At 62.3% G+C, this 461373-nt stretch carries 424 protein-coding genes, 1 tRNA gene and 7 pseudogenes (1 of these 432 running past the window's edge); 209 read left to right on the top strand and 223 right to left on the bottom strand.

Going from position 1 to position 461373, the window contains the following annotated elements; genetic code table 11:
- Positions 1-9: 9 nt before the first annotated feature.
- Together fabF and FJ970_RS12020 are read right to left on the bottom strand one after the other, a co-directional pair.
- A complete protein-coding gene (fabF, locus tag FJ970_RS12025; RefSeq protein WP_140761316.1) occupies positions 10-1314 on the bottom strand; it encodes a beta-ketoacyl-ACP synthase II in 1305 nt (434 codons plus the stop codon).
- 71 nt (positions 1315-1385) lie between these two features.
- A complete protein-coding gene (locus FJ970_RS12020; protein WP_140761313.1) occupies positions 1386-1967 on the bottom strand; it encodes a TetR family transcriptional regulator in 582 nt (193 codons plus the stop codon).
- Between the two features lie 84 nt (positions 1968-2051).
- Between FJ970_RS12020 and FJ970_RS12015 the strand changes: the two genes are divergently transcribed.
- The 4 genes from FJ970_RS12015 (at position 2052) to FJ970_RS12000 (ending at position 7386) form a co-directional block, all read left to right on the top strand.
- Positions 2052-3164, top strand: a complete 1113-nt coding sequence (locus FJ970_RS12015; RefSeq protein ID WP_140761251.1) for an efflux RND transporter periplasmic adaptor subunit — start codon at positions 2052-2054, stop codon at positions 3162-3164.
- Positions 3164-6274 (top strand): efflux RND transporter permease subunit, encoded by a 3111-nt coding sequence (locus tag FJ970_RS12010; RefSeq protein ID WP_140761249.1) that lies wholly within the window; start codon positions 3164-3166, stop codon positions 6272-6274. Before FJ970_RS12015 ends, FJ970_RS12010 begins: the two co-directional genes overlap by 1 nt.
- Positions 6275-6419: 145 nt before the next feature.
- Positions 6420-7034, top strand: coding sequence for a TetR/AcrR family transcriptional regulator (locus tag FJ970_RS12005; protein ID WP_140761246.1), 615 nt, complete (start codon positions 6420-6422; stop codon positions 7032-7034).
- Positions 7035-7287: 253 nt separating this feature from the next.
- Positions 7288-7386: a putative RiPP precursor gene (locus FJ970_RS12000; RefSeq protein WP_210241180.1), complete on the top strand. Its 99-nt coding sequence runs from the start codon at positions 7288-7290 to the stop codon at positions 7384-7386.
- Between the two features lie 54 nt (positions 7387-7440).
- Here the strand turns inward: FJ970_RS12000 and FJ970_RS11995 are convergent, their stop codons facing one another.
- Entirely contained in the window at positions 7441-8403 is a 963-nt protein-coding gene (locus tag FJ970_RS11995) for a LysR family transcriptional regulator (RefSeq protein ID WP_140761243.1), read from the bottom strand.
- Between the two features lie 108 nt (positions 8404-8511).
- On the opposite strand from FJ970_RS11995, the gene FJ970_RS11990 reads away from it, so the two are divergent.
- Positions 8512-9147 carry an FMN-dependent NADH-azoreductase gene (locus FJ970_RS11990; RefSeq protein WP_140761240.1) on the top strand — a complete coding sequence of 212 codons (636 nt, stop codon included), beginning with the start codon at positions 8512-8514 and terminating at the stop codon, positions 9145-9147.
- Positions 9148-9201: 54 nt separating this feature from the next.
- Here FJ970_RS11990 and FJ970_RS11985 read toward each other — a convergent pair whose 3' ends face one another.
- Entirely contained in the window at positions 9202-9501 is a 300-nt protein-coding gene (locus FJ970_RS11985; RefSeq protein ID WP_140761237.1) for an AzlD family protein, read from the bottom strand.
- Positions 9498-10232, bottom strand: coding sequence for an AzlC family ABC transporter permease (locus FJ970_RS11980; RefSeq protein ID WP_140761234.1), 735 nt, complete (start codon positions 10230-10232; stop codon positions 9498-9500). Before FJ970_RS11980 ends, FJ970_RS11985 begins: the two co-directional genes overlap by 4 nt.
- Positions 10233-10402: 170 nt before the next feature.
- Between FJ970_RS11980 and FJ970_RS11975 the strand changes: the two genes are divergently transcribed.
- Positions 10403-10861, top strand: coding sequence for an Lrp/AsnC family transcriptional regulator (locus FJ970_RS11975; protein ID WP_140761310.1), 459 nt, complete (start codon positions 10403-10405; stop codon positions 10859-10861).
- Between the two features lie 185 nt (positions 10862-11046).
- The gene (locus FJ970_RS11970; RefSeq protein ID WP_140761231.1) at positions 11047-12249 is read left to right on the top strand and encodes an MFS transporter; all 1203 of its coding nucleotides are present in this window, start codon (positions 11047-11049) and stop codon (positions 12247-12249) included.
- A 187-nt stretch (positions 12250-12436) separates the two neighbouring features.
- On the opposite strand, the gene FJ970_RS11965 is transcribed toward FJ970_RS11970, so the two are convergent.
- The gene (locus FJ970_RS11965) at positions 12437-14530 is read right to left on the bottom strand and encodes a putative bifunctional diguanylate cyclase/phosphodiesterase (RefSeq protein WP_227792093.1); all 2094 of its coding nucleotides are present in this window, start codon (positions 14528-14530) and stop codon (positions 12437-12439) included.
- 199 nt (positions 14531-14729) lie between these two features.
- Here FJ970_RS11965 and FJ970_RS11960 point away from each other — a divergent pair, with 199 nt between their 5' ends.
- A complete protein-coding gene (locus FJ970_RS11960) occupies positions 14730-15764 on the top strand; it encodes a class I SAM-dependent methyltransferase (RefSeq protein ID WP_140761225.1) in 1035 nt (344 codons plus the stop codon).
- Positions 15765-15851: 87 nt separating this feature from the next.
- On the opposite strand, the pseudogene FJ970_RS11955 reads toward FJ970_RS11960, so the two are convergent.
- A pseudogene (locus FJ970_RS11955) lies at positions 15852-15953 on the bottom strand (HlyU family transcriptional regulator); the annotation flags it as partial.
- 216 nt (positions 15954-16169) lie between these two features.
- Between FJ970_RS11955 and FJ970_RS11950 the strand changes: the two are divergent.
- Positions 16170-17075, top strand: a complete 906-nt coding sequence (locus tag FJ970_RS11950) for a hypothetical protein (RefSeq protein WP_140761222.1) — start codon at positions 16170-16172, stop codon at positions 17073-17075.
- A 20-nt stretch (positions 17076-17095) separates the two neighbouring features.
- Here the strand turns inward: FJ970_RS11950 and FJ970_RS11945 are convergent, their stop codons facing one another.
- Together FJ970_RS11945 and FJ970_RS11940 are read right to left on the bottom strand one after the other, a co-directional pair.
- Positions 17096-17383: an HlyU family transcriptional regulator gene (locus FJ970_RS11945; RefSeq protein WP_140761219.1), complete on the bottom strand. Its 288-nt coding sequence runs from the start codon at positions 17381-17383 to the stop codon at positions 17096-17098.
- A gap of 44 nt (positions 17384-17427) precedes the next feature.
- Positions 17428-18069, bottom strand: a complete 642-nt coding sequence (locus tag FJ970_RS11940; RefSeq protein WP_140761216.1) for a TetR/AcrR family transcriptional regulator — start codon at positions 18067-18069, stop codon at positions 17428-17430.
- Between the two features lie 177 nt (positions 18070-18246).
- Here FJ970_RS11940 and FJ970_RS11935 point away from each other — a divergent pair, with 177 nt between their 5' ends.
- Positions 18247-18924: a PspA/IM30 family protein gene (locus tag FJ970_RS11935; protein ID WP_140761213.1), complete on the top strand. Its 678-nt coding sequence runs from the start codon at positions 18247-18249 to the stop codon at positions 18922-18924.
- A 55-nt stretch (positions 18925-18979) separates the two neighbouring features.
- Positions 18980-19240, top strand: coding sequence for a YiaA/YiaB family inner membrane protein (locus FJ970_RS11930; protein WP_027145771.1), 261 nt, complete (start codon positions 18980-18982; stop codon positions 19238-19240).
- A gap of 77 nt (positions 19241-19317) precedes the next feature.
- Here the strand turns inward: FJ970_RS11930 and FJ970_RS11925 are convergent, their stop codons facing one another.
- From FJ970_RS11925 to FJ970_RS11895, 7 genes are all read right to left on the bottom strand, one after another.
- The gene (locus FJ970_RS11925) at positions 19318-20004 is read right to left on the bottom strand and encodes a PadR family transcriptional regulator (RefSeq protein ID WP_140761210.1); all 687 of its coding nucleotides are present in this window, start codon (positions 20002-20004) and stop codon (positions 19318-19320) included.
- 108 nt (positions 20005-20112) lie between these two features.
- Positions 20113-20898 (bottom strand): ATP-binding cassette domain-containing protein, encoded by a 786-nt coding sequence (locus tag FJ970_RS11920; protein WP_140761207.1) that lies wholly within the window; start codon positions 20896-20898, stop codon positions 20113-20115.
- Entirely contained in the window at positions 20898-21947 is a 1050-nt protein-coding gene (locus FJ970_RS11915; RefSeq protein ID WP_140761204.1) for an ABC transporter permease, read from the bottom strand. Before FJ970_RS11915 ends, FJ970_RS11920 begins: the two co-directional genes overlap by 1 nt.
- A gap of 10 nt (positions 21948-21957) precedes the next feature.
- Positions 21958-23049, bottom strand: a complete 1092-nt coding sequence (locus FJ970_RS11910) for a sugar ABC transporter substrate-binding protein (protein WP_140761201.1) — start codon at positions 23047-23049, stop codon at positions 21958-21960.
- A gap of 200 nt (positions 23050-23249) precedes the next feature.
- A complete protein-coding gene (locus FJ970_RS11905; protein WP_140761197.1) occupies positions 23250-23618 on the bottom strand; it encodes a thiol-disulfide oxidoreductase DCC family protein in 369 nt (122 codons plus the stop codon).
- A 20-nt stretch (positions 23619-23638) separates the two neighbouring features.
- The gene (locus FJ970_RS11900) at positions 23639-23908 is read right to left on the bottom strand and encodes a DUF333 domain-containing protein (RefSeq protein ID WP_140761194.1); all 270 of its coding nucleotides are present in this window, start codon (positions 23906-23908) and stop codon (positions 23639-23641) included.
- Between the two features lie 133 nt (positions 23909-24041).
- Positions 24042-24335, bottom strand: coding sequence for a GYD domain-containing protein (locus tag FJ970_RS11895; protein WP_140761191.1), 294 nt, complete (start codon positions 24333-24335; stop codon positions 24042-24044).
- Between the two features lie 278 nt (positions 24336-24613).
- Between FJ970_RS11895 and FJ970_RS11890 the strand changes: the two genes are divergently transcribed.
- Complete coding sequence (locus FJ970_RS11890; RefSeq protein ID WP_140761188.1) at positions 24614-25672, top strand: TauD/TfdA family dioxygenase; 1059 nt, start codon at positions 24614-24616, stop codon at positions 25670-25672.
- Positions 25673-25734: 62 nt separating this feature from the next.
- Here FJ970_RS11890 and rpoD read toward each other — a convergent pair whose 3' ends face one another.
- The 5 genes from rpoD to FJ970_RS11865 form a co-directional block, all read right to left on the bottom strand.
- On the bottom strand, positions 25735-27759 hold the full coding sequence (gene rpoD / locus FJ970_RS11885; protein WP_027145766.1) for an RNA polymerase sigma factor RpoD: 2025 nt from the start codon (positions 27757-27759) through the stop codon (positions 25735-25737).
- A 425-nt stretch (positions 27760-28184) separates the two neighbouring features.
- The gene (gene dnaG / locus FJ970_RS11880) at positions 28185-30125 is read right to left on the bottom strand and encodes a DNA primase (RefSeq protein WP_140761186.1); all 1941 of its coding nucleotides are present in this window, start codon (positions 30123-30125) and stop codon (positions 28185-28187) included.
- Positions 30126-30233: 108 nt separating this feature from the next.
- Positions 30234-30599, bottom strand: coding sequence for a helix-turn-helix transcriptional regulator (locus FJ970_RS11875; RefSeq protein WP_127278334.1), 366 nt, complete (start codon positions 30597-30599; stop codon positions 30234-30236).
- 12 nt (positions 30600-30611) lie between these two features.
- The gene (locus FJ970_RS11870; RefSeq protein WP_140761183.1) at positions 30612-30860 is read right to left on the bottom strand and encodes a type II toxin-antitoxin system RelE family toxin; all 249 of its coding nucleotides are present in this window, start codon (positions 30858-30860) and stop codon (positions 30612-30614) included.
- 136 nt (positions 30861-30996) lie between these two features.
- Positions 30997-31359 carry an RcnB family protein gene (locus FJ970_RS11865; RefSeq protein WP_140761180.1) on the bottom strand — a complete coding sequence of 121 codons (363 nt, stop codon included), beginning with the start codon at positions 31357-31359 and terminating at the stop codon, positions 30997-30999.
- Positions 31360-31738: 379 nt separating this feature from the next.
- Here FJ970_RS11865 and FJ970_RS11860 point away from each other — a divergent pair, with 379 nt between their 5' ends.
- The 4 genes from FJ970_RS11860 to FJ970_RS11845 all read left to right on the top strand — a co-directional run bounded on the left by FJ970_RS11860 (position 31739) and on the right by FJ970_RS11845 (position 36086).
- Positions 31739-33403, top strand: coding sequence for a Na/Pi cotransporter family protein (locus tag FJ970_RS11860; RefSeq protein ID WP_140761178.1), 1665 nt, complete (start codon positions 31739-31741; stop codon positions 33401-33403).
- A gap of 132 nt (positions 33404-33535) precedes the next feature.
- The gene (locus FJ970_RS11855; RefSeq protein WP_140761175.1) at positions 33536-33745 is read left to right on the top strand and encodes a DUF2061 domain-containing protein; all 210 of its coding nucleotides are present in this window, start codon (positions 33536-33538) and stop codon (positions 33743-33745) included.
- A 117-nt stretch (positions 33746-33862) separates the two neighbouring features.
- Positions 33863-35047 carry an MFS transporter gene (locus FJ970_RS11850; RefSeq protein WP_140761173.1) on the top strand — a complete coding sequence of 395 codons (1185 nt, stop codon included), beginning with the start codon at positions 33863-33865 and terminating at the stop codon, positions 35045-35047.
- Between the two features lies 1 nt (position 35048).
- Positions 35049-36086, top strand: coding sequence for a P1 family peptidase (locus FJ970_RS11845; RefSeq protein WP_140761170.1), 1038 nt, complete (start codon positions 35049-35051; stop codon positions 36084-36086).
- Between the two features lie 2 nt (positions 36087-36088).
- Here FJ970_RS11845 and FJ970_RS11840 read toward each other — a convergent pair whose 3' ends face one another.
- The gene (locus tag FJ970_RS11840; protein WP_140761168.1) at positions 36089-36646 is read right to left on the bottom strand and encodes a GNAT family N-acetyltransferase; all 558 of its coding nucleotides are present in this window, start codon (positions 36644-36646) and stop codon (positions 36089-36091) included.
- A gap of 235 nt (positions 36647-36881) precedes the next feature.
- On the opposite strand from FJ970_RS11840, the gene FJ970_RS11835 reads away from it, so the two are divergent.
- Positions 36882-37865 (top strand): hypothetical protein, encoded by a 984-nt coding sequence (locus tag FJ970_RS11835; protein WP_140761166.1) that lies wholly within the window; start codon positions 36882-36884, stop codon positions 37863-37865.
- A gap of 70 nt (positions 37866-37935) precedes the next feature.
- Here FJ970_RS11835 and FJ970_RS11830 read toward each other — a convergent pair whose 3' ends face one another.
- Complete coding sequence (locus FJ970_RS11830) at positions 37936-38745, bottom strand: GNAT family N-acetyltransferase (RefSeq protein WP_140761163.1); 810 nt, start codon at positions 38743-38745, stop codon at positions 37936-37938.
- Positions 38746-38885: 140 nt separating this feature from the next.
- On the opposite strand from FJ970_RS11830, the gene FJ970_RS11825 reads away from it, so the two are divergent.
- Positions 38886-40433 carry a tetratricopeptide repeat protein gene (locus FJ970_RS11825; RefSeq protein WP_140761160.1) on the top strand — a complete coding sequence of 516 codons (1548 nt, stop codon included), beginning with the start codon at positions 38886-38888 and terminating at the stop codon, positions 40431-40433.
- 180 nt (positions 40434-40613) lie between these two features.
- Here FJ970_RS11825 and FJ970_RS11820 read toward each other — a convergent pair whose 3' ends face one another.
- Positions 40614-41756: a serine hydrolase domain-containing protein gene (locus tag FJ970_RS11820; RefSeq protein ID WP_181178705.1), complete on the bottom strand. Its 1143-nt coding sequence runs from the start codon at positions 41754-41756 to the stop codon at positions 40614-40616.
- Between the two features lie 57 nt (positions 41757-41813).
- The gene (locus FJ970_RS11815; protein ID WP_140761154.1) at positions 41814-42263 is read right to left on the bottom strand and encodes a GatB/YqeY domain-containing protein; all 450 of its coding nucleotides are present in this window, start codon (positions 42261-42263) and stop codon (positions 41814-41816) included.
- A gap of 274 nt (positions 42264-42537) precedes the next feature.
- On the opposite strand from FJ970_RS11815, the gene carA reads away from it, so the two are divergent.
- Positions 42538-43743, top strand: coding sequence for a glutamine-hydrolyzing carbamoyl-phosphate synthase small subunit (gene carA / locus FJ970_RS11810; RefSeq protein ID WP_140761151.1), 1206 nt, complete (start codon positions 42538-42540; stop codon positions 43741-43743).
- A 276-nt stretch (positions 43744-44019) separates the two neighbouring features.
- Here carA and FJ970_RS11805 read toward each other — a convergent pair whose 3' ends face one another.
- The 4 genes from FJ970_RS11805 to mntR all read right to left on the bottom strand — a co-directional run bounded on the left by FJ970_RS11805 (position 44020) and on the right by mntR (position 47314).
- Positions 44020-45282 carry a TCR/Tet family MFS transporter gene (locus tag FJ970_RS11805; RefSeq protein ID WP_140761149.1) on the bottom strand — a complete coding sequence of 421 codons (1263 nt, stop codon included), beginning with the start codon at positions 45280-45282 and terminating at the stop codon, positions 44020-44022.
- 157 nt (positions 45283-45439) lie between these two features.
- Positions 45440-46363, bottom strand: coding sequence for a neutral zinc metallopeptidase (locus tag FJ970_RS11800; protein ID WP_140761146.1), 924 nt, complete (start codon positions 46361-46363; stop codon positions 45440-45442).
- 208 nt (positions 46364-46571) lie between these two features.
- The gene (locus FJ970_RS11795) at positions 46572-46760 is read right to left on the bottom strand and encodes a hypothetical protein (protein ID WP_140761144.1); all 189 of its coding nucleotides are present in this window, start codon (positions 46758-46760) and stop codon (positions 46572-46574) included.
- 104 nt (positions 46761-46864) lie between these two features.
- A complete protein-coding gene (gene mntR, locus FJ970_RS11790; protein ID WP_140761141.1) occupies positions 46865-47314 on the bottom strand; it encodes a manganese-binding transcriptional regulator MntR in 450 nt (149 codons plus the stop codon).
- Between the two features lie 234 nt (positions 47315-47548).
- Here mntR and FJ970_RS11785 point away from each other — a divergent pair, with 234 nt between their 5' ends.
- The 4 genes from FJ970_RS11785 (at position 47549) to FJ970_RS11770 (ending at position 52332) form a co-directional block, all read left to right on the top strand.
- Complete coding sequence (locus tag FJ970_RS11785; RefSeq protein ID WP_140761138.1) at positions 47549-49078, top strand: FAD-dependent monooxygenase; 1530 nt, start codon at positions 47549-47551, stop codon at positions 49076-49078.
- Between the two features lie 149 nt (positions 49079-49227).
- Positions 49228-50589 carry an Nramp family divalent metal transporter gene (locus tag FJ970_RS11780; RefSeq protein ID WP_140761136.1) on the top strand — a complete coding sequence of 454 codons (1362 nt, stop codon included), beginning with the start codon at positions 49228-49230 and terminating at the stop codon, positions 50587-50589.
- A 54-nt stretch (positions 50590-50643) separates the two neighbouring features.
- Positions 50644-51486 (top strand): protein-L-isoaspartate O-methyltransferase family protein, encoded by an 843-nt coding sequence (locus FJ970_RS11775; protein ID WP_181178704.1) that lies wholly within the window; start codon positions 50644-50646, stop codon positions 51484-51486.
- A 195-nt stretch (positions 51487-51681) separates the two neighbouring features.
- Positions 51682-52332 carry a dihydrofolate reductase family protein gene (locus tag FJ970_RS11770; protein WP_140761131.1) on the top strand — a complete coding sequence of 217 codons (651 nt, stop codon included), beginning with the start codon at positions 51682-51684 and terminating at the stop codon, positions 52330-52332.
- Positions 52333-52395: 63 nt separating this feature from the next.
- On the opposite strand, the gene FJ970_RS11765 is transcribed toward FJ970_RS11770, so the two are convergent.
- On the bottom strand, positions 52396-53586 hold the full coding sequence (locus FJ970_RS11765; protein WP_140813756.1) for an integrase core domain-containing protein: 1191 nt from the start codon (positions 53584-53586) through the stop codon (positions 52396-52398).
- A gap of 261 nt (positions 53587-53847) precedes the next feature.
- Positions 53848-54717, bottom strand: a complete 870-nt coding sequence (locus tag FJ970_RS11760) for a LysR family transcriptional regulator (protein ID WP_140759601.1) — start codon at positions 54715-54717, stop codon at positions 53848-53850.
- A 95-nt stretch (positions 54718-54812) separates the two neighbouring features.
- Between FJ970_RS11760 and FJ970_RS11755 the strand changes: the two genes are divergently transcribed.
- Positions 54813-55412: a LysE family translocator gene (locus FJ970_RS11755; RefSeq protein WP_140759598.1), complete on the top strand. Its 600-nt coding sequence runs from the start codon at positions 54813-54815 to the stop codon at positions 55410-55412.
- A gap of 341 nt (positions 55413-55753) precedes the next feature.
- On the opposite strand, the gene FJ970_RS11750 is transcribed toward FJ970_RS11755, so the two are convergent.
- Positions 55754-56548 carry an SDR family NAD(P)-dependent oxidoreductase gene (locus FJ970_RS11750; RefSeq protein WP_140759595.1) on the bottom strand — a complete coding sequence of 265 codons (795 nt, stop codon included), beginning with the start codon at positions 56546-56548 and terminating at the stop codon, positions 55754-55756.
- A gap of 272 nt (positions 56549-56820) precedes the next feature.
- On the opposite strand from FJ970_RS11750, the gene FJ970_RS11745 reads away from it, so the two are divergent.
- Positions 56821-57279, top strand: a complete 459-nt coding sequence (locus tag FJ970_RS11745) for a MarR family winged helix-turn-helix transcriptional regulator (protein WP_140759589.1) — start codon at positions 56821-56823, stop codon at positions 57277-57279.
- Positions 57280-57324: 45 nt separating this feature from the next.
- Here FJ970_RS11745 and FJ970_RS11740 read toward each other — a convergent pair whose 3' ends face one another.
- Positions 57325-58503 carry an MFS transporter gene (locus FJ970_RS11740; RefSeq protein WP_140759586.1) on the bottom strand — a complete coding sequence of 393 codons (1179 nt, stop codon included), beginning with the start codon at positions 58501-58503 and terminating at the stop codon, positions 57325-57327.
- Between the two features lie 195 nt (positions 58504-58698).
- Between FJ970_RS11740 and FJ970_RS11735 the strand changes: the two genes are divergently transcribed.
- The 5 genes from FJ970_RS11735 (at position 58699) to FJ970_RS11715 (ending at position 66151) form a co-directional block, all read left to right on the top strand.
- Entirely contained in the window at positions 58699-59055 is a 357-nt protein-coding gene (locus tag FJ970_RS11735; protein ID WP_140759583.1) for an ArsR/SmtB family transcription factor, read from the top strand.
- Positions 59056-59226: 171 nt separating this feature from the next.
- Positions 59227-60006, top strand: a complete 780-nt coding sequence (locus FJ970_RS11730; RefSeq protein WP_140759580.1) for an SH3 domain-containing protein — start codon at positions 59227-59229, stop codon at positions 60004-60006.
- Positions 60007-60441: 435 nt separating this feature from the next.
- Positions 60442-63945, top strand: coding sequence for a carbamoyl-phosphate synthase large subunit (gene carB, locus FJ970_RS11725; protein WP_140759577.1), 3504 nt, complete (start codon positions 60442-60444; stop codon positions 63943-63945).
- Positions 63946-64028: 83 nt separating this feature from the next.
- Complete coding sequence (locus tag FJ970_RS11720; protein WP_140759574.1) at positions 64029-65147, top strand: SIR2 family NAD-dependent protein deacylase; 1119 nt, start codon at positions 64029-64031, stop codon at positions 65145-65147.
- Between the two features lie 65 nt (positions 65148-65212).
- Positions 65213-66151: a hypothetical protein gene (locus FJ970_RS11715; protein ID WP_227792091.1), complete on the top strand. Its 939-nt coding sequence runs from the start codon at positions 65213-65215 to the stop codon at positions 66149-66151.
- A 192-nt stretch (positions 66152-66343) separates the two neighbouring features.
- On the opposite strand, the gene FJ970_RS11710 is transcribed toward FJ970_RS11715, so the two are convergent.
- The 11 genes from FJ970_RS11710 to FJ970_RS11660 form a co-directional block, all read right to left on the bottom strand.
- The gene (locus FJ970_RS11710) at positions 66344-66736 is read right to left on the bottom strand and encodes a Rid family hydrolase (RefSeq protein WP_140759568.1); all 393 of its coding nucleotides are present in this window, start codon (positions 66734-66736) and stop codon (positions 66344-66346) included.
- 239 nt (positions 66737-66975) lie between these two features.
- The gene (locus FJ970_RS11705; protein ID WP_140759565.1) at positions 66976-67440 is read right to left on the bottom strand and encodes a cupin domain-containing protein; all 465 of its coding nucleotides are present in this window, start codon (positions 67438-67440) and stop codon (positions 66976-66978) included.
- A 310-nt stretch (positions 67441-67750) separates the two neighbouring features.
- Positions 67751-68308 (bottom strand): DUF4142 domain-containing protein, encoded by a 558-nt coding sequence (locus tag FJ970_RS11700; RefSeq protein WP_140759562.1) that lies wholly within the window; start codon positions 68306-68308, stop codon positions 67751-67753.
- A gap of 129 nt (positions 68309-68437) precedes the next feature.
- Complete coding sequence (locus tag FJ970_RS11695; RefSeq protein ID WP_227792090.1) at positions 68438-69391, bottom strand: YihY/virulence factor BrkB family protein; 954 nt, start codon at positions 69389-69391, stop codon at positions 68438-68440.
- Between the two features lie 189 nt (positions 69392-69580).
- A complete protein-coding gene (locus FJ970_RS11690; protein ID WP_181178649.1) occupies positions 69581-70324 on the bottom strand; it encodes a DUF899 family protein in 744 nt (247 codons plus the stop codon).
- Between the two features lie 142 nt (positions 70325-70466).
- The gene (locus FJ970_RS11685; RefSeq protein ID WP_140759554.1) at positions 70467-70886 is read right to left on the bottom strand and encodes a lysozyme inhibitor LprI family protein; all 420 of its coding nucleotides are present in this window, start codon (positions 70884-70886) and stop codon (positions 70467-70469) included.
- A 130-nt stretch (positions 70887-71016) separates the two neighbouring features.
- Positions 71017-71841, bottom strand: a complete 825-nt coding sequence (locus FJ970_RS11680; protein WP_140759552.1) for a carbohydrate ABC transporter permease — start codon at positions 71839-71841, stop codon at positions 71017-71019.
- A 1-nt stretch (position 71842) separates the two neighbouring features.
- Positions 71843-72757, bottom strand: coding sequence for a carbohydrate ABC transporter permease (locus tag FJ970_RS11675; protein ID WP_140759616.1), 915 nt, complete (start codon positions 72755-72757; stop codon positions 71843-71845).
- A gap of 47 nt (positions 72758-72804) precedes the next feature.
- On the bottom strand, positions 72805-74073 hold the full coding sequence (locus tag FJ970_RS11670) for an ABC transporter substrate-binding protein (protein WP_140759549.1): 1269 nt from the start codon (positions 74071-74073) through the stop codon (positions 72805-72807).
- A 139-nt stretch (positions 74074-74212) separates the two neighbouring features.
- Positions 74213-74701, bottom strand: coding sequence for a GNAT family N-acetyltransferase (locus FJ970_RS11665; protein WP_140759547.1), 489 nt, complete (start codon positions 74699-74701; stop codon positions 74213-74215).
- Between the two features lie 5 nt (positions 74702-74706).
- On the bottom strand, positions 74707-75645 hold the full coding sequence (locus tag FJ970_RS11660; RefSeq protein WP_140759544.1) for a lytic transglycosylase domain-containing protein: 939 nt from the start codon (positions 75643-75645) through the stop codon (positions 74707-74709).
- A gap of 182 nt (positions 75646-75827) precedes the next feature.
- Between FJ970_RS11660 and FJ970_RS11655 the strand changes: the two genes are divergently transcribed.
- Complete coding sequence (locus tag FJ970_RS11655) at positions 75828-76397, top strand: methylated-DNA--[protein]-cysteine S-methyltransferase (RefSeq protein ID WP_140759541.1); 570 nt, start codon at positions 75828-75830, stop codon at positions 76395-76397.
- A 74-nt stretch (positions 76398-76471) separates the two neighbouring features.
- On the opposite strand, the gene FJ970_RS11650 is transcribed toward FJ970_RS11655, so the two are convergent.
- Positions 76472-76798 carry a hypothetical protein gene (locus tag FJ970_RS11650; RefSeq protein ID WP_140759538.1) on the bottom strand — a complete coding sequence of 109 codons (327 nt, stop codon included), beginning with the start codon at positions 76796-76798 and terminating at the stop codon, positions 76472-76474.
- Positions 76799-77071: 273 nt separating this feature from the next.
- On the opposite strand from FJ970_RS11650, the gene FJ970_RS11645 reads away from it, so the two are divergent.
- Positions 77072-77284, top strand: coding sequence for a cold-shock protein (locus tag FJ970_RS11645; RefSeq protein ID WP_015316174.1), 213 nt, complete (start codon positions 77072-77074; stop codon positions 77282-77284).
- Positions 77285-77706: 422 nt separating this feature from the next.
- Here the strand turns inward: FJ970_RS11645 and FJ970_RS11640 are convergent, their stop codons facing one another.
- From FJ970_RS11640 to FJ970_RS11630, 3 genes are all read right to left on the bottom strand, one after another.
- Positions 77707-78312 (bottom strand): glutathione S-transferase family protein, encoded by a 606-nt coding sequence (locus tag FJ970_RS11640; protein WP_140759536.1) that lies wholly within the window; start codon positions 78310-78312, stop codon positions 77707-77709.
- Between the two features lie 83 nt (positions 78313-78395).
- On the bottom strand, positions 78396-79250 hold the full coding sequence (locus FJ970_RS11635; protein ID WP_140759533.1) for an EAL domain-containing protein: 855 nt from the start codon (positions 79248-79250) through the stop codon (positions 78396-78398).
- Complete coding sequence (locus FJ970_RS11630; protein WP_140759530.1) at positions 79247-80137, bottom strand: EAL domain-containing protein; 891 nt, start codon at positions 80135-80137, stop codon at positions 79247-79249. Before FJ970_RS11630 ends, FJ970_RS11635 begins: the two co-directional genes overlap by 4 nt.
- A gap of 216 nt (positions 80138-80353) precedes the next feature.
- Here FJ970_RS11630 and FJ970_RS11625 point away from each other — a divergent pair, with 216 nt between their 5' ends.
- Entirely contained in the window at positions 80354-81556 is a 1203-nt protein-coding gene (locus FJ970_RS11625; protein WP_140759527.1) for a pyridoxal phosphate-dependent aminotransferase, read from the top strand.
- 78 nt (positions 81557-81634) lie between these two features.
- Here FJ970_RS11625 and FJ970_RS11620 read toward each other — a convergent pair whose 3' ends face one another.
- Positions 81635-82030 carry a cupin domain-containing protein gene (locus tag FJ970_RS11620; protein ID WP_140759524.1) on the bottom strand — a complete coding sequence of 132 codons (396 nt, stop codon included), beginning with the start codon at positions 82028-82030 and terminating at the stop codon, positions 81635-81637.
- 237 nt (positions 82031-82267) lie between these two features.
- Here FJ970_RS11620 and FJ970_RS11615 point away from each other — a divergent pair, with 237 nt between their 5' ends.
- From FJ970_RS11615 to FJ970_RS11605, 3 genes are all read left to right on the top strand, one after another.
- Positions 82268-83797 (top strand): putative bifunctional diguanylate cyclase/phosphodiesterase, encoded by a 1530-nt coding sequence (locus FJ970_RS11615; RefSeq protein ID WP_140759521.1) that lies wholly within the window; start codon positions 82268-82270, stop codon positions 83795-83797.
- Between the two features lie 191 nt (positions 83798-83988).
- Positions 83989-86043 (top strand): elongation factor G, encoded by a 2055-nt coding sequence (locus FJ970_RS11610; RefSeq protein ID WP_140759518.1) that lies wholly within the window; start codon positions 83989-83991, stop codon positions 86041-86043.
- 743 nt (positions 86044-86786) lie between these two features.
- Positions 86787-87284 carry a methyltransferase family protein gene (locus tag FJ970_RS11605; protein ID WP_140759515.1) on the top strand — a complete coding sequence of 166 codons (498 nt, stop codon included), beginning with the start codon at positions 86787-86789 and terminating at the stop codon, positions 87282-87284.
- Positions 87285-87305: 21 nt separating this feature from the next.
- Here the strand turns inward: FJ970_RS11605 and FJ970_RS11600 are convergent, their stop codons facing one another.
- Together FJ970_RS11600 and trxB are read right to left on the bottom strand one after the other, a co-directional pair.
- A complete protein-coding gene (locus FJ970_RS11600) occupies positions 87306-88202 on the bottom strand; it encodes a LysR family transcriptional regulator (RefSeq protein ID WP_127873461.1) in 897 nt (298 codons plus the stop codon).
- A 91-nt stretch (positions 88203-88293) separates the two neighbouring features.
- Positions 88294-89268 (bottom strand): thioredoxin-disulfide reductase, encoded by a 975-nt coding sequence (gene trxB, locus FJ970_RS11595; RefSeq protein WP_140759512.1) that lies wholly within the window; start codon positions 89266-89268, stop codon positions 88294-88296.
- 256 nt (positions 89269-89524) lie between these two features.
- Here trxB and FJ970_RS11590 point away from each other — a divergent pair, with 256 nt between their 5' ends.
- Positions 89525-90004: an Lrp/AsnC family transcriptional regulator gene (locus FJ970_RS11590; RefSeq protein WP_023770207.1), complete on the top strand. Its 480-nt coding sequence runs from the start codon at positions 89525-89527 to the stop codon at positions 90002-90004.
- A gap of 247 nt (positions 90005-90251) precedes the next feature.
- Positions 90252-91046: a glycosyltransferase family 2 protein gene (locus FJ970_RS11585; protein WP_140759509.1), complete on the top strand. Its 795-nt coding sequence runs from the start codon at positions 90252-90254 to the stop codon at positions 91044-91046.
- Positions 91047-91049: 3 nt separating this feature from the next.
- On the opposite strand, the gene gmhB is transcribed toward FJ970_RS11585, so the two are convergent.
- The 4 genes from gmhB to FJ970_RS11565 form a co-directional block, all read right to left on the bottom strand.
- Positions 91050-91691, bottom strand: coding sequence for a D-glycero-beta-D-manno-heptose 1,7-bisphosphate 7-phosphatase (gene gmhB, locus FJ970_RS11580; RefSeq protein WP_140759506.1), 642 nt, complete (start codon positions 91689-91691; stop codon positions 91050-91052).
- Positions 91684-92256 (bottom strand): SIS domain-containing protein, encoded by a 573-nt coding sequence (locus FJ970_RS11575; RefSeq protein ID WP_140759503.1) that lies wholly within the window; start codon positions 92254-92256, stop codon positions 91684-91686. The genes gmhB and FJ970_RS11575 overlap by 8 nt, the downstream gene beginning before the upstream one ends.
- A gap of 7 nt (positions 92257-92263) precedes the next feature.
- Positions 92264-93757 carry a D-glycero-beta-D-manno-heptose-7-phosphate kinase gene (gene rfaE1 / locus FJ970_RS11570; RefSeq protein ID WP_140759500.1) on the bottom strand — a complete coding sequence of 498 codons (1494 nt, stop codon included), beginning with the start codon at positions 93755-93757 and terminating at the stop codon, positions 92264-92266.
- 135 nt (positions 93758-93892) lie between these two features.
- Positions 93893-94525, bottom strand: a complete 633-nt coding sequence (locus tag FJ970_RS11565) for a LysE family translocator (protein WP_140759498.1) — start codon at positions 94523-94525, stop codon at positions 93893-93895.
- 311 nt (positions 94526-94836) lie between these two features.
- On the opposite strand from FJ970_RS11565, the gene rfaD reads away from it, so the two are divergent.
- The 4 genes from rfaD to FJ970_RS11545 are packed head-to-tail and all read left to right on the top strand — an operon-like array spanning position 94837 to position 98167.
- Positions 94837-95787: an ADP-glyceromanno-heptose 6-epimerase gene (gene rfaD, locus FJ970_RS11560; protein ID WP_140759495.1), complete on the top strand. Its 951-nt coding sequence runs from the start codon at positions 94837-94839 to the stop codon at positions 95785-95787.
- On the top strand, positions 95760-96767 hold the full coding sequence (waaF, locus tag FJ970_RS11555; RefSeq protein WP_140759492.1) for a lipopolysaccharide heptosyltransferase II: 1008 nt from the start codon (positions 95760-95762) through the stop codon (positions 96765-96767). The genes rfaD and waaF overlap by 28 nt, the downstream gene beginning before the upstream one ends.
- Entirely contained in the window at positions 96764-97738 is a 975-nt protein-coding gene (gene waaC, locus FJ970_RS11550) for a lipopolysaccharide heptosyltransferase I (protein WP_140759489.1), read from the top strand. Before waaF ends, waaC begins: the two co-directional genes overlap by 4 nt.
- Before the next feature lie 60 nt (positions 97739-97798).
- Entirely contained in the window at positions 97799-98167 is a 369-nt protein-coding gene (locus tag FJ970_RS11545) for a hypothetical protein (protein ID WP_140759486.1), read from the top strand.
- A gap of 35 nt (positions 98168-98202) precedes the next feature.
- Here FJ970_RS11545 and greA read toward each other — a convergent pair whose 3' ends face one another.
- Both greA and FJ970_RS11535 read right to left on the bottom strand, forming a co-directional pair.
- The gene (gene greA / locus FJ970_RS11540) at positions 98203-98676 is read right to left on the bottom strand and encodes a transcription elongation factor GreA (protein WP_140759483.1); all 474 of its coding nucleotides are present in this window, start codon (positions 98674-98676) and stop codon (positions 98203-98205) included.
- A 259-nt stretch (positions 98677-98935) separates the two neighbouring features.
- The gene (locus FJ970_RS11535) at positions 98936-99472 is read right to left on the bottom strand and encodes a tetratricopeptide repeat protein (RefSeq protein WP_140759480.1); all 537 of its coding nucleotides are present in this window, start codon (positions 99470-99472) and stop codon (positions 98936-98938) included.
- A gap of 150 nt (positions 99473-99622) precedes the next feature.
- On the opposite strand from FJ970_RS11535, the gene FJ970_RS11530 reads away from it, so the two are divergent.
- The 4 genes from FJ970_RS11530 (at position 99623) to FJ970_RS11515 (ending at position 103148) form a co-directional block, all read left to right on the top strand.
- A complete protein-coding gene (locus FJ970_RS11530; protein WP_140759477.1) occupies positions 99623-100048 on the top strand; it encodes a DUF3775 domain-containing protein in 426 nt (141 codons plus the stop codon).
- A 200-nt stretch (positions 100049-100248) separates the two neighbouring features.
- Positions 100249-101274: an extensin family protein gene (locus tag FJ970_RS11525; protein ID WP_181178653.1), complete on the top strand. Its 1026-nt coding sequence runs from the start codon at positions 100249-100251 to the stop codon at positions 101272-101274.
- Positions 101275-101473: 199 nt separating this feature from the next.
- Entirely contained in the window at positions 101474-102280 is an 807-nt protein-coding gene (locus FJ970_RS11520; RefSeq protein ID WP_140759471.1) for an extensin family protein, read from the top strand.
- 160 nt (positions 102281-102440) lie between these two features.
- The gene (locus FJ970_RS11515) at positions 102441-103148 is read left to right on the top strand and encodes an LssY C-terminal domain-containing protein (RefSeq protein WP_140759468.1); all 708 of its coding nucleotides are present in this window, start codon (positions 102441-102443) and stop codon (positions 103146-103148) included.
- 7 nt (positions 103149-103155) lie between these two features.
- Here FJ970_RS11515 and FJ970_RS33585 read toward each other — a convergent pair whose 3' ends face one another.
- Complete coding sequence (locus FJ970_RS33585) at positions 103156-103281, bottom strand: hypothetical protein (RefSeq protein ID WP_265336222.1); 126 nt, start codon at positions 103279-103281, stop codon at positions 103156-103158.
- 160 nt (positions 103282-103441) lie between these two features.
- On the opposite strand from FJ970_RS33585, the gene FJ970_RS11510 reads away from it, so the two are divergent.
- Positions 103442-104752 (top strand): hemolysin family protein, encoded by a 1311-nt coding sequence (locus FJ970_RS11510; protein WP_140759465.1) that lies wholly within the window; start codon positions 103442-103444, stop codon positions 104750-104752.
- A 22-nt stretch (positions 104753-104774) separates the two neighbouring features.
- Here the strand turns inward: FJ970_RS11510 and FJ970_RS11505 are convergent, their stop codons facing one another.
- From FJ970_RS11505 to FJ970_RS11490, 4 genes are all read right to left on the bottom strand, one after another.
- Positions 104775-106094 carry an HlyD family type I secretion periplasmic adaptor subunit gene (locus FJ970_RS11505; protein ID WP_140759462.1) on the bottom strand — a complete coding sequence of 440 codons (1320 nt, stop codon included), beginning with the start codon at positions 106092-106094 and terminating at the stop codon, positions 104775-104777.
- A gap of 2 nt (positions 106095-106096) precedes the next feature.
- Positions 106097-107833, bottom strand: a complete 1737-nt coding sequence (locus tag FJ970_RS11500; RefSeq protein ID WP_140759459.1) for a type I secretion system permease/ATPase — start codon at positions 107831-107833, stop codon at positions 106097-106099.
- A 35-nt stretch (positions 107834-107868) separates the two neighbouring features.
- On the bottom strand, positions 107869-109350 hold the full coding sequence (locus FJ970_RS11495; protein ID WP_140759454.1) for a family 16 glycosylhydrolase: 1482 nt from the start codon (positions 109348-109350) through the stop codon (positions 107869-107871).
- A gap of 438 nt (positions 109351-109788) precedes the next feature.
- Positions 109789-110667, bottom strand: a complete 879-nt coding sequence (locus FJ970_RS11490) for a DMT family transporter (protein ID WP_140759613.1) — start codon at positions 110665-110667, stop codon at positions 109789-109791.
- A 226-nt stretch (positions 110668-110893) separates the two neighbouring features.
- On the opposite strand from FJ970_RS11490, the gene FJ970_RS11485 reads away from it, so the two are divergent.
- Both FJ970_RS11485 and FJ970_RS11480 read left to right on the top strand, forming a co-directional pair.
- On the top strand, positions 110894-111298 hold the full coding sequence (locus tag FJ970_RS11485) for a YciI family protein (protein WP_140759451.1): 405 nt from the start codon (positions 110894-110896) through the stop codon (positions 111296-111298).
- Positions 111295-112554 carry an RNA polymerase sigma factor gene (locus tag FJ970_RS11480; RefSeq protein ID WP_140759448.1) on the top strand — a complete coding sequence of 420 codons (1260 nt, stop codon included), beginning with the start codon at positions 111295-111297 and terminating at the stop codon, positions 112552-112554. Before FJ970_RS11485 ends, FJ970_RS11480 begins: the two co-directional genes overlap by 4 nt.
- 153 nt (positions 112555-112707) lie before the next feature.
- On the opposite strand, the gene FJ970_RS11475 is transcribed toward FJ970_RS11480, so the two are convergent.
- Positions 112708-113313: an NADPH-dependent FMN reductase gene (locus FJ970_RS11475; protein ID WP_140759445.1), complete on the bottom strand. Its 606-nt coding sequence runs from the start codon at positions 113311-113313 to the stop codon at positions 112708-112710.
- A gap of 91 nt (positions 113314-113404) precedes the next feature.
- Between FJ970_RS11475 and FJ970_RS11470 the strand changes: the two genes are divergently transcribed.
- Positions 113405-113773, top strand: coding sequence for a winged helix-turn-helix transcriptional regulator (locus tag FJ970_RS11470; RefSeq protein ID WP_140759442.1), 369 nt, complete (start codon positions 113405-113407; stop codon positions 113771-113773).
- A 180-nt stretch (positions 113774-113953) separates the two neighbouring features.
- Here FJ970_RS11470 and FJ970_RS11465 read toward each other — a convergent pair whose 3' ends face one another.
- From FJ970_RS11465 to FJ970_RS11455, 3 genes are all read right to left on the bottom strand, one after another.
- Positions 113954-114157, bottom strand: coding sequence for a hypothetical protein (locus FJ970_RS11465; RefSeq protein WP_140759440.1), 204 nt, complete (start codon positions 114155-114157; stop codon positions 113954-113956).
- Between the two features lie 107 nt (positions 114158-114264).
- The gene (locus FJ970_RS11460; RefSeq protein WP_140759437.1) at positions 114265-114660 is read right to left on the bottom strand and encodes an acyl-CoA thioesterase; all 396 of its coding nucleotides are present in this window, start codon (positions 114658-114660) and stop codon (positions 114265-114267) included.
- A 354-nt stretch (positions 114661-115014) separates the two neighbouring features.
- Positions 115015-115956 carry a phosphoribosylaminoimidazolesuccinocarboxamide synthase gene (locus FJ970_RS11455; protein WP_140759434.1) on the bottom strand — a complete coding sequence of 314 codons (942 nt, stop codon included), beginning with the start codon at positions 115954-115956 and terminating at the stop codon, positions 115015-115017.
- A gap of 204 nt (positions 115957-116160) precedes the next feature.
- Between FJ970_RS11455 and FJ970_RS11450 the strand changes: the two genes are divergently transcribed.
- The 3 genes from FJ970_RS11450 to FJ970_RS11440 are packed head-to-tail and all read left to right on the top strand — an operon-like array spanning position 116161 to position 119902.
- Positions 116161-117777, top strand: coding sequence for a GMC family oxidoreductase (locus tag FJ970_RS11450; RefSeq protein ID WP_140759431.1), 1617 nt, complete (start codon positions 116161-116163; stop codon positions 117775-117777).
- Positions 117774-118988, top strand: a complete 1215-nt coding sequence (locus FJ970_RS11445; RefSeq protein WP_140759428.1) for a mandelate racemase/muconate lactonizing enzyme family protein — start codon at positions 117774-117776, stop codon at positions 118986-118988. Before FJ970_RS11450 ends, FJ970_RS11445 begins: the two co-directional genes overlap by 4 nt.
- A complete protein-coding gene (locus FJ970_RS11440; RefSeq protein WP_140759426.1) occupies positions 118985-119902 on the top strand; it encodes an NAD(P)-dependent oxidoreductase in 918 nt (305 codons plus the stop codon). The genes FJ970_RS11445 and FJ970_RS11440 overlap by 4 nt, the downstream gene beginning before the upstream one ends.
- Before the next feature lie 330 nt (positions 119903-120232).
- Here the strand turns inward: FJ970_RS11440 and FJ970_RS11435 are convergent, their stop codons facing one another.
- Positions 120233-121171 (bottom strand): diacylglycerol/lipid kinase family protein, encoded by a 939-nt coding sequence (locus FJ970_RS11435; RefSeq protein WP_140759423.1) that lies wholly within the window; start codon positions 121169-121171, stop codon positions 120233-120235.
- A gap of 718 nt (positions 121172-121889) precedes the next feature.
- On the opposite strand from FJ970_RS11435, the gene FJ970_RS11430 reads away from it, so the two are divergent.
- The 3 genes from FJ970_RS11430 to FJ970_RS11420 all read left to right on the top strand — a co-directional run bounded on the left by FJ970_RS11430 (position 121890) and on the right by FJ970_RS11420 (position 124143).
- On the top strand, positions 121890-122324 hold the full coding sequence (locus tag FJ970_RS11430) for a DUF4383 domain-containing protein (RefSeq protein WP_027143311.1): 435 nt from the start codon (positions 121890-121892) through the stop codon (positions 122322-122324).
- Between the two features lie 6 nt (positions 122325-122330).
- Positions 122331-123461: a hypothetical protein gene (locus FJ970_RS11425; protein WP_140759421.1), complete on the top strand. Its 1131-nt coding sequence runs from the start codon at positions 122331-122333 to the stop codon at positions 123459-123461.
- A gap of 160 nt (positions 123462-123621) precedes the next feature.
- The gene (locus FJ970_RS11420) at positions 123622-124143 is read left to right on the top strand and encodes a hypothetical protein (protein ID WP_140759419.1); all 522 of its coding nucleotides are present in this window, start codon (positions 123622-123624) and stop codon (positions 124141-124143) included.
- Positions 124144-124150: 7 nt separating this feature from the next.
- On the opposite strand, the gene FJ970_RS11415 is transcribed toward FJ970_RS11420, so the two are convergent.
- Positions 124151-124777: a hypothetical protein gene (locus FJ970_RS11415; RefSeq protein WP_140759417.1), complete on the bottom strand. Its 627-nt coding sequence runs from the start codon at positions 124775-124777 to the stop codon at positions 124151-124153.
- Positions 124778-124795: 18 nt separating this feature from the next.
- Positions 124796-126418 (bottom strand): FAD-binding oxidoreductase, encoded by a 1623-nt coding sequence (locus FJ970_RS11410; protein WP_140759415.1) that lies wholly within the window; start codon positions 126416-126418, stop codon positions 124796-124798.
- Positions 126419-126612: 194 nt separating this feature from the next.
- Here FJ970_RS11410 and FJ970_RS11405 point away from each other — a divergent pair, with 194 nt between their 5' ends.
- On the top strand, positions 126613-126804 hold the full coding sequence (locus FJ970_RS11405) for a hypothetical protein (RefSeq protein ID WP_140759413.1): 192 nt from the start codon (positions 126613-126615) through the stop codon (positions 126802-126804).
- 286 nt (positions 126805-127090) lie between these two features.
- Positions 127091-127585: a YegJ family protein gene (locus FJ970_RS11400; protein WP_140759411.1), complete on the top strand. Its 495-nt coding sequence runs from the start codon at positions 127091-127093 to the stop codon at positions 127583-127585.
- A 15-nt stretch (positions 127586-127600) separates the two neighbouring features.
- Here the strand turns inward: FJ970_RS11400 and FJ970_RS11395 are convergent, their stop codons facing one another.
- Positions 127601-128572: a DUF3137 domain-containing protein gene (locus tag FJ970_RS11395; protein WP_140759409.1), complete on the bottom strand. Its 972-nt coding sequence runs from the start codon at positions 128570-128572 to the stop codon at positions 127601-127603.
- Between the two features lie 196 nt (positions 128573-128768).
- Positions 128769-129872 carry a CapA family protein gene (locus tag FJ970_RS11390; RefSeq protein ID WP_140759407.1) on the bottom strand — a complete coding sequence of 368 codons (1104 nt, stop codon included), beginning with the start codon at positions 129870-129872 and terminating at the stop codon, positions 128769-128771.
- 146 nt (positions 129873-130018) lie between these two features.
- Between FJ970_RS11390 and FJ970_RS11385 the strand changes: the two genes are divergently transcribed.
- The gene (locus FJ970_RS11385; RefSeq protein ID WP_140759405.1) at positions 130019-131275 is read left to right on the top strand and encodes a hypothetical protein; all 1257 of its coding nucleotides are present in this window, start codon (positions 130019-130021) and stop codon (positions 131273-131275) included.
- 70 nt (positions 131276-131345) lie between these two features.
- Here the strand turns inward: FJ970_RS11385 and FJ970_RS11380 are convergent, their stop codons facing one another.
- The 4 genes from FJ970_RS11380 to FJ970_RS11365 all read right to left on the bottom strand — a co-directional run bounded on the left by FJ970_RS11380 (position 131346) and on the right by FJ970_RS11365 (position 136264).
- Complete coding sequence (locus tag FJ970_RS11380) at positions 131346-131624, bottom strand: hypothetical protein (RefSeq protein WP_140759403.1); 279 nt, start codon at positions 131622-131624, stop codon at positions 131346-131348.
- Positions 131625-131708: 84 nt separating this feature from the next.
- Positions 131709-132641 carry a hypothetical protein gene (locus tag FJ970_RS11375; RefSeq protein WP_140759401.1) on the bottom strand — a complete coding sequence of 311 codons (933 nt, stop codon included), beginning with the start codon at positions 132639-132641 and terminating at the stop codon, positions 131709-131711.
- Complete coding sequence (locus tag FJ970_RS11370; RefSeq protein WP_140759399.1) at positions 132641-135343, bottom strand: hypothetical protein; 2703 nt, start codon at positions 135341-135343, stop codon at positions 132641-132643. The genes FJ970_RS11375 and FJ970_RS11370 overlap by 1 nt, the downstream gene beginning before the upstream one ends.
- Before the next feature lie 51 nt (positions 135344-135394).
- Positions 135395-136264 carry a protein-L-isoaspartate O-methyltransferase family protein gene (locus tag FJ970_RS11365; protein ID WP_140759397.1) on the bottom strand — a complete coding sequence of 290 codons (870 nt, stop codon included), beginning with the start codon at positions 136262-136264 and terminating at the stop codon, positions 135395-135397.
- Positions 136265-136791: 527 nt separating this feature from the next.
- Between FJ970_RS11365 and FJ970_RS11360 the strand changes: the two genes are divergently transcribed.
- Positions 136792-138390 (top strand): DUF2778 domain-containing protein, encoded by a 1599-nt coding sequence (locus FJ970_RS11360; RefSeq protein WP_140759395.1) that lies wholly within the window; start codon positions 136792-136794, stop codon positions 138388-138390.
- A 123-nt stretch (positions 138391-138513) separates the two neighbouring features.
- Positions 138514-141591: an excinuclease ABC subunit UvrB gene (uvrB, locus tag FJ970_RS11355; RefSeq protein WP_140759393.1), complete on the top strand. Its 3078-nt coding sequence runs from the start codon at positions 138514-138516 to the stop codon at positions 141589-141591.
- 37 nt (positions 141592-141628) lie between these two features.
- Here the strand turns inward: uvrB and FJ970_RS11350 are convergent, their stop codons facing one another.
- Complete coding sequence (locus FJ970_RS11350) at positions 141629-141967, bottom strand: hypothetical protein (RefSeq protein ID WP_224595775.1); 339 nt, start codon at positions 141965-141967, stop codon at positions 141629-141631.
- A gap of 327 nt (positions 141968-142294) precedes the next feature.
- Here FJ970_RS11350 and FJ970_RS11345 point away from each other — a divergent pair, with 327 nt between their 5' ends.
- The 7 genes from FJ970_RS11345 to FJ970_RS11315 all read left to right on the top strand — a co-directional run bounded on the left by FJ970_RS11345 (position 142295) and on the right by FJ970_RS11315 (position 147033).
- Positions 142295-143200: a DMT family transporter gene (locus tag FJ970_RS11345; protein ID WP_140759389.1), complete on the top strand. Its 906-nt coding sequence runs from the start codon at positions 142295-142297 to the stop codon at positions 143198-143200.
- Positions 143201-143450: 250 nt separating this feature from the next.
- The gene (locus FJ970_RS11340) at positions 143451-144977 is read left to right on the top strand and encodes an ABC-F family ATP-binding cassette domain-containing protein (protein ID WP_140759387.1); all 1527 of its coding nucleotides are present in this window, start codon (positions 143451-143453) and stop codon (positions 144975-144977) included.
- 134 nt (positions 144978-145111) lie between these two features.
- A complete protein-coding gene (locus FJ970_RS11335; protein ID WP_140759611.1) occupies positions 145112-145393 on the top strand; it encodes a type II toxin-antitoxin system RelE/ParE family toxin in 282 nt (93 codons plus the stop codon).
- Positions 145394-145407: 14 nt separating this feature from the next.
- The gene (locus FJ970_RS11330) at positions 145408-145707 is read left to right on the top strand and encodes a HigA family addiction module antitoxin (protein WP_127278412.1); all 300 of its coding nucleotides are present in this window, start codon (positions 145408-145410) and stop codon (positions 145705-145707) included.
- Positions 145708-145837: 130 nt separating this feature from the next.
- Positions 145838-146020: a hypothetical protein gene (locus FJ970_RS11325; RefSeq protein ID WP_023770253.1), complete on the top strand. Its 183-nt coding sequence runs from the start codon at positions 145838-145840 to the stop codon at positions 146018-146020.
- A 143-nt stretch (positions 146021-146163) separates the two neighbouring features.
- On the top strand, positions 146164-146580 hold the full coding sequence (locus tag FJ970_RS11320) for a VOC family protein (protein ID WP_140759385.1): 417 nt from the start codon (positions 146164-146166) through the stop codon (positions 146578-146580).
- Positions 146581-146679: 99 nt separating this feature from the next.
- Entirely contained in the window at positions 146680-147033 is a 354-nt protein-coding gene (locus FJ970_RS11315) for a DUF1428 domain-containing protein (protein ID WP_140759383.1), read from the top strand.
- Between the two features lie 102 nt (positions 147034-147135).
- On the opposite strand, the gene FJ970_RS11310 is transcribed toward FJ970_RS11315, so the two are convergent.
- A complete protein-coding gene (locus FJ970_RS11310; protein ID WP_140759381.1) occupies positions 147136-148770 on the bottom strand; it encodes a tetratricopeptide repeat-containing sulfotransferase family protein in 1635 nt (544 codons plus the stop codon).
- A 193-nt stretch (positions 148771-148963) separates the two neighbouring features.
- Between FJ970_RS11310 and FJ970_RS11305 the strand changes: the two are divergent.
- A pseudogene (locus tag FJ970_RS11305) lies at positions 148964-149292 on the top strand (NADPH-dependent oxidoreductase); the annotation flags it as partial.
- A gap of 16 nt (positions 149293-149308) precedes the next feature.
- On the opposite strand, the gene FJ970_RS11300 reads toward FJ970_RS11305, so the two are convergent.
- Positions 149309-149713: a Kazal-type serine protease inhibitor family protein gene (locus FJ970_RS11300; protein WP_140759379.1), complete on the bottom strand. Its 405-nt coding sequence runs from the start codon at positions 149711-149713 to the stop codon at positions 149309-149311.
- Between the two features lie 583 nt (positions 149714-150296).
- Between FJ970_RS11300 and FJ970_RS11295 the strand changes: the two genes are divergently transcribed.
- The 3 genes from FJ970_RS11295 to FJ970_RS11285 all read left to right on the top strand — a co-directional run bounded on the left by FJ970_RS11295 (position 150297) and on the right by FJ970_RS11285 (position 151667).
- The gene (locus tag FJ970_RS11295; RefSeq protein ID WP_006202520.1) at positions 150297-150509 is read left to right on the top strand and encodes a cold-shock protein; all 213 of its coding nucleotides are present in this window, start codon (positions 150297-150299) and stop codon (positions 150507-150509) included.
- A gap of 318 nt (positions 150510-150827) precedes the next feature.
- Positions 150828-151040 carry a cold-shock protein gene (locus FJ970_RS11290; RefSeq protein WP_008877668.1) on the top strand — a complete coding sequence of 71 codons (213 nt, stop codon included), beginning with the start codon at positions 150828-150830 and terminating at the stop codon, positions 151038-151040.
- Between the two features lie 192 nt (positions 151041-151232).
- On the top strand, positions 151233-151667 hold the full coding sequence (locus FJ970_RS11285; RefSeq protein WP_140759377.1) for a BA14K family protein: 435 nt from the start codon (positions 151233-151235) through the stop codon (positions 151665-151667).
- 95 nt (positions 151668-151762) lie between these two features.
- Here FJ970_RS11285 and FJ970_RS11280 read toward each other — a convergent pair whose 3' ends face one another.
- The 3 genes from FJ970_RS11280 to FJ970_RS11270 all read right to left on the bottom strand — a co-directional run bounded on the left by FJ970_RS11280 (position 151763) and on the right by FJ970_RS11270 (position 153897).
- Complete coding sequence (locus FJ970_RS11280; protein ID WP_140759375.1) at positions 151763-152401, bottom strand: MBL fold metallo-hydrolase; 639 nt, start codon at positions 152399-152401, stop codon at positions 151763-151765.
- Between the two features lie 137 nt (positions 152402-152538).
- Positions 152539-152856, bottom strand: a complete 318-nt coding sequence (locus tag FJ970_RS11275; RefSeq protein ID WP_140759373.1) for a hypothetical protein — start codon at positions 152854-152856, stop codon at positions 152539-152541.
- A 147-nt stretch (positions 152857-153003) separates the two neighbouring features.
- On the bottom strand, positions 153004-153897 hold the full coding sequence (locus FJ970_RS11270; protein ID WP_140759371.1) for a branched-chain amino acid aminotransferase: 894 nt from the start codon (positions 153895-153897) through the stop codon (positions 153004-153006).
- Between the two features lie 260 nt (positions 153898-154157).
- Here FJ970_RS11270 and FJ970_RS11265 point away from each other — a divergent pair, with 260 nt between their 5' ends.
- The 4 genes from FJ970_RS11265 to FJ970_RS11250 all read left to right on the top strand — a co-directional run bounded on the left by FJ970_RS11265 (position 154158) and on the right by FJ970_RS11250 (position 158241).
- Positions 154158-154691, top strand: a complete 534-nt coding sequence (locus FJ970_RS11265) for a MarR family winged helix-turn-helix transcriptional regulator (RefSeq protein WP_181178647.1) — start codon at positions 154158-154160, stop codon at positions 154689-154691.
- A complete protein-coding gene (locus tag FJ970_RS11260) occupies positions 154678-155397 on the top strand; it encodes a response regulator (RefSeq protein ID WP_140759369.1) in 720 nt (239 codons plus the stop codon). The genes FJ970_RS11265 and FJ970_RS11260 overlap by 14 nt, the downstream gene beginning before the upstream one ends.
- Positions 155398-155543: 146 nt before the next feature.
- Positions 155544-156959: an ATP-binding protein gene (locus FJ970_RS11255; RefSeq protein WP_140759367.1), complete on the top strand. Its 1416-nt coding sequence runs from the start codon at positions 155544-155546 to the stop codon at positions 156957-156959.
- Positions 156960-157218: 259 nt separating this feature from the next.
- Complete coding sequence (locus tag FJ970_RS11250) at positions 157219-158241, top strand: glycosyltransferase family 4 protein (protein ID WP_140759366.1); 1023 nt, start codon at positions 157219-157221, stop codon at positions 158239-158241.
- Positions 158242-158472: 231 nt separating this feature from the next.
- Here FJ970_RS11250 and FJ970_RS11245 read toward each other — a convergent pair whose 3' ends face one another.
- The 3 genes from FJ970_RS11245 to FJ970_RS11235 all read right to left on the bottom strand — a co-directional run bounded on the left by FJ970_RS11245 (position 158473) and on the right by FJ970_RS11235 (position 159971).
- A complete protein-coding gene (locus FJ970_RS11245; RefSeq protein ID WP_140759364.1) occupies positions 158473-158832 on the bottom strand; it encodes a tRNA-binding protein in 360 nt (119 codons plus the stop codon).
- A 16-nt stretch (positions 158833-158848) separates the two neighbouring features.
- Positions 158849-159349 (bottom strand): YbjN domain-containing protein, encoded by a 501-nt coding sequence (locus FJ970_RS11240; RefSeq protein ID WP_027143347.1) that lies wholly within the window; start codon positions 159347-159349, stop codon positions 158849-158851.
- Between the two features lie 319 nt (positions 159350-159668).
- Positions 159669-159971: an accessory factor UbiK family protein gene (locus FJ970_RS11235; RefSeq protein ID WP_027143348.1), complete on the bottom strand. Its 303-nt coding sequence runs from the start codon at positions 159969-159971 to the stop codon at positions 159669-159671.
- 212 nt (positions 159972-160183) lie between these two features.
- Between FJ970_RS11235 and FJ970_RS11230 the strand changes: the two genes are divergently transcribed.
- The 7 genes from FJ970_RS11230 (at position 160184) to FJ970_RS11200 (ending at position 166318) form a co-directional block, all read left to right on the top strand.
- Positions 160184-160426 (top strand): BrnA antitoxin family protein, encoded by a 243-nt coding sequence (locus FJ970_RS11230; RefSeq protein ID WP_140759362.1) that lies wholly within the window; start codon positions 160184-160186, stop codon positions 160424-160426.
- A 127-nt stretch (positions 160427-160553) separates the two neighbouring features.
- Entirely contained in the window at positions 160554-161414 is an 861-nt protein-coding gene (gene lgt / locus FJ970_RS11225; RefSeq protein ID WP_140759360.1) for a prolipoprotein diacylglyceryl transferase, read from the top strand.
- A complete protein-coding gene (locus tag FJ970_RS11220; RefSeq protein WP_140810382.1) occupies positions 161411-162499 on the top strand; it encodes a class I SAM-dependent methyltransferase in 1089 nt (362 codons plus the stop codon). The genes lgt and FJ970_RS11220 overlap by 4 nt, the downstream gene beginning before the upstream one ends.
- A gap of 103 nt (positions 162500-162602) precedes the next feature.
- The gene (gene pgeF, locus FJ970_RS11215) at positions 162603-163397 is read left to right on the top strand and encodes a peptidoglycan editing factor PgeF (protein ID WP_140758462.1); all 795 of its coding nucleotides are present in this window, start codon (positions 162603-162605) and stop codon (positions 163395-163397) included.
- On the top strand, positions 163397-164548 hold the full coding sequence (locus tag FJ970_RS11210) for a M24 family metallopeptidase (RefSeq protein WP_140758463.1): 1152 nt from the start codon (positions 163397-163399) through the stop codon (positions 164546-164548). Before pgeF ends, FJ970_RS11210 begins: the two co-directional genes overlap by 1 nt.
- A 43-nt stretch (positions 164549-164591) precedes the next feature.
- Positions 164592-165227 carry a hypothetical protein gene (locus tag FJ970_RS11205; protein WP_140758464.1) on the top strand — a complete coding sequence of 212 codons (636 nt, stop codon included), beginning with the start codon at positions 164592-164594 and terminating at the stop codon, positions 165225-165227.
- 155 nt (positions 165228-165382) lie between these two features.
- Positions 165383-166318, top strand: coding sequence for a ribose-phosphate pyrophosphokinase (locus FJ970_RS11200; protein WP_140758465.1), 936 nt, complete (start codon positions 165383-165385; stop codon positions 166316-166318).
- 8 nt (positions 166319-166326) lie between these two features.
- Here FJ970_RS11200 and FJ970_RS11195 read toward each other — a convergent pair whose 3' ends face one another.
- Positions 166327-167223, bottom strand: a complete 897-nt coding sequence (locus FJ970_RS11195; RefSeq protein WP_140758466.1) for an AraC family transcriptional regulator — start codon at positions 167221-167223, stop codon at positions 166327-166329.
- Between the two features lie 138 nt (positions 167224-167361).
- Here FJ970_RS11195 and FJ970_RS11190 point away from each other — a divergent pair, with 138 nt between their 5' ends.
- Positions 167362-168603: an MFS transporter gene (locus FJ970_RS11190; protein ID WP_181178540.1), complete on the top strand. Its 1242-nt coding sequence runs from the start codon at positions 167362-167364 to the stop codon at positions 168601-168603.
- A gap of 71 nt (positions 168604-168674) precedes the next feature.
- On the opposite strand, the gene FJ970_RS11185 is transcribed toward FJ970_RS11190, so the two are convergent.
- Positions 168675-169532, bottom strand: coding sequence for an alpha/beta fold hydrolase (locus FJ970_RS11185; protein ID WP_140758468.1), 858 nt, complete (start codon positions 169530-169532; stop codon positions 168675-168677).
- Positions 169533-169684: 152 nt separating this feature from the next.
- On the opposite strand from FJ970_RS11185, the gene FJ970_RS11180 reads away from it, so the two are divergent.
- The 4 genes from FJ970_RS11180 (at position 169685) to ychF (ending at position 172948) form a co-directional block, all read left to right on the top strand.
- Positions 169685-170113, top strand: a complete 429-nt coding sequence (locus tag FJ970_RS11180) for a MarR family winged helix-turn-helix transcriptional regulator (protein ID WP_140758469.1) — start codon at positions 169685-169687, stop codon at positions 170111-170113.
- Between the two features lie 234 nt (positions 170114-170347).
- Entirely contained in the window at positions 170348-170989 is a 642-nt protein-coding gene (locus FJ970_RS11175; RefSeq protein ID WP_140758470.1) for a 50S ribosomal protein L25/general stress protein Ctc, read from the top strand.
- 23 nt (positions 170990-171012) lie between these two features.
- Positions 171013-171750 (top strand): aminoacyl-tRNA hydrolase, encoded by a 738-nt coding sequence (gene pth, locus FJ970_RS11170; protein WP_140758471.1) that lies wholly within the window; start codon positions 171013-171015, stop codon positions 171748-171750.
- 94 nt (positions 171751-171844) lie between these two features.
- The gene (gene ychF / locus FJ970_RS11165; protein ID WP_140758472.1) at positions 171845-172948 is read left to right on the top strand and encodes a redox-regulated ATPase YchF; all 1104 of its coding nucleotides are present in this window, start codon (positions 171845-171847) and stop codon (positions 172946-172948) included.
- Positions 172949-173016: 68 nt separating this feature from the next.
- On the opposite strand, the gene guaD is transcribed toward ychF, so the two are convergent.
- Entirely contained in the window at positions 173017-174384 is a 1368-nt protein-coding gene (guaD, locus tag FJ970_RS11160; RefSeq protein WP_140758473.1) for a guanine deaminase, read from the bottom strand.
- Positions 174385-174520: 136 nt separating this feature from the next.
- Between guaD and FJ970_RS11155 the strand changes: the two genes are divergently transcribed.
- The 3 genes from FJ970_RS11155 (at position 174521) to FJ970_RS11145 (ending at position 176935) form a co-directional block, all read left to right on the top strand.
- Positions 174521-175855, top strand: a complete 1335-nt coding sequence (locus FJ970_RS11155; RefSeq protein WP_140758474.1) for a uracil-xanthine permease family protein — start codon at positions 174521-174523, stop codon at positions 175853-175855.
- Positions 175856-176009: 154 nt separating this feature from the next.
- Complete coding sequence (locus FJ970_RS11150) at positions 176010-176480, top strand: MaoC family dehydratase (protein WP_140758475.1); 471 nt, start codon at positions 176010-176012, stop codon at positions 176478-176480.
- Positions 176477-176935, top strand: a complete 459-nt coding sequence (locus tag FJ970_RS11145) for a MaoC family dehydratase (protein WP_140758476.1) — start codon at positions 176477-176479, stop codon at positions 176933-176935. Before FJ970_RS11150 ends, FJ970_RS11145 begins: the two co-directional genes overlap by 4 nt.
- Before the next feature lie 50 nt (positions 176936-176985).
- Here the strand turns inward: FJ970_RS11145 and FJ970_RS11140 are convergent, their stop codons facing one another.
- The 4 genes from FJ970_RS11140 to petA all read right to left on the bottom strand — a co-directional run bounded on the left by FJ970_RS11140 (position 176986) and on the right by petA (position 180570).
- Complete coding sequence (locus FJ970_RS11140; RefSeq protein ID WP_027143364.1) at positions 176986-177531, bottom strand: adenine phosphoribosyltransferase; 546 nt, start codon at positions 177529-177531, stop codon at positions 176986-176988.
- A 221-nt stretch (positions 177532-177752) separates the two neighbouring features.
- A complete protein-coding gene (locus FJ970_RS11135) occupies positions 177753-178625 on the bottom strand; it encodes a cytochrome c1 (protein ID WP_140758477.1) in 873 nt (290 codons plus the stop codon).
- 27 nt (positions 178626-178652) lie between these two features.
- Positions 178653-179993, bottom strand: a complete 1341-nt coding sequence (locus FJ970_RS11130; protein WP_140758478.1) for a cytochrome b — start codon at positions 179991-179993, stop codon at positions 178653-178655.
- A gap of 16 nt (positions 179994-180009) precedes the next feature.
- Positions 180010-180570 (bottom strand): ubiquinol-cytochrome c reductase iron-sulfur subunit, encoded by a 561-nt coding sequence (petA, locus tag FJ970_RS11125; RefSeq protein WP_140758479.1) that lies wholly within the window; start codon positions 180568-180570, stop codon positions 180010-180012.
- Between the two features lie 314 nt (positions 180571-180884).
- Here petA and FJ970_RS11120 point away from each other — a divergent pair, with 314 nt between their 5' ends.
- On the top strand, positions 180885-181229 hold the full coding sequence (locus FJ970_RS11120) for a cupin domain-containing protein (RefSeq protein WP_140758480.1): 345 nt from the start codon (positions 180885-180887) through the stop codon (positions 181227-181229).
- Between the two features lie 83 nt (positions 181230-181312).
- The gene (locus FJ970_RS11115; protein WP_140758481.1) at positions 181313-182197 is read left to right on the top strand and encodes an alpha/beta fold hydrolase; all 885 of its coding nucleotides are present in this window, start codon (positions 181313-181315) and stop codon (positions 182195-182197) included.
- Here FJ970_RS11115 and FJ970_RS11110 read toward each other — a convergent pair.
- From FJ970_RS11110 to FJ970_RS11090, 5 genes are read right to left on the bottom strand one after another with little or no spacing between them, the layout of a single operon-like run.
- Positions 182178-182489 carry a DUF6665 family protein gene (locus tag FJ970_RS11110; RefSeq protein WP_140758482.1) on the bottom strand — a complete coding sequence of 104 codons (312 nt, stop codon included), beginning with the start codon at positions 182487-182489 and terminating at the stop codon, positions 182178-182180. The genes FJ970_RS11115 and FJ970_RS11110 overlap by 20 nt on opposite strands.
- A gap of 1 nt (position 182490) precedes the next feature.
- On the bottom strand, positions 182491-183006 hold the full coding sequence (locus FJ970_RS11105) for a GNAT family N-acetyltransferase (RefSeq protein ID WP_224595727.1): 516 nt from the start codon (positions 183004-183006) through the stop codon (positions 182491-182493).
- A 4-nt stretch (positions 183007-183010) separates the two neighbouring features.
- Entirely contained in the window at positions 183011-184894 is a 1884-nt protein-coding gene (locus FJ970_RS11100) for an ABC transporter ATP-binding protein (protein WP_140758483.1), read from the bottom strand.
- Between the two features lie 10 nt (positions 184895-184904).
- Positions 184905-186791 carry an ABC transporter ATP-binding protein gene (locus FJ970_RS11095; RefSeq protein ID WP_140758484.1) on the bottom strand — a complete coding sequence of 629 codons (1887 nt, stop codon included), beginning with the start codon at positions 186789-186791 and terminating at the stop codon, positions 184905-184907.
- Between the two features lie 29 nt (positions 186792-186820).
- A complete protein-coding gene (locus FJ970_RS11090) occupies positions 186821-187213 on the bottom strand; it encodes a hypothetical protein (RefSeq protein ID WP_140758485.1) in 393 nt (130 codons plus the stop codon).
- A 408-nt stretch (positions 187214-187621) separates the two neighbouring features.
- Between FJ970_RS11090 and FJ970_RS11085 the strand changes: the two genes are divergently transcribed.
- Both FJ970_RS11085 and soxR read left to right on the top strand, forming a co-directional pair.
- Positions 187622-188080, top strand: a complete 459-nt coding sequence (locus tag FJ970_RS11085) for a tRNA (cytidine(34)-2'-O)-methyltransferase (RefSeq protein WP_140758486.1) — start codon at positions 187622-187624, stop codon at positions 188078-188080.
- A 129-nt stretch (positions 188081-188209) separates the two neighbouring features.
- Positions 188210-188653, top strand: coding sequence for a redox-sensitive transcriptional activator SoxR (gene soxR, locus FJ970_RS11080; protein ID WP_140758487.1), 444 nt, complete (start codon positions 188210-188212; stop codon positions 188651-188653).
- Positions 188654-188901: 248 nt separating this feature from the next.
- On the opposite strand, the gene FJ970_RS11075 is transcribed toward soxR, so the two are convergent.
- Positions 188902-189159, bottom strand: coding sequence for a hypothetical protein (locus FJ970_RS11075; protein WP_023770299.1), 258 nt, complete (start codon positions 189157-189159; stop codon positions 188902-188904).
- A 163-nt stretch (positions 189160-189322) separates the two neighbouring features.
- On the opposite strand from FJ970_RS11075, the gene hemF reads away from it, so the two are divergent.
- The 5 genes from hemF to FJ970_RS11050 all read left to right on the top strand — a co-directional run bounded on the left by hemF (position 189323) and on the right by FJ970_RS11050 (position 193094).
- On the top strand, positions 189323-190234 hold the full coding sequence (gene hemF / locus FJ970_RS11070) for an oxygen-dependent coproporphyrinogen oxidase (protein WP_140758488.1): 912 nt from the start codon (positions 189323-189325) through the stop codon (positions 190232-190234).
- A 303-nt stretch (positions 190235-190537) separates the two neighbouring features.
- Positions 190538-190798: a DUF1344 domain-containing protein gene (locus FJ970_RS11065; protein ID WP_140758489.1), complete on the top strand. Its 261-nt coding sequence runs from the start codon at positions 190538-190540 to the stop codon at positions 190796-190798.
- A 213-nt stretch (positions 190799-191011) separates the two neighbouring features.
- On the top strand, positions 191012-191197 hold the full coding sequence (locus tag FJ970_RS11060) for a DUF1059 domain-containing protein (protein ID WP_027143380.1): 186 nt from the start codon (positions 191012-191014) through the stop codon (positions 191195-191197).
- 245 nt (positions 191198-191442) lie between these two features.
- Entirely contained in the window at positions 191443-192021 is a 579-nt protein-coding gene (locus FJ970_RS11055; RefSeq protein WP_140758490.1) for a hypothetical protein, read from the top strand.
- Positions 192022-192107: 86 nt separating this feature from the next.
- A complete protein-coding gene (locus FJ970_RS11050) occupies positions 192108-193094 on the top strand; it encodes a S8 family serine peptidase (protein ID WP_140758491.1) in 987 nt (328 codons plus the stop codon).
- 48 nt (positions 193095-193142) lie between these two features.
- On the opposite strand, the gene FJ970_RS11045 is transcribed toward FJ970_RS11050, so the two are convergent.
- The 3 genes from FJ970_RS11045 to FJ970_RS11035 are packed head-to-tail and all read right to left on the bottom strand — an operon-like array spanning position 193143 to position 195663.
- Complete coding sequence (locus FJ970_RS11045) at positions 193143-194405, bottom strand: CCA tRNA nucleotidyltransferase (RefSeq protein ID WP_140758492.1); 1263 nt, start codon at positions 194403-194405, stop codon at positions 193143-193145.
- On the bottom strand, positions 194402-195034 hold the full coding sequence (locus FJ970_RS11040; RefSeq protein ID WP_140758493.1) for a CoA pyrophosphatase: 633 nt from the start codon (positions 195032-195034) through the stop codon (positions 194402-194404). The genes FJ970_RS11045 and FJ970_RS11040 overlap by 4 nt, the downstream gene beginning before the upstream one ends.
- Positions 195034-195663 (bottom strand): DUF1285 domain-containing protein, encoded by a 630-nt coding sequence (locus tag FJ970_RS11035; protein WP_140758585.1) that lies wholly within the window; start codon positions 195661-195663, stop codon positions 195034-195036. Before FJ970_RS11035 ends, FJ970_RS11040 begins: the two co-directional genes overlap by 1 nt.
- A 157-nt stretch (positions 195664-195820) precedes the next feature.
- On the opposite strand from FJ970_RS11035, the gene FJ970_RS11030 reads away from it, so the two are divergent.
- From FJ970_RS11030 to FJ970_RS11015, 4 genes are read left to right on the top strand one after another with little or no spacing between them, the layout of a single operon-like run.
- A complete protein-coding gene (locus tag FJ970_RS11030; RefSeq protein ID WP_140758494.1) occupies positions 195821-196825 on the top strand; it encodes an AAA family ATPase in 1005 nt (334 codons plus the stop codon).
- Positions 196825-197811, top strand: coding sequence for a DUF58 domain-containing protein (locus tag FJ970_RS11025; RefSeq protein ID WP_140758495.1), 987 nt, complete (start codon positions 196825-196827; stop codon positions 197809-197811). The genes FJ970_RS11030 and FJ970_RS11025 overlap by 1 nt, the downstream gene beginning before the upstream one ends.
- Positions 197808-200630 carry a DUF4159 domain-containing protein gene (locus tag FJ970_RS11020; RefSeq protein ID WP_140758496.1) on the top strand — a complete coding sequence of 941 codons (2823 nt, stop codon included), beginning with the start codon at positions 197808-197810 and terminating at the stop codon, positions 200628-200630. The genes FJ970_RS11025 and FJ970_RS11020 overlap by 4 nt, the downstream gene beginning before the upstream one ends.
- 60 nt (positions 200631-200690) lie before the next feature.
- Complete coding sequence (locus FJ970_RS11015) at positions 200691-202763, top strand: hypothetical protein (RefSeq protein WP_140758497.1); 2073 nt, start codon at positions 200691-200693, stop codon at positions 202761-202763.
- Positions 202764-202774: 11 nt separating this feature from the next.
- On the opposite strand, the gene clpS is transcribed toward FJ970_RS11015, so the two are convergent.
- The 4 genes from clpS to FJ970_RS10995 form a co-directional block, all read right to left on the bottom strand.
- A complete protein-coding gene (clpS, locus tag FJ970_RS11010) occupies positions 202775-203080 on the bottom strand; it encodes an ATP-dependent Clp protease adapter ClpS (protein ID WP_140734332.1) in 306 nt (101 codons plus the stop codon).
- A gap of 129 nt (positions 203081-203209) precedes the next feature.
- The gene (locus FJ970_RS11005) at positions 203210-203524 is read right to left on the bottom strand and encodes a hypothetical protein (RefSeq protein WP_140758498.1); all 315 of its coding nucleotides are present in this window, start codon (positions 203522-203524) and stop codon (positions 203210-203212) included.
- A gap of 162 nt (positions 203525-203686) precedes the next feature.
- Positions 203687-203980: a hypothetical protein gene (locus tag FJ970_RS11000; protein ID WP_140758499.1), complete on the bottom strand. Its 294-nt coding sequence runs from the start codon at positions 203978-203980 to the stop codon at positions 203687-203689.
- A 37-nt stretch (positions 203981-204017) separates the two neighbouring features.
- Positions 204018-204317 carry a hypothetical protein gene (locus FJ970_RS10995; RefSeq protein ID WP_140758500.1) on the bottom strand — a complete coding sequence of 100 codons (300 nt, stop codon included), beginning with the start codon at positions 204315-204317 and terminating at the stop codon, positions 204018-204020.
- Positions 204318-204600: 283 nt separating this feature from the next.
- Between FJ970_RS10995 and FJ970_RS10990 the strand changes: the two genes are divergently transcribed.
- Both FJ970_RS10990 and FJ970_RS10985 read left to right on the top strand, forming a co-directional pair.
- Positions 204601-205317: a response regulator gene (locus FJ970_RS10990; RefSeq protein ID WP_140758586.1), complete on the top strand. Its 717-nt coding sequence runs from the start codon at positions 204601-204603 to the stop codon at positions 205315-205317.
- Entirely contained in the window at positions 205314-206723 is a 1410-nt protein-coding gene (locus FJ970_RS10985; protein WP_140758501.1) for an ATP-binding protein, read from the top strand. The genes FJ970_RS10990 and FJ970_RS10985 overlap by 4 nt, the downstream gene beginning before the upstream one ends.
- A gap of 23 nt (positions 206724-206746) precedes the next feature.
- Here the strand turns inward: FJ970_RS10985 and FJ970_RS10980 are convergent, their stop codons facing one another.
- The 4 genes from FJ970_RS10980 to FJ970_RS10965 all read right to left on the bottom strand — a co-directional run bounded on the left by FJ970_RS10980 (position 206747) and on the right by FJ970_RS10965 (position 210185).
- Positions 206747-207025 carry a hypothetical protein gene (locus FJ970_RS10980; RefSeq protein ID WP_140758502.1) on the bottom strand — a complete coding sequence of 93 codons (279 nt, stop codon included), beginning with the start codon at positions 207023-207025 and terminating at the stop codon, positions 206747-206749.
- Positions 207026-207082: 57 nt separating this feature from the next.
- Positions 207083-208264 (bottom strand): choline ABC transporter ATP-binding protein, encoded by a 1182-nt coding sequence (gene choV, locus FJ970_RS10975; RefSeq protein ID WP_140758503.1) that lies wholly within the window; start codon positions 208262-208264, stop codon positions 207083-207085.
- Entirely contained in the window at positions 208261-209115 is an 855-nt protein-coding gene (gene choW, locus FJ970_RS10970; protein WP_140758504.1) for a choline ABC transporter permease subunit, read from the bottom strand. Before choW ends, choV begins: the two co-directional genes overlap by 4 nt.
- A 134-nt stretch (positions 209116-209249) precedes the next feature.
- Positions 209250-210185, bottom strand: a complete 936-nt coding sequence (locus FJ970_RS10965) for a choline ABC transporter substrate-binding protein (RefSeq protein ID WP_140758505.1) — start codon at positions 210183-210185, stop codon at positions 209250-209252.
- A 403-nt stretch (positions 210186-210588) separates the two neighbouring features.
- On the opposite strand from FJ970_RS10965, the gene FJ970_RS10960 reads away from it, so the two are divergent.
- The 9 genes from FJ970_RS10960 (at position 210589) to FJ970_RS10920 (ending at position 221304) form a co-directional block, all read left to right on the top strand.
- Positions 210589-211200, top strand: coding sequence for a thymidine kinase (locus FJ970_RS10960; protein ID WP_140758506.1), 612 nt, complete (start codon positions 210589-210591; stop codon positions 211198-211200).
- Between the two features lie 129 nt (positions 211201-211329).
- Entirely contained in the window at positions 211330-211719 is a 390-nt protein-coding gene (locus tag FJ970_RS10955) for a c-type cytochrome (RefSeq protein WP_140758507.1), read from the top strand.
- Positions 211720-212038: 319 nt separating this feature from the next.
- Positions 212039-213127, top strand: coding sequence for a hypothetical protein (locus FJ970_RS10950; protein ID WP_140758508.1), 1089 nt, complete (start codon positions 212039-212041; stop codon positions 213125-213127).
- 40 nt (positions 213128-213167) lie between these two features.
- Positions 213168-214310, top strand: a complete 1143-nt coding sequence (locus tag FJ970_RS10945) for a hypothetical protein (RefSeq protein WP_140758509.1) — start codon at positions 213168-213170, stop codon at positions 214308-214310.
- Positions 214311-214334: 24 nt separating this feature from the next.
- Positions 214335-216245, top strand: a complete 1911-nt coding sequence (locus FJ970_RS10940) for an AAA family ATPase (protein WP_140758510.1) — start codon at positions 214335-214337, stop codon at positions 216243-216245.
- Positions 216246-216314: 69 nt separating this feature from the next.
- The gene (locus tag FJ970_RS10935; protein ID WP_140758511.1) at positions 216315-216722 is read left to right on the top strand and encodes an endonuclease domain-containing protein; all 408 of its coding nucleotides are present in this window, start codon (positions 216315-216317) and stop codon (positions 216720-216722) included.
- Between the two features lie 67 nt (positions 216723-216789).
- Positions 216790-218088 carry a DUF6638 family protein gene (locus tag FJ970_RS10930; RefSeq protein ID WP_140758512.1) on the top strand — a complete coding sequence of 433 codons (1299 nt, stop codon included), beginning with the start codon at positions 216790-216792 and terminating at the stop codon, positions 218086-218088.
- 103 nt (positions 218089-218191) lie between these two features.
- A complete protein-coding gene (locus FJ970_RS10925) occupies positions 218192-219310 on the top strand; it encodes a DUF2333 family protein (protein WP_140758513.1) in 1119 nt (372 codons plus the stop codon).
- Between the two features lie 314 nt (positions 219311-219624).
- Positions 219625-221304: a formate--tetrahydrofolate ligase gene (locus tag FJ970_RS10920; protein ID WP_140758514.1), complete on the top strand. Its 1680-nt coding sequence runs from the start codon at positions 219625-219627 to the stop codon at positions 221302-221304.
- A gap of 67 nt (positions 221305-221371) precedes the next feature.
- Here FJ970_RS10920 and FJ970_RS10915 read toward each other — a convergent pair whose 3' ends face one another.
- Positions 221372-222016: a cysteine hydrolase family protein gene (locus FJ970_RS10915; RefSeq protein ID WP_140758515.1), complete on the bottom strand. Its 645-nt coding sequence runs from the start codon at positions 222014-222016 to the stop codon at positions 221372-221374.
- A 125-nt stretch (positions 222017-222141) separates the two neighbouring features.
- On the opposite strand from FJ970_RS10915, the gene FJ970_RS10910 reads away from it, so the two are divergent.
- The gene (locus FJ970_RS10910; RefSeq protein ID WP_140758516.1) at positions 222142-223170 is read left to right on the top strand and encodes a GlxA family transcriptional regulator; all 1029 of its coding nucleotides are present in this window, start codon (positions 222142-222144) and stop codon (positions 223168-223170) included.
- Here the strand turns inward: FJ970_RS10910 and FJ970_RS10905 are convergent.
- Positions 223157-223714 carry a sugar O-acetyltransferase gene (locus FJ970_RS10905; RefSeq protein ID WP_140758517.1) on the bottom strand — a complete coding sequence of 186 codons (558 nt, stop codon included), beginning with the start codon at positions 223712-223714 and terminating at the stop codon, positions 223157-223159. The two genes, FJ970_RS10910 and FJ970_RS10905, sit on opposite strands and share 14 nt — an antisense overlap.
- A gap of 241 nt (positions 223715-223955) precedes the next feature.
- Between FJ970_RS10905 and FJ970_RS10900 the strand changes: the two genes are divergently transcribed.
- From FJ970_RS10900 to FJ970_RS10870, 7 genes are all read left to right on the top strand, one after another.
- Positions 223956-224600 carry a glutathione S-transferase family protein gene (locus tag FJ970_RS10900; RefSeq protein ID WP_140758518.1) on the top strand — a complete coding sequence of 215 codons (645 nt, stop codon included), beginning with the start codon at positions 223956-223958 and terminating at the stop codon, positions 224598-224600.
- Between the two features lie 114 nt (positions 224601-224714).
- Complete coding sequence (locus FJ970_RS10895) at positions 224715-225176, top strand: DUF4126 domain-containing protein (RefSeq protein WP_140758519.1); 462 nt, start codon at positions 224715-224717, stop codon at positions 225174-225176.
- Positions 225173-226549 (top strand): FAD-containing oxidoreductase, encoded by a 1377-nt coding sequence (locus FJ970_RS10890; RefSeq protein ID WP_140758520.1) that lies wholly within the window; start codon positions 225173-225175, stop codon positions 226547-226549. Before FJ970_RS10895 ends, FJ970_RS10890 begins: the two co-directional genes overlap by 4 nt.
- A gap of 172 nt (positions 226550-226721) precedes the next feature.
- Positions 226722-227900, top strand: coding sequence for an MFS transporter (locus FJ970_RS10885; RefSeq protein ID WP_140758521.1), 1179 nt, complete (start codon positions 226722-226724; stop codon positions 227898-227900).
- Positions 227901-228075: 175 nt separating this feature from the next.
- Positions 228076-229131, top strand: a complete 1056-nt coding sequence (locus FJ970_RS10880; protein WP_140758522.1) for a succinylglutamate desuccinylase/aspartoacylase domain-containing protein — start codon at positions 228076-228078, stop codon at positions 229129-229131.
- A gap of 220 nt (positions 229132-229351) precedes the next feature.
- Entirely contained in the window at positions 229352-231541 is a 2190-nt protein-coding gene (locus FJ970_RS10875; protein ID WP_140758523.1) for an anthranilate synthase, read from the top strand.
- Positions 231542-231546: 5 nt separating this feature from the next.
- Positions 231547-232494 carry a cation diffusion facilitator family transporter gene (locus FJ970_RS10870; RefSeq protein ID WP_140758524.1) on the top strand — a complete coding sequence of 316 codons (948 nt, stop codon included), beginning with the start codon at positions 231547-231549 and terminating at the stop codon, positions 232492-232494.
- A 181-nt stretch (positions 232495-232675) separates the two neighbouring features.
- Here FJ970_RS10870 and FJ970_RS10865 read toward each other — a convergent pair whose 3' ends face one another.
- Positions 232676-233773 carry a hypothetical protein gene (locus FJ970_RS10865; RefSeq protein ID WP_140758525.1) on the bottom strand — a complete coding sequence of 366 codons (1098 nt, stop codon included), beginning with the start codon at positions 233771-233773 and terminating at the stop codon, positions 232676-232678.
- A gap of 111 nt (positions 233774-233884) precedes the next feature.
- Here FJ970_RS10865 and FJ970_RS10860 point away from each other — a divergent pair, with 111 nt between their 5' ends.
- The 5 genes from FJ970_RS10860 to FJ970_RS10840 all read left to right on the top strand — a co-directional run bounded on the left by FJ970_RS10860 (position 233885) and on the right by FJ970_RS10840 (position 236972).
- Positions 233885-234322: a DsrE family protein gene (locus FJ970_RS10860; protein ID WP_140758526.1), complete on the top strand. Its 438-nt coding sequence runs from the start codon at positions 233885-233887 to the stop codon at positions 234320-234322.
- A 69-nt stretch (positions 234323-234391) separates the two neighbouring features.
- Complete coding sequence (locus FJ970_RS10855) at positions 234392-235177, top strand: SDR family NAD(P)-dependent oxidoreductase (protein WP_140758527.1); 786 nt, start codon at positions 234392-234394, stop codon at positions 235175-235177.
- 55 nt (positions 235178-235232) lie between these two features.
- Positions 235233-235541, top strand: coding sequence for a putative quinol monooxygenase (locus tag FJ970_RS10850; RefSeq protein WP_023770344.1), 309 nt, complete (start codon positions 235233-235235; stop codon positions 235539-235541).
- 17 nt (positions 235542-235558) lie between these two features.
- Positions 235559-235804 carry a type II toxin-antitoxin system Phd/YefM family antitoxin gene (locus FJ970_RS10845; RefSeq protein WP_140758528.1) on the top strand — a complete coding sequence of 82 codons (246 nt, stop codon included), beginning with the start codon at positions 235559-235561 and terminating at the stop codon, positions 235802-235804.
- 64 nt (positions 235805-235868) lie between these two features.
- On the top strand, positions 235869-236972 hold the full coding sequence (locus FJ970_RS10840) for an AbrB family transcriptional regulator (RefSeq protein WP_140758529.1): 1104 nt from the start codon (positions 235869-235871) through the stop codon (positions 236970-236972).
- 20 nt (positions 236973-236992) lie between these two features.
- Here the strand turns inward: FJ970_RS10840 and FJ970_RS10835 are convergent, their stop codons facing one another.
- On the bottom strand, positions 236993-237880 hold the full coding sequence (locus FJ970_RS10835) for a LysR family transcriptional regulator (protein ID WP_140758530.1): 888 nt from the start codon (positions 237878-237880) through the stop codon (positions 236993-236995).
- Between the two features lie 148 nt (positions 237881-238028).
- On the opposite strand from FJ970_RS10835, the gene FJ970_RS10830 reads away from it, so the two are divergent.
- The gene (locus tag FJ970_RS10830) at positions 238029-239564 is read left to right on the top strand and encodes an MFS transporter (RefSeq protein ID WP_140758531.1); all 1536 of its coding nucleotides are present in this window, start codon (positions 238029-238031) and stop codon (positions 239562-239564) included.
- A gap of 139 nt (positions 239565-239703) precedes the next feature.
- Here the strand turns inward: FJ970_RS10830 and FJ970_RS10825 are convergent, their stop codons facing one another.
- Together FJ970_RS10825 and FJ970_RS10820 are read right to left on the bottom strand one after the other, a co-directional pair.
- Entirely contained in the window at positions 239704-240480 is a 777-nt protein-coding gene (locus FJ970_RS10825) for an esterase family protein (RefSeq protein WP_140758532.1), read from the bottom strand.
- A 4-nt stretch (positions 240481-240484) separates the two neighbouring features.
- Positions 240485-241651, bottom strand: a complete 1167-nt coding sequence (locus FJ970_RS10820; protein WP_140758533.1) for an ATP-grasp domain-containing protein — start codon at positions 241649-241651, stop codon at positions 240485-240487.
- Between the two features lie 402 nt (positions 241652-242053).
- Here FJ970_RS10820 and leuA point away from each other — a divergent pair, with 402 nt between their 5' ends.
- The 4 genes from leuA (at position 242054) to FJ970_RS10800 (ending at position 247553) form a co-directional block, all read left to right on the top strand.
- Entirely contained in the window at positions 242054-243799 is a 1746-nt protein-coding gene (gene leuA, locus FJ970_RS10815; protein WP_140758535.1) for a 2-isopropylmalate synthase, read from the top strand.
- Positions 243800-244054: 255 nt separating this feature from the next.
- A complete protein-coding gene (locus FJ970_RS10810) occupies positions 244055-245830 on the top strand; it encodes a tetratricopeptide repeat protein (protein WP_140758536.1) in 1776 nt (591 codons plus the stop codon).
- A 198-nt stretch (positions 245831-246028) separates the two neighbouring features.
- Positions 246029-246829: an alpha/beta fold hydrolase gene (locus FJ970_RS10805; protein WP_140758537.1), complete on the top strand. Its 801-nt coding sequence runs from the start codon at positions 246029-246031 to the stop codon at positions 246827-246829.
- A 109-nt stretch (positions 246830-246938) separates the two neighbouring features.
- Complete coding sequence (locus FJ970_RS10800; RefSeq protein ID WP_140758538.1) at positions 246939-247553, top strand: hypothetical protein; 615 nt, start codon at positions 246939-246941, stop codon at positions 247551-247553.
- Here the strand turns inward: FJ970_RS10800 and FJ970_RS10795 are convergent.
- A complete protein-coding gene (locus tag FJ970_RS10795) occupies positions 247537-248466 on the bottom strand; it encodes a metallophosphoesterase family protein (RefSeq protein ID WP_140758539.1) in 930 nt (309 codons plus the stop codon). The genes FJ970_RS10800 and FJ970_RS10795 overlap by 17 nt on opposite strands.
- A gap of 53 nt (positions 248467-248519) precedes the next feature.
- Here FJ970_RS10795 and FJ970_RS10790 point away from each other — a divergent pair, with 53 nt between their 5' ends.
- A complete protein-coding gene (locus tag FJ970_RS10790; RefSeq protein WP_140758540.1) occupies positions 248520-249017 on the top strand; it encodes an NUDIX domain-containing protein in 498 nt (165 codons plus the stop codon).
- Here FJ970_RS10790 and FJ970_RS10785 read toward each other — a convergent pair whose 3' ends face one another.
- Positions 249018-250010, bottom strand: coding sequence for a glutathione S-transferase family protein (locus tag FJ970_RS10785; RefSeq protein ID WP_140758541.1), 993 nt, complete (start codon positions 250008-250010; stop codon positions 249018-249020). It lies immediately after the preceding gene.
- 269 nt (positions 250011-250279) lie between these two features.
- On the opposite strand from FJ970_RS10785, the gene FJ970_RS10780 reads away from it, so the two are divergent.
- The 5 genes from FJ970_RS10780 (at position 250280) to FJ970_RS10760 (ending at position 253907) form a co-directional block, all read left to right on the top strand.
- Positions 250280-250804: a GNAT family N-acetyltransferase gene (locus FJ970_RS10780; protein ID WP_140758542.1), complete on the top strand. Its 525-nt coding sequence runs from the start codon at positions 250280-250282 to the stop codon at positions 250802-250804.
- Positions 250805-250888: 84 nt separating this feature from the next.
- The gene (locus FJ970_RS10775; RefSeq protein WP_140758543.1) at positions 250889-251650 is read left to right on the top strand and encodes a 3-hydroxyacyl-CoA dehydrogenase; all 762 of its coding nucleotides are present in this window, start codon (positions 250889-250891) and stop codon (positions 251648-251650) included.
- 79 nt (positions 251651-251729) lie between these two features.
- Positions 251730-252500 (top strand): HugZ family protein, encoded by a 771-nt coding sequence (locus FJ970_RS10770; protein ID WP_140758544.1) that lies wholly within the window; start codon positions 251730-251732, stop codon positions 252498-252500.
- A gap of 166 nt (positions 252501-252666) precedes the next feature.
- Complete coding sequence (locus FJ970_RS10765; protein WP_140758545.1) at positions 252667-253011, top strand: ArsR/SmtB family transcription factor; 345 nt, start codon at positions 252667-252669, stop codon at positions 253009-253011.
- Positions 253012-253112: 101 nt separating this feature from the next.
- The gene (locus FJ970_RS10760; RefSeq protein WP_140758546.1) at positions 253113-253907 is read left to right on the top strand and encodes a TrmH family RNA methyltransferase; all 795 of its coding nucleotides are present in this window, start codon (positions 253113-253115) and stop codon (positions 253905-253907) included.
- Between the two features lie 46 nt (positions 253908-253953).
- On the opposite strand, the gene FJ970_RS10755 is transcribed toward FJ970_RS10760, so the two are convergent.
- Complete coding sequence (locus tag FJ970_RS10755; RefSeq protein ID WP_140758547.1) at positions 253954-255108, bottom strand: hypothetical protein; 1155 nt, start codon at positions 255106-255108, stop codon at positions 253954-253956.
- 155 nt (positions 255109-255263) lie between these two features.
- Positions 255264-255785: a DUF1134 domain-containing protein gene (locus FJ970_RS10750; RefSeq protein ID WP_373424628.1), complete on the bottom strand. Its 522-nt coding sequence runs from the start codon at positions 255783-255785 to the stop codon at positions 255264-255266.
- 400 nt (positions 255786-256185) lie between these two features.
- On the opposite strand from FJ970_RS10750, the gene chpT reads away from it, so the two are divergent.
- A complete protein-coding gene (gene chpT / locus FJ970_RS10745; protein ID WP_140758549.1) occupies positions 256186-256815 on the top strand; it encodes a histidine phosphotransferase ChpT in 630 nt (209 codons plus the stop codon).
- Between the two features lie 238 nt (positions 256816-257053).
- A complete protein-coding gene (locus FJ970_RS10740; RefSeq protein WP_140758550.1) occupies positions 257054-257422 on the top strand; it encodes a response regulator in 369 nt (122 codons plus the stop codon).
- Between the two features lie 120 nt (positions 257423-257542).
- Here FJ970_RS10740 and ctrA read toward each other — a convergent pair whose 3' ends face one another.
- A complete protein-coding gene (ctrA, locus tag FJ970_RS10735; RefSeq protein WP_006203583.1) occupies positions 257543-258238 on the bottom strand; it encodes a response regulator transcription factor CtrA in 696 nt (231 codons plus the stop codon).
- Between the two features lie 451 nt (positions 258239-258689).
- On the opposite strand from ctrA, the gene FJ970_RS10730 reads away from it, so the two are divergent.
- Positions 258690-259067: a flagellar export protein FliJ gene (locus FJ970_RS10730; RefSeq protein ID WP_140758551.1), complete on the top strand. Its 378-nt coding sequence runs from the start codon at positions 258690-258692 to the stop codon at positions 259065-259067.
- A 108-nt stretch (positions 259068-259175) separates the two neighbouring features.
- Here FJ970_RS10730 and FJ970_RS10725 read toward each other — a convergent pair whose 3' ends face one another.
- Positions 259176-259574: a winged helix-turn-helix transcriptional regulator gene (locus FJ970_RS10725; RefSeq protein ID WP_140758552.1), complete on the bottom strand. Its 399-nt coding sequence runs from the start codon at positions 259572-259574 to the stop codon at positions 259176-259178.
- Positions 259575-259663: 89 nt separating this feature from the next.
- Here FJ970_RS10725 and FJ970_RS10720 point away from each other — a divergent pair, with 89 nt between their 5' ends.
- Positions 259664-260590 carry an NADP-dependent oxidoreductase gene (locus FJ970_RS10720; protein ID WP_140758553.1) on the top strand — a complete coding sequence of 309 codons (927 nt, stop codon included), beginning with the start codon at positions 259664-259666 and terminating at the stop codon, positions 260588-260590.
- A 63-nt stretch (positions 260591-260653) separates the two neighbouring features.
- Here FJ970_RS10720 and FJ970_RS10715 read toward each other — a convergent pair whose 3' ends face one another.
- Positions 260654-260929 carry a DUF1153 domain-containing protein gene (locus FJ970_RS10715; RefSeq protein ID WP_006203587.1) on the bottom strand — a complete coding sequence of 92 codons (276 nt, stop codon included), beginning with the start codon at positions 260927-260929 and terminating at the stop codon, positions 260654-260656.
- A gap of 284 nt (positions 260930-261213) precedes the next feature.
- On the opposite strand from FJ970_RS10715, the gene mnmA reads away from it, so the two are divergent.
- The gene (mnmA, locus tag FJ970_RS10710) at positions 261214-262404 is read left to right on the top strand and encodes a tRNA 2-thiouridine(34) synthase MnmA (protein ID WP_140758554.1); all 1191 of its coding nucleotides are present in this window, start codon (positions 261214-261216) and stop codon (positions 262402-262404) included.
- 185 nt (positions 262405-262589) lie between these two features.
- Here the strand turns inward: mnmA and FJ970_RS10705 are convergent, their stop codons facing one another.
- Positions 262590-263549: a Gfo/Idh/MocA family protein gene (locus FJ970_RS10705; RefSeq protein WP_140758555.1), complete on the bottom strand. Its 960-nt coding sequence runs from the start codon at positions 263547-263549 to the stop codon at positions 262590-262592.
- A 239-nt stretch (positions 263550-263788) separates the two neighbouring features.
- Here FJ970_RS10705 and FJ970_RS10700 point away from each other — a divergent pair.
- Positions 263789-263865: transfer RNA gene (locus FJ970_RS10700), tRNA-Met, on the top strand.
- Here FJ970_RS10700 and FJ970_RS10695 read toward each other — a convergent pair.
- Entirely contained in the window at positions 263822-265501 is a 1680-nt protein-coding gene (locus tag FJ970_RS10695; protein ID WP_321575743.1) for a recombinase family protein, read from the bottom strand. The two genes, FJ970_RS10700 and FJ970_RS10695, sit on opposite strands and share 44 nt — an antisense overlap.
- A 77-nt stretch (positions 265502-265578) precedes the next feature.
- Between FJ970_RS10695 and FJ970_RS10690 the strand changes: the two genes are divergently transcribed.
- The gene (locus FJ970_RS10690; RefSeq protein WP_181178543.1) at positions 265579-265722 is read left to right on the top strand and encodes a hypothetical protein; all 144 of its coding nucleotides are present in this window, start codon (positions 265579-265581) and stop codon (positions 265720-265722) included.
- A gap of 248 nt (positions 265723-265970) precedes the next feature.
- On the opposite strand, the gene FJ970_RS10685 is transcribed toward FJ970_RS10690, so the two are convergent.
- Entirely contained in the window at positions 265971-266573 is a 603-nt protein-coding gene (locus tag FJ970_RS10685; RefSeq protein WP_227792089.1) for a hypothetical protein, read from the bottom strand.
- Positions 266574-266721: 148 nt separating this feature from the next.
- On the opposite strand from FJ970_RS10685, the gene FJ970_RS10680 reads away from it, so the two are divergent.
- Positions 266722-266979, top strand: coding sequence for a helix-turn-helix transcriptional regulator (locus FJ970_RS10680; protein WP_227792165.1), 258 nt, complete (start codon positions 266722-266724; stop codon positions 266977-266979).
- A 342-nt stretch (positions 266980-267321) separates the two neighbouring features.
- On the opposite strand, the gene FJ970_RS10675 is transcribed toward FJ970_RS10680, so the two are convergent.
- On the bottom strand, positions 267322-268281 hold the full coding sequence (locus FJ970_RS10675; protein WP_140758557.1) for a LysR family transcriptional regulator: 960 nt from the start codon (positions 268279-268281) through the stop codon (positions 267322-267324).
- A gap of 427 nt (positions 268282-268708) precedes the next feature.
- Here FJ970_RS10675 and FJ970_RS10670 point away from each other — a divergent pair, with 427 nt between their 5' ends.
- Together FJ970_RS10670 and FJ970_RS10665 are read left to right on the top strand one after the other, a co-directional pair.
- Positions 268709-269638, top strand: coding sequence for a pirin family protein (locus tag FJ970_RS10670; RefSeq protein ID WP_140758590.1), 930 nt, complete (start codon positions 268709-268711; stop codon positions 269636-269638).
- Positions 269639-269896: 258 nt separating this feature from the next.
- Positions 269897-270661: an isochorismatase family protein gene (locus tag FJ970_RS10665; RefSeq protein WP_227792088.1), complete on the top strand. Its 765-nt coding sequence runs from the start codon at positions 269897-269899 to the stop codon at positions 270659-270661.
- Positions 270662-271106: 445 nt separating this feature from the next.
- On the opposite strand, the gene FJ970_RS10660 is transcribed toward FJ970_RS10665, so the two are convergent.
- Positions 271107-271322: a helix-turn-helix transcriptional regulator gene (locus FJ970_RS10660; RefSeq protein WP_140758558.1), complete on the bottom strand. Its 216-nt coding sequence runs from the start codon at positions 271320-271322 to the stop codon at positions 271107-271109.
- A gap of 125 nt (positions 271323-271447) precedes the next feature.
- Complete coding sequence (gene traA, locus FJ970_RS10655; RefSeq protein ID WP_140758559.1) at positions 271448-274501, bottom strand: Ti-type conjugative transfer relaxase TraA; 3054 nt, start codon at positions 274499-274501, stop codon at positions 271448-271450.
- A 172-nt stretch (positions 274502-274673) separates the two neighbouring features.
- On the opposite strand from traA, the gene FJ970_RS10650 reads away from it, so the two are divergent.
- From FJ970_RS10650 to FJ970_RS10640, 3 genes are all read left to right on the top strand, one after another.
- Positions 274674-275000: a conjugal transfer protein TraD gene (locus FJ970_RS10650; protein WP_140758560.1), complete on the top strand. Its 327-nt coding sequence runs from the start codon at positions 274674-274676 to the stop codon at positions 274998-275000.
- A 1-nt stretch (position 275001) separates the two neighbouring features.
- A complete protein-coding gene (locus FJ970_RS10645) occupies positions 275002-275250 on the top strand; it encodes a conjugal transfer protein TraD (protein WP_140758561.1) in 249 nt (82 codons plus the stop codon).
- Positions 275251-275790: 540 nt separating this feature from the next.
- Positions 275791-276321 (top strand): MucR family transcriptional regulator, encoded by a 531-nt coding sequence (locus tag FJ970_RS10640; protein ID WP_140758562.1) that lies wholly within the window; start codon positions 275791-275793, stop codon positions 276319-276321.
- A 90-nt stretch (positions 276322-276411) separates the two neighbouring features.
- Here FJ970_RS10640 and FJ970_RS10635 read toward each other — a convergent pair.
- The 7 genes and pseudogenes from FJ970_RS10635 to FJ970_RS10605 all read right to left on the bottom strand — a co-directional run.
- Positions 276412-276709: pseudogene (locus tag FJ970_RS10635) on the bottom strand (DUF736 domain-containing protein); the annotation flags it as partial.
- 435 nt (positions 276710-277144) lie between these two features.
- Entirely contained in the window at positions 277145-279019 is a 1875-nt protein-coding gene (locus FJ970_RS10630) for a hypothetical protein (protein ID WP_140758563.1), read from the bottom strand.
- Positions 279020-279359: 340 nt separating this feature from the next.
- Positions 279360-279941, bottom strand: coding sequence for a T6SS phospholipase effector Tle1-like catalytic domain-containing protein (locus FJ970_RS10625; RefSeq protein ID WP_140758564.1), 582 nt, complete (start codon positions 279939-279941; stop codon positions 279360-279362).
- A 124-nt stretch (positions 279942-280065) separates the two neighbouring features.
- Entirely contained in the window at positions 280066-281661 is a 1596-nt protein-coding gene (locus FJ970_RS10620; RefSeq protein WP_140758565.1) for a hypothetical protein, read from the bottom strand.
- A 30-nt stretch (positions 281662-281691) separates the two neighbouring features.
- Positions 281692-283665: a hypothetical protein gene (locus FJ970_RS10615; RefSeq protein WP_140758566.1), complete on the bottom strand. Its 1974-nt coding sequence runs from the start codon at positions 283663-283665 to the stop codon at positions 281692-281694.
- A gap of 30 nt (positions 283666-283695) precedes the next feature.
- On the bottom strand, positions 283696-284988 hold the full coding sequence (locus FJ970_RS10610; protein ID WP_140758567.1) for a hypothetical protein: 1293 nt from the start codon (positions 284986-284988) through the stop codon (positions 283696-283698).
- A 116-nt stretch (positions 284989-285104) separates the two neighbouring features.
- Positions 285105-286658, bottom strand: coding sequence for a peroxidase family protein (locus FJ970_RS10605; RefSeq protein WP_140758568.1), 1554 nt, complete (start codon positions 286656-286658; stop codon positions 285105-285107).
- Between the two features lie 386 nt (positions 286659-287044).
- Between FJ970_RS10605 and FJ970_RS10600 the strand changes: the two genes are divergently transcribed.
- Entirely contained in the window at positions 287045-288352 is a 1308-nt protein-coding gene (locus FJ970_RS10600; protein ID WP_227792087.1) for a YcaO-like family protein, read from the top strand.
- Between the two features lie 113 nt (positions 288353-288465).
- Positions 288466-290433 (top strand): AfsR/SARP family transcriptional regulator, encoded by a 1968-nt coding sequence (locus tag FJ970_RS10595; protein WP_227792086.1) that lies wholly within the window; start codon positions 288466-288468, stop codon positions 290431-290433.
- Here the strand turns inward: FJ970_RS10595 and FJ970_RS10590 are convergent.
- Together FJ970_RS10590 and FJ970_RS10585 are read right to left on the bottom strand one after the other, a co-directional pair.
- Positions 290395-290796, bottom strand: a complete 402-nt coding sequence (locus tag FJ970_RS10590) for a hypothetical protein (protein WP_140758570.1) — start codon at positions 290794-290796, stop codon at positions 290395-290397. The two genes, FJ970_RS10595 and FJ970_RS10590, sit on opposite strands and share 39 nt — an antisense overlap.
- 2 nt (positions 290797-290798) lie before the next feature.
- Positions 290799-292538 carry a peroxidase family protein gene (locus FJ970_RS10585; RefSeq protein ID WP_140758571.1) on the bottom strand — a complete coding sequence of 580 codons (1740 nt, stop codon included), beginning with the start codon at positions 292536-292538 and terminating at the stop codon, positions 290799-290801.
- Positions 292539-293066: 528 nt separating this feature from the next.
- On the opposite strand from FJ970_RS10585, the gene FJ970_RS10580 reads away from it, so the two are divergent.
- Positions 293067-293612, top strand: a complete 546-nt coding sequence (locus tag FJ970_RS10580) for a hypothetical protein (RefSeq protein ID WP_140758572.1) — start codon at positions 293067-293069, stop codon at positions 293610-293612.
- Between the two features lie 460 nt (positions 293613-294072).
- Here FJ970_RS10580 and FJ970_RS10575 read toward each other — a convergent pair whose 3' ends face one another.
- Complete coding sequence (locus FJ970_RS10575; protein WP_140758573.1) at positions 294073-294546, bottom strand: RidA family protein; 474 nt, start codon at positions 294544-294546, stop codon at positions 294073-294075.
- Entirely contained in the window at positions 294543-295325 is a 783-nt protein-coding gene (locus FJ970_RS10570; protein ID WP_140758574.1) for an HpcH/HpaI aldolase family protein, read from the bottom strand. The genes FJ970_RS10575 and FJ970_RS10570 overlap by 4 nt, the downstream gene beginning before the upstream one ends.
- A 308-nt stretch (positions 295326-295633) precedes the next feature.
- Between FJ970_RS10570 and FJ970_RS10565 the strand changes: the two genes are divergently transcribed.
- Together FJ970_RS10565 and FJ970_RS10560 are read left to right on the top strand one after the other, a co-directional pair.
- Entirely contained in the window at positions 295634-296872 is a 1239-nt protein-coding gene (locus tag FJ970_RS10565; RefSeq protein WP_227792084.1) for an amino acid deaminase, read from the top strand.
- Between the two features lie 50 nt (positions 296873-296922).
- Positions 296923-297750, top strand: coding sequence for an SDR family NAD(P)-dependent oxidoreductase (locus FJ970_RS10560; protein ID WP_140758576.1), 828 nt, complete (start codon positions 296923-296925; stop codon positions 297748-297750).
- 44 nt (positions 297751-297794) lie between these two features.
- Here FJ970_RS10560 and FJ970_RS10555 read toward each other — a convergent pair whose 3' ends face one another.
- The 6 genes from FJ970_RS10555 to FJ970_RS10530 form a co-directional block, all read right to left on the bottom strand.
- A complete protein-coding gene (locus FJ970_RS10555) occupies positions 297795-298448 on the bottom strand; it encodes a GntR family transcriptional regulator (RefSeq protein WP_181178545.1) in 654 nt (217 codons plus the stop codon).
- A gap of 174 nt (positions 298449-298622) precedes the next feature.
- Positions 298623-299615: an ABC transporter ATP-binding protein gene (locus FJ970_RS10550; RefSeq protein ID WP_140758593.1), complete on the bottom strand. Its 993-nt coding sequence runs from the start codon at positions 299613-299615 to the stop codon at positions 298623-298625.
- Between the two features lie 65 nt (positions 299616-299680).
- Positions 299681-300682 carry an ABC transporter ATP-binding protein gene (locus FJ970_RS10545; protein WP_140758578.1) on the bottom strand — a complete coding sequence of 334 codons (1002 nt, stop codon included), beginning with the start codon at positions 300680-300682 and terminating at the stop codon, positions 299681-299683.
- A complete protein-coding gene (locus tag FJ970_RS10540) occupies positions 300679-301527 on the bottom strand; it encodes an ABC transporter permease (protein ID WP_140758579.1) in 849 nt (282 codons plus the stop codon). Before FJ970_RS10540 ends, FJ970_RS10545 begins: the two co-directional genes overlap by 4 nt.
- 8 nt (positions 301528-301535) lie before the next feature.
- Complete coding sequence (locus FJ970_RS10535) at positions 301536-302555, bottom strand: ABC transporter permease (protein WP_140758580.1); 1020 nt, start codon at positions 302553-302555, stop codon at positions 301536-301538.
- 39 nt (positions 302556-302594) lie between these two features.
- A complete protein-coding gene (locus tag FJ970_RS10530) occupies positions 302595-304214 on the bottom strand; it encodes an ABC transporter substrate-binding protein (protein WP_227792083.1) in 1620 nt (539 codons plus the stop codon).
- A 362-nt stretch (positions 304215-304576) separates the two neighbouring features.
- On the opposite strand from FJ970_RS10530, the gene FJ970_RS10525 reads away from it, so the two are divergent.
- The 3 genes from FJ970_RS10525 (at position 304577) to FJ970_RS10515 (ending at position 308545) form a co-directional block, all read left to right on the top strand.
- A complete protein-coding gene (locus tag FJ970_RS10525; RefSeq protein WP_140758595.1) occupies positions 304577-305461 on the top strand; it encodes an SMP-30/gluconolactonase/LRE family protein in 885 nt (294 codons plus the stop codon).
- A 62-nt stretch (positions 305462-305523) separates the two neighbouring features.
- Positions 305524-306981, top strand: coding sequence for an FAD-binding oxidoreductase (locus FJ970_RS10520; RefSeq protein ID WP_140758581.1), 1458 nt, complete (start codon positions 305524-305526; stop codon positions 306979-306981).
- 19 nt (positions 306982-307000) lie between these two features.
- A complete protein-coding gene (locus tag FJ970_RS10515) occupies positions 307001-308545 on the top strand; it encodes an acetolactate synthase large subunit (RefSeq protein ID WP_140758582.1) in 1545 nt (514 codons plus the stop codon).
- 168 nt (positions 308546-308713) lie between these two features.
- On the opposite strand, the gene FJ970_RS10510 is transcribed toward FJ970_RS10515, so the two are convergent.
- Positions 308714-310363: a recombinase family protein gene (locus FJ970_RS10510; RefSeq protein ID WP_140758583.1), complete on the bottom strand. Its 1650-nt coding sequence runs from the start codon at positions 310361-310363 to the stop codon at positions 308714-308716.
- A 504-nt stretch (positions 310364-310867) separates the two neighbouring features.
- Complete coding sequence (locus FJ970_RS10505; RefSeq protein ID WP_227792080.1) at positions 310868-311578, bottom strand: hypothetical protein; 711 nt, start codon at positions 311576-311578, stop codon at positions 310868-310870.
- Positions 311579-311781: 203 nt separating this feature from the next.
- Between FJ970_RS10505 and FJ970_RS10500 the strand changes: the two genes are divergently transcribed.
- Positions 311782-312012: a transcriptional regulator gene (locus FJ970_RS10500; RefSeq protein ID WP_140758597.1), complete on the top strand. Its 231-nt coding sequence runs from the start codon at positions 311782-311784 to the stop codon at positions 312010-312012.
- A gap of 160 nt (positions 312013-312172) precedes the next feature.
- On the opposite strand, the pseudogene FJ970_RS10495 reads toward FJ970_RS10500, so the two are convergent.
- The 5 genes and pseudogenes from FJ970_RS10495 to FJ970_RS33875 all read right to left on the bottom strand — a co-directional run bounded on the left by FJ970_RS10495 (position 312173) and on the right by FJ970_RS33875 (position 315897).
- Positions 312173-313523, bottom strand: a pseudogene (locus FJ970_RS10495) (IS5 family transposase).
- Between the two features lie 364 nt (positions 313524-313887).
- Positions 313888-314028: a multidrug transporter gene (locus FJ970_RS10490; protein ID WP_140765921.1), complete on the bottom strand. Its 141-nt coding sequence runs from the start codon at positions 314026-314028 to the stop codon at positions 313888-313890.
- A 37-nt stretch (positions 314029-314065) separates the two neighbouring features.
- Positions 314066-314656: a toll/interleukin-1 receptor domain-containing protein gene (locus FJ970_RS10485; protein ID WP_140765919.1), complete on the bottom strand. Its 591-nt coding sequence runs from the start codon at positions 314654-314656 to the stop codon at positions 314066-314068.
- A 3-nt stretch (positions 314657-314659) separates the two neighbouring features.
- Positions 314660-315349, bottom strand: coding sequence for a hypothetical protein (locus FJ970_RS10480; protein ID WP_210243090.1), 690 nt, complete (start codon positions 315347-315349; stop codon positions 314660-314662).
- The gene (locus FJ970_RS33875) at positions 315346-315897 is read right to left on the bottom strand and encodes a TIR domain-containing protein (protein WP_140765917.1); all 552 of its coding nucleotides are present in this window, start codon (positions 315895-315897) and stop codon (positions 315346-315348) included. Before FJ970_RS33875 ends, FJ970_RS10480 begins: the two co-directional genes overlap by 4 nt.
- Positions 315898-317113: 1216 nt before the next feature.
- On the opposite strand from FJ970_RS33875, the gene tnpA reads away from it, so the two are divergent.
- From tnpA to FJ970_RS10425, 10 genes are all read left to right on the top strand, one after another.
- Positions 317114-318010 (top strand): IS66-like element accessory protein TnpA, encoded by an 897-nt coding sequence (gene tnpA / locus FJ970_RS10470; protein ID WP_227792079.1) that lies wholly within the window; start codon positions 317114-317116, stop codon positions 318008-318010.
- Positions 318010-318360 (top strand): IS66 family insertion sequence element accessory protein TnpB, encoded by a 351-nt coding sequence (gene tnpB, locus FJ970_RS10465; protein ID WP_210243092.1) that lies wholly within the window; start codon positions 318010-318012, stop codon positions 318358-318360. The genes tnpA and tnpB overlap by 1 nt, the downstream gene beginning before the upstream one ends.
- A gap of 72 nt (positions 318361-318432) precedes the next feature.
- On the top strand, positions 318433-319965 hold the full coding sequence (gene tnpC, locus FJ970_RS10460) for an IS66 family transposase (RefSeq protein ID WP_140765927.1): 1533 nt from the start codon (positions 318433-318435) through the stop codon (positions 319963-319965).
- 736 nt (positions 319966-320701) lie between these two features.
- Positions 320702-321865 (top strand): hypothetical protein, encoded by a 1164-nt coding sequence (locus tag FJ970_RS10455; protein ID WP_140765702.1) that lies wholly within the window; start codon positions 320702-320704, stop codon positions 321863-321865.
- A gap of 138 nt (positions 321866-322003) precedes the next feature.
- The gene (locus FJ970_RS10450; RefSeq protein ID WP_181178846.1) at positions 322004-322219 is read left to right on the top strand and encodes a hypothetical protein; all 216 of its coding nucleotides are present in this window, start codon (positions 322004-322006) and stop codon (positions 322217-322219) included.
- A gap of 5 nt (positions 322220-322224) precedes the next feature.
- Positions 322225-322380 carry a hypothetical protein gene (locus tag FJ970_RS10445; RefSeq protein WP_181178845.1) on the top strand — a complete coding sequence of 52 codons (156 nt, stop codon included), beginning with the start codon at positions 322225-322227 and terminating at the stop codon, positions 322378-322380.
- 821 nt (positions 322381-323201) lie between these two features.
- Positions 323202-325559 carry an EcoAI/FtnUII family type I restriction enzme subunit R gene (gene hsdR, locus FJ970_RS10440; protein WP_140765700.1) on the top strand — a complete coding sequence of 786 codons (2358 nt, stop codon included), beginning with the start codon at positions 323202-323204 and terminating at the stop codon, positions 325557-325559.
- Entirely contained in the window at positions 325556-327022 is a 1467-nt protein-coding gene (locus FJ970_RS10435) for a type I restriction-modification system subunit M (protein ID WP_140765698.1), read from the top strand. Before hsdR ends, FJ970_RS10435 begins: the two co-directional genes overlap by 4 nt.
- A gap of 5 nt (positions 327023-327027) precedes the next feature.
- Complete coding sequence (locus tag FJ970_RS10430) at positions 327028-328797, top strand: restriction endonuclease subunit S (RefSeq protein WP_140765696.1); 1770 nt, start codon at positions 327028-327030, stop codon at positions 328795-328797.
- A 6-nt stretch (positions 328798-328803) separates the two neighbouring features.
- Positions 328804-330660 (top strand): AAA family ATPase, encoded by a 1857-nt coding sequence (locus tag FJ970_RS10425; protein ID WP_140765694.1) that lies wholly within the window; start codon positions 328804-328806, stop codon positions 330658-330660.
- A gap of 183 nt (positions 330661-330843) precedes the next feature.
- Here the strand turns inward: FJ970_RS10425 and FJ970_RS10420 are convergent, their stop codons facing one another.
- From FJ970_RS10420 to FJ970_RS10400, 5 genes and pseudogenes are all read right to left on the bottom strand, one after another.
- Positions 330844-331761 (bottom strand): hypothetical protein, encoded by a 918-nt coding sequence (locus FJ970_RS10420; RefSeq protein WP_140765692.1) that lies wholly within the window; start codon positions 331759-331761, stop codon positions 330844-330846.
- A gap of 379 nt (positions 331762-332140) precedes the next feature.
- Positions 332141-332521, bottom strand: a complete 381-nt coding sequence (locus FJ970_RS10415; RefSeq protein WP_140765690.1) for a hypothetical protein — start codon at positions 332519-332521, stop codon at positions 332141-332143.
- Positions 332522-332686: 165 nt separating this feature from the next.
- Complete coding sequence (locus FJ970_RS10410) at positions 332687-333007, bottom strand: DUF982 domain-containing protein (RefSeq protein WP_140765688.1); 321 nt, start codon at positions 333005-333007, stop codon at positions 332687-332689.
- A 406-nt stretch (positions 333008-333413) separates the two neighbouring features.
- Positions 333414-333566, bottom strand: coding sequence for a hypothetical protein (locus FJ970_RS10405; protein ID WP_227792078.1), 153 nt, complete (start codon positions 333564-333566; stop codon positions 333414-333416).
- Positions 333567-333903: 337 nt separating this feature from the next.
- A pseudogene (locus FJ970_RS10400) lies at positions 333904-335413 on the bottom strand (phosphomannomutase/phosphoglucomutase).
- Positions 335414-335817: 404 nt separating this feature from the next.
- On the opposite strand from FJ970_RS10400, the gene FJ970_RS10395 reads away from it, so the two are divergent.
- The gene (locus FJ970_RS10395) at positions 335818-336051 is read left to right on the top strand and encodes a DUF6894 family protein (RefSeq protein WP_140765871.1); all 234 of its coding nucleotides are present in this window, start codon (positions 335818-335820) and stop codon (positions 336049-336051) included.
- Positions 336052-336460: 409 nt separating this feature from the next.
- Here FJ970_RS10395 and FJ970_RS10390 read toward each other — a convergent pair whose 3' ends face one another.
- Positions 336461-337981 carry a hypothetical protein gene (locus FJ970_RS10390; RefSeq protein ID WP_227792077.1) on the bottom strand — a complete coding sequence of 507 codons (1521 nt, stop codon included), beginning with the start codon at positions 337979-337981 and terminating at the stop codon, positions 336461-336463.
- Between the two features lie 485 nt (positions 337982-338466).
- On the opposite strand from FJ970_RS10390, the gene FJ970_RS10385 reads away from it, so the two are divergent.
- Complete coding sequence (locus tag FJ970_RS10385) at positions 338467-338691, top strand: hypothetical protein (protein WP_140765873.1); 225 nt, start codon at positions 338467-338469, stop codon at positions 338689-338691.
- A gap of 775 nt (positions 338692-339466) precedes the next feature.
- Positions 339467-340144, top strand: a complete 678-nt coding sequence (locus FJ970_RS10380; protein ID WP_140765875.1) for a response regulator transcription factor — start codon at positions 339467-339469, stop codon at positions 340142-340144.
- Positions 340145-340487: 343 nt separating this feature from the next.
- On the opposite strand, the pseudogene FJ970_RS10375 reads toward FJ970_RS10380, so the two are convergent.
- Positions 340488-341248, bottom strand: a pseudogene (locus FJ970_RS10375) (IS5 family transposase).
- A 405-nt stretch (positions 341249-341653) separates the two neighbouring features.
- Here FJ970_RS10375 and FJ970_RS10370 point away from each other — a divergent pair.
- Positions 341654-343081, top strand: a complete 1428-nt coding sequence (locus FJ970_RS10370; protein ID WP_140764560.1) for a glutamate-1-semialdehyde 2,1-aminomutase — start codon at positions 341654-341656, stop codon at positions 343079-343081.
- A gap of 81 nt (positions 343082-343162) precedes the next feature.
- Positions 343163-343531: a response regulator gene (locus tag FJ970_RS10365; protein ID WP_265336221.1), complete on the top strand. Its 369-nt coding sequence runs from the start codon at positions 343163-343165 to the stop codon at positions 343529-343531.
- Positions 343532-343695: 164 nt separating this feature from the next.
- Here the strand turns inward: FJ970_RS10365 and FJ970_RS10360 are convergent, their stop codons facing one another.
- Genes FJ970_RS10360 through FJ970_RS10350 form a run of 3 tightly spaced genes read right to left on the bottom strand, consistent with a single transcriptional unit; the run spans position 343696 to position 346453 of the window.
- Positions 343696-344349, bottom strand: a complete 654-nt coding sequence (locus FJ970_RS10360) for a PIG-L deacetylase family protein (RefSeq protein WP_140764563.1) — start codon at positions 344347-344349, stop codon at positions 343696-343698.
- Positions 344346-345161, bottom strand: coding sequence for a sugar phosphate nucleotidyltransferase (locus FJ970_RS10355; RefSeq protein WP_140764566.1), 816 nt, complete (start codon positions 345159-345161; stop codon positions 344346-344348). The genes FJ970_RS10360 and FJ970_RS10355 overlap by 4 nt, the downstream gene beginning before the upstream one ends.
- Positions 345158-346453 carry a class I SAM-dependent methyltransferase gene (locus FJ970_RS10350; protein WP_140764569.1) on the bottom strand — a complete coding sequence of 432 codons (1296 nt, stop codon included), beginning with the start codon at positions 346451-346453 and terminating at the stop codon, positions 345158-345160. Before FJ970_RS10350 ends, FJ970_RS10355 begins: the two co-directional genes overlap by 4 nt.
- Positions 346454-346773: 320 nt before the next feature.
- Between FJ970_RS10350 and rfbC the strand changes: the two genes are divergently transcribed.
- Positions 346774-347322, top strand: coding sequence for a dTDP-4-dehydrorhamnose 3,5-epimerase (gene rfbC / locus FJ970_RS10345; RefSeq protein ID WP_140764572.1), 549 nt, complete (start codon positions 346774-346776; stop codon positions 347320-347322).
- On the opposite strand, the gene FJ970_RS10340 is transcribed toward rfbC, so the two are convergent.
- The 4 genes from FJ970_RS10340 to FJ970_RS10325 form a co-directional block, all read right to left on the bottom strand.
- The gene (locus FJ970_RS10340) at positions 347317-348630 is read right to left on the bottom strand and encodes a DUF4910 domain-containing protein (protein ID WP_140764576.1); all 1314 of its coding nucleotides are present in this window, start codon (positions 348628-348630) and stop codon (positions 347317-347319) included. The genes rfbC and FJ970_RS10340 overlap by 6 nt on opposite strands.
- A gap of 5 nt (positions 348631-348635) precedes the next feature.
- A complete protein-coding gene (locus FJ970_RS10335) occupies positions 348636-349697 on the bottom strand; it encodes an NAD-dependent epimerase/dehydratase family protein (protein ID WP_140764579.1) in 1062 nt (353 codons plus the stop codon).
- Between the two features lie 208 nt (positions 349698-349905).
- Entirely contained in the window at positions 349906-351285 is a 1380-nt protein-coding gene (locus FJ970_RS10330) for a DUF4038 domain-containing protein (RefSeq protein ID WP_181178804.1), read from the bottom strand.
- A 2-nt stretch (positions 351286-351287) separates the two neighbouring features.
- Entirely contained in the window at positions 351288-352721 is a 1434-nt protein-coding gene (locus FJ970_RS10325) for a DUF4214 domain-containing protein (RefSeq protein ID WP_140764585.1), read from the bottom strand.
- 357 nt (positions 352722-353078) lie between these two features.
- Here FJ970_RS10325 and FJ970_RS10320 point away from each other — a divergent pair, with 357 nt between their 5' ends.
- Together FJ970_RS10320 and FJ970_RS10315 are read left to right on the top strand one after the other, a co-directional pair.
- The gene (locus FJ970_RS10320) at positions 353079-354512 is read left to right on the top strand and encodes an oligosaccharide flippase family protein (protein WP_227792075.1); all 1434 of its coding nucleotides are present in this window, start codon (positions 353079-353081) and stop codon (positions 354510-354512) included.
- A 275-nt stretch (positions 354513-354787) separates the two neighbouring features.
- On the top strand, positions 354788-356059 hold the full coding sequence (locus FJ970_RS10315) for a polysaccharide pyruvyl transferase family protein (RefSeq protein WP_140764591.1): 1272 nt from the start codon (positions 354788-354790) through the stop codon (positions 356057-356059).
- Between the two features lie 114 nt (positions 356060-356173).
- Here FJ970_RS10315 and FJ970_RS10310 read toward each other — a convergent pair whose 3' ends face one another.
- From FJ970_RS10310 to FJ970_RS10300, 3 genes are all read right to left on the bottom strand, one after another.
- Entirely contained in the window at positions 356174-357100 is a 927-nt protein-coding gene (locus tag FJ970_RS10310) for a glycosyltransferase family A protein (protein ID WP_265336220.1), read from the bottom strand.
- A 228-nt stretch (positions 357101-357328) separates the two neighbouring features.
- Positions 357329-358528: an acyltransferase family protein gene (locus tag FJ970_RS10305; RefSeq protein ID WP_181178805.1), complete on the bottom strand. Its 1200-nt coding sequence runs from the start codon at positions 358526-358528 to the stop codon at positions 357329-357331.
- Positions 358529-358672: 144 nt separating this feature from the next.
- Positions 358673-360052: a glycosyltransferase family 4 protein gene (locus FJ970_RS10300; RefSeq protein WP_227792074.1), complete on the bottom strand. Its 1380-nt coding sequence runs from the start codon at positions 360050-360052 to the stop codon at positions 358673-358675.
- Positions 360053-360244: 192 nt separating this feature from the next.
- Between FJ970_RS10300 and FJ970_RS10295 the strand changes: the two genes are divergently transcribed.
- Positions 360245-361375 carry a glycosyltransferase family 4 protein gene (locus FJ970_RS10295; protein ID WP_140764600.1) on the top strand — a complete coding sequence of 377 codons (1131 nt, stop codon included), beginning with the start codon at positions 360245-360247 and terminating at the stop codon, positions 361373-361375.
- Here FJ970_RS10295 and FJ970_RS10290 read toward each other — a convergent pair.
- Positions 361368-362597 carry a glycosyltransferase gene (locus FJ970_RS10290; protein WP_140764604.1) on the bottom strand — a complete coding sequence of 410 codons (1230 nt, stop codon included), beginning with the start codon at positions 362595-362597 and terminating at the stop codon, positions 361368-361370. The two genes, FJ970_RS10295 and FJ970_RS10290, sit on opposite strands and share 8 nt — an antisense overlap.
- Positions 362598-362854: 257 nt before the next feature.
- On the opposite strand from FJ970_RS10290, the gene FJ970_RS10285 reads away from it, so the two are divergent.
- From FJ970_RS10285 to FJ970_RS10275, 3 genes are all read left to right on the top strand, one after another.
- Positions 362855-363727, top strand: a complete 873-nt coding sequence (locus tag FJ970_RS10285; protein WP_140764607.1) for a glycosyltransferase family 2 protein — start codon at positions 362855-362857, stop codon at positions 363725-363727.
- A 14-nt stretch (positions 363728-363741) separates the two neighbouring features.
- Entirely contained in the window at positions 363742-365052 is a 1311-nt protein-coding gene (locus tag FJ970_RS10280) for a polysaccharide biosynthesis/export family protein (protein WP_140764610.1), read from the top strand.
- A 307-nt stretch (positions 365053-365359) separates the two neighbouring features.
- On the top strand, positions 365360-365602 hold the full coding sequence (locus FJ970_RS10275; RefSeq protein WP_227792073.1) for a hypothetical protein: 243 nt from the start codon (positions 365360-365362) through the stop codon (positions 365600-365602).
- 12 nt (positions 365603-365614) lie between these two features.
- On the opposite strand, the gene FJ970_RS10270 is transcribed toward FJ970_RS10275, so the two are convergent.
- The 4 genes from FJ970_RS10270 to FJ970_RS10255 all read right to left on the bottom strand — a co-directional run bounded on the left by FJ970_RS10270 (position 365615) and on the right by FJ970_RS10255 (position 369389).
- The gene (locus FJ970_RS10270) at positions 365615-366418 is read right to left on the bottom strand and encodes a sugar transferase (RefSeq protein WP_140764616.1); all 804 of its coding nucleotides are present in this window, start codon (positions 366416-366418) and stop codon (positions 365615-365617) included.
- Between the two features lie 156 nt (positions 366419-366574).
- Positions 366575-368431: a GumC family protein gene (locus FJ970_RS10265; RefSeq protein ID WP_140764619.1), complete on the bottom strand. Its 1857-nt coding sequence runs from the start codon at positions 368429-368431 to the stop codon at positions 366575-366577.
- 174 nt (positions 368432-368605) lie between these two features.
- Entirely contained in the window at positions 368606-368929 is a 324-nt protein-coding gene (locus FJ970_RS10260) for a hypothetical protein (RefSeq protein WP_140764622.1), read from the bottom strand.
- Between the two features lie 247 nt (positions 368930-369176).
- Entirely contained in the window at positions 369177-369389 is a 213-nt protein-coding gene (locus FJ970_RS10255) for a hypothetical protein (protein WP_140764625.1), read from the bottom strand.
- A gap of 134 nt (positions 369390-369523) precedes the next feature.
- On the opposite strand from FJ970_RS10255, the gene FJ970_RS10250 reads away from it, so the two are divergent.
- From FJ970_RS10250 to FJ970_RS10240, 3 genes are all read left to right on the top strand, one after another.
- Positions 369524-371824, top strand: a complete 2301-nt coding sequence (locus tag FJ970_RS10250) for a mannose-1-phosphate guanylyltransferase/mannose-6-phosphate isomerase (RefSeq protein WP_140764628.1) — start codon at positions 369524-369526, stop codon at positions 371822-371824.
- Between the two features lie 429 nt (positions 371825-372253).
- Positions 372254-372535 (top strand): hypothetical protein, encoded by a 282-nt coding sequence (locus FJ970_RS10245; protein WP_140764631.1) that lies wholly within the window; start codon positions 372254-372256, stop codon positions 372533-372535.
- Between the two features lie 223 nt (positions 372536-372758).
- Positions 372759-373394: a Crp/Fnr family transcriptional regulator gene (locus FJ970_RS10240; protein ID WP_224592856.1), complete on the top strand. Its 636-nt coding sequence runs from the start codon at positions 372759-372761 to the stop codon at positions 373392-373394.
- A gap of 532 nt (positions 373395-373926) precedes the next feature.
- Here FJ970_RS10240 and FJ970_RS10235 read toward each other — a convergent pair.
- From FJ970_RS10235 to FJ970_RS10205, 7 genes are all read right to left on the bottom strand, one after another.
- The gene (locus FJ970_RS10235) at positions 373927-374739 is read right to left on the bottom strand and encodes a 3-methyl-2-oxobutanoate hydroxymethyltransferase (protein WP_140764637.1); all 813 of its coding nucleotides are present in this window, start codon (positions 374737-374739) and stop codon (positions 373927-373929) included.
- A 9-nt stretch (positions 374740-374748) separates the two neighbouring features.
- The gene (locus tag FJ970_RS10230) at positions 374749-375531 is read right to left on the bottom strand and encodes a hydroxypyruvate isomerase family protein (protein ID WP_140764640.1); all 783 of its coding nucleotides are present in this window, start codon (positions 375529-375531) and stop codon (positions 374749-374751) included.
- 1 nt (position 375532) lies between these two features.
- Positions 375533-375844 carry a MocE family 2Fe-2S type ferredoxin gene (locus tag FJ970_RS10225; RefSeq protein WP_140764643.1) on the bottom strand — a complete coding sequence of 104 codons (312 nt, stop codon included), beginning with the start codon at positions 375842-375844 and terminating at the stop codon, positions 375533-375535.
- A 112-nt stretch (positions 375845-375956) separates the two neighbouring features.
- Positions 375957-376781, bottom strand: coding sequence for an ATP-binding cassette domain-containing protein (locus tag FJ970_RS10220; RefSeq protein WP_140764646.1), 825 nt, complete (start codon positions 376779-376781; stop codon positions 375957-375959).
- Entirely contained in the window at positions 376781-377782 is a 1002-nt protein-coding gene (locus FJ970_RS10215; RefSeq protein WP_140764664.1) for an ABC transporter permease, read from the bottom strand. The genes FJ970_RS10220 and FJ970_RS10215 overlap by 1 nt, the downstream gene beginning before the upstream one ends.
- A gap of 168 nt (positions 377783-377950) precedes the next feature.
- Complete coding sequence (locus FJ970_RS10210) at positions 377951-378931, bottom strand: sugar ABC transporter substrate-binding protein (protein ID WP_140764649.1); 981 nt, start codon at positions 378929-378931, stop codon at positions 377951-377953.
- Between the two features lie 95 nt (positions 378932-379026).
- Positions 379027-380046 carry a sterol desaturase family protein gene (locus tag FJ970_RS10205; RefSeq protein ID WP_140764652.1) on the bottom strand — a complete coding sequence of 340 codons (1020 nt, stop codon included), beginning with the start codon at positions 380044-380046 and terminating at the stop codon, positions 379027-379029.
- 284 nt (positions 380047-380330) lie between these two features.
- On the opposite strand from FJ970_RS10205, the gene FJ970_RS10200 reads away from it, so the two are divergent.
- On the top strand, positions 380331-381368 hold the full coding sequence (locus tag FJ970_RS10200) for a LacI family DNA-binding transcriptional regulator (protein WP_140764655.1): 1038 nt from the start codon (positions 380331-380333) through the stop codon (positions 381366-381368).
- A 471-nt stretch (positions 381369-381839) separates the two neighbouring features.
- On the opposite strand, the pseudogene FJ970_RS10195 reads toward FJ970_RS10200, so the two are convergent.
- From FJ970_RS10195 to FJ970_RS10135, 13 genes and pseudogenes are all read right to left on the bottom strand, one after another.
- Positions 381840-383034, bottom strand: a pseudogene (locus tag FJ970_RS10195) (IS91 family transposase).
- A 3-nt stretch (positions 383035-383037) separates the two neighbouring features.
- Positions 383038-383943, bottom strand: coding sequence for a tyrosine-type recombinase/integrase (locus FJ970_RS10190; protein ID WP_140765935.1), 906 nt, complete (start codon positions 383941-383943; stop codon positions 383038-383040).
- A 277-nt stretch (positions 383944-384220) separates the two neighbouring features.
- Positions 384221-384481, bottom strand: coding sequence for a hypothetical protein (locus FJ970_RS10185; RefSeq protein ID WP_227792072.1), 261 nt, complete (start codon positions 384479-384481; stop codon positions 384221-384223).
- 220 nt (positions 384482-384701) lie between these two features.
- Complete coding sequence (locus FJ970_RS10180; RefSeq protein WP_227791824.1) at positions 384702-386624, bottom strand: potassium transporter Kup; 1923 nt, start codon at positions 386622-386624, stop codon at positions 384702-384704.
- A gap of 79 nt (positions 386625-386703) precedes the next feature.
- Positions 386704-387552 (bottom strand): DUF4118 domain-containing protein, encoded by an 849-nt coding sequence (locus tag FJ970_RS10175; RefSeq protein ID WP_227792070.1) that lies wholly within the window; start codon positions 387550-387552, stop codon positions 386704-386706.
- A 675-nt stretch (positions 387553-388227) separates the two neighbouring features.
- Positions 388228-390078 carry an allophanate hydrolase gene (atzF, locus tag FJ970_RS10170; protein WP_140755798.1) on the bottom strand — a complete coding sequence of 617 codons (1851 nt, stop codon included), beginning with the start codon at positions 390076-390078 and terminating at the stop codon, positions 388228-388230.
- Entirely contained in the window at positions 390075-390425 is a 351-nt protein-coding gene (locus FJ970_RS10165; protein WP_027144369.1) for a cupin domain-containing protein, read from the bottom strand. The genes atzF and FJ970_RS10165 overlap by 4 nt, the downstream gene beginning before the upstream one ends.
- A complete protein-coding gene (locus FJ970_RS10160) occupies positions 390418-391086 on the bottom strand; it encodes a cysteine hydrolase family protein (protein WP_140755800.1) in 669 nt (222 codons plus the stop codon). The genes FJ970_RS10165 and FJ970_RS10160 overlap by 8 nt, the downstream gene beginning before the upstream one ends.
- Entirely contained in the window at positions 391086-392615 is a 1530-nt protein-coding gene (locus tag FJ970_RS10155; RefSeq protein ID WP_140755802.1) for an ABC transporter ATP-binding protein, read from the bottom strand. The genes FJ970_RS10160 and FJ970_RS10155 overlap by 1 nt, the downstream gene beginning before the upstream one ends.
- A gap of 10 nt (positions 392616-392625) precedes the next feature.
- The gene (locus FJ970_RS10150; protein WP_140755804.1) at positions 392626-393345 is read right to left on the bottom strand and encodes a cysteine hydrolase family protein; all 720 of its coding nucleotides are present in this window, start codon (positions 393343-393345) and stop codon (positions 392626-392628) included.
- Entirely contained in the window at positions 393342-394268 is a 927-nt protein-coding gene (locus FJ970_RS10145) for an ABC transporter permease (RefSeq protein ID WP_140755806.1), read from the bottom strand. Before FJ970_RS10145 ends, FJ970_RS10150 begins: the two co-directional genes overlap by 4 nt.
- Positions 394268-395383, bottom strand: a complete 1116-nt coding sequence (locus tag FJ970_RS10140; protein WP_227792163.1) for an ABC transporter permease — start codon at positions 395381-395383, stop codon at positions 394268-394270. The genes FJ970_RS10145 and FJ970_RS10140 overlap by 1 nt, the downstream gene beginning before the upstream one ends.
- Before the next feature lie 45 nt (positions 395384-395428).
- Positions 395429-396556 (bottom strand): BMP family ABC transporter substrate-binding protein, encoded by a 1128-nt coding sequence (locus tag FJ970_RS10135; RefSeq protein ID WP_140755810.1) that lies wholly within the window; start codon positions 396554-396556, stop codon positions 395429-395431.
- 316 nt (positions 396557-396872) lie between these two features.
- Between FJ970_RS10135 and FJ970_RS10130 the strand changes: the two genes are divergently transcribed.
- On the top strand, positions 396873-397547 hold the full coding sequence (locus tag FJ970_RS10130) for a GntR family transcriptional regulator (RefSeq protein ID WP_140755812.1): 675 nt from the start codon (positions 396873-396875) through the stop codon (positions 397545-397547).
- 410 nt (positions 397548-397957) lie between these two features.
- Positions 397958-399259, top strand: coding sequence for an Nramp family divalent metal transporter (locus tag FJ970_RS10125; protein WP_415752042.1), 1302 nt, complete (start codon positions 397958-397960; stop codon positions 399257-399259).
- Positions 399260-399529: 270 nt separating this feature from the next.
- Here the strand turns inward: FJ970_RS10125 and FJ970_RS10120 are convergent, their stop codons facing one another.
- The 7 genes from FJ970_RS10120 to FJ970_RS10090 all read right to left on the bottom strand — a co-directional run bounded on the left by FJ970_RS10120 (position 399530) and on the right by FJ970_RS10090 (position 407911).
- Positions 399530-400078: an invasion associated locus B family protein gene (locus FJ970_RS10120; RefSeq protein WP_140755816.1), complete on the bottom strand. Its 549-nt coding sequence runs from the start codon at positions 400076-400078 to the stop codon at positions 399530-399532.
- Positions 400079-400147: 69 nt separating this feature from the next.
- Positions 400148-400609: a DUF4189 domain-containing protein gene (locus FJ970_RS10115; RefSeq protein ID WP_140755818.1), complete on the bottom strand. Its 462-nt coding sequence runs from the start codon at positions 400607-400609 to the stop codon at positions 400148-400150.
- Between the two features lie 46 nt (positions 400610-400655).
- Positions 400656-401348: a hypothetical protein gene (locus FJ970_RS10110; RefSeq protein WP_140755820.1), complete on the bottom strand. Its 693-nt coding sequence runs from the start codon at positions 401346-401348 to the stop codon at positions 400656-400658.
- A gap of 13 nt (positions 401349-401361) precedes the next feature.
- Entirely contained in the window at positions 401362-401910 is a 549-nt protein-coding gene (locus tag FJ970_RS10105; protein WP_140755822.1) for an invasion associated locus B family protein, read from the bottom strand.
- 91 nt (positions 401911-402001) lie between these two features.
- On the bottom strand, positions 402002-406456 hold the full coding sequence (locus FJ970_RS10100) for a YadA-like family protein (protein WP_140755824.1): 4455 nt from the start codon (positions 406454-406456) through the stop codon (positions 402002-402004).
- Positions 406457-406653: 197 nt separating this feature from the next.
- Positions 406654-407073 carry an AraC family transcriptional regulator gene (locus FJ970_RS10095; protein WP_227792068.1) on the bottom strand — a complete coding sequence of 140 codons (420 nt, stop codon included), beginning with the start codon at positions 407071-407073 and terminating at the stop codon, positions 406654-406656.
- A 649-nt stretch (positions 407074-407722) separates the two neighbouring features.
- Positions 407723-407911 carry a hypothetical protein gene (locus FJ970_RS10090; protein WP_181178313.1) on the bottom strand — a complete coding sequence of 63 codons (189 nt, stop codon included), beginning with the start codon at positions 407909-407911 and terminating at the stop codon, positions 407723-407725.
- Between the two features lie 320 nt (positions 407912-408231).
- Between FJ970_RS10090 and FJ970_RS10085 the strand changes: the two genes are divergently transcribed.
- The 13 genes from FJ970_RS10085 to FJ970_RS10025 all read left to right on the top strand — a co-directional run bounded on the left by FJ970_RS10085 (position 408232) and on the right by FJ970_RS10025 (position 425517).
- The gene (locus tag FJ970_RS10085) at positions 408232-409695 is read left to right on the top strand and encodes a phospholipase D-like domain-containing protein (protein ID WP_140755828.1); all 1464 of its coding nucleotides are present in this window, start codon (positions 408232-408234) and stop codon (positions 409693-409695) included.
- A gap of 141 nt (positions 409696-409836) precedes the next feature.
- Entirely contained in the window at positions 409837-410637 is an 801-nt protein-coding gene (locus FJ970_RS10080) for an endonuclease/exonuclease/phosphatase family protein (RefSeq protein WP_140755830.1), read from the top strand.
- Positions 410638-410749: 112 nt separating this feature from the next.
- A complete protein-coding gene (locus FJ970_RS10075) occupies positions 410750-411070 on the top strand; it encodes a hypothetical protein (RefSeq protein ID WP_140755832.1) in 321 nt (106 codons plus the stop codon).
- 122 nt (positions 411071-411192) lie between these two features.
- Complete coding sequence (locus FJ970_RS10070; RefSeq protein ID WP_140755834.1) at positions 411193-411795, top strand: ANTAR domain-containing response regulator; 603 nt, start codon at positions 411193-411195, stop codon at positions 411793-411795.
- A gap of 2 nt (positions 411796-411797) precedes the next feature.
- Positions 411798-413024 carry a CmpA/NrtA family ABC transporter substrate-binding protein gene (locus tag FJ970_RS10065; RefSeq protein WP_181178315.1) on the top strand — a complete coding sequence of 409 codons (1227 nt, stop codon included), beginning with the start codon at positions 411798-411800 and terminating at the stop codon, positions 413022-413024.
- 362 nt (positions 413025-413386) lie between these two features.
- Positions 413387-414814 carry a CmpA/NrtA family ABC transporter substrate-binding protein gene (locus FJ970_RS10060; RefSeq protein WP_140755838.1) on the top strand — a complete coding sequence of 476 codons (1428 nt, stop codon included), beginning with the start codon at positions 413387-413389 and terminating at the stop codon, positions 414812-414814.
- Positions 414814-415899: an ABC transporter permease gene (locus tag FJ970_RS10055; protein ID WP_140755840.1), complete on the top strand. Its 1086-nt coding sequence runs from the start codon at positions 414814-414816 to the stop codon at positions 415897-415899. The genes FJ970_RS10060 and FJ970_RS10055 overlap by 1 nt, the downstream gene beginning before the upstream one ends.
- Positions 415900-415909: 10 nt before the next feature.
- Positions 415910-417661: an ABC transporter ATP-binding protein gene (locus FJ970_RS10050; protein WP_140755842.1), complete on the top strand. Its 1752-nt coding sequence runs from the start codon at positions 415910-415912 to the stop codon at positions 417659-417661.
- 41 nt (positions 417662-417702) lie between these two features.
- Positions 417703-420156 carry a nitrite reductase large subunit NirB gene (gene nirB / locus FJ970_RS10045; protein WP_140756462.1) on the top strand — a complete coding sequence of 818 codons (2454 nt, stop codon included), beginning with the start codon at positions 417703-417705 and terminating at the stop codon, positions 420154-420156.
- Positions 420156-420494 carry a nitrite reductase small subunit NirD gene (gene nirD, locus FJ970_RS10040; RefSeq protein ID WP_181178317.1) on the top strand — a complete coding sequence of 113 codons (339 nt, stop codon included), beginning with the start codon at positions 420156-420158 and terminating at the stop codon, positions 420492-420494. The genes nirB and nirD overlap by 1 nt, the downstream gene beginning before the upstream one ends.
- Positions 420495-420557: 63 nt before the next feature.
- The gene (locus FJ970_RS10035) at positions 420558-421409 is read left to right on the top strand and encodes a formate/nitrite transporter family protein (RefSeq protein ID WP_140755846.1); all 852 of its coding nucleotides are present in this window, start codon (positions 420558-420560) and stop codon (positions 421407-421409) included.
- 122 nt (positions 421410-421531) lie between these two features.
- Positions 421532-424267 carry a nitrate reductase gene (locus FJ970_RS10030; RefSeq protein WP_140755848.1) on the top strand — a complete coding sequence of 912 codons (2736 nt, stop codon included), beginning with the start codon at positions 421532-421534 and terminating at the stop codon, positions 424265-424267.
- Positions 424268-424689: 422 nt separating this feature from the next.
- Positions 424690-425517 carry a hypothetical protein gene (locus tag FJ970_RS10025; protein ID WP_224616664.1) on the top strand — a complete coding sequence of 276 codons (828 nt, stop codon included), beginning with the start codon at positions 424690-424692 and terminating at the stop codon, positions 425515-425517.
- Positions 425518-425729: 212 nt separating this feature from the next.
- Here the strand turns inward: FJ970_RS10025 and FJ970_RS10020 are convergent, their stop codons facing one another.
- The 9 genes from FJ970_RS10020 to FJ970_RS09980 form a co-directional block, all read right to left on the bottom strand.
- Complete coding sequence (locus FJ970_RS10020) at positions 425730-427244, bottom strand: aldehyde dehydrogenase family protein (RefSeq protein WP_140755852.1); 1515 nt, start codon at positions 427242-427244, stop codon at positions 425730-425732.
- Between the two features lie 200 nt (positions 427245-427444).
- The gene (locus tag FJ970_RS10015; protein ID WP_140755854.1) at positions 427445-428719 is read right to left on the bottom strand and encodes an RNA polymerase sigma factor; all 1275 of its coding nucleotides are present in this window, start codon (positions 428717-428719) and stop codon (positions 427445-427447) included.
- Positions 428716-429090: a YciI family protein gene (locus FJ970_RS10010; RefSeq protein ID WP_140755856.1), complete on the bottom strand. Its 375-nt coding sequence runs from the start codon at positions 429088-429090 to the stop codon at positions 428716-428718. The genes FJ970_RS10015 and FJ970_RS10010 overlap by 4 nt, the downstream gene beginning before the upstream one ends.
- A gap of 107 nt (positions 429091-429197) precedes the next feature.
- Complete coding sequence (locus FJ970_RS10005; protein ID WP_140755858.1) at positions 429198-430289, bottom strand: DNA topoisomerase IB; 1092 nt, start codon at positions 430287-430289, stop codon at positions 429198-429200.
- A gap of 99 nt (positions 430290-430388) precedes the next feature.
- Entirely contained in the window at positions 430389-431381 is a 993-nt protein-coding gene (locus tag FJ970_RS10000; RefSeq protein ID WP_227792064.1) for a glycosyltransferase family A protein, read from the bottom strand.
- A gap of 85 nt (positions 431382-431466) precedes the next feature.
- Entirely contained in the window at positions 431467-432351 is an 885-nt protein-coding gene (locus tag FJ970_RS09995) for a transglutaminase family protein (RefSeq protein ID WP_140755860.1), read from the bottom strand.
- Positions 432352-432363: 12 nt separating this feature from the next.
- Positions 432364-434775: a circularly permuted type 2 ATP-grasp protein gene (locus tag FJ970_RS09990; protein WP_140755862.1), complete on the bottom strand. Its 2412-nt coding sequence runs from the start codon at positions 434773-434775 to the stop codon at positions 432364-432366.
- A 6-nt stretch (positions 434776-434781) separates the two neighbouring features.
- Positions 434782-438141 (bottom strand): DUF2126 domain-containing protein, encoded by a 3360-nt coding sequence (locus tag FJ970_RS09985; protein ID WP_140755864.1) that lies wholly within the window; start codon positions 438139-438141, stop codon positions 434782-434784.
- Positions 438142-438256: 115 nt separating this feature from the next.
- Positions 438257-439453 carry an acyl-CoA dehydrogenase gene (locus tag FJ970_RS09980; RefSeq protein ID WP_140755866.1) on the bottom strand — a complete coding sequence of 399 codons (1197 nt, stop codon included), beginning with the start codon at positions 439451-439453 and terminating at the stop codon, positions 438257-438259.
- Between the two features lie 99 nt (positions 439454-439552).
- Here FJ970_RS09980 and FJ970_RS09975 point away from each other — a divergent pair, with 99 nt between their 5' ends.
- Positions 439553-440464 (top strand): LysR family transcriptional regulator, encoded by a 912-nt coding sequence (locus tag FJ970_RS09975; protein ID WP_140755868.1) that lies wholly within the window; start codon positions 439553-439555, stop codon positions 440462-440464.
- Here FJ970_RS09975 and FJ970_RS09970 read toward each other — a convergent pair whose 3' ends face one another.
- From FJ970_RS09970 to FJ970_RS09935, 8 genes are all read right to left on the bottom strand, one after another.
- Positions 440465-442789: a Tex family protein gene (locus FJ970_RS09970; protein ID WP_140755870.1), complete on the bottom strand. Its 2325-nt coding sequence runs from the start codon at positions 442787-442789 to the stop codon at positions 440465-440467. It abuts the gene before it with no gap.
- A gap of 128 nt (positions 442790-442917) precedes the next feature.
- Positions 442918-444096: a serine hydrolase domain-containing protein gene (locus FJ970_RS09965; RefSeq protein ID WP_140755872.1), complete on the bottom strand. Its 1179-nt coding sequence runs from the start codon at positions 444094-444096 to the stop codon at positions 442918-442920.
- A 33-nt stretch (positions 444097-444129) separates the two neighbouring features.
- Entirely contained in the window at positions 444130-445326 is a 1197-nt protein-coding gene (locus FJ970_RS09960) for a serine hydrolase domain-containing protein (RefSeq protein WP_140755874.1), read from the bottom strand.
- Between the two features lie 65 nt (positions 445327-445391).
- Positions 445392-446426: an extracellular solute-binding protein gene (locus FJ970_RS09955; RefSeq protein WP_140755876.1), complete on the bottom strand. Its 1035-nt coding sequence runs from the start codon at positions 446424-446426 to the stop codon at positions 445392-445394.
- Positions 446427-446448: 22 nt separating this feature from the next.
- The gene (locus FJ970_RS09950; protein ID WP_140755878.1) at positions 446449-447249 is read right to left on the bottom strand and encodes an ABC transporter permease; all 801 of its coding nucleotides are present in this window, start codon (positions 447247-447249) and stop codon (positions 446449-446451) included.
- Positions 447242-448162: an ABC transporter permease gene (locus FJ970_RS09945; protein WP_140755880.1), complete on the bottom strand. Its 921-nt coding sequence runs from the start codon at positions 448160-448162 to the stop codon at positions 447242-447244. The genes FJ970_RS09950 and FJ970_RS09945 overlap by 8 nt, the downstream gene beginning before the upstream one ends.
- The gene (locus FJ970_RS09940; RefSeq protein ID WP_140755882.1) at positions 448162-449256 is read right to left on the bottom strand and encodes an ABC transporter ATP-binding protein; all 1095 of its coding nucleotides are present in this window, start codon (positions 449254-449256) and stop codon (positions 448162-448164) included. The genes FJ970_RS09945 and FJ970_RS09940 overlap by 1 nt, the downstream gene beginning before the upstream one ends.
- Before the next feature lie 140 nt (positions 449257-449396).
- The gene (locus tag FJ970_RS09935; protein ID WP_140755884.1) at positions 449397-451076 is read right to left on the bottom strand and encodes an amidohydrolase; all 1680 of its coding nucleotides are present in this window, start codon (positions 451074-451076) and stop codon (positions 449397-449399) included.
- A 259-nt stretch (positions 451077-451335) separates the two neighbouring features.
- Here FJ970_RS09935 and FJ970_RS09930 point away from each other — a divergent pair, with 259 nt between their 5' ends.
- The 4 genes from FJ970_RS09930 to FJ970_RS09915 all read left to right on the top strand — a co-directional run bounded on the left by FJ970_RS09930 (position 451336) and on the right by FJ970_RS09915 (position 454991).
- Positions 451336-451989 carry a TetR/AcrR family transcriptional regulator gene (locus FJ970_RS09930; protein WP_140755886.1) on the top strand — a complete coding sequence of 218 codons (654 nt, stop codon included), beginning with the start codon at positions 451336-451338 and terminating at the stop codon, positions 451987-451989.
- Between the two features lie 23 nt (positions 451990-452012).
- The gene (locus FJ970_RS09925; RefSeq protein ID WP_140755888.1) at positions 452013-453044 is read left to right on the top strand and encodes a histone deacetylase family protein; all 1032 of its coding nucleotides are present in this window, start codon (positions 452013-452015) and stop codon (positions 453042-453044) included.
- Positions 453045-453513: 469 nt separating this feature from the next.
- Positions 453514-454224, top strand: coding sequence for a helix-turn-helix transcriptional regulator (locus FJ970_RS09920; RefSeq protein WP_140755890.1), 711 nt, complete (start codon positions 453514-453516; stop codon positions 454222-454224).
- Positions 454221-454991 (top strand): helix-turn-helix transcriptional regulator, encoded by a 771-nt coding sequence (locus FJ970_RS09915; RefSeq protein WP_140755892.1) that lies wholly within the window; start codon positions 454221-454223, stop codon positions 454989-454991. Before FJ970_RS09920 ends, FJ970_RS09915 begins: the two co-directional genes overlap by 4 nt.
- 24 nt (positions 454992-455015) lie before the next feature.
- Here the strand turns inward: FJ970_RS09915 and FJ970_RS09910 are convergent, their stop codons facing one another.
- The 6 genes from FJ970_RS09910 to motA are packed head-to-tail and all read right to left on the bottom strand — an operon-like array spanning position 455016 to position 459849.
- Complete coding sequence (locus tag FJ970_RS09910) at positions 455016-455450, bottom strand: hypothetical protein (protein WP_140755894.1); 435 nt, start codon at positions 455448-455450, stop codon at positions 455016-455018.
- On the bottom strand, positions 455447-456529 hold the full coding sequence (gene flhB, locus FJ970_RS09905) for a flagellar biosynthesis protein FlhB (protein WP_140755896.1): 1083 nt from the start codon (positions 456527-456529) through the stop codon (positions 455447-455449). The genes FJ970_RS09910 and flhB overlap by 4 nt, the downstream gene beginning before the upstream one ends.
- A 3-nt stretch (positions 456530-456532) precedes the next feature.
- Positions 456533-457546 (bottom strand): flagellar motor switch protein FliG, encoded by a 1014-nt coding sequence (locus FJ970_RS09900; protein ID WP_140755898.1) that lies wholly within the window; start codon positions 457544-457546, stop codon positions 456533-456535.
- Between the two features lie 43 nt (positions 457547-457589).
- Positions 457590-457976, bottom strand: coding sequence for a flagellar motor switch protein FliN (gene fliN / locus FJ970_RS09895; RefSeq protein WP_140755900.1), 387 nt, complete (start codon positions 457974-457976; stop codon positions 457590-457592).
- Between the two features lie 17 nt (positions 457977-457993).
- On the bottom strand, positions 457994-458941 hold the full coding sequence (locus FJ970_RS09890) for a FliM/FliN family flagellar motor switch protein (protein ID WP_140755902.1): 948 nt from the start codon (positions 458939-458941) through the stop codon (positions 457994-457996).
- Positions 458942-458973: 32 nt separating this feature from the next.
- Positions 458974-459849: a flagellar motor stator protein MotA gene (gene motA, locus FJ970_RS09885; RefSeq protein ID WP_140755904.1), complete on the bottom strand. Its 876-nt coding sequence runs from the start codon at positions 459847-459849 to the stop codon at positions 458974-458976.
- A gap of 157 nt (positions 459850-460006) precedes the next feature.
- On the opposite strand from motA, the gene FJ970_RS09880 reads away from it, so the two are divergent.
- Both FJ970_RS09880 and flgF read left to right on the top strand, forming a co-directional pair.
- Positions 460007-461128 carry a DUF1217 domain-containing protein gene (locus tag FJ970_RS09880; protein WP_140755906.1) on the top strand — a complete coding sequence of 374 codons (1122 nt, stop codon included), beginning with the start codon at positions 460007-460009 and terminating at the stop codon, positions 461126-461128.
- Between the two features lie 2 nt (positions 461129-461130).
- Positions 461131-461373: the 5' portion of a flagellar basal-body rod protein FlgF gene (flgF, locus tag FJ970_RS09875; protein ID WP_140755908.1), read on the top strand. Its footprint extends 483 nt past the window's final position; only the first 243 of its 726 coding nucleotides appear in the window; the start codon lies at positions 461131-461133; its stop codon lies beyond the right edge, outside the window.

The following is a 461373-nucleotide window of genomic DNA, read 5'->3' as shown; positions in this document are numbered from 1 at the left end:
GTCAGCGGCTCAATAACCGGCCCTTCCGGCGCCCGCGCCGGCGGGTCTGTCCGTCCAGCGCCGGAACAACGCACTGGCGTTCACGCCGCCAAAGCCGAAGCCATTGGAGATCGCGTAGTCCATCTCCATTGGCCGGGCGTGGTTTGCGACGAAATCGATCCCGTCGCCCGCCGGATCGGGAGCGCTCAGATTGAGCGTCGGCGGTGCGACCTGGTCCCGGAGAGCCAGCACCGTGAAGATGGCCCCAAGCCCGCCGGCGGCGCCGAGCAGGTGTCCGGTCGCCGACTTCGTTCCGCTGACGGCTATGGCGAAATCTGTCCCGAAAACCCTCTTGATCGCCGCGATTTCCCCCAGGTCGCCGACTGGCGTTGACGTGGCGTGCGCATTGAGGTGGCGGACCTCCCGTGCCGAAATACCGGCTTGGGCAATCGCGATCTCCATCGCCCGGCGAGCCCCGTCGCCATCCTCGGGACCGGACGTGATGTGATAAGCGTCCGCCGTCGTGCCGTAGCCGACGAGTTCGGCCAGCGGTTTGGCGCCCCGCGCAAGCGCGTGGCTCAAGGCCTCGATGACCAGGATGCCGGCTCCTTCGCCCATGACGAAGCCGTCACGCAGCATGTCGAAGGGGCGGGACGCCTGATCGGGGCGGTGATTGAAAGAGGTCGAAAGAGAGCGTGCCGCGGCAAAGCCGCCGAGGCTGACCGTATTCATGCAGGCTTCCGTTCCGCCGCAGACCGCGATGTCGGCCTCATTGGCGCGGATGAGACGCGCCGCATCGCCTATCGCCTGGATACCGGCCGCGCACGCCGTCACCGGAGCGCCGAGCGGACCCTTGAACCCGTATCGGATCGAAATTTGTCCCGCCGCCATGTTCACCAGGAAAGATGGCACAGTGAACGGCGAGAGACGCCGAACACCGCGCTGGTCGACGGTTCGCACGGCCTCGGTTATCGCGGGAAATCCTCCGATACCCGAAGCGATGATCGTCGCGGTGCGGGCCCTGTCATCGTCCGAGACCGGCTTCCACCTCGCCTGGGCCAGCGCCTCTTCCGCCGCCGCCAGTGCGAAGACAATGAAGCGGTCCACCCTGCGCTGTTCCTTCGGAACCAGGACGGTGTCTGGATCGAAGCCGGCTTCGGGGTCGTCCCGCAGGGTGGGGACCATTCCGCCGACCTTCGCCGGCAGGTCTCCCACCATTTCATCCGGCAGGCTCCGAATGCCCGAACGACCTGCCAGGAGCCGCGACCAGGAGGTCGCCACGTTGGCCCCGAGGGGGCTGATTGCTCCCATGCCTGTAATGACGATACGACGCATGTCTACTCCGGCTTCTGTTTGATCCGTTCGCGCGACGGCGCCGTGCTGACGCTCGATCGCGATCACCGCCTCTATTCCTGCGCGGCCGCTATTCGCCTGACTTCGCCGGCGGCGACATCGAGAAAACGCTGCGACATCTCTTCATCCCCAAGGATACGGGAGAGCGTCACGGCCCCCACCATGAGCGATAGCATCGCCATGGCCTTGCGATGGGTTTTTGGACCTTCCGCCGCCGGCATCAATTCGTCGAGAACCTCGAGGTGAGCTGCGATCCCATCCTGGAAGGGGCTCCTCACTTCCTCGCTTTGACGCGCCGCGTCCGAACCAAGCGCAACCAATGGACAACCGTCGCTCTTCTCTTCGCGATGTCCCAGCGAAAGGTAGAGGCCGATAACGGCTTCAAGGGGATCAGGGCTTCCGGCAGCAACAGCCGACCATCTGCGGGTCGCGTGTTCCATCGCTCGTCTCGATGCCTGCGCTGCCAAGTCGTCCTTGGATTCGAACTGCTTGTAGAAGGCGCCTTGGGTCAGCCCGGCACCCTTCATCAGATCCTTCAGCCCAATGCCATCGAAGCCGTGCTCTCGAAAAAGCCGGCTTGCCACATCGATCACGGTTTGCCGGTTCTGCTCGGCCTGACTGCGACTTACGCGCATCGTCATCTCCTTTTTTAGATTGCGTTCGAAATCTATATCATTATAGAGTGTGAATGCAATCTATTTTAACAGGAGGCGACGGGCATGAAAAAGAAACACGTTATTGGGCTGGGGAGCATTTTGGTCGCGGGATTAGGAATGGCGGCATTCGTCACACTTTCCATTCGCACGCAGGCAGCTTCCGCAGCGGGCGACCCGAGGCTGGAACCACCGATCGTCAGACTGGTGACGCCAGTGGAGGTGACGGGATCCGAACGCGGCTTCACGGGTACAATTGCCGCGCGGGTACAGAGCAATCTTGGTTTTCGTGTACCCGGCAAGATCATCGAGCGCCTTGTAAATGTCGGCGAACAGGTCAAGGCGGGCCAACCGCTGCTGCGGATCGATGATACCGATTTGGCCCTTGCGCTCGCCGCCAAGCGCAACGCTGTCGCCGCGGCACGCGCTGTCCTGGTTCAGACCAGTGCGGACGAAAAGCGCTATGCCGTTCTGGTCAAGAAGGAGTTGGCAGCAACCCCGCAGCGTTACGAGCAGGCGAAGGCAGCACTTGATACCGCGACCGCACAGCTTGCCGCCGCGGAAGCGGAAGCGAAGGTCGCGGAGAACGAGGCCGCCTATTCCGTCTTGGACGCGAACGCGGATGGGACGGTCGTCGAAACGCTTGGCGAGCCGGGACAGGTTGTCACTGCGGGACAGACCGTGGTTCGGATCGCGAACGCCGGCCCACGCGAGGCGGTGGTCGCGCTTCCAGAAACGATCCGGCCGGCGATCGGATCGGTAGCCGAGGCAGGCTTGTATGGAACCGATGGGCGGCATTTTACGGCGCATCTTCGGCAGTTGTCGGACGCCGCCGATCCCCAGACTCGCACCTATGAGGCCCGTTATGTGCTCGACGGTGAGGCGGCTGCGGCACCGCTTGGCGCGACGGTGACCATCCGGCTTGCAAGCCAGGCAAGTCAAACGGAAGTCCAGGTGCCGCTCGGAGCCGTGCTGGATGATGGCCAGAAGACCGGCGTTTGGAGCTTGGACGGCGCAACCTCGACCGTACACTTTCGGCCCGTCAAGCTTGTTCGTGTAACCAGTGAAACCGCCGTGATCTCCGGGCTGAGCTCTGGTGATTCGATTGTTTCGCTCGGCGCTCATCTCCTGCAGGAAGGCGCTCGCGTCAGGACTGTCTCTGAAGGCAGGAGCAACTGATGACCCTCAATTTTTCCGCGATCGCCGTTCGCGAGCGAGCCGTCACCCTTTTCTTCATTATTCTGCTCGTCGCCGCCGGCGCCTACGCCTTCCTCATGCTTGGACGGGCAGAGGATCCCAACTTCACCATCAAGACGCTGACGGTCACGACGGTATGGCCGGGCGCGACGGCGCGCGAGATGCAGGACCTCGTCGCCGAACCGTTGGAGAAGCGACTTCAGGAACTGACCTGGTACGACCGGGTCGAAACGACAACACGGCCAGGCTATGCGTATTTGACGGTCACGCTGAAGGACAGCACACCGCCATCCAGCGTGCAGGAGGAGTTCTACCAGGCCCGCAAGAAACTCGGCGATGAAGCCCGCAATCTGCCGCCCGGCGTGCTCGGCCCTTTCGTCAACGACGAATATTCCGATGTGAGTTTCGCTCTTTACGCCCTCGAGGCGAAGGGCTTGCCCATGCGGGAACTCGCCAGGCAAGCCGAGACCATTCGCCAGGACCTTCTGCATGTGCCTGGCGTCAAGAAGATCAACATCCTCGGCGAACGTCCCGAGCAGATATTCGTCGAGTTTTCCTATGCCAAGCTGGCAACCCTCGGCGTGTCGGCGCAGGATATCGTTGCCGCCTTGCAGCGCCAGAACACCGTCACACCGGCGGGCTCGATCGATACCCAAGGGCCGCAGGTCTTCATCAGGGTCAATGGCGCTTATGACAGTGTCCAGACGATCGCCGACACGCCGATCGTCGCCGCGGGACGGACGTTGAAGCTCTCCGACATCGCCGAGGTGCGGCGCGGCTACGAGGATCCTGCCACCTACGTCATCCGTCACCAGGGCGAGCCGACCATCATGCTCGCGGCGGTGATGCAGGAGGGCTGGAATGGTCTTGAACTCGGCAAGGCGCTGGAGGAGAGATCGGCGGCGATTGCACAAACGCTGCCTCTCGGCATGACGCTGGCCAAGGTCAGCGATCAGGCCGTGAACATCGGCTCGTCGGTGAACGAGTTCATGCTCAAATTCGCGATGGCGCTCGGCGTGGTGCTGCTGATCGCCCTGATCAGCATGGGTTGGCGCGTCGGCATCGTCGTGGCGGCCGCCGTTCCTCTGACGCTTGCGGTCGTGTTCCTCATCATGCTGGAAACCGGCCGGTTCTTCGACCGCATCACGCTCGGCGCACTCATCCTGGCGCTCGGTCTTCTCGTGGACGACGCCATCATCGCCATCGAGGTGATGGTGGTGAAAATGGAAGAGGGCATGGACCGCATCAAGGCGGCGGCCTATGCCTGGAGCCATACCGCGGCGCCGATGCTGTCGGGCACGCTGGTGACGATCGCCGGGTTCCTACCGGTGGGCTTCGCGCGCTCGACGGCCGGCGAATATGCCGGAAATATCTTCTGGGTCGTGGGGTTCGCCCTCATCGTCTCCTGGGTCGTCGCTGTGGTCTTCACCCCGTATATGGGCGTCAAGATGCTGCCCGCGATCAAACCGGTCGAAGGCGGCGTCCACGCCATATACGATACACCGAACTATCGGCGCCTTCGCCGGCTCATCACCTTTGCCGTGCGCCACAAGTTTGTGACCTGCGCTGCCGTCGGCCTCGTCTTCGCGCTTTCGGTTGTCGGCATGAGCGGTCTCAAGCAGCAGTTCTTCCCCACGTCCGATCGCCCTGAAGTGCTGGTCGAGGTTCGCCTGCCGGAAGGCACCAGCATCGAGACGACGACCGCCACGGTCGAGAAGCTGGAACACTGGCTTGGCGGCCAGCCGGAGGCCAAGATCGTGACGAGCTATGTCGGTCAGGGCGCTCCCCGCTTCTTCTTTGCCATGGCGCCGGAACTGCCGGATCCCGCCTTCGCCAAAATCGTCGTGCTGACACCGGACGCGGCGGCGCGCGAGGCCTTGAAGCGCCGGCTCCGTGAAGCGGTTGCGACAGGGCTTGCCCCCGAAGCGAACGTCCGCGTCACGCAACTCGTGTTCGGACCCTACACGCCATTCCCGGTCGAGTTCCGGGTCATGGGACCTGATCCCGCGCAATTGTACGCCATCTCTGAGAAAGCCCTCGACGTCATGCGCGGCGTGCCGGACGTGCGGCAGGCCAGTCGCGACTGGGGCAATCGCACGCCGGTACTGCGCTTCATACCGGATCAGGATCGACTGAACCTCATCGGCCTGTCCCCGGCGGAGGTGGCCCAGCAACTCCAGTTCCTCCTCACCGGCATCCCGGTCACGCAGGTCCGCGAAGACATCCGCAATGTCCCCATCGTGGCACGCAGCGCCGGCGGCGAGCGACTGGATCCATCGCGTCTGGCGGATTTCTCGCTGATGAGCCGGGACGGCCGCCAGATCCCGCTCGACCAGATCGGCCACTCGGAAATCCGTCTGGAAGAGCCGATCCTGAAGCGGCGTGATCGCACGCCAGTCATCACGATCCGCTCGGACATCAACGAGGCGACCCAGCCTCCAGAAGTTTCCAAGGAGATCATGACGGCCCTTCAGCCGCTGATTAAATCCCTGCCTGCCGGCTATCGCATCGAAATCGGTGGATCGATCGAAGAGGCGGCCAAGGCCAACACCGCGCTGGGCAAGGTCTTTCCGGCCATGCTCGCCGCCATGCTGATCGTCATCATACTGCAGGTGCGATCCTTCTCGACGATGGCGATGGTCATGCTGACGGCACCTCTCGGCCTCGTTGGCGTCGTACCGATGTTGCTGGCCTTCAACCAGCCCTTCGGGTTCAACGCCATCCTGGGCCTGATAGGCCTGGCGGGCATCCTGATGCGCAACACGCTGATCCTGACCGAACAGATCAAGGAGAACCGTGCCGCCGGTCTTGACGACTATCACGCGGTCATCGAGGCCACGGTGCAACGCACGAGGCCGGTGATCCTGACCGCACTTGCCGCCGTGCTGGCCTTCATCCCGCTGACGCACTCGGTCTTCTGGGGATCGATGGCCTACACGCTGATCGGCGGCACGGCGGCCGGCACGGTGCTGATCCTGCTGTTCCTCCCTGCGCTCTATGTCGCGTGGTTCCGGATCAAACCGACCACGGATGAGCTCCGTGAGGATTCGACGGAGCAACCGGAAGTGCCAGCAGCAATGGCGGCCGAATAAGGGTCTGTTGTCACAGGAGACGGTTCAAGTTCTTGCCCGTTGGCTTTGCCTGGACACATGCAGGGCCAACGGCACGAACTTACCGCTTACAGATGATCCTTCATGCGAGTCCGGCAGTTTCGCTTCATCAATTCTGGAGACATGCATGAATCGTCCGGTTCGAACACGAACTGATCCCGACGAGATGCGCGCGCGCATCCTGGCCGTGGCGGACGAGCAATTTCGCCGCATCGGCACCCACAAGACGTCGGTGGCCGATATCGCCTCCGAACTCGGCATGAGCACGGCAAACGTCTATCGTTTCTTCCCCTCCAAGGGTGCAATCATCGAGTCCATCTGCGGGCGGGCCGTGAACGAGGTCACCGAGATCGCCTTTGCGATCGCACGCACGAGCGCGCCGGCCTCGGAGAAACTCGATCAACTCCTGACCGCGGTTCACCACCACAGCAAGACCACACTGGTCAAGGAAAAGCGCATGCACGACATGATTGTCGCCGCCATGCAAGAGAACTGGGCGATCATCAAGGCGCATACCGAGCGGGTGGTAACGATCTTCGAGGCGATCATCCGCGAGGGCATCGAAGCGGGGGAATTCAAGGTCGAAGATTCCGCGAAAGCGGCGCGCGCGGTCAAGACCGCGTTCACGCCGTTTTTTCACCCGATTCTGATCGAGCACTGCCTTCGACACGGCGAAGATAACGAAGCTGCCCTGCGCGAGCAGATTCGCTTTATCCTGAAGGCACTGGGAAAGTCTCACTGAGGCGTGCCACCGCTTCGGCAGAGCCTCGCGGCGGGAGGCGACCAGAAGATCGAGGTCGACACGTCGGTTTTGCGACAGCCAACAAAGCGGCACATTATCGCGACCAGCTGTGAAGCGTGGAGTTCTCTAACGGTCTCCGAGAGGCAGGTGATCGTGACCAGTCCGCGATAGGGAATGGAATGGCGACGCAACCGGAACCCTCCAATCTCGTTGTGTCAGGGCATCCCTCGAGGCTCACATTCGGGACCGACAGATGAAAAAGACCTATGAAAAACCGACGCTACGCAAGCACGGGAAATTGACCGCCCGCACCGCGCAGATCGTGGTTTCCGGGGTGACGATCATCCGATGATTTCTCGGACGCGCCGGTTCCAGGGCCCGGGCAGGCGATCCCGGCACTGCCAGGTCAGATGCCGGAGCCGGACACGCCATGGGTCTCCGGCTCCTCTTCGGGCACCTCGCCCGGCTCGAATTCGTTGAAGCAACCGAGCCCGCGCTTGAACCGGTCGATCAGCCAGGCGGCGGCGGGCTTCGGGCTGCGATCGTTGCGGTGCATGGCGAACAACGGCGAACTCACCTCCTTGTAGGGATCGAGATCGAGTTCCACCAGGCGGCCAGTAGCTAGGTCGTCGGCGATCAGCCAGCGCGGCAGCCCACCCCAGCCCAGCCCCTCGCGCATCAGTATGTGCTTGGTGCGCACGTCGGTCAGGCGCCAGGTGCGGTAGGCGAAGACGCCGTAGTCACGCCCCTTGGTGCGCTCCGACTGGTCGGTGACGACAAGCTGCGTGTGCTCGCGCACATCCTCGAGCGCCACCGGCTTCGGCAGCAGTGCCAGCGGATGGTTGGGTGCGGCCGCCGGCACCAGCGACATGAAGCCGATGCGCACGAGGTGCACGTCGACATCGCCCAGCAAGCCGCCAATGCCGAGATCGGCCTGTCCGTTGACGACGAGATCGGGAATGACGCCGAGCGTGCCGATATGCAGGCGCAGCATCACGGTCGGGAATTTCGTCTCGAACGCCTTGAGCACCCGCACCAGCACCGGGGACGGCAACGTCGCATCGACCGACAGCGCCACCTCGGCTTCCAGCCCGTGATGGTGGCCGTCGGCGCGCGAGCGGATGCGCTGCAGCACACTCACCATGCGCCGCGCATCCTCCAGCATCGCCCGGCCGATCTCGGTCAGTTGCGGCTCGCGCGTGCCCTCGCGCTCGAACAGCTTCAGCCCCAGCTGCGCCTCGAGATTGGCGATGCCGTAACTGATGACGGATTGCGCCCGGTTGAGCTTGCGGCCGGCGGCCGAGAAACTGCCGGTGTCGGCAACGGCGACAAGGATCTGGAGCTGGTCGAGGGTTGGATTGGGTTGCATATCTCTATCTACTTTATAGATGGATCGTATAGAAAATATACCAGTTTATCGGATGGATCGATAGCCACATATGTAGCGGGACAATTCATTCCACTGGAGAGACCCGCTATGTCCATTCTTCTTGTTACCTCAAGCCCGCGCGGCGCTGACTCGCATTCGACCCGCATCGCCACCGAATTCGCTCAGAAGCTTCTCGCCGCCGACCCGTCGAACACGCTTGTCGTGCGCGATCTCGTCGCCAACCCGCTGCCGCATATCGATGCCGACTATGCGGCAGGCATCTTCACGCCGGTTGAAGCGCGCACCCCTCGCCAGGCCGAGGTGGTCGGCGTTTCCGATGACGTGCTCGACGAACTGTTCGCCGCCGACACCGTGATCCTGGCCACTGGCTTCATCAACTTCAGCGTCTCTTCGACGCTGAAGTCCTGGGTCGACCACGTAACTCGTGCCGGCAAGAGCTTCGCCTACGGCGAGAACGGCCCCAAGGGCTTCGTCACCGGCAAGAAGGTCTACGTCGTGCTGGCTTCCGGCGGCATCTATTCGGAAGGCGCTGCCGTGCAGATGGACCACGCCATCCCTTACCTGCGCACTGCGCTCGGCTTCAACGGCATGACCGATGTCGAAGTCGTCCGCATCGAAGGTATCTCCAAGGGCCCTGACGCGGTGACAGCAGCGCTTGCCAAGGCGACCGCCAAGGTCGATGCGTTGGTTGCCGCCAGCCGTGACGTAGCGGCTGCCGCGTAAGCCACTGATCCGTATGGCTTATCAAAGGCAGGCGTTCGCGCCTGCCTTTTCGTTTCAGCCAATCAGATGCCGCAAGAGGCCGGCCGAAGCGACCCCGATCAGCACGGTCGGCAGCATGGAAAGCCGCGTTGCCGCCGCCAGCGTGATGGCCAATGCCGCAAGATCAGCCGGATTGCGCGACACGAAGGCCGGCGCGATAACAGAGATCAGCACGCAGCCGGGCGCGGCCTCCATCACCGCTGTGGCGCGAGCACCGAGCACGCGGTTGCGCAGGACGACATAGCCGCCGATCCGCGTCAGATAGGTGACGCCGGCCATCAGCACGACGGTCAGAAGGGTCGTCGCGTCGATCATCCATCACCTGCCATCAACCAGGCAGCAAGCAGCCCCGACACCGCACCCGCCGCGACATACCAGGCGCCGGGAATGAAGAGATAGACAAGGGCCGCGACAACCAGACTGACCAGCCAGGGCCGTGCCGCCGCCACGCTCTTCCACATGCCGCGCATCAGCACCAGAAAGACGGCCGGAAACGCCATGTCGAAACCAAAGGTCCCGACATCGCCCAGCATCGGGCCGAGCAAGGCACCGAGCGTGGTGAAGGATACCCACGCCAGATACATCGCCAGCGCCGCGCCCATGTAATAGCGCGGGCTGAAGGCGGGCGCGATACCGACGGCGGCGCGCTGTTTGGCGTCGGTCAGGCCGAGCGCCCAGCTTTCGTCGCACATGAAGAACAGCGCCGGGAAAACCTTGCGCCGCGGCAGCTCGCGCAGGAACGGCGCGAGCGCCGCACCCATCAGCAGATGCCGGCTGTTGACCAGGAAGGTGATGGCGACAATGAGCAGGATATGCGGCGGCGACGTCCACAGCTGGATCGCCGCGAATTCCGAGCCGCCGGCGAAGTTCAGCCCCGTCATGACAGACAACTCGACCGTGCTCAGCCCTTTCTGTGTGGCCTGGGCGCCGAGCACCAGCGCATAGGGGATGGTGCCGAGCAGCACAGGCGCGCAGGACGCCACGCCCCGGCGGAACTCGGATTCCGAACCATTGCCGGCTGTTTCGACTGCCCGTGAAATGCTCATGGTCTGCCATAGGCCGGCCTCACAGCCGCCCTGCCCCTGCGTTTGAAGTCGGTGATGTCAGGGGCAAAACATACCTACACCTCACCGCAATTTGGTTGCGAAGATTGTTGTCCTTCGCCAAATTTTGGCATTCAGTGTCAGATATCGGCAGGAAAATGGAATTCAACGCCATGAAGCTCGACGAGATCGACAAGCGCATCCTGCGGGCGTTGCAGCGCGACGGCCGCATGGCCAACAATGATTTGGCCAATGAGGTCGGCCTGTCGCCCTCGCCTTGCCTGCGGCGCGTCAAGCTCCTGGAGGAAGCCGGCGTCATCGACCGCTATGTCGCCGTGCTCAATCCGGCCAGCATCGGCAAGGGTCTCACCTTCTTCACCCGCATCTGGCTGAAGACGCAGGACGAGGACACGATCGAGCATTTCGCCACCGAGGTCGCCAAGCTGCCGCAAGTGATGGAATGCTATCTCATGCTCGGCGACTGCGACGCCCTGGTGCGCGTGGTAGCGGCTGACATCAACGACTATCGCCGTTTCCAGTCGGAGCATCTGAGCCGCATCAAGGGCGTGCAGAACGTCAAGACCGACGTTCCCAGCTGGACGATCAAGTACACATCGGAACTGCCGATCTGAGCTTTTGAAATGTCTCGCGTCGGTGGATAGTCAGCGCATTTGACGAGGCGCATGCCATCGCCTGGCCCTGTAGAAATTTCCATCTGGAATGTCGATCCGAGCACGCCTCGAACGTCCTTCGGACGCAACCGGAATTGCCGGGCGGCGTCGAAAGATCGATCCTGTACCCGGCTGGGAGAAGAAACATGAACCTTTCCTATCGTTGGGTCATCGTCGCGGCTGGCGCATTGATGTCCTGTGTCGCCATCGGCACGATGTTTTCGCTGGCGATTTTCCTCGAGCCGATGGCGATCGACACGCAATGGTCGCGCGCGGGCATTTCGAGCGCCATGACGCTCAACTTCCTGGTGATGGGCCTCGGCGGCTTCGCCTGGGGCGCCCTGTCCGACCGGTTCGGCGCCCGCATCGTCGTCACCATCGGTGCCGTGCTGCTCGGGCTGGCGCTGGTGCTGGCAAGCCGCGCCGGTTCGCTTCTCAACTTCCAGATCACCTACGGCGTGCTCGTCGGGCTCGCGGCCAGCGCCTTCTTCGCGCCGATGATCGCGCTGACATCAGGCTGGTTCGACACCAATCGCGGGCTGGCGGTATCGCTGGTCTCGGCCGGCATGGGCGTGGCGCCGATGACGATCTCACCCTTGGCCCGCTGGCTGATCTCCATCTATGAATGGCGCACGGCCATGTTCGACATCGGCCTCATGGCCTGGGTGCTCCTGCTGCCCGCCGTCCTTCTGGTGCGACAGCCACCGAAACCCGCCGCCTCCCATGCGGCCGCGGCGCCGATAGCCGAAGGTGCCGGCCTGACGGTCGGGCAGGCGCTGCGCTCGCCGCAATTCATCGTGCTGGGGCTGACCTTCTTTGCCTGCTGCGCGGCCCATTCCGGCCCGATCTTCCACATGGTCAGCTACGCCATGCTGTGCGGTGTCGCCCCGATGGCCGCTGTCTCGATCTACAGTGTCGAAGGTCTGGCTGGCCTGGGCGGACGGCTGCTCTACGGCGTGCTGGCCGACAGGCTGGGCGTCAAGCCGGTGCTGATCGCGGGGCTGGCGATCCAGGCGATCGTCATTGCCGCCTATCTCTCGATCAGCCGGCTCGACCAGTTCTACATGCTGGCCGTCATCTTCGGCGCCACCTATGGCGGCGTCATGCCGCTCTACGCGGTGCTGGCGCGCGAATATTTCGGCCAGCGTATCCTCGGCACCGTGTTCGGCGCCGCCACCATGCTCTCCAGCCTCGGCATGGCGCTGGGGCCGCTTGCCGGCGGCGTGATCTTCGACGCCTATGCCAGCTACCATTGGCTGTTCATCGGCTCGGCTCTCATCGGTCTGGGCGCCGCGGGCATAGCCATCGCCTTCCCGCCGCTGCCACGCAGGGCGTTGCAGCCGGCTTAATGCATGTCGCCCGCAAGTGCCCTCGGTTCCGGGATAAGGACATGCATAAAATCAGAAGCTTACAGCAGGTCGGGCGAATCCTGTTCGCCGCGACATGCTGTAGGCACGGCCGGACGGCAATCGTGGCCAGGTAACAAACGGGCGCTTGATGGGCCGATGGCCGGTCAAGCCCCCGCCTGCTTAGCCGTCACGCCGACTTGAGAACCGTGAACGGCCGCTTTTGAATGGCCCGCTTGGCCTGGAAATTCGCGGCCGGAGCCGGGCGGCCGACATGAAAGCCCTGGACCTTGTCTATGCCGAACTGGCGCATGAGGAGCATCTGCTCTTCGGTCTCCACCCCTTCGACCAGGATTTTGTGGCCGCGATTTCTGACCAGCGCGATGATGTCCTGCAGCATCGCCATGCCCTTGGGGGTGCCGCAGTCGTGGAGAAACGAGCGGTCGATCTTGACCGTATCGAAATCGATGAGGCGAAGCCACGAAAGGCCGGCGAAGCCCGTCCCGAAATCATCGAGCCATATCCTGATGCCGAGCAGCTTAAGGTCGCTGATGCAGCGCAGGATGTCGGAGTGCATCTCCATCTCCAGCCCCTCGGTGATCTCGAAGGCCAGCCTGTTTCCGGTTACGCCAGTCTCGCCCAGAATGGTCGCGACCGATGTCGCGAAGCCGGGCGTCTTGAGCTGGATCGGCGAGACGTTGACGCTGACGACGCGCACGTGATCCTGCGCCAGGAGCTCGGCGCAGACGGTCCTTATTGCCCAACGCCCGAGCTCGAGGATGGCGCCGGTCCGCTCCGCGACGGGAATGAACAGGCTCGGCGGAACCAGGGAGCCGTCCAGCATCTTGAGGCGCATCAGCGCCTCCACGGCATCGACCCTGCCCGACGCGACGTCCTGGATGGGCTGATAGACGAGCGAAACGAGATCCTGGCCGATCGCGATCTTCAGCAAAGCCGCGAGGTTCTCGCTCTCGTCGCTGCTTTGGGGGTCGGTCGGATCGAACAGCCGGACACAGTTTCGGCCGCTGGCTTTTGCCAGATAGAGCGCTCGATCGGCCTCGTGGATGATCTTCTCCAGCTTGGCGGCGGTCTGCTTCCTGGTGAACGCCGCGCCCACGCTCGCCGTCACGATCGCGACGCCATCCCGCCGCAACTCGTGCGCGATCGCCAGGTTCTCGATCGTGCGGCAAATGGCTTCCGCCAGATCCGCGACCTGGTCTTTCCTGTCCATGCGGGCCAGGACGATGAATTCCTCACCGCCATAGCGGCCGATGGAACCATCATATTGCTTGATCAGCTCACTGAGCGCATCGGCGACCTGGATCAGGCAGCGGTCGCCTTCCTGATGGCCATAGCAGTCGTTGAATTTCTTGAAGAAGTCGACGTCGATGAGGATCGCCGCAAAACCGTGGCCAAGCTTTTGCCAGTCATTCCAGTAGTCGCGCAGTTTCTCGTCGATGGCGCGCCGGTTCTCCAGGCCTGTCAGCGGATCCGTCCGCGACAGCCTGAGCAGGGCCTTGCCGCGCTCGGTGGCCTCATTGTGCTGGATCTTGGCTTCCAGCGCGTTGAGGAAGACGTTGTAGCGCTCTTCGTTCAGCTTCCAGTTCACATAGGATGTGAACGTGAAGCACGAAACGTAGAAGGTGCCGAATACCATCTTGTATATCAGCGATGCGGGTAGAAAGTAGTTCACCACATACAAGATGCACAAAATTATGGTCGACGTTATGATCGACACTTTGAACCGGAACGTGAAGAAAAGATTGGCACTCATCATGAAAATGGTGCCAAAGACCATATAATAGGCAACGCTTTCCTTGTTCGCTCCCATGGAGGCAGGGTAAAGCCAGCCGAGATAACCGAAAATGATGGCCCCGGCACAGGTTACGTCAAGCCAGTCCGTGGCGGCTCCCCGGCGAAGCTGCGTTTCTAGCACCAGCAGTGCGGTCAATCCGACAGCGAAGCGGGCCGTGATCGTAAGGGCGGCCACATCCGGTATCAGCAGCAGATCCGATACCGAAAACAAGACATAGATGACGACGGCGATCCAAAGGCCTGGCCTGGCTTCCTTCCTTCGCTTCGCCTGGGCTTCCGTGCGGTAAAGGATGCGAAGTTCGGCCGCCCCCAGCTCCTGGCGCGGATCGTGCGGTTCCGAAGCCACCGCTTCGGCCGCTCGGGATGACGCGCGCTCGTTCACGACAAATCCCGGCTGAGGGGGATTTCGCGTTCCGAATTCTTTTGCAGCTTCTGCCCCCAACGCAGACCGACTCCTTGGGCGCGACATGTCTTGCCGCGCGATCAAATGCAACGACGCAGGACAAGTTTCCGTTAACTCGAACCCGGAATCCCCTCCCTAAAAACCCCAAAGAATTGACATGGTTAGCGGGAAATTAATCATACCGATAAAATGCCAGTGAGCCGACATTGGCAAATCGAATATTCTAAGCAATAAGTTAACTGACTGTTAACTATGGAGTCTTGGTGTGCAAACTGTCTTTGATGGCCAGAGTCTGATCACTGCGGAGGCGATCGCCGGCGGGCTACCGCGAGGAAAAATCGAGCATCACAGCGAAGCGTTCGAAACCGCTCGCGCAGAGCTGGCGCTCATCCTCCTGACGACACAGCAGCAGGTCGAGCAGCAAAAATTTCCCGCCGAGATCGTTCGCCGCCTGCTGTCGCTTCTCAACGCGCTGCGTGCCAAGGTCCATCCCGACGTGTGGCAAGCCCTGATACCGCTGGCGCAGAACCACCCGCTCCAGAAGTACTTTCTCGAGGATCCGCTGACGCATTGGTCCTTCACCAAGCCCAGGGGTTATTCCGGCGACGCGCAGTTGCTTGATTACATCTATTGTGACCCGCACGTGGCCGAGAGCGTGGCAAGCGCCTCGGAGATCGGCAAGGCGCTTTACAGCCATACCCAGAACGTTCCGTCATGCGTGGCGGCCCGGGAGCGGCGCGATCTTCTGACCCGCTATGTCGATGAGACCGCGGCCAGGAATGGATCGGATACCGAAGTCCTGGCTATCGCAGCAGGCCATCTGCGCGAGGCGAACCGTTCGGCCGCATTGGCCGAGGGCGGCCTCAAGCGCTGGGTCGCGCTCGACCAGGATCCCCAGAGCGTCGGACTGATCGCGCGCGATTTCCAGGGCACCGCCGTCGAAGCCATCGACGGGTCGGTACGGACCGTGCTCACCAGGGGCCACAAGCTTGGCAAGTTCGATCTCATCTATGCCTCCGGCCTTTACGACTACCTCCAGCACAATGTCGCCGTGAAACTCACCAAGACCTGTCTGCAGATGTTGAAGCCGAACGGGACATTCCTGTTCGCCAACTACGCCGAGGGCACTCCTGACGCCGGCTACCGGGAAACGTTCATGGACTGGGTGCTGCTGCTGCGGTCGGAAGTCGACATGTGGAACATCATCAATGCCAGCGTCGACCGCAACACTGTCGAGGCGCAGGTGTATTTCGGCGAGAACCGCAACGTGCTCTACGGCGTTATCCAAAAGCGCGGATAATACCCGCCTGACGGCACACCGGCTGACGTAAGGACCTCGAGCGCTTCAGCCGGAGTGCTTGAGGGAGTCTTTCGGGGATGGCCTGCCCTACCCAAAAATCCGCTTGCCCTGTTCATCCACCAGCTGGATGCCCTTCTTGATCGAGATATCGACGGCGTCGTACAGCGGTGCGAAGCGGTCGGCGCGGATGGATTGGCCATCTACGCGACGCGGCGGCTTTGCTGCTGGTGCACGAGCTGCCGAACAGGAGCATATTTCGAGAAATCCGATTGCTGTCTTCAACACAAAGCGGACTTGCTTCTTCTTAAAGCTATACTCTCGTCTGCAGCTTTCTAAAAAAGATTGTGCCACAAAGGCCCAAACTGTAGACTTTATTCTCCTAATTTTTTTTGGGGGTTTTCCATCATGGCAACTCGCCTGAACTTGCGGGCAGTCTTTCGCTTGATTGTTGCAGGTTTCTTTGCGTCCCTGACCTTGGTTGGCACCTCGTCGGGCGCCGCAAAGCAGAAAGCGCCCGAAGAATGGCCTATGAATTTCATTTTGGTTCGGAACGGCGATTGCAATGTAAGCTGCATCCAATGGATATCCGCAGAAGGTATCATTAAACCTGATACAGACAGACAATTTGAGAAGTTTCTGCGGAGTCTGAAGGGTCAGAGACTTCCGATCGTGTTTCAGTCCGGCGGCGGGAACGTGGATGCGGCGCTTGCGATCGGGCACATGATCCGGGACGCCAGCCTCGAAACCGCGATAGGCAGGACGCAGTTGAACGGCTGCCCGATGCTGGTTCCGCGCTGTCCGGAAAAGATCGTGAAGGACGGCTGGTCGGAAGGGGAAGTTCATTCTGGCGGGGCGTACTGTTTCTCGGCTTGCCCATGGGCCTTGGCCGGAGGCTGGGTTCGCGCCGCGGCTGCCACTGCCCGTATCGCCGTCCATCAGATAACGAACGGCCGGAACAAACCCCGAATGCACAACGGCAGAAGAAATCTCGATGAAATTTCGACGGTGGTTGATCCGGCGCTGAAGCAGATGATGTCCGATTATTTCGACGAAATGGGCCTCAACAGCGCCGATGTGTTCGCCATGATGGGGCTGGCAACACCGCAGGGCCTATATAACGTCTGGGACGCTGAAGCGCTTAAATCAGGCATCGTAACGAAGGTCTATTCGTACTCGGAAGAGCCGGGCTATGTCATTGGTGGATCTGACGCTACGGTCACTCCCCCGGCGACGGCCGTACCGACGCCAACGGTTGCTCCCGCGCCGGCGGTCACTCCAATCCCGGACGAACTGGTGCATCTGCGTCAGTAAGGTATGGCGCGTCTTCTGCTCTACCCGAAAATCCGATCGCCCTGTTCGTCGACGAGTTGGATGCCTTTCTTGATCGAGATGTCGACGGCGTCGTCCAGCCCGGCGAAGCGGTCGGCGCGGATGAATTTGTGCTCCTTTACCACGCCGTCGATCTCCTTGGAGACGACGCCGCACGTCTGGTACTGACCTTCTGTCTTGTAGGGCGTGGCGCTGATCGTAAAACCCTTGTGCTCGACCTGCTTGGCGGGCGCGGCACTTCCAGGCTCGGCCGCTTCGCCGCCGCCGAAAAGACGTTTCAAAAAAGACATCGCTCAGATCTCCTTGTCGCCTGCGATCGCCGTCGGTATGCGATTCACGACGTTGTCTTCCCAGCATGCGCGAATGTGCCGCCGCGTTCCAGCCCCCTGATGAAGACGGCGACCAGGAGCTCGATCTGCCGGTCGATCTCGTCGGCCTGCCGGCGCTCGGACCTCCCCGCATACCCGCTGGTGACGATGCCATGCACGCTTGACCAGAGGGTTCGCGCGGCGATCCGGCGCGTGTCCTCGTCGAGATCGAAGCCGCCATCGGCAAGGACGCTGGCGATGATCTCGAACAACTGGTCGAGCCTTGCCTCATAGACATCGGGCTCGGTCAGCACCGGACGCCTCCGGTTGAAGGCCAGCAGCGCCGGCCAGCTGCCGGGATGCGCCTCGACGAAGCGAACATAGGCGCCGGCCAGCGCCATCAGCCGTTGGCGCACGTCGGTAATGCCGCGCCTGCCAAGATCGGCCATCGCCGCCGCGCCCGCGACCCCCAGCCGGTCGAGCAGCCGCATGTTGACGGCGCGGTGCACGCCGTCGAGATCGGAAAACAGATTGTAGACCGAGCCGACCGAGATGCCCGCCTGTTCGGCGATGGTCCTCGCCTTCAGATTGTCCATGCCGCCTTCGTCGAGCAGCGTCTCGGCAATGGCCAGCACCCGCTCGCCCGTCTCTTCCTTGTCCAGCGCCATATAAGTCCTTTGGATGCGCGTGCTTTTGATGGCACGCTTTTTCGAACCCCGATTTCCCTTCGTTTACCATATCCCGGATATCGTGAACAGTGTTCAAAATCGTCTTGAACGCAGTTCATTTCCTGCTATGTTGAGTTTGTGAACATTGTTCACGAACACTTCGAAGGGAGAAGAACCATGCTTAGCCTGATCAGAACATTGCTCGACGGCGCCGGCGCACGGGCCGAGGACGGCCTGAAGGATCGCTTCGCCATCGACCTTCTGGCGCAGCGCATCCGCGATGCCGAGGCGGGACTTGCCGCCGCCAAGCAGACACTCGCCTCATTGATCGTGCGCCAGCGTGCCGAGCAGGCCGGCCTCGAGCATCTCGATCGCCGCCACGCCGACCTGGAGGCACGCACCATCAGCGCACTGGCCGCCGGCAACAGCGGACTGGCCGAGAGCGGTGCCGCGGCCATCGCCGAACTGGAGAATGAACGCGAGGTCCGCCGCGCCACGGTGCAGAGCCTTGGCGAAAAGACCTTGCGGATGCGCGTTTCGGTGGAGCGGGCGCACCGCCGCATCATCGACCTCAACCAGGGCATGATCTCGGCCCGGGCCATCGATGCCGAGCGCAAGGCGCAGTCACGCCTCGTCAGGTCGATCGGCCATTCGGCAAGCCTCAACGACGCCGAAGAGCTTTTGGCCCGCATCAAGGCCGGCAGCGATCCGTTCGAGGAGGCCGGCATTCTCGATGAGATCGACGGCGAGTTGCGTCACGAGGCGATCCGCGACCGCCTTGCCGACGCCGGACACGGCCCGGCTGTGAAGGTGCGCGCCAAGGACGTGCTCGAGCGCCTGAAAACCATCAACTGAATATTTTGGACCTGCACATCAAACCCAACTTCGATCCAACCAAAGGAATACGACAATGAACAGCAATCAGACCTACATCATGTTCAACACCGTCTCGGTGGGCGCCGCCTACTTCATGCTCGGCCTGTCGCTTTGGCTGGCGCCGGTCGACTTGTCGACCAAGGGCTACTGGGCCATGGGCATCCTGCTGCTGACCGGCAGCCTGGTGAACCTGGTCAAGTACCGCACCGACGAGCGCATCTCCGCCGAGACCACCGCCAAGATCGAGAAAGCGCGCAATGAAAAGCTGATCAGCGAATATGTCGGCAAGGAATGATGCCGACAATGGCCTGACGAGAAAAGCCCGGGTCTCCCCGGGCTGTTGAGCTTTCAAGAGTCGCGGGCATCACGAGATCAGCGGTGCGTCAGCGCTTCCAGCGCGTCTGCCGCGGCTTCGAGGATGCTCATCGCCTCGGCCTGCTTTTCGGCCGGGGCATCGACGATGTCACCGAGTGCGGCGCGCAGCCGGTGGCGGATGGCACGGAATTCGTCGCGCGTTTCCGAGCGCTCGCCACGGCCACCCCGGCCGCCGCGACGATCCTCGCCATCGTCGTTCCAGCCGAACCATTCGCGCGCCTTGGCCATCTTGCGGCCGAAGCGTTCGAGATGCTCGAGCACGCCGTCGATCATCTCGCGGTTCTCGGCCAGATGCGCCTGCCCGGCCTCGGTGATCGAGAACACCTTCTTGTTGCCTTCGCTCGACGAGACGGCGTAGCCGGCCTCTTCCAGGAAGGTCAGCGTCGGGTAGACGACGCCCGGGCTCGGGCTGTAGATGCCACTGGTACGCTCTTCCAGCGCCTTGATGATGTCGTAGCCGTGGCGCGGCGCCTCCGCCAGCAGCGACAGCGTGATCAGCTTGAGGTCACCATCGGCGAGCATCCGTCCGGCGCGGAACATGTCGCCTGGGCCGCGCCCGCCGCCCCTCCCCCCGAACGGACCGAAGCCGCCGCCTCCTCTGCCACCAAATTTGCCGCCGAACTTGCCGGCCATGTGCATGAACATGCGCTCACCGAAATGATGGTGGTCTGAATGATTGTGCATTGATCGCTCCTAAAGTTCTATCTTACGATATATCTTAATTAGGCTCGCCGGTCGATCGAGTCAAGATATATCTTACGATGTATCTGAGAGTGACGCCAGTGGAGGAAGCTATCGACCCCTCACGCCCTTGCGCGCGTTGCGGTATTCGCGGACCACGAGATCCGTCAGTTCCTGGACGGAGGTCTCGGAGGTGGGCTTGTCGAAGAGGATGATCCCACCCTCGATGAGGTTGATCCTGTCGCAGACGTCGAAGATCTGGGCGTAGTTGTGCGCTATGATCATGATGCCCACATCGCCCCCCTCCTTCAGCTGCTGGATCAGATCGAGGATCAGTGCCGATTCCTTTGCGCCCATCGCCGCTGTCGGCTCGTCGAGCAGCAGGATCCTGGCTTTCTGGTAGACCGAGCGGGCGACGGCGATCGCCTGGCGTTGGCCGCCCGACAGCCGGGACACCTCGGCATCCACCGAAGGGATGTTGACACCCATGCGCTCCAGTTGCGCCAGCGCCGCGCGGCGCATGGCCTTGTCGTCGAGGATTCCAAGCGGGCCGCCGAACACGGCCTCGCGCTGCAGGAACATGTTGCGGTAGACATTCAGCTCATTGATCAGGGCCAGGTCCTGGTACACCGCCTCTACGCCGAGGCTGCGTGCATGCGCGACCGAACTCAGCGTTACGGGCACGCCGTCGAGATAGAGCTGTCCACTCGTGGGCTTGAGGAAACCGGTAAGGATCTTCATCAGCGTGGACTTGCCGGCGCCGTTGTCGCCGAGCAATCCCAGCACCTCGCCGCGTTTCAGCCGCAGATTGACGTCGCGCAGCGCCGTGACCTGGCCGAAACGCTTTGCGATGTGCTCGGCCCGCATCAATTCGCCCGAAACCGCCTCTTGTTCCATTATCCGCCTCCCTGGTCGCGCAGCCGGCTGAGATGGATATTCACCGTCATTGTCGCCAGGATAGCCGCGCCCAGGATCATGTCGAAGGTGAAGGCGCTGACGCCCAGCAAGGTGAAGCCGTCCTTCAGAATGGCCAGCACGAGCGCGCCGAGGAAGGCGCCGACCGTGGTGCCGAGTCCACCGGTCAGCAATGTGCCGCCGATGACGGCCGAAGCGATCGCCGCGAACATGATCTCGCTGCCGCCGGCCAGCGGGTCGATCGAGCCTATACGGAACGCATCGAGCATCCCGGCAAAGCCGCCGAGCATGCTGCACAGGATGAAATTGCCGGTCTTGATGCGCCGGACCTTGATGCCGACCTCGGCGGCGCCAGTCGGGTTGCCGCCGGTGGCGACGGTGTGCAGGCCCCAGCGCGTCTTCATCAGCACGAATTGCAGGCCGATCGCGATCGCCAGCGCCCAGGCCAATTCCGCCCAGGGGTTGCCGCCGAAAATCCGGGTGAAGAGCTCGCCCGCCAGCGGCTGCACCGGAAAGCCGCCGGAAATGGTCAAGGTGAAACCGTTGATCAAGAACAGCATGCCGAGGGTTGTGACAAAGGAAGGCAGGCGCAACAGCGTGGTGAGGAAACCGTTGATCGCGCCCACCAATGCCGCCGCCGCGAGCCCCGCGACCACCGCGAGCCATGGTGGTGCGCCGCCAGCCATGGCGAAGTACATGACGAAGGGTGCCAGCGCATAGACCATGCCCACAGACAGGTCCAGTTCCCCGCACACCAGCACCATCACCTCGCCAGCGGCGATGATGGCGGTGGTGGCGGTGAACTGGACGAGGTTTTCGAGGTTGGCCGGCGACAGAAAGGCCGCGCTGGAATACTGAAAATAGATCACCAGCAGCAGACCGGCGATGACGATGCTGGCTTCGCGGTACCGAAAGACAGCCGTCGCGGCCAGGTTCCAGGCGCCGCGGGGCGGTGCGGCGTCGGCTCCCTTCACGGCGTCGTCGGGGAGCCGGCCTTCGCCGGCCGGAGAATGCCGGGCATCGTCGGCCATGGGCTCGCCCTCAACCGCCGATGGCGCCCGAGCGCTCGATCAGCATCTGCTTGCTCGCATTGCCCTCGTAGCGGCTTTGCGTCTTCAGATAGGGCTGGACGCTGTCCTTGGTGACGAATTTGAGGCCTGTGTTTATGTCGGCGGGGCCTGTAAGCCCGCCCGACATCTGGAACAGGAACATCTCCATCACCGCGTAGAAGCCCTGCAGATAGGGCTGCTGGTCGATGGTGAAGTCGAGATGGTCCTTGGCGATGGCGTCCAGCGTCGCGGGCAGGAGATCGAAGCCACCGGCCCTGACGCCATTGGCGTGCAGGCCGTATTTCTCCATGGTCTTACCGACCGCCATGGTGCTGCCGGCATCGACGGCGAATATACCCTTCACGTCCTTGTGGCCGACATAATAGGCATCGACGCGCGACACTTCCTCGTTGACCGTCGGTCCGGTGGCGATCTGGGTGAAAGTGATCTTCTTGCCTGAAGCCTTGATCGCGTCGGCGGCGCCATCGAGACGCGGCTGGATGTTGAGCTGGCCGGGCGTGGCGATGAAACCCACCACCTCGCCCTCGTCGACCAGGCTTACGATACGCTCTCCAAGCGCCTTGCCGGCAAGGTACAGATCCTGGCCGACATAGGCGAGCCGGGCATTGCCCTTGGCATCGGCGTTGTATGCGAAGACAGGAATCCCGGCCGCGAGCGCCTTGCTCACCGGCTCGTTGAAAGCGTGCTCGTCGACGAGGCAGACGGCAATGCCGTCGACCCCCGCGGCGATGGCCGTGTTCATGGCGTTGACCATCTCGGAGGCGATGGATTGCTGTGAGCCCGTCCACTGATAGGAGCAGCCGAGCAGCGCGCAGGCATCCGCGATCCCGTATTGGGTGGGCACGAAGAACGGGTTCGTGGTGACATGGTTGACGAAGACGAACTTCCACGGTTTGTGTTGGGGAAAGTCGCCCTGCGTGGCGTCTGCCGCCGCGGAGGCCGGCAAGGCGGCCAGCGCCGCCAGCGAGGCCGCGCCACCCGCGCCCAGCGCGATTTGCAGCAGGGTGCGTCGCGTGGCCGCGAAGCCCTGCCCACGATTGGTGTATTCATGATCAGCGATCATGGTCGATCTCCCTAAGTTCCGATTTTCTTTTTTTATGCATCCTTCTTGCCGGACGGCCGGCAAAGCCATGGACGGGGGCCACGAGGCCCTTGCATGCAGAACTAGGGTCCGGCGCAAGGTCCGCTAGATGGATACGCCGCGATGACTTTTTTTTGAACGCTGAGAGTTCCGGGCAAACGAATGTCCGGCCGGCGAGACCGCTACCAGCGGCCCTTGCGCCGATTCCAGCCGTAGAGCAGATCGGCGAAGCGATCATAGGCATGGCGGGTCAGCGGCAGCATGAGCCGATTGCCGAACAGGCTCGCCAGCCAGCCCTCGCCCGGCGTCAACAGCCAGACCGCGATCGCCACGTCGGCGCCGACCAGCACCCTACCCTCGGCATCGATGGCATGCAGCCGGCGGCGGATGTCCTCCAGCGAGACGCCATGCGACGACAGCGCATGCGGCTCCAGGTTGATGTCGCGAAATTCGACCCGTCCGGCCTTCACGGCCTCGACCAGCCGCCGCTTCTGTCTGCCGATACCGGCATCGCAGACCGGGCAGCGCGTGTTGTACCAGACGGTCAGCAAAGGCGTGGTTCCGCTACCAGTCACTTGCCGCGCATCGCCGCCTTCGGCCCGACGCACTTGTTGTCGCGAAACAGCGCCCACTCCTCGCACAGGCGACCGTTGGGCAGGCGGCAAAAGCCGTATTCGTTGCCGGCCTTGTCCTTCCTGACCACGAAGCGGCCGCCGACCGCACCGCAATGGAGCGATGCGGGATTTGCCATGCCGACCGGTTTTTGCGCGGCGGCGCCGGCGTCGATCGGCATCAAGGACAACAAAGCGAGGCTGGCAGCCAATATCGAGACTTTCTTCATGCGATCTCTCCTCGGCCGCATGTCTACCACGGCGAGGCGTCCTGTCCTGAGGCAACTGTCAGATTTGTCGGAACGCGCGCCGGGTCGAATGCCGTTGAGACGACACCTGACCCGGCTGTCCGCGAAAACATCATCATCCAAGTGAGGTGATGATCTCGCGATAGGCGAATTCGGGGAAGGCCTTCATCGTCCGCGTCCTGATGTTGCCGGCCGCCGCCAGCATCAGCGAGAAACGCGCCAGGACCGCGTCGTCGGGCGCCTCGACCACCGCCACCATGTCGTACTCGCCCATGGTCAGGTAGAACGCCTTGAACGATCCGCCCATTTCGCCCAGCTGCTTCCTGGCTGCATCGAGCCGCTTCGGTGAATCGCGCACGTTTCTGGCGCCCTGCTCCGTCCAGTTCATCAGCACGATGTAGCTTGTCATGGCACACCTCCCTCCGGGGCCACGGAGCACGGCACTCAGGCCGTATCGACACGGCCTCGACCGGGGCGGGCTTCCGGGGTTGTCGCCCGAAAAAATGCATCCGACGTCCGATTATCCTCCCGCTGCCCACGTCCCGCAAGCACTACCGCGCCGGCACCCATTGCAGAGTGAGCGCGGCCAGTTGAAGCCGGTTTAAAAACCCGCTTGATTGCGGCAATCTCCGTCGTGGCGTGAGCCCGGCAAAACGTCCGTGACCGACCCAGCCGCAGGAGAGCTTCATGCGCGAGACGATAGACCTGCCGCCGGAACAGATCGAAACTTCCGCCGCCTGGACCGGCGAGTACATGGCGAAGCATCCTGAAAAGTGGCTGGTCGAACTGGGCCCGCAGGATGTCGTGGAACTGGAAGTTGCCGCGACCGGCTTTCTTGCCAGCTCGCACGATCTCAGCGGCCTTACCAAGGCGGATTTCCCTTTGCCTCGTCTGGCCGGCCGTCTTGCGGCCCTTCGCGAAAAACTGATTGCAGGCATTGGATTCGAGGTGCTGCGCGGTCTCCCGGTCGAAAGCTATTCCGCCGAGATGGCGGCAACGATCTTCTGCGGAGTTGGCGCCCATCTGGGAAGCGCTCGGTCCCAGAATGCCCAGGGCCATATCCTCGGCCATGTCCGCGACATCGGCGCCGACGCCAGGGACGTCACGACGCGCATCTACCAGACGTCGGAACGCCAGACATTTCACACCGACTCCGCCGACGTCGTCGGTCTGCTCTGCCTGCGCGATGCCATGCAAGGCGGCGAGTCCCTGCTGGTCAGCACGGTGACGATCTACAACGAGATGCGCAAAAGACGGCCCGATCTGGTTCCCCTGCTGTTTGATCCGATTGCCACCGACCGGCGCGGCGAGATCCCGGAAGGCGAAAAGCCCTATTTCGAAATCCCCGTACTCAACTGGCATGCCGGACTGCTGACCGGCATCTATCAGCGCCAGTACATCGACAGCGCGCAACGCTTTCCCGATGCCATGCGGCTCACCGCCGCCCATGTCGAAGCGCTGGATCTCTTCGACAGCCTCGCCAATGACCCGAAGCTAAACCTGTCGATGCGGCTTCGACCGGGCGACATGCAGTTCGTCTACAATCATTCGCTGCTTCACGATCGCATGGGCTTTCGCGATTGGCCGGACCCCGACAAGCGGCGCCATATGCTGCGCCTGTGGCTGTCGGTCCCCGGCGACCGTCCGCTGCCCGAGAGTTTCAGGCAGCGTTATGGCTCGATCGAGATCGGCGACCGGGGCGGAATCATCGTCAAGGGCGCACGGCTGAACGTGCCGTTGCCCTGACGCCTGAAACAAAAAGGGCGCCAACCGGCGCCCTTAACTCTTCGTGATAGATAGAAATGAACTCAGCTATCCAGGAAGCTGCGCAGCTTCCTGCTCCGGCTCGGGTGCTTGAGCTTTCGCAGCGCCTTGGCTTCGATCTGGCGGATACGCTCGCGGGTGACCGAGAACTGCTGGCCGACTTCTTCCAGCGTGTGGTCGGTGTTCATGCCGATGCCGAAGCGCATGCGTAGCACACGCTCCTCGCGCGGAGTGAGTGAAGCCAACACGCGCGTGGTGGTCTCGCGCAGATTGGCCTGGATCGCCGCATCGATCGGCAGGATCGCCATCTTGTCCTCGATGAAATCACCGAGATGCGAGTCCTCCTCGTCGCCGACCGGCGTTTCGAGCGAGATCGGCTCCTTGGCGATCTTCAACACCTTGCGCACTTTTTCGAGCGGCATTGCGAGCTTTTCGGCCAGTTCCTCCGGCGTCGGCTCGCGGCCGATCTCGTGCAGCATCTGGCGCGAGGTGCGCACGATCTTGTTGATCGTCTCGATCATGTGCACCGGGATGCGGATGGTGCGCGCCTGGTCGGCGATCGAACGCGTGATCGCCTGCCGGATCCACCATGTCGCGTAGGTCGAGAACTTGTAACCACGGCGGTATTCGAATTTGTCGACCGCCTTCATCAGGCCGATATTGCCTTCCTGGATCAGGTCGAGGAACTGCAGGCCGCGATTGGTGTACTTCTTGGCGATCGAGATGACGAGCCGCAGATTGGCCTCGACCATTTCCTTCTTGGCGATCGCTGCTTCGCGCTCGCCCTTCTGCACCTGATTGACGATCTTGCGGAATTCCAGGATCGAGATCGCCGTTTCGGTGGCTAGGTGCTGAATCTCGGCGCGCAGGTCCTTGATCGCATCCTTCTCGTTCTTGGTGAATTCCTTCCAACCGCGCGAGGTCAGATTGGCGATCGAGCGCGTCCAGTTCGGATCGAGCTCGGAGCCCTGATATTCCTTCAGGAACTCCTCGCGGCGCACGCCATAGCTTTCGGCGAGGCGCAGAAGCTTGCCCTCGTTCTGCACCAGGCGCTTGTTGATGTCGTAGAGCTGCTCGACCAGCGCCTCGATGCGCGCCGTGTTGAGCGACAGCGACTTCACCGCCTTGATCAGCTGGTCCTTCAGCTCCTTCAGCCGGCGGTCCTGACTGGGCGATAGCGTGCCGGCGGCGGCCAGACGGTTCTCGACCTGCTGGTCCTGCAGCTTGCGCAGCTTCTTGTAGGTGTCGGCGATGACGTCGAGCGTCTCCATCACCTGCGGGCGGAGTTCCGCTTCCATCGCCGCCAGCGACAGGCTCGCCTCGTCCTCGTCTTCCTCGTCGTCATCCCCGATGCCGCGCGTGTCGGCGCCGACATTGGTGATGTCGTCTTCATCGTCGCGTCCGCGACGCGGCTTTTCCTCGGCCTTGGGCGCCTCCTCGACGCGCTCGACCACCGGCGCCTGCTTGGCCTCGGGCCCGGCATAGGTGGCTTCGAGATCGATGATCTCGCGCAGCAGGATCTTGGATTCGTTGAGCTCGTCGCGCCAGATGATGATGGCCTGGAAGGTCAGCGGGCTTTCGCACAGCCCCGCGATCATCGTTTCGCGACCGGCCTCGATGCGCTTGGCGATCGCGATTTCGCCCTCGCGCGACAGAAGCTCGACCGAGCCCATTTCGCGCAGATACATGCGCACGGGGTCGTCGGTGCGGTCGGTCGGCTCTTTCTTGGTGGTGGTGGCGGCGACCGCGGTGCCGGTCTGCTCGGCCAGCTCGTTGGCGTCCTCCTCGGCGTCGGCGGCTGTGTCGCCGGCCTCGGCCTCTTCGCCCTGTTCGTCGTCCTCGACGACGTTGATGCCCATGTCGGACAGCATCGCCATCGTGTCCTCGATCTGCTCGGAGGTCACTTCCTCGGAAGGCAGCACCGAATTCAGCTCGTCCATGGTGACATAGCCGCGCTTCTTGGCGGCCTTGATCATCTTCTTGACAGCATCATCGGAAAGGTCGAGCAAGGGCCCATCGGTGGCGCCTTCGCGTTCGGTCTCGACCTCTTCCTTTTCCTTTGTCGCCATAGTCTTTATCTTCTCCTAGCGGCCGGCCATCGGGCCGCGTCAGCTTTCGGACCAGTCAAATCGGATACGCCCGTTTTTCTAAACGCGCTTCACCCGGCCCATGAGCTGCATCCACTCTTTTTGTTTGGTGCATGCCGTTGCCCCAAAACCGGGTTCCACTCTTGGGCGGCATGCATTAAGTCCAGATTAACCCTGATATCTGTGGCAGGCGGGCTGCCTGTCCAGTGACCAGTACCTTACATCGCTTGTTTCCCGTCGACGCGGGTGCGGGTTAACGTTTCGAATCGTCCTGATTCCGCCATTCTGTCCGAAGGTCAAGCGGCTCTGGCATGATTCGCATGAAAAAAGCGAATCAATTACCCGACTTAGCGCGCCCCGCCCCAAAAGGAGGCACGGCAACGCCTTCATTCCGCACTCAGCTGCACTTAGGCTCGTCCAGCCCTGCCTGACGAAACGCCGAACCCTTCGATCAGCGCTTCCGTTGCTTGTACATCCTGAAATTGCGCCTGAATTTCGATCAGATGGCGGAAGTTTTCATCCGAAGGATCAGCTTCGAGCGCCGCTTCCGCCTGTTTCAGCTCCTTATGTAAGGTCCGCGCGCTGCGCTGCAAGTGCAACGCCTGGTTCAGAGCGTCGCGGGCATCCTCGAGCGCCGCCGTCTCCAGTGCCGGCCATTGCCGCGCCCGCCTGATCAGGCCGACGGCGCGCTCCCAGATCTCGGCGCAGCCGGCGCGCTCGACCGTCGCCACCACGGCGTTGCGGTCATTGGCCATATCATGCGCCATCGCGTCGAGGATGGCGGCATGCAGACGGGTCAGATCGGAATTGGCGAGATCGAGGAATTCGACATGGGCGAAGTTCTCGTCGATCAGCGCGGGATGGTTGATCAATGCGACGATGATCGTTGCCTCGCGCACCGACATTCCCTCGCCGCGCTTGACCAGCGCCGACTGGCCGAGGCTTTCGGTGATCGCCATGCGGCCGCCACCAGGCTTGGCGAATTGCCCGCCCGGCGCAGGCTTGCCCTGGCCGCGCTCGCCGGGCCGGCCGTTATCCTGACGACCTTGCCGCGCATTGCGCTGGGAGCCGAAGAAGCTCAGCACCCGCTCGCGCATTTCCTGCTGGTAGTGGTAGCGCGTGCTTTCGTCGCGGATGCGGCTGCTGAGTTCCCGCAGCGTCTGTCCCAATTCCGCCCGCCGCTCCGGCGTGTCGAAGACGCCGCCCGCTGTCTCGCGCATCCACAACAGGTCGACCAGCGGCCGCGCATCGGCCAGCACGGCGCGGAAGGCGTCTGGCCCCTCGGCCTTGACCAGATCGTCGGGATCCTTGCCTTCCGGCAGCAGCGCAAAGCGCGCCGAGCGCCCGGCCTGCACTGACGGCAGCGCCATGTCGGCTGCCCGCCATGCCGCCTTCAGCCCGGCCTTGTCGCCGTCGAAGCACAGCATCGGCTCCGGCGCCATGCGCCATAGCAGTTCGAGCTGGTTTTCGGTGAGCGCGGTGCCGAGCGGCGCCACGACATTCTCGAAGCCGGCCTGCGCCAGCGCGATCACATCCATGTAGCCTTCGACCGCGATGACCGTCCCGCCCTTGGCCAAGGCTTTTCGGGCGCGGGCGAAATTATAGAGCACATTGCCCTTGTGGAAGAGCTCGGTGTCTGGCGAGTTCATGTATTTGGCGAGCGCGTCGGGGGCCAGTGCGCGGCCGCCAAAGGCGATGATCTTGCCGCGCGAATCCGGGATCGGGAACATGATGCGGTCGCGGAACCAGTCGTAGGAGACGGGAATGTCGTCGCCATGGCGCACCAGCCCGCAGGCCTCGATATCGGCCTTCGGCACACCCTTGGCGGCCAGATGCTCCTTCAGCGCATTGCGGCTGTCGGGCGCGAAGCCGAGCCGGAACGACTGCTGCGTCGCCGGTGTCAGCCCACGGTCGCGCAGGTAGGCGCGGGCCTTGGCGCCTTCAGGCCCTTGCAGGCGCTCCTGGAAGAAGGCCGTCGCCATCTCCATGACGTCGGTCAGGCTGGCGCGTTCTTTCTCGCGCCGCTCTTCCTGCTCGTCGCGGATCGGCATCGGCACACCGGCCATGTCGGCGATCTTCTCGACCGCCTCGGGAAAACTCAGTCCTTCGAGTTCGGTCAGGAACTTGAAATGGTCACCCGAGACCGAGCAGCCGAAACAGTGATAGCGGCCCTTCTTGTCCTCGCAGTGGAAGGACGGGCTCTTCTCGCCATGGAACGGACAGCACGCCCAATAGTCGCCGCGCGACGGGTTGGTCTTCTTGCGATCCCACGCCACGCGCTGGCCGATAACAGAGGAAATCGACACGCGGTCGCGTATCTCGTCGAGGAAGGCGGGCGGAAAGCGCATCGGGGAACTCGTTTCGCCACCATATAATCATGCCCGCGATCTCAGACGACCCCTAATGCGGACGATGCCCGGTTTCCACAGGGCAACGCGCCCCTCCGGTGCCGCCGATCAGTCGCCGTCGTCGACCAAACTCTCGATGGGCAATTCGAGAGCGCGGGCAATCCGCAGCCAAAGCGTGACGTCCCCACCGCGCTTTCCGTTCTCGATATCCGAAAGATAGTTCTGGGTCACGCCCACGGAGGCAGCGAGAACGGCCTGGGTCTGCTTGCGGTATCTGCGCCAAAAAGCGAGTGGAGAGACCGCGCCGACAAGTGCTCGTGCTTCATCGGGCGTGAGGCCGGGAAGCTGCCCGGCACGAAACCCGCCAAGCGCCTGCGCATGCTCCAGTGATTCACGAAGGGCTTCCAGTTCGCTGCGAGGCAGGATGGCCAGCTCCTCGCCACCTGGCGTCGTGACATAGGCGATGTTGTTCATCCCGGCATTCCTTCAGTCATATACCGATCCACGCGGTCCGATCTTGGTCACGATGATCTCTTGATCCGTCTCTTCGAAGATCACGCGATAGTCGCCGACCCTCAGGCGCAGGGCCGAACATCCCTGCAAGGCCTTGACGCTGTTTGCAAGCGTACTCGCGTCCCTGGCATAGGTTTCGATCTTCGATAAAATCCTCTCGGCATCGACCCGATGCTTTCGCAACGCCTTTGCCGCCAAAGGCAGAAGTATGACCCGCTTCACCGTTTAAATATCGCATATCGTGATATTTCCGGCAAGGCAGATCGGCATGAGACTGGGCAGGACGAACCAAAAAAGGCGACCCTCGCGGGGCCGCCTCCCATCGAAAGGCCGGCGAGATACCGGCTATCGTCAATGATTACTGCGCGGCAAGCGCGCCGAAGATGACGCCGGAGAGGATGCCGACCAGCACATAGTCATTGCCGACGCGGATCCATTCCTGGCCATGGCCCGGACGATGCAGGCCATAGCGGCCATAGTCGCGGATCGGCTGGTGCTGCCTCCAGCCGGAATATTTCTGGCCATTGCGCCAGTGATTGCGCTTCACGACGACCTTCTTCTTCACCACGCGCTTCTCGACATGCCTGCCGGGCTTCTGCCAATCGACTTTCGTGTAGTTCGACTGCGGCGCCACCGGCTCGTTCATCGGCGCTGCCTGGCCGGTGAGCGAGGTGGCGGCCAGCATCGAGAAAGCAAGAGTGGAAAGGACAATGCGTTTCATCGGAAGTCTCCTTGGTTGTCGATGCCAGAGGAATAACGGCCAGGGGATGAACCGAAACTGAACGCCACCATTACAATTGTGTAATGAATTCCGCCGCTTATTCCAAAGATTTAAACATCGTCGCAAAGACCGGCGCCAACAGTGCCGCAGATCCCGCCGATCCACCGCTCCAGCCCGTGCAACCATTTGCGGGTCCGTCCATTTTCCGACACCGGCCGTCGCCTCGCGGCGGCCCTTGAAATCGACAAATTTTTATTATCCGGCTAAAATGTTCCGGGCTATATTCCAGGGCTGTCATGACCATGATTCTTACCCTCGCCTTCGCCACCGGCCGCCATGCTGCCCGCGGCGCGCGCCACGCCCGCATCCAGGCGCCGCGATGAGCGGCTCGGTCGTCCTTCTGCATCTGGCCGGCGCCGTAGCGCTGATGCTGTTTGCCACGCGCATGGTGAAGACCGGCGTCGAGCGCGCCTATGGCGACGTGCTGCGCCATCGTCTGCGCGCCACCATGCGCAACCCGATCATGGCGGTGCTGGCCGGCACCGGTCTTGCGATCGCGCTGCAAAGCTCGACCGCGGTCACCTTGCTGGTCGGCTCCTTCGCCGGTTCCGGCATCGTCTCGGGCGCCGCCGGCCAGTTGGCGGTGCGTGGCGCCGAGATCGGCTCGGCTCTGGTGGTCAAGCTGCTGACCTTCGATCTCACGCTGCTGGTGCCGCTCTGCCTGATATCAGGCACGGTGATGTTCATGGCCACCGAGCGGCGCGACTGGCGCCAGACCGGCCGCATCCTGGTCGGCATCGGCCTCTTGATCCTGTCACTGGAAATGATCGGGCAGGCGTCCGAGCCGCTGCGCAACAGCCAGCTGCTGCCGGTCATCCTCAATTATTTCTCCAGCGATTCCATCACCGCCTATCTGCTGGCGGCAATGATCACCTGGCTGTTCCAGTCGAGCATCGCGGCGGTGCTGTTGATGGCGACGCTGGCCGGCCGCGGCCTGATCAGCCCCGAACTCGGCCTCGTCCTCATCCTCGGGGTCAATCTCGGTTCGTCGCTGATCGCGCCGATGCTGACACGCTCGGCGAGTCCCGAAGTGCGTGTCGTGCCGGTCGGCAACCTCCTGATGCGCGGACTGGGCTCGCTGGTCATACTGATCCTGTTCATGATCTTCCGGCCGCATGTCGCCTTGCTCGGCGCGACGGCGGCCGATCAGATCGTCAACGCTCATATTCTGTTCAACGTGATCATCCTGCTTGCCGGCCTGCCGCTGGCCGGGTTGGTCTACCGAGCCTCCGAGAGAATCGTGGCGCTCGGCGCCAAGCCGGCGCCGACCGCGACGCTCGACGTCGTCGAACTGTCGGCGCTCAACGAAGGCGCGCTCGATGTGCCGAGCCAGGCTCTGGCCAACGCCACGCGCGAAGTGGTGCGGGTCTGCGAGACGGTCGAGATCATGCTCAAGCGCATCATCGAACTCTACGAGGACGCCGACTCGGACAAGATCAAGGCGCTGGCGGCCCTCGACGACCGTGTCGACCGCAGGCACGCGGCCATAAAGCTCTACCTCGCCAAGGTCACCAGGAACCCGATGACCCAAGACGAGGCGTTGCGATGCCAGGAACTGATCGGCGCCTGCGTCAAGCTCGAGCAGGTCGGCGACATCGTCGTGCGCAACATGCTGGTGCATGTGAAGAAGAAATTCGACCGCGGGCTGGAATTCACCGACGAAGGCTGGAGCGAACTGTGCGCCTTCCATGGCTCGGTGCTGGCCAATGCCCGGCTCGCCTTCAACGTGCTGGTCTCGCGCGATGCCGAGACCGCCCGCCAGCTGGTGCTGGAGAAGGACCAGTTGCGCGACCGCGAGAAGGAAACCAGCGCCAGCCATTTCCAGCGCCTGCGCGAAGGCACCGCCAAAAGCATCGAAACCAGCTCGATCCACCTCGACACCATCCGCGACCTGAAGCAGATCAACTCGCTGCTGGCGTCGATGGCCTACCCCGTGCTCGAAGAGCGCGGCCTGCTCACGGGATCGAGGCTGAAGGCGAGCTGAGGCGGCAAGGATTTGCCGCATCGGCATCAACTTGGGAACACGATTCCGGTATTCCGGCTTCAACGGCAAAATTAGTCTTTGCTCATCCTCACATCCGTCGGCTAAGCATCTAATGCCACCCGGAGGAAATCGATGGACACCCATTCGCGCAGTTTCGCCAAGGCGCTTTCCTGGCGTGTGACCGGCACAATCGATACGATGATCATCTCGCTGGTGGTGACCGGAAGCATCAAGCTGGCGGCAGCCATCGGCATGACCGAAGTCGTCACCAAGTCGCTGCTCTATTATTTTCATGAGCGGGCGTGGCTGAAGATTCCTTACGGACGTAAGTCCGCGACCTGACGGGACCGGTGACCAACGGACTTGGTCAAGAAAAGCTAAAACGACGTCGACAATTTCTGGATTGCCTGCCACGGCTATCCATGGTTTGAGCCCCTGTATTTCGAGGGTTTCTTTTTCATGTCGCTGCCGCTCGTCGCCTTGTTCATCGCCGCTTTCGCTTTCGGCACCACCGAATTCGTCATCGCCGGCGTGCTGCCGCAGGTGGCGCATGGGCTTGGCGTTTCGGTTCCCTCCGCCGGCTATCTCGTCTCCGGCTATGCCTGCGGCATCGCCATCGGCGGGCCGCTGCTGGCGCTCGCCACCAAGTCCTTGCCGCGCAAGACCTTGCTGCTCGGCCTCGCCGTCGCCTTCACCATCGGCCAGGCAGCCTGCGCGCTGGCGCCCGATTTCACCTCAATGCTGTTGCTGCGCATTGCCGTGGCTGTCGCGCATGGCGCCTATTTCGGCGTCGCCATGGTGGTCGCGGTCGGCCTGGTGCGCGAGGACCAGCGCGGCATGGCGGTCGCCGTCATCCTGTCGGGCCTCACCGTCTCCAACGTCATCGGCGTGCCGGCCGGCACTGCCATAGGCAACATCTGGGGCTGGCGCGCGACCTTCTGGGTGATGGGCGCACTGGGCGTGGCGGCAACTCTGGCCATGGCGGCCCTGTTGCCGCGCACCACCGGATATCAGGCCAAGGCGGCGAGCCTTGCCAGCGAAGTCCGCGTGCTGGCGCGCCAGCAGGTCTGGACCTCGCTGATCCTGATGCTGATGCTGATGCTCGGCCAGTTCTGCCTGTTCACCTACATCACCCCGACGCTGCTGGAGGTGACAGGGCTCGACGAAAATCTGGTGCCCTGGGTGCTGCTGCTCAACGGCGTCGGCGCCACGCTTGGCGTCTTTCTCGGCGGCAAACTGTCGGACTGGAAACTGATGCCGTCGCTGATCACCATGCTCGCCCTGCAGGCGGTGACGCTGGCCATCATCTATGCCGTCAGCCCCTACCCCGTGCCGATGGTTATTGCCGTCATCGTCTGGGGCGGCCTCAACTTCGCCATCGGCACCCCGATCCAGACCCGCATCCTGTCCTGGACGGCCGACGCTTCCGGCCTCGCCGCCTCGCTCATCCCGTCCGGCTTCAATATCGGCATCGCATTGGCCGCGTCGCTGGGCGCCGCCATGCTCAATGCAGGCTACGGCTATCGCAGCCTGCCGGTTGTTGGCGCCTTTGCGATGGCGGTTGCCGTCATCGTGGCTGTCATCTCCCAACTCTGGGAACGGCGCAGCGACATCAGCCCGCCGGTACCGGCGGCCGCCGAATAACATGGCAAGGACCGTCGCTGATTTCGGCCTGACCCGCGGCACCTTGCCGGCGGGCACGCACAACGCGATCACCGATGTGCCCGGCGTGCGCGTCGGTCACTGCACGCTGCGCGACGGCGACGTCAACACCGGCGTGACCGCGATCCTGCCGCATGGCGGAAACCTGTTCCGCAGCAAGGTGATGGCGGCATGCCATGTCATCAACGGCTTCGGCAAGACCGTCGGGCTGATGCAGGTCGAGGAACTCGGCACCATCGAGACGCCTATCCTCTTGACCAACACGCTTTCAGTCGGCACCTGCGCCACGGCGCTGATCTGTGACGCCATCCGCCAGAACCCCGAGATCGGCCGCACCACTGGAACCGTCAATCCGGTGGTCGGTGAGTGCAATGACGGTCCGCTGAACGACATCCAGGCCATGGCGATATCGGAGGAGCATGCCCTTGCCGCGTTGGCCGATGCCCGTGAAGGCGCGGTCGAACAGGGCAATGTCGGCGCCGGAACGGGAATGAGCTGCTTCGGCTTCAAGGGCGGCATCGGCTCCGCGTCCAGGAAGATCGCGCTTGGCGGCGGACATCATCTTGGCGTTCTCGTCCTGTCGAATTTCGGCCGGCCCGGAGACCTCCTCCTGCCCGATGGGCGCCGGCCCGACCCCAGGCGGCAGGCCGAGGCCGAACGCGGCTCGATCATGGTCGTGCTGGCGACGGATGTGCCGCTCGAAAACCGTCAGCTGGAGCGTGTGGCGCGCCGCGCGGGCGCCGGCGTCGCCAGGCTCGGTTCCTTCTGGGGCAATGGCAGCGGCGACATCGCCATCGCCTTCAGCACCGGCAACGCTATCGACCACGATGAAAACCGCGATCTGGTGCCGCTGCTCGCGCTCAACGAAGCACGCATCGACATTCTCTTCCAGGCGGCGGCGGAAGCGACGCAGGAAACGGTGCTGAACTCCATGCTGTCCGCCGAGGCTTTCACCGGCAGGTCCGGCACGCATCGCGCATCGCTCGCCGACTGGCTGCGCGACGAGGCCAAAAGGCGATAGGGCTACAGCTCAATCCGGAACCGCAGGCTTTCCACCCCGCCATAGGCGGCGTCCTCGAAGAAGCGCTCGATGAGTTTGCCGCCGTTGGCCAGGATCACCTTGTGCGAGGCCGGATTGCCCGGCTTGGCGGTAATCTCGACATAGGGCAAGCCCACCGCCCTCGCCTCGTCCAGCATCAGCCGCAAGGCCTGCGTGGCATAGCCGCGCCGCCGCTTCCATGGCACCACCGCGTAGCCGATATGGCCAAGCACGTGCGGCGGCAGTTCCGCCGTGCCCTTTTGCCAGCGGAAGCCGATCGAGCCCGACGCTTCGCCGTCCCAGATCCAGCGACGGAAGCCCGGCAGGCGTGGCACTTGTGTGTCGTCTGGCAAGGTGATGGGCGCGCCCTTGGCCTCGGGATCATCGAGGTCGGCGAGGAACGCCGTGGGATTTTCTTCTATGGCCGCGAGCTGTTCGCGCGTCGCCTCCAGGAGCCGCACATTGTCCGGCGACCAGCCGCGTTCGAGCGCCGCCTTGTAGGACGGCAGATGTTCAAGCGCCGGTTTGACGATCTCGATCATGATCCGCGCTCCTTGCCACCACGGCGGCATAACCGAGGCAAGCATCCGCCTCAAGGGCTCGCCGCCTGGAAGGTTGCGCGTCGGCCCGGGCTTGTCACGCATACTTGCCGGCGCGCTAAACAAGATGTGTTTCGCCTGATGGCGCGCGGCGTTTTATGATTATGCTATTTTATGATCGTCCTCTGGTGATTCACCGTTGGGGATCACGAACGGCTTCGACAGGAGAATGGGTCTGGTGCGGTTGAGATCTGTCCCCTTGGGTGTCGTTGCGCTCCTCGGCCTTCTCGTCGTCGTCATTGCCTTGATGGCATCGGCCCGGTCCTTTGCCGCGCCATCGGCCATTCCGGCCTGGCTGGAGGCCCATGTCGGCAATGGCGATGGCCAGATTTCACAAGTGGTGCTGGAGCGGGCGCGCGCGCTTTACCTGAAGAAGGTGGCGCAGGGCGCGGTCAGGAACCCCTGCTACTTCGCCATGGACGCCACCCGTCCCGGCGACCTGGGCAATGGCGTGCTCGGGCGCCGCTATTATGTCGTGTGCGAAGCCAGCCAGTCGTTCAGTGCGATTTCGTCGGGTCACGGCGGCGGCCGGAACCTGAAAGGCATCGTGGACTTTTCGAACGGCAGACGCTGCGCCAAGAACTTCGGCAATGCCATGGATTCGGAACTGACCGCCGGCGGCGCCTACATGACCAGCGAAGCGAAAACCTCGTTCAAGGGCTTTTATCGCACCGGTGCGAAACAGGACGTAGCTTTCCAGCGCACCTTCATCCAGTTCGACGGTGAAGGCGAAGCCGCCAACGCAAGGCAGCGCGTGATCGGCGGCCATGCGGCGCAAGTGCTGCGCACCATGTGCATGCGCAAAAGCCCCAGCAACTCCTATGCCGACCATGACGGTCTGGTGCCGTTCGGCAAGCTGGTGGACTATGCTGGCGGCCGCAGCAATGGCTGCACCAGCTGGTCCCCGGCCGATGCCAGGCAACTCATCTCGATGGTGAAGGACAATCCGACCACGCTCTACATCTATCCGGAATCGCGCGACATCGCCGCCGTTGCGGGCGGCCATGCCGCTTCAGGCACCTACTGGAACGCATCGTGCCTCAAGGAAATCGGGACGCCGAAATTCTGGCCGCGAAAAACCCTTGAGCCTGTCATCGCCCAGTACAAGAAGGATCATCCCGCACCACCCGCGCAGCCACTGCCGATCTGCAAGGAGCCGTGAGACCCACCCTGGCGGGCGCCGCGCTTGATCCCCATCTGGATGAACGCCGCGACTGATCCCTCGGCTGACCTCAGCGTGTGAACGTCGCCGTGCCGGCTGGCATGGCGACACCGCAGCGGAGATCGGCAGCGTGCCGCAGGCCGCAGCCCTCGGCCATGCGCCGCGACACCTGGTTCGAGGGTGCGACCATCTCGTAGACGTGCCGCGCGCCAAGTTCGCTGAAGGCGCAATCGACGAGCAGCGCGTTGACGAGACGGCCAAGCCCCTTGCCTCGCCATGGCTCGGCGACGGCAACCAGGCCCAGCCAGGCGTGGTCGCAAAAAGGGCTGTGCGTGTTGTGCGGGAAATAAGTGTGCCCGGTCGCGGCGATGCGGCCGCGGTCGTCACCAAGCACGATTGTCATCGCGCGCGGCGGCCGGGCCGCCAGCATCGTTCCGGGAAACGGTGCAAGGCCGTGCGCGGCAAGGAACTGCTGGACCGAGCGGGTGTCGGCGCTTTTCGCATTTGTCAGCGGCAATCGCATCGCGATGCCGCCAGGCATTCCCCGCGCGATGATGGCTTGCGCCTGCCTGCCGGCATCGTGCGGCTCGCCCGTGAGAATGTCCCAGGTGTCGATCCGGCATTCCATGGCCTCGAGCCTGGGAAAGCAGCGCGCCGCCTGCTGCGGCGAAATCATCCGCAACCCGAGCAGGCCGTCGCGGCCGAGCATCGTCTCCAGCGCGCTCCATGGCAGCCTGTCGGGATCATCGACCCCCATGAAGCGTCCGGCGTTGTAGATGCCAGGCGTCGCGGCGATCCAATGGCGCTTCTCGTGCGTGCGCCGTTGCAGCGCCTGCTGATGATCTGTTCCGAAGTAACCGGCCATGTCGGGCTTGCCCATGGGTGCCTATCCGGGTGGCACGATAGGTCGTGCCGAGCGCCCCGTCAGGAAACGAAGCTGAAATTTTCCTGAATTCGCTGGTCTTGCGCGGTGGGTGGAAATGAGCTTGCCTTCCATGTCTTCACGGCAGGGGCGCAGGCTTGGCAACCGACCAGCTATCGATCGATCTGGACAGGAACGAGCTTGTCGACAGCGCCGGTCGGCAAGTTGTCCTGCGCCGCCGCTCGCTCGGCCTGTTGATTCACCTCGCCAGGAATGTCGGTCGTGTCGTCTCCAAGCAGGAATTGGCCGAGGCGAACTGGCCCGGCCTCACCGTGACCGACGATTCGCTGGCGCGCTGTGTGTCCGACATCCGTTCCGCCCTCGGGCCGGAACTGCGTCGAACGCTGCGGACCGTTTCCGGTCGCGGCTATATGCTGGGCGGATGGATCGGCGATGCTGGCGGCAGGTGCCTGCTTGCACCCGCCGCCGACCATGGGCGGCCAACCGCCGCGGATCAACGGCCATCCATCGCGGTGCTGCCCTTCGAGAACCTCGGCGACGACGAAGACGCCTACTTCGCGGACGGCATCGCAGAAGACATCATCGCGGCCCTCAGCCGCTTGCGCTGGCTGTTTGTGATCGCCAGAAGTTCGTCCTTCGCCTACCGCGGCAAGGAACTCGACGCGCGCCGGATCGCCAAGGAGCTCGGTGTACGCTACATCCTCGAAGGATCGGTCCGGAAGCAGGACGGGCACGTCCGGCTGGTCGGCCTCCTCGTCGAGAGCGAGACCGGGCGGCAGCTCTGGGCAGGCCGTTATGACGGAGACCTGACCGACATTTTCGAGCTTCAGGATCGCGTCGCGGTGAGCGTACTGGGGGCTGTCGAGCCCAACCTGCGCCTCGCCGAGATCGAGCGGGCACGCAGCAAACCGCCAGGAAGCCTCGACGCTTACGACCTCTATCTGCGGGCTCTGCCTTTCCTCTATGCCTACACGGAAGCCTCCTTTCGCGAGGCCGAGGGGTTGTTGCGTGCGGCGCTCAGGCAGGACGAAGCCTATTCGGACGCGCTCGCGGCGCTGGCCGACTGCGTCGGCCGCATGGCACTCAATGGATGGGCGTGGGATCGCAACGGGGCTTTTGCCGAATCCTGCGCCCTGGCGAGACGCGCCGTCGCCGCCGATCCGGAAAATCCGCTCTCGCTTGCAACGGCGGCATGGTCGTATGCCATGTTCTCGAACGGCTTCGACGATGCGCTCGAACTGGCCGACCGCGCGCTCGAACTGCATCCAAGCTCGCACGCCATCCGCTCCTATTGCGGCTGGGTGTTCGTCTATGCAGGGGAAAGCGACAGGGCCATCGAGCAGTTCAAGGCTGCGCGCAAAATGAGCCCGATGGACCCGCGCGACTATTTCCCGCTGCTCGGCATGGCTGCCGCGCATTTCTTCGCGGGACGATTCGAGGACACGGTGCGCCTGAGCGAGCGCATCATCTCCCTGGTGCCGAGCCATACGATCGCCCGGCGATATCTAAGCGCGGCGCTTGCGCATGGCGGCAGGCTGGAAGAAGCAAATGCCGCGGCATCGGCGCTTCTCCAGATCCAGCCCAGCTACAATCTCGGCAGCGCTGGCATGAGCCGACTGCGGCATCGCTGGATGCTGGACCTGTATGTCGACGGCCTGAGAGCGGCCGGAATTCCGGCCGCGTGATGTTCAGCAGTTACGCAATGGTATCTGAACCGCACTTCTGGCCGTCGCTTCAAAAGCAGGAAGCGCCGGCATTGCGCCGCGCGTTGGAACTCAAACGCCGGCCCGGTCAGTGAAACGGACACCTGATATCAGGGGAGTTCCCGGAGCCGGTCAGTCGGCATCCGGGAATGCTCCAGGAAACTATTGGCCTGAAGCGACAATGGCGATCTCTCGTAGCGCTTCGATCGTCTCAAGCTCGCGATATGACGTTTCGTCGTTGGTAAGGCCATATCGGCGGTTGGCTGAAAGCTTTACCATGACGATGTCGCGCGCCGGATTTACATAGATGAACTGATTGTAGACGCCGACAGCCGCAAACTCTCCCTCGGTTCCATCCATAATCCACCACTGGTAGCCGTACCCCCACAGAGAATCGGAGCGGCTCGTATCGCCCGGCATCAAGTGCGGTGCGTCAGGAGTGATCGAAGCCTTCACCCACCCATTGGGAACGATCTGGTGCCCCTGCCAGCATCCCCCCAACCGAAACAATTCGCCAATCTTGAGATAGTCCAGCGCTGTGGCGTTGAGGCCGGCATAAGCCATTTCCATTCCCGTATCGTCGAGCAGCCAGAATGCTTCCGATTCCATGCCAAGAGGGTGCCAGAGAACGTCTTGGATGTAGGCATGGATCGGACGGGCAGTGACGCGCTTGAGCAGCATTCCGAGCACCTGGGTATCGGTGCTATTGTAGAAATTGAAGGTGCCCGGCTCTGTCGCTCTCTTCAAAGTCGGTGGAAAGCCATTGAATGAGCCGCCTTTGGCCGTGATCGCGGCGAAGCGGTTGATGTCCGAATCAGGGTCGCTGTAGTCCTCATTCCAACCGGCTCCAGAGGACATTTGAAGCACATCTTTGATACGCACGCCGTCATACGCCGACCCGCTCAATTCCGGCAGGTAAGAGGAAATGCTGTCATCGAGAGTAGCGACCAATCCAGTGCCGACGGCAATCCCGAGGGAGGCGGAAATGACGCTCTTGGCCACTGACATGGACTTCCATCGCCTATCCCGACCACCCCAAGGCGCATAGCGCTCAAACACGAGCACACCACCTTTCAGTACGAGCAGCGCCATGGTTTCGGTTTCTTCGAGGAAACTATCGATCGACCTGGATTTCCCTTCATACCGGTAGTTCGCCGGCAAGGCTATTTCCGCCGCCCTCGGGAAAACAAAGGGTTCCGGAGATGCCGACATCCGCCCGACTGGAAAGATCGTATCCATGGTCTGGAAATTCTGGCGCTGATCGGCACCAGTGAATAGGCTTCTAATGTAGGCTTCGCGGCTCATTGCTGCGCCCATAGGGTACCCTTCAAATGTGGTTCACAAGCCGCGACGGTAAAAGCCCTATTGCAGCAACCCCTTGACGATGCCGCTCGCCTTGCCAAAATCCATCTGCCCCGCATATTTCTGCTTCAGCGCGGCGATCACCTTGCCCATGTCCTTCTGGCTGGCCGCACCGGTCGCGGCAATCGCCTCGCGCGCCGCCGCCGTGACCGCCGCATCGTCGAGCTGCGTCGGCAGGAAGCCGCGGATGATCTCCATCTCGCCACGTTCCTGCGCCGCCAGCTCCGGCCGCTTGCCGTCCTCGAATGCCTTGGCCGATTCCTCGCGCTGCTTCACCATCTTAGCCAGGATCTGCAGGATTTCCTCGTCGCTGGCGGGTTCCTTGCTGGCACCGCGATTGGCAATGTCGCGGTCGTGGATGGCGGCCTGGATCAGCCGCAATGTCGGCAGCCGGTGCTTGTCCTGCGCCTTCATCGCGGTCTTCAGGGATTCGGCGATTTTCGCGCGCATTGCTCTCTCTCCTTCGGTCGGCGCGGACAATAGCGCCGGGGACAGGCCAACGCAAACCCTCATATGCCAGGGCAAGCCTATGATATTCCTCAATGAAATAAATCGCGGCGGCATTTCGCATGATCATTGACCGCCCTGCCCCCTTCCCCTATGTACTGGGCCTTGCATGAACTGAAGCTTGAGTGCGTGAGGCCGCGAATTCGCCGCTTCGCGCCGTTTGCCGCGCCAATGCCCGCCGGGCTATGGAAGCGCGCGGCTTGATAGGAGTGCCGCCATGGCCGAGATGACGCCCGCCTGGGCCACTGAAAAGCCGACCGCCCTGCTGGTGCTGGCGGACGGCACCGTCATCGAAGGGCGCGGCCTGGGCGCCACCGGCTCCGCCGTCGCCGAAGTCTGCTTCAACACCGCGCTCACCGGCTACCAGGAAATCCTCACCGACCCCTCCTATGCCGGCCAGATCGTCACCTTCACCTTCCCGCATATCGGCAATATCGGCACCAATGGCGAGGACATCGAAGACCTCAATCCGGCCGCCCGCGCCGGCGCCGTCGGCGCCGTGTTCAAGGCCGATGTCACCAACCCGTCCAGTTACCGCGCCGCGGGCCACCTCGACCAGTGGCTGAAGAAGCGCGGCATCGTCGCGCTCTCGGGCATCGACACCCGCGCGCTCACCGCGCTGATCCGCGAAAAGGGCATGCCCAACGCGGTCATCGCTCACGCGCCGGATGGCGTCTTCGACCTCGACGACCTGAAGCGGCGCGCCGCCGCATGGTCGGGCCTGATCGGGCTCGATCTCGCCAAGGAGGTCACGTCGGGCCAGTCCTCGGTCTGGCGCGAGACGCCGTGGGTGTGGAACGAAGGTTTTGGCGAACAGGCCGAGCCTTCGCTGCACGTCGTCGCCATCGACTACGGCGTCAAGCGCAACATCTTGCGGCTGCTCGCCGGCCTCGGCGCCAAGGTCACCGTCGTTCCCGCCAAGACCGACGCGGAAGAAATCCTCGCCATGCAGCCCGACGGCATCTTCCTCTCCAACGGCCCCGGCGATCCGGAAGCCACCGGCGACTATGCCGTGCCGGTCATCCAGGACCTGCTCAAGACCGACATCCCGGTGTTCGGCATCTGCCTCGGCCACCAGATGCTGGCGCTGGCGCTGGGTGGCAAGACCGCCAAGATGCACCAGGGCCATCACGGCGCCAATCATCCGGTGAAGGATCACACCACGGGCAAGGTCGAGATCGTCTCGATGAACCATGGCTTTGCCGTCGACGCCGACTCGCTACCCACCGGCGTCGAGGAAACCCATGTCTCGCTGTTCGACGGCTCGAACTGCGGCATCGCGCTGACCGGCCGTCCGGTGTTCTCGGTCCAGCATCACCCCGAGGCCTCGCCCGGCCCGCAGGATTCGCACTATCTGTTCCGCCGCTTCGTCAATCTCATCCGCCAGAAGCGCGGCGAGGAATTGCTGGTGGAACGAGCCTGATTCGATCCGTCAGCGCTGCCCCTCATCCGCCTGCCGGCACCTTCTCCCCGTATACGGGGAGAAGCCCGCGGACCGAACGCAGCGCCCTTTCTTGCAACGTAGGCAATTGGCGAAACGACTGATGACAGCGTCTTTCTCCCCGTCACTATACGGGGAGAAATGCCCGGCAGGGCAATGAGGGGCGGCACAAACGCCCCACAATTTCGTATCGCAAACCGCCGCAACCTTACGAACCGAGCACCGGCCCCCTGGTCAGCGCGATGCGGCTGTCATGGCTCATGCCTGTGCTCCATCTTTGACCTCGGTCGCGACGTCAGCGACCGTCGCCGGTCTCGCCACCTTGGTGACGAAGACGATGACCGCCAGCACCAGGAAGCACGCACCGACCAGGTAGGGCGCGCCGCCGAAGGTGACGGGCGCGCTCGGCCCGGTGAACCAGGAAAAGACCGCGGTGTAGAGCAGCGGCGTGATGATCGAGGTGATCGAGAAGATCGAGGTCATCGCGCCTTGTAGCTCGCCCTGTGCCGAAGGCGGCACCTTGGCGGCGGCGAGGCTTCTGAGCGGCGGATCGGCCAGTGCCTCCAGGCAGCCGACGACGATCACCGCATAGACCATCCAGCCTTGCGAGGCGAAGGCATAGCCGAAGGCGCTTGCCGCCGTGAATGTCAGGCCGATGACCGCCGTTCTCCACTCGCCGAGCCTCGGGATGACGCGTGGCAGCACCGTGCCCATGACGATCGCCCCGCACAGGCCGAAAACGCCGAGCGAGAAGCCGATCTGCTGCTCGCTCCAGCCATAGCGGTAGTTGGAGACGAACGACCAGACCGCCGGATACATCATGTGGCCGAGCGTCATCAGGAAGAAGACCAACCCGATCCAGCCGATGCCTTCATACCTACGCATCTGCAGGAGCGTGCCGACCGGGTTGGCGCGTTTCCACTCGAAGCGGCGGCGATGCTTTTCATCGAGCGTCTCGGGCAGGAAGAACATCGCGATCAGGAAGTTCACGAAAGCGAGCCCAGCGGCGAAAAAGAACGGCACGCGCGGACCGAACGTGCCGAGCAATCCGCCCAGCACCGGCCCGATGACGAAGCCGACGCCGAAGGCGATGCCGAGCAGGCCGAAATTCTTGGCCCGGTTCTCGTCGTTCGAGATATCGGCGATGAAGGCCGACGTCGTCGAATAGCTGGCGCCCGAAATGCCGGCCAGCACACGCCCGATGAACAGCATCGGATAGGACCAGGCGATCGCGCAGATCAAATTGTCGATGGAGAAGGTCAGCACCGAGGCGAGCAGGATCGGCCGCCGTCCGAACCGGTCGCTCAGGCCGCCCATGATCGGCGCGAAGAAGAACTGCATGGCCGCATAGACGAAGAACAGCCAGCCGCCCTCGATCGCCGCTTCGCTGATGCCGACGCCGGTCAATTCCCTGAGAAAAGCCGGCAGCACCGGCATGATCATGCCGAAGCCGATAATGTCGAGCAGCAGCGTGGTGAAAACGAGCGCAAGGCCCCGCCTGGCGGTCTTGGGGTCGATCATGATCGGTCAAGCTCCTCTGGCCGCCCTGGGGCGCGGGCGGAGGCACCTTATAGGCGAGCAAGCAAAAAGGAACAATGCGGGAACAGTCAGGATGCCTTCATCCTGACACTCCCTGACGGCGTCTTTGCCATCAGGTCTTTGCCCCAAAAACGACTGCTTAGAGCGCCCCGCTCATCGTATTGCAGTCCGACAGCTTGCCGCTCTTGTAGCCGCGCGTCAGCCAGGTCTGCCGCTGCTGCGAGGTGCCGTGGTTGAAGCTTTCCGGCACGACATAGCCCTGCATCTTCTTCTGCAGCGTATCGTCGCCGATCTGCTTGGCGGCATTCAGCGCGCTTTCGAAGTCGCCCGGCTCCAATATGCCCTTCTGCCCAGTGTAATGCGCCCACACGCCGGCGAAGCAGTCGGCCTGCAGCTCGATGCGCACCGACAGCTGGTTGGCAGCGGCTTCGCTCATGCCTTGCCGCATCTGGTTGAACTTACCCATGATGCCGGTGAGGTTTTGCACGTGGTGGCCGACCTCATGCGCGATGACGTAGGCGCGGGCGAACTCGCCTGAAGCGCCGAACTGCTGGTCGAGTTGCTGGAAGAAGGTCATGTCGAGATAGACCTTGTGGTCGCCCGGGCAATAGAACGGTCCGGCCGCCGCGGAAGCAAAACCGCAGGCCGATCGTACCTGGCCGGAAAACAGCACCAGCTTGGGGTCCTCATAGGTCAGGCCTTGCGACTTGAAGATGCCTGTCCAGGTGTCTTCCGTCTCGGCGAGCACGGTCGCCACGAACTGCTTCATCTCGTCATTGGCCGGCGTACCCGCGCCGCTATCCTGGCCGCCACTGTTGTCGGTAATCTGGCCACCACCGCCCGGCAGCAGGCCGCCGTCACCACCGCCCAGGATCGTCGAGGGATCAAAGCCGAAATACCATCCGGCCAGCACCACCAGGATGACGAGGAATATGCTGCCACCGCCACCGGCGCGGCCACCGATCGGGATGCGGAACTGACCACCGCCGCCACCGATCCCGCCGCCGCCGTCGCTGCGGTCGTCCTCGATATTGTCACTCTGACGACGGCCTCTCCAGAGCATGGCAACTCCTCACGCTGCGAACTTCTCATTGCTCCGGCAAGGCCGGCTCAACCCAACAAACAATTATCGCAACGGTTGCTCCAAGTCACAGCATTTTTCGTGGGCATGGCAGCCCTGGCATCGCCGTTTCACCGCACTGGCCGGGAGCGCACAAGGCCTGTAGCATCGCCGGCATCGGAGGGGTTCGAGGCGTGAGGAATTATTGCCGTCAACCCTTCTGCTTGGCGCCTGCGCTCTTTCCATCAGAGCTTTTCGAGCGTTCCTCGATCCGATCGGCGCCTTTCTTCAGCGGGTGGCCCGTTTCGGCCTCGGTCTTGCGCTCGTCCCTGGCGGCCGCCTGCTTCAGTCCTGTGGCTGCCTGCTTGCCTTTTGCGGTTGGTGCCTGCTCGACGCCCATTGCTTCCTCCCTGGCGCGCAACAAGCGCGCGATAAAAGGCAACGTGCACAAGCGGCGGCGGTTCCAGTGGCTAACGTTGTCCGGCAAGCCGGCAATGGAACGCTTCAGCGCGCCGTCATCGCCTTGCGAAACGCTTCCAGCGTCTCGGCGCTGACATGGTGCTCGATGCCCTCGGCGTCGATGCGCGCCGTCTCGGCGCTGACGCCGAGGGAGCGCAGGAAGGCCTCGACCGTCTGGTGGCGAATGCGACTTTCCTCCGCGACCTTACGGCCGGCTTCGGTGAGGAACACGCCGCGATAGGGTTTTCGCGACACCAGCCCATCGGCGCAAAGCCGCGTCAGCATCTTGGCCACCGTCGGCTGGGCGACGCCGAGGCGAGCGGCGATGTCGACCTGGCGCGCCTCATTGCCGTCCTCGATCAGGTCGGCGATCAGTTCGACATAGTCCTCGACCAGCGCGCTGCGGCGCGCTTCGCGCGTCTGCCGGAACCCTTCCGAATGGACATCGGCATCGAGCAACGGCTCACGCGGGACCGGTCTGTTCTTCAGCGCCAACGCGCGCTCCTCCTCGGAAGTTTAGCCGTCGCTGCTTTTATAGCACGGGCTCTGATTCTTCAGGCCGTTTATTTGGAGGCATGTTTGTCGATCGGCAAGCGGGCGACGCGTTTTGGGACGACGTTCCTCTGCCGCAGAAATGGATCCGGTGGCATTGTCCGCCACTCCCGCGGCCATATTTGGATGTTGCTGATCCGAAACCGCCCGACTGCAATCACCGCCAGGGAGAAAAACATGACCCGCAGTGACGTTCTCATCGTAGGGGCCGGCCCTACCGGCCTGGTTCTGGCGCTTTGGCTCACCAAGCTGGGTGTCGGCGTCCGCATCATAGACAGGACCGCCGAGCCGGGAACGACGTCGCGCGCCTTGGCCGTTGCCGCGCACACGCTCGAACTCTACCGTCAACTCGATCTGGCCGATGCCGTGGTCGCGCGCGGCCACAAGGTGCGCGCCGCCAATTTGTGGGTGCGAGGTGAAGCTGAGGCGCGCATACCGTTCGCGGCGATCGGTGAGGATCTGTCGCCCTATTCGTTTTTGCAAATCTTTCCGCAGGACGAGCACGAACGCCTTCTGGTCGAACGGCTCGGACAATTGGGCGTCACCGTCGAGCGGCGGACCGAATTGCATGACTTCACCGACCATGGCGACCGCATCGTCGCCCACCTGCGTGGCGAGCACGGCGAGGAGACCGCCGAGTTCAGCTATCTGGCTGGTTGTGACGGCACGCATTCCTTGGTGCGCGAGACGATATCGGCGGGGTTTTCCGGTGGTACCTACCGTGAACTTTTCTACGTCGCGGATGTCGAGGCATCCGGTGCATCGATCAATGGCGAATTGCATGTCGATCTCGATGAAGCCGACTTCCTGGCGATCTTTCCTCTGGCGGACACGCGCCGTGCTCGGCTGATCGGTACGGTCCGGGACGAGCGCGCGGATCAGGCCGACACGCTGACATTCGACGACGTCAGCCGCCAGGCGATCGAAAACCTCAAGATCAAGATCGAAAAGGTGAACTGGTTTTCGACCTACCACGTCCACCACCGCGTGGCCGGTCAATTCCGCAAGGGCCGTACATTCCTGCTGGGTGACGCGGCGCACATCCACAGTCCAGTCGGCGGACAAGGGATGAACACCGGGATCGGGGACGCGATCAACCTTGCATGGAAACTGTCTTCCGTGCTCGCGGCGCAGGCGCCCGATGCCGTGCTCGACAGCTATGAGATCGAGCGCATCGCATTCGCCAAGCGCCTGGTTGCCACCACCGACCGCATCTTCACTTTCGTCACCGCCGACGGGCGCATCGCCGACCTCGTGCGCACGCGGATCGCGCCGATTGTCGTGCCCAGGATACTCGGCATCGACCGGGTTCGCGAATTCATCTTCCGGACTGTTTCGCAGATCACCCTCAACTATCGCCAAAGCCCACTCAGCGAGGGATCCGCGGGCGAAGTGCGCGGCGGCGAGCGGCTGCCTTGGGCCCCGGTCGATGGAGTGGACAATTTTGCCTCGCTCGCCGCCACGCAATGGCAGATCCACATCTACGGCGTCGCCAGCGAGGACGTCAGGTCCTGGTGCGAGCGCCATCGGGTTCCGCTCAGCGTCTTCGACTGGCGGCCCGCCCATGAGGAGGCAGGCCTGGCGCGCGATGCGCTCTACCTCCTGCGGCCCGACACCTATGTGGCGCTAGCCGATCCCAAGGCTTCGGTCGATACGCTCGAGCGCTACTGCAGCGATAGAGGGCTTTCCGTCGGAAGCGCGCGCTAGGCGGCTCGGATACGGAATCCGACGGCTTGTCCGCCACTTTCGGTAAAATGCCGGATAAAAAGCATCGACAATGAAATATAGCCTATTGCATAATGTTGAGCCATGGCATAGCTTATGGGTATCCTCCCGAAGCTGCGGAAAGCCTTTTCATGTTAGAAGCAGACGTCACAGCCCCCCGGTCCGCATGGCGGTTCGCCAAACGGGAGGAAGACGATCAGCCAAGCCTGCGCGAGGTCAATTCCACCATCGCGGTGCCTACAGGAGTCTGGTTCCGCCGCCTGTTCGCCTTCATGGGTCCGGGCTACATGGTTTCGGTCGGCTATATGGACCCGGGCAACTGGGCGACCGACCTCGCCGGCGGCGCCCAGTTCGGCTACACGCTTTTGTTCATCATCATGCTGTCGAACCTGATGGCGATCCTGCTGCAGGCACTGGCCGCGCGGCTTGGCATCGCCACCGGCCGCGACCTCGCCCAGGCCTGCCGCGCCTACTACCCGCGCCCGGTCAACTTCGTGCTGTGGATCGCCTGCGAGCTCGCCATCATCGCCTGTGACCTCGCCGAGGTGATCGGCACCGCGATCGCGCTGCAGCTTTTGTTCGGCATCCCGCTGGTCGGCGGCGCCATGCTGACCGCGCTCGACGCTTTCCTCGTCCTGCTCCTGATGAACAAGGGTTTCCGCTATCTCGAAGCCTTCGTCGTCGCGCTTCTGATCATTATTTTCAGCTGCTTTGCCATCCAGATCTTCGTTGCCGCACCGCCGGCCGGCACGATCCTGCATTCGATGTTCGTGCCGTCCTCCGAGATCGTCACCAACCCGGCGATGCTCTACATCGCCATCGGCATCATCGGCGCCACGGTGATGCCGCACAACCTCTATCTGCATTCCTCGATCGTGCAGACCCGCGCCTATGAGCGCACCGAGGCGGGCAAACGCGATGCCATCAAATGGGCGACGACGGACTCCACCATTGCCCTGATGCTGGCGCTGTTCGTCAACGCCGCCATCCTGATCGTCGCGGTGGTCGCCTTCCACGATACTGGGCACCAGCATGTCGCCGAGATCGACCAGGCTTTCAAGCTGCTGTCGCCGCTGCTTGGCCTCGGCATCGCCTCGATCCTGTTTGCCGTGGCCCTGCTGGCCTCGGGCCTCAACTCGACGGTGACGGCGACGCTGGCCGGCCAGATCATCATGGAAGGTTTCCTGCGGCTGCGCATCCCCAACTGGGCAAGGCGCCTTTTGACGCGCGGCGTGGCCATCGTTCCGGTGGTGGTCGTCACCGCGCTCTATGGCGAGAAGGGCACCGGCCAGTTGCTGGTATTCAGCCAGGTGATCCTGTCCATGCAACTGCCTTTCGCGGTCATCCCACTGGTGCAATTCGTCTCCGACAAGAAGAAGATGGGCAACCTCGCCATCCCGCGCGGCGTGGCGGCATTGGCCTGGCTGGTCGCGGCCATCATCCTGGTGCTCAATTTCAAGCTGCTCTACGACACCATGTCCGGGGTCGGTTGAAGGCCCGTCTAATCCCGGGACAAACCGCCAGATCGCTCTATCTTTCCCGATGCCATGAGCAACATCAACGACATCAGGAGATTCTACGCGCGGCTGATGGCGGCCAACGCCGCCTCGTCGGACCCGCGCCTGGAAGAGGTGTTCGCCAGCGTGCCGCGCGAAGCCTTCCTCGGCCCCGGGCCATGGACGATCATTGCCGGAAACGCCACATTTATGACGCCAAGCGCCGATCCGGCTCACATCTACCAGAACGTGCTGGTGGCGCTCGACGCCGACAAGGGCATCAACAATGGCGAACCCTTCCTGCATGCCATTTGGATCGGAAAACTCGCACCGAGACCCGGCGAGGCCGTCACGCATATCGGCGCCGGCAGCGGTTACTACACGGCTTTGCTTGCCACGCTGGTTTCGCCAGGCGGCACCGTCGCTGCTTTCGAGCTCGACGACCAGATGGCCGAACTAGCGCGCGGAAATCTCGAAGCCTATGGCAATGCGACTGTTGTTCATGGCGACGCCGTGACCTCGCCCCTGCCGCCATCAGACATCGTCTATGTCAATGCGGGTGTCGTGGCCCCTCCCGCCGGATGGCTGAAGGCGTTGCGCCCCGGCGGCCGCATGATCTTCCCGTGGCGTCCGGCCGAGCGCGTTCCGTTCGCGGTGATGGTGACCCGCGGCGAGAAAGGCTTCGCCTGCCATCCGTTCATGCGCTCGTGGTTCATCCCTTGTGTCGGGGCGCCGACCGCGGATACGGCCGCGAAGATCCCGACACGCGAAGAGGCCGCGCGCAGCCGCTCGATCTGGCTGATCGAGGACAGGCAGCCAAACGGCACCGCCACGGCAATCTTCGGCGAAGTCTGGTTCTCCTCCGACCCTGTTCACGCTGGCGGCAACGGCTAATGCATGTCGCTCGGAAGTGTCCTCGGTTCCGGGATAACGACATGCATCAAATCAGAAGCTACAGCAGGTCGGGCGAATCCTATTCGCCGCGACATGCTGTAAAAATTTGTCGTCGCGTGTCGAAAAGGAGGCCTGCCGTTCGTCCTGAGACTGAATCTGGCCGTGACAGTGCGGATCGCAAAAAGGAGAAGACGGATGAGAAAGATCATAGCCGCGACCTTCGTCAGCCTCGATGGCGTCATGCAGGCCCCAGGTGGACCGGAAGAAGATCCGGTCGGCGGCTTCAAATTCGGCGGCTGGACGTTCCACTATTTTGACGAGGTGGCGGGCGCGGCAATGGATGAACTGTTCTCCAAACCCTTCGCCCTGCTGCTCGGCCGCAGAACCTATGACATCTTCGCCGCGTATTGGCCGTACCAGAAGGATCCGATCGCGGATGCCTTCAACCCAGCGACCAAATATGTGGCGACGCATCGGCCGGATACCCTGACCTGGCAGAACACGCACGCGCTTGGGCCCGATATCATCGCGACTTTGCGCCGCCTCAAGCAGGAAGATGGACCTGACCTGCTCATCCAGGGATCTGGCAATCTCATTCAGACCTTGCTCGCCAACGGGCTGATCGACGAGATCCGGCTGATGACCTTCCCGCTGTTGCTGGGCAAGGGCAAGCGGCTGTTCGGCGACGCCGCGATGCCGGCCGCCTTCAAGCTTATCAAATCGCAGGCTTCCACCACCGGCGTCATCATGGCGACCTACGAGCGCGCCGGCGAAATCGAGGTCGGCTCCTTCGTCACGGGCAAGCCCTCCGACGCCGAGCTCGAACGGCGGAAAAATTGGAAGTGAGTGTGTCCAGCGGATAGATGGGTAACAGAATGAACCGGATACATAGGTAACAGTTTTCTCCCCCTAAGATGCGGTTGCCGCAGCGCCAAGCGGTCCGGTTGGCGCGGCGCTGCGGCGAACCAGTTTCATGTGCTTGTCGTCGATGAAGCCGAGCGGATGGGCGTAGAAACGCATGGCCCACTTGCCGTTCTCGGTCTCCTCAATGGCGATCGGTTCGCCGGCCAACGTGGCCGAGACATAGATCTCTGTGCCTCGCCATTTGACGGCGCCATTCTGGCGCACGCCGCGCACCGCTGCCTCGGCCGGATAGTCGGGTTCAGGAGCTGTCTTCGGCATCGGCCGGGTCGAGGGACGGTAGTGCTGCGCCGGGGTGTCCATGCTAAGCGCCTCGTGCGGACGCTCCTCATTGTAGCTGCGCCGAAAGTCCTCGAAAGCCTGGCTCTGGGCCGCCCTGTCGGCCGCCGGTTCCTTGGCCATCGGCAGCATGGTCAGGTGGAAACGCTCATGACGTCCGTTCTGCTGCGGCTTGCCTGGCTGGATGCGCTCCAGAGCGATGCCGAGCTTGATGAAGCGCACCGCAAGCGGCGTCAACCCTGTGACGCCGGCCGACGCAAATGGCGGGCCGTTGTCGCTTCGGATGCGATCCGGCAGACCGTTCTCCTCAAACAGCCGCTCAAACACCGGCCACGCCTCCTCGTCGGCCGTCGAGCCCGTCGCCTCGAGCCCCAGCAGATAGCGGCTCAATGCATCCATCACCGTCAACGGCTCGCAGCGCCATCCGTCACGGGTCCGGAACCACCCCTTGTGGTCTGCCGTCCACACCGCATTCGGCTCCGCAGGCTCCGGCCATGGCCCGTTGCCCTCAGCCCGCCAGCGCCTGCGCCGGCGTCCCACAAGACCGTGCCGCTTCAGGATCTCGCCTGCCGTCGAGACCGCCGGCCAGTCGCAGCAGGGCTCGCTGCGTCTCAGGCGCGCAATGATCTTCTTTGGACCCCACAGCGGATGCGCTTGCTTCTCCGCCAAAATCCGATCCACCAGCTCCGCTGCCGTTGCTCGGCCGTGCTCGAGCGGCGCCCGCGGCAGATCATGCAAACCTTCCGGGCCAAACTCCCGATAGCGACCAAGCCATTTGTAGCCGCTCTTGCGCGATATGCCGTAGGCCCCACAAAGCGCGCTCATCGTCTCCTCGCCGGCCAGGCAATCCACTACAAACCGAAGCCGCTCGTCCATGATGCCAGTCGCTCGCCAAACCATCGCCGGTCCTCCCGGCGGACAAGAAAACTGTCACCCATGCTATCGGTCCATTCTGTTACCTATCTATCCGGTTCGGACAAGTGGTTCTTTCTCCCCGTCACTATACGGGGAGAAATGCCCGGCAGGGCAATGAGGGGCAGCGCTGACCTCGCCAATTGGACGAAACGTCTGTGGATATGAAAACGGATCGGGTCGCGCTGCCCCTCATCCGCCTGCCGGCACCTTCTCCCCGTATAGTGACGGGGAGAAGGGGGCGCACCATCAAGCCGCCTGCAATCGCCGCCCCAGCCCTTCACGTATATGCCGTGCGAACTCCTGTGCCGCCGTACCCACGCCATGCCTCGGCAGGTGCAGGTTGATGGCAAAATTCGGCAGGGGCGGCAGGCCGGCGTCGAACGGCAATATGTCGAGATCCGCAGGCACGGTGGACGCCAGCCATGTGGTGACGGCAAGGTCCGAGCGAACCGTCGCCGTGGTCGCGTCGATGTTGCCGTTCTCGAACACGCTGCGCCATTCCAGCCCATGCTCGTTGAGTGCCGACAGCACCACCGGCCGGAAGGCGCAGGTGTCGGCGACGATCGAGACCGGCAATGGCCGCTTGGCGCGAGCCGCCCCACCCCTTGCACCGACCCAGACCAGCCGGTCGATGGCCAGGCATTCGCCTGACGTCGGACCGACCCGCTCCTCGATCACCGCGAGGTCGATGGTTCCCGCCGCGAGTGCCGCCGCCAGTTCCGGCGAGGAGGCGCAGACCAGCGATATCTCGACCTGCGGATACGCCTCGGCATAGGCTTTCAAGACGGGCGCCAGCAAGGTACCGACAAGGTCGTAGGGCACGCCGAGCCGCACCTGGCCGGCGACGGCAGTCCCCACCATGTCGGTCCAGATCTCATCATTGAGGCTGAGCAGGCGCCTTGCCTTGTCGAACAGCCGCTCGCCGGAATGGGTCAGGCGCAGACCGCGCCGGTCGCGCTCGAACAGGCTGCAGCCGAGCGTCTCTTCCAGGCGCTTGACCTGCTGGCTGACCGCGCCTTGGGTCAAGTGCAGCGCGTTGGCCGCCGCCGTCATGCTGGCCTTGTCGGCGACGGTGACGAAGGTGCGCACGAGGCTCGTATCGAGATTGCGGATCATCCCTGCATTATGAACGCTAATGTAGAGCATCGCAAACATTGCATTTACTGATCCGAGCCGGCGTCTACCATGAAGCTCACGACAAAGGACGCCCCATGCTCCAGCCTATCCTGCCGCTGATCCTGTTCGCCTTCGTGGCCACCGCCACGCCAGGCATCGCCACCACCTTGTCGACCGCTTCGGGCGCGCAGTTCGGCTTTCGCCGCTCGGTTCCCTTGATGGCGGGAAGCGCGGCCGGCCTGGCAACGGTGACGGCGGCCGCCGCCGCCGGGCTTGCCGGGCTGCTGCTTGCCATGCCGTCGCTGCAGCTTGCCATGAAGATCGCCGGCTCGCTCTATCTCCTCTGGCTGGCAATCAAGATCGGCCGCGCCGGGTCACCCAATCTCGACGTGACCATGGCCAGGCCGAACAGCTTCTTCGGCGGCGCCGGCATCCAGTGGATGAACCCGAAGGGCTGGGCGATGGGGCTGGGTGCGGCGGCCTCCTTCGCCGCGCTTGCCGACGGGCCAGGCCAACTGGCGCTGCTGCTCGGCTCGACCTTCGGCCTCACCGCCGCCATCTCGCTGTCCGTCTGGTGCGTGGCCGGCATGGTGCTGGCACGGCTGCTCAAGACCGAGTGGCAATGGCACGCGCTCAACATCGTGCTGGCGCTGGTGCTCGCCGCGTCGATCATTCCTATGTGGTGGTCGCATTAGAAGCGTCGGCCTTGCAGAACCAGGGTTTCTTGCCCCGACACAGCGCTACGGCACGCATGCATTGTCTTGTGCTGCGCTGATCGACCCCCACTCCGTCTCGGCTTCGCCGAGCCACCTCTCCCCCGATCGACGGGGTAGAGGAAAGGCGCCAAGCTTTTTCGCCGTCAACGCTCGTCCATCAACGCCCCCTTCCTTTCCCTCCGGAGGGGGGAAAGGTGGCGCTGCGAAGCAGCGACGGATTGGGGGGACCACGTGGCAATCAAGCCTCAGGCCGATTCAGTCACGCCAGTCACAGAAGATGTGCGTATAGCGTAGCGCCAGAGCGGGGGACAGAGTTGCCCTCAAGCCGCGTAGCGGGCCGCCGGTTTGTCGGCATGCAGGCTGCCATAGAAAGCCTGCCGAGCGCCGAGGAACGTATCCAGCTTTCCCGTGTCGGCAAGCGCCGGCACGGTGACGGCTTCGCCCCGCGCCAGGCCGACAAGGGCGGCATCGACCATATCGTCGGCGGCCATGATGATCTCCTTCGGGAGGGCATCGATATCGCCGCCGGAAAGCTCCCAGAAATCGGTCCGGGTCGCGCCTGGCAACACCACCTGTACCCTTACCTTGGTATCAGCGACTTCACGCTGCAGAGCCTCGGTGAAGTTGACGACATAGGCCTTGGTGCCGCTGTAGATGCCACCGAACGAGGTGTCGAAGGCCAGCACCGAGGCGATGTTGACGATCCCGCCCCGGTTGCGCGCCAGGAGCCCAGGCAGCACGGCACGCGTCAGCCGGGTGAGCGCCACGACATTGACCTTGATCATGCGCTCGGCGGCATCCGCATCGGCGGTTGCCACCACCGCCTGACCGCCAAGGCCAGCATTGTTGACCAGCAGCGTCACGGTTTCGTCGGATGATATCGCCTGCTCGACATGGCGCACATCGTCGTCGTCCGAGAGATCGGCGCTGATCACGCTGACCTTGCGGCCGTAGGCATGACGCAGCTTTTCGGCCAAGTCCTGCAGCCTGTCGGCGCGGCGCGCAACCAGCACCAGATCATAGCCCTGCCCCGCCAGCCGGTCCGCATAGACGGCCCCGATACCCGATGAAGCGCCGGTGACGACCGCCGTGCCCTTGTTGTCATTCTTGCTCATTGTCACGTTCCTGTGTTCGTTGTCTTCGGCTCCGGGACATACCGGCAGCCGGGGCTGCTATCGATTAGTGGCATATGCCACTTTCGGCGAAATAGGTATATGCCACTATCTTGTCAACGGCTGCGGCAAAAACTATTTCTGCGGCAGGCTGGCGCACCTGCCGGAACAATTCCAGCAAAAGTGCTCGGCGGTTTTGCGTCCGGAATTGCGTAAGAAGAGAGAGCATTGGAGGCGATGCGTTTTCGCCGGAAATGCTCCAGCAAGGAGCGACCATGAGTGAAGCTGAAGGATTTAGCCGTTGCAACAATGCCACCTTGCGGCGCACCGCGCGCAGGCTCGGCCGGTTCTACGACGACGCGCTGGCGCCTTCCGGCCTGAAGGGCACGCAGTTTGGCCTGCTCTTCCAGATCAGTGTCGGCAGCGAGCCGGCGATGGGGGCCATTGCCGAGGCGCTGATCATGGACCTTTCGGCACTCGGCCATACGCTGAAGCCTCTGGTTCGCGACGGCTATGTCGAAACGTTTGCCGACAAGGACGATCGCCGCGTCAAGCGCGTGCGGCTGACGCCATCAGGCCAGGCCAAGCTCGACGAGGCGATCAAGCTATGGAGCGTTGCCCAGCGACAATTCGAGGCCATGATCGGCGCCGAGCAGGCCGCGAAACTGCGGGCCACGTTAGATGAAGTGGCTGCGTTGAACCTGGAACTGCCCGCAGCCGCTCCTTCCAGCTGAAGAAGCGGCCGCGTAAGAACTGGGATGTAGGCCTTGGAACCGGTCTTATTCAGCCGGCATCGCTACTGGTCTGGCGAACACCCGCCCAGCCAGCACGATGCCGAGCCCGATCACCGGGAAGGCCGCGGCGATCAGGCCGAGATCGGCCGGCGCGCCGAAGCGCAGCACCGCCCCGCCGACCACCGCGCCCAGCGCCACGCCGAGATAGAGCGCCGAGGCGTTGAGCGACAGCACGATCGGGGCCGCGTCGGGCGCGAGCTTGATGATGCGGCTGGCCTGCGCCGGCGGGAAGGCCCAGCCGACGATGCCCCACGGCACCATCATGCCCATCAGCGCCGGTCCGGCGAGGTGATGCGGCAGGAAGGTCGGGATCAGCGAGAAGGTGACGAGCATGGCCGCGCTCAGCGCCAGCGACCAGGCGACGGTGCGCGTCGCGCCGAAACGATCGGCTGCCTGGCCGCCGGCAATGTTGCCGATGACGGCGCCGGCGCCGAAGGCGAGCAGCATGCCCGGCAGCGCGATCGGCGACAGCCCGGCGCCTTCGATGGCCAGCGGCGCGATGAAGCTGAACACGGTGAACGCGCCGATGAGGGCAAGCGCCGTCGTCACCAGGATCGGCATCACGCCGGGACGCATGGCCGCCGCCAGCCGGCGCTTCAGCGGCAGCCGGGTGCCAATGATGCCGCGCGGCAGCCGGTACCACAGGATGGCGCCGGCGAGCGCGCCAAGGCCGGCAATGGCGTAGAAAGTGCCGCGCCAGCCGGCGATGGCCGCGACCAGCGCGCCAAGCGGCGCGCCGACAGCGACCGCCACCGTGGTGCCGCCGACGACGACGGCGATCGCACGGGCTCGGTGATGGTCATCGACCAGCGCCACCGCCGTGCCTTGCGCGGTCGCCGCGAACAGGCCCGACGACAGCGCCATGATGATGCGGGCGATCAGAAGCACTTCGAAGGACGAGCTCAGGGCGGCGACGACATTGCCGATGACGAAGAACACCAGCGTCCACAGGATGACGCGGCGCCGGTCCCATTCACCGGTCAGCGTCGCCAGGATCGGCGTGCCGATCGCATAGGCGAGCGCGAAGGCGGTGATCAGCGAGCCGGCGAGCGGCACCGAGATGCCGGCATCCCTGGCGATATCGGGCAGAAGGCTGGAGATGACGAAGCCCTCGGTCGAGATCGCAAACGATCCGAGCGCGAGCCAGAAGATTCTCTTGTCCATGGGAAAGCGTCCTTAGTTCAAAAGTTATTGAACAATTGGACATAACGGGGCATCATGTCAATGAAGCCAGGCAAAAATAGCACAACCATGCTGACAGCCCTGTGTCAGGACGGTCATGAAATGGAGAAACAGTGTGTATCGGCCGAGCAGGATCGACGCGTTGAAATCGGCCCGAACTGTGCTTAGGTTCCAGCCATGACCTTGCCACACCCCAATACGGACCAGATCAGCCTGCCCATCGTGCTCGGCGTGCTCGGCGACCCGACGCGGCTTGCCATCGTGCGCTATCTCGCCAGCAAGGAAGGCGTGCCGCTGAACTGCAGCCGTTTCCTCGACCTCGCCTCCAAGACCAATCTCAGCTACCACCTCGCCAAGCTGCGCGAGGCCGGCGTCACCCGCGCCGAAGTGGTCGGCACCAACCGCATGATCACGCTGCGCCGCGCCGATCTCGACGCCCGCTTCCCCGGCCTGCTCGACAGCGTCATCGCCGCGGCCGCCGACGACGCTGCTCTGCCGGCCGTTGGCGGCCATGATTTGGAAGTACCGGCCTGAGATCATTTCCCCCTCGCGAAGCGGTGAGAGGCGGCCACCCGGCACCATGGTTACCGCCATGGTCGGCTTGAATTTTCCGGCTTACATGGCGGCGCGCCGTCCCTTATAAAATCGTCCGGGCGTGCGGCGAGACCGCCGCGACAGAGTGATTTGAGTACGGCGCACGGCCAAATGATGAGGCGCACAGTTACGCTCCGAAAAAGTTTGCATGCGCTGATTGCCGCTCCGCTGCTGATGGCGGCGTGGCCGGCTGTTGTTCCGGCGCATGCCGAAGAGGCGCCGTTCATCTCCGTGGTCACCGGGCTCGCCCCCGACGATCTGCTCAATGTCCGCGCCAAGCCGTCGGCGATCGGCAAGACCGAGGCCCGCCTGGCTGCCGGTGCGAGCGTCAGAAACCTCGGCTGCAACGACATTGACGGCCATCCCTGGTGCAAGGTCGAGTCTGACAACCCCAAAGCCACCGGCTGGGCCCCCGCGCGCTATCTCGTGCCCGTCAATCCGGCGACGGTGCCCGACCAGGCGGCGGACGCCGAGGCCACGGAAGCCGGCGCGACTTCCGATGCCCCCGACCTGACCGCTCGGCTGGGTGACGCGACCGAGCCGGCCAGCCCGGAGACCATGCCGAAATCCGCGGCGGAGATCGCCATGCAGGATGCCTATGGCCTGGCGCTGGCGGCGAATGGAACCCTGCAAATTCCCTGCGCCCGCTATGTTGGACAGCCCATGGCGTCTTGTGCGGCCAGCGTGACGCGCAAGGGAACTGATAAGGCCGACGTCACCGTGACCTGGCCCGATGGCGGCAGCCGCGTCATCTCCTTCGATGCCGGCCTGCCGGCAAGCTCGGACGCCGGCAGCAACTTCCGCTTCACCAGGGAAGGCAACCTCAACATGATCCGCATCGGCGTGTCGGAGCGGTTCGAGATTGTCGATACGGTGGTGCTGGGGGACTGAAGGTCGCGGTGATTGCTGCGCGTGCAGCGATCAGCCAATTACCGACGTCGGCGCTGCCCCTCATCTGCCTGCCGGCATCTTCTCCCCGTATAGCGACGGGGAGAAGGGGCTGAACGAGTGCCGGCCCTCTTCCCGCAATGCTGGCAATTGGCGAAACCATCGGACAGAGCTTCTTTCTCCCCGTCACTATACGGGGAGAAATGCCCGGCAGGGCAATGAGGGGCGGCGCAAACGCCCGGCAAGATACCAATTCAACCCAAAGCAATTGCCCCTGTCCACGAACCCCACATGAACCCTTCATTTTCGGGGTTACATCGGGCAAAACTCTTCCCTATAAGGCCCTCCTAGCCTGATACCAGAATCGCGAGCACAACCGGCCGGGTCTTCCCGTCCCGGTTTTTTGTGCAAGCCCGCTGCCGAACGGAATTCATAGACATGCCAAGACGCACCGACATCAAGTCGATCCTGATCATCGGGGCCGGCCCCATCGTCATCGGCCAGGCCTGCGAGTTCGACTATTCCGGCACCCAGGCCTGCAAGGCGCTGAAGGAAGAGGGTTTTCGCGTCATCCTGGTCAATTCCAATCCGGCCACCATCATGACCGACCCGGAACTGGCCGACGCCACCTATATCGAGCCGATCACGCCCGAGGTCGTCGCCAAGATCATCGCCAAGGAACGGCCGGACGCGCTGCTGCCGACCATGGGCGGCCAGACGGCGCTCAACACCGCCCTGTCGCTGCGCCGCATGGGCGTGCTCGAGCGCTACAATGTCGAGATGATCGGCGCCGACGCGCATGCCATCGACAAGGCCGAGGATCGGGCGCTGTTCCGCGAGGCGATGAAGACGATCGGGCTGGAAACGCCGAAGTCGATGCTGGCCAACGCCACCGACGTCAAGAACGCGGACCGCAAGACGCACGAGGCCGAGCGCGCCGCGCTGAAGGCCGAGAAGCCCGACAATCTCGACGCCGCGCTCGACGCGCTGGAAACACGCTGGAACCTCGGCGAAGGCGACCGCAAGCAGCGCTACATCAGCCATGGCATGGCGATCGCCGCCCAGGCGCTCGACCATGTCGGCCTTCCCGCCATCATCCGCCCCTCCTTCACCATGGGCGGCACCGGCGGCGGCATCGCCTACAACAGGGCCGAATTCTACGACATCGTCCAGTCCGGCCTTGATGCCTCGCCGACCACCGAAGTACTGATCGAGGAAAGCGTGCTCGGCTGGAAGGAGTACGAGATGGAGGTTGTCCGCGACAGAGCGGACAATTGCATCATCGTCTGCTCGATCGAGAACATCGACCCGATGGGCGTGCACACGGGCGATTCCATCACCGTCGCCCCGGCGTTGACCTTGACCGACAAGGAATACCAGATGATGCGCAACGCCTCGATCGCGGTGCTGCGCGAGATCGGCGTCGAGACCGGCGGCTCGAACGTCCAGTTCGCCGTGAACCCGGCCGATGGCCGCCTCGTCGTCATCGAGATGAACCCGCGCGTCTCGCGCTCGTCCGCGCTCGCCTCCAAGGCGACAGGCTTCCCGATCGCCAAGATCGCCGCCAAACTCGCCGTCGGCTACACGCTTGACGAGCTGGAGAACGACATCACCGGCGGCGCCACGCCGGCCTCGTTCGAGCCGTCGATCGACTATGTCGTGACCAAGATCCCGCGCTTTGCCTTCGAGAAATTCCCCGGCGCCGAGCCGGTGCTGACCACCGCCATGAAGTCGGTCGGCGAAGTCATGGCCATCGGCCGCACCTTCCAGGAATCGCTGCAGAAGGCGCTGCGCGGTCTGGAGACCGGTCTCACCGGCCTCGACGAGATCGAGATCCCCGGCCTCGGCCACGGCGCCTTGGCCGCCAACCACGCCGACGACCGCAACGCCATCCGCGCCGCGCTCGGTACGCCGACGCCCGACCGGCTGCGCATGGTGGCGCAGGCGATCCGCATGGGCACGTCGCTGGAGGACGTGCACGCCATGTGCAAGATCGACCCGTGGTTCCTCGAACAGATCGCCGGCATCCTGGCCATGGAAGCCCGCATCCGCGAGCACGGCATCCCCGAGGATGCCGTCAATCTGCGCATGCTGAAGGCCATGGGCTTCTCCGACGCCCGCCTCGCCTCGCTGACGAAGACCGACGCCGAAGTCGTTCAGAAGATTCGTGAAAAGCTCGACGTTCATCCGGTTTATAAGCGCATCGACACCTGCGCCGCCGAGTTCGCCTCGCCCACCGCCTACATGTACTCGACCTATGAAGTGCCCTTCGCCGGCGCGCTCGCCAACGAGGCGCAGGTGTCGGCGCGCAAGAAAGTCGTCATCCTCGGCGGCGGTCCGAACCGCATCGGCCAGGGCATCGAGTTCGACTATTGCTGCTGCCATGCGGCGTTCGCGCTGCGCGACGCCGGCTATGAAGCGATCATGATCAACTGCAACCCCGAGACCGTGTCGACCGACTACGACACGTCGGACCGTCTCTATTTCGAGCCGCTGACGGCGGAGGACGTGCTGGAGATCCTGCGCGCGGAGCAGGCCTCGGGCGAGCTGGTCGGCGTCATCGTCCAGTTCGGCGGCCAGACGCCGCTGAAGCTGGCGGACGCGCTGGAGAAGGCCGGCATCCCGATCCTCGGCACCTCGCCCGACATGATCGATCTGGCCGAAGACCGCGACCGCTTCCAGAAGCTGCTGCACAAGCTCAACCTCAGCCAGCCGAAGAACGGCATCGCCTATTCGGTGGAGCAGGCCCGCCTCGTCGCCGGCGAGCTCGGCTTCCCGCTGGTGGTGCGCCCCTCCTATGTGCTCGGTGGCCGCGCCATGCAGATCATCCATGACGAGGGCATGCTGCAGAACTACCTGCTCGACACCGTGCCCGGCCTGGTGCCGGAGGACATCAAGCAGAAATACCCCAACGACAAGACCGGCCAGATCAACACGCTGCTCGGCAAGAACCCGCTGCTGTTCGACACCTATCTGTCCGGCGCCATCGAGGTCGATGTCGACTGCCTCTGCGACGGCAAGGAAACCTTCGTCTCGGGCATTCTGGAACACATCGAGGAAGCCGGCATCCATTCGGGCGACTCGGCCTGCTCGCTGCCGGTGCACTCGCTGCCTTCGGACCTCGTCAACGAGCTGGAGCGCCAGACGGCGGCCCTGGCCCGCGCGCTCAATGTCGGCGGGCTGATGAACGTGCAGTACGCGATCAAGGACGGCACGGTCTATGTGCTGGAGGTCAACCCGCGCGCGTCGCGCACCGTGCCCTTCGTCGCCAAGACCATCGGGCGTCCGATCGCGAAGATCGCCGCCCGCATCATGGCCGGCGAGACGCTGGAAGACGCCTTCGCCCATTACGGCGCCATGCCCGACCCGCGCAACCCCGGCCACATCGCGGTCAAGGAAGCCGTCTTCCCCTTCGCCCGTTTCCCCGGCGTCGACATCCTGCTCGGCCCGGAAATGCGCTCGACCGGCGAGGTCATGGGCCTCGACCGCGATTTCGCGCTCGCCTTCGCCAAGAGCCAGCTCGGCGCAGGCGTCGACCTGCCCCGCTCCGGCACGCTGTTCGTCTCGGTGCGCGACGAGGACAAGAAAGGCATATTGCCGGCGGTCAAGCGCCTCGCCGGCCTCGGCTTCAAGGTGCTGGCCACCTCGGGCACCCAGCGCTTCCTCGCCGAAAACGGCGTCGTGGCCGAGAAAATAAACAAGGTCCTGGAAGGCCGCCCCCACATCGAGGATGCCATCCGCAACCGCCAGGTCCAGATCGTGTTCAACACCACGGACGGCCAGAAGGCTGTGTCGGACTCGAAGTCGCTGCGGCGGGCGACGCTGATGCAGAAGGTGCCGTATTACACGACGCTGTCAGGTGCGGCCGCGGTGGCGGAGGCGATCGCCGCGCTGAAGGCGGGGAGTTTGGAAGTTAGGCCGCTGCAGGAGTATTTTGGCTAGAAGTGTTTGCGATTTTTAACACACGATAAGGCTTGACAACTCCGAGCCACCCTTCTCTATTTTCGATAGGGAGCGGGGTATCAATGGAAATCGAAACTGCGGTAAGGTTCATCTCGATCGGGAAAGCCACCTTGTTCTTAGGAGCTGGCTTTAGTTCGGAATTGGTGGCCGTAGACAAAGAGCCGGTACCTTCCGTTAAGAAACTTAGCGAGATCTTCGCGACGAAAGTTGGGATGTCACCCTCGCTACCTTTAGATATAACAGCCAGAGAATATCTAAGGAGCCCTACAGCGAGCAGAGTAAATGAATACGTAAACTTAATGAGATCCAACGTTAAAGTTTTAAAATACAAAGAATGGCATAGGAAAACGCTATTTTCAAATTGGAGATCAATATATACAACGAACTATGACGATTGCGTTGAGCTAGTAGAAAGGGATATAAATATAGGATTACGGCCGATTTCGCCTTACTCTCCCTTTCAGTTCTACGATGTACAAATCCCTATTGTCCATCTTCATGGATTTATTGACGACCTAAATGAAAATGACTACAGAGATGCACTCCTTCTAACCAGAGAGCAGTACGCGTCATATGAAACTAACCATAAATATTGGGATTTTTTACAGAGAGACATAGAGACGTCTTCAGCGATTTTCTTCTGCGGCTTTAGCCTTTCTGATTGGCATATCGAGAAAATACTAAGTAAATCACCATACACAAAAGACAAGACATTCTTTATATTAAGAAAAGATAGTGAAGATAACGAGGAACTCAAATACAGACTCGCCGAGTACGGAAACATATATTTTGGCGGAATAGAAGAATTTAGCCGTCTGGTCCCTCCGTACGCGGAGAGAGCGTCCGAGGTTGCAATACCTCAGTTTCTGCGAAAGATCTCAGAAATTACACCGATAGATATAGCTTCTTCTAAGGCCGCAGAAGACGTACATTTTTTCGGTCACCACAACTTGGAATTGGCTGAGTTTGATCGAACAAGCAGCTCTCCAGTTCTGCTAAAAAGGGAAATTCAAGACAGCATCGTAGCTTCCATAGAGGAGGGAAAGCGGTTTCACCTCGTCCACGCCGACCGACATTGTCTATTTCCGAATTTAATGACCTTAACCAAATCTATGACAGACATGGGCTTTGGGGAGATCTTCAAGGGAGGGGGATTGCAGAAAAGCAAAGATATGTCCTGAAAGAATGCAAGGGAGAATTTAGAACCTTATCCATCGGCCACCTCCATCAGAGACGCCTTTTAGACGTGCTGCACAATGAAGTTGCCAGAATTGATTGGATTAGTGAATCTCTTACAGACCTAGTGATTCTGTCCATGATATATTCATATCTTGGCAGGTCGGCGAAGATAAACATCATAAATAAGCTTATTTCTAAGCGCTCTTACGACCTAGCTTCTGTAAACTTTTTATATGGTAATTTCAATATTATATACATAAAGAATGGCGAGTATGCAGTTCCGTCCTCCATATTTTCCAGAGAGATGTTGAAGTCCTTGTTCCGCGCAGATCGTATCAAGTCCGTGATTGAAAACTCATTTGTGAAATCATCTGAATTTGGAAACCACGAGTTTAGCGATTTCAGACGAGATGTAATGCAGTATGGAAGTTTGCAGAGGATACTTGTTCAGCCTGGCGGCGCACCAGATCTTGACAGTATCATATCTTTGTTCCGATCGTTCGCAGACACCGGGATAGAGAAGAGTAACATACATTTTTGGCAGCAATACAGTATAGCTCTTTACATTAACGGGGAATACGAGCTTTCTCAAAGGAGGCTTGATACAGCAAAAAGCCTTGCAAGAGAGATGAGTTATTACGACACCTTTATGCTTGATCACCACCAAGCTAGGCTTTTGCTTGTGTCGCGAGCGCGAAAGACTAATGAATACAAAGATCATGAAGAAGCGTACGTCGAAGCGCTTCAAACGGCTGTACGGCTAATTTCAGATCCTAATAGACAAACTGAGAGGGATACGCTCTATCTCTCAGAGCATTTAGGCGAAGCATTTGCTGGTGAGGCTTTGTCAATTGTAAGAAAGTCACCGCGGGTGAGTTTGGCTTTGCATGCAATGCTTGAGGCCGTCAGTAGTAGAAGGCCGAATGCAAGCGTCGGCTCCGGCCTTCTCAGGCGCACAGTCCGCGATATTCGGCTGGCTTTGGAGACGTTGGCGCCGGCCGAATAACGCCATGTGATATCCGTCTTGGATATTCGCATCTGACGCCGCCAGAGACGGCACCCGGCATGGGCCTAGTTGATGCCCAGGCGCCGTCTTTGACCGCAGTAGTCAGGTGGTCGCTGTCGATGTATGTGGCAAGTTTTCGTGATGACCCGCCTTAAGTAACATTCGGCACTCGGCCGGCAAGAACATAAGCCCTCACGCCACCGCCACGCACTCGATCTCGATATCGAACTCCATCGGCCAAGACGCCACCGGCACGAAACTGCGCGCCGGCGGGTTCACGCTGAAATACCGGGCATACACCCTGTTTATCGCGTTGTAGAAGCCGGAGTTGACGGCGTAGATCCGGACCATCACCACGTTTTCCAGCGAGGTGCCGGCCGCTTCCAGGCAAAGTTTCAGCGCCTTCAGCGACGCCTCGGTCTGGACCTCGATGTCGCCGCGCACCATCTCGCCGGTCACCATATCCAGCGGCGGCGTCGCCGAGATGAACACGAAGCCGTTCGCCCTCACCGCCGTCGAACAGGGCAGGCCGAGCGCCCGCACCTTGTCCGACATGACGGGTACTTCGATGACTTGTTTTTTCATGGGTGTCCTCCCTGGGTTGGCAAGGTTAGCGCCAGGCCCCCTCACCCAGCCTCCGCTTCGCTCGGCTGACCTCTCCCCGAGGGGGGAGGAGGTTACGAGCGCCAGCGCCAATCTCTTCTCCCCAGCGGGGAGAAGGTGGACGCAAAGCGGCCGGATGAGGGGGCTGCGCCGACTCCTGCGGTTATAGGCAGCTTATCCCGGCACGGGCGGAACGCCAGCGCGGACGCATGGCCCAGCCCTCACCCCTGCCCCGGATACGGCGTGCCGTCCTTGTGCAGGAACCGCCCGTCCGAACTCGGGCTCATCATGTCGATGTCCGAGCAGGTGATCACATCGTCCTGAGAGCGCGAGCCGACTTCCAGGTAGCGCGCGGCGGCCGACGAGCGGTTGATCATGTGGTGGCCGTTGCCGCTATTCCCAGCGAAGGTAGCGCAGTCGCCGGCCTTGAGCAGCGTCTCGCCGCCATCCTCGACCAGCACCAGTTCGCCTTCCAGCACATAGACGAGTTCGTCCTCATGGCTGTGCCAGTGGCGCTGGCTCGACCAGCCACCGGGCGGCAAGGTCATCAGATTGACGCCGAAATCGGTGAGCCCGCCGGCATCGCCGAGGCGGCAGCGCGCGCGCGTGGCGCAAGGGGCGTCGAAGGGCGCGGGATAGCCGGAGCCCTTGCGGACGGGCACGGATGCGAGGTCGATCTTGGGCATGGGGTGCTCCCGAGGGTGATGCCGGCAGTCTAGCGCATGGCGGGTGAAGGCACAGGGGCCACCTTGCGGGGTGGGGGTTTGCCAGAGGCGTATTGAATGTAGCGCTCTACGGCGCCCCCCTCTGTCCTGCCGGACATCTCCCCCTCAAGTGGGGAGATTGGCAGCTTTGGCGCCGGCTCTCTTCCTGGCAATGTTGAAAATTGGCGAAGGCCGTGATGACAGCCAATCTCCCCCCAAGAGGGGGAGATGTCCGGCAGGACAGAGGGGGGCGCCGTAGAGCTCGAATTTCAAACCGTGCACGCCCCGCCCCCTAATGCGCCGCGCCGAGCTCCTTCACCCGCTTCTCATGCATCTTCAGCGTCGGCAGCGTCTTCTTGGCGAATTCCTTCAATGCGGGGTCGTCGCCCGATTTCGCATAGGTGCTGAACAGGGCGACCGCCTGCTTGTGGACCTCGGTCTGCATCATGATGTATTTCTGGTCGAACTCCTTGCCGCTGGCGGCTTTCAGCTGGTCCAGCATCTGCTGGTCCTTGGGCTGCAGCGCGGGGCCGGCGGGCTTGATCGAGGCGGTGGTCTGCCCCTGGCTCAGCGCCTGCTTGAAGTCCTCGCCGGCCTTGGTGTGGTCCTTGATCATCTGGCCGGCAAAGGCCTTGACGTCCGCCGAGGCGGATTTCTGTTCGGCCAGCCTGCTCGACTGGATCTCGAATTCATTGGCACTGGGCACGGTGCTGACAAAGGTCGCGGTGTCGACCTTGCTGTCGGGCAACATGGGCGCGGCGGCATTCGAATTGGTGCCGTTCGTCTGGGCAAGGGCGACGGGCGCGACGGCGGTCAGCGCGACGGCGGCCACGGTCAGGAGCATTTTCATCTGGGATCTCCGATCGGAATGGTTCCCTCGGGGTTCCAACGTCGCAGATGCGGCGAGGTTGCCAGCCGCGTCCCTTCTCCTCGCGCAGGAAGAAGGGGAAGCACCCTTGGATTGCAGCGTGATCTCTCCCTACGGGCGACGAGGCCCCAGCAGAAAGGCTGTCATCGTCGCGCTCACGCACGCCATCGCCAACAACGCAACGACGCCGGAGGATCTGGACCCTCGGCGAATTGAAACAAGGTTTTGTGAAGCGGGAGCATTTTGAACCAACCCGTCCAAGTCGGACCTGCTCCCATGTCGAACGGAATAGGCGCGGGTCAATTCCGCACCGAGCAGAAAGATTTCCGATGAATAATAGACCCAGAGCAGTATGACGAGCAGCCCTCCGGCCGCACCATATGATGATGCGATCGCACTCGTGCCGATATACCAACCGATAAGCGACTTCCCCAACGTGAACAGGGCGGCGGTCACGACAGCACCGATCCCGACATCCCGCCACTCCAAGTCACGGTCCGGCAGGACTTTGTAGATCGCGGCGAACATCACGGAGATCAGGGAAAAGGAAATCAGGGTGTTGATCGCGCTCAGAACAAGTTCGCCGAACGGCAAACGAGCGCTGATCACGTTGCCCAGGGCAGAGATCGCCGCGCTCGCCACCAGAGATACCAGCAACATAAAGCCGAGGGCGGCGACCAGGCCGAGACTTGCCGCACGCGCGCGCAAGAGACGCGACAGCGAACTCCCTTTCGCTTCAACCTTCCATATTGCATTCAGGGCCTGCTGCATCTCGCCAAACACCGCAGAGGCGGTGACGAGCAAAGTGACCACGCCGATGATGGCCGCCAGGGTCCCCGATGATTTGCTGGATGCCCCTTCGAGCGCTGCCTGAAGGAGCGCCGCACTTTCTGAACCCATCAGCCCTGATATCTGAGCAGACAAAGCCACCTGTGCCGCGTCATGACCAAATGCGATGCCAACTATCGCGACGACAATTATTAGAACCGGGGCCAGCGACGTGGCGGCATAAAAGGCCATCGCCGCGCCATGACTAAGGGCATTGTCGTCGACAAAGCCAACCACGCTTTCTCGCACCAGGTCCCATAGGTTTTTAAGTGTGGGTCGCACTTCGAATCCATGAAAGGGGTCGCAAGCCGTCTCCTATCAATGCAGCCGATCTTCCAATGTTCCGGCCGACTTGAGCGAGAGCTTCACCAGCAGAAAAGCCATTCCGAACCGAAACTCAGCGACTGAAGCTGAAACGCCCAGATGTCAGTGACAACAGGAATCGCCATACTGCAGCTGCTCATGCCAATCCGGCCGGCCCTCCGGGGTGAAATCCATCAGGTTCCACAGGATCTCGCAGGTGCCGATGGCGCGCGGGTCTTGGCCGGGCTCGGTCGGCGCGAAGCCGAGTTCGGACGACCAGAAATGCCTGATGCCGTCAGCATCGCGGTGAAACACCTGAAGCAGCGGGATCTGCGCGCCGTCGGCATCCTCGGCGTTGTAGTCGCGCTTGAAGCTGTTGTTGGCCGAAGACACCAGCCGCATGTTGCGCCACGCCCGATCGCGGCCGAGCGTGACGAGGTTTTCGAGCGCCGTCTTGGCCACGACGGCGAAGTTGAAGCCGGCCGCCTCGAGATGGCCGACCGCGCCGTCGAACTGGTCGAGCAGCGCCGTGCAGGACGGGCACGGCTGGTCGGGCCGGGCGAGCTTCGCCGTGCCGCCGCTGGCCGCAACATCGCGCGTCTCCCGCGGGTGGCGCGGAAACATCATCTGATAGAGGATCAGCGTGTCCTTGCCGGGCGCGAACAGCTCCGACAGTTTTATCTCTGCGGTCTTGCCGGCGATATCCAGCCCGTCGAACACATAGTCCCGCGGCACCAGCCCGCCCGGCGGCAGCGTGCGCCGCGCCTCGGCCACGGCTTCCATGGCGCGGCGCAGCTCGATTTCCTTCTTCAGCAGCTTTTCGCGTGCGGTGCGGTATCTGGCGGATTCATTGGGAAAGGTGATCATGGTCGGCTCCTTCAAGTCGTCGCGCCGGCGTCCCGGCGCGGATGCTCTGCGACCCAAGGACGTTTCACCGCGGTCGGTTCCGACATTTTTTGCACCCGGCGCGCCGATCACGAGCCGGGTCTTCGAAAGGAGCGGATGAAGGCTATTGCGCCGTTGGCACCGGGCAGTTCAATTCGCCTTCGGGGCAATTGAGATAGGTCTGGAAATCCTTCAGCCGGCCATTGGTGAGCGACGTCTGGCAATTGGCGACGACCACCGGATAGATGGTGCCCGCGGTGTCGATCGGGCCGCCCTGGAACTTGCATTCAGCGTCGCGGAAAGCGACCCAGGCGCGCTGCGCATCGACCAGCAATTTCCTGGACGCCGCATTGTCCTTCAGCCGGTCCACGATCTGCTTGTAGGCATCGTTGAGCTTCTTGTCGGCCGCGCCGAAATCCTTGCCGGCGCACTGGTTCATTGTCGCCTGGTCCTGCGCATCGGCGCAGTCGGCGGCGCGCGCGGTGCCTACGAAGTGCGGGGCGGCAAGGATCAGCGTGGCAAGGCTGGAGAGCAGAAGCCGCATGATGTTTCCTCCGGTTTCGACAAGCCCCTGCGGAGACGAAGCTTAGCGGCCGGCTGCATGCTGGCAAGATGTCGCCTGCCGCCTTGGTGGACAGTTTGTTTATCCGATTGTTTATCCGAAGCGAAGCCCATCACCCCTTGACCCCGCCGGCGGTGAGGCCGGAGACGATCTTGCGCTGGAAGATCAGCACCAGCACCACCAGCGGCACCGTGACGATCACCGAGGCGGCCATGATGTTGCCCCACGGAATCTCGAACTGCGAATTGCCCGAAAGCAGCGCGATTGCCACCGGCACGGTCCGCCGCGCGTCGTTGGAGGTGAAGGTCAGCGCGAACAGGAATTCGTTCCACGCGCCGATGAAGGCCAGCAGTCCGGTGGTCGCCAGCGCCGGCCACATCAGCGGCAGGAAGATGCGGGTGATGATGATCCACGGCGTCGCGCCATCGAGGATCGCCGCCTCCTCGACCTCGACCGGCAGGTCGCGGACGAAGCCGGTGAGCACCCAGACGGTGAACGGCAGCGTGAAGATCATGTAGGAGAAGATCAGCGCGAAGAGCGAATTGTAGAGGCCGAACATCCGCACCAGTTCGAACAGCCCGGCCAGCACCGCCACTTGTGGGAACATCGAGACCGACAGGATGGCGAACAGCAATGCCGAGCGGCCGCGAAAACGGATGCGCGCCAGCGCGTAGGCGGCGGTGACGCCAAGGAACAGCGAGAGCGCCACCACCGCGCCCGAGACGACCAGCGAATTCAGGAGGTTGCGCGCGAAGGCGCCTTCGGCCAGCACGTTGCGATAATTGCCGAGGCTGGGCGCCTTCGGCCACGGATCGGCCTGAAACAGCTCGGTCCCCGATTTCAGGCTGGTGACGATGGCGTAGTAGAACGGGAACACCGCGATGAGCACGATTGCCCCGACCAGCAGATAGAAGGCCGTGCGCTTCAGGAGCCACATCTCAACGGCCTCCTTCCAGGCTTAGCCGGCCGATGCGGATGGTGAGCATGGTGAGCAGAGCGAGAATGAGGAAGAGCAGGGTCGAGGCGGCCGAGCCATAGGCGAACTTGTCGAACTCGAACAGGTTCTCGCGGGCGAACACCGACATCGACTTGGTGTGCGCGTTGTTGGGCGTCAGCACGTAGATCAGGTCGAAGATGCGCAGCGCGTCGAGCGCCCGGAAGATCACCGCCACCATCACCGCCGGGCGGATCAGCGGCAAGGTCACGCGCCAGAAGATCTGCCAGGGATTGGCGCCGTCGAGCTTGGCGACCTCGATGATCTCGCGCGGCAGCATCTGCAGCGCGGCCAGGATCAGCAGCGCCATGAACGGCGTCGTCTTCCAGATGTCGACGATCAGCACGGCCGCCATCGCCGTGTCGGCGCTGGCGGTCCAGGCGATCTTGTGGTCGATCAGCCCGAGGTTGATCAGCACGACGTTGATGATGCCGAACTGGTCGTTCAGCATCCACTGCCACATCTTGGCCGAGACGATGGTCGGGATCGCCCAGGGGATGAGGATCGCCGCCCTGACGATGCCGCGGCCCGTGAATTCGGCGTTGAGCACCAGGGCGACGACCATGCCGAGGATCGTCTCGCATGTCACCGAAACCACCGCGAACCGTATGGTGTTCCACACGGCGCCCCACCAGGCCGGGTCGAGAAGCAGCCCGTCATAGATGATCCTGCCGCTCGGCATGCGCAGCACCGAGACATAGTTGGCGAAGCCGACCCATTGGCGGGCGTCGAGGTCGGACAGCGAGGCGTCGGTGAAGCTGAAATAGACCGTGCGCGCAAGCGGCCAGCCGGCAGCGGCGGCGAGCACCAGAAGCATCGGCGCCAGGAACAGCCATGCCGAGCGCACACGCTGGCGCATCAGCCGCGAGCCCGGGCGCCGGTCGGCGGCGTCAGCCGGTTGCGCGCTCACCAGCCCTTGCCCTTCAGCCTGGTGAGCGTTGCTTCGAGGTCGGCCAGATTGTCGGCGGCGCTGCCCTCGCCGGACAAGGTCTTGTGCACGGCGTTCCAGAACTGGCTCGACGCCTCGTTGTACTTGTTCCGGGTCACCGCCGAGGGCCGTGGCTCGGCATTGAGGAAGACCTCCCTCCAGTGCGGAATGATCGGCTGTTGCCGGGCGATGTCGGCATCGTCATAGAGCGCCTGGATGGTCGGCAGGTTGGCGGTCCTGAGCGTGCGGTATTTCTGCATTGCGGGCGAGGCGATGAACTTGACCAGTTCGATCGCCGCATCCGGGTGCTTGGAATATTTCGAGACCGCAAGGTTCCAGCCGCCCAGCGTTGCCGCCGGCCGGGCACCCTCGCCCGTGCCGGCCGGCAGCGGCGCGACGTCGAACTTGCCCTTGATCGGCGACCCCTGGCTGTTGCCCAGCGCATAGGCATAGGGCCAGTTGCGCATGAAGACGGCATTGCCGGTCTGCCACACGCCGCGCGATTCCTCTTCCTGGTAGGCGAGCACGCCGGGCGGCGCGATGGTGCCGATCCAGGCCTTGGCCATGTCGAGCGCGGCCGCCGCCCGGGCGTTGTTGATGGAAATGGTGCCATCCGGCTCGACGATATGGCCGCCACCGTTCGAGACCACCCATTCGAACGCGTCGCAGGTCAGCCCTTCATAGGCGTTGCCCTGGAAGACGAAGCCCCAGATATCCCTGTTGCCCGCGGCCCGCTCCTTGTCCATCACCAGCCTGGCGGTTTCGCCCAGTTCCTTCCATGTGGTCGGCACCTTGGCGCCGTATTTGTCGAGCAGATCCTTGCGGTAATAGAGCGCCGGCGCATCGGTGAAGATCGGCAGCGCCACCAGCCTGCCGTCGACGGTCTGCGACTGGATGATCGACGGGAAATGCTTGGCCACGACATCCCTGGTCGCCGCGGTCAGGTCGACGAACTGGCTGGCGAGTTGCGGCGCCCAGATGACGTCGGTCTGGTAGATGTCGACGTCGCTGTTGCCCGCGGCGAGCCACAACCTGTACTGACCGAACTGATCGGTCCCGGATGACGGCATGGCGACGATGGTGACCTTGTCGCCGCTCTCTTTCTCATAGCGGTCGAGGATCTCGCGCAGCACCTTGAGGCCGTTGCCGGTGTCACCCGACACGATCGACAGCTCGACCGCGCTCGCCTGACCCGCCGCGAGCACGACAGCTACGCTCAACGCCAGCAATGCGTGGAAAACCTTCATCGCGGTGGATCTCCCTTGGCCGGCGGCGCACAGCCCCGACAGCCGGTCAGACCCCACCGTTCATTGAATGCGGAGCCGCGCTTTGGGTTCCCGAACAGCCATCTCCGGTGGCGATGACGGCACCGATCGACGTCGCCAGTCAGCCTTCCCAGGCGACGGGCCTCATGCCCAGCCGCTCGTAGAGCCGCACGGCGGCGGCGTTCTCGAGCGTATTGGTCTTGAGGTCGACATGGGTGGCACCCCGGTCGCGGAAAATGGCGAAGGCGTGCCACATCAGCGCCTCGCCAACGCCCTTGCCGCGCGCCTCTGGATGAACGGCCAGATCCTTGACGAACGCCGAGGTCCAGCACAGTGCCGCCGCTGCCAGCCGGCCCTTGGCGTCGATGACGAGGAAACACAGCGCCGAGTCGAATTCGGGGTCTTCGGAAATGCGCGGCCACCATTCGTCGAAAGGGCCGTCGGTGCCATCGTCGAACACTTCGCCCAGCAACGCATGCAGGGGCAGCGCGTCGCCGCGCTCAAACAAGCGCATGACGAAGCCGTCCGGCCAGTGCGGTGGAACGAGCGTCTCGTCGAGGATCTTGCGCAGCCGGATGTCGTTTGGAGCCGGCGGACGCGGTTCGGGCATCGCGCTCAGGCGTCGGGCTGAAGACGCCCGCGCTTGCGGTCGACACCGAGGCCGGTCGCCTCGAGCAGGCCCTTGCGCTTGGCGTCGAAATAATAGCCGGTCTGGTAGAGCCAGTCGGCCTTCTTGGCGTTGCCGTTCGACACCAGCCAGGCGCCACGCAGATATTTGACTGCGTATTTGAGGTTGGTCTCGGCGTCGAACAGGCCCTTGGCCGGCCCGTCATAGCCCATGCCGCGCGCCGTCGCGTGCTTGATCTGCATCAGCCCCCAATGGCCGTTGTTGTAGGCCTTGGGATTGTAGGTGCTTTCGCGGTTGACGACATGGCGCACCAGATCCACCGGCACCTGGTAGAAGGCGGCGTATTTGACGATCAGTCGGTCGACGTCGCCGCGCATGCCGGTCGCATGCTGTTCTTCTGCCGGCTCCACCGGCGCCGACGGGAACTGCACCAGGGCAGCCGGGTTCTGCGGCACGACGTAAGCCACCTGCTGCACGCCGGGCATTTTCTGGCCGCCCTTGGCAACCGCCGGCACGATGAGCCCGGCGGTCGTATAGGTCGCCGCCGACTGGATCGGCTGGCCGGCTTTCGCCGGGGCCGGCGCCTGCCAGGCATTGGCGGTCATCACGGCGGGCACGGCCGGCGCCGCGGGTGTTGTCCCGGCAAAGGCGGCGGTTGCCGCGGCCGGCTGGACCGCGGGATCGAGCGCCGGGGTGGCCGCGCCGGGGGTCAACTCAGCCGTCTGGACGGGCGCGATTCCGGAGGATTGCGGCAGCACCGAAACCGTCTCCGGCAGCGGCAGGGTGAAGCCGGCATCGCTGCCTGCCGTGGTCGCGGTTTCGGTGAGCGACGGCGCGGCTTTCATCTGCGAGGTCGAGGTGCAGCCGCTCATGCCGGCGGCCGCCACGATCACGCCGATGGCGATAAGGGTTTGTTTTGCTGGCAAGCCGCGTTCGGAGTCCGGTTTGTCGGGTCGTTAAGTTTTCCCTTACACCAGCGATTCCTGGCTAGCAATCGGGGCCATCTGGCGGTTTCCGGGTGGCGGGACGCAGGCAGCGATGCCATATTGTTCCTGATATGTACCGGCGGGAATCCCGGATTCCGCCGCTTTGCGGAAAGGAGCGCATCATGGAAACGACATCTTCGATCACAGCCGGCCACGCAGTGTTAGAAACAGTGATCGGCTTCATGGGCATCGCCTGGAGCGAAAAGGGCCTGATCCGGCTCTGCCTGCCCGAACGCAGCCGCGAAGCGGTGGAGCGGCGGCTGATGCGCCATGCCGGCGTTTCCGCCTCCACGGCCCAGCCGTCATGGGTGGTCGAGTTGATCGCCTCGATCAAGGCCTATGCCGCGGGCGAGGACGTCGATTTCACCGGCTTTCCCGTCGATCTCGACGGCATCGACGATTTCCGCCTCGCCATCTACGACGCGGCACGAAAACTGAGCTATGGCGAAACCACCACCTATGGCGAACTCGCCAAGCGCGCCGGCCATGCCGGCCTGCCGCGCGAAACCGGTGCGGCCCTTGGCGCCAATCCGGTGCCGCTGGTCATCCCGTGCCACCGCATCCTTGCCGCCGGCGGCAAGATCGGCGGCTTCTCGGCGCCCGGAGGCTCGGTCACCAAGGAAAAGATGCTGGCCATGGAAGGCGTGCGCGTCGGCCAGCCGCCGCCAGCGCAGGTGTCCTTCGGCTTTTGAGAGCAGGTCCAGGAACCGTTCCCGGATGTGTCGAGTTTCAGGTCGGGCCGGCATCACCTGAATATCGGCACGCCCTAATGGCGCCGGATGAACCTATGCCTGAAACGCTCATTGTCCGGCCGCTTGCAGATATAGACCGGGCAGGACCTGGTGTCGGCGCTCGGCACATAGGCGCGCGTCCTCACCTCGCCCATGGTGCAGAACTGCTGGCTCTGCACATAGCGGTCGTAGAGCGGCAGCCCCGGCACCCGCGTCGACTGATAGCGCAGGATGACCGCACCTTGACCCGCGATCGTCGACTGGACCTTGCCGCAACTCATGCGCGTCGGGTCGTAGCGCGAGATCGCCTGCGCCTGGGCGGCCACCAGCGTGAGGCAGGCGGCAAGCAGGATGGTTTTCATGGTCCTCTCCCCTCGATCCGCCGCCCGAGGACGGCGGATCTCGCCTCACGGTTTCACCAGATTGGGGCGGCCGTTGGGCGGCTTCGATCACGGCTTTTTCACGCAGTCTTGTTTTTTGTGCGAAAGCAGCCTATATCAGCGCCATTGATATTTCGGCCGATCGATCCGGGCCTCGCGATCTTCGCGTTTGCTGACGTCTATCTCCAAAATCTCGATGCACACCGGCTGGACCTCGGTCCGGTCATACCAAAGCAAATGTGAAGGACTATTTTTATGGCAACTGGAACGGTCAAGTGGTTCAACGCCACCAAGGGCTTCGGCTTCATCCAGCCTGACAGCGGCGGCGCGGACGTTTTCGTCCACATCTCGGCTGTCGAGCGCGCTGGACTGTCGACCCTGGTCGAAGGCCAGAAGATCAACTTCGAGATCGAGCAGGACCGCCGCACTGGCAAGTCGTCCGCTGGTTCTCTGAGCAAGGCAGCCTGATTTTGAAAATGGCGCGCGCCGGACGAGAGTTCGGGGCGCGCGGCAAGTCACGGATGTACTGACGGTCGCGCGAGAAGCGCGCCGGAGTGGAAAGACCCGACAAGCTGGAACAGCAGATAGCTGCCAGCCCGGACCGGACGCTCCCGATCAGGCTACCGAAATGGGAAGGCGGGATTTATCCCGCCTTTTTATTTGTCTGGATTTTGACGCTGACGATTGGCGAAATCGGCCACACAGCGTCCTTCTCCCCGTCACTATACGTGGAGAAGTGCCCGGCAGGGCGATGAGCGGCAGCGCGAGGCGCCCCCCGAGATTATCCATCGCAAAGCTAACACGATAACAACCGAGGCTGGCGCCGCCCCTCATCTGGCTGCCGCCATCTTCTCCCCGTGAAACGGGGAGAAGGACGCTGTGTCGCCCGCCTACCCCACCCACTCGATCGGCACATGCCCCGGGTCCGCCTCCACGCGGCCGAGCCAGGCGACCACCGCGGGATAGGCGTCGAGTTGGAAGCCGCCCTGCTCCGCCGTGTGCGTGTAGGCATATAGCGCGATGTCGGCGATGCTGAACGCGCCGGCGAAGAAGTCGTTGTTTTCCAGATATTTGTTCATGACGCCAAGCGCCTTGTTGCCGCGCTCCAGCGTCGCCGCCAACCGTTCCGGCGTGGCATCGGCGGCGCGTTCGGGAAAGGTCAGCAGCGCCTTGCGCACGGCGATATAGGGCTCGTGGCTGTACTGCTCGAAGAACAGCCATTGATAGGCGAGCCCGCGCTCGTATCTGTCCGCCGGCAGCAGGCGCGTGCCTTCGGCGAGATAGAGCAGGATGGCGTTGGATTCGGCCAGCCGCCGGCCGTCGTCCAGTTCCAGCAGCGGCACCATGGCGTTCGGGTTCTTGGCGACGAAATCGGCCTTGCGCGTATCGCCGGTGTGCGAACTCACCTCGACAGTGGTGAAGGCGAGGCCGAGCTTGGCCATCAGCAGCCGCGGCTTGTAGCAATTGCCGCTGTCGATCATGCTGTAAAGTATCATTGTGGTTCCCCGGAGCGCTGCTTCTGCGGGCGGATTATCGCAGCGGCGCCATCCTCAACCAGTGATTTCTTTTGGCGCGACCATCAACGCCGCTTATGCAACGGCACGACCTTGTTGTCGAAGCCCAGCAGCGCATCGACCGCAAGCGGCTCTTCATTGAAGATGGTGCCGGCAAGCGCCGGACGCCCGAGAAGAAAACCCTGCAGCAAATCGACCCCGCCTTCGAGCGCGACACGCAGATGAGTGGGCTGCTCGATCCCCTCGACCAGCACCTTGGCGCCGCGATCGTGCAGGCTGGACACCAGTGGGCGGAAGAAGCGTTCCGCGGCGGCGTGGCGGCAGAATTCCGCGAACCAGCCGCCATCGATCTTGACGATGTCGGGCTGGAGCAGACCCACCCGCTCCACGGTCGAATGGCCGGTCCCGAAATCGTCGATGGCGATGCGGATGCCGTCGCGCCGCATTTCACGCACCAACCTTGCCAGCAGCGCATCGTCCGCCGCCTGTTCGGTGATTTCACAGACCAGCATGGCGGGCGCCAGGCCGAGCTCGTCGAGATGCCGGCTCATCAGCCGTATCTCGGCCAGCGCCCGTCCAGCATGGTTGTTGACCAGCGGATTGTAGTTGAAGAACAGGTCGAGCCCGTCGACCCCGATATTGTGGAAATTCCTGAGATGCAGCACCCGGCACATGGTTTCGACGAACAGGCGGTCCGAAGCCGCGACGCCGTCGAAGAACATCCGCGGCGACCCCGTCCGGCCGGCACGGTGCGGCTCGATCAGGCCTTCGACGGCAACCGGGTACAAGCTGCTGCCGCGCGGGGCGTAGATCGGCTGGTAGGCGCTGCGCAGGCGGAAGTCGCCGTGGACGCCGTATTCGATGCCGATCTCGTCGACGAAGATCGCATCGTCAATGGTGCGTCGCCGCTCGACACTCATGGCGCGATCCTGCGCCCAAACGCCTTTGCAGGTCGCCCCGTGCGCGGCGCAACGGCGGCGGCAGCATGGCTTGCGGCGGGGGCAGGTTCCGGACTGCCCTTTGCGAAAACACGGAAACTTGTCGGCGCCAGTTCGGGACGGGCCAGCACGTACCCCTGGACCATCGAGGCGCCCGATCTCTCGGCCAGCTCCAATTGCCAGCCTTCCTCGATACCCTCGAACACGGTGCGGACGCCCTGGTCCTCGAAGCTCCTGACCATGGATGTCAGCAGCGCGAAACCAGCACCCGATTCCATCAATTGGGTGATCCAGTGCGCATCGAACTTGACGATGTCTGGGCTCAGCTCCTTGACGCGGGTGATGTCGGAATCGTCGGCGCCATAGTCGTCGACGGCGATCCGGAAGCCGTTGGCTCTGAGCGCGGCGACGAAGCCGTGCAGGGTTTCCTGCGATGCCGATCTCTGTTCCGTCACCTCGCACACGACGCGGCCCGGATCGATACCGGCCTCGTGCAGCACGAGCCGCATGTCACGCAAGGCGTTGTCGACGATCGATCGCTCGGTGAAGACCGAGGGATCGAAATTGACGAAGACCGATGCCTCCCGCGGCAGGCAGGCGCCGGCATTGAGCAGATGCAGTGTCCTGGTCAGCGCTTCGACGTGCAGGCGGTCGGCCGCCGGACATGTCGAGAAGAAGGTCATCGGCGATTGCGGCTCGCCGTCGCGAAACGGGCGGATCAGCCCTTCGAAGGCGGTGACCGACAGCTTGCCCTCGTTGAAGGCAAAGATCGGCTGGAAGGCACTTTGCAGCGTATAAATGCCCCAGACACCGCTCGAGGTGCCGTCATCATGACGGATGATATGGGCAAGTCCGATGCTGCGTGACAAGGGTTCCTCGCTCCGCGACTGGGCGGAATTGGATTTCGATCCTGCCACGCAAGCCTCTACCGCCCGTTAACGAACTTTCTTTTGTCGATCACGCCTCATTGACCACGCTGTCCCACCTGGCCCAGCCGACAAGGCTTGCACTGACGGGAATGTTGCGACATGAGAAGCGCCGCGGCCGCTCCTGGCCGCGCCGATCCTTTGGAGAGACAAAAGGTCATGGCCTTTCTTGCCGACACCCTTTCCCGCGTTAAGCCTTCCGCCACCATCGCGGTGACGCAGAAAGCCCGCGAGCTGAAAAATGCCGGCCGTGACATTATCGGCCTTGGCGCCGGCGAACCGGATTTCGATACGCCCGACAACATCAAGAATGCGGCGATCGAGGCCATTCGCCGTGGCGAGACCAAATACCCGCCGGTTTCGGGCATCGCGCCGCTGCGCGAGGCGATCGCGAAGAAGTTCAAGCGCGAGAACAATCTCGACTACAAGCCCGAGCAGACCATCGTCGGCACCGGCGGCAAGCAGATCCTGTTCAACGCCTTCATGGCGACACTGAATCCCGGCGACGAGGTCATCATCCCCCGCCCCTACTGGGTCAGCTATCCCGAAATGGTGGCGATCTGCGGCGGCACGTCTGTGTTTGCCGACACCTCGATCGACAACGGCTTCAAGCTGACCCCGGCGGTTCTGGAAAAGGCGATCACGCCGAAGACCAAATGGCTCTTGATGAACTCGCCGTCGAACCCGTCGGGCGCGGCCTACACGCAAGGCGAACTGCGGGCGCTCGCCGACGTGCTGTTGAAGCATCCGCAGGTCTGGACGCTGACCGACGACATGTACGAGCATCTCACCTATGGCGACTTCGTCTTCAAGACCATCGCCGAGGTCGAGCCCCAACTCTACGAGCGCACGCTGACCATGAACGGCGTGTCGAAGGCCTATGCCATGACCGGCTGGCGCATCGGCTATGCCGCGGGTCCCGTCCAGCTGATCAAGGCGATGGACATGATCCAGGGCCAGCAGACCTCGGGCGCCTGCACCATCGCGCAATGGGCTTCCGTCGAGGCGCTCAACGGCCCGCAGGACTTCATCGCCAGGAACAAGGCGATCTTTCAAGGCAGGCGCGACCTCGTCGTCTCGATGCTCAACCAGGCGCGCGGCATCACCTGCCCGTCGCCGGAAGGCGCCTTCTATGTCTATCCATCCTGCGCCCAGCTGATCGGCAGGAAGACCAAGGCCGGCAAGGTGATCGACACCGACGAGACCTTCTGCTCGGAACTGCTCGAGGCCGAGGGCGTCGCGGTGGTGTTCGGCTCGGCCTTCGGCCTCGGACCCAACTTCCGCATCTCCTACGCCACCTCGGAGACACTTTTGGAGGAAGCCTGCACCCGCATCCAGCGCTTTACGGCATCGCTGACCTGATCAGCCAAGTCCGAAACGAAACCCGGCGTCACCGCTGTCAGGCGTTACCGCCGGGTTTTGTCAATCCAGGCTCGGCATTCAGCCGCCATATTGCGCCGGCGTCACCGCTTCGAGCCACTCGGCATGGATGCCGTCGAGCGCCTCCTGCATGGCGATATGCGTCATCGCCGTTTTCGATCCGGCACCGTGCCAGTGCTTCTCGCCGGGTGCGAACGAAATGGTGTCGCCGGCCCTGATCTCCTGGACCGGGCCGCCCCATGTCTGGGCCAGTCCGGCGCCGGAGGTGACATAGAGCGTCTGGCCGAGCGGATGCGTGTGCCAATGGGTGCGCGCGCCCGGCTCGAAGCTGACCAGCGTGGCCCTGAGCCGGGCCGGCGCCTCCGTCTCGATGATCGGCGTCTGCAGAACCCGACCGGTGAAGTATTTGTCCGGCGCTATGATGGTCGGCACGCTGCCGCAAGCAATGATCTTCATCGTCTGTCCCTGGAACCGCCAGCAGCCGGCGAGACGCCGGCCCGTTTGAATGAACTGCATTCTCGGCCCGGATTGACCTGGACGCAACCGGCCCTTGTCATCTCGCTTTGACGAAGGCCTGATCTTTCTCTTAACCATGAACCTCGCGCGCTCGGGACGCAGCTCGAAATGCCGGCGAATTCAATGTCTTCTTAACGGCTGCCCACTAGCCGTGAGCCTGCATTGCGGGGCTGGCGGATGAGCATACTGGCGACGATCAAGGACCACAGCGGCCGGATCTATCGCGGTATCCAGTCACTGCTTGTGATCAGCATCGGCGCAGCAGTGCTTGGGGCTTTCGACGTCTCGCGAAACCTGTCCGCCGGCAGTGCCTTCGCCATCTTGATCCTGGCCACGAGCCTCGCCTTGCTGGCATTGATGTACATGCGCAGCAGCGTCGTCCATCGCCTCCAGTCGGCCGCCGCCGCCGAGGCCGAGAAACATCATTTCCTCACCAGGGATGCGATGACCGGCGCGATGACGAGACGCTATTTCCTCGAGGCGCTGCACGAAAGCCTGGGCACCATGCGCGACAGGCGCGAGGCGGCCTTGCTCTTGATCGACCTCGACCATTTCAAGCAGTTGAACGACACGTTCGGACACCAATTCGGCGACCTCACGCTGACGCATCTGGTCAAGACCTCGGAACGCATCTTTGCCGGCGCCATGGTCGGACGCCTCGGCGGCGACGAATTCGGTATCATCATTCCGCATGGCGACCTGGCCGCCATCAACAAGGATGTCAGGCAACTGCTGGATGCCATGCGCGCCGGCAAATCGCATGAAGGCAAGACCATTCCGCTCTCCATCTCGGTCGGCGTGGCACTGGCGCCGGCCCATGCCTCGAACACGACGGAACTGATGCTGGTTGCCGATCTGGCGCTTTATGAAAGCAAGGCGGCGGGCCGAGGCCGCGTCACCGTCTTCGACGAGGAGATGCTGTCCGACAAGCGCTACCGTCGTCTGGTCGAACGGGAATTGCGCGCCGCGGTCTATCTGGGCGAACTCGAATTGCATTATCAGCCGATCGTCAGCCCGGATGGTTCCCGCCACGCGCTCGAGGGGCTGATCCGCTGGCGCCATCCGGTTCGCGGACTGATCGCACCGTCCGAGTTCATTGCGATCGCCGAACGCTCGACGCTGATCGACATGCTCGGCGAATGGGCGTTCAAGCGGGCCTGTGCCGATATCGGTCATTTCCCGGGCCACCGTATCTCGATCAACGTCTCCGGCGAGCAACTCAAGCGCGACGAGATCGTCACCATGTGCGACCGCGTGCTTAGGGAAGCCGGCCGGTCGGCGTCACAGTTCATCATCGAGATCACCGAGACCGTGGCGACCGCCGCCACGCCCGAGATTCTGCGGCGTCTCGAAGCGTTGCGCGGCCTCGGCTTTCACATCGCCCTCGATGATTTCGGCACCGGCCATTGCGGCTTCAACTATCTCAAGACCTTGCCCATCGACATCATCAAGATCGATCGCTCCTACATCCGCGCCCTCGCCCATGACCAGGTGGCACAGATCTTCGTCTCGGCGCTGGCGCAGATCGCGCGCATCCAGCACGTCACCATCGTGGCGGAGGGCGTGGAGACGGCGGAGGAATTCGCTCTCGCCAAGGCGGCCGGCTGCAACCGTTTCCAGGGCTATTTCTTCGGCAGGCCGGCGCCGCGCGACAAGCTCGCACTGCTTGCCGGCCGCTCGGTCGAACCGCTCGTGCTCAGCGCCTGAGCCGGCCAGCCGCGCGGCTTCCTATTTTTCTTGCCCTCCAGGCAAACAAGTGGGACGATAATCGGGGCAGGTCGAAACAGACCCGCCCGCGACGGTCGAACAGGCCGGCCGCCGCTCAGGACCGATTGACCTTGGCCTGAACCATGAATGCCAGTCGGTCCCCAGGAAAAACGCCTGAGTGGAGGTCAGTCATGGGTAATCGCGCCGGAGGACGACGCACGGGACCGAAATGCATTGCCATAGTCGGTCCCTTCGCAAGCGGTAAGACGACACTTCTCGAAGCCATTTTGGCCCGTACGGGCGCCATCCCCCGCCAGAACCCGGTTTCCTCCGGCAATACCGTTTCAGATCATTCGCCCGAGGCCCGCGCCCACGCCATGAGTGTCGAGGCGTCGATCGCCACCACCGAATTCATGGGCGAGCAGTTCACCTTCATCGACTGCCCCGGGTCGATCGAATTCTCCTTCGAGGCCGAACCGGTGCTGGCCGCCTGCGATGTCGCTGTGGTCGTGGCCGAGGCGGACGAAAAGAAGATCCCTGCCCTCCAGCTCATCATGCGCAAGCTCGACGATCTCGGCGTGCCGCGTATCCTGTTTCTCAACAAGGTCGACAAGGCGATCACTGGCGTGCGCGACACGCTGAAGATGCTGCAGCCGACAAGCGCGGCGCCGCTGCTTCTGCGTCAGATCCCGCTGCGCAAGGACGGCGTCGTCATCGGCTCGATCGATCTGGCGCTGGAGCGCGCCTACATCTACCGCGAATATGCCGAGAGCGAGGTGGCCGAGATACCGGGCGACGACAAGGCGCGCGAACTGGAGGCGCGCTTCTCCATGCTGGAGACGCTGGCCGATCATGACGACCAACTGATGGAGCAGTTGCTCGAGGAGATCGAACCGCCCAAGGACGCGATCTTCGACGATCTCGCCGCCGATCTGCGCGACGGCGCTGTGACGCCGGTGCTGATCGGCACCGCCGAGAAAGGCAATGGCGTGCTGCGCCTCTTGAAGACGATCCGCCACGACGCGCCCGACATCGAGGCCACCCGCAAGCGGCTCGGCGGCCCCCCGGACGGCAACGCGACGGTGGTCCAGGTGATGAAGACCATCCACACGCCGCATGGCGGCAAGCTGTCGGTGTCGCGCATCCTGTCGGGCCAGGTCGCCGACGGGTCGGAGCTGTGGCTGCCCGGCGGCGACACCGCCAAGGTTTCCGGCATCTACAGGATGCTGGGCAAGGACCAGGTCAAGCTGACCGGCGCCAGGATCGGCGACACCGTGGCGCTCGGCAAGCTGGACGCGGTCAAGACCGGCCAGACGCTGACTTCGGCCAAGGGCGGGACCAAACAGCTCTTCGATGTCGAGCCGCCGCAGCCGGTCTTCGCCTTCGCGCTACGCCCCAAGGAGCGCAAGGACGAGGTCAAGATGTCGGCCGCCATCCAGCGCCTGGCCGAGGAAGACCCTTCGCTTAGCCTGCGCCACAACCAGGACTCGGCCGAGACGGTACTGTCGGGTCATGGCGAGATGCATCTGCGCGTCGTGCGCGAGCGGCTTGAGGGCAAGAACCAGATCCCGGTCGAAGGTCATGCACCGGCGGTGCCCTATCGCGAGACGATCCGCAAACCGGTGCAGCAGCGTGGCCGTCACAAGAAACAGTCGGGCGGCCACGGCCAGTTCGGCGATGTGGTGATCGAGATCAAGCCGCTGCCGCGCGGCTCCGGCTTCCAGTTCACCGACACCATCACCGGTGGCGTCGTGCCCAAGACCTACATCCAGTCGGTCGAGACAGGCATACGCGATTACCTCAAGTCAGGCCCGCTCGGCTTCCCCGTTGTCGACGTCGCGGTCAACCTGTCGGACGGCTCCTACCATGCGGTCGATTCCTCCGACATGGCCTTCCAGATGGCGGCCAAGCTCGCCATGAAGGAAGGCATGGCCGCCTGCTCGCCGGTGCTTCTGGAGCCGGTGATGAAGGTCGAGATCGTCACTCCGTCGGACACGACGTCGAAGATCATCGCGCTGATCCCGCAGCGGCGCGGCCAGATCCTGGGCTATGACGCGCGGCCCGGCTGGCCTGGATGGGATGTCGTCGAGGCGACCATGCCGCAGGCCGAGATCGGTGATCTGATCATCGAGCTGCGGTCGGCCACGTCAGGCGTTGCCAGCTATCGCGCCGCTTTCGACCATATGGCCGAGCTGACTGGCCGTCTCGCCGACGAGGCGATGAACGCCAACGGCAAGGCCGCCTGATTTCGCCCGGTGGCCGATTTGGAAGCGTGTGAAGCGCCCCTCGAACGATCGAGGGGGCAAAAACCAAAAAACGACGCCCGGGGGGCCGGACGCCGTTTGTTTTGTGGACCGTTTTCTTGGGAGGAAAAACGGCAGGTCCGCCACATGTAAGGTCGCCGCGCTTCGACGGGAAAAGGTTCGGACGCGGTAGCCGCCTGAGCCCGGGTCGTCCGAGTGATGCCCCCATCTCCCGTCCGAACCACACCGCGTCCTATGATCCATTTAGCAGATGGAGGGTGTCCTTGTCATGTTACCAGAGGTTACATGACACGGTTACGCGGCAGTTCTGGTGAATTTTCCAGCCATCCCCGTGGCACGCAGGCAACAAAAAAGCCGGATCAACGAAGATCCGGCTGAGTTTGATTGGAAGTGCCTGTTAAGGCTAACCTCCAGAGGGGAACACTCGAGGACGCTAATGGGAGGAGAACGCGTCCAGGAGATGATGTATATATGTGCTCATCATGCCCAAGAAACAAGCATCTATTTTGCAACACACGCATGCAAAAAGGCACAGGCTGTGGTCCAACCCGCTCCAGGAGCCAATAGGACCAGCAGAATCGTGAAAATGAAGCGCGCTTTCGCGTCATTGTCGCCCCGAAAACGCCAATCCCGGCCGATTCTGCTCCCAAAATTCCGAAAACATTGATGATGTGTAATGAGGCAGCAGCGGTTTAATTCAAAGGCAGTCACGCGGGGATCAACCGATGCGTAGGTTTTCGGCGATTGCCGGCAGCGGCATTTTCCTGGTTGCGGCTCCCGGAGTGGTCGCCGGGCTGGTTCCCTGGCTGCTCAGCGATCGCTGGGGCCTGCCATGGTCGATGGTACCCGGCCTTGTCCTCGCCGGCGGCGTGCTCATCGTCGCCGCTGCCGCCGTGCTGCTGCATGCCTTCGCCCGCTTCGCGCTGGAAGGGCTGGGCACGCCCGCCCCCGTCGCACCGACCGAAAGGCTGGTGATCGGCGGCATTTACCGCCATGTCCGCAATCCCATGTATGTCGCCGTGCTGTCGATCATTCTCGGCCAGGCGCTGTTGTTCTCGAGCTGGTCGATCGCCGCCTATGCGGCAATCGCGGCGGCAGCCATGATCACCTTCGTCAAGCTCTATGAGGAGCCGACGCTCGCCGGCCGCTATGGCGCCGAATACGAAGCCTACCGCCGCAACGTGCCGGGCTGGCTGCCGCGGATTAGGCCCTGGAAAGGATAGGCTCGCGGAGCTGACCTTGGATCAGAAGGACCAGCTTCTGGCCTTGGCGATGATGAAGTCGCGGAACACGTGCAGCTTGGCCTGGTTCTTCATCGCGTCGGGATAGGCGAAATAGGTGTCGAAGGACGGCACCTCGGTTTCCGGCAGCAGCTGCACCAGGCCGGAATCCTTGCTGATCACATAGTCCGGTAGCATGGCGATGCCGGCGCCGCCCTGCACGGCGCGCTTGATCGACAGGATGTCATTGATCTGCAGTGTCGGCACGCGCCGGCCGCTCTCGAAATCACCGACCGTCTCCAGCCAGTTCAACTCCGACAGATGCGACGGCACCGGCAGGCCGAAGGTGACGATGCGATGGCTTCTCAACTCTGCGATCGAGCCCGGCTTGCCATACTTGGCGACATAGGACGGGGCGGCGTAGAGGTGGAAATGCACGGTGAACAGGCGGCGCTGGATCAGGTCCGGCTGCTGCGGCTGGCGCAGCCGGATGGCGCAATCGGCCTGGCGCATGGTGAGGTCGAGCTCCTCATTGGCGAGGATCAGCTGCAGGCTGATTTCGGGATAGAGTTCGATGAACTCCTGCACCCGCTCGGTCAGCCAGCCGGCGCCGAGGCCGACGGTCGTCGTTACCCTGAGCACGCCTGACGGCCGGTCCTTGGTCTCGGTCAGCCGCGACTTGATGGTTTCCAGCTTCATCAGCACGTCATGCGCCGTGCGGAACAGCATCTCGCCCTGTTCGGTCAGCACCAGGCCGCGTGCATGGCGGTTGAACAGCGGCACGCCGACATCATGTTCAAGCGCGCTGACCTGCCTCGATATCGCCGATTGCGACAGATGCAGGGTCTCGGCCGCATGCGTAAACGATCCCGCTTCCGCCGCAGCGTGAAACACGCGTAGCTTGTCCCAGTCCAACGCCATGATTTCCCCTCGTTACGGTTGGCGTCTGAATGAAAAATCGGGCTTTTACACGGCGTTTCCAAGCCGTTTTTTCAACAGTCTTGCGAGCCGCCTATTCCGCTGCCTCGCGATGCACCTCGATGCCGGCCAGATACTTTTCCGCCTCGAGCGCGGCCATGCAGCCCAGCCCCGCCGCCGTCACCGCCTGGCGGTAGATATCGTCGGTAACGTCGCCGGCGGCGAACACGCCAGGCACGTCGGTGCGCGTCGAATCCGGCGCTGTCCACAGATAGCCGTTCGGCTTCTGCTTCAGCTTGCCGGCGAACAGCTCGACCGCGGGCGCATGGCCGATGGCCACGAAGACGCCGTCGATCTTGAGATGGCTCTCGGCGCCGGTCACGGCATGCCTGAGCTTCAGCCCTTCGACCGAAGGCGGCAGCGGTGCCTTGCCCGGACGCCCGGTGATCTCGTCGACGATCGTGTCCCAGATAACGCGGACATTGTCCTTCTTCAACAGCCGCTCGCGCAGGATGCGCTCGGCACGGAAGTCCGAGCGCCTGTGGATGACGGTGACACTCTTGGCGAGGTTGGACAGATAGAGCGCCTCCTCCACCGCCGAATTGCCGCCACCGACCACCGCGACATCCTTGCCGCGATAGAAGAAGCCGTCGCAGGTGGCGCAGGCGGAAACGCCGAAGCCCATGAAGTCCTGCTCGGTCGGAATGCCCAGCCACTTGGCCTGCGCGCCGGTGGCGATGATCAGCGCATCGGCCGTGTAGGTCGTGCCGGAATCGCCCTTGGCGCGGAACGGCCGCACATTGAGGTCTACCTCGGTGATGATGTCGTTGATGATGTCGGTGCCGACATGCTCGGCCTGCTTGAGCATCTGCTCCATCAGCCACGGCCCCTGGATCGGATCGGCGAAGCCGGGATAGTTTTCGACATCCGTGGTGATCATCAGCTGCCCGCCCTGCTGCAGACCGGCGACGAGCATCGGCTTCAGCATCGCACGCGCGGCATAGACCGCCGCCGTATAGCCGGCCGGACCGGAACCGATGATGAGAACGGGCGCATGCTTGGTGATCATTTGGAGCCTCTGCGGGGCGGACACGAGTGTGCCAAAGACGTGGAAATATCGCGCTTAATGTAAGGGCTGCCAGCCACGCCAGCAAGACGAACGCGCCGTCGTCCCCGGAAAGCTTCGACCCATGCGGATATTCGCGCGTCGAGCGCTTTCGTTACCTCCCCTAAAATCGCGTCGACGAGGGCTGGCTTCGACACAAAAGTCGTTTAATTACAAAATCGCGAAAGATTCTTGCGCCACACTGATCATCGAGAACCCAATGCCGCTCAAGGCCGACCTCGACGCCATCGACTGGAAGATCCTGCGTGAGCTTCAGTCGGACGGGCGCATGACCAATGTCGAGCTCTCGAACCGCGTCGGTATTTCGGCCCCGCCCTGCCTGCGCCGGGTCAAGCGGCTGGAGGAGGCAGGCATCATCCGTGGCTATCGCGCGCTGCTCAACGCGCCGGCGCTCGGCCTCGATGTCGTCGCCTTTTGCCTGGTCGGGCTGCATCACCAGGCAGATGCCGAACTGCGCATCTTCGCCGAGCGCACGCGCGGCTGGCCGATCGTACGCGACGCCTGGATGGTGTCGGGCGAGTCCGACTTCCTGCTGCATTGCGTGGCAAGCGACCTCGGCGCCTTCCAGACCTTCGTCATCGAGGAACTGACCTCGACGCCGAACGTCGATACCGTGCGCACCGCGCTCACCATTCGCCGGGTCAAGGACGAAGGCCTGGTCTCGTTCGAGCGCTCCTGAGTCTGGGTGAGCGCCCGTGCGCCGACGAATTCCCGACGTTCGCCACACCGGTGCCGCGTTGGTGTTCGAAAGACGCTGATATACAAGGCTGAACAGCTCTGCCGGATTTCACTGCTTGACTGGGCGCTTGACTGGTTTCTCAAGCAATTCCAGGAAAAATGTGTAACGGTTTTCCGCCCGGAATTGCTTGAGAACAGATGGCACGAGCAACATGAATTCCGGGAGAATCCGCCATGGGAAGGGGACCATGACCCGTTTTGCAAGCCCGGTCTCGGCGCTCATCATCTGCGTGAACGAAGCCGATATGATCGGCCCGTGCCTGGAAAGCATCGATTTCTGTGCCGAGATCATCGTCGTCGATTCCGGTTCGACGGATGGTACCGTCGAATGCGTTGAAAGCTATATCGCCAAGGGCTATCCGATAACGCTGCTGCACAATGACTGGCCGGGGTTCCCCCGCCAGCGGCAATTCGCGCTCGACCGTGCCAACCAGCCCTGGTGCCTCTCGATCGACCCGGACGAGCGTGTCGACGACCGGTTGCGGCAGTCGATCGTGGCCATCACCCAGGCGGCCGGCGGCAAGGCCAGCGGATGGTACATGCGCCGCCGCGACTGGCTGAAAGGCTACGGTTATGCCCATCGCTGGGTGCTGCACAACAGGCTGCTCAGGCTTTTCCGCCGCGAAGGCGCCGCCATGGATCTCACCGCGCGGGTCCATGAATCCGTTCGCGTGCCGGGCGAGACCGACACGATCGAAGAGGGTGTCTTGCTGCATCGCCGTGAAATATCGGTTGAGGAGGATCTTGCCCGGGCCAACGCCTATTCCAGCCTCAAGGCGGTGACGCTGGTCGAGAAAGGCAAGAAGCCCGGCCTGGTGCGGCTGGTGCTGTCGCCGTTCGGCAACTTCCTCAAATTCTACCTGGCCAAGCGCTACTTCCTGTGCGGCCGCCATGGCTTCGTCTACTCGATGTCGGTGATGATCTATTCCTTCGCCACCGAGGCCAAGCTCTACGAAGCCTCGGAGCGCAACGACCAGGCGTAAGCCCTACGATCCGAGTGCGTCGATGGCAGCGAGCAGGCTGCCGAGATCGTGGTCGTCATGCAAGCGCCTGATGGCGAAGCCAGGCTGAAGTGCCGCCTCACCGTCAACCAGCCAGCCCTGTGCCAGGCCCGCGCGTTGGCCCGCCTGCATGTCGGCCAGCTTGTCGCCGACCATCAGGGAGCGCCGGAGATCGAGATCAAGGCGCCTGCCCGCCTCGATCAGCATGCCCGGATTGGGCTTGCGCATCGGATGGTCCACCATGGCGAGCGGCCCGACGCCCGCCTCGTGATAGGCGCAGGCCAGCACCATGTCGACGGACACCCCCTGCCCGTCCAGCAGCTCCAGCACGCGGCCGTTGACCGCCGCGAAAACGTCCCAGCCGAAATAGCCGCGCGCGATGCCCGACTGGTTGGTCACAACAACGACCGGGATTCCGGCCCGGTTGGCGGCGGCGATCGCCGGCAGCATCTGAGGCCTCAACTCGATCTCGGCCGGATCGCTGGGATAGTCGGTATCGACATTGATGGTGCCGTCGCGGTCCAGGAACAGCGCCGGTGAGCGCGCCGGGAAAACGCTGTCGCCGACCTCCTCCACCCACAGGCCCGGTTCGATCAGTGGGTGCGGCGTCCCGATCCTGTCAGCCATTCGACAGGCGCGCTTCGACCACTTCGCACAGATGGTGATAGAGGCACAGATGCCCCTGCTGGATGATCGGCGTCGAGGTCGAAGGCACGTTGAGCAGGATGTCGCAGAGCGGCTTGAGCTTGCCGCCGCTCTCGCCGGTCAGGCCGATCACGGTCATGTCCATCATGCGCGCCTGTTCCGCGGCGGCCAGAATGCTCGGCGAATTGCCGCTGGTCGAGATCGCCAGCAGCACGCCGCCGGCCGAGCCATGCGCTTCGACCTGGCGCGAAAACACCGTGTCGAAACCATAATCATTGCCCCAGGCGGTCAGCACCGCGGCATTGGCCGGCAGCGCGATGACATTGTAGGCCTTGCGCTCCTTGAGGAAGCGCCCGACCAGTTCGCCGGCGATGTGAATGGCGTCGCTGGCCGAGCCGCCATTGCCGGCGATCAGGAAGGCCTTGCCCGACGAAAGCGCCGTCACGACGGCGCGCGCCGCCCGCTCCATCTCGCCGGTCAGGTCGCGCTCGACCATAGCTGATATGGCGGCCGCCGAGCGGACCAGATAATCGTTCAGTTCAGACATGAAACCCTCAATTGGTGCTGCCGCCCGCGCGCATTTTGCCGATGGTGCTGGTGGTGCTCTTGCCGGCGACGAGATCGACCAGCACGACGCGCCCGCCCGCCTTCTGCACCACATCGGCACCGACCACGGTGTCGATCGTGTAGTCGGCGCCCTTGACCAGTATGTCGGGCAGAAGCGCTTCGATCAGCGCCAGCGGCGTGTCCTCCTCGAACACCACCACGGCGTCGACCGAGGCGAGCGCGGCGAGTACGCAGGCGCGATCATGCTGATCGTTGACCGGGCGGCCCGGCCCTTTCAGTCGGCGCACGGAAGCATCGCTGTTGAGGCCTAGCACCAGCCGGTCGCACTGGCTGCGCGCCGCGTGCAGCAGGCTGACATGGCCGGCATGCAGGATGTCGAAACAGCCATTGGTGAAGCCGACGCTCAGACCCTCCGCCTTCCATGCCGCCACCATACGCGCGGCCGAGGCGGCGTCGAGGATGGCGTCCTTGTGCGCGGTCGGACCATGCGAGCGGAACAGCGCACCGGCGAGTTCCTCGACGCTCAGCCGCGCGGTGCCGCGCTTGCCCACCACGACGCCGCCGGCGGCGTTGGCGATGGAGGCCGCGGCGACAGGATCGGCGCCGGCGGCAAGCGCCAGCGCGAAGGTCGCGATCACCGTGTCGCCGGCGCCCGAAACGTCGAACACCTCGCGCGCCTGGGTGGCGATGTGGCGTGCCTCATCGGGGCCGACCACGCTCATGCCCTTTTCGCTGCGTGTGGCGACGACGAAGTCGAAGCCGTGCGCCGAAATCAGTTCCCGCGCCGCCGCAACGATCTCGTCATCGGCGAACACCGCATGGCCGACGGCCTCGCCAAGCTCCTTGCGGTTGGGCGTGACGGCGGTCGCACCCGCATAGCGCGCATAGTCGCGGCCCTTCGGGTCGACCAGCACCGGCTTTCCCGCCTCGCGGCAGACGGCGATCAGTTCGGCGGCGACGCCGTCCAGCAATATGCCCTTGCCGTAATCGGACAAGATGACGATGTCCGCCTGTTTCAATGCGTCCCGGAAACGGCGGGTCAGCTCCGCCCGTTCCGCCTCGCCGAGCGGCTTGATCTCTTCTTCGTCGAAACGCAGCACCTGCTGGTTGAGCGCGCTGAAGCGGCTCTTCGACGAGGTCATGCGGCCGCGCTGCTGCACAAGCCCAGCCGTGTCGGCGCCGAGCTCGCCCAGCATCCGCGCCAGGCTGTCGCCGGCGGCATCGGCGCCGATCACCGAGACCGGAATGGCGCGCGCGCCAAGCGAGACGATGTTGGCCACGACATTGCCGGCGCCGCCCATCGCCGAAGTCTCGCCGCGCCCGTGCAGCACCGGGATCGGCGCTTCCGGCGAAATCCGCTCGATGACGCCATTGATGAAGCGGTCGAGGATGATGTCGCCGACCACCAGCACGGCGACGTCGCCGAAGCGCGCGATGGCGCGGTGCAGGGGCTCGGGAGAAGGCGGATTGTGATTGATCATGTCATCTGCCACGCGCGGGAAACGCCGATCTCAGATAGGTCGAAACAGCAGATTTGCGAGGCCGGCCGGTCATGCCTGCCGATATACCGCAATTCGGCACAGCGCAACGCCGGGGTGGAGGCAAACCCTGACAGGTCAGGTTTTCTGCAGGGCGACGTGGACGCCGAGCCCGACCAGTACCGCGCCGCCGGCCCGCTGCATCAGGCGCTGCGCCCGGCTCGAACGCCGCAGCCGGCCGATCACCAGGCCGGCCAGGAACACGCAGACGATGTCGGCCGAGGAGAACATCAGGTTGACTGTCGTGCCCAACACCACGAACTGCAGCCAGACCGGCAAGGTCGCCGAGGCATCAATGAACTGCGGCAGGAACGCCATGAAGAAGATCGCGGTCTTGGGATTGAGCACCTCGACGGTGATGCTCTCGAAAAACGCCCGGCGGGCCGATTTGCGCTCGATCGCCGGCAGCGCCACGTCGCCCTCGACGCGCTTGCGAAACAGCGAAATGCCGAGCCAGATGAGGTAAAGCGCGCCGACCAGCTTGACCGCCATGTAGAGAGGCGGCACGGCATGGAACAGCACGGACAGGCCGGCGGCAGCGGCAAAGACATGCACATAGCCGCCGAGATGGATGCCAAGTGCCGCCGTCAGCCCCGACCAGCGCCCCCGCGCCATGGTCTGCGCGGCGGCGTAAAGCATGGCGGGACCCGGAATGTAGGCGAAGATCGCCGTGGTGGCGAAGAACGCGATCAGCAGTTCGGTCGACGGCATTTTTTGTCCCCTGTGATCCCGTCGGCGGCGAACCGACAAAAGCGGCAGCTTTGCGGCGCCACTGTGACGCCTGTCTCGCCGCCAGGCAATCGCTGAGATTTCGCTCCATCACCTTCTTACAGGCATTGGCGCTGCCCCTCATCGCCCTGCTGGGCACTTCTCCCGTATAGTGACGGGCAGAGGATGCCGGCAGGCAGGTGAGGGGCGGCGCCAAGTTCGGTGCTCTACATCACGGCTATGCCACCTGCTTTGTCGACAGCCCGATCAGCCTCCCTTATAAGGACCGGAATCGCACGCAACCAGAGGCCTTCATGATCATCGTCACGGGCGGCGCCGGCATGATCGGCTCCAACATCGTCGCCGCGCTCAACGCCGAAGGCCATGACGACATCCTGGTCGTCGACGACCTCACCGACGGTCACAAGATCGCCAACTTGGCCGATTTGACGATAGCCGACTATCTCGACAAGGACGATTTCCTGGCCCGCATGGAGGCCGGCTCGCTCGGCCGCATCGAGGCGGTCTTCCACCAGGGCGCCTGCTCGACCACCACCGAGTGGAACGGCAGGTTCATGATGGAGGTGAATTACGCCTATTCGAAACGGCTGCTGCATGCCTGCCAGGCGTTGCGCGTGCCCTTCCTCTACGCCTCCTCCGCTTCGGTCTATGGCGGCGGCGCCGAATTTCGCGAGGAGCCGGCGCTGGAACGGCCGCTCAACGTCTACGCCTATTCCAAGAAACTCTTCGACGATTATGTCAGGCGCACGATCTTCGACAGCGATCATTCGCAGGTCGCGGGGCTGCGCTACTTCAATGTCTATGGCCCGCGCGAGGCGCATAAGGGGGCCATGGCCTCGGTCGCCTTCCATCTGTTCAACCAGGTCGAGCGCGGCGAAAATCCGAAACTGTTCGGCGCTTATGATGGTTTCGGGCCGGGCGAACAGAGCCGCGACTTCATCCATGTCGGGGACGTCGCCGACGTCAATCTATGGCTATGGAAGCGTGGCGCGAGCGGCATCTTCAACTGCGGCACCGGCCGCGCCCAGCCGTTCCGGGCCATCGCCGAAACGGTCATCGACACGCTAGGCAAGGGCGAGATCGAGTTCATACCCTTCCCCGACCATCTCAAGGGCAGCTACCAGAGTTTTACCCAGGCTGATATGTCCCGCTTGCGCGCGGCCGGCTATAACGGGCAATTCCGCACAGTAGAAACCGGCGTCAGAGACTATGTCGAATGGCTGAAAGCCCAACGATCCTCGTGATCGGCCCACGCTGGGTGGGCGATATGGTGATGGCGCAGTGCCTGTTCTCGGCGCTGAAGGAACTCCATCCCAACGCCGCGATCGATGTGCTGGCGCCGGCCTGGGCGGCACCACTGGTCAAGCGCATGCCCGAAATCCGCCAGCAGATCGATTTTCCGCTGCAGCCCGGCGCGCTCGAATTCAGCCATCGCCGCCGCTTCGGCCGCCTGCTGCGCGGCCGCTACGACATGGCCTACGTCCTGCCGGGCAGTTGGAAGTCGGCGCTGATCCCGTTCTTTGCCCGCATTCCGCGCCGTTTCGGCAATCTGCGCGAAATGCGCTACGGTCTGCTGACCGACATCGTGCCGCTGCCCGATGCCGTGAAACGGCGCACCGCTCAGGCCTATTTCGGGCTTGCCCAGGGCGGCCGTTTCCGCGCGCCCCGGCTAGCCGTGGAGCCGAAAAACCAGGCCGCCCTGCTCGACCGTTTCGATCTGGCGCCGCGGGAATTCGTGGCCCTCATGCCCGGCGCCGAGTTCGGTCCGGCCAAGCGCTGGCCAAGTGAAAGCTATGCCGGCCTTGCCCGCGAATTCATGGGCAAAGGCTTTAAGGTCGCCCTGTTCGGTTCGAAGAACGACCGCGATGTGACGGCGGAGATCGCAGCCCTTGCCCCCGGTGTCGTCGACCTCGCCGGCCAGACGCGGCTGGAGGACGCCATCGACCTGATCGCCGCGGCAAGGCTCGCGGTCTCCAATGACAGCGGGCTGATGCATGTCGCGGCCGCCGTCGGCACCCCGATCGTTGCCGTCTACGGCTCGACCTCGCCTGAAAATACACCGCCGCTGGCGGAGCGGCGCGAACTGATCTGGCTTGGCCTGTCCTGTTCGCCCTGCCACCGGAAAATCTGTCCGCTCGGCCACCTCAACTGCCTGAAGACATTGGAAGTCCGGCAAGTCGCCGCGGCGGCCGACCGGCTGCTGGAACTTCCGGCCGCTGCATGAAGGTGCTGATCGTCAAGACCTCGTCGATGGGCGATGTCATCCACACCTTTCCGGCACTCGAGGATGCCCGCCGCGCACGGCCCGATATCGCTTTCGACTGGTGCGTGGAGGAGGCGTTTGCCGGCATTGTCGCCCTGCATCCGGCGATCGGCACCATCCACACGGTGGCGATAAGGCGCTGGCGCAAGAACCTTTTCGACACATACACCTGGCGCGAGGCGGCGGCCTTGCGCCGAACTTTGCGCGAATGCCGCTACGATCTCGTCATCGATGCGCAAGGCCTGCTGAAGTCGGCCCTGGTGGCAAGGCAGGCGCGTGCGCCGATCGCCGGATTCGACCGGCCGAGCGCGCGCGAACCCTCGGCCACGCTGTTCTACGACATCGCCTACGCCGTGCCGCGCAAGCTGCACGCCATCGAGCGGACAAGGCGGCTGTTCGGGCTGGCGCTCGGCTATCGGCCCGATCTTTCGACGCTCGACTCCGGCATCGTTGCGCCGGCGGGCACGATCGCGGCCAGCGACGGCAAAACCGCCTTCCTGCTGCACGGCACCAGCCGTGAGGACAAGAAATGGCCGGTCGAGGACTGGATCGAAACCGCCCGCCTGCTGGTCGAGCGCGGCATGACGCCGATCACCACCTGGTCGAACGAACGTGAGAAGGCGGTGGCCGAAGCGATCGCCAAGGCCGTGCCATCCACGGTCGTGCTGCCGAAGTCGCCGCTGGCCGACGTCGCCGCCATCCTCGGCCACTCGACGCTGGTCATCGGCGCCGATACGGGATTGACCCACCTCGCCAGCGCCTTCGGCCTGCCGACGGTGGCGGTATTTTTAGCGACGGAGCCGGGTTTGACCGGGCCGCGTGGGCAATATGCGTCGACGCTGCTGGCAGCGCCCGGCGCGCGCGTGACGCCGGCGGAGGCAATGGCGGAAGCGGAGAGGCTGATGGCTCTCAAAACCCAGGCTAAGATGTAGGATCTTCGCGGGGGCCAGATTGCGAGCGACGCGTCAGGAGGGTTTATGCCGAGGTTTCAGATGCAAATCGAGACTGCACATCCGATCCTCTTCCTCTCCGGCTCCGCGCCGAATGTGTCGATTCCAGACAATGCGCGCCGGGCATTCGTCTCGGCAACGAGCGACTGCCTTTACTTCGGCGTGTTATCCTTCGTCGATGGAGCGACCGTCGTAACCGTCACAGATCAGAACTGTGAGAGTGGCGGGACGAAACTGTTTAGCGGCTCGATCAATATCCCAAGCGGAGTGGCCACCTTGAGCGACAGCAGCTCATTTCGCTATGTGAACATACCGGTCCCGTCGGGACCGGTATCAATCGAAATTTGGGCTGACGACGACAAAAATCCGGATTGGGTCTGGGTCAAGCTTGGGGCAATCCGGAACTGTTGAGCAGCTTTCCTCTCGGAAGCTTACTGATCTACGTCCTAGATAAACTGCACCCGAACGATCTCGTACCCGCGTGCACCACCCGGCGCGTTGACCTCGATGGCGTCGCCGACTTCCTTGCCGATCAGCGCACGCGCGATCGGCGAAGAAATCGAGATGCGGCCGGATTTCACGTCGGCTTCCTGGTCGCCGACGATCTGGTAGGTCTTCTTTTCCTCGGTGTCCTCGTCGACCAGCACCACGGTGGCGCCGAACTTGACCTTGTCGCCGCTGAGCTTGGTGACGTCGATCACCTCGGCGCGCGCGATATAATCTTCGAGTTCGTTGACGCGGCCCTCATTGAGGCTCTGCGCCTCTTTCGCTGCATGATATTCGGCATTCTCGGACAGGTCGCCATGCGAGCGCGCCTCGGAGATCGCCTCGATGATGCGCGGCCGCTCTTCCTGCTGGCGCCAGCGCAGTTCTTCCTTCAATGACGCGAACCCCTCGCCTGTCATCGGGACCTTGTTCATAGTGCCTGACCTTTCCTGCCGCCGCCCCCGCGTTTCGGGGGAAGCCTTGTCGTTGGGTACAAAAAGAAAACGGTCCGGCAGCCTCGGGCTAACGGAACCGTTTCACCGCAATTTCCCTGAATATAGCAATCTTTGCGGGCTTTTCACGCTCAAAAATCGGTTTTGTTAAAATCATCCCTTCTTTTGTCAGCCAAGTGGCTGGCGAACAAAAAACGGCCGCGATCGCTCGCGGCCGCTTCGAGAAACCATGGAGGCCCGATCAGCTTCTCATGAAATGTTCGATCTGCTCGGACAGCATGCCGTATTCGCGCGAACCCTTGCCGGCGCGCTTTTCGATCTCGGTCAGCTGCTGCTGGGCGCCGGCCAGGTCGCCGATCTGCAGATGTGCCTCGCCGAGATATTCGCGCACCAGCGTGTAATTCGGGTCGATGCGCAGCGCTTCCTCGTAATAGCCGAGGCCGACGGTGACGCGGCCGGAATGGCGGTGCGAGTAGCCGAGATAGTTGAGGATGCGCGGATCCTGCTTGTTGGCGGCAAGAACGAGAACCGAGATCGCCTCGTCATAGCGGCCGGCCATCGCCAGCGCATGGCCCGCATCATAGATGCTGTCGTCGTCCAGCATGCCTTCCTTGGGCGGCACGCATTTCTGCTTCTTCTTGTCCCAGACCTCGCCCTTTTTGCACTGGGTGACAGTCTGGTCGCTGCCACCGCTGCTGCCGGCGGCAAACGCCGGCACGGCAAGGAACTGCAGGGCGACAAGCGCGCTCGCCGCCTGGATCAGCACTCTTTTATGCATGGAAAACCTCCTGAGGGTGTGACAATGCAACACTAACGCCGAGCGGTCCGCGTTTCATCCCGGAAAAGCCCGTCTGGAGAACATGAGGTGACGGATGCCGCAAATCCGGTATCATCGCCCTCGAATGAGACTGAGCCACGGAGAGGGCCCGTGCAGCGGCGGCTTGAAAAGGACTGGGATCTCACGATCGGCCCCGACACCGTGCGGCTGTTCATTCTCAAGGCCAAGGCGCTGAGTGCGGCCGTCAACGAGGACTATGCCGACGGCGCCGAACACGAGGTCGAGTTCGACGGCGACGGGCATGACAACCACCACCATGACGGCCTTGCCGAGGAAAGCTCGGAAAACCTCACCGAGGAAGAGCTGCGCGAGCTGATCAACGACCTCAATGTCGACGAGGCCGCGGAGCTGATCGCGCTGGCCTGGGTCGGCCGCGGCGACTACGACGCTTCGGAATGGGCCGAGGCGGTGACCGCGGCGCGCGAGCGGGCCAACAAGCGCACGGCTAAATACCTGCTCGGCATGCCGCTGCTCGCCGACTTGCTGGAAGAGGGACTGGAAGCGATCGGCGCGTAACGCAGAGGTAACCGATTGTGATCGGGTCGAAGCGCCTGTCCAGGCAACTTCCAGCCGACCGGCGCCGTTTGTGGGTGATGGCAAAGCTGAGCTTTTCCCGTAATTGCAGGATTGCATTGGCCATGGCCTTCACGGCTCTGCTGGTCATGCCGGCCGACGCCAAACATCGTTACAAACACCACAAGCCGCTGACCCCGCGCGTGGAGCAGCCGCTGACTCAGCGGGCCGATCAGCCGCTGAAACAGCGAGGCAAGCGGCAGTTGAGAGCGCGGGCCAGGCAGCATCTGACGCCAAATCCGGCACCGCTGAAAACGCAGGATCCTCGGCCATCCGCCGATGTTCCGGTGCCCGAGCCACGTCCGGCGGCCACTCCAAAGGTAGACGCTCCAAAGCCGCAAGATCAGAACACTGAAGGCCCAAAGAGCGGCGGAGCGCCCGATCTGCCCAAGGACGAAGAGGCCCATCGGAAAAGCCTGACACCACCCGAACCACCAGCCGAAACGGAAAGCGAGCCGGAGCCGCCAGCCGTGGTGCCAATACCGACGCCAAAGCCCGGCACCACGACGCCCGAGCCTCAGCCGCCGGCCGTCGCCCCGCAGCCGACGCCAAAACCGGCGGACGCGGGCGACGAGGAGAAGATGCTGCCCGATCCACGCTCGGCCGCTCTTCCCGCAGATAAGATGCCGGAGGAGGAAGTCGCCTGCCGCGAGCGCCTGAAGACGCTCGGGGTCGAATTCGAGGAGCACAAAGCCGAAAGCAACCCCGAAATCGGCTGCTCGATCCCCTATCCCATCGTGCTGAAGTCGCTTGGCAAGTCGATCGCCATTTCCCCCGGCGCCGAGCTCAACTGCCCGATGGCCGAGGCGGCGGCGCGTTTTGCCGCAGACGTGATCCAGCCGGCGGCAAAGGCCGAATTCGGCGCCGACCTGAAATCGATCGGCCAGGCGTCGGCCTTCGTCTGCCGGCCGCGCAACGGCACGCGCAAACTTTCGGAACATGCTTTCGGCAACGCGCTCGACATCGCCAGCTTTACCCTGTCCGACGGCAAGACGATCGAGGTCGGGCTGGCGCCGCCGGAAGAGGACGCCAAATTCCTCGACGCGGTGCGCAAGGCTGCCTGCGGCCCGTTCAAGACGGTGCTCGGCCCCGGCGCCGATGCCGACCACGCGCTGCATTTTCATCTCGACCTGGAGGCTCGCCGGCACGGCGGCACGTTCTGCCAATAAACGCGGCTGTTGCAGGCTGGCTGCCGCAATTCAGCCGCAGGCGTGAACGCGGGCGCTGAGTTTTCCTTTACCCTTGATCGTTAAAATGCCGGATATCCGGACCATGACCCCGAAAAGTGGAAACCGGTTTTCGCGAAAGATCATGGTCAGGCAAGGATAGAACCTGATCGTGATCAGGTTCGGGACAGGATTTCCGCCAATGGCCGGCACATTTCGCGCCGTTTTTCTCGCCGCCGCGTGCCAATTGAAACCTGCTGCATTGCTGGCCGCCAGCCTTGCACTGGCCGCGGTTTCGGCCTGCAACACCGGCAGCGTGCTGTCGTTGCAGCCTGCCGTCGATGTCGGCTCGCAGACCGCGGCCGTGCCGCAATATACGGGCCTGCAGAGACTAGTTCCGTCCAATCCCTATATGACGCAGGCCGCCTATCCGCGCATGGATGAGCCGATGTCGCCGCTCGAGCAGATGCCGGCCAGCGAAACCGATTGCCGCCAACAGCTGAAGCGCCTCGATGTCGCCTACACCGACCTGGCGCCGATACATGAGGGCCAGTGCGGCATCGACTATCCGGTCAAGGTCTCGGCCATCGGCAGCGTCCAGATGAAACCCGCAGCGACGCTGACCTGCGACATGGCCGCCACCTTCGCCGCCTGGACGAAGAACGAACTCGTTCCCTCAGCCCGCTGGCGTTACTTCTCCGGCGTCAAGACCATCCACCAGGGCTCGAGTTACTCCTGCCGTAACATCGCCGGTGAAGGCGTGCTGTCCGAGCACGGCAAGGGCAACGCGCTCGACGTCATGAGCATCGAACTCAACAATGGCGACGACATCGACGTGCGCAAGCCCGGCCTGTTCGCCTTCCGCACGCGAGGCTTCCTCAACAATGTGCGCGCCGACGGCTGCCAGTATTTCACCACGGTGCTTGGCCCCGGCTACAATTACGATCACCGCAACCATTTCCACTTCGACATCAAGAACCGCAAGAGCGGTTATCGCGCCTGCCGCTGATCGCACAGCCGAACTTCGTCATCACAGGTCTTCGCCCCATCGCTTCGCTGCGTGATGACGAAGACATGGTCACCGGTCATAAGAAAGACACCTGGCTCTACCCATAGGACTCTGGCCCCACCGGCGGAATCTGCTTAGACCCTGACGACATGGGGAGCAAATGAGCCAACAAAGCCTTCGACGACGCCTGACGATATGGCTTGCCGCGCTATTGGCCGCCTATGTGGCGCTCGCCTATGTCGCCGCGCCGGAATTCTGGACATTCCGTGACCGCGGCTTTCGCGACCAGCGCTTCGAGATGGTCACCCACACGCGGCAAGGCATTCCCGGCGACCCCATCAATGTCGGCCTGGTCGGTACGGAGAAGGAGTTGGTGCACGCTTTCGCTGTCGCCGGCTGGGACACCGCGGACGCCGTCACATTGAGGACCGCCATCGATATCGGCGAGAGCGTTCTGTTTTCCCGCCCCTATCCCGACGCACCGATGAGCCGCCTGCTGTTCGAGGGCCGCGCCCAGGAACTCGCTTTCGAAAAGCCGGTCGGCGACAGCGCCGACCGGCGCCACCACGTCCGCTTCTGGCAGACGGATACGGTCGGCGACGATGGAAGGCCGCTCTGGCTGGGTGCTGCCAGCTTCGACCGCGGCGTCGGCTTGAGCCATGACACGGGCGCCATCACCCATCATATCGGTCCCGACATCGATGCCGAACGCGACTTCATGATCGGCGATCTGAGTGCCTCCGGCCTGCTGCTCTCGACCAGCGACCTAGCGGGCATTGGCCCCACCAAGACCGGCCGCAATGGTGGCCGCGACCCTTATTTCACCGATGGCAAGGCGATCGTCGGCGTGCTGAAGCAATTGCCATGACCGGAGATCAGGTCGTGGCGATGACGATCTTGCCGAACGGCCCCTTCTCCAGATGCTCGAAGGCGCGCGGCACTTCGTCGAAACCAAAGACAGCGCTCTGCCGTTTCCGTCCATGCCATCTGGCCGGTGACACGCGCCTTGACGCCCAAGGTGCGGGTCGTTGTCGACGCGCTGGTCGCGCATTTCTCGTCGCCGCCCTGGGATGCCGCCTGATCGACCCGCATTTGCCGTCATCTTTCTAAAATGGTCGCCGACTATTTTCGAAAGCCGTGCGGCAATGCTATTGAGCCCTCATGCTATACGTTGAAATCGCCACCGTGGTCGTCCTCATCTGCGTGAACGGCCTTCTGTCGATGTCCGAACTCGCCATCGTCTCATCGCGGCCGGCTCGCCTGAAGGCGATGATCGACCGCAACGTCAAAGGCGCCGGCCGCGCTTTGGCGCTTGGCTCCAATCCCGGCAAATTCCTGTCCTCCGTGCAGATCGGCATCACGCTGGTCGGCGTGCTCTCGGGCGCCTTTTCCGGCGCCACGCTCGGCCAGAGGCTGGCGCAATCCCTGGCTTCGACAGGCGTCCGCGAGAACATCGCCGATCCGCTCGGCGTCGGCATCGTCGTGGCCATCATCACCTATGCCTCGCTGATCATCGGCGAACTGGTGCCCAAGCAGATCGCGCTGCGCGATCCCGAGCGGGTCGCGGTGCGCGCGGCGCCGGCAATGACCATCCTCGCCACCGTCTCGGCCCCTCTGGTCTTCCTGCTCGATATTTCGGGCCGTGCCCTGCTCTGGCTGCTTGGCCAGCACGGCGAAAGCGAGGAAAAGGTCACCGACGAGGAGATCAGGATGCTGGTCGCCGAGGCCGAGCATCACGGTACCATCGAATCCGACGAGCGGCGCATGATCGCCGGCGTCATGCGGCTTGGCGACCGCGCCGTGCGCGCCGTCATGTCGCCGCGCACCGATGTCGACTGGATCAACCTGCAGTCCGATGAAACCACGATCCGCAAGCTTCTGATGGACACCCAGCATTCGCGCCTGCCCGCCGGCGACGGCGGGGTGGACGCCATGATCGGCGTCATCCAGACGCGCGACGTGCTGGCCGCGCTGCTCGGTGGCCGCGCACTCGACCCGCGCAAGTATGTGCGCGCGGCTCCCATCGTGCACGACCAGGCCGATGCGCTCGATGTGCTGCAGAAGCTGAAGGAGAGCGACGTGCCGATGGCGCTGGTGCATGACGAATACGGCCACTTCGAGGGCATCGTCACCCCCGCCGACATTCTGGAAGCCATCACCGGCGTCTTCCGCTCGGACCTCGAGGCCGGCGAGGAAGAAAACGCCGTTCAGCGCGACGACGGCTCATGGCTGCTTGCCGGCTACATGCAGGCCGACGAGATGGCCGAGGTGCTGGGCATCGACCTGCCGGAAAACCGCGACTACGAGACCGTCGCCGGCTATGTGCTGTCGCACATGCACCATCTGCCGGCGACCGGCGAATGCGTCGATGCTCAGGGCTGGCGCTTCGAGGTGGTCGACCTCGACGGCCGCCGCATCGACAAGCTGATCGCCACCCGCCTGCCCAGCGGCCACCGCGAGGTGGCGCGCTGACGGTTCAAGTGTCCAAGGAGATCTACTGCTCCGCGAAAGCGCGCGCGAATGAATCGAGCATCGGCCGCGCGAGATACTCCAGGAAAGTCCGGTCGCCGGTGCTGATGAACGCCTCGACCGGCGTCCCGGGATAAAGTTGATCGCGCCTCACGCCGGGCGGCAGGTCGGCGGCAATCGTCAGCTTGGCGCGGAAATAGGGTTCACGCGAGGTCTGGTCGATGAGCCGATCCGCCGAAATCCGTGTCACGGTGGCTGAAACCTCTGGCGTGAGCCGCGAATTCAAGGCGGACAATCGCAGTTTCGCCGGCTGACCGACGCGGACCTGATCGATGTCCTTCGGCCGCAGTTTCGCGTCGACGACGAGGCCCGACGCGGTGGGCAGGATCTCCATGATCTTTTCGCCGGGGGCAATCACACTGCCCTTGGAATTGTAGGTCGACGACACCACAATGCCCGCTGCCGGCGCCTTGATGGTGGTTCGCCGCAGCACCGCCTCCGCCGCCCTGGTCTGTTCCTCGACGTCGGCCAGATTGGAGCGAACGTCGTCGAGTTTCGTCAGCGCCTCCTCGACGCGCTGCGTGGTCAGCCGCTCGGTCTGCTCCTGGGCTTCGACGATCTGGGTGTTGGCCGTCGCGAGATTGGCCTCCAGCGCCCCGGCCTGCCCGACGAGATCGGCCTCGCTGCGCAATAGCTGAGAGTATTCGGTCCGGTTGGTAAGGCCCCTGTCCAGCAAACTGGTCTTGATGCCGAGTTCTTTCTTGACGACTTCGGCTTGTTGCTGAATGGCCTGTTTCTGGGCCTGCAATCCCGTTACCGACTGCCGGTGCATGGCGACCCGTTGTGCCAGGATCGATTTTTCCGACCGGAACCGGGCGAGCCGGGCGTCGAATTCCTTCTGCTGCTCTCGAATCAGGATTTCGAAATCGTGCTGGAAAGGCGCGGGCGCCGCTTCGGCGATTGGCGCCAGCCTGTTCAATCCGTCGCGTTCCGCCTCCAGCCGCGCCGCGCTCGCCCTGAGCGCGATCGACTGTCTCGTCAGCCGGTTGAGTTCGGACTGCGCGGCCGTTGGATCCAGCACGATCAGATCCTGGCCCAGTTGCACGCGATCGCCTTCATGGACCAGCAACGCCTGGACGATACCGCCCTCGCGATGCTGGATCTGGATGTTGCCGCCGGTTGCCGAGATCGTGCCTTGCGTGATCACCGCTCCCGACAAGGGCGCGCTGACGGCCCAATAGCCGAAGCCGCCCGCCAGCAGCGCTATCGCGGCATAGCCGGTGAGCGCCACGCGTCTTATGTCGGTGCGAGGCTGGCTGTCCCAGGCGATGCTCTGTGTCGTCATCTTCAGGATCCGAAGCTGCCATGCGCGCGGATCGTCGGGGCGAACGAGCCGGTCACCACCGTGCTCTGCTGGACGCCCTTGCCGACGACCGACCGCCGCAGCATCTCGCTCCTTGGGCCAAAGGCTTCGATCATGCCGCCGCGCAAGAGCATCACGCGGTCGCAAGCAGCCGCGATCGAAGGCTGATGGGTGATCACGACGACCGTGACGCCGGCCGTCCGCGCCGCCGAAAGCACCGCCTCGAGCGCGGCCTCGCCGCTGCCGTCGAGATGGGAACTGGGCTCGTCGAGCACCAGGATCCGCGGATTGCCGTAGAAGGCGCGCGCCAGCCCGATACGCTGGCGCTCGCCGCCCGACAGCGCCCTGTCCGACGGGCCGATCATGGTCTGGTAGCCATCGCGCTGCGCCAGGATCAACTCATGCACCTGGGCACGCCTTGCCGCATCGACGATCGCTCCGTCATCCGCCTCCGGGTCGAAGCGGGCGACGTTTTGCGCGATCGATCCTGGAAAGAGCTCGACCTCCTGCGCGAGGTATCCGACATGCTTTCCGAGCTGGCTTTCGTCCCAGGTCCCGAGGTCGGCGCCGTCGATCCTGATTGAGCCGCCGGTCGGCTGTGCGGCCCCCACGAGCAACCGCGCCAGCGTCGATTTGCCGGCGCCGCTCGGGCCGACGATGGCCAACGCTTCGCCGGCGCCGATCGCAAAGGTCAGCCGCTTGAGGATGGGCTCCGTGCCGGGTCGGGCATTCGGCGCCATGAAGAAAACGTCCTGCGCGGAAATCGCGCCTGCCGGATCGGGCAGGATAAGTTTTCGCGCCTCGGCCGGACGTGCCGCAAGCGCCTTTTCCAGCCGTGTCCACGCCCGCCGGGCGTCGGCGATCTGGCGCCAGGCGCCGATCAGCTGGTCGAGCGGCTGCAGCGCGCGCGACGACACCAGCGACGAAGCGAAGATCATGCCGGCCGTCATCTGCCCCTGAAGCACCAGCCATGCGCCGGCGCCGAGGATCGCCAGCTGCAGCATCATGCGCAGCGCCCGCGAGGCGCCGCTGAAGATCGCATTGGCGCTCGAGGAACGGTCATGGAAGGTGAGCGCAGCCGCTACGTGCCGTCCCCAGACCTGCGCGGCGTTCTCCACCATGCCCATGGCGCGCAGCGTCTCCGCATTGCGGGCGAAGGCCTGTTCCGCATGGCTGGCCAAGGCCGACCGCTCCGTGGACAAGGTATCGTTCCTGCCGATGGCAAGCTGGTTGGCCATGACCAGGAAAAGCAGAACCACCGCGCCGGCCACCGTCACCCAGAACAGCACCGGATGGATCAGATACAGCAAGGCGAGGAAGGCCGGCGCGAAGGGCAGGTCGAACAGCACCGCCACGCCGCGCGACCTGACGAAGGCGCAGACCGAGGCGAGGTCGCGCAGCGGCGACAGGCCGCCGGCATATTTTGCGCCGAGCGAAATGGCGAAGGTGCTGGCACCCAGCTTGCGGTCGACGGTCGCCGCGACGCGCTGCGTGTAGACGGCACGGATCGCGTCCAGCAGCCCGAGGAAGGCGAGCGCGAGAACCGCGATGCCCGAAAGATAGACGAGCGTCTCGACGCTGGAGGACGGCAGCACGCGGTCATAGACCTGCAGCAGGTAGAGCGGGATCACGAGCAGCAGGATGTTGATCAGCAACGAGAAGATGCCGACATCGGCGATGGCGCGCATGAAGACCGGACGCAGGCCCGACGGTCCAGTCATTTCCGCTTTCCCCACCGCTGCATGACCCCGGGACCTTACGCGTGGCCTCCGAATTCCGAGCCGTTGTGCAGCGTGCTGCTGGCGATGCTGTGCGTGGCGCTGCTGCTGGTGATGTGCAGAGCGCTCGCCGGCGCGTTGTCCAACGTATAGGCGCGGATGTAGTCGATCTTCATCTCGGCTGGCGTCGCCAGATGATCGGGCGGCGAGCCGGCGAAACCGCCGACCGCGAGATTGACCAGCATGTACATGGGCTTGTTCATGTCGGATGGCGTCGCCGCTTCCGCGACCTGAACACCATCATAAGTCCAGACGAGCTTCTCCGGCGTCCACAGCACGCCATAGGTGTGGAAGCCGGCGGTGTCCATGGTATTCACCGTCGACGTCACCTTGGTGTGCGTTCCCGTTTCATTCGAGTGCGCCGTCATGATCAACGAGTTCGGGTCCTGTCCGCGCGTCTCCACCACATCCAGTTCCGGCGGCCACGAGCCGTCTTCCGGCAGCAGCCAGAAGGCTGGCCAGGCGCCGGCGTTCTCGGGCAGGTCGGCCCGCATTTCGAAATAGCCATAGGTCTGCGAGAACGAGTCATGCGTCGTCAGGACGCCGGACGTGTATTCGTAATTGTTGATGAGAGGCTTGATGTCTGCCGGCGCCTGAGCCGCGGTGATGGTGAGCACGCCGTTATCGACGCTGAACGGGTGGACCGAACTCGTCGGTGCGTAATTGGCGTTGATGTACCACTGCAATTCGGCATTGTCGCTCAAAGTGCTGCCGTTCGGCGCTCCCCATGAGAAATTGGTGTCCCACGTGCCGCCCTGGGCATTGTGAAGATTGAGCGTGTTGAAATCGTCGCTGAAGGACAGCTTCATTGCGGACATGTCGATCGGCAATTCGAACTGGCCGGGCTGCAGCTTGTCGACGGTCGTGTCCTTGAACTCGAGGATCTCGCCGGATCCGAGGTTCAACAACACGTTCGATCCCGCCTGGACCATGTTCGAGTGGATGGCGTCGAACGAAGTGAACCCATAGCCATTGAGGCGTACGGTATCGGTGGCGGCAAAATTCGCGATCAGATCGCTTCCGTCGCCTTTCGAGACGATGAACGTGTCGTAACCGCCGCCGCCGTCGATCAGCACATCGTTTCCCGCGCCGCCGTCCAGCGTCTGGTGCCCGGCCTTGGCGGTGATGATGTTGTCCAACCCATTTCCGAAGGCGTAGTTATTGGGGTTTGTGACGATGAGGTTCTCGACATTGTCGGGGAGCTTGTAGTTCATCCATGTGCTGATCGTGTCGATGCCTGCCCCGGCGGCCTCGGCAACCTTGTTGCCCGCCCCATAGAGGTAATAGATGTCATCGCCTGTGCCACCATGCATCGTGACGTTGACATTGCCTGCTCCGTAGAGCGAGTCGTTTCCCGCACTGCCGTACAAGTCCGGGCCGGCCCCTGGCGCCGAGAACCAATGGTTGGAGGCGCCGCTATAGGGAAGAGGAACACCCACGGCGTTGACGAAGAAGCTCATCGGACAAATCCTCCTCGTGATGCCTGGCCAGCTTGTGTCGTTCGATTCCAGGCGACCGCACCCGGACCAACGTTGCCATGCGAGATATCGTTCCAGGAACTTGCCATATAGTCTGCTATTGCATCGATCATTCGGTGACATTCTCTGAGCGGACAGCACAACAGACCAACAATTGGTCGATAGATCGTAATCAGGCGGGCGAAATATTTAATAAAAATTTCACGATACCGGACGATCTACTTGCGGTCATGCCTGTTTCAGGTCACCCGGAGCGCTCTCTGCTGTCTGGCTAGGCCGTGCAATTGCCGCTCCGGGAAATAACGCGTTGCCGCACCGGCTGACGATTGAGATGGTCGACCTCGACAAACTGATCGCCACCCGCCAGCCCAGCGGCCACCGCGAAGTGATGCGCTGACTGTCGTAGTGTGCGACCTGCCCTCAGACAGCGGCCTCGATCGGCTCGGCAAGCCTGGGATTTGAACGCGCGGCGATCAGGCAACTGGCCACGATAAGGCCGGCTCCCGCCAGCGTGGTCCAGGTCACCGCCTCGTCGAAAAAGAGGAAGCCAAGCGCGATCGCCCAGATGAAGGCCGAGTACTCCGTCGGGATCAGATATTGCGCTTCGGCCCGCGCGTAAGCCCAGCTCATCAGGAACTGGCCGGCGAGCGACAGCGCCGTTACCCCGGCGAGCGGAAGCCAGAGTTCTCGAGGCAGGGCAACGGCGAGCCAAGGTGCCGCGAGACCGAGGATGACCGCCACGCAAAGATTCTGGAACAGCATGATCTCGATCGGCTTGGCCACCAGTGCCTGCTGCCGCGCAAGGATCAGATTGTAGGCGTAGAACACCGTCGATACCAGCACCGCCGCTGTGCCGAGCAAGGCATCCCTGGCATGGTTCGCCTGCCCGAACTGGCCGCCCACGATGATTGCGACGCCCGCTATGCCGGCCAATGAAGCCCAGATCGCCCGCCGCTGTATTCTTTCGCCGAGCAGCAGCGCGGCCAGCAGCAGGGCAAACAGCGGCGCGACGAAGCTGAGCCCGATCGCCTCGGCCAGCGGCAGCCTGGCGAGCCCCCAGAAGAAGGACAGCAAGACGACGCCGACGACCGCGGCGCGCAGCGCATGCAGCTTGAGCACGGAAGGCGTGGGCAGCCTGCGTGGCCCAATCGACCAGCCAGTAGCCGCGACCACGGTCGCCAGCATGCTGCGCCACAGCACCGTGTTGTAGACGCCGACCGCGATGACCAGCACCTTCATGGCCGCGTCCATCCCCGACAGCAGGAAGATGCCGAGCGCGCAGACAAGCACCGGGACCATGGGAGAAACGACGCCTGCCAGGCTGGATGACTTCACGAGGCCCCCTCATGTGGTGGATCGCAGCCGGGTATATCAGGGCCGATCGGCGGGGCCAGATGGCAGCCACGCCGAGATGGCGGTCCACATTGCTGCGTGTGATCTGGGACCTGAACTTTTTTGCCAGCCTGTCGATTCCGCCATTGCCCGTTCGTCATATGATTGAACCAACCCAACCAAGGAGAAGACCATGCGGTTCATGATGCTGATGATCCCCGGCGGCTACGCGGACGCCGCACCCGATGTCATGCCCAGCGCCGAGGCGGTGGAAGGGATGATGAAGTACAATCACGAACTGAAGAAAGCCGGCGTGCTTCTGGCGCTCGACGGCCTGCATCCGCCGTCCGCCGGGGCGCGGGTCAGCTACAAGGGCGGCAAGCCTGTGGTCGTCGACGGCCCCTTCGCCGAGGTCAAGGAAGTGCTGGGCGGCTATTGGGTGATCGACGTGCGCTCGCGCGATGAGGCCATCGAATGGGCCCGTCGCTGCCCCGCCGGCGAGAACGACGTGATCGAAATCCGCCAAGTCTTTGAAATGAGCGAATTTCCCGAGGACGTTCAGAAGGTGGCGGAAGGTTTTGGCGAGCTGAAGGGTTGACCGCCAACGCAACCATCGAGGCCGTCTGGCGGATCGAGCAGCCGAAGCTCACCGCCAGATTGGCGCGCACCCTCAGGGATGTCGGGCTGGCCGAGGAAATCGCGCAGGACGCCTTCCTGCTGGCGCTGGAGCGCTGGCCTCGCGACGGCATCCCGCGCAACCCGGCCGCCTGGTTGACGCAGGTCGCCAGGAACCGCGCGCTCGACCGGCTGCGCCGCACCACCATGATCGACGGCAAGCATCGCGAACTCGCCATCGACCTCGCCGAACTGGAGCGCGAGATGCCCGACATCGGGGCGGCGCGCGACGAGGATATCGACGACGACCTCCTGCGGCTGATCTTCACCGCTTGCCATCCCGTCTTGCCCGCCGAGCAGCGCGCCGCACTGGCCTTGCGGCTCTTGGGCGGGCTGTCGACGCCGCAGATCGCCCGCGCCTTCCTGGTGCCCGAAGCCACAGCAGCCCAGCGCATCGTGCGCGCCAAGCGAACCCTTCGCGATGCCGCCATCCCGTTCGAGACGCCACGCGCGGAAGAGCGGCGCGACCGCCTCGCCGCCGTGCTGGAGGTGGTTTACCTCATCTTCAACGAGGGCTATGTGGCCACCACTGGACCGGACTGGTTGCGCACCGATCTATGCGCCGAGGCGCTGCGCCTTGGCCGCTCATTGGCGGCGCTGATGCCTGACGAGCCCGAGGTGCGGGGGCTGGTGTCGCTGATGGAGTTCAACGCCTCGCGCTTCGCGGCCCGCACCGGCGCAACGGGCGACCCGATCCTGCTGCTCGACCAGGACCGCGGCCGGTGGAACTGGTCGCTCATCCGGAGCGGCCTCGACGGCCTGAATCGCGCCATGGCCCTGACATCAGCGCCCGGCCCCTATCTGCTGCAGGCGATGATCGCGGCCTGCCATGCCCGCGCGGTCACCGCCGCCGACACTGACTGGATCGCGATATCGGCCTATTACCAGGCGCTTGCGCTCTCGGCTCCCTCGCCAATCGTCGCGATCAACCGCGCCGTGGCGGTCGGCATGGCGTTCGGCCCGGCGCAAGGCCTCGCCATCGTCGAGGCGCTGAAGGACGAGCCGCGCCTGAAGGACTCGCATCTCCTGCCCACGGTGCGCGGCGATCTCCTGGAGAAGCTCGGCCATCGGGCGGAAGCCAGCGCCGCGTTCCGCCAGGCCGCCCAATTGACCGGCAATGACAGGGAACGCGCCCTGCTGCTCGCCCGCGCCACGGCAGCCGCCGATCGCGACCTTTAGCTGGCCGTTCACCGCCGCGCCAAGCGGGTTGGTAGGCGTGGCGTTTCAAGCTAACTTTCAGGCGCGCCGCAACTTCTTCGCAAGAACCCCGACGAAAAAAGGGCGGCGCAAGCGCCGCCCCGTATCCTTGGGAGGACAATCCGATCCGGCGGATCAGGCCGCCTGGGCTTCCCCGGCGACGGCATCGGCGGCACGAGCGGCCTTCAGCACCTTGGCCCACCAGGCGACGTCGTTGACCAGCGCGGTGGCGGCCTGGTTCAGGTGCTCGAGCTCCTCGAGCTTCTTCTCGCCCTGGCGGACGGCGAGGAAATCGCCCCAGGCGATATGGACGGCGGACTTGACCGGCGCCATCTGCAATTCGACGGCGTGGAGACGAAGCTGTTCGACGGCGCGCGAGCCACCGACACTGCCATAGCCGACAAAGCCGGCCGGCTTCTTGTTCCACTCGTTGGCGGCGTAGTCGATGGCGTTCTTCAGCACGGCCGTCGGGCCGTGATTGTATTCGGCGGCGGTAAAGATGAAGCCGTCGAATCCGGCGACCTTCTTCTGCCAGCGCTGTGCGACTTCGTTCTGCGACGGCGCCCAGGCGGAAGACGCGACCTCGTCGAAGAAGGGCAGCGGAAAGTCGCGCAGGTCGACAATTTCGACATCGATATCGGCATGTGCCTTGGCGATCTTGGCGATCCACTGCGTCGGCACGTCGGCGAAGCGGGCGGCGCGCGTCGAACCGACGACAATGGCGATTTTGGGCTTGGACATAAGGGGGCTCTCCTTGCGGGAATTTTTGGTATCGTTTGGATACCGGCGCTATATGTGATACTGTCAAACTGGCGCGCAAGGAGGCACGTTTTTGTTACTGAGGCACCCGCATAACACCGAGGACTGCCGGGCCGTGTCGGAGATCCTGCAACGCGTCGGCGACAAATGGACCGTGCTCGTGGTCGGCAAGCTTGGCGGTGGACCGCTGCGTTTCAACGAGCTGCGCGCGGCTGTCGGCGGCATCTCGCAGAAGATGCTGACGACCACCTTGCGCGGCCTGGAGCGCGACGGCTTCGTCACCCGCAAGGTGTTTCCGACCATCCCGCCACGCGTCGATTACGAGCTGACGGAGCTCGGTCACGAGTTGCTGGTCCCGGTCGGCGCGCTTGGGGATTGGGCACGCAAGAACACCCAGCGCGTCCAGTCGGCGCGCGCCAGATTTGACGAGATGCAAGCCTGAAGTCCTTGCGCGGCAAGGAGTCCGGAGTTTCGCACTGAGCGGCGCTTCGTGTTTGCAGGCGAAGTCATCGTTCCCTGAACGAGGGGGCTTGGTTCGCCGAAGAGATCCGGGAATCTTGTGCATGGCGCTCGAGGTGAGCTCACCCCGCCGTGACGCTGACCGCATTCCAAAGGCAGCCGGTCAGACTGTTCGCGCCATGGCCCCGCAAGGCGTCGGGCTGCCGATCGTGCACGCCGCTGTCCGCTCCTTCACACCAGTCGTGTCATGCACACAGGCGGTGCGCCCAAGGTCCTGTTTGACTTCGGCATAAGCGGTTATGGCAAGCAGACAGGCGAGCGCGGCGAGAGCCGCCGCAAGCCAGCCGTTCGATAGGTGTTGACGCATTGTCTTCCTCCGACGCCCGCAGAATTGGCCGTGGATGCAACGGCAGGATGTCGCTGAACGCATCGCTCCGCTCGGGCGATGTTACAAATGTCCGGGATTTGGCAGAATCAGCTCTCGGGTGGAACGGCCTTCGGCCTGCCCTCCCCGTCGAGCGCCACCATGACGAAATCGGCGTGCGTCACCTTTTCCATCAGGTCGGAGAGATAACGTTGTGCCCAGGCCTCGACCTTGAGCGTCATCGAGGTGCGGCCGACGCGTTCGACATGGGTGTAGATGCACAGCGTGTCGCCGATCTTCATCGGCTTGGCGAAGGACATCTCCTTGACCGCCGCCGTCACCACCCTGCCCCTGGCGCGCTCCGCGGCGCGGATGCCGCAGGCAAGGTCCATCTGCGCCATCACCCAGCCGCCGAAAATGTCGCCGGCGGCATTGGCGTCCGAAGGCATGGCCAGCGTGCGCAGCGTCAGGTCTCCGATCGGCCGTCCGTCCGCGTATTGCACCATGGGCCGAATCCTTGCGAGGTGATGATCATAGATCCCGTATCGCCGCTGCAGGAACAGGTCAACGCGCCGCAGCTGCTGTTTCCTCGCCTCCATGGGGCCATTGGCTAACCTTGGCATTCGCCCGGTTGTGCCTGATTTTCAGCGGCTTCGGGTTTTGGAACGGGCTTCCCCCACTCCGTCGCTGCTTCGCAGCGCCACCTCTCCCCCCTCCGGAGGGAGAGGAAGGCGCCAGCCCCGCCAAGCTCGCGCCCTTCCTCTCCCCCGTCGAACGGGGGAGAGGTGGCGAGCGAAGCTCGACGGAGTGGGGGTCGACTGCGCGGCGTAAGACCAGGCGCTAGCCGAGAGGCGCACCTCTCAAAAATAACCTGCAAGGTTCGCTCGGATGCGGTCCAGAACGGTGTCGCCGGAAAGGTCGGGAACGAATACCTTGCCGGTGATCGCCTCGTAAGCCTGGGCATAGACGCGCGAGGCCTGTTCGACGATCTCGTCCGGAATCCTCGGGATCGGGTCCTTGTAGGGATCGCAGCGCGCGGTCACCCATGAGCGGATGAAATCCTTGTCGAAGCTCTCCGGCCGCGTACCATCAGCCAGCGCCTGTTCGTAGCTCGCCGCGATCCAGTAGCGGCTGCTGTCGGGCGTGTGGATTTCGTCGGCGAGGATGATCGTCCCGTCCTTGTCGGCGCCGAATTCGTATTTGGTGTCGGCGAGGATCAGGCCGCGCTCGGCGGCGCGCGCCTGGCCGCGGGCGAACAGCCGCAAGGCGTAGTCCGAGACGGTCTCCCATTGCGCCGGCGTAAGCAGGCCCTGCTCCAGAATCTCCGCCCTGGACAGCGGTTCGTCATGGCCGCCATCGGCCGCCTTGCTGGTCGGCGTGATGACCGGTTCGGCCAGCTTCTCATTGTCGCGCAGGCCGTCCGGCAGGCGCATTCCATACATCTCCCGTTCGCCGCGCCGGTAGCGGGTCAGGATCGAGGTGCTGGTGGTCCCCGCCAGATAGCCGCGCACGACGATCTCGACCGGCAGGATGTCGAGCCTAGTGCCGACGACGACGTTGGGGTCGGGATATTCCAGCACATGGTTCGGACAGATATCGGCCGTTTCCTCGAACCAGTACCGCGCCGTCTGCGTCAGTATCTCTCCCTTGAACGGGATCGAGGTCAAGATGATGTCGAAGGCGCTGAGACGGTCGGTCGCGATGATGATGCGCCTGCCGTCGGCCAGGTCGTAATTCTCGCGGACCTTGCCTTTGTAATAGCCCGGCAGTTCGGGAATGAAAGCATCCGACAGGACACGCATGGGCTCTCCTGCCTTTGCGCAGAGTGGCGATGCCCTCGCATAGTCCGTCGACCCCATGCATATCAAGCGCGATTGTCGGTATTCCCCGCGACGTAGCTGGATATACCAGTCGCTTTTTTCACAACCGATGCCGGAAGGCGCGGCGACGCGGCGGGCCCGCCGCGCCTAGGTTGGTGCCACATTCAGGAGCCACCGACGTCCACCATGCAGACCTACGATTTCATCATTGTCGGCTCCGGCTCGGCCGGCTCGGTTCTGGCCGACAAATTGTCGGCCTCGGGCCGCTTCTCGGTCCTGGTGCTGGAGGCAGGGGGCAGCGACCGCCGCTTTTACGTGCAGATGCCGCTCGGCTACGGCAAGACCTTCTTCGATCCCACCGTCAATTGGAACTACAAGACCGAGCCGGACCCCGGTCTCGGCGGCAATGTCGACCACTGGCCGCGCGGCAAGCTGCTCGGCGGGTCGAGTTCGATCAACGCCATGGTCTGGATCCGCGGCGCTCGCGAGGATTTCGACGACTGGCGTGCCGCCGGCAATCCCGGCTGGGGCTATGACGATCTGCTGCCGGCCTTCAAGGCGCTCGAGGACAATGAGGCCGGCGCCGACGCATGGCGCGGCAGCGGCGGCCCGCTGCACATCAGCGATACGACTGATGCCGTCCACCCGCTGACGAAGCGCTATCTCGCCGCCGGCCAGCAGGCCGGGCTGCCGCTCAATCCCGATTTCAACGGCGCTGCCCAGGAAGGCGTCGGCATCTACCAGATCTCGACCAGAAACGGACGTCGCATGTCGACGGCACGCGCCTTCCTGCGCCCGGCGATGAAGCGCGCCAATGTCCGCGTCGAGACCAACGCGCTGGCCAGCCGCATCCTGTTCGAAGGCAAGCGCGCGGTCGGCGTCGAGTATCTCCAGAACGGTCAGACGAAAACGGCCCGCGCCGGCCGCGAGGTGATCCTGTCCTCGGGCTCGATCAACTCGCCGCAGCTCATGCAGCTCTCCGGCGTCGGCCCTGCTGCATTGCTCAAAGGATTGGGCATCCCGGTGGCTCATGCCAACGAGAATGTCGGCGCCAATCTGCAGGACCATGTCGGCATCAACTACACCTTCAAGGGCAAGCTGCCGACGCTCAACCAGATCCTTCGCCCGTGGTGGGGCAAGCTTTTGGTCGGCATGCAGTATATCCTGACCCGCTCCGGCCCGCTGTCGCTGTCGATGAACCATGGCGGCGGCTTCTTCCGCACCGACCCGGCCTTCTCGCGGCCCAACATGCAGCTCTACTTCCAGGCCTTCTCGACCCTCATCCCGAAGAACGGCGAGCGTCCGATCCTGACGCCGGATCCTTGGCCAGGTTTCTCCATCGGCCTGTCCAACTGCCGTCCGTCGAGCCGCGGCGAGATCATGATCCGCTCCAGCAATCCGCTGGATTATCCCAAGATCGTCGCCAACGCCTACTCGACCAACGCCGATGTCGACGAGATGCTGGCGGCGGTGAAATTCGTGCGCCAGATCGCCTCGATGCCGGCCATGGCCGAGATCATCGCCGAAGAGGTGTTGCCCGGACCGTCGATCCAGTCCGACGCCGACCTGATCACCGATTTCAGGAAGCGCTCCGGTACCGTCTATCACCCGGTTTCGACCTGCCGCATGGGCCCCGACCCCTCGCGTTCCGTCGTCGATCCGCGCCTCAAGGTGCACGGGCTCGAAGGCTTGCGCGTCATCGACGCCTCGATCTTTCCCGACAACATCACCGGCAACACCAACGCCGCCTCGGTCATGACCGGGTGGAAGGGCGCCGAACTGGTTCTGGAGGACCATAAATGAAGATCACCGACGTCAAGACCTGGGTTGTCGGCAATCCGCCGCCCGGCATCGGCGGCAAGTATTTCATCTTCGTCAAACTCACCACCGATGGCGGTGTGGTCGGTTATGGCGAGGCCTACAACGCTACCTTCTCCGCCCACATCACGGCGAAGATGATCGAGGACATGGCCGAGCGATACCTCGTCGGCCGCGATCCGCACGACATCGAGAATTTCTTCCGCCGCGCCTATTCTTCCGGCTTCACCCAGCGCCCCGACGTTTCCGGCATGGGTTGTTTTTCCGCACTCGAAATGGCCTGCTGGGACATCGTCGGCAAGGAGGCCAACAAGCCGGTCTACAAACTGCTCGGCGGCCAGGTGCACGAGACGCTGCGCTCCTACACCTATCTTTATCCGCACACCGGCAGTGTCCATTCGGAGGACGCGCCGGACGGAAGGAACGTCTACAACGACCCTGAAATGGCCGCGGCCTGCGCGCTCGAATATGTCAAGCAGGGGTTCAACGCCGTCAAGCTCGACCCGGCCGGCCCCTACACCGCCTTTGACGGCCACCAGCCCCGCCTCGTCGACATCGATGTCTCGACCCGCATGATCAAGGCGATCCGCGAGGCGGTCGGCACCCGCGCCGACATCCTCTTCGGCACGCACGGCCAGTTCACCGCATCGGGCGCGCTGCGCCTGGCGCGCGCCATCGAACCCTATGATCCCTTGTGGTTCGAGGAGCCGGTGCCGCCTGACATGCCCGAAGTGATGGCGCAGGTGGCGCGTGCGACTTCGATCCCGATCGCCACCGGTGAGCGGCTGACGACGAAATCCGAATTCGCCCGCGTCATCGAGAACCGCGCCGCGACCATCCTGCAGCCGGACCTCGGCCGCTCCGGCGGCATTCTGGAGACCAAGAAGATCGCCGCCATGGCCGAGGCCTATCACATCCAGGTCGCGCCGCATTGCTATTGCGGGCCGATCGTCGGTGCCGCCAACATCCAGCTCGCGGTGACGCTGCCGAACTTCCTCATCCTGGAATCGCTGAAGCAGTGGGACGGTTTCCACGCCACGCTCCTGAAGAAGAAGATCGAATGGCAGGACGGCAATGTCATCCCGTCGAAGGAGCCGGGTCTCGGCGTCGAGCTCGACGAGGCTGTCTGCGACGCGCATCCCTACACCGGCAAGGACCTGCATCTGCAGATGATGCAGACGCCGCTGATGCCGTGAACGAAAGCTACGCCTTCATCGGCCTTGGCCATCTCGGCGGCAACCTTGCCGCCAGCCTGATCCGCAACGGCTTTGCCGTCACCGTTGTCGACCGCGACCCCGCCGCCGTCGAGCGCCTCGTCGCGCTCGGCGCCACGGCCGCCAACAGCCCGGCCGAGGCAGCCGCCCGCGCCGGCAATGCCATAAGCTGCCTGCCCTCCCCAAAAGTCAGCGAAGCCGTGCTGGCCGGCCCGGGCGGATTGCTGGAAGGTCTGCCCAAGGGCGGCACCTGGATCGAGATGTCGACCAACGGCCGCGACGAGATTTTGCGGCTCGCCGCCCTCGCCTCGGCCCGAGGCGTCGAGACGTTGGAATGCCCGGTCACCGGTGGCGTGCATCTGGCGGCGGTCGGCAAAATCACCGCGTTGGTCGGCGGCGATGCCACCCTCTACGAGCGCCACCGCCCGGCCATCGAAGCGATGTGCGCGAAGTCGTTCCTGATGGGTCCGATCGGCTCGGCGGCGGTGATCAAGGTCATCACCAACATGCTGGCCTTCATCCATCTCGTCGCCGCCGGCGAGGCGCTGATGCTGGCCAAGCAAGGCGGGCTCGACCTCGCCCAGTCCTACCACGCCATCGTGGCCTCCTCCGGCAACAGCTTCGTCCACGAGACCGAAAGCCAGTTGGTGCTGAACGGCTCCTACGACATCGGCTTCACCATGGACCTGGCACTGAAGGACCTCGGCTTCGCGCTCGCCATGGCCGAACAATCCGGCGTCCCGCTCGATCTGGCATCGCGCGTCAACGCGATTTTTCAGCAAGGCAAGGCCGCGTATGGCGGCGGCGCCTGGTCGACCCAGATCGTCAAACTGCTGGAGGATACAGTCGGCACCGATCTGCGCGCGCCGGGCTTTCCGGCCAAGTTGGAAATCTGAGCAACATGAGCCAGCAAATGAAATCAACGCGTTGGGCAAGAATCTAGACTCAGAGCCGCAACAACTTGAATCAGAGCTGCAACATCACGACTGGTTTCCTGAACGAGAGTTTCGATCGGATCGCATACCTCGGCGATTGACGGAAACACCCTTCCCTTCGTCATCCTCGGGCTTGACCCGAGGATCCATGCCGTAACATCAAGGCGTTGCAACGGTGCTGTTCCGGCCAAGGTCGCGGCATGGATCCCAGGGTCTCCGCGACGGAGCTTCGCTCCTGCTTCGCCCAGGGATGACGACGTTGTGGGACGCTGTCCCCGGCAACATCTCGTTTCAATACCTCAGCGTCAACGCCCCAGGCAGGATCTCGAAGGTCGCCGGTATGCGCCCGGGCGACTCGCCGTCTATGTCGACCAGCGCGCCGTTCTTTTCCACATCGCCGAGCGGTTCGACCACCACTTTCCTGCCGCGCAAAATGGTGATGGCGGGATGGTCGCGGTGCCTGCCGCCATAGAGCAGCCTGATATCCCAGATCAGCTTCAGCTTGCCGGCCGCGCGCAGGATGACGATGTCAAACTGTCCGTCGGTCAGTTCCGCATCGGGCGCGATCATCATGCCGCCGCCGAAGAATTTGCCGTTGGCCACCGCCACCAGCGCCATGCGCGCCTCGACCGGGTCGCCGTCGTCGACGGTGATCCGTACGTCCTGGAAGCGGTAGCGGATGAACTCGACCACGGTGCGCCACAGGAACAGCGCCTTGGCCGACATCCTGCCCTTGCGCTTGTCGGCATTGACGGCGCGGTCGGTGGCGCCCGACAGGCCAAGGCTGGCGATATTGATGAAGTGGCGGCTGGCCAGCGCGCCATGCTCGTCGACATAGCAGATGCGGCCGGCATCGACCGCCCTTGCCTTGGCCTCGGCCATCCGCTTCAGCGTCGCGTCGATCGCCGTCGGCAGGCCGAGGCCGCGCGCGAAATCGATGCCGGCGCCGCAAGGCAGCAGGCCGAGTTCGGTTGTCCTGCCGCCCTCCTCGCGGGCCTGCAGCAAGCCGTCGGCCACTTCGCTCGCCGTGCCGTCGCCGCCGGCCGCGATCACCAGGTCGAAACCGTTTGCCGCGAGATCGAGCGCCAGCCGCTCGGCGTCGCCCTCGGCCTGTGTTTCGCGCAGTTCGAAATCGCCGAAGTGCTTTTTCAGCGCTGCGGCGACATCGGGCCAATGCCGTTTCAGCCGGCCGCCACCGGCAATCGGATTGAGCACCACCCCGACCTTCACTATGCATCCTCCCCCGGAAGGCGCCGGACATGCCGCGCCCAAATCTTTTGCCGGTATTGAAACCCGCGCCTGTCGGCAGGGCAAGGGGCACCGTCGGTTCGGTCGCCGAAAAAGCGGGGCAGGCTGTCTAAGGCGTTCGCGCCTGAATTTCCTTGGCTTCTGGCATCGGTCCCCGATAACCCCGCTATCCACAGGGGCGCGGCCATTCCCCAAACCCCTTACCCGGCGTAAGTTCAACCCATCTCAGGCGGCTACCGATCATCAAGCCGAAAGGCGAAGTGAAAGGCGGATTTCCTGAGGCCCGTACGGCCCGGAGCGAAAGCAGGCTTGCCTGTTCGAGGGACGGAAGCCGAGACCTACGGGGCCGCGGAAAGCGTGCCAACGCCGACGGCGGACCGATGCTGCCATGAAGGACGGCAAAAACCTTCGATGGCGCGCAGGGCAAAGCCCGCAAGGGCCAAGACCGGCGTGGTCTGGAACGGATGCTGCCTTCGGGCGGCCTCTGGCAGGACCGTCAAAATCAAGGCCGGCATGGCGCGACGACTTTACGGAAGTTGCTGCCGCGACCGTGTCCTGATCTGACAGGGAGGCGCTGGGAGAAATCCCGGCGCCGACTGTCTTTGGGCTCTCCAACACAATTGTTACGGTGTTTCTGGTCAGGGCTGCAACCGGCGGCAAAATCAGCTAACGTTCGACGTCAATTGAAGGGGGATACTTCATGACGCTGATCCAGAAGCTTGCCGTCGCTTATGCGTTCCTGTTCTTCGCGGTCGTCGCCATCGGCTACATTCCGGCCTTCAACGATGCCGACGGCAATCTGTTCGGCCTGTTCTCGCTGCAATGGTATGACGACCTGCTGCATGCCTTTTCCGGCGTCTGGGCGCTGGCCGCAGCCTTCATCTCGCATCGCCAGGCGGTGTTCTATTTCAAGCTGTTCGGCTCGGTCTATCTGTTCGACGGCGTGCTCGGGCTGATCACCGGCTCCGGCTGTCTCGATGCCGGCATCTTCATCAACGGCTTCCGCTCCCTCAACGACATCGAATTCCCCACCCGCTTCTTCGCCAACCTGCCGCACATCGTCATCGGCGGCATCGCCGTCTATATCGGCTTCTGGCTGTCGAAGCGCATCTACGACCACTTCGCCACGGCCTGACCGGCGATGTTCCTGTTCCGCTTGATAAAGCGCATCATCAAGGCGATCCTCTGGCTGATCGTCATCGTCATCCTGATCCCGATCGCCGGGCTCGCCTATGGCTTCCTGACCACGCCGTCGCTCGACAAGTCGCCTTTGCCCGGCATTGCCGACGGCGCGCCGCCCAAGGCGCTGGCCGACAAGGTGCGCGCCGAGATCCCCGGCTACCAGCGGCCGGAGGAATCGACCTTCCTCACCTATCCGGAATGGGCGATCGTCTACGCCGCGCGCGAATATGCCGGTTTCGTCGCCAAGGACCAGCCGAGCGGCTTCCCCTATTGGTCCTATGTCGGCTGCTTCTGGCAGGATTACGCCACGGTGATCCGCGCCAGTTCCGCCTACAAGTTCAACTATGCCAACCACCAGATGCTGGTCATCATCGGCACCAGCCATTCGATCGAGCATATATTGCAATGGGCCTATGAAAACACGGTCGGCCGCATCACCGAGGCGGCATCGGGCAAGCGCACCGCCGCCGATATCTACCAGGCCAAGGTGGCGGCGGATTATGCCGCCTTCCTCGACCAGGTGCCGTGGTATCAGTTCCCCTATGCGCAAAAGCGCGCCGGGCTGTTTGCCGTGCAGCCGGCGCCTGGTGACAGCTCCGTCCGCACCAGCGAACGCAAGCTCGCCTTCGGCCTCGCCGACACCATCAAGCAAGGCTATGCGGACCTGATCAAGCAGGCGCTTGCCGCGACCTCCGACCCCGCCTTCCTCGATGTCCATGTCTGGGCCAAGGGGCCGGTCGGCGAGGCCACCCGCAACGAGCCCGACACCTTGCTGGAACGCGACTACGGCACTGACGGCACCGTTTTCGTCACCAAGCGCTATCAGGTCTTCACCGACATGATCCCGCGGCTGATCGACAAGGGTGTCTCCTTTGTCGAGATCGGCGGCAATGACGAGATCATGGTCACGGTGCTGTCGACCGATTCAATCGCCGTCCCCGAGGGCATGCGCATCCTGTTCAGCTATCCGCTCCCCGCGGAACCCTCGACGCGCCGCACCGGAATGGTCGTGGCCGTGCGCAAGCTGCATCTGGTGCTGCCGTCGCTGATGAAGGCCGGCGCCAGGCTCGAACACGTCTACGACTATTGAGGCATTTCGCTCACGCCCGGAGGAAACACGCGCCGCCACGCACATTCCATGGTCGAAGCCAAATTCCCGCCTTGATCACACGCAATGGAGAATTGCGTGTTGCCCAGGCGCGACATGCGCCTGACTGGGCTGCCGGGGGGCATCTCGAAGGGACGAGACCGTGATCAAGACCGCCCTTGTCGCCATGACCATCGTCGGCTGCGACTGCGACGCCAAGCTCTGCGAATATATCGGCGAGACACCGGCCAAGTGGTCGACCATCGCCGATTGCGAAGCGGCGATGAAAAGCCAGATCCTGCACGAGCGCAATTTCAATTATCCGCTCGTGTCCGGCATCTGCCGCGCGAAGGGCTCGGCGTCCTCCTCGCACCTGGCCGCGATCGCGTCGGGCCCGGAACTGAAGCCCGCCAGCCGAACCGTCAGAACGGAAAGCCCGCTGCCGCCCGAGCTCAGCCATCGGCCGAGCGTGCCCGTCGGATCGCCCACGACGGCCCTGGACGCGGCCGCTGCCCGCCCCGTCGCCTATGAACAGGTGGTCGATGGCGGCACCGGCGTGCTCTATCGCACGAAGAACGGCTACGCGGTGGTCAAGACCGATCTCGGCCGCGCCGTCTCGGCAACCGCCGACGCGGCAAAGCGCTCGGTGAACTGGCTGGCCGGCCTGGTGCCGGGCAAGCTGTAGGCCTCGTCTACATCTTCAGCTTCAGGCTCTGCCAGAACTTGTCGATCAGCGGCTTCTCGGTCGCCGCGTCCTCGCCCGCGACGCGCGTGATGAACAGCAGCCCCTGGTCGGCGCGACCGTAGCCGACGATCTCGAAATAAGCAGTGTCGGTGCGGGTCTTCACCTCGGCGGTGATGCCGGTCAACGCCTTGCCGTCCGCGAGCTTGCGCGTTGTCGGCTGCTGCGTCAGCTCGGCACCGGCCTTGACCGATTCCTTGGTCATCTCCTGCAGCATCAGCTGGTTCAGCGACACCGGGTTCATCTTGCCGTATTCCTGCACCACGACGATCGTGCCCAGCGCCGAGGCCATCAGATATTGCGTGATGTTCTCGCCGAGATCGGTCTTGGTCACCGAAATGCCGCTCGGATGGACGAAGGAGAAACTATCGCCGGAAAAGGTCGCGAAATCGTTCTTGTCGAGCTTCACGTCGACCTGTTTGCCGTCCGGCAACGTCACATGGACGCTCTCGCCGGCGTCGATGTCGACCGCCTTGCCGTCGATCGTCAGCCTGAAGGCTTTCAGGTCTTCGGCGCCGGCCGGTCCGGGGCAAAGTGCGACGAAGGCGAGCACCGCCGCCGCTGATCCCATCCGCATGGAATTCTCCTCCAACTGCTAAGCCGTCCCGCTCAGCGCCTTGATGGCACGGTAGAAGGTCGAGGAAAACAGTTCCGTCGGGTCATAGCGCCGCTTTGCCGCCAGGAAGGCGGGCAGCTCGGGATAGGACGCCAGCAGCTCCTTGGCCGTGTAGTGCAGCTGGTAGGGCAGGAAGAAGCGGCCGCCATGCTTGATCGTCGCGTCGATCAGCGCCCGCGTCAGCGCCCGCATCCTGGCATTGCCATCGGCATCGGCCGGCTGATTGATATACAGCACCAGCGAATAGGCCGGCTCCGGCGCATAGGTCAGCGCCACGTCCTCCTTGTGGACGATGCGCACCGAAGCGTTGAGCACCGGCAGATCCTGGTTGCGCAGGATCTCGCGCGCTTCGGCGATGAACTCGACATAGGCGGCGCGAGGAATAAAATATTCGTGCAGTATGTCGGTCTCGTTCATGAGGTCGTTGAACAGATACGGCACCGAATCGTGCATCGGGTTGTTGCGGGTGACGAGACAGGCCTCGCCCTCGGCAAGCGCGGAGGTACGCGGCACCGTACAGCTCTCGAATTTCGGCTCCAGCGTCTTTTCAGTGAACCACTTCAGTTCCTGGAACGCGCTGCCCCATTTGGCCATGTTCATGATCACCCGCTTCAGGCCGACGCCATCGGGTTCACCGAGCGCCAGCTGGTCGGCCGGCGGCTGCTCGGCGACCTTGTCGTAGCGGTAGACGATCATGTCCTCGAGGAAATTGCCCGGCGCCGTCGACAGATGGCCGTAGAACAGGCCGATGTCCTTGTTCGGGTCCAGCACCTCGGCAAAGAATTCCGGGAAATCGTCGGATTTGATGATCTCGCGCGAGGTGCGGTAGACGGCATTGTCGACGATATCGAGCGTCGCCTCCAGCACCACGCCGAACAGGCCGTAGCCGCCGACGACATGGCGGAACAGCTCGCCGTTGTCGGCTGGCGAGCAGGTGGTCACCGACCCGTCGGCCAGCATCACGCGCATGGAGCGGATCGAGCCTGCCACCGAACCCGCCCGGTGGTCCATGCCATGCGCGTTCACCGACAGCGAACCGCCGACCGAAAAAATGTCGGTTGATTGCATCGCCTTCACCGCGAAACGCGGGTGCAGCATGTTCTGGATGTCGTGCCAGCACGCGCCCGGCTGCAAGGTCATTGTCTTGGCCGCGGCGTCGACCGTGATCTTGTTGAACTTTCTGAGGTCGAGAACCAGCGCATTGTCGTCGAAGGCATGCCCGCCCATCGAATGGCGGATCGCCGCCAGCGACACTTTCAGCCCGGTGGCGCGCGCGAAAGCCAGCGCCCTGGCGATGTGCTCTTCCTCATTGACCTCGACCACGCCATAGACCGGCGTCCTCGACAGGCCGCTGGCATCGTTGATGTCGCCGCCTTTTGCCAGCCAGGGCAGCGACGGATCGAAGGCCGGCGGGCTGGCGATCGGCTTCATCGGCAGTGCGATGCCGTCTATATCGGCGATGCGCCCGGTGTTCTTCGGCCCTGACGGGCCTCGCGCCAGCCGCGCCACGGTGGTGCCGCCCCAGAGCACGGCTCCGCCGAAGGCAGCCGCGCCCAGCAGCAGCCGCCGCGACAGGCGAAACCCCTTTTGTTCCTCGGCCATGCGGATCCCCGGTCAGCCAAGGAATAGCGCGGCCTTTTGGCAAAAACCATGGCGACGCTGCCGGAACGGCGTTTCGCCACCGTCGTCGCCTGACGGGGAGTGTCCAAGCTAATGAAAATGGCCGATCCCCGAAGGAACCGGCCAGATTGGAGCAGGGTCTCAAAAGTCCGGTCGGCGGTCTCTACGAGGCCTTCTTGATCGACGTCACCATGCCGGTCTTGTCGTCGACCATCACCGCCATAGCACTCCGTGCTGTTTCGGTTTTCCGGTACCGCTTGGGAGAGAGCAGCACCGAACGGCCCGAGACTGGGGCGGAAAGCGCACTGGCCGCAAATCACGTTGGGTGTATTTTCGCAAAGGAAATCATCGGCTTAATTCCGACATAATAGCCTCTAAGCCCCCGATAGCGACCGCTTGCCCTACCCTCATGTAAGGCTTTCTGCGCGCGAAATGAGTCGTTTGACGGATTGCGGCTCGCGCCGTCGGCGATCACGCGGCCGCCGCAATCCCTTCCCGGCCGTATCACGAAACAGGACTTCGATTTTTTCATCGATACACGTTTTATGTCGTGCGCCGGCTCTAGCCTGCCAGCCGCAGAGATGAATTTCGCGCTCAGGTTGCAAAATCGAAGCGAATGCCGGATGGTGTCGCCTTGTAGTAAGGGGGGACTTCATGAGAATCGCCGTCCGGACCACACTATCCCTGATGCTGGCGTTTTTGCCCGGCCTGGCTGGCGCGCAAGGCGCCGATCCGGGTGACGACAAGACGATGATCTTTGCTCCTGATGATCCCGACATGGCGGCGGCGACCGCGCGGGCGCTCGCCAGCCTGGATGAATTCCTGGCCTTGTCCGAAACACCTCCGTCCGGCACGGACAGGTTCAAGCTGAAGGTCAAGGTGCGGGACGGCAACGTCACCGAACACTTCTGGGTCATTCCCTTCCGTCGCACGGAGACAGGATTTGTCGGCATATTGGCGAACGAACCGGAGGAAGTGCACAACGTCGTGCTCGGCCAGAATATCGAATTCACGCGCGACGATATTTCTGACTGGGGGTACACCAGGGACGGCCACCAGGTCGGCAGCTTCACCGTCTGTGTGATGTTCAAGAGAACGTCCAAGGAAGAGGCGGACTATATGCGTGGCAAATACGGCTTCGACTGCTGAGCCTGCTTCGGCCTGTCAAATCGCCCCATCCCTCGCGCCGATCTTCCTCACCAAGGCCGCCGTCGCCAGCATGGCGCCCATGTCCGAGATCATCGGCGCGACATGGGTCTGGTAGTCCAGCGGCACCGAAATATCAGGCAGTTCGAAGAAGTTCTTCGGTTGCGGCAGGAGCAGAAAACCGTCGCCGCCGTTGAGCGCGACACGCGCCGGCTCGTCCGGCCAGGTTTCGCCGAGCCATTTCAGCGCCTGCGCCAGCCGGCCGGTCACCAGCGGCCGTGCCGCCTCGACATTGTCGGTGCGGAACTCGTAGGCGGCGTCAAGCTCAGGCACGCCGGACGGCAGTTCCTGCATCCTGGTCGCGAACATGCCGCGGAAAAAGCCGATGACGCCACTGGCACGTCGCGCCGCCACCAATATTCCAGGAAACGGCTCGATGGCCTCGAAAGCGACGACGACACCCTTGAACGTGGTGGCCTTGTTCTTGGTGGCGCCTCCGTCCCAAAGATCGGCTTCGTACAGTTCGAAGGCAAATCCGTCATAGCGTCCGGAGATGATGTCGTCGAAGCGGCTCATGGTGAAACCGCCGACCGTCTCACGCGGCAATCGGTCGAAGGAATGCGGCGTCACGCCTTGTTGGTAGCGCATATCTCCAATGAAGCCGAAGATGATCGGCATCAGCGTCTGGCGAAACGATTGCCGCAGCCTCGCCGCCGGCCTGACTGCCCTGAAATAGAGCATGATCGCCACCACGAAGCCGATGACATAGAGAAATACGTGCGGCGTCGAGAACCATTGCTCGTTGGGATCGGCGACCTTGTTGAACAGCCAGGCAATGAGAGCGACGAACACGACCACCAGGCCAATGAACAACGGCACGCGCCACTTGACCCCGCGCGCCACCGAGGCCCTTGTCGCTTCGTAGGTCTCGATGTCCTTCTTGATGGCTGCGACGGCATCCGCGCCCGGCATGAAATTTTCCATCGCCATCCCCCGCCGCCAGTGTTGCCGCATGATAGCCAGTTTTGTCGGAATGACGCTAGCCGGAGACAGCAAGCGCGACCTCCTTCTCCCCTTGTGGGAGAAGGTGGATCGGCGCGATAGCGCCGAGACGGTTGAGGGGTGTTCCAGCTTGGCAACGCCCGATTTCCGATTTTGCCTGCCTAGTGGAAAGATCGCCAACGTCTCATTCCGTCACGCACCCCTCATCCGTCTCGGCGCTGCGCGCCGATCCACCTTCTCCCACAAGGGGAGAAGGGAAAACCGCTCCCAGCCGGCCCTCGATTTTTTGCCGCATCGACACGTCCAATTCCTCCACCGACACCAGCCGCTCATGGTCGCCCACGCGTAGCCGCATGAATGGATGCAGCCGATAGGCGGCGACCCTGCCGCGCGTATCGGCATCTGCACTCACATCGACCACGAAGATCCCGCCGATCCGCCCCGGCCATGGCTGGCGGGCGAAAGCGGTGCCGAGGAAATCGCCGAGCCCATAGGCGACGACTGTCTCCCCAATCCGCTCTACCGGCTGCACGACATGCGCGTGATGGCCGGCGATCAGCCCAACGCCCTGGCCGGCCAGCCGCTGAGCCAGCGCCCGTGTTCCGGCGCGCGGAAAATGGCGGAATTCCCAATCCCAATGCGGCACGGCACAAAGCAGGTCTACCCCAGCACTCGCCTCGCGCGGCCAGTCCGTCGGATCGCTGTCCATCGCGACGCGCCCGGCAAACAGGCTTTCGTCGGCGTTGCGCCAGAGCGTGAAAGCGGCGAAGCCGATGGCGAGCGGCCCGGCCGCGAAGCGTTCGACCGGACCATTGGCGGCCAGGCCGATCACGCCGATATCGAGCCGCTTCAGCGCCGCCACCGTCGCGTCGAAACCGGCGACGCCCTGGTCGAGCACATGATTGTTGGCCAGCGACAGCACCAGTTCTTCGCGCCGTATCCCGACCGCCGCCAGCGTCTCCGCCAGAAAGCGTTCGCTCATCGCATGATGCGTGCCGAGCTTGGTTCCCAGGACGGCGCTCGGCCTGCCGACAACAGGGCTTTCACAATTGCCGATCACCAGATCGGCCGTGCCCAGCAGCGCCTTGATCGCCGGATCGCAGTCGGGCGCGCTCCGGTTGGCCACCGCCGAGATGTCGCCGATGAAGGCCAGCCGCACCGTCTGTCCTGGTGGCGTATCCATCAGCGTCCCCGATGCCGGCGCAAACCCTGTGGCATCACCGGCGAGCGACGGTTTGAGGAAGCGCGGCAGCCAGGACAGTTTGTAGGAGAGCGGATAGTTCGACACGGCACGCCCAATCGTTTGCCTTGTTTAGACTGTCCAGCGGGCAGGTTGAAGCCGTCGGCAATCGCGATGTGGACAGCGCTTCGGCGCTGGCAGGCGCGACGTCGTAAATCCGTGTATGGTCGCTGCCGACAAATGGGAGGCAAAAGATGACACGAATGGCAAGCCTGCTGGCATCGGCTTTCATTCTGCTCGTGCCACTGTCGTCCGCATCGGCCGCCATGCCGGAAGCGGCAACCGCTCTGTTCGAAGCAAGGACCGTGGCCGCGCGCGACAGCGCCCTGTCTACCCTGGAAGCGGCCGCGCCGAAGGATCCGGCGTCCGCCTATGCCGCCGGCGCCGGCGAATTCTTCACCGCGCTGGAATTGCTGGCCAGCGGCCTGCACCGCCATGGTTTCGAGAGCCCGCAATCCTTCATGCTGCCGCTGATGCAGCTGCCGGTGCCGCCCAATCCCAAACCCGAGCCGCTGACCTACGAAGAGTTCCGCGCCATACTGGTCGCCTTCCGCGACCGGCTGGGAAAATCCGCCGCGACACTGGGTTCGGTGCCTGCCGATGCCGATATCGGCATGGTCATCGACCTCACCCATGTTGGCATCGACCTCAACGAGGACGGCACGATCGCGCCGGATGAAAGCATGGCGGCGATCATGGCCGCGCTGTCGCGCGGCGGCATGGCGCCGGACGGCACCGCGCCCGCGCTCACCTTCCGCTTCGACCGCGCCGACGGCTATTGGCTGCAGGGCTATGCCGACTTCCTGATGGCGCAGGCCGATTTCTGGCTTGCGCATGATTTCAAAGGCACGTTCGACGGCTCGTTCCACATGCTTTTTCCGCGCGCCAAGCTGCCATTGCAGGACATCCTCGTGCCGCCGCCAAGCGAGATGGGCTCGAGCATCTTCTCCTCGGAATGGCGCATCGCCGATTTCATCTCGATGGTGCACCTCATCAACTGGCCGGTGGTCGAGCCGGAGCGCCGCAAGGCGGCGCGCCAGGAGCTGCTCGAAATGATCCGGCTGTCGCGCGAGGACTGGAAGGCGATCCGCGCCGAGACCGACAATGACCGCGAATGGCTGCCCGGTCCGCAGCAGAAGGGCGAAAACCCGCTCACCGGCCTCGAAGTCGGCGAGGAGCAGGTCCAGGCATGGCTCGCCACCCTGACCATGGCCGAGGACCTCCTGGAAGGCCGGGCGCTGCTGCCGCACTTCCGCATCACCGGCAAGGGCATCAACATGAAGCGCTTCTTCGACGAGCCGAAGCCCTTCGACCTCGTGCTGTCGATCACCGGCCCCGGCATCGCGCCTTACCTCGAAACCGGCAAGATCCTGACCAGCGAGGATTTCGATCAGATCCAGCGCGAGTTCGGCGGCGGCGGGTTTTTGACGTTCGCGCTGTGGTTCAACTGAGACCGCGCCGTCGCCATCCCAGGGCGTAGCAAGGAGCGAAGCGACGAGGCGCAGATCCTAGCGCCGACGATCAGAAGAACCGGCGTTGGAGCCGCAGGAGCCCGGCCATGACTGCTGCTATGAGCGCGTTCGATATCACGCCGACCGCACCACTCATCCAGGCGATATCGCCGGACTGGCCAAGGATCGCCGAGGGATAGCCGATAGCGATCACGACAATCGCCGCCACCAATCCAAGCCAACCCGCCCCCGGCCGACCGGCCAACCGGCTGAGGAAGTAGGCGATCGCGACCAGCACGATCCTGAGCGGGTCCAGTATCTGGGCAATGACGATAACAGTCAGAAGCATGGCCGGGCACTAAGCTTCAAAACCAGACCTTTCAAGGGCCAAGCTCACGGAATCAGCGCGGGGCGGGCCTGACATCGACAGGTCCTAACGCGCGAACCCGTGCAGCCGGGCCAGCAGCCATTGCAGCGGATTGTTCACGAATGCCTTGGTGACGAAGCTGTCGTGGGCGGCGTCCGAGGCGAGCAGGGCAACAGTGCCGGCTTCCAGACGCCGCGGCGGGTCGGCGCTGGCGTTGATGCCCTTGTCTGCCAGCGCCTGCCTTATCTCGGCATTGCCGGAGGCCGACGATTTGCCATAGGCGCTGACGAAGAAACTCTTGCTGTGATGCGCGATCCAGTCGGCGAAGATGTCGGCTTCGTCGAAGACGGCGTCGAGCAGGACGACGCCGAGCAGGCGGCCGCCAATGTCGCCGTTCCCAAGTACGGAAGCAGCCGGATTATAGCCGCCGCTGTAGGCGACCAGCACCACCGGCATGGCCTCGAATTTTGCCGCCTTTGCGCCGGTCAGCCTGGCCAGGCCTTGCGCCGCCTCGGCCATGAACTTGGCAAAATAGCCCGGCGTCCAGAAATTGCCGGCGCTGGAATCCTGCGCGTCGCGGGCAAATTGCGGCGCCATCAGCACGGCGTTGAGGCCTGAAGCCTCGACCTGCGCGACGACCCGCTGGCGCCCGACCACGTCGCGCTGCAAGGTCGCGCCATTGCCGTGGAAGAACACCACGATGACAGCGGGCTTGGCGGCATCGAACCCCTTGGGAATCGCGAGCAGCGTAGAGCGGTCACAATAGGTCTCGTCTTCCCAATAAATTCCCCCGCGCGCCGACGTGTGGCCGTGGCGGCCATTCGCTTCGACGTCGAGAAACGCCGCGGAACCGTCGGGCAGCTTGCCCCGGTACGGAAAGGGCGACGCCTTGAACGGCACGATGGTCGAGATGGCCTTGTGCAAGCGCGCGCCCTGACTTGCCACCGGAAACGCCGCCGTGGCCAGCAGTCCGGCGACGATGGCGCGCCGGTCCGGCATCAGGCGGCCACCACCCGGAGAGCCGGCGCCTTCGATGGCAGGAGCACGGCAAAGAACGCCGGAATGGCGATGAGATAGGCGATTGCCGACCATTGCAGCACGGCGCTGAGCCCGAAGCTGGTGGCGACGATCGGCACGGCGGCGGAGCCGATCACCGAGAAACAGCCATTGATGCCCCAGGCCCAGACGAACAGATGCTCCTTGCCGAGCCGCGCCAGCCAGGTCATGGCGGTGGCCATCGGCATGCCCATCAGGAAGGCCGGCGGCGACACCAGCAGGAAGCACAGTAGCAGCCGCACGGCATAGGGATAGGCGCCGATCTGGTCGAGCACCGGCGACAGATAGAACCCGTAGACCAGCAGCAGCGCGCAGACCGCCAGCAGCACCGCCGGCAGCAGTGTCCTGGCGCGGTCGAAGATGCGCTCGGCGAACAGGCTGCCGAGACCCGAGAACACCAGCATCGAGGAGATCAGCACCGAGGCCGAAACGGTCGGATTGGCCAGCGCCACGGTAAAGCGGCTGATCAGCCCGACCTCGACCATGATGTAGCCGAGGCCGAGGCAGGCGAAATAGAGGATGGTGCCAAGCTTGCCGCGCGAGCGCGAGAACACGATGCGCCAGCCGAAGATCACCGGCAGCAGCACCAGCGACGCCGCAGTGATGCAGGCGATGCCGAGCGTCGCCCAGATCAGGAGATAGCCCCAGTCGTCCTGGAACAGGTCGAGCCGGTCGAGCGTGCGCGGCAGGTCGGCGATCTTCACATAGGCCGCGAAATAGGGTTGATCGTTGCTCAGCGCACGCGCGTCGAAGACATAATCGCTGGCGAGCTTTTCCCAGCCGCCGGTCAGAAGCGCGTGCCAGGTCATGCGCTGCAGTTCCGTCGCCGGCAACACCTGCGGGCCGGCATCGCCGCCAACACCGGCGCAGGCATCGAGCGTCGGATCGGCCGGCGCCGTCGGGTCGCAGTCAGGATTTGCAGGCGCGGTGGGGTCGGCGGGTGTCGACGCATCGGCGGGCTGCGTCAGCGTCGCGTCCTGTCCGCTGCCGAAGATCGAGGCGCGGTAATCATCGAGTACTTTTTGCGTCCCCGAGCCGTCATAAATTATTCCTGGATAATAGACCTCCTCCCAGGACATCGATTTGGTGTAGCCGCGCAGCGTCTTGATTTCGGCCTCGGTGAAGCCGCCGCGCTTGAACAGCACGGTCGTGGTGGAGAGATAGCTCGACACCGCGAAGATGTCGTTGGCCGCACCTTCGCGGTCGAATGTTTTCGCCGCTTCGGCGACGGTCGAATAAAGCTTGAGCACCGATTTCGGCGGCTCTTCCTTGTTCCACAAGGTGATCGACAGCACGCCGCCATCGGCAAGCGCGCGCATATAGCTCAGCATTGCCTCGCGCGTGTAGGCGTATTTCTCCGAAATGGCGAAGCCGCCGGGATTGGACAGGCCGACGCTGTCGGCGAGGCTGAGATCGATGACGTCGTAGCGCTCGGCCGTGTTGGCGAGGAACAGGCGCCCGTCATAATCGATCACCTTGAGCCGCGGCTCGGCCAGTATGTTGCCGGTCACATCCCTGAGGGTCGGATCGCGGAAGGCCCGCAACGTCGCCGGGTTGCTTTCGGCGACGGTCACCGATATCGAACCGGCGTTGAGCGCGGCCTGCGTGGAGATGCCGCCGCCGAACTGCACGACGAATGTCTTGGGCTTCTCCTTGATGACATAGGGGTAGTGCATCGGCAGATAGCGGAAATAGACCTGCTCGGCCGGCGCCAGGTTGCGCATGATGCCTTCCGGCCCGTCGCCGTCGCGATACATGCCGACATAGGTATTGGCCGGAACCTCGGGCATGCCGAAGGCGGCGTTGTCACTCAGGCCCGGCGCGAAGTGCATGTAGGAGCTGGCATAGACCTGCAGGTCGCCGAACGGCGAGACGCTGCGGTAGATGCGCTTGCCGTCCGGGAAGTTGCGGGCATAGGCGACGCCCTTGTATTGCGAGACGGCGATGTCGGGTATGCCCGTGAGCTCGGGCAGCATGAGGTAGCCTGATATCGACAGCGCCGCGACGGCCACGCCCGCGACAAAACTCTTCCAGGCGCCGAACGCGGCGAACCACAAGAGCGAGCCGGCGGCCCACAAAAGCAGCGGCACGACGATGATGGTTTCAGGCGCGAACAGATACAGCGACACCAGCACGACGAGGCCGGCAAGTCCCGAGCCGGTCAGGTCGGCGAAATAGACGCGGCCGAAGGCGGTGCGGCTCTTCAGGAAGACGATGCCGAGGAAGAAGGCGCCGGCCAGGAACGGCAGGAGATAGAGCAGGAAATTGGCGAGCAGCCGCCACTTCTGCTGGGGGTCGGAGACCAGGAAGATGGCATTGAACGGCACCGTCTGGGCGGCGAGGTTGGCGCCGACGGCGAGCGGGCCGATCAGCAGCAGGGCCACCGTTGCCGCGCCTTGCCAGTGGCGGTCGAACCAATCCTTGCCGGCGAAGATCACGACGCTGGACAAGGAGAAACCAAGCATGGCGAGGCTCACCACCAGCGAGCCGAAATGCGACCAGCTGCCCACGGCGAACACGCGCATGACGGCGATCTGCAGGGCGATGATGGCGCCGGCGATCAGCCCGACCGCGAGATAGTGCGCAAGCCGTGGCGCCTCCAGCGGCGCGATGCCTGGTCGAGAGATCGATGCGACGGCTGCCATTCAGGCCCCTTGATGCGAAATTCAGCAAGGCCGGTGCCGCCGCGCGGCAACTCAGCCGTTATGCGTACCGACGATCTGGTCGCCTTCCAGCTTGGTGAAGGGCACGAAAGGCACCACCTTGCCGTTATAGATGTCGGAGCGGACGATGTTGAACGTGCCATCCGCAAGCTGCTGCTTGATCACCTTGAGCACATGCTGAGCCCCCGGCGGACCGACCGGAATGACCATCACGCCATTGGGCTTGAGCTGCTGCAGCAGCGATGGCGGAATATGGTCGATGCCGCAGGTGACGATGATCTTGTCGAACGGGCCGACGCTCTCCCAGCCATAATAGCCATCGGCATTGCGGCTGGTGACCGAGCCGAATTCGCTGTAGCCGCGATCGATCAGCCCGTCATAGGTGCCGCGGGTGCGCTGCGCCAGAGGATTGATGATCTCGATCGTGTGCACCTTGTCGGTGAGGTTGGCGAGGTAGGCCGACTGGTAGCCCGATCCGGTGCCGATCTCGAGCACGGTTTCGCCGAACTGCACGTCGATGGAGGTCGTCATGCGCCCAACCAGATGCGGGCCTGAAATCGTCACGCCATAACCGATGTCGAGGAAGGCATGATCATAGGCGCGGCCCAGATTCTGCGGCAGCACGAACTCCTCGCGCGGCGTCAGTAGGAAGGCGCGCTTGTTGCGGTCGTCCAGCACATCCTTGTTGTAGACCATGATCTGGAAGCGGTCGAACCGTTCCGCCAGCAACTTCGGATCCTCGCCGCGATTGGCCACCATCCAGTCGATGAACGATTTCTTGTCCTTGAACGGCACCTCTGCATTGCGGTCATAGGGAACCGGCACGGCGGCCTTGACGGCGGCCGGGAGAATGGAAAACGCCGCAGCTCCCGCCGACAGCGCCAAGAAGTCCCGACGCTTCATGGAAAAGCCTCCAAAAGTGGCTTTTGCCACCTTAAAACCAAGCACTTGACCGGAGTGCACCGCCTCCCAAAACGAGTCAACCGGCCGCCGGGAGGCGATCCTTCAGGCCGAAGAATTGTGGCAGGACGGCAACAGTATTTGCAGGCACCCGGTGGCGTTCGCAGCGGCGCGGCCGACGCGCATTGGCGTGCCTCATTGCCGCGGGAAGCGCTTAGGCGTCTTTTTGCGAAGATTAGCAAAGGCTGTTTTGCTTGACTCGGCAGGCAAAAACAGGCAGCAAAACAGCCTTGGAAGGGCTGCAATACCGCGTGCATGGTCGTGGACGAGCCTTTTTCGGCACAAAGTCCACGTCTCTCCATTGGTTTTGAGAGGGATTGGTTAACCAACTTTGTCCATATTTTGAAGCAATCGGCAACTAACGACAGGCGCGGCAAACGCGTCGGGGACCACCTGGGATCACTCACAGAATGGTCGTCGCGGCTATCACAGCCGCGGACGTGGGAGCCGATTGGAGCAAGATTGGTTGCATGGCGTTTTTGAGTCGTAAAATTGTCGGGGACAGGCGTTGGAGCGGCGAGACCGCTGTCGAAGCGCCACGCGCCTCATCCTTCACCCCTGAACGGGTTGTCCGCTGGATCGCGGTGCCGGGCGTCAGCGCTGCCGTCGGCCTATGGCTGATCGGCACCATGGCCGGCCTCAGTTCCGTCGGCGCCTCGCTCTCGGCGACGTCGATCGGCCTGCCGCAGACGCTGTCGATGCCGGGCACGCTCGCTCTCGCCGATCCGCTGAAACAGCATTTCCTCAGCTCTTCCGCGCCCTTCGTCATGGCCAATGCCCATGGCGGCGCGCAAGCGCTGCACGACCATGCCGTACAGTGCGGCGCCAGTTGCTTCAGGCTGGCGGCGGTAACCTCCAAGGCGGAGAAATCCGGGCGCCTGGTGGCACAGGCCAAGCCAACGCCGGCGAAGTCGAAATCGCAGCAGCGCTTCGAACTGATGGAAGCGTCGCTGTCGCCGACAAAGCTCGCCGCTGCCTTTGCCGGCGCGGGAAAGCCGGCGACCGCCGCCAGCACCCGTCCCGTGATTTCCAGCGCCGCGCCCCAGGTCACCGAGGCGTCTCTCGTGCCGTCCGTCCAGGTCATGGCCAGCCTGTCCAAGGACATGCCGGCTCCGGCGGCGGAACGCTTCGCCCGCGGCGATATGGGTTCGGTCGTGCAGACCGCACCGGCGCCGATGGGCTTTGCCCAGCCGGAAACGCCCGATAACGCGCAGCTGGCGCTTGCCCTGGTCGAGTCGATGCCTATCGAGGACGAAGCCTTCGCCTCGCCGCTGCCGATGACCGAATCCTCGCCCGATGTCGCGGTTGCGCCGGTCGAGACCCAGCAGGAAAAGCCCGGCGACGCCGCCTCGCTGCCGGATGCGCTCACCGACGATGTGCCGCTGCCGACCCGCCGCCCGCAATATGACGCGCCGCAGCAGCGCAGCGTCGTGGAAGAGGACAAGCCGGTCGCACAGCCCAAGACTTTGCAGGAGAAGCCGGCGCCTCAGCCGAAGCCCGTCCAGCAAGCCAGGCAGCCGGCCCGGCAAGGCCGGACCCGCGATGGTGGCGACGTGCTGGCCTATGCCAAGCCGGACACGCCCTCGGGCGGCCTCGGCCAGGCGTTCAGGAATCTGTTCAACGGGCCGACCGCCGGAAGCGGCGCCGGCCATGGCGTCGCCGTCTACGACATCAGCGCCAAGACCGTCTACATGCCCGACGGCCAGCGGCTCGAGGCGCATTCCGGCCTTGGCGCCATGGTCGACCAGCCGCGCTACGTCGACGTGAAGGATCGCGGCCCGACACCACCCAACACCTACAATCTGTCGCTACGTGAATCGCGCTTCCACGGCGTCGAGGCCATCCGCCTGACACCGACGAGCGGCGGCAACAAATACAACCGCACCGGCCTGCTCGCGCACACCTATATGCTGCGCGGCGGCCGCGCCGAATCCAATGGCTGTGTCGTCTTCAGGGACTATGCCCGCTTCCTCGCCGCCTTCAAGAAGGGCAAGGTCACTCGCCTCGTCGTGGTGCCGCGCCTGAACGGATCGCCGACCCGCGTGGCGGACAACGCGCGCGGCGCCTGAGCCCTGCGAGCAAGTGCGATACCTACCAACTCCTGACAGCCTGCTGTCAGCAGCCGCAGTTGGCAATGCGCCTGTCTTCATCCCGCTCTTTCCATTTTCGCCAAGACCTCCCATATTCGGGACATGGCCAAATCCCCCGATAAAAGAACGCCGCCGACGGCGAGTGACGAGCGCGCCGCGCCGAAGCGGCGCAGCCCGCTGACTGATTTCCTCGACGCGTCGGAACCACTGCACAAGGGCGGCTTCGCCGAAATGCCGCAAACCGAACTGTCGGGCACGCCGCTGACCGGTTCGATCGCGGATTGGGCCGAGCAGATCGAGCAGGAGGCGGAACGCGAAGGGCGCACCACGGGCAAGGGTGGCGGCGCCAAATCGCCGAAGAAGATACCCGAGCGCTCCGCCGCGCCGGGCCGCACCGCGCGCGGCACCTCGATGGGCGGCGCCGCGACGGCCCGCGAACGCGCCGCGGCCGGCCTCAATCCCGTCGCCGGCCTCGATGTCTCGCTGGAGGAGGCCGAGACGATGACGTCGAGTGGCGTCACCGCTACGGTGGCCGCGCTCTCGGCGCTGATCGAATCCGGCAATCCCCTGCACAAGGACGGCGTGCTGTGGACACCGCACCGCCCTGCCCGGCCGGAAAAGTCCGAAGGCGGCATCGCCATCAAGATGGTGTCGGATTTCGAACCGGCCGGCGACCAGCCGACCGCGATCAAGGACTTGGTCGAGGGCGTCGACAACAACGACCGCACGCAAGTGCTGCTTGGCGTCACCGGCTCCGGCAAAACCTTCACCATGGCCAAGGTGATCGAGGAGACGCAGCGGCCCGCTTTGATCCTGGCGCCCAACAAGACGCTGGCCGCGCAGCTCTATTCGGAGTTCAAGAAATTCTTCCCCGACAACGCGGTGGAATATTTCGTCTCCTATTACGACTATTACCAGCCGGAAGCCTACGTTCCGCGCACCGACACCTTCATCGAGAAGGAGTCCTCTATCAACGAGCAGATCGATCGCATGCGCCACTCGGCGACGCGCTCGCTGCTCGAGCGTGACGACGTCATCATCGTTGCCTCGGTGTCGTGCATCTACGGTATCGGCTCGGTCGAGACCTATACCGCGATGACCTTCCAGATGCAGATCGGCGACCGGCTCGACCAGCGCGCCCTGCTCGCCGACCTCGTCGCCCAGCAGTACAAGCGCCAGGACATCAATTTCGTGCGCGGCTCGTTCCGCGTGCGCGGCGACACGATCGAAATCTTCCCGGCCCACCTGGAAGACCGCGCCTGGCGCATCTCCATGTTCGGCGACGAGATCGAGGCGATCACCGAGTTCGACCCGCTGACCGGCCAGAAGACCGGCGAGCTGAAGAGCGTCAAGATCTACGCCAATTCGCACTACGTGACGCCGCGCCCGACGCTCAACCAGGCGATCAAGTCGATAAAGGAAGAGTTGAAACACCGGCTGGTGGAACTGGAGCGCGCCGGCCGTCTGCTGGAAGCGCAGCGGCTGGAACAGCGCTGCCGCTTCGACCTGGAGATGCTGGAAGCCACCGGCTCATGCGCCGGCATCGAGAACTATTCGCGCTATCTTACCGGGCGCCAGCCGGGCGATCCGCCGCCGACGCTGTTCGAGTACATTCCCGACAACGCGCTGGTCTTCATCGACGAAAGCCACGTCACCGTGCCGCAGATCGGCGGCATGTATCGCGGCGACTTCAGGCGCAAGGCGACGCTGGCCGAATATGGCTTCCGCCTGCCCTCCTGCATGGACAACCGGCCGCTGCGCTTCGAGGAATGGGACGCCATGCGGCCGCTCTCGGTCGCGGTTTCGGCGACGCCGGGCGGCTGGGAGATGGAACAGGCCGGCGGCGTCTTCGCCGAGCAGGTCATCCGCCCGACCGGGCTGATCGATCCGCCGGTCGAGGTGCGACCGGCCAAGAGCCAGGTCGACGACGTCGTCGGCGAAATCCGCGAGACGACGGCTGCCGGCTATCGCACGCTGGTCACCGTGCTGACCAAGCGCATGGCCGAGGATCTGACCGAATATCTGCACGAGCAGGGCGTGCGCGTACGCTACATGCACTCCGACATCGACACGCTGGAGCGCATCGAGATCCTGCGCGACCTGCGGCTTGGTGCCTTCGATGTGCTGGTCGGCATCAACCTTCTGCGCGAAGGCCTCGACATTCCCGAATGCGGCTTCGTCGCCATCCTCGATGCCGACAAGGAAGGCTTCCTGCGTTCGGAAACCTCGCTGATCCAGACCATCGGCCGCGCCGCCCGCAATGTCGACGGCAAGGTCATCCTCTACGCCGACCAGGTCACCGGCTCGATGGAACGGGCGATGGCGGAGACCAACCGCCGCCGCGAGAAGCAGATGGAATGGAACGCCGCCAATGGCATCACGCCGGAATCGGTGAAATCGCGCATCTCCGACATCCTGGATTCGGTCTACGAGAAGGATCACGTCCGCGCCGACATCTCGCAGTTCACCGACGGCGCCGGCGCCATGATGGGTAACAATTTCAAGGCTCATCTCGACGCGCTCGACAAGCAGATGCGCGACGCCGCCGCCAATCTCGACTTCGAGAAGGCGGCCCGTATCCGCGACGAGATCAAGCGGCTGCGCGAGATGGAACTATCCATCTCCGACGATCCGCTGGCGCGCGAGGTGGAAGGCCAAAGCCCGGCGTCAGGCCGCGAAAAGGGCAAACACAACAAGGGCGTGGCCAAGCATCGAACGGCTGAGGAGCAGGAACGTTTCCGCAAGCTCGACCAGGCACGCGCCGCCGAAGAGGCGGCCAAGGCCGCCAGGCCCAACCTCTTCCGCAAGCCCGATCTCGACGAGATGGGCGCCGACGGCGCCGTACCGGTGAAGAAGGCGCTGTTCGCCAAGCCCTCGCTCGACGATATGGGACCTGGTACCGACATGCCGACACCGTCCGGCGCGGTGTCGCGTTCGCTGTTCAAGAAGCAGTCGGCCGAAGAGGCGCACGGCTCCGACTTCGGCATTCCCGGCGACGCGACCAAGCCGCTGTTCAAGAAGAACTCGCTCGACGAGATGACGGTGCGGCGCACCGAAACGCCGATCGAAGGCGACAAACCGGTCAAGCGCGAACGCACCGGCATCGGCTCCTACGAGGACCCAGGCGACGCCCGCCGCGAAAAGCGCCGGCCGGGCAAGACTGGCAGGCCGGGACAGTAGGCTTTCCCTTCCTCCTTGGGGCGGGGATGTGTTTCGTCTAGGTCGCTTCAAATTTTTTGGTGAATGCTTGCCCGTTGAATGTGTGGGTGCAGCAGGAACAGTTTGGCTTCATGTCTTCCACCTTGAGATCCGGGTCGACACGCGCCAAGCAATTGTTCTGATCTACATGCAAGCCGCTGTAGTATGAGTTCTCGCCTACCCGAACGAAGGACTTCTTGTCCGCATCGTTCAATGCGACGATCCAGAAAATAGGATCTGGTCGATCGAGCCGTGCCACTGCCTGACTATGGATGTCGGTCCAATCCTTTCCAACCTTGGAAAGCAGAAATCTGAACAGCGGAGTGTAATCGAGGCCCTGGTGCTTTTTGCCATGCATCGAGCCGCGGGTCGTCGGGTCTTCTCTTTTGGCATTCCGAGAAAACTTGTATTCACCGCCCCCGTGTCTGACTCCACGGGTTCGGGAGTTTATACGCCTGTAGAGAGGCTCTTTGTCTTGCATCTTAGCTGCCTTGCCAGTCGCAGGACCATATATAGCATGGCCTCGATTTCAACAGCGACTGATGGCAGACCGCGTCGGCCGCTTCAAGATGCCTCGACTTTCGGCCGGCCTGGACCATGCGCCGGCGCTTGCCATGCGCTGATCGAAACGATACGGGCCAATGGCGACTGCCCACCCCCAAGTACCTCCCAACGGCCGACGAAAATGACCCGCAAGGACATCGCCGCCTACGTCTTCCTGGCCGTCACCTGGGGACTGTCGTTCTTGGTGCTGCTCAAGGTGGTGCATGCCTTTGGCTGGGTCGGCGCGGTCACCTTGCGCTCGCTGATCGCCGGCATCACGCTCTTTCTGCTTGCAGCCGCGACGAGGCGACGGCTGGATTTCAGCGCTGGCTGGCGGCACTTCGCCATGGTCGGCGCAACCACGGTCGCGGCGCAGCTGATCGGCCTGTCCTACGCCACGCCGCGCATCGGCACGGCGATGGCGGCCATCCTGGTTGCCGCGATCCCGCTGTTCTCGATGATCATCGGCCAGCTCTGGGGGCTTGAACGCATCACTGTTCGCGGCCTTGTCGGGCTGCTGCTCGGCGCTGCCGGCATCATCGTCCTGGTCGGTTTCCCCGCGGTTCCGGTCACTGCTTCCTTTGCGATCGGCTGTGCCGCCTCGCTGTTCAGTTCCTTCTCGGCGGCGTTCGGCAGCAACTACGCCAATCGCCATTTGCGGTCGGCCGGCTCGCTGGAACTCACCAGCGCCGCCTTCCTGTTTGGCGGCGTGATGACGCTGCCGCTGCTGCTCGCTGTGCCGGTGCCGGCCATGCCGCGCTTTGTCGACTTCCTCTATTTGGCGATACTGGCCTGCGTGATGAGCGCATTGACCTATGTCGTGTATTTCCGACTGGTGGCCAGCATCGGCGCGACCAGGACGATCAGCGTCGAATTCGCCGTGACCACGATCGCGGTGCTGGCCGGAACGATTGTGCTCGGCGGGTCTCTGACCATGATCCAGGGCTTCGGCGCGGCGGCGATCATCGGCGGCTGCATACTGGTGCTGGATCCCTTCCCGCGCCGCTTGAAAGCGGCGCCCTTGCCATCCGCCCCGCCTTTGGTGTAGCCAGTCGTCACACTCGAACGTCTCGAAAGGAGGGCTCACGTGTTTACGTTTTTTCGTCACCATCGTCAGCGTGGCCCGATTTCTGCCCTGCGAGCTAGCTTGCAGGGCTGACCAGGGACGGTCCGGGTTTTTTCCCGCTTCGATTTTTTGGTCTGCCCTTCGTGGTGTGCAACGCCTGGCCTGATCGCCGGCACGCGCACCGACAAAGTGCATCGAGCCGGATTTTCCGGACAGACCAGAGAAATCGAAAATGGCCCTGATCAGCCTCAAATCCCTCGGCGTCACCATGAGCGCGCCGCTCTTCTCCAACCTCGACCTCAGCATCGGCACCGGTGACCGGCTCGGCATCGTCGCCGCCAACGGGCGCGGCAAGTCGACCTTGCTCAAATGCCTGACCGGCGAACTGGAGCCGACGACAGGCGACATCACCCGCACACGCGGCCTGCGTGTCGGCAATGTCGAGCAGTCCGTTGTCCCTGCCCTGCTCGGCCGCACCTTTTATCAGGTGGTGGCTGACGCCTTGCCGCCGGAGCAGGCCGACAGCGAGATGTGGCGCGTCGATGTCGTGCTGGATTCACTCGACGTGCCCGAGGCGATGCGCGAGCGGCCAATGCAGGCGCTGAGCGGCGGCTGGCAGCGGCTGGCACTGATCGCCCGCGTCTGGGTCACCGATCCCGACGTGCTGCTGCTCGACGAGCCGACCAACCATCTCGACCTCGCCCGCATCAGCCAGCTGGAAACCTGGCTCAACGCGCTGCCGCGCGAGGTGCCTGTCATCATCGCCAGCCATGACCGCGCCTTCCTCGACGCCACTACCAACCGGACGCTGTTCCTGCGCCCGGAGCAATCGCCGGTGTTTTCCCTCCCCTATTCGCGGGCCAGGGACGCGCTGGACGAGATCGACGCTTCGGCCGAACGAAAATTCCAACGCGACATGAAGGTGGCGCAGCAATTGCGCCGGCAGGCGGCCAAGGTCAACAATATCGGCATCAATTCCGGCAGCGATCTGCTGACGGTCAAGACCAAGCAGCTCAACCAGCGCGCGGAGAAGCTCGAAGAGGCCGCCAATCCGGCGCATCGCGAGAAATCTGCGGGGGCGATCAAACTCGCCAATCGCGGTACCCACGCCAAGGTGCTGATCACGCTTGACGACGCGGCGGTCGAAACGCCGGACGGCACACTGCTGTTCAGGACCGGCAAACGCCACATTTGCCAGGGCGATCGCATCGTGCTGCTCGGCCGCAATGGCGTCGGCAAATCGCGCTTCGTCACCTTGGTCCGCAACGCCATTGTCGAACCGGATACGGTGCGGAATGTGAAGGTGACGCCGTCGACCGTGCTCGGCTATAGCGACCAGGCGCTGTCCGGCATCAGCGGCGACGACACGCCGCTGGCGATGGTCTCGCGCCGTTACGATATCGGCGAACAGCGCGCCCGCTCGTTGCTTGCCGGCGCCGGCGTGGTCATCGACATGCAGGAGCGCAGTATCGGCGTGCTGTCGGGCGGCCAGAAGGCGCGGCTGATGATGCTGGCGCTCAGGCTCGCCAATCCCAACTTCTATCTGCTCGACGAGCCAACCAACCATCTCGACATAGACGGCCAGGAAGCGCTGGAGGAGGAGTTGTTGAAGCACCAGGCAAGCTGCCTGCTCGCCTCGCACGACCGATCCTTCATCCGCGCCATCGGCAACCGCTTCTGGCTGATCGAGAAACGGAAGCTGACCGAGGTCGACGATCCCGAAGATTTCTTCCGCGACGTGGCTGAGGGAACCAACTGAGCGGCGAGGACAGATGCATTGCCAATGAAGTTCCTGCCTGTCATTGACACGCCGGACCTTTGGTATCATTTCATGAGACGTACTCTTGATTCCTGGAACGTATCATGTCATGGTACGTCTGTCGGGCTCCACGGATGATACGTTCATTCAAGGACAAGACCAGCGAAGCCGTTTCGAACGGCAAGGCTCCAAAGGGCTTCCCTTCGGATCTTGTCCGACCGGCCCAATGGAAGCTGTACATGATCGACAACGCCGCCGAACTGTCAGATCTCAAGACGCCTCCCGGCAACAGGCTTGAGCCGTTGAAAGGCAACCGTGCCGGTCAGCATTCGATCCGCATCAACGATCAGTTTCGCATCTGCTTTCGCTGGGTGGATGGGCAAGCAGAAGATGTTGAAATAACCGACTACCATTGAAAGGCAGATCCTAAATGCTTGATATCAACCCGCCTATCCATCCCGGAGAAATTCTCCGCGAAGAGTATCTCATACCGCTTGGTCTGAAGCCTTACACGCTGGCCAAAAAGCTGCATGTGCCGCGCACGCGCATCGAGCGCCTGGCCAGCGAGACGACCCCGGTAACCCCTGATACCGCGTTGCGCCTTGCGAAGTTTTTTGGGACCACGCCGCAGTTCTGGATGAACATGCAGGCAAGCTATGACCTCGCCGTCGAGGGAAAGGCCAAGAGAGCCGACCTTGAAACGATCGAACGATTGGAGACTGCCGCCTGACGTAAGCGCGCCGCGCCGGTAACAGAGGCCGCTGAAAAATTCTCCGGGCGATCTGTCGGATCGCCCGTTGCTGCCCCGTCCTTGGGATGCCGACACGATGATGCCGGCGCCAACCCAGGGAGAGTTCGTCATGTCCGTCCTGTCATCCATCGGCCGCATCGCAACCCGGTATGCCGCGGCGCGCGCCCGTCACCGCAGCGAACGAATTCTCCTGTCGCTGCCGGCCGAACTGCGCAAGGATATCGGCTTTCCGGAAATCTTCGATGCCCGCGACAGCCGTCGCGCGGCCACGTCGTCGGCCAAGGTCATATGACCACGGCCTGTGCGCCGGCCTCCAGAGGCGGCCGGTTGCCCGATGATATCAGGCGAAAAATTTTCGCGACCCTGTAGGATTGGCGTCACCTCGTCCGTCCTATGGTCCGCAAGGCCAAACCAAACGTGAAGAGGAACACGAGAATGACCGACCAGACCCCGCCCCGCGCCAAAGTTCTTGGCGGATTGACCCCCTATCTGCAGGTCGACGGCGCCATCAAGGCCGCCGAGTTCTACAAGAAGGCTTTCGGGGCCGAGGAAGTCTTTGCCTATCCGGCGGATGAGAAAGGCCGCACCATGCATATCCATCTCTACATCAACGGCTCGACGCTGATGCTCGGCGACGCCTATCCGGAACACGGCCATCCGCACCAGGCCGCGCAGGGCTATACGCTGCAGCTCCATCTCGGCAAGGATGACATCGACACCTGGTGGAAGCGCGCCATCGACGCCGGCTGCGAGATCGTCACGCCGCTGCAGGTGATGTTCTGGGGCGACCGCTGGGGCCAGGTGAAGGACCCCTTCGGTGTCGCCTGGGCAATGAACGCACCGGTGGAATAAGTTTTAGCGCGCGCGCCCTCGCCGAGGGGGATGCGCCCAACCGCGCCGGGTCGTATCCCCGCCGACCCGGCGCCCGTTTCCAGCAATGAGGAGACCGCCATGTCCTATGTCGATGGCTTCGTGCTTGCCGTGCCGAAGGCAAATCTTGATGCGTACAAGAAAATGGCTGAGAACGGCGGTGCCGTCTGGATGGAGCATGGCGCGCTCGCCTATGTCGAATGCGTCGGCGACGACGTGCCTTACGGCGAGCTGACCTCGTTCCCGCGCGCGGTGCAGGCCAAGGACGACGAGGTCGTCATCTTCGCCTGGGTCGTCTACGAGTCCAGACAGAGCCGCGACGCGGTCATGGCCAAGGTGATGGCCGACGAGCGTCTCAAGATGGACTGGTCCGCCATGCCGTTCGACGGCAAGCGCATGATCTTCGGCGGCTTCCAGCCGTTCATAGAGCTTTGAGGAACTGGCGCAACGCTTGTCTGACTGGCTGCTCGTAGGCACCCATCGCTTCGTCATCCTATGGCGAAGCTGAAGAGCTTCCCCCAATCCGCTACCCGCGCGCTAATCCAGCTTGTCGAGCAGCGGCTTCAGCCGGTCGCCATAACGCTTCCACAGATCGACCGAGCCCTGGTACATCGGCTGGCGCACCTGCGCGGCCGACGCCGTGCGCACCGGCCGGTCGGTCTGGTGGAACGACAGCACGGCATCGTCCCATGGCAGGCCGAGATAGTCGATCAGCGCCCGGCTCTGCTTGTCCTGGTCGGCGACGAAATCCTCGTAGCGCACATCGTGCACGACGCCGGGCAGCACCTTGTGCCAATGCGCCATGATGTCGGTATAGAGATTGTGGAAATCGGCGAGCTCGCCGAGGTCATAGCCATAGCGGTGGCTGTCGCCGCGGAAATGCACTTTGTAGATCGACAGGCATGTCGCCGCCGCATCGCGGGCGCAATGGATGATTTTTGCCTTCGGCAGCATCATGTGGATGAAGCCGACGAGCAGGAAGTTGCCCGGCATCTTGTCGGTGACGTGGCGCATATGCGGATAGCGGGCATGGAGCATGTCGAGATAGGCCTGCCCCGCCTCGGTGAAATCCGTATCGTCCGTATCGGCCACGCCCCAGGGAAAGCCGCCCGGCATGTTCGACGGGAACTGCCTGCCGACCGCCGTCTTCAAGATACCGAGCTCGCCCGCGCCATAGACTTGGGCGTGGCTCGCGATGATCTGTTCGACCAGCGTCGTACCCGAACGCGGCATGCCGACGACGAAGATCGGCGCATCGTCGGTGATCGGGCTCGGCCTGTGCTTTTCGAAGAAGCCGGCATCGAACACCGTCTTCATCGCCTCGAATTCGGCGCGCGTCTTCACCGGATCATAGTCGATGCCCTTGCGGCGGATGGCATTGCCCTCGGCGAAGTAGTCGAAAGCCTTGCCATAATCCTTGAGATCGTCATTGGCCTTGCCGAGGCCAAACGACAGCTGCATGCGTGCCAGGCTGTCCTGAGGCGCCTTGGCGTGCTGCGCCTCCATGCCGGCCAATTCGGCATCGCGCTCCTTCTGTCGCTTGACCTGAGACAGCATCAGCCACGCGCGGGCCATGGCGGGCTGGATCGCCACCGCCTGCCGGAACAGGTCGGCCGCCTCGTCGAGCTTGCCCTTCTCCATCAGCCCGACGCCCAGTCCGTGCAGCAGGACCGCATCCTTGGGCCGGATGGCCAGTGCCTCCTGGAAGACAGCCAGCGCCTCGTCGAGGCGTCCGGCCTCCTGCAGGGTTTCGGCAAGCCCGATACGCGCGCGCACGTGGAATGGATTGCGCTGCACCGTGCCGCGATAGATATCCTCGGCCTCATCGAACCGGCCGATCTGCTTCAGCGACGAGCCGAGATTGTCGCGCGCCGCGAGCTGCTCCGGCCGCAGATCAACCGCGCCGCGGAAGAAATCGATCGCCGCCGTGACACGGCCGAGATCCCGCATCACCGTGCCGAGATTGTTGAGGAAGTCGGGGTTCGTCGGCTGCAGCTGAACCGACTGTTCCAGGAAATCCATGCCTTCTTCGCTGCGCCCGGTCTGGTGCAGCAGCAACCCCAGGAAATGCGCCGCGGCCGCGTGTTTGGGCTGACGCGCCAGCACCTGCCGGTAGATCGCCTCGGCCTCTTGCCGACGCCCGGCCTGATGCAGTTGCAGAGCCTGCTGCACATACTGGTCGAGGCCCAGCGGCGGCTGGCCTCCCGCGCCAGACTTGGCCGCGCCAGACTTGGCTCCCGCACCCGCCGCTCTTCTCTGATCTCTGTTGATGGGACACCTGCCGTGTTTATACGCCTGCGGGACCTAAGCCATGCCGGGGAGAGATTCAAGAGTGTGGCCCGTCGCGCGAACGGTCAGGACTGCCCGCGGCATGGAACGCATGGACGCCTTTCTGGACGAAACCGACGACAAGGACCGCATGCCGGCAAGGTGGCGCTGGTGGCGATCGTCGGCAACGAGGATGGCGCGCATCATTGCCACGCGGAATGCTTCCAGGCGCTGAACGACGTTGGCTTCACCATCCCCGCCAATGGCGGCGCCTATTGGGTCGGCGAAGCCATGGGCGACGTCAACTATGTCGACCTGCCGAAAACCCCAAAGGCGGTCGCCGGCATGGTCGAGATGTCGGCGTCGAATGCGGCTCACCTGGCAGCCCTGCTGAAGAGCAAGGCCTATGTCGGCGTGGATGGGTGAGGCGTTCCTTCCCTTCTCAGCACGGCCCGTCGCCGACGATGCGGTAGTCCGAGGCACGGGCCTCGCAGGCATTGGGGAACGTGCGCATTTCGCCATGGCTACGGCCGCATACCGGCGCGTATTCGCGGGTGCAGAAGGTCTGCTCGCCGCCGCCGCCACCGCCGTCGCGGCAGCGACCGTCGCGCACGATGCGGTAACCCGCCCGGTCGGCAAGGCAGGCATTGGCGAAGGTCAGGCGATCTCCGCCGCGCCGGGCGCAGACCGGCTCGTACTGCTTGGTGCAGAATTGCGGCTCGGGGCGCGGTGGACGCGGCCGCGGTCCCGGTCCGTCATCGACGACGACCGTACAGGCGGCAAGAATTGCCGACAGGAACAGGATGGTAAAACCCTGCCGTGAAAAGATGGCCGCAAGAAACCTCATGATCGTCTCTCCCTCGATCCCCGTCCCGGTGCATACCGCCCAAGACTGCCTGGCGGTTCGCTGATAATGATATCGATCAAAACAGGATTTAAATCAGTCGCCTATGGCATGATCCTCGCCATTCCACTGCCAATTGCAACCCCGTTCGCGGCCTCTATCGGGAAATGACGGCGGGATCAGCCACGACCCCGCCGCGTCGCCGGCAATCATCGCTTCTGGCCCATGCACGACCGGGGCTGTGGGCCGATGACCCCTCGGGCAACGAGGCCTATCTGCGGCCGGTCGACGCTCTGATCGGTCGATTTTTGCGTCGGGATGCGCTCATGGCGGCGGCCCGCGGCGCTATCTTGCAACCTTCACGTTTCCGTGCGATAAATTCTGTGTTCGGGCATTTGCGACCCGGAGAGCGGAACGTTTTGGACGACCTTTCCCCGATACTGTGAATCTCTGACGGCCCCGTTTTTCGGCGGGGGGTTTGACCATGCGCCAATGCATGACTGCCGAAAGCAACCACCAGGAACTGCCCTCGACGCCAGGTGGCGGGCAGGACCACCAAGACTGAACGGGTGAAGGAGTTTCCCCAATGGCCCAGACCGGCACCGTTAAATTCTTCAATGCGACCAAAGGCTTCGGTTTCATCACGCCCGACGGCGGCGCCAAGGACGTGTTCGTCCATATTTCGGCGATCGAGGCCTCGGGCCTGCGCACGCTCGTCGACGGCCAGAAGGTCACCTTCGATGTCGAGCCGGACCGCATGGGCAAGGGCCCGAAGGCGGTCAACCTGCGCGCAGCCTGAGCGATCGGCGCGCCGCACATCCCAGGCGGATGGGCGAACGAGGAGCTTGACCAGCAGCTTGGGCAGGCAGACAGATTTTGAAAGGCGCGGCGGTTTTCGTCGCGCCTTTTTCATGACGCGGTGCAGCATAAACGCATGTCATCGGGAAGTTCATCCGGTCCGGGCCAATGACACGCGTCATAACAAGCACTTAAAGCGCGACGTGCTTTAAGTGCCCGCAAAACTTTCACTTGCCGATAGCGCTAAAATAAAGGACAAATTTCCACTCGGGCATTTGCCGGCCCGAGACTGGAGTTTATGGGATCAAAGGAGCTTCCCATGCCGCAGACCGGCACCGTCAAATTCTTCAACCATGCCAAGGGCTTCGGCTTCATCACACCCGATGATGGCGCGAAGGATGTCTTCGTGCATATTTCGGCCGTGCAGGCGTCGGGTCTTCCCGGTCTCGAAGATGGGCAGAAAGTGACATTCGACACCGAGCCGGACAAGCGCGGCAAGGGACCGAAGGCCGTCAACCTGTCGGTCGGCTGAGCCGGCTTCAAACCGGCGCCGGCGCCCGCAGGTCGGGCCCACGCTCCGAGGTTGCGGCTTTTGACGCCGTGAAGAACGCGTGCGGTTAAATTTTCGTTCAGCCCCCGTTCAGCCACGGTCCCATATTAGTCGTTTGTAAAGCCGGACCGCATCCCCTGCAGAACTGCACGGTCCGGTACGAAGGAGACCAAGATGAACCGTATTTTCAAGACAGCCGTGCTGTCCGCCGCCGTGGTCGCCACGACGCTGGGGACCTTTTCGGCGGCCAATGCCGATGACTGGCGCCGCTGGCACCATCACGGCCATGGCAATGGCGACGCTGTGGCAGCCGGCGTTCTCGGCCTTGCCGCCGGCGCGCTGATCGGTGGCGCGTTGGCCAATGACCGGCCGCCGCCCGAGTCCGACCGTTATTACAATGACGGCTATTACGATCGTGACGTGCGGATACGCCCGGCCCCGGTCCGCCGCTACTACGTGGAACCGCAGGTCGTCTATGCCGACCGCTATGCCGAACCGTGGACGCGCGGCTGGTACGAGTACTGCTCGGACCGATACCGCTCCTTCAATTCCCGCACCGGCACCTTCACCGGCAGTGACGGCGAACAGCATTTCTGCACCGCCAACTGAGGCTTCCCTGCCCCAACAAAAAAGCGCTGACCGCAAGGCCAGCGCTTTTTTGTTGTTAGCTTGTTGAGCTTTCCCCCGAATGGTCCAGATCTGCCTCAGGTCAAAAACGGATTGGTCCGCCGTTCCTCGCCGAAGCGCCCGCCCGGACCGTGACCGCAAATGAAGCCGATGTCGTCGCCAAGCGGCAACAGCTTGTCCTTGATCGAGGCGATGAGTGCCGCATGGTCGCCGCCCGGCAGGTCGGTGCGGCCAACCGAACCGCGAAACAGGACGTCGCCGACATGGGCGAATTTGGCGGCCCGATTGTAATAGACGACATGGCCGGGCGCGTGGCCGGGGCAATGCAGCACCTCGAACACATGGCCGCCAAACGACACCGTCTCGCCTTCGGTGAGAAACCGGTCGGGCACGCAATTGCGCACGCCCTCGATGCCGTAGCGCCTGCCCTGGTTTTCCAGATTGTCGAGCAGCACCTTGTCGGCGTCATGCGGGCCGATGATCTCGATGCCGAGTGCTTCCTTCAGCTCCATCGCGCCGCCGGCATGGTCGATATGGCCATGCGTGATCCAGATCGCTTCGGCCGTGATCGCATTGTCCTTCAACAACGCCAGCACCGTATCGATGTCGCCGCCGGGATCGACCACCACGCCGTGCTTGTCGTCCATGTCGAACAGGATGGTGCAGTTCTGCTGGAACGGTGTGACCGGCACGATGCCGGCATTGAGCTGACCCATGATCGTCCTTTCGCTGTGTCAGCGGTGATGTAGAGGCGTGGGCCTGGAGCGTCCAGCCCCGCAAAGGCGAACGGCCGGTCGCCGCAAAAGAAATGGGCGGCCGAAGCCGCCCATTTTGCCAGCCCGAGATTTCAGGCTCATTTCTTCATGGCGCCCATGACCGCGCCGAGAATGCCGGTCAGGATCGCGCCGCCGCCGGCGCCACCGACGATGTTCTGCAGGTTGAGCGCGCTGCCGAGACCGCTCGTCGCCGCCGCGGCTGCATCAGGACTGATCGCGCCGTGGCCGAGCAGGCTGCCGAGGATCGCCGCGCCGCCGACACCGCCAATGGCACCGCCCAGGATTTTGGGAAGCTGCCCCATCGCCGCCGTCTTGATAGCCGCGCCTACCGCCTGACCACCGATGATGCCCGTAATGATCTGAATGATGATCGGAAGAAGCGTGTTCATGTCCATATGATTAGTCCCTCCATAGCTGCCAGCCTCCCGGGCCGACACCATCATGAGAGACGCCGAATTTGATGAAAGTCAAATGCACAAACGCTGAAATAAAAGGGGCGGCCCGAAAACCGCCCCTGCTTGCCCGAAAAGCTGTGACTATCGTTATTCTGCGGCGATAGCATGCTTGGGTTGAACGGCGATAGAATAGTCGTTCATGAGATTCTTGGCGATCTCGCCAACTTCGAATCGGTAAGGGCCGATCTCCGAAACCGGGGTTACTTCCGCTGCGGTTCCTGTCAGGAAGCACTGCTCGAACCCTTCGAGTTCTTCCGGCATGATGGCGCGTTCTATGATCTCCAGGCCGCGATCCCTGGCGAGACCGATGACCGTGCGGCGGGTGATGCCGTCGAGGAAGCAGTCGGGCTTGGGCGTGTGGATCTTGCCGTCCTTGACGAAGAAGATGTTGGCGCCGGTCGCTTCCGCGACCTGGCCCCGCCAGTCGAGCATCATCGCGTCGGCATAGCCCTTGGCCTCGGCGGCATGCTTGGACATGGTGCAGATCATGTAGAGGCCCGCCGCTTTCGACTTCGACGGCGCCGTGCGCGGGTCGGGCCGGCGCCATTCCGCCACATCGAGGCGGATGCCCTTCAGCTTCTGCGCCGGGTCGAAATAGCTTGGCCATTGCCAGATGGCGATGGCGACATTGATGCGGTTGTTTTGCGCCGAAACGCCCATCTGCTCGCTGCCCCGCCAGGCGATAGGCCTGACATAGGCGTCCTGGAAGCCCTGCTTCTTCAGAAGCGTGGTCGAGGCGTCGTTGAGCTCGGCCACCGAATAGGGAATCTTGAAGCCGAGCAGGCGCGCCGATTCATGCAGCCGCTCGGTATGCTCGTTGAGCTTGAAGATCTCGCCGCCATAGGCGCGCTCGCCCTCGAAGACCGCGCTGGCGTAGTGCAGGCCATGGGTCAGCACGTGAATCTTGGCGTCTCCCCACGGGACGAACTCGCCATTCATCCAGATGAAGCCGTCCAGTTGATCGAAAGGAACGGATGCCATGGTAACCTCCCGCGGACCTCGGCCCGCATATCTCAGTGTCGTTGCATGTTCTTTTTGGCCGCGCCATGTGATTGGAGACGCCGGCCGGTGTCTCGAAGCGTAAGCGGATAATCGCGCCCTGGCAAACTCAGGAAGTTCCGGAAAAACCGGCCTGCCTTGCCTTTTCGTTCGCAATCCGCCCAAAAGCTTGTCAAAAATTACCATTGCAGGGAAATTACGTCAATAGTACTGACATAATCTCCCGTTCCCATGGAGAAATGATGACGGATAAAAACCCAGCCGCCGGAGAACCGATCAGGACCGCGATCACCAGCGAGGACGGCATCGATTTCGCCATCATCGAACTCTTCTTCTTCGCCTATCGCGACTTCACCTCCGATCCCGATCAGATCCTGGCCGATTACGGTTTCGGCCGCGCCCACCACCGCGTGCTGCATTTCGTCAACCGCCGGCCGGGCCTGACCGTCGCCGAACTGCTCGACGTGCTGAAGATAACCAAGCAGAGCCTGGCGCGCGTGCTCAAGCAATTGATCGACACCGATCACGTCGTGCAGCTGCAGGGTCCGCGCGACCGCCGCCAGCGCGAACTCTATCCGACGGCCAAGGGCCGTGCGCTGGCGCTGGCGCTGGCGCGGCCACAGTCGCGCCGCATCCGTGCTGCATTGGAAGATTGCGGTGCCGCCGAACGGACCTTGGTGGAACGCTTCCTCGAAGCGATGGTCAATCCGGAACTGAGAGCTCAGATCGACGTTGGGTCCGCAAAAATGTCAGGGAAAAGCCATGGAGAGCACTGAGAGGATCGACCAGGCGGCCGCACCGGACGACGACGCGCCGCATCTGCTCGTGGTCGACGACGACACCCGTATCCGCAATCTTCTTAAGCAGTATCTGACCGAAAACGGCTTTCGCGTCACCGTCGCCGGCAATGCCGGCGAGGCCCGCCGCAAGCTCGCCGGCCTCGACTTCGACCTGCTTGTGCTCGATGTCATGATGCCGGGAGAAAGCGGCGTCGATCTCACCAAGGCGCTACGCGCCGAGAAGAACGTGCCGATCCTCATGCTGACGGCCCTGTCGGAGACCGACAACCGTATCTCGGGACTCGAAGCCGGCGCCGACGACTACCTGCCCAAGCCCTTCGACCCGCGCGAGTTGATCCTGCGCATCAACAACATCCTGCGCCGCGGCGGCCCGGCGGCGACGCCCAAGGTCGAACAGCTGGTGTTCGGTCCCTACACCTTCCAGATCGCCAGGCGCGAATTGAAGCGCGGCGGCGAAGCGCTGAAGCTGACCGACCGCGAACAGGAGATCCTGGCGATCTTCGCCGCGCGCGCCGGCGAAACCATCCCCCGCCACGAGCTGGTCGGCGACGATTCGGAAGTCGGCGAGCGCACCATCGACGTCCAGATCAACCGGCTGCGCCGCAAGATCGAGCGCGATCCGTCCAATCCGGTCTGGTTGCAGACCGTGCGCGGTATTGGGTATCGGCTCAGCGTGGAATAGAATGCCGGCGGCGGCCCAAGGGCATGATCCCGAAAAGTGGGAACCGGTTTTCGGAAAAGATTGTGCTCCAACAGAGAGTTAGATCAGGATGACGATTCAGCCAAACGTCATCCGGGTCTCATACCGCCGACGGATGAAAAGAGCCAATGGCGACCACGGAACTGGAAGAGCCGAACAATGACGGCTTGAGCGCACGCGCCACGCGGACGCTCAAGGCGGTGCCGCGCATCTGGAACCGGTTCTGGCGCCTCGTTTCGCTCTACATGCCCAAGCGCCTCTATGCGCGCTCATTGATCATCGTCATCGCGCCGATGATCCTTTTGCAGTCGGTCGTCGCCTTCGATTTCATGGAGCGTCACTGGGCAACCGTGACGCAGCGCCTGTCGCAGGCCACCGTGCGCGACATCGCCGCCATCATCGACCTGATCGAGACCTACCCGCACGACGCCGACTACGCCAGCATCATCCGCATCGCGCAGGACCGCATGCAGCTGAAGGTCGATCTCCTGCCGCCCGATCCGCTGCCGCCGCCCGGTCCAAAACCGTTCTTCTCGATCCTCGACGATGTTCTCTCCGCCGAGATTACCCGCCAGATCAACCGCCCATTCTGGATCGACACGGTCGGCAATTCCAACATCGTCGAGGTCCGCGTCCAGCTCGAGAACAAGGTGCTGCGCGTCTTCGTGCGCCGTAGCCAGGCCTATGCCTCCAACACCCATATCTTCCTGATCTGGATGGTCGGCACCTCGCTGGTGCTCCTGATGATCGCCATCCCCTTCCTGCGCAACCAGATCCGGCCGATCCTGGCGCTTGCCGAGGCAGCCGAAAGCTTCGGCAAGGGCCGGCCGATGCCGCGCGATTTCCGCCCGCGCGGGGCCGAAGAGGTGCGCCGCGCCGGCTTTGCCTTCATCCAGATGCGCGAGCGCATCGAGCGCCAGATCGAGCAGCGCACGGCCATGCTGACCGGTGTCAGCCATGATCTCAGGACCATCCTCACCCGCTTCAAGCTGCAGCTGGCGCTGGCCGGCGGCAAGGCCGAGACCAAGGCGGCGCTGGACCAGGACATCGAAGACATGCAGTCGATGCTGGAAGGCTATCTCTCCTTTGCCAGGGGCGAGGCCTCGGAGGATCCGGGACGTTTCGATCTCGAAGCCTATTTCCAGAAGCTCGGCGAGGAAGCGGGCTTGCGCAAATGCAAGCTGTCGACAACGCTTTCCGGCGATCCGACCGTGCATGTGCGGCCGAACGCCTTCGCGCGGCTGCTGTCCAACATCATCGGCAATGCCTTCCGCTATGCCCGCACCGTCGGGGTCACCGCCAACCATGGCCGTGGCTCGCTTCTGGTCACCATCGACGACGATGGGCCAGGCATTCCGGCCGACAGACGCGAAGACGTGTTCAAACCCTTCGTGCGCCTCGATGAAGCCCGTAACCTCGACGCCAGCGGCACCGGGCTCGGCCTGTCGATCGCCCGTGACATCGCCCGCAGCCATGGCGGCGACATCACGCTCGACGACAGTCCGATGGGCGGCCTGCGCGTCGTGATCAAGGTTCCGGCCTGATTTCTATTTGACTAGCCCAGCATGATCTTGGCTAAAAACCGGTTTCGACTTTTCGGGACTACGGTCTGCTTCATCCGCCCGTCATGAAACCATGGTCAAGAGCGCGCATGAAGCGCGCGATCGCACTTGATTCGTCCTTGCCGCCTCACTTTGACCCCGTGCCCGCCAAGGTGCGCTGGAGCGAAGCGAGGGCGGCCGCCTGGTCGCCGTTCCGGCATCGTTTCAAGGCAACCGCTGACATCCGGAGCAAAGGGCCGCCATGCGCATATTGATGGTCACCGACGCCTGGCGCCCACAAGTCAACGGCGTCGTCCACACGCTGGAGCGGCTCACCGAGACCTTGAAGTCCTTCGACGTCGCGGTCGAGTTCCTGACCCCGAACATCTTTCGCACCCTGCCCTTGCCGACCTACCCCGACATCCGCCTGGCGCTGACCACCCCCGGCCATGTCGCGCGCCTGATCGACGGCTACAAGGCCGACCACGTCCACATTGTCACCGAGGGACCGCTGGGCATCATGGCGCGGCGCTATTGCCGCAATGCCGGCCGGCCGTTCACCACCAGCTACCACACCCGCTTTCCCGAATATCTCAGCGCCCGCCTGCCGGTGCCGGAGAGCTGGGCCTATCGCTGGCTGCGTGATTTCCACAATTCAGGCCAAGGCACGCTGGTCGCCACGCAGTCGCTCGCCGACGATCTCACGGCGCGCGGCTTCAACAAGCTCAGGCCGTGGACGCGCGGCGTCGACACTGAGCATTTCCACCCGGACAAGCGCAAGGACCTCGGCTTCCCCGGCCCGGTCTTCCTTTGCGTCGGCCGTGTCGCCATCGAAAAGAACCTCTCCGCCTTCCTCGATCTCGACCTTCCAGGCAGCAAGGTGATCGTCGGCGAGGGTCCGGAGCTTGCCAAGCTCAAGACAAAATACCCCCAGGCGCATTTTCTCGGCCATCGTCCCAATGACGAACTGGCCGAAATCTACGCCTCGGCCCATGTCTTCGTCTTCCCCAGCCGCACCGACACTTTCGGCAATGTCATCATCGAGGCACTGGCCAGCGGCACGCCAGTCGCCGCCTATCCGGTGACCGGGCCTATAGACATCGTCGGCGACGGCTTTGGCGGCGCGGTGTCGAACGATTTGCGCCAGGCGTCGCTCGCCGCACTCAACGTCGACCGCGCCCAGGCCCGCGAACGCGCCATGCGCTACAGCTGGAAGGCCTGCGCGGAAATGTTCCTCGACGCGGTCGAGGAAGCGCTGGGAACGACGCGCAAGCTGGCGGCCTGAAACCAACCTTTCGTCCTCCACGGGCGAAGCGACGGCGAAGCCGCCGCGTAGACCCGAGGATCCATTCCGTGACCTGCGAAGGGTGCCTGGGTTGGCGAATTAGAACTTAGCTTGAAGACGGCCCGATGGCTCAATTACGAGCAAGAAACCCCTGAACCGCTCCATTCTTCGGCCACTGTCGCGGCATGGATCCTCGGGTCTGCGCGTCCGCTACGCCCGTGATGACGAAGGCTAAAACAGTCGTCCGCCGTCCGGCACCTTGCGCTCGATGGCGCCCAACACGACGGCGCCCTCCTCATCGGGAAAACCGAGCGTCAGCACTTCCGACATGAACGGGCCGATCTGGCGCGGCGGGAAATTGACCACCGCGAACACCTGCCGGCCGATCAAGGTCTCGGGCGTATAGTATTTGGTGATCTGCGCCGACGACTTCTTGATGCCGATCTCGGCTCCGAAATCGATCTTCAGCTTGAAGGCCGGCTTGCGCGCCTCCGGAAACGGCTCGGCCTCGACGATCGTGCCGGCGCGGATGTCGACACGATCGAAATCGGCGAAGCTGATCTCGGGCTTGCGCTCCTTGCTTGAACTCATGTCGAACGCTTCTTGCTCAGGCGTTGCCGAAGGTCTCGAACAGCACGCCGGCCAGCGCGTCCTTGGCCGAGGTTCCCGACCAGACGACGAACTGGAAAGCCTGGAAATAGCACTCGCAGGCCTCCAGCGCCGAGGACAAGAGCACCTCGACTTGCTGGCTCGACGGTTCGACCCCGCCGGCCAGGAGCAGCGACTGGCGGAACATGATCGCGCCTTCCTGCTCCCAGAGGTCGAAATGGCCGAACAGCATCTGTTCGTTGATCAGCGACAACAGCCGCATCACTTCCAGCGTGCGGGTTTCCGGCACCTTGATGTCGAAGGCGCAGGCGAGATGCAGCGCCTCGAAATCCTCCATCCACGAGAAGGACACGTGATAGTCGGTCCAGCTGCCGGCGACCGAGATCGAGATTTCGTCGTCGCCGGCCCGTTCGAAGGACCAGTCATTGTTGTGGGCCACCTGCTCGATCACATCCACCGGATGGATTTCGCGGGAAAATTCGAGTTCGAGAAGTTCCATGGAATGCTTCCTGTGTTCAGGGGGAGCGCCACACGCTCCGCGGGGCACACACGACGAACAATCTTGTCTAGAACTCGGACGGCCAGGACTTCTCAACGCAAAGACCCCAGACCGGACCCCACCGCCCGGCGCATGACCCCTGCTCCGAATCATGCAACAAATTCAGTCTATTGATCGGGAGTCGCGTGAACAGCCCAATTTTTCGCACTGCGTCATTCGCATGTGGAAAGGTGCCTGTCACAAAGAGTCACGCAATGCCGGTAAGCGATTCACGGCAAAGCGATTTTCAGGCTGGTGCTTTGTGGAAAAGTTTAACGAATTATTTTTTCGGCTTGGGCTTCGCCGGAGCCGCAGGTGTGGCCTGGCCGGTCAGTTCGGCGATCCTGGCCTCGAGCGTCTCGATGCGCTCGGCGAGCCTGCCGTTCTCTTCCCGCGCCTTGGCCGCCATCTCGCGCGCGGCCTCGAACTCCTCGCGCTGCACGACATCCATGGAGTTGAGGATGCGTTCCGCCTGGCCCTTGAAGGCCGTCTCCACCTCGCGCCGCACACCCTGAGCGGCACCGGCGGCGTCGGTCATCAGCTTGGCGAATTCATCGAGAATGCGGTTCGGTCCGGTCGACATGGCAATTCCTCGCTTGCTTGATTGGAATTAGTGACGTGGCGCGAGGAATGCAAGAACGTTGAAGCTAGCTGCGGCTGCTGCGTTGCTATGGCGCACAGCCGCATGGTGAGCGCCACGCCCTTCCGAACGGCTCCGAAGCTGTACTTCGTGGTGGCAAGTCGCCTATTATGACCCCCTCTCTCCGCTTCAGGCACGTTCAATCAGGATAACCGATGGCAACGCCCCCCCGCAGACCGACAAATCCGATGGAAGCTGCCGAAGCTGTCTTCAAGCCAGTCAAGAAGCCGGCCGCGGCCCCGCCACGCGAACCCTCCACCGCTCCGAATGTCCGCGAGCTTGTCTCGATCAGGATCGACCGGGCCGTGCTCGATCATTTCCAGGAAGATGGTCCCGGCTGGCAGGACAGGATCAACGACGCCTTGCGTGAAGTGGTGGCCGGCAAGCCCAGGGGTTGAGGACGTCCGTCCGCGCGATGGACCTTGAAGCGATCCTGTTTACGGACCATGGACGGCCGTGACCTTGCCTTGACCCTGCCAAAACCCTGCCGCATGGTCCGCGCCGATCGCAACCGAGAGCTTTCCGTTGAACGAGTATTTCCTGCTGCCGTTGGCTTCGCTGCCTTTCCCGAACATCAACCCGATCCTCATCCAGATCGGGCCGCTGGCGGTGCACTGGTACGGCATCGGTTACATCGTCGGCATCCTGTTTGCCTGGTGGTATGCCAAGCGGCTCGCCGCCAATCCGAAACTGTGGCCCGACGGCGTCCTGCCGATGAAGCCGGAGGATCTCGACGATTTCATCGTCTGGGCGGCCATCGGCGTGGTTCTGGGCGGCCGCACCGGCTATGTGCTGTTCTACGACCTGGCGCGCTATATCGCCCATCCGCTCGATATCTTCGCCGTCTGGCAAGGCGGCATGTCCTTCCATGGCGGCCTGCTCGGCGTCATCCTGGCCATGACGCTGTTTTCCTTTAAGCGCGGCATCCGCACCTGGTCTCTGTTCGATGTCGTGGCAGCCGGCGTGCCGGTCGGCCTTGGCCTCGTGCGCGTCGCCAACTTCATCAACTCCGAGCTCTGGGGACGGCCTACCGATGTGCCCTGGGCGATCGAATTCCCCAATGGCGGTCCGTTCACCCGCCATCCAAGCCAGCTCTACGAAGCCTTGCTCGAAGGGCTGGTGCTGTTTCTCGTGCTGCGCATCCTCACCCACTCGCACCTCAAGCTGAAGACGCCGCGCTTCGTCGGCGGCGCTTTCATCTGCGGCTACGGCCTGTCACGCATCTTTGTCGAGTTCTTCCGCGAACCCGACCAGCAGCTCGGCTATCTCCTAGGCACCAACTGGCTGACCATGGGCATGATCCTGTCGACGCCGATGGTGCTGGCCGGAATCTGGGCGATGGCGACAGCCAAGCCAGTGATCCAAACGCAACAGCAAGCGACATGACGCGACTGAAATCCCGCATCGTCGACCTGATCGAGGCGGTTGGCCCGATGCCCGTCAACGAATACATGGCGCTGTGCCTGTTCGATCCGCGCGACGGCTACTACACGACACGCGAACCGTTCGGCGCGGCCGGCGACTTCATCACCGCGCCGGAGATCAGCCAGATGTTCGGCGAACTCGTCGCCGTCTGGTTTTACCAGGCCTGGGCAGCGATCGGCCGGCCGATGCCGGTCACCATCGCCGAGATCGGCCCCGGCCGCGGCACGCTGATGAAGGACATGCTGCGCACCTTGTCGCGGCTCGATCCGGCCTTGGCCAATGGCGCCGCCATCGCCATGATCGAGACCAGCCCGCGCCTGACGGAAATCCAGAAACAGACGCTCGGCGCGACACCATTTGCTGTTTCCTGGCACGAGGTCGTCGGCACGCTGCCGCGGCAGCCGCTGCTGATCGTCGGCAACGAACTGTTCGATGCCGTGCCCATCCGCCAGTTCGTCCGCGCCGGCGCCGAGTGGCGCGAGCGCATGGTCGGCCTGGACGACGCGGACAATCTTTGCTTCTTCGCCGGCGTCGGCTCCGTCGACCCGACGCTGCTGCCCAGGGATGCAGTCGACGCGCCGCAAGGCGCGATCGTCGAAATCGCGCCGGCCCGCACGGCCCTGATGGCGGCGATCGCCGAGCGCATAGCCGGCGACGGCGGCGCCGGACTGTTCCTCGACTACGGGCATCTGCAGCCCGGTGTCGGCGACACGCTGCAGGCCCTGCGCCGGCACAATCACGAAGATGTGCTGGCCAGTCCCGGCGAAGCGGACCTTACCTCCCATGTCGATTTCGCCGCCCTTGCAGCGATCGTGCGCGCGCACGGTCTCGACACCTATCTGTCGACACAGGGCAATTTCCTGCTCGGCATGGGCATTCTGGAGCGCGCCGGCCAGTTGGGCGCGGATGCCGGCCAGCCGGCACGCGACGAGATATCGGATGCCGTCGAGCGCCTCGCCGGCCCGCAAGCCATGGGTGAACTCTTCAAGGTCCTCGCCATCGTTCCGCGCGGCATCTCCGTCAGGCCCTTCGCCACGGCGGATTGACTTTTCATCGCTACCCCTCCCAATCTCCCGTCCGGTAAAAGAGCGGCCGGACCGCCGGCCGCTTTTCCTTGACGAAACCGCCCACACGGACAACAACGCCCGCATGCTGAATCAGACCAAACCGGATCCCGTTCGGTCGCCGCTGCTGGACCAGGCGCAGGCACAAGGCATCCGTCACGGCTATTTCACCCGCATCGGCGGCGTCTCCACGGGCATCTACAAGGGCCTCAACATCGGCACCGGGTCGGATGACGACCAGGCGCTGGTGGCGCAGAACCGGGCTCGCGTCGCCGCCTGGATGGGCGTGCCCGCAAGCCATCTGTTGACCGCCTGGCAGATCCATTCGCCCGACGTCATCATCGCCAGGGAACCCTTCGCGGGCGAGCGGCCCAAGGCCGATGCCATCGTCACCGACAGGCCGGGCATCGCCATCGGCGCCTCGACCGCCGACTGCGGCCCGGTTCTGTTCGCGGATACCGGCGCGCGCATCATCGGCGCGGCGCATGCCGGCTGGAAAGGCGCTTTCACGGGCGTGCTCGAAAACACCATTGCCGCCATGGAAAGCCTCGGCGCCCGTCGCGAAAACATCGTCGCTGTGCTCGGGCCTTCGATCGGCCCCGACAATTACGAAGTGGGGCCGGAATTCGTCGCCCGCTTCGTCGGTGCCGACAGTGAGAATGCGCGGTATTTCGTGCCTTCGGCACATGCCGGCCATTCGATGTTCGACCTCAACCGCTATACGATCGACCGGCTGGCCAGGGCCGGAGTGAGGGCCGATGGCCTTGGCCGCTGCACCTATGCCGAGGAAGATCTGTTTTTCTCCTACCGGCGCACCACGCACCGCAAGGAGCCCGATTATGGCCGGCAGGTTTCGGCAATCGTTTTGGAGGAGGTATAATGGTGCTGCATTTTGAACGATCGGAATTCGACGCGCGGCGCGACCGGCTGATGATCGAGATGGCCGAGAAGAAGCTCGACGCCATCCTGCTGTTCGCGCAGGAAAGCATGTACTGGCTGACCGGCTACGACACGTTCGGCTTCTGCTTCTTCCAGTGCCTGGTGGTGAAGGCCGACGGCTCCATGGTGCTTCTGACCCGCTCGGCCGATCTGCGCCAGGCGCGCCACACATCGATCATCGACAACATCGTGCTGTGGACCGACCGCGACGGCGCCAATCCGGCGGTCGACCTGCGCAACCTGCTCAACGAACTCGACCTGCTCGGCGCCCGCATCGGCGTCGAATACGACACCCACGGCCTGACCGCCTTTAATGGCCGCCGCCTGGACGAGCAGTTGCAGACCTTCGGCCAGATCGCCGATGCTTCCGGCATCGTCGGCCGGCTGCGCCTGTTCAAGAGCCCTGCCGAGGTCGCCAAGGCGGAAAAGGCCGCCAATCTTTCCGACGACGCGCTGGACGCGGCGCTGCCGCTGATCAAGCAGGGCGGCGACGAGGCGCTGATCCTCGCCGCCATGCAGGGCGCGATCTTCGCCGGTGGCGGCGACTACCCGGCCAACGAGTTCATCATCGGCTCCGGCGTCGATGCGCTGCTGTGCCGCTACAAGGCCGGCCGCCGCAAGCTCACCAAGAACGACCAGCTGACGCTCGAATGGGCCGGCGTCTTCCATCATTACCATGCGCCGATGATGCGCACGGTGCTGACCGGCAAGGTCTCCAAGCGCCATCAGGAGCTGTTCGACGCGGCGCGTGCAGCGCTTCTGGCCGTCGAAAAGGCGATTACGCCCGCAAACACCTTCGGCGACGTGTTCGACGCCCACGCCCGCACAATGGAAGCGCACGGCCTGACCAAGCACCGGCTGAACGCCTGCGGCTATTCGGTCGGCGCCCGCTTCACGCCGTCCTGGATGGACATGCCGATGTTCTACCAGGGTAATCCCGAGCCGATCGCGCCGAACATGACGCTGTTTGCCCACATGATCATCATGGATTCCGAGACCGAGACGGCGATGACGCTTGGCCGCACCTACCTGACCACCGAATCCCAGCCGAAGCCGCTGTCCCGCCATGATCTCGACTTGATCGTGCAGTGAATCCACAATGGGAGACGTTCTTCGCCAAGGAGTTAGAAGGCAAATGAGACGATCGCATGTGACGACCGTGTCATTGCTTGTGGCATTGGCTTTGACCGCCTGCACCAACGCAAAGGACGTCCTCGAACCTTCCGCCATCACCCCGCCGGCGGCTTCGGCACAGCCCGCACCCGCCACGCAAGGCAGCGCTGCGGCCACCGTTCCAGCCCCGGCGCCGGCCGCGACGGCCACCACGACGGCGGGCGCACCCGCCGCCGCGCCCGTCACCTCCGCCCAGGCCGCCGCCATCCTGTCGAAGACCCGGCTGCAGATCGCGCCGATCGTCGGCGCTTCGGTGGAAGCCGCCACGCCGCTGACGGCGGAACTGCAGACACGCGCCAAGCAGCGCGGCATCACGCTGGCCGGCAGCCAGGACCAGACCGCTACCCACGTGCTCAAGGGCTACTTCTCGGCGATGACGGAGGGCAAGGACACCACCGTCATCTATGTCTGGGACGTCTACGACCCCTCCGGTAACCGGCTGCACCGCATCAACGGCCAGATGAAGGCGCCTTCGACCAATTCCGGCGGCAGCGCGGGCGCCGACAGCTGGAAGTCGGTCTCGCCGGCCACCATGCAGGCGATCGCCGACCAGACCATCGATCAGTTCGCGGCCTTTCTTAGCGGCAAAGCGAGTTGAGGTCTTGCCAGTCGGTGATGCCGAACAGTTTTCCTGGGCTTAGCCGGCGGATTCACGATCTCGGCGCTTGCAATACCGGCGCGGGCCGCTAAAAGCCCGGTTAAAAGGCGCAGGAGAGTCCGCCGGACCTCTCCGTCCTCCACCAGGAACGGTGCATGAAACTCTTCGCGGGCAATTCCAACAGGGTGCTGGCCGAAGCGGTCGCCCGCTATCTCAACATCCCGCTGGGCAAGGCCAGTGTCAGGCGCTTCGCCGACCAGGAAATCTTCGTCGAAATCCAGGAAAATGTGCGCGGCGAGGATGTCTTCATCCTGCAGTCGACTTCCTTTCCGACCAACGATCACCTGATGGAATTGCTCATCATGATCGACGCCTTCATGCGCTCGTCGGCCAAGCGCATCACGGCGGTTATTCCCTATTTCGGCTACGCAAGGCAGGATCGCCGCGCTTCCGGGCGCACGCCGATCTCGGCCAAGCTGGTCGCCAACATGATCACCCGCGCCGGCGTGGACCGGGTTTTGACGCTGGATCTCCATGCCGGCCAGATCCAGGGCTTCTTCGACATCCCGACCGACAATCTGTTCTCGGTGCCGGTGATGGCCCGCGACGTCAAGGCTAAGTACAAGCAGCTCGGCAATGTCGTGGTGGTGTCGCCCGATATTGGCGGCGTGGTGCGTGCCCGCGCTCTGGCCAAGCGCTTCGACGCGCAACTCGCCATCGTCGACAAGCGCCGTGAGCGTCCGGGCGAATCGGAAGTCATGAACATCATCGGCGCGGTCGCCGGCAAGGATTGCCTTTTGATCGACGACATCGTCGATTCCGGCGGCACGCTGTGCAACGCCGCCGACGCGCTGCTGGCCAACGGCGCCACCAGCGTCACCGCCTACATCACCCACGGCGTGCTGTCGGGCGGCGCGGTCGCCCGCATCAGCGCCTCGAAGCTGCAGGAACTGGTGATCACCGATTCCATCCAGCCGACGCAGGGCGTGCTCGACGCGCCCAACATCCGCGTCATCTCGATCGCCGACCTGATGGGCGAAGCCATTTCGCGCACGGCGACCGAGGAATCGGTGTCGAGCCTGTTCGACTGAAAAGCCGGTTACCCCTGCGGCAAGGCCGAGGGTGCCGGGGCTTCTAACCGGGCCGGGGCTCGGCGCATGCCTTCGCCGGCATCACGCGCGCCGCGCATATAGCCGCGCGGCGAGGAACCCAGCATGCGCTTGAACATGGTGATGAAGGCCGGCACGCTGTCATAACCGAGATCCAGCGCCACCCGGGTGATCGGCTCGCCATCGGCGAGCCTCGGCAGCGCCGCGAACAGGCAGGCCTGCTGGCGCCATGTCGACAGCGACAGGCCGGTCTGACGCTGGAAGGCGCGCGTGAAGGAGCGCCTGCTCATGCCGACGGTATCGGCCCATTCGTCGATCGTTGCGTGCGGCGAGGGTGCGGCGACGAAACGCCGGCAGAGCGCCGCCAGTCTGGGATCGGACGGAAACGGCAGGCCGAGCGGCCGCTCCGGCAATTGCGGGATTTCGTGCAGGAGAAGGCTCATGATCAGGCCGCCGCGTCCTTCCAATTCGCCGCCTTGCGGCAGCTTCTCGGATTCCACGATCAGACTGTGCATCAGGTCGGTGATGCCGACCACGCGCATGCCCTCCGGCAGGCCCGGGATCGCCTGCGGCATGACATAGACGGAGCGCATCGAGACATCGCCCAGCATCTCGACGGAATGTTCGATGCCGGCCGGAATCCACATCGCATGGTCCGGCGGCACCATCCAGCGCCCATGCCGCGTCGTCACCAGCACGACGCCGACCAGCGCGTGCAGCAACTGGCTGCGGCTGTGGTGGTGGTGCGGCACGTGGTAGCCGTCCGGATATTCGGTCGGCAACACCACTGCCGGCCCGACCGCCTGCTCGAGCCACTGCCAGCGCAACCCGTGCAATTGCTCGAGATCGGTGTGGCCGGCGCCGAAAATCTCCCTGGTTTTTGGCATTCGGTATGGCCCACTCGCGAAACTATTGGACCAAACCACGAAAGAAGTCGCTTGGCAACCGGACTATAAGGCTGCCTGCGGGAAGCCCCGCCACGTCGCCTGCGGGGACAACCCGCCAAAAAGACTACGGAGCCTATCTTGACCGATACGACAGCCAGCAGCGTCGCGACACAAGCGACCGCCAGTCACGCTTCAGCCCAGGCGACGGCCTTCACCGTCATCCTGGCGGTGAGCCTCTGCCACTCCATCAACGACATCATGCAGTCGCTGCTATCGGCCATCTATCCGCTTCTGAAAGACAATTACGGCCTCGACTTCTGGCAGATCGGCCTGTTGACCTTCACCTTCCAGGTGACGGCATCCCTGCTGCAGCCGATCATCGGCGCGGTTACCGACAAGCGGCCGATGCCTTATTCGCTGCCCTGGGGCATGGCGTCCTCGCTGATCGGCCTGGTCGTGCTGGCCTATGCCGGGCACTACTATCTGCTCCTGATCGGTGCCTCGCTGATCGGCATCGGTTCGGCGATCTTCCATCCGGAATCCTCGCGCATCGCCCGCTTCGCATCCGGTGGCCGGTTTGGCTTGGCGCAGTCGCTGTTCCAGGTCGGCGGCAATTTCGGCCAGTCCATGGGTCCCTTGCTGGCCGCCTTCATCGTCGTGCCCTTCGGCCAGACCAGCATCGCCTGGTTCGCCGTCGGCTCGCTGATCGGCATCGTCATCCTGTGGCAGGTCGGCGGCTGGTACAGCCGCCTGCGAGCCGCCCAAGGCAATCGCAAGACGGCAAGCTTCGTCTCGCCCTTCCCGCGCCGGAAGGTGATGTGGGCATTGGCGGTGCTGACCTTGCTGGTGCTGACCAAGAACGCCTACATCGCCAGCCTCGCCAGCTACTACACCTTCTATTCCATCCATAAGTTCGGCGTTTCGGTGCAGATGTCGCAGGTCATGCTGTTCCTCTTCCTCGGCTCTTCGGCGCTAGGCATCCTGCTCGGCGGTCCGTTCGGCGACCGCTATGGACAAAAGGCGATGATCTGGTTCTCGATCGTCGGCGTCCTGCCCTTCACGCTGGCGCTCCCCTACGCCAACATGGAATGGACGATGGTGCTGACGGTGCTGATCGGCCTCATCCTGTCGTCGGCCTTCTCCAACATCGTCGTCTTCGCGCAGGAACTGGTGCCGGGCCGCGTCGGCACGATCGCCGGCATCTTCTTCGGCTTCGCCTTCGGCGTCGGCGGCATCGCGGCCGCCGTGCTTGGCTTCGTCGCCGACATGAAGGGCATCGACTTCGTCTTCCAGATCTGCTCGTACCTGCCGTTCCTGGGGCTGCTAACGGTGTTCCTGCCCAACATGAAGGAAGCCCGGAAGGCGCAAGCAACCGCTTAAATCATCCGAGCGTATCCAGGCAAAGGCACCCGCCTCACGGCGGGTGCCTTTTCCGTTCAGGTGGAAAGCATCTAAGCCTTGAAGAAAGCCAGCAGGTCGGCGTTGATGATTTCGGCGTGGGTCGTGGCCATACCGTGCGGAAAACCCTTGTAGACCTTGAGCTCGCCCTTCTTGAGCAGCTTGATGCTCAGCAGCGCCGAGTCGGCGAGGGGGACGATCTGGTCGTCGTCGCCATGCATGACCAGCACCGGCACGTCGATCGCCTTCAAATCCTCGGTGAAATCGGTTTCCGAAAAGGCCTTGATGCAGTCGTAATGCGCCTTGGTGCCGCCCATCATCCCCTGGCGGTACCAGTTGTCGACAACGCCCTGCGAAACCTCGGCGCCCGGACGGTTGAAACCGTAGAACGGGCCGGCGGGAACATCCACATAGAGCTGGGCACGGTTGGCGGCGACGCCGGAACGGAAGCCGTCGAACACCTCGATGGGAAGGCCGCCGGGATTGGCTGGGGTCTTGAGCATGATCGGCGGCACCGCGCCGAGCAACGCTGCCTTGGCGACACGGCCGCCCGAGCCATACCGGGCAACATAGCGCGCCACCTCGCCGCCCCCGGTCGAATGGCCGACATGGATGGCATCCCTGAGGTCGAGATGCGCGACAAGTTCAGCCACATCGGCGGCATAGGTGTCCATCTCGTTGCCGATATCGGTCTGGGTCGAGCGGCCATGGCCGCGGCGGTCATGGGCGATGACACGGTAGCCCTGCGCGAGGAAGAACAGCATCTGAGCGTCCCAGTCGTCGCTGCTCAACGGCCAACCGTGATGGAAGACGATGGGCTGACCGGTTCCCCAGTCCTTGTAATAGATTTGCGTGCCGTCCTTGGTGGTGATCGTGCCGCTGCCTGAGCCTGATTTGGTTTGCGAGGTCATCTCAATCTCCGTTCGATTTAATGTCGCGATAAACAATATCGCGATATCAATATCGCTAACGCAGCTCGATCTCCGTGTCCACAAAAATATGTATCGCGATATTATTTTTCGTAGTACATATCTGGAGCGCTTAATCGGCAAAGGAATGCGTCGTGCCTCTCCCGTTGGACAATCAGCTCTGCTTCACGCTCTACGCCACCAGCATGGCGATCAATCGCACCTACAAGCCGATGCTGGACGAGATGGGCATCACCTATCCGCAATATCTCGTGCTCAACGCGCTGGGCGAGGCCGACGGCATGTCTGTCGGCGCGATCGCGCACAGGCTCGCTCTGGAATCGAGCACGGTCACGCCGCTGGTCAGGCGCATGGAACAGGCCGGCCTGTTGACCCGCCAGCGCAGCCAGACCGACGAGCGCCAGGTGCAGGTCGACCTGACATCAGCCGGCCGCAAGCTGCTCGTGCAGTGCAACTGCCTGAACGAGACCCTGGTTAAGCGCTCGGGCATGACGCTGGCCGAGCTCGACGCCCTGAACCGGCAGGTCCAGGCACTGCGCGATGCCTTGAGCGGCGACCGGTAAGCGACGGCCTTCCCACCGCTTGCACGCCTGCCCACCTTCCGCTATAGAGCCGCCACCCGCGTAGACACCCTTGGAGGCAACGCGGCGGAAGGCTGCCTTCCCCTTGTGATCCGAACAAAGATCCGCTCGCTGCGGTTTCCGGCATTCGGACATCGAGGTCTGGCGGCTTTCGACGTTTACGGCTTGGGCACACTGCTCTCCGCAAACGCTCCATAACACGCGAAAGGAAAAACCATGAGCCACGAAACTTACGAGCTCAAGGCCGAAGCGCGCGAACAGGTCGGTAAGGGGTCCGCCCGTGCAGTTCGCCGCAATGGTAAAGTACCTGCAGTAATTTACGGTGACAAGCAGCCTCCCCTGGCGATCGCTCTCACCTACAAGGACATCTTCTACAAGATCCATGGCGGCGGGTTCCTGACCACGGTCGCCACGATCGACGTCGACGGCAAGAAGATCCAGGTCCTGCCGAAGGACTTCCAGCTCGACCCCGTCAAGGACTTCCCGATGCACGTGGATTTCCTGCGCATTGGCAAGGACACGGAAGTCAACGTCGATGTTCCCGTGCACTTCATCAATGAAGACAAGTCGCCCGGCATCAAGCGTGGCGGCGTGCTCAACATCGTGCGTCACGAAGTCGAGTTCCACTGCCCGGCCAATGCGATCCCGGAATTCATCACCGTCGATCTCACCGGCGCCGACATCGGCGATTCGATCCACATCTCGGCGGTCAAGCTGCCGGCCGGCGTCAAGCCGGTCATCTCCGATCGCGACTTCACCATCGCGACCGTTGCTGGTTCGGCGGCGATGAAGCCGGAGACGGAAGAGACGGTCGAGGCTGAGGCTCCCGAAGCGGCTCCGGCCGCCGAAGAGAAGTAACTCTTTCACGCCCGGAGCGGACGATGCCAGGGAAGACGGCGCTTGTCTTTGCAGGCCTCGGCAATCCGGGCGCGAAATATGCTCAAAACCGGCACAATGTCGGCTTCATGGCGGCGGACGCTATCGCTCGCCGCCATTCCTTTTCGCCCTGGTCGAAGAAGTTCCAGGGCCTGATTTCCGAAGGCACGCTCGGCGGCGAAAAGATCATCCTGATCAAGCCGCAGACCTTCATGAACCTGTCCGGCCAGTCGGTCGGCGAAGCGCTGCGCTTCTACAAGCTCGACCTTTCCGCCCTCACCGTCTTCTATGACGAGATCGATCTTGCCGAAGGCAAGCTGCGCATCAAGACCGGCGGCGGCGCCGGCGGCCACAACGGCATCCGCTCGATCGACGGCCATGTCGGCAACGCTTATCGGCGCGTGCGCATCGGCGTCGGCCATCCCGGCGTCAAGGAAATGGTCCAGCATCATGTGCTCGGCGATTTCGCCAAGGCCGACCGCGAATGGCTCGATCCGCTGCTCGACGCGATCGCCGACAATGCAGCGATGATCGTCAAGGGCGACGAGTCCGGCTTCATGAACAAGGCCGCCCTTGCCGTCCAGGGTAAGGCCGGCGCCGAACCGGAAAAGCCGGCCCAGAAGCAGGCTCCGAAACAGCAGAGCCATGTCCGCCAGGCCCGCCCCCAGCAGACACCCGCCAAACTGCCTGAGACCGGCCCGATGGCCGCCATGCTGAAAAAGCTGTTCGGCAACAAGGACTGAGGCGCAGGACCATCGACGTTACAGGGCTTGACGTTGATCACCCCTATCGCCCATAGCCCTCATCAAATTCGCTTTCCCGATAGGACCGGACAAAATGGGTTTCAAATGCGGCATCGTTGGCTTGCCCAACGTCGGCAAGTCGACGCTTTTCAACGCGCTGACGAGGACGGCCGCCGCGCAGGCGGCCAACTATCCGTTCTGCACCATCGAACCGAACACCGGCGAGGTGGCGGTGCCCGATCCGCGCCTGCAGAAGATCGCCGAGGTCGCCAAGTCGAAGGAGATCATCCCGACGCGCATCTCCTTCGTCGACATTGCCGGCCTGGTGCGCGGCGCCTCGAAGGGCGAAGGATTGGGCAACCAGTTCCTCGCCAACATCCGCGAGGTCGACGCCATCGTGCATGTGCTGCGCTGCTTCGAGGATGACGACATCACCCATGTCGAGGGCCGCATCGACCCGGTCGCCGACGCCGAGACGGTCGAGACCGAACTGATGCTCGCCGACCTCGACAGCATCGAGCGCCGCATCGTCCAGATCCGCAAGCGCGCCGGCAGCAAGGACAAGGAAGCGACCACGGTGCTGCCGATGATGGAGGCAGCGCTCGAGCTGCTGCAGGCCGGCAAGCCGACCCGCATCCTGCTCAAGGGGATTTCGGCGGAGGACCTGCGCATCCTGCAGGGGTTGAACCTTCTGACCTCGCACCCGGTGCTCTATGTCTGCAACGTCGCCGAGGCCGATGCCGCGACCGGCAACGAGCACACCAGGGCCGTGGAAAAGATGGCCACCGAGCAGGGCGCCGGCACCGTCGTGATCTCGGCCGCGATCGAGGCCGAAGTCGCCCAGCTCTCGGACGAGGAGGAGATGGAGTTCCTGTCCTCGCTCGGGCTCGACGAGCCGGGGTTGAACAAGGTCATCCGCGCCGGCTACGATCTGTTGCATCTGATCACCTATTTCACCGCCGGTCCGAAGGAAACGCGCGCCTGGACCGTCCACAAGGGCGACAAGGCCCCGCAGGCCGCCGGCGTCATCCACACCGACTTCGAACGCGGCTTCATCCGCGCCCAAACCATCGCCTACAACGACTTCGTCACGCTGGGCGGCGAAGTGGCGGCCAAGGAAGCCGGCAAGGCACGCGATGAAGGCAAGGAATACGTCGTCCAGGACGGCGACGTCATGCTGTTCAAGTTCAACACGTGATGTGACGGAAATCACGTCCCCCATGGCGCCGTGAAGTCCAAATCTCTCGGGGCGGCCACAAGCCGGCCTCAGCTACCGCCGATCACCCTGCGGCCTCCAACCCACACAGCGGCAATATTGGCGCGCCCCGCATTGAGCACAATCTTCTGGAAGATGTCGTCGAGCGTATCGTCGGCAGCGTTGAGGTGGATATTCGAGGCGCTCGCTTTCGTGTCGATCAGCAGCGCGTCGAATTCGTGTCCGACGCGAAAACTGCCCGTCGGCAGGTCGAGCGCTTCAGCACCTCCGGCAGTCGCCAGCCAGAACGCTTCCTGATGCGTGATCGGCTCGCCGGGCGCGCCGCGCTCCTCTGCCGGCAGACCGGCATGCACGCCGCTCTGCAGCGTCCTCGAGGCAGACAGCGCATGCCGGCAGCCATCGAACAGCGATGGGCTGTAGCCGCCTGAAATATCGGTGCCGAGACCGACATGCATGTGCCGGTCGAGTGCCGCGCGCAGCGGAAACACCGCATTGGCGAAGTAGATATTGGAGAGCGGGCAATGAGCGACGCCAGCGCCCTTCTCCTTGATCAGATCCATGTCCTGTCCGTCTATGAAGTTCGAATGCGCCAGGATCGTGTGGCGGGTGAGCAGGCCGAAACCATCGAGGCTTGCCGCATCGGTGCGGCCGAAGCGGTCTTCCACGAACTGTTTTGCCCAATCGCTTTCGGAGCAATGGGTCTGCACGTGGCAGCCGAACTCCTCGGCGAGCTCGCCCAGCCCCTGCAAAGCCGCATCCGTGCAGCTTGGAATGAAGCGTGGCGTTATCACCGGCTGGACCAGCGGCCTTTCGCCCGGACCCAATGACCTGACCGCTTCGATGAAGCGCCTGGTATCCGAAACGGCACTTGCCGCATCGGTATCGCGGTAGAAGGGTGGGCACTGTTCGGGATCGTCCATCACCACCTTGCCGACCAGGGCGCGCTGGCCCTTTTCGAGGCATGTCTCGGCGAGCGCCACGCTCGCCTCGACGTGGACGGTGGCGAAATAGAGCGCCGTGGTGGTGCCGTTGGCGAGAAGATTGTCGACCAGATCGGCATAGACCTCGCGAGCATAGTCCAAATCCGCATAGCGGGCCTCGAGCGGAAAGGTGTATTTCTGCAGCCAGACTTCGAGCGGCACATCCAGCGCCTTGCCCATCTGCGGCCATTGCGGCGCATGGATGTGCAGGTCGATGAGTCCGGGCAGCAGGAACTGCCCCTCACCGAGTTCCATCAGCCTGCCAGCCTGACGGGCATCGCTCATCGTCACCGCGTATTCCGGGTGGCCGGGCGCCAGGATCTCGGCTATGCGCCCTTGCGCACCAACGCAGAACAGATGCTCCTCCAGCACCTCCAGCCTGCCACGCTCGGGCGTGTGGAAGGCAGTGCCAAGCAGCGTGAACGGTTCTGCCGTCATATTGTCGCTCCGGTTCTGCTGGCGCGCGGGACTGCCGACGCGTGGCCTAGAAGAAAACAGTTGGCAAACATTTCCACCGCTGTCCTTTGCCGCCGACTGATCCCATGATCGGCCGGGGATTTCCAGAGGGGACATCATGGAACGCGTTGCGCCAGAAATCACTTTGATCGCTCAGCCGGACGATCCGTTGCCGCTGGGCAAGGCCGCCCTGCTCGGCCTCCAGCACGTGCTGGCGATGGACGTTTATATCGTGCCGTTCATCATCGCTTCGGTGCTTGCCTTCAGCGTCGGCGACGCCGGCGCGTTCATCCAGTCGGCCTTCGTGGCGGCCGGCGTCGCAACCCTGATCCAGTCGCAGCTTCTGATGCGGCTGCCGGTCGTCCAGGGACCGTCCTTCGTCCCGATCGGCGCGGTGCTGGCGATTGCCTTCGGCGCCGGCGGCGGCATGGCAGGACTGTCCGCCGTGATCGGCGCGCTCATTCCGGGCGCCATCCTGGTCATGCTGCTTGGCTCGCCGACAAAGCTCTTCCACCGTCTCGTCAACCGCTTCGTGCCGCCCATCGTTGGCGGCGCCATCATCATCGTCGTCGGCGTCGCGCTGATGCCGGTGGCGCTGAAGGAGAGCGTGTTCGCTGTCCACGGCGCCGCCACCGTCGGCGGCAACATCATCCTCGCCTTCATCGCCGCGGCAGTGCTTGTCGGCTGCATGCTGACCGGCATGGCGCTTGGCGCGAAAGGCGCTTGGCTGCGCCTGCTGTCCGTCATCATCGCGCTCGTCGCAGGCAGCGTGGCGGCCGCTTTCATGGGTCAGTTGGACATGACGGGCGTTTCCGCCGCGACCTGGTTTTCCATGCCGCGCATTGCATTCCTCAATCTCGACGTGACCTTCTCCTGGTCTGCGACGCTGACGATGCTGATCGTCTATATCGTCGTCCTCGCCGAAACCACCGGTACCTGGTTCGCGGTCGGCGCCGTCATCGATAGGCCGCTCTCGGACCAGCAGCTCGACCGGGGCGCTACCGGCGAAGGCCTCGGCTGCCTCATCAGCGCGCTGCTGTGCAGCACACCGGTCACCGGCTATTCGTCCAATGCCGGCATCATCGCCATAACCGGCATCGCCAGCCGTGCCGCCTTCGCGGCGGCCGGCATCTTCCTGGTGCTGTTCGGGCTGATCGGCAAGCTCTCCGCGGTCATCGCCTCGATCCCGGGACCGGTGATCGGTGGCGTCTTCGGCGTGCTGTGCGTCGTCATCGCCATGAACGGTTTTCGCGTGGTGCGCGCCACGCCGCTGACCGAAAGGAACATGCTGGTCATCGGCCTGCCGATCCTGATGGCGCTGTTCGCCACACTGGCGCCGCCGGATTTCATCAAGACGTTGCCCGACATCGTTCAGTATATTTTAGGCTCATCCATCGCCTTCGGCGCCGTCTGGGCGATCGTCCTGCACCAGATCCTGCCGAACGCCCGCTAGACTATCGGAGGCGCGCGGCTGGCGCCGACCGCTGCCGCGGGCCCGATCGCGCCGGCTGGCTCACCAGAAAGGGCTTGACCAAACCGCCCGCGGCCTGCATCCGGGTTTTGCCGATCCATGCGGATCGCGCATTCTACAACCGGATTTGCAGACCATGACCGCAAAGACATGGGCGTATGAGGACTTCGTGGAGGGGACCTCGTTCGACCTCGGCGCCAAGCAGGTGAGCGCGGCCGAGATCATCGAGTTCGCCAGCGAGTTCGATGCGCAGCCGATGCACCTCGACGAGGAGGCTGGCAAGGCCAGCATCCTCGGTGGCCTGTCGGCTTCGGGTTGGCACACCTGCGCCATGTTCATGCGCATGCTGTGCGATGCCTTCTTGCTGGACTCCACCTGCCAGGGTGCGCCTGGCGTCGATCAGGTCAAATGGAAGAAGCCGGTGCTCGCCGGCGATACGCTGCGGGGCAACCTGGTGGTTCTGGCCAGGCGCCTGTCGAAGTCGAAGCCGCAACTCGGCTTCGTGACCATGCGCAGCGAACTGGTCAACCAGCGCGGCGAAAGCGTCTTCGAGCTCGAGAATTCCGTCATGTTCCTGACCCGCGATGCCGCCGGGAGCCTGTCATGACACTGGATGAATTCTTCCGCATCGGCACCACGGTGACGCTGGGCTCGCACACATTCGAGCCCGAGGCGATCAAGGCGTTCGCCCGCAAATACGACCCGCAGATCTTCCATATCGACGAGGACGCCGCGAGGAAGAGCGTGCTCGGCGGGCTCTGCGCCTCCGGCTGGCATACCGCCGCCACCTGGATGAAGCTGAACCTGGAGACCCGCCTGGACGCCGAAGGCTGGGACGGCCCGGTGCCCGAATTCGGCCCCTCGCCCGGCTTCAAGAACCTGAAATGGCTGAAGCCCGTCTATGCCGGGCAAACCATCACCTTCACCCGCACGGCGCTTTCCCACCGCCCCATCGCGTCCCGCCCCGGCTGGCGTTTGCTGGCGCTGCTCTGCGAGGCCACCGATTCGACCGGCGGCAAGGTGCTGGAATTCGAAAGTGCGGTGCTAGTGAAGGTGGAGTAGCACAGGCGCTTCTCCCTTCTCCCCCTGTGGGAGAAGGGAAACCCGCACCCTCAATGGCCCTCGAAGCCGATCAGCGTCCGCACCGGCACGCCGAGCGCTTCAAGCTTCGCGCGCCCGCCCAGATCCGGCAGGTCAATGACGAAGCAGGCGGCGAGGATGTCGGCGCCGATCTGGCGCAGCAGCTTGACCGCCGCTTCCGCCGTGCCGCCGGTGGCGATCAGATCGTCGACCAGGATCACCTTCTCGCCGGGCGCGACGCCGTCCTTGTGCATTTCCATCTCGTCCAGCCCGTATTCCAGGCTGTAGGCGACGCGCACGGTCTCATAAGGCAGCTTGCCCTTTTTGCGGATCGGCACGAAGCCGGCCGAAAGCTGATGGGCGACGGCGCCGCCAAGGATGAAGCCGCGCGCTTCGATGCCGGCGATCTTGTCGATCTTCTGCCCGGCATAGGGATGCACCAGCTCGTCGATGGCGCGGCGGAAAGCGCGCGCGTTGCCGAGCAGCGTGGTGATGTCGCGAAACAGGATGCCAGGCCTGGGATAGTCCGGAATGGTGCGGATCGACGCCAGCAGCGTGTCTTCGAGCGAGGATTTCATGAAGCGGCTCCGGATGATCCAGCTGACAGAAGCGAAACGGCGCGGGGCCGATCGTAACCCGGCGCGACCGACAACGGCTAGCGCGATGTGACGGTCGAGACAAGCACATCCGGCATGTGCGGTGACGGCCATGTGACACCGCACAGGTGTGGCGGTGTAATCCACCCCAAAAGCAGAAAGGGCGCCTCGCGGCGCCCCATGTCGTGCTCCGAACGGCCGCCTTAGTGCGCGACGGCTTCCCACACCTTGCGCTTGGTCATGTAGACCAGGGCGCCGAACAGGAGCAGGAACACCAGCACGCGGAAGCCCATCTTCTTGCGGTCTTCCATGTGCGGCTCGGCCGCCCATGTCAGGAAGGCAGCCACGTCGCGGGAATACTGGTCGATAGTCTGCGGCGAACCGTCGTCATAGGTCACCTGGCCGTCCGAGAGCGGCTTGGGCATCTTCAACGATACGCTGGACATGAAGTACGGATTGTAGTGCGTGCCTTCCGGGATGACCATTCCGGCCGGCGGCGTCTGGTCGTAGCCGGTCAGCAGCGAATGGATATAGTCGGGGCCGCCCGCGTCATACTGGGTGAAGATGTCGAAGACGAACTGCGGAAAGCCGCGCTCGACGCCGCGCGCCTTGGCCAGCAGCGACATGTCAGGCGGCGCCGCGCCGCCATTGGAGGCAGCGGCGGCTTCCTCGTTGGCGAACGGCGCCGGGAAATGATCGGACGGCTTGCCGGGACGGTCGAACATGTCGCCGGCATCGTTGGGGCCGTCATGGATGGTGTACTCGGCCGCCAGCGTCTTGATCTGGGCGTCGCTGTAGCCGAGGTCCGAAAGCGTGCGGAACGCCACCAGGTTCATCGAATGGCAGGCCGAGCAGACTTCCTTGTAGACCTTCAGGCCGCGCTGCAGCTGCGCCTTGTCATAGGTGCCGAACGGGCCGGTGAAGCTCCAGCTCATTTCCTTCGGCTCGTTGATCGGGAAATGCGTCGGAGCCGCCGCGTTGTGCGCCTCTTCGGCCGCGAACGCCCAAGTGCCTGCTACCCCAGTGCCGGCGGCCACAAGGCCGACCAGCGCCAGCGAGGTGAGAATCTTTTTCATGCCAAATCCCCTTAGATTCTCTACCGCTCAGCCCTTGGTCTCAGGTGCTGCCATGGCGCCCGCCGGATGTCCGCTGCCGCCCTTGTTCTTCTCCAGCACCGCCTCGGTGATCGAATTCGGCAGCCTGCGCGGTGTCTCGATCAGGCCGAGCACCGGCAGGATGACGAGGAAGAAGGCGAAGTAGAACAGCGTCGCAGCTTGAGCGTAGCCAACGTAGTTGCCCACGACCTCACCGGTTAGGAGGCTCAACAGACCGCCGCCTTCCGCCGGCTGCGAGCCCAGCCAGCCCAGCAGGATGGCATTGGCCACGAACAGCCAGAAGAACAGCTTGTACCAGGGCCGGTAGACCGCCGAGCGCACCTTGGAGGTATCGAGCCACGGCACCAGGAACAGCATGACGATGGCGCCGAACATGCACAGCACGCCGCCGAGCTTGGAATTGATCGGCCCGATGTTGAAGGTGATGGCGCGCAGGATCGCGTAGAACGGCAGGAAGTACCATTCCGGAACGATATGGGCCGGGGTCTTCAACGGGTTGGCGACCGTGTAGTTGTCCGGATGGCCGAGATAGTTCGGCAGGTAGAAGACGAAATAGGCGAAGACGAACAGGAACACGATCATGCCGAACGCGTCCTTGATGGTCGCGTAGGGGGTGAAGGCGACTGTGTCGGTCTTCGACTTGACCTCGATGCCGGTCGGGTTCGACTGGCCGACGACATGCAGCGCCCAGACGTGCAACACGACGACGCCGGCAATCATGAACGGCAGCAGGTAATGCAGCGCGAAGAAGCGGTTGAGCGTCGGATTGTCGACGGCAAAGCCGCCGAGCAGGAGCTGCTGGATCCAGTCGCCGACCAGCGGAATGGCGCTGAAGAAGCCGGTGATGACGGTGGCGCCCCAGAAGCTCATCTGCCCCCATGGCAGCACATAGCCCATGAAGCCGGTCGCCATCATCAGGAGGTAGATGATGCAGCCCAGGATCCACAGAAGTTCGCGCGGCGCCTTGTAGGAACCGTAATAGAGACCGCGGAAGATGTGCAGGTAGACGGCGATGAAGAAGAACGAGGCGCCGTTGGCATGCATGTAGCGCAACAGCCATCCCGAATTCACGTCGCGCATGATCTTCTCGACCGAACCGAAGGCGAGATTGGTGTCGGCCGTATAGTGCATGGCCAGCACGATGCCGGTCAAGATCTGCGCCACCAGCATGATCGCCAGGATGCCGCCGAAGGTCCACATATAGTTCAGGTTGCGCGGCACCGGATAGGCGATGAAGCTGTCATAGACCATCCTGGGCAGCGGCATGCGGGCGTCGAACCAGCGTTCGATACCGGTCTTCGGCGTATAGGTCGAGTGTCCCTCGCTCATCGAAATATCCCCTGCCTCAACCGATAAGGAGTTTGGTGTCGGAAACGAACTTGAATACCGGAATCGCCATGTTCTCCGGCGCCGGGCCTTTGCGGATGCGGCCGGCAGTGTCGTATTGCGAGCCATGGCACGGGCAGAACCAGCCGCCGAAATCGCCTTCCTGGCCGAGCGGAATACAACCCAGATGGGTGCAGACCTGAACCATCACCATCCAGGCTTCCTTGCCGGGCGTGGTGCGGTTGGCGTCGGTCGCCGGCGCATCGGCCGGCAAATTGGCGTTGCGCGCGATCGGATCCTTGAGATCGGAGAGACTGACGGCCTCGCCTTCCTTCATTTCCTTCTCGGTGCGGTTGCGCACCACGACGGGCTTGCCGCGCCACTTGACGATCAGCGAGCTGCCAGGCGTCAGCGAGGAAACATCGACCTCGACCGAAGCGAGCGCCAGCGTCGAGGCGTCGGGGCGCATCTGGTCGATGAACGGCCAGGCGAAGGCACCGGCGCCGACCACGGCGGCCATGCCGGTGGCGACGTAGAGAAAATCTCGACGGTTGGGATCGTGGATGTCGGTTGCGCTCACGGGTGCCTGATCCTTTCGCCTCTTCCGCGCCGGTGGTCGAGCCTTGTTCCCCGCTCAATCACGCCAACCCGACAGCGCATGGCGAACAGGCTAGCGAATTCCTCCGGCATTTGGACTTCGGTTTATGCGTGAAGCCCGTTCTTGTCCAGACGGGTGAAGGCACAAGGGCAGATTGTCGCGGGGACAAAATACCCGGTCGCCCGGCGGGACGGCCAGGCGCCGTGAATGGCGGCTAAACAGCCGGGAAACAACCGCAAAACCGATGCCTGGCTTCGCCTCGACAGGGAGCATCGGCGTGATCTATCCTTGGCCGCATGGCGCATGTCATCGATCGCGAGGAATGGGCTGTTCGTTCCAACCACTGGAAGGGCGAACTGCAGTGCGGCGCCTACGGCTCGAACTCCTGCCTGATCTTCAACTACCTGCCCGGCGTCGGCGGCGGCCCGCGGCTGCACGCTCATCCCTATGCTGAGATCTTCATCATCCGGGAGGGAACCGGCCTGTTCACCGTCGGCGACCAGGAAATCGAGGCCACCGCCGGTCAGATCGTCATCGTGCCGCCGCACACGCCGCACAAATTCACCAATCTCGGCCCGGGTCCGCTGGAAACGACCGACATCCACGAAAACGGTAGCTTCATAACCGAATGGCTGGAGTGATTCCTGCATAGCCCTGGCGGATTCCCGGTTGGCGCCTAGATCTACGGCATAGGCGCCATCCGGGAAGCCGCCAGGGCCAGGACATGCGAACCTCGACCATCGAAATCGAAGGGCTGAGCATTGCCATGCGCGAGGCAGGCCCTGCCGGAGCGCCGGCTTTCCTCCTGCTGCATGGATGGCCGCAAAGCTCCTACGCCTTCGAGCGGGTGATCGGCCGGCTGGCGGCCGACTACCGGGTCGTCGCCCCTGACCTGCCCTGCATCGGCGGCTCGCAAGGCCTGCCCGGGGCTGGCGACAAGAGAACCCTGGCGAGACTGATGCGAGGCGTCGCCGAGGTTTGCGGGCTGCGGCAACTCGTGGCCGCCGGCCATGATGTCGGCGGCCAGATCGTGTTTGCCCTGTTGAGAGACCATCCGGACATCCTTTCCGGCGCGGCGATCATGGATGTCGTCATTCCAGGCATTGCGCCGTGGGAGAAGGTCATTCGCGATCCGCGGATCTGGCACTTTGCGTTCCATGCCGTCCCGGCCTTGCCGGAAACGCTGGTCAGCGGCCATCAGAGCGCCTATTTCGACTTCTTCTTCAATGTGCTTTCGAAGGATCGAGCCTCGATCCCTGACGACGCCAGGGAAATCTACGCCAAGGCCTATTCCCGGCCGGAAAGCCTCCAGGCGGGGTTCGACTGGTATCGCGCCTTTCCCGAGGATGCCAAGGCCAATGCCGCGCGGCCCGCGAAGCCGATTGCGATTCCGGTGCTGTATCTGAGGGGTGCGGCCGAGTCCGGCGACATCGGCGACTATGTCGATGGCCTGCGCGCCGCCGGGCTCTCAAATGTCGAGGGCGACATCATAGCCGACAGCGGACATTTCGTTGCCGACGAAAATCCCGATGCGCTTGCCGCCCGCCTGGCGCGCTTCCACGGGGAAATCAGCGCGGCAAGCTCCAGCTCTACATGGCGCCAAGCCTGACCAGCACGGCTTTCGGGATATCGTATTCGTGGATCACGGCGTCATGCTTGCGAAAGCCGCACAGTTCGCGCTGGATGAAATAGCCATGCACCGCCGCGGCCGCCTCCTTGAGCAGACGGGGGCGCAACTCATCGTCGCCATTGTCGCGCAGCCGGGCCAGGGTTTCTTCCACGCGCTGTCCGGCGCGACCGAGTGCGGCCGCCTTCTCGGCGAGGATTTCATGGCCAAGCGCGTCGAAAGTCGCCTCGGCAGCCGAAGTGCCGGCAAGATGAGATGGCGGACGCAAGCACATTTCAGTTTCCCTTCCCGAACACCATGCGGTGGGTAACGAATTCTTCGCCTTCCAGGCGCTGAAAGCCAAGCCGTTCATAAAAGCCGAAGGCCTCCGGCGGCGCGCGGGTGTTCAACACGGTGAAATATTGGCGAGCCCGATCGATCACGGTCTCGACCAGCATGCGGCCAAGGCCGTTGCGGCGATGGCGTGAGCTGACGAACAGGTGCCGGACCCGGCCCTGGTCCCTGCCCTCGAAATAAGGATCGATGTTCAGCCCGCAAACGCCGGCGAGTTCGGCGCCATGCCATGCTCCAAACAGCGCCTCGCCCCGCCTCAGGAACTTGTTGCGGCCGCTTGCCCAGCCATCGCCCAGGCGCACCAGCATCCAGTAACCCTCCAGCCGGCTCTCTTCCTTCAACGCGTCGAAGGCCGCCACGGTTGGTCGCAAACGCTTGAGCACGTAGCCGATCCCTGGGCCGATTTCTGGGCCGACCTCTGGGCCGATTTCCGGGCTGGCCTCTGGCGATCCACCCATGCGCCTACTCCGCCGGCCGCGTCTCTTCCAGCACGCTTTCCTCGTGATAGAGGAAGCCGCCGGATTGGCGCTTCCACAGCCGGGCATAGAGCCCGTCGAGCGCCACAAGTTCGTCATGCGTGCCTTGCTCGACGATGCGGCCGCCGTCCAGCACTACCAGCCGGTCGAGGGCCGCGATCGTCGACAGCCGGTGCGCGATGGCGATCACGGTCTTGTTCTCCATCAGCCGCGTCAGATTCTCCTGGATCGCCGCCTCGATGTCGGAATCGAGTGCCGACGTCGCCTCGTCGAGGATCAGGATCGGCGCATCCTTGAGGAAGACGCGGGCGATGGCCACGCGTTGGCGCTGGCCGCCCGACAGTTTCACGCCGCGCTCGCCGACGAAGGCTTCGTAGCCATGGCGATCCCTGTTGTCGCGCAAGGTGAGGATGAATTCGTGGGCCTCGGCCTTCTTCGCAGCCGCGATCACCTGCGCGTCGGTCGCATCGGGCATGCCGAGCTTGATGTTGTCGCGTAGCGAGCGGTGGAACAGGGCGGTGTCCTGGCTGACGACGCCGATATTGGCGCGCAGCGAATTCTGCGTCACACCAGAGACGTCCTGGCCGTCGATGGTGATCTGGCCACTTTCGAGATCGTAAAGGCGCAGGATCAAATTGGCCAGCGTCGTCTTGCCGGCGCCCGATGGCCCGACCAGCCCGACCTTCTCGCCCGGCTTGACGACAAGGTGGATACCGTTCAGCACGCCGAACCCCTTGCCGTAATGGAACTCGACATTCTTCACGTCGATGCGTCCGCCCGTCACGACCAGCTCCTTCACGCCCGGTTCATCGGTCAGGCCGAGCGGCTGCGAGATCAGCGCCTTGGAGTTCTCCAGCACGCCGAGGTTTCGCAAGATGCCGTTCATCTGCATCATCACCCGGCCGAGCAGCATGTTGAGCCGCAGCACCAGCGACAGCGTAAAGGCGACGGCGCCGACGGTGATCGAACCCTCGACCCAGAGATAGACGGCAAAGCAGCCGATCGCCGTAATCATAACGCCCGAGAGCGTCGTCAGCGCCATGCGCACGCCGGTCAACCGGCGGGTGAAAGGCCGCAGCGCGTCGAGATAGATGTCGAAGCCGTTCCTGATGTAGCGGTCGTCGCCGTCGGCCGCGAACAGTTTCAGTGTTTGCACGTTGGAATAGGAATCGACGATGCGGCCATTGATCATCGAGCCCGCCTCGGCTGTCGCTTCGGCGTGCTTGCGGATCGCCGGCAGGTAGCGCCTGGCCAGAAAGCCGAAGGCGGTGATCCAGATCACCACCAATGCCGCCAGCCTGAGGTCCAGCCCTGCGACCAGGGCCAGCGTCGTCACCGTATAGACGATCATGAACCAGACGACCTCGATGAAGCTTTCCATCAGGTCGCCGGTCGCCTGCCCCGCCTGCCAGACTTTCGTCGCGATTCTGCCGGCGAAATCGTTCTGGAAGAAGGCGTAGGACTGGCGCGAGACGTGCCGGTGCGCCTGCCAGCGCACCAGATTGTAGAAGCCGGGCGTGATCGTCTGTTCGTCGACCAGCGCCGACAACCCGACGACCACGGTTCGGATGACCAGCACCACCGCGACCATGAACACAAGTTCGGGGCCGGCGGCGGTCCACAGCGCGTGCCAGCTCCGCTCGCCGGGCAATTGATCGAGAATATCGACCAGCCGCCCGACAAAATAGAACAGGCCGGCCTCGACCAGCGGCGCGATGCCGCCGATGACCAGCATGGCGAAGAAGGCGAACTTCGCCTGGCCGACATAGTGCCAGAGGAAGCCGGCGACGCTGGCCGGTGGCCGAAGATTCGCCGGCTCCCTGAACGGATAGACCCAGTTCTCGAACCAGCGGTAGACGGCTGTCATCATGCGGCGGCCATCATTCTGCGGCTTGTCCCTTTACAACTGCGTCGTTGGCGGCGTCGACCGGGCCGTCCTCGAGCAGGAACCCACCCGACTGGCGCTGCCAGAGCTGCGCGTAGAGCCCGCCTCTGGCGACCAGTTCCTCGTGCGAACCCTCCTCGATGACGCGGCCCTGGTCCATCACCACGAGCCTGTCCATCGCCGCGATGGTCGACAGCCGGTGCGCGATGGCGATGACGGTCTTGCCCTGCATGAGCTTGTAGAGATTCTCCTGGATGGCGGCTTCCGCCTCGGAATCGAGCGCCGACGTCGCCTCGTCAAGGATAAGGATAGGCGCGTCCTTCAACATAACGCGAGCAATGGCGATGCGTTGCCGCTGGCCGCCGGACAGTTTGACGCCACGGTCGCCGACATAGGCATCGAGGCCCTTTCGACCGCTGTGGTCCGAAAGCGCCGATATGAAATCCAGCGCCTCGGCCCGCCGCGCCGCCTCGACAAGCATGTCGTCGCTGGCATCGGGGCGGCCGTAGAGGATGTTCTCGCGCACAGAACGATGCAGCAGCGAGGTATCCTGTGTGACCATGCCGATCTGGGCGCGCAGCGAGTCCTGCTTCACGCCGGCGATCTCCTGGCCGTCGATCAGGATGCGGCCGGATTCCAGGTCGTAGAAGCGCAGGAGCAGATTGACCAGCGTCGACTTGCCGGCACCCGAGCGTCCGACGATGCCGACCTTCTCGCCCGGCTTCACCACCAGCGACAGGTTTTCGATGACGCCCTTCTGCTTGCCGTAATGGAAGCGGATGTCCTCGAAGCGGATATCGCCTTTGGAAACGCTGATCTCCATGGCATCCGGCCTGTCCTCGACGAGGCGCGGCAGCGAGATGGAGGCAATGCCGTCCTGCACCGTGCCGATATTCTCGAACAGGCCCGACATTTCCCACATGATCCACTGCGACATGCCCCACATCCGGAGCACCAGGCCAATAACCACGGCGACCGCGCCGATCGTCACCGCTTGCCCCATCCACAGCCACAGCGAGATCGCGGTGACCGAGAACAGCAGCAGCGCGTTCAGTATGTAGAGCGAGCCGAACAGCACCGTCACCAGCCGCATCGACCGGTAGACCGTGTCGAGAAAGCCCATCATGCCTTCCCTGGCGAAGGCGGCCTCGCGGCGCGAATGGGAAAACAGCTTGACCGTCTGGATGTTGGTGTAGCTATCGACGACGCGGCCGGTCATGGTCGAGCGCGCATTGGCCTGCTCCTCGCCGACCTTGCCCAGGCGCGGGATGAAAAAGCGCAGCAACAGGATGTAGCCGACCAGCCAGACGCCGAGCGGCGCGGCCAGCCGCCAGTCGGCCGAACCGACGATCAACAGCATGCCGAGGAAATAGACGATGACGTAGTTCAGGACGTCGATCACCTTGATGACGCATTCGCGCACGGCAAGTGCTGTCTGCATCAGCTTGGTGGCGATGCGGCCGGCGAACTCGTCCTGGTAGAAACTCATCGACTGCTTGAGCAGGTAACGGTGCACCTGCCAACGGATGCGCATGGGATAGTTGCCCATCAGCGTCTGCTGGTTGAGCAGCGAATGCAGCCAAACCGTGCCGGGCAGCGCAAACAACACGATGAAGGCCATGCCGGCGAGCTTCCAGCCCTCCGTCTGCAGGAACGTCTCGCGGTTCTGCCCCGACAGCCAGTCGACGATGCGGCCGAGGAAGCCGAACATCCACACTTCCGCGATGGCGATGGCCGCCACCAGCACCGCATCGACAAGGATATAGGGCCATGCGCCGCGCGTATAATGCAGGCAGAAGGCAACCAACGTCTTGGGCGGCTCGACCGGTTCCGCGGACGGGAACGGGTCGAGCCTTCTTTCAAACCAGCTAAACAACAACATAGGTCATGCCTGTAAAATCTGTTTTCCGCTTACGCGGCTTGGCGACGTACAAAGTCCTCGGACCGCATGGCGTCGAGGGCCGACGCGCCGGAATCATCCGATGCGTCGGCCCTGCTTCGCGCAATATAGGGGCTCGCCGGCTTTTCGCCGACAGGCACCTTTGTCGATCCTGACGACACGGTGCCAGTGCGGTTTTTCGCGCCCGGCCGGATCAGCCGGATAATCCGGCGCACCAGCGACGGCCGGCTCGGGTCGGGAACCGCGTGCGAGAAATCGACATCCGGCAGCATGCCGCGATGCGGACGCCGGCGCACTTCGGCATGAACCGCCGACGAATAGGTGTCGCCGATCAGCAGCGCCCAGGTCGGCAGCCGGTGGATATGCAGGCTCCTCGAGCCCGGTATTCTGTATGGATCGAACATCGGTCCGTCCTCCGTGTTGAAATAGAGATAAAAAGGATGATCGACATCGTGCCGCGGGATCGGCGGCGGATCAGTCGGGACGCGTTGGGACGGGGCCATAGGCCCCTTCGGCAGCTTGAAAAACATCGCAGGATTCCTTCGAAGACCAGGGTATGGCTTCGGCGGAAATCGGTGCGGAAGTGTCTAAAAGATCAGGAGAAACGTCGTACCGAAACCGCCAGGGCGCAAGTAAGCCCACGAGTGGGGCGCTGGATGTGCATGGCCATCATGAATTACCCCTCCATCGGTTCGGGTTGACAATGTTGGTCGTATACTCGACTTCGCAGAAAATGGCCACCCGCAGGTCAGGAATTTCCAAAACCGCGAAGCAGCTGTGGCCGATCTGCCACTTATTAGAAGGACGCGAAAGTGAACCGTGGTCTCCGCATCGCGCTCTACCAGCCTGACATTGCCGGCAATACCGGGACAATCCTGCGCTTCGCCGCGTGTCTCGGGCTTGGCGTCGACATCATCGAGCCGGCCGGCTTTCCGCTCTCCGACAAAGCGCTCAAGCGCGCCGGCATGGACTACCTCGAAATGGCGGCCTTGACCCGGCATGTCGACTGGCATGCCTTCGAGGAGTGGCGCAAGGTCCGCGCGGATCGGCTGGTGCTGCTGTCGACCAAGGCTGCGACCCCCTACACCGACTTCAGCTTCACCGACCGCGACATCCTCCTGTTCGGGCGCGAATCCGCGGGCGTGCCGGATCCAGTCCATCAGGCGGCGGATGTTCGGCTGACCATCCCGATGCGGCCCACTGCGCGCAGCCTCAACGTCGCCCTTTCCGTGGCCATGGTGGCGGGCGAAGCCATCCGGCAGCTCGGCTAGCGGATCGCCGGCAGCGCAGTCCGCGGTGATTTTTGCCCAGGCGCACATCCGCCTTCTCCTTCGTTTGCACATCCAGGCTTTCTTGGCTACAAGCTCAACTTAACTTGAGGTCAAGCGGAAAATTACGAGATGGCACCAGCGTTGGAATTGACGGTCGGCCAGGTGGCCGCGCGCAGCGGCGTGGCGGTGTCGGCGCTGCACTTCTATGAAGCCCGCGGGCTGATCCGCAGCCACCGCACCTCCGGCAACCAGCGCCGCTACGGCCGCGACGTGCTGCGCCGGGTGGCCATAATCCGGATTGCCCAGGAGGTCGGCATCTCGCTCGCGGAAATCGGTGCCACGCTTGAATCATTACCTGAAGGCCGCACGCCGACCCGCGAGGATTGGAATCTGCTTTCAACGGCTTGGCGCGATGACCTCGACCAGAAGATCAGCCAGCTAAAGAAGCTGCGCGACGGCCTGACCGACTGCATCGGCTGCGGCTGCATGTCGATCGACAAATGCCCGCTTCGCAACAAGGGGGATCGGCTGGCGAGGGAGGGAACGGGCGCGCGGCGGTTAATTGCACCCTGAATAGAACAATGCGATTATCGCGCGATAAGGGAGGAATGTCTGTGTTAGGACACCTAATCCAGGCTGAAGAAGAGACACAGCTCATCACGATCTACCGGATCGATTCTGGCGGCATGCCAACCCTCTATACGTCCGTGAGTTTTGACGAGGCGCGAAAAATGGGCCTGGAAAAATTCAGCAACCTACTTGGCGAGAACCTAATTCTAGATTCTCCAAAATTGCGCGATCTATTTTTGTTGTAATATTCCTCAATCCGCCGCCGGCAGCCGCCTGATCGTGAACTCGATCAGATCGCCCGGGCGCTCGAACCAGCTTTCGATCTCGGTCCAGTAGGCCTGCTTGGGGAAGCGCTCGAACCATTCCTTGGCCTTGAGGCGGGCATCCGAGCGCGGCAGGACGAAGGTCTCGCGCAGGAAACCGTCGCGCGGCATGCGCGCGCGTTCGGCCCGGCTTTGGTCGAGCCTTTTCTTCAGGCCATCCAGCGGCGGTCTTGCCGGGGTGCGCACGAAACAACTCCTTGCACCTGGCGCATGACCCCGAAATCGAGTTTCGGAAAGGATCATGCGCAAAACCAAAGTGACTTGACCCTGTCCCTCAAGAGATTAGGGATCGCGCCCGGAAAAGACGAGTCTTTTGTCGACTCACCGCCCCGCAAACCGGAGACGGCACTTGGAACGACCTGAAATACCGGCGGGGCTACCCGCCGACATCGAAGAGAAGAAGATGAAGGCCCGGCTTTGGTTCGAGGCGCTGCGCGAGCGCATCTGTGGCGCTTTCGAGCAGATCGAGCAGGACCTCGGCGGGCCGCTGGCCTCCTGGTCGCCCGGCCGCTTCGAACAGACGCCCTGGGAACGTGACCACGGCAAGGGCGGCGGCACCATGTCGATGATGCATGGCCGCGTCTTCGAGAAGGTCGGCGTCCACACATCGACCGTTCATGGCGAGTTCTCGCCCGAATTCAGGAAGCAGATGCCTGGCGCCGAGGAAGACCCGCGCTTCTGGGCATCGGGCATTTCGCTGATCGCGCACCCGTGGAATCCCAACGTTCCGGCCGTGCACATGAACACGCGCATGGTCGTCACTTCAAGGCAATGGTTCGGCGGCGGCGCCGACCTGACGCCGGTGCTCGACCGCCGCCGCACGCAGGACGATCCCGATACGATAGCCTTCCACCGTGCCATGCAGTTCGCTTGCGAGAAGAACGCCGGCGTCGCCGATTATCCGAAATTCAAGGCCTGGTGCGACGAGTACTTCTTCCTGCCGCATCGCAACGAGCCGCGCGGTACCGGCGGCATCTTCTTCGACTACCTGCATTCGGGCGACGAGAAGGGCGGCTGGAACGCCGATTTCAACTTCGTCCAGGATGTCGGGCGTTCGTTCCTCGTCGTCTACGGCCACCTGGTGCGCGCCAACTTCAACGAGAACTGGACCGATGGCGACCGCGACGAACAGCTCATCCGCCGCGGCCGCTATGTCGAATTCAACCTTCTTCACGATCGTGGCACCATCTTCGGGCTGAAGACCGGCGGCAATGTCGCCTCGATCCTGTCCAGCCTGCCGCCGGAGGTGCGCTGGCCGTAACAAGATGGTGAGCGCGATGTGAAGCCGCATTGATGTCCCATTTGTCGAATCTGGGCGCGGAATGTGACGCCAGGAATATCTTTTTCGTCTAATATCCATTTGAAAAAACTGGGTTATTTGTCGCATTTGGGTCGGGAAGCGCCGGTGGTTTGCCTGAGGGCAATTCCAGGAAATGCAACCGCTTTCCCTTCGGAATTGCGTCGGAACAAGGTTAGCCGCGACTCGACGCGACCGGACGACCCAAAGACGACGCGGGACCATCCTCGTCACAAAGGATGCCCGCTCTTCCAGGAGTGCATCAGCATGAGAAAGATCATCGTTTCCGCTGCCGCGGCCGCCCTTCTTGCTTCCGGTTCGGTGGCGTTCGCCGCCGTCAGGCACACCACCGGAACGGTCAAGACCTTCGATACGGCGTCCAAGAGCCTGGTTCTCGACAATGGATCGTCTTTTACGCTTCCCGGGACTTTCAAGGATCCTGGCCTGAAGGTCGGCGAGAAGGTCAGAATTTCGTGGGACATGAGCGGCAAGAACAAGGTTGCCGAGGTAGTCAAGATCGTGAAGTGATGGCCTGCCCGCTGGATTAGCGTAAGAGGGCGGAGCAGCGCTGCTCCGCCTTTTCACCGTTGACCGCAACCAATACCACCCCATCTGTGTTATGGTCTTCACCCTGCCCATGGTCCGGCCCCAAGGCCGCACAGCGGGCCAAGAAGATGCGGAGCTCCGGCCTGTCCCTGCAGGGCAGTCGATCCGGCTCCATGGAGGAAGAGGAGAAATCCCATGAAGCAGTTCCACTGCGGATCGCTGGTTCCCGGCTGCGACTGGCACACCCGTGCCGACGAGGAGGCGGAGGTCATGCGCCGTGCCGTCGAGCATATGCGCGAGACGCATGGCGAGACGATCATCCGCGAGACGATGATCGAGGCAATCCGCTCCCGAATTGAGAAGGCCCGCGACGCGGCGTAGGGCGCGGCGGGGGGGTGTCGGTCTTGGCAAAGAACCGCGGCGGCGCTCGGGTAGAGTGCGTCGAGCCGATTTATTTCGACGCGTGGCCTGCGCCTCAAAAATTAGATTTGCTCCAGCTAAAATAAACCGTGCGGTAACTGAACCCGTGCGATCGTCGGACTGATATCCAGACTACAGGGGGCTGCCAGAGAAGCCCGTCGCCGTCAGGCACTGGTCCGGAATCGGTGGGGCGAGGTGTTTCGCGGATGCGCGAAAAGTCCGGCAATCGTGCGAGTTTGTGCGCAACGGCGCTCCTGCCGTGGGTGTTCCTCGGCACGCCACCGGCGGTTGCCCAGGAATTGACGACATCGCTCATCGACATCCATCAGGGCTCGCCGCTCAGCGACAAGGCGAGAGGCCTGGGTGACGGCGGGTATGAGTTACAGACCGGAAGCCGGGTATCGTTCAACCAGTGGTACCAGACAAACTGGGTCGACATGCATGTGGACCTGATGACGCAGATCACCCAGGACACCGGTATCCTTTGGGGGTTTGGCACCGGGGAACAGGCCGAGAAGTATCGGATCGGGCCGAGCCTCAAGCTGGGTTTCCTCACACAGCTGCATCCGAGTGCGAACAGCATACTGTCCCTGTCGTTCACCACGACCTTCGGCGGCAGGCTCACCGAAAAGCCCTGCCAGGCCGATTATGGCGATCTGGGCACCTACAGCGTCAATTGCCGGCTCGCCGCTGGCGAGATGGCGCCCGAGGAAACCTTGAAATATCTGGTTAACGCTAAACCGGAGAGCCAGCATCTCTGGCTGAATTACCGTGTTACTTTCTGATCGCGAGGGGCCGGGCACGAGATGTGGCGTGGCCGCCGGAGATCTGCGGTCGTCCGTCCTAGCTTCTGTTGAACCGGGGTAAGATCATGTCAAATGCGCGTTGGAAGTTCGGTATCGCCACGGCCCTCGCCCTTCTGCCGGCTTCCATGGCGGCGGCTCAAGAAGCTGGCGGTCCGGATCCGCTATCCGCGCTCTGCATGGGCGGTCGGGCGAACGCGTCCATATGCCTGAGCGCAACCTTGCCGGCGGCGACATCGCAGACCTTGCAAGGCTGGATGAGCCCGGATGTCGGAGCCGCATGGCGTGCCGGCTACAAGGGCCAAGGCGTCACCATCACGATCGTCGACGACTTCTCCAGCACATCGAAGTTCAGCGGCAATTTCGGCATCGGCACCCAGACCCAGCGCCACGGCGAATGGACCCGCGAAGAAGCCAGCATGGTTGCGCCCCTGGCAACGATAAGGTCGAAAGACTTTTCCACCAGCTCATTGGTCGCGCTGTCGCCGGGCCTGAACGTGCTCAATCTGAGCTATGGCATGTACGCCAAAGCGGGTTACAGCCCCAGCCAGATCGGATGGAGCGCCGAGGAGGCCTCCATCATCTCCTATGCCACCAAGGGAACGGCCGTGGTTTCGAAGGCCGCGGGCAACGACGCGGTTGCCGTGGGCGGCGTCACCAGCGGCCAGCAGGACTATCTTGACCTCGCTTTGGTCGGAAAGGCATCCGCGATTTTCGTCGGCGCGCTCAACAGCAACGGCACGACGTCGAACAAGGCCAGCATGGCCTGGTACTCCAACATCGCCGGCTCCAACCAGGCTGTGCAGAGCCATTTCCTGGTCGTGGGTGTCACCGGGGACAAGACCGGCCTTTACGGCACCTCTTTCGCCGCGCCGATCGTTGCCGGCTATGCCGCGATCGTGGGCAGCAAGTTCACCAAGGCAACGCCGACCCAGATCACCAACCAGTTGCTGAATACGGCCCGTACCGACACGCTGGCCAACTATAGCGCCTCCGTCTATGGCAAGGGCGAGGCAAGCCTTTCGCGTGCCCTAGCTCCGCTGTCGATCAAGTAGCGGCACGGAATCGCAGGGTAACACCGGCATCCACCCCGCGGTTCTGGCCTACGTTTCAAGTGCCTCCGCGGCGCGCTTCATCAGCGTGTCGCGATCGGGCGCAAAACCCGCATCGACCCATTCCGCTTCCAGATTCTTGAGGATTTCGCCCAGCTTCGGCCCCGGCGTTGCACCGAGCGCCGTCAGATCGGCCCCTTTCAGCGGAAACACCGGTTTTTCCCATTTGAGCGCAAAGGCAAGCAGGCGCGAAAAGCCGCCCGCTTGAAGCAATGCATCGTTATCCTCGACAGCGCGCACCCGCGCCGCGGCAAGCGAAAGCCGCAGGCGGTCGACAAACCCTTGCCGGTGGCCGCGATAGAGTTTTTTCGCCAGTTCGCCCTCGGTCGTCTTCGGCTCCACTGCGGTGGTGAGCGCCCAGTGGAGCAAGCGGTCGGCTTCGGTGGTCGAGAACCTGAGCCTCTCGGCCAGCGTCTTCATGCGCGCTGCATCCGGCGGCACGATCGCCTCCAGCCGCAGCATCGGATCCACCGCCCAGCCCAGGTCTTTCTCGGCCTTGGTCAGCCCGTGGATCGCATCAATGCCCCATTTCTCGCTTTCCGGCAGCGCGGCGGTCAGGACACCGGCCTGCCGCATCCAGAGCAGCGCCCGCGAGGGATCGGTCGCCGACAAAAGCTTCTTCAGCTCGGACCAGATGCGTTCCGCCGAGAGTTGGCCGAGACCCTCCTTCAGCCGGGCGCAGGCCTTCAGTCCCTCGGCATCCGGCCGGCCGTCGCCATACCAGGCAAAGAAACGGAAGAAGCGCAGGATGCGCAGATAATCCTCACGGATGCGCGCCTCCGGGTCACCGATGAAGCGCAGCCGGCGCGCCTTGATGTCGGCGATGCCGCCGACAAGGTCGACAACCCGTCCGTCGGCCTCCGCGTAGAGCGCGTTGATTGTGAAATCGCGCCGCTCGGCGTCGAGCTTCCAGTCGCGCCCGAACGACACCCTGGCACGGCGGCCATCGGTCTCGACATCGGCGCGCAAGGTGGTGATTTCGTAGGGTTTGCCGCCGGCGACCACCGTGATCGTGCCGTGCTCGATGCCGGTCGGCACCGCCTTGAAGCCTTCGGCCACGACGCGGCGAATGGTTTCCTGCGGCAGGCAAGACGTGGCGATGTCGATGTCGGTGACAGGCTGGCCCATCAGCACATTGCGCACCGCGCCGCCGGCGATACGCGCCTCTTCACCGCCTTCGGTGAGCACGGCAAGCAGTCGCTGCAAATGCTTGTCGGAGAGCCAGGCAGCCCTCCCCGCGATCGAAACACTCACGCATAGAGCCTTTCATAGAGCGTACGGATGATACCGGCGGTGACGCCCCAGATGCGCCGGTCGCCATAGGGCATGTCGTAGAAGAACCATTCGAGATCGTTCCACATGCGGCTGTCGCGCTTGTGATTGGCGGAGTCCATCAGGAAGCGCAGCGGCACTTCGAAGGCGGCATCGACCTCGTCGACGTTCAGGGTCAGCTGGAAATGTGGCCGCACGATGCCCAGCACCGGCGCGATGCGGTAGCCGCTGCCAGCGACGTAATCGGGCATGCGGCCGATGATCTCGATGCGGTCGGGGCTAAGGCCGATTTCCTCGAAGGTCTCGCGCAGCGCCGCCGCCTCCGGGCTCGCATCGGTCGCATCGATCGTGCCGCCCGGGAAAGCCACTTGGCCGGAATGGTTGCGCAGCTTTTCGGCACGTTTGGTCAGCAGAACCGTCGCCTCGCCGTCATGGTCGACCACCGGTATCAGCACCGCCGCATTGCGCAGCGGCTTGCCCGGATTGAGGCGCGGATGGCCGGGATTGAAGCGGTGATCGCCATAGTCGTCGCCGGCATGCGCGTCCGGCTGCGCGGCGAAACGCGCGCGAAAATCCGCCGATGAGAACGGCGCCGGCGATATCTGGTCCATCACGCGCTCAATCGCTTCAACTGATCCGCCGGCATGATCGGAAACACGGCATTCTTCGAACGCACCGAAAACATCGTCCTGCCGTCGATCTCGATCTCCTCGCCGTGCCCGACCAGTTCGTACATGACCGGCCGCGCCACCAGCGCCTCCAGCCTGCCGCGCACCAGCAGATAGGGTTTCAAACCGCCGGTCTCGTTCTCGTCGACGAAGCGTAGCGGCCGTTCCGGTCCGACCTCGACCACGTCGCCGACATTGGTGCGGAAGGTGATGACCTGATCCTCGCCTTCGCCCGAAACATCCATTTCGACGGCGATGAACGGCGCATCGGCAACGCGGATGCCGACCTTTTCCACCGGCGTCACCAGATAGGTTCTGCCGTCAGCGTCCTTGCGCAGCACGGACGAGAAAAGTTGCACCAGCGGCATGCGGCCGATCGGCGTGCCGAGGTAGAACCAGGTGCCGTCGGCCCTGATCTCCATGTCGAGATCGCCGCAAAAGTCGGGATTCCAGCGCTCGACCGGCGCCGCGCCCTTGCCGGCACGGGCCGCGCGCGAGATCAGCGCCTCGAGGCCTCGAGCCTCGGTGGCCTGCGTAAGGCTTTGCCGGCGATGTTCGTGGTGTTCCGTCATCGTCACGAAATAGTCACTGTTGTTCTGCTTGTCAGCCTAAGTCTGTGATTTAAGTTCAACCATAGGCGCTCCGCGAGGCCGAATCGCGGCGCCTATGGTATGGTGCGGGCCAGCATTTCCAAACCATGGCATTTCCAACCAAAAGGGTCGATGCGGCATGAGCGTGATGGTCAAGGAAAGCCCGATCAGCGAAACGGACATGATCGCCGAGGCCGAGAAGGCGCTTGCCGACATCTCCAGGATCCGCGACGGGGTTGGCCGGGTGATCTTCGGCCAGGAGAACGTCGTCGAGCGCGCGCTGGTGGCGCTGCTGGCCGGCGGCCACGCGCTGTTGGTCGGCGTGCCGGGCCTCGCCAAGACCAAGCTGGTCGAGACGCTGGGCGTCGTGCTCGGGCTCGATTCACGCCGCATCCAGTTCACGCCCGACCTGATGCCGTCCGACATCCTCGGCTCCGAGGTCATGGAGCAGGACGAGACCGGCAAGCGCTCCTTCCGTTTCATCTCCGGCCCGATCTTTGCCCAGTTGCTGATGGCCGACGAGATCAACCGCGCCTCGCCGCGCACGCAGTCGGCGCTGCTGCAGGCGATGCAGGAATACCATGTCACCATTGCCGGCGCGCGCTACGATCTGCCCTCGCCCTTCCATGTGCTGGCGACGCAGAACCCGCTTGAGCAGGAAGGCACCTACCCGCTGCCCGAAGCCCAGCTCGACCGCTTCCTGATGCAGGTCGACATCCTCTACCCCGAAATCGAGGCCGAGCGCCGCATCCTTCTGGAAACCACCGGCGTCGAGGACGCGAAGGCAACCAACGTGCTGCAGCCGGCGCGGCTGAAGGAGATCCAGACGCTGATCCGCCGCATGCCGGTGCCGGAAAGCGTCGTCGAGGCGATCCTTACCCTGGTGCGTTCGGCGCGTCCGGGCCAAGGCAATGCCGACACCGACAAGCATGTCGCCTGGGGTCCAGGCCCGCGCGCCAGCCAGGCGCTGATGCTGTGCACCAGGGCACGCGCGCTTTACGACGGACGGCTGGCGCCCTCGGTCGACGATGTCAGGGCGCTGGCCGAGCCGGTGCTGCAGCATCGCATGGCGCTGACCTTCGCCGCCCGCGCCGAAGGCACCAGCGTGCGAGACGTGGTGGCGAAGCTTGTGAAAGCTATTTGATGGCGCGTATCGGCGAAGTCCAGGGTCCGGCAGCGACGCGTGACGCGCTCGCCCGCGGCCGGTTGCGGGCTTCGCTTGTGCCCGACCTGCTGGTCGAGGCGCGCCGTATCGTCAACACGGTGATCGCCGGCTGGCATGGCCGCCGCAAGCGTGGCATCGGCGAAAATTTCTGGCAGTTCCGGCCCTATGTCGAAGGCGATTCCTCGCGTATCGACTGGCGCCGCTCGGCCCGCGACGACCACACCTATGTGCGCGACCGTGAATGGGAAGCCGCCCATACGGTCTGGCTGTGGGCCGACCCCTCGCCGTCCATGCTCTACAAATCGACGGGTGCCGGTGTTTCCAAGCAATCGCGCGCGCTGGTGCTGACGCTGGCGATGGCCGAGCTCCTGTCGCGCAGCGGCGAGCGCATCGCTTGGCCTGATCTGACCGATCCGTTCACCGCCCGCAACGGCGCCGAGCGCATCGCCGCCCAGCTCATGCATGCCGGCGATCTGCCGGCTAAACCCGATCTCTCCGATATCAGGCGCTTCTGCGACATCGTCATCGCCAGCGATTTCCTCGATCCCGTCGAAGAGACCATGGCCTGGCTCGACGTGCTCGCCCGACACGGCGTGCGCGCGCATCTGATCGAGGTCGCCGACCCGGCCGAGGAAACCTTCCCCTATGCCGGCCGCACCGAATTCACAGATCCCGAGACCGGCGACAAGCTGACCGCCGGCCGCGCCGAGATGCTGGCCGACGAATATCGCCTGCTCTACACCGCGCGCCGCCAGGAACTGGCCGGTTGGTGCAAGCGGCTCGGCTGGAGCTTTACCGTCAACCACACCGACCGGCTGGCTTCCGACGCGCTGGTACGCGTGCACATGGCGATGACCGCCGATGGCTCTTATGCCGGGCTGACCGCCGGTCATGCCGGGCTGACCTCCGGTCACGCCGCCAAGGCCGCCGGTGGCGGCCTTGCCGAAAGGGTGGTCGGCGCATGAGCTGGCTGCCGCTCTCCTTCGGCGCCCCCATGGTGCTGTGGGGCCTGCTGGCGCTGCCGGTGATCTGGTGGCTGCTGAGGCTCACCCCGCCCAAGCCGCAGACCGAGGTGTTCCCGCCGCTGAAGATCCTGGCCCGTGTGCTGAGGCGTGAGGAAACCCCGCAGCGCAGCCCGTGGTGGCTGACGCTGCTCAGACTGCTGATGGCGGCCCTCGTCGTCGCGGCATTGGCCGAACCGGTCTTCAACCCGCGCGAAAAGCTGCCGGCCGAGGGCGCCGCACTTGCCCTGGTCATCGACAATGACTGGGCCAGTGCCGCCGACTGGAACAAGCGCGTCGCCACCGCCGAGCGGCTGATCAACGACGCCGGCTCGAGCGGCGTGCCTGTTATCATCGCCTTCACCGCGGAAAAGCCCAATGCGGAGATCGGTCCCTTCGATGCCGCCGCCGCACTCGACCGGCTGCGCGCCGCCAAGCCGCGGCCGATCCCGACCGACCGGCCCGCCGTCTATGCCCGCGTCGCCGGCGTGCTGGAGAGCTTGCCCGGCGCCAGCGTCGCCGTGCTGGCCGATGGCCTGGCGGCCAAGGGCGACGAGGCCGCCTTCAACACGCTGTTGTCGAAAAATGCCGCCCGCGTCGTCTGGGCGGTGGCCGACCGGCTTTCCCTGACCGGCCTGACATCAGCCGAAAACCAGATCGACGGCTTTGGTCTGACCGCCGTTCGCGCGCCCGGCGATTCCGCCCCGGCGCAGGTCACCGCCGGCGCCTTCGACGACAAGGGCCGCCGCATCGCCGATGCGACGCTGACCTTCGCCCCGGGCGAAGCCACGGCCACCGGCACCATGGCGGTGCCGTTCGAATTGCGCAACGACTTCGCCTCGATCGCGCTCGATGGCGAACGCCATGCGGGTGCCGTGCGCGTACTCGACGAAAGCTCCAAGCGCCGCCGCGTCGGGCTGTTGTCGCAGGCCGAGGCCGACCAGGCACAGCCGCTTCTGTCGCCGCTCTACTACATCAGGCGCGCGCTGCAGCCCTTCGCCGATCTGGTCGAACCCTCCAGCGCCGATCTCGCCGACGCCATCCCGCAGATCCTCGACCAGAAGCCGGCGATGATCGTCATGGCCGATATCGGCACCATTCCCGCGCAGGTCCGGCAAAGGCTGGTCGACTGGGTCGACAATGGCGGCACGCTGGTGCGTTTCGCCGGCTCGCGGCTCGCCGCCGCCGGCAATGACGACGATTTGCTGCCGGTCCGGCTGCGCACCGGCGAACGTTCGCTCGGCGGCGCGCTGTCATGGACATCGCCGCAACCGGTCACCGAATTTCCCAAGGCCGGCCCGTTCGCCGACCTGGCGCCGCCGACCGAGGTCACGGTGACCAGGCAGGTGCTGGCCGAGCCGACACCCGACATCGTCGAGCGCACCTGGGCAGCCCTTGCCGACGGCACGCCGCTGGTCACCGGGCTGAAGAAGGGCAAGGGCACGCTGGTGCTGTTCCACGTCACGCCCGAGGCGACATGGTCGAACCTGCCGATCTCGGGTAGTTTCGTCGAGATGCTGCGCCGCATCGTGCAGCTATCGCGCAACCAGGGCGCGGCGATCGCGAACGCCGAAGCCGCCGCCACGTCGCTGGCCCCCTATCGCATGATCGCGGCCGACGGCTCGCTGGTGCCGCCGACACCGGATGCTCGGCCGCTGGTGCCGGGTGCAGGCGCGCTGCCAGTGACCTTCGAGAACCCGCCCGGGCTCTACGGCTCGGAAACCGGCGTCTTCGCCCACAATCTGCTCGACGCTGCAAGCACGTTCGAACCGCTGGCGCGCCCGCAAGTGACGGTGCCGGTCACCACGGTCCAATATGCCTTCGATGAATCGCACAACCTGAAGGGTTCGCTGGTCGCGGCGGCTCTGTTGCTGATGCTGCTCGACACGCTGGCGGTGATGTGGATGGGCGGGCTGTTTTCGCGCCGGCCGCGCCGGGCTGGCGCCGCTGCAACCACCGCCGCCGTGCTGATCGCGCTTGGCGCCCTGTTCGGCCATGCCGATGTCGCGCGCGCCGACGATGCCAAGCCGGGTGACCAGGTCGCTATCGAGGCGATCTCAAAAACCCGCATCGCCTATGTGCTGACCGGCGTGCCGGGCGTCGATTCGATCAGCCGCGCCGGGCTCGAGGGCCTGACCCGCTTCCTGATCGAAAAGACGGCGCTTGAACCGGGCGCGCCGGCCGGCGTCGACATTTCGAAGGACGAACTGTCCTTCTATCCCCTGATCTACTGGCCGATCGACCCGGCGGCACCGATGCCGAGCCAGGCCGCGATCGCCCGCATCGACGCCTATATGCAGCAGGGCGGCACCGTGCTGTTCGACACGCGCGACCAGTTCGCCAACGGCATCGGCGCCGATTCCACCAGCCCGGCGACCGAGCGGCTGCGCGACATCCTCGGCAACCTCAACGTGCCGCCGCTGGAGCCGGTGCCGTCGGACCATGTGCTGACCAAGTCCTTCTTCATCCTGCCCGAGTTTCCTGGCCGTTTCGCCGGCAGCCCGCTCTGGGTCGAGGCGTCGCTCGATGCCAGCAATGCCGACAACCGGCCGGTGCGCACCGGCGACGGCGTGTCGCCGATCATGATCACCGCCAATGATTTCGCCGGCGCCTGGGCGGTCGACGAGAATGGCGATCCGCTGCTGCCGACCGTGCCGGCCGACCCGATGCAGCGGGTCTATGCGCTGCGCGCCGGCGTCAACATCATGATGTACATGCTGACCGGCAACTACAAATCCGACCAGGTGCATGTTCCCATCCTGCTCGAAAGGTTGGGGCAGTAGGATGATGCTCTTTCTTGCACCGACGCCGATCGACCCTCCCCTGACGAGGGAGGATAAGGCATGAACTGGTCGATCTCCTTCGAACCGCTGATCTCCTGGCCGTTTTTGGCCCTGGTGCTGGTGCCGTTGGCGCTACTGGCGCTCGTCGGCCTGTGGTTTCGCCAGCGCGGCGCGGTCCTGCGCTTCGTCGCCCTGCTGGCGCTCGCCGCCGCCCTCTTCAATCCGGTGTTCCTCAATGAGGAGCGCGAGCCGCTGAAGAGCGTCGTCGCGCTGGTCGTCGACCGCAGCCAGAGCCAGGACATTGGCGACCGCACCAGGCAGACCGACGAGGCCGTGGCGGGGTTGCAGCAGCGTCTTGGCCGCTTCAAGCAGTTCGACGTCCGCGTCGTCGAGGCTGGCAAGTCCGACGCCGCCGAGGAGCGCACCGAAACGAGGTTGTTCGGCGCGCTGGAAGGCGCCTTCCGCGACGTGCCGCCCTCGCGCATCGGCGGCGCCATCATGATCACCGATGGCGAGGTGCATGACGCGCCCTCGGGTGCGCCCGACTTCAACGCCCCGCTGCATGCCCTGATCACAGGCAACGACCACGAAAAAGATCGCCGCATTCGCTTCGAGAACGCGCCGCGCTTTGGCCTCGTCGGCAAGCCGCTCGACATGACCTATCGCGTCATCTCGACCGAAAACGAGACCGGCCCAGTCGACGTGCGCGTTTCGGTCAATGGCGAACAGGTCGCGGTCGAGCATGCCACCGTCGGCCAGGCCATGCCTCTGCAGGTGACCATTCCGGGCGCCGGCCGCAACATCATCGAACTCGCCATCGACCGCGAACCGGGCGAACTGACCGATACCAACAACCGCGCCATCGCGCTGGTCGACGGCATCCGCGAGAACCTGCGCGTGCTGCTCGTTTCGGGCGAACCGCATGCGGGCGAGCGCACCTGGCGCAATCTGTTGAAATCCGACGCCTCGGTCGATCTCGTCCATTTCACCATCCTGCGGCCGCCGGAGAAGCAGGACGGCACGCCGATCAATGAATTGTCCCTGATCGCCTTCCCGACCCGCGAGCTGTTCGTCGAGAAGATCAAGGATTTCGACCTCATCATCTTCGACCGCTACCAGCACCGCGACGTGCTGCCGATCCTCTATTACGACTACATCTCCGAATATGTCGAAAAGGGCGGCGCGCTGCTGATCGCCGCCGGTCCCGAATATGCCGGCGAGGCTTCGATCGCGCGCACGCCGCTGATGTCTGCCCTGCCGGCCATGCCGACCGGCGAAGTGGTCGACAAGGCGTTCTACCCGCGCCTGACCGAACTCGGCCAGCGCCACCCGGTGACGCGCGGCCTCGACGGTTCGGCCACCGAGCCGCCGCACTGGAGCCGCTGGTTCCGCACCATCGGCGTGCAGAATCCGCAAGGCGAAGTGGTGATGAAGGGCGCCGACAACCGGCCGCTGCTCCTGCTCGACCGCAAGGGCGAAGGCCGCGTCGGCATGCTTTTGTCCGATCAGGGCTGGCTGTGGGCGCGCGGCTTCGAGGGCGGCGGCCCGCATGTCCAGCTCTACCGGCGCATCGCCCACTGGCTGATGAAGGAACCCGAGCTCGAGGAAGAGCGGCTGACCGCCGAGGGACGCGGCATGGTGCTGGAGATCCGCCGCCAGACGATGGCCGACGATCCCGGCCCGGCGCAGATCATCACCCCGTCCGGCAAGACGCTCTCCGTCAAGCTCGACAAATCCGAACCCGGCGTCTTCCTCGGCAGCGTCCAGACCAGCGAGATCGGCCTCTTCCAGGTCGCCAATGGCGATCTCACCGCGCTCGCCCATGTCGGACCGGTCAACGCGCCGGAATTCGCTGACGTCGTGTCCACGCAGGAGCGTCTGAAGGCGCCGGCGGAAGCCACCGGCGGCAGCGTGCGCCGGCTGGCCTCGTCCACGGGCAGCGACGTGACGCTGCCTTCCATCGTGCCGGTGCGCTCGGCCGGCGAAGCGTCGGGCAGCGACTGGATCGGCCTGCGCACCACCGACGACAGCGTCCTGAAGGCCGTGTCGCGCGTACCGCTGTTCGGCGGCTTCCTCGGCCTCGGCCTGCTGCTTCTGGCAATGGGCTCGATGTGGTACCGCGAGGGACGGTAGAGCGCCCTGCCCTACTCTTCCGGTTCCGTCGTGAACAGCAGCGGATAGCCCTTGGCCTTGCCGGCGTCGGTGGCCCGTGTCGCCTTGGTCTCGGCGACATCCCTGGTGAAGACCGCGACCACGCAGACGCCGTGCCGGTGCGCGGTGATCATGACCCGGTGCGCCTGGTCCTCGCTGAGCTTGAACTCGCCCTTCAGCACCGTCACCACGAATTCGCGCGGCGTGAAATCGTCGTTGACGAGGATGACCTTGTAGAGCTTAGGCCGCTCGGTCTGCGGCTTGACCTTGACGCGCGGCTTTGTGGTGATTTCAGGCATTCGAACTGACTGTTTTGCGATCGAGCTTAAGTCCGCATTTTGCCACGGGCGGCAGCGATCGTCCACTTGCGGACCGTCGGCGGCCGCGCCCGGTCCTTCACGATCATGTGGGGGATGGTCGGTAGCGGTTCAACGGCCCTGACGGCCGAGGATGCGGCGACTTGCGTCGGCATCCGCCCGGCGTTCCAGCCATGCCGCGATCGGCCATCCGGCAACGCAGATCAGCGTCACGCCCGCGAGCACGATCAAAAGCCACGCCTGCACGGGCGTGATGTAATCCCAGTTGCTGGAAATCGCCGGCGCGAACAACGAGGGCTCGGTGCGCCCGCTTGCAGGATCCGGCACGGGGCTGGCGGTGAGCAGAATCAACACCCTTGCGACGCCGGTGGCAACGAGGCCGCCGATCACCATGGAGCGAAAAATGGACGACGGCCGCCTCTTCATGCGGATTGTCCTACAGGACCGGCATTGCAAACGGGTTAAGCACGATCGAGATGCATGGCTGGAAGCCGCCGGTGTTCAGCTCATCGACCATGCCCTTGGCAGAAGGCCGCCCCAGCCGGTTTGCGGCTGGAGCGGCCTTGCCAGAACTGACCTCGAAGCTGATCAGGGCTTCTTCGGAGCGGCCTTCGCGGGGGCCATTTTCGCGGGAGCCATCTTCGCGGGGGCCTTCTTGACCGGGCACTTGTGCTTCTTGGTCACCTTGCAGGCGGTCTTCTTGGCGACCTTCTTCGGAGCAGCCTTGGCCGGAGCGGTGGTCGTGGCGGCAGCAGCCGGAGCGGTGGTCGTGGTGGCGGCAGCCGGGGCAGCGGTCGTGGTGGTGGCTGCGTTGCCGAGAACCGGCATCGAGAAGGCGAGAGCGACGGCGAGACCAAGGGCGGACAGGATGGACTTGTTCATGGCTTCATTTCCTTTTTATGCGGGTCGTTTTTGAGTGTCACTGGACCGGGTCGTTCGGTGTCACTCCAAGCAGCTTCAAAGCATTGGCGAGCATCCGGATGCCCTGCGCCTGTTTCTTGGCGGCGCAGTACCGGTTGCCCTTTCTCTGAAGTGCCTTTGCCGCGGTGACCTGCGTTGCCGTGGCGTGGGTTTCGAGGGCTTCATCAAATTGGTGGCTGAGATTGGCGCACCGTTCGCTCCGGGTGAGCGGCGCCTTTGCATCCGACTGTTCGACAGCGGCAGTGAGCAGGCCAAGGCCCAGCAAAACTCCCAACAAACTGACCGACAATCTTGGCATTGGTTTATCCGTGAACCCCGGAGACTAGCGTCGCAGCCGATGACCTGACCGCCACGGCACCGTTATGCCGGCCTACCTTTTCAGGAGTTTTTCCCGATTGTAGAATTTTGTTTCTGGATTGTGTCTGGCCAGGCCGGGGCCAGGCTGGGCGTCGCTTTCCATGTGGAGAAGGCGGAATTCATTCTCCCTTGAAAAGCAAGGCACTGGCCAACATATGGCCCGAATTCTATCGTGTGGCTCACCAGCCAAGAATGGCTTGGCCGGCAAACCAGACAGGGCAGCTGTGAAATCCGATGCGCATATACTGATCGTCGACGACGACAAGGGCATCCGCGACCTGCTTCAGGAGTTCTTCCAGAAGCGGGGGCTGCACACCTCGGTCGCCGCCGATGGCACCGAGATGGAGGCCATCCTGCGTCGCTCGCAGGTGGACCTCATCGTGCTCGACGTGATGCTGCCCGGCAGGAGCGGGCTGGAACTGTGCCGCGATCTGCGCGCCCAGTATACGACGCCTATCATCATGCTGACCGCCGTCACCGAGACAACGGACCGTGTCGTCGGCCTCGAGATGGGCGCCGACGACTATGTGCCCAAACCTTTCGACCCGCGCGAATTGCTGGCCCGCATCCGCGCCGTGTTGCGGCGCAATGGCGCCGCCGAGCCCAAGCGCGCCACCACCAAGCAGATTTACCACTTCGCCGGCTGGACGATGGATTGTTCGCGGCGCCGGCTGACCGCGCCCGACGACGTCAGGGTCGAACTGACCATGGCCGAGTTCAACCTCTTGCAGACCTTCGTCAAGAGCGCCCAGCGCGTACTGACCCGCGACCAGCTCATCGAACTGTCCGGCGGCGACAGCGACTATTCCTTCGACCGCAGCATCGACATCCTGGTCAGCCGGTTGCGGCGCAAGATGGAAGACGATCCCAAGACACCCAAGCTGATCCTTACCGTGCGCAGCGGCGGCTACCAGTTCCTGCCCGAGACGACCTCCGAATGAGACGCTTCCTGCCGCAGACCTTGCCTGTCTGGGTGCTGCTGATCGTCATCGCCGGCCTGCTGATCAGCCAGGTCGCGACGCTTTACATCGTGTCGCGCGACCGCGCCGCCACCAACGACGTGGTCGACCTCTACCGCCTCAACGACCGCGCCTTCTCGCTTGTGCAGTTGATGAGCGGCGCCACGCCGGAGGAGCGCAAGGCGACCGCCGCCGGCCTGTTCAACTCGACATATGCGCTCACCGTCTCGGACACGCCCGCCGTCACCTCTTCGATCGCCGGCGACGACGAACTGGCCGAGCTCGAGGACATCCTTGTCGGCCGGCTGTCGAAGTTCGGCATCACCGACGCGCGCGTGCGCCGCGATCCGGCGACGCGCGAAGCCGACGATGCCACCGGCGCGGCGCCGGGACCCGATATCGGCCAGGTCGAGCGGGACCTTCTGGTGCTGGCCGCCGATTTCGCCCAGAGCGAGAAGCTGACGGCCTCGCTGCGTTTTGCCGACGGCCAATGGCTGAACTTCACCGAACCGATCACGCCCGTCGGCCCGATCCTGAGCGTCGACAGCCTGCCGCTCTATGCGCTGATCGCCGGGCTGGTGGTGATTATGTCGATCTGGTCGCTGCGCCGGCTGACCGCGCCCTACCGGATGATGGAAACCGCCGTCAACCGGATCGGCAACGACCTCAAGAGCCCGCCGGTCACCGAGAGCGGCAGCCGCGAGGTGCGCGCCGCCGCCAAGGCGATCAATGCCATGCAGGCAAGGCTGCGCGAGTATGTGGAGGACCGTGAGCACCTGGCGGCAGCGCTCGCGCACGACCTGCGCACGCCGATCACCAGGATGCGGCTGCGGCTGGAGCTGCTGCGCAGATCACCGGCGCGCCAGGCGCTCGCCCATGATCTCGCCGACATCGAAAGCATCGCGAGTTCCGTGATAGACTTCGCCAAATTCGAGGTCACGGAGGAAAAGCCCGAGCGTATCGATTTCTGGTCGCTCGTGGAATCGGTCGCCGACAGCTACGAGACCGTCTCCTTCGACAATGACGACGCCCGCCCCCGCGGCCTGATCTGCATGGCGCGGCCGGTGGCCCTCAAGCGCTGCGTCACCAATCTGGTGGAGAACGCCGTTACCTACGGCACGAAGGCGCATCTCGGCCTCAGCCGCTCGGAAGGCACGATCACGCTCGCCATCCGCGACGAGGGGCCGGGCATACCCCAGGCCCAGATCGACGCCGTGTTCGGCTCCTTCGTGCGCCTCGAACAGTCCCGCAACCGGCAGACCGGCGGCCTCGGGCTCGGACTGACCATCGCCCGCAACATCGCGCGCGCGGCGGGCGGCGAAGTGCGCCTGTCCAACCATCCCGACGGCGGCCTGCTGACGGAGTTGCGCCTGCCGCTGGCAGCTTGAGCATTATCAGGCCGCCTCAAACATCAACTTGTCGCGGTGATCTTCCAGGCCAGCAGCGCGACGAGGACCGCCGCCGTGAGCATTGTCGCCCAGCGGTGTCGCCCGAACGCATGCAGGACGAGAACGGCCAGAGCCGCGATCGACGCGGCAAGTGCCCCTTCGACATAGAAGAGCTGTTCATCGCCGACCGGTCCGCCGCTTGCGCCTCCGACACGGAAGAACTCCAGGATCGACCGGATCGCGATCACGATCAGCAACCCGAGCGCCGCTTGCGCCGCGCGCGCCGTCGACAGCCAGTTCAAGATCCGTTTCAAGGCGCCTCCCGATGCGACCCGAAAGCCCCCGTTTGACGTTGCCGGCTACCGCCGCAGCACCGCGCTCAGCACATCACGAATACCGATCGCGCCGACGAAGCGCGACTGGTCGTCGAACAGCGCCACAGGTGCGGTCTGCGAGCGATGCATTGCCAGCATCACGGTCTTCAGCGAGGTGCCGGGATTGGCCCAGAACACCTGCGCCAACTCCTCCGGCTGGCCCTCGACATCGGCGCAGGACACCCACACCGCCGGCTTGCCGTCGCGTTCGGCCGCCGCCACCAGCCCGTGCTCGTCGATCTTGAAGCGCGTCGTCTTGCGCCGGTCGAGCCACACCCAGCCGTCCGTGCCCTGTTCGAGGTCGCGGCGGTCGCGCATCACGTTCCAGGCGGTCAGCACCGACAGCGGGTTCACATTGGCGATGAAGTCTCGGACATAGTCGTTGGCGGGCCGCAGCACGATGTCTTCCGGCGCACCGGTCTGGACGATGCGGCCGCCCTCCATGATGGTGATGTGGCTGCCGATCTTCAGCGCCTCCTCGAGATCGTGGCTGACGAAGATGATGGTCTTCTTCAGCTCCGCCTGCAGTTGCAGAAGCTCGTCCTGCAGCTTTGTGCGGATCAGCGGGTCGAGGGCCGAGAACGGCTCGTCCATCAACAGGATGGGCGCCTCGGTTGCGAAGGCACGCGCCAGGCCGACGCGCTGTTGCATGCCGCCCGAGAGCTCATGGGCGTATTTGTTCGACCATTGGTCGAGGTTAACCAGCTTGAGCTGCCTGTGCACCCGTTCCTTGCGCTCGGCATCCGGCACGCCGGCGAGTTCGAGGCCGAGGCCGACATTCTCCTCCACCGTGCGCCACGGCAGAAGGCCGAACTGCTGGAACACCATCGCCACCTGCTTCTGGCGCAGCCGCCGCAGGGTCGGCTCGTCGCAAGTGACGACATCGACCGTGCGGTCGCCGTCCTTGACCAGCACCTGGCCGCGCGACACGACGTTGAGCCGGTTGACCGCCCGAAGCAGAGTCGACTTGCCGGACCCCGACAGGCCCATCAGCACCGAGATTTCGCCTTCATTAACGGTGAGGCTGGCGCCGGCGCAGCCCAGCACATTGCCGGTCTTCTCGAGTATCTCGGCACGGGTAGCGCCCTTGTCGATCATCGCCAGCGAGCCGGCCTGGTCGGCGCCGAAGACGATATCGACATTCCTGAAATCGACGGCGACGGTCATTTCTTGCCTCCAACGCCAATGCGGGTCATCCGGTCGAGCACGATGGCAAGCACGACGATGGCGAGACCGGCCTCGAGGCCAAGGTCGATGCGGCGCGAACCGAGCGCGCGGTTGATTTCCGTGCCCAGACCGCCGGCGCCGATCAGCGCGGCGAACACCACCATCGACAGCGACAGCATGATCGACTGCGTCAGGCCCGCCATGATGGTGGGCAGCGCCGAGGGCAGCTCGACCTTCCACAACAGCTGGCTCTTGGTGGCGCCGAAGGCCTCGCCGGCCTCGATGATCGACTTCGGCACCGAGACGACGCCCAGATGCGTCAGCCTGACCGCGGTCGGGATGACGAAGATGATGGTGACGATCAGGCCGGGCGCGTTGCCGAGGCCGAACAGCGTCAGCACCGGGATCAGGTAGACGAAGGTCGGCAGCGTCTGCATCAGGTCGAGCACCGGCAGCATGATGCGGTAGACCTTCGGCTTGTGCGCGGCCCAGATGCCGAGCGGCACGCCGATGGCCATCGCCGCCGCGGCGGCCGCGACAACCAGCACCAGCGTCTGCACGGTCTGTTTCCAGAGATTCTGGTTGATGATGAAGATCAGGCCGAGGAAGACGCCGATGGCGAGCGTCCGCGAACGCTGCAGCAGCCAGGCGATCACGGCGACCACCAGGGCGAGCAGCACCGGCGGCACCATCAGCAGGATATTGACCAGCCCGTCGAGGAGGAAATTGAGGCCGTTCGAAAAAGCCCTGAAGACGGTGTCGAAATTGTCGGTGAGAAAGCCGAAGAACGCCTTTCCCCAGGCGCCGATCGGGATCTTGTGATCGACCATGAATTTGGAAATCGGATCCATCTCACCCCTCGTTTGCCAGAGCTCTGCCTTCGGCCCCGTATTGTCGCAACGTCATCTTGTCACAGGATATGGAAAAGGGCAGCCTTTTCCAGCGGCTGCCCTTCTATTTCGGTCACGCCGAAATCAAAGTCGGCTCAGCTCCCTAGCGCGGTCTTGACCGCCGCCGCCGCGTCGCCGCCGTCGAAGGTGGTCACGCCGGCGATCCAGGGCTTGACCGCGTCCGGATTTTTCTTCAGCCAGTCGGTTGCCACCTTATTGGCATCGCTGCCCTTCAGGATGGCGTCCATCATCTGGCCTTCCATATCCAGATTGAACTTCAGGTTGGCGATGAACTTGCCGACGTTCGGGCACTCGGTCATGTAGCCCTTGCGCACATTGGTCGAGACGGTGGCCGCGCCGAAGCCGCTGTCGCCCATGCCGTCGAGATAGGTGATCTTCATGGCGCCCATCACCGGATGCGGCGTCCAGCCGAGGAAGGCGATCCACTCATTGTTCTTCATCGACTGCTCGGCCTGCGTCAGCATGCCGGCCTCCGAGGATTCGACCAGTTCGAACCCGTCGAGATTGTCCTTCGGGTTCTTGATCATGTCGAGGATGATGCGATTGCCGTCATTGCCGGCCTCGATGCCGTAGATCTTGCCGTTGAACTTGTCCTTGAACTTGCCGAGGTCGGTAAGCGACTTGACGCCGGCATCCGCCACATAGGTCGGCACGACGATGCCGTAACCGGCGCCGGCCAGGTTCTGGCTGACGGTCTCGACCGAACCGTCGGCCGTGTAATCCTTGATGTCATTGGTCATCGACGGCATCCAGTTGCCGAGGAAAACGTCGAGGTCCTTGTTCTTCAGCGACGCATAGGTCACCGGAACCGACAGCTGGATCACCTGCGGCTCGTAGCCGAGCGCCGTGAGCAGCACGGAGGCCAGCCCGGTGGTGGCCTGGATGTCGGTCCAGCCGACATCGGAAAGACGCACCGCCTTGCAGCTTGCCGGATCGCCGGCGAAGGCGGCACTCGTAGACAGGAAAGCCGCCAAGCCTAGGCCGGCGACGAAGGAATTCATACGCGACATCTGTATTCTCCCATTTCGATTCTTTGGCGAAGCGAAGTTACGGTCTTGTGTCCGCCTTGTTTCGTCAGCCAAACACCATTCTGGAGTGGTTTCAAGCACTAAGACAATCACGATCAACGGCGCAGGCTGGCCAATCAGCGACACCGCTGACGCTTTCCGTGCCAAACCCAAGCGCAAACCGCCTCGGCAACGGCGGCTTTTTCAGGGGAATGCGGCGGCGGCCCCTCCCCGCGCGGCGGCAAGTCGGCTTAAGGTCAGTTTAGATTCAGGTCAGGCCGTGCCGAAAATGGTGGGCACCGAGAACCGGAGCGGAGCGTACTTTGAGTACGCGAGCACCGGAAGCGCAGGAACCGCCTTTTGCAGGCCGGCCTCACCTGAATATGAACAGACCTTAAAGGGCGGCATGGCCAAGCTTTACTTCCACTACGCGACGATGAACGCCGGCAAGACGACCATGCTGTTGCAGGCATCGTACAATTACCGCGAGCGCGGCATGACGACGATGCTGTTCGTCGCCGGCCATTACCGCAAAGGCGACACCGGCCTGATTTCGTCGCGCATCGGGCTGGAGACCGAAGCCGAGATGTTTCGCGACGGCGACGACCTGTTCGCCCGCGTCACCGAGCGTCACCAGCACACGGCGGTGCATTGCATTTTCGTCGACGAGGCGCAATTCCTGGAGGAAGAACAGGTCTGGCAGCTTGCTCGCATCGCCGACCGGCTGAACATCCCGGTCATGTGCTACGGCCTGCGCACCGATTTCCAGGGCAAGCTGTTTCCCGGCTCGCGCGCGCTGCTGGCGATCGCCGACGATCTGCGCGAAGTGCGCACCATCTGCCGCTGCGGCCGCAAGGCGACGATGGTCGTGCGCCTCGGTCCCGACGGCAAGGTGGCCCGCCAGGGCGAACAGGTGGCGATCGGCAAGGACGTCTATGTCTCGCTCTGTCGCCGCCACTGGGAAGAGGAGATGGGCCGCGCGACAGCCGACGACTTCATCGGCTTTGTCGGCGGCTGAAACGAAGGCCCGCTGAACGTCGGCGGAGCAGCCGGCTGCCACCTCTTGCAGTCGCGCCATTCCATGTTGCCTTTGTTAAGGTCGGCGCCCTATTTTCCCACCCTCAGCCAGAACTCTCCGGGGTCAGCCATGCTTCGAGCCGTCTTGTCCGCCAGCCTTGTTTTGCTTGCTACTTCCGTTGCCGCCCGGGCCGGTGGCGATCCTGTGCTGGGCAAACATGTTTTCAACCGGTGCATGGCCTGCCATGAGGCGGCGACGGACCGCGACAAGGTCGGCCCGCATCTGATGGGCGTCATCGGCCGCACCGCGGGAACCGCCGAAAGCTTCCTCGGCCATTATTCGGATGCCATGAAGAGCGCGGGTGCTGCCGGTCTCGTCTGGGACGAGGCAAATCTTGCCGAATACCTCAGATCGCCCAAGCTGAAAGTGCCGGGCAACAGGATGGCCTTCAGCGGCCTGGGCAATGACGACGACATCGCCAATGTCATTGCGTATCTGAAGGCCGATCCCAAGCCCTGAGCAGACGCCGTCCGGAGTGCGGCGGACCGGCTTGCGCCCGCCTGTGGGGCGGCAAGGATCAGTTGTTGTCGAGTTTTCGGAGCCATCCGCCTCGGCGTCGACTGATTGCTTTGCCGGCATGAAAGTTCAAAATCAGTTGAACCAGGCTTGGCCGGCCAATTGATCGCGCCATGACCACGGCTCCATTGCCTTTCAAGGGTTCGGCCGGATATTTGTTTTCGCGACGCGCACTGTCTTCACGTCTTTCAATCCCCTGGTACCCCACATATATTCGCCGCTGTTCGCAACCAGCGAGCGGAAGCCGAAGCGGGAGGGCCCTATGGCGACATTGCAGAATTTCGATGCCGAAATTGCCAGGACCAGGCAGGTCGTCCAGGACATGCGCACCAAGATCGAGCAGTCCGGCACCGTGCTCGACACGCTCGCAACCGCCGACAAGAAGATCGGCGACGCCAATTTCGACATCGAGAACGCCCGCATCGAGGATGTGCTGAAGCAGCAGAAGGTGATGGAAGGCAACATCGCCGACCTGATCATCGGGCTCGAGGACGCCACCAATGTCTTCGGCGCCGAGTTCGAGAGCATGAAGAACTACACCGGCTGGGAAAACTTCGTCGGCGTCTTTTCGGCGCAGCGCAAGCAGCGCATGCGCACCGACCGTGTGCGCAACATGTCGCTCGCCGGCAACCTGCAGGAACTGCTGGCCAAGTCCGACACCATCGTCGGCATATTGAAGGCGCAGAGGGAAGTTCTCGACCAGCGCTACAAGACCTCCGAGGCCAGCCTGTCGCAGGTTATCGAACGCCGCAAGACCACCATGACCAACCTCGAAACCGTGCAGAAGCGCATCGAGGAGCTCAATCCGATGCTGCTCGACATCGAAAACAGGATCGCCGCCTCGACCAGCCAGAAGGACCGCACGCAGCTCGAGGGCGAGCGCTCCAAGCTTGCCACCGAATACAATGAAAAGCAGGCCAAGGAGCAGGAGCTGCTGGCCGAAAGCCAGACGCTCGAGCGCTACACCTCGATGTTCCAGACCTTTGTCGATTCGCTCAACAACCAGATTGCGGCGCAGTCGACGCTGATCAACAAGCTGACCATCGATACCGAACAGCGCATCGTGCTCTACAAGGCCTTGGAAGATTCCTTGAAGACCGCCGCGCAACAGGACGTCGCCCACAAGATCAACACGCTGGGCAGCCAGGTCGACAACACGGCCGAGGAAACCATGGCCGGCATCGGCGCCGCCTCGCAAAAGCACATCGGCGACCTCTTGGAGATGCACGAGAAGAACATGGTGGCCAGCGCCGACATCCAGCGCCGCAAGAAGCTGGCCGACGACGCCTTCGCCCGCCGCTTCGACGAGGTGCTGAAGAAGCACAATTCGGCCAACTACGTGCAGTCGTAATTGCCGCGCGCACCGGTGCGACAATCGCAGAGCTGAAAGCATGACCCCCGAAAACGACGCGGCGGCACGGTATTTCTCGGCAATCACGGCCGCGCTCGGCGGCCTTCAAGTCTTCATGCGCGACGACCGCTCGCCGCTTTACCGACACGGCATCGTTGCCAAGATCGTTGCCGAATACATCGCCCGGCTCGACAAGTCCTTCTCCTGCTGGCGCAACCGGCTGGGCTTCATGGACACGTTCCGCATTTCGCGCGCCGACAGCGGCTACCCGGTGTTCCAGAACCTGCTCGAACTGGAAAACGACCGCCGCCAGGCAGACAGCCGGCTCGCCAACATTCCCCAGGCCGGCGAACTGCGCGAGGAGATGGCCGACTTCATCCTGCGCCACAAGCAGTTTCCCGAGGCGCTGCAGAAATCGATGGCCGAGCGGCTCTATCTCGAGGACGTCAAGAGCGAGCAGACCTTCGGTCCGTTCACGCTGGCGCAGACTGCCAAGGTGTCGGTCAATCCGAAGACGGCGCGGCCCTATTATCTGGTCCACTGGGCGACCTTCGACGGCAGCGCCAACCTGCCGCTGGTCTACATGGTGACGGTGGAGGATTCCTCCGCAAGCATGGTCAGCCAGCTCGTCGACAAGGACAAGCTCAACGACAAGGTCGATGTTCCCTTGCCTGTCGACGGACTGCTCAATCCGGAGCTGGCCCACCGCTTCGATGATTTCACCGAGAAGAACTCGGCCTATACGCTGTCGCCGGCGACGATTGCCGTCAACCTCGACAAGGATTTCCCCGACCTGCATCCAAAGCAGCTGCGCCGCGTGGTGCTCGGTCCTTTCTACTCGGCCGGCGTCACTGAAAACAATTCCGTCGTCGCCGAGGTGCTTGCCAAAGTGCGCAAGCCCGACAATGCCTGGCTGCTGACCTGGACCATTCAGGAGGTCTACTCGAAAGGGGAGAAGCCAGGCCGCAAGGGCCTATGGTCGAGCGAACCGTCGTCCGAGGAATTCTTCATCAATACCGATGATCTCGAGGCCGCGCGCCAGGGCGTGTCGAGCTACGAAAACCACGCGCTGATCCCGCACGAAGCCTACCAGGCGCTCTACGCAGCCGGGGAAGCGCAAAAGATCTTTGCCGGCTACAAGGTTCACATCCTGTCGAATGGGCAGGTGATATCGGATGTCTGACCGCCACACCACGGAGCACCCTTCATGGACACTGGCCTGACCACCATCCCGGAAGCGGCTATCGAAAAGCACCGTGCCACCGCGCAGAGCTTCATCACCCGTATCGTGGTGCTGGAGGATCCCTCGCGCGAATCCGGCACGGCGCTTGCCGGCACCAACCGGCGCTTCGTCTCCACCGTCTCGGTCGGCTCGGTGCGCCGCACGCGCGAAGTCGAGCTGTCGAAGACGGTTGCCGCGGTCCATCCCGACGACCAGTTGCTCTCCATCCCGCAACACACGCTGCTTTTCCGCGCCCGGCGCGGCGCGGCCATTGCGCTTGCCATATCCGACATATTCGCCGAGGGCTCCGACCTCGAAAGCCTGCAAGCGCGGAATGTGCGCGCGCCGCTCGAAGGCGATGACGCCGCGACTTTCAAGAAGCTCCTGTCGGCCTCGGCCTATATCTCGGCCTTCAGCCTTGCCTCCTATCTGTTCCAACTCATCGACAGCGACGGCGAGGCGCCGAACGACATCCCCGAGCCGGACTTCCTCTTCGACACACCCCAGGATGCGGTGAAATCGATCCTGGCCGGCCTCGACAAGGCGATATCGGGCTCGACGGACGATACCGATCTGATGACCCGTGCGCGCGCCTTCGCCCGCGTCGCCATCGACGGCCTTCTAGCGCGAAAAGGCCGTTTCGACGGCATCGGCCCGTTCGAGAACGCCCATATCCGCATCGACGCCGACGACTTCACCCTCGACGGCTTCGACGTCGCGCCGGGCAAGCGCTCCAAGCCGCTGGTGATGACCTTCAAGACGCCGGAAGAGGTCGTCGGCAACCACATCGCCAAATACCAGTCGGTCAAGCTCGCGAAGATGCTGATGGCCTATGATTTCGAGCGTGAGCTGAACCCATTCGTGGAACTCGGCGGCTTCCTGTTCACCTTCATCGGCGACGGCGCGCCCGGCACCGGCAAGACGACACTGATCCAGATGATCGCCGGTCTCGTCAACGGCTATTGCCAGGTCGCCGGCTATCCCTTCGCCTATGAGAATTTCGGCGTCGACCAGATTTCCTCCTACCAGGGCAAGTCGGGCCAGAACTGCCGCCAGTTCATCAACAATGTCTTGAACCCGCGCGTCATCGGCTTCGGCACCATCGACGACATCGACCAGGTGGCCGCTAGACGCTCCGACGACCGCGCCTCGGCGGGCCAGCAGGAGATCACCGGCGTGCTGATGGATGCCTTCGCCGGTGCCGCCACAGTGGTGCGCGGCAATTGTTCGTTCGGCATGTTTTCCAACTATCCCGAGAATGTCGACGATGCGCTGCGCCAGCGCGCCGGCGCCCGCTGGCTGGTCGACGGGCCGCAGACGCGTGACGACTATATCGACATTTTCGTGCTGCTCGCCGGCAAGAACCACGAGATCCCTCTGGGCAAGCACGAGCTCTACGCCGCGCAGGAAATCCAGCGCGCCGTGACCGAAGCCTATGAGGCGCATGAAAAGCCGCAGGAGGACGGGCTGATGCGGGTCTACGAGCGCTACATGAAGGAAAACGGCGCGCCCAGGACCATGGCCGACATCGGCACCTACCTGCACCTGATCAAGGACGCCGAACCGCGCTTCACCGGCCGCGCCATCAAGAACGTCACCGACGCCATCAAGATGCGCGCCATGGACATCGAGCTTCCCGACGACTGGTTCGAAAAGCCGGAAGCCTTCATGCACAAGGGCTACGACGACAAGAAAGCGATGATCGAGGAACTGCGCGGCCCGTTCTCGATGGACATGGTCATGCAGGAGATCAACCGCTACGCAGACAGCGAGTTCCGCTATTCCGACAAGTCCGACGACGCCGCGGTCGAAAAGCTGCTGCGTGACGCAAGGCTGCGCGAACGCGCCGCGCGTGAGATGGAGGAGATGAAGAAGAAAGGTCTGTGGAATGCGTGAGGGGCGCTCTTCTTCCTTCTCCCCGTTCACGGGGAGAAGGTGCCCGAAGGGCGGATGAGGGGCAGCGCCATGCGTGGTGGAAACGAGCCCAAGGTGGCAAGAGCCCGCGAGCTTCGAAAAGTCGACAACGATGCCGAGGAAAAACTGTGGCATGAACTGCGTGGGCGAAGATTGAACGGCCACAAATTCATTCGCCAACTGCCGATCGGTCCATATTTTGCCGACTTCGCCTGCCGCGAAGCCAACCTCGTTGTGGAAGTCGATGGAAGCCAGCATGCAAATCGATCCTCTGATCGATACAGGGATGAGACGATGAACAGGAATGGTTGGTCGGTATTAAGGGTTTGGCACACTGATGTTTTGACCGGCCGTAGGAGCGTACTGGATACGATCGTTGCGGCACTCGATGGTCGGCTGCACAAGAAGATGATTGGCACCGACGTGACGTTTCTGCCCTCGATCTCGGAGACGAGATGATGAGCGTTTGCGCCGCCCCTCATCCGCCCTTCGGGCACCTTCTCCCCGTGAACGGGGAGAAGGCAAGATGAGCAAGAAACCCGACCTCCTTCGCGACAACGAACTCATCTACGGCCGTTTGCTCACCGTCGACGAGGCGCATCTCATCCAGCGCTACAACAAGGCGCTGGCCGCTTTCGGCCTCGAGCCCACCAAGCTGAAGAGCTTCCAGATCGACCGCACCGGCTTTTCGCCCGAAGTGGCCGAGGAGTGCGGCGACTATGACTATCTCGATCCCAATGAGGTCAACCGCCGTTTCATCATCCTGACGCCCTCGCAGATCGACCTGCCGGTGGTGCACACGGCCTTCTCCAACACCTCGCAGTTGATGTTCGAGTTCATGTCCAGGAACCAGCGCGCCATCGACGCGCTGACCATCAAGGACGTCATCTACGGCGAGATCGAGGATTCCGTTCCCAAGGTCAACGACATCGAGGATCTGCTGTCGATCAACCAGGTCGAGTTCAAGGTGCTTTCGGCGGAGGACGTGCTGGGCAAGGCCGCCGAACTCGGCAAGCTCGTCGACCGGCTGAAGCAGGAGCCCGACGCCTGGCGCGACAATGCCATGCTGACCCGCATGGTCGAGCTCGCCAAGGTCTGCGGCGATATCCGCGAGAACGCGCTGGTGCCGGACCAGGTGATCTTCCGTCACAACGCCTACTGGACCAGCCATTTCGGCGGGCTCTACGTCTTCGTCGATCCCGACATGACGACGGTGATCAGCGATCCGGCCGCCCCCGGCTTCCGCCGCTCGCGGCCCTGGCAGGTGAGCTATCTCTCCATCAAGGACGCCGACAAGGTGTTTAAATTCCTGGCCGCCACCGGCCGCATCGAACTCCCGCGCGCCTCCTGGATCGAGACCTCTGGCTATCTCGAGCACCGTGCCGAAATGGTGGTGCGCGCGCTGATCCGCGACGCCGAGCCGGACCGCAATTTGACCGATGTCGACAAGGTCTGGCTGCAGACCTGGATCCAGAGCCACGCCGACCTGATTACCTCGGATGGAAATTTTCCCTTCCTCAACGCCGCCAAGCGCGAGATCGCCCAGCTCGGCCATCTCAAGATCGAGGATGTCTTCCCGCAGCAGCGCTTTCTGGTGGTCCGCGCCAGGCCCGACCATCCCGACGCCTGGCTGACCAACCGGCTGATCTCGGATTTCGTGCCGTCGGACTTCGTCTCGCGCTACATCTTCAACAAGGACGGCTTCTACAAGGACTATGACGGCTTTAGCGACGCCTGGCGATCGCATGTTGTGGACGTTCTGAAAACCACATATTTGAAGGACAAGGTGGCGTTTCGCACACGCCTCTACGGCCTGACCGACTAGAACGAAATGAACCGCCATTCCGTTCTAACTTGTTGTTTTGGTGCATGATGTTATCCAAAAAGTCCGCAAGTTTTTGGCATCATGTTGAGGGGGTGATACAGCCATGCTCGATCCGATCGTGAATTTCTTCACCCGGATTTTCCAGTGGATCGGCCGCGGCATCGGCCTTGTGATCGGCGTGATCCTGTGGCCCTTCATGTGGGCCGGCCGGTGGTACACACAGCGCGGCTGGATCCTCAAGGCGATAGTCGGCCTTGCCGTCCTGGTGCTCATCGGCCTCTACGCCAACTTCTTCTACGCCACCCAGTGGTGGAACAAGTTCAACCCGAACTACCCGGATACCTATACTTTCGAGAAGCGCAACGTTTCCGCCGGTGAGCAGGTCGCCGCCGGAGCCGGCACCGACACGGCAAAGACCTGCGGCAATTCCGGCATCGCCCAGGTGGCGGCCGACCTGATCGACTTCAACGTCAACCAGAATGCCTGGGTGTCGTCGATGGTCCTCTACAAGCTCGGCCTGTTCGGCATCGACTGGGACAACACGCCATGGATGGACAACAAGGCTTCGTTCCAGCGCGGCATCAATCAGGCGGTGCGACGCACAGCCACCGAGCTTGCAGACAACCTCGGCCGTGTGCGCACCACGTCGCAGATCGATACCAATCTCCAGGATGCTCGTGGTCAGCTGCAGTACGACGAGTCCATCTGGTATATCAGCCGCAACGGCATGACCGCGACCACGCCCAGCATGTATCGGCGCGCGATGAGCAATCTGCGTTCTTTCAACGCTCGCCTCGCCACCTGCCAGGCGACTTTTGATGCGCGCGCGGACAATCTTAAGCAATATATCGACCGCATCGCCAGTGACATCGGTTCGACCTCGGCCATCCTCAAGGAGCGCGCCGAGAACCACAACAATGGCTGGTTCGATTTCCGTGCCGACGACCGCTACTGGTTCGCCTATGGCCAGCTCTACGCCTATTACGGCCTGATGAAGGGCGCCCAGGCCGATTTCGAGGACGTCATCAAGGAAAAGCACCTGCAGAGCCTGTGGGACACGATGGACGCGCAGTTCGTGTCGGCTCTGCGTATCCAGCCCTTCATCATCGCCAACGGTCGCGAGGACGGCTGGCTGCTGCCGACCCATCTGACGACGATGGGCTTTTACATCCTGCGGGTGCGCTCCAACATGGTCGAAATCAGCAACGTGCTGACGCAGTAGCGCTATTCAGTGGCAACCCCATGCGATGGTGAATTTGCGCCGTCGCGTCTGTCGCATTCCGTGCATTGTGCGGCTGTTTTGAGACGGCGGAAGCGTCCGTGCTCTGGCTTCTATACGGCGCGGCAAGCGGAGCCATAAAGAACCGGGAATAGGTCGGGCCGCCGCAGAGGAATTTTCTCTATAGGAAACATAGTTGCATGAAAGTTGACGCCGCCGCAGCGACAGGGTTAGATGCCCCGCGCGTCCGGCTCCAGCCTTCTTGCGAGTAAGATCAACCCCGTCCCCTCCACCGTCCAATCCAGAGGAACGCCGTCATGGCCGAAGTGAAGTCCGACATCGAGATCGCGCGTGGCGCCAGGAAAAAGCAGATCCAGGAGATCGGCCAGAAGATCGGCATCCCGACCGAACATCTGCTGCCCTACGGCCACGACAAGGCCAAGATCTCGGCCGAGTTCATCAAGTCGGTGAAGGGCAACAAGGACGGCAAGCTGATCCTCGTCACCGCCATCAACCCGACCCCGGCCGGCGAAGGCAAGACCACCACCACCGTCGGCCTCGGCGACGGCCTGAACCGCATCGGCAAGAAGGCGATCGTCTGCATTCGCGAAGCTTCGCTCGGCCCGAATTTCGGCGTCAAGGGCGGTGCCGCCGGCGGCGGTTACGCACAGGTCGTGCCGATGGAGGACATGAACCTCCACTTCACCGGCGACTTCCACGCCATCACCACCGCGCACAACCTTCTGTCGGCGCTGATCGACAACCACATCTACTGGGGCAATGAGCTCGGCATCGACACCCGCCGCGTCGTGTGGCGCCGCGTCATGGACATGAACGACCGGGCGTTGCGCGAAATCATCAGCTCGCTCGGCGGCGTCGCCAACGGTTTTCCGCGCGAAGCCGGCTTCGACATCACCGTCGCCTCGGAAGTGATGGCGATCCTGTGCCTGTCCACCGACCTGAAGGACCTGGAAAAGCGCCTCGGCGACATCATCGTCGCCTATCGCCGCGACAAGACACCGGTCTTTGCCCGCGACCTCAAGGCCGATGGCGCCATGGCCGTGCTTTTGAAGGACGCCATGCAGCCCAACCTGGTGCAGACGCTGGAGAACAACCCGGCCTTCGTGCATGGCGGTCCGTTCGCCAACATCGCGCATGGCTGCAACTCGGTCGTCGCCACCACGACGGCGCTGAAGCTCGCCGACTATGTCGTCACCGAAGCCGGCTTCGGCGCTGATCTGGGCGCTGAGAAGTTCTTCGACATCAAGTGCCGCAAAGCGGGCCTGAAGCCGGCGGCGGCCGTCATCGTCGCCACCGTTCGGGCCATGAAAATGAATGGCGGCGTCAAGAAGGAAGACCTCGGCAAGGAAAACGTCGAGGCGGTGAAGAAGGGCTGCGCCAATCTCGGCCGCCACATCGAGAACATCCGCCAGTTCGGCGTGCCGGCGGTGGTTGCCATCAACCACTTCTATTCCGACACGGACGCCGAGATCCAGGCGATGAAGGACTATGTCGCCTCGATGGGCGAAGAGGCTATCCTGTGCAAGCACTGGGCCAACGGCTCGGCGGGCATCGAGGAGCTCGCCAACAAGGTGGTGGCGCTTGCCGAATCCGGCGCGTCGCAGTTCGCGCCGCTCTATCCCGACGCGATGCCGCTGTTCGAGAAGATCAACACCATCGTCCAGCGCATCTATCGCGGCTCCGAAGCGATCGCCGACAAGTCGGTGCGCGACCAGTTGCACGCCTGGGAGCAGGCCGGCTACGGCAATCTGCCGGTCTGCATGGCCAAGACGCAGTATTCCTTCTCGACCGACCCGAACCTGCGCGGCGCGCCGACCGGCCACACCGTGCCGGTGCGCGAGGTCAGGCTTTCGGCCGGCGCGGGCTTTGTCGTCATCATCTGCGGCGAGGTCATGACCATGCCTGGCCTGCCAAGCAAGCCGTCGTCGGAGAAGATCTTCCTCAACGAGGCCGGCCAGATCGAAGGCCTGTTCTGATCTTTTGTCCCAACAATCAAGAAAGGGCGCCGCATCGCCGCGGCGCCCTTTCTGTTTGCGGATCGTCCTACGCGGCGCTGCGCGCCAGTGCCCGCTGGTTGGATGCATGGATGGTGTCGCGTTCCGGCAGTGCGCCCGACCTCAGGCACCCGATCCATTCGGCGGTCTTGAGCACTGCGGCGAAGCGCGACTGCAGTATGATGCTCACGACGCGATGGATCTCCTCGGCCGAGGCGTAGCCGGCGCTGTTGGCGTAGGGCACCGAACCGGTCGCGTCGGACAGGAACTCGACGGCAAAACCCATATGCACGGCGTGGATGATGGTCGACAGGTCGCAATTGTGCGTCATGTAGCCGACGACCGCGATCGTATCGACGGCGTTGGCGCGCAGCCAGGCCTCGAGGTCGGTGCCGGTGAAGGCGCTCGGCAAATTCTTCTCGACATAATGGTCTCGGCCGCGCTTGGCGATCTCCGGATGCAGTTCGCCGCCATGGCTGCCCTTGGCGAAGATCGGCGAGGTCTCGGGCGCCATCTGCTTGACGACCACCACCTTGATGCCGGCGGCGGCGGCGGCATCCATGGCGCACGCCACGTTGACGACGCTGTCGCGGAACGGCGGATGCTGGATGGCCAGATTGCCGCCGTCATAGTCGTTCTGGACGTCGATGACGACGAGCGCGCGGCGCGGCGCGGTATTGGCTGGGTCAGACATGATGTTTCCTTTCGGGCTTGAATGCGATGGGCCGAAAATAACGCGGTGGCTTAGGCGCCAACAGTGGCCCGATTGACATCGTCCGAAAGAATTGGGACAATCCACATCCACACTGGAAACGCCCCATGACCGCTCCCATCATCGCCGTCCTCGCCTTCGACGGCATCAGCCCGTTCCATCTCTCCGTGCCTTGCCTGGTGTTCGGCGCGGACCGCACCAACCTCGGCCTGCCGTGCTTCGACTTCCGTGTCTGCGGGGTCGAGGAAGGGCTGATCCGGACCGATGCCGGGCTGAGCATCCTGGTCCCGCACGGGCTTGCCGCGCTCGAAGACGCCGATATCGTCATCATCCCGAGTTGGAAGGACCTCGAAGCACCTCTGGCAAAACCGATCGAGGAAGCGCTTCGCCGCGCCCACCGGCGCGGCGCGCTGATCGTGGGACTGTGTCTCGGCACCTTTGCCCTCGCCGCCGCCGGCCTGCTCTCTGGACGGAGGGCGACCACGCATTGGGCCTATACCGACCGGTTGCAGGCCCTTCATCCCGACATTTCAGTCGACGCGGACGTGCTCTATGTCGATGATGGCGACATCGTCACCTCCGCCGGCGTCGCCGCCGGGCTCGACTGCTGCCTGCACATCGTGCGCGCCCGCTATGGCGCGGAGGCGGCACTGCGGCTCGCCCGGCACGTCGTCCTCTCCCCGCACCGGCAGGGCGGACAGGCGCAGTTCATCGAGCGCCCGGTGGCAAAAAGCGCCAATGCCGACCGTTTCACCGAGGCGCTCGACGCGGTTCGCGCGGCGCTTGGCGAAACGCACAGCCTTGACGGCGTCGCCGAAGCAGCCGGCCTGACACGGCGCACTTTCACCCGCCGCTTCCAGAAATCGATCGGCACAAGTTTTGGCGATTGGCTGACCAGCCAGCGGATCGAACTGGCACAACGGCTGCTGGAAACCACCGAAAAATCGATGGACGTCGTGGCTTTCGAGGCCGGCTTCGGCAGCGCCACATCGCTGCGCCAGCACTTTTCCGCGCGGCTCCGGACCTCACCGGCGCAATACCGGCGTGAATTTTCCAGGCGGGCCGATGTCGGGGAGCGCATGCCACGCCTCCCGGCTGCATCGATTGGGCACGCAAGCGCACTCAGCCCCGGCTGACGACCCGCGCCGGATTGCCGACCACGGTCGTGTTCGCCGCCACGTCGCGCGTCACCACGGCCCCGGCGCCGACAATGGCGCCTTCGCCGATGCTGACGCCGCCAAGGATGATCGCGCCGCCGCCGATCCAGGCATTGTCGCCGATCGTGACCGGCCTGGCGATCTCCAGTCCCGCCTGCCGCCCTGCCGGCTCCTTGTGGTGTTCGGCGCAATAAATCTGCACATTGGGGCCAAGCAGCGTCCCTTTGCCGATGCGCACCGGCGCGGTGTCGAGAATGGTACAGCCGGCATTGAGAAAGACGCCGTCGCCGAGGAAGAGATTGAAACCGTAGGCACAATGAAACGGCGCCTCGATGCGGACCCCCTCGCCCACGCCGCCCAGCAGTGTCCGGAGGGCTGGCCCGAGGTTCCCGCGTTGACGGGGCGGGAGCGTATTGTGTTCGAACACAGCATCCGCGGCCAAGCCGCGCAACGCGCCAAGATCGTCATCCAGGCACCTATACCATTCGCCGGCCGCCATCTTCGCACGTTCGCTCTGAGCCATGGCAGTGCCTCCGTTTGACATCATTGCGAACAGCGCCGAGGCAAGGACTGACGTGAACCTATAGACCAGGATACGCGGCTTTACGGAATTGGTCACCGTGCCGTCACGACCGTTGATCGCAAGCGGGCATTCGCGATCCGCGCCCGGCAACGAAATAATTCAAGACCGCTGTCGATTTCCGGGTAACTCATTCGTCCTCGATACGAAGCCGAAGAAATCCGCCCAAGAAGGGAAACGACCGATGACCATCACCATCACAGCATTTGAACGATCGCCCGATGGCGGCAAGGGGCTGGCGCGCGATACCCGCGTTCGCTGGGCGCTCGAAGAGGTGGGGCAGCCCTATGAGGTTCGTCTTGTTTCCTTCGCGGGGATGAAGGCGCCCGATCATCTGGCCATCCATCCCTTCGGGCAGATCCCCACCTATGAGGACGGTTCTCTCTCGCTGTTCGAGACCGGCTCGATCGTCTTTCATCTTGCCGATCAGCATGCGGGCCTGCTGCCGAAGGACCGCAATGCCCGCGCCCGCGCGATCACATGGATGTTGGCCGCCTTGAACACCGTCGAGCCGCCGATTCTCGAATTGACGACGGCAAGGATATTCGAAGCTGACAAGCCCTGGAGCGAGGCGCGCTTGCCGCTGGTAAAGGACCGTGTTCGCGCCCGGCTGGACAGTCTCTCGGCTTACCTGGGTGTCTCCGACTGGCTCGATGGTGCGTTCAGCGTCGGCGATTTGCTGATGGTGTCGGTGCTGCTGCGACTGAGAATGTCGGGCATTCTGGACGAATACCAAAACCTGGCCGCCTATGTCGCGCGGGGGGAAGCTCGGCCCGCTTATATCAGGGCCTTTGCCGCGCAATTTGCTGTCAACGCTCCAGCCAAGTGACCCGCCTCAATCCACTGTGGCTGCGCTTGTGAGTCTGCGCGCCTAGCCAAATATCCGGCCTATGGTAGCCTGCCGTCTAGGGCTGTTCCGGCCCGGGATCGAGGGGGGCCGACCGTGCTCTACATTCTTGCACTTCTGATCGGCGTCATTGCCGGCCTGCGCGCCATGACGGCACCTGCCGCCGTCGCCTGGGGCGCCTATTTCGGCTGGCTGCCGGTCGCCGGCACCTGGGCGAGCTTCATGAGCCATTGGGCGGCTGTCGGCATCTTCACAATCCTGGCCATCGTCGAACTGGTCACCGACCAGCTGCCGTCGACGCCAAGCCGCAAAGTGCCGCGGCAGTTCGGCGCCCGCATCCTGCTCGGCGCCTTTTCCGGCGCGGTGCTCGGCGCGGCCGGCGGCGCCACCGTCGTCTGCCTGATCGCCGGCGCCATCGGCGCGGTCATCGGCACGCTGGGTGGTGCCGAAGCGCGCGGCCGGCTGGCGGCGGCTTTCGGCAAGGACCCGCCCGCGGCCTTCATCGAGGACGCCGTGGCGATCATCGGCGGCCTGCTGATCGTGGCGGCGACGGCATGACTGCGAAAACCTTCGACGCCATCATCATCGGCGCTGGTCAGGCAGGGCCGCCCTTGGCGGGCCGCCTGACGGCCGCGGGCATGAGCGTGGCGCTGATCGAGCGCAAGCTGGTCGGCGGCACCTGCGTCAACACCGGCTGCATGCCGACCAAGGCCATGGTCGCCAGCGCCTATGCCGCGCATCTGGCGCGGCGCGCCGCCGACTATGGCGTGACGCTCCCAGGCCCCGTGGGGGTCGATTATCCCCGGATCAAAGCGCGCAAGGACAAGGTTACCAACGACGCCCGTGGCAATCTGGAGACATGGATCGCCGGTATGAAAGGCTGCACGCTCTATCGCGGCCATGCACGCTTCGTATCCGCCAATACGGTGCGCGTCGGCGACGACCTTTTGACCGCCGAAAAGATCTTCCTCAATACGGGCGGCCGCGCCTCGGTGCCGGATCTGCCCGGCATCCGCGACATCGACTATCTGACCAATTCCTCGATGATGGATCTCGACGTTTTGCCGCGCCACCTCGTCGTCGTCGGCGGCAGCTACGTCTCGCTCGAATTCGCGCAGATGTTCCGCCGCTTCGGCTCGGAGGTCACCGTCATCGAAAAGGGCCCGCGCCTGACCGGCCGTGAGGACGAGGACGTCTCGGCCGCCATCCTGTCGATCCTCGAAAACGAAGGCATCGCGGTCCATGTCGGCGCCGACAACATCGGCTTCGCCAAACACGGTGGGGATATTGCCGTGACCTTCTCCGTCGGCAAGCCGCCCGCGATCGGATCGCATGTGCTGCTGGCGCTGGGCCGAACGCTCAACACCGATGATCTCGGTCTCGACAAGGCGGGCGTCGAGGTCGACGGACGCGGCGCGATTGTCGTCGACGACCAGTTGCGCACAAGCGTGCCAGGCATCTGGGCGATGGGCGACTGCAACGGCAAGGGCGCCTTCACCCACACCTCCTACAACGACTATGAGATCGTCGCCGCCAATCTGCTCGACAATGATCCGCGCAAGGTCAGCGACCGCATCGAGGCCTACGCGCTCTACATCGACCCGCCACTCGGCCGTTGCGGCATGACCGAGGCCGCGGTGAGGAAATCCGGACGTCGCGCCCTGGTCGGCCAGCGACCGATGACCCGCGTCGGCCGCGCCGTCGAAAAGGGCGAGACGCAGGGTTTCATGAAGATCCTCGTCGATGCCGACAGCAGGGAAATCCTCGGCTGCTCGGTGCTCGGCCCCGGCGGCGACGAGGCAGTGCATTGCGTGCTCGACCTGATGTACGCCAAGGCGCCGGTCGATACGCTGGCGCGCGCGATGCACATCCATCCGACGGTTTCTGAGCTGCTGCCGACGATAGCCCAGGAAGTGAAGCCGCTGGCCTGAGACAGGAGTGGTTCGGCGTTGGTAGAATCGCCGAGCCGCCCTACGGACGCCCCGGCGCTCGTTTCCAATGCGCTCCACGATTTCTGCATTGCTGCATTGCGGCAATGTCTGTTGCGCCCAGCAGCGATCCTCGCGCAGTCTCCAGATTGAACCGATTCAGTCTGGACCTCCCATGCCTTTGCCGATCCTTGCGCTTGCCATTGCGTCCTTCTGCATCGGCACTACCGAATTCGTCATCATGGGCCTGCTGCCGGAGGTCGCGGCCGATCTCGGCGTGACGATCCCCGCCGCCGGCCTGCTGGTCACCGGCTACGCACTGGGCGTCGTCTTCGGCGCGCCCATCGTTGCGCTGGCCACCGCGCATTTGCCGCGCAAGCCCGTGCTGGTCGGGCTTGCCGCGCTCTTCGTCGTTGGCAATCTCTTCTGCGCCATCGCGCCCAATTACTGGCTGCTGATGGCTGCGCGCGTCTTCACCGCTTTCGGCCACGGCGCCTTTTTCGGCATCGGCTCGGTCGTCGCCGCAAGCCTGGTGCCCCGCAACAAGCGCGCCAGCGCCATCGCGCTGATGTTCGCCGGCCTGACGCTCGCCAACATCCTCGGCGTTCCCGCCGGCACGGCACTCGGCGAAGCCTTCGGCTGGCGGGCCACTTTCCTGGCCGTGGTCGGCATCGGCCTGATCTCGGTCGCGGCCATCGCCTGGCTGGTGCCGTCCGACGTCACGGAGCCGAGCGGCGGCGGTCTGCGCGCCGAAGTCCGCGTGCTCGGCAAGCTGCAGGTGTGGCTGGCGATGCTGATCGCGGCGCTGACCTCGGCCAGCCTGTTCGCCGTCTTCACCTATATCAAACCCTACCTCACCGACGTGTCGGGCCTGTCGACCGCGGCGGTTACCTGGGTGCTTTTGCTGTTCGGCGCCGGCATGACCATCGGCAACATCATCGGCGGCAGGCTGGCCGACTGGAAACTGATGCCGACGGTGATCGCCACCTTGCTGCTGATGGCCCTTCTGTTCGTCGGCTTCATGCAGTTCGGCGCGATCGCCAGCGTTGCCATCGGCATCGTCTTCCTATGGGGCCTGCTCATCTTCGTCGTCGTGCCGCCGCTGCAAATCCGTGTCGTCGAGGCGGCTTCCGAAGGACCGAACCTTGCCGCCACGCTCAACCAGGGCGCCTTCAACGTCGGCAATGCCGGCGGCGCCTGGATCGGCGGCGTGGCGCTGTCATCAGGCGTTTCCTATGCCAATTTGCCGCTGGTCGGCGCGGTGCTCGCCCTGATTGCGGTTACTGTTGCGGTGCTGTCGCAGGCGCTGGACCGGCGCGCGCCCATCGCCGCCCTCCAGCCTGCCGCCGAGTAACTGCCTGTCGCCCAAAAGCATGCCCACGGGCTTGACCCGTGGGTGCGCAGCGGTTTTGGGACAACGACATGCGCAAGGCAAAAGACTGTTATTGCGCCCATGGCGCGGCGGGCTGGACCAATCGACATCGGTGCCCTCCAATGGGCATGTCGTCTCGGTCTTGAAGGAGGACGTCATGCAGAAATCGATTGAACGCATCGCCGGGGACAGCGAGGGCGTTTCCTACGAATTCCCGGTGTTCCGCTTCGCCGGTGCAGACAAGGCAGCGCCTTCTGCCTACCTGCAGGCGGCACTCCATGCCGGAGAATTGCCTGGCGTCGTCGCCATCGATGCATTGATGCCGATGCTGAACAAGGCCGAGGCCGAAGGCCGCATCAGGGGCAACATCACCATCGTGCCCTGGGCCAACCCGATCGGCCGCGCGCAGTATCATTTCGGCGAGCACCAGGGCCGCTTTCATCTGGGCACCCGCACCAATTTCAACCGCGGCTTTCCGTTGCTGGCCGCGCCCGACACCAGGCTTCTGCCGGACGCCACTTTTGGCGGCGCCGACCAGCGGCTGAAGTCGCGGCTGGTGCAGCTTTCGCTCGGCCACGACATCGTGCTCGACCTGCATTGCGACGACGAGGGCCTTGCCTATCTCTACGTCCACACCAGCCTGTGGCCTGGAATGGCCGATTGCGCCGCCGCCATGGGTGTCGATGCCGTGGTGCTGTGGAGCGAGGACACCGACGGCACTTTCGAGGGCGCTTCGATCATGCCCTACCAGAACGCAGCCGCCGACGTGGCGAAGTTCGACAGGCGCGTCGCCACCACGGTCGAATATCGCGGCATCCTCGATGTCGATGGCGCGCTTGCCTCGGCCGACGCAGCAGGCCTCTACCGGCTGCTGGCGGCGCGCGGCGTGATATCCGACAGCGCCCTGCCCGCACCCGGCCCGTTCAAGGGTGTCGCGGCACCTCTGGAAAACATCGACATGATGCCGGCACCACGGGGCGGCGCGGTCCTCTACGACGTCAAGCCCGGCGACCGCGTCACCCGGGGCGCTCGTCTCGCCACCATTGTCCACGCTCCGGGCGAAGCCGATGGCCGCACCGAAGTGTTCGCACCACAGGATGGCATCATCCTGACCCGCCGCTCGCGCCGCATCATCCGCGCCGGCGAAGACCTGTTGAAACTGGTCGGCGACAGGAAGAGCAGCGATGCCAGGTCGGGCACGCTGGAGGATTAGCCTCCGTCGAATCCAGTTGCGCGGCCGCCCAATCGCCGCTAAGGGAATCGCCATGAACATGCGTTCGACCAAGACCATTTGGTGGTGGGCCTGCTGACAGCGGCCTGTTCGAACGCGTGCGCGTGAAAATAGAGGGTGGCCGCAACGGAATGTCCGGGCGGCCATTTGTTTTTCAAAGCCATTCCCGGGTCCGTTGCCCAAGTAGCTGATGGAGACGGCAATGACGTTGAAGGTTCTGGACAACGGCGCTGAAAGCTTCGTGACGGCGGGTGGCATCACCATCACCCGCGAACGCCACGACCGGCCCTATGAAGGTGCGATCGACACCTATGTCGACGGCCTGAATTCGCGCCGGGGCGCGGTGTTTTCCTCCAATTACGAATATCCCGGCCGCTATACGCGCTGGGATACGGCCATCATCGATCCGCCGCTGGTCATCTCCGCACGCGGCCGCGCCATGCGCATCGAGGCGCTGAACGGCCGTGGCGAGGCGCTGCTGCCTGTCGTCGGCAGGACGCTCGGCGGTCTCTCCGAGGTCACGATCGCCGAGACCACGAAAAAGCTGATCCGCCTCGATGTCGCCAAGCCCGGCCGTGTCTTCACCGAGGAGGAACGCAGCCGCGTTCCCTCCGTCTTCACCGTGCTGCGCGCCATCACCGCTCTGTTCAAGACGGCCGAAGACGCCAATCTCGGCCTCTACGGCGCCTTCGGCTACGACCTTGCCTTCCAGTTCGACCCGGTCGAGCACACGCTCGTTCGCAAGGAAAGCCAGCGCGACCTGGTGCTGTTCCTGCCCGACGAGATCCTGGTCGTCGACCACTATTCGGCCAAGGCCTGGACTGACCGTTACGATTATGCGGGCGAGGGTTTTTCGACCGAAGGCCTGCCGCGCGACCAGGTCGCCGAGCCGTTCAAGACCGCCGACCGCATCCCGCCGCGCGGCGACCATGAGCCGGGCGAATACGCCAATCTGGTGCGCCGGGCGATGGACAGCTTCAAGCGCGGCGACCTGTTCGAGGTCGTCCCCGGCCAGATGTTCTACGAACGCTGCGAGACGCAGCCATCCGAGATTTCGCGCAAGCTGAAGTCCATCAACCCGTCGCCCTATTCCTTCTTCATCAATCTGGGCGAGAACGAATATCTGATCGGCGCGTCGCCGGAGATGTTCGTGCGCGTCAACGGCCGCCGCGTCGAGACCTGCCCGATCTCCGGCACCATCAAGCGCGGCGACGACGCCATTTCGGATAGCGAGCAGATCATCAAGCTGCTCAACTCCAAGAAGGACGAGTCCGAACTCACAATGTGCTCGGACGTCGACCGCAACGACAAGTCGCGGGTCTGCGATCCAGGTTCGGTGCGCGTCATCGGCCGCCGCCAGATCGAGATGTATTCGCGCCTGATCCACACCGTCGACCACATCGAGGGCCGTTTGCGCGAGGGCATGGACGCTTTCGACGCGTTTCTGTCGCATGCCTGGGCCGTCACCGTCACCGGCGCGCCGAAACTGTGGGCCATGCGCTTCATCGAGCAGAACGAGAAGAGCCCGCGCGCCTGGTATGGCGGCGCCATCGGCATGGTCAACTTCAACGGCGACATGAACACCGGGCTTACCTTGCGCACCATCCGCATCAAGGACGGCATCGCCGAGGTGCGCGCCGGCGCTACATTGCTCTTCGACAGCATTCCCGAGGAAGAAGAAGCCGAAACCGAACTGAAGGCATCCGCCATGCTCTCCGCCATCCGCGACGCCAAGATGGGTAATTCGACTAGCACCGAGCGCACCACGGCGCGCGTCGGCGACGGCGTCAACATCCTGCTGGTCGACCATGAGGACAGCTTCGTGCATACGCTGGCGAACTACTTCCGCCAGACCGGCGCCAATGTCTCGACCGTGCGCACGCCGGTGCCGGAGGAAGTCTTCGAGCGACTGAAGCCCGACCTGGTCGTGCTGTCGCCCGGACCCGGCACGCCCAAGGATTTCGACTGCGCGGCGACCATCAGACGAGCGCGCGCCCGCGACCTGCCGATCTTCGGCGTCTGCCTTGGCCTGCAGGCGCTGGCCGAAGCCTATGGCGGCGAACTCAGGCAGTTGCACATTCCCATGCACGGCAAGCCGTCGCGGATCCGTGTCTCGAAACCGGGCATCATCTTCTCGGGCCTGCCCAAGGAAGTCACCGTCGGCCGCTACCACTCGATCTTCGCCGATCCGGTGCGCCTGCCGGACGATTTCATGGTGACCGCCGAGACAGAGGACGGCGTCATCATGGCCTTCGAGCACCGCAAGGAGCCGATCGCCGCGGTGCAGTTTCACCCGGAATCGATCATGACGCTCGGCCACAATGCCGGCATGCGCATCATCGAAAACATCGTCGCGCATTTGCCGCGCAAGGCCAAGGAAAAGGCAGCCTGACGGTAATGGCCGAAGCCGACAACACCATGGCGATCGCGGCGAAAGCCGCCGCGAAGCGCAAGGTCGCCAACCTTGCCTTCTGGTCGATCGTGGTCGCCTTTGTCGTGCTCGCGCTCAAAGCCACCGCCTGGTACCTGACCGGATCCGTCGCGCTCTATTCGGACGCGCTGGAATCGATCGTCAATGTCATTGCCTCGATGGCGGCCTTCTGGGCGATCCAGGTCAGCTACAAGCCGGCCGACCAGGATCATCCCTTCGGCCATCACAAGGCCGAGTATTTCTCGGCCGTGCTCGAAGGCGTGCTGATCGTCGTCGCCGCGCTTCTGATCCTGAGCGAGGTCTGGCGCTCCTGGCAGACGCCGGCGCCGCTCGAACAGCCCTGGGAAGGCCTTGCGATCAACGGCATCGCCACCGTCATCAATGCTTTCTGGGCCTGGACGCTGATCCGCACAGGCCGGGCCGAGAAATCGCCGGCGCTGGTCGCCGACGGCAACCACATCATGACCGATGTGGTGACCTCGGTCGGCGTCTTCGGCGGCCTGGTCGGAGCAATCCTGACCGGCTGGCAGATCCTCGACCCGGCATTGGCCGTCATCGTCGCGCTCAACATCCTGTGGCAGGGCTGGCATGTCATCGGCTCGTCGATGAACGGCCTGATGGACCGGGCCGTCGGCACGGCGGAGCACATGCGCATCCGCGACATCATTTCGGCCAATTGCAAGGGCGCGATGGAGGTGCACGACCTCAAGACCCGCATCGCCGGCCGCGCCACCTTCATCGAGTTCCATCTGGTCGTCGATGCCGACATGTCGGTCGGCGCCAGCCATATCATCTGCGACCGTATCGAGGACGCGCTGAAGGCCGACATCCCCTCGGTGCGCGTGACAATCCATGTCGAGCCCGACGACGAGGCCAAGCTGCCGAAGGGCACGACCGCCGTGCCGTTTGCTTAGCTTTGCGCTAGCCTGAGGCCTGTCGAGATTCAGGTCAGGCCGAGTCGAGAATGGTGACTTCCGAGAACCGGAGCGGAGCGTACTTTAAGTACGTGAGCTCAGTTCTACTGCGACGCAGTAGAACGGGGAAGCGCAGGAAGCCGCCATTCGCAGGCCGGCATCACCTGAATATCGACAGGCCTCAAGGCGCGCAGGCTGATTGCGGCATCGATTCCAGCCGATAGATCTTATCGTCCGACTTGGTCTTGCCATCGGCGGCTTTCGAACAGAGGTCGACAACCGCGAGGCTGCTGTTGGGGTTGGCCAGCATGATGGTGCCGTTGGCGCCGCGCTTGAGGAAGATTTCCTTTTGCGCGATGTCGCAGGAAAAATTGCTCATCTTCGCACTCGCAGCGCAGCGCCACTGGTCGGCTTCGCCCTGGCACGAATAGGTCTGCATGACCTTGGCCCCCTTCTGCCGTGTGGTGACGGAGACGGCGATGTCGGCGCCGTCGGGCCAGTTCGTGACATCGCCCCCGGAGGCGAAGGAGGCCAGTTCCACCGGCCCGCGGAACACCCGGATCGACTGCGTCAGTTGGCCGGGATGCAAACTCATATGCGCCGCATCATAGTCGCGCCCGTAACAGAAGGCCTGGTCGGGTTTGAGCCGCTCGCGCAACGGCGCCCCGAGCGCCGGATCGATCGGATCGATGCGTGCGAACTCGGCCTTGCAGGTGGCAGCCGGCATTGGGTCGAGGCGGAAATTGTCGTCCTCCGACCCGAGCGCTTGCCTGTCGTATTCAGCCGAGCCGAGTTCCTCTTCCGAACCGGCATCGAGGTAAATATCAGGCGACAGATCGGACAGGATCAGCCTGCCCTTGTCGTCGACCTTCAGCGACGCCAGCGTGCGATCGCAATCCATGCCGCAGCGGATCGGGGCCGATTTGCCGTCCTCGGACTGGTGATTGCACCAGCCGCCGGCCCATTCCGGCGCCTTGGCACCGCGCACCGTGGTGGTGAGGAAGCCATTGTAGGACGTATCGGAATTCGCGCTCGGTTCCTCATTCGGACGTCTGACCGGATCACGGCCGTAGTAGAAGAAAATCCGCGCCACTTTCTGCTTCGGATGCGCCTTGAGGTGCGCCGCGTCATAGACCCGGCCGAAGCAGGCGTCCGCCCCTTTAGGGCTGAGTTCGGTGAGCTTGAGCGCATCATCGGCAAAAGCAGAACCCACAACTCCGCCAATCAGTGCGGCGCCGAACCCGGCGCTGGCGAGCGTCTTCCATTCACTGAACGCCACGTGACCCCCTCCTCCGCATCGACAGGACGTAGCGTCAATTTATGCTAGTATTGCGGCTTGAGCCACGCAAATCGCGGGAAGCCGGCAAGCCAGGAACAGGAAGGGGACGCCATGCGCCGACGTGACATGTTCCAGGCGGCCCTCGCCGGAGCTGGAACCCTTCTCGGCCTGCGGGCGGTACAGGCAGCGACCACCGAGCCTGCCAGGCTGAAGGTCGCCTATCACCTCAGCGATCTCGACAAGGTCAATTTCGTGCTCGGCAACATCAAGAACCACTATGAGGGCACCGGCGGCAGCGTCGAGATCGCGCTGGTCGTGCATGGCCCGGCCCTTGCCGCCTTCAAGTCGAAGGGCATATCGGCGGCGATTTCGGGGCGCTTTACCGGTCTTGTCCAGCAAGGGCTCGACCCGCACGCTTGCGGCAACACCATGCACGGCATGGACATTACGCTCGCCGATCTGCTCGACGGATTCCATGCCGCCGACAAGGGCGGCGTCGTCAAGCTCGCCGAATTGCAAAGCCAGGGCTATCTCTATCTCAGGCCTTGAAGCGGCAATGACTTGAATGCAAGGGTGGCAAGACCCGCCAAGATATCGGAAATCCCCGGAGGAACAGCAGTGCCAGAGACAGCCCTTGGTCTTGTCATCCCCGATCTCGCCGGCAAGGCGGTGTTGGTCACCGGCGCCTCGACCGGCATCGGCGCAGCGCTCGCGCTCGCCTATGCCGAGCAGAAATGCAAAGTGGCGCTGCACTATAATTCCAGCCGCGACGCCGCCGAAAAACTCGGCCGGATCCTTGGCGACGGCGGCGCCAAGGTCTTCCTCGTCCAGGGCGATTTTTCTCTTCCCGCCGATGTCGAACGCGTCGTCGAGGACAGCGCGCGACATTTCGGCCGCCTCGACGGGCTCGTCAACAATGCCGGCGGCATGCTCGGCCGCGTACCCTATGCCGAGCAGACCGAGGCGCATTACGACGCGGTGATGGATCTCAACGCACGCTCGGTGCTGACCGCCTCGCGTAAGGCGATCCCGTGGCTGAAAAAACAGGGCGGCTTCATCGTCAACACCTCGTCGATCGCCGCGCGCAATGGCGCCGGCGGCGGCGCCGGCCTTTATGGCTCGGCCAAGGCCTTCGTCTCCAACGTCACGCGCGGCATGGCCAAGGAACTGATCGGTTTCGGCATCCGCGTCAACGCCGTGGCGCCGGGCACCATCCTCACCCCCTTCCACGAACGCTATTCGACCGACGAGCAGATCAAGGGCATGGTCGCCACCATTCCGCAGGGCCGCGCCGGCACGGCGCAAGATTGCGTCGGCGCCTATCTGTTCCTCTCATCGGACCTGTTGAGCGGCTACATCACCGGCCAGGTGATCGAGGTCAATGGCGGCCAGTTGATGCCTTGACCGGCGATCGGCATACTAAACACACTCCTTTCGCGCCAACCCAGGGGACGAGGACATGTACGGACTGATCGGCAAGATGCGGGCGGCGCGCGGCCAACGCGACGCTGTCATGACTGTGCTGCGCGAGAGCACCGGTGCCCTGCCCGGCTGCCTGAGCTATATCATCGCCACCGACCCGGCCGACGCCGACGCGATCTGGGTGACCGAAGTGTGGACCGATCAGGCAAGCCACAAGGCATCCCTGCAGCTACCGGAAGTCCAGGCGGCCATCGCCAAGGCACGCCCCTTCATCGGCGGCTTCGAGTTCCAGGTGGAGACCCACCCGGTCGGCGGCTTCGGCCTGGCTGAAGCCAAAACGGGCTGAGCTGGGCGGGCGGCGCGATGCAGACCGTTAACATTAGCGATGCGAAGGCCAATCTTTCACGTCTCGTTGACCTGGCCGCGAACGGCGAGCCATTCATCATCGCCAGAGCTGGCAAACCATTGGTCAAAGTCATTCCTCTCGATCCATCGCCCCCGGCACAGGCACGACGGGTTGGCTTTATGGCTGGCCAGTTTTCCGTACCCGACCATTTCGATCGCATAGACGGTGGAAAGATCGAGCACTTGTTCGGCACGGATACCTAGAAGCTGTCGCTTTTTTCGACGCGGGCGGGTTCGCATTCCTTGCCGCCCGGTCTAAGACCAGAGCATGGATTCCGAGGCAGAGCAGCCATATCCCGACCAGCCCGCCATCGAGCGCATGGAGCGGCTGAGCAAGCCATGGCAATGGTTGATCCTGCTGGTCATCTCCACCCTGTTTGCCGGTGCGCTGGAACTCGCGGCCCTGCCGGCGGCACTGCTGATCGGACCAATGCTGGCAGCCATCATCGCCGGCACCAATGGCGCCACTGTGCGGGTGCCGCGCCTTCTGTTCGGCTCCGCCCAGGCTGTCGTCGGCTGCCTCGTCGCGGCTTCGATCTCGGCCGATATCTTTCCGGTCTTCTACAAGGAATGGCCGCTGTTCCTCGGCGTGGTGATCGCCACCGTCGCGGCCTCGAGCCTGCTTGGCTGGCTGATCAGCCGCTGGCGCATCCTGCCCGGCACTACCGCCGTCTGGGGCTCTTCGCCGGGGGCCGCTACTGCCATGGTGCTGATGGCCGGCGCCTTTGGCGCCGACCAGCGCCTTGTCGCCTTCATGCAGTATCTGCGCGTCATCTTCGTTTCGATGACGGCGGCCCTCGTTGCCAAGATGTGGGTCGACACCTCGGGCATTGAGGTCCCGCCCATCGACTGGTTCCCGGCGATCGATCCGCAGCCCTTCGCCGCCACCATCGGCATGGCAATCGTCGGCGGCCTGGCGGGTAGGCTTTGCCGGCTGCCCTCGCCTTTCTTCCTTGGCAGCTTCATCTTCGGCACCGTGATCCATCTTGGCCTCGGGGTGCCGATGCAATTGCCGCAATGGCTGCTGGCGATCAGTTACGCTATGGTCGGCTGGTCGATCGGCCTGAACTTCACCAGACCGATCCTGCGCCATGCGGCACGCGCCCTGCCGCAGATCATCGCCTCGATCGTCGCGTTGATCGCCTTTTGCGGCGGCCTTGCCTTCCTCCTCAGCCATCTCGCCGGCGTCGACCCGCTGACCGCCTATCTGGCGACCAGCCCCGGCGGCATGGACAGCGTCGCCATCATCGCCGCCGCCGCGCGGAACGTCGACATCTCCTTCGTCATGGCGCTGCAGTCGGCGCGTTTCCTGATCGTGCTGCTTGTCGGCCCGAGCATCGCGCGGCTGGTGGCCAGAAGCATCAGGGAGTGAAAGCGCGGCAGCGTGCGATCCTATCGCGCCGCCGCAAGGCGTTCGGGCAGGAAATCGACGAAGACGCGCACCTTTGGCGACAGATGGCGATTGGAGGGCCACAGCATCCGGAACTGGCCACGGCCATCGACATGATCGTCCAGTACGGTGCGCAGCCTGTCCTCGCGCAGTGCCTCCCGCACCAGGAAATCGGGCATGCAGGCGATGCCGAGTCCGGCGATCGTGGCGCCTTTCAAGGCTTCCATGTTGTTGCAGGTCAGCATCGAACGGATCAGCGGTTGGGCGCTCCCGGTAATGAAGGGCCAGTCCAGCAACCTGCCGCTGTTGAGATAGCGGAAGTTTATGCCGAAATGCCGGATGAGATCCGCCGGCACGCGGGGTATGCCATGGCGTTCGAGATAGGAAGGCGCCGCGCACAGCAGCATGCGGAAGGGCGCAATGGGTCTGGACACCAATCGTGAATCGGGCAGCTCGCCGCTGCGGATCGCGACGTCGATGCCTTCCTCGATGACGTCGACGATCCGGTCGTTGAAATCGATATCGAGCTCGATCTCGGGATAGCGCGCCATGAATTCCGACAGCACCGGCAGCAAGAGATGATAGGTGACGATCGGGGTCGAGACGCGCAGCCGCCCACGCGGCGTCTCGCGTGTCCGCGACAGCATCGCCTCGGCATCGTCGATGTCGTCGAGGATACGCCGCACGCGCTCGTTGAACAGCTTGCCCTCCTCCGTCAGGCCGATCCGCCGCGTGGAGCGCTGCAGCAGCCGCACGCCGAGCTCCTGTTCGAGCCGCGCGACACTTTTGCCGACCGCCGAAGCGGAGATGCCGAGCGCCCGGCCGGCGGCGACGAAGCTGCCGAATTCGGCGGTGCGGGCGAAGGCCAGAAGGCCGCTGAGGCGATCCATCAAACTGCTCCATTCGAGCGTTTTAGTCCGTTATGTCGAGATATTTAACACCATTTTTCCGGAGCCGTCGCCGACCTATCTTGGTCCGCATGACCGGGCGCCGCGATAGCGCGGCATGCCGGCGCAGACTGCTCAGATAGGAAAATCCATGACCTTGAAGATCACCATCGGCCCGGCCGAGAGATGGCTCGTGCTCTTGTCCGTATGCCTTGCCGCCATGACGATGCCCCTGACCTTCACCGGGCCGGCCGTCGCGCTTTCCCGCATCGCGGCCGATCTCGGCGGCAGCCCGATCGCGCTCAATTGGGTGACCAACGCTTTCATGCTGACCTTCGCCGCCAGCCTGATGGCGGCGGGCGCTCTGGCTGACAATCATGGCCGCAAGCGGATCTTCCTCGTCGGTCTCGCCCTCTACATCCTCGCCTCGCTCGCCGCGATGCTGGCGCCCGACATCGCCTGGTTCGACGTCTTCAGGGCCGCGCAAGGGCTGGGCAGTGCCCTGGCCTTCGCCGGCGGCGCCTCCGCACTTGCCCAGGAATTCGAGGGACCATTGCGGCTACGCGCCTTCTCCTTCCTCGGCACCAGTTTCGGCATCGGGCTGGCCTTCGGCCCGATCGCCTCCGGCCTGCTCATCGCCGCATTCGGCTGGCGCTCGATCTTTGTTCTGGTCGTGGCACTCGCGGTTGCCTCGGCAATCCTCGGCCTGCGCACGATCAGGGAATCGCGTGACCCGGATGCGACCGGCCTCGACTGGGCGGGCGCCGGCACGTTCACCGTCGCGCTGGCCTCGCTTACCTATGGCGTGTTGCAGGCGCCGCAGAGCGGCTGGGCCGATCCTCTTGTGGTAACGCTTCTCGGCGTGGCCTTCCTTTGCTTTGTGCTGTTCGTCGTCGTCGAGCGGCGCGTGCGCCGGCCGATGCTCGATCTTACCCTGTTTCGCTTTCCGCGCTTCGTCGGCGTCCAGTTTCTTGCGGCGGCGCCCGCCTATGGCTTCGTCGTCCTGCTCGTGCTTTTGCCGATCCGCTTCATCGGCATCGAGGGGATGAGCGAGATCAAGGCCGGGCAATTGATGATCTGCCTCTCCGGGCCACTGCTGGTCCTGCCCCTGCTCGCCGGCCAATTGGCACGCTGGATTGCCCCGGCCACGATCTGCGGTCTCGGACTGCTCGTCGCGGCAGCCGGTTTGGTCTGGCTGAGCCTGACGCCACCGATCGCCGTCGCTCTGATCGCACCGCTGATCCTGATCGGCGTCGGCATCGCCTTGCCCTGGGGATTGATGGACGGGCTCGCCGTCAGCGTCGTGCCGACGGAGCGCGCCGGCATGGCGGTCGGCATTTTCAACACCACGCGTGTCGCCTGCGAGGGCGTGGCGCTGGCCATCGTCATGGCGACGCTGTCAGGCTTCACCGCAGCGCAGCTCGCCGCTCGAGGTGCTGCGCCTTCCAGCGATGCGGCCGCCGCGGCGCAGTTGCTGGTAACTGGCAATGTCGGTGGAACCGCACAACATTTACCGGAGGCCGCCGCCACCGTTCTGGTCGAGGCCTACGAAGCGGCGTTCGACAGGCTGCTGATCGTGCTGGCGGCTATCACCATCGTCACCGCCCTGGTCGTCTTCCTCGGCCTGCGTCGCGGATCGGCGGCGGAACGTGAGGTCGTCCCGCTGCCGGCCTGCCAGGAAGGGTAGGCATCAGCCATTTGCGGGCCAGAATATCAACGCACCTTACAGCATGTCGCGGCGAATAGTATTCGCGCGACCTGCTGTAAGCTTCTGATTTTATGCATGTCGTGGTCCCGGAACCGAGGACACTTCCGGGCGACATGCATTAGTCCAGCCTGTGCATCAGATCGTCATCCAGCCAGCGGCCGAAGAAATAGGCCAGTTGCTTGTGCCACCACGGCCAGTCATGGCTGACGTCGCCACCCCAATAATCGACCCAGGCCGGAATGGATTTGTCGCGCAGGATCTGTTCCAGCTGGCGCGTCTCGACCAGCATGCGCTCCTCCCAGGCGCCTTGCCCGCAGCAGAAGATCAGCCTGAGCGTCTTCAGCCGCGCCAGCAGTTTCGGGTCGACGATCCCTGGCAGATAATCGAGCGGCGAGTTGTAGAAGATGTCGCCGTCGAGCGCCTTGCCGAAGAAATCGCGTGCCGAATAGACCCCCGACAGCGAGATGACGCCGCTGGCGAGTTCGGGAAAACGGAAGACGAAGTTCGAGGAATGATAGCCGCCCATCGAACAGCCTGAAAACAGCGGCTTCAGCCGCCGTCCGCCGTTGGCTTGCGCGGCGGTTTCCAGAAATTCCGGCAGCGCCTCCTCGCGCACGTAGCGGAAATAGGCCTCGTGGCGGGCGATACGGTGCGCGGCATCGACATGGCTGGCGAAGAAGGATTCCGAATCGATGCCGTCGACGGTGAACAGCTGGATGCGGCCGGTGTCGATGAACTCGGCCAGCGCCCCCACCCCGCCGGAATCTTCGAACTGGTAGAACCTGCCCTGCGAGGTCGGGAACACCACGACAGGCCGGCCGGCATGGCCGTAGCGCTTGTACTCCATGTCGCGGCCGAGATTGCGGGCGAAACCCTTGTGATAGGAGACGTCCATGGCCTCAAGCCTTTTCCGCGTGGATATAGGCCACCGCCTCGCGCAGCTCCGCCTGATCCTTCGAGCGCATCTGGTAGGCGTAATTCCCCATGGCGCGGCTGAAAACCTCTTCTATTGGCTGATGATGGACGATCTTGTCGCCGTGCGCGGCTAGCACGTCCGCATGGCTGTGCAAATAGTCGAGATGGCGCTTGCGGCTGGCATAGGCGGTGAAATACTTGCCCTCATAGGGGCCGCCGGCGGCGTCCTTGACCACCATGTCCGCCCACGCCGCGTAGACATCGATGTCGAACGTGTAGTTGATCGCGTCGGTCATCCAGGCGCCGGGCGGCCGCATGTTGACCTCCAGCGCGATGATGCGGTCGTCCCTGGTCTCGAACAGCTCGATGTGGAAAAAGCGCTCGCGCACGTCGAACGCCTTCAGGATCTTACGGCCGGCCTCCTCGACGACAGGCCTGATCCGAGGAAAGCAGGTATAGCTCATGTGGCGGTCCTTGTTGACCACGTCCATGACGCTCTGATCGTAGCGATGGCTGGCCGCCAGCACCACCTCGCCGTCGCGGTTGACCAGCCCGTCATAAGTCACCACCAGCCCCTCGATGAACTGCTCCATGACGAAGGTCACGTCCTCCGGCTTGTCCCGGAAGAACTGGTCGAGCTCTTTCGCATTGGAGATCTTGAACGTGTTCGAAGCGCCGGAGCCTGAATCCGGTTTGACCACGACGGGATAGCCGACGCGGCGGATGAAGGTCATGGCGCCGGCCCGGTCGGAGCATTTGCGCTGCGCGATGGTCTCGACGCCGCTCTTGCGGAAGAAGGCGCGCATGCGGCTCTTGCGCTTCAGGTTCTTCACGAAATCGAGCTTGGTGCCGTAGATGTTGAAGTCGGTGCGAATGTTGGCTTCCAGTTCCAGCCAGTGCTCGTTGAGCGATTCGAACCGGTCGATGCGGCCCCATTTGTGGATGAAATGGCCGATCGCCCGGAGCACTGCGTCATAGTCCTCCATGTCGGCGATACGGTAGTATTCGGAAAGGGATGCCTTCAGCTTGCCATCGAGCGCATCGAACGGCACATCGCCAATTCCGAGCACGGTCGCGCCGGCCTTCTTCAGCCGGTCGCAGAAATCGGCGCCATTGGCGGGAAAATGCGGCGAGAAGAACACGAAATTCATAGACGACCCCCTGCCGGCGGCACCCCGCCACCGTTCAACTCTGGCCCATTTGCAGCGTATGGGGAAGAGCACCCGCCCAGGGATAAAATTCGACGGGGCCGGCCCCGCTTGCCTCAAACAGGCCGCTCCTGTATGAGAGCGGCCATGAACATGCGCGCCACCATCGCTTCCCGTCAGACCGGCTTTGCCGGCAAGACCGTGCGTGCGCTTGCCTCGACCCTGCTTCTTCTCGGCCTTATCGGCGATCGCCGGGTTCGCTGAAGGAGCGCCCGGCGGTCGAACCGCCGCGCAAGCGCATGCTCCTTGGCAATTCACATCAAGCGAACGAAATTCTGGTATAGGCGCCGCTTGGCACCACATCCGCCTGAAGGGCGGACCCGCCGGCCGCCGGGAGAAACGACGATGAACGCACGAGAAGAAATCCGCCATGATGCCGCGGTAGCCGGCAAGGAAATGGAACCAATCCGGGGCATGCCGGACGCGGCCCGAAAATATCAGCCCTACCCTACCGTCGGCCTCACCGACCGGACCTGGCCCTCGAAGGTCATCGACAAGGCGCCCATCTGGTGCTCGGTCGACCTGCGCGACGGCAACCAGGCGCTGATCGATCCGATGGGCCACGAGCGCAAGGCGCGCATGTTCGGCCTGCTGCTCGACATGGGCTTCAAGGAGATCGAGATCGGCTTCCCGTCGGCTTCGCAGACCGACTTCGATTTCGCCCGCTGGTGCATCGAGGAAGGCAATGTGGCGGCCGACGTGTCGTTGCAGGTGCTGGTGCAGTGCCGACCCGAACTGATCAGCCGCACCTTCGAGGCCCTGAAGGGCGCCACCAACCCGATCGTGCATTTCTACAACTCGACCAGCGAATTGCAGCGCCGCGTCGTCTTCGAGAAGGATGTCGGCGGCATCAAGCGCATCGCCACCGACGCCGCCAAGATGATCACCGACATGGCGGCCAAGGCCGGCGGCGGCTATCGCTTCGAATATTCGCCGGAGAGCTTCACCGGCACCGAACTCGAGGTCGCGCTGGAGATTTGCAACGCCGTCACCGAGATCGTCAGGCCGACCCCTGACAACAGGCTGATCATCAACCTGCCGTCGACGGTCGAGATGTCGACGCCCAACATCTATGCCGACCGCATCGAATGGATGTGCCGCAACCTCGACAACCGCGAAAACCTGATCATCTCGCTGCATCCACACAATGATCGCGGCACCGGCATCGCCACCACCGAACTCGGCCTGATGGCCGGGGCCGACCGCGTCGAAGGCACGCTGTTCGGCAATGGCGAGCGCACCGGCAATGTCGACATCGTCACGCTGGCGCTCAACATGTACACGCAAGGCGTCGATCCGGGCATCGACTGCTCCGACATCAACCGGATGAAGGACGTCTACGAATATTCGAACCAACTGAAGATTCCCGAGCGCCATCCCTATGTCGGCGAACTCGTCTACACCGCCTTTTCCGGCTCGCACCAGGACGCCATCAACAAGGGCATGAAGGCCTTGAAGAAGGCCAACACGCCGCACTGGGAAGTGCCCTACCTGCCGATCGATCCCGCCGATGTCGGCCGCAGCTACGAGGCCATCATCCGCATCAACTCGCAATCGGGCAAGGGCGGCATCGCCTATGTGCTGCAGGCCGATTACGGCCTCAATCTGCCGCGCAACCTGCAGATCGAGTTCAGCCAGGCGATCCAGGCGATCACCGACGCCGAAGGCAAGGAAGTACCGGCAAAACGTATTCATGACCGCTTCCTCGAAACCTATGTCGACCAGCCGGGCGCCCGGCTGAAGTTCCTCGACCATCACACCTATCCCGACACCGAGGTGAAGGGCCGGCGCGTGGTCGAGGCGGTCATCCTCGACAATGGCAAGGAAATGACGATCTCCGGCACCGGCACCGGCCCGATCGACGGCTTCGTCGACGCGCTGTCGCGCCATGTCGGCGTCGAGATGTCGGTGCTCGATTATTCCGAGCATTCGATGCAGCGCGGTTCGAATGCGTCGGCCATCTCCTATGTCGAGATGGAGTATCCCGGCGGCAAGCTGTTCGGCGCCGGCATCAACACCAACATCGTCGCTGCCTCGCTGGAAGCGGTGACGTCAGCGGCCAACCGTATCGTCGGTCACAAGGCGCGATAACATCGACGGTCGGCGGTGCGAAGGCAGAAGTAGCTTCCCTCGCGCCGCCATTTTTCAAGCCCGAACAAGGCTTTGGCCTCGACTGGCTGATGATGACTCCCAAGACCATTGCGTGGCCGACACCGACCGTGTCGTTAACCACCGGAAAAATATCCAGTGAGGTACGCGATCACATAATGCGTGTATACTTGTATGGCGGTGTGGGCATTATATGATCCGTGCCTTAACCTGTGCCGACTTCGAGAGGATCGACACTTGCAGCATGCCACGCCTGCCGCCCCCGCAGTGCGCGAAACATTGGAGCGACTGCTTGCCAGCGAAACGTTCGGAAGATCCGAACGGGCACGCAAGCTGCTGCGTTATCTTGTCGAGCGCGAACAGGCAGGCGAAGCCGACAGGCTCAAGGGCTTTTCTATCGCCATGGATGTCTTCGGCAAGGATGGCGATTTCGATCCTTCGACCGATGCGGTGGTGCGGGTTCAGGCCGGCCGGCTGCGCGACTTGCTGCAGCAATATTTCGCCAATGAAGGTGTTGCCGAGCCTGTCCGCATAGCCATTCCGCGCGGCGGCTATGTCCCGGCCTATGAGCTCAACGCAATCCGCTTGCCGGAGACGTCCCAACCCGCCATCCAGAACGGAGCGGCGGCGGCTCCATCGGCGCAACGCGGCACCGCCGAAAGTGCCATTCCGGCCGCTACTTTGCCGGCACCGATGGTCGCGCCGGCGCCGTCGGTGGCACGTCACCTCGGATTCTTCTGGATGGCGATCGCCGTCGTCATCGCCATGCTCGGCGTTTTGATCCTGCGTCAGGGCGGCGGTGCGCTGTTGGCAGGCGGCGACCTTGCGGCCACGCTCGAGACCGCGGGCCTGACCGACAGCGTCGCGTCGTCCCCCGCCAGCGAGGCCTTGCCGCTCGTCTACATCGCCGTCAAGGCCAGTGGCACGGATGCCAGCCGTGTCGCCGCATCGCTGCGCGCCGGCTTGAGCAGCTTCGATACGATCGACTTCATCGGTCGCAACACGGTCGACACGACCGATCCGGCCACCAATGCCACGAGCTTCATCTTCGATATTCTGCCTGGGCCGGATACGGGAGACATCACGATCGAACTGCAGAGCGTGGCGACCGGACGGGTGCTTTTGTCGCGCAATCTGACCGCCGCCGACAGCGCACCGACCGCCGTCGAGAACAGTATAGCCGGCATCTTGACGTCCGCTCTCCCTGCTTCCGGCACGATCTACGGCTATCTCGAACAAAGCGGCATTCAGACCGCCCTCACGCAGTGCCTGACGCTCAACGACAAATATTATCTCGACCAGAACGCGAGGACCCACGAGGACGCCTATCGCTGCCTCGAAACCCTCGCCGAAAACGGTGCCAAGTCACCGCTGGTCTATTCGGAACTCGCCTCGCTCCACCTGGAGGCCGTGAATGACCACTACGCCTATCCGCCGGATGCCACCATCGAGAAGGCGATGACATTCGCCCACCGCGCCGTGCAGATGGGACCGACCAGCCCTTATGCGCATCGCTCTTACGGCTACATCAATTCCCGTCTTGGCAATGCCGACGAGGCGCTGCGCTGGATGCGCAAGGCCTATGACCTCAATCGCTACGATCTCGCCATGGCCGCCGCTTATGGCTACGGTCTGATTTTCGCCGGCCGGTATGCCGAGGGGACGCCGATCCTGGCCCAGGCGGTGGATGCCTCCAGCGGCCATCCGACATGGTGGGATTTTGGACTTTTCGCCGGCGAACTTATGCTTGGCGACACGAACAAGGCCGCGATCGCCAGTTCTTCTCTCAGAACAACCGCAACGAAGTCGCACTATCTTGCCGCCCGGCTGATCGGCGCCAAGATCGCCGGTCGGGACAATCTGGCGCGCAGGCTGCTCGACGAACTGACCGCCAAATTTCCGAAATTCGCCGCCAACCCGCGCGCGACCTTCATAGACCGAAAATATCCGGCCGATCTGACCGAGCGCTTGGTCGGCGCGTTACGCGCCGCCGGACTCGGCAGCGCAGGCTAACGCCCAGCAATATCGACGGCGCTGAGCATTGTCGATTTCGTACGCACCGATCATCGAATATCGGTTAGCCGGCGAGTTCTGTCATCAACCGTACAAATCGCGAAAATTTTACTGGCCATCCCACTAGACGAGGCGCAATCCAGCCGCAATTGACGGTGGTCTCGCGTTTCTCATAGCCCTGCAACAAGTCCCAGCTTCATGATTTCATCGCTTCATGCCACCGAACGAGGTGCCGGTTCGAAGACCATCGTTCTGCTGCATGGTTTCGGCGGCTGCCATGACAGTTGGCACGAAGTGGTCCCGTCGCTGTCGCCTGCCGCGCGCACACTCGCTTATGATTTGCCCGGACACGGGCTGTCGCTCGATTTCCCCGGCGCCGGCCCGGCCAAGGTGGCGGCGAAGGCCGTCCTCGCCGATCTCACCGCACGATCGGTAAGGCGCGTTCATCTGGTGGGCCACTCGATGGGCGGCGCGGTGGCGACGCTGATGGCGCTGGCCGAGCCCGAGAGGGTGGCATCGCTGACACTTTTGGCGCCTGGCGGCTTCGGCGCCGAGATCAACGGCCCGCTGTTGCGCCGCTTTGCCGCCGCGAGGGACCCATCCGACATCCGGGCGTGCCTCGTCGCGATGTCGGGGCCACTGACGCGGCCCATCGATCACACCGTGGACGCCCTTGGGGACATGCGCAGGCGACCCGGCCAGGTGGAGAAACTCATCGAGATTGCTGCCGCCATGACCAGCGACGACCGGCAGGGCGTCATCCCGCGCGACCGGTTGGACACACTGACCATGCCGGTGATGGTGGTATGGGGCAGCGACGACTCCGTGCTGCCCTTTACCCACACGGATAATCTGCCCGCGCGATTTCATGTGCACCACGTGCTGGGGGCTGGCCATATGCTGATCGAGGAGGCGCCCGATCTGGTCGCCACGATCATCCGTCGCAACATGAACCGCCGCGCCAGGCCCTTGCGCCCGAAACTCGCCGCGACCGGCTGACACTTCCCGCGCGACGCCGCCTTGGCGCCTCGCCGCCTTGATAGCGCCAGTGCATTTTGCCGGCGGCTGTGTTAACTGCGTGTTAACCAACCCCGCGAGGCAGACGCCGATGAAGGACGCAGGCGAGAAGATCGATCCGTCAAGCAAACTGTCCGATGCCATCCGTGACGTGAAGAACGCCTTCGCTGACCGCGACGATGTCGTGGTCGACATGCGCGAGGCGCACCGCATGCGCCTCGACCTCCTGGCCGCGGACCTCGCGCCCGTCTTTGCCGATGTTCCAGCCGACATGGACAATTTCGACTTTGTGGTCTCCTCGGGGCTACAGCCGCGCCTGTGGATCGACGCCGTCAGCCATGTCGCGATGGGGCGCGACCGCCGCACCTACCGCTTCCTCAAGGACACCCGTGTTGGCCGTGTCGTGCTTGCCGAATCGACCGAGATGAAGCCGGTCGCCGATTCCGTGACGCGTTATGTCGCCGAGCGCATCGTCGAGCGCCAGAGGATGATGGAAGGTGGCGTCGAGCCGGCGGTCGCCGGCATGAGACGCGCCGAGGTCGCGGAAGCCGAGCCGCCGCTGCGAGCGTCGACGCAAGGCAAGGGCTGGTCGGCCTTCCTGTCCGGCCTTGGGCTGATCGCCGCCGGCGGACTGGTTGGCCTCGCGGTGTCCGCCGCGGTCTTTTGGGACCGCCTCGCCGCCATGGTTCTCAACTGGCGGCCATAGCCTCGCCGGCTTCGACACCGAGTTCCAGGGTCTGCAGGTCGGAAGGCGGTATGGACGGTCCGGTCAGGCCGCGCCGCGTCAGCCGGATGCGCCAGTCCCCCTTTTCGCCGTCAATCTCGAACAGATTGTACTGCGCGGCGGGTTGTTTGCCGCCCGGCGCCTGGCCGGCGGCGGCGACGCCGACGACTGGGACCTTTACACCGCGAAGCCCGATCTGGAACAGCGACGGCAGATGCGAATGGCCGTGCAGAACAAGCTCGGCGCCATGGCGACGGATGATCTTGTGGAAGCGGGCGATGCCGAACAGCCGCTTGTGCTGGGAAACGGCGCCCCGCACCGGCGGGTGATGGATCATGATCACGCGGAACAGCCCTTGCTTCGCCGTGCTCTCGAGGATCTTGCCGAGCCGCTCCGCCTGCCCCTCCATGAAGAAGCCATTGGCCATGAAGGGCGCCGTGGCGCGCGCCGTCGAGACGCCGATCAGCGCGACATTGCCGCGCACGCGCACATACGGAAAGGCATTGCGATCGACCGGCGTGTTGACACCGTCGCCGCTCATCCACGCCGCCCACGACCGGCAGATCTTGTCGAAGGCACCGGGCACATAGGCATCATGGTTTCCCGGCACGACCGAAACGTCATGCGGCGGCCCCAGCGTCTCGAGCCAGTGTTTGGCCATCTCGATCTCGCCGTCGAGCGCCAGGTTGACGAGGTCGCCGGTGACGGCGAGATGGTCCGGGTTTTGCGCCTTGATGTCGGCGACGATGGCGTCGATGACGGCATCGTGCATGTGGCGGCGGCGATTGCGCTGCCAGTTGACGTAGCCGAGCACGCGCTTGGACGCGAGATCGCGATAGGATACATCGGGGAGCGGCCCCAGATGGACATCGGAAATATGCGCGAGCCTGAACATTCCTCCTTCATAGGCGACGCGCGCGCCCCTTTCCACCCACGGTTTCGCGACTGATGGCGAGCGACGACGAGGCTCCGTTCCGCCAGACTGGCTGGCCGGGTTTGAGGGCCCGCCTGTTCCATCTCTATTTCGTGCTGCGGCGGCCGATGACGCTCGGTGTGCGCGGCCTGATCCACGATGCCGCCACCAATTCCGTCTTCCTCATTCGCCACACCTATGTGCCCGGCTGGCAGCTCCCCGGCGGCGGTGTCGAGGCTGGCGAGACAATGGCCGACGCGCTGGCGCGCGAACTGGCCGAGGAAGGCAACATCGCGCTGACCACGCCACCGGTTTTCAAATCGATGCATTTGAACCGCCGCTCGAGCCGGCGCGACCATGTCGGCTTCTATCTCGTCGAAAATTTCAGCCAGACCGCGCCGAAACTGCCCGACCGTGAAATCGCCGAGGCCGGCTTCTTCCCGCTCGATCGCTTGCCGGAAGGCACGACACCGGCAACGCTGCGGCGGATTGCCGAGGTCTTCGGCGACACGCCAGCATCGCCCTATTGGTAATCAGGCAGCCGCCTTCCCGAATCGCGCTCGGTCGTGCGGCGCGCCATAGTCGAGCTCCGGTCCCACCGGCACGATCCGTTTCGGATTGATCGTCTCGTGACTGCGATAGTAATGCGCCTTGATGTGGTGCAGGCTGACCGTGTCGGCGACACCAGGCACGGAATAGAGATCGCGCAGATAATTCGACAGGTTCGGATAGTCGGCGATACGGCGCATATTGCACTTGAAGTGGCCGACATAGACCGGATCGAAGCGCACCAGAGTGGTGAACAGCCGCCAGTCGGCCTCGGTGATGCGGTAACCAACCAGATAGCGTTGCCTGGAAAGGCGATCCTCCAGCGCATCGAGCGTCGAAAACAACTCGCCGAACGCTTCCTCATAGGCGGTTTGCGTGGTGGCGAAGCCGGCGCGATAGACGCCGTTGTTGACGTTTGAATAAACCGGCGTGTTGACCGCGTCGATCTCGCCACGCAGGGCATGCGGATAGAAATCGAGGCTTGCGTCGCCCCATTCGTCGAAGGCGGAATTGAGCATCCGGATGATCTCGGAGGATTCGTTGGAGACGATGGTCCGCTCTTTTTTGTCCCACAGCACCGGCACGCTTACCCGGCCGGAATAGGCGGGATCGGCCTTGGTGTAGATCTGATGCAGGAAATCGAGGCCATAGAGCGCGTCGCCGGTGCCGCCGTCCTGCGCCAGGAAGGTCCAACCATCAGCGCCCAGGAAGTGATGGACCACGGACACCGAAATGACGTCTTCGAGCTTTTTCAGCGCCCGAAAGATCAGCGTCCGGTGCGCCCACGGACACGCAAGCGAGACATAGAGGTGATAGCGGCCGGGCTCCGCCTTGAAGCCGCGGCTGCGGCCCTCGGCCGGCGTTCCGTCGCGGGTGATCCAGTCGCGCCATTGCGATTGCGCCCGCACGAATTTGCCGCCGCTGTTCTTGGTTGTGGACGGACGCTCCTGCCATTTGCCATCGACCAGCAATCCCATGGGGTCTCCTTTTCGCGCTCGAACTTCATGTAGGGCGCGAGGCGGCAGGGTGGAAATCCTTCGCGACTGAACAGATCGTCAATCGGCAGGGCCAGCGAACGGGTCGATTGCGGCGGCGCAAAATTGGTGCTAGCGGACACTCCGCATGTTCGACTTTGCTTTGATCCGGTTTGACCGACGACGAAAGGGCGCCCGCGCTTGATGAAGCGCTGACTGGCGAATGCTGCCGTTTGCAGCAACCTTTCCTCCTCTACCGGAACGCAACGACCATGAGCCTTGCCGACGTGAAATACCTGCCGGAAACCCCGGCGCACGATCCTGAAATCGAAGCCATCAACGACGAAGCCTTCGGGCCTGGCCGTTTCGTGCTGGCCGCCTACAAGATCCGCGAGGCCGGCGGTCACGAGCGCGCCCTGTCCTTTGTCGCGGTCGACGGCGACCTCGTCGTCGCCTCGGTGCGCATGACGCGCATAGCGGCCGGTGCCGGCCGGGCGTTGATGCTCGGGCCGCTCGCGGTACGGCCGACCTTCAAGAATCTCGGCATCGGCCGCCGGCTGGTGGCAATCGCGCTAGAGGCGGCCGCCAAGGCCGGTGCACCCGCCGTGATGCTGGTCGGCGACGAGCCCTATTACGGGCCGCTCGGATTCAAGCGCATTCCGCGCGGCCAGATTTCGATGCCGCGGCCTGTCGACTTCGACCGCCTTTTGTCGCATGAGATCATACCGGGCGCGGTTGCCAGGCTTTCGGGCGAGGTCGGTCACGCCAGCCAGGCCAGGATTGCCGAGCACGTCTAGCGATGGCTTGACCTGGCCCGTCGATCCGGGCCTGATCCGTCCCTATTTTCATAGCAAAGCCATTCTCACAGGAGGGATGACGCGATGAACCCCAATGGCCAGATCGCGATCGTGACCGGCGGCGGCTCCGGCCTTGGCGAGGCAACAGCGCGCGCGCTTGCCGCCAAGGGAGCCCGCGTCGCCATCCTCGACGTCGGCATGGAGCGCGCGGCCAAGGTTTCGGCCGAGATCGGCGGCATCGCCGTCCAGTGCGACGTCGCGAGTGCCGACAGTGGCGCCGCCGCCCTCGCCGATGTCGCCGCCAAGCTGGGCGAGCCGCGCATCCTGGTCAATTGCGCCGGCATCGCCATTGGCGTGAAGACGATCGGCAAGGATGGACCCCATCCACTCGACCAATACCGCAAGGTGATCGAGGTCAATCTGATCGGCACCTTCAACATGATCCGCCTGGTTGCCGACCGCGCCGCGAAACTCGAGCCGCTGCAGGGTGGTGAGCGCGGCGTCATCGTCAACACCGCCTCGGTCGCCGCCTATGACGGCCAGATCGGCCAGGCCGCCTATTCCGCCTCCAAGGGCGGCGTGGTCGGCATGACGCTGCCGGTGGCGCGTGATCTTGCCCGTTCCGGCATCCGGGTCTGCACCATCGCGCCCGGCATCTTCAAGACGCCGATGATGGCCGGCATGCCGCAGGACGTGCAGGATTCGCTGGGCGCCGCCGTGCCCTTCCCGCCGCGCCTCGGCGAACCATCCGAATATGCCGCGCTTGCCCTGCACATCATCGAAAACCAGATGCTGAACGGCGAGACCATCCGCTTGGACGGCGCCATCCGCATGGCGCCGAAATAGGGCTAGCCGAACTGTTGTCGGAGGGACCGGATCCGGCCGGCAGCACCGATAAGCGGGACAAATTGTGGCGAGCGTTTTGATGCAGCAAAATCAAGATAGGGATGTAATCCGCGAGACCGACGCCGAGGCGATCCGGTTGGCGAAAACGCTTCTGCGCAGTGCCCGCTTCGGCGCCTTGGCGGTGTTGGAACCACAGACCGGATCGCCACTGGCGAGCCGGGTCGGCGTCGCCACCGACATCGACGGCGCGCCGCTTATCCTGGTATCGATGCTTGCGGCGCACACATCAGCCCTGCTTGCCGATCCGCGCTGTTCCCTGTTGCTTGGCGAGCCCGGCAAAGGCGATCCGCTGGCGCATCCGAGGCTGACGCTGATCTGCCAGGCATCACGGCTGGAGCGCTACTCGCAGGCGCATGCCCGCGCCGAGCGCCGCTATCTCAACCGCAATCCCAAGGCGGGCCTCTATGCCGGGCTCGGCGACTTTTCGATCTTTCGCCTGGAGCCGCAACGCGCCAGCCTCAACGGCGGCTTCGGCAAGGCCTATCTGCTCGAACGGTCCGACCTCCTCGCCGTTGGGTCCATCATCGAGGAACTCGCCGGAAGCGAACAATCGGCCATTGAGCACATGAATGCGGACCATCTCGAGGCGATCGCCGTCTATGCCCGTCATTTCGCCAAGGCATCCGGCGATGGCTGGACCATTGCCGGTTTGGACGCCGATGGCATGGATCTGGTGTCGGGGGACAATGTTTGCCGGGTGTTCTTCGCGCAACCATTGATAAATGTATCGGAATTGCGTCCCGTTCTAGTTGCCATGGCCAGGGCCGGCAGGGCCGCATCGGAGGCATAAGACGCGACTAAATTGCATTTGATCAAAAGCAACCCTTGAGATTTGAAAGAAATGTTCTAGGCTTTGGTTCTGGCGCTGACTCGTCGGCGTCCTTCGCAAGTGAATTTATGGATTCAGGCACCATTGCCCCCATGGCGCCTCGATGAGCAAACAGCATGGGGCATCAATGGTCTCGACAAAGCTAATCGCCAACGCCGAATCGGCTGCCGAATTTCTGATGCTGATGGGCAACGAAAAACGGCTGTTGATCATGAGCTATCTGATCGACGGTGAAATGTCGGTCGGCGCCATCGCCGACAAGGTGATGCTCAGCCAATCCGCTCTCTCGCAGCACTTGGCCAAGTTGCGCGCACTCGACCTCGTGGACACCCGCCGCGATCGTCAGATGATCTACTATTCCTGCAAATCCGATGCGGTGCGCGAGCTGCTCGCCATGCTGGATGGCATTTTCGGCAGCGGCAAGGAGGATCTGTCGCAGATGGCGCAGAGGTTGCGCCGCGCCGGGACTTGACCGGACGCTGCCGCGGCCGTTTACCTCGCTGACAATTTGCGGAGCGTGGCTCGTGTGTCTTTCCCGGTACACGCGCCACGTTCTTTATTGTTGAGCGGGACATGGACCCAATTCGTATCGACGATCCGCGCGACCCGCGTGTCGCTGCCTATCTCGATATCCGCGAGCGCGATCTGGCGGGCCGGCAAGGCCGCTTCGTCGCCGAAGGCAAGGTGGTGCTCGACCTACTTTTGTCGTCGCGCCGCTTCAGCGCCGAATCCATCCTGATCCTGGAAAACCGGCTTGGCGGCCTGGAGGACATGCTGCGCAAGACACGAGCGGACCTGCCGGTCTACATCGTCGCCAGTGCGGTGATGGACGCGATTGCCGGATTCCATATGCATCGCGGCATCCTGGCCATCGGCCGCAAGGAGATGCCGCACCCGGCCGGATCATTGCTGGATGCCTTGCCCGCTCAAGCCCTGGTCGTCGTGCTTGTCGGCATCGCCAACCATGACAATATGGGTTCGATCTTCCGCAACGCCGCCGCTTTCGGCGCCGATGCGGTGCTGATGGATGCGACATGCTGCGATCCGCTGTATCGCAAGGCGATCCGGGTTTCGGTCGGCGCCGCGCTCAAGATCCCTTTCGCGTCCTTCACCGACACGGCGGACTTCACGGCGGACCTCGATCGGCGGGGCTATGACCAGTTCGCACTGTCACCGCGCGGCCGGATCGACATACGCGACGCACGGCGCGGCGAGCGCCTGGCGCTCTACCTCGGCACCGAGGGCGAAGGTCTGCCCGAAAGCCTGCTTTCCCGATTGCAAACCGTGCGGATCACCATGTCGAAAGGTTTCGACAGCTTGAACGTCGCCGCCGCCTCGGCCATTGCCCTGCATCATTTCTCGCGCTGACTTTGATGTGAGTCAGGACGCGACGAAAGCGGCCAGCCCGCACCCGTCAGTTGGCTTCTGCCTTCTGCAAGGCGCGCACGCGGTCGGCGAGGCTGCGGTCGTGGCCGGCGGAGCGGTTGTCCTGCGGCGCCGCCAGCGCCTTGGCGATTGGTGAATCGGGACCCTCGAGCTTGGCCGTCAGATGGACGACCTCCGCCGCCAGTTCGTTCATCTGCTCACGCAACGCGGCGCCATTGCCATTCGCCAAACCCGACGATGCCACGGCGCCGAGATCCGCCTTAAGCCGCTTGTTCTCGCGCGCCAGCGCCGTCAGCCTGGCCTCCAGCCGTTCGCGGTCGCCGTCGAGCTTGGCAATCGCCCGGTCCATGTCGTCGCGCTTGCCGACCTCGTCATGCCGGCCCGCTTCATCGGGCTTGCCGACCAGCCGCGAGGCCGATGCGCCGTCCTCGGCTTTCGTTTTTTCCCGCAACCGCGCCAACTCCTTTTCGCGCCGATCAAGCTTGTCCTCACGGTCGGCGAGCGTTGCCAGCAGCCGCTCGACCTTCTTGTCGAGTTCGGCGGCCCTTTTCTTCTCGGCCTTCAGGCCATCACGCGCGGCCTTGCTTTCGGCCGCGATCTCCTGGCTGCGCCGATCCGCTTCCTTGCGCTGGCCGCGCAGCAGCGAGATGTCGCTGGCGAGCTTCTGCAATTCGGATTCGCGGGCCACGAGCTCGATCTGGCGGCTGCTGGAGGCAAAACTGGCATCGTCATACATGTGCTCCAGCTTCTCGAGATCGAGCGCCCGCCTTTCCAGTTTTCGCTCGGTTTCCTTGAGCCGCTCCGAAAGCTGATGCAGTTCCTCTTCGCGCTGGCGTAGCGCTTCGCTCTTGGCGCCGAGTTCGGCGAGCGCATGATCCTTGCCCGCTCGCTCGACCGCCAGCCCCTTCAGCGCCTCGCGGCCGCGATTGATTTCGACGAGTTGTTCGGCCACCTTCTCGCGCAACGTCTTGACGTTGATTTCAAGTCGCCGCGTCGACATGGCGTACTCGGCCCGGATCCGGTCCTTGTCGGCCTGGATTTCAGCTCGCGTCAGCGGGATGGAGGCTTCGATGCGCCTGCGGGTCAGGGCGACGGCACGCCGCCAGACGGCCGGAGCCACCATCAGAGCCAGAAAGCCGGCACAGAGAAAGCCGAGGGCAAAGAACAGGACCGACTGAACCAAAGGACTACCCGTTATCGACGACAACTTGGAAGGCTGGACTGTGCCATGTTGGCATGGCGGAAATCCGGCACCGCGGCAAGGGCTTGCCGCGGGTCATTCGGGTCGTGGCTCGGGAATCCGGTCGAACGGTCCGCGATTCCATCATATCGGACAGATCAGAACGGATTCCAGGTCGCTCGCTCGGTCAGTTTCAGGTAGCCGAGATTGACGCCGAGCCGCGCGCCGACGCCGGTACGGATCGGCACCAGCAGCACATTGTTGTTCTTCAGAACGTTGAAGCCGATACCCGCCACCACATAGGCCGAACCGGCGACGCCGCCATAGCGATTGTAGAGGTTGCCGACATCGTCGAGATTGTAGACCAGCATCATCACGCGTGACCCCTCGCCGCCGAAATCCCAGCCCAGCGACGGGCCTTGCCAGAAGACTTTGTGATCGCCGGCATTCTTGGTGTAAAGCGTGCCTTCGCCATAGGTCAGGCCGCCGATCAGCGCACCGGATCCCTCCTCGCCGAGCAGATAGCCATTGGGCAGACCGTAGGAGGCGAATATCTTCTCCACGACGGTGGCCAATCCGCCCGATGTCGCGCCGAAGAACTTGTGGCCGGAATCGACAATCTCCTGAGCGGTGTACTCCTGGGCCCGCAAGGGCGATGTCGTGAAAACGAGAACGCCCATGAGCGTGATCGCCATTGAGAGGACACGGAGAAAACTCCGGTCATAGAATCGGGAAAACATGCTTCCAATCTCCGTCATGAAGCACTTTCGCCGACGCCTCGCATCCGTACGGCTCTTTAGGCGGCCGTTAAGGATGACTGTTAGGGGCAAACTATGCCGTAATCCTTTTTCAACCATTAAACTCCCACATGAAGATGGCGGTTCGAAGGCTGTTTGGCCGCTTGAGGGGACACGCAGCCTGCGTGAATGCGCCATATGCCATGACGACAATTTGGATTTGTTGCTGCACGCGCGGGCGCTGTGTATTCAGAAAGCCTTGGGTTGAAGCGTGATTCGTGTGGGCAGGCGCGAAGATCGATCGCTTGGCCACGAACTGGAAGATTTTGCAGGGATTTCGCCGATGGCCGATCTGTTCACCCTTTCCGCTCCCGACCTGGCGGCGCTTTTGTGCAGCCGCGTCTGCCACGACATCATCTCGCCGGTCGGCGCGATCAACAACGGGCTTGAACTGCTCGACGAAGGCGGCGCCGACGAAGACGCCATGCGGCTCATCCGCCAGAGTGCAAGGAACGCCTCGGCCCGCTTGCAGTTCGCCCGGATCGCCTTCGGCGCCGCCGGCTCGGCCGGCATGATGATCGACACCGGAGATGCCGAGGCCGTCGCCATCGCCTTCCTCAAGAACGAAAAGCCGGAGTTGGTCTGGAACGGAATCCGCGCGCTGCTGCCCAAGAACAAGGTCAAGCTGCTGCTCAACCTGCTCCTGGTCGCCAATGCCGCCATTCCGCGCGGCGGCAAACTGGTCGTCACGCTCGAAAATCTCGAAACCGAGCCGCGCTTTTCGCTTTCGGCAAGCGGGCCGATGCTGCGTGTGCCGCCGAAATTCCTCGAACTGCATTCCGGCCACAAGCCGGAAGAGCCGATCGACGCGCATTCGGTGCAACCCTACTATACGCTGCTGCTGGCCCGCGAGGCCAACATGACGATTTCGATCCATGCGACGGCTGAAGAAATCGTCCTTTCAGCGGCCTGAAACCGGCGCCCGGTGGCGCGCGACCGAACAAAGTATTTCAGTCTGAAATATTTCATTGACGCCCCAGATAGGCGCGATGATCTTTGCCCGCCGAAGCATCCGCAAGGAAAAGGCCTTCGAACGACATCTTTGCAAAAATTTTACCTAACGGCTTTTCGGCTTCTTTACCAGATCGGTCTAGGCTACGCCGCAGATGCCCCGAACGACCGGGCTGTCCAAGGGCAGAGAGGAACCGGAAATGAAACGCTGCATGTTCGTCGACGATTCTAGCGTCATCAGGAAGGTGGCAAAACGCATCCTGGGCGGTTCCGACATGATGGTCATCGAGGCAGCCAGCGGGCTTGACGCACTGGAGATGTGCGCCGCCGACATGCCCGACATCATCGTCGTCGACGGCGCTCTGCCGGACGTGCAGGCGGTCGACCTCATCCGGCGCGTCTGTGCCATGGAAAGCCCGATCAGGCCGCAGATTTTGATCTCGCTGGTCGAGCTCGATATCGCATCGATCATGCGGGCAAAGCGCGCCGGCGCGCAGGGCTATCTGTTGAAGCCCTTCAATCGCCCGCAACTGCTCGAGCGCTTTCGCGCCTTGAAGATCGCTGCCTGAACGCTGTTCCAGGAGACCCGCGCGGCGGTCCGCCGTCTCGCAGTGCGCAAAATAATTATCGGCTCACATGCAAAAACCCGGCCATGGCCGGGTTTTTGAGAAAAGCTCCGCCCACTGCGCTCAGGCGCTGACGCGGATGTCTTCCGGCTCGCGCAGCACATAGCCGCGGCCCCAGACGGTCTCGATATAGTTCTGGCCACCGGACGCGGCGTCGAGCTTCTTGCGCAGCTTGCAGATGAAGACGTCGATGATCTTCAGCTCCGGCTCGTCCATGCCGCCATAGAGGTGGTTGAGGAACATTTCCTTGGTCAGCGTGGTGCCCTTGCGCAGCGAGAGCAGCTCCAGCATCTGGTATTCCTTGCCGGTGAGGTGCACGCGCTGGCCACCGACCTCGACGGTCTTGGCGTCGAGGTTGACCACCAGGTCGCCCGTGGTGATGACCGACTGGGCGTGGCCCTTGGAGCGGCGCACGATGGCATGAATGCGCGCCACCAGCTCGTCCTTGTGGAACGGCTTGGTCATGTAGTCGTCCGCGCCGAAGCCGAGGCCGCGTACCTTGTCCTCGATGCCGGCCATGCCGGAGAGGATGAGGATGGGCGTCTTTACCTTGGAGAGGCGAAGCGTTCTCAAGACCTCGTAGCCGGACATATCGGGCAGGTTGAGATCGAGAAGGATGATGTCGTAGTCGTAGAGCTTGCCCAGATCGACACCCTCTTCGCCGAGGTCCGTCGTATAGACATTGAAACTTTCCGATTTCAGCATCAACTCGATGCTTTGTGCGGTTGCACTGTCATCTTCTATCAGCAGAACACGCATTTCATTCCCCTTTTCTGCCGCCGGACCATTTCACGACCCGTCCTGCCCCGGAGCAGTGGTTGCCTTGTAGAGAGGCTGCCATCGAATGGTTAACAAAACCTAATTTCCCGTCCAATACGGTACCAGATTTTTTAACCCCTTTCTACACCCTCTTGAATCTAATAACGAATCACAGACCAAATTTCCTAATGCGACACATTAATAACCTGGACTAAGTGACTCCAGGGACTCATCGACGCGGCTTCGCTTCGGCGGCCGGAATTTTTACCCGGCCTTAAGCCCTGACACGTATGATTAACAATGCCCGTAAACGAATGGTTACCATCGGCAAAAAACTTTAGGGTTTTGTTTCCCATAGTGCGGGGAAAGCCGGTGGACACGGGCAGCGCTTGGGCCTTTCCAAGTGGTTTGGACGATATGTGCGGGTGTGCGTTTCCGGGAGTACCGAATCATGAAGTCACGTGAAAACCTCGTTCGGCTGAAACAGTTTCAGGTGAATGAGAAGCGTCGCCAGATGCTGCAGCTCGACATGATGATCGCCGAGTTCGAGCGCATGGCCGTCGAACTGGAGCTTCAGATCACCGCCGAGGAAAAGAAAGCCGGCATCACAGATATCAATCATTTCGCCTATCCGACCTTCGCCAAGGCGGCGCGCCTGCGCCGTGACAATCTAAGGAACTCGCAAGGCGACCTCGCCCTGCAGCGAAGCGCCGCCGAATCATTACTCGGTGAAGCTGAAGCGGAGCTTTCCAAGGCGGAGATGTTGGAATCGCGCGATACCAAGATTCGCGAGGCCGAAACCGGTGGCCGCAGCGCCATGATCGGCTGAAGCGGACATCCGCGCTATTCGGCGCGCACACAAGCGCGCACCCTGTCGGGCGACAGCCTGCACCCGGCGCCGGCGGGCCGCCGCGAATGCGCTGATGGCATGCAAGGCCTAGGCCGCCCAGTCCCCCTCATTTCCGGCAATCGCCCTTGCCCGGGCATCCTTGATATCGGGCGCATGCTGCTCCGCCCATGATCTGATCTGGGCAAGCAGTCCCGCTAGGTTCTGACCGAGTTCGGTCAATTCATATTCGACGCGTGGCGGAATGACCGGATAGACCTCTCGCCGCACCAAGCCATCGCGCTCGAGCACACGCAAGGTCTGGGTCAGCATCTTGGGCGTGACGCCTTCGAGCTTGCGGGCAAGCGCGCCATTGCGCTGCCGGCCTTTGCGCAGCGCGCAGACCACCAGATAGACCCATTTACTGGCCAGCATCTCCAAAACGGTGTGCGACGGACATGTCCGCCGGAACGCGTCGTAGCCGTAGGGGGAATCGCAATCACTATCCATGAGGTACCTATATATCAAAAAGGTGCATACTGGACAATAGGCCCTTACTCTCCAAATGATAGTGGCGTTAGTCAAGCAGGAGAGATTTTATGCGTGCCGTAACCCAGAATTCCGTTGGCGGGCCCGACGTTCTTGTCACCGCCGAATTGCCCGATCCCACGCCGAAGGCCGGCGAGGTGCTGGTCCGCGTCAAGGCGGCCGGCATCAATCCGGTCGATGGCGCCGTGCGCGCCGGCCACTATCCGCTGCTCGGCGAGCCACCCTTCATCCTTGGCTGGGATATTTCGGGGACGGTCGAGGCGCTGGGCGCCGGCGTCACCGGCTTCAAGGTCGGCGACGAGGTGTTCGGCATGCCGCGCTTCCCTAAGCAGGCCGCGGCCTACGCCGAACTGGCGGCCGTGCCGGCCGATGAGATCGCGCTGAAGCCGAAGCGGGCGGACCATATCCAGGCCGGCGCATTGCCGCTGGCCGGTCTCACCGCCTGGCAAGGCCTTGTCCGCCATGGCGGACTGAAACCAGGCCAGCGCGTGCTGGTGCACGCCGGAGCTGGCGGCGTTGGCCATCTGGCCGTGCAGATCGCCAAGGCGCGTGGTGCCTACGTCGTCGCCACCGCCAGCCCGGGCAAGCTCGACTTCGTACGCAAGCTCGGCGCCGATGAGGTGATCGACTACACCACGGGTGATTTCACCAGCCAGATCAGCGATATCGACTTGGTGCTGGAGCCGGTGGGCGGCGACCATGCCGATCGCTCGCTGAAGGTGCTGAAGCCCGGCGGCGTGCTCGTCTCATTGCTCAATGTCAACGACGCCACCCGCGCCGACGCCAGTTCGCGCGATATCAGGGTCGAGCGAATGTCGGTCGTGCCCGACCGCGGGGGTCTGCTTGAGCTCGCCGGTTTGATCGATGCCCAAAAGCTTGCCGTCCACGTGGCCAGGACTTTTCCGCTCGACCAGGCGGGAGCCGCCCACGCCTTTCTCGCCACCAAGCCGATCGGCAAGGTAGCGCTGACGATCTGAGCGGCGACACCGAAAGCAAAAAGGGCGCGGCATGCCGCGCCCTTTGATCGTGGTGAGACCGGCCTAGTGCCGGTACTGCTGGATACGCGTGGTGCGCAGCCCGGCAAGGCCGTATTCGTCGATCGACGCTTGCCAGGACAGGAATTCCTCCGTGGTCAGCTTGTAGCGCTGGCATGCCTCTTCAAGGCTCAAAAGTCCGCCGCGCACCGCTGCAACCACTTCCGCCTTGCGCCGGATAACCCAGCGACGGGTGTTCGTTGGCGGCAGATCGGCAATCGTGAGAGGGCTGCCGTCGGGCCCGATAACATACTTCACTCTAGGTCTAACCAGATCGGTCATCGTACTCTCTACAAAAAACTCAAAGACCCAATCCCCGCCACGTTACCGCCACAGCTTTAAAAATTGCCTAAGCAGACCCTAATGACTAGGTAAGGATCGTGAACGCCGCGTTAGTCTTTTGGCGCGCATTTGAAATATCCGGCTGGAAGCCCTGTTTCAGCCGGGAGAAATGTACCCATTCACCACGTCGCCACGCCGTGGGTCGCCGTGCAAGCTGGCGCCGCATGAAAGCTTGACCTATATTCTCGACATTGGCATTTGAGCTGCCGCAGAATGAAAGCACCATGAACAGTCTCGACCTTCCCAGACGTCCCGAAGAGACCCGCATCGTCGTCGCCATGTCCGGCGGCGTCGATTCATCCGTGGTCGCCGGCCTGTTGAAGCGCGAGGGCTACGATGTCGTCGGCGTCACCTTGCAGCTCTACGATCATGGTGCGGCAACGCATCGGGCGGGATCATGCTGCGCCGGCCAGGACATCGACGATGCCCGCCGCGTCTCCGAGACCCTGGGCATTCCCCATTATGTGCTCGATTATGAGGAGCGGTTCCGCAAGGCGGTCATCGATCCCTTCGCCGAAAGCTATGTCGCCGGCGAGACGCCCATTCCTTGCGTCTCTTGCAATCAGACGGTCAAGTTCGCCGATCTCCTGGCCACGGCCAAGGATCTCGGCGCCGACGCGCTCGCCACCGGCCACTACATCCGTTCCGGCGCCAATGGCGCCCACCGCGCGCTCTACCGGCCGGTCGACGCCGATCGCGACCAGAGCTATTTCCTGTTCGCCACCACGCAGGCGCAGATCGACTATCTGCGCTTCCCGCTTGGCGGCCTGTCGAAGCCGCAGGTTCGCGCCATCGCCGAGGAGATGGGGCTGACGGTCGCCGCCAAGCAGGACAGCCAGGACATCTGCTTCGTGCCGCAGGGCAAATATTCCGACATCATCGCCAAGCTGAAGCCGGCGGCCGCCAACCCGGGCGACATTGTCCATATCGACGGCCGCGTGCTCGGCCGCCACGAGGGCATTCTGCGCTACACGATCGGTCAGCGCCGTGGCATCGGCATCGCGTCCGGCGAGCCGCTCTATGTCGTCCATCTCGACGCCGAGCGCGCCCGTGTCGTGGTCGGCCCGCGCGAGGCGCTGGAGACGCACAAGATCTATCTGCGCAACATGAACTGGCTGGGAGACGGCGCACTCGCCGATGTTTCCGCCGGCGGCATCGAGCTGTTCGCCAAGGTGCGCTCGACCAGGCCGCCACGGCCGGCCGTGCTGCGCCACGAGGCAGGCGTGACCTCGGTCGAACTGGCCGATGGTGAATCGGGCATCGCGCCCGGACAGGCCTGCGTGCTCTATTCCGACGACGGCAACGAGGCCCGCGTCTTCGGCGGCGGCTTCATCGAGCGTTCCGAGCGCGGCGCCGAAGCCGAAGCGATGCTGAGCCGGCTCGCCGCGAGGCCGGCGCAAGTTCCGGCTGAATAAAACCGCTAATGCATGTCGCCCGGAAGTGTCTTCGGTTCCGGGACAACGACATGCATAAAATCAGAGGCTTATGGCAGGTCGGGCGAATCCTATTCGCCGCGACATGCTGTAGCGTCTCAGAGACCGTTTCGAAATCCGCTCTGGCAGCCATCGGATAGCCTCCAAAGTAGAATTTCCAAACAGTCTCAGGATTTGGTGTGCGTGACCGTGCCGGCCGTCAGGATGCGCAGCACCCTGATCGCTTCCTCGCCGCTGGTGCGTGGTTCGGCACGCGTTTCGATGCACTGGATGAAATGCTCCAGCTCGCGCGTCAGCGGCATGCCCTGGGCAACCGCGACATAGGAGGGCTCATTGGTGGTGAACGCCCACTGGCCGCTGTCCTGCCACACCGCGTGGCGGTAGACGGCAAGCTTGCGCTCCCATGGCTCGACATCGTCGAACACCGCCATCGCCTTGGTGCCGACCACCGTCAGCCGCCGCTCGCGATAGGGGTTTAGCCGCGACGTGAAAAGATGGCTGCGCAGCCCGTTGGGAAAGCGCATGTGCAGATGCGCGAAATCGCTGAGATTGTCGAGGAGTGCCGCCCCCTCGCCGCGCACCTCGATCGGCTCGGTGCCGGTGATGGCCAGGATCATCGACAGATCGTGCGGCGCAAGGTCCCATAGCGCGTCGTTCTCGGTATGGAACTTGCCGAGCCCCAGCCGGTGCGAATGGATGTAGCGGACCTCGCCGAGTTCGCCCTTGTCGATCAGCCCTTTGAGCGTCTCGAAGGCGGGATGGAAGCGCAGGACATGGCCGACCATGAACACGCGGCCATTCTCCTTGGCTGCCTGCACCGAGCGTTCGGCATCCGGCACCGTCAGCGCGATCGGCTTTTCCACCAGCACGTCCTTGCCGTTCTCGACGGCGCGCACGGCAAGATCGGCATGGAACTGCGGCGGCAAGGCCATGATGATTGCGTCGACGTCATCGCGGACGAACAGCTGGTCCGGCTCGATCGCCAGGCAGTCCTGTTCGCTGGCGAAACCTTCGGCGCGGGCACGATTGGTGTCGGAAACCGCGTGCAATGCGCCGAGCGCCTTGAGGGTGCGGATGTGGTTTGAGCCCCAGTATCCGCAACCGAGGACTGCAATGCGCGGCTTCATATGTTTCAAACTCTAAAAACTCGTGGCCGAGACATAGCGACGTGCCCCGTCGAACTCAACCCCAGCGGCCGCAACCAGGCGTTCGCGCGGCAAAGCTTTTCGCCAATGGGAATATGCGCTGATATCGAATGCATCGAAGCTTGACAGGCTCGCCCTCCCAACCTTATATCCGCGCGACCTTGGCGAACGCCTCGAAATGCCTTTCGATTTGAGGCGGATTTCGGGCCTGTCGCCGCCCTGGCGGGGTAGCTCAGTTGGTTAGAGCACGGGAATCATAATCCTGGGGTCGGGGGTTCAAGTCCCTCTCCCGCTACCACTTCACACCCACTATCGTCTCCGACGGCCATACCAAAGCGGACGCCCAATGAGGTGGGCTTTCCAGTGTACCGAGCGGTAGGGAACGCGGCTCCGCCAATAAGAGCGGCGAGCTTGCCCTTGACCTCGATTTCGAAGCCCTTGCGTGCAGGTTTTGGGTGCACGGTAACGCTGTGAACGAGCTCTCGGAAGTTTTGAATGAGTGGGCCACGGTGATCTGCAGCAGTCGCGTGGTCGGCCAACGCCTTTGAAAGGCAATCAACGGTTTTGGTATACCGCTGCAGGGTGGCGGGGTGGAGAGCCACGGTTGATGGTGGCTCATCGAGTCTGCAGAGTTGTGCCTCGATCAGAGAAAGCTGTGCCTTGAGGTCTGCAATCCGCTGCTTGGCATCCGCTTCAGCAATCACGCTCCTGATCACAAGATCGATCGTCCGCTGACGTTCGCCTTCCACCCGATCGCGCTTACCTTCCAGTGCTGTACGCACCGAGTTCACCTGTGCCGCCAATTGTTGGCGCTCTTGGTTGTATTTTCGGATATATGCCTCGATCAGGTCCGGCACTTTCAGCTGCTCGCGCATGCCATCGAGGACTGCCCACTCGATCTCAGGCAGGTAAATAATGCGCCGATTGGAGCAGCTCCCGCTTTCACGAACTGCGGAGCACCTGATACGCGTTTTGCCCGTCTTATCACGATCGTGAACCGACATTCCCGCCCCGCAAACGCCGCAGCGAAGCAGACCGGATAACAGGTGTGCCGGGCGGCGCTTGAAATGAGAGGATGCGTTCACCCTCGCGACTTTGAGCGCCTGTGCCTTCTGCCAAACTTCTTCATCGACAATGCGAAGATGGGGAACCTCTTTCGTCTGCCACTGGTCCTTCGGATTTGGCCTGGAGACGCGCTTGCCAGTATCGGGGTTCTTCACCATTCGGACCTTGTTCCAAACGATCCGACCAACGTAGAGCTCGTTAAAGAGCAGACCCACCCCGCGTTGGGCATTTCCGTTGATCGTGGAACCATTCCAGCGTGTCCCCCGCGGCGGCGCTATCCCCTCCCTGTTCAGCTCACCAGCTAGGTCACGTGGGGTTCGACCGGCCGAATAGCCGTCGAAAATGCGCCGGACAACCTCTGCCTCCGCCTCGACGACCTCAAGTTCACCAGGGCGACCCAAGATAGGTCTATAGCCGTAGGGCCGGCCTCCGGCATGACGGCCGTCGCGGACGACGCCAGCCATGCCCCTCCGCACCTTCTTGGCACCATCCTCCCTCTGCATTTGACCGACCAGTCCACGAATACCGATAAGGACCGCATCGGCGATACCATCATGAACTGCCTGGATTTCGATACCGAGAAAGGAGAGCCGCTTATGAAGACCCGCGAGGTCCGCCATGTCACGTGAAAGGCGGTCAAGCGCTTCGACGACTATCGTATCAAAGATTTTTTGGCCTGCCGCCTCCATCAAGGTCAGGAGCCCGTCGCGACCGAATAACGACGCTCCGGAGCGCGCCTTATCCTCATAGACAGCAACGACATCTAGACCGTTGCGAACTGCATACGCGCGGCAAAGGGCAATTTGGTCTTCGGTGGACTTTTCGTTTTGGAGCTCCGTCGAGAAACGAGCGTAGATAGCGGCTCGCATCATTTTCTGGGAGCCTTCTTGGCGTGACGTGAGTCAATCGCGGCGCTTCGGTCGATCGAAGAGCCGATAGCGCTGAGATGATCGCGCCTGGCATCAGCGACGGCGAGCGCTTCGACGAACTCAAGCATGGCTTTGCGAAGCTCTTCCGGCGTTACCGCAGCGGCGGTTTCGATGAGGGAAGAACCATTGCCTGTGTCTGGTGCCGGCTTCACGAAAGTTAGCATGGCGACGGCCAGCGACGAGCGAAGAGACGCGTCCCATCAATCGTGCAATTGGCACGCCCCAGCGTAGAAATCGGACAGGGGTCAACTTAACGAGGCTGGATGGCGACGTGATTTCGCCGGTGCGTATGTCACGAACCTCGCCGCAGGGCGTCGCCGAACTTTCCAACCTGCTCCGATTCGCACCATTCCCTACAACAGAGGTGCCCCTCGGTTGCGAGCCCGCGCCTACGGCGGCTGCTAGAAGTTCATAAGACAGGCGCATTCCGCTGGGAATCCTCCGAAAGCGCCGTCACGAGCTTGATGGCTTCGTTCCAATATCTCTCCACGTCAGCACGGGTAGCGGTGCGGTCCGGTCGATAGGCTGGCAGATCGCCCGTAAGTGCCTTGAGGTCGCGCAATACGGACGCAATGTGCGGCCATGGGAAATCCGTCGGATCGCCGATGTCCCGGTCGGCGCCAACAATCATGTCCAGCTTCGCGATGATCCCAACGAGCGACAGAGCAGCAACACTGGGGATAGCATCCTGAAATTTGAGTGCCTCGGTCATGGCAAACACCTCTGCCTCGCGAGCCACCGCATACTCGGCGCTCGCCTCCGACGCGGCCACCGACATCGGCCAATACCCGGATTGGCCTGAGGTCGATACCGGAATTCCCGTAGTGGCCATCATTCGTGCCTCCAAGCGCTGCTGCACCCGACACAATAGCAACGAGGCATATTGAGCTTTTTGCCACTCGCTCCAGAGGCCTGAAGCCGGGTCTATTGCTTGCCGTTCGGGAACGTTCTGCTTAACCCCTTGCCGACCGATGACGAAAGGCAAAGTCGTGGTATTGTCGGAATCAGCCATGATCCGAGCTCCAGACAGCTTTGGCGTGGTCAGGCTAGGCATGGTGCGTCAACACTGCGTCTAGCCGCACCCCCGACAACAGGCCAAGGGTATCCACTGATACCTTTGGATCATAGCGCAATGATCTAAAGGGATCAAACAGAAATTGGTGACAGCAGCACAAATGCGCGCGGCCCGAGCCTTGATCGGCCTATCACAATCGGAGCTTGCCAAGCGGGCTAGCGTTTCTATTCCTACTGTAAAACGCTGTGAGAGCGACAGCGAGCGCGTCGCGGCGGTAGCCGCTGAAACACAGGACAAAATCCGTGCCGTTCTTGAGGCAGAGGGTGTGGAATTCACGAACGGCAATCATCCGGGCGTCAGGTTGCGGCGGACCCTGACCGACGACAAATCGAAGAGCGTTTAGTGAGCTTGACATTTCGGCCAGTGTCATGGCTCCCGGTCGCTTCGCCGACGCGCTCGGAATGGAGCCGGAAGCTTTCATCCGCAAATCAACGAGCGGTCATTTAGACTAAGCCGGCGCGTAGCCGCTCGCGAGCGCGCTTGCAAACGGCGCCGTAGCGAGCGAGCGGCGGCTTTGCGCCTCATTTCGGTCCTTTAGGATGGCGATGCGTTCTCCGAAAGCGGTGGTTGGGCTTCAGTCTTGGTCGGTGTCGATGACACAATGGTGCGCGAGAGACTCGAACATCGCTCGGAAACACTACGCCCTGCGTCGCCTTGAGACAGAGCAGATTGATCTGTATCAGATTCACCGCCCAGGGTCGGACACGGACGTCGAGAAGACCTTGTCCATAGGCCATTTGCCCGGCATTTCGTTTGAACACTGTTTAAGGCGCTCGATCATCCAACGGCCCGCGGGTCCCGGAGGCGCGGCGATTGGGTAGATGGCCGATATCGGCAGCTTGAGTCCACCCCGTGGTATATCTTGGATCGAAAGTTCAACAAGCCGCCCCTCGGCGATGTCCTTCCCGACGACGTGGAGCGGCATGCCACCCCAACCCAGCCCACTGATGAGAAAGGCGTGCTTGGCAAACAGGTCAGCCAACCGCCAGGTGGAAGGCGATATGACTGCGATCTCCTTCCCGGCTGATAGATCGGATCGATCAGTGAGCACCAGTTGAACGTGTCGCGCCAGCTCATCCCGCGGAATGAGGCCACCATACGCCGCCAGCGGATGGTTTGCAGCCGCGACCATGACAAAGTCAACGCTGGTGACGCGCTCGGCCACAAGGCCAGAGGGCAGTACTGGCAAAGATCCAACGATGCCGAAGCTCGCGCGCCCATCCATGACGGGTTGCACCGCGCCGCCGAGCGCCTCGACAAGTAGCCGCAAAGGTGTGGCGGGGAATTGTCCGCGGAACTCGTGAGCGACCTCGGCAATCGCGGTGATCGGAAAGAAGACGTCGATCACCGCAGCCAGCTCCGCCTCCAGCCCGCCTGATATTCCTTTCGCGCGTGCCTTCATGCCATCAACGCCTGAAACGACAGCGCGAGCGTCGGCAAGAAGGACACCACCTTCGGTCGTCAGCCGCGGATATCGAGCGCTGCGGTCGAAAAGCGTGACACCAAGTTGGGCTTCCAAGTTGGCCATGGTTTCACTGACGGCGGACTGGGTTCGCCTGAGGCGTCGGGCCGCAGCAGAGAAGCTTCCTTCGTCAGCCGCGGCAACAAAAGTCCGCAACTGGTCAAGAGATACGCCATCAAGCATGTTGTGCCCTTCTATCGAATTAACCGATGGATCCACTAAAGATATGCAGGCTGCTCCTATTTATGCGAACGTGCGACTGACACGTCAACGCTCACGGTACAATCGTTGCGGCAAGGCGCGCCTGCACGACTGAAATGCTGACAAAGATGCTTCGCTGATTTAAACCCATCGGCCTTGCCGATGGATGGTATCGTAACATACCGGCTTTCCCGGCACGTACGCATGTGGGATTTACGATCCTTAGACGCGATCAAGAAATTCCACCGAACCCGATCCTAACCGATTGGTAGCGCAACACATTCCGCCCCTGAAAGCCACGCAGGATGTGATGACGGGAGCTCAACGTGCTTGTTGAGATGAACTTGCGCTGTTGGAGCGAGACCACTGCGCGACAGCGCCGAATTGAAACTCTGCAATGGAGGCGGCAATGACTGTTACGAGTGCCCTGCCAGACTTGGCGGTGGAAGATTTGATCGTTCCGCCTGTTCGCGATCTGGGTGATGGGTTCAAGGTTCGCCGTGCGCTCCCATCGGCACAGCGCCGCACGGTTGGTCCCTTCATTTTCCTCGATCATTTCGGACCAGTGGTGTTTCGAGAAGGGGCTGGCCTGAATGTCCGCCCCCATCCCCATATCGGCCTGTCGACCCTCACCTACCTGCTCGAAGGCGAAATGGTTCATCGAGACAGCATCGGGAGCGTTGAGACGGTCCGTCCCGGTGACGTGAACTGGATGACAGCGGGCAGCGGCATCGTCCATTCGGAGCGCTCACCCGCGAAGTTGCAGGCTCAAGGTGGAACGATGTTCGGCCAGCAAATCTGGGTCGCCTTGCCCAAGGCGCTCGAAGAAATGCAGCCGGGTTTCTCCAATCACGCCAGCGGCGCTCTGCCTAGGCTCCAGGCCGAGGGAGCCTCGCTCACCGTCGTTGCGGGCAGCGCGTTCGGAGAACGCTCGCCGGTGCCGGTCTATTCGGACCTGATGTATGTCGACGCCGTGCTTAAGCCTGGTGCGCGGTTGCAAGTGCCCACGGAGCATATTGAGCGGGCCGTGTTTGTCGTCTCTGGCGAGATTGAAGTCGCCGGCCAGACAGGAACATTCGGCGAAGCGCAGTTTGTCGTCTTCAAGCCTGGCGCGGAGATCATCGTGAGCACACGCGGCGGAGCGCATCTGATGCTGGTCGGCGGCGAACCTTTTCCCGAGCAACGTCACATCTACTGGAACTTCGTTTCGAGCTCCAAGGACCGGATCGAGCAGGCCAAGGACGATTGGCGGCATGGCCGCTTCCCCGAAGTCGCTGGCGAAACCGAGTTCATTCCGTTGCCGCCAGAGCCGCCGCGGGTCGAGTCTGCCGGCTCATGACCTCGCAAGGTGGCACTATGGAAATCGGCATCGACAAGTTTCGCCGCAATTTTCTCTGGCATGCCTTGGGTAGAGCGCCGCAGCGCGGTGGACATCCAGGATGCGTTCTGGGCGGCCAAGGTGGTCATGGCGGTGTCTGATACTGGATCAGTCCACAGTCATTGGCGAGAAACGGCTTGAGTTGGCAGTCGTGGTCGAGCGCCCGCCTCTTCAGCTTGATGGGACACATTTAACAATATCAATCGATCGGAGAAGTAAATGAAGCGCAGAGAGATACTTATTGCCGGCGCTGCAGCCGGCGCAGCGACATTGCTGACGACGCCGACGACAGCGGTGGCCGCCGCCGCCGCAGGCAGCACATCCAGTTCCAAAACCAAAGGAAATGACATGACATCAAACAAGTGGATGATTGACCCGAACGATGCTGTCTTGCTGCTGATAGATCATCAGAGCGGCTTGTTCCAATTGGTCCGTGATATGGAGTATCGGGAACTCCGTAACAACGTAATTGCTCTTGCGAAGGTAGCGAAAATCGCGAAGATCCCGACCGTTGTAACGGCATCCGTTCCCGAAGGTGCTAATGGTCCGACCATTCCCGATATCCTTCAGAGCAACCCCGATGCGGTGTACGTTCCGCGCAGCGGCCCGATCAACGCGTGGGATCACCGTCCCTTTGTCGAAGCCATCGAGAAGACCAAGCGGAAGACACTGCTGATCGCAGGCACACTCACCAGCATTTGCATGGTGTTTCCTGCACTGAAAGCCCTCGAGGCTGGATACAAAGTGTTCTGCATCGTAGATGCATCGGGCAATTGGTCGAAGATGGCGACCGACATATCCATTGCCCGGGTCACGCAGGCAGGCGCAATGCCGATTGACACATTCGCGGCGATTACGGAGGTGATGCACACTTGGGATCGCCCAGACGCGATGGAATTCGCCAAGGTCTTTGTCGACAACGTCGAACCCGCATATGGGGCGTTGTTTGAAAGCTATTACGCGGCACAGAAGGCCGCGAAATAAGTCCAGGCAAAAACATGGACTTGGGCCACCTGGCGACAGGTGGCCCCTCACTATTCACCTTAGAATTACCAAAAACTGGACACCTCATCAATTCGACTTCATAAATTCCGGTTTCATCCATTTTTGCATTTGAATATAGAAACCATTTTTGAGACGAATGCCTCCTTTCGCTAGCGAAAACATGGGCGAAAAGGCGAAATTTACCAGCACCGACGACACTCCGGGACGGTCGCCATCACTCATCGGGTGCGTGATAGCAGGCAGGGTTACTAACGAAAAATGGATAAACGAAATCGGGTTGCGGGCAGCAATAGGGCATCGGATGGCTGCTATTCGGTACCTCGTTACCGAAAGCTCACGGTCGCCTAACGGCCCCTTCCCAGTCGTTGAACTTACATCAGAGGGGACAGTTCAACGGTGGCAGCAACGTGCCACTCGACCGCTACTAGTCGCTGTTTTTTCGTGATGCATTGGTGTCCCAGGAGATAGGGTCAGCGACCCAGAGACTGACATCAGATTCTCTCCAACCCGCCCCGTTTATGCTTATCTTGATCTGAGCCGGGAACGTGCCTTCGGCTATCTTACGATAGATGGTCGAGCGGGACAGGCCGGTTCGGTCAAGAACGGTTCTGAGGCGTATGATGCGATCCGGCTCGGACATGGCTCGCCTGCTTCTCATTGGTTGTTGCCGGTATCTGCTGGGACTACAGGGCGAACCAATGCTGAACGCAATCTGACTTTTCGCCTGACCCGGCTGTGGCGCGGAGACGGCGGCAGATCGGAGGGCTACAGTCCGATGCCGCGACCTCGACCGAGGTCGATGCCGTGGTTGAACGCGAGTTCTACACCCAGACGCCGGCCGGATTCGACTTCGATGCCAAGCGCCTTCTTATGATTGGCAAGAAGGGACTCAAGCTGCGGATCGCGTTCGAGGCTTTTGGCCATGTCGGACATTGCCGTGCGCGTTGATTTGTAGCCCGAGATGTCGCCGGCCTGGTACTGGCCCTGGCTCGTGCGATCGAGCTTTTGCCAACGCTCCACGAAACGATCTACGCGGCGGCTTGGATCGTTGTCCAGTCCGGTGCGGATTTCCGTTTCGAGCTGGAGAGCAAGCACTATGCGATTGACACGGCCGGCCCCCGCTTCACGAACCAACTCGGGACTCTTGACGTAGGCCGCCTCGGCATCGCGCCAGCCATGCGGCCGAACCTTCTCAAACGCACTGCGGGCATCCGTCAATTCGCGCATCTGCTCGGGGCTGCCCAGGCCATCCGCGTTTCCAGTGCTGAGGATCACGTCGAGTGCGCGCGCGTGGCGCACCAGCGCCTTCGTGCGAGCGCCGCGCAGCGCCGCTTCCGGGTCCGCCCGCGCATCCGCCTCGCGCTGCGCTCCCTTGGCGGAAGCTTCTCTTCCGGACGTAGGGCCGGCATCGCCGTGCCGCGTTCCACCGCCTCCCCTTTCCGGCCCTTGCCCACGCTCTTGTCCTGGCTCGGCGAATGCGGGCGAGCGCAATCCGTCGAGCAGCCCGCCGATCCTGTCGCGCAGCTTCTCCGGAACGATTTGGCGCACGATCTCGACCACACGCTGTCGGAAGGTGATTCCGCGCCGTTCGGCATAGGTCTGCGCCGGGTCGATCTGCTTGTAATCCGACGCCATGTCCTTGGTGCGGTCGCGTGACAGTGTCCGCACGAGCTTTTCCCGCGTAGCAAAATCGTCGCTGCCATAATGCAGGTCCATCCCGTCGCGATGTCGCGACAGGGCAACGTAGCTGCCGTGCGCATCCATTCCCGGAGTCGCCAGCACATGCGTGCGATCGACGGTCATGCCCTGCGCCTTGTGGATGGTCGCGGCATAGCCGTGGTCGATGTGTGCGTAGTCTTTCAGGTCGAAGCGCACCGACCTGTGGTCCTCAGTACGCACAGTCATGCCCTGCGTGCTGACCTCTTCGATCACACCGAGCGTGCCGTTCTTGACGCCGAGCCCGCGCTCGTTACGCAGGAACATCACCCGGTCGCCACTGGCGAAGGCCCTTGCACCGCGTTCCACGTTCACCTGAACATCATCTCCGAGATCGCCGGCAGCGCGCATGCGTTCGCGCGCTGCCTGGTTGAGCGCGCGCACCTCGTCGTTTGTGTGGGTGAGGATGATCCGGCTTGCCTCTGGACGCGCGTGCCTGTCGCGATCCCAGCGCTCGACGAGTTCACCTCGCGCCTCATTGCGCGTTACAGCCTGATGCACCATGCCTTGCCCGTCGTAGGCGCTGATCGCAGCGCCGATCCTGCCGGTTGCCAGCTCGCGCGTGGCGTCACGCTGCCAGTCCTCGCGCTGGCGGCGCACTTGGCCGATCTCGATGCCGCCATGACGCTCGTGGATCGAGCGGAAGGCGGCGCCGGCCTCGATCGCCTGCAGCTGCTGCGGATCTCCGACCAGCACAACCTTTGCGCCAACCTCGGCCGCATGGGAAAGCACGCGCTCCAACTGGCGCGTGCCGACCATGCCGGCCTCGTCGATCACCAGGACATCGCGCGTGGTGAGCAGATCCCTGCCCTGTCCCCAGCTTTGCTCCATACTGGCAATGGTGCGTGACGGGATGCCTGATCCGCCTTCCAGGTTCTCGGCCGCGATACCGGAGAGTGCCGCGCCTCGAACCTCGTAGCCCGCCGCTGCCCATGCCTGGCGCGCAACACCCAGCATGGCGCTCTTGCCCGTTCCGGCAACGCCGACGACGACACCAAGACCGCGGCCGTCGGTGATGTGCGCCAGCGCATCGGTCTGCTCGCCTGACAGAACAAGCCCGCGTTGCGCAGCCCGCGCCAAAGCGGCCTCGCGATGCGCGTTACTCACCGCGTGTCGCTCGTCCAAATCGATACGCTCCGCCGCGCGGTGAAGGCGCTGTTCGGTCTCGATCATCTGCCGGGTGGTGAAGCGATCTTCTCCGCGTCCGTCCTTGCCCAGTTCGACCAGATCGGGTGCATTGCCGATGGCTGCCACGACCGCGTTGAACTGCTCCATTCCGTCGCTGTGCCGATGCGCGAACTTCGCAATGTCCTTTCGGGTGAAAGTCGATTGCTGATGCGTGATGGCATCCAGCGCCACGGATGGATCGGCAATGATGCGTGCCCCGTTGTTGCGCGCGATCTCGCGATGCAGTTCGGCGCGATCTGCTTCAATGTCGCCAGCATCAAGGCCACTGCCCTCGATGCGTTGCGCCGGTGCACCAATCTGGGTTTGCGGCTCCAACGCTATGCCCTGCGCTTCCAGGCTGCGATGATCGATGCGGGCGTCGATGTCGAGTTCGGCCAGGCGCTCATTGGCAAGCTCCGCCCACCGCTCGCGCCAGCGCTCGACCATCTGGGTAGCATTCCAGTCTCGAACCTTGGCGCCAAAGCCGTTCTCGTCCACGGACCGCATGGTGAGCATGACATGAGCGTGCGGCTTGGGGCTTCCATCCTCTGCCCGGTCCCAGTGCACATTGAGGTCCGCGACCATGCCCTTGCTGACAAACTCGACTTGTACAAAGTCGCGCGCCAGTTCGATGCCTTGCGCCTGGCTGAGTTCGCGCGGGAGGGCAAACTCCACCTCGCGGGCAAGCTGCGCATCCTTGCGTACCTCGAAGGCCTCGACGTCATTCCACAGCCGTTCGCGCTCGCGCCAGACCTCCGGTGCATTCGCAGGCAGCATCACCTCGGAATGAACGACACCGCGTTTAGCCGAGAAGTCGTGAGTGCGTTCAATGCGCTCGTCGCGCAACCGCGAGGCCGAGCGGTACGCGGCCGACGCCACAACGCTTGAGCCTGCCTTGCGGCCAATGACCTTGACGTGAAGATGATAGATTGCCATCGCGACAGGATCATTTGCACGGCAAAGCGCACGTCGGCACGACGTATAAGCGCGCCCTCCCTCGAAAAATTCTCGGGATGGACCAGCCCGTCCCGGGCTGTCTCGGCAACCCTGAAGCGTTCTGGCAGGCGCTCCCCTATCATCGCTGCATCGACAATGGACGGAGACAGCCATGCGCAAACCACGCGACTTCGACGCGGAACTGAAAGCGCTGGAAGACAAGGCGCGAGAGCTCAGAACGCGAAAGGTGCAGCAGCTTGGCGAACTGGTGATTGCCACCGGCGCCGATCAACTCAGCACCGATGAACTGGCGGGCGCGCTGGTCGCAATCGCTGAGACAAAAGACGCCGCAAAGCGTGAGGCATGGGCCAAGCGTGGAGTGATGTTTTTCGAGAGCGGCTTCCGGCGAACTGCTTCGGCAGCTCAGCGCAACCCTCGCAGCGATCCAGCGCAACCAGGCAGCACACAATCGCCGGCAGGCGGCACGAGCTCGCAATGAGATGAGGACGTGGCAGGTCGAGAGACGCAAACGCACTCGACATCTGATCGAACTCGGCGGGCTCGTTGTCAAGGCAGGCATCGTTGAGCTCACCAACGACGATCGCACCATCATCTACGGCGCGATGCTTTGGATCGCCGCCAAGCTGCAAAGCCATGGAGGCGCGCATGCGCGGGACCTATGGGTCGCGAAGGGTAGGCAGGCGTTCGATGGTGAGCGACGAGAAGAGCAGATGGGCCGGCGAACGTAGCCACAGTTGGCGCGGGCAGCGGCCGGCACGAAGCCCCGAACAGCAGATCTCCGCCGATGCGTCAGCGCCGACGCTGCAGTCATGCGCCTGCGCAGGAAGCTTTCGCGATCTTCGTCGCTACCGGCGGCAATCTTCTCTTGCGAGCCTTGATCCAGATGATGAAGAGCGCAAGGGCGAAGCTCGTCAAAGCAGGCGCTGTCCTATGATCAAAACTTCAAACGCCAGATCGTGTTCCCTCGAAACCTCCCACGTCCCACTGATGCGATCATGCACACTGCGCGTTGATACCAACTCTATAGCCAGGGTGCGAGCCAGCGGCATCGCACTGCACAGCTGGAACCGCGAAAAAGCGAGGGAAGCTCCTCGCTTTAGATGAGATCGGCAAAGGCATCCCGGCCGAAGGGACGAAGGAAACGAAACGTACTCTTGTCATGTTGCGCAAGAGAGGTGGATTTTACGAAGAAGCGTACTATTTTGTCGTGGGCAGGGCAAAAACATCAAACATCGCTCAATTCATCCGGTACAAAAGAAGGAAATTATATGACCACTGCTCTCGAACAAGACAACGCACTGGACACCGTGTCGATCACGGCTGACATTGTCGCCGCCTATGTATCGAACAATCCGGTGCCGGTTGGCGAGTTGCCGAAGCTGATCGGCGATATTCATGCCGCTCTGGACGGCATTGGCGCGCCAGCGGTAGAACCTGTGGTCAAGCAGGAGCCGGCAGTATCGATCAAGAGGTCGGTGACGCCCGACTTCATCATCTGTCTGGAAGATGGAAAGAAATTCAAATCGCTCAAACGGCATCTTCAGCACTTTGACCTGACCCCTGACCAATATCGTCAGAAGTGGAACCTGCCAGCGGACTATCCGATGGTGGCGCCGAACTATGCGGCCACGCGCTCGGCCCTGGCGAAATCAATTGGACTCGGGCGCAAGGCGCCAGCGCCCACATCTGCCGCGGCAGAAAAACGGAAACCGGTCGTGCGTGCGGCGGCAGCGAGAACAACTGCGGCTGCAATCAAGTCGCCGGTGAACAAGGCGCGCAAGGCGCGGGCCAAAGCGTAACCTGCTGCATCTGACAGAAGCCTAGGCTGCGCCTGACCTGAACATGGCGAAGCCCCGCCTTGCGGCGGGGCTTCGTGCTTTGTCGGAGCACTCTGCGGCGCGGCGTGACCAGATGAGCGAGAAGTCGCCCTCGGTGTCGGTCTCGACTAGGCTCGCATAGATCGGAGCGGGGAAGCTGGGATCATCGAGCTTTACAGAATGGTAGCCGCGGCCCTCGCGCGAGGTCTTCTTCCATGCCGCCCCGAACTCTGTTGCGAAGATGCGGAAGTCGAGATTCTTTCCATTGTCGCCGTCCGCCGGAGATAACGTTACCGTCTTGACGTTGAGGTTCAGAGTCTTGACCGAGCCGGAGAAGCCGTTCGCGGTGGAAAGTGCCGATCGTAGCCATTGTGGTGGTCTCTCTGTGTCTTCTCGGGCCGCGCCCATCACGGCCTCGATGGTGGTCGTGAGACGATCGATCTGCATCCCGAAGGGGCTGAAACGAAGTGAAAGACGGCGGCGCGAGGCCTTCTTAGGCCGCGAGGAATGGACGCGCAGCGACCAGGGGAAGAAAACGCAGCGACGTCGTTGCGGGAAGACGATCGAATCGAAATGCCATTCAGCGGTCTCCGGACACAAACTTAAGTGCCTTCGACTCCATTCGGTAGAGTATTCTTCTTCCGATGCTGCGCTTCGCTTTCGGATCTCGCAATCGCAGGTTCGCGACGTATCTGACCCGACGGCAGCTTTGAGCTTCATGTCAGCCATGGAATCGCGCAATACCAGCAATATCTAGACGATACGAAGGCCTTTGAACCTCCGTGCGGCCTCGCGGCCCCGCATGCTATCGGCCGTCCTGGGCTCTCAAATATGTGACCTGATGCAGAAGTGTCGAGACAAAAACCAACAGAAAGACACCAATCGCAGTACAATCACCGGTAATGTTATCATACCATTTCACAACTATGCCGCTTTCATCAACCCGATCAGCGAAATAGTACGGGGGAAATAACTTGACCTGCACCGCCACAAACATCAACAATAAAACGACGACTAACGAAACCGTGAAAATTGATGCGCCGATCCGACCACCACCGCCAACTCCGTCGTTACCGGTACCGAACAGGCCAATATCAAAAATATAGCAGACGGCCATCGCCAGAAAACACCCAACAAGGGATAGCGCAATCTGTTGAAGCAGTATCACAAAGAAAAAAGTATAGAATATCTCCGACATCTGCGATTTTACGTTAGGAGTAGGACCAACATAAATCAGCTGTGACCCGAGATAATAAACGACCTGAAATAAGGCGGCGACAATAAATACAGCTACCAACAAGTAAAAAACCCGCGATACAGGAAACGGCTCATTCTTTCGGAATAGCGGCCTATATCCGCGCCCCCAATAGCGAATTGTGACTGCAGCCAGAACCGGAATAGTAAAAAGAAATAGCAGCGCGATAGAATTGTTTAGGCCTAGGTTCAATGTCGCAGAAATAAACTTGGATGAATCGACCGTGTCGTGCCGAGCAATTGACTTCACAGTTCTCAGTCCAATCGCAACAACCAAACAAGATAATGAACCAATTAGGGATGAAAAAATGATCGGGTCGAGAATATGCCCAAGAGATGCACGCTTTAGTTGCGATATCGCAGTCTTTACAAATATCGAACCAACGTCGTCGCGCCTCTTTTCGTCGCCTGTTGCAAGTATCGCGAAAAGACAGTCACAATGGTCTGAAACGATCTGCACATCGTCCTGAACTTTCAGCATTCGGATCTTTACGTCATCCAACGCCTCGTCGTTATCTCTAATGAATACATCAACTGCCTCGCGCAGCAGTGGGGTTATGGACATCGAGCTATCGTTGACAATTTCAAGAAACGACGATTTCTTATCAGCCAGAACCACGTCGAGAGCGGGCTGGAGATGCCTGTCCCAGTCACGTATCAGGACCTCAAGGTCCGCTATATATTGGTTTGCCTCAACCGAGACGAGGGACCGCGGGACGGTTAACCTGCTGAGAATTCGACCTGACCAAATCACAGGCGCACCGGGCCCGTAAATCCATGGACCTAAGAGATTGGCGTGCAGTATCGCGGTCATAAGAGATTTTCGATCTACTTCGGAGTACCGTAGAACCGCAACGATCATATTGAGGCTCGATAATAACTGCCTCGTCTCCGACGAAATGTCGCGTGATGCCTCTGCGTCGATTGGCAGACTCCTAATCGTATCCATAACGTCAAGTATATCATCAGGTATTCCTGCGATCCTTTGCGAAATCCGTCTTAAAGCCTTTTCGAACTCGTCAACTACTTTCAAATTTGGCACAACGCCCACAAGAAGCGAGAGGACTACTAATGGGCCCGCAGGGCTCGCCCAAGCGTCGGCAAGCTTTTGACCCGTCGAAACTTGGAAGCTCCACGCAGCAAGCGGTTGGCAAATGCACAAGCCGGTGTAGGCAAGGCCAAATCCAAAGAAATATCCCGCGAACCCCCGCAGAGACTGACCGCGAGTAGAAATTGACGAAACCGTGAGACCAGACAGAAGCACCGTGAGATTTTTGTCCGGGGGGAGAATTATTTCATTAAATTTCCGCCAGGAAAACAATAACAATATCAACAATCCGAACGAAAAAGTTCCCCAATACCATAGATAGGCTCGAAGAGCATCTCCCTCAGCGGAGGCGGCAACAATCGGCGTGGTCGGCAACACGAGAATTCCCCATCAGCTGCAAACTTGAGAAGCAGGGTTACACGAGCCAAGCGCATTGCCTGAGGTCGGCCCAAGAACAACTAAGGCCAAGGTTGCAACTCCAATTATTACAACTAGTAGCTTTTTCATGCTCATAACTCCATAAGAGAGTTTAACATGCGTTCATCGATAGCGGCATTTTGTCATTTTGTCTGCCGCTTTACAAGCATTATTTCACATTGTGACAAGCCTAGTTATATCTTTTGGGAGACGACGGAATGGATGCTGGTGGATGCATATTTTCTCGTAAAGTCTGGCATTGAGTAGAAGCCAGAGGATAGTCGGATGAATTCGAATTTGTTCAGGAGTCCGCCAAATTATCGACAGGTGCAGCCAGCGCATCACGCTGATCGAGGAGCTCTAACTGTCGGGACGTTGCCGTCGATCGATTCCAAGAGCTCGTATGCTGATAAACACGCAATACTGCTTCCCGCGCGATGGCTTTGAAAGTGGGTTCGTCATACCGAAGCGGCGAGCCATCTTTCATCCTTGTGGGAATTCCACATTTACAGATGGTTGCCGCCAGGCACCTGATCGTGTAGGCGCCGCGGCTGAATCCGAAAAGGAAAATTCGGTCACCGGGCCGCCAAAGACGAATGGTAGCGGCATAGCAGTCTATGATATTCCCGGTTAGCCCTAATCCTAGCGCTTGGCTGACCAGGTTATAAACTCGCCTGCTGATAGAACCGATAAGGCCGGCCTTGGGCGCGAGCGTCCCAATTCCCGGATTATAGAAAGCTACTTGTTCCGCAGGATTTACCAAGGATTCAGGGCCGCAGCGGGTGGCACGGTAGAGCTTGTAGATGTTACTTCGGTTCTCATCGACGAAGATCCCGCCACGTTGGCCGGTGCCGTCTGAGAAAACGACAATATTCTTTACCATCTGCCCTCACATTAACGGCACAAATTCACCAGCGGTCCAGTTGCATTGCAATAGCGCAATAGCATTCCAGATATCAAAAGAGGATGCGACTTTAACAGCAGCCAACGGCTGTTGAGCTATAATCCTACTTGGCCGGTGCCTCCTTCCATTTGAAGCCCAGGTACATGCCTTGCGCCACGCCAATCAGCAGAAGCAGGTTGGTATCGAAATTGATGAAAGCGAAATTCCAGAAGACGTTCCATATGAAAATAATGCCTAGAATCGCGGTCCAGGCCACCGCTTGGATGCGATGCAGCGCCGGCCCGTCACCATCGTTCAGGATGTCTTGACAGAACGATTTTGACACGCTGGTTTTGTCGCTTTCGTCGTTAAGACTGATTGCAGCCAGCCCAGACGTGGCGTTAATCCCTAGCAGTACAAGAATTCCGCTGGTGATCAATCCAATGTAAATACCCATGCTGAGCCAGATGAAAATGAACCCGGCGATCGTGAGAATCATCCAGAACGCCATTTGCGTCCGAGCAAGGCTGTATGGACCCAGCGGCTGGTCAACATCTCCTGTCTTTGCCGTTGCGAGCGCCGTGGTTTGAGCTGCCGTCAAGGCCGCCGCAGCATCATTCGCTGCAGCAGTTGTGGCTGTGACGGCACCGGCAGCAACCGTCAGCGCGACCGCGGCCTTCGCCGCATTGTCGGTCGCGGCGGTTTTCGTGGCCGCATCTGCGGCGGCGGCAGCAGCCTGGGCGGCGTCGGCGTCGCTCTTGGCTTTCTCGGCGGCAGCGGCTGCAACCTTTGCCTTTGCTGTTGCTTCGCTATCAGCCGCGAGCGCTGCCGCCACAGCATCAGAGGCCAACAGCGACGCTTTGCCGGTTTGGCTGTTGTCGCGTAGCATCGTCGTATGTCGTGCCAAACCGCAGAAACTGATGGCAAAGCAAAGGAATGCAAGGATGCCGGCCCACAGGGTTACCATATCGTAGATCACAACTGTGAGGGCAGTGCGCCCCATCGGTTCGGGCATTGTGGCTGAGCTGCGGGAAAGGCCGACAGAAACGGCCTTTTCGCCGACCTTGGGCTTATCCGCGCCGGCGGAGGTATTGTTTCCGTCTGTTGGCCTGGCGCCCAGGAGATCGCGCCAGAAGCCTGCGCCGCTTTCCTCAGCACTCGGCGGTACCATCAGTGGGATTAGAACAATCTGGCGTGCCCATTTGGCATAGGCTTTGACCGTCAAATTGGGAACGACGTTGCCATTCAGGAAGACCGACAAGGGGACCGGCTGTGGTAGACCAGCCGCGGCGGCAAGCGCCGTTGACAGGGTCGTGTTGGCCTTTTGCAGCTTGTCCCACGCAGCGTCTCTTGAAGACAGAGCCGCAGTCTCATAGCTGGCTTGCGCATCGTCACGCGCCTTTTGCGCTCGGTTGACGTCATCCGCTAGGCCTATGTCGGAAGATTCTGAAACCACGCCGGCGATGGCTAGGCAGATACTGCGGTTTATGGACGTCTTGTGGGGCCAGACGCCCAACACTTGCAGTTTGCCAGCTCTCATCAAAGCCTCACCTTGCGGCGCGACGGCGGGCAAGAGATTGGCCTCGCACTCGGCTTCGGTTGGATCGCTGGTGCCGTGCAGTCTCTGCCATCCGGCAAGTGCGAGGCACACGACCAACAGTCCGACACCAGCTACGGCAAAACATTTGGCCACAAACCGTGACGTCAATCCCTCAAGCATGTGTCGCCCTCCCCCAGGACCCATCGTCTTCTATTTCTGAGCGCTTCTTACCGCTGCCCGGAATTTTTCAACCGTCGTGAGCGCCTTGTTCACCCCGTCGCTCGCGTAGTAGCTTTCGCCCGGCTTCACGTTTCTAAACTGGCCTTTGGTAGCAATCGGCACCGGCATGGAGGCCCACTCCTTGGCCAGATTTAGTGCGAATTGATCTTCCGACATGTTGCCACTGAGGAAGGCGCCGAGGCCTCGTTCCTTCATCAGCGCTATTGCCAACTGGTCCTGGTTGCCTGACGAGAAAGTGTCGGCAGGTCCGATGGCGCCGTGGGTTATCAGGCCCCGCAGGGTGTTCCTGACAATCTGGTACTTGCCGCAGGCGGAAGAGATCTTGTGGCGAGCGACCAGCTGGTCCTGAAAAATCAGGATGTCTCGCAGGGTCATGCCCACCAATGCAGGATTGTTGGTGTTCCCGGAATGGGCAAAATAGGCGTTGTAATTGTCGCCACTCTCGAACTGCCCGATGAAATCGAGCAACGTGCTGAACTGTCCAGCGTCGGCGGCTCCTAGCGCTGCGTCACCGGCATTGTTATCGACAGACTTCTGCGCGCTCTGCCAGCGGATGACGATTATTTTCGAGCGATCAAACTTGGTCAAAGTCACGCGGTCGCTCTGGTTGCCGCCGAGCAATTCGACTTGCGCGTTGTCGGAGCCCAGATAGCGTGAAAAGAAGCCGACATGGCTGGCGCTGGACGAATTCTTGTCCGGCGAAAGCACGACGATCGCACCCCGCGGTGGATTGGGATCACCAAGTTGGATGCTCTCGTTGCCGAAGGATTGCCAACTGCCCGCGCTTAGCGGATTTCCCTTGATCGTCTTGAGAAGAACTGGACTGGCAGTGTTCACGCAAAATCCGGCAAAGGCGCCGCACCATGGTGGTATGGCATCCGCATCGCGCAGGGGCTGGCCAATCGACTGGAAATACCCTCGAATGCGTGTTTGAGCGGTGGGTGTTGTCTCATCGCCCAAAGGTTCCCAAGCCACCCGCTCGTTGTCGGCAATCGCAAACCATGACGCCACACCATCAGCCTTTGGCAGATCCTCCGGAGCCTGCTCTTGGATCAGTGCAAACGCCTTGGCGAAAGCGGCTGCCAACAGGTTCTGGACATTGACGATCGCCCCGTCGACCGTTTCGATGACACCCGAATCCCAATCCTTCAGAACATTGTCCCGTGTCTTGAGATACGCTTGCACATCCGCATCGCTGAACGATTGCTTGAGAACGTCGTCAACCGCGGTCCCGCCCTGGCCGGCAAGTTTCACAGTTCGAAAACTCTTGGCTGTTGGCAAGCCGAACATGTGAACCAGGAGAACATCGATATAGGCCGGAATGTAGGGGCCCGCGACGGTTTGCGTATCCGTCACGCCGGCCGCCGCATCGTTCTGCGTGATTGCGGCTGACATATCGGACATCGCCTTGCGGGCGAGAAATGCCGCCCCGGCAATTTGATCGAGGCCAATATCGCGGCTGGCCGCTGAGTAGTCAGCTGCTATCGGGTCTGCCAGGAATGTAGCCCATTCCGTGGTGGTTAGTTGGAAAGGTCCGGTTCCGTCTCCGGGGGATGTCTTGGGTCCGATGTTGCCAGGTTTGTTCTTCGTCTCGATGAGAGCCCAAGCTATCAGGTAGTCCGCCGCCACGAAGAACGGGCTATTTTTGTCTTGACCGTTGATCCAGAACTCTGCGTCGATACATCCTTTGATAAACGACCAGATGCCGAATTCTAATCGTGGTGGGGCAGCGACCTCAACCAGCCGAACCTGCCCATCGTCGCCGCTTTTGCGGGCCCAGCCGGTGGCGGGTTTGTCCAGCTGGCTATAAATTGTCAGTTGGACCCAATTCCCATTCTCGGCGTTTGCAAAACCAATTTCATCCGGAAGAACCTCATCGCCGTCAGCGGATGCAAGATCAGGGCTGACCTTCAAACGAGTTGGCAGCTTGAACTGGTAGTACATAACCATCTCCCTTGGAGAAAAATTCCCAAGCTAACTGCTGAACCCGCTGAATAAATTGTAAAAATCGGGAGTTATCTGATCGAGAAACATTCCGTCCGGATCGGAAGAGATTTTTGGGCTGACCTTTGGATCAGTTTTGTACTTCACGATATATTTTCTCAAGGCATCGAGCGACGCGTTATCGGGTATCTCCGCGCCATATTTCTTCCTGAGAAATACAGTCAAGGCTTTGTTGAAAGTGCTATCTGTGGAAAGGTGTCTCTCCAGGTAATTCTTTTGCTCAACGCCACAATCCTTGCTGTCACGTAGAACACCCAAGTCGGATGTATCAAGGACCACCTTTATATCTCGCCATTCTTTCAAGTCGTACTTACGTGCGTTTGCGGCTTTGAAGATCTTAAGTGCGGCCTCGGTCTGGGCACCATATTCGCCATTAGCCTGCGGTTTGCCGACCGGCGCTGTGTCAGGAAAGCACAGCGCTTTCTGGATGGCCTTGGCAGTGGGCAGGTCGATCGGAATGCCGCTAGTGTTGACGGACGCCCAAGATTTCACGGGTGGGCGCGGCCGAATGCGACCCTCATTGACCTTGGCGCCGCCACCCAGTGGGGCATTGTTCGAGTCGAATGTGATGTATGACTTGCCAGGTTCATCCGTCCGCTGCGCAGTGGTCAGCACCGCATTGGCTTCCATTTCAATGGCAAACGGCATGCAGACGCGTAGATAGGTGCGTAGAGCGTGCAGCGCCTGCGGCTTGTTCCAGACCGTCGTGCCGTAGATTTCTTGCTTGATGTCGTGCTGACGGCGGAAAACTAGGGACTTGACCGTCGTCGCGTCTAGCGCCTCCAGCAAGGTCTTGTTGGTGTTGCGAAAAGTGTTTTCGGCCAGGCCGAAGGCGGCGGCAACGATCTTTATCGAAGGTACCGACGACGAGGTTGCATCCAGAACCGCAGCAGAAAAACTGCCAGTGTCCGCGACCTGGGCCAGGATCGAGTCGCTGGTCTTAGCTTTGTAGTAGAGCCCATCCAAGAAAGAGTCGCAGCGTTGATCGATATCGTAGAGACCCATATCGACGAAGTTCTTCCAGTCAGTGGTCGTCCTGATGGCGCATTGCCCGCCGGACGCCAGTCCTGCTTGAGTGCAAATGCTCTCGGTGTAAGCGTTGAGCAAGGCAGTGTTGGCCACGGTTTGCTTGGAATAAAGATCAGGGCCAACAGCGCCCGCATAGCGACGGAAGCCGTCTTCAGGCATGCAGCCTACAGCAGCCATGCACAACACGCCGATGCAAAGAAAGCGGTAGAAATAGCCAAATATTGGCAAAGACATTCTCTTTCCTCGCAAGACGAAGTAAGCTTTTGGAAGGAAGGGTCATAAACGCCTCACCAGGTGAGGCAGTTGGTATCTTTCCCTTCCCGGCATCGGGACGTATGTCGGTCACGGCCCTACCGGTAGTGAAGCGACGGCCCCATACCGAGCCCGTAGGAGACCAGGTCCTTGAGTCTGAAGCCCGCTCCAGTCACGGGCTTCCACAAAGGATCAAGCGACAGGTAGGATCTGCCGTCGCCAAACAGCAACCCAAGGAAGACCTCCGCGACAATGCGACCGCCGACCGGTCCAAGTTGCGGCGTCGAGCGGGTGCCGCCCCCTGTGACAGGGATTGGAATGTCGCTCCTGTTTGCCGACGCCTCGGCCAGAACATAAGCCCAAAGCGGACAGTTGCCGGCGAACGCGTTGCCGTCCCCACCGTTGTCATTGACCGCCTTGATAATTGGCCCCACGACATCTCCATCCTCTGGAGCGTCCACTGCCTTGCCTATGATGATGGCTTCATCGGTCAAGGGCTCGATCCGCATGGCGCGTGCAATGCTCTGGCCGGACGGCAGGCCGAGCAGCCAGCCCCGCAAGAGGTTGCGCTCACCGAGCGACGCCGGCGGGTCAGCCGCCACGGTTTTTGGTAGGTCGTGCAGGAAGCCTACGAGAGATGTGTCGATCCTGTAGGCAAATTGCAGGCGACGTTTGTTTGCCGGGTCGCTTGTGCCGGGATCTGTTCCACCGGCACGCTCGTCAACATCGATAAATCGACCCCAATCCAGCGCGCGCCCTGGTCTCATAGCTTGAAATCCGGTGAGAGCTTCTTCGTGTGGTTCGTGGGCGCGCGGGAAGATCGGCAGCAGTTTGTCATTATTCAGCCGGTAACCGGGCCTGACCATCGAATGGCCAAGCCTGTAGGCGGCAACCGAAAACTCCACCGGCATGAACGGCAGGTTGCGCCAGTGGAAGTAGCGTAAGAGCTTTTGATCAAAGTGGCCGTCCGTCCTGAGGGCGTCGAGGATTGGCGCCGAAACAATCCGGGCCAGAAAGTCGTTCAGGACGACATATTGGTAGTGGAAACGGACAAGCTGCTGAACGGCTTCAAAGTCCAACCCCGGATTGTCATCGAGCATCCGGTTGTGCACGTCGAGCATCAGCCCCTGAAGCTGGGAGACGAGACTGTTCTCGTCATTGCGGGGGTCGCCGATGATCGCTCGTCCGCCGAAGCGGGGCAGATCGTGTCCGGAGTGGCCGCCCGTTCCCGTCAAGGCTTCCCCGTGCCGGAATCGGCCCTCGCTTGTGTACATGTATGGTTGGTCGGCCGGGCCGCGCCCATAGACGTTGTCCAGGTTGAAGCTTGGCGTGCGGAAATCCACCAGGCCATCCGGGTCAAGCGATTTGCGTAGGGTGCTGACGGGATCAAAGGTGATGTCGTGATCCACGAACTGTCCAAAATAAGTGTAGAGCGCAGGGATGCCGCTTTCCTCGGCATCAGGCCCATCTTTCGGTTCGTCAATGCCAGCGGACATGGCCGTGCCGAGCGCCTTGAGATTGCGCCGGTTCTGTGCCTCGTTTGCCCCGAACGAGGCGGGCGCCAGATTGCGGAACATGCGGCCGAAACGGCCTTCAAACAGCGGCGATCGTGTCGCATCAATGCCCCGAGGCGGTGTGCCATGCGATACCATTGTGATCTCCATATCTTGCCGCCCTGCCTTGTCGCAGGATGGCTTTGTGTCGAAGAATCTGCCGTTGCCACTCCAGCGGGCCGCGAGGCACAAAACCGACCCCATCCGGTCTTGGCCCCGCGGCAGCGCGCCGGGAGGATGCGAGTTCGCGCCGATCCGCAGGCGTCGCGATGGGGCTTGGGAGGTCCAACTCCGAGATGACCTCTCTGAATTGACCATTAGACCAACTAGCGTGAAACCAGCGTGAGATGATGACGTCTTTGGCTCCCGTGTTTTTGTGAAGTTCGGATCGTCTTGCACGCAACGTTTTGTTGACCCGATCAAAATCGTCAGGCGAAAGTGGCAGTCGGTAGGGAACGGTTTGCTTCAACAGCGAGGATGGTGGATTGACCGCCGTTAATGCGTTTGAACTGGCAGCACGGTTTTATTCACAGCCGCAAGAATTGGCGCCTGAACAGGATGCAATGGCGCGCGGGTTGCTCGGAGCGCTTGGCTACCTGGGCCCTAGCGATACAGATCCCGACCCGATGGCAGCAAATAACCGCCGTGGATTACTGCACGCTGCGGCAAATTTCGGCAATCTGTTCCGCTTGCATGCCCGCTATTCCCCCGGACTTTACTTCTTTGGTGCGCAGGTAAACCGCAACTGGGCTGGTTCGCCCTCGGCCGCTTCTGCCAGCTTCAGCGGTGTCGGCCTCACCCCGGGGCGTGCGTTCGAGGCCTGCATCGGCGAGGGCATCGAATATCACAGCGAATGGCATGTGCCGCACGGGACGATGAACCGCACGATAGCAGATGGTATAAGTCATTGGCAGGACGCTCGGCTGGCTGAACACCTGGACGATTTCTGTGTACAATCTGGTTTTGGCGAAAGTGACCGGTGGGTGCCCGTACGCCGGCTGGACGACGGACGACAGGGCTATTTGCCCGAGACACTTTTCATTCGTGGTGCAAACCGAAGCGCCTGGGTAACCAGTTGCGGATGCGCCGCGGGGATAACCCACGAGGCTGCCCTGACCTCGGCGCTGCTGGAAACAATCGAGCGAGATGCGGCTGCCGCGTGGTGGCGCAGCAGGCGCGGCGGCCGGCTAATCGGACTGGAAGCGCTTGCCCGCGCGGGTGTGCCCGATCTGCTTGCACGCATAAGGCAGGACAAGCTCGGCAGATGCACCCAGTTTCTCGACATATCGGGTGAGTTCCCCGCGCCCGTGACCGCCGCGCTATCCTTCGACGCGGATGGTCGCCACCTGGCAGTCGGTCTCGCTTGCAGGCTGGATGCGGGTAACGCGCTCAGGGCGGCGCTGCTCGAAATGTGTCAGATGGAGTTAGCGATCGACCTGATGGCGATGAAGCGCGCAGAGCACGGAGATGAGAAACGCGACGAGGTCGAGCGCCTGCAGTCGGAGCGCTCCGAGGCCAGCGCAATGGACACTGACCTCGTCTCACACCTTTCCAGTGGCCTGCTGATGCACAAAAATGATGAAAAGGACTTGAATTTCCTATCCTTGGTTGGCGAAATGCTTAAAAAGCAATACTGCATATATGCTGTGGATCTGACCACGCCGATGTTTGACATTCCCGTCGCCAAAGTCTTCGTCCCTGGGCTGCAACCTTTTCCGTCGCCGTTCCAGTCACGTCGGCTTCGTTGCCTGATCGATCAGGCCGGCCCAAGTGGCCGCGCCGATCTTATGTAGAGCGGTGAGTTGCGGGGATGATCGGGCACGAATCCCCAACGAGGACTGCGCCGCTGATCAGCGTCACCACACTTGACCAGGTAGCGCTAAGCCAACTTGGGCGGGAGGTCGCCGTGAGAAACCGCAAGTCGCGCGCGGTCCTTGCCTATCTTGCACTGAGCCCCCACGGCTTTGAAACACGCGAGCGTATCTGCGGCTTGCTCTGGAGTGAATCGGACGAGGCGCGTGCAAGGGCCTCGCTCAGGCAAACTGTAGTCGATCTCAAGGCCTGCCTGGCCGAAGTCGAAGGAGTTTTCTTCGGAGACCGGCTCAACGTGACGCTGAAGCAATCGCACGTCACGGTGGATGTGAGTGAGATCAGGCGCGATCTGAAAGCTGGCCGGATTCCGCCCGTCCTTCTGGAGCGGCAGCGTGTCGCCGAAAGCTTTCTCAATGGCCTGGACGACATCGACCCTTCGTTTCGCAATTGGGTCCTCGTCCAGCGGCAATGTCTCCAGGACGAATTTATCTCATGTCTGGAAGCGATGGCCAAAGCCGCCGCGGACTGGCCAGCGCTAAAGCGAGCCGGGCAAGCCCTGCACAATCTCGATCCGACCAACGAGGTCGGGTGCCGGGCCATCATGGAAGCGTCGGCTCGGATGGGCGACCAGGCAACCGCCTTGAGAGCCTATAACGGGCTTTGGGACCTGCTCGAAACAGAGTTCGACAGCGAACCTTCAGCCGCCACGCAAGCGCTGGTCAGTGACATCAAGCTCGGCATAATCGGTGGCGCGAGCAAGGGGCATGTGGCCACCCCCGCCAGCGGCCTCGGGTCACAGGCGCCGAGGCTGCAGGAGCCTGCCGCCGGCGTGCTGTTGTTCGTGCGGGAGTTCGAATTGGTGAGCGGGTCGGTGCGCGCGCGCAACGCGGTGCGGATTTTCCGCAGTGAACTTGTCGCGTCCCTGGTGCGGTTCCGCGACTGGGCGGTGATGGAATGGGAGGGGCAACCGCCCCGCCTCACCGAGAATGCCTATTGCATCGAGGCAACCGCTTTTCTCGAGGGGCCGACGTTGCGTGTCAGTATGACGCTCAAGCAACTCGCCACGGGGCGTTACATCTGGAGCGAGCAGTTCGTCATCGAGAACAGCCAGTGGTACCAGACCCAACAACGCCTCATCCGCCGCATTGCGGTCGCGTTGGGCGTAAGCATGTCGTCCGAACGGCTGGTTCAGATCGCCAGCATCCCGGATCTGTCGCTGGAGCAGTTCGACCGCTGGCTGAGAGCGCAGGAACTTATCTTTCAGTGGCGCCCTGAGTCTGAAGAACGCGCCGAGGCGCTCTTCAGATCGATCATCGCAGAGTCGCCGCAGTTCGCTGCCGCTCATGCAGGGTTGGCCGGCATCATCAATTCGCGGCATCTGATCTTTCCTGGCATTGGCCGTCGGCGCGAACGCCATGCGGAAGCGCTGACGTTTGCCAAACAAGCGACCCAGATCGATCCGATAGATTCTCGAAGCCAGCTGCATCTGGCGTGGTCGTACGCGATGAACGGCATGCCACAGCAGGCCGCCATCAGCTTCCTCCTGGCCTGCGAACTCAATGGCAATGACCCTTGGACGTTGGTCTCTGCGTCTCTCGGGCTTGCTTATTGCGATGATCGCGAGAACGCCCACCGCATAGCCGATTTGGCGCTGCAGACCGGGCTCGGCGTTTCGCGACTGCAATGGAGCTATCAGGCCGGCGTACGGTTCCTGCTTGGCGACTATGCCGGTTGCGTCGAAGCGGCCGAGCGCGCCGCCGATAGCGTGTCCTATATCGGCGGCTGGAAGGCTGCCGCTCTCGCCCTGCTCGGCGACGAGAGGGCCGCGCACGAAGAGGCCGACCGATTTTTAGCGCAACTGAAGACAGAGTGGTTTGGGTATACCCCTCCGGAGCCGGGCAATGTCGGCAGGTGGCTCATGGATAGCTTTCCGATCTGCAACTCGGAGGCCCTCGAGACACTGCGCCGAGGGCTCGCCGGGGCCGGCATTGTCGTCAGCCATGAGCCATTGCCGGGGCCAGCCCTATCGGCAGCCCCGAATGGTGTAGTCGGCGATGCGTGAATAAAAGAAGCTGTCGCGGTTGAACGGCACCTTTTCGAGAATAGCATCGAAATAGAATTCGGGAATGCCGTAGTCGGCCATGCCGCCCTGTTCGGTCTGAAGCTTCTTTTGCGATTGCGTCACCTGGTTGTTGGGCGGCAATCGCAGGAAAAAGACGTGGTCGTATCCCTGAACGATCTGAATTTCCTTGTAGCGCTCGGGCACGACGACAAGGCCATCCAGTTGTGCCTTGAACTCGGCCAAGTCGCGCGGACGGGTGCTCGGATCCTGCGCCCATTGCACCACCTTGCGGCCGGTCGCCTCGAAGTTAAGGGTTTGGATCGGTTCGGGAAAGGCGTCCAGGTTGTCGACGGGGTCGGCCATGTTCAAGCTCCAGGAGTTGTGGGCGGGGTGATAAACCGTGGCCATGCATTGCCCAGGTTGAGTGCGGTGGCAACGAAGAGGATGAGTTCTGACATTGTTCGGGGCATGCCAGTGGGAAACAACCTGGCAGCGAGGTCTTGCGTAATTGGATCGTCTTCGATCATGGCGCGCGAGGCTGCAAATCTTGCCATGAAGACGTCCCCCACGATCACCGAACCGGTCGCGCCGAAACACAGGCCGTCCTGCTCGGTCGCGGCCTCAAACAGCAACCAGAACAACAACGGCGGATTTTCACCCAATTCCGCCAACTCAGCCGCGGTGAAGGCCACGGTCGACCCTTGAAGCCACGATTGGATCCCCTGGCTCCGTTTCTTCGCCTCGCCGAGCAGCGGAGAGGTTGCAAGCACTGCCTGCGGCAGCTTTTCGATCAAAGCATCAAGCCTGAGAAGGCCGCCAATGGCGCCTCGCACCAAATCGCTGAACAAAAGTCCGGAAGCATTTGGATCGGGCAGGGCCGCCTTGTCGACTTCGTTCAACAGAACCGCCGCGGCTGGGTCGAGTGGTTTGGAATCGGGGCCGACGCAAAGGATCGGCATGGTGTAAGCACTGAGCAGCACTTCGTTGACAGTTGGCCCGATACGCCGACTGAACTGCGGCGTGGACCCCGCAATCTCGAAGAAATGCGACCAGTCAGCGATCCAGCGCTCAGAGATCGGGAACTTGTGCGGACGCGATGAAGAGCGATTGAGCAAGACGTTCTCTAGCCCCTCCCCTTCCGGATGCTGATCATTGAACACATAAGAAAGCCTGATCATGGCATGGCCCAGGCGGTACGCCGCGTGGGAAAACTCTTTCGGAACGCCTTGCGAAAGAGTGTCGACCAAAGGCAGAAATCCGTTAGCCTGGTAAAGGTCCCATATTGGCTTGGCGATGAGACGCGGCAGCAGATCGTTTTGCAGCACGCTCCGGTAAATCGCTGTCGTCACGCGCCGTGTCCGATCGAAAAGATATGCGCCTGCCGGCAGTTCAACGTCCGCTCTAGGCAGCCCGCTTGCGCTAAGTGCGGCGGCCACTGCGTTGTGCAGGTGTAGGAAAAGTGCCGTCATCTGCGCAATATTGGCGTTGTCGTCGCTACGCTGGTCCGCGACCAAGACGTCAGTTCGACCATTTTCGAACCCGTCGCTAAGATCGCCCGGTTGGAAGCGTGGCAAGTCGCGCAAGGCAAAGGGACAGGCGCCCGCCGGCATCGCCATTGCGGTTGCTGAAGGCGATGCCATCGGCCCGGTCCGCATCATCGACCTGACGGCTTCGCCAACCTTGGGCAAGGCATACAAACCGGGATTCGATGATGGTCCATCGCCGTAAAGCACATCAAGCAGGAGTGCCTGCTCGCGCTCGTTGCGACGACCCGCCTCGTTGGCCGCAAGCAAAGGATTGAGGGACGAATTGCGGATGATGTCGTGTGCGGCCAGTTGAGCGAGGTAGGTATATCCGGCGGGGATATGGTCGTTGGTTGTGTTCGTAGCTACGGCGGGTGGCGCGCTCATTCGGCGCAGCAGTTTGGCAAACATGCACTGGGTGGCCCAAGGGGCTCCCAGACCTTTGTAGAGCTTAGCTTCGTCCGCGCCGGAAGCGCAGCCAAAATTGCGAAACTGGACCTGGCGTGGATCGCCAAGGGCAGCGACGCCCTGACCACCCGCCACAGCCGGCCCGGCGGTATTGGCCCCGCGATGAGCATTCATGCTTATTCCCCCCGACCCTCACATTCTTCTTAAATACCCGCCGTGAAGCCAGCGTGAAACGCTGCTGATTTCCGCCAGACTTCCAGTCAAAGCCTTTCGGTCATTCGCCCGGCATAAATGGGCAGCCGAAATGCGGTCGATCGAACTGCGGCGTTGGCGGCGCCGCGGCCAACGGTCGAGCACCCTACAAGGTCTACAAGTGGACCAACAGATGCCCTCCGTCTATGGAACGTCGCAAGACGCATCGCACAGCTCCTCCCGGCCGACGAGATGGACCAGCAGTTTGTGCAGCTTCCGATACTCATCCCAAAGCACCCGCCAGCAAGCGCATCTCCACCAACTAGTTTGCGGATACGGTTGACAAACGACCTGCACTGGTCGCGCTGACCAGCCATTGCCCGAACATCTTGAATGAGTGACCGACCTCGGTCTTGATATCCATCAGCTTGCGTTTGACCCTGGGTCGATGCGCCATTACTGGATAGATAATTTGCTGGATGAGCTTCAGCGCAGTGGGGATCGTGAACAATGAGCCGGGTGGCGTTCTATGGAGGGGTGGTACTGATCTTCGTTGGCGTCGTTTACTGGATCTTGAGACCGTCCTCGCCGGCGCAGAAGAATATCATCAAGCTTCCAGGTGGCTTCGAGTTTGAACTTAACACGCCAAGCTTCGCACTGATCGTGTTCGGAATCATGCTGATGTTGATCAGCCAACAATTCCCCGAGTGGGTGGGACCGAAGCCGCCGCCAGATTCTCCCCCGGTGGTTTGGCTTCAGAAACTTGTCATTTCGCCGAAAGAGCTGGGGGCGGCTAGTACCTATTCCAATCCTTGTACCGGAACATCGGACAGCGACACTATTTATCCGCTTCATCCTGGCGGGCATTTCGTTCCAAACACACGCACTACCAACCGCTCCACAACAGACGTAAGTCACTATAGCGAGATTTTTACTGTCGATAGGTCAGACCAAGTGAGCGTCACAATCGGTCAAAGTACCGGCGCTTGCGAACATAGACAGTTTGCTAATGGGCGGCTACAGGCCATGGAGACGTACCCGCAGGCAGGCCCATAGAAATCTGCGGCGACGGCTATTTGCAAAACCCCGGCCGCGAACTCGTGTAGCCAAGCGGGTTAGTATGTTTGTTTCGCTGAACGCCCATCAGCCTGGCGCCTTCGATCTGTTCGAGCTTACGCTGAACGTCGTCGAAAGTGGAAGAGTGCTTCCTCGATAGTGGGTCTCGCGATGTAGCGGTCTCCCGCTACCACAACTGTCACGTAACCATCTGATATTTTTAGCGAGAAGGGTTGGAGACGCCTGTCTCGACAAGCCTAGCTTGCCTTAAGCTATTGATACTAAAAGCATTTGTCTCGGGGGTTCAAAACCCCACCGCTACCAGTTTCCCACGCGCAGCATCGCCCCGCCCAGCGGCCTTTCTGTGGCTGCTCACATCCCAGCGGACTCAACTGCCAGATCGACGGATATCAACCGAATATGAGCGCCTCCGGGCCCTTTGAGAGCCGGCAGACGACTTTCAATCGATCGCGAGCGCGACGATCATCTCGATTTCCACCGTGATCTGGTTGGGGAGTGAACCTGCTCCAATGGCCGATCGGGCGTGCATGCCTTGTTCTCCAAACACTGAAACGAGCAGGTCCGAACAACCATTTATGACAGCAGGATGGTCGGTAAAATCTGCAGCCGCGTTGACAAATCCGAGGACCTTGACGATCTCCGCGATACGGTCGATCGAGCCTGCCGCTGCCTCTGCAACGGCCAGCAGATTGAGCGTGGTCAGTTGAGCGTGCTGGTATGCCTCGCTCACACTAATGTCGAGCCCGACCTTCCCCGTATGTCTCACACCGTCATGGCTCACAGGGCCTTGCCCGGAGAGGAAAAGCAGGTCTCCATATTGCCGGTACGACAGGAAGTTGGCGACCGGCTCTCTTGGCGGCGGCAGCGTCAGACCCAGCTTTCTCAACCTTTCCGTTGGCGCCTCGAACGTCATCGGGCTGCCTCGCCAGCAACGGTCTGAATTTGCCGGACCGTTTCCTGGGCGATCTTTCCAAGGAGGGTGGCGTCGCTGGTTATGGTGATGATGCGGAATCCGAGCCCTATCATGCGTGCGGCATAGGCAGGAGCGGCAGTGTGGAGACCGGCGATCAGACCACGCCTGCCGGTCTCTTCTATGACCCGCGCATAGATATCCAGAATCTCCGGCTCTTCCCTATCCAGTGTAGGGGACATTCCGAAGGACAGGCCCATGTCGCTCGGGCCGACATAGACCCCGCTGATCCCGGGTACATTCAGAATTTCTTCGAGATTATCGACCGCTTGCCGCGTCTCGATCATGGGCAGAACAAGCAGTTCGTCATTGGCGAACCCTTGATAGAGATTGCCTGGTTCGCCATAGCCGCCGGCGCGGACCGGACCGTTCGAACGATTGCCTTTCGGAGGATAAAGACAGGCCGCGATCAGAGCCTTGGCTTCCTCGGCGGTGTTGACCATCGGGCAGATGACACCCCACGCCCCGGCATCAAGGACCTTGCCGATGATGCCAGGCTCGTTCCAAGGCACGCGAACCATAGGCGTCACGGGATATGCGCCCATGGCCTGAAAACATTGGACCATGCTGAGATAGTCCTGGACACCGTGCTGCAGATCCACGGTGACGCTATGCCAGCCCGCTCGGGCCATGACTTCGGCGGAAAAACCGGAAGGGATTGCAAGCCAGCCGTTCAAGCAAGCTTTGTCGACCGCGAGACGGGCTTTGAGGGCGTTCTTCAAGAAAGTCTCCTTCGGGGTTCAGTGAGCGCGGTGGCGGCCATTATTAACCCACGATAGACATTTTTGAAATATCAAAAATGGGAAATCCTCTCGCGCTCTGACTTATGCCCCTGTTCAATAAAGGCCTTTATGTTCGCTAAGGAGTGCGACTTTGATCGAATCATAGGCAATTTCGACGGGAACTCCTACTTGCTCAAGCAGGCTGGAGAATGTAATAATCGTATATCAAAATAGGTTGTCGGCTGATGCTCTCGCTTCTAAATTCCCTGGATCTCCCCTTGTCCTCCCTGGACAAAGGCGTCCCGCCAATGAGCGGGCCCATACCGATCGAGGATGTCGAGGCGAAACGCTGGAACCTCCTGCGGGAAGACCTGCCGCTCCCTGTTGCGGTCCTCAGGGATAAGGCCGTACGGGACAACAGCGCATGGATGAGATCCTTCCTGGGCGATGCCGGCGCCGTCCTGTCGCCGCACGGCAAGACCACGATGTGCCCTGCCCTGTTCGACCTCCAGCTTGCCGACGGAGCCTGGGCGATTACCGTTTCAACGCTGCATCAGATCCAGGTCGCCCGCAGCTTCGGCGTCAAGCGGATCTTCCTCGCCAACCAGCTCATCGGACGGCAGGCCATCGACTATGTGATCGGCGAACTGCGGGCCGATTCGAGTTTTGAATTCCTGTTTCTGGCAGACTCGCAGGAGAACGTCCGCGCGATTGCCGACACCGCCCGCAAGGCAGGATCGAACCGCCCCCTGCAGGTGCTGGTCGAACTCGGTTATCCCGGCGGTCGTACCGGCTGCCGCAGCCGTGACGAAGCCCTGGATCTCGCTCGTTACATCGAGAGCACCGAGGGCCTGCTCGTGCTTCGCGGCATCGAAGGCTTCGAAGGCCTCCTCAAAGGCGCCGACAATGGGGCGACTTTGAAGCTTGTCGAAAACTTTGTCGGGCAGATGGTTTCACTTGCGCGCCTTTGTGACGCCGAAAATCTCTTTGCGGCCGATCCGATCATCCTGAGTGCCGGAGGCTCCGCCTTCTACGATGTGGTGGTCGAAGGACTGGGAGCCGCCGCGTTGTCGCGGCCGAGCATGGTTCTGGTGCGATCGGGTTGCTACATAACCCACGATTCAGTCCTTTACGCCAAAGCGGTCGATGCGCTCAGGGAACGCAATCCCGAGCTCCCCAATGCTCGCGGCGGGCTCACGCCAGCTCTCGAAGTCTGGGCCTATGTGCAATCCTGCCCGGAGACCGAAAAGCTGATTGCCGGACTCGGCAAGCGTGACGTTTCCTACGATGACCAACCGGTTGCGCTGACGTGGTTTCGGCCTGGAAGCGGTATGGAAAAGCCGCAGAAGCTATCGCCAGACCATACCGTCACGCGGCTGAACGACCAACACTGTCACATGGCCATCCCGGCGGGCTCGCCGCTCAAGGTTGGCGACATGGTCGGCTTCGGCATCTCGCACCCCTGCCTGACCTTCGACAAATGGCGCGTGCTCCACGTCGTCGACGAGAACTACCAGGTGATCAGTTCGGTCCGCACCTACTTCTAGCAAGTTTACCGTCCAGGCCGTAGCGCCTGACCGCAACAGACAGAGGCAAAATGAAACTGTCCAAATCAAAGGTCTTTCTCATCACCGGCGCGGCAAGCGGCATCGGCGCGGCTCTCGCCAGGCTGGCCGCCGAGGCCGGCAACACCGTGGTGCTGGCCGACATCAACCTGCCCGGCGCCACGACGGTTGCCAAGGCGATCGGCCCCGCCGCCTCAGCGGTCAAACTGGACATCTGCTCGTCAGAGCAGTGGGACCAAGTCCTTGACCATGTCTGGGAAAAATTCGGACACCTCGACGTTCTGGTGAACAACGCGGCGATCGTCCACACGGGCTACGCCCGCGACCTGACGATGGAGAAGCACGAGGACACGATGCGGACGAACTTCTTCGGCCCCGTCAGGGGCATGATGGCCGCCTTGCCGAAGTTCAAGGCGCAGGGACACGGCCACCTTGCCACCGTCTGCAGCATGACGGCATTCCTGCCCTTTCCTGGCATCGCCAGCTATGCGGCGGCAAAACACGCGCTTCGTGCCTATCATCTTGCCCTCGCGCTCGAAGAGCGCGGCAGCCCGGTGAAATTCACGATCGTCCATCCGACCTCGACCGAAACACCGATGCTCGACAAGGAAGCCGAAGACGACGCAATGGCGCTGTCCTTTGCCGGAACGCCGGTGACCGCGGAGTTTGTCGCCGGCATTGTTCTGGAAGCCATTCGGAAGAATACGATCGAGGCCTTCGCGCCGCTCGAGCGCGGCAAGGTCGTCAAGAAGCTCGGCGCCAGTCCGAGCAGCCTTTGGAAGATGATGGACCGGAATGCGGTAATAGGTGCGGAGAAGCTCAAGGCGCGCCGCGCGGCGAAAGCGACACCCTCAAAATAGGGCCGCGACCGACCGCGCCAATGCGGCCGCCGACAGCAGACCGATCAAGCCTCGGCTTTCTTGCGCCGGGGCTTTTTTACATGCCCTGCGTTGGCCTCGTTCTTGATCTTCTCGAGGATCACATAGGATCCTTCGCGCAAATCCCGCACGACCAGTTCGCCGGTTTCACCGGGTGCCCGGCGTGCGAGAGCGTCGATAATCAAAAGATGCGGATGCACGCTATGGGCCGCGCTGCGTACGAGCGGATATTGATTGTTCACGAACGGGCCGGCCAGCAGCCACAGATTCTCGATGCAACGCACCAGCACATCATTTCCTGACGCCCGGTAGATGGTGAAGTGAAACTCCTGGTTGGCCGCCAAAGCCTCCTTCCAGCGCGCCTGGTCTTCGGATTGAACGAACCTGTCGTGCAGCGCCTTGAGGGTCTCTATGTCATCCTCGCTTATGTGGACGGCACCCAGTTCCGCGGCGAGACGTTCAAGCGGCGCCCTGGTCTCGCGGATGTTGATGTATTGGGGAATGGTCAGGACAGGCACACGCGGCTGATGGCCAAGCCGCAATTCCAGCGCGCCCTCACGAACGAGTTGGACGATCGCCTCACGCACCGGAGTTGGAGACATATCGTAGTTGGCAGCAAGCCGGCGAATATTGAGCCGGCTGCCAGGCTCGTATTGTCCGGTCATCAAATCGATGCGCAACCGCGCGTAGATGCGCTCCGACAGACTGTCGCGGTTTGCATCCGGCCCCTCAGGCTCCAGATCGATTTCTTCCGTCGCAGGGGAATTCATGACTGCTCATTAGATAGGGCCAAACTGCAGAAGCTCTTTCTCCCATAGCATAAGTGCGCAGGCCTTCCATCGCGGCACCGAAACTCAGAACAAACCTTGGCTCATGTCGGGCTCTGGAAAATGGCAAGCGAACGTGGACTTCCCGATCGTGCGCAGCATAGGCTCTTCGGTAGCGCATAGATCCTGTGCCTTCCAGCACCGGGTCCGGAACCTGCAGCCGCTTGGCGGCGCGGCAGGGCTCGGCAAGTCCCCCTTCAGGACGATCCGCTTTCGCTGACGCTCGCTCCTTGGATCGGCGGTCGGCACAGCGGAAAGCAAGGCGACGGTGTAGGGATGTCTGGGGCTGTCGAATATCTGTTCCCTGGGCGCGAGCTCGACGATCTTTCCAAGGTACATGACCGCGACCCGGTTCGAGATGTGACGGACCGTGGAAAGATTGTGCGCGACGAACAGGTAGGAGAGGCCGAGCCGCTCCTGCAAATCCGCCAGCAGGTTCAAAATGCCGGCCTGAATGCTGACGTCGAGCGCGGAGACAGGCTCGTCCAGGATCACCACCTTGGGATTGACCGCAAGCGCGCGTGCTATGCCTACGCGTTGCCTTTGCCCGCCCGAAAGTTCGTGCGGGAAGCGCTGAAGGTGCTCGGTGTTCAGTTTGACCAGATCGACAAGTTCATGAAGGCGATCCAGTCTTTGTTTCTTCGTCATCTCGAGGAGTCCCAAAGGCTCTGAAATGATCTCGCCGATACGCATGCGCGGGTGCAGTGATGCAAACGGATCCTGGAACACGACCTGAAGATGGCGGCGCTGCCGCCGCATCTCCTCCTCGCTGAGTTTTGCCAGATTGACGCCATCGAGGAGGACCTCTCCCGAGGTCGGAGGAGACAGCCTCAGGATGCAGCGTGCGAGGGTCGACTTGCCGCAACCGGATTCGCCGACAAGACCCAGCGTCTCCCCTGTCGCCAGATCGAAACTTACTCCGGCAACGGCGCGGATGACCGACGCGTTCTTCGATCCCGAGAAGGCTCCGCCGATGCCGAATTCCTTGACCAGGTTTTTGACCGAAAGCAGAACGGGCATCTCCCCCTGCGGAGCCTTTTCGTCGCCGGTTGGGCTGGGTGCTGAGTGATCGCGGACGACCGACATCATGCCGTTTTCCTTCGGCTGTGGTACTGCGGCAGCATCGTTGCCAAATGGCATGCCACATCCGAGGCACCGCCCTTCATCAATAATGGAGATTCGCTCCGGCATCGATCGATGGCGAAATGGCAACGTGGGTTGAAAGCGCAACCCGACGGCATGGACTGTGCCGTTGGCGGAGCACCGCCAATGTCGATGAGACGGCCGATTTCGCCTTTCATTTCGGGAAGCGAGCCCAACAGTCCACGGGTATAGGGATGGCCGGGATGGTCGAACAGATCTTCGACCGCGGCACGCTCGACGATGGATCCCGCATACATGACGGAGACCCCTTCGGCCATGCCGGCGACAACGCCAAGATCGTGCGTGATCAGAACCAGCCCGGTGCCCTGCTGGCGGCAGAGCTGCTTCAGGAGTTCCAGGATCTGAGCCTGGACCGTTACGTCGAGCGCCGTGGTCGGTTCATCGGCGATGATCAAGTCCGGCTTGTTCGCGATCGCGATGGCAATCACCACGCGTTGACGCATGCCGCCGGAAAATTCGTGCGGATATTGCTGCATGCGCTTTTCGGGAAACGGAATCGCGACTTCGGAAAGCAATCCGAGCGCCTGATCATGCGCCTGTTTCGCCGAGATCGTCGGATTGTGGATGCGTATCGCCTCCATGACCTGGTCTCCGACCGTCAGCACCGGGTTCAAGGCGGTCAACGGATCTTGGAAGATCATCGACATCCTGGAGCCGCGCAGTTGCTCGAGTTTCTTTGTCGCGCAGCCTATCAATTCGCTGCCGAGCAACTTTACCGAGCCGCTGATCCGCGCAGAACGCGGCAGCAGCCCCATGACTGCACGCATGGTGATGCTTTTGCCGGACCCGGACTCGCCGACCAGGCTGATGATCTCTCCCTTGCGAATGGAGAACGACACACCGCGCACGGCGTCGACGTATCCGGACGGCGTGTCGAAAGCTATCTTGAGATCCCGGACATCGAGAAGGGGTTCATCCTTCATGCATGCTTCCTCGGATCCAATATGTCGCGCACCCGGTCGCCGATGAAATTCAGGGCCAGCACGACGGTCAGAATGGCGGCACCAGGGGCCGCCGCGATCCACCAGTAGTAGAAGTTGACCGCGCCGTCTGAGACCATCGCCCCCCATTCAGGCGCCGGCGGTGCGGCTCCAAGTCCGATGAAGCTCAGGGAGGCCGCCAGCAACACGACCTGGCCGAAATCCATCGTCGCGTTGATCAGAATGGGCGTCCAGCAAAGCGGGAGAATGTAGCGGGTGAGCAGCCGACCCGGCCTGACGCCAGATGAGATGGCGGCATCGACATGCTCCATCTGTTTCACGCTTATGACCTGCGCCTGCATCAGCCGCGTGTAGAGCGGCCACCAGACGGCGATCATTGCCAGCGTTGCGGTCCACAGCCCGGGTCCGAGCGAGGCAGCCACGGCCATGGCCAGAAGCATGGGCGGGAACGACAACGTCACGTCGACCAGACGCATGATCAGCGTGTTGGTCCAGCCACCAAAGAAACCGGCGATAGCACCGAGCAGGCTGCCGAAAAATGCGCCGACCGAGACAACGAGCAAAGCGATGGGGATCGAATAGACCGCGCCGGCCATGGTGCGTGAAAAGACATCGCGGCCGAGCGCGTCGGTGCCGAAGGGGTGTGAGAAGGTCGGCGGCTGAAGGCGCCGGCCGACCATGTCGAGCGGAGCATAAGGCATCCAGTATTGCGACGTCAGCGCGGCCACGATCCAGAACAAAATGATGACAAGGCCGATATAGCCGGGCACCACAGACCAAAGGTCGCGGCGGCGCCGCTGTGATGGGGCGAATACGACACTGGCCATCTCGCCACCTATTGGAGTTTGATTCTTGGATCGACCAGCACATAGGTGAGGTCGGTCAAGAGATTGGTCAGCAGGAAAGCCGCGCCGCCAAGCATTGTCACGCCCATAATCGCCGGATAATCCAGGGCTCGCGCTGAATCCACGGCGTATGAACCTATGCCGGGCCACGAAAAAATGGTCTCGGTCAGAACGGCGCCAGTGATCAGGAAAGCAAAGGAATAGCCGATAACGGTGATCGCCGGGATGAGCGCGTTGCGCAGCGCATGATGGAAGAGCACGCGTTTGCTGCTCGCCCCTTTTGCCCTGGCCATCATGATGTAGTCCTGGCCAAGGACGTCGAGCATGCTGGCCCTCACCAGCCGCGAGATGATGCCGGTGATCGACCAGCCCAGAACGGCGGCCGGAAGGATCAGATGCGAAACGGCCTCAAAGAAGCTGGACATGTTGCCATGCAGCAGCGCGTCGACGGTGTAGAATCCGGTGATCGGATCGAGAGGAGTGGAACGTGAATCGAGCCTGCCTGGCCCGGGCAGAATGCCAAGCTGCACGGAGAAGATCGACAGCACCGCCAGGCCCGACCAGAAGACAGGAAGCGAGGAGCCGAGCAGCGCGAACAGCCTGACCAGGTGATCGACGATCGTGTCGCGCATTCTGGCCGCGAGCACCCCTAGCAGAATACCGGATATCGAGCCGACAAGCAGGGCTGCAATGACGAGTTCAAGCGTGGCTGGCAGACGCGTCAGGAGATCCTGCGAAACAGGGCGTTTGGTGCGAAAGGAAATGCCGAGATCGCCGGTGACGACGTTCTTGACGTAGAAGACGTATTGCTCGACCGGGCTCTTATCGAGGCCCCACCTTGCCTTGGCCGCCGCCACGGCCTCGGGATTGCTGAGCTGGCGCTCCGGCAGGATCGATGACAAGGGATCGGCTTGCGTGCCGTGCGACAGGATGAAGGCAACGGTCAAAACACCAAGCAGAAGCGGCGGCAGCCCAATCAAGCGACGAAAGACGTATCTGTAGGCTTGCATGGATTCGAACTCTCGATCAGGCCACTCCGCGGCTCGGCGTTATTTCTTGATGCTCAGGTCCTGCAACGGCAGCACCGACGTGACGCTGTACTTCATGCCTTGCACCTTGCTGCTGTAGGCAAGCACCGTGTCCGGCCCGACCAACGGGACGATCACGCGATCCTTGATCATCTCCAGCGCGATCTCGTTGTAAAGCTTGTCGCGCGCCTCGGTGGGCGATGCGACCGCTTTGTCCAGCAACTCCTTCTCCTTCAGGTTGACGACGCCCTGCACCCGCTCCGCTCCAGAACGCTTCAGCCAGCGCGTGCCCGGGATCATTCCGAATGTCTTCACATACTGGTCGGTGCCGTAATAGTCGGGCGCGTAGAAGGACGCCGTAAGCGACGTTCCATCGCCTTTGACCGTGTCCAGCCAGACGGGGAAGGTAACCGGCTTCAGTTGGAGCCGGATGTTGACCTTGGCCAGGTCCTGCTGGACAAGTTGCATTAAGGTCGACATGTCGACACCATAGTAATTCTCGTTCGGGAACACCGACTCCATGTCGAACCCGTCCGCCAGTCCCGCTTCCTTGAGAAGGGCCTTTGCCTTCTCCACATCATGGACGGGCATCGGCAGACCGTCGGTTCCCGGGAAACCGTTCGGAATCGCCACCGGCACCATCTTGCCGGCGCCGCCGATGGTAAAGTCGATAATGCCCTGATAGTCGAGCGCATAGGCGATTGCCTGGCGGACCTTTGCGTCCATCGGCACCTTGTTGGATTTCGCTCCCGGGCTGATCGCCATGTAGATGAAATTGTACGACGGAACAGTCTCCACGGTAACGCCAGGCGCGTTGATTGTCTTGGCGGTGTCGGGTGCGATCTGCATGGCGATATCGACATCGCCACTCTGCAGCACCTGCGCCTGGGCAACCGAGTCCTTCGTCTGTTTGATGACAATCTCATCGATGGCAGCGGGCTTGTCCCAATAGGCCGCGTTGCGCTTGAACCGCAGTTCATCATTTGGGCTGTAGGATTCCAGAGCGTAGGGACCACTCCCGGCGGAATTGGCGAGGAACCAGGGCTCGGCGGAGTCGGTGGCGGCATCGTCCTTGCCGGCCTTGGCGCCATGCTCGATGGCGATTTTGCTGTTCACGATGCCTGCGTAGGGCGCAATCACCTTTCCCAGAAATTCGGAGTCGGGCTGGGTGAGCTTGACGACCACCGTGTGCGCATCCGGCGTCTCGATCGACTTCACCGCTTCGAACAGCCAGGCCATGCCACCCTGCAAATTGGTCAGCCGATCCCACGACCACTTCACATCCTTGGCCTCGACCGGCGATCCATCGGCGAAGACAGCCTTCGGATTCAGGTGAAACGTGAATTCCGTGTTGTCACCGTTGACGTCCCACTTCTGCGCCAAGGCCGGATTGATGGTCTTGTTGTCGTCGCCCAGGCGCACGAGCGTCTCATAGATTGCATAGAGGAAGATATTGCAGGTGTCGCAGGAGGTTCGCGCCGGGTCGAGCGAATTGACGGCCAGGTTGCGCGCGATGATCAACGGCTTCTCCTGCGCCGACACGGCGCCAAACGAGGAGGCCAGCATTACAGCCACCGTGGTTGAAAGGAGGCCGGCCCGGATTGCGCGCCTGGTGCTGGGCATATCAGCTGTCTTGATCATTGCTCATTCCCCTTGTTGTCCGCCTGATTCAGCTCAGAGCGCTTAATTTGATATATCATAAATGCCAATCGTGAATGGCTGTCAATCTCTTTTTTTGGCCGATAGGCACACGACCTCCACCCCGAGCGTTTCGCAATGAAACCCCTCCTTGTCGGGCAATTTCTAGCATCAACCCCTGATTTCTGGCTCCGCCGAGTCCACCCGCCACGGGGTGGTTTCGTCCAAAATCCCGTCGAAAAATTCCCCTCTCCAAGAAATATGGCCGCCGCAGCCAAGATCAGCAGTCGACAATATCAACAATTTTGCTATATCAAATTTTGACATCGCATCGGACGCCGACTGTCTTGGAGTGCAAGGTGGAGATAGAAGTGCCCATAACAACCAATCCGTTCGAGACCTGCATCGATTTCGGGCTCGAGATTGGTGAGAGCCCGGTGTGGGATCCCGTTCGTTCCATCCTCTGGTTCGTCGACATCCTGCGTCCGGCCATCTACAGCCTTGACCCAATCTCCGGCGTCATCGCGGACTACAGGATGCCATGCGAGGTCGGCAGCATTGGCATGGCCAATGCAGGCCTTATCGTCGTGGCCTTGCGCAGCGGCATCCATCTCTTCGATCCGGCAACGCAGCGTCTGGACTTTCTGGTGCATCCAGAGCCCGAAATGACCATGAACCGTCTCAACGACGGGAAGGTCGGACCGGATGGCTGTTTCTGGGTCGGCAGCATGCATGATGCGGTGCCAAGGGCGCTTTCCGGCGCTCTTCATCGCATCACGCCTGATGGACGAAGCAGGAAGGTCCTCGATGGGCTTTACGTCTCAAACGGACTGGCCTGGAGCCCGGATGGACGGACCATGTATCACGCGGACTCCCGTGGGCCGTTCATCCAGGCGTTCGATTTCGACGCCACGACCGGGGCCATTTCAAACGGTCGCATGATTGCCCTTCTCGACGAGATGAGGGGCCTGCCGGACGGCGCGGCCGTCGATCAGGAGGGAACATACTGGAGCGCCGGCGTCTCGGCGGGACGGCTCAATAGAATAACGCCTGATGGTTTCATGCTCGACCCGGTGGAGGTGCCGCTCGATGCCCCCACCATGCCCTGCTTTGGCGGAAGCGATCTGCGAACCCTTTTTGTGACGTCTCTCTCCACGATCACATCCGACAAGACCAGCAGCGGCTCGCTGATAAGCTTCAGGGTGACCGTGCCTGGAACACCTGTCGGACAGTTCGGCTCGCCCGGCTGATGCGCATCGACTTCGCCGGCGCGCACACGCACTCCAATCCCAACGGAAACAGCGGAACGAGAATGTCAGCAATCGAGATCGAACGCCATGTTGCGGAACTACGCGCCGTCCTTGGCGACAATGGCGTGCTGACCGGCACCGACATGGTCCCCTATGAAGCCGGCGCCCGGTTCGACCAGGGAAAATCAGCCTTTGTCATGCGTCCGGCGACGACGCAGCAAGCTGCTGCCGCGATCTCCTATTGCGTGCAAGAGAGAGTCCATATCGTGCCGCAGGCGGGAAACACCGGAGTGGTCGCGGCATCAACACCCGATGCCAGCGGCCGGCAGGCGGTTCTGAGTATCGATCGGATGAACCGGAAATTCGAACTTGACCTCGACAACCGATCCGTTCGTGCCGATGCGGGAATGCGGCTGTCCGAACTCAATGCGCGATTGGAACCACACGGGCTCTTTTTCCCCATCGATCTCGGTGCCGATCCGGGGCTGGGCGGCATGCTGGCGACCAACACCGGAGGCGCACGCTTCCTGAGATTTGGCGATGTCCGCAAGAATACGTTGGGCATAACGGTCGTGCTGGCGGACGAACACGGAACTGTCCTCGACCTGAATTCCGACCTGCGCAAGAACAACACCGGTGTCGACTGGAAGCACTTGTTCATCGGCACGTCGGGGGCTTTCGGTCTGATCACCGAATGCGTTCTCAATCTGGAGCGGCTGCCCCGCCAGACGGCGGCAGCACTGCTGGTGCCGAGGAATCCGGCCAAAGTCATGCCGCTGCTCAATGCCATGGAAGCCCGGCTCGGCGCCTACCTGACAGCCTTCGAAGGCATGTCGGGTAATGCGATCGCAGCGACCTTGGCTCACATCCCGTCGCTGAGAAACCCGTTCCAGGGCGGCCTGATACCCAATCATGTCATTCTTGCCGAGATCACGCGCAGCTGGGAACCACGCCAGGGCGAGCAGCCTCTCCCCGAGGCACTCGAAAACGTGCTCGCTGAAATCTGGGAAAGCGAGGATGGTCTGCTCGAGGATGCAATCTTCGGGCCACCACATGAGATCTGGTCGCTGCGGCATGCGCTTTCCGAAGGGGTCAAGCATCTGGGCAAGCTTGTCGCCTTTGATCTTTCGTTCCGCCGCGGGCAACTAATGGCGTTCTGCGAACGAATGGCGATCGAAATCCCGCAGAAATTCCCAGACGTTTCGATCTACGATTTCGGCCATATCGGCGATGGCGGCGTGCATTTCAATCTGGTCGCGTCGAAGGACGGCACAAGTGCCGCCGACAGCACATTCGAAAGACGCGTCCGCGACTGGGTGGTGGATATCGTCGTCAACGACTTCGGCGGCAGCTTCAGCGCCGAGCACGCAATCGGCCGCAAGAACCAAGCCTACTACGATGCCTACACCCCACAGAAATTGAAGGATCTTGCTTCGGCCCTCAAGGCGGTCACGTCACCTGGAGGGATCGGCGTAGCGCGCTATCAGGGAGCCCAGCCAGCCTCTGAGGTGACATCTTGAGAGATCGAACGGAAAAATCATGAACGGTGCCGAGAGCCTGGTCAGAACCTTGCTGGCGTGCGGGGTGGACACATGTTTCGCCAATCCGGGAACCAGCGAAATGCACTTTGTTGCAGCGCTGGACCGGATTGCCGGTATGCGCTGCGTGCTTGGCCTGTTCGAAGGCGTGGTGACGGGCGCCGCGGACGGCTATGCACGAATGACCGGCAAGCCAGCAGCCACCTTGCTGCATTGCGGCCCGGGCCTGGCAAACGGTCTCGCCAACCTTCACAACGCACGACGCGCGAACACTCCAATCGTCAACCTGGTCGGCGATCAGGCGACCTATCACCGCCCGATCGACGCACCGCTGACGGCCGATACCGAAGGCTGGTCGCGTCCGGTTTCGCGATGGGTCAGAACATCGGCGAGTTCGCACACCGTTGGAGAAGATGCCGCGGCCGCCGTCGAAGCCTCGCTGCAAAGTCCGGGCGGCATAGCTACCCTCATATTGCCGTCGGATGCCTGCTGGAACCCGGGCAGTATCGTGGGGTTGCCCCGCCCTGCCTCCAGCGCCCCGCAAGTGAGCCCTGACACCGTGGTGACGGCGACGCGCCTGCTGCGTTCCGGTCGGCAGGCGGCGATCATTCTTGGTGGCATGGCATTGCAGGCGCCTCAGCTTGAACTGGCAAGCAGAATCGCCGCCGCAACGAGGGCAAGGCTTTATGCCCCCGTTTCAAATGCCCGCATCGAACGCGGCGAAGGGAGATATCCGGTCACACGACTGCCCTACTCCATAGACCAGGCCGTGAAGGTGCTATCAGACGTTTCAAACGTCATCCTGGTGGGCGCAACCCGACCCGTGGCTTTCTTTGCCTATCCGGACAAGCCTGCTTCAGCCGAGCCAAGAGAGGCGGTAGTTCATGTCCTCGCTCGACCGGAACAGGATCTGAACGATGCGCTTTCGCGGCTTGCGGACGAACTGGGCGCTGCGGATCATGCGATCTCTCCCGCCGCCAGAGAAAAGCTATCGCCCCCGACCGGGACGGTTACCTCGCAGGCGGTCGCACAAGCGCTGAGCGCCCTTTTACCCGAGCAAAGCGTCATCGTGGATGAGAGCGTCAGCTTCGGTCGAGATTTCTTCTCCGGCACAAAGGGTGCAGCCCAGCACGACTGGCTGCAGCTTACGGGCGGCGCGATCGGTGCGGGTATTCCGCTCGCGACGGGAGCGGCCATCGGCGCGCCAGGCCGAAGGACCGTAAACCTGCAAGCGGATGGGTCCGCACTCTATTCCGCACAAGGCCTGTGGACACAGGCGCGCGAAAAACTGGACGTCACGACGATCATTCTTTCAAACCGGAAGTACGCAATTCTCCTCGGCGAGTTTGCAAATGTCGGCGCCAATCCGGGGCGCGTCGCGCTGGACATGATGAGCCTAGAGAACCCATCGATCAGCTGGATCGATCTGGCAAAAGGCTACGGCGTCGAAGCGGCACAAGCGGCTACGATGGAGCGTTTCGCGGAATTGCTGACGATGTCATTTCGACGCAAGGGGCCATTCCTTATCGAACTGGTTGTTCCCTGATCACATAGGCTAGCAACCGAGTTGAGCGCATGCCTATCGGGGGTATAGTCAATGTCCTGGCTTCAAGCCCGACACATCGACAGTCGCCACAGGGACCCTACTTCACTCGAAATGCTGACGGTTAAGAACATATCGACATCCACCGTCGCACAGCCATGCTGCTTTTTCTCAGCAGCGAAGCCGGAACTGATGGTTTGGTGAGTGGGGGGAAAGGCGGTAGCGCTCTCCCGCTACCATCAATACAGCGTTGGGCGCCTCTCCTGGATTGCGGTTTGCCAGATTGAGGAGCTCCGCCAACGCACCGTGAACCTTGAGCTCAACCCGCCCCCTACCCTCCGTCGGAATGACATCGATCCTCGCAACCAGTGAGCGGACAATCCTTGCTGCCTCATGACGCTCGCTTTCGTCTGATTGTAGCACTTGCTGAAGTTCTGACACCTTCCGGCGATAAGCCTCGACCGCCGCCGGGTGAAACTCCACGATGCTTTCAGCGGCTGCCATGGCCTGAAGCTCTCGCGCTAGACTTTCCTTCTCGCTCTCGAGGTCTAGCAACTTCGATCTCATGCTGGCCGTCGAGACACCGTCGGCAATGGCATCGACGATATTGGCGATCTGCCTGTCGATGCCGATGAGCCGCTTCTCAGCTTCCTTATTCCGTTGGCGGTTCATCGCATTCAGCCGCTTTTGCTCGGCGTGATATTCGGCAAGGAAGCCCGCAATGGCATCTGGCGCCAGCAATCGCCGCTGGACGCCAGCAAGCACACGCTTTTCGAGGTCGCCAACACGGATCGTCCTGCTGTTGACGCAGGTGCCTTTCTCACGATGCGCGGCACAGGCCAGTTGGTCTTGATTCTTCACCGTATAGGAAGCGCCACAGCAGCCGCAGCGCACAAGCCCTGAGAACATATGTTTCGGCCGTCGGCGATGATGGAGTTTCGCACCCCCATATAGCTTCTTGCGAGCTTGGGCTGCTTCCCACAACGCATCGTCCACGATGCGCAGATGCGACACCTCCATGACCTGCCACGCTTCGGGCGGGTTCGGTCGCGAGATGCGCTTCCCCGTCTCTGGATCTTTGACCATCTTGATACGGTTGAAAACAAGCAGACCGATATAGATTTCGTTGTACAGGAAGCCACTTCTTCGCTTCAGATTTCCATTGATCGTCGAGGCGCCCCAAGCGCCACCAAAGGGCGATGGGATGCATTCTTTGTTAAGGTCAGCAGCTATTGCACGCGCTGATCGACCAACCGCAAACTCCTGAAAGATTCTACGCACGACCTGCGCTTGAATCTCATCGATCTCGCGCAGGCCGCGGATCGGTTCGCCGTGTTTGTCGAGCTTTTTGAGGACGCGATAGCCATAGGAAAGGCCACCAGCCGCATAGCCGTTCAATATTCGTCCGCTCTGGCCGCGCCTGATCTTAACCGCGAGATCACGCAGGAATAGCGCGTTCATCGTTCCCTTGAGGCCGACATGCAGTTCGTCGACTGCTCCCTCGGACAAGGTGACGAGCTTGACGCCTGCGAAGCGCAGCCGTTTGAAGAGACCAGCCACGTCCTCCTGGTCGCGTGAGAGGCGATCAAGCGCCTCGGCAAGAACGATCTCAAACTGTCCGCTCTGAGCATCATTCAGGAGCCGCTGAATGTCTGGTCGACGGACGATGCTAGAACCAGATATGGCAGCATCGGTATAGGTCCCAACGACAGTCCACCTCTCTTTAAATGAGTGTTCTCGGCAAAGGCGCAGTTGGTCCTCGATGGACGCTTCGCGTTGGTTGTCGGACGAATAGCGAGCGTACAGCGCAACGCGAGTCATGGACCATTCCACTTCGTTTGTTTGCGACACGGGTCATGGCGGCAGATCCTCTCTGCTGTTCCCAAGAGGGTTGTCATCAGGCCCCCTGCCCTCTCCCTCTCGGCGGCCCGGCCGATTGTCGTTGGCCGCCTGGCCCGCCTCGAATGCCTCCCGCGCCAGTTGCCGACCGACCAACCGTGCGATATCCAGCACCAGCCGATCCAGCTTGGCCGACGCCAGAAGTTCGGGGCAAACCTCGGGGCTAACGAGGTCGCCGTTGTCGTTCGCCGGAGCCAAAGCCTGTCGCCCGGTCCGAGTTTCCTCTGCCATCGCGGTCGCTCTCCCAATGGTGGATCGACCCGCCATCAGAGCTCACCGGACGGCGAAGAAAAGCGCGCAGTTCATATCGTAGGGTCACGGCGTGCAATGACTTGCGCCATGCGGTTTCGCCTCAATCGTCAAGGTCGGGTTGCAGGCGACAAGTGGTGAGGGTCACAAGACCGCTTCATCGCCACGGTACTCCACCTAACCTTCCGCTTTCAGCGCCGCGACCAGCTTGACTGCGGACTCCCAATGCTTGGCAACATCGCTCCGCGTCCTTTCCCGGCTCCGGCGACCAACCGGCAAACCTCCCGCGATGGCCTTTAAGTCTCGCAGTACCGAAGCTATGTGCGGCCACGGGAAGTCGGTCGGGTCGCCGATATCTCGATCAGCACCGACGACCATTTCTAATTTAGCGATGACGCCGATGAGCGACGTAGCCGCGACTTCGGGGATAGAATCTTGAAGCTTCAGTGCTTCGGTCATCGCAAAGACTTCGGCCTCCCGCGCAACCGCATACTCATGTGGATCACCAAGAGCCCGCACCGTTTGGTTTTGAACTCGGGTCCGTAAATCTGTGGTCAATCCCTGAATTCCGGGATTGACCATGACTTGGCTCTCCAGCCGCTGCTGCACACGGCATAGCAGCATCGAGATGTACCGAGCCCTTCGCCAATCGCTCACGAGCAGAAGTGCGGGATCGCGTAGGGCTGCCGGATGCAATTCTGGCTCGTTGTGGCTTGCGGCGAGAATAGTCGGCATTTTCGCAGCCGCCACAGCAGGATCGGCTGATGGGTCGGACTCGCTCCGAATTTCCGTTTCTGCTGGCGATTCGTCGATCGCACTCGCCGATCTTACAGCACCCGTCTTGCGCGCGACGAAGGGCAAAGTCATGGTATTGTCGGAATCAGCCATGGATCCGAGCTCCCAACAGCTTGGCTGTGGTGAAGCCGGGTTGCGTGCAAGCGCACGTTGCCCGGCCATATTCGTGCAACAGCCGATATCAGCAAGGACTTGGGTCGTTGCAAGCGGCTGAAGCGGCCAGTCTACCGTTACCGATTAACAGATCCGAGATCGCTTTGCAATCACATGATACGAAAGATATCACCGGCACTCAAATGCGAGCCGCGCGCGCATTGGTTCGTTGGAGCGCGAAGGATCTGGCCGAAGCTGCTAGCGTGGGCGTGGCGACTGTAAGACGTGCCGAGGCCGATGACGGCATTCCGCCAACTACCTTAGCTAATCGAAAAGCGATCCGCAGCGCGTTGGAAGCCGCAGGCATTGAGTTCATTGCCGAGAATGGCGGCGGCCCAGGCGTAAGGCTTTCCCGTCGATTAAACGGCGGATAGAGCTCAGCAGCGCGTTTGGTAATCCGGCGCCGCCGGAGCTGCCTCGAATGCGGCTGGCGGAACCCCACGGTGATCGCTCTGTAAGAACTTGCTTAGGCGTTAGGAGTAAGTCAGTTGGAACTCGTCAAGCTATCTTGTCGTCCGTGAACAATGAAGTGGGTCAGGCTGCGCTGGATCTGGGGCGGCTTTGGAGTGCTGTGATGAGAAGCCACAAAAGCAGCCTGAACCATTTGATCAGGAGCGAGAAGTTGTAGCCGGCGGCGGCGAGGATGGCGTTGATGGCGTCGCCCTGTTCGCCGGCGAGGTAGTTGCGGCCCATGCGGTGCTCGGCCTTGATGTGGCCGATGACGGGTTCGACTGCCGATCGCCTGCGCATCTGACGCTTGATGGCAGGTGTGACGCGGCGCTTCTGGCCGGCGGTGAAGACCCTGAGCTTGTGGCTTTCAGGTGCGTTGTGGCCGCGATATCCGGCGTCGGCGAGGATGCGGCCGATTTCGTTGCCGATGGTCTTTTCCATGTCGGGGATAACGGTCGCGAGCGTATGGCCGTCATAGGGATTGCCGGGCAGTGCCTTAGCGTGCAGGGCGAACTGGCCGCCCTTCGAGCGTTCGAGCGTCGTGGCGATCGAGACCTTGACGCCGAACTCGTAAGGGGCATGCGCCTTGCCCTTGCCGATGCACTCGACCTCATGGGCGTGCAGGCTGTAGATTTTGCGGCCGCGCTGGCGCTGACGTTGCTCCAGAACCGCCGAGGCCTGGTAGAGCGGCCACTTGAAGCTCGCCTCGAGGTCCGTTTGGCCGGTGATCCGGCGGGAGATGTCGCGAATGGTGCGGCCGAGATAGGTCTTGAGCTTGCGCAGCGCCTTGTTGGCCCGTTTGAACTGCTTGGCGTGCGCGTAGCGCTGGTGCTTGATCAGCGCCAGCTTGCCGACCCGCACGTAGGTCTGGCGCAAATCGAGCCCCGCCTTCTTCGCCAGCCGCACCAGCCGCTCGCTCGCGCGCCCGATTGACGAGCTTGGCGTCGGTGGGGAACATCACGTTCTTCGGCTGCACGGTCGTGTCGACGATCACCCGGCGCGTATCGGCCGGCTTCATCGCTCCGCTCTTGACCGCCACCGCCAGGCTTTCTTGCAGGAGCGCCGTGATCGGCTCCTCGCCCATGCGCTGGCGCCAGCGCGTCATCGATGAGCGCTCGAAGGAGAGCTCGTGGCGGAAGAACTCTTCACCGCACAGATACTGGAAGTAGGGGTTCTCCACCCAGCGGGCGCACAGCTCCTCGTCCGACAAGTCGAAAGTGTGCTTCAGGATCGCAAGGCCCGCCATCAGTCGCGTCGGCAAGGGCGGCATGCCAGGACCGTCCGAATAGACCGCGCCGAAACGCTCCTCCAGCACCGGCCAGTCGATCGCCTGCGCCAGCCGCACCAACTCGTGCTTCATGTTGATGATCTGATCGAGCCTGGAGCGGAACAGGTCCTGCTCTCCCGTCTCGCGCTTCTCGCGTGGCCTGGACATTCGCCGTCCCCTCGATTCGCCCGCCAAAACGAGTGAATCACGCATCGGCGCACAAGGGAATCGTCAAATCGAATTGCAAGAAAACGGCCACCAGACACCGCAAATGTTGCAACGCTATTCCCGCATTCCTCACCGATTAGGAAACCAGATCAAAGCCTTGCGGATAGTTCACCGGCGACTATCTTGGCGGAGGCCGCGCGAGCCATTGAGGCGGCGCCGGAGCGAGCGAGCGGCTGCTTCGAGCCTGGTACCGGCCATCCAGGTCTACTTTGCGATCGCCTAAAAGCGGGCGTTGCCGGCGACCAAGCGGCAGAACGTGAATTCGGGTCGGCGTGCGGTAGGCCGCCGATAGAGAATACAAATTCTATTTCTTTTTCTTGGGTGGCACCACCGTCACCCTTTCCTTCTCTGTCGTCCTCGGATGCTTCTTTGCATACTCTTCGGTCGTAATTCTTCCCGATTCAGAGTCACGGAATATCGTCTTCTTCTCAGGCTTCTTGACCATTTTTCTCTCCTTAGTTTTGGTAGCCAACGTCGGGCGGTTAGCCGATCGATGCTTTAAGCCAGCTTTTGAATTCTCTGACGCTCGTTACCGTGGGATTTGGAGGATGAGCTAGATATCTCTCCGGGGCGGATCCGCGATACAAAAACAAACTCGCTGCGGAAAGATTTTCTAACGAAGGATATAGGCCAACAAACTCTTGACCCGTAAAGGATTCATCTGCCGATTTTCCGATCGGCAAAATAGCGATGTGCCCATTCGATCCATCAAAGAAGCCCAACTCCCACGGCATCCATTTTGAGCCAGGTGAATTATTCGAATGTGCATAAAGAAGCGACTTTGACTGCCTCATTCGTACCCGCAGCTTTTCAGCGGTATCTGAATTAACCTTCGTCCTCTCCAAATCGTTGTCTACAATCCAGTCCACATAAACGACCAAGTCTTGCCGCTCCAAAAAACGTTTGACCCCCAAGATAACCTGCTTGTCTTTGATGGAGTGAGATAGGAAAACGTCAAAGGAATTGACATTGTTCGTCGCTGCGATTTCTTCGGCCAATTCAACTGAAGCGGTCTTCGAAATCGCCTTTGGCCGCCCCAATGTACGGAAGAAATCTTCGGTGTAGAGCGCCATAGTTCAATCCTTCAACACAAGTTCATGCATCTTCGAGCGATAGCGAATGAGAGACTGGTTGACGCGCTCCATGTCCTTCTTAAGGTCAGCAAATTTTGGGAATTTCTCCTGTATCGCCTGAGGATCAAGCACCTCTGGCCCTTTTCCCTCGTCGTACTTTTTCAGTTCGCGATCGTACCAATGGCGAAATCTCGCCTGCCACTGGGTCAAATGGGGTCGGAGCCCCCCGTTCAGGACTTCAATTGAGAGTTTTATGATTGCTTGCGTGCTTGAGCGCTTCACCTGATTCGCAGGAATGCTCTTGATGAGTTCGCGGGTAACCGTGAAGAAATTGAACCAGGAGTCGTATATCTCCGAGACAATGTCATTGTCGAAATCGATTGGAAGCCCGATCTTTCTCGTGCTGAGTTCGACCCACACGGCGTATGCGACTTGCTTATCAGTAATGTTAGGCTTGAAGCGAAACCGGCCTGTGCCAACTCCGATTTCAGCCTGGTCGATCTCAAAATTCTTAAAACTCAGCCCACCCGTGTACAGGCGCCACGCAGCCAACAGAATCCCGAATAGCGCGACAATGATGAGCAAATAGGCGCTAGCGGTGAGCGTCAGTGACCAATTAGCCTGATCCCAGAGCAGCGTTAGTAGTGGGCTCGTGGGCTGTGCCGCGGGCGGAGTAGGAACTTGAACGTTCATATCCACCGCGTGCAGTTGCGGTTGTAGGAGTACCGGTCGCGAGAGTTCACTATATACTGGGCGTGAGTGGAGCGGCGCTGATAGGCGGCCTCAATGTGGGCAACGAGCTGGTCGGTGTTCGTGGGGTAGCTAATCCACCGAGCAAAACACTCATCCCTTCCGAGGAGGTTAGCTTCGAGACGATCAGGAAACGAAGTGCCCTCGCGAAAGCTTGGCAGTTTTATAGCCAGCAGTCCGTTCGGCACAATATTTCTATCTTGGCGAAGGGAGGCTTGGATTTCCCAATCCACATATCTGCGCGACCAAGTGCAATTCCCCAGCATCACAAGCGTGACCGACGATCCCCGTAGATACACCTCACGAATTCGCCGCATTACATAGTCGGTGTCGTTGCTATCTACGATATCGGCCGCCATCCCCTCGACCAATCCCAGCCCTCTACCCGTAAATGCGCCCTGCTCGTGGTGGAATGTACGAACGAACGCGCTGACCTCGTCTTGGTTATCGTGATGATAGGAGACAAAACACTTTCGGGTAACTAGCGGCATATTCCCCCCTAGAGAAAATAGACGCGCATTCTTTAGAGCGACACGGAAATTTGTAAATAGAAGCCTAAGGCCATCTAGGCTTATCCCACCAATATTTTTGCTCGGTCACATAGGCTGGCGCAGTGGGCTGATCGGTGCATCGAGAGCGGGGTGGGTCATGGTCAGGCTCCTTGTTGAAGAAGCCCGTGATGCTCTGCCGCTGCCGAACCACCCTCAATGCGAGCGCGACGCCCGACTCGTGATCTCTACCTCACCCCACACGCCCATCCCGCGCGCCTGAGGAACTCGCCCTCTTTTACGTCGCGTGTTTTTCGCATGTGCTCTTCAACGCCGAAGAGCAGTGGATGGCGCGCCGGACGTTGCGGTTTCATGGCAGGCCTTGGCTGGCGAACAGAGCCTTCCTTGACGGTTCTCTTTCGTCGAGGCTTTGGGGTCGACGACGTTAGCTCGATCAGTTCGTCCGGTGCCTCCGGCAGTGGCGGCAAGTCTACCGGGAGCCCGAGCAATTTACGCGTCCAATATCCCGACCCAGGATAGCGAACCTGATGCCGCTTACATATCGATGCCAGCACCGTGCCGGAAATTCCGAACTCTGGAGCGATTTTGCTGAGAGGCGTCTCACAGACTCGATTGTAAAGCTCAAGGCGTGTCAGTTGCACGGCGAAAAGTTCTCAGTTCGATCGCGGTCGATATCGCACTGCCAGCAGCGGCTGGTGATGCACATCGCTCGTCATCCGCCTATCAGCGGTTTGGGTAGCTTTTAAGACAGCGTGGCGCCGGCGTGTCCATTCATAGTAACCGGTCCAACGTTCGCACTTTGGGCACTCGACGTCGCAGACTGCCGTTCAAAGATGCCTTGTCGACAAGGGCGTAGGCTGCCCTCATGACAACACGGCAGCCATCTAGGGCTAGTCTCACGGCGGTGCGGAACCACTTCCAAATATCCGTGGACAATCGCAATCGCCGATTGAGAAGCACATTGTAAATTGTTGAGCCAACACAATTGCTTAACATTGAAGCGCACTTTGCGACAAAGGCTCACAATGTGCCGAGGACGCTAAAAATACTAGCAAAAACAATCGACCGACGGCCGCACAATGTGCGCCCTTTTATCTTGCCATCGGTCTTCGGTCGGTAAGCGTCCGGTCCCTGCACCCAGATTGAGTAGTGCATTCGCGCCATATGTCGGGCTCCTTCGTAGCATGGAGGATCTCCGGTGAATTTGAGACATTTCGAGAACAAGGCGCGGCAATCCTGGTGGGTGGTTCACGTCGAGGCGTGGCAGCGCAGCGGTATGACGCGGACCGAGTATTGCCGCGTGCATCGCCTGACGAAGGACACGCTCGATCGTTGGCTGAAGTACTTCGCGGGCAACGAGGCGGCTCGTAAGCATGCGGAATATCAGGCAGAATTGCGCCGTCAGAAGCGCCTGGAAGAGCGAGCGAAGCGGCAGAAAAAGCGCGCTCGGCTGCGCTTTTCGGTGACCACGGATGTGCGCAACCGTGCTGTCCAGGCGTACTGGGCGATGCATGTCGAGGCGATGAACTGGAGCGGCATGGGTGTTCGCGAATATGCCGCGGCGCTGCATCTTTCGCCGACGAGCTTGCGCATATGGCGTGACCGACTGGATGAGGGTGAGGTCGAAATCGACTGGCGGGCGCATCTTCATCCCTCCGCCCGCCCGGCCGTTAGCACTAGTGCTAACGGAACGCCGCCGGAATCGAGCTTGACGGCCGCGTCGAACGATGATCCGGGCACGCCCCGGCAACCTGCCCGACGCTTCTTCAGCGATGAGGAAAAGCACGCCATTGCGCTGGAGAGCGATCGGCCAGGTGTCAGCGTCTCGCAGGTCGCGCGAAAGCACGGAATCGTCACGGGGCTGTTGTTCCGTTGGCGCGCGCAGTTCGGCGTAGCGCAGAAGAAGCGCGCGAAGCTGGCGGCTGTGGCGATGGGCGATGACACCGCGGCGGTGCGCCTTCTGCAGAGCCTGGTACAGCCGCCTGATGGAATGACGGCGATTGATCTGCCTGACGGCCGCCGCGTCTTCGCCGCTACCGGAAGCGATCCGGATGCAGTTCGCGAGCATCTTGAAAGCGAAGGAACAGGAACATAATGATCGTTCCCGCGGGCGTGAAAGTGCATCTGGCGCTGGGCTACACCGATATGAGGAAGGGTCTCGACGGGCTCGCCATGCTGGTGCAGCAAGCGCTGAAGCAGGACCCGTTCTCGGGCCATCTTTTTGCCTTCCGGGGTAAGAAGGCGTCGATGCTGAAGATCCTGTTCTGGGACGGAAACGGCCTGTGCCTGTTCACCAAGCGGCTTGATCAGGGCAGCTTCGCGTGGCCGGTGATGGCGAGCTATGATGGTTCGATCACGCTGACGCCGGCGCAGCTTGCAATGCTGATCGAAGGCATCGACTGGCGCGCTCCCGAGCGTGTCTGGAGGCCAGCCCTGGCCGGCTGAAATCGGCTCGCCGATAGTCCCAAAAAGGCCCGGAATCCTTGGGTTCCTGGGCTGTTTGTGATAGATTCGGTCATGTTGATCGATCTCGCGAATCTGCCTTCCGACCCGCAGCTTTTGCAGCGTCTCGTGCGCGACATGGCGGCTGCGGTCGAGAGCCGCGACGGCGAGATCGAGCGGCTTCAGTCGATCATCAAAAAGCTCCAGCGAGCGCAGTTCGGCCGCAGTTCCGAGCAGCTTGATCCCGACCAGCTCGCGCTCGCGCTGGAAGAGCTCGATGCCGATGTTGCTCGCATCCGGGAGAGCCGTCCGTTCGCAGGCAAGCTGTCGGCCGAGCGGCAATCCCATCGCAAGTCGCTGCCCGATCATCTGCCGCGCGAGGACGTCCTGCTCGATGTCGGCAGCACAGTCTGCACGGGCTGCGGCGGCGCGCTGCATCCCATCGGCGAGAGCGTGAGCGAGATGCTGGACTGGGTGCCAGCGCAGCTTCGTGTGATCAGGACAACGCGACCAAAATATGCCTGCCGGACCTGCGAGACGGTCGTGCAAGTGCCAGCTCCGGAGCGGCTGATCGCCGGCGGCATGGCAACGCCGGCGCTGCTGGCGCAGGTGCTGACAGCCAAATATTGCGACCATACCCCGCTCTATCGGCAGTCGCAGATCTTCGCACGCAGTGGTGTCGATCTTCCGCGTTCGACACTCGCCGGATGGGTTGGCGGCGCCTGCTGGTGGCTCGAAGCCCTGCATGAGCGGCTTGCCAAAAGCGTGTTCGCTTCCAATCATCTGTTTGCCGACGACACGCCGGTTCCGGTGCTTGATCCGGGCCGCGGCCGCACCAAGACCGGCAGGCTGTGGGTATACGCCCGTGAGCAGCGGCCATGGGGCGGACCGGGGCCGCCGGCTGCGGTCTATCTGTTCGCGCCGGACCGCAAGGCCGAACGTCCAGCCTCGCATCTCGAGCACTTCAAGGGCGTGCTCCATGTCGATGGCTATGCCGGCTTCGAGCAGCTCACCGTCAAGGGAGACATCGTTCTTGCTGCCTGTTGGGCGCACACCCGGCGCAAGTTCTACGACGTGGCGCAGGCCACCAACGCACCGATCGCGATCGAAGCTTTGCGCCGGATCGGCGAACTCTATGCCGTCGAAGCCGACGTTCGCGGTCAGTCGCCGGCGCATCGGTTTGCATCTCGGCGCAGCCGTTCGAAACCAATTGTCGACGCCATGCGGGTCTGGCTCGAAGCGCAGCTTCCACTGTTGTCGGGACGAAGCACACTCGCCGTAGCGGTCCGCTACGCGCTCTCGCGCTGGGACGGCCTGACCCGCTTCCTGCACGACGGTCGCATCGAGCTCGACACCAACCCGGTCGAGCGCGCGATCCGTCCGGTCAGTCTCGGCCGCAAGAACCACCTCTTCGCGGGCAGCGACGGCGGTGGTCATCGGTGGGCGGTGCTGTGTTCGCTGATCGAAACCTGCAAGCTCAATGACGTCGAGCCCTGCGCCTGGCTGCGCGATGTGCTCACCCGCATGGTCGATGGACACCCAGTCAACCGCCTCGACGAACTCCTGCCGTGGAACTGGACACCCAAAGGGTCGGCCGACGCCACCTGAGCAAAACCAGGCTCTCGCCAATTGGCAAAGCTTGAACAAAGGCCAATAGCGATCGTCGTATGTTGTAACGATCGTGCTCGATGGCCCATAATTGCAATATGACGAGGATGAAGAGATGACACAGTCTTCCCGAGGCGGGGCAGATGCTGAACTGCTTGCCGAGGCCATTGCCGCGCTTCGTGAACTCACGTCACGCGCGAGAGAGACCCACGACCGGTCGTTCGACGATGGCCATTCCGCCGATTCATGGCAGAGCGATGAGCTCCAAGCAGCGATAGAGCGAGCAGAGGCAGTGATCGCGAAATCGGAGCCTCCTAAAGAGTAGCGAACCGCGTCGACGTGCTGCTTCCCCGAGCCGCCAAATCCAGGATTCCTGTCAAGATCTGACCCGATGTGCAGCGTCCGGACGCTTACTTCGGTCGTATTCCGTGACCCTCGCTCGACAGCACCAAACCTCGCTTTGTCACGCGGTTATGTCCGGCTGCCCCCTGCTGCGCGAGGAACTACGAAAGGGAGCAGATCGCTTCTAGAGCGTCCCGCCGATGCTCACCGAGAGCGCTGCTTCGGCCGCGGCCAATCTGCAGCCGCCTTGACGATGTAGGCGCATCCCTGGCGCGATCGAGGGCACGTTGGAGTTGGTGAATTTGACCTTCGATGGCACTGCCGGCCTGTCATATCTACACTGCGAAGGCCGTGCCAAAAGCAGCCTCGTTGAACAAAATGGAGGTAAGGCGACGTGTGGCAGAACGACATTCTTGTGTTGCCTGACGATCTGATTGCGTTCGCATGGTCTGCGCCGATGCGGGACTTGGCGGCGAAGCTCGAACTGTCCGACGTCGGGCTGAAGAAGCTGCTGACGCGATGTGGAGTTGCGTCGCCGCCGCAAGGCTATTGGAACAAAATACGTGCAGGAAAGAAGGTGCCAGCACTACCGAAGGCGCCACAGCGGCGCCCTGGCGAAATAGGCCGAGCAAGTGTCGACGCGCGCTTCAAAAAGGTCCTGTCGATTGCAGCCCCTCTTGCATCCAACGGGCCATTTGCATCCGCTCTGGTTCCAGAAGACCTCGATGAACTCCACGTACAGGAATTGCAAGCGATTGGCAAAGCTTCCGTCCCACACACGTTGGACAGGCCTCACAAAGGGCTCGTTCAAATACTCAAGCAGGAGCAGCGCCGGCGCGACAAAAATGCAGAACGCGAGTGGACCTTTGACGAACCCAAGTTCGACAATCCACTAAGCAAGCGACGATTGAGAATCTTCAACGCCTTGTTTTTGGCGCTCAGCAAGCGCGGCCACGACGGTGGTGCCTACGAGCGCGATGGAGAAATTCACGCGGGAGCAGCTATCGGCGACACACATGTCGGTTTGGAAATTGGAATAGTCGGTAGCCACCGCACCGTGCGTCAGCAGGGGTATCTGCGACCGGCGCCGGACCTGCCAGCTTCAACCCCGCTTGCCCTACGGATCAATCCGGGGTTCGACCGCGAGAGTACAGTTTCTTGGCAGGACGACGGTGACGCCAGGCTTGAGTCAAAGATCGCTGAGATCGCGGCTGCGATCATCGTGGCTGGCGAGCGAAAGTTTCGCCTTAGCCTGCGGGAAGCCGAGGAGCGTGCAGAGCGGGAGCGGATCGAAAAGGAGAAACAGCGCCAGGAATGGCTGGTTCAACTCAATCAAAAGCGCCTGCAAAATCTGCGGAACAGCGGCGAGCTGCTGCGTCAGGCTGAAGACATTCGCGCGCTTGTGGAGCGCGTCCGTCGCGCGATCGATGAAGGTTCGGCTGATATCGATCCGTCGGTGCTGGAAGCTTGGCAACGTTGGGCGCTCGCAGAGGCAGACAGGATTGATCCAGTGCGGTCTGGTCAGATTTTAACTCATCTCAACGAGCCGTCGCTGTAGTAAGTCGGTAACGCCTTTCTGACCGACAGCCCGGCTGCGGACAAACAAGGAGCGATACGGAATAGCGAATTGAAGAGATGCGCGAAGCCATGATATTAGTCTACAAAGGTTGTACCTTAGCATGTTCGGATCGCGCAAATGACGATCGAAGAACGTAAATATCCCGGTGAGCTTGCATCTCCGCAGCAGCTTCACCAGCTGGCGGAAGAGTATCGCAAGGCGGCAAACCTGCTCCTTCAACAAGGCCGACCCGGCAAAGCGTTGACACGCGCGCCGTGCAGATTGTCGGCGATTCATGCGATCGAACTCTATCTGACCGCGCTTTTGCTCCCCTGTGGGCACAATCGCAATTAGATCAGATGCAGCACGACCTGTCGGCGCGAACAGAACACGTGCTGGAAGCCGGCCTGCGCCTCCGCGCGAAAACCGCCAAGCATCGTCAGTCTCTCAGCCAGAACCAGGAATATCTCGTCACCCGTTACGGGCCTGAACTTGCGGCAACCGCCTCGCAATAAACCGCCTTACCGCCCCCCTCGAAGAAGTGGCGGCAAAGGTCACGACATTGATCGCGCTGCCCCTAAAACGCCGCGGTAATCAGAGCCTGCTGCGGTCGGCGAGGCTTAAGACCGAGATGCGGCAGCCTCTCTGTCCGCTTCGGTTGCCAATCCAATGACATGATGCACCAAGAATACGTCGATGAGGTACGCAACCACGTCGTGGCATTGGCAACTTTTCGGGGGTGATCAGATCCCAAAAAGCTGATTGTCGACGTAGTCACCAGCGTTCCAAAGGCTTCTGGTTAGCGCCTCGTTGTCGGGTTCAATCCGCCCAAGGACAGCCTCGAACGCCACGTTGGCGGCATCAATAAGTATAAGTGCGATCGGCCCCGGCTACTGGCAGGAATGCAATAACGGCACGGGAAGCCATGACGAGTTTCGTCTTGAGATGGCAGTCTCTTGCCTCAGGATTTTCGGCCGCCGTGCCGACGCTGGTTCCTAAAATGGTGGCCGGTCGAGGTGTCAGGCGCCACCATGTGCTCACATGCGCTGCAGCAGGATACGCTGGAATTGGGCAGATGCTATGCGGCGCGAAAGGGACATCGCTGCAATTTTGCAACGAACAGTAATGCGGCGCAGAGCTTAGGGGTTGGTTGCGCTTTGCCCAATCCAGCGTCTCCGCATAGATTGTTCGACGGCTGGCAGAGCTGATTTCATCAGCCAAGTTGCTGGGCAAGACCATGGCTTGTGTCGTTTACATGTGCTGGAATAACTGGACATGTCGGATCGGCTTAGGGGCCTGATCGGTGGCATGCCCGAGGGACCTGGGGGGCATTCCGTTGGACAAGAAAGATAAGCTGCAGCTCAGCGAAATCGATATCTGCGATCTATTCATCACGCCAGCCCTGAAGGCCGCTCGTTGGGACCCGATGACACAGATCCGTCGGGAGGTGACGCTGACGCCGGGGCCAGTGATCGTGCGCGGGAACGTCTCTTCGCGCAACAAGAGCAAGAAGAAATTCGCCGACTATGTCCTGTCGTGGAAGCCCTCTCTCCCTGTGGCAATCCTCGAGGCGAAGAGTAATGGCTTTGCAATTAGTCACGGATTACAGCAGGCGCTGGAGTATGCCGGCATTTTGAAACTGCCCTGCGCTTTCAGCTCTAACGGAGACGGGTTTGCCAGTCACGACAAGACGGCACCCTCCGGGAGCGATATCGAGATCGAATTGGCGCTCGAACACTTTCCAACCCCTGACGAGCTCTGGCGTCGCTACCGGACATTTCACGACATCAAGGCCGACGAGATCGCCCTGGTCGAACAGCCCTATCACAGAGAGGCCAACGGCAAGGATCCGCGCTATTACCAAGTCGATGCCATCAACCTCAGTGTTGAAGCGATCGCCAAGGGCCAGAAGCGTGTACTGCTAGTAATGGCCACAGGTACTGGCAAGACTTACACGACTTTCCAGATCATTTGGCGGCTCTGGAAGGCAGGCACTGCCAAGAGGATTCTGTTTCTCGCCGATCGCAATATCCTAGTTGATCAGACGCTGGTCAACGATTTCGCGCCCTTCGGCGCATCAATGACCAAGGTGAAGAACCGGAAGATCGATCCGGCCTATGAAATCCATTTGGGACTCTATCAGGCGCTGACTGGGCCTTATGAATCCGACAAGATTTTCAAATCCGTTTCGCGCGATTTTTTCGATCTAATCGTCATCGACGAATGCCATCGCGGCAGTGCTGCGGAGGATTCCGCTTGGCGCGAAATTCTCGACTATTTCAGCGGCGCCATTCACCTCGGCATGACGGCAACGCCGATGGAGACGGAGTATGTCTCCAACATCACTTACTTCGGCGAGCCGGTGTATAAATACAGCCTGAAGCAGGGCATCGAGGACGGGTTCCTAGCGCCCTATAAGGTCATCCGCATCGATATCGACCGCGATATCGAAGGTTGGACACCGCCGCCTGGCATGGTCGACGATCTCGGCAGTGCTGTCGAGGAGCGCGAATACAATCAGAAGGACATGGACAGGGTCCTGATCCTGAACCGGCGTACTAAGCTGGTCGCTGAACGGGTTGTGAAACTGCTTCGGGCAACCGACCCGATGGCCAAGACCATCATATTTTGTGAGGACATCGACCACGCCGAAAGAATGCGTAAGGCGGTCGTCAATGCGGCGGGCGATCTGGCGCGTGACAATTCCAAATATGTCATGCGAATCACCGGCGACAGCGTCGAAGGTAAGTCGGAACTCGATCGATTTATCGATCCGGAAGAGCCCTATCCGGTGATTGCCACGACCTCGCAGCTGTTAAGCACCGGCGTCGATACCAAGACCTGCAAGCTGATCGTGCTCGATCGGACGATTAACTCAATGACCATGTTCAAGCAGATCATCGGCCGTGGCAGCCGCATTGACGAAGACAACAATAAATATTTTTACACCATCATGGACTTCAAGAAGGCGACCGAGCTGTTTCGCGATCCGGATTTCGACGGCGAACCGGTAGTGATATACGAGCCCGGCCCAGAGGACGACCCGGTACCGCCGGATCCGGATCCCGAGCCCGGCAATGAGGGCGAAGGCCCTAGTGGGCCGGAGGATCCGCCTGGCGCTACCAAAATCCGTATCAGCGGCGTCGATGCCCGAATTATTGCCGAGCGGGTCGAATACATCGGTCCCGATGGCTATCTGATCACCGAATCCTATCGCGACTTCGCCCGTAAGCAAATCACCGCCGAATACGCTTCGCTCGACGATTTTGTACGCAAATGGCATGCCAGCGACCGCAAGAAGGCGATCATCGATGAATTGGAGGAATATGGCATTGTTCTCTCCAACCTCGCAGAGGACGTGGGCCGAGATATCGGGGATTTCGATCTGCTCTGCCACATCGCATATGGCCAGCCGCCCCTCACCCGCCGCGAGAGGGCCGAAAAGGTCCAGAAGCGCAACTATTTCGGCAAATACGGCGAAAAGGCGCGCGCAGTTCTGTCGGCCCTGCTCGACAAATATGCCGATGAGGGTATCACCACGATCGAGGAAGCCAAGGTGTTGCGGTTGACGCCATTCAACGAGATCGGCACCCCGTTGGAGATCATCAACGGCGCCTTTGGCGGCAAGCAGAATTATGAGCGCGCGCTTCGCGAACTCGAAGACGAAATCTATCAACAGGCAGCAGGTGAATGAGCAATATTTCCGGCGTTATCAAATCGATCCAGGACATCATGCGCAAGGATGTCGGCGTCGATGGCGATGCCCAGCGCATCGGCCAGCTGGTGTGGATGTTTTTTCTGAAGATCTATGACGATCGCGAAAGCGAGCTGGAACTAGTCGAGGACGATTTTAAGTCGGCGATCCCCGATCATCTGCGCTGGCGCAATTGGGCGGCCAACAGCGAGGGCATTACCGGCGACGCGCTGGCCGATTTCGTCAACCTGCAACTCTTCCCTAAGTTGAAGACGGATCCGACCGCCCAGGGCGAGGCGGGGCGGCGCGCGCAGCTGCTGCGCGATGTCTTCGAGGATGCCTACAACTATATGAAGTCCGGCACGCTAATGCGCCAGGTGATCAATAAGATCAACGAGATCGATTTCAACAACAGCGAGGACCGCCATACCTTCGGCGCCATCTACGAGCAGGTGTTGAAGGATCTGCAAAGCGCGGGCAATGCCGGCGAGTTCTACACGCCGCGCGCCGTCACCCGCTTCATCATCGATCGGCTTGATCCGCAACTGCAAGAGATCGTCTTCGATCCCGCCTGCGGCACAGGCGGATTTCTGTCCTGCGCCATCGACCACAAACGCAAGTACGTGCATTCGGCGGCTGACGAAGAGACCTTGAGAGACACAATTCGCGGCGTCGAGAAGAAGGCGCTGCCACATATGCTGTGCATTACCAACATGATCCTGCACGGCATTGACACTCCGAGCGGCGTTACCCATGGCAATACCCTGGCAAAACCCTATCGCGACTATGGCGATCGCGACCGCGTGCATGTGATCGCCACCAACCCGCCCTTTGGCGGCATGGAAGAAGACGGGATAGAGAACAATTTCCCGGCGCATCTGCGTACCCGCGAGACCGCTGACTTGTTCATGGCGCTGATCATTCGGCTGCTGCGCGCCCATGGCCGCGCTGCGGTCGTATTGCCCGACGGTTTCCTGTTTGGCGAGGGAACTAAATCGACCCTGAAGAAAGAGCTGCTGGAGTTGTGCAATCTCCACACGATCGTCCGTCTGCCGAACGGCGTCTTTGCTCCATATACAGGCATCAAGACCAATATCCTGTTTTTCACCAAGGGCGTGCCAACCCAGAATGTGTGGTTCTACGAGCATCCCTATCCGGACGGCGTGACCAGCTACAACAAGACGAAGCCGATGCAGTTCGAGGAATTCCGAGCCGAACGCGAATGGTGGGGCAGCGAAGCGGAAGGCTTCAAGAGCCGGAAGGTGACCGAAAAGGCGTGGAAGGTTGAGGCCGCCGACATCTCCGCCAGCAATTACAATCTGGATCGCAAGAACCCGCACCAGGCCGAAATCGTCGACCATGATCCGGCGCACCTCTTGGAGAACTACCAGGAAACCCAGCAAGCTATCCAGTCGATCCGCAATCAGCTGAAAGCGATTCTTGCCGAAGCACTGGCACGGTGACCGCAATGACGAGCTTCGACACCTTCCTAACCGACCATCTCGATCTCTGGACATCGGCCATCGCACGGAGGTCCTCCGCCGGGCGCGGCCGCTCGAAGAAATTCAGCCTCTATGGCGTCGGAAAATTACGGGGTCTGATTTTGGACCTGGCAGTGCGGGGCAAACTGGTGCAGCAGTATCCGGAGGATGAACCCGCGTCGGAACTGATCAAGCGGATAAAGACTGCCAAAAAGAGGCTTGTCGCCGAAAATCGGGTGAAGCAACCGAGGGACTTCACGGATGGGGATGCCGTTGAGGCGCCATTCTCAATACCTGAAAGCTGGATGTGGGTCCGGCTCGATGCTGTTGGGGCAATCGTGGGGGGCGGGACCCCTTCCGCAATTGATCCCGAGAACTTTGCCGAACCTGGCAGCGGATTTCCTTGGATAACGCCAGCAGATCTAGGTGGTTATACGGATCTGTACATCACACGTGGATCGCGCGATCTGTCGGAAAAGGGCCTCTCGAAGTCATCTGCGACCGTGTTGCCGAAGGAAACGGTGTTGTTCACCAGTCGTGCACCGATTGGATATGTGGCCATAGCTTCAAATCCGATAGCGACAAACCAGGGGTTCAAATCCGTTGTTCCGTACATTTCAGATTCGTCACAATACATTGCATTGGCCTTACGAGCCTTTGCCCATGAAATTAACGAGCGCGCACCGTCCACGACTTTCAAGGAGGTGTCGGGCAAGATAGTTGCCGCAGTTCCTTTTCCGCTTCCGCCGCTTTCTGAACAACACCGCATCGTTGCGAAGGTCGAAGAGTTGATGGCGGTGTGTGACCGGCTGCAAGCCGGGACCTATGCGACCATCGAAGCGCATCAGCTGATGGTGACGGAACTGCTGGCGACGCTAACGGCAAGCCGCGACGCCACCGAACTGGTTGACAATTGGGCGCGGATCGAAGCCCATTTTGATACTCTGTTTGCCACCGAAGACAGCGTTGACCAGCTAAAGCAAACCATTTTGCAATTGGCTGTGATGGGCAGGCTGGTGCCGCAAAATCCGAAAGATGAACCGGCATCGGAGTTGCTGAAGCGGATCAAGGTCGATTGGACGCGACAGGTATCAGAGCGTGGTATCCGCGGAGCCAAGGTACCAACTTTCTTGGCAAGAGACGCTGAGAACTACACCTACCCGGAAACTTGGAAACTCGTGCCCCTTGGCCAACTCTCCGTCGTTACTGATCCCAATCCAAGTCATCGCTACCCCGACTACGATGGTGGCACGGTTCCCCTTTTATCTACGCAGGAATTCTCCGGTGAAGACGATTGGAATTATTCAACCGCGAAGCTCACCACGGAGGCTTTCTGGCAATTTCAGCAAGAGATTTGCGCATTTGCCGACGGTGACATCATCTTTGCTCGAAAAGGGCGTTTGGGGTTGCCCAGGTTTCTGCCACCAATTGATCGTTACACCTTCAGCCACACCCTTTTCGTGATTAAGCCTATGGCTGGGGTAGATCCAAAATATCTTCTTTGGTTCCTGCGCCGTCAGCAGACAGTGGATTGGCTGACAAACGAGATGAACCAGAATACCGGCGTGCCAACTCTGGGAAAGGCCAAAACCGAGCGTCTTCCAGTTCCCCTCCCGCCCCTCAGTGAACAGAAACGCATTATCGCCAAAATAGAGAAACTAATGAATCTGTGCGATGCGCTGAAATCGCGTTTGGGCCAGATAGATGAGACTTCGGTCCAGTTCGCCGACGCTATCGTAGCCAATGCGGTAGCCTGACGTGCCATGCGATTAAGATCAGTCTTCATAAGCAACTATAAAACTCTTAAGGACTTTGAACTCAGATTTGAGGGCAACGGCTTTATCAATATTTTCGTCGGAAGCAACGGCTCTGGAAAGTCGAACTTTCTTGAAGCGCTCATTGAGATTTTTGACCATATCTACGGTTTCAAGACCGGCAACCCTGGTCCGGGTTTTGACTACGCGATCGCTTGGGATATCGCCGGAAACGAAACCGCTATCTCTTGGCGTGAAGGCCGACTTTCGATCAATGGGACTCGACGCAAACAGATCGGAAAGGTGGCACTTCCTTCCAACATAATTGTCTACTACTCGGGTCAGAACGACACGGTGGCGAGCTTGATCCGTCGTTATCGCGAAAGTTACCGACGCAATGTAAAAAGGGCGATGGTGGCGGAAAGTCCGCGATTTATTGGGATCGGTCCAGACTATAAGACGTTGCTCGTCGCTTTAATGCTCATGCTTCCAACGGCTTCAAAGGCGCGTAGATTTCTCTGCGAAAAACTTGGGATAGAGGTGGCTGGTGGAACAACATGGCTGAAACTTCGTCGCCCGAGCACCGCCTCTAAGACCAGAGCCTATGACCCGTTCAACGACGAGGAAATTTTCTGGGGGATCAAGGGCATCGCGCGTCAATTTCTTGACCAATTGATGGACTGCATCATCGGAGATTTTACACCCGGCTCGCTTTATAGCCGGGACAGCGATACCTATCGCATCGAGATCGATATTTCGAAGTTTCGAGAGACCTTCTCAACCGTATCTCCAGACGAAGTTTTCTGCCTTTTTAATGTTCTGCGCGCTTTGGGAATGATCGAAGATATCTCGATCCCACTCCGGCTGGCGGCGAATGCCGAAGTTTCCTCTCGGGCGTTTAGCGATGGCCAATTTCAATCGGTCTACCTGTTTGCAATCTCCGAACTCTTTAAGAGCCGCAACTGCATTACACTCCTAGATGAACCCGATGCCTTTCTTCATCCCGAATGGCAGTCGGATTTTCTGGGCCAGACACACGCTATTTCTGAAGAAGGCACCCGCACAAACCACATACTAATGACAACCCATAGCGCCTCAACAGTGGCCGCGAAGGTTGAAAGCCACATCCGCAAATTTGAGTTCAGCGGCGAGAAAACCGAGGTTGTCCAGCGAACCAAGGCAGAGATTATCAAGTCCCTATCCGCTGGGCTGATTACGTTCTCGGAGAGCGAAGCGCGCTTGAACATAAAGCACAATCTCAAAAATGTAACCGGCCCTGTGCTCTTTACGGAGGGTGTGTCAGACGAGATCATTTTGGAAGCCGCTTGGGCAAAGCTAAACCCGGGTCTAGCCGCCCCCTTCGAAATACAGAGCGCCTTTAGCGCCAGTTTTCTCCGTGTGCTGTTGTCCGATCAGACTCTTTATGACGAACATCCCGATAGGTCGTTTTTTGGGCTCTTCGATTTCGACGACGCTTATAACTCCTGGAATATCCAAGGTGTGGATATAGAGCTTGATCCAGAAAGGTGTCTGACGCGAAAACGATACAATTGCGAGGGGTACTCGATGCTCTTGCCAGTGCCGGCCGGGCTCTCCATTCGCGACCAAGTGATAAACCCTGCGACGGGGCAGCACTACAAATCGGAAGCGCGGCTTAGCATTGAGCTGTTGTTCAAAGACGTTCCGGGATTGGACGCCCATTTTGAAGTGGACCCGACGCGCCCAGGTGGCTGCACCCGGTTTAAGGGAAAGAAGACGCGGTTTGCATCGCGAGTGGTCCCAACGCTCGACGGCGAATATTTTGAGGTCTTCCGTCCGATATTCGACTTTGTTCAAGGTATCATAGTGGCCGGCGCCGGCAATTAAGGCACCCGCTGGACATGAGGCACTGGCTTCAAGGCTGCATCGCTCCGCTTGGCCCCGAGTTGACGTTGAGGATTTCAGCCTTGCGTCGGCGCTGCCTGGACGCGCAGTTCGGCGGGAGGCGCCAGGCAGAAACTGCGATAAACTTCCAAGGGGGCCGGCGAGTCGGACATATCCGCACTTGTCCTAGTGCTTCCCCACTTTCCGCTGGTCATGGTCATCGATCCACGGGCACTCCAGTCTGGTGTATTTCTCCGTTGTGTAGTCGAAATCGCACTCGTGACAGTGAGACACTCCACCTTCCCATTCGCAGTTGCCGCACACCGCGTTTAGCCACGAATTCAGCGGGAGGTTCAAATGGTCGTAGATAACGGAGCGCTCATCGCAACTCGGGCAGGTCAGCAAGCGGAGCACGCCCGACCACCCGCAGCCTATACAGGCCTCGCCATTCGGCAGGTAGGTGCGGATGGAACACATCGGGCACCTCAACGGCAGCCGCTCCATCTCACGTGCCTGCGCCGCGATTCTATCCCGATAGGGCCCGAATGATAGCAGGCGCTGGTACAGTTCCCCGCCCATGAGCGCCTCGGCGACGTATGCGAAGTCGTATTCATCCGTCCGAAGCAACGCCAAGACGACCTGCACAAGGACACGGGTAGCGTCGTACTTCAAGTCGAATCGATCGCCTGTGTCCAAAGGTGCATGGAAGTGCATGAGCTTGTTCCGGCTGTGCTGGAGCTGGCCAATGATATCCCAGAAGCCTTCATCGCCGAAATACTTTGCCGCCTTCAGTTTAATCTCCTCAAACGTCAACGTCTTTATCGTTCCAGCGGCCCATCGCGCCTCAGCATCGGCCGTGCTCACCGGCAGATCCTTCGGCTTGACAATGCTGGCCAGGCCCTCCGTCCTGAGTACTATGGCTGTCGACACGAGCTCGACACCCATCTGGATGAGTACGGTTACGAGCGTGGCACGATCAACGTCGAAAGCCGCGTCGGATGTATCGTCGTGCCCGACGATCTCTTCGACCGCCTTCCTTAAAAAGAGGCCAGCATTATGAAGCATGGCTTCGCACACGCGCTCAGCAAGAGGTGTGTTCACCATCTGAGAATCCCCGCTACGTTTTGCTTTTCCCGCCCTCAGACAGACCAGCCCAACAATTGAGCGGTCAAGGCATACCCAACCGTGAGACGCAGAAAGCCGCCCCGGTTAGACCGGGACGGTTATCGATTTATGATAGAATTGGTTGCGGGGACAGGATTTAAGGTTGGAATCTGCTGATAGCGTACAAAAAAGTCGAGTTAGCAAACGAACTGCGTGGCAGCACTGTATTGGCGGTAGCCCTCTCCCGCTACCATCAATACAGCGTTAGGCGCCTCTCCTGGTTTGCGGTTTGCCAGGTTGAGGAGCTCCGCCAGCGCACCGTGGACCTTGAGCTCAATCTGCCCCCTGCCCTCCGTCGGTATGATCTCGATCCTCGCAACTAGCGAGCGGATAACCGGCCTCCTCGGCGGCCGCATCCCAGCGTGCCTAATGCGAAATCAGCTTCGGCCTTCTTGCGTAGAGCCGCCATATCCGGCCCCTTGCCAAGCACTTCATTGAGCGCTTCGATCGAGTGGATCGTCACGTCCTCACCCTCTGGCAGGCGGACGGTCGCACAAGGAAAGCCGACGCTCTCGACAAGCCTCGTCTCCAGGCGCTGCTGCCTGCGGCAAAGCCGCTCGGTCAGCTTGTGGGCTGTCTCCCATTCACGCTGATTACCGATGCGGATCGCGTCGATGAGGGCGAGATAGGCGTAGAACCGTTTATCTTTCTCGCAGGCCTCCGGCACGCTTTTGAACAGCGGATCGACCGATTGACACATGTCTTTCGCGTGCGCTTGGGGCCAGACGCAGATGAGATTGCCGTCGCTGTGGAGGCGCTCTGGTCATAGCCTAGAGCGGCTCAGTGGACTCGCCCAACCGCTTTAACTCTTTGTTTTCACGCAATTCCGGACGGAAAACCGCTTCGCACTTTTCCTGGAATTGCTTTAGCCGTCAACCACGACATCGGACCGCCTGTCATAGGCTGTCATCCAATCTTCTGCAGCACCACCAAAGGACTCGATTGCGTCCTGGCCCGGAATTCCCCGCGATCGAGCAAATGCCTCAAAGGCAAGGCGAGCCGTTTCAGCGTCCTTGTCGTCTGCAAGCGCAGACCGAAAAAGCGCAAGTGTGGCCGCATGCGTTGGGCTGCGGACCCCGACCCATTCGTCAAGAAGCTGATAGGCGTCCATGACAGATGACACCTCATGCGCAAAGCCAAGTTCCACAATCACTTGAATAGGGCGAGTGAATCGCTTGGGCGTCATTGCTGAGCTCCGTTAACCGCGACCGGTAGTCCGACTGCCACCAGCTGAGCACCTGAGGCGGGCGGCCAAGGACCATCTGTGGCCTCAAGGATGCATCATGGTCTGGCAAGTATTCAAGTAGGTCTTACGGACTAAGATCTTCCGGCGAATTCAGGAGCCGAGCGTACTTGCAGGCAGCTGCAATAGATCGCGGTTGGGGCCGGTACATTCATTGCTCGGTACAGCACGCCAGAGCGGCTTTTCAAATACGTACCTTGCAGGTTGCATACTGTCCGGAAATCGTTCGGCTGGGGAAGGACCTTGTAGACAGTCGAGGAGTACAGGTTCCCGTTACGGCCCCCGACCAGGTCACCAGAAGGGCCTGATCTTGGCGTCGGCTACGCAAGGGTCGATCGCCAGCGCGATGCTACTGCCGATCTTTGACTTCGGCACGCACGAGCCGCCCAAGCAAAAGCGCGAAACGGTAGACTTTTGTCCGACCCGTTCTTCCATCCCGCAGTTCAGGACGGCAAAGAGCGCGCGAAAGTGCTTCGGCTCGCCTTTCGTCGATCTCCAGCATCACATTCTCGCACGTGTCTGCAGCCCCACAACCAGGGCATCTCAAAAGATTCGATGGTCGTGTCTCATCGCCGACAAGAGCAAGTTTGCACCTGTTGCAGCCGAGCCGCAGTGTGTTTCCTATCATGATGGTTATCCCAGCGCTCGCCAAAGGTTCACCTCTGACGCCGGATCGGAGATGCAATTAAGGGACCATATGCGGGTGACCCATAACGGCACACCTTTGACGCTGCGAACCCTGGCAGAGCCTGCCTTGGAGCGTGAGGATGCAAGAGCCCGTTGTCCCACTTTGCAATGAATCAGTTGCACCAAGCCGCTATTCTCGCGGCTTGAGCCTCTCAAAAAGTCTGGTTATAAGCGCCGACTTCCGGACTGCGGCGCATCACGGCGTCGACGGCATCGAACATCTGCCGGCGACGCTCGGACGAGACCGGGCTTTCGACGACCACGACCAGTTCCGGCTTGTTCGACGAGGCGCGCACCAGACCCCAGGTGCCGTCCTCGGCAACGACGCGCACGCCATTGACGGTGACGAGGTCCGCGATCTTCTGGCCAGCGAAACTGGCACCGTCCCGCTTCATCGCCTGAAAATCGGAGACCACCCGTTCGACGACGCCGTACTTCACCTCGTCCGCGCAGTGCGGAGACATGGTGGGCGTGCCGAAGGTGAGCGGCAGCGCACGGTAGAGATCGGCCATCGAACTGGCCGGGTTGCGGTCCAGCATCTGGCAGATGGCGATTGCCGTGACCAACCCGTCGTCATAACCGCGCCCGATCGGAGGGTTGAAGAAGAAATGGCCTGACTTTTCGAAGCCGGCGACCGCGCCGAGTTCGGCAACGCGGCGCTTGATGTAGGAATGGCCGGTCTTCCAGTAGTCGGTAGCCGCGCCATTGGCGCGCAGCACCGCGTCGGTGTTGAACAGTCCGGTCGACTTGACGTCGACGACAAAGGTCGAACCCGGATGGAGCCGCGAAATATCCCGCGCCAGCATGACGCCGACCTTGTCGGCAAAGATCTCGTTGCCTTCATTGTCGACGACACCGCAGCGGTCGCCGTCGCCATCGAAGCCCAGCCCAACATCGGCCCCTGTCTCCAGCACCTTGTCCCTGATGGCATGCAGCATCTGCATGTCCTCCGGATTGGGATTGTAGCGCGGGAAGGTGTGGTCGAGTTCGACATCGAGCGGGATCACCTCGCAGCCTATGCGCTGCAAGGCTTCCGGGGCAAAGGCGCCGGCAGTGCCATTGCCGCAAGCGGCAACCACTTTGAGCTTTCGTGTTAAGCGCTTGCCCCTGGTCAGGTCGTCGAGATAGGTGGCGCGAAAATCGCGGACGAAATCATAAGAGCCGCCGCCTGTAAGGTCGAAATCGCCGGCCAGCACGATCGCCTTCAGCGCGCTCATCTCCTCGGGCCCGAAGGTCAGCGGGCCGCGCCGCACCCATCTTGACGCCGGTCCAGCCATTTTCGTTGTGCGAGGCAGTGACCATCGCCACCGACTGCGTCTCCAGTGCGAACTGCGCGAAATAGGCCATCGGCGACAGCGCCAGGCCGATGTCCTTCACCCGTGCGCCGGCCGCCATCAGTCCGGAAACCAATGCCAGCTTGATGCCAAGCGAATAGGAACGGAAATCATGTCCGGTGACGATGTCGGGTCCAACGCCGAGACGGCGGATCATCGTGCCCAACCCCATACCCAGCGCCTGAACGCCGATCAGGTTAAGTTCGGGCGCGACCTGTCCAAACCACCAGCGCGCATCATATTCTCGAAAGCCGCATGCCTTGATCAGCGCAGAGGATTCAAACGCGAACGTGTTGGGCCGGGCTTCGGCAATGAAATTCAGAGGCACGACAGGAAACTCCGAACGGATGCAAACGACATAATGCGGTTGTCGAGGCGGTAGCTTACCGGAACCATTCCTCGGGCCTATCTATCAGTTTGGTTGAGCCTGTCGCGACAGCCGTCGAGCAAGGGTGTCGGGGGTTTTCGATGGCCTGCTGTACAGTTTGGCGCCCTCAGCGGCAGGCCGACACTGCTTTTGGAATCGCGACAGCTGTCGCGCTACGTGGTGTTTTCTGCCGGCCAATCATGCTTTAATATTTTGTGATCGATGCGATCTGAGTTCTCCACAACCGTCTCCGGTTGACCATCTGCGGTTGCTAGAATGTTGCGGGAGAATGCCCTAAGCAGCCTTGAGCAAGATGCAAAACCCTCTGCTCTGACGATAGGTTTGTTGTTAAGCGCGGAGGCAAAATGCCACTGTTTTTTTTCGATGTCCGGGACGGCAAATCCCATTTTCCCGACACGGAGGGCACCCACTACGTTGGTGCGCTTGAGGCCCGGGTAGACGCAGTCAGAATGCTAGTCGCTATGGCGCAGGACGAAGTTCAGGGCGAGTTGCAAAGCAAACTTTCGGTAATTGTGTCCGACGAAAGCCGTCGCCCCGTCATGGAAGCAAATATTGATTGCAATATAAAAGTCTTCTGAAAATTCCCAAAACCCGGGTCAACTTCGCACGAACGGGTTGCCCCGGAACGATATAGCCGTGCGATGCGCAGGTGAGCTTAGACAAGCTTGTGGCGTCGGGCGCTCATCACTTCGATGTCGCGGTTGACGCTGACGCTGCCCGTTTCCCGCCCTAATAGCTCGGCCTTCCACTCACGGACATGCCCGTATTGGTCGCTTCCCTGGCAGCTTTGCCGCCCTGCGGCCAAGCATCCTTTTTGGCAACAGATGGCCCTAACGGTAAGCAGGATGGCGCGTGTTGTTTGCGGGCACGACCTTGCTTCAATTCTTCGGCACAGCTTGCACGCTCCGAAAGGTCTGGCGGCAGCCCTCCTGCTCGTTGCCGGGCCGACCGCCCCAGCCAAGGGCGTTCGCGCCCGGGGATCGCCGGTCACTCGACATCGCCGTCCATTTTGAACATGACCGGGCACTGACTCATCGCTAGCAACCTTTGCCGTCGCGAAGCCAATGCGGCGGAACCGGAGTACACGACGTTGGCCCCGCCATGGCCGGACGCCGGGGCAGATCGTTCCAATGCGGCCATGGTGCGCCGAGCGCTGGCTCTCGTGGCGCAAACGACTGCAAGTGCGATGAAAAAGAGGATGCCTGGATCAGCGCTGCCGCCCGACACCGACATGGCAATTATGCTTGCAAGGGCCGCATTCCTGACGCTCGCCACGACGGCATCTGTTTCTGGATCCACCCATTCCCGAACCGCCCCCCTAGCCAGGACACACAGGAGGACACCCATCATGAGCGACCCGAACAAGCCCAACTGGGACAGGACAGCGATCGGCCAACTCGATGCTCTTGAGCTGCCGAACCCCACGCCCAGTCCGCTGGTATCGAGAAACGACTGCAGGCTCTTCACATTCCAATACGTGCGTTCATGGCCCGACCCAGAATCCGCTTTGTTGATGATGGTGCTGTTGATCAGCCTGACGAACGGGTCAAACGCCTCGGCCTTGTAAAGACTTATGCCCAATATGGCGGCCCCGCCCACCACCATGAGAGCCATTATCAGTATCTCTTCGCTCTCGACTTTTCCCCTCAGGACCGAGGCCAGCATCGACAAAGCAACCGGGATGCATAGCAGTGTCAGCCCTACGTAAGCGGTCGACGAAGTCGACAGAATGGTCAGGAAGAGCAAGATGGCAGATAGCCATTTGGCCAGCGGTGATTTCGTCTTTCTCCAGTAGCTGTAGCAGAATGCCAGACAGGCGAGGGAAACGCTGGCAAATGACGAGGCCTCCGAAAAAGGTCCGGTGATCCGCACGAATCCTGCCTCCGTCGCGTTCGATATGATCGCGTAGTTGGCGGTTCTAATCGGGGCCAGCAGGTCTCCCGCGCCCACGTTCTTGCTGATGAAATCGAAGACTCCCATCCCCGCGTGGAGGCCGCACCACAAGAAGAAGCCGCGCCGGACCTGCTCGATCCGGTCTGAGTGCAGCAGCAGCGCGCAAAGCGCTATAGCGGTGAGTCCACCAAGAATGAAATACGCGGTCTGAGAAATGTTGCCGGAAACCGGCGCCAAAGAATCTTCTATGACTATGCCGCGGGTCTTGGACTGCACGAATACGGCGGTCTGTCCGGCAAAGAACCTCGGAAACAACCATGATCCGATGATTGCGTACAGCATTAGGCTTGTCAGGATCCAGACCGGCCGGATGCTTCCGAACACGATTCCAAGATCAAGCCATATACGGCGTCTTGCGGCGACGGCCGTGACGAGCAAGGCCGCGAACATGGTATAGATCAACGGAGATGACCCGCCCAGAAAGGTCAGTGTCATGACGGCCGTCGCGCCGAAAGCCTGGGAAGCGATCAAGCCGATGATCAGCATTCCCCTTGAATAGTAGGACGTGACCAAAATAGCCGCGCATATTAGCAGTCCCGGCAGAGACACCTGCATGCCGACGAGTTCCCGCTTAGTTGGCCCGGTGACGCGGATACAACGAGCTGTCCGATCGCTGATCTTTCGACAGCTGAATGCCCCGGGCAAGTGAGTCAAAGGGGGTAGCCTTCCACCGGCGAAGGTAGGTCGCGCGAATGCTCGTCCCCACGTCCCTTGCGAGGTCTTGATAATCAAGGTGATGGTGCGCCCAAAAGCGCTGAGGGCTGAATGGTCGAATGGCCCCTTCAAAGTCGCACTAAACATGCACCTGATCACGATGGGAGAACAGAACAGATCGGCGAAGGAGCGGGAAGCGGGTCGTACCCTCCCGCGAATGGCTAAGCCTTGGTTCCGGCAGGCCCCCTAAAGAACGCCTCGACCCGGGAAGCCGACGATCTTACTACAGTCGCACGCAGTTTTTGCTTTCAGCCAGAAAACCTGTGTCAATGCAGACGCATAGAAGGCCGGGGAGCGGAGAGTTCCACAACAGGAGGAGAGGCGATATGACCAGCCAGGGAGTATATCGCGCGTTAGGGCTCAAGCAGGTTAGGCAACTCAAGGAAGTTTACGAGTGTGCACGGGCCGTGAAGGCCAACTACCCTGAGAGCCATATCGCCAGCAAGGCCGCCAAAAGGCTGATCGACGCCTTCGAAGCCGAGATCCAGAATGGCGGACCCGTTCTGGACTCATATTGGCTGACCGAGAGCGATCCCCAGGGGATTGCCTGAGCCCGAGCTTAACATCGCGGAACTCTGTATGGGTAAGTGCGGCGGGGCCGTGTGCTGCTTCGGAGCCACATGTCCGCACGGGATGCTGGCGGATTTGCCTTGCCATTCCCAATTAATCGAGCTGGCATTTGCCGCATCGTCCAAGGAGCGCCAGGGAGCTTCCCTACCCGGTCCTTTCCTTTCGTTGATCGTTGCGCGAAGCAGGCGCTTAGATGACAGTGCCGGCGCCTGTGCAGTCAACCGAGGTTTTGGAGATACGCGGCTTTTGACTTGCCGGGAGAGGGAAGCGGCCCTCGGCTACGCCTATTGGATGAGGACCGCCGAGGCAGCCATCGCCGGATGAGTTCACGTTCAGAGCGTTGCATACGTCGTGCGGTATTCAGACGCTCCACAGGGACGATCGACTGGCCAGCGCACATGTTTACCCAAACCTAGCGCCCGCGGCGGGGTTCGCCATCAGTGTTTTTCGCAGATTCGAAAATTTAACGAAATGTTAATCTATGTTAGCGCCGGCTGATAAATAGCCCATAAGCTCAGGTTGTTCTAGTTGGGGTTGGGAATAGGGAACAGCAGTGGGTGCAAGGCTGGGCTATTCCAGCTGAACCTCCCAAAACGGTGGGCACTAAATTTTCAATTCTGAAGGAACTGAAGGTTGAGGAGCTATTTGGCCGCAAGGCGGATTGCGTGGAAAAGGGTGGGCAAAAGTATGGGTTCCATATTAGGACTGCATAACACTTCGGCAGATCAGGCAGAAATCCCGTCCGGCAGAACGGGAATGGTCCATCAACCAGCAGGGAGGGAATGTCTGCTCATCCTGGACGGAAGGGCGCTCGACCGCGAATGTCTCGCATCGGCTTTGGAAGATCACGAACTCGGCATGGCCGTCGAGGCCATGGGATCGATTGCAGAATGGCGCGTGAAAGAGGGGATGACGCTTGCAGCCATTCTCTTCAACCTGGGTGGCCGGAAAGTCACCGACCAGGGTATCGCGGACCAGATCAGGCGAATTTCGTCCGAATTCAAGTCGGTGCCCGTGGTGATTTTGGCGGACACAGAAGACCTTGCACAGATACTGACGGCTCTCGAATGTGGCGCACGCGGCTACATTCCAACCTCTGTGGGGATCGACGTCTGTGTCGAGGCAATCAATCTTGCGGCAGCCGGAGGCATCTTCGTTCCGGCAAGTAGCGTTCTGTCTATGCGGCACCTTATAGATTCAGGCAGCCGTGACGCGCCCTTGACCGGCATGTTCACGCTCAGGCAGGCTGAGGTCGCGCAGGCGCTCCGACGCGGCAAGGCCAACAAGATCATCGCCTTTGAACTGAACCTGCGCGAAAGCACGGTGAAGGTGCACATCCGCAACATCATGAAGAAGCTCAAGGCGACCAACCGCACGGAAGTCGCATACAAGGTCAATGATCTCTTCGCGGAAGGAGCTCCGGCCGAAAGGTGATCGCAATCACAAGCGGCCTTCCTTTCAATTGTACGATCGCCGTCGTAGCAAACGCACCAAGCACGTCACGGTCGACGAAAAGCCCGCCACGGTAGCGACCCGGGCGGGCTCATCCTGAGCGGCTACATCCTGAGGAATCGGCCGCTCCTAGCTGTTTACCATAAGGTTCGTTCCTGTGAATGCGTGATCACGTAGGGGACGGCTATTTGGCAGCATCGCCTGGAACTTCCGGGATGTCCGCGGGTCAGTGATCGTAGTTCGCGGCAGCCGCGGCGCCATGCTCATGAGCGTTTCGGACACGCGAACTGTTCTGCCAGGTTCCTAGGGCGTAGTGACGATTTAACTACCTGAGCCAGATGGCGATAGCTGCAAGTTTGACAAAGCCCATGAAGTTGGCGAGCAGCTTGTCGTATCGAGTTGCGACGCGGCGGAACTGTTTGAGTTTGCTGAAGAAACGCTCGATGATGTTGCGCTCCTTGTAGAGATCAGCGTCGTAGGGACGCTGATGCTTTCAATTGCGCTTGGGCGGGATGACGACGTCGGCGCCTATTTCTGCGATCTTTTCAAGCAAATGGTCGGCGTCATAGCCCTTGTCGGCGATCGCTGCGCCGGTCTCGAAGCCGTCGACGAGATCATGCGCGAAGGCGATGTCATTACGCTGCCCTGGGCTTGCGATCAGGCGAACCGGTAACCCAAGAGCATCGCCTGCCGCATGGATTTTGGTGCTCAGGCCGCCGCGAGACCGGCCCAGACCTTGGGCATCCGCCCCCCTTTTGACCGGCGCGCACCGGCGGCGTGCTGATGAGCGCGCACAATGGTCGAGTCGATCATCAGCCATTCCAGATCGGCTTCGCGCGCAAGAACCATAAGCATCTCGTCGAGAACGCCCATTTCGATCCAGCGATAGTAGCGCCGCTTCACGGATCGATAGTCGCCGAGCCGCTCGGGTAGATCACGCCAGCGCCCACCCGAGCGGGCCATCCACAGCAGGGCATCGAGGAACTTCCGGTTGTCGGTGCGCGGGCCGCGCTTGCCCTTCGTACCGCCAGGCACAAAGCCCTTGATCCGTTCCCACTGATCGTCTCGAAGCGCATCGCAGTCCATCGCTGACCTCCAAAAATCAGCGTTGAATCTGATTTGCGCTTCCTTGGGAATCCCAACCCGTTAAATCGTCACTACGTCCTAGCATTGACCCTACTTCAACCAAGCTGCGTTGGGTTAGCTGCCCCCGGCATGAGGAAACGTTGCGCGAGCGCATTCGCTAGCGCCTCAATGCTGTTTGTCAGACCCCCGCCAGAGGCCATCGGGGTACAAATCAAAATGGCAATTTCACGCCGTGGTGAACCGGCGCCGCACAGGCAGTTGGCGCGTTTGCTGCACCAGACCGCAGGACCGCGTCTTCCATCCGCTATATTCCATCCACCATAAGTGCTAAAGGGGTGACCTTATGGAGAACGCGAAAATCCAGCGCCAGACATCTAGACTTTCCATCGAACTGGAGCAGTCCGCATGCCTGAGCAAAGCCTCTGTTTTCGCAAATCGGGACGCCTTCAAGAACGTGCCCGTGAGCTGATCCCGGGCGGCAGCCACACCTACGCGAAGGGCGCGGATCAGTATCCCGTTCTAGCGCCGGGCTTTATCGAACGTGGTCTGGGGTGCCACGTCTGGGATGTCGATGGGAACCAATACATCGAATACGGCATGGGCAACCGTTCCGTCGGGCTGGGGCATGCCTACCCAACTGTGCTCAGGGCGGTGGAGGCGGCGCTCGCCGGCGGAGCCAACTTCACGCGCCCCGCAAGGATCGAAGTTGACTGCGCCGAAACGTTCCTTGAACTCGTCGGCGCCCAGATGGTAAAATTCTGCAAGGACGGATCAGACGCGACTTCAGGGGCCGTCCGCCTTGCCCGCGCGTATACGGGTCGTGATCTCGTCGCATGCTGCGCCGACCATCCCTTCTTTTCCACAGACGATTGGTTCATCGGGACCACACCGATGAATGCAGGAATTCCAGAAGCGGTTCGAAACCTGACCCTCACTTTCCGGTTCAACGACATCGCTAGCGTGAAGGATTTGTTCGACAAGCACCCGGGCAAGGTGGCCGCCCTGATCTTGGAACCTTCCCGAGGCGACGATCCGGCGGACGGCTTCCTGCATAATGTCCAGCGTCTTTGCCGAGAAAACGGCGCGCTGTTCATACTCGACGAAATGATCACCGGGTTCAGGTGGCATGCAGCGGGAGCACAAAGGCTCTATGGCATCGAACCGGACTTGTCGACATTCGGCAAGGCTCTTGGCAATGGATTTTCGGTCTCCGCCCTGGCAGGCAAACGCGAATATATGCGGCTCGGCGGGCTCGAGCATACGGATCGCCCCCGCGTGTTTCTGCTGTCGACCACGCATGGCGCGGAAACCCACGCGCTTGCCGCGGCCATCGCGACCGTGCGGGTTTATCGGGACCAATCCGTCATCGAACACCTGCACCGTCAGGGAACGAAATTGAAGGAAGCTATCACAGAGGTTTCCAGACGCCATGGAGTGGATCGGCACTTCAAAGTTGTCGGCCGTCCCAGTTGTCTCGCCTACGCCACGCTTGACCAGGACGGCAAGCCCTCGCAGACATACCGTTCCCTGTTCCTGCAGGAGACGATCAAGCGTGGTGTCCTCATGCCATCTCTCGTCGTCAGCTACACGCACGACGACGCGGCCGTCATGAAAACCATAGAAGCCGTCGATGGTGCCCTGGCCGTGTACGCACAGGCCCTGGATTCGGGAGCAAGCCAATTTTTGGTCGGCCGCCCCTCGCAGGTCGTCTTCCGTCGCTTCAACAATGGCGATGCGCAGGCCCAGATACCGGCGGTCCCCAGAACCCTCGGTCAGCGAGCAGTGAGACCAAACGGCAATTCAGAAAGCCACCGGCTCTTGTCGACTTCATGACGCTGGTCAGCCCAGATCTGGCAGAGCGTGCTATCCCAAAAGAATTAGGCCTACGGCGCAATTCTGGTCGTGGAAGATCACGTGCTGGTCCGCATGGATATTGTATCCGGCTTGGAGGATGCGGGTTTCGTGATCGTCAGTGCGAAAAATGCGGAGCTTGCTATTGAGATGTTCGATGCAGACCCACCAAGGATCTGCGCTCTGGTTACCGACGTTCGTCTAGGCAGTGGAAAGCTGGGATGGGAAATCGCCAGGCATTTGCGCCACGCCGTTCCTGCGATGCCGGTCATCTATGTCAGTGGCGAAAGCGCCAAGAATTGGGGTAAACACGGCGTTCCAAACAGCATCATGATTTCAAAACCGTTCGAAATGGCGCGTCTCGTAACGGAGCTGTCCAACCTTCTTGATCAGCAATCACTAGGTGAGCACACCGCACCGGCCGACGCCTGATTTTAACCCATGCACCACCGCTTTTTATTCTCTTTTTCGTCCCGAAGATCGCCAACAAGGTCGGGATGTTTCCTGAAGGCACAGCGCGGTCCGAAGCCCTTCTCCAGGAACCATGTGCCCCTTGGTTCAGACAAATCCACAAGCAAATCGTGGCGGAAAATCCGCTAAAGAAGTCTGGCTTTTCTGAGTGTAAACGCCTCGGCGAAATGTTCGGGGGCCCTGCACTCCATCCCGCGCAATCTCGCGAGCCCCGCGAATGTGTCACGGTCGAACCAGTCCTTGGAGCGCTGCGTGCCGAAGTGCTCTTGCAGGAGGTCGATCTTGCGATCCAGCACTGCGGCAGAGAGCGGCACGTACGCATTTGGCTGGCCAAGATCGCCATCCCATTTGGGAATCTCGTATTCGATCACGAGATGATCGCGAAAGACATTCCAGGTCAGTTGATTGACCTCCCGATGATCTTGATGGGCATCGAACCTCGCGTGGGTCAGCACCAGGTCGGCATGGACGCGGGATCTTAGATCTATCAACCATTGCTTTATCGCCCGGCTATGGGCCGGGAAATAGCTGTCTTCGAAATCCGCGATGTCGATGACCGACGACTTCGATCCTTTCAGGAACGCTTCGGCCGAAGCGCTGGCCTCGACCGACCGCTGGCCGCCGGCGCTCAGCACACACCAGTGGACGTCCAGTTTCACCCCGGACGCGATCAGACCGAGGATAGTGCCCCCGGCGCCGATCTCGATGTCGTCGGAATGGGCGCCGAGGCAGAGGATCGAGAGTTCCTCCCCGCGACGTGCGAGACCAAGTCCTCTCATGAACCAGCCATTACCAAACCGCGCCTGGTTTTTTCGGCGGTAACTTTTCTATTCCAGGGCATATCGCCCCGTTCGACCATGTCTTCGAGCGATTGCCAATCGCGCAGCGTATCCATCGATCGCCAGAAGCCATCGTGCTTGTACGCCATGAGCATATTGTCGTCGATCAGTCGCCTGAAAGGCTCCAGAACGAGCTCCTCGCCATCGCGCATATAGTCGAAGATTTGCGGGCGGAACAAGAAGTAGCCGCCGTTGATCCAGATCTCCGAGGTATCGGTTGTGCGGAACTCACGCACGCGACCGTCTTCCGCGATATCGGCCAAATGGTATGTCAGCGGTGCGCGCACCGCGAGAAAACAGCCGATCTTACCGCTGGCTTCGAACTTCGCGACCACGTCGTCGAGATCGACGTTGGTCAGACCATCGGAGTAGTTGGCCAGGAACATCTTCTCGTTCTTGACTTGGTCCCTTGCCGCCCAGAGGCGTTCGCCGATGTTACGCCAGACCCCCGTATCAAGCAGGGTAATGCTCCAGTCCTTGACTTGATCTCCCAGCAGTTTCACGTCTTGACCTCCCTGCGTGACCACGCAATCGGAAAAGGTCTGCGGCCGTGTGTTGAGGAAGAAATCCTTGATGACATTGGCTTTGTAGCCCAGGCACAAGACGAATTCGTCATGTCCATAGTCGCTGTACCACTGCATAACGTGGCGCAGGATCGGCTGGTGGCCAAGCGGGATCATCGGCTTGGGTATACTGTCGGAATAGTCGCGGATCCGGGTCCCGCGACCGCCGCAGAAAAGGACGACTTTCATCTGCCTAACTCCGATGGATCGATCACCGCCACAAACGGAATTGGGACCACAAACCTTGCACCCCAGGCGGCGACATGGCGCATCTGTTCGATGATCTCGTCCTTCAGGTTCCACGGGAGGATCAGGATGTAATCTGGCCGGACGTCGTCGATGGCATCGACGGATTTGATCGGGATATGCATCCCCGGGGTGAAGCGACCATGCTTGTAAGGATTGCGGTCGACCGTGAAGTCAAGGAAGTCGGTGCCGATAGCGCAGTAATTGAGCAGCGTGTTGCCCTTGCCTGGAGCGCCGTAGCCACAAATCTTCCTCCCTTCGTTTTTGGCCGAGATAAGGAACGCCAAGAGGTCGCGCTTGGCACGCTGCGCCCTGTGACCGAAGGAGGCATAGGTGACCATCTCCGTTAGCCCGTGGCGCTTTTCTCGGTCGAGAAGTCTGTCCACCCTGTCATCCTTGCCCCAGCGACTGCCCTCATGGGCGAGATAGACGCGCAGCGAGCCGCCATGGGTGGGCAACTCCTCGACGTCGATCAGCCGCAATCCGTGGCGCGCCGCCATCAGCTCGACCGTCAGCAGCGAGAAATATGAGAAATGCTCATGATAAATCGTGTCGAACTGGTTCTCCGCCATCAGCCGCTCGATATGTGGAAATTCGAGCGTGACCACGCCCTGAGGTTTGAGTAGGATTTTCATCCCAGCGACGAAGTCATTGAGGTCCGGCACCTGTGCCAGCACGTTGTTGCCGATGATCAGGTCGGCGCAATGTCCTTCGCCCACCATTTGATTTGCCAGCCGAACCCCGAAGAAGTCGACCCGGGTGGCCACGCCTTTCTCGATCGCGGCGCGCGCAACATTGGCTGCCGGTTCGACGCCCAGTACAGGAACGCCCAGTGGCAAAAAGTGCTGCAGGAGGTAACCATCGTTGCTTGCGAGCTCCACCGCAAGACTGTCACAGCCAAGCCCAAGCCGTCTGGTGATCGCCTCGCAATACACTTTCGAATGGGCCACCCAGCTGGTGGAGAACGAAGAGAAATAGGCATATTCGCTGAAAATGGTCTCGGGGCTCAGATACTCCTTGAGCTGCACCAGGTAGCAAGTGTCGCAGACAAGCACGTTGAGCGGATAGTAGGCTTCCATTTGGTCAAGCTGCTCGGCCTGCAGGAAGCTTTCGCACGGTGGAGACATGCCTAGATCGACCAATGTGTGGCGCAGGCGCGACCCGCAGAGCCTGCAACCGACATTCCGGCTTGCCGCACTGTGACCGCGAACCGTTTCGATAGCCTGAATGTTCATTCCCCGCTCCTGTTCGCTGCCTAACGGAGACGCAGTGCGCTACGCAGAACCCATGCCTGCCACGCCTCCGTAGGCAGATGACGGCAGGTTAGGATCCAGCCCTCTCCGGTTCGATTTGCCAATCCGTCGGGTGCATTAATCCTTATAGCGAGCCGGCGGCGGCGATGCCGACGCCAGGCTCGCCGAACGGGTAGTCAGCTGTCGTCGGCACTTACCGCTATCGGAGAGGCCACCTAAGGCTTAGGTAGCCCTTACAGCGTGGGCTGGCGACGCTGACAATTGACGCCGGCAGTCTCGCGCGGCGCCGGGGGATTCAACGCATGCAGTTTACCGAAACGGAGCTTCAAGGGGTCTGGCTGATCGAGCCTACTCCCATGGTTGACGACCGTGGTTCTTTCACCCGCCTTTTCTGTGAGAAGGAGATGGCCGATTGTGGTCTGGCGACGCGCTTTGTCCAGCACAGCCGGGCTCATTCGATCAAAAAGGGAACTCTCAGGGGGCTGCACTACCAGGAGGAGCCTTACGCAGAGGTCAAGCTGGTCTCCTGTGTCCGCGGCGCGATTTTTGACGTCGTCGTGGACCTGCGACCGAATTCGCCGACACGCTACAAGTGGCTTGGTTTCGAGCTGACTTCCCAAAACATGAAGCAGCTCTATATCCCTGCCGGGTTCGCCCACGGCCTCCAGACCCTTACCGACGGCACCGAGGTCTCGTATCTCATATCACAGTTCTATACGCCCAACGCGTCGACCGGCGTCCACTACAATGACCCTACCTTTTCGATCGGCTGGCCCTTGATGCCGACGGCCATGTCGGAAAGGGACAAAGCCTGGCCCCTTGTCAGACGGCGAACCGCAACGGCCTCATAAGGCTGCCAGGAGATCATGTTCCCACAGCAGTTTCGCAGCGGCGGCCAGTTCCTTGAAGGGCAGGTTCGAGCGCTCTGCCATGGAGAGGAGCGAATGCTGCCCGTCGGCGAGGTTCAGCACCCAAAGCAGGGACATCGACGTCGCGCCCGACGACTTCTGCCCTCCCACCGCTGCATAAAGGCCGCGCTTGCCGAGCTGCGGCTCCCCCTTGGGCAAGCGGTTCAACGGCCTCCAGTCCTCTTCGACAATGTCGATCACCTCCATCAAGATGCGGTAGGAATCCTCGAGATGCTCTGGCCTGATGAAGTCGAGATTGTCGGCCGACGTGTGGTATTCGGGAAATGTGCCGTGGACGCTTCGCTGGAACATGCCGACCGGAAGATTGAAGCCCGGCGAACAATATTGCCTCTCGTCATAACCGTATGGGGAGAAATCCATCAGCTTTGCCCCGCGCCGACGCCCCAGCACGTGGGACATGGCTCGGTCAATGAAGGCGTCGCCGCGGCGACTGCGCTTGTATGCCGGGCTTCCTGCGTCACCAACGCATGACAGCACGAGGCCGTGGTCGATGAGACATGTACGGTCCTCGTTGCGCGACAACCACGCGAGCGCGCCGATCGTGCCCGGGGCGAACAGGAAGCGGTAGCTGTATCGTGTCTTCCTTGCCTTGAGGCTTCTCGCCAGCATTGCCAGCAGGGCCAAGCCCGAACAGTTGTCGTTGGCAAGTGAGGGATGGCAAATGTGCGCCGAAAGGAGGAATTCCCGCTCTGTCTGCCCGCGGTGCAGGTATTCGCCGTATGTGAGACTGCCGTCTTCGAGTTCGGCGTCGATCTCCACACCGTAAAAGCCGTCGGGCATGTTGGCCACACGGTCGTGGGCTGCGCAGAAGCCCCAGGTCGGGGTGTAATAGCAGGTGCGGTAGGGGATCACCTGCGGCTGTTCGGGCAGGGTATGAATATGCGGCTTCAATTCGTCGAGTGTCAGTATCCCCTTGAAGGGCAAGCTGTAGTTGACAACATGCAGGTTGGAGTCCGCAAAATCGACGACCGTCTGTCCGTCCGGGCCTTTGATGATTGCCGAGCGTATGTTCCACTCCTTTGGAACCGTCCAGTCGAACACCTGCGTCCCGGTGGGCACTTCGTGCCGTTCCAAATCGATGTGCCCCGACAATACATCCAGCGTTTCTCGCACGCCGCTTCCGGTGATGCTCCTGCAGATAGGAAACAGACGTTCGGCCAGGGCATAAATTTCGTGACCGACTCCGGTTGCCGGCGGCGGACCGATCCCGTCGGGGTTCACGTGTTCCATCCAGCCTATCCGAGCGCCGCCTCCAATGTCTTGGAGGCTCCAGCGACCCGCATCCGCTCGTCCAGAAGTCCGTTGGTCAATAGATGCCTGATATGGCCGATACGCTGGAAGCGCGGCCCCTCGAACTCCTCAAGCGTGACATTCGACTTCCGGTACGCCTGGTAGAGTTGCTCGGCACCCTTGCGCGCATCCCATTGCGGCCTGAAAGCAGGAAGGGCAAGCGTGATCTTGTCGAAGTTGACGCGATAGGAGCGTTTGTCGGGTCCGGCGTCGGGCGCCAATTCAAGCCGGCAATCGGGCACGATCTCAGCGACGATCTCGGCGATGTCCCGGATCCTGTAGTTGTGGTCCGTTCGTCCGACATTGAAGGCTTCGTTGTGAATGGCCTCGCGGGGCGCCTCTAGCCCGGCAATGAACGCCCTGGAAATGTCCTCTATATGGACGATCGGCCGCCACGGCGTTCCATCGGACTTCAGGAGGATGACGCCTTTGGTGACCGCCCACGCGACCAGATTGTTTAGCACGATATCGAAGCGGAGCCGCGGCGAGAGGCCGTAGGCCGTGGCGGGGCGGAAATAAGTGGGAGAAAAGCTGCTGCTGGCCAGTTCGGAAATATCCCGTTCTGAAAGGACCTTCGACCAGCCATAGGGCGTGACCGGATTCAGTTCACCCGTTTCATCGACCATCCCGTCCCCCGCCTGTCCGTAATTGCTGCACGACGAGGCGAAAAGGAAGCGTGACACGCCGGCGTCCTTGGCTGCCTTGGCAAAGCGGACGCTGCCCTTATGGTTGATTTCATAGGTGATGTCCGGATCAAGGTCGGACAGTGGGTCATTGGAAAGCGCCGCAAGGTGGATGACCGCATCGAACCCTTCGAGGTCGCGCGCATGCACGTCCCTGACGTCCTTTTGGATGGATGGAATTGAAGCCCGCTCTCCACCAGCGGCAAAGGTGCAGCGCCGGTAAAGATCGCTGTCATAGCCCGTCACCGAATGCCCAGCACGAAGCAACATCGGCACCATCACCGATCCGATATAGCCTTGATGGCCGGTTACCATGACTTTCATCGCGCACCTCTTCTCAAGCCGATATCGATCTCCAGGAGGCTACTTGGGCTTGAAGGAATGGGGGAGAACGCCAATGGACACCCAGGATGCCCCGTTCGAGGAAGCGTTGCCGGCGCTTACCTCTTTTGCAGTGGTGTTCGTCTAATCCTTTCAGTGGAATCGGCGCACGTCTTGGGCTTGCGTTACGTGGCTGCAGGCAATTGCGCGTTCATTGACTTTGCGCTACAGGGCCTTGAGCTAAGAGCTCCAGAATCCAGTCCGGGTATCCGCGGCTATTTAGCCCTGGCAGCTTGAAAACCGTGCGCTCCGCCTTGAATGGGGAACCTTCAACATCGGTAACTTCCCCGCTCGTGGGATCGCGCCAGCGAGCGCGGACAAAAGCCGCCGAAAGCCGCGCCAGGTCCACTATGATGCGGTCATTGCCGGGCATGTAGACGACAGCATAGGATCCGTCCCGGGCGGTCGCGGCGACCGCCCTTTCCATGCCCTGGTTCATGCCGCCGACCAGGAAGCTGTTCCTGGCGTCGGGTTCGAGCAGCCACCACTTTATCGAAGAGACGAAGGCGATAAGCATTTCCATGCTTTTTGCGCCAGGACTGCCGAGGGCGTCTTTCCACCCCATCGTTTGCCGATGGAGACCGGGCCCCCCGAAATGCCATATCGGGTTGTTGCCGTAGAGGTGTCCGAATGCGCCCGAGAGGATCGCCTGGTAAGCCTGAATGCGGACCCGGTACTCGTCGGTACCACTTTCGAACTCATAGGCGCTCTCAATCAGGAAGAAAGGCATACCCCTGTCGTACTCCCTGATCGCGGCCGTGTAGACAGGTCCGTACGTGTAGATGTTGTTCACGTTCAGCCAGGGTTCGTGAGTCCATGAGTCAAGCGGTGCCGTTTCGGGAGCGCCATGGATGGTGCTAAGAGAGCCCGGATCCTCGTCAACGATGCCTTTGGCGATAGCCCTGACTAGATCCTTGTCCGCAGGATTGTCGTCACCACCGTTGACCCAAATGATGTTGTCGAAATGCCGGTAGCGATGTCCGACGAAATGGCCGTACGAAGCAAGCCTTCGTGGCCCTGCAGCCGCCATTTGCTGATACCAACCGTCAATACCACCGCCATAGCCAAGATACGCCGGGGCAAGCAGCACCAGGAAACCGAGGTCGCAAGCCTTCTGCAGGACGCGGTCCGCATGGGCAAAATACGCCTCGTTCGGAACGGCGAAATCGTCGTTGCCAGCGAATGGCCTCTCGCCATATGCGTTTGCGGGCGCGTTTCGGGAAAACCGGTGCTCTAGGAGGTTGACCAGCACCGTATTGAAACCACGAGCCTTGCGGTCCTCAAGATAGAGGTCTGCCTCGTCATCCTTCAGATCTGCAATGAGGGACCAGGCCGAGTCACCATGCATCAGGAATGGATGCCCGTCCTTGTCGACCGGAAAGCTCTTTCCAGATTCGATCCGCAAGGGGAAACGCGTCCCCTTGTCGCGTTCGCAGGCTAAGCTTCCGGTCTCCATAGCCACCAAAAAAACGCAGGTCATGAGAACAGACATCAATCGCATTGTGCTCACCCGCTCCGGCTCGTCCTTCATGCTCACCCAGGTGTCGGCGCCGCGGAGACGTCATGGGTGGCGGCGTGCCTGGAGTTAAACTCCGATGAGGTGACAATGCCGAAGGCTGCGTCCTTGCGAGTCATGGTGCCCGCGCGCAGCTGTCGCGTATAGGTTTCAAGGCCGTAGTTGTCTGCGGGGCGGTCAAGAAGCAGCAGGTAGAGAAAACCGATATAAACGCGGTCCGTCAGGCCGATCGTGGCGTATCTGCTTTCGAAATCATCCGTGTCCATCATTTCCACGATCATATCAGCAAGCTTGCTATTTCCGCTTCCAAGAGCTGCCGACCAACGCTCCACGCTGGCCGTGTCGCCATCGTGACCTAGAATGAGGCAATAGACGAAACTTGCCTGCCTCACATAGAGGGACTTGTTTGCAGCCAAGGTCTCTGGATCGCATTCCCGGTACGGCCTGGGCGCCGGCTGCGGGCCGCGGGTGAAGTCACGCACCGTCTTATAGGCAGGCTTAGGCTCGCCGACCCTCCATTTACCGTCGGGGGCCGGGACGAGCCTCACCAATCCCATATTAGCTTCGAAGCTGGGGGCCCAGTAGGCCTCATCGAACAGTTCGTAGATGTGCGCGGCCTCGACCCTGTACTTCTTGGTGAAGTCTTGGAGTCTCGTCATTGTCTGCTTGATGCCGTCGGCCTGCTGCTTCTCGCCGCGCTGGCTTCCGTAAGGATTGTTGAATTCGGTGACCCATATCGGCTTGCCGTAGCCCGACATCTCCCGGAAAGCCCATTCCGGATCGTCGCCGTACATATGCCAGACTGAGATATCCCAAACGATCCCGTCCTGCTGCATCCGCGCGAACGCGCCGACGTGGCCCCATCCGGCGGTGCCGATCGCCTTTCTGATGGTTGGATCGACAGCAATCATCCCTTCGGACAAGCCCTTGAGGACAGCACTCACTTTCACCCAGCGCGGGCCGTAATAATCGAGCGTTCCCGTTCCACCTGCAGGCCCCCAACCACATGGATATTGCGCGCCATCATCGCGCTTCTCACAAGGCTTTATGATAGCGTAGTTCTCCATCTCGTTGCCGAGTTCCCAGACACGGATGTCGTCCTTGAACCTTGAGCCAAGTGCAATCGCAAGTTTCCGGGTCCTGCCGTAAAGTTCTTCTGGGCTATCCTTGTCCATATCGATGCCGGCAGGCGTGAGGACAGGCAGGATCTCGATGCCTCTCACCTTTCCGGCGGAGACAAGATTGGCGAGCATATCCATGTCGCCCTCGCCCGTAACATCGACCCTGTATGACTTCAGGCCGAGATCCTTGATGAAGTCGAGCTGCCTTTCGATCGGGATACCCGGATAAGCAACTATTGGATGGCCGTTAATGCCCCAAAGGAAATTGGCGGAGGCAGACGAGACAAACGCCAGCAGGCAAACCGCAGCGACTGCGAAACGAAAGGACATGGCGACAGTTCTCCCGGTCGGGCACATGGATAGTCAGCAGTGCGGCCGCCGGAAGCAATCTACCCATACGGGTAACCAACGCGTTTGCGATACCCCTTTCGGAGGTCGCCACCAACTCAAGGCCGGTGCTGAAGCTCATACCCCCTATTTTACCCAAATCGGACCAGCCCTTAGCTGATCTGGAACAACGCTCGAGAACTCCGGCTGCCATCCCGTTACCCCTTTCGTCTGTGATCATTCCTTACTTTGAAGGTACTGACCTTTAACCGGGTTTGTCGGACTATTTGGCGTGACGAAGGTGGCCCTCGCCGCTACCGGGAAAGGAAATGTATGCCTTCTGTAAAACGCGCACTTCTGATGAGCACGGGCGAACGTTATGTCCTGCTCGTATCGAATTTCGCTACGACCGCGGTGGTTTCGCGCATATTGACACCACAGGAAATCGGCGTGTCGGTGATCGGGATGGCAATCCTGGCGATAGTCCTGTCTGTCAGGGAGTTCTCCAGTTCAACCTTCCTGATCCAGCGCGGGGAACTCAGCCGCGAGGATATCCGGGGGGCCTTTACGGTGATGTTCGTCCTTACCGGAATTGCCGTCACCGTTCTTTTAGCCGCGTCCCCTGTTCTGGCCTCAGTCTACGCGGAGCCGAACCTCCTTCCCTATTTTCGAGTTATTTCAGCCTGCCTCTTCCTCGACGCCTTGGTCGTCCTGGTCAATGCTCTCCTGCGCCGGGAAATGGCCTTCGGCAAGGTAGCTGCCATTAGCATCACCAACGGGGCGACAGGGTCTGTGGCAACAATCGCTTTGGCGTTCGCGGGCTTCAGCTATATGAGCTTCGCTTGGGCGTGGCTAATCGGCAGTGGGCTTGCCGCATGCCTCGCACTCGCCCTGTGCCCGCATTTCTGGATGTTTAAGCCAACTCTGGCCAATTGGCGCGCAATGATCTCGTTCGGCGGATACAACGGCTCCATCGCCATACTCTTCCGCATATTTGACGCGCTGCCCCTGCTCTTGTTGGGCCGACTCGTGTCACCGAATGCCGCGGCCTTGTTCAGCAGGACCCTCTTGATCAGCCAAATACCCGACAAACTCCTCCTCGGAGGGGCCGTGGCGGTCGTATTGCCCGCCTTTTCGGCAGAGGTCAGACGAGGCAGCGATTTGAAGCGCCCCTATCTCGCGGCCCTTTCTATTGTCACCGCGTTGTACTGGCCCGCTCTTCTCGTGCTCTCAGTGCTGGCCTATCCCGTAGTGGACGTCGTGCTCGGTCGACAATGGATCGAGGCTGCGCCGCTCGTTCAGGTCGTCGCGATTGCTCTTCTCTTCTCCTTCAGTTTTGAGCTCAATTACCCGGTATTGGTTGCGGTCGGTGCGATCCGCGACTTGTTTATCCGAGCCCTGATCGTCTTCCCGATTTCCGGCATTCTCTTGTCAATGGCTGGCGTCTTCGGCGGATTGCAGGCGGCCGCCTGGTGTATGCTGGTGACTGTTCCTTTCCAGGCATACGTTGCCCTGAGCTTCGTTCGGCGCAGGCTGGGATTGAAACTGAAGGACATCGCCACAGAGTTATGGAGAAGCGCGGTCGTGGCCCTAGCGAGCGCGACTGGTCCGCTGTGCGTGGCTTTCTTTTCGGGCACAGGCTTCGCCCTTTCGCATGGGCTGGCACTCGCAGCAGGGGTGTTGGCGTTGGGTGGATGGGGAGCGGCATTGGTCCTTACCAGACATCCTTTGGTTGACGAGATATTCAAGTCCATCTCCGGGTTCCGGGGCGCCTCGCTCCGCCCGGCCGAGTGAGGCGAGCACAAGTGAACACGATAGCCGACGAAAAAGTCGGATAGCCAGCGGCTATCCAAACCGCGCCTGGAAGGACGCGAATGTTCGTGGACGAAAACAAGCGGGAAAAAAAGCAGGGCCACGCCCTCCCGAAAGGCTTGGACTGCGAGGCATTCCGAAGCCGCCGGATTTGCCATTCGCGCGTCCTGACCTCTGTCGACCCTTCCAATCAGAGCGTGCACGGCCGCGGTACCATGCTGCCGCTCGCATCCATGCACCGCTAGAGAGCACACATCATGGTCCTCTCGCGCAGGAATGGATTCTCGCAGGTCATCAGCGCCCCACAGAGAATATGCCTTTTCGGAATGTTTGGCGGAGGTAATTTCGGGAATGACGCGTCGTTGGAATCGTTTTTGCTCTTCTTGCGGGAAGCTAGGCCGGAGGCGGCTCTCGCATGCGTTTGTGTTGATCCAGATGCAATTGGTAAAGCGCATCAGATTCCCACAACACCAATCAGCGCTCCAGAGTTTTCCAATACGCTCCTGAGGTTCTGCAATAAAGTCAGCCTGAGAATAATTGGAAGACTAGCGAACTGGTACCGGGCAATCAAATATGTCAGGCAATTCGACATCATAATTGTGCCAGGAACGTCAACGTTAAACGACTACGGTTCAGGTCCATTTGGAACATCCTACGGTCTGTTCCGCTGGGCTGCATCTGCGCGATTGTCCGGGGTGAAGTTCTGCTTTATTGGAACCGGCGCAGGTCCAATCCTGAACTCTACCAGCCGCTGGATGTTGCGGTCTGCAGCAGCTTGGGCATACTTCCGTTCGTTCCGCGATCAGATCTCCAAGGACTTCTTAGCCTCCCTTGGCATCGATACAAGTAGAGATAACCTCTATCCAGATCTTGTTTTCAAGCTGCCTACGCCATTGCCGGTGCAAGACGACACGGGAGGAAAACTGACGACAGTTGGGGTTGGCCTTATGAACTACAATGGCTGGCGCGCCGGCGCGCGCTCAGGGTCGGATACCTCTATCTATCAAACCTACATCGAGAAGATGGCCCGCTTCGTCACCTCGTTGCTAGATCGAGGTTACAGAGTACGCCTTATTATCGGCGAAACCGTGGATATGCGGGCAGTGAGGGATGTCGGTCGAATTGCTAAGGCGAGCGGATATGACCTGATCGACGGCACCCGAACCACTCGGCAGGCCCGTCAGCTTGTCGCGGAGCCAATCAACTCCCTGCATGACGTCATGCGGCAAATTGGCGACACTGACATCGTTGTCGCCACACGTTTTCACAACGTGGTTTGCGCTTTGAAGCTTGCCCTGCCGACGATCTCGATAGGATACGAGGCAAAGAACGATGCGGTGATGACTGACTTCGGCCTTGGGCGGTTCTGTCAATCCGTTGAAAATCTGAACCTTGAGCTGCTGGAGACGCACCTCACCGAATTGTTAGAAAACAAAGAGCGCTATCGCGCAATCGTTCGGCAGCATCTCGACAAGGTATTGCTTCGTGTAAAGGAGCACGAGCAGGAGTTGTTGTCCAAGATCCTCTGAGATTAAGCTGAGGCGCCGGTTATTGCCTATCAAAAAAATTGTCGATCGCGCAATCGGCCGCGGCTTCACCCACCCAGCAAGTCCTGTTGACGGTTCGGTCAGCGGACCTCCGGTTTAAAAAATCTCGGAGCAGAACTTGGCTTCGTCAATCTCAGGACCCGTTGAAAGATGCCAGCTTCGCTTCCAATTCGAATAGGGTACCCATTCGACCAACGATTTGGCCCAATCCGCAGCGGTCGGAGCGACTTGCCGCTCTTTCAGGCCCTTCAAGAGTTCCTGAGCCGCGTCCAGCCTTCCCATCATTGTCCATTTTAGGGCCAAGCGCATCATCCTGGCACGCATACATTCCTTTTTACGTCGGAAAGTCGGCTCGTCCCAGCACTGAGCCCCAAACGCACATAAAATGTCAAAACGCTCAAGTAAGGTTTTCAACTGGTTCGCGCCGAGTTGCTGGCTGGTGAGCGAATTCGCGTGCCAACGCGTGTAGACGAGTGGCGCGTGCAAATAGGCGAGCTTGCCACGCAGGGCACTGCGAACGACTGCAGAAAAATCAAAATGGATCGGGGCATCGTTGAAGAAAACCGGGCTTTGCGCGCTGTCAGGAAAGCGAACAAACAGGTGATGGTACGGCAGCCAATTAATGCTTTCATCTAGCATCTTGGCCGCGATCTCAATTCCTCCAAAAATGCCTTGTTTCAACGGCAAATTCGCGCGATGGACCCTGTCCATGAAAACATCGTCGCAAAGAACGACCTCAATTTTTTCGTCGGATTGAGCAATCTCAACGAAGCGCGAGATGCAATCGCTGCGCATCAGGTCGTCTGCGCAGAGCACCTTCACATAAAAGGCCTCGGTGGGAACTGCGCAAAGCGCCTTAGTCCAGTTTTCTCGCAGCGGAAGGACGCTGTCATTGCGAAGAGTAATCAGCTCAAAACGCTCCGACCGAAAGCGATCGATGATTTGCGACGTGTCGTCCGAGCTGCAATTGTCAACGAGAACGTGTACAATGTTATCATAGGTCTGCCGCTGGACGGATCTCATGGTAGCTTCGAGATACGCACCTCCATTGTATACCGGCGTTACCACGGCAACGAGAGGCAGAGCTGGTGCCGAGCGGTGTCTCATAACGTTGTCTTTTTCGTATTCGGACCGCGATATTGAATTGACCCTACCTCAAAAGCGACACTGCCGGAGCTGCCGGTCATGAAGTCGACCCCAGCTTCTGTCGATGGCTTCGGTTAAGAGGAGGCGTTCGGCCCAGGATTTTTCTCATGGCAAACGACTCCGATGCTCAGATCGGGGCTGCGCGCTGCCTTGATGCCCTGTCGTCGATCTAGGCGTTGCCGCTGAAGGTGATGTTCCCGGTGCGGCGAACCAATCGGACAGATATCGGGTCATAGGCAATTCGGCATAAAGATAAACGAACACCGAAACGCAGGTTACGGCCATGGGGGTCACGAACAACAGCACCGTGGCCAACCATGCCGAATTTCCGCTTTCGACAACGAGCTTCTCGGATATGAGATCCACGAACCAGTGTGTCAGGTAGATCGAGTAGGTGCATTTGGCGAGAAAGTTCAAAAGCTTCGAATCATTGTAGATGCCAAGCTGCTCCAGAGTAACAACCCCCAGCAACAGAAGCGACATCGGCACGCCGAGGGCGAGGACGCGAGGCAGCGCCGGCCAGAAGAACGGACGCAAGACCGCAGCCATGGCGCCGAAGGTGACGGCCGCCGCTGCGAGAGCAACGATGCGACGCTGCGGCATTTTGAAAAGGAACGGCCCAGAGCTGACAAACTTGAAGATGAGAATGCCGAGGGCAAAATCAATCAGTATGGGATTGGTGTAAAATACGACAATTTGGTTATCAATTCTCGATATCTTGCCTGCGGCTGCAAGAAATACGACGAAGGCGGCAGAATAGAAGACACCGTTTTTCACGCTCACAATTTGAAAAGCCGCTATAATCAAGCTGAACTCGACGATAACCAGCAATGTCCAGGTCGGATACAGGATCGGGTAGGAACCGTGGGGGACGAAGGCAAGCGACATGAAGAGTGCAGACAACGGCGTCGAATGGTTATTCATCGCGTAATTTTCGACAAGAAATGCGAGAACCGTGAAGCCCCAGTATAAAGGCACGATGCGAATGAGCCTCGTGCGCAAATAAGCGCCTGCGGACGTGCCATTGTTCCCGAGCACGTGCGCGGTAAGAAAACCAGCCAGGACCACGAACAGGTCCGTTCCGAAACGGAAAATCTCCAAGACAGCCGGACCGATGTGGGCGGCGCCCACCACCCCGGCCATGTGGATGTAGGCGATGGCATAGGCGGATACCAGCCTCAAAAGCTGAGGATTGTGCCAGAACTTCCTTGCCTGAGCAGTCCGGGTCGCGGCCGGAGAGTATTCCGCGTTGACCCTGGACGTTATCGATGCCAGGCCAACCGTGCCGAGCGTTAAGAAGACCATCGCCCTATCCAATGAAGCCGCTACGGTGCCCTGTTTGCCCTCGATCGGCTTCGACCTCAATTTATCGGAGGCGAGTGGACCTGAGAATTGACCCAAATGGCGCATTTCTAAGCAATTTGAGGAATATGGGGTCAATCGTTTCCGTTAGGCCATGGAGCGCGGGTTGGCACCCGGAGCGACACGATGCCTCCGATCACCGCGGCCCTGCGCCGGCTTCGAAAACTCGGCAAGGTCGTTCCCCTCGGAGGGTCTCCTGCCACGGGACCGCTCCCCGAAATCGGCGTCGACCTGGACCATCAGTTCCAGGTATTTCCACGCGATCCACCGCCAGGAATAACTGCTTGCCCTGGCGTTGCCCTTGGTCACCAGCCACTCGCGCAAGGCCGGGGTGACCAAAAGGTGGCGGACCTTTTCGGCCCACGCATGGACGTCCTCAGGATCGACGTAAAGAGCAGAGTCCCCACAGATTTCCGGGAGGCACGGCGAGCTCGATGCAATGACGGGACAGCCAGACGCCATCGCTTCGACCGCCGGAAGCCCGAAACCCTCGATGCGTGAGGGGAACAGGAAGCACAAAGCGCCCTCGAGCGCCTTCTTGAAGTCGTCGTCGTCGATGCGGCCAAGGAAGACGATGTTGTCGGGCAGTTTCGCAACGTATCGCAGGACCGTGGCTTCGTCGACGTCACCAGGCATCCACAAATCCAGACCCATCTCATCGAGGAGCGGGGCCAGCCGGGCGAGAAGCTCAAGGTTCTTGTATTCTTGGTCCCCCCGGCCAAGGCAGAGGACATATGGCCTACGCCGATCCACGGCCAGGGACGATTTCCGGGCATCCCATCTCTTGGCATGGTCGCTGCCGTTGTAGGTGACGACAATATTTTCCTCCGGCGCTATTCCGAACTTGATCAGGTGACTCCGCGCCAACTGCGAGACCGTCGTGATACGAGCAGCCCGCCTGCCGAGCGCTGGCAGGATGAGGCGGTGCGCCCACCGGAAGCCCCTCGGATAGCTCAACGGCATCAGCCTGGTGTGCATGTCGTGAATGCAAGCGATTTGACGGCTCAGCATGACGGGAGCGAGGTTGCAGAAACTCAGCAATCCCCCGGGCACATGCCAGGGCAACTGCGCCTGAACCCAAAGTTGAGGAAGTCGTGGTCTGTTGAATTCCGGAATGATCCGTGCGGTGATGGCCTTGAGGGGCAAGGGTTCGGTTAGCGGGCGCGGGATCACGAGATCCATTTCCAGATCGCGACCAAGCGGATGCCCTTCCGAAATGAGGGCGTCGAGTGCCATGGTCACTTCGCGAGCATAACGGGCTACTCCATTACGGCGAAGCGTCGTGAAGTCTCCGTTTATCGTCCAGCGCCGCCTCGCCGCCCCTTGATCCGCTGACCTGAGCTCGGGTATACCCATCAGGTAGTTGGCGTCTTCGACAAGGGATCCCGCCAGCTGTGTGCCGCTGTCGCGGCCATTCAACCGCCTTGATGACGGCGACTGCGTCGCTTCGAATTCGGAATTACCCATAACCCTCTCCGGTCCGGCTGCACCTGTGGTCAGATTAGCATTCTCGGTGGCGCACGGCCCTCCAACGTTCGAGGTAGGTACAACGCCGCCCTCGCCCGGCCGGATGAGCCCCCCGCGCAAACAGGTGACCGAATGGCCGTAGTGACCGCGCCCCTATGGCCGCTCCACAGTGAGGGTCTCGGGGGTAAGGGCATGCCACGACGTTGGACAATCAATGGGCGTTTTCTTTCCCAGCCGACAACCGGCGTGCAACGCTATGCCTATGAAATCGTCCGTTCGCTGGACGCGTTGATTGAGGAGCGGGTGCCACTTGCTAGCGATCTCCAGGTCCGCCTGCTCTGTCCGCCCGGATCTGGGGACATCCCCCTCATGTCCATCGAACGCCGCGAGATCGGCGGCGCGCGCGGGCATGTTTGGGAGCAAGCGCGACTTCCCGTCGCTCTCGACGGCGGCGGTCTGCTCAGCCTCTGCAACACGGGGCCTCTGCTTTCCCACAAACATATCGTTTGTATTCATGACGCAAATGTCTGGAACGCGCCGCAGAGCTATTCCCTCGCCTTCAGATGCCTTTACAGAACGCTGTTGCCTTGCCTCGGCAAGACGGCATGGGGTATTTCGACTGTCTCCGCTTTCTCGCTCGGTGAACTCGTCCGCCAAGGCGTGATCCCGGCGCACAGGGCCTTCGTGGCCTCTAACGGCCATGAGCATGTCTTGCGTTGGAAGCCTGAACACTCGGCGCCAATCCAATTGGCGGCCTCGCGGGACACCATAGTCATGATCGGAAGTGCCGCACCCCACAAGAACGTAGACCTCATCTTGAACATGGCTGACCGCCTCGCAGCAGTCGGGCTCAGGCTAGCGATCGTCGGCATGTCGGAATCGCGCGTCTACAAGTCAGGATCCGCGCGCACGCAAGCGCGAAACATCCACTGGCTCGGCCGCGTTTCCGATGGCGAGTTGGCCGCTCTGCTTGCGGACTCGCTGTGCCTGGCTTTCCCCTCGCTTACCGAAGGCTTCGGCCTGCCGGCCCTCGAGGCGATGGCTGTCGGCTGCCCCGTGGTGGTTTCAGACCGCGCAAGCCTGCCTGAGGTCTGCGCGAGCGCGGCACTATACGCCTCTCCCGACAATCCGGAGGCATGGTTCGACAGCTTCATGCGACTTCATCGTTCTCAGGCGTTGCGAACGGAGATGGTGGCAAAGGGAAAAGCAAGAGCCTCAGCATACAGCTGGAGGGCGACGGCGTTGCTTTATCTCAAGGCCATGGCGGCCGCCGATGGCCGCGACGCGCAAACCAATCGCGTCAGGATGCGCGAACTCATATGACGTCGTGAAGTGACTGGACGGCCCCGATCGATTCCAGAATCGCGCGATCGAAGTTCTCTTCGGAAAAGCGTGCTGCATTGGCGGTGCAGGCACGGGGGGTGATAGCGTGGCTGTTTTCTTCGAACCGTACGACGGCCCCCTTGAGAGACTCGATAGTCTGCGCCTTGAACAGCACCCCCGTCGGCTCGGCGGATGACCCCAGGCGCCGCACGATGTCAACCGCGCCGCCTCGGCCGAACGCGATCAGCGGGGTCCCACAGGCTTGCGCCTCGGCCAACGCGATGCCGAAGTCCTCGCAGCCCGCAAAGACCATGGCCTTTGCCCGCGCCAGCGTCTCGATATACTCCTTGCGGGGTAGAAAACCCGAAAACGTGATGTTAGGCCCAGCCAGCGATCGCAAGCTGGCGGATTGCTGTCCTTCGCCAACGATGACCAGCCGCCGCGATGGCATATCGTTGAAGGCCCTGATCACCAGGTCGGTTCGCTTGTATGGGGCTAGGAAGGATGCCGAGACGTAGTAGTCATCCTTGTCTTCCACACACGGCAGTTCTCCTACGCAAACCGGTGGGAAAACGACGCGCGCGTCGCGCCCGTAAATGTGCTGGATGCGGGAACGGACATAGTTCGAGTTCGCCAACATCAGGTCCGGACCATGCGCGGTCCTGGTATCCCACGTCCTCAGCCGGTGCAGCATGTACCGATAGAGCATTCCCTTGGGACCAAAGCCCAGCCTTCCCTGCTGAAGATAGGAGAACTGCTCATCCCATGCATAGCGGACGGGGCTGTGCACATAACATAAATGCGGTTGATCCGGCCTGGTGATCACGCCACGCGAAAACGCGGCCGAAGAGGAGATCACCGCGTCGTAACCTGTCACGTCGAACTGCTCGATCAGGAAAGGGCAAAAGAAGAAAAGAGACCGGTAGAATTTCCGCACCATGGGAATCCGGTTGGCTGCCGACGTATGGAATTCCACATCCCGGAAATATTGCTCTTTGACGTCGGCTGGCAGAAAATCGAAAAGCGTGAAGACTTCGGCATTCGGAAACTGCTTGCAGATTTGCGCAAGAACCCGCTCCCCTCCCCGGAAGTTCGGGCACCAGTCGTGAACGACCGCTATTCTTGCATATCTGTCGACAATCCCCGGCGCGGCCGGCAGTTTCTCGATTGGCACCGTGAGCTTGGCGGCGATTGCCAGGTCGGAAGAACGTTCGTGGAGCATGGTTCCCCCTTGCCGCAGCCAGCAATCGCAATCCCGGCAGTCTCCCTTCCATGCCATGGCTCCTGCAAGTCGTCCGATCGGTTACAGGACGCTGCGGGCGCTGGCCGGCCTAGTACTTTTGGTTGGGGCGCGTCCGCCCGGAATACGCCAAAAGCCTGTGCTGCGAGGTAACCCGGACTCGTCCCTAACCTTTTATGCAGGCTGTCCAGGTGTGTTCGCCGTTCTAGGGTCGACGGGCACCGAAACATGGACCTGGCATGAGACTGGCAGTGATTATCCCAACCCTAGGCCGCAGCGCACAGGTCGCGCGCCTGCTCGGCTATTTGGGCAGCCAGAACAGACTTCCCGACGAAGTCATATTGTCCGCGCCCGACGCCACGCATATTGAATTACCAGCCAGCTGCCCCTTTCCTGTATCGTGTGTTTTCGGACCGAGGGGGCTGACCGCGCAGCGGAACACGGCTCTTGCGCCGTCGCTCGCGCGTTTCGACATCATCACGTTCTTCGACGACGATTTCGTCCCATCGGCCGAATACCTGAAACAGATCGAAGAAGCCTTCATCACCAATCACGAATGGGCGGTGGTGATGGGCAGAGTCATCAAGGACGGGGCTGCCAATGCTGGCCTGACCTGGGAAGATGCCGAAGCCGCGCTGCAGGCAGCAGAGGGCACCAGCAGTGCCGGACCTTCGGCAATCGACCATGTGGGCGCATACGGATGTAACATGTCCGTCCGTTCCTCGCTTGTAGGCGATTTGCGTTTCGACGAGCGCCTCGTCCTCTATGGCTGGCAGGAGGACATCGACTTCACCAGCCAACTGAGATCGAAAGGTCGCGTGGTCTGCGTAACCTCGATCAGGGGGGTCCATCTGGGCATCAAGACAGGTCGCGTCAGCGGAGAGCGATTCGGCTACTCCCAGGTTGCGAATGCGATCTATCTGATCAGGAAGGGGTCCGTGCCGGCTTCTTTCGCGCTTCCCCTGATGCTCAGGAATATTGCGGCCAATCTGGCAAAGAGCCTTTGGCCCGAGCCCTATGTCGACCGTAGGGGCAGGCTCAGGGGCAACCTGCTCGCCATCCTGCACGTCGCGATTGGACGAATCGAACCCGAGTACATCTTGAAAATCTGACGAAGGGGAAGACAATGCGCAAATGGGTCTTGACGATCGCGTCTGCCTCACTCGCCGCGGTGGTCGCCGGCGCCTTGCCCTCGGTGGCTGCCGAGTATCTCCTCGGGCCCCAAGATAAGGTCAGGCTCAAGGTTTATGAATGGCGCGCGTCACGTGATGTGATTTTTGAATGGACGGCTCTCAACGACGCTTTCGTCGTCGGTGCCGACGGCACGCTCTTCCTTCCGTTTGTCGGCCAGATACGCGCGCAGGGCACCGCTCCCGGCGACCTCGCCAGGGCCATCGGCGATCGTTTGATGCGGAACATGGGGCTCGGCCGCCAGCCCGATGTCGCTGTAGAAATCGTGCAGTACAGACCTTTCTACATCGTCGGCAACGTCAAGCAGCCCGGTGAGTTTCCTTATCGGCCCGGACTGACCGTGCTGCAGGCGGTGGGGATCGCGGGCGGCTTGCCGATACGCCAGGACGACATATCGCGGCTCGGGCGGGAAGTCATCTCAGGCCAGGGCGACGTGGGATTACTAGCGCTGAACAATGTCAGCCTTCTTGCCCGCAAGGCGCGCCTTGAAGCCGAACTGGCCGGCAGCGAGGAGATCTCTTTTCCTGCCGAATTGAACGACAGGGTCTCCAACCAAACCGTTGCATCGACAATGGACCAGGAGCGCAAGATCTTTGCGATCCGCAAGGACGCGCTGACGACACAACTGCGTTCGCTCCATGAACTCAGGGAATTCCTGGAAAAGGAACTGGACTCGCTGGGACAGCAACTGACGTTCCACGACAAACAGATTGAGCTTGTCCAGAAGGAACTCGCGAGTGTTTCGACGCTTGTCGAGAAGGGACTGGCCGTTGCACCACGCGAGCTATCGCTTGAGGGGACGGTCGCGCAGATGCAAGGGGACAGGCTCGCGGCCGAGACCTCACTCTTGCGCGTGAGGCAGGAGATCAGCAAGACGGACATCGAGATTCTCGACATCAGCAACCGGCACGCCAGCGAAGTCGCTGAAAGCTTGCGCGAAACCCAGCTGCAGCTTAACGAAGTCACCAGCAAGGCCGATACCGCGGTGCAGTTGCTGCACGAAACCGAGATTGCAGTCCCTGCCCTGCTCGCTCTGAGGCAACGCGCCGAAAGTGCCAAGCCAATCTTCAAGATCGTCAGGACGACGGATAGCAGCACAGCCGAACTTCCCGCCGAGGAAACCACAGCAGTCAACCCCGGCGACACAGTGAAGGTCGAGATCCCGGCGCCGGACTCAGGTTTGGCTAGCATACCTGCAGGCGGGAGCCTTCAGGCCGAGACGGTCCCGGTTCAGGGCATCAATTGAACAAGCCCGCGATCCGCCAGGGCAACTGAGGTAGTTGGCTGATCGATCCCCACCGCGTCAGATCCTGTGACGCTCTCGATCGCCTACGCATGATCGACTTGGCTCGGGCGCGGAAAACCGCGGCTAGCCGAACCATTCAGGAAAGATCAGGAAGATGAAGCAGGGTTCGACGCTCAACCCGACCGTCTACGCAATGCTCGGAGCACTTGCCTTGCTCTTTGAGGCCGCATATCAGTGAGCAACATGGGCCCTCAGGCCCCGGACGGAACCTTGTGCCGCAGTGAGTTGATCCGTCCTGCCACTGGAGATGTCGGTGCTCATGACACTAATCGCCCTGGCGGCTGCGGGCGCTCTGATAGGCCTGCGGTTCAAGGTTCCCGCCCTGCTCGCGGCGACCGCCCTGCTTGCCATTGGAAGCTTGGCCTGGAACGGCTTTGGATTTCCCGGCCATGTGAGCGTCCTCAAATTCCTTATCCTGGCATTCGTGTTGGCAGGCGCGTACATCATCGGCGTGTTTCTGTCCGTCCGCTGGAGGCGAACCACAGAGTGACGCGTGAGGACGTTAGGAGGTCCTGTCGAAGCGCATCACCGCGAAGACGGTCCTGAACAGGATCACGATGTCGGACCAGACAGACCAGTTCCGAACATACTGGCTGTCCAGCGCCACGCGCGTGGCATAGTCCACGCTGCTTCTTCCGCTCACCTGCCAAAGACCGGTCAGTCCCGGCCTGGCGCGGAGATAGTCCGCCACGTGGTCGCCGTAAAGCTCGAGTTCTTCCTTCACGACGGGCCTCGGCCCCACGCAACTCATGTCGCCGCGGATAATGTTGTAGAGTTGGGGGAGTTCATCGAGGCTTGACCTTCGGAGCATTCGCCCGAGGAACGTCACGCGCGGGTCGTTCCTGATCTTGTGGGTCTTTTCCCACTCCATTTTGATGTCGGGATTGGATTCGAGGCAGGCTTTCAAAACGGCTTCCGAATTGCCGACCATCGAACGGAACTTATAGCAGTTGAACGGTCTTCCGCCGAAGCCGATCCGGCTGTGCGGGAACACCGCCGAGCCCCCTGTCGTGGTCCTGATGAGCAGGGCAACAGCAATCATTACCGGCGCTGCCATGACAAGCGCCGTGACTGCTATGATCAAATCCAGAATTCGTTTCAGAAGACCTCCCACGGGAGGATTCATCGAACCTGCCCTGATGGTGGGCGACGAGTCGATCAACAACACCCCGCCACTGTCGTGGTCGGGAGCGGAAACAACATGCAGGACCGGTCGGTTGTCGACTGCCACCGGAACGGATGGCTGGTCCCAAATCGGGGGTGCGAGATGTGACTGCTTCTCGAAGGCGTTTGTCATGACGATCATTGTTTCGAGTTGTTTGACTTTGACACTTTCCCAATCTCGGGGAGGGTCGGCAAGAAAGGCAAAGGAGGTAGCGGTACACGCCCCACACCAACCCCTAATGCCAAGGGATGATCCTGAACGTCTTCCAGGCTTTCGACGACTTCGCATCTACCCTTTTCATGTCGTGCGATGTTTGGATGTCATCGCCCGAGCGTTCGCCAGAAGGACTCCAAGCACATGCGCCCTGCTGGCCTGCAACGCTCGGACAAGGTCCCGCAGCGTTTCGGAATGCGTCTTGCCCCATTCTGCAACGATGACGACACCGTCCAGAACGGACCCGACAATCAGTTCGTCGGCTCCCGAGGCCAGTGTGGGCAGGTCTACGATGACAACGTCGTAGGCGCCAAGTTCGTGATCGGCGAGAGCAAAAGCGGTAACCTCCGAGAGGAACGCCTCCATATTGCGGGGCATCAACAGGTCGGTGCCCTCCACCACGGAACTGCGAAGCAGGTCGAACGACCGGCCTGGTGCGCGCACGATGCTGAGCCGGATCGGGTCCTGGCACAGTCTGTCGTAGGCAACCGAACGGCCGAGCAGCCGGATGGTGGTCACCGATCGCCGGACATCGGCGTCGATCACCAGCGTCTTCAGACCGGACATCGAGTACAGCGTGGCGAGATTGCTGGCCACGGAACTCTTGGGACTGCCGTTGGACACGGCGGTCAACCCGAGGAATTTGACCTGATGGTTGGTTTCCGCAAGGCTGATCTCGGCCCGTGCCTTCCTGAGGCACTGGCTGTATCGCGAGTAAGGATGTCTCTTGACCTCGTCAACGTGGCCGGATTCCATTCGCTTGCTCGTCAAAGGCAACTCTCCGACGCACTCGATACCCAGGTTCTCCCTGATGTGCCGCGGCGACCTGACAGTCCAGTCGAGCGTGTGCCTCACAAACGAAATCCCGATGCCGACAATGAGCCCCGCAATCGCGGCGAAGGCAAGGATCAGTTTCGGCCTTGGAGCGCTAGGATAAAGCGGCGCTGTCGCGGCCGTGATCACTCTCGCGTCGGCCACCGGATACGATTGCTGGCTCACCGAGTTGGTGTAGGCCTGGAGGAAGCTTTCGTACATCTTCTGATAGGTTTCGGCAGTCACCTCGAGCTCTTCGAGCGTCGGCACGGCGTTGACGCCATCCGCGGTATTGGCGTCTTCATTTTGCGACTCGTTGCCGACGCTGTAGTCGTGCCGAGAACGGAATTCCTGAGCCTTCGCCATGGCCGCGTTCATTTGCGCGCGAAGCTGCTGAAGACGCTTCTCGAGCCACGCGCCGCCTTCCCTTGCCGCGTCGGCTTTGGTTTCGATCTGTTCATGCACGAAGGCGTCGGCCGTGGCGTTGGCAATATTGGATGCGCCCTCGGGATCGACGGACGTGAAGGAAATGTCAATCGCGTAGGAAACACCGACCCTGCGTATATCGAGGCCGTCGCGGAAACTCGACATTGTGTGCCGGAATTTTTGATAGTCGGTCAGTGATGTGGGGGGTTCTGGCATGCCCAAGCCGAAATACTCCCACAGCGACGTCAGCCTGGCGCTTTTCTGGGCGCCCAAAGCATCAGCCAGGACCATTTTTATCTTTCTGAATGCCTCCGGCAAAATCGGCGCGTGTGGACGATTGAACTTAGGATCTTCGACGAGTTTCAGCTGCTCGATGACCATCGCAGCGATCTTTTCCGACTGCATCACCGCGATCTGGCTCTCCACCTGCGCAGTGTCCAATGACAGGTTTACTTCTCCGCCCTCCTGTAGATGTTGGGGCACTTTCGGCTCGATCAGGATCTGCGCACTGGCGGTAAAGACCGGGTCGGTGGTCGAGTTGTAGAACCACGCTACCAAGAGCGCAGCTCCAAGGCAGGCAATGATCGTTCCGAGGTAACGCCGAGAAAATCCGGTTATATCAGCGAAGCCAATAAACTCCTGGCTGATGCCACCCTGCTTGTTCGTTGTCGCAGGCCATTGATGAGGCAACATGCGGTCCATTCAACTTCTCCTGCAGGCGTGCGGGAAACTCCGGCACACGCGCCATCCTGACGCAGGCGAAGCATGGTGTCCGGCCGATGTCTGCATGGAAAGCTGCGGCCCCGCGATCCCAGGTTGCCGCGAAAGACTAACCCGGCGGTGCGGAAGGTAAACGCCGCCAATTGGCGTATGCGACTACGTCCTATGGGAGGGAAGAAGGCGCTGCAATTCCGCTTGAGTCCTGCGCAAAAATGACAGCTGCCGCTGCAGCGAGGCCTGCCGTGTGTGATTCAACATCACCTTATTTGTGAGCGTGTCGATCCTCGCGGAAATGATTTCGAGGTCTTCGCCGTTGTCGAGCGCCTGCACCGAAAACGCGGCGCAGTCCGCTTCTGATAGATGGAGTTGCGTTTCCCTCTCGATTTCGACTTGCATGGCCTGAAGAAGGCGGACCAGCCGGCCAAGGCGCCTTTCATCGACATCTTCGCGCGGTGGGGACCTCAATGCGGGAAACGGCATTATGCGGCTCAATCCTTGACGTGAGCGCCCGAATGGAACGCATGTTCCAGAATACAAAACACTCTCGCCTGGACGAGGCATCCTTTCGGCGGTCGACTGGCATCTCCTATTGGATGAGGGGTGCGTGTCTGGGCGTCAGGGCTGCCCGAATTCCTGACGAGGCCGGCGCCCTACGGCATGCTAAGACCCTCCTTCATGTCGGAGTGCGATTTCGGAGCGGAACGTGTCCTTAACAAAGTCAATTGCGTCACGCGGCGGTGTCGGGCTGGCCGCCGCGATGGACGGCAGTAGACGCGACTTCGGCAACCATCTCATCGCCGCCAAGATGGCGCCCAATCGCCGGGCTGATCCTGGGCGGCTTGCGTCCAGGACGTCGGCAAGGCATCTTCGCTGTCTGCCTGCTTCCCGCCGCCGCTGCCATCTCCTTGCCGGTGGCCACGGTGACGGCGTCATCGGACAAGCCGAACGTCCGGCTCTGGTGCGCTGCTCCGTCCAAAAGGCGCCGGCGGATGTTCAGTGCTCTCGACCTGCCGCTGCGCCAAGATCCGTAGGTCGGAGCCTGCAGCCAGAGATTTCTTGAGAAGGGGCTCGAGTATGGCATCCCAGCTGGTTTGTTTTGTCATGAGCGGGGGCGTGGGCTCGCGCCTGTGGCCGCTTTCGCGCGAAGACAATCCCAAGCAATTCCACGACCTTTCGGGCGACGGCTCAATGCTCGCAAAGACCGTCCGACGGCTCAAGGCGCGGCCCGACAGTCAGACACCGATCTACCTGATCGCTTCCGAACGACATGCCGATCGCGTTATCTCAGACATTGCTTCGCTCGGCCTGAACGGCGGTAAACCGATCTTCGAGCCTGTCGGTCGCAATACCGCTGCGGCCGTCGCCATAGCCACCCTGCAGACGATCTCGGAACATGGCAGCGATGCGCTTGTGCTCGTGGTTCCCTCCGACCATCAGATCTCGACTGACGCGCAATTCTGGGAGACCGTCGAGTCGGGCGTTCCTGCCGCCGTTGCAGGGAGCATCGTCGTCTTCGGCATCAAGCCGACGCATCCGGAAACTGGATACGGCTACATCGAGGTTGCCGCAAATGACGATCGCGTGGCTGCGGTTTCGTGCTTCGTCGAAAAGCCGAATGCCGAGACAGCGCTCGAATACCTGGCGTCAGGACGATTCTACTGGAACGCCGGCATTTTCCTGTTTCGTGCCGACACCATGCGGCGGGCATTTCTCGATTTCCAACCGGACATCTGGGAAACTGCAGACCGGGCCCACAAGACTGCACGCACGGACCTCTCAGGTATCTGTCTCCCCCAGGGCTTGTACTCGGCCGTCCCCTCCACCTCGATCGACTATGCCGTCATGGAGCATGCACGCGATATTGCCATGGTTACGGCTTCCTTCCGCTGGGACGACCTTGGATCGTGGCAATCGCTGCTCGAAGCCAGCCCGACGGACGGCAACGGCAATGTCGTCATGGGCGACATCGTCGCCATGGACTGCGACAGCTCCTACCTTAGAAGCCAAGGCAGGCTGCTGACCGTCATCGGAATGAAGGGGGTGGCGGTAGTGGCGACACCGGACGCGGTGTTCGTCGCCCCTGTCAGCCACAGCCAGAACGTGAAGAAGGTCGTCGAGCAGTTGGAAAAAAGTGGGCGGCTTGAGACGAAGTACACGCCATCGGAAGACCGAGTCATCATCAGCGGTTCGTGGCGCAAGCGCGTCGAACATTGGCTCTTCAATGAAACCCTGCCGCTTTGGTCCACCGCAGGGGTCGATGATGTATACGGCGGCTTTCACGAGGCTCTCGGTTTCGACACAAGGCCGCTGGGCAAGTCCAAGCGCATGCGCACCATGGCTCGCCAGATCTACGCCTTCGCCGTAGCCAAGGAACGCGGCTGGGCCGGACCGGCCGACAAGCTGATCGCCCATGGCATAGACTTCATTGCCAAACATGGCCGCACAACCCGTGGCGGCTGGGTGCGGACCCTTAATGTCAATGGCAGCGTGGCTGACCCTGCGGAGGACGCGTACGATCATTCCTGCGTACTCCTGGCACTTTGCCATGCTCATCGATGCGGCCATCGGGACGCCTTGCGACTGGCACAAGAGACATTTCATTTCCTCGACGCCCATCTCGAAGACGACCGTCTGAACGGCTTTCTGGAAACCTCCGGCTCCAACGGGATGCGGTTTTCGAACCCGCACATGCACATGCTGGAGGCTTTCCTTGCATGGCATGCCGTCACTGGCGACCGCACCTATCTGCGCCGGGCGGCTCGCGTGGTTGATCTCTTCAGATGCCATTTCTTCGATCAGGAAAGCTGGACGGTAGGAGAAAATTTCGACGTCGACTGGCTACCTCTGCCTGGCGAAAAAGGCCTGTCGACCGAACCCGGCCACCATTTCGAATGGGCCTCGCTCCTCATCGATTTCGCTAAAAAAAGCGGACAAAAGGACTTGGCCAGTTATGCACGGAAGCTCTATTCGTCGGCGATCGCCAGCGGATTGAATCGGGCGACGGGTCTGGCTTACGCGGCTGTGTCGCGGCAGGGAATGCCCATCGACCGGCTCTCCCGCAGCTGGCCGCAATGCGAGGCCATCAAGGCAGCCATCGCCCTGGACGGCATAGGCGGGCCTGATTTGAAACCAGAGATAGAAGCCCGTGTCGCCCGTCTCTTTCGATGGCATATCGATCCCGCTCCCCTTGGCTTGTGGATCGACAGGATTGACGAGCGCGGAAGGTCACAGGCCACGGAGGTTCCCGCCAGTATCTTCTACCACTTGGTGACCGCGTTGATGCAGTATTTGGACAAGACCGAAGGTCAGGTCGAACCTTTCCCGATACCAGCTTTGGACCTGGGCAAGACTGTCCCCGCGCGGGCTTTAGGCTAAACTTCACCACACTATTCATCCGGCTGGGGTCCGGAAGCATTCGACACCGTGGCAGGCGAGCGATGGACGTGCCCGCCCGATCAAAGGTGACGAGATCCGTCGCGGTCGGCAAGCGGCGACCCGTCAGCTGGGTAAGTGACCATGGGTTTCTACGAGAGAAGACTTGTCGACCGTTCTCCAATGCGACGTCTGCGGTGATGGCGGCATCGTGGTGTCCCAAGGTGGAAGGGCAAGCTACGGCTAATTCGGTATGCTTGCCTCTGTGTCGTCGCTCGGAACCGGGATAGCATGCTTAAAAATAGGTCTAAAGGGACGCCGAGATTGAGCTTTTCCAATTTAGTTGCCGCTGCGGATAGCGACTAAATCGCTGAAAGCAAGGTGATTGTGCGTCTAAACACCCGTCTTGTCCGGACAGTTGAGAAGCATATTATGGCAAAAAAGAAATCGCGTACTAGGCCCACCAGTGATCTCTTGAAACTGCTTGCCACCAGGCCTCGAGCTGTTGCCCTTGCCGCGTTGCACGTGAGTGAATCGGTGCTGCTTGAACTTGAGGCATCGGAATTGTTGTCGGCAAGACAGATAAGAGGGTTGCTCAAGGACGCATCAAGGACCTTGCGAAATGCCGCCGGCCAAGTGGACAATCGCAGCAGCTTCATCGCCGCGGAAATAGTCGAGTCCATGCAAGAAAATTTCACAAGAAATAAAAGCTAGCTGCTGCGGTTGCGACCGTACGACTCTTTGCTTTCCCATGCTGCGTAGCTGTGGCGACGTCGCACAAGTACCCATCACGCCAAATTTTGATGTACATTCGATCCGAGGGGATAGAAAGTGAAGACATCGGGCGGGGTTATAAATGTTGTACGCTTCACAGTCTTTGGGCGGGAACGAAAAGCGGTCATCGTATATCAGGCTTGCCGACGAAGATTCGGCGCTCATGAAGACGCTGGGGTTCACACCGAAGCGTTATCCACCTGGGACGGTCATTTTCAGCCAGGGTGAGGACAATGACCGCGTATTCATCGTCGAGTCGGGGTGGGGTTGCCTGTCGCACGAACTTGCAGGGGGGCAGCGACAGATCCTGGATTTTGCCCTGAGAGGCGATCTCGTCATGTCCCGGTCGAACGGGGGTGGCGCGCTTGAAACGTTTGTTGCTCAAACCGACCTGAACGTCTTGGTAGCCTCAACCAAGACATTTACGCTCACAGCCATGAAATCCCCCCATCTTTTCTCCCTGATCGTCGAGGCTCTTGGGCACAACGGTGCCGTCATCGCTGAACATCTCACCAATGTTGGTCGACGCAGTGCCTTGGCGCGGACCGCACATCTGTTCCTCGAATTGAGAACGCGCCTGGAACTCATAGGCTCCGTTACCCGCGATAGCTATGAATGCCCGTTGACCCAGTACGATCTCGCGGACGCCCTTGGCCTCACTCCGATTCATGTCAACAGGATGCTGCGCGAACTGCGTGAGCGTAAATTTCTCGAATTCCGGCAAGGCCGTGTTCGCGTGCTCGACCTACGAGGCATGACGGAATATGCGGGTTTCGAATGCAGCTATATCGACAGTTGACATCTGGGTGTAGGAGCGACTTGGCATCGAAATGCGGTCCTGAGCGAGGAGGGCATTGCCGTCCCAGTGCACGGCTGGGGCGAAACGCTTAACCCCCGGATGGGACACAACGCTGGAATGGCCGGGGCGGTTTTGGGGTTTTGGGGACGTGGACCGCACCGGCCATCGCGGTCGGGGGGCCTCCCGCAAGGATTGGTATATCTTATGTTAGCGAGAGCGCAATTAATCCTATCGGACGACCACCATCGCCGGGAACGGAAGGGATCGAGTGCAAACCGAGCATTGCGGACTCGCTGTTCAGACCGATTTGGAGAGCCCAGCCATCCAAGTCGGGCTTGCCCTTGCTTTTAGGGCAGTCCTACAATTTTGAACGAGGACGCAGAGCCTGAAGGACGGCATGCTAGAACTTCGATATACGACAGACCGTTTGAAACGAGCTTTGATCCGTACACCAGATTGTCCGCCTTTGTGTCCGTAGCGGAGATAGCTGACCTTCAAGAGTATCTCGCGGCCTGTTGAGTATCTTGGCTTCCTAAAGCCTGAGAGCGGTCCTGAAGGTGGAGAACTCGTCATCAGTGATCTGAACCACGTGCTGTGGCTCGGGATAGGCGCCGGTCTGGACGTCGGCGATGAATTCGCGATAGGCGGCGATGCGCTCGTGCTGCAGCCGCTCATACTCGGCGGCGAAGTTGCGGTAGGTCTTTGCATGGCGCGGCTTGTGGCCTGATGTGTGGCCGAGTACGTCCTCGCTGAACAGATACTGCGCGTCGGCATGCGGCCCGGCGCCCATGCCCAGCATGATCATCGGTGTGCTCCTGGTAATCAGTTCGGCAACGCGGTCTGGCACCACTTCCAGTTCGGCGCCGAAGCAGCCGATGGCTTCCAGCCGCTTGACGTGGTCCCACACCGCACGCGCGCTGTCGGCCGTCCTGCCGACAGCCTTGAAACCGCCGGTCCAAGTGCATTGCGAGGGGATCAGGCCAACATGGGCAACGACAGGCACGGCGTTGTCGCAGAGCGTCTTCTGGATATCGAGCGAGGCGGCACAGTAGAAGCAGTCGCCGCCGATGCGCATGAAGTGGTAGGCGGTTTTCAGATAGTCCTCCGCCGTGACCAGATTGCCGGATGGCCCGTAAGGCAGCCCGACCTGTACGAAGCAGCGGCCCGCCGCCTCGCGCATCTCGGGCGAGAAGAATCGGCCCTCGATCGAAAGCATGTCGACGCCGGCCGCATCCGCCGCTGCCGCCTCGTCGAGCGAGGTGACATACAGCATGGAAATCTTTTGTCCGCGGCCCTTCATGGCGCGGATGTCGGCGACGGTGGGCCGGGTGCTCTTGGTGACCATTTTGTTCCCTCAGATCGTGAAAGCTTCGCGGAAGGCTTGCAGCGCCGCCTCGGGATTGCCGGAGGCGAATGCCTCCATGCCCACCGGTCCGCGATAGCCCATGTCCTTCAGCGCACGGGCGATACCCCGGTAATTGATCTCGCCGGTGCCAGGCTCCATGCGTCCGGGCACATCGGCCACCTGGACCTCGCCGATCCAAGGTAGGCAGGCGCGGCACAGCTCGATCAGGTTCCCTTCGCCGATCTGCGCGTGATAGAGGTCGAGATTGAGGCGGAGCCCCGAACGGTTGACGCTCGAGACCAGCGCCAGTGTGTCCTCAGCGCGCCCGCACGGCACGCCGGGATGGTCGACCGGCAGGTTCAGATTCTCCAGCGTGAAGGTCACGCCTTCCGTCTCGGCAAGGTCGGCAATGCGGTTCAGCGTGTCGCGCGCCTTGAGCCACATGGCGCCGGTGACGATCTCGCACGGCGTGACTGGCAGACCGCCATCACCCAGCCCGGTGCCGTGCAGATTGAGCCGCGCGACGCCGAGGCGTTTGCCGACCGCCGCGGTCTCCTTCGCCGTCTTCAACAGTTCGGCAGCACCTTCGTCATCGGCCAGCCGGCCGCGCAAATAACCGTTCATGATCGAGAAAGTCGCGCCGGATCTTTCCAGCATTGCGAGATCGTGCTCGGGCCAGTTCCAGAGGCCGACCTGAAAACCCATTTCGGTGAGGCGCCGCACGCGCCATTCCATCGGCTTGTCGCGCCACAGCATTTCGACACAAGCCGCCAGTGTAAAAGTATCGGACATGTCAGACCTCGATGTACACGCGGCCGTCCTCGACCTTCGTGGCGTAGGTTTTCAGGTTCACGCAGACCGGTGCGCGTAGCGCTTCGCCGGTCCGGTAATCGAACACGCCGCTGTGCTTCGGGCATTCGATCCTGTGCTCCATAACCAGCCCGTCGCTGAGATGCACCTTCTCATGCGTGCACAGCCCGTCGGTGCAGAAGAATGCATCGTCGGGGCTGCGGTAGATGGCGAATGTCCGGGCCTCGTGATCGAAGCGGATGACGTCCTCTTCATCGATGTCATCGGTCGCGCATGCATCAATCCATTTTGCCATTGTCACTCTGCCGTCTGTTCTTTGGTCGGTTGAAAAAGGCGGCCGGCGGACCACGCATTCCGCCGGCCGTACAGGGAGATGCCCGGGAGGAGGAGATGGGCGTCTTCACTGCTCACGCATGGCTCGCGCCCTGCGGCGCATGCCCGTTGTCAGCCGCCGAGAAACTCTCGATCTCGGCTTCGAGCTCGGCCATCTGCTCGCCGCCCGCCATCAGGTCGGTGATCGCCTCGCGGCTTTTCTCGCCCTTGCGGAAGTCGGCGGCCTTGGCGCCTCTGATGAGGACGGCGAAGTGGTCGCCGACGGTCAGGGCATGGACGACATTGTGGGTGATGAAGATCACCGCGATGCCCTTGCGGCGCGCCTGGAGCACAATGCGCAGCACGTGCGCCGCCTCCTTCACGCCAAGCGCGGCGGTCGGTTCGTCGAGGATCAGCACGCTGGCGCCGAAATGGACGGCGCGCGCGATCGCCAGCGCCTGGCGTTCGCCACCGGACAGTCCGCCGACGAGGCGGTCGCCGTCGTCGATGCGGGTGATGCCGAGCTGGCGCATCTCGGTGACGGCGATCTCGTTGGCCCGTTTGCGGTCGTAGATGGTCAGCGGCCCCCAGCGCCGCGTCGGCTCGGCGCCGACGAAGAAGGAGCGGCCGATGCTCATCAGCGGGAATGTCCCGCCGAACTGGTGAACGGTGGCGATACCATGGTCACTGGCGTCGCGGGGGCTGTCGAAGGCCACGGATTTGCCGTCCATCTCCATCGTGCCCGACGTGGGCTTGTGCACACCGGAGAGGATCTTGATCAGCGTCGACTTGCCGGCGCCATTGTCGCCAAGCAGGCACAGCACCTCGCCTCTGTTGACCTCGAGCGAAATGTCATGGAGCACGTCGATCGGGCCGAACGACTTGTTGATCCCAGTCAGCCTGAGCAGGGGCGTGGTCATCAGCGTGCCCTCGGTTTGGTGCGCGGCGCGTAGGTCAACGCCATGGTACGGAAAGTGTTGTTCATCAGCACGGCCGCCAGCAGCAGGACGCCGATGATCAGGCTTGCCCAGTTGGCGTCGAAGCCGGTGTAGAAGATGCCCTGATTAACGATGGCGAAGGTCAGTGTGCCCAAAACGATGCCGACCACCGATCCGTAGCCGCCTGTCAGCAGCACGCCGCCGATGACCACCGCGATGATCGAGTTGAAGATGAAGGACTGGCCGGCGGCCACCTGGGCACTGTTGTAGAGGATCGCCTGTGACATGCCGACAAAGGAGGCGCACAGGCCGCTGCTCATGAACAGCGCGATGGTCACCCGGTCGGTCGGGATGCCGGCATTGCGGGCGCTGACGGCGTCGCCGCCCATGGCCAGGATCCAGTTGCCGAAGCGCGAGAAGTTCAGGATGAAGCCGACGATCAAAACGGCGGCGATCCACCAGAACAGCGTCACCTCGAACTTGCCGCCGAGATAGTCGCCGAACAGCAGCTTGGCGGTGGTGCCACTCTTAAGCGCGACGCTGGTGCTGCCGGACAGGATGACCGAGAGGCCGAGCGTCAGGCCAGCCAATGCGAACAGCGTGGCGAGCGTAACGACGAAGGACGGCACTTTGGTGCGGATCACCAGCACGCCGTTGATGAAGCCGACGGCGAGCCCAAGGCCAAGCGCGGCGAGGATGCCGACGATGATCGGCAGGTCGTAGTGGCCCGACAGGATGGCAATGGTCATCGAACTGGCGGGGACCATCGAGCCGACGGAGAGATCGAGGTGCCCGGCGATCATCAGCAACCCGATGGGAAGCGCGATGATGCCGAGTTCCGAGGCGACGTTGAGCCAGCTCGCGGCGCCTCCGGCCGACATGAAATTGGCGCCGCCGAAGATCGAGAAGAAGACCAGAACGGCGACCATGCCGATCAGCGAACCGACCTCGGGGCGGCGCATGAGACTGCCGATCGAGGGCATCGAAGATTGCGGGGGCGCAGTCGCTACCACGGCGAGTTGGTCATGGGCTTGGGATGTCATCGAAATGTCCCTGGCTTGAACAATGGGAGCCTGGCGCTGCCAGTAGTCGGCGGCGCGTGGCAGATGATGTCCGGCCCGCGGATGGGCCGGACATTCTGTCTGCAGACGCTAGCGAGCGCCGGCCGCGGCACCAGCCATCGTCGCATCGACATTGGCGGCGTCCACGATCCCCGGCCCGGTCAGCACCGGCTTGGTCGGCAGGTCGAGCCCATAGTTGACGAAGCCGTTCAGCAGCGACACCGCGAGAAAGCCCTGCAGATAAGGCTGCTGGTCGACAGCGAACATCTGCGTGCCAGCCTTGATGCGCTGCAGGCCGGTCTCATCCATGTCGAACGAAGCCAGCTTGACCTTTTCGCCGGCATTGGCCTGGCTGATGGCGTTGGCGGCACTGTTGGCGTCGCCGGCGCTGATGGTGATGACACCGTCGATGGTGTTGTCCTTCAGCACGGCGGCCTTGATCGCCTCTGCGACTGCTGTCGGGTTGCCGAAGCTCGACGACGGCAGCGGCAACTGGCTCGATTTGCCGCCGCTCTTGGCGATGGCGTCGGCAATGCCCTTGCAGCGGTCTTCGGTGTTGGTGGCGCCCGGCAAAGTGTTTACGCACAGCACGTTCTTGGAACCATGGCTGCCGTAATAGGTGCCGCCGCCCAGGCCAGCGGCGTATTCTTCATTGCCGACATAGTTCATGGCACCGAGCCGCTTGGCCGCGTCCATGCCGCCGGAATTGTAGATGATGAGCGGCACGCCTGCCGCAACGACTTCCTTGAAAGCATCGTCCATGGCCTCCGGCACCCAGTCAGGGCCGACAATGGCGCTCGGCTTCTGGCTGAGCGCGGTGCGGATCAGCTTGGCCGCGTCCGGACCGAGATTGTCGTAGTTCTGCGGACCGAGCCAGGTCACCGAGCCGCCGGTCAGTTCGGCGACCTTGCCGGCGTCGTCGGCGCCTTTCTTGACCTTCGACCAGAACGGGTCGTCCGCCTTACCGCCGATGACGAATATCTTCGCGCCATCGGCCATGGCAGCCGTGGACGATATCGCCGCCACGCCCGCAAGCATGATCGCCGTCAACAGTTTCGTGATCGTTTTCATTTCATTTCCTCCCGGTTGCCGTCGTCAGACGGTTTAGAAAAAATCGAATTCATCCGCAGGCGCGCACCTCTCCCGTTGCGCGTTGCGTCGCTTGATCAATGGTTCGCCGCGACCTTGGCGTTCATACGTTCCTTCTTTTTCTGGAAGCGGGCGTCCATCATGGCGTCGCCTTGCTTGGTGCCGTCGTGCCAAGTGCCGAACCATCGATCGAGCGGGATCAGCCCGTCACCGCCGTAGTTCACCTCGAAATATTTGTGATGCAGGTAGTGTGCGTAAGCGTGGCTCTCGACCGCTGTGTCCTCGGTTACCTCCAGCTTATCGAAGCCGAGATGGCCGTTGACCGCACCGAAGCCGGCGATATGCAGCTGGAACAGCGCGACAATGGGATTGGACGGGATGACCAGATGCCAGAAGGCGACCGCGTGATAGAGGAACCCCTCCACCGGATGCATCGACAGCGATGACCACGGCGACGGGTTGATCGAGTTGTGGTGGACCGAATGGATCCAGCGATAGAGCGGGGCCCAGTGGATCAGGCGGTGGATGAAGAAGAAATGCACCTCGTGGATGGCCGGTGCGACCAGCACAAGTGCGGCGAGGTAGACCGGGTGATCTTGCCAGCCAACCCACGGCACGTAGCCATTGGCAAAGCACCACAGGAAGACGACTTCGACCACCGTCCATAGCGGAATGGTGATGAAGAACGAGCGCAGGAAGTTGTCGAGGTTCTGGCTCTGGAACCAGAACACGTCGGAGGGCGCGTCGGCAGGGAATTTGTGGTTGTACTTGAACCGCGTCGCCTGGGTTCGCTTGATGTAGTAGCGCAGCTCGAAGATGCCGTAGAAGACGAGGATCGCTGCCGCGTTGACGGCGTAGAGCCACAGCGCCCAGCCCCAGCTGATCGTCTTCATCGTCTCGACGCTCGGGACGATATAGAACCAGTAGAGCAGCGCCGTGGCCATGTGGAAAGCATTCCACGGCCAGATATAGCCGGGCAGCCACGCCAGGATCTTCGGCAGCCCGGGCGGCCAGTTCCACAACGGCGCTCCCTCGATGCGTCCGTTCGGCTTCCAGTCGCCGCGCTTGTCGCGCACGCCGTATTCGAGATCGTCCATGCAATCCTCCACCCGCAATGCCGCACCTGCAAGGCCTTGGGATGGGCCGCACGCGCGCGCTGCCTCACACCGCCTGAGAGCGATGGGCAAAACCCGTATGCGCTGTGCTGCTGCTATCCCTAGGCTGGCGGTGCGTCCGCCTTGCTTGCTTTTGACGAGATAAACATCTTGATCCAAAATGAATCAAGAATAGAATTTTTGTTCCAAACTGATTGTGTCATTCATATCAATCTGGCACGATAGATGATATCTTCATATCAATTACTACAGGCGGATGAGACGAAATGGATCAGAACAAGCGGCCGACGATCAGGGATGTGGCCGCCGAGGCGAATGTTTCGGTGGCCACCGTCAACCGGGTGCTGAGCGGCATCGGCGCCGTCCGCCAAGGCACGCGCGAGCGCGTCAGGCTGGCGGCGGAGCAGATCGGCTTCTACGGCATGGGCGCGCTGCGCAGCCGCATAGCGGCCGCCCGGCCGCACTACCGCTTTGGCTTCCTGCTGCACCAGCCCGGCCGCGCCTTCTACCGCAACATCGCCGAGGCGCTGCGAGCGGTGGCGCCGACCATGCCCGACTGCGAGATAGAGCTGCGAATAGAGTTTCTCGACGACCTGTCGCCGCAGAATGTCGGAGCGCGCCTGCTGGCGCTCGGCGCCGAATGCGACGCCGTCGGCGTCGTCGCCGCCGTCCATCCGCTTGTCACCCAGGCGGTCGATGCGCTGCAGGCCCGCAACGTTCCGGTGTTTGCGCTGATCTCGCAGATATCGGCGACGGGTCAGGTTCATTACGTCGGGCTGGACGGCTGGAAGGTCGGCCGCACCGCAGCCTGGGTGTTCGAGCATGTCTGCAGGGCGCCCGGCAAGCTCGGCATCCTTGTCGGCAATCACCGCTATCGCTGCCAGGAAATGAACGAGAGCGGCTTCCGCTCCTATTTCCGCGAGCACGCCCCTGATTTCACGCTGCTGGAGCCGCTGCTGACCTTCGAATCGAGCGCCATCGCACAGGAGATGACCGAGAAGCTACTGAACGAAAATCCGGATCTGTCCGGCCTCTATGTCGCCGGTGGTGGCATCACCGGCACTATCGCGGCCCTGCGCTCCACCGGCCGCGCCGGCAGCATCGTCGTCGTCGGCTATGAGTTGATGGAGTCGACCCGCCCGGCGCTGCTTGACGGCACGCTGACCTTCATCATCTCGCACCCGCTCGCCCGAATCGCGCTCGAAGCGCTGACCGGTATGGTCCGCGCCGTTGCCGCCCCGAACGATGGTGGCAATTTGACCGCCATCTTGCCGTTCGAGATCTACACGCGGGAGAATATTTAGAGCAAAGATTACAGCACAGCGTTAGGAGATTCATATGGAGGTTCCGACAAAAAACGCTGAGCCTATCCTCATCAGGGGTGAGATGGGGCACGACATTTCTGGCATCGAAGCATAGCTTTCCACGGACGTCCGCTCTTGGACAAAGTCCAACACGCCGGAAAACGGCCGACATTGGGAAGGGTTTCGGGTGCCGTCAGGCGTACGAAAGCCTCTCATGCAGGAACCCGCGGGCTACAGTCGATGTCTATGGGGATTTCGATTTGCGGCTGATGTCGGCGATAGCGCGACCGTCGCCGGGAAGCGCCGGGATGGATGCGGACAGGCGGCTTCGTTGCGCCTCCGCGCGATGTTGTCGGCACGGTAAGCGGCTGAAGGCGGCCCCGTCGGCGTCGACGATCACCATGGACGCGTTTGGGTCCGTTACCGGAGGCTGAGGGCCTGCGGTTGAAGTCTCGACTATTCCATGCCGGGTCATAGAGCGGTCTCCCGGTTCGTCGCGGTAGCGTCCGGCGGTCCGCGTGGCTGCCTCCAGCGTTCGAGTACCTCGACGACGATCATGCGTCCGCCGCAGCACGGGCATGACGGGCGGAAGTCCTCCGGTTCGCCTGGTGTGTCGTCATCGGGTGGCGCAGCGACGCTCAGCAGTTCGCGGGCGAGCGCGAGGCTGGCCTTGCGGGCGGAGCCGGCGAGCAGGCCGTAGTGGCGGATGCGGTGAAAGCCTCGCGGCAACACGTGGAGCAGGAAGCGGCGGATGAACTCGTCTGTGGCGAGCGTCATGACCTGCTGGCGGTCGGCGCCGTCGCGGCGGTAGTTCTTGTAGCGGAAGGTGACGCCGCTCTCGTCGAAGGCGATCAGGCGGCTGTTCGATATCGCGACCCGGTGAGTATAGCGCGACAGGTATGCGAGCACCGCCTCCGGTCCCGCGAACGGTGCCTTGGCATAGACCACCCAGCGCTTCTTCCGGACTGGCGACAGGTGCCGCAGGAAGGCTCGCCGCCCGGTGAGGTACGCCATTGATCCGAAGAAGCTGAGCCGTCCGGCGTCGTGCAGCGCCATCAACCGGGTGAGGAAGAGCCGGCGGAACAGCTTGCCGAGCACGCGCACCGGAAGCAGGAAGGCCGGCCGCGACGAGACCCAGCGCTTCCCGCCGGGCGCGATGCCGCCCCCCGGTACGATCATGTGCACGTGCGGATGGTGAGTCATCGCAGAGCCCCAGGTGTGGAGCACGGCGGTGATGCCGATCCTGGCTCCAAGGTGCTTCGCATCGGCCGCGATGGTCAGCATCGTCTCCGACGCTGCCTTGAACAGCAGGTCGTAGGCGAGCGCCTTGTTGTGGAAGGCGATGTCGGCGACCTCGGCGGGCAGCGTGAACACGACATGGAAGTAGCCGACCGGCAGCAGGTCGGCCTGGCGCTCGGCCAACCATGTCCGCGCCGCTGCGCCTTGGCACTTCGGACAGTGCCGGTTGCGGCAGGAGTTGTAGGCGATCCGCCATTGGCCGCAGTCCTCGCAGGCCTCGACGTGACCGCCAAGGGCCGCGGTGCGGCAGTGCTCGATCGCCGACATGACCTTGATCTGGCCAAGGCTCAGATGACCTGCATGGGCGGCCCGGTAGGGGTGGCCCAGCAGCACGGAAGATGTCGGCGACCTCGATCGAGGTGCGCACGGCTCAACCGGGCGGCGTCTTGCCTTCCATCAGCGCCATCAACCGATCGAGCGGCCCGGCGACCGCATGGATCGTCCGGGTCGAGACCTTGGTGTAGAGCGCGGTCGTATCGAGCTTGCTGTGCCCGAGCAGCACCTGGATGACGCGGATGTCGACATCCTGTTCGAGTAAGTGGGTGGCGAAGCTGTGACGCAGAGTGTGCGGACTGACGCGCTTGCGGATGCCGGCGACTTCGGCCGCCTCCTGGACGGCGCGGTGCAGTTGCCGCGACGAGATCGGCGCCGTGCAACTGCGGCCCGGGAACAGCCAGCCATGCGGAAGCATCACCCCGCGCCGCCTGCCTTCGCGCCACCACAGCCGCAGGAGTTCCAGAAGCTGCGGCGAGAGCATCGCGTTGCGGTCCCTGCGGCCCTTGCCCTGCTCGACGCGGAGCAGCATGCGCGTGCTATCGACATCGTCGACCTTGAGATGCGCGACCTCGGACACGCGCAGGCCCGCGCCATAGGCGACGCCGAGCGCGGCCTTGTACTTGATGCCAGGTGCGGCTTCGAGCAGCCGCGCCGCTTCCTCCACGCTCAGCACGTCGGGAAGCTTGCGCTGATACCGCATGACCACCAGCGCACGCGCCAGATCCCGCCGCTTCAGCGTCACCAGGAACAGGAACCGCAACGCCGAGACCGCGCCGTTGATCGTCGCAGGTCCGGCGCCACTCTCATGCTGATGAAGCTGGAAGCGGCGGATGTCCTCAGACGACGCCGCATCGGGCGAGCGGCCGAGGAACGCGGCGAAGCGCCGGACGTGACGAACGTAATCCTGCTGGGTATGCGAGCCCAGGCCCCGCATCAGCATGTCGTGCTGCATGCGCTGGCGAAGCGGGCTAATAGGTGCATCGGTCGATGGGGTAGCCATGGCGAGTTCCTCTCGTTGAAGGGAACTCCATCGTCAGATCGACGCCTCTACCCGCTCAAGGCCTATGACATGCACGCCATCTCAGAAGGAGGCGGCCCTCCCGCGCAGCGGGTTCGTGCATGAGGCGCAAGCTGCCGTTCGCGTCATGGATAGCTTTGGGGTCGGACTCTCCCCTTCCCTACGGGTCTTTGCAGCACCGAGCCAGGCCCATCACGCCCGACACTGTAGAAAATATCGCATGGTCTCTGAGTGGGGGGAAAGGCGGTAGCGCTCTCCGCTACCACTTCAAACCCACATCGTACGCAATGTTTGGGTTGCGGCGGGCGCCTGATGCGGCCCGCTCTGCGGCGTAGCGCGCATTCGGAAATGCTGCCCCTCCAATAAGGGCGGCAAGCTTGCCCTTGATCTCGATCTCGAAGCCCTCTTGGGCAGGCTTGGGATGCATCGTGACACTGTGAACAAGCCCGAAAATTTTGGGTGAGCGTGCCACGGTCATCGGCTGCAGTTGCGTGGTCAGCCAACATCTTTGAAAGAGCATCGACGGTTTCTGTGTAACGCTGCAGGGTCGCTGGGTGGAGAGCCACGGTCGAGGGCGGCTCATCGAGGTCGTCGACTTGTGCCAATGGGCGCGGTGTTGGCAGCCGGCGGAAACCGAAGCTTTGTTTTTTGCTCAGCGTGACCGCAATCCGGCGCGTGCAAGGGGAGTACGCGCCTTCAAGAGCCCAGAAACACATTCGACGGGGGGCAACCCAGTCGGATCAGATCACCACCTGGGTACCTATCTCAACGACTCGCCCGGTCGGTATCTGGAAATACTCCGTCGCATCGGCCGCCGTCCGGGCCAGCCCGATGAACAGCTTGTCCTGCCACACCGGCATGCCAGAATTGGGCGAGGCCTTGAGCGAGCGCCGCGACAGGAAGAAGGATGTCGACATGATGTCAAACTTCCAGCCCTGCTTGCGGCAGATCGCGAGCGCACGGGGGATATTCGGCTGCTCCATGTAGCCGAAGGTCAGCGTCACTCGCATGAACAGCTCGTTGACCGTCTCCATCTTCACCCGCTCGCTGTCGGGCACTACCGGCTGTGGCGCCGTCACCACCGAAAGGATGACGTTCTGCTCGTGCAACACCTTGTAGTGCTTGAGACTGTGCATCAGCGCGGTCGGCGCACTCAGCGGATCGCTGGTCAGGAACACCGCCGTGCCCGAAACCAGATGGGGCTTCTTCTTCAACAGATTGCCGGCAAGGAAATCGAGCGGGATCTCATTGCGGCGCGTCTTGTCGAACAGGTAGCGGCCGCCGCGCACCCAAGTCCAGATAATGAGGCACATCACCAACGCAATGGTCAGCGTAACCCAGCCTCCTTCGATCACCTTAATGATGTTCGAGCCGAGGAATACCAAGTCCACGATCAGAAACAGTGCCGACGCTGCAAGGGCGCCGGTAACTGACCAGTTCCAGATTCGGCGCATGACGATGAAGAGAAGCAGGTCCGTGACCACCATCTGACCGGTGACGGAGATGCCGTAGGCCGATGCGAGGTTGCCCGACTTCTGGAACCCGAGCACCAGCATCATGACGCCGATGCCGAGCAGCAAATTGACCCTCGGAAGATAGATTTGGCCAACTTGCGTCTCGGATGTGTGCAGGATGCTGAATCGCGGCAGAAGATTCAGCTGAACGGCTTGACGCACCAGCGAAAACGCCCCGGAAATCACAGCCTGACTGGCGATGATCGTCGCGGCGGTGGCCAAGACGACCATCGGCACCAGTGCCCAGCGAGGCTGCATGTCGAAGAAAACATTCTCCGGCAATTCGGTGCGGTTCAAAACAAAGGCGCCCTGCCCAATGTAGTTGAGCAGAAGGCACGGGAACACGATCCACAGCCAAGCCATCACAATCGGTCTGCGGCCAAAGTGGCCAAGATCGACGTAAAGCGCCTCAGCGCCGGTCACAGCTAGAAAAACAGCGCCGATTGTACCGAGCGCAAGTGCTGAATTGGCCACGAGATAGTGGACGGCGTAGTAGGGATTGACGGCCCACAACACTCCGGGATTGGTGACGATGTGGCTTACTCCGGAAACCCCCAGCGCGAGAAACCATGCGAATGTAATCGGCCCGAAAACGCCTCCAATGGCGCCGGTCCCGAATCGTTGGACCGCGAAGAGCCCTGCAAGAATGACAAGCGTGACTGGCAAGACGTATGGCTCAAGGGCTGGCGTGACGGTCTCAAGACCTTCCACTGCAGCGAGCACCGAGATCGCTGGCGTGATCATAGAGTCGCCCGTAAACAACGCCGCGCCAAGCACGCCCAATACCAAAATGGCAGCCGAGCGAGCCGGAAGACTACTGCCGGCCAGGGACATCAGGGAGAGTGTGCCGCCTTCGCCCTTGTTGTCCGCTCGGAGAACAAATGTGACGTATTTAACCGTTACGATGAGGGTCAGCGCCCAAATGATCAACGAAAGAATGCCAAGCACATCCTCACGTGTCGCCGATCCGTCCGATGCCGCAACAAACAGGGCTTCGCGAAACGCGTAGAGAGGACTTGTTCCGATATCGCCATAAACGACGCCGAGAGCGCCCAGAACCAGTATTCGCGCGCTCTGCTGGGGGTGGACATCATGCGCAGCCGACTGTGCTGCTGCAGCCCCGCCGTCGCCTGCATCGGCATTGCTCATGAACCTGCTCCTCCGGCTAGAGCAACGTTTCGTTGTCGTTGTCCTCGCGCCGTTTGCTGACTTTCGCCTTCCCGGCTGTTTACGTTCGAGCATGCCGGAAATATTGACGATCAAGGGCCAGGGCCAGGAAGCGACTCACGATATCGACCGACGTCGAAGGCGTCGCAGGACGTTCATCGGGGTCGAATGCGAGCCCAATGGCCGCGCGCGGGCCCCCTGCCGTTGTTTTTACGGGCCAGAAGTCAAACCGCGAGGTCAACGCCGGATAGACTCCGGCGCTCACGACAAGTCCTGTTGCCAATGACGATTGCGCCGCCTCTATCTCGGCTTCCTGGGGCTCTACATTGCCGACTTTCTCGACGGAAACCCTTTTGCCGTCCAAAACGAGAATGACGACAGGAACTTGGAAGAGCGCTGCAAGCATGTGGCAAGTGATCGAGACGATCGCCTTAGCGTTGTCGATCCCCGCGACGTCGCGACTATAATTTTGCAGCATCGTTGCCTGCCTCCTCAGGAGCGCCGCTTCAATTGCGCGGCGCCGGGAGGTAAAGGCCACGCCACTGCCGATAAGTCCGACGACGAAAAGCAGTCCAATGGCCCAGACGTTTGCCGGGTCATCGACGATCAGCGTGTAGCGAGGCTCGGTGAAGAAGAAATTGTAGGCGAGTGCACCAAGTATCGCCGAAAAGAGCGAGGGGGCCAAACCTAGGCCGACGGCCCCTATGATCACCGGCACCACAAATATGAGCGAGATGTTCGGGATCGCCACCTGGCTGTCGACACCGGCAGCCACCACCGTCGCGAAGGCGGTCATTGCAAACGAAGCAAGATAGCGTACCGCGGCGGGAGCATCGGCCAAGCCGAAAAGCGAATCGGCACCCGGCGACGCAGTAATGTCCTGTTGCAGCCTCGGATTGACATCGGCCATCGGTTCACTCCCGCCGGCGTTGCCGCATGCCCAAAGCTAGGCCGATACGCATAAAGATTCCATTCGTGCGGCAGGCCAAAGATATAAGATTCCATAGTCGAAAGGCGGCGGATCCGGGAACTCTGTGCACGCTTGCCGCCTTCGGCAGAAGAGCGCCCAAAAAGGGCGGTCGGCGGCTCTCTCGCGGGAACGAAAAAAGAAGAGAAGCAGAACTTTCGTGCACAATTTTTGCGCACGAATACTGATAACTTACTGATATTATTTGTGTATCCTTCCCATCCGTCATTCGCGACGAGTCGTGATTTTCGACCTCGTGACGCTCAATCCCGACTTGCTGTCATGCTTGCCGACGATAGCAAAAGAGCGCCCGCTCAATAGTCGGTCTTGCGATGTAGCGGTCTGCCGCTACCAAAATCCATTAAGATATTGAAATATAGAAAGAATTTTTTCTCGATGGTAGCACTTGCGGTTGAAATTGGCCGACAATTTCAATGCAGCACACCGCGCGTAAGTAACTTCAGAGGCGATGACGAGCAACACGTTTCTTCCTGAACGCCCGCGCATCTGATCATCGCGGGTTCATGAGATAGGAAGCGTTGTGCAACTGTTTGTCGAGAAGGACGCCTCCACCGGCGTGCGATAGGCCAGTCCGACAAGGCCAGCCTTGCGCGACAATCAGATCGGGACGCCAGCGGGCCAGTTCTGCCGCTTTTCACTTTGGTCGGCCATGTCTTTGCTGCGTGCGACAAAGCGGCGCCAGCCGCCGAATGAGGAGATGTCGGAGGCACCGTCCAAGCCCGCGCTTTCGACCAGAAAACCCTTGGCGGGGGTGCCGTCGTCGAGTTCGACCGTGCCGATGCCGAGCGGAGCCGGAATAGCGGCGACGAAACGGCCGAAGGCCTCCGGCCCAAGCCGCCAGACCTCGACGTCGATCCGCATGCCGCCATCGGCAACGCGGATCAGGCCGGGCTTGGGCACGGACTGGCCGGCCAACGCATAGAGCTTGTAGGCGGCGGCGGTCCTGGTCGCTCGCAGGAATTGTGCGCCGAGCTGGTTGAGCTGGCCGTTGAGCGGCATGCCCGAGAGATGCGCGCCGACGACCACCAGGTCGATCATGCCGTCGCAGGGCGGCACGGCGGCCGGCCGCGGGCCGGGCTGCGGCCAACCCGTTGCGCCGAGCGGCAGGCCGCTCTGCGCATGCAGGTCGCGGGCGAGCATCGCCGTCAGCGCATCGCGGCCGGCCGGCGCCAGCAAGGTGACGCTCATCGGCAGGCCGTCGCCGCGCCTGCCGGTCGGGACGGCGATGCCGCACATATCGAGCAGGTTGACGAAGTTGGTGTAGGTGCCAAGCCGGCTGTTGGTCGCGACCGGATCGGCAAGCACCGCGGCTGTAGTGTAATGCGTAGGCGCGGTCGGCACGCAGAAGAGGTCGACCGAGGCGACGACCGGGGCGAGCTTCGCCCTGTAGGCCTGCAAGGCATAGAGGCCGCGAAAGGCGTCCGCCGCCGAAAGACTTCTGGCGCCGCCGATGATCTTGCGCGTCACCGGATGCATGGCGGCCTCGTTGGCATCCATGAAGTCGCGGATCGCCGCGTAGCGCTCGGCGACCCAGGCGCCTTCGTAGAGAAGATTGGCGGTGGCATAGAAATCCCCGAACGGAATTTCGACCAGCCGGCAGCCAAGCGTTTCCAGAAGGCCAAGTGCTGTCTCGAAGCCGGCCTGCATCGAAGCGTCGCCGAAGAACTTCAGGTCGCTCTTCGCCGGCACCCCGACGCTCAGCACGGGCGGCCGGGCGGCAAGCGCCGGCACCTTGATCGCGCGCGAATAGTCGTCGGCCGGGTCCTCGGCCGCCGCGACGGCGAACACCGCATAGGCGTCGTCGACGGTGAGTGCGAACACGGAGATGCAGTCAAGTGTGCGGCAGGCTGGCACCACGCCGGCGGCGGAGAGCGCGCCGACTGTCGGCTTAAGCCCGACGATGTTGTTGAGGCCGGCGGGGATGCGGCCGGACCCGGCCGTGTCGGTGCCGAGCGCGAAGGAGACGATGCCACGCGCCGTCGCCACCGCTGACCCTGAGGACGAGCCGCCAGGCACCAGGCTGGCATCGACGGCGTTCCTTGGGATCGGGTAAGGCGTGCGAACGCCGACCAGTCCGGTGGCGAACTGATCGAGATTGGTCTTGCCGACGACCAGCGCGCCAGCCGCCTTCAGCCGCGCCACGACAGTAGCGTCCGTCTCCGGCACATAGGCATATTCGGCGCAGGCTGCTGTGGTCGGCATGCCGGCGACATCGATATTGTCCTTGACCGCGAACGGCACGCCCCACAGCGGCTTGGCCACCGGATCGAACGGTCCGAGCGTTTGCGCCTGCGCCAGCATGTCCGCCTTGCTGGCGAGATGGATGAAGATGCCGGGATCGTCAGCCGCCACGATGCGGGCATGCACGGCATCGATCATATCCGCGACAGTCACGCCGCTGGCATAGGCCGCGTGCAGACTGATGATATCGAAGCGGATCTCGCTCATGTGGCCTCCCCCAGAATAATTACCGGCAGGTCCCACTGGATCAGCACGACGCAGCCGTCCTTCGTCCACACCGAATGCTCGGTCCCGACCGGGTTCAGGATGACGCTGCCCCGGGGATAATCGCCGTTCTCGTCGCTCTGTGTGCCCTCGAGCACGACAATGGTTTCCAGGCCGACATGGCGGTGGCGCGGCACGCCGGCTCCGGCCCGATAGTCGAGGATTGCCACCGACGGCTCGACCGGTCCGCCCTTGAGCAGCCAATGCACGGTGATGCCGTCGCGAAAAGGCTCGAACGCCAGCTCGCGCCAGCCGCCACCGACGAGGCCGGCAAAACTCAGATTAGCCATTCGCGATTCCCTGCAGCACCTGGTCGGTCATCGCCGTCCAGCCGACGATCGCGCCCTGGGCGCGGATCATGGCGATGGCCGCCGCCTTGAACTCCGGAAAATAGCTTTCCGTCGCATCTTCGGCGAGCAGGCACTCATAGCCGCGATCATTGGCCTCGCGCATCGTCGTCTGCACGCAAACCTCGGTGGTGACGCCGGCGAAAACCAGTTGCCGAGCGCCAAGCCGCTTCAGCTCGTCACCGAAGCCGGTCGCATAGAAGGCGCCCTTGCCCGGCTTCTCGATGACGATCTCGCCGGGCAGCGGCGTAAGTTCGGCGATGATCGCGGTGCCCGGCTCGCCCGATATCAGCACGCGGCCCATCGGCCCGACATCGCCGATGCGGATCGACGGATTGCCGCGGTTGCGCTTGGCGGGCGGCAGGTCGGAGAGATCGGCGCGGTGGCACTCCATCGTATGGATCACAGGCAGGCCGGCGGCGCGGAACCCCTCGATCAGCTTCTTCACTGTCGGCACGATCGCCTGGATGCGGCCGACATCGTTGCCGAGGCTGGCGCCGAAGCCGCCGGGCTCGGCGAAATCGCGCTGCATGTCGATGACGACCAGCGCCATCGTGTCGGGCTTGAACGCAAAGGCGAACGGCTGCGCGTCGATTTGCGCCATCAGTGATGTCCCGCCATATGCTCGCCGATGGTCTGTACGCTCGCGCCGGCGGTCGGCGTCTCATAGACCAGCGCGCCATCCGACATGACGAAAATGCGGTCGGACAATTCCAGCAGCTCGTCGAGGTCTTCCGACATCAACAGCACGGCCGCACCCGCATTGCGCGCCTTCATGATGCGGGCGCGGATTTCGGCCACCGCCGAGAAGTCGAGGCCGAAGCAGGGGTTGGAGACGATCAGCAGGTCGACCTCGCCGGTCAGTTCGCGCGCCAGCACCGCGCGCTGCACATTGCCGCCCGACAACGCGGCGATGGGCGAGGACAGCGAAGCGGTCTTGATCTTGAACTGCTCGACTAGGCGGGCGCTGAAGGCGCGGATGGCGCTGGTGCTGATCCAGTTCACCGGCCTGCCATTGCCGTCCATGTCGAAGGTGCGGAAGGAGATGTTTTCGGCCACCGTCATTTTCGGCGCGCAGGCATTCTTGAGCGGCTCCTCGGGAATGAGACGCACATTGAGCGCCCGCGCCTCGGCGCGCGTCGCCGCATAGGCGGCACCGCGCACCAACACTTCGCCGGCGTCACGCGGACGCTGGCCGGCCAGCACTTCCAGGAATTCCTTCTGGCCGTTGCCGGAAATGCCGGCGATGCCGACGATCTCGCCCGAGCGCACGCCGAGGTCCTCGATGCTGATCGACTTCAGCCCGGTTCGATCCGGCGCCTTCAGCGATTTGACCTTGAGCACGATCTCGGCATCGCGTTTCGGCGTCGCGCGGCTGTCAAGCGTGGCGATCGGCTGGTCGCCGATCATCATCGCCGCCATCGCCTTGCGGCCGAGGTCGGCGACGCGGCCGGCCCCGGTAAGCTTGCCCTTGCGCAGCACGCTGACATCGTCGGCGAAGGCAGTGACCTCATGGAATTTGTGCGAGATCATCAGCACGGTGAGGTCGCCGGCCTTGGTCATGTCGCGCACCAGCCCCAGCACCTCCTGCGCCTCGCCGGGCGTCAGCACCGAAGTCGGTTCGTCCAGCACCAGGAAGGAGCGGCCGAGATAGAGCTGTTTGATGATTTCGAGCTTCTGCTTCTCGCCGGCCGCAAGCTCCGCCACTTTGACGTCGAGCGGCAGCTTGAACGGCATGCGCTCCATGAACATGGCAAGATCGCCCCGCTCCTTGCGCCAGTCGACAATGCCGGGCACCTTTTCGCGCGAGATGACGAGGTTCTCCGCTCCGGTCAGCGACGGCACCAGCGTGAAGTGCTGGTAGACCATGCCGAGCCCGAGCGCCGAGGCATCCCTGGGGCTGGCAATCTTGACCTCCCGGCCATCGACCAGCATGTCGCCGGAGGCCGGGTGATAAAAACCCATCATGCATTTGACCAGCGTCGACTTGCCGGCGCCGTTCTCGCCGAGCAGCGCGTGGAAGGAACCTGCCGGCACGTTCACCGACACGGCATCCAGCGCCATGAAGCCGCCGAAGCGCATGGTCATGCCGATGGTTTCGACGCCGACGGCCTTTCTGACGCTGCCACTCATAGCGCCCTCCTCACGGCAGTTGCGCGACGAGCGCCTTCGAATTCGACACCGTGCCGAAGACGCCGCCCTGCATCTTGATCATCTTGATCGCCGCAAGATGGTTGCCGTGGTCGGTCGCCCCGCAGCAATCCGCCAGCATCATGCATTCATAGCCGCGGTCGTTGGCCTCACGCATGGTGGTGTGCACGCAGACATCCGTGGTGATGCCGGTGAGCACGATGTTCTCGATACCGCGCTGGTTGAGGATCAGTTCCAGATCGGTGGCGCAGAACGAGCCCTTGCCCGGCTTGTCGATGATCGGCTCGCCTTCGATCGGATAGAGGTCGGGGATGATGTCCCAGCCCGGCTCGCCGCGCACCAAGATGCGCCCGCATGGACCTGGGTCGCCGATGCCGGCATTGATGCGGCGCGAGCGCCAGCGCTTGTTGGCCGGCAGGTCGGCGAGATCGGGCCGATGCCCCTCGCGCGTGTGGATGATGGTGTAGCCCTTGGCCCGCATCACCGAGAGCACCGACTTGATCGGCTCGATCGGCGCCCGCACCAGCGACAGGTCGTAGCCCATATGGTCGACATAGCCGCCCGGCCCGCAGAAATCGGTCTGCATGTCGATGATGATCAGCGCCGTGTTGTCGGGTCGCAGATCGCCATTGTAGGGCCACGGATAAGGCTCTGCGTCGATCGTGTGCTGGGTGATTTCGGCTCTGGCGTTCACGGGCAAAACTCCAGTCATTTGGTGATCGACAATTCGCCCGGCGCGCCGGCGAGCGAGCGTGTCGGCGACGAGGTGGCGATCATGATAATGAGGGTGAGGATGTAGGGGGCGGCATAGAACAGATAGTAGCCCTGCGTCACGCCGACCGATTGCAGCGCCGGGCCGAGCGCGCCTGCCCCGCCGAACAGAAGGGCGGCGGCAAAACAGCCGAGCGGGTTCCAGCGCGCGAAGATGACCAGCGCCACCGCCATCAGTCCCTGGCCCGAGGAAATGCGCTCGGTCCAGCTGCCGGGATAGTAGAGCGACAGATAGGCGCCGCCGATGCCGGCCAGGGCGCCGCCGACCCCGGTGGCGAGCAGGCGCACCGTGTCGGGGTGGAGGCCCATGGCGCGCGCAGCATCCGAACTGTCGCCGACGACGCGCACGATCAGCCCGGCGCGCGTGTTGCGGAACGCCCACCACAGGACGACCGACAGCACGGCCCCGATGAGAAACAGCACGTTGACGTCGAGCGCTGCCTGCACCTGCGGGATGTCGGACCAGCCGCCGAAGGGAATGGCAGGCAGGTTGGGCGCCTTCGGCTTGATGAACGGTTTGCCGAAGAAGAAGGCGAGACCCGAGCCGAACAGCATCAGTGCAATGCCGATGGCGATGTCGTTGACCTTCGGAAATTTGCAGATCCAGCCATGGAACAGGCCGAAGCAGAGGCCTGCGCCGGCGGCGGCGATCAGGCCGAGCCAGGGCGAGTTGGTCATCACCGCGACCGCATAGGCCGTCATGGCGCCGAAGACGAGCGTGCCTTCGAGACCGAGATTGATGCGGCCGGAACGCTCGGTGATCGCCTCGCCCAGCGAGACGAAAATGAAGGGCGTCGACACGCGGATGGCGCCGCCGAGGATGGCGAGCGGCACGCCCCAGAGCCCGATGCCGGTCGCGTCCATCAGGCAGTCCCCCTCGGGAGATCGGGCCTCGCCCAGAGATCGGGATTAAAGGCCTTGAAGCGGCCGTAGAAGGTTTCGCTGAACAGGATGACGATGAAGATCATGCCTTGCAGCACCAGCACGGTGGCGTCGGGCAGGTCCATGCGGCGCTGGATCAGCCCGCCCGAGGCATCGATGCCGCCAAGCAGGATGGCGACCGGGATGATGGCCAGCGGATTGTGGCGGGCAAGGAAGGCGACGAGGATGCCGGTGTAGCCATAGCCGGCCGCGAGCGAGGCGTTGGCGCTGCCTTGCACTGCGGCGACCTCCAGCATGCCGGCGAGCCCGGCAAAGCCGCCGGCCAGCGCCGTGAAGCCGACGATGAGCGGCCCGACGGCCAACCCCTGCACCTGTGCTGCCCGCACATTGCCGCCGGCGATGCGAGCGGCGAAGCCCCAGCGCGTCTTTTCGATGAGCACCCAGGAGAGGATGCAGGCGACGACGCCGACAACCAGTCCCCAATGCACGTCCATGCCCGGAATGTTGCCGATGCGGTAGATATTCGCCAGCGGCTGGGTCGACGGCTTGTTGAGCGAGGCCGGATCGCGCAGCGGCCCCTCCACCAGTTGGTTCATCAGCGCGATGGCGATATAGGCCATCAGCAGGCTGGAGATGGTTTCGTTGACAGCCCGGTAGTGGCGTAGCGCGCCGACGGCACCGATCCAGATGCCGCCGGCGGCCATGCCCGCTACGCCCATGGCAAGAATGACGATTGAGGGAGGCGCGCCGCTTAGCGCCACGCCGATGGCAGCGGCGGCGACGCCGCCGAGCACGATGGCGCCCTCGCCGCCGATGACGACAAGGCCGAGCCGCGCCGGCAACGCCACGCATAGCGCCGCCAGCAACAAGGGTGCGGCCCGCGACAGCGAGTTCTGCACCGAGAACCACGAGCCGAAGCCGCCCCGCCACATGGTCTCGTAGAGCAGGACCGGCGACTTGCCGACCAAGGCGATGAACAGGCTGAATAGCGCCATGCCGACGATCAGCGCCGCGAACGGAATGACGAATGCCTCCGCCCGCCGCGCCATCCATTCCAGCGCCGCCGGATAGCCCCTGGCGCCGAATAGTGCCGGCATGCCGGCTCCTGTCACCGTATCCGTCATCGCCCCGTTCCCCTCAGATCAGGCGGTCGAGCCGACGACGCCCTCGACCAGATAGTCCATGCTTTCGAGTTCGATGGCGGTCTCCGGGAACGCCTGGCCCGCGGTGGCGACGACAGCGCCCTTGTTGCTCTTCAGCGGTCCCTTGATGACGGCGAAGCCGCCCTTCATCATTTCGGCCAGCGTGGCGTCGAACTGCTTGCGCGCCGGCTCGCCGACGGCGGGGCCGAGCGGGCTCATCTTGACGAAACCGTCGGCCAGTCCGCCGCGCGTGAAGTTGGGCAGCGGCGTGCTGGCCACCAGATCGTCGACGAACATCTTGTAGACCTTGGCCCAGTTCCACTCGGCGCCGGTCAGGTATTTCTCGGGCGCCAGCGGGCTCTGGTTGGCATGATAGCCGCAGACGAAGGCGCCGCGCCCGGCGGCCGTCTCGACCACCACTTTCGGGCTGTCGACATGGCAGGTGATGACGTCGGCGCCCTGGTCGACCAGCGCGTTGGTGGCTTCCGCTTCCTTGACCGCCAGCGACCATTCGCCGGTGAAGATGACCTGGCAGGTGATGGACGGATCGACCGAGCGTGCGCCGAGCAGGAAGGAGTTGATGTTGAGCAGCACCTGCGGGATCGGCTTGGCCGCGACGAAGCCGAGCTTCTTGGTCTTCGAGGTGTGGCCTGCGACCACGCCGTTGAGATACTGGCCCATGCCGATATAGCCGAAATACGAACCGGCATTCATCGGATGCTTGGCCTTGTCCCACATGCCGCCGCAATGGCGGAACTGCACGTCGGGGAATTTCGCGCACATGGCCAGCATGTGGGGGTCGAAATAGCCGAAGGAGGTCGGGAAGATCAGCGAGGCGCCGTCGAGGTTGATCATCGATTCCATCGTCTTCTGGACATCGACCGTCTCCGGCACGTTCTCCTCCTCGACGACGGTGATACCCTCCATGCCCTTCAGCGCTGCGGCACCCTCGGCATGCGCCTGGTTGTAGCCGTAGTCGTCCTTCGGCCCGACATAGATGAAGCCGACCACGGCAGCGGCGGCGAATGCCTTGCTGCCGGGAAAGGCTGCGGAGGCAAGCCCTAATGCGGCTCCGGCGGCTGAGGTCTTGAGCAACTGGCGACGGCTAAGCATGAATCGGTCGGTCATCTCTTATGCTCCCCTAATAGGATAGGACCCTTTCCGGGTCGGTTAACGCCTTCTCAAGAAAGTGCATGCAATCGTTGTGCCAATTCGAGTTTCAAAATTTCATCAATAAAATCAATCATCCTTGTGAGGAACCATGCACAAGCGAAAGGCAATTGCATGCACTTTTTGCCTTGAAAACAGACAATTTGACAAGAAGATTAAAACATAGGCATAGAGGGTGCGGCCGAGTCGGGATCGTGCCGTTCGGCCGCAGGGTTTCAGGGACCTGGAACACCGAAGCACGGGAGGCGAAGCAGTTTTGTCGGGAAAGCGCAGCTTGATCCGGGCGGGCACGACCGTCGATCAGATGGTGAGGGCGATCGGCGACCGCATCGTTACCGGCGTGCTGCGTCCCGGCGAAAAACTCGACGAGGTCTCGCTTGCCGCCCGCTTCGAGGTGTCACGCACGCCGGTGCGCGAGGCGCTTGGCCAACTCAGCGCCATGGGCCTGGTCGAGCGGCGGCCCAACAGGGGCGCCATCGTCGCCGTCGTCACGCAGGAGCACCTCGCCTCGATGTTCGAAAGCATGGCCGAGCTGGAAGGCATATGCGCGCGCTTCTGCGCCGAGCGAATGACCGGCAGCGAGCGCCGCGCGCTCGAGGTCGAGCATCAGGCCTCGGCGCGGCTGGTACGGCTGGGTGCCGAGGAGGACTATGAGTACTTCAACACCGAGTTCCACAGCCGGCTCTATCGCGGTGCCCACAGCACGCACATCCACGAATTGACCGCGACGACGCGCAGCCGGCTGGCCCCCTTTCGCCGCGCCCAGTTCAGGCTGGCCGGACGCCTGGCGAAGTCCTGGCAGGAGCATGACGCCATCGTCACCGCGATCCTGCGCGGCGATGGCGCTGCTGCTGGCAAAGCCGCCAGGGAACACGTGTCCATCGTCAGCGAAGCGAGCGCGGTGTTTGTCGTTGACGGCCATGCACGAGGCGCGCCGCTACACTCCTAGAGGTCACTCGAGAGGAAATGGTTCCACCCGCACTGCGCGCTCATGGCATTGTAGCAGCTCATTCGAATGAGGTTGAGGCATCCCTGAAAACGGTGTTCTCATGCCCAGCACCGCAAGAATATCGCGGGGTTTTCTGAATGTGGGGAAAGGCGGTAGCGCACTCCCGCTATCGGTCCACAAAGCCGTCGACCAGAAGCGATTTGGCCTGAGCCGGCTGGCTCGATTGCTCGCCCGGCCGTCAGTGCGAACGGTGCCGCCCAATGCGCGGCATTCCGATGGGCAAGGCGCCACCGAAAGCAAGATACCAACGATGTTTCAGCAATAGCTAAAGGAACCGAACGGCGATCGCTGAATTTTGCTTCGAGCGGATATCGAAGGGACCGCGTTTCTGGAGCACCTGCATGGGCAACATGAGCGCCGAAGTCTCCGGGAAGCAGAGCAACATTCGGGCAAGAGGGCCATTCCAGCGATTCCTGCGCACAATCGGACCTGGTTTCATCACAGGCGCTTCGGACGACGACCCTTCGGGCATCGGCACGTACAGCCAAGCGGGCGCCCAGCTGGGGTTCAGCGTCGGCTGGACCATGGTATTCACTTTTCCGCTCATGGTCGCGATCCAGGAGATAGCGGCGCGGATAGGCCGGACGACAGGCCGAGGTATTTCCGGCAATCTGGCCCGACACTACCCGTCTCCCCTGATGTATTTTGTAGCCTTGCTTTTGTTCGTCGCCAACGTGATCAACATCGGGGCGGACCTGAGCGCGATGGCTGACGCGCTGCGATTGCTGGTGGGCGGCCCGAGCTCGCTTTACGTCGTCGCGTTCGGCGTGGCATGCGTTTTGGCGATCGTCTTTCTCGACTACAGCCGATACGTCACGATCCTGAAATGGACGACGCTGAGCCTTTTTGCCTACGTGGTGGCCGCGTTTCTGGCTGATATCCCATGGGGCGAGGCCCTCAAGGGGGTAGTTCTTCCCCACGTGGAATGGAACCGAGCGTTCTTCACGACATTTCTGGCCATACTCGGCACCACGATTTCTCCCTACCTGTTCTTCTGGCAAGCCTCGCAAGAGGTCGAAGAGGAGACGATCGACCCGAAGGCCAAGCCGCTAAAGCGGGCACCATGGCAAGCGACCCGTGCCTTCCAGCGCATTCGCGCCGACACCTTGGCGGGCATGGCTTTTTCGAACCTGATAGCCATTGCAATCATCGTTACAACGGCCGCCACCCTGCACGAGGCCGGAGTGACCGACATCAATTCCTCCACCGATGCGGCCAAGGCCTTGGAGCCGGTCGCGGGCAAATTCGCATTTGTGATCTTTGCAATGGGGATTGTCGGCACGGGCCTTCTGGCGGTGCCGGTTCTCGCGGGTTCGGCCGCATTCGCCGTGGGCGAGGCGCGCCGTTGGCCAGTGGGACTGGAGCGCAAGCCGAAGCACGCGATAGCATTTTATGCGACCTTGGCCGCCGCGGTGGTGCTGGGAATGGGTATCATGCTCACGCCGATCGATCCGATCAAGGCGCTTTACTGGAGCGCCGTCATCAACGGCATATGCGCCGTCCCAGTCATGGTCGTCATGATGCTGATGACCGGACGTTGCGACATCATGGGCGAATTCCCCGTTGAGGGTTGGCTGCGCCTCCTCGGATGGCTCGCGACGATCGCAATGGGACTGTCCGTGGTCGGCCTCGCGCTGCAATGGGCCTTTTGAATGGCCGATCGGGTGGGAGGTGCTTGCTGCAACGGTCATGGCCAGGCTGGAAAGCGGGCGAAGGAACCCAGCCACGAGAAGATTCATCGAGCCGCCCTGGCAGGCACCTGCCGGCACCATACTAGTCTAGCAACCCGGCAAGCCAACGAGGGAAATACCTTGAAGCTTGCACCGCCGGTTCCGCATGTGGATGTCAGAGCTGGCAGACGGCTTTCGCCCGACCGCACCGTCTGCGATTTCGAGCCAGGGCCGGTCCGCCCGGGCCGCTCGTCAACGTGCGCTGAGCGCGGCCATGCGATCAAGGGCGGCGCCGAGGCCTTTCAGCGACACCGGAAAACTCAGCGGGGTCTCGGCCGCGGTGGTGACGTTGAGCTTGAGCTCGGTGCCTGCCTTGAGCCTCTGCGCCAGCGCCCGGTCGATCGGAAACAGCGCCACGCAGCCATTCGGCAGGCAGGACCTGAACTTCAGAGGTCCGACGGGCTGCTGGTCGTCGATCTGCGCCGCCACGCCGGGCTCGAACAGGATGCCGAAGGGCAGCAGCAAGGTTCCGGTCAATCCGCCCTTCTGCCCCACGCGCAGTTCCACGGCCAGAAGCCTCTGGCCGTTTTTCTGCGTCTGGTCCTGCGTGACCGTGCAGACCCGGGCATTGTCCTGCATGCCGCAGGCCAGTTGCCAGTCCTGATAGGTTTCCTGGAGGGACGATGCGCCGTTCGGAAGCGACGCCGCCTGCTGCTGTTGCGCGAAAGCAGCCGGCAGCGAAGCAGCGAAGGCAGCCGCGCAGATGGCGATTGCCTTCAGGCAAAAATGTCTACGAACCAATGAATGCGGCCTTCTTTTCGGTGCCGGGCAAATGCCCAAAGTATCGGCTTCGAGAGCCCGTGATTACCGTCACGTACAGACCCATTCGCGGATCTTGCATTGGATCCCCCCTGCCTCGCAGGCCTGCAGGGCGAGATCCTCCGCCTCCCGGCGGGTCTCGGCCGAGTTCACGCCCCATGGGGTGAACCGGTGCTCCACCTTGTCGGCGACGGCGAGCGCGCCGCAATGCTTGTAGGGAAATCCAGTCTCGTCGTCGTCCGTCCAATGGCGGTGATTGCGGAACACGGCAACGACGTTGCAGGCTTTTCCACCGGCATTCTCGCAATATTTCTGCGCTATGTCCTTCGCTTCCTGCCGCTTGTCGGCGCCCCAGAAGAAGCCGTACCTGGTATCGGTCTGGGAGTAGGCGATTGCCGCCCAGATGCCTTTCTCCTCCTGTGGCGGCTCGGACGGCTCCACCAAGTCGGCCGAGACCACCTGCCCGCTCCACAGCAAGGCCATGCACAAGACTGTCAAACGTCGCGATTTCATGGTCCGCAATCCTTTCCAGGGCGTCTCGCCCGTTCGCCTGACATCCTCACTTGGCCGCCGATGCGATGGAAATCACCACGCATGTATTGCCCGTCGGCAGCAGAAGCGCTTCGCCCGTGTTGCCGCCAAGCTCGTACACCTCGACCTGTCCGAGATGGTCGGTGATCTTGCTGCCTTGCGGAAGAACGGACGGAATGTCCGCGCACGGACTGGCGAACGGCGCCACCCGCACCATCGCGCCCTCGCAGCCCGAAGCGGTGGGCGACGCGAAGACCACGCCGGCCGCCGGCCCGCTGTAACGGTCCGTGGCATAGTCCATGCCGACGAAGGCCTGGACGGCGTGCTTGTCGGCGGCCTGGTCGTTCCACAGGGATTTGACACTGTATTTCGTGCCGGTCGTCAAAAGCTGTCCGAGCACCGGAAAGACGGTCGAGCAGGCCTGTACGCCGGCCTGCTTGACGTGCTGGAGGAAGGGCGAGTCCGGCAGTGCGGGAGCGGCGGCCGCCTCGGCCTGTGCGGCCGTCGGGCTGCCGACCAGACCGGCGATCGCGGCATAGTTCGCGCCGGCAAAGCCAATGCCCATCATGACCAGCCCCAGCAGCGACAATCCGACGATGCGCGGCCACCGCCGCGGCGGCTCGACACTGCTCTTGCGGTCCGGCTCGACGATCCTTCTGCGGTCCGGCTCAACGGTCGGATTGCTGCGCGTCGCGGAGATGAATGGGTCTTGCTGGCTCACGGTGCTGCCTCTGTTATTTGACTGGCGCAAGGGCCTCGGACAGCCCCTTGAGCGTTGCGGTGACGGTAATGGTCTGGCCATCGACGGTCGGGTAGGAAATCGCCGGCGTTGCCTTCTGCGCGATCTCCTGGCGCATCAGGGGTCCGACCGGCAGCATGCCGACGCAGACCATTTCGTTGCAGCCATTCAGATGCACGTCGATCGGCTCGGCGCGCCCATCGAACTTCAGCGATACCAGCCCGTCGCTCCTGGCGTTCGGCGCGGTGCGCAGGATCATGTAGGGCTTGCCATCCTGGGTGGCTGCGAGCGACCAGCTGAACGCCATCTTGCCGGCGCCGTCCTCGATCACCTGCGAGACGTTGCAGACCTTCTTGCGCGCCTTGAGGTTCTCGTCGCAGATCAGCGTCCAGTTCTCGAAGGGACGGATGGTGCGCTGGTATTGTCCGAGCTTCGCATCGGGAGGCACGACCACGTCGGAGGGCTTGACCCTGTAGGGCGAAGCCACCTGCCCGGCAGCCGGCGCCAGCCCGCCGGCAAGCGCCAGGCAGGTCAGGCATGCCATGGCAAATCCGGGAAAACCAGATGGTTTCCCCGGATTCGCGTCTAGCCTGTCATGGCCGGTTCGCCTGTTCATTGCCGCCCTGTTGCCCGCCTCAGTTCAAGGTGAAGCTCAGGCCGGCGCCGACACCGACATTTCCGCCTGCCGCCGTGCCGGACACATTGCCACGGATGCGGCCGTCCTCGCTGGTGTAGCCAGCGCCGAAGGCAAAGGCGCTCGAATCCCGCCAGAAGCCACCGCCCGCCGCCACGCTCAGCTTGCCGGGACGGTCGTCATAGCGCAGCGAGGCCGCCGCCAGTCCGATTGCCGCCGCCTGCCGTGCTTCGTCCCTGATGCCACTGATGTCGGAATTGAGCTGGCCCAGTTTCTGGTCGGTATAATTGTTGGCCTGCTGCAACGTCGTGACCGCCACCTGGTCGGTATAGGTCTTGCTCTGAGCCAGGTTCAGGTTCAGCTGGTTGACGTTGACCGCGTCGGTGCCGGCAACGCCGGGGCCGACATTGGAGATGACGACAGGCGCATTCGGGTCGCCGCCCTGCAGCGTTATCTTGTTGGTCTTGGTCGTCGATCCGTCCGGATTGTTGACGGTGTCGTATTGCACGGTGTTTTGGACGGTACCGCCGATGCCGCCGATCGTTTTGGTCAGATCCTCGATCGCCGTGTTGGTGGCGTAGAGCTGCGACCCGTTGATCGCATCGGTGCTGTCGGAAGAAACGCGTCCGGCGGCGACATTGGTGATCGTCCGCTCGGAGCCGGCGTCGCCGACGCTGACGGTTCCGGTCGGGGTCGTCCCGGCAAAGGCGTAGGTCTTGCCGTTGATGACCGTGTCGGACGTGCCGACCGCGGCCTGCGACACCGAGCCCGAACCGAGCGCGACATCGCTGGCGTTGTTGGCCTGTGCGCCCTGGCCAAGCGCGACGGCGCCTTGCCCGGTGGCTGTCGAGCCATGGCCCGCGGCCAGGCTGTCGGTGCCGCTCGCCACGCTCTCCGGCCCGATCGCCACGGCATTGGCACCGCCTGCGACCGAGTCGGCCAGCGTCGAATTCGCGTGGAAATACTTGATGCCGCCGCCATTGTTGATGTTGGTCAGCGCATTGTCGACAGCGGTGAAGCCATCATAGACGGTCGAATAGTTGTTGCCCTGGATGGTGTAGGTCGGGCCGGTGATCGAGCCGTCGGGATTGACCGTGGTGCCGCCGCCAAACAGGTTGGACACGTTTTGCGAGACGCCGCGCAATTGCGAAACGTTGACGCCGTCCGTGTCGGCCGAGCCCGCCGCGACATTGGTGAGCTTGCGTTCGGCGCCTGCGGCGCCGAACGACACTTCGCCGGCGGAAGTCTGCGCGGCGGTCAGGCCAAAGGCGGTGTAGCCGGCCTGCGCGCCGACCGAGGTGATCGACGAGGCACCCAGTGCGACGCTGTTGGCGAAGGTGCTCTGGGCGCCGGCGCCGAGCGCCACCGACTGGACGCCTGAAGCTGTCGAGTCGGTGCCGAGCGCGATACCGTCGGCCAGCATGACATGGGCGTTCTGGCCGATGGCCGTGCCGCCGGGCGCCGTCTGGTCGACGATGGCGCCATTGCCGATGCCGACGCCATTGTCGCCATTGACGACCGTGGTCGGGCCGACCGCGACCGATTCCGCACCGACCGCCAGCGAGTCGCCGGCGGTCGAATTGGCATGGAAATACTTCGTCGAGGTGGCTGAGACCGCCGCGATCGCCCCCGCCAGCTGGCGCACCGTCACGGCGTCCTGGTCCTGCGTGCCGTCGGCGACGTTGGTGATCTGCCGGTAGGCGGTGGCGGTGCCGACCGAAACGGCGCCGAGCAGCGTCTTGTCGGTGGTGTTGTACTGGATGAAGTTCGACGGACCGGCGGCGATCTGCCCGGAAGCGGGAGCGATCGCGCGATCGGAGACCGAACCCGAGCCGAGCGCCACGCTGCCGTCGATGCTGGCCGCGCTGCCGCGTCCGAGCGCCAGCGCGCTGTCGCCGGTCGCGGTCGCCTGGTAGCCGACGGCCGTCGAACCGACGCCCTGCGCGAAGGAATCGGTCTGCGCCAGTCCGGCCTCGTTGGTGCGGGCATAGCGGATGCCCACGCCATTGGCGTCGGTATAGGCGGTCGAGGTGTCGCCGGCGATGTTGTTGATCGTGTTGCCGAGATTGGCGATGTTGCCGCCGATGGCGGCGATGTCGGTGGTGTTCTGCGTCACCTGCTGGTTGGTGGCGAAGAGCTGCGAACCATTGACGGCGTCGGTGGAACCGCCGTTCAACTGCCCGGCCGCGACATTCTGGATCTGGCGCTCGGCGCCGGCCGAGCCGACGGAGAAGGCGCCGGCCGGCGTGCCGCCGGCGAAGCTGTAGTTGACGCCGCCGATCGTCGCGCCGCCGACAACCGTGGTTGGCCCCGATGCCGAATTGAGGCCGATCGCGACGTCGCCGGCATTGTTGGCCACGGCATTCGGGCCGACCGCGACGGAATCGGTGCCCAGCGCCTGCGAATCCGCCAGCGTGGAGTTGGCATGGAAATATTTGATGCCGCCGCCGACATTGATGCTGTTAATGGCGGCGCCGATGGCGTCCACCGCCTGGTTGGTGGCGAAGAGCTGAGAGCCGTTGATCGCGTCGGTCGAGAGCGCGCTGATCCGCCCCGCCGCCAGATTGGTGAGCGTGCGTTCGGCGCCGGGCGCGCCGATGCTGACCGTCGAGGTCGGGTTGATGCCCTGGAAGGCATAAGTGGTGCCGTTGATCACGGCACTAGGCGTAGCGACCGCCGCGACGGTCGTCGAACCGGAGCCAAGCGCCACGTCGCCGGAACTCGCCGCCGCCGTCGCGCCGTCGCCCAGCGCGATGTTGCCTGCGAGGCCGGCAGCACCCGCCGTGGAGCCGTTGCCGAGCGCCACGGAGCCTTGCCCGATCGCCTTGTTGTTGTTGCCAATCGCGACGGCGCCTGCGGCCATGTTCCCGGCCGTGGCGGTTGCCGTGCCGTCGCTGTTGGCGATGTTGTTGGCACCGCCGGTGAAGGCGCCGGTACCGCTGGCATAGCTCGGATCGCCGATGGAGACCGCGCCATCGCCATAGGCGGTGTTGCCGGAACCGATGGAAACGGCCTTGCCGCCGGTCGCCGTCGCGTTCGTGCCGATGGCGACCGACTGGGCCGAGTTGGCTGTGGCGCTGGTGCCCATGGCGATGGCATCCTGCGCGCTTGCATTAGCCTGCTTGCCGACCGCCGTGCTGTTTATACCGCTCGCAGTGGCGCCCAGACCCAGCGCGCTTGCGCTCGCGGCAGTCGCCTTGGCGTTGTTGCCGAGCGCGGTAGCTGAGACGTCCGTGGCCTGGGCTCCGGAGCCTGCCGAGACCGAACCGATCCCGCTCGACACAGCCTGATTGCCCAGGGCCAGGGCAAAATTGCCCGAAGCATTGGAGGTACTGCCGAGTGCCGCCGAGTTTACGCCGCCGGCAGCGGCCAGGCTGCCTACGGCAGTGGAATTGGAAGCGGAGGCAGCCGCTCCCACGCCGAGAGCGGTCGCTTGAACGTCGGTTGCAAACGCGTTCTGGCCGATCGCGGTGCTGGACGTGGCTGTGGCGTTGGCATTGGGTCCGATGGCGGTACCGTATTGGCCTGATGCCTTGGCTAGGTATCCAAACGCGGCTGCGTCGAGGGCCGATGCAACGGCCTCACGGCCGACGGCGGTGGAACTGGCGCCGCTGGCGACGGTGCCCCAGCCTACCGCTGTCGCATAATTGCTGCTAGCCGCGGAGCTGGTGCCGACGGCAGTAGAGTTCCCTCCCGAAGCAACGGATTGGGTGCCCAAGGCGTTGGCGCCGGCTCCGGTGGCCTGGGCTTGAACGCCAAGCGCGACCGTATTGATGTTGTTTGAGATCGTGCCCTGCCCCAGAGCCATCGCACCGCCGGTGCCCGTGGCTTTCGCGTTCAGGCCTAGAGCAACCGAATATTGTGCAGACGCAAGGGATTGACGTCCTATCGCGATGGCGTCGACCTGGGATGCCGTCACATCCGTGCCAATGCCGATGGCGCTCTGAGCGGTGACGCCTGTCCCGGGGGCGGTGCGCGAGCCAAGATAGATGGAGTTTATCGCGGAGGAGATCGTTCCAAAGCCGATCGCGACGGCATTCTGGCTACCAGCGTTGGCGTTGGTGCCTTGGGCGATGGAATCGATCCCTGCCTGCGTTGCTCCAGAGCCAAGAGCGATGCCACGCAGCCCAGACGCGTTGGCGGAAGGACCAACCGCGACCGAGCCAGCGCCAGTCGCTGTTCCGCCGCCGGCCGCATACTGCGCCAGCGCCGGCGTGGCGATGCTTCCGAGACCTGCGACAGCCAGCGCCGCCGCAATCCGGCCGGCGCCGAGCATGCCGAGCCCATGTTCCTTGCGCCCCATCCCGAGCACGCAATGGGCCATGCGCAGCACGGCCATCAGGCGCCGGCGAACGGAGCGCGAGCCCAGATCGGCCCCCGCGATCCAATGCCCGGCGAAATGCGCCGCGCGGCGCTGCACAACAAGCGAGCCGCTCGAAATCCGATTGTCGGTCATGGTGCCCTCTCCGCTGGCCGGCATGGAATCGTCTGACAATTCCAATCCATGACAGGAAGACATGATTCCTGATTGCGGTATTTCATGATATTGCTGTCTTGTGAGAAAAGATCCGAGCAACCGGACAGAGGTTAATAGCTAGTTACCTTAGCTACTGCTTTAAAACCAAGTAATCAAACATTGTCGCGAGCGGCGCCTCATCTAACCTTGGCGTTAAGCTTGCCCACCCGCGCCTGCAGCGGCGTCACCTGCCGGTATTTCTTCATCACGGTGGTAAAATGGCTCTGGCTTGAAAATCCGCTGGAATGAGCGATATCCGCGATCGTCATGCGGCTATCGGCAAGCAGCCTTTCGGCAAGGTCCAGCCGCAGGTCGAGAACATATTGATGCGGCGGCACCCCGAACGTCCTGGCAAACGCCCGCACGAAGTGAGAGGGCGAAAGTGCGCACACCGCAGCCATCTCGGCAAGCGTCAGCTTGCGGGTGAAGTTCTCGCGCAGGAAGTCCTGCACCTTGCGTGCGCCGCGAGGAGAAAGCCCGCCTTTTGCGTTGAACTCCGGCTGCCGGGCCGAACTGATTCGGGAAACCGACCCGGGGAAATGATCATCGCCCGGCATTCTTCGGCCTCCTGATATGTCCCGGATGAAGTTCAACCCGAGGCCTTCTTCCCCGTTCCCCCCAAAAACAATTCGTGATTGATGGCAGCGGACCCGCACCGTCAGGCCCGCTCATGGGATCGATCCGTCCGACAGCGAACAATGCGCAGACCGCATGGACGCAAGCACGATCGCTACGGAATGTTCCCTGGCAGGAAATGTCTGCGAGCCTGGCCCGCCAACGGAATAGATCACGCTTCCTTGCGCGGCCCTTCGCGGACCGGCACTTTCAGGAATGTTGTCCAATCGAGCTGTCCGCTCTCGATCGATGCCCCGGGAAACGCCGCTTTCCCGAGCCTCGTCCGCATGTTTCATTCGCGCTGCCTCAGTCGTCTCGACGCCGTCTCAAATCCCCTTTCCCGACCCGAAGCCAAGGTAACGCACGCACCTTGGCTTGGGAAGAACCCCCACGCGCAAAGAAAAATCTTTATTCGGGAAAAGAAAGATTGGTCGGCGATGACGAGCGTTTCATTTCGCTTCGTGCGAGGTCTTCGCCATCCCGGAATTTTGCCGACCGGCCCGACACGACCGGTCATGCGATTCTGTATTCTCGTCAACCACTGATGGAGGCTGAAGGCCACGCACAGAGCCGGTGATTGACGGCCCGCGGCTACAGATCACCGCGCCGGTTCTCGTACAGATCCCAGGCGAGTTCCACGAAAGCCAGAAGAACGTCGTCCCGGTTCCAGCCGGCAGCCACCGCCGCCTGGACGATTTCATTGATGAGAGGCAGCAACTGGTCCTGGCAGTCGGCCGACATATCGCCGTCGCCCGGCCCTTCGAAGTTGAACGTCATCATCCGGCGCCCCCCTTCGCCTTCAGCCGAAGTGTTACATCGGCAATTTCATTCCCTTTGATATACAACGGATGCGGTTCCAAAGTACAGGAAGCCCTGGAGGACCAAAGCAGCACGGGACGACGCCGGATCACACCGGCTCTATGCTTTCCTGGGGTCAGGGGTGGACGCCGCTTCAGCGTCCTGGTTTGCTTGCTCAAATAACCGTGCGCCAGCCGTTCTCGCATCCGTAGACGCAACCGGCAGCGCCGCGCGGCCAATGGGCGGTGCAGACATCGCCGGCTGCATTGCCTTCTGCGGGCGCTCGCTGGATAGTCCCGGCAATGTTCGAAACCCTGGCGATTCACTGGCCCCGAATACTGGCGATCATCTCGGTGGTGATGGCGACCATCGGCATTGCCCATGCCGTCATGACCAAGGAGGACGTCCGCGCCGCCACCGGCTGGGTCGGCGTCATGGTGCTGTCGCCGATCCTCGGCGTGCTGATCTATTTGGTGGCCGGCATCAACCGCATCCGCCGCGCCACGATCAGCGCACAGCGCCCGCTTGCCGATGGCCTGGTGTCGGCCAAGCATGAGCGCGACGTCGCCGCCGAAGAGGCGTTGATCATCGAGCGCTACGGACAGCGCTTCACCGGCCTCCGGACGCTGGGCGACAGGGTGGCGCGGCGCGCGCTCAATCCGGGAAATGCAATCGACGTGCTGGAGAGCGGCGACGAGGCCTACCCCGCCATGTGCGCGGCCATCGACGGGGCCGAGCGCAGCGTCCTGCTCGAGACCTATATTTTCGACAATGACGCCGTCGGCCTGCTTTTCGTCGAAGCGCTGGCCGGCGCTGTCCGGCGCGGCGTCACCGTCCGTGTGCTGATCGATGCCGTCGGCGCCCGCTACTCCGTCCCGAGCATCCTGGGGCATCTGCGCAGCGCCAACATCACGGCGGATGTCTTCAACGGCAACATCGTCATGGGCCTGCGCCTGCCCTATGCCAACCTGCGGACCCACCGCAAGATCCTGGTGGTGGACGGCACGGTTGCCTTTACCGGCGGCATGAACATCCGCAAGGGTTTTTCGGCGGAGTTCGCCGGGTCGAACAGCGCCAGGGACACGCATTTCCAGGTCACCGGACCTGTTGTCGCCGATCTCTTCTCGGTCGCCGCGGAAGACTGGCGCTTCGCCACCAAGGAGGCGCTGAAGGGCGATGCCTGGCGGATCACGCCGGTTTCACCGCCCGCCGGCCAGCCGATGCTGGTGCGTGCGGTCGCATCGGGGCCGGATGCCAGCAACGAAACCAACCACAAACTGCTGATCGGCGCCTTCTCGGTCGCGCGCAAGTCGATCCGGCTGATGTCGCCCTATTTCCTGCCGGACCGGGAACTGATCAGTGCCTTGATCACCGCGGCGAGGCGCGGTGTCGAGATCGATGTCGTGGTGCCGGCGGTGAACAATCTCTTCCTTGTCGACCGCGCCATGACCGCCCAATTCGACCAGATCCTGAAGAATTATTGCCGCATATGGCGCACGAAAGGCTCCTTCGACCATTCCAAGCTGCTTTCGATCGACGGCGTGTGGGCCTATGTCGGGTCCTCCAACCTCGACGCCCGCTCGCTGCGGCTCAACTTCGAGATCGATCTGGAGGTCCTCGACGCAGGTTTTGCCACCGAGATCGAGACCCGGATCGGATCGGCGATCGAAACGGCCGTCCCTGTCACGCTGGCCTCCTTGCGCGCCCGGCCGTTCATCATCCGCCTGTTCGACCGCATCCTTTGGCTAGGATCGCCCTATCTCTAGAAAAACCACTACCTCCGAGAAAAAACCTGCCTTTAACAAAACGACATGTTTGCCCGATAGCGTGTCGCCGACCATGGAACATAGGCTGAAAGACTCTATTTCTAGGTGCATGGTGAGAACAGCAAGGATGATCGGCGCGCTATGCGAATGAACGGGCGCAGCCTGCCGGCCAGCGTGCTCCTGTCCATTCGCGACAGGCGGATGCGCAAGGCCAACGCCTTGTCGCCGAAGAAGGGTGGCGTCACCGGGACGCTGGTCGCCTCCTACAACGTCCACAAATGCATCGGCGTCGACCGCAAGTTCGATCCCGACCGCACCAGCCGCGTCATCCGCGAGATCGCCCCCGACCTCATCGCCCTGCAGGAGGCCGACAGTCGTTTCGGCGACCGTGTCGGGCTTCTCGACCTGCACCGTCTCGAACTGGAAACCGGCCTCGTGCCGGTGCCCATTTCCGCAACGGGCAAAGGCCATGGCTGGCACGGTAATGTCCTGCTGTTCAAAAGAGGCGTCGTTCGCGACGTGCATCAGATCAGGCTTCCGGGTCTCGAACCGCGCGGCGCCGTGGTGGCGGAGATCGATCTCGATGGAAATCAGTCCTTGCGCATCATCGCGGCCCATCTGGGATTGCTGCGCCGCTCCCGCTCGCAGCAGGCCCAGGTCGTGCTCGATCTCATGAACAGCCCCGACGAGAAGCCGACGCTCCTGCTCGGCGATCTGAACGAATGGCGGCTCGGAAACCGCTCCGCGCTGAACACGCTGCACGCGACCTTCGGCCCGCAGCCGCCGGCAGTCCCCACCTTCCCGTCCAACCTGCCGCTGCTGGCGCTCGACCGGATCATGGCCAACCGGCACGGCATGATCGCGACCGTCGAAGCGCATGACACGCCGCTGTCGCGCGTGGCCTCCGACCATCTGCCGCTGACCGCCTTCGTCCACCTGTAGCACGTGGCCGATAACGCCTTGATGTCGCCGGCGTAGCAAAGCGTGTGTGGATTTGAGCGGAACACCCGGTTCTTCCGCGAGTTTATTTGCATTGAACATTCAGGAGGATGGAATGAAGAAATTGATTTTGGCCTCGATGCTGGCGTTTGCCGCGACAGCGGCAGCGATTGCGCCTACGCAGGCTGCAAGTGTGACAATCCAGTCCGACGACGGCAACCAATATTCCTCGGATGACAATTCCGGAGTGGTCGTTCGCCGTCATCATGTGCGCCGTTATGACAACCAGTATAATGGCGACCAGAACGCTCAGTACGATGACTACGGCAATGACGGTTACCGCTGGCACCACCGGCACCACCGCTGCCACATCGAGACGGTCGTGCATTGGCGTCACCACCACAGGGTGATCGAAGACGTTCGCGTCTGCGGCTGATCGGCGTCTCCTGCTAGGCAGATACTTTTCGCCACCAAGCATTCTGGGCTTAGCCACCGACCTTCCAAGGCCGGTGGGTATGCCGCATTGCACAAATTCCCGAGCATGCCCACAATGCGGCCATGATCCGAACTTCACTCGCCGTCCTGGTGATCGACGAAAACCGCATCCGCGCTTCGATAATCGAGGCCGGCTTGCGCGAGGCCGGCCATGAGCGGGTCACCGTCGTCCATGACGTCAGCGGCATAGCGCGCCGCATCGCCGAGATCGAGCCGGACGTCATCGTCATCGACCTGGAAAACCCCAACCGGGACATGCTGGAAAACATGTTCCAGCTGTCGCGTGCGGTGAAGCGGCCGATCGCCATGTTCGTCGACCGCTCCGACCAGGCCTCGATCGAGGCGGCTGTCGATGCCGGCGTTTCGGCCTATGTCGTCGACGGGTTGAGGCAGGAGCGCGTCAAGCCGATCCTCGACATGGCGGTGAGCCGCTTCAACGCTTTCTCGCGCATGGCGCGCGAACTGGAAGAGGCGCGCAGCGAACTCGAGAGCCGCAAGGTGATCGACCGCGCCAAGGGCATCCTGATGAAGTCGCGCGGCCTGACCGAAGAAGCCGCCTACACGCTGCTGCGCAAGACGGCGATGAACCAGAACCGCAAGATCAGCGATATCGCCCAGAGCCTGGTGACTGCCGCCGGGCTTCTCGGACCGGCGGAGGACGAATAGACATGGGCGCCGAGCACCAGATCACCGCTGGCTTCATGCCGCTGTTCGACAGCGCCGTCCTGGTCGCGGCCGGCGAACTGGGCTTTGCCGCGCGCGAAGGCATCGATCTCATCCTGCACCGCGAGACCTCCTGGGCCAACATCCGCGACCGCATCGCCATCGGCCATTTCGACCTCGCGCACATGCTCGGGCCGATGCCGCTTGCCTGCAATCTTGGTCTCACCCCCCTCGCCTCCGAGACCATCGTGCCCTTTTCGCTGGGGCTCGGCGGCAACTGCGTCACCGTCTCCAACGCCGTCTGGGAAAGCATGGCGGCGCATGGAGCCGTATCGGACCTCGATCCGGCACGTGCCGGCGCAGCCCTCGGTGCGTTCATCCGCGAGCGGGCGGCCGCCGGCCGCGAGCCGCTGCGCTTTGCCGTCGTGCATCCGCATTCCGGGCACAATTACGAACTGCGCTATTGGCTCGCCGCCTGCGGTGTCGACCCGGACCTCGAGATCGAGATCGTCATCGTGCCGCCGCCCTTCATGACCGATGCGCTGGCCGCCGGCCGCATCGACGGCTATTGCGTCGGCGAACCCTGGAACAGCGCCGCGGTGGCAGCCGGCACCGGCCATATCGTCACAGTCAAGGCGCTGCTCTGGCGCAACAGCCCGGAGAAAGTTATCGGCGCGCGCAAGGCCTGGGCGCAAGAGCAGCCGGACGCGCTGGCGGCGCTGCTGAGGGCGCTGCACCACTCCGCCCGCTGGTGCCAGGACGCGGCAAATCGTGGCGAACTGGCGGCGCTGATGGCACAGCCCGGCTTCCTCGGCCAGAAGGCGGCCATTGAGATGCCGATCCTGACCGGGCATCTGCAGCTCGGCGGCGGAGCACAACGGACCGTCGAGGACTTCTTCCTGCCTTTCGGCAAGGCCGCCAACTTTCCCTGGAAGAGCCATTCGCTGTGGTTCTACACGCAGATGGTCCGCTGGGGCCACGTCGCACACACTCCGGAAAACCTTGCCATCGCCCGCGATTGCTACCGGCCCGACCTCTACCGCTCGGCGCTGAAGCCGCTCGGCGTCGCGCTGCCCGGCGCCAACGCCAAGGTCGAAGGCGCGCTGAAGGTGGCGACTCCGGTGGGCTCGGCGGGTGCAAGCCTGGTGCTCGGCCCGGACGGCTTCTTCGACGGCCAGATCTTCGATCCCGATGAGATCGACGCCTATATTGCGAGCCAGTCGCACCCCTGAGCATTTGCGCGCCATTCTTGTGCATTGCACAAAATTTATGCGATCCATCGACCGGATTGGTCAATGTTTGACCTTATCCGTTGCCGGCGCGGCCGAACCATGAGTCGGCGATCCAGCTGATTTCATTAGAAATTCCTGCTGAGGGAAAAACTGGCACGGTTCCTGCTTTGAAATAAACGAGCCCTTCGCGGGCAACGGAACAGGCGTCCAACGATGGGCGCCCACAGGCAAAGCTGCCGCTCAGGTCGACACGCGATCCCGGATGTACGGACGCGAGGGCCTGGACGGCGGCTTTTTTGTTTTTGACCCGAACACGCAATCGACGGCGCTGATCCCAAGCGGCGCCCCAACCGGAGACGACGATGACGAAACGGATCGGAACTGGCACGTCCCTCAAGGATTTCACGCGCCGCGATTTTCTTGCCAGCAGTGCGCTGACGGCGGGGCTGTTCGTCGCCGCAAAGACGCTGTTTCCAATTCCGGCCCGTGCCGAAATGCTTGCCGTCGAGAAGGACGAGCTCAAGTTCGGCTTCATCAAGCTGACCGACATGGCGCCGCTCGCCGTCGCCAAGGAGCTCGGCTACTTCGAGGATGAAGGCCTCTATGTGACGCTCGAGCCGCAGGCCAACTGGAAGGTCCTGCTCGACGGCGTCATCACCGGTCAGCTCGACGGCGCCCACATGCTGGCCGGCCAGCCACTTGCCGCGACCATCGGCTACGGCACCAAGGCCGAACTCGTCACGCCCTTTTCCATGGATCTCAACGGCAACGGCATCACCGTTTCCAACGCCGTATGGGAAATGATGAAGGCCCACATCCCGGTCGCGGACGGCAAGCCCGTCCATCCGATCAAAGCCGATGCCCTGAAGCCCGTCATCGACAAGTTCAAGGCCGAGGGAAGGCCGTTCAACATGGGCATGGTCTTCCCGGTTTCGACGCACAATTACGAGCTGCGCTACTGGCTGGCTTCGGGCGGCATCAACCCGGGCTTCTATTCGCCGGACGACATATCGGGCCAGATCAAGGCGGATGCGCTGCTCTCGGTGACGCCGCCGCCGCAGATGCCGGCCACGCTCGAGGCCGGAACCATCGTCGGCTACTGCGTCGGCGAGCCGTGGAACCAGGCCGCCGTGTTCAAGGGCATCGGCGTTCCGGTCATCACCGACTACGAGATCTGGAAGAACAATCCGGAAAAAGTCTTCGGCATGACCAAGGAGTTCACCGAAAAATACCCAAACACCACGATTGCCATCACCAAGGCGCTGATCCGTGCCGCGATGTGGCTGGACGCGGACAACAACGCCAACCGGCTGGCGGCGGTGAAGATGCTGGCCAAGCCCGAATATGTCGGCGCCGACGAGGCGGTGATCGCCAATTCCATGACTGGCACCTTCGAATATGAAAAGGGCGACAAGCGCGACGTTCCCGACTTCAACGTCTTCTTCCGCCATTTCGCCAACTATCCCTACTATTCGGATGCCATCTGGTACCTGACGCAGATGCGGCGCTGGGGGCAGATCCCGGTCGGCAAGGACGACCAGTGGTATGCCGACACCGCGAAATCCGTCTACCTGCCCGACATCTATCTCAAGGCCGCGAAAATGCTGGTCGACGAGGGCAAGGCTGGCAAGGCCGACTTCCCCTGGGACAGCGACGGTTACAAGGCGCCTACGGCCGAGTTCATCGACGGCATCGCTTACGACGGCAAGAAGCCCAACGCCTATATCGATAGCCTTTCGATCGGGCTGAAGGCCAAGCAGGTCATCCAGGGCACGGAGATCGCCGGCTGATGACGTTTGCAACCGGAACAAGCGCCGCGTTGGACGTGGCCCGCGCCAAACGCAAGGAGCGTCTGCTCACGCGCATCAACGGCGCGGCGCGATGGCTGGAAGTGCTCGGCCTCGCCTGGTTGGCGCCGATATTCAGGATCGCCGCCGGCGACAATGTCGCCGAGCAGCTTGGCGAATTGAAGCGCCTGCTTGTCATCCCGCTGCTTGGCATTGCGGTTTTCCTGGCTGCCTGGGGCGTGCTCGCTCCGCGCGTGCAGACCTCGCTCGGCGCCATACCGGGCCCGGTCGAGGTCTGGCAGCAGGCCGGCGTGCTATGGGCCGACCACTGGGCCGAGCGCGAAAAGGAAGCCGCCTTCTACCAGCGGCTCGAGGCGCGCAACGCGCAGCTGGTGAGCGAGGGCAAGGCCGACCAGGTCAAGCAGCGCGCCTACACCGGCAAGCCGACCTATTTCGACCAGATCCTCACCTCGCTCGAGACCGTCGGCCTCGGCTTCCTGATCGCCACGATCGTCGCCGTGCCGCTCGGCATCGCCTCCGGGCTCTCCAAGACGTTCAACGGCGCCGTCAATCCGCTGGTGCAGATCTTCAAGCCCGTGTCGCCACTGGCATGGCTGCCGATCGTGACGATGGTCGTTTCGGCGCTCTATGTCGATCCAAGCGACGCGCTGCCGAAATCGCTGGTCATTTCCGCCGTCACCGTGACGCTGTGCTCGCTCTGGCCGACCTTGATCAACACCGCGCTCGGCGTCGCCTCGATCGACAAGGATCTCGTCAACGTCGGCAAGGTGCTGCAGCTCTCGACCGCCACGACGATCCGCAAGCTCGTCCTGCCTTCGGCGCTGCCGCTGATCTTCACAGGGCTGCGGCTGTCGCTCGGCGTCGGCTGGATGGTGCTCATCGCCGCCGAAATGCTGGCCCAGAATCCGGGGCTCGGCAAATTCGTCTGGGACGAATTCCAGAACGGCTCGTCGACGTCGCTCGCCCGCATCATGGTCGCGGTTCTGACCATCGGCATCATCGGTTTCGTGCTCGACCGCATCATGTTCGCGCTGCAGTCGGCGCTGACCTTCTCGGCCAACAGGTAGGGCGGACGCGATGGCTATTCTTGAAGTGACCGGCCTGTCGAAGGCCTATGGCGAGGGAGCCAGGCGCACCGAAGTCCTGTCCGACATCAACCTCAAGGTCGAGGAGGGCGAGTTCATCGCCATCGTCGGCTTTTCCGGCTCCGGCAAGACGACGCTGATTTCGGCGATCGCCGGCCTGATCAGCCCCGATAGCGGCGGCGTGCTGGTGCGCGGCAAGCAGATCGATGGTCCCGGTGCCGATCGCGGCGTGGTCTTCCAGTCCTATTCGCTGATGCCGTGGCTTTCGGTCTACGGTAATGTCGCGTTGGCGGTCGATGCCGTCCTGAAGGGCACGCCGAAGGCCGAACGGCAGGCGATCACGCGGGACTATATCGAGCTGGTCGGCCTTTCGCACGCCATCGACCGCAAGCCGGCCGAGCTTTCCGGCGGCATGCGCCAGCGCGTCTCGGTCGCCCGGGCGCTGGCGACGCGGCCGGACATTCTTCTCCTCGACGAGCCGCTGTCGGCGCTCGATGCGCTCACCCGTTCGAAGCTGCAGGACGAACTGGCCGATATCTGCGGCAAGGAGAAGAAGACCATCATCCTGATCACCAACGACGTCGACGAGGCGATCCTGCTCGCCGACCGCATCATCCCCCTGAAACCGGGGCCGAAGGCGACGCTCGGGCCGTCGTTTCGCGTCGACATCGAGCGGCCGCGCAACCGCGCCGCGATGAACCATGACGAGGAATTCATCCGCCTGCGCGCCGCGGTGACCCAGTATCTGATCGATGCCGGCGCCGAAGGCGGCGACCTCGAAAGTGGCATCCAACTGCCGAAAATCGTGCCGATCACTCAGAAGAGCACGCCGCCGAAAGCCTATCGCGAGGCGTCGGCCTCGCCGGTCGAGGAGCGCTATGTCGAGTTCTTCGAGGTGCGCAAGGTCTATCCGACACCAAAGGGTCCGGTCACCGTCGTCGACGGTTTCGACCTCAAGATGAAGAAGGGCGAATTCATCACGCTCATCGGCCATTCCGGCTGCGGCAAGTCGACGGTGCTGTCGATGGCGGCCGGCCTCAACGGCATTTCCAGCGGCGGCATCGTCCTTGACGGCAAGGAGGTGACCGGCGCCGGACCCGAGCGCGCCGTCGTCTTCCAGGCGCCGTCGCTGATGCCGTGGCTGACAGCGCGCGAGAATGTCGCGCTGGGTGTCGACCGCGTCTATCCCGATGCGACGCCGGCCGAGCGCAAGGACGTCATCGAATATTACCTGCACCGGGTCGGGCTCGGCGACTCCATGCACCGGCTGGCCGCCGAACTCTCCAACGGCATGAAGCAACGTGTCGGCATCGCCCGTGCCTTCTCGCTGTCGCCCAAGCTGCTTTTGCTCGACGAGCCGTTCGGCATGCTGGATTCGCTGACGCGCTGGGAACTCCAGGACGTCCTCATGGATGTCTGGAAGCGCACCCAGGTCACCGCCATCTGCGTCACCCACGACGTCGACGAGGCGATCCTCTTGGCCGACCGCGTGGTGATGATGTCGAACGGTCCCAACGCCCGCATCGGCAACATCATGGAGGTGGATCTGCCGCGGCCGCGTTCGCGCAAGGCGCTGCTCGCCCACCCGGATTACTACGCTTACCGCGAAGAATTGCTCGACTTCCTCGAAGCGTATGAAGGCGGCGCCGATCCCGATCCGGCGCTGCTGCAACAGATCAAACAGAAACGCGCGCACCGCACGCGCCGTGGCGACGGCGCGCTTTCAGTCGCGGCGGCGGAATAGGAGGCCCAAGGATGACCCCCAGGGACATTGAACTTCCCGCGATGGCAAAAGAAAAACTCGTCATCATCGGCAACGGCATGGCGCCCGGGCGCATGCTGGAGCACCTCCTGGAGCAGGCACCGGACCGTTACGCGGTCACCATCTTCAACGCCGAGCCGCGCGTGAACTACGACCGCATCATGCTGTCCCCGGTTCTGTCGGGCGAAAAGGCCTATGAAGAGATCATCATCCATGGCGATGGCTGGTACATCAAGCACGGCATCACCCTCTACAAGGGCCACAAGATCGTAGCCATCGACCGGCAGGCGAAGACCGTCACCTCGGACCACGGCGTGACCGAACCCTACGACAAGCTGGTCATCGCCACCGGTTCGGTGCCGTTCATCATCCCGGTGCCGGGCCACAATTTGCCGGGCGTGCTGACCTATCGCGATCTGGATGACGTCCGCGCGATGATGCTTGCCGCGCAGTCGCGCGCCAAGGCCGTGGTCATCGGCGGCGGCCTGCTCGGGCTCGAGGCCGCGGCCGGACTGAATTCACAAGGCATGGACGTCACCGTGCTGCATGTCATGCCGACGCTGATGGAACGCCAGCTCGATCCGGCCGCCGGCTATCTCCTGCAGCGCGCCGTGGAGGAGCGCGGCATCAAGGTTATCACCAAGGCCAACACCCAGGCCATCACGGGCAATGGCAAGGTCGAGCAGGTCGAACTGGCCGACGGCACCATCATTCCGGCGACGCTGGTGGTGATGGCGGTCGGCATCAGGCCGAACGCGGCACTTGCCAAGGATGCAGGCATCGCGGTCAACAGAGGCATCGTCGTCGATGCCGGCATGCGCAGCAACGACCCCGACATCTTCGCGCTCGGCGAGTGCGCCGAGGTGGGCGGCATGGTCTACGGGCTGGTGGCGCCGCTCTACGAGATGGCGCGTGTTGCCGCCCATCAGCTTGCCGGCGACGAAACCGCCGCCTTCGTCCACATGGACACGCCGACCAAGCTCAAGGTCACCGGCATCGATCTCTTCTCGCTCGGCGACTTCGCCGACGGCGACGATCGCCAGGAGATCGTGCTGCGCGATGCTTCCGCCGGCGTCTACAAGCGGCTGGTGCTGAAGGACGATCGCATCATCGGCACCGTGCTCTACGGCGAAACGGCCGATGGCGCCTGGTTCAACGACCTGAAGAAGAAACAGACCGACATATCGCAAATGCGCGATACGTTAATCTTCGGCCAGTCCTACCAGGGGGGTGCCCCGCTGGACCCTATGGCGGCCGTTGCAGCCTTGCCGGATGATGCGGAAATCTGCGGCTGCAACGGCGTTTGCAAGGGAAAGATCACCGGCGCGATCACGGGCAAGGGCCTGACTTCGCTCGACGACGTGCGCGCCCACACCAAGGCGTCGGCCTCCTGCGGCTCCTGCACCGGGCTGGTCGAAAAGCTGATGGTGCTGACCCTCGGCGACACCTACAACCCCGCCGCGGTGCAGCCCATGTGTTCCTGCACCACCTTCGGCCACGACGAAGTACGCCGGCTGATCAAGGCCAAGCACCTAAAGACCATTCCGGCGGTCATGCAGGAGCTGGAGTGGAAAACCTCCTGCGGCTGCGCCAAATGCCGGCCGGCACTCAACTACTACCTCGTCTGCGACTGGCCGGACGAGTATGCCGACGACTACCAGTCGCGCTTCATCAACGAGCGCGTCCACGCCAACATCCAGAAGGATGGCACCTATTCGGTGGTGCCGCGCATGTGGGGCGGCGTGACCAATGCGGCCGAACTGCGCGCCATCGCCGACGTCGTCGACAAGTTCGAGATTCCGATGGTCAAGGTTACCGGCGGCCAGCGCATCGACATGCTGGGCATCCGCAAGGAGGACCTGCCGGCGGTGTGGGCCGATCTTGGCCAGGCCGGCTTCGTCTCGGGCCATGCCTATGCCAAGGGCCTGCGCACGGTGAAGACCTGCGTCGGCTCCGACTGGTGCCGCTTCGGCACACAGGATTCGACCGGGCTCGGCATTCGCATCGAGAAATTCATGTGGGGCTCGTGGACGCCCGCCAAGGTCAAGATGGCAGTGTCGGGTTGTCCGCGCAACTGCGCCGAGTCGACATGCAAGGATGTCGGCGTCATCTGCGTCGACAGTGGCTACGAGATTCACTTCGCCGGTGCCGCCGGCCTCGACATCAAAGGCACGGAAGTGCTGGGGCTGGTCAAAACCGAAGACGAAGCGCTGGAGCATATCGTAGCGCTGACGCAGATGTACCGCGAGCAGGGCCGCTATCTCGAGCGCATCTACAAATGGGCCAAGCGCATCGGCATCGCCGAGATCAAGCGCCAGATCATGGACGATGGCGAGAAGCGTCAAGCCTATTACGAGCGCTTCATCTTTTCGCAGAAATTCGCGCAGGTCGATCCCTGGTCGGAGCGCGTCTCCGGCAAGGATAAGCACGAGTTCAGGCCGATGGCGTCGGTCGGGTTTGCGCAGGCGGCGGAGTGATGATGATGAACTGGGTATCGATCGGCAAGATCTCCGACATCCCCCGCCGCGGCGCGCGTTGCGTCGCGACACCGCAGGGCAAGATCGCCGTTTTCCGCACAGCGGACGATCAGGTCTTCGCCATTGACGACCATTGCCCGCACAGAGGCGGACCGCTCAGCCAGGGCATCGTCCATGGCGCAGCGGTGACCTGTCCCTTGCACAATTGGGTGATCTCGTTGGAGACGGGCAAGGCGCTTGGCGCCGACGAGGGCGCGGTACGCACCATTCCGGTCAGGATCGAGGATGACCGGATTTCCATAGGCCAATCGTGGGTGGTGGCGGTCGCGGCGGAGTAGCATGAGAACCTCACGTTCCGGACGGACGCCGTCCCTGTTCCTTTCAAGCAAGGAGACCTGACCATGGCATATGTCGCACCTGCGGAATTCGTGACCAAGATGATCGACGCCGGCGAAGCGAAGATATTCATGTCGACGAGGGACACTCTGATCCGCGCCTATATGGCCGGCGCCATCCTCGCGCTCGCCGCCGTCTTCGCCGTCACCATCAACGTCCAGACCGGGCAGCCACTCGCCGGCGCCATCCTGTTCCCGGTTGGCTTTTGCCTGCTGTATCTGATGGGGTTCGACCTGCTGACCGGCGTCTTCACGCTCGTTCCCCTGGCGTTGATCGACAAACGTCCAGGCGTGACGTCAGGCGGCGTGCTGCGCAACTGGGGCCTGGTCTTCATCGGCAATTTCGCCGGCGCGCTGACGGTCGCCCTGATGATGGCGATCGTCTTTACCTTCTGCTTCACCGTGGAGCCGAACGTCGTCGGCCAGAAGATCGGCGAAATCGGCGAAGGTCGCACCCTTGGCTATGCCGCCCATGGCGCCGCGGGTATGCTCACCCTCTTCATCCGCGGCATCCTGTGCAACTGGATGGTTTCGACCGGCGTTGTGGCGGCGATGATGTCGACCTCCGTGTCGGGCAAGGTGATCGGCATGTGGATGCCGATCATGGTCTTCTTCTACATGGGTTTCGAGCATTCCGTCGTGAACATGTTCCTGTTTCCCTCGGGTCTCATGCTCCACGCGAAATTCTCGATCATGGACTATTTCGTATGGAACGAGATTCCGACCGTGCTCGGAAATCTCGTGGGCGGGATAACCTTTGTCGGCCTGACGCTTTATTCCACCCATGCCCGCACCGGCCCGAAGCGTGTCGCTCCCGCGGCTCGCCTCGCGGCCGGCGCGCGCGCTGCCGCGGAATAGTCCATGGCGAAGCTGATCTGGGCCGCCGCCCTCCGTTCAGAACGGCGGGGAGCCATGGCGACATGCCGCCGCTGCCCATGCGTTCCGAGCATGGTTGTCTCCTCACCTGATTGGGTCCGTCGATGAAGGCCATGGCGCCCTTTCAGGTAAAGACCGCCTGCCCCTATTGCGGGGTGGGCTGCGGCGTGCTGGCGAAGGTCGCCGCGGACGGGCAGGTGTCCGTCCGTGGCGACCCCGATCATCCGGCGAATTTCGGAAGGCTCTGCTCCAAGGGCTCCGCACTCGCCGAGACCATCGGCCTCGACGGCCGATTGCTCGATCCGCAAATCCACGGCCGCGGTTCCTCTTGGGACGAGGCGCTCGACCTCGTCGCCTCGACCTTCTCGCAAACCATTGCCGAGCATGGTCCCGACGCGGTCGCGTTCTACGTCTCCGGCCAGTTGCTGACCGAGGATTACTACCTCGCCAACAAGCTGATGAAGGGTTTTGTCGGCTCAGCCAACATCGACACCAATTCGCGTCTGTGCATGGCGTCCTCGGTCGCCGGCCACCGCCGCGCCTTCGGCTCGGACACCGTGCCGGGAAGCTACGAGGATCTGGAACTGGCTGATCTGATCGTGCTGGTCGGCTCCAACCTCGCCTGGTGCCATCCGGTGCTTTATCAGCGCATCGCGGCCGCCCGCGAAAAGCGGCCCGAGATGAAGGTGGTGCTGGTCGATCCGCGCCGCACCATGACATCTGATATCGCCGACATGCATCTGGCGATCGCGCCGGATGGCGACGTCGCCCTGTTCACCGGCTTGCTCGCCTGGCTCGGCCAGCACAATGCGCTCGACCGTGCCTATATCACGGCCCATACGACCGGCTTTGGGCAAGCGCTGTTCGCCGCCTCGGCGCTCGACCTTGCCGGCGTCGCCGCCGCCACGGGGCTCAGCGAAGAAGAGCTCGGCCGCTTCTACAGCCTGTTTGCCAGGACGCAAAAGACCGTCACCGTCTACAGCCAGGGCGTCAATCAGTCGTCCCAAGGCACCGACAAGGTCAACGCCATCATCAACTGCCATCTCGCCACCGGCCGTATCGGCAAACCGGGCGCCGGGCCGTTCTCTGTCACCGGCCAGCCCAACGCCATGGGCGGCCGCGAGGTCGGCGGCATGGCCAACATGCTCGCCGCCCATATGGAGATCGAAAACTCCGAGCATCGCGAGCGCGTGCAGCGCTTCTGGAAGGCGCCGGCGATTGCAGGGAAGCCCGGCCTCAAGGCGGTCGAGATGTTCAAGGCGGTTGCCGACGGACGCATCAAGGCGCTGTGGATCATGGCCACCAACCCGGTCGATTCGATGCCGGATGCAGGCGCCGTCGAAGCGGCTATCAAGGCCTGCCCCTTCGTCGTGGTCTCGGACGTGCTGGCCGAGACCGATACGGTCCGCCACGCCCATGTCCGGCTGCCGGCGACGGCCTGGGGCGAGAAGGACGGCAGCGTCACCAATTCCGAGCGCCGCATCTCGCGCCAGCGCGCGTTCTTGCCGGCCCCCGGCGAGGCGCGGCCCGACTGGTGGATCATTGCCGAGGTGGCGCGGCGCATGGGCTTTGAGGAGGCGTTCGCGCATGAGACGCCGGCGGAGGTCTTCGCCGAGCACGCGGCGCTGTCAGGGCTCGAGAACGATGGCGAGCGCGATTTCGACATCGGTGCTTATGCTGGTGTCGATGGAGAAGACTACGACGCGCTAGCGCCCTTCCAATGGCCAGCGCCGAGCCCAGGCGTTCAAGCTCGACTTCACGTCGATCGAGGCGCTCACACCGAACCTCGGCCAGAGGAAATCACCCCGACCGGGCATCGATCCACACGCTTCTTCGCCAACGGCAACTTCTACACGCCCGACCGCAAGGCGCGCTTCGTCGCCCTCCGCCCAACCGTCGAAACCCGCATCACCTCCGACTTCCCGCTCGTCCTCAACACCGGCCGCATCCGCGACCACTGGCACACCATGACGCGCACCGGCAAAAGCCCGCGCCTGTCCCAGCACATCGCCGAGCCTTTCGTCGAGATCCACCCGGTGGATGCGCAGCGCCACGGCATCGGCGATGCCGATATCGCACGCGTCTCGACTCCGCGCGGCGAGGTGCTGGTCCGCGCGCTGGTGACCACGCGCCAACGCCCGGGCAGCCTGTTCGCGCCGATGCACTGGACCGACCAATTCGCCGCCAGGGGCCGGCTCGACACGCTCACGGCATCGCTTGCCGATCCGGTGTCGGGCCAGCCGGCGTTGAAGCATGTCGCGGCCCGCATCGAGAAATTCACCGCCAGGGCCTTCGGCTTTGCCGTGACACGCAAGAGACCCGCGACGATGGCCGCCGACTACTGGGCGCTAGCCAGATGCCGGGGCGGCTGGCGGGTCGAGCTTGCCTTCGCCGATGACGATGTCGACTGGACGGCATTCGCCGGTTCGCTCTTCGGTACCGCGGACGCCGAGGTTCTCGCCTATCACGACCGCGAGGCCGGCCAGCACCGCATTGCCGCCTTCGAAGGCGAGCATCTCGCGGGTGCCTTGTTCATCGCACCCGGTCCGGTCGCGGTCTCACGCGGCTGGGCGGCCGAGCGGCTCGGCGAGATCCACGCCAGCCAGCACCAGCGCTTCAGGATCGTTGCCGGTCGCGCCGGTGCCGAACGACCCGATGCCGGCGCGACCGTCTGTTCCTGTTTCAACGTCGGGGTCAACCAGATCACGGCTGCCGTGTCGGCTGGCTGCACCACCGTGGACGCCATCGGCGCCACGCTGAAGGCAGGGACCAATTGCGGCTCCTGCCGGTCCGAGATTCGCGCGATCATCCTGGCCAACCGGGTTCAGGCCGCCGAGTGAAGGCGACATGACCCGCTGGGCCGGTTTCAACTCCGGCCGGAATGTGGGATCGAACCTGTCCAACAGTTAATCCAACTTCGCGGGGTTCGGCCGTATCGGTTGATGGGGGTGAAAGATGCCGCCATGACCAGCGATTGGACGCGCCCCTGCAGACGACCGTCGCACAACGCTGCGGCTGGATTCCGCTGTTCGGCTAACGATTATTGGGAAGGAGTTCTCCAGCTATAGCAATCAGTTAGCGGAATGCGCCATATAACCATCGCCGTCGATCTGTGCCTCGGCTGGCCCTGTTCTTCGCAGTCGGTACGACTGGACATGTGCGCTGAAGACTGGAAAATGGGGACGCAACCTCGCCATCCGAGCTCATTCAAGGCATTGGGAGATCAACGCTGAATCTGGAAGACATAGCCGACCATCCGGCCTTGCACCGCTACGTTCAGGAACAGTCGCAGTCCCTGATCCGTATCTACGAGGAAAGCCCGCGGCTGGCTTCCATCTTTGCCACGCAGCAGCGCTGGCTTTTGGGCCATATCGGCCTTGCCATGCACTTCAGGCGCGACCCGAACGACCGCCGCAAGGAGCTGACCGTATCGCGTTTCATCGAGGTCGTGCACAAGAACGCGGTGGCCAGCCGCAACACGGCCGACGCCTTCATCAAGGAGATGCTGCACTACAACATCGCCGAGTATGTGGCGGGCGGGGACGGCCGCACGCATCCCCTGCAGCCGACGGCGGCCACCATAGAGCGATTCACCGGCTGGGTGACAGCCCATCTGCGCACGCTCGACCACATCGACGGCGGCGACCGGCTGGCCAGATTCCTGGAGCGGCCCGAGATGCTTGCCACGCTGCAGCCCCTGGTGGCTGACGGCCTGCTTGCGTCCAAGCCGGTGCGCGAACCCAACCAGACCTTTTCCCTATTCATCTGGCTCAACAATGGCGGCATTGTCATGGACTGGCTGATGTCGGGCATCGACCCTGATCACGCTGGCCTGGAGCGGATTCCGACCAGCGTGGTTTCGATCGGCGACTTCGCCAAATGGCTCAAGCTGTCGCGGACCCATCTCGGCCGCAAACTGCGCACGGCGGAGGAACTCGGCAGCATTGGCTGGCTTGGTCAGCGCGGCCATTCGGTGATGTGGGTATCGCACGGATTCTACGAGGAATACATGACCGTCCAGGCCGCCAAGCTGGCCGTCGTCGACACCGCCTTCAAGGCCTGTTTTCCGCCATCGCAAAGCGACGGCTGAGTCGCGTCGCGCACGAGCGCAATTTCAGGAAAAAGTGTGAAACGATTTTCGGTCCGGAGTTGCGCCAGAACAGGTCGATTGACCGGTTCCGTGTTTGCGTGGCTGCGCGACGCCGAGGACCTCGGCAGCGTCGGCTGGCTCGGCCAGCGCCCAGTCACGAAAAGCCGACGCTGGACAGGCGTCAGAAGCTGTCCAGCGTTACTGCTGCGTTCTCAATCGATGTCGAAGGAGACGCCTTGGGCCAACGGCAGCGCCTTGGAATAGTTCACCGTGTTGGTGGCGCGGCGCATATAGGCCTTCCATGCATCGGAGCCGCTCTCGCGGCCGCCGCCGGTTTCCTTTTCACCGCCGAAAGCGCCGCCGATCTCGGCCCCCGACGTGCCGATATTGACGTTGGCGATGCCGCAATCCGAGCCGTCGACACCGAGGAACCGCTCGGATTCCTGAAGGTCGCGAGTGAAGATCGATGACGACAGGCCGGCGCCAACCGCATTGTGCTCATCGAGCACGGCGTCGAAATCGGAATACTTCATCACATAGAGGATCGGCGCGAAGGTCTCTTCCGTCACGGGCGCAACCTGTTTCGGCATTTCGACCAGCGCCGGATGGACATAATAAGCATCCGGATGGCCATTCTCGACCCGCGTCCCGCCGGTTACCTTGCCACCATGGGCGGTCGCTTCGCTCAAGGCCTTCTGCATGGCATCGAACGCGGCCTTGTCGATCAATGGCCCGACCAGCGACGAGGTCTCCAGCGGATTGCCGACGGAGACGCTCTGATAGGCCTTCTTCAGGCGCGGAACCAGGGCGTCGTAGACGCTGTCATGGACGAACAGGCGGCGCAGCGTCGTGCAGCGCTGGCCGGCGGTGCCCATGGCCCCGAAGGCGATGGCGCGCAGCGCCATGTCGAGATCGGCGGTCGGGCACACGATGCCGGCATTGTTGCCACCCAGTTCCAGCACCGCGCGCGCAAAACGCTTGGCCAGGCGTGGACCGACATCCCGGCCCATGCGGGTCGAGCCGGTGGCCGAAACCAGCGGCACCTTCGGATGGTCGACCAGGATTTCGCCGACGGCGCGGTCGCCGATCAGCACCGGTGCCAGGCCTTGCGGCGCGTCCGCGCCGAAGCGCTTGACCGCACGCTTGAAGATCGCTTCGCAGGCAAGCGCCGTCAGCGGTGTCTTCTCGGAAGGTTTCCATACCACTGCATCGCCGCAGACCAGCGCAAGCGCTGCATTCCATGACCACACGGCGACCGGGAAGTTGAAGGCTGAGATGACACCAACGACGCCGAGCGGATGCCAGGTTTCCATCATGCGGTGGCCCGGACGCTCGGTGGCGATGGTCAGACCGTACAATTGCCGGGACAGACCGACGGCGAAATCGCAGATGTCGATCATCTCCTGCACTTCGCCGAGCCCTTCTGAGGGGATCTTGCCGACCTCGATCGACACCAGCCGGCCAAGCTCGGCCTTGTGCGCCCGCAGTTCCTCGCCCAGCAGCCGCACCAGTTCGCCACGCTTGGGACCCGGCACCAGCCGCCATGACTGGAACGCCTGGTGGGCGGCATCGATGGTCTTCGCCGCATCGGCCGGCGAGATCGTCTTCAGCGCCGCGATCTGCTCACCCGTCACCGGGCTGCGCACGATCAGGTCACCGCCGTCAAGCGCCTCCTTGGCCACGCCCAGTTTCGCCAGAAGCTCGGCCGTTTCCTTCGCTATCGTCATTTTTTGTCCCTTTCAGATCCCGCCGCTCGTATGGCGGGGTCAACGCCTTGCGCCATGCCTTCCCGGCGCCATCGCGGCTGGAAGGGGCTATCATGGCGTGCCATTACCTGTTTCAGGGGAAAATCGCCACCCCGGCATGGTCCAAGCCCAAGCTGCACGATTGAGCCAGGCGACCTTTGAGCCGACCGGACAGAGCGCGCTCAGTTTGCCTTTTTCGCCGGCGCGCGCACGGCACCGTCCTTGATCAGACGGTCGATATGCATGCGGATATGGGCTGCTTCCGCCGCCGTGTTGGCGAGCGCAATGGCGCGGTCGAAGGCGATGCGCGCCTCCTCGCCCCGGTCGAGTTGCATCAAGAGCCCGCCCTTGAGACCGAAGAAATGGAAATAGCCAGACAGTCTCTGTTCGAGCGGCTCGATCATCGCCAGCGCCGCTTCCGGTCCGCGCACCTTGGCGACCGCGACCGCACGGTTGAGCGTGATGACCGGCGACGGCTGCATCTGTTCGAGCAGGCCGTAGAGCAGGTCGATCTCCACCCAGTCCGTGTCCTCGGCCTTCTCCGCTCGCGCATGGAGCGCTGCGATAGCCGCCTGCACCTGGTAAGGACCGGGCTTGCGGTGGCGCAGGGCCTTGTCGACCAGCGCCAGCCCTTCGTCGATCATCTTGCGACTCCATAGGCTCCGGTCCTGGTCCTCGAGCAAAACGATCTCGCCATCGCCGTCGAAACGAGCCGGTGCGCGCGCATGCTGCAGCAGAAGCAATGCCGTCAGCCCCATGATCTCCGGCTCGGTCTGGAAAAGTCTGAGCAGCAGCCGGGCCAGCCGGATCGCCTCTTCGCAGAGCGGCGCGCGGGCCGGCGCCTCGCCGCTGTTGGTCGAGTATCCCTCGTTGAAGATCAGGTAGACCATGGACGCGACCGCAGCTAGCCGCTCGGAGCGCTCGACCGCGCCCGGCGTCTCGAACGGCACGCCGGCGTCCGCGATGCGCGCCTTGGCACGGGTGATGCGCTGCTCCATGGCGCTCTCGCCAACCAGGAAGGCGCGCGCGATCTGCTTGACGGTGAGGCCGGAGACCACGCGCAGCGCCACTGCGATCTGCTGCGTTGCGGGCAAATCAGGGTGACAGCAGATAAACAGCAGCCGCAATATGTCGTCGCGGTAATGCGCGCCGTCGAGCCGCTCGGCGATGTCGCTCTCGGCATCTTCCAGATCTGAGATCTGGTCCTCCTCCGGCATCGGCGCCTGCTTGGCGCGCTTGCGCACTGCATCGATGCCGCTGTTGCGGCCGACAAAGATCAGCCAGGCCGCCGGATCGCGCGGCGGTCCGTTTTGCGGCCAGTTCTTGATTGCCCTGAGGCAGGCGTCCTGGAAAGCTTCCTCCGCGGTGTCAAGATCGCGAAAATAGCGCAGCAGCGCGCCCATCGCCTGCGGGCGGGCAGCGCTGATCGCGGAGCTTATCCAGGCGAGTTCAGTCATGCTGGAATCCTGGTCGGAAGGAACACCGATACCGGCCGGATCTCATAGGAACCGCCGCTCGGGTTGACCTCGGAAAGCTCGCGGGCGAATTCGACGGCCTCGTCGAGGTCGGCGCAATCGAGCGTGTAGAAGCCGAGGAACTGTTCCTTGGTTTCGGCGAACGGCCCGTCGATGACCAGCGATTCGCCTTTCACTTTTCGCAGCGTCGTTGCCGCTGTTGTCGGCAAAAGCCGCGCCACGGGCCCAAGCCGGCCGGCGTTGGCATACTTCTCCTGAACGCCGAGGAGGTCGGCCATGACCTTGTCGTCCTGTTCCTTGCTCCAGGAGCAGACGACATCTTCGGAGGCGTAGCAGAGGATGGCGTAAAGCATGATCGGTCCTTTTCTGTATCAAAGGACGAAACAGTATGACCGATCCCGACACGGCGTCGATAAAAAAATCCGGCAGCCGTGGATTTGGTGTTCGTCCGTCGCCCGAGTTAGCTTTCGTGTGTTTTTAGCCATCTCAGCACGAGCGCTTCCTCCTCATCGAGACCGTTTATGGACCGCCTGCGCTTGTTGGCTTCCGCCATTTCGGCAAGCAGCCGTCCCTGCGACCAGGCCTCGAAAACCTGCGGGTGGATATAGCATTTGCGGCAGACCGCACGCGTATTGCCCAGCCGTGTGGCCACCTTGTCGATGACGTCGTTCATGACCCGCTTTTGCCGTGCCTGGCTTTCAGGCAGTTCGGTCTGCGCAAACAGCGACGCGGCGTGGATGGTGCCGCCCCATGTGCGAAAATGCTTCGAACTGAACGCGTCGCCGGCGGCGTCCCGGATGTAGCGGTTGACGTCGTCGGAGCGGACCGGGAGTCTATCGTCTCCCTCGTCGAGATACTGGAACAGTTTCTGGCCCGGCAGGTCCTGCGCGCCCCGAACGATCCCCGCGATGCGGCGGTCGATCAGCTTCAATCTCCATTCCTTGCCGGACTTGCCCTTGAAGGCGAAGCGCAGGCTCGACCCCTTGATGTCGACATGCCGGTCCCGCAATGTCGTCAGGCCGAAGCTCTTGTTGTCGCGTGCATAGGCCGCGTTGCCGACGCGGATCATCGTGTTGTCGAGCAGCCAGACCACTGCGGCGACCACGCGTTCGAGCGGGAGGCCGTGACGGCGCAAATCGCTGTCGATTCTGCGCCGAAGGTCCGGCAGGCTTTCGGCGAAAGCGACGAGGCTCGAATATTTGGCACGGTCGCGCTCCTCGGCCCATTGTGGATGATAGCGATACTGCTTGCGCCCCCGTTGATCCCTCCCGGTCGCCTGGATATGTCCATTCGGATCGGGCGAAATCCAGACATCGGTCCAGGCCGGCGGGATGACGATCGCCGCGATGCGCGCCCTGGCGGCATCGGAGACCGCTTTCCCGCCCGGTCCCTTGTAGGCAAACCCCTTGCCAGCCTTCAGCCGGCGGATACCGGGCTCGGCATCGCTGACATAGGTCAGCGCGGTATCCCTGGCGGGAATCTGTGCTCCATTCTTGGATACGCTATCCCCATCGGCCAATCGGCTATGCGACGATCCGGTCCTCTGCAGCATGTAAGCTCCACACGAAATACGCGTAGATAAGCTGCGGGCTGACGGCTGGTTCCACACTCCGTCTGGAAAGCAGGCGATTCCGCCTCGCGCCGACAAGGCCTACAATGCGCTCCGCATCTGAGTGATCGGAAAGGACAGCCGGCGACGCGCCGCGAGCTTGAATTTGTAGCGCAGGCAGCGCCAAGCTTCCGAGCGCCGCTTCGGCGCCGCCGAGGCTATTGCGAGAAAGCGCGCCGCCATGTTCAGGTCGCCCCGTGCATAATGGACACGAGCGATCTTGAGCGCGACAAGGCCCTCCCTGGTCTTGAGCGCCGAGAGCGGGATGTCGCAGTCGGCCAGGGTGCGCAGTTGCCGGCGCCACTCCAGGAAGCGCCGCACCGGGTTGATCGCGAAACGATCGTCGGATCGTTCCGGCGAGACCTCATAGATCATGACGGGCTGCTGAATCATTGCCAGCGATGCTTTGCTCATCAGCCGCGCCCAGAACAGCGTGTCCTCGTCATAGGCCAGCCCGACCGGAAACCGCGTCTCCCCGATCAGGTGCCGGGATGCCAGCACACTGCCCACAGCGACCGAACGTATATCGCCCTTCACATAGGCCGAAGCGTTTGCCAGGCACGCAGCCTGATAGCCGTTCGGCACCTTGATCTGCCGGTCCTGGCCACTCACCCGTCGCCGGTAGGCGCCCACGATCATGTCGGCTTTCGGCTGGGTCTCCGCCTGCCGCAGCAACGCGCCCAACCCGCCCCGAAGATGCAGGTCGTCGGCGTCGATCAGATACACCCAAGGATGGCGCGCTTCCGCCAGCGCCACGTTACGGGCACCGCCGGCATCGCGGCAACTGGCTGCCAACACGCGCAACGGGAGCAAAAGTCGAGCGGCCGCCTGCTGCGCATCGGCGACAGTATCATCAGTGGATCCATCGTCCACCAGAAGGACCTCGCCGATGACCTCGGCTTCGCCGCAGAGTGACGCCAACGTCGTCGCGATAGTTGCTGCCGCATTGTGCGCGGGAATAATTACGCTAACCGTTTTCAAATTACACAGCACCCGCCCCGTGCGCTTTAAGAATACACCTATTGTCTCCTTCAACAAAACGAAGACAGAGTAGCTGCCACGTTCAGGTTTGAGAAGACGTTTCGTCTATCCATGCCGGACAAGTTGGCACGCCCCCGTTTCACGCCTTTTCGAGTACCACCGGGATGACGTCGACAGCCTGCTCCCCGACCTGTCCGCCGGTCGTCTTCAGCACACCGACGATGGGCGCCACATCCGAATAGTCGCGCCCGTAACCGACGGTGATATGGTCGTTGGAGGCCCGCATGCCGTTGGTCGGGTCGAACTCCTGCCAGCCGGCATCGCGTCCACACCAGACCTTGACCCAGGCATGCATGGCGTCCGCACCTTCCAGCCGGGGCTTGCCCTTGGGCGGAATGGTGCGCAGGAAGCCGCTGACATAGCCGGCCGGAATGCCGAGACCGCGTAGCCCGGCGATCATGATGTGGGAGAAATCCTGGCAGACGCCCCGCTTCAGCCGGAAGGCATCGCTGGCCCGGGTTCGCACCGTGGTCGCTTCGCCATCGTAGGTGAAATCATGGTGGATGCGCTTGCAGAGGCTCATCGCCGTGCCTGCGGTCGAGCCACCGATGCTGCCTTGCGCATAGGCGGTGATCGCCGCATCCATTCCGGCATGACCGCTTGCCACCAAGAAGTGATGCGGCGATGCCGGCGCCAGCGACCGCACGGCGGCCAGTTCCTGCCTGAGCCGGCCGATATCGGGCGACACGTCGAGCCCAGGCTCTGGCCGCGACACCGATACGCGCGCGCTCATCCTAATGTCGAGCGCTTCATGCGCGTCGCGAAACGCGATCGAGGTGACGTTGTTGCCGAAAAAATCGGTGAAGTCGGATCGTTCATTGGGCGCCGGCTCAAAGGAAAGTGAAGCGGCGATGACGCGCTGCACATCGCCAATGGTCGGCGGCAGCACCCGCACCTGATGCCGGCCGCCGCCGGCAGCGGCGGCATAGTCGTAATGGAGCAGAAGCCGGATGTCGTACAGCATGGCCATTGCTTTCTAGCCGAAATAGGCTCTGGCGAGGCTGTTGTAGAGGCCGCCGATTTCGCTGGCGAGTTCGTTCAACGCCTTCGTCGTCATGTCAGCCGGCTCCTTGATGGCGATGGCGGTGTTGAGCTGCAATATCTCCTTGGCCGCCGCCGACATGTGCCCCTCGCCGCCGGTCGCCGGCAACAACCCTATCTCGGCTTTCAGCCGTTCCAATTGGAACAGGACGGAGCGTGGATTGAGCGGATCGAGCGCCAGGAGATCGATCACCGTGCGCCGGCCAGCCTGCACCGGATATTGCCGGCGATGGGTCATGACGCTGTCGCCGATCTCCAGCATCATGTCCAGCGCGCCATCCGGCGCCTTGCCACCGGTCAGTCTGGCCAGCGTGCTGGCGATCTGGATGCCGCGCTCCAGCCGCCGGCCGATCTCGAGGAAGCGCCAGCCGGCGAAACGGTACATGTTCTCGTGCAGCAGGCCTGAGAATCCGGCAAGCTTGCGCAGAATCACCGTCATGGCCCGCGTCGCGTCGTCGCCGGGCGCCACGGTGGTGGCGAACCGATGGATCGTCTTCGACAAATCCTTGAGCGCCAGCCAGCCATCCGGCGAGAAACGATCGCGGATCTGGCCGGCGCTGTAGACGGCGCTGTCGAGCATGCCGATCAATCCCGATGGGATCGCCGTTTCGACATCGATGCCGAACGGCTCGAGATAGTCCCTGATATCTGCCAGCAGAGGCATGTCTGGATCGGACGTTTCGGCGAGCCGCACATGATAGGCGCGCAGGATGCGCACGGTGTCTTCCGAGCGTTCGATGTAGCGGCCAAGCCAGGTCAGGTTTTCCGCCGCGCGGCTGGGCAGGCTACCCGGCTTGGTGCGGTTGAAGCTGTCGCCCTCCTGCGGCAGCAGCGTCTCGCGCTCGACCGGCCTGTCGCTGACCACCCAGACATCAGCCGCCTGGCCGCCGCGCTGCATGGCCATCGCCGTCGGGTCGAGCGACATGCCGACTCGGGCGAAACCGCCCGGCATCACAGTCCATCCCTCGAGCGTGCGCGCCAGATAGACGCGCAAGCTTGCCGGCCGCGGTTCCAGCCAGCCGCCGACATAGACGGGTGTCGTCGAAAGTGTCACCGCTTCCTGGCCGACGAAGGCCTCGCCATCGCGTTCGATGCGCGCCACCAGCTCCGCCCGTTCCCCGGCCGATAGCGCCGAGCCGAGCTTTGTCTGTCCGTCATCCTCGAAGGCAAGTCTTGTCGACAGCGCCGGGCCGACCACCATCCGGTCGATATTGGCGAGCACATGGGCGCGCTCCGTCTCCTGCCCGCACCACCATGTCGCCACACTGGGCAAAAGCAGCTCCTCGCCCCACAATTCACGCGCGATCTTGGGCAGGAAGGCAAGCAGCGCACGCGTCTCCATCAGGCCGGAGCCAAGCGCATTGACGGTGGACACCGTTCCTTGCCGGATCGCTTCGACCAAACCCGGCGTGCCGATCTGCGAATCCGCGCGCAGTTCGAGCGGATCGGCGAAGGCGGCGTCGAGCCGCCGCCACAGCACGCTGATCGGCATCAGGCCCGACACGGTGCGCACCATCAGCCTGCCGCCGGAAACGGTCAGGTCCTCGCCTTCGAGCAGCATGATGCCGAGGTAGCGGGCGATATAGGCGTGTTCATAGTAGGTTTCGTTGAGCGGTCCCGGCGTCAAGATGGCGACGCGGCCGTCGCTCTCCTTTGCCATGCCGATCAGCGCATCGCGAAAGCGACGGAAGAAGCCGGCGAGCCGGTGCACATGCATCTCGCCATAAATGTCGGACAAAGCGCGCGTGGTGGCGACACGGTTCTCCAGCGCGAAGCCGGCGCCCGAAGGCGCTTGGGTGCGGTCGCCCAACACCCACCAACGGCCATCCGGGCCTCGGCCGAGTTCGAAGGCGCAGAAATGCAGGAAATGCCCTCCGGCCGGCCTGGTGCCGACCACGGGCCGCAAATATTCAGGACTCGCCGCGATCAGCCCTGCCGGCAGGATGCCTTTTTCGACCAGCCGGTTCTGCCCATGGATATCGGCGACAATTTCCTCGAACAGGTCGGCGCGCTGCACCAGGCCGGCGCTGATCGCCTGCCACTCGCTGTCCTCGATGAGCACAGGGATGTGCGCCAGCGGCCATTCGCGCTCGTTGGCGCCCGCCTTGTCATAGACGCGGTAGTAGACGCCGGCATCGCGCAGATACTGGTCGGCGCGGGCGAAACGCTGGCCGAGCTTTTCGGCACCGAGTTCGTCCAGCGCCTCGACAAAATCCTTCCAGACCGGGCGGGGATTGCCCGACGCGTCGACCATCTCGTCGACGACGCCATCGATCGGCTGGTAGTGCTCCAGCAGGCTATGGGCCTGCGGCTTGCCGCGTACCCTTTTGTGATTCCCCTTTGCCATGTCAGATCACAGTCTTGGTGGACGTCTGAGGTCAAGGGTCATCGGGAAGTCTTCCCCCGGCTGTTCTTCGCGCAACACATAGCCGGACGGGGTATGGCCGCGCGGTTCGAAGCGGGCGAGCCGCCGTGCCTCCGCCTCGTTGCCGTTGACCGGGAAGGTGTCGTAGCTGCGCCCACCGGGATGCGCGACATGGTAGACGCAGCCACCGACCGCCCGGCCGGACCAGCGGTCATAGATGTCGAACACCAGCGGCGTGTTGACCGGAAGGGCCGGATGCAGACCCGAGGCCGGCTGCCAGGCCTTGAAGCGCACACCCGCCACCGCGACCTCCCGGTTGTCGGTTGCCCTCATCGGCACGATGCGGCCGTTGCAGACGATCGCATGGCGCTCCGGATTGAGGCCTTCGGTCTTGACCTGCAGCCGTTCGACCGAGGAATCGACGAAACGCACGGTGCCGCCGATCGCGCCTTGCTCGCCCATCACATGCCATGGTTCCAGTGCCTGCCTGAGCTCCAGCTTGATGCCGGCATGCTGGACTTCGCCGCAGAAGGGAAAGCGGAATTCGAGCTGGGCGTCGAACCATTCGGGCCGGAACTCGAAACCATTGAGCTTGAGGTCGTCGAGCACATCGAGAAAGTCCGCCCAGACATAGTGCGGCAGCATGAAGCGGTCATGCAGCGAGGTGCCCCAGCGCGCGAAGCGTCCGTCGAGCGGGTTCTTCCAGGCGCTTGCGATGATGGCCCGCACCAGCAATTGCTGCGCGAGAGACATGCGCGCATTGGGTGGCATCTCGAATCCACGGAATTCGACAAGGCCAAGCCGGCCGGTTGGACCATCCGGGGAAAACAGCTTGTCGATGCAGATTTCCGAGCGGTGCGTATTGCCGGTGACATCGGTCAACAGATTGCGGAACAGGCGGTCGACCAGCCATGGCAAGGGTGCGGCCCCCTGGTCGGGATGCGGCACCTGCGCCATGGCGATCTCGAGCTCATAGAGCGAATCGTGCCGCGCCTCGTCGAAGCGCGGCGCCTGACTGGTCGGGCCGATGAACAGACCGGAGAACAGATAGGACAGCGAGGGACGCCGCTGCCATTGCAGCACCAGGCTTTTCAACAGATCGGGCCGGCGCAGGAACGGGCTGTCATTAGGTGTGGCGCCGCCGACCACGACATGGTTGCCGCCGCCGGTACCGGTGTGGCGGCCGTCGATCATGAACTTGTCGGCGCCAAGCCGCGTCTGCCGCGCCTCGTCATAGATCGCCGTCGTCGTCGCCACGCAATCCTGCCAATTCGAGGCGGGGTGAATGTTGACCTCGATGACGCCGGGGTCGGGCGCGACGGGGATGACGTTGAGGCGCGGATCGTGCGGAGGGCCGTAGCCCTCGATATGCACGGGAAGGCCAATCGCCTTTGCCGCGTTCTCGGCGGCGGCGACGAGTTCGAGATAATCCTCGAGCGCCTCGACCGGCGGCATGAAAACGCACAGCCTGCCGTCACGCGGTTCGACCGAAAGCGCCGTGCGCACCGCGCCGCCGATCTCGGTGATCTCCTGCTCGACCCGCTCCTGCTGGCCGGTCGCCGCCGTGAACGAGGCCGCCTGCTGGCGGCGGGCCATTTCGTCGGCGCCTTCCAGTTCGGCCGGCGCGGCCGTCGGCAAGATCGCTTCCCGCACGGGCAGCGGGCCACGCGGCAGCGACGGATCGACAGGCACGATGTAGGGGAACTGCGCCGGCGGCACATAGGGCAGCGTGCCGAGCGGCAGACGGTAGCCGACCGGGGAATCGCCCGGCACCAGGAACAGCCGGCCGCGCCGCGTCTTCCATTTTTCCGAACGCCAGCGCGGATCTGACGCCTGGCTGTTCCAGCGCTGCACCGGCAGCACATAGCCGGACGGCTTGGTCAGCCCGCGCTCGAACACCTTCGCCATGCGGCTGCGTTCCTCCGGATCTTCCAGCTTGGAGTTGGACGGGTCGACATTCTCGGGCAGCTTGCCTTCCTTGAGCAGCCATTCGGCTGGGTCCTCATAGGCTTCGCTGACCATGGATGTGTCGATGCCCAGTTCGCCGGCGATCGCCGTCAGCAGGCTTTCGGCCTGTTTCGGCCCGACATCCGCCGAGCTTTTCTCCCGCGCGATCAGCGACGGGTCGCTCCACACCGGCTCGCCGTCGGCGCGCCAAAAGAGCGAGAAGGTCCAGCGCGGCAGGCTTTCACCGGGATACCATTTGCCCTGGCCGTAGTGCAGAAAGCCGCCGGGCGCGAAACGCTCGCGCAGGCGGCGGATCAGCGCGTCGGCCTTTTCACGCTTGGTCGGGCCGACGGCGGCGGTGTTCCACTCGGCGGCCTCGAAATCGTCGATCGACACGAAGGTCGGCTCGCCGCCCATGGTCAGCCGCACATCCCCGGCCTCGAGCGCGGCATCGACCTTGTCGCCGAGCGCGTCGAGCGCCTGCCAGCTTTCATCCGAGAACGGCTTGGTGATGCGCGGATGCTCGGCGATGCGGTCGACCCGCATCTCGAAGCCGAACTCGACATTGGCAAAGCTCGCCATGCCCGAAATGGGGGCCGCATTGCGGAAATGCGGCGTGGCGGCCAGCGGAACATGGCTCTCGCCGGTGAGCAGGCCGGAGGTCGGGTCGAAACCGATCCAGCCGGCACCGGGAAGATAGACCTCGCACCAGGCATGCAGGTCGGTGAAATCGACCGATGTGCCGGCCGGCCCATCCAGCGCGACAAGGTCGGGCTTGAGCTGGATCAGGTAGCCCGAGACGAAGCGTGCGGCGATGCCGAGATTGCGCAGGATCTGCACCAGAAGCCAGCTCGAATCCCGGCAGGAGCCCTTGGCCGCCGCCAGCGTTTCCTCCGGCGAGAAGACGCCGGTTTCCATGCGCACGATATAGGCGATCTCGCGCTGCAGACGCGCATTGAGGTCGACGAGGAAATTGACCGTGTTGGGCGCGCTACGATCGACGGATTCCAGGAAAGCCGAGAGAAGCGGCCCCGCCGGCTCCGGCGTCCGGTAGATGGCCAGATCATCCCTGATTTCCTCGGGATAATCGAACGGGAACGCCTCCGCCGACGGTTCGACGAAGAAGTCGAACGGATTGTAGACCGTCATGTCGGCGACGAGGTCGACCTCGATCTTCAGCTCCGTCACCGGCTCGGGAAAGACGAAACGGGCGAGGAAGTTGCCGTAGGGATCTTGCTGCAGATTGACGAAGTGGTTCGCCGGCTCGACCTTCAGCGAATGGCTCAACACCTTGGTGCGGGAATGCGGTGCAGGCTGAAGCCTGATCACCTGGGGACCCAGAACCACCGGCCGGTCGTATTTGTAGTGGGTCAGGTGGTAGACGGCTGCCAGAATTGCCATGGGGCCCCGGAGATCGGCGTTTAACTGGCCGAACCCTGACACATCTGGCCGCAATTCTCCAAGCGGATGTTGCGGTGCACCTAAATTAAAGAACCCGTTGCCGGCTTAAAGTCGCTCAAAAGAACGCCTGTATCCCCGTCTGCGCCCTTCCCAGGATCAGCGCGTGCACGTCATGCGTGCCCTCATAGGTGTTGACGGTCTCCAGATTCTGCGCGTGGCGCATGACGTGGTAGCCGATCTGGATGCCGTTGCCGCCATGCATGTCGCGGGCCTGGCGGGCGATGTCGAGCGCTTTGCCGCAATTGTTGCGCTTGACGATCGAGATCATTTCCGGCGCCATCTTGCCCTCGTCGAGCAGGCGCCCGACGCGCAACGAAGCCTGCAGCCCCAAAGCGATCTCCGTCTGCATGTCGGCGAGCTTCTTCTGGTAAAGCTGGGTGCCGGCCAACGGCTTGCCGAACTGCTTGCGGTCGAGGCCATACTGCCGAGCGCGATGCCAGCAATCTTCCGCCGCACCCATCGAGCCCCAGGAGATGCCGTAGCGGGCCCGGTTGAGGCAACCGAACGGTCCACCGAGGCCCTTGGCGTTGGGCAGCAATGCGTCCTCGCCGACTTCGACGCCTTCCATCACCACTTCACCGGTGATCGACGCCCGCAGCGACAGCTTGCCGCCGATCTTCGGCGCCGACAGCCCCTTCATGCCTTTCTCCAGCACGAAACCGCGGATCTCGTCCTTGCCGTTCTCGCCCTTCAACTTCGCCCAGACGACGAATACGTCGGCGACCGGGGCGTTGGAAATCCACATCTTGGAGCCGGTCAGCTTGTAGCCGCTGGCGGTCTTTTCCGCGCGCGTCTTCATGCCGCCGGGGTCGGAGCCGGCATCCGGCTCGGTCAGACCGAAACAGCCGATCCATTCGCCGCTGGCGAGCTTCGGCAGGTACTTCTTGCGCTGCTCATCCGAGCCATAGGCATGGATCGGATACATCACCAGCGATGACTGCACCGACATCATCGAGCGATAGCCGGAATCGACGCGTTCGACTTCCCGCGCCACCAGCCCGTAGGTGACATAGTTGGCGCCGAGGCCACCGAACTCCTCCGGAATGTTGATGCCGAGCAGGCCGGCCTCGCCCATCTCGCGGAAGATCGCAGTGTCGAAAGTCTCGTTGAGATAGGCCTCCTCGATGCGCGGCGCGAGCTTGTCGGCGGCAAAGGCCGCCGCGCCGTCGCGCACCATGCGCTCATCTTCCGAAAGCTGGTCCTCGATCAGGAACGGGTCTTCCCAGACGAATGCATTCTTGTCGGCGGCCATGGCTTGATCCTCACAAGGGTGAAGCCCGGCTTATCGGCCCGTGGCCTGAAAAAATCAAACGAAATTGCTTCACGGATCAATGAGCGTTAGGAATGGATCATGAGTGTTCAGCGCCGCCTTTTGCCCAACATCAGCGCCCTCGCTGCCTTCGAGGCGGTGGCCCGGCTTGGGTCCTTCACCGCCGCCGCGCAGGAGCTTGACTTGACCCAGGGCGCTGTCAGCCGGCAGATCAGGCTATTGGAGGATCAGTTCGGCCGCCGATTGTTCGAGCGCGACAGCCGCAACGTCCGCCTGTCGACGGCAGGCGAAATCTATGCCGACGCGGTACGCTCGGCACTTGGCCAATTGCGCGACGCAGCGCTCGGATTGATGAGCAATCGACATAGCGGTATCCTGAACCTGGCCATTTTGCCGACCTTCGGCACGCGCTGGCTGATGCCGATGATCCCCAATTTCGTCGAAAGCAATCCCGACATCACCATCAACTTCGTAACCCGCGTCGGCCGCTTCGACTTCGCCAGGGAGAGGCTGGATGCGGCCATCCACTACGGCTTGCCGGACTGGCCGGAAGCCCACTCGACGCTTCTGGTACGCGAAACCGTGGCGCCGGTGGTGTCGCCGGAATTCCTCGCCGGCCGCGCCATCGCCACGCCGGCCGACATCGGTCGTTTGCCGCTGCTGCACATGACGACCCGCCCCGGCGCATGGACGGAATGGTTCGAAAATCAGGGGCTGAACGCGCCGACCGGACCCGGCATGCAGTTCGAGCAGTTCGGCACCGCCGCCCAGGCCTGCATGGCGGGACTTGGCGTGGCGCTCCTGCCGCTGCTTCTCATCGACGGCGAATTGCAGCGCGGCCAGCTTGTGCCGGCGCCCGGCCAGCCGATGCAAAGCCGCAGCGCCTATTACCTCGTCGTCCCCCACGACAAGCGCGGTTATCCACCGGCTGCCAGCTTTCGAGACTGGCTGCTGGGCCAACTCGACAAGGAACCGGCTGTTCTGGCGTGGTAGCTACTTCCGCTTCAGCGCGTCCGCCAGCGCCGCGCCGAACGCACCTTGCTGTGCTGGACGTTCCGGCTGGCGCTGCGGCGCCGGCGAGCGTGGCGCCGGCCTGCCGCCGCCATTGTCGCGCGGTCCGCTCCTCGGCGCGCCGCCCTCGCCGCCATCCTTGCGCATGGAGAGTGCGATGCGCTGGCGCTTGATGTCGACATCGACGATGCGCACCTTCACCACGTCGCCAGCCTTGACCACCTCATGCGCGTCCTTGATGAAACGGTCGGCCAGTTGCGAGACATGCACCAGCCCGTCCTGGTGCACGCCGATATCGACGAACGCGCCAAACGCCGCGACGTTGGTGACTGTACCTTCCAGCAGCATGCCGGGCTTCAGATCCTTGATGTCGTCGATGCCGTCGGCGAAAGTCGCCGTCTTGAAGCCGGGGCGCGGGTCGCGGCCTGGCTTTTCCAGCTCGGCAAGAATGTCGCGCACCGTCGGCAGGCCGAAACGCTCGTCGACGAAGACGCGCGGGTCGAGCGCCTTCAGCGCGGCACTGTCGCCCATCAGCGCGCGGACATCGCGGCCGCATGCGGCGACGATCTTCTTGGCCACGCCATAGGCTTCCGGATGCACCGACGAGGCATCGAGCGGCTCGCTGCCATTGGCAATGCGCAGGAATCCGGCGGACTGTTCGAACGCACGCGGCCCAAGCCGTGCCACCTTCAGCAGATCCTTGCGGCTGGCGAACGGGCCGGTCGCATCGCGATGCGCGACGATGGCTTCGGCGAGCGACGCGCCGAGGCCCGAAACGCGCGCCAGCAAGGGCGCCGAGGCGGTGTTGAGATCGACGCCGACCGCGTTGACGGCGTCCTCGACGACAGCCTCCAGCGAGCGGCCGAGCCGGTACTGGTCGACATCGTGCTGGTACTGGCCGACACCGATCGACTTCGGCTCGATCTTGACCAGTTCGGCCAGCGGATCCTGCAGCCGCCGCGCGATCGACACCGCGCCGCGCAGCGACACGTCGAGGCCGGGAAACTCGGCCGCCGCCGTCGCCGACGCCGAATAGACCGAGGCACCCGCCTCGCTGACGATCACCTTGAGCGGCTTCGGGCCTGCCCCCGCGGGCATGTCCGACAGCATGTCGGCCACCAGCTTCTCCGTTTCGCGGCTGCCGGTGCCGTTGCCGATCGAGATCAGCTCGACCTTGTGCTTGCGGATCAGCGCGGCAAGCTCGGCCTGCGTGCCGCGCACATCGTTGCGCGGCGGAAACGGATAGACCGTCGTCGTTGCCACCAGCTTGCCGGTGCCGTCGACCACCGCGACCTTGACGCCGGTGCGGATGCCTGGATCGAGCCCCATCGTCGGCCGCGAGCCGGCGGGAGCCGCGAGCAGCAAATCCTTCAGGTTGCGGGCGAAGACATGGATCGCCTCTTCCTCGGCCCGCTCGCGCAGGTCGCGCATCAGATCGAGCGTCAGGTGCAGCGACAGTTTTATCCGCCAGGTCCAGCCGGCGACCTCCATCAGCCAGCGATCGCCCGGCAGGCTGCCGCCGATGGCATAGGCATTGGCGATCATCCGCTCGACCGGCTTCACCGGCGAGGTGTCATCCGCGTCGACCTCGATATCGAGCGACAGCACCTCCTCGTTGCGGCCGCGCAGCATGGCCAGCGCGCGGTGGCTTGGCGCACTGGACCAACGCTCGACATGATCGAAATAGTCCGAGAATTTCGCGCCGGCCTCCTGCTTGCCGTCGACCACCCTGGCGCGCAGGAAGGCGCGCTCCTTCATGTAGCTGCGCAGCTTGCCGACCAGATCGGCATTTTCGGCGAACTGCTCCGACAGGATATCGCGCGCGCCTTCGAGCGCGGCCTTGGTGTCGGCCACCTCTTCGGTGACATAGGCGAGCGCAACTTCCGCCGGCACCAGCGAACGATTGTTGAGAATGGCTTCGGCCAGCGGCCCCAGCCCGCGCTCCCTGGCGATCTCGGCCTTGGTGCGGCGCTTCGGCTTGTACGGCAGGTATATGTCTTCGAGCTCCGCCTTGGTGGCCGCCGCCGCGATCTTGGTTTCAAGCTCTTCGGTCAGCTTGCCCTGCTCACGGATCGAGCCCAGGATGGTGTCGCGGCGGGCGTCGAGCTCGCGCAGATAGACAAGACGCTCGGCAAGGTCGCGCAACTGCGTGTCGTCCAGCCCGCCGGTCACCTCCTTGCGGTAGCGTGCCACGAACGGCACTGTCGCCCCTTCATCGAGCAGTCCGATCGCCGCGGCCGCCTGTTCGGGCCGCGCCTTGATTTCGGCCGCGATGATGGCTGCGATGCGCTTGATGTCGGATGCCATGTCATTCCCACTCTCGTCGAAAAGAGCGGCGACCATAAGCGCACACGTTCAGTCCGCCAACCACCCGCGCATCCATCAGCGCGGCGGGTCCACAGGAAAGCAGCCTCTAATGTGGCCGTCGCAGCGCCTTAGACCATCAGGCTCAGCGCCTCGAAGAACGCGACGATCTCAATGTCCAGCGGATCGTCGACCGGCTCCGGCTGCGACGACATCTTGGCGATCACCACTTCGGTCCTGGGATCGACATAAAGCCATTGGCCGTGGATGCCGATGCCGCAATAGGCACCATTTTCGAAGCCGGTCTGATACCATTTGTTGCGGTAGCGGCCTTTCGGGAACAGCGGCAGCATGGCACCACGCTGCCAAGCTTCCGAGCTGCCACCGGTGCTGGTGGTGTCGCGTACCCAGGCCTCGGGCACGATGCGGCGGCCATTGGCTGTGCCGCCCTGCCGCATCATCTCGCCGATGCGCGCCAGGTCACGTGGCGTCACCGAAATGCCGCCGGCGGTGCGTGCCGTGCCTTCCATGTCGACACCGATGGAGGCCTCGCTGACGGCGCCAAGCGGCAGCCACAGTTTTTTGCGCATCAAATCGCAGAAGCGCTGCCCTGACGCGCGTTCCAAGAGAAGGCCGAGCAGGTCGGAATTGGGCGAGCGGTAGCGGAAGGTCTGGCCATGCGGCTCGGCAAGCCGCTGCAGGGTCAGGATGTATTCACGCAGGCTTTCGGTGCCGCCGCCGGGATTCCACAGCGTCGCGCGGCGATAGCGGGCGAAGGCGCTTTCCGGATCGAGATAGGCCTCCTCGAAATCGAGGCTGACGCTCATGTCGAGCACATGCCGAACGCTTGCATCGCCATAGGCCGAGCGCACAGCTTCCGGAATGTAATGCGTCACCGGCGCTTCAGGGTCGAACACCCCCTCGCCTTCCAGTATGCCGGCGATGATCGCGGTCACCGACTTGCTGATCGAGAAGATGATGTGGCGCGCGCCGAAATCCATATGCGGCGCGAACCAGTCGCCAACGATCTTGCCGCCCTTCATCACCGTCAGCGCGTCGGTGCTGGAGCGCAGGAGGAATTCAGCCACCGTCTCCGGTGCGCTCGCGACCGTGACCTTCTCGCCGAGCAAGCCACTGAGGTCTCGCATCGGCGCCTCGACACCGGCCGGCGCCGTCACGCGGGCGGTTGGCACCAGTTCGCCGAGATTCTGGAACGACCACCGGTTGAACGGACCCACGCGCCAGTTGCCGAGCAGCACCTCGTTACGGCGGAATCCGTATCGTGTCTCGAACGCGGTCTTGCCGGTCATGGCGTTTCCTTCCAGTCTTTTTCTTCTTGAGGTTTAGGCGAGCGCCGCGGCGATGGCGTGCACGGCCTTCAGCGTTGCCACGGAATAGGCCATGTTGCTGAAATCCGGGTAGGTCGACAGCTTCACCACCACCATTCCTGTGTTCCAGTCGATGTGGATCAACTGTCCGAACACGCCACGGCACATCAGTGCCCGCGAACTGGAATTCTCGATCCAGAACTGGTTGCGATAGCTGCCATCGGGCAGGCTGGCGGAGAAATCCGGACCATGCTTGCCAGTGCGCGTCGCCTCGATCCAGTCGGCCGGCACGATGCCACCGCCATCGTCGAGGATCAGCTGGCCAAAGCGGGCGTAGTCGCGCAGCGTCGCGTTGAAGCCGCCATCGGCCAGCGCACAGCCAGCGCTGTCCACGGTGAAGCAGGCGCTTTCATCCGCGCCGAGCTTTTGCCAGAGCTCCTCGGAAACCAGCTGCGCCAGCCGCTTGCCGGTCACCCGTTCCATGATGAAGGCGAGCACGTCCGTCTCGATCGAGCGATATTCAAACCGAGCGCCGTGCGGGCGCACGGTCTCTTTCAAGCCCAGGATCAGCTCGAACATGTGCGAGGGCCAGCGGAAATCCGGATCGCTGCCCGGCGGCACCGGCTTCCAGCCGGTGGCGACATCGACTTGGCCGATGTCGGAATAGCGGTCGGTGTATTCCTCGGAGAACCGCACGCCGGTGGTCATATCAAGCACATGCTGGACGCTGGCGCCGGCCCAGCCGGTGGCGCCGAGTTCCGGCAAATAATCGGTGACCGGCCTGGCCGGATCGATCAGGCCGCGCCCGGCCAATATGCCGAACACCGTGCCGGTGACGGACTTCGCCATCGACTGCGACAGATGCAGCGTGCGCTCGTCCATGCCATTGAAATAGCGCTCATAGGCTATCCTGCCGTCCTTGAGCACCAGGAAGCCGTCCGTATAGGTCTCGTCGAGCAAGCCGGCGAGTGTCGAAGGCCTGCCCTCGCTGTCTTCTACCGCCAGCCCGTCGAGATCGACTTCGGCGCGTTCGATGCGGTGGCGGTGACCAGCGCCACGCCAGACTTCGGCGGTCGGCAGAATTTCCCTGATATGCTGGAAAGCCCATCGGTTCCACGGTGGCCGGTCCCAATCGAGCCTGGGCGGCACCATGGCGGACGGCGAGCCCTGCATGATCGGCGGCCGCGGATCGCTGTTGCGATAGGAGTCCATGAAAGGCCATTCCCGGAAAAGAAAAGACCCGGCGGCGGGTGCCGCCGGGTCCCTTGTGTCTGTGACTACTTCTGCAGTTCGGTCCAGATCTTGGTGTAGATGTCCTGGATTTCCGGTGCGCACATTTTCTGGAATTCGCCCTGTGGCTTCGCGGCGGCTGGAATCACGACTTCCGGCGCGTCCTTCATGTCCGCCGGCATATACTTGTCCGAGCCGGTGATGGCGTTGGCGTAACGGTGGAAGGCAGAGAGGCCCGCCGCGTTTTCCGGATCCATGATGAAGTTCTGGAACAGCTTGGCGTTCTCGACGTTCTTGGCTTCCTTGAGAACGACGACGTTATCGCTCCACAGGCCATAGCCTTCCTTCGGATAATTGTAGTGGATGGCCGGATTGGCCAGGCGTTGACGCAGAGCCGAACCGTTCCAGTCGCTGGTTGCCTTGAAGTCGCCGGCGCCCATCTTTTCGATGGTGTTGTACTCCATGGCGATCCAGTTCGGCTTGGCCGCGACAAGCGTATCGCGCACCTTCTTCAGAACCGCCTTGTCGTCGGTGCATTGCTGGCCACCGACATATTTGATCGCCGCGAAGATGACGTCATTCATCTCGGGAACGACGTTGACCTTGCCCTTGAGCTCGTCCGGCGTGTTGAAGATGATGCCCCAGCTGTCGGCCGGCCCCTTGTAGACGTCGGTGTTGACGACCACGCCGACAGTGCCCAATGCCCACGGCACTGAGTATTTGCGGCCTGGATCGAAGTCGGGATTGGCCCATTCGGGCGCGACGTTCTTGAAGTTCTCCATCTTGCCGGGATCGGTCTCGAGCACGAGGCCTTCCTTGATCCAAATCGGCACGTAGGTCTGCGAAGGCACCGCTATGTCGAAGCCGGTGCCGCCCTGGCGGACCTTGGCCAGCGCGGTGTCGTTCGAGTCATAGTCAGTGATAGTCACCTTGATGTTGTATTTGGCCTCGAACTTCTTGATCACGTCGGGGCTGGTATAGTTGCCCCAATTGTAGATGTTCAGTTCGCCGTCGGCGCGGGCGATGCCCGTCGAAGCGAGCAGCGCCAACCCCATGGCGCTCGCTGTTGTCTTCCAGTTCATGGTTTTAACTCCCATTTCAGGTTCAGTCTCGTTTCCTGCTGACGAAGAAAAACAACGTGACGATCGCGACCGAAAGCAGCAGGAAGGCGGTCGATATCGCGTTGATCTCGGGTGTGATGCCGCGGCGGATCTGGCCGAGCATATAGGTGGGCAGCGTGTCTTGGCCGCCCGATTTGACGAATTCGGTGATGACGACGTCATCGAGCGAGATGACGAAGGCCAGCATCAGACCGGCCAGGATACCGGGCCACAAAAGCGGCAGCGTGATCCGGCGGAAGGTCTTCCACGGCGTCGCGTAGAGGTCGGCCGCGGCGCGTTCCAGCGTCAGGTCCATATTCTCCAGCCGCGCCCGGATCGGCAGATAGGCAAAGGGAATGCAGAACGCCGTATGCGCGGCGACCAGGTAGCCGATGCCGGAATAACCGGTGAAGATCTTGATGCGCGAGAAGAAGATCAGCAGCGCCACGCCGGTGACGATCTCGGGCACCATCAGCGGCTGGTTGATCGCCGCGTATTTGAAGGTCAGGCCGGGATAGGACGCCGTGCGGGTGGTGGCGAGCGCGGCCATGGTAGCAAAGATGGTCGACAGCACCGCCGCGATGGAGCCGATCTGGAACGAGCGCAGCGTCGCATCGATGACCTGCGTGTTCTGGTATGCCGACTGGAACCATTTCAGCGAAAAGCCGCCCCATTCCGAGGTCGAGCTTGCCGCATTGAAGGCGTAGATCACCAGCACGAAGATCGGCAGATAGAGCACGATGAAACAGGTTGCCGCGATCGCGGTGAAGCCCGGCTGGTGCTTGATGGAGAAGTTGCTAGCCATGCCGCACCCCCGACTTGCCGGCATTGCGCACATAGGCAAGCAGCGCCACCATGACGATGATCATCACCGTGATCGACAGCGCCGAGCCCAGCGGCCAGTTGCGGCCCTGTCCGAACTGCAACTCGATCAGGTTGGACAGCATCATGTTCTTGCCGCCGCCAAGCACGCTCGGCGTCACATAGGCGCCCAGTGCCGGAATGAAAACCAGGATCGAGCCGGCAATGACGCCGGGTTTGACCAGCGGAAAGATGATCTTGCGCAGCACCTTGAAGCGTGTCGCATAGAGATCATAGCCCGCCTCGACGAGGCGAAAATCGAGCTTCTCCATGCTGGCATAGATCGGCAGCACCATCAGCGGCAGGTAGACATAGGCCATGCCGATCAGGATCGCCGTGTCGGTGTAAAGGATCTGGACCGGTGCCGAGACGATGCCGAGCTTGAGCAGGATCGTGTTGACGATGCCTTCGTTGCGGATGATCTGCAGCACGGCGAAGGTGCGGATCAACAGGTTCGTCCAGAACGGGATGGTGATCAGGAACAGCCAGAGATCCCTGGTCTTTTCGCTGCGCGTCGCCATGAAATAGGCCGTCGGGAAACCGAGCGCCAAGGTGGCGAGCGTCGTCACAACCGCAAGCTTGATCGAGCGCCAGACGATGGTGACGTGCGCCGCCGCGAGCGACAGCGTGTCGTCGAAAATATCGCGCTCCAGGAAGACCGATGTCCAGGCGTCGGATGAGAACTGCCATTTCACGTCGCCATAGGCGCCGGGGGTCAGGAACGAATAGACCAGCACGATCAGCAGCGGGCCGGTCGCGGCAAACAGAATGACCAGCAGCGCCGGCGCTGACAAAAGCCAGCGGTCGCGGACATCGCGCCGTTCCGCTGCCTTGGCGACTTCTTCCGCGGTCGCCATCAGTCCCTCAGCACTTGCGCGGCGTCGTTGCCGATCATGATGCCGACCTTGTCGCCGCGATCGAAACCGCAGCCGGCGCTGCGCGTGTTCTGCTGGCGCACGGTGAAGGCCTCGCCGCTGTCGAGATGGACATGTATATGCGTGTCGGTGCCGAAATAGACGATGTTCTCGACCGTGCCCGACAGGTCGCCCTTGTCCTTCGTCAGCTTGGCATGCTCGGGCCTCACCACCACGGTGGCATTGTCTTTCGGCTGGAAGCCTTCTGCGACGGTCGCCTCGATGATCGCACCGGATTTGAGCGTCGCGCGCGCCTTGCCCTTGCCGGCGCCTGAGATGGCGGCGGTGAGGAAATTGGTTTCGCCGATGAAGTCGGCGACGAAGCGCTCCGCCGGCTTGTCGTAGATGTCCCAGGGCGAGCCGACCTGCAGGATCTTGCCCGACGACATCACCGCGATGCGGTCCGACATCGTCAGCGCTTCTTCCTGGTCATGGGTGACGAAGATGAAGGTGATGCCGGTCTCGTTCTGCAGCCGCTTCAGTTCGATCTGCATCTCCTTGCGGAGCTTGTAGTCGAGCGCCGAGAGCGGTTCGTCGAGCAACAGCACTTTCGGCTGCGGCGCGAGTGCCCGGGCCAGCGCCACACGCTGCTGCTGGCCACCCGAAATCTGACCGGTGCGACGGCCGGCCAGCGCTTCCATCTTGACCAGCTTCAGCATCTCGGCGACACGCGCCTTGATCTCGGCCTTCGGCTTGCCCAGCATTTCCAGGCCAAAGCCGATATTGTCCGCGACCGTCATATGCGGGAACAGCGCGTAGGACTGGAAGACGGTGTTGACCGGCCGCTTGAAGGGCGGCAATGGCGCGATGTCCTGGCCGTAGAGCAGGATCTCGCCGGCGGTTGGAAAGTCGAAGCCGGCGATCAGCCGCAGCAAGGTGGTCTTGCCGCAGCCGGAGGGTCCCAGCAGCGTGAAGAACTCGTTCTCGCGGATGGATACCGAGACCTTGTCGAGGGCAGCGACCTGCCCCTCACCCGATCCGAAAATTTTGCTGACGTTTACTACTTCAATCGCATTCCGATCCGGTTTGTCCGGCACGATTACGCCTCACTGTTGACCCCGCTCTTGCTGGCGGAGTTTGTCCCCTGTTGGATGTGACCACATGGCCGGTAGGTTGGCAAGCCCGGCATTGAATCACAGTTCAGTCAGTCTTTTAGCCAGCAAGCCTCATGCCATTATCAGGCCTGATAGGTGACCTTGCCGCCGCAGATCGTCGTCACCGGCCGCAGCTTATGCAGATCGGCTGGCGTCGTCTTCCCGATATCGGCCGACAGCACCACCAGATCCGCCATGTAGCCTGATTTCAGCATGCCCTTGCGGTGCTCGGCGAATTCGGCATAGGCGCCCTCGACCGTGTAGGCGGCGATCGATTCATGCAGCGAGAAGCTCTGGTCGGGATCGCTTTCTGCCCAGGGTTTGCGCAGTACTGCCGCCTGGATGCCCAGGATCGGGTCGATCGGCGAAACCGGCCAGTCCGAGGCGAACACGACATGGGCGCCGGCGTTCTTCAAGGTCCGCCAGGCATAGCTCAGCGGCCAGCGGGCCGGGCCGATGCGCGACACGGTCGGCTCCAGCGGAAAATCCATGGCGCCCGGCGGATGCGGGGGCTGCATGGAAGCGATGACGCCGAGTTCGGCAAACCGAGGCACATCAGCGGTGGTGGTGACCTCGATATGCTCGACGCGATGCCGGCTGTCACGCTTGCCATTGGCCTTTTGCGCCGCCTCGTAGCCGTCGAGCACGGCACGCACCGCGCCGTCGCCGATCGAGTGCACCGCAATCTGCAGCCCGCGCCTGTCGACGGCGACTGCCAGATCGATGAACTGCTGCGGCGTGAACAGCGGCTCGCCGACCCAGTCGGGCCGATCGGCATAGGGCTCGATCATGACAGCCGTCCAGGAATCGAGCACGCCGTCATAAAACACCTTGACCATGCCCGACGACAGCCACTCGCTGTCGTAGCGCTCTGCCATGACAGACGCCTTGTCGAGCATGTCGAGCGTCATGAAATTCTTGTAGTGGAAGGGGATCCGCACCCGACAGGGCAGCCCTTCCTCGGCCTCGATCTCGGCCAAGAGTTCGAGCTGGTAAAGATTGCCGTCCATGTTCTGGATAGAGGTAATGCCGTGGCGCGCGCACCAGGCAAGCCCGCGCCGCATGATGTCGCGGTCGGCAGCGCGTTCGGCGGCCGACGGCATCGGGTTGGGCTCGCCGCCGGTCGCCAGGCCCAGTCGCACGCGGCCTTCGCCGGCAAGGTCGAGAACCGGGCCGAACGCCTCGCCCTCGCGCAATTCGCCCGCTGCCAGGCCATCGTCGCCCATGACGATCTCGTTGCCCGGCCCAAGCGTGCGCCCGTTGAGGATGCCGGCCAGTTCTAGCGCCTTGGTGTTGGCCCACATCGTATGATGGTCGGGGGCGGCCATGACGAAAGGCCGGTCCGGCAGGACCGCGTCGAGATGGTGGCGCGTCACCCGCTCGTCGTCGAGCACGGTATAGTCGACGCTCTGCCCGACCAGCATCCGCGCGTCGGGGTGCGTCGCTGCATAGCCGCGGATCGCCTTCTGCAGCGCCTCGAACCCGTGCACCCCGGCCAGTTGCAGATGGGCAAGCTCGGCGGCGCCCGAAAACAGATGCATGTGGGCTTCGATGAAGCCGGGCAGGACCGATCCGCCAAGCGCGTCGATGACCTTGGTGCCCGATCCCTTGAACTCTTCGATGGAGGTGCTGCTGCCGATGGCGATGATGGCGCCGTCCTTGACGGCAACGGCCTCGGCGGCGGGATTGTCATCGTCCATGGTCAGCACACGACCGTTGATGACAATCAGATCCGCACTATCACCCGCACCCGTGACCGACATCGCGACTCCGCGCTTTTGACGACTGACTGAGAGCGGCAAAGCTCGCGTCCAACGACCCCCCACACCACGGAGCGGGACCGTCGGATAACGAATGATGCCGGCGCGCTGTCTTCGAAATTCCCCTTGTTATCCCAAGAGACAGCGTGGATAAAGAATGCGACTGATTATTCGCGTTTGTCAACATGCCGGATTTAGAATGTATTGTGGACAGCACGCTCCGCCCGTGTTGGGACCAGGCGGGGTACGAGGGCATCAAGCAGTGAAGCGCAGTCTCGACCGCAAAACCAGGATAGCGCTCGAACCGCGCAAGCAGCCTCGGCAACAGCGATCCAGCAAGGTGGTCGACAGGATTCTCGACGCCGCGCTGATCCTGACGCGGGAGCAAGGAACCAAGACGCCGACGACGCTCGCCATCGCGCAGCGCGCGGGCCTGTCGGTCGGTTCGGTCTACCAGTACTTTCCCAACAAGGAAGCCATTCTTCTGGATCTGGCACGGCGCTGGCTGTCGTCCTTTCCCGAGGTGATCGCTAGGCGCATCAAGGTCGCCGCGCCCACCAACCGCGAAGAGTTTCGGCGCGAAGTGCGCAAGCTCTTCATCGACACGTCGAAGCTCTATCTCGAAAACGCCACCCTGATGCCGGTGATCGAGGCCATCTCAGGCAATGCCGAACTGCGGCCGATCCAGAACGAATATGACGACCAGATCATCGCCCTCTATGCGGCTTGGCTGCAGCATGTAAACCCGGCGCTCGAAGGCAAGATCGCCAGCCGGCTCGGCGTGGTGATGATGGAGGTCGGGCATGCCTGCCGGCTCGTGGGGCTGAAGAAGGACCGCAGGACATTCGACCTCATCGAGGACGATGTCGAAACCATGTGGCTCGCGCTGCTGAGCCCCTATCTCAATCTTGGTTGATTTCGCGCTTCGAGAGGAACTTCATGAAGACTGTCTATTCGCCGCTTCACGCCGGCCACGCCGGCCAGATGGAACTGGTTACCTCTGCCGTCGTGCCCGGCTTTGAAAAGCCCTCGCGCGCGGAGTTCATCAAGGCGCGCGTCGAAACGGAGAAGCTCGGTCCGATCATCGCGCCGGTCGAGCACGACCTTGCCGCCGCCAAGCGCGTCCACAGAGCCGACTACATCGACTTCCTGCCGACGGTCTGGCCGCAATGGGTGGAATCCGGCTTCACGGGCTCGGCGATGCCCTTCACCTGGCCGACGCGCGGCCTGCGCGGCGACGTGCCGCCCAAGCGCATCGATGCCCTGCTCGGCTACTATTCCTTCGACGGCGGCGCCACCTTCGTCGAGGGTACCTGGGCCGCGATCAAATCGTCCTACGACGTCGCGCTGACCGCGGCCGGCCTGGTCAAGGACGGCGAGAGATCGGCCTTCGCGCTCTGCCGTCCGCCCGGCCACCATGCCGGCGCCGGCTTCATGGGCGGCTATTGCTACATCAACAACGCGGCGGTCGCCGCGCAATGGTTCCGTGACCAGGGCGCCAAACGTGTCTCGATCCTCGACGTCGATTATCACCACGGCAACGGCACGCAGGAGATCTTCTATGACCGCGCCGACGTGCAGGTTCTCAACCTGCACGGCGATCCGATGGTCGAATACCCCTTCTTTCTCGGCCATGCCGATGAGCGCGGCGCGGGCCCGGGCGAAGGTTTCAACATCAACTATCCCATGCCCTTCGGCACCGGCTGGGAGGCCTGGAACGCATCACTGGAAGATGCCTGCGCCAGGCTCGCCGCCTACGCGCCCGACATCGTCGTCGTCTCGCTCGGCGTCGACACCTTCGAGAAGGACCCGATCAGCCAGTTCAAGCTGAAAAGCCCCGACTATCCCAAGATCGGCCGGCGCGTCGCCAAACTCGGCCTGCCGACGCTGTTCGTCCAGGAGGGCGGCTACGCCGTCGAGGAGATCGGCATCAATGCCGTCGGCGTGCTGACCGGCTTCGAGGATCGTTAGATTCGTCGTTCAGAGGGAGCACGGTCTGCGCGGAAGACGGACAGGGGAAAGGGTGGCGGGGGCCGCCCTTTTTTGCATCCACCGGCATCGTATGATTCCATCGCAAACGCGATGACCGGCCTGCCCGGCTCGACGTCCCGCCCATGGAAAGGCATGGAGATCGGCCTCTGAGTCGCAGGCCGAGTCCATCGGATTCGATTTTGTCAAATCGCGTTTGATGTCGGATTCATCTGCGGGTAGATTAGACCCGAATCAGCCGGTCCTCGGGGGGCGCGGCAACCACCCAAAGTCTCACGTTCCGGACTTCTCCGGCGCCAGACGCGGATGTCTTCGCGTGCCCTGAATGGATTCCGTCTGGTTGGGCGCGGCCCCGCGCCTTGTGTGTCTCGTAAAAGTAACGCGTTTTCGGGTTCGGCGGCTGGCTCTCCAGCAACCGGACATCAGCATCGATTCCGGCCAAAAGCAGCAGATGAGCAGTCCCGCCGCGCCTCTTCAATCCGACACATTGGGCTCGCGCCTGACGTCGCGCGGTGATCTCACCAGCTTCTTCATGGAGCTGACCGCCGAGATCGGCGCTGACAGCTACATGCTGGTCGCCATCGTCCATGACCAGGACCGCAACGATGCGCATATCGTCTCCTCGAACTGGATCTTCGACGCCATCGAGCTGATCGGCAAGCGGCTGATCGCAAGCCTTGCCCAGGGACCGCTCACCGCCGCACCCGGTATCCGTCCGACACCGTTCGTGGCGGCCGAGGCGCCGGATGCCGAGGGGCTGGTCTCGGGCGAAGAGGCCCGGCTCCTCGACGTGCTCGGCCATGCCGAAATCTATTCACTGCGGCTGAATGTCGGCCGTCGGCGCCTGTTCGCCTTGTTCTCGGCGGCGGCGGCCGGCCAGATCGACCAGCCGGCGCTGATGAAGGCGCAACTGAAATGCTGCTACGCGCTCTCGCACATTCCGCAGTTGATCGCCGCCGCGGCCATGCAGGATCCGCTCTCGGATCGTGAGCGCGAATGCCTGTTCTGGGTCTCGGAAGGCAAGACCACCGACGAGGTGGCAGTCATCCTTGGCGTCTCCTCAAACACCGTCAACAGCTACATCACCCACGCCATCCAGAAATTCGCGGCCAGCAACCGCGCGATGGCCATCGCCACGGCGATCAGGAGTGGCATCATTTGAAACACGCCGACATCAAGGACGCCGCGGAAGCCCTTTTCAACGAGCAGCGCAGCCCCTTCGGCGCCTTCTCGCTGGGATCCGAAACACATCACGCCGTCACCATTCCCGATGCGGTGCGCCGCTGCCGCTGGATATCAGTCGACATCAACGCCTCGGCCTTCGGACTGTTCTTCGTCAGCCCATCGCCGGAGCGCGACCGGCTGGTCCCGTGCTTTGATTCCGATTATCCCGGCATCGCGATGGCGACGAAGTTCATTTCAGGCGCCAATGGCGAGGACATCGTTCGCCATAGCCGGATTTCGACCGAGCCGCGCTGGTGGACGGATGATGGCGTGTCGGCCATGGCCGACATATTCGGCAGTCTCGCCTGGACCGGACAGATGGCGCCGCTGACACCCGGATCGAGCGGCATCGCCTTTCCCGTCCATGCCGATCGCGGTCAATGCGGCCTCGTCGTCTTCCAGGGATCGGAGATCGCGCTGCCGCAGGATGCGCTCTACGAAATCCACGCTCGCTGCTTCTCGCTTTTTGCCGCGGTCGCGCGCATGCGTCCCGGCGATGCCGGCAGAATGCGCTCGATCTCCAAGCGAGAGCTCGAATGCCTGAAGCTGACCGCCAACGGCAACACCAGCGAGGAGATCGCGCGGCTCCTGAAACTGTCGGTGCACACCGCCAACCAGTACCTCACCCAGTCGACCCAGAAGCTCAATGCCGTCAACCGCAATCAGGCAGTCGCCAAGGCGCTGCGGCTGGGGCTTATCGAATAGTAGATGTCGGCTGACGGGAGCGTTTTAAAACGCCAACGGTTCGACTTTGCGGATGCGGGCCTGTTCGATCACAGCCTCCAGCAGCGCCGTATTATGCTCGGGGTCTTCGCCCGGTTTTTCAAACGACACGTAATTGACCACGACCGTGTTGCCGGCCTCGCTCAGCGTCAGCTGGAAATAGACGGTCACGCCGGGTGGCCTGAGCTCCAGGTCGAGCACGATGCGCGGGCTGCCGCTCCAGTCGACATGCGCCTCGCCGCCATGGCCGAGCCTCAGCGTACCCGGCATGAAGAACAGCTCCACCGCTGAATCGACCAAGTCCGACAGGCAGGCGAAATGCTCCAGCCGGATGAAGGCGATATAGTCGGCGACATCGATCAACCTCAGTTCGCCGACCACCTGTTCGATGGCGCTGGCGACGATGATCTCACGGGATTTTGCGTGCGGTTGCCGGTTCATGAAATCTGTCTGCGCTCAGCCTTTTTCGAATAGACGATCCGCACCAGTTCGGCGACGGCCTGGTAGAATTGCGACGGGATCACATTATCGACCGAAACTTGCTTGTACATGGAGCGGGCGAGCGCCACGTCCTCGAAGATCGGGATGTTGTGCTCCTTGGCGATCTCGCGGATTTTCAGCGCCACGAGGTCCTGCCCCTTCGCCACCACGAGCGGCGCCGAATCCTCGTCGCGCACATATTTCAGTGCGATCGAGAAGTGGGTCGGGTTGGCGATGACAAGCGTCGCGCGCGGCACCGCCGTCATCATCCGCTTGCGCGCCCGGTCTCGCGCCAGCGAGCGCAGCCGCGACTTGACGATCGGGTCACCCTCGGCCTGCTTGAACTCGTCCTTGACCTCCTGCTTGCTCATGCGCAGGTCCTGCTTCCAGTGGAAGCGCGACCAGACGACGTCGATCGCCGCGATCAGTCCCATCACGAAGACGATCGCCACCAGTATGTCGACGGCGATGCCGCGGATGACGAGACCGAAAGCGACCGGATTGGTGATCATCCCGGCAAGCAGCTTGCGGTGATCTTCCGACAGCGTGAAGGTGAGCACGGCGATGGCAAAACCGACCTTTGCAAGCGACTTCAGGAATTCGACCCAGCCCTGGGCGCCGAACATCCGGCTCCAGCCCTTGACGATCGAGATCCGCGAAAACTGCGGCCTGATGCGCTCGCCGACGAATTGCGGCATGTTCTGCAGCACCGAGGCGCCAATGCCGGCAACGGAGAGCAGCACCAGCAGACTGAGTACGGCGCGGCCGACTTCCAGCATGACGAGCTTGTAGAGCGCGATGACGTCGGTCTCGGTGTTCATCGGCCAGGCTTCCGGCTTCTCGAGGAACATCGACAGGAACATGCCGAGGTCAACGATCGCATCCTTGGCATAGAAGACGGTGAACACCAATATGGCGACGAAGGAGGCGAAGAGCGCGGTCTCCCTCGAATGGGGCAGCTTGCCCTGTTCGATTGTGTCGCGGATCTTCTTTTCCGTCGCCTCTTCGGTTTTCGAATCCTTGTCGGCGGCGTCGGACATGCCTTAGGCGGCGTTCTGCGTCGAGGGAAGTTCGAACGCGCCTTCGCGCGACAGCCGGATTGTGGTCGTCACGATCGTCTTGCGTGCCGCCATGATGTCGGCGGCGGGAACACCCTCCGACCCTTGCCCGAGTTCGGCCTCGATCATGCGCCGGGAGCGGGCGCCGATCGCCGACAGCACCGCTTCGGCCAGTGCTGCCGACGTGCCGCGCAGCGCCAGCGTGACAAGCTCGGTCGACAGCCCGTCGAACAGAAGCACCCGCGCCTTCTGGGTGAGCAGCGGCAGGTCATCGAAAGCGAACAGCCGGGCTCGGACACCGTCGAGGTCGGGCGTGCCGGCGGCTTCGAGATCCTGCATGACCTCATCGAGCAGGGGCTTCTCCAGCTCGTTGAGCACGCTGGCGACGCGCGCCTGCCCGGCCGAAGTATCCTTGGTCGTGGTGTCCGACAGCACGCTGGCGCGCAGCCGGTTCTCGACGATCCTGGTGGCGGCGGCCGGAACATTGGCCATCGTCACCATGCGCTTGATGATCTCGCCGCGCATCGGCTTCGTCAGCGTCAAGAGCACGCTCGCCGCCGTCTGCGGCGCCAGTTTCGACAGCACCATGGCCGCCGTCTGCGGATGTTCGCCCGCGAGGAAGGCGCCCAGCCGCGAGGGTTCGAGCTTTTCGAGATCGGGCCAGATCGGCGGCGGCCCTTCGGGCGCCGCCTCCGGCTTCTTGTTGCCCATGATGGCGCTCATCTCTTCGGGCGAGAGCGACTCGTTGAGGATCGTGTCCATCCTGTCGGCGGAATCGAGCAGGCCCGCGCCCTCGGTGAATTCGGCCTCGAATTCGGCGACGATGCGCTCGAGATCGCTTTGCGGAATGGTCCGGAGCAGCCGGGCGCCCTCGATCAGCGCCTTAAGCTCTTCCTGCTTGAAGAATTTCAACAGGCGGCTGGCCGACGGCTTGCCCATCGCCACCAGTATGGCGGCCGCCTTCTGTGCGCGTGTCAGGGTCGTCAGCGGCGTCGTCATGCCTCTCGCCTCCGCTGCCATCGGCAAGCCCCGCCAGCCATGTCTAGGCGCCCTTCGTGCCGGCGATGATTTCGGTCAGCCTGATGCCGAAGCGCGAAGGGTCGCTTTCGAGCACGGTGATCTCGCCGCGCGCTATTTTGCGGCCGTTCACCACGACATCGACCGGTTCGCCGATGCGGCGGTTGAGCGCGACCGTCGAACCCTTCTGCAGCGCCATCAGATCGGCAACCGCCATCTCGGTGCTGCCGAGGATGATCTGGACATCGACGGGGATGTTCATGATGACGCTTGAATTGGCCGATGCCGCGGCCCTTGCCGCCATCTCGGGGCGCTGCTCTTCTTCGTGCAGGACCCCGCGCAATTCCTCGATGGCACGATCGAGCCGCTCGTCCGGCTGGTCGAGCTCTGGTTCTACCTTGGTCTTGGCCATGCGTCGTCTCCAAAAGCTCAGGCGCGCCCGGCAACAGCCGGCATGAGCCCATCGATGAAATCCTGCCCGGCATCGAAAGGATGCTTGATTCGGACGGTGTAATTCTGCCCCAGTTTGCCGAACTCACATACGAACAGCGTCTGGCCGCGCGCGCCGAGGCGCGCCCGTGATTGCGCCGTTTCGTCGAAGTCGATCACCTGGCCCACTTCGAGATTGGCGAGGTCTCCGAGCGTCAGCCGCGCCAGCGGCATGGTGGCTTCGAGCGCCACGGTCGAGCGCATCACCTCTTCCGAAAAGCGTGCCCGCCAGTTGGTGCCGTGATCGTCCTCGCTGACGCTGGCCGTGCCGTCGCGCCCGGCCAGCACGATACGCTGCGGCATCGTCACCGTGATCGAGCCGCTGTCGACCGGCGTCGAGATGCCGAGGACGATGCGGATCGCGGCGCCGTCGCGCAACACGTGCCGCCTGGCCTCGATGCCCGACATGGCGCGCGGCGCGGGCAGCCGCAATTCGAGCGAGCGCCGTCCCGATCCGTTCAGCGCCTGCGCCACCTCCTGGAACACCATGGTCGAGACATCGGCCTCGATCGGCGACAGGTCGCGCTCGATCGGCGACACCGGCATATCCGGGTCGCCGCCGAACAGCGTCGAGACGATGATCGCGATCGCCGGAGCGTCGATGACGAGGGTCATCGCGTCCGAGGATGCCGGCGAGCCGATAACGGTCATGGCGAAGGTGTCGCCGGCGCGCGAACGCGCCTCGGGGACACGGCTGACCTCCACGGCCCTGAGGTCGACGATCACGGGAGCACCCAGCTCGCTCGAGAGCGCCTTCTGCAGCAGCGGTACGGCCCGTTCGGCCATGGCGCGGCCGGCGTCGATGACCTGGTCGGCCTCGCCGCTGTCGCCGACCAGGCGCTCAATGATCAGCGAACGCGTTTGCGAGGGGCTGCCCGGACTGGTCATGACAGTTTTGGCACCGGTCTGTCGCGCATCGCTCAGGCGGCCTTCTTCTCGGCGCCGCCGGTGTTCATCGTGCTCTGCTCGACGGCGTCGATAGTCGGCCGTTCATAGGAGGAGATGGTTTTGCGGCCGAACTCGATCGCCACCTGCGGCAGCGCACCGTTCATGTAGGCGAGCAGCGTCTGCTTGACGATGATGTAGAGGCGGTTTTTCTTCTCGCGCACCGTCTTGATCTTGGTGGCGACAGGCCCGACCACCGCGTAGGACAGGAAGATGCCGAGGAAGGTGCCGACCAACGCCGCGCCGATCAGGCCGCCGAGGATTTCCGGCGACTGGTCAAGCGCACCCATCGCCTTGACCACGCCGAGCACGGCGGCGACGATGCCGAGCGCCGGCAGGCCGTCGCCGACCGCGACCAGCGCGTGATAAGCCTTCATCTTGTCGGACTTAATGGTCTGGATTTCCTCGTCCATCAGCGCCTCGATCTCGTGCGAGCGGGCATTGCCGATGATGATGATGCGGCAGTAGTCGCAGATGAAATTCATCAAATCGTGGTTCTTGAGCACGGTCGGAAAGGCCTGGAAGATCGCCGACTCCTCCGGATTGTCGATATGCGCCTCGACCTCGCTGCGCGACTTGGAGCGCAGCTCGCGCATCAGGCTGTGCAGCACGCCGAGCGTTTCCAGATAGTCCTGCTCCTTCGGCACAGCCTGCTTGAAAGCTTCGAGAATGCCATTGCCGGTATCCTTGACCGTCTTCATCGGATTGGCGACCAGGAAGGTGCCGAGCGCGGCGCCGCAGATGACCACGGCTTCCCATGGCTGGACCAGCACGTGCAGATGCCCGCCCATGGCCATGAAGCCGCCAAGGACGCAGCCAAGCGTCACCACAAGTCCAATCAGAATGCCCACGACCGGTCCTTCCGCATTTCACGTCGGACAAGGGATAGTCCCCGTGCCTTGTGTGAGGCTTGAATCCGGGCCGCCATGAAGCCGAAAATTGGCGATTCAGTTTCGCGCAAGGAAGTGAGCTTATTGTGCCGGCATAGCTTCGGCCGGAGGCGCGTCCTTGCTCAGTACCTATACCAGCTACCAGTTGATCACCAAAGACATCAACAAGTCGATCGACCGCATCGAGCAGCAGCCGACGGTCGATCGCGACACCCAATATTATCTCGCCAACATCACCAAGGTGAAATCGATCGACGATTTCGTCAAGAACGACCGCTTGTTCAAATATGCCATGAAGGCCTACGGGCTGGAGAACATGGACTACGCCAAGGCGTTCATGGTCAAGGCGCTCAAGGAAGGCGTTACCGATTCCAACAGTTTCGCCAACAAGCTGACCGACAAGCGCTACGCCGCCTTCGTCAGCGCCTTCAACTTCGCTGCCAACGGCGCCGATGCGACGATCTACAACAAGGCCCAGCAACTGGTGACGAAGAACTACGCCATACAGGCGCAAATCGCCGGTCTCGATCCGAATTCGGACTATGTGAAGGGCGAGACGACGTATTATCTCGCCAACATCACCAAGGTGAAGTCGGTCGACGACCTCATGTCGAACAGCCGCCTCTACACTTACGCGCTGGCCGCGTACGGCCTCGATTCGGCGACGGAGGACAAGGACCTTATCAAGCAGGTCCTGCAAGGCGGCGTGCGCGATCCCGACAGCGTCGCCAACAAGCAGACGGATCCGGCCTACGCGGGACTGGCTACGGCCCTCAACTTCGAACAATACGGCGAGAATGCCACCACCATCAATCCAGCGCAGCAGCCGACCGTCGACAAATACATGCGCCAGACACTGGAAGAGGATGCCGGCCAGACTAATGAGGGCGTGCGGCTGGCGCTCTATTTCCAGCGCAAGGCACCCGACATCACAAGTTGGTACGACGTGCTGGCCGACACCGCGCTGGCCAGCGTCGTGCGCACCGCGCTGGGGCTGCCCGATTCCTTCGCCACCGCCGACATCGACAAGCAGGCGCAACTGTTCGGGCAGAAGCTCGACATCTCGGATTTCACGGATCCCGTGAAACTGAACAAGTTCCTGACCCGCTTCACCAGCATGTACGAGATCAACAACCCGACCTCGCCGGCCGTGACATCGATCAGCGTGCTTTTCGCCCAACCGGTCGCATCGGGCATCTCCACCGACCTGATGATGGCCATGCAGAAACTGAAGTTCTGATCATGCGAGACAGTCTCTACGTCGCCCTCTCCGCGCAGATGGCCCTCGAGCGCCGACTCGACACGATCGCCGACAATGTCGCCAACGCCAACACCGTCGGCTTTCGCGCCACGGGGGTGAAGTTCGCGGACGTGGTGTCGGGTACCGGGCAGAAGTCGGTTTCGTTCGCCTCCTCCGGCAAGACCTTTCTGTCGGGAGCTCACGGCTCCATGACGGAGACCGGCAATCCATTCGATTTCGCCATC

The sequence above is a fragment of the Mesorhizobium sp. B2-1-8 genome, assembly GCF_006442545.2.
GTDB lineage: Bacteria > Pseudomonadota > Alphaproteobacteria > Rhizobiales > Rhizobiaceae > Mesorhizobium.
This window is presented reverse-complemented; position numbering and strand designations above follow the sequence as displayed.

Bases quoted from the DNA above. Each gene is read 5' to 3' on its own strand.
- fabF (WP_140761316.1), bottom strand. From the start codon at position 1,314: ATGCGTCGTATCGTCATTACAGGCATGGGAGCAATCAGCCCCCTCGGG.
- FJ970_RS12020 (WP_140761313.1), bottom strand. From the start codon at position 1,967: ATGCGCGTAAGTCGCAGTCAGGCCGAGCAGAACCGGCAAACCGTGATC.
- FJ970_RS12015 (WP_140761251.1), top strand. From the start codon at position 2,052: ATGAAAAAGAAACACGTTATTGGGCTGGGGAGCATTTTGGTCGCGGGA.
- FJ970_RS12010 (WP_140761249.1), top strand. From the start codon at position 3,164: ATGACCCTCAATTTTTCCGCGATCGCCGTTCGCGAGCGAGCCGTCACC.
- FJ970_RS12005 (WP_140761246.1), top strand. From the start codon at position 6,420: ATGAATCGTCCGGTTCGAACACGAACTGATCCCGACGAGATGCGCGCG.
- FJ970_RS12000 (WP_210241180.1), top strand. From the start codon at position 7,288: ATGAAAAAGACCTATGAAAAACCGACGCTACGCAAGCACGGGAAATTG.
- FJ970_RS11995 (WP_140761243.1), bottom strand. From the start codon at position 8,403: ATGCAACCCAATCCAACCCTCGACCAGCTCCAGATCCTTGTCGCCGTT.
- FJ970_RS11990 (WP_140761240.1), top strand. From the start codon at position 8,512: ATGTCCATTCTTCTTGTTACCTCAAGCCCGCGCGGCGCTGACTCGCAT.
- FJ970_RS11985 (WP_140761237.1), bottom strand. From the start codon at position 9,501: ATGATCGACGCGACGACCCTTCTGACCGTCGTGCTGATGGCCGGCGTC.
- FJ970_RS11980 (WP_140761234.1), bottom strand. From the start codon at position 10,232: ATGAGCATTTCACGGGCAGTCGAAACAGCCGGCAATGGTTCGGAATCC.
- FJ970_RS11975 (WP_140761310.1), top strand. From the start codon at position 10,403: ATGAAGCTCGACGAGATCGACAAGCGCATCCTGCGGGCGTTGCAGCGC.
- FJ970_RS11970 (WP_140761231.1), top strand. From the start codon at position 11,047: ATGAACCTTTCCTATCGTTGGGTCATCGTCGCGGCTGGCGCATTGATG.
- FJ970_RS11965 (WP_227792093.1), bottom strand. From the start codon at position 14,530: ATGTCGCGCCCAAGGAGTCGGTCTGCGTTGGGGGCAGAAGCTGCAAAA.
- FJ970_RS11950 (WP_140761222.1), top strand. From the start codon at position 16,170: ATGGCAACTCGCCTGAACTTGCGGGCAGTCTTTCGCTTGATTGTTGCA.
- FJ970_RS11945 (WP_140761219.1), bottom strand. From the start codon at position 17,383: ATGTCTTTTTTGAAACGTCTTTTCGGCGGCGGCGAAGCGGCCGAGCCT.
- FJ970_RS11940 (WP_140761216.1), bottom strand. From the start codon at position 18,069: ATGGCGCTGGACAAGGAAGAGACGGGCGAGCGGGTGCTGGCCATTGCC.
- FJ970_RS11935 (WP_140761213.1), top strand. From the start codon at position 18,247: ATGCTTAGCCTGATCAGAACATTGCTCGACGGCGCCGGCGCACGGGCC.
- FJ970_RS11930 (WP_027145771.1), top strand. From the start codon at position 18,980: ATGAACAGCAATCAGACCTACATCATGTTCAACACCGTCTCGGTGGGC.
- FJ970_RS11925 (WP_140761210.1), bottom strand. From the start codon at position 20,004: ATGCACAATCATTCAGACCACCATCATTTCGGTGAGCGCATGTTCATG.
- FJ970_RS11920 (WP_140761207.1), bottom strand. From the start codon at position 20,898: ATGGAACAAGAGGCGGTTTCGGGCGAATTGATGCGGGCCGAGCACATC.
- FJ970_RS11915 (WP_140761204.1), bottom strand. From the start codon at position 21,947: ATGGCCGACGATGCCCGGCATTCTCCGGCCGGCGAAGGCCGGCTCCCC.
- FJ970_RS11910 (WP_140761201.1), bottom strand. From the start codon at position 23,049: ATGATCGCTGATCATGAATACACCAATCGTGGGCAGGGCTTCGCGGCC.
- FJ970_RS11900 (WP_140761194.1), bottom strand. From the start codon at position 23,908: ATGAAGAAAGTCTCGATATTGGCTGCCAGCCTCGCTTTGTTGTCCTTG.
- FJ970_RS11895 (WP_140761191.1), bottom strand. From the start codon at position 24,335: ATGACAAGCTACATCGTGCTGATGAACTGGACGGAGCAGGGCGCCAGA.
- FJ970_RS11890 (WP_140761188.1), top strand. From the start codon at position 24,614: ATGCGCGAGACGATAGACCTGCCGCCGGAACAGATCGAAACTTCCGCC.
- rpoD (WP_027145766.1), bottom strand. From the start codon at position 27,759: ATGGCGACAAAGGAAAAGGAAGAGGTCGAGACCGAACGCGAAGGCGCC.
- dnaG (WP_140761186.1), bottom strand. From the start codon at position 30,125: ATGCGCTTTCCGCCCGCCTTCCTCGACGAGATACGCGACCGCGTGTCG.
- FJ970_RS11875 (WP_127278334.1), bottom strand. From the start codon at position 30,599: ATGAACAACATCGCCTATGTCACGACGCCAGGTGGCGAGGAGCTGGCC.
- FJ970_RS11865 (WP_140761180.1), bottom strand. From the start codon at position 31,359: ATGAAACGCATTGTCCTTTCCACTCTTGCTTTCTCGATGCTGGCCGCC.
- FJ970_RS11860 (WP_140761178.1), top strand. From the start codon at position 31,739: ATGAGCGGCTCGGTCGTCCTTCTGCATCTGGCCGGCGCCGTAGCGCTG.
- FJ970_RS11855 (WP_140761175.1), top strand. From the start codon at position 33,536: ATGGACACCCATTCGCGCAGTTTCGCCAAGGCGCTTTCCTGGCGTGTG.
- FJ970_RS11850 (WP_140761173.1), top strand. From the start codon at position 33,863: ATGTCGCTGCCGCTCGTCGCCTTGTTCATCGCCGCTTTCGCTTTCGGC.
- FJ970_RS11845 (WP_140761170.1), top strand. From the start codon at position 35,049: ATGGCAAGGACCGTCGCTGATTTCGGCCTGACCCGCGGCACCTTGCCG.
- FJ970_RS11840 (WP_140761168.1), bottom strand. From the start codon at position 36,646: ATGATCGAGATCGTCAAACCGGCGCTTGAACATCTGCCGTCCTACAAG.
- FJ970_RS11830 (WP_140761163.1), bottom strand. From the start codon at position 38,745: ATGGGCAAGCCCGACATGGCCGGTTACTTCGGAACAGATCATCAGCAG.
- FJ970_RS11820 (WP_181178705.1), bottom strand. From the start codon at position 41,756: ATGAGCCGCGAAGCCTACATTAGAAGCCTATTCACTGGTGCCGATCAG.
- FJ970_RS11815 (WP_140761154.1), bottom strand. From the start codon at position 42,263: ATGCGCGCGAAAATCGCCGAATCCCTGAAGACCGCGATGAAGGCGCAG.
- carA (WP_140761151.1), top strand. From the start codon at position 42,538: ATGGCCGAGATGACGCCCGCCTGGGCCACTGAAAAGCCGACCGCCCTG.
- FJ970_RS11805 (WP_140761149.1), bottom strand. From the start codon at position 45,282: ATGATCGACCCCAAGACCGCCAGGCGGGGCCTTGCGCTCGTTTTCACC.
- FJ970_RS11800 (WP_140761146.1), bottom strand. From the start codon at position 46,363: ATGCTCTGGAGAGGCCGTCGTCAGAGTGACAATATCGAGGACGACCGC.
- FJ970_RS11795 (WP_140761144.1), bottom strand. From the start codon at position 46,760: ATGGGCGTCGAGCAGGCACCAACCGCAAAAGGCAAGCAGGCAGCCACA.
- FJ970_RS11785 (WP_140761138.1), top strand. From the start codon at position 47,549: ATGACCCGCAGTGACGTTCTCATCGTAGGGGCCGGCCCTACCGGCCTG.
- FJ970_RS11780 (WP_140761136.1), top strand. From the start codon at position 49,228: ATGTTAGAAGCAGACGTCACAGCCCCCCGGTCCGCATGGCGGTTCGCC.
- FJ970_RS11775 (WP_181178704.1), top strand. From the start codon at position 50,644: ATGAGCAACATCAACGACATCAGGAGATTCTACGCGCGGCTGATGGCG.
- FJ970_RS11770 (WP_140761131.1), top strand. From the start codon at position 51,682: ATGAGAAAGATCATAGCCGCGACCTTCGTCAGCCTCGATGGCGTCATG.
- FJ970_RS11765 (WP_140813756.1), bottom strand. From the start codon at position 53,586: ATGGTTTGGCGAGCGACTGGCATCATGGACGAGCGGCTTCGGTTTGTA.
- FJ970_RS11760 (WP_140759601.1), bottom strand. From the start codon at position 54,717: ATGATCCGCAATCTCGATACGAGCCTCGTGCGCACCTTCGTCACCGTC.
- FJ970_RS11755 (WP_140759598.1), top strand. From the start codon at position 54,813: ATGCTCCAGCCTATCCTGCCGCTGATCCTGTTCGCCTTCGTGGCCACC.
- FJ970_RS11750 (WP_140759595.1), bottom strand. From the start codon at position 56,548: ATGAGCAAGAATGACAACAAGGGCACGGCGGTCGTCACCGGCGCTTCA.
- FJ970_RS11745 (WP_140759589.1), top strand. From the start codon at position 56,821: ATGAGTGAAGCTGAAGGATTTAGCCGTTGCAACAATGCCACCTTGCGG.
- FJ970_RS11740 (WP_140759586.1), bottom strand. From the start codon at position 58,503: ATGGACAAGAGAATCTTCTGGCTCGCGCTCGGATCGTTTGCGATCTCG.
- FJ970_RS11735 (WP_140759583.1), top strand. From the start codon at position 58,699: ATGACCTTGCCACACCCCAATACGGACCAGATCAGCCTGCCCATCGTG.
- FJ970_RS11730 (WP_140759580.1), top strand. From the start codon at position 59,227: ATGATGAGGCGCACAGTTACGCTCCGAAAAAGTTTGCATGCGCTGATT.
- carB (WP_140759577.1), top strand. From the start codon at position 60,442: ATGCCAAGACGCACCGACATCAAGTCGATCCTGATCATCGGGGCCGGC.
- FJ970_RS11720 (WP_140759574.1), top strand. From the start codon at position 64,029: ATGGAAATCGAAACTGCGGTAAGGTTCATCTCGATCGGGAAAGCCACC.
- FJ970_RS11710 (WP_140759568.1), bottom strand. From the start codon at position 66,736: ATGAAAAAACAAGTCATCGAAGTACCCGTCATGTCGGACAAGGTGCGG.
- FJ970_RS11705 (WP_140759565.1), bottom strand. From the start codon at position 67,440: ATGCCCAAGATCGACCTCGCATCCGTGCCCGTCCGCAAGGGCTCCGGC.
- FJ970_RS11700 (WP_140759562.1), bottom strand. From the start codon at position 68,308: ATGAAAATGCTCCTGACCGTGGCCGCCGTCGCGCTGACCGCCGTCGCG.
- FJ970_RS11690 (WP_181178649.1), bottom strand. From the start codon at position 70,324: ATGATCACCTTTCCCAATGAATCCGCCAGATACCGCACCGCACGCGAA.
- FJ970_RS11685 (WP_140759554.1), bottom strand. From the start codon at position 70,886: ATGCGGCTTCTGCTCTCCAGCCTTGCCACGCTGATCCTTGCCGCCCCG.
- FJ970_RS11680 (WP_140759552.1), bottom strand. From the start codon at position 71,841: ATGTGGCTCCTGAAGCGCACGGCCTTCTATCTGCTGGTCGGGGCAATC.
- FJ970_RS11675 (WP_140759616.1), bottom strand. From the start codon at position 72,757: ATGCGCCAGCGTGTGCGCTCGGCATGGCTGTTCCTGGCGCCGATGCTT.
- FJ970_RS11670 (WP_140759549.1), bottom strand. From the start codon at position 74,073: ATGAAGGTTTTCCACGCATTGCTGGCGTTGAGCGTAGCTGTCGTGCTC.
- FJ970_RS11665 (WP_140759547.1), bottom strand. From the start codon at position 74,701: ATGCCCGAACCGCGTCCGCCGGCTCCAAACGACATCCGGCTGCGCAAG.
- FJ970_RS11655 (WP_140759541.1), top strand. From the start codon at position 75,828: ATGGAAACGACATCTTCGATCACAGCCGGCCACGCAGTGTTAGAAACA.
- FJ970_RS11650 (WP_140759538.1), bottom strand. From the start codon at position 76,798: ATGAAAACCATCCTGCTTGCCGCCTGCCTCACGCTGGTGGCCGCCCAG.
- FJ970_RS11645 (WP_015316174.1), top strand. From the start codon at position 77,072: ATGGCAACTGGAACGGTCAAGTGGTTCAACGCCACCAAGGGCTTCGGC.
- FJ970_RS11640 (WP_140759536.1), bottom strand. From the start codon at position 78,312: ATGATACTTTACAGCATGATCGACAGCGGCAATTGCTACAAGCCGCGG.
- FJ970_RS11635 (WP_140759533.1), bottom strand. From the start codon at position 79,250: ATGAGTGTCGAGCGGCGACGCACCATTGACGATGCGATCTTCGTCGAC.
- FJ970_RS11625 (WP_140759527.1), top strand. From the start codon at position 80,354: ATGGCCTTTCTTGCCGACACCCTTTCCCGCGTTAAGCCTTCCGCCACC.
- FJ970_RS11620 (WP_140759524.1), bottom strand. From the start codon at position 82,030: ATGAAGATCATTGCTTGCGGCAGCGTGCCGACCATCATAGCGCCGGAC.
- FJ970_RS11615 (WP_140759521.1), top strand. From the start codon at position 82,268: ATGAGCATACTGGCGACGATCAAGGACCACAGCGGCCGGATCTATCGC.
- FJ970_RS11610 (WP_140759518.1), top strand. From the start codon at position 83,989: ATGGGTAATCGCGCCGGAGGACGACGCACGGGACCGAAATGCATTGCC.
- FJ970_RS11605 (WP_140759515.1), top strand. From the start codon at position 86,787: ATGCGTAGGTTTTCGGCGATTGCCGGCAGCGGCATTTTCCTGGTTGCG.
- FJ970_RS11600 (WP_127873461.1), bottom strand. From the start codon at position 88,202: ATGGCGTTGGACTGGGACAAGCTACGCGTGTTTCACGCTGCGGCGGAA.
- trxB (WP_140759512.1), bottom strand. From the start codon at position 89,268: ATGATCACCAAGCATGCGCCCGTTCTCATCATCGGTTCCGGTCCGGCC.
- FJ970_RS11590 (WP_023770207.1), top strand. From the start codon at position 89,525: ATGCCGCTCAAGGCCGACCTCGACGCCATCGACTGGAAGATCCTGCGT.
- FJ970_RS11585 (WP_140759509.1), top strand. From the start codon at position 90,252: ATGACCCGTTTTGCAAGCCCGGTCTCGGCGCTCATCATCTGCGTGAAC.
- gmhB (WP_140759506.1), bottom strand. From the start codon at position 91,691: ATGGCTGACAGGATCGGGACGCCGCACCCACTGATCGAACCGGGCCTG.
- FJ970_RS11575 (WP_140759503.1), bottom strand. From the start codon at position 92,256: ATGTCTGAACTGAACGATTATCTGGTCCGCTCGGCGGCCGCCATATCA.
- rfaE1 (WP_140759500.1), bottom strand. From the start codon at position 93,757: ATGATCAATCACAATCCGCCTTCTCCCGAGCCCCTGCACCGCGCCATC.
- FJ970_RS11565 (WP_140759498.1), bottom strand. From the start codon at position 94,525: ATGCCGTCGACCGAACTGCTGATCGCGTTCTTCGCCACCACGGCGATC.
- rfaD (WP_140759495.1), top strand. From the start codon at position 94,837: ATGATCATCGTCACGGGCGGCGCCGGCATGATCGGCTCCAACATCGTC.
- waaF (WP_140759492.1), top strand. From the start codon at position 95,760: ATGGCTGAAAGCCCAACGATCCTCGTGATCGGCCCACGCTGGGTGGGC.
- waaC (WP_140759489.1), top strand. From the start codon at position 96,764: ATGAAGGTGCTGATCGTCAAGACCTCGTCGATGGGCGATGTCATCCAC.
- FJ970_RS11545 (WP_140759486.1), top strand. From the start codon at position 97,799: ATGCAAATCGAGACTGCACATCCGATCCTCTTCCTCTCCGGCTCCGCG.
- greA (WP_140759483.1), bottom strand. From the start codon at position 98,676: ATGAACAAGGTCCCGATGACAGGCGAGGGGTTCGCGTCATTGAAGGAA.
- FJ970_RS11535 (WP_140759480.1), bottom strand. From the start codon at position 99,472: ATGCATAAAAGAGTGCTGATCCAGGCGGCGAGCGCGCTTGTCGCCCTG.
- FJ970_RS11520 (WP_140759471.1), top strand. From the start codon at position 101,474: ATGGCCGGCACATTTCGCGCCGTTTTTCTCGCCGCCGCGTGCCAATTG.
- FJ970_RS11515 (WP_140759468.1), top strand. From the start codon at position 102,441: ATGAGCCAACAAAGCCTTCGACGACGCCTGACGATATGGCTTGCCGCG.
- FJ970_RS11510 (WP_140759465.1), top strand. From the start codon at position 103,442: ATGCTATACGTTGAAATCGCCACCGTGGTCGTCCTCATCTGCGTGAAC.
- FJ970_RS11505 (WP_140759462.1), bottom strand. From the start codon at position 106,094: ATGACGACACAGAGCATCGCCTGGGACAGCCAGCCTCGCACCGACATA.
- FJ970_RS11500 (WP_140759459.1), bottom strand. From the start codon at position 107,833: ATGACTGGACCGTCGGGCCTGCGTCCGGTCTTCATGCGCGCCATCGCC.
- FJ970_RS11495 (WP_140759454.1), bottom strand. From the start codon at position 109,350: ATGAGCTTCTTCGTCAACGCCGTGGGTGTTCCTCTTCCCTATAGCGGC.
- FJ970_RS11490 (WP_140759613.1), bottom strand. From the start codon at position 110,667: ATGGTCCCGGTGCTTGTCTGCGCGCTCGGCATCTTCCTGCTGTCGGGG.
- FJ970_RS11485 (WP_140759451.1), top strand. From the start codon at position 110,894: ATGCGGTTCATGATGCTGATGATCCCCGGCGGCTACGCGGACGCCGCA.
- FJ970_RS11475 (WP_140759445.1), bottom strand. From the start codon at position 113,313: ATGTCCAAGCCCAAAATCGCCATTGTCGTCGGTTCGACGCGCGCCGCC.
- FJ970_RS11465 (WP_140759440.1), bottom strand. From the start codon at position 114,157: ATGCGTCAACACCTATCGAACGGCTGGCTTGCGGCGGCTCTCGCCGCG.
- FJ970_RS11460 (WP_140759437.1), bottom strand. From the start codon at position 114,660: ATGGTGCAATACGCGGACGGACGGCCGATCGGAGACCTGACGCTGCGC.
- FJ970_RS11455 (WP_140759434.1), bottom strand. From the start codon at position 115,956: ATGCGTGTCCTGTCGGATGCTTTCATTCCCGAACTGCCGGGCTATTAC.
- FJ970_RS11450 (WP_140759431.1), top strand. From the start codon at position 116,161: ATGCAGACCTACGATTTCATCATTGTCGGCTCCGGCTCGGCCGGCTCG.
- FJ970_RS11445 (WP_140759428.1), top strand. From the start codon at position 117,774: ATGAAGATCACCGACGTCAAGACCTGGGTTGTCGGCAATCCGCCGCCC.
- FJ970_RS11430 (WP_027143311.1), top strand. From the start codon at position 121,890: ATGACGCTGATCCAGAAGCTTGCCGTCGCTTATGCGTTCCTGTTCTTC.
- FJ970_RS11425 (WP_140759421.1), top strand. From the start codon at position 122,331: ATGTTCCTGTTCCGCTTGATAAAGCGCATCATCAAGGCGATCCTCTGG.
- FJ970_RS11415 (WP_140759417.1), bottom strand. From the start codon at position 124,777: ATGCGGATGGGATCAGCGGCGGCGGTGCTCGCCTTCGTCGCACTTTGC.
- FJ970_RS11410 (WP_140759415.1), bottom strand. From the start codon at position 126,418: ATGGCCGAGGAACAAAAGGGGTTTCGCCTGTCGCGGCGGCTGCTGCTG.
- FJ970_RS11400 (WP_140759411.1), top strand. From the start codon at position 127,091: ATGAGAATCGCCGTCCGGACCACACTATCCCTGATGCTGGCGTTTTTG.
- FJ970_RS11395 (WP_140759409.1), bottom strand. From the start codon at position 128,572: ATGGCGATGGAAAATTTCATGCCGGGCGCGGATGCCGTCGCAGCCATC.
- FJ970_RS11385 (WP_140759405.1), top strand. From the start codon at position 130,019: ATGACACGAATGGCAAGCCTGCTGGCATCGGCTTTCATTCTGCTCGTG.
- FJ970_RS11380 (WP_140759403.1), bottom strand. From the start codon at position 131,624: ATGCTTCTGACTGTTATCGTCATTGCCCAGATACTGGACCCGCTCAGG.
- FJ970_RS11375 (WP_140759401.1), bottom strand. From the start codon at position 132,641: ATGCCGGACCGGCGCGCCATCGTCGCCGGACTGCTGGCCACGGCGGCG.
- FJ970_RS11370 (WP_140759399.1), bottom strand. From the start codon at position 135,343: ATGGCAGCCGTCGCATCGATCTCTCGACCAGGCATCGCGCCGCTGGAG.
- FJ970_RS11365 (WP_140759397.1), bottom strand. From the start codon at position 136,264: ATGAAGCGTCGGGACTTCTTGGCGCTGTCGGCGGGAGCTGCGGCGTTT.
- FJ970_RS11360 (WP_140759395.1), top strand. From the start codon at position 136,792: ATGGCGTTTTTGAGTCGTAAAATTGTCGGGGACAGGCGTTGGAGCGGC.
- uvrB (WP_140759393.1), top strand. From the start codon at position 138,514: ATGGCCAAATCCCCCGATAAAAGAACGCCGCCGACGGCGAGTGACGAG.
- FJ970_RS11350 (WP_224595775.1), bottom strand. From the start codon at position 141,967: ATGCATGGCAAAAAGCACCAGGGCCTCGATTACACTCCGCTGTTCAGA.
- FJ970_RS11345 (WP_140759389.1), top strand. From the start codon at position 142,295: ATGACCCGCAAGGACATCGCCGCCTACGTCTTCCTGGCCGTCACCTGG.
- FJ970_RS11340 (WP_140759387.1), top strand. From the start codon at position 143,451: ATGGCCCTGATCAGCCTCAAATCCCTCGGCGTCACCATGAGCGCGCCG.
- FJ970_RS11335 (WP_140759611.1), top strand. From the start codon at position 145,112: ATGATACGTTCATTCAAGGACAAGACCAGCGAAGCCGTTTCGAACGGC.
- FJ970_RS11330 (WP_127278412.1), top strand. From the start codon at position 145,408: ATGCTTGATATCAACCCGCCTATCCATCCCGGAGAAATTCTCCGCGAA.
- FJ970_RS11325 (WP_023770253.1), top strand. From the start codon at position 145,838: ATGTCCGTCCTGTCATCCATCGGCCGCATCGCAACCCGGTATGCCGCG.
- FJ970_RS11320 (WP_140759385.1), top strand. From the start codon at position 146,164: ATGACCGACCAGACCCCGCCCCGCGCCAAAGTTCTTGGCGGATTGACC.
- FJ970_RS11315 (WP_140759383.1), top strand. From the start codon at position 146,680: ATGTCCTATGTCGATGGCTTCGTGCTTGCCGTGCCGAAGGCAAATCTT.
- FJ970_RS11300 (WP_140759379.1), bottom strand. From the start codon at position 149,713: ATGAGGTTTCTTGCGGCCATCTTTTCACGGCAGGGTTTTACCATCCTG.
- FJ970_RS11295 (WP_006202520.1), top strand. From the start codon at position 150,297: ATGGCCCAGACCGGCACCGTTAAATTCTTCAATGCGACCAAAGGCTTC.
- FJ970_RS11290 (WP_008877668.1), top strand. From the start codon at position 150,828: ATGCCGCAGACCGGCACCGTCAAATTCTTCAACCATGCCAAGGGCTTC.
- FJ970_RS11285 (WP_140759377.1), top strand. From the start codon at position 151,233: ATGAACCGTATTTTCAAGACAGCCGTGCTGTCCGCCGCCGTGGTCGCC.
- FJ970_RS11280 (WP_140759375.1), bottom strand. From the start codon at position 152,401: ATGGGTCAGCTCAATGCCGGCATCGTGCCGGTCACACCGTTCCAGCAG.
- FJ970_RS11275 (WP_140759373.1), bottom strand. From the start codon at position 152,856: ATGGACATGAACACGCTTCTTCCGATCATCATTCAGATCATTACGGGC.
- FJ970_RS11270 (WP_140759371.1), bottom strand. From the start codon at position 153,897: ATGGCATCCGTTCCTTTCGATCAACTGGACGGCTTCATCTGGATGAAT.
- FJ970_RS11265 (WP_181178647.1), top strand. From the start codon at position 154,158: ATGACGGATAAAAACCCAGCCGCCGGAGAACCGATCAGGACCGCGATC.
- FJ970_RS11260 (WP_140759369.1), top strand. From the start codon at position 154,678: ATGGAGAGCACTGAGAGGATCGACCAGGCGGCCGCACCGGACGACGAC.
- FJ970_RS11255 (WP_140759367.1), top strand. From the start codon at position 155,544: ATGGCGACCACGGAACTGGAAGAGCCGAACAATGACGGCTTGAGCGCA.
- FJ970_RS11250 (WP_140759366.1), top strand. From the start codon at position 157,219: ATGCGCATATTGATGGTCACCGACGCCTGGCGCCCACAAGTCAACGGC.
- FJ970_RS11245 (WP_140759364.1), bottom strand. From the start codon at position 158,832: ATGAGTTCAAGCAAGGAGCGCAAGCCCGAGATCAGCTTCGCCGATTTC.
- FJ970_RS11240 (WP_027143347.1), bottom strand. From the start codon at position 159,349: ATGGAACTTCTCGAACTCGAATTTTCCCGCGAAATCCATCCGGTGGAT.
- FJ970_RS11235 (WP_027143348.1), bottom strand. From the start codon at position 159,971: ATGTCGACCGGACCGAACCGCATTCTCGATGAATTCGCCAAGCTGATG.
- FJ970_RS11230 (WP_140759362.1), top strand. From the start codon at position 160,184: ATGGCAACGCCCCCCCGCAGACCGACAAATCCGATGGAAGCTGCCGAA.
- FJ970_RS11220 (WP_140810382.1), top strand. From the start codon at position 161,411: ATGACGCGACTGAAATCCCGCATCGTCGACCTGATCGAGGCGGTTGGC.
- pgeF (WP_140758462.1), top strand. From the start codon at position 162,603: ATGCTGAATCAGACCAAACCGGATCCCGTTCGGTCGCCGCTGCTGGAC.
- FJ970_RS11210 (WP_140758463.1), top strand. From the start codon at position 163,397: ATGGTGCTGCATTTTGAACGATCGGAATTCGACGCGCGGCGCGACCGG.
- FJ970_RS11205 (WP_140758464.1), top strand. From the start codon at position 164,592: ATGAGACGATCGCATGTGACGACCGTGTCATTGCTTGTGGCATTGGCT.
- FJ970_RS11200 (WP_140758465.1), top strand. From the start codon at position 165,383: ATGAAACTCTTCGCGGGCAATTCCAACAGGGTGCTGGCCGAAGCGGTC.
- FJ970_RS11195 (WP_140758466.1), bottom strand. From the start codon at position 167,223: ATGCCAAAAACCAGGGAGATTTTCGGCGCCGGCCACACCGATCTCGAG.
- FJ970_RS11185 (WP_140758468.1), bottom strand. From the start codon at position 169,532: ATGACCTCGCAAACCAAATCAGGCTCAGGCAGCGGCACGATCACCACC.
- FJ970_RS11175 (WP_140758470.1), top strand. From the start codon at position 170,348: ATGAGCCACGAAACTTACGAGCTCAAGGCCGAAGCGCGCGAACAGGTC.
- pth (WP_140758471.1), top strand. From the start codon at position 171,013: ATGCCAGGGAAGACGGCGCTTGTCTTTGCAGGCCTCGGCAATCCGGGC.
- ychF (WP_140758472.1), top strand. From the start codon at position 171,845: ATGGGTTTCAAATGCGGCATCGTTGGCTTGCCCAACGTCGGCAAGTCG.
- guaD (WP_140758473.1), bottom strand. From the start codon at position 174,384: ATGACGGCAGAACCGTTCACGCTGCTTGGCACTGCCTTCCACACGCCC.
- FJ970_RS11155 (WP_140758474.1), top strand. From the start codon at position 174,521: ATGGAACGCGTTGCGCCAGAAATCACTTTGATCGCTCAGCCGGACGAT.
- FJ970_RS11150 (WP_140758475.1), top strand. From the start codon at position 176,010: ATGACCGCAAAGACATGGGCGTATGAGGACTTCGTGGAGGGGACCTCG.
- FJ970_RS11145 (WP_140758476.1), top strand. From the start codon at position 176,477: ATGACACTGGATGAATTCTTCCGCATCGGCACCACGGTGACGCTGGGC.
- FJ970_RS11140 (WP_027143364.1), bottom strand. From the start codon at position 177,531: ATGAAATCCTCGCTCGAAGACACGCTGCTGGCGTCGATCCGCACCATT.
- FJ970_RS11135 (WP_140758477.1), bottom strand. From the start codon at position 178,625: ATGAAAAAGATTCTCACCTCGCTGGCGCTGGTCGGCCTTGTGGCCGCC.
- FJ970_RS11130 (WP_140758478.1), bottom strand. From the start codon at position 179,993: ATGAGCGAGGGACACTCGACCTATACGCCGAAGACCGGTATCGAACGC.
- FJ970_RS11120 (WP_140758480.1), top strand. From the start codon at position 180,885: ATGGCGCATGTCATCGATCGCGAGGAATGGGCTGTTCGTTCCAACCAC.
- FJ970_RS11115 (WP_140758481.1), top strand. From the start codon at position 181,313: ATGCGAACCTCGACCATCGAAATCGAAGGGCTGAGCATTGCCATGCGC.
- FJ970_RS11110 (WP_140758482.1), bottom strand. From the start codon at position 182,489: ATGTGCTTGCGTCCGCCATCTCATCTTGCCGGCACTTCGGCTGCCGAG.
- FJ970_RS11105 (WP_224595727.1), bottom strand. From the start codon at position 183,006: ATGGGTGGATCGCCAGAGGCCAGCCCGGAAATCGGCCCAGAGGTCGGC.
- FJ970_RS11100 (WP_140758483.1), bottom strand. From the start codon at position 184,894: ATGATGACAGCCGTCTACCGCTGGTTCGAGAACTGGGTCTATCCGTTC.
- FJ970_RS11095 (WP_140758484.1), bottom strand. From the start codon at position 186,791: ATGTTGTTGTTTAGCTGGTTTGAAAGAAGGCTCGACCCGTTCCCGTCC.
- FJ970_RS11090 (WP_140758485.1), bottom strand. From the start codon at position 187,213: ATGTTCGATCCATACAGAATACCGGGCTCGAGGAGCCTGCATATCCAC.
- soxR (WP_140758487.1), top strand. From the start codon at position 188,210: ATGGCACCAGCGTTGGAATTGACGGTCGGCCAGGTGGCCGCGCGCAGC.
- FJ970_RS11065 (WP_140758489.1), top strand. From the start codon at position 190,538: ATGAGAAAGATCATCGTTTCCGCTGCCGCGGCCGCCCTTCTTGCTTCC.
- FJ970_RS11060 (WP_027143380.1), top strand. From the start codon at position 191,012: ATGAAGCAGTTCCACTGCGGATCGCTGGTTCCCGGCTGCGACTGGCAC.
- FJ970_RS11055 (WP_140758490.1), top strand. From the start codon at position 191,443: ATGCGCGAAAAGTCCGGCAATCGTGCGAGTTTGTGCGCAACGGCGCTC.
- FJ970_RS11050 (WP_140758491.1), top strand. From the start codon at position 192,108: ATGTCAAATGCGCGTTGGAAGTTCGGTATCGCCACGGCCCTCGCCCTT.
- FJ970_RS11040 (WP_140758493.1), bottom strand. From the start codon at position 195,034: ATGGACCAGATATCGCCGGCGCCGTTCTCATCGGCGGATTTTCGCGCG.
- FJ970_RS11035 (WP_140758585.1), bottom strand. From the start codon at position 195,663: ATGACGGAACACCACGAACATCGCCGGCAAAGCCTTACGCAGGCCACC.
- FJ970_RS11030 (WP_140758494.1), top strand. From the start codon at position 195,821: ATGAGCGTGATGGTCAAGGAAAGCCCGATCAGCGAAACGGACATGATC.
- FJ970_RS11025 (WP_140758495.1), top strand. From the start codon at position 196,825: ATGGCGCGTATCGGCGAAGTCCAGGGTCCGGCAGCGACGCGTGACGCG.
- FJ970_RS11020 (WP_140758496.1), top strand. From the start codon at position 197,808: ATGAGCTGGCTGCCGCTCTCCTTCGGCGCCCCCATGGTGCTGTGGGGC.
- FJ970_RS11015 (WP_140758497.1), top strand. From the start codon at position 200,691: ATGAACTGGTCGATCTCCTTCGAACCGCTGATCTCCTGGCCGTTTTTG.
- clpS (WP_140734332.1), bottom strand. From the start codon at position 203,080: ATGCCTGAAATCACCACAAAGCCGCGCGTCAAGGTCAAGCCGCAGACC.
- FJ970_RS11005 (WP_140758498.1), bottom strand. From the start codon at position 203,524: ATGAAGAGGCGGCCGTCGTCCATTTTTCGCTCCATGGTGATCGGCGGC.
- FJ970_RS11000 (WP_140758499.1), bottom strand. From the start codon at position 203,980: ATGAACAAGTCCATCCTGTCCGCCCTTGGTCTCGCCGTCGCTCTCGCC.
- FJ970_RS10995 (WP_140758500.1), bottom strand. From the start codon at position 204,317: ATGCCAAGATTGTCGGTCAGTTTGTTGGGAGTTTTGCTGGGCCTTGGC.
- FJ970_RS10985 (WP_140758501.1), top strand. From the start codon at position 205,314: ATGAGACGCTTCCTGCCGCAGACCTTGCCTGTCTGGGTGCTGCTGATC.
- choV (WP_140758503.1), bottom strand. From the start codon at position 208,264: ATGACCGTCGCCGTCGATTTCAGGAATGTCGATATCGTCTTCGGCGCC.
- choW (WP_140758504.1), bottom strand. From the start codon at position 209,115: ATGGATCCGATTTCCAAATTCATGGTCGATCACAAGATCCCGATCGGC.
- FJ970_RS10965 (WP_140758505.1), bottom strand. From the start codon at position 210,185: ATGTCGCGTATGAATTCCTTCGTCGCCGGCCTAGGCTTGGCGGCTTTC.
- FJ970_RS10960 (WP_140758506.1), top strand. From the start codon at position 210,589: ATGGCCAAGCTTTACTTCCACTACGCGACGATGAACGCCGGCAAGACG.
- FJ970_RS10955 (WP_140758507.1), top strand. From the start codon at position 211,330: ATGCTTCGAGCCGTCTTGTCCGCCAGCCTTGTTTTGCTTGCTACTTCC.
- FJ970_RS10950 (WP_140758508.1), top strand. From the start codon at position 212,039: ATGGCGACATTGCAGAATTTCGATGCCGAAATTGCCAGGACCAGGCAG.
- FJ970_RS10945 (WP_140758509.1), top strand. From the start codon at position 213,168: ATGACCCCCGAAAACGACGCGGCGGCACGGTATTTCTCGGCAATCACG.
- FJ970_RS10940 (WP_140758510.1), top strand. From the start codon at position 214,335: ATGGACACTGGCCTGACCACCATCCCGGAAGCGGCTATCGAAAAGCAC.
- FJ970_RS10935 (WP_140758511.1), top strand. From the start codon at position 216,315: ATGCGTGGTGGAAACGAGCCCAAGGTGGCAAGAGCCCGCGAGCTTCGA.
- FJ970_RS10930 (WP_140758512.1), top strand. From the start codon at position 216,790: ATGAGCAAGAAACCCGACCTCCTTCGCGACAACGAACTCATCTACGGC.
- FJ970_RS10925 (WP_140758513.1), top strand. From the start codon at position 218,192: ATGCTCGATCCGATCGTGAATTTCTTCACCCGGATTTTCCAGTGGATC.
- FJ970_RS10920 (WP_140758514.1), top strand. From the start codon at position 219,625: ATGGCCGAAGTGAAGTCCGACATCGAGATCGCGCGTGGCGCCAGGAAA.
- FJ970_RS10915 (WP_140758515.1), bottom strand. From the start codon at position 222,016: ATGTCTGACCCAGCCAATACCGCGCCGCGCCGCGCGCTCGTCGTCATC.
- FJ970_RS10910 (WP_140758516.1), top strand. From the start codon at position 222,142: ATGACCGCTCCCATCATCGCCGTCCTCGCCTTCGACGGCATCAGCCCG.
- FJ970_RS10905 (WP_140758517.1), bottom strand. From the start codon at position 223,714: ATGGCTCAGAGCGAACGTGCGAAGATGGCGGCCGGCGAATGGTATAGG.
- FJ970_RS10900 (WP_140758518.1), top strand. From the start codon at position 223,956: ATGACCATCACCATCACAGCATTTGAACGATCGCCCGATGGCGGCAAG.
- FJ970_RS10890 (WP_140758520.1), top strand. From the start codon at position 225,173: ATGACTGCGAAAACCTTCGACGCCATCATCATCGGCGCTGGTCAGGCA.
- FJ970_RS10885 (WP_140758521.1), top strand. From the start codon at position 226,722: ATGCCTTTGCCGATCCTTGCGCTTGCCATTGCGTCCTTCTGCATCGGC.
- FJ970_RS10880 (WP_140758522.1), top strand. From the start codon at position 228,076: ATGCAGAAATCGATTGAACGCATCGCCGGGGACAGCGAGGGCGTTTCC.
- FJ970_RS10875 (WP_140758523.1), top strand. From the start codon at position 229,352: ATGACGTTGAAGGTTCTGGACAACGGCGCTGAAAGCTTCGTGACGGCG.
- FJ970_RS10870 (WP_140758524.1), top strand. From the start codon at position 231,547: ATGGCCGAAGCCGACAACACCATGGCGATCGCGGCGAAAGCCGCCGCG.
- FJ970_RS10860 (WP_140758526.1), top strand. From the start codon at position 233,885: ATGCGCCGACGTGACATGTTCCAGGCGGCCCTCGCCGGAGCTGGAACC.
- FJ970_RS10850 (WP_023770344.1), top strand. From the start codon at position 235,233: ATGTACGGACTGATCGGCAAGATGCGGGCGGCGCGCGGCCAACGCGAC.
- FJ970_RS10845 (WP_140758528.1), top strand. From the start codon at position 235,559: ATGCAGACCGTTAACATTAGCGATGCGAAGGCCAATCTTTCACGTCTC.
- FJ970_RS10840 (WP_140758529.1), top strand. From the start codon at position 235,869: ATGGATTCCGAGGCAGAGCAGCCATATCCCGACCAGCCCGCCATCGAG.
- FJ970_RS10835 (WP_140758530.1), bottom strand. From the start codon at position 237,880: ATGGATCGCCTCAGCGGCCTTCTGGCCTTCGCCCGCACCGCCGAATTC.
- FJ970_RS10830 (WP_140758531.1), top strand. From the start codon at position 238,029: ATGACCTTGAAGATCACCATCGGCCCGGCCGAGAGATGGCTCGTGCTC.
- FJ970_RS10825 (WP_140758532.1), bottom strand. From the start codon at position 240,480: ATGGACGTCTCCTATCACAAGGGTTTCGCCCGCAATCTCGGCCGCGAC.
- FJ970_RS10820 (WP_140758533.1), bottom strand. From the start codon at position 241,651: ATGAATTTCGTGTTCTTCTCGCCGCATTTTCCCGCCAATGGCGCCGAT.
- leuA (WP_140758535.1), top strand. From the start codon at position 242,054: ATGAACGCACGAGAAGAAATCCGCCATGATGCCGCGGTAGCCGGCAAG.
- FJ970_RS10805 (WP_140758537.1), top strand. From the start codon at position 246,029: ATGATTTCATCGCTTCATGCCACCGAACGAGGTGCCGGTTCGAAGACC.
- FJ970_RS10800 (WP_140758538.1), top strand. From the start codon at position 246,939: ATGAAGGACGCAGGCGAGAAGATCGATCCGTCAAGCAAACTGTCCGAT.
- FJ970_RS10795 (WP_140758539.1), bottom strand. From the start codon at position 248,466: ATGTTCAGGCTCGCGCATATTTCCGATGTCCATCTGGGGCCGCTCCCC.
- FJ970_RS10790 (WP_140758540.1), top strand. From the start codon at position 248,520: ATGGCGAGCGACGACGAGGCTCCGTTCCGCCAGACTGGCTGGCCGGGT.
- FJ970_RS10785 (WP_140758541.1), bottom strand. From the start codon at position 250,010: ATGGGATTGCTGGTCGATGGCAAATGGCAGGAGCGTCCGTCCACAACC.
- FJ970_RS10780 (WP_140758542.1), top strand. From the start codon at position 250,280: ATGAGCCTTGCCGACGTGAAATACCTGCCGGAAACCCCGGCGCACGAT.
- FJ970_RS10775 (WP_140758543.1), top strand. From the start codon at position 250,889: ATGAACCCCAATGGCCAGATCGCGATCGTGACCGGCGGCGGCTCCGGC.
- FJ970_RS10770 (WP_140758544.1), top strand. From the start codon at position 251,730: ATGCAGCAAAATCAAGATAGGGATGTAATCCGCGAGACCGACGCCGAG.
- FJ970_RS10765 (WP_140758545.1), top strand. From the start codon at position 252,667: ATGGTCTCGACAAAGCTAATCGCCAACGCCGAATCGGCTGCCGAATTT.
- FJ970_RS10760 (WP_140758546.1), top strand. From the start codon at position 253,113: ATGGACCCAATTCGTATCGACGATCCGCGCGACCCGCGTGTCGCTGCC.
- FJ970_RS10750 (WP_373424628.1), bottom strand. From the start codon at position 255,785: ATGGGCGTTCTCGTTTTCACGACATCGCCCTTGCGGGCCCAGGAGTAC.
- chpT (WP_140758549.1), top strand. From the start codon at position 256,186: ATGGCCGATCTGTTCACCCTTTCCGCTCCCGACCTGGCGGCGCTTTTG.
- FJ970_RS10740 (WP_140758550.1), top strand. From the start codon at position 257,054: ATGAAACGCTGCATGTTCGTCGACGATTCTAGCGTCATCAGGAAGGTG.
- ctrA (WP_006203583.1), bottom strand. From the start codon at position 258,238: ATGCGTGTTCTGCTGATAGAAGATGACAGTGCAACCGCACAAAGCATC.
- FJ970_RS10730 (WP_140758551.1), top strand. From the start codon at position 258,690: ATGAAGTCACGTGAAAACCTCGTTCGGCTGAAACAGTTTCAGGTGAAT.
- FJ970_RS10725 (WP_140758552.1), bottom strand. From the start codon at position 259,574: ATGGATAGTGATTGCGATTCCCCCTACGGCTACGACGCGTTCCGGCGG.
- FJ970_RS10720 (WP_140758553.1), top strand. From the start codon at position 259,664: ATGCGTGCCGTAACCCAGAATTCCGTTGGCGGGCCCGACGTTCTTGTC.
- FJ970_RS10715 (WP_006203587.1), bottom strand. From the start codon at position 260,929: ATGACCGATCTGGTTAGACCTAGAGTGAAGTATGTTATCGGGCCCGAC.
- mnmA (WP_140758554.1), top strand. From the start codon at position 261,214: ATGAACAGTCTCGACCTTCCCAGACGTCCCGAAGAGACCCGCATCGTC.
- FJ970_RS10705 (WP_140758555.1), bottom strand. From the start codon at position 263,549: ATGAAGCCGCGCATTGCAGTCCTCGGTTGCGGATACTGGGGCTCAAAC.
- FJ970_RS10695 (WP_321575743.1), bottom strand. From the start codon at position 265,501: ATGCGAGCCGCTATCTACGCTCGTTTCTCGACGGAGCTCCAAAACGAA.
- FJ970_RS10690 (WP_181178543.1), top strand. From the start codon at position 265,579: ATGATCGCGCCTGGCATCAGCGACGGCGAGCGCTTCGACGAACTCAAG.
- FJ970_RS10685 (WP_227792089.1), bottom strand. From the start codon at position 266,573: ATGGCTGATTCCGACAATACCACGACTTTGCCTTTCGTCATCGGTCGG.
- FJ970_RS10675 (WP_140758557.1), bottom strand. From the start codon at position 268,281: ATGCTTGATGGCGTATCTCTTGACCAGTTGCGGACTTTTGTTGCCGCG.
- FJ970_RS10670 (WP_140758590.1), top strand. From the start codon at position 268,709: ATGACTGTTACGAGTGCCCTGCCAGACTTGGCGGTGGAAGATTTGATC.
- FJ970_RS10665 (WP_227792088.1), top strand. From the start codon at position 269,897: ATGAAGCGCAGAGAGATACTTATTGCCGGCGCTGCAGCCGGCGCAGCG.
- FJ970_RS10660 (WP_140758558.1), bottom strand. From the start codon at position 271,322: ATGTCCGAGCCGGATCGCATCATACGCCTCAGAACCGTTCTTGACCGA.
- traA (WP_140758559.1), bottom strand. From the start codon at position 274,501: ATGGCAATCTATCATCTTCACGTCAAGGTCATTGGCCGCAAGGCAGGC.
- FJ970_RS10650 (WP_140758560.1), top strand. From the start codon at position 274,674: ATGCGCAAACCACGCGACTTCGACGCGGAACTGAAAGCGCTGGAAGAC.
- FJ970_RS10645 (WP_140758561.1), top strand. From the start codon at position 275,002: ATGAGGACGTGGCAGGTCGAGAGACGCAAACGCACTCGACATCTGATC.
- FJ970_RS10640 (WP_140758562.1), top strand. From the start codon at position 275,791: ATGACCACTGCTCTCGAACAAGACAACGCACTGGACACCGTGTCGATC.
- FJ970_RS10625 (WP_140758564.1), bottom strand. From the start codon at position 279,941: ATGGTAAAGAATATTGTCGTTTTCTCAGACGGCACCGGCCAACGTGGC.
- FJ970_RS10620 (WP_140758565.1), bottom strand. From the start codon at position 281,661: ATGCTTGAGGGATTGACGTCACGGTTTGTGGCCAAATGTTTTGCCGTA.
- FJ970_RS10615 (WP_140758566.1), bottom strand. From the start codon at position 283,665: ATGTACTACCAGTTCAAGCTGCCAACTCGTTTGAAGGTCAGCCCTGAT.
- FJ970_RS10610 (WP_140758567.1), bottom strand. From the start codon at position 284,988: ATGTCTTTGCCAATATTTGGCTATTTCTACCGCTTTCTTTGCATCGGC.
- FJ970_RS10605 (WP_140758568.1), bottom strand. From the start codon at position 286,658: ATGGTATCGCATGGCACACCGCCTCGGGGCATTGATGCGACACGATCG.
- FJ970_RS10590 (WP_140758570.1), bottom strand. From the start codon at position 290,796: ATGGCCGACCCCGTCGACAACCTGGACGCCTTTCCCGAACCGATCCAA.
- FJ970_RS10585 (WP_140758571.1), bottom strand. From the start codon at position 292,538: ATGAATGCTCATCGCGGGGCCAATACCGCCGGGCCGGCTGTGGCGGGT.
- FJ970_RS10580 (WP_140758572.1), top strand. From the start codon at position 293,067: ATGAGCCGGGTGGCGTTCTATGGAGGGGTGGTACTGATCTTCGTTGGC.
- FJ970_RS10575 (WP_140758573.1), bottom strand. From the start codon at position 294,546: ATGACGTTCGAGGCGCCAACGGAAAGGTTGAGAAAGCTGGGTCTGACG.
- FJ970_RS10565 (WP_227792084.1), top strand. From the start codon at position 295,634: ATGAGCGGGCCCATACCGATCGAGGATGTCGAGGCGAAACGCTGGAAC.
- FJ970_RS10560 (WP_140758576.1), top strand. From the start codon at position 296,923: ATGAAACTGTCCAAATCAAAGGTCTTTCTCATCACCGGCGCGGCAAGC.
- FJ970_RS10550 (WP_140758593.1), bottom strand. From the start codon at position 299,615: ATGCCCGTTCTGCTTTCGGTCAAAAACCTGGTCAAGGAATTCGGCATC.
- FJ970_RS10545 (WP_140758578.1), bottom strand. From the start codon at position 300,682: ATGAAGGATGAACCCCTTCTCGATGTCCGGGATCTCAAGATAGCTTTC.
- FJ970_RS10540 (WP_140758579.1), bottom strand. From the start codon at position 301,527: ATGGCCAGTGTCGTATTCGCCCCATCACAGCGGCGCCGCCGCGACCTT.
- FJ970_RS10535 (WP_140758580.1), bottom strand. From the start codon at position 302,555: ATGCAAGCCTACAGATACGTCTTTCGTCGCTTGATTGGGCTGCCGCCG.
- FJ970_RS10530 (WP_227792083.1), bottom strand. From the start codon at position 304,214: ATGATCAAGACAGCTGATATGCCCAGCACCAGGCGCGCAATCCGGGCC.
- FJ970_RS10520 (WP_140758581.1), top strand. From the start codon at position 305,524: ATGTCAGCAATCGAGATCGAACGCCATGTTGCGGAACTACGCGCCGTC.
- FJ970_RS10515 (WP_140758582.1), top strand. From the start codon at position 307,001: ATGAACGGTGCCGAGAGCCTGGTCAGAACCTTGCTGGCGTGCGGGGTG.
- FJ970_RS10510 (WP_140758583.1), bottom strand. From the start codon at position 310,363: ATGACTCGCGTTGCGCTGTACGCTCGCTATTCGTCCGACAACCAACGC.
- FJ970_RS10505 (WP_227792080.1), bottom strand. From the start codon at position 311,578: ATGGCTGATTCCGACAATACCATGACTTTGCCCTTCGTCGCGCGCAAG.
- FJ970_RS10500 (WP_140758597.1), top strand. From the start codon at position 311,782: ATGCGAGCCGCGCGCGCATTGGTTCGTTGGAGCGCGAAGGATCTGGCC.
- FJ970_RS10490 (WP_140765921.1), bottom strand. From the start codon at position 314,028: ATGGTCAAGAAGCCTGAGAAGAAGACGATATTCCGTGACTCTGAATCG.
- FJ970_RS10485 (WP_140765919.1), bottom strand. From the start codon at position 314,656: ATGGCGCTCTACACCGAAGATTTCTTCCGTACATTGGGGCGGCCAAAG.
- FJ970_RS10480 (WP_210243090.1), bottom strand. From the start codon at position 315,349: ATGAACGTTCAAGTTCCTACTCCGCCCGCGGCACAGCCCACGAGCCCA.
- FJ970_RS33875 (WP_140765917.1), bottom strand. From the start codon at position 315,897: ATGCCGCTAGTTACCCGAAAGTGTTTTGTCTCCTATCATCACGATAAC.
- tnpB (WP_210243092.1), top strand. From the start codon at position 318,010: ATGATCGTTCCCGCGGGCGTGAAAGTGCATCTGGCGCTGGGCTACACC.
- tnpC (WP_140765927.1), top strand. From the start codon at position 318,433: ATGTTGATCGATCTCGCGAATCTGCCTTCCGACCCGCAGCTTTTGCAG.
- FJ970_RS10450 (WP_181178846.1), top strand. From the start codon at position 322,004: ATGACGATCGAAGAACGTAAATATCCCGGTGAGCTTGCATCTCCGCAG.
- FJ970_RS10445 (WP_181178845.1), top strand. From the start codon at position 322,225: ATGCAGCACGACCTGTCGGCGCGAACAGAACACGTGCTGGAAGCCGGC.
- FJ970_RS10435 (WP_140765698.1), top strand. From the start codon at position 325,556: ATGAGCAATATTTCCGGCGTTATCAAATCGATCCAGGACATCATGCGC.
- FJ970_RS10430 (WP_140765696.1), top strand. From the start codon at position 327,028: ATGACGAGCTTCGACACCTTCCTAACCGACCATCTCGATCTCTGGACA.
- FJ970_RS10425 (WP_140765694.1), top strand. From the start codon at position 328,804: ATGCGATTAAGATCAGTCTTCATAAGCAACTATAAAACTCTTAAGGAC.
- FJ970_RS10420 (WP_140765692.1), bottom strand. From the start codon at position 331,761: ATGGTGAACACACCTCTTGCTGAGCGCGTGTGCGAAGCCATGCTTCAT.
- FJ970_RS10415 (WP_140765690.1), bottom strand. From the start codon at position 332,521: ATGTGTCAATCGGTCGATCCGCTGTTCAAAAGCGTGCCGGAGGCCTGC.
- FJ970_RS10410 (WP_140765688.1), bottom strand. From the start codon at position 333,007: ATGACGCCCAAGCGATTCACTCGCCCTATTCAAGTGATTGTGGAACTT.
- FJ970_RS10405 (WP_227792078.1), bottom strand. From the start codon at position 333,566: ATGCTGGAGATCGACGAAAGGCGAGCCGAAGCACTTTCGCGCGCTCTT.
- FJ970_RS10395 (WP_140765871.1), top strand. From the start codon at position 335,818: ATGCCACTGTTTTTTTTCGATGTCCGGGACGGCAAATCCCATTTTCCC.
- FJ970_RS10390 (WP_227792077.1), bottom strand. From the start codon at position 337,981: ATGCAGGTGTCTCTGCCGGGACTGCTAATATGCGCGGCTATTTTGGTC.
- FJ970_RS10385 (WP_140765873.1), top strand. From the start codon at position 338,467: ATGACCAGCCAGGGAGTATATCGCGCGTTAGGGCTCAAGCAGGTTAGG.
- FJ970_RS10380 (WP_140765875.1), top strand. From the start codon at position 339,467: ATGGTCCATCAACCAGCAGGGAGGGAATGTCTGCTCATCCTGGACGGA.
- FJ970_RS10370 (WP_140764560.1), top strand. From the start codon at position 341,654: ATGCCTGAGCAAAGCCTCTGTTTTCGCAAATCGGGACGCCTTCAAGAA.
- FJ970_RS10360 (WP_140764563.1), bottom strand. From the start codon at position 344,349: ATGAGAGGACTTGGTCTCGCACGTCGCGGGGAGGAACTCTCGATCCTC.
- FJ970_RS10355 (WP_140764566.1), bottom strand. From the start codon at position 345,161: ATGAAAGTCGTCCTTTTCTGCGGCGGTCGCGGGACCCGGATCCGCGAC.
- FJ970_RS10350 (WP_140764569.1), bottom strand. From the start codon at position 346,453: ATGAACATTCAGGCTATCGAAACGGTTCGCGGTCACAGTGCGGCAAGC.
- rfbC (WP_140764572.1), top strand. From the start codon at position 346,774: ATGCAGTTTACCGAAACGGAGCTTCAAGGGGTCTGGCTGATCGAGCCT.
- FJ970_RS10340 (WP_140764576.1), bottom strand. From the start codon at position 348,630: ATGGAACACGTGAACCCCGACGGGATCGGTCCGCCGCCGGCAACCGGA.
- FJ970_RS10335 (WP_140764579.1), bottom strand. From the start codon at position 349,697: ATGAAAGTCATGGTAACCGGCCATCAAGGCTATATCGGATCGGTGATG.
- FJ970_RS10330 (WP_181178804.1), bottom strand. From the start codon at position 351,285: ATGAAGGACGAGCCGGAGCGGGTGAGCACAATGCGATTGATGTCTGTT.
- FJ970_RS10325 (WP_140764585.1), bottom strand. From the start codon at position 352,721: ATGTCCTTTCGTTTCGCAGTCGCTGCGGTTTGCCTGCTGGCGTTTGTC.
- FJ970_RS10320 (WP_227792075.1), top strand. From the start codon at position 353,079: ATGAGCACGGGCGAACGTTATGTCCTGCTCGTATCGAATTTCGCTACG.
- FJ970_RS10315 (WP_140764591.1), top strand. From the start codon at position 354,788: ATGGTCCTCTCGCGCAGGAATGGATTCTCGCAGGTCATCAGCGCCCCA.
- FJ970_RS10310 (WP_265336220.1), bottom strand. From the start codon at position 357,100: ATGAGATCCGTCCAGCGGCAGACCTATGATAACATTGTACACGTTCTC.
- FJ970_RS10305 (WP_181178805.1), bottom strand. From the start codon at position 358,528: ATGGTCTTCTTAACGCTCGGCACGGTTGGCCTGGCATCGATAACGTCC.
- FJ970_RS10300 (WP_227792074.1), bottom strand. From the start codon at position 360,052: ATGGGTAATTCCGAATTCGAAGCGACGCAGTCGCCGTCATCAAGGCGG.
- FJ970_RS10295 (WP_140764600.1), top strand. From the start codon at position 360,245: ATGCCACGACGTTGGACAATCAATGGGCGTTTTCTTTCCCAGCCGACA.
- FJ970_RS10290 (WP_140764604.1), bottom strand. From the start codon at position 362,597: ATGCTCCACGAACGTTCTTCCGACCTGGCAATCGCCGCCAAGCTCACG.
- FJ970_RS10285 (WP_140764607.1), top strand. From the start codon at position 362,855: ATGAGACTGGCAGTGATTATCCCAACCCTAGGCCGCAGCGCACAGGTC.
- FJ970_RS10280 (WP_140764610.1), top strand. From the start codon at position 363,742: ATGCGCAAATGGGTCTTGACGATCGCGTCTGCCTCACTCGCCGCGGTG.
- FJ970_RS10275 (WP_227792073.1), top strand. From the start codon at position 365,360: ATGTCGGTGCTCATGACACTAATCGCCCTGGCGGCTGCGGGCGCTCTG.
- FJ970_RS10270 (WP_140764616.1), bottom strand. From the start codon at position 366,418: ATGATCGTCATGACAAACGCCTTCGAGAAGCAGTCACATCTCGCACCC.
- FJ970_RS10265 (WP_140764619.1), bottom strand. From the start codon at position 368,431: ATGGACCGCATGTTGCCTCATCAATGGCCTGCGACAACGAACAAGCAG.
- FJ970_RS10260 (WP_140764622.1), bottom strand. From the start codon at position 368,929: ATGCCGTTTCCCGCATTGAGGTCCCCACCGCGCGAAGATGTCGATGAA.
- FJ970_RS10250 (WP_140764628.1), top strand. From the start codon at position 369,524: ATGGCATCCCAGCTGGTTTGTTTTGTCATGAGCGGGGGCGTGGGCTCG.
- FJ970_RS10245 (WP_140764631.1), top strand. From the start codon at position 372,254: ATGGCAAAAAAGAAATCGCGTACTAGGCCCACCAGTGATCTCTTGAAA.
- FJ970_RS10240 (WP_224592856.1), top strand. From the start codon at position 372,759: ATGAAGACGCTGGGGTTCACACCGAAGCGTTATCCACCTGGGACGGTC.
- FJ970_RS10235 (WP_140764637.1), bottom strand. From the start codon at position 374,739: ATGGTCACCAAGAGCACCCGGCCCACCGTCGCCGACATCCGCGCCATG.
- FJ970_RS10230 (WP_140764640.1), bottom strand. From the start codon at position 375,531: ATGTCCGATACTTTTACACTGGCGGCTTGTGTCGAAATGCTGTGGCGC.
- FJ970_RS10225 (WP_140764643.1), bottom strand. From the start codon at position 375,844: ATGGCAAAATGGATTGATGCATGCGCGACCGATGACATCGATGAAGAG.
- FJ970_RS10220 (WP_140764646.1), bottom strand. From the start codon at position 376,781: ATGACCACGCCCCTGCTCAGGCTGACTGGGATCAACAAGTCGTTCGGC.
- FJ970_RS10215 (WP_140764664.1), bottom strand. From the start codon at position 377,782: ATGCCCTCGATCGGCAGTCTCATGCGCCGCCCCGAGGTCGGTTCGCTG.
- FJ970_RS10210 (WP_140764649.1), bottom strand. From the start codon at position 378,931: ATGAAAACGATCACGAAACTGTTGACGGCGATCATGCTTGCGGGCGTG.
- FJ970_RS10205 (WP_140764652.1), bottom strand. From the start codon at position 380,046: ATGGACGATCTCGAATACGGCGTGCGCGACAAGCGCGGCGACTGGAAG.
- FJ970_RS10200 (WP_140764655.1), top strand. From the start codon at position 380,331: ATGGATCAGAACAAGCGGCCGACGATCAGGGATGTGGCCGCCGAGGCG.
- FJ970_RS10190 (WP_140765935.1), bottom strand. From the start codon at position 383,943: ATGGCTACCCCATCGACCGATGCACCTATTAGCCCGCTTCGCCAGCGC.
- FJ970_RS10185 (WP_227792072.1), bottom strand. From the start codon at position 384,481: ATGCTCTTTCAAAGATGTTGGCTGACCACGCAACTGCAGCCGATGACC.
- FJ970_RS10180 (WP_227791824.1), bottom strand. From the start codon at position 386,624: ATGAGCAATGCCGATGCAGGCGACGGCGGGGCTGCAGCAGCACAGTCG.
- FJ970_RS10175 (WP_227792070.1), bottom strand. From the start codon at position 387,552: ATGGCCGATGTCAATCCGAGGCTGCAACAGGACATTACTGCGTCGCCG.
- atzF (WP_140755798.1), bottom strand. From the start codon at position 390,078: ATGAGCGAGATCCGCTTCGATATCATCAGTCTGCACGCGGCCTATGCC.
- FJ970_RS10165 (WP_027144369.1), bottom strand. From the start codon at position 390,425: ATGGCTAATCTGAGTTTTGCCGGCCTCGTCGGTGGCGGCTGGCGCGAG.
- FJ970_RS10160 (WP_140755800.1), bottom strand. From the start codon at position 391,086: ATGGCGCAAATCGACGCGCAGCCGTTCGCCTTTGCGTTCAAGCCCGAC.
- FJ970_RS10155 (WP_140755802.1), bottom strand. From the start codon at position 392,615: ATGAGTGGCAGCGTCAGAAAGGCCGTCGGCGTCGAAACCATCGGCATG.
- FJ970_RS10150 (WP_140755804.1), bottom strand. From the start codon at position 393,345: ATGACTGGAGTTTTGCCCGTGAACGCCAGAGCCGAAATCACCCAGCAC.
- FJ970_RS10145 (WP_140755806.1), bottom strand. From the start codon at position 394,268: ATGGACGCGACCGGCATCGGGCTCTGGGGCGTGCCGCTCGCCATCCTC.
- FJ970_RS10140 (WP_227792163.1), bottom strand. From the start codon at position 395,383: ATGCCGGCACTATTCGGCGCCAGGGGCTATCCGGCGGCGCTGGAATGG.
- FJ970_RS10135 (WP_140755810.1), bottom strand. From the start codon at position 396,556: ATGACCGACCGATTCATGCTTAGCCGTCGCCAGTTGCTCAAGACCTCA.
- FJ970_RS10125 (WP_415752042.1), top strand. From the start codon at position 397,958: ATGAGCGCCGAAGTCTCCGGGAAGCAGAGCAACATTCGGGCAAGAGGG.
- FJ970_RS10115 (WP_140755818.1), bottom strand. From the start codon at position 400,609: ATGAAATCGCGACGTTTGACAGTCTTGTGCATGGCCTTGCTGTGGAGC.
- FJ970_RS10105 (WP_140755822.1), bottom strand. From the start codon at position 401,910: ATGGCATGCCTGACCTGCCTGGCGCTTGCCGGCGGGCTGGCGCCGGCT.
- FJ970_RS10100 (WP_140755824.1), bottom strand. From the start codon at position 406,456: ATGACCGACAATCGGATTTCGAGCGGCTCGCTTGTTGTGCAGCGCCGC.
- FJ970_RS10095 (WP_227792068.1), bottom strand. From the start codon at position 407,073: ATGCCGGGCGATGATCATTTCCCCGGGTCGGTTTCCCGAATCAGTTCG.
- FJ970_RS10090 (WP_181178313.1), bottom strand. From the start codon at position 407,911: ATGATGACGTTCAACTTCGAAGGGCCGGGCGACGGCGATATGTCGGCC.
- FJ970_RS10085 (WP_140755828.1), top strand. From the start codon at position 408,232: ATGTTCGAAACCCTGGCGATTCACTGGCCCCGAATACTGGCGATCATC.
- FJ970_RS10080 (WP_140755830.1), top strand. From the start codon at position 409,837: ATGCGAATGAACGGGCGCAGCCTGCCGGCCAGCGTGCTCCTGTCCATT.
- FJ970_RS10075 (WP_140755832.1), top strand. From the start codon at position 410,750: ATGAAGAAATTGATTTTGGCCTCGATGCTGGCGTTTGCCGCGACAGCG.
- FJ970_RS10070 (WP_140755834.1), top strand. From the start codon at position 411,193: ATGATCCGAACTTCACTCGCCGTCCTGGTGATCGACGAAAACCGCATC.
- FJ970_RS10065 (WP_181178315.1), top strand. From the start codon at position 411,798: ATGGGCGCCGAGCACCAGATCACCGCTGGCTTCATGCCGCTGTTCGAC.
- FJ970_RS10060 (WP_140755838.1), top strand. From the start codon at position 413,387: ATGACGAAACGGATCGGAACTGGCACGTCCCTCAAGGATTTCACGCGC.
- FJ970_RS10055 (WP_140755840.1), top strand. From the start codon at position 414,814: ATGACGTTTGCAACCGGAACAAGCGCCGCGTTGGACGTGGCCCGCGCC.
- FJ970_RS10050 (WP_140755842.1), top strand. From the start codon at position 415,910: ATGGCTATTCTTGAAGTGACCGGCCTGTCGAAGGCCTATGGCGAGGGA.
- nirB (WP_140756462.1), top strand. From the start codon at position 417,703: ATGGCAAAAGAAAAACTCGTCATCATCGGCAACGGCATGGCGCCCGGG.
- nirD (WP_181178317.1), top strand. From the start codon at position 420,156: ATGATGATGAACTGGGTATCGATCGGCAAGATCTCCGACATCCCCCGC.
- FJ970_RS10035 (WP_140755846.1), top strand. From the start codon at position 420,558: ATGGCATATGTCGCACCTGCGGAATTCGTGACCAAGATGATCGACGCC.
- FJ970_RS10030 (WP_140755848.1), top strand. From the start codon at position 421,532: ATGAAGGCCATGGCGCCCTTTCAGGTAAAGACCGCCTGCCCCTATTGC.
- FJ970_RS10020 (WP_140755852.1), bottom strand. From the start codon at position 427,244: ATGACGATAGCGAAGGAAACGGCCGAGCTTCTGGCGAAACTGGGCGTG.
- FJ970_RS10015 (WP_140755854.1), bottom strand. From the start codon at position 428,719: ATGACTGAACTCGCCTGGATAAGCTCCGCGATCAGCGCTGCCCGCCCG.
- FJ970_RS10010 (WP_140755856.1), bottom strand. From the start codon at position 429,090: ATGCTTTACGCCATCCTCTGCTACGCCTCCGAAGATGTCGTCTGCTCC.
- FJ970_RS10005 (WP_140755858.1), bottom strand. From the start codon at position 430,289: ATGCTGCAGAGGACCGGATCGTCGCATAGCCGATTGGCCGATGGGGAT.
- FJ970_RS09995 (WP_140755860.1), bottom strand. From the start codon at position 432,351: ATGCTGTACGACATCCGGCTTCTGCTCCATTACGACTATGCCGCCGCT.
- FJ970_RS09990 (WP_140755862.1), bottom strand. From the start codon at position 434,775: ATGGCAAAGGGGAATCACAAAAGGGTACGCGGCAAGCCGCAGGCCCAT.
- FJ970_RS09985 (WP_140755864.1), bottom strand. From the start codon at position 438,141: ATGGCAATTCTGGCAGCCGTCTACCACCTGACCCACTACAAATACGAC.
- FJ970_RS09980 (WP_140755866.1), bottom strand. From the start codon at position 439,453: ATGGCCGCCGACAAGAATGCATTCGTCTGGGAAGACCCGTTCCTGATC.
- FJ970_RS09975 (WP_140755868.1), top strand. From the start codon at position 439,553: ATGAGTGTTCAGCGCCGCCTTTTGCCCAACATCAGCGCCCTCGCTGCC.
- FJ970_RS09970 (WP_140755870.1), bottom strand. From the start codon at position 442,789: ATGGCATCCGACATCAAGCGCATCGCAGCCATCATCGCGGCCGAAATC.
- FJ970_RS09965 (WP_140755872.1), bottom strand. From the start codon at position 444,096: ATGACCGGCAAGACCGCGTTCGAGACACGATACGGATTCCGCCGTAAC.
- FJ970_RS09960 (WP_140755874.1), bottom strand. From the start codon at position 445,326: ATGGACTCCTATCGCAACAGCGATCCGCGGCCGCCGATCATGCAGGGC.
- FJ970_RS09955 (WP_140755876.1), bottom strand. From the start codon at position 446,426: ATGAACTGGAAGACAACAGCGAGCGCCATGGGGTTGGCGCTGCTCGCT.
- FJ970_RS09950 (WP_140755878.1), bottom strand. From the start codon at position 447,249: ATGGCTAGCAACTTCTCCATCAAGCACCAGCCGGGCTTCACCGCGATC.
- FJ970_RS09945 (WP_140755880.1), bottom strand. From the start codon at position 448,162: ATGGCGACCGCGGAAGAAGTCGCCAAGGCAGCGGAACGGCGCGATGTC.
- FJ970_RS09935 (WP_140755884.1), bottom strand. From the start codon at position 451,076: ATGTCGGTCACGGGTGCGGGTGATAGTGCGGATCTGATTGTCATCAAC.
- FJ970_RS09925 (WP_140755888.1), top strand. From the start codon at position 452,013: ATGAAGACTGTCTATTCGCCGCTTCACGCCGGCCACGCCGGCCAGATG.
- FJ970_RS09920 (WP_140755890.1), top strand. From the start codon at position 453,514: ATGAGCAGTCCCGCCGCGCCTCTTCAATCCGACACATTGGGCTCGCGC.
- FJ970_RS09910 (WP_140755894.1), bottom strand. From the start codon at position 455,450: ATGAACCGGCAACCGCACGCAAAATCCCGTGAGATCATCGTCGCCAGC.
- flhB (WP_140755896.1), bottom strand. From the start codon at position 456,529: ATGTCCGACGCCGCCGACAAGGATTCGAAAACCGAAGAGGCGACGGAA.
- FJ970_RS09900 (WP_140755898.1), bottom strand. From the start codon at position 457,546: ATGACGACGCCGCTGACGACCCTGACACGCGCACAGAAGGCGGCCGCC.
- fliN (WP_140755900.1), bottom strand. From the start codon at position 457,976: ATGGCCAAGACCAAGGTAGAACCAGAGCTCGACCAGCCGGACGAGCGG.
- FJ970_RS09890 (WP_140755902.1), bottom strand. From the start codon at position 458,941: ATGACCAGTCCGGGCAGCCCCTCGCAAACGCGTTCGCTGATCATTGAG.